A 461,373-nucleotide genomic window follows, 5' to 3' on the forward strand; every position below is an offset into this window, starting at 1 on the left:
GGGTGGAGACGCGCGAGGCGGTCGCGTCGTCGCCGGTCTCCGTGTCGGCGTGAATGTCGATGTGGTAGTTCGTCAGGCGCGCGGCGAGACGGGCGTTCTGTCCCTCCTTGCCGATGGCGAGTGAGAGCTGGAAGTCGGGGACGATCGCGGTCGCGGTGCGGTTGTCGATGGAGTGGACGACGACGCGGGTCACCCGCGCCGGGGACAGCGCGTTGGCGACGAAGCGCGCCGGGTCGTCGGAGTAGTCGACAATGTCGATCTTTTCGCCGCCGAGCTCGGCCATGACGGAGCGCACACGGGCACCCATGGGGCCGATGCAGGCACCCTTGGCGTTGATGCCTTCGCGGGTGGCGGCCACGGCGATCTTGGTGCGGTGTCCGGCTTCGCGGGCGATGGCTTTGATCTTGACGAGGCCCTGCTGGATTTCCGGGACCTCGCGCTGGAAGAGGCCGGCCACGAGGTTGGGGTGTGTGCGCGACAGGGTGATGCGAGGACCGCGTTCGGTGCGCTCGACGCCCACGATGTAGGCGCGGATGCGGTCGCCGTGACGGTAGGACTCGCCAGGGACCTTTTCGCCGTCGGGCAGGACGGCCTCGAAGTCGTCGGAGACCTGGACCATGGTGGGGCGGCCGGGGCGCGGGGCCTGGACGGTGCCCGTGATGATCTGGCCTTCACGCCCGGCGAAGTCGCCGAAGACCCGCTGGTCGTCAGCGTCGCGCAGGCGCTGCATGATGACGGAGCGCGCCGTGGACTGGGCGATGCGCCCGAAGTTCTTAGGCGTGTCGTCGAACTCGCCGATCGGGTTGCCGTCCTCATCCTCATCCATGGCCATGACGGTGACGCGGCCGGTCTTCTTGTCGATTTCGATGCGGGCCTGGGAGATCGCGCCGGGCAGGTTGTGGTACGCCTTGAGCAGCGCCTCTTCGATGGCGTCGACGAGGGTTTCGAGGCTGACGCCCTTCTCGTTTTCCACCATCCGCAGAGCGGTCATATCGATTTCCATGGTCTCCTACTTCCCCGTTCCAAAGTCGACGCGGGAGCGCGCCTTCCTCATGTCAGAATAGTCAATGGTAGTCGCTTCGCCGTCGACATCGATCGTTGCGCTGGTCTCGCCCGCGTCGATGACGCGCCCGGAGACGTAGCCGCCCGCGCGCAGCTTGACGCGCACGAGGCGTCCGACCTGGCGCTTCCAGTGGCCGACCTTGGTGAGTTCGCGCTCGGCTCCGGGGGTGGAGACTTCCAGCAGGTACTCACCGTCGATCGGGTCGGCGGCGTCCAGGGCCTTTGACACGGCGCGGGAGACGTCCGCGAGGGTGTCTGAGTCGATGCCGTCGGCACCGATCGGGGCTTCGACGACGACCCGCAGGAGCGGCATCGCGTCGGAGCGCGTGCGGGTCACCGAATCCAGTTCCAGTCCCGATGCTGCGACCACGGGAGCCAGCAGCTCCTGGAGCGGTCCGTCTGTCGTGGACGTTCCCATATGCGCCTGTCTTTCTTCTCGCCTTCGCGGGTCAGTTACCTATCCTACCCGGGGGTGTGGGATGATGCGGGGGTGCGTTTCGCAAATCTGATTTTGACCACACGTCGTATCCCGGGCGTCCTCGTTGCGGGTGCGGCGGTTCTTGCGCTGTCCGCGTGCTCCACGTCCTCGCTGCCGCCCCTGTCGGGTTTCGCGGCGGTGCGCGACCAGGCGGCCCGCACGGAGGCTGCTGCCTCGCAGCGGGCGACTCAGCTTGCCGAGGCCGCGACGGGCTGTGCGCCGTGCTCCAGCGCCCTGCGTTCCCTCGCCTCCGCGTCGGAGGAGCGTCTCGAGGCACTCGGCGGCCTGTGGGATCCGTGGGGCGGGGCCACTCCCGAGGGCGAGAAAGCACCGGCACCCGTCTCGGCGGCCCCGACCGATGTGCCTGCCTTCATCTCGTGGTTGGCGCGCACGGCAACGCGCGACCTTGAGATCGCGGCCGACCCGACTCGCGCCGATACCGAGGAGGCGCGAACGCTGTCCGCCTCCGCGCTGGGCCGCTACGCGAGCGCCGTTACGCTGGCGAACGCCTACGGCATCAACCTGGACGCGGGAGAGGAAGAGGCCGCGGCCATCAATGACCGCGTGAATACGGCGTCTCGCCAGGGTACGCAGACCTGGGCGATCGACCTGTTCGACGAGCCCGCGATCTCCTCCACCTTCGCTCCTTCCGGCAAGGATCTGGCCTCCTCGGAGGAGCTTTCCGAGGCCGTAGCCATGTGGGATTGCACGGCGTCGACGCTCCCGAAGGCCCAGGTGGTCGCGGGAACCCTCACCGATGCCTACGACGTGTCGGGCCAGCTTCTCACCCGCGCGCAGGTCGCGCTGCGGGCGGGCGCGACCGACACCCGCACGCCGCGCTGTGAGCTGCCCGCCCTGGACGCCGCGACCCTCGCTTCCAACCTGCTGGCGGTCGACGCGGCGATGATCTCCTCCGACTCCGCGTCGGTGCGCACCGCGGGCGCCAGCGCCGCGCTGGCGGACATTGAGCAGTGGGCTCCTCGCACGTCTCTGCCCGCCCTCATCGCGGTGCGCTGAGGCACCCGCCCATCGCGGCGACCGCGCGCCGCCTCGCGGACCGACGGCGTCAGAGGCGGGCGGCGATGTCGTCGCCGATCTGTGAGGTCGAGCGCACGAGCGGGTGCCCGTTCGCTGCGGCCTGGGCACGCGCCGCCATGTCGGCGTCGATCGCTGCGCGCACGCGGCCGGCCTCGTCGGCGTAGCCCATGAAGTCGAGCATGAGCGCCACGGAAGAAATCGTCGCGGTGGGGTCGGCCTTGCCCTGGCCCGCGATGTCGGGGGCGGAGCCGTGCACGGGTTCGAACATGGAGGGGTACTCGCGCGAGGGGTTGAGGTTGCCCGACGCGCTCAGGCCGATGCCGCCGGTAACGGCTCCGGCCTCGTCGGTGAGGATGTCGCCGAACAGGTTGTCGGTGACGATGACGTCGAAGCGCGCGGGGTCGGTGACCATGTAGATGGTGGCGGCGTCGATGTGGCAGTAGTCGACGGCCACATCCGGGTACTTCTCCCCCACCTCGTCGACGATGCGGCGCCACATGTGGCCGGCATTGACCAGCACGTTGTGCTTGTGGACCAGGGTGAGGTGCTTCTTGCGCGAGGCTGCGGCTTCGAAGGCGTAGCGCACGACGCGTTCGACCCCGTAGGCGGTGTTGACGCTGACCTCGGTGGCGATCTCGTGCGGTGTTCCCACGCGCACGGCGCCGCCGTTGCCGCAGTACAGGCCCTCGGTCCCCTCGCGCACGACGACGAAGTCGATGTCGCCGGGGTTGGCCAGGGGGCTGGGCACGCCTTCGTAGTACTTGGAGGGGCGCAGGTTCACGTAGTGGTCAAGGGCGAAGCGCAGCTTGAGGAGGAGGCCGCGTTCGAGGACGCCGGAGGGGACGGAGGGGTCGCCGACCGCGCCGAGGAGGATGACGTCGTGGCGTTTGATGGCCTCGAGGTCCTCGTCGGTGAGGGTGTCACCGGTGGCGTGCCAGCGCGCCGCCCCCAGGTCGAAGTGAGTCGTTGAGTAGTCGATACCCTTATCCGCCAGGACGCGGTCAAGAACCTTGAGGCCCTCGGGGACGATTTCCTTGCCGATGCCGTCGCCGGGGATTACTGCGATGTTCAGTGTCATGACTCCATCTTCCCCCGACCGCGCGCGCCGGGTTGCTGTCGTTCCAACCCGTGGTCCGTTTGCGCCGTGACGTGCCCCATAGACGAGGCCGAGGCCGGGAGGGCGCCACGCTCCCCCAGCCTCGGCCGATGCACGGTGTCGGATCAGACCCACGCGCCCGACGACGCGAAGTAGTACCAGCGTCCGGCGATACTCTGCCAGCCGGTGACCATCTGGCCGTCGGTACCAAAGTAGTACCAGGTGTAGCCGATCTGCTGCCAGCCGGTGAGCATAGCGCCGGAGGGTGCCAGGTAGTACCAGGCCCCCACGTTCTGCCAGCCGGTGAGCATGGCTCCGGAGGTCGAGAAAAGGTACCAGTCGGAGCCGATCTGAGCCCAGCCGGTCGCCATCGTTCCCGTGGCGGGGTCGAGGTAGTACCAGGTGGGGCCCGAGGCGAGCCAGCCGCTCACGCGGGCGCCGTAGGCGTTGTAGTAACTCCAGGCGCCATTGACCTTGTCCCAGCCGGTGACCATGTAGCCGTCGGCGCCGAAGCGGTAGGTGGCATCCCCGATGGTGATGGTCTGGTTGGCCGCGTAGCTGGAGTCTTCCAGCTGCCACTTCCAGCCTGAGCCGGTGTTCACCCAGTGCGCGGGGGTCACCGCGGGGGCAGGCTCAGGGGTCGGCTGCGGTTCCGGGGTCGGGTCCGGCGTGGGCTGCGGTTCCGGGGTGGGCTGCGGGGTGGGGGTGGGCTCCTCGCCGGGGTCGGTCAGGCCCAGGTAGGCGGCGTCCACGCGCATGAACTCGATGTTCTTGTAGCCGCCGGACTCGTAGAGCAGGCCCCACGTGCCATCCCCGAGGGGGTGGAGCGTGGAGTAGGCCATCTCGCCGCTCTCGAAGACCTTGCCTTCGTTCCAGGTGAAGCCGTCGTCGTAGGAAACACGGATGGTGCCGTTGGCGCGGGCACTGGAGGAGTCGGCGTTGGAGAAGAGCAGGATGCGGGCGCGCGCGGAGCCCTCGGGGGCATCCGGGTAGGCGCGGACGATGGAGGCGTTGTTACGCGGGTCGGTCAGGTCCCAGTTGTGGCGGAAGGGACCCCACGTCTGGCCGCCGTCGTAGGAGATGGCTTCGAGGCGCTGGCCCGCGGTGCCCTGCGTACGCGAGTTGAGCAGGAGGCGTCCGTCGGAGAGTTCGACGACCTTGTTTTCGTCCGCGCTGCCCTCGGTGGGGGCTCCGGGCTTCCAGGTAACGCCGTGGTCATCAGAGTAGACGGAGACGGCCATGAGGGAGGTGGAGCCAGAGTTGGCGACGGCGTACTGCTGGATGAGGCGTCCGGCGTGGGCGCCGTAGCGCAGCTGGATGCCCTCGCCGGAGGAGGCGAAGCGGGTGAACCACTCGCCGGTGTGTCCCGCGGTGACCTGGTCGGTGATGGTGCGGTGGTTGGTCCAGGTTTCGCCGTTGTCGTGGGATTCGACGACGTGGGCGTGCAGGATGTTGCGCGCGGCGGGGTCGGTGCCCAGCTGCGACTGGAAGAGGCCCGCGTCGTAGGACTTCACGGAGAACAGGAAGATCGTCCCGGTGGTGCGGTCGACGACGAAGGAAGGGTCGGAGTAGCCGACCTTGGCCGCACCGGGCGTGCCGGCGAGGGCGGTCATAATGGGGGTCCAGGACTTGCCGCCGTCCTTGGAGATGCGGTAGACGATGGAGTTGGCCTGGGGTGCGTCCTGGCAGGTGTCGGGGCGTCCGTCCCACGCGGCGATGATCCAGCCGTTGGTGGCGGTGGTCAGCGCAGGGATGCGGTGGCAGTTGAAGCCGGCGAGGCCGGGGGACGCGAGGCGAACCTTGTCTCCGATGGCGTAGTCGGTCGGGGTTTCGAGCGGGTCGGGCGCGGCCGGGCGCACGCCCGCAGCAACGGTAATCCCGTCGGCGGCGGAGACGAAGCCACCGGCGATGACGTCGGTGCCGTTGCGGTCGCGCGTCGCCGCCCAGGTCGCGGAGGGAGTGAAGGAACCGGCCGCGACGTCCTCGGCGGTCACGGTGTGCGTTGCACTCGTGCACTGCTTGGTAGTGTGCGCGGCGAGGTTGTGCCAGCGGCAGTTGGGGGCGCCGGTCGTCAGGACGCCCGACAGGTTGGATTCCGTCGGGAAGACGGTGAGCGCACTGTCTGTGTTGTTGGTGTAGGTGAAGGTCACGGTCACGACATCGCCGACGTACAGGGTGTCCCCGCCATCGTCGGTGCGCGTGGCGGTGACGGTGATGGGGGCCGAGCCTTCGTCGGTTGCCGAGGCCGTGGCGACGGCTGCGTCGCGGGTGTCACTGGAGGGGGCGGCCAGGGTGGGGGCCGTGAGGGTCGCGCACAGCAGCGCGGCTCCCGTGGCTGCCGCGAGGGCTCGCCCGTAGTGGCGGAGGGTCATCGTTGGTCCTTCCGGGGAGGAGTGTCAATGCGCGGAGGTTGAGCCGGAACTCACCCGCCGCAAGATTCATCATACAAATTTAGATGCTGACTAACCACTTATACGAGAAACATCGCCCCACCTGTCGAACTCATTTACTCGACAATCATGCCAATGAGGGCCCTCGTGCCACTCCATCACCCCTTGGCTCTCCCCTCGAAAACCAACCGACGGTAAGCCTCCTCGAGGCGAGCCACGCAGGCGCGAATGTCATACCACTCACCGACACGCCGATAGCGGCGCGCCTCGCACTGCCGTCCAACAGGCCCTCGATCGATCCAGACGTCAATCGCGCGGGCGAGCGCACGAGCATCCCCGGCCTCGAACACACTGTCCTCACTGAGGGCGAATTGACTGGTCGCCGTCAGCGGCCCCCGAGCGATGATGGGCACGACGCCATGGCGGAGCACCTCCAGGGCGCTGAGCCCCTCAACCTCGATGCGCGCCGCATGCACATACAAGGCACAGCTCGACGCTTCGCGCGCGAGCTCGTCCGCACTCATAAAGGCGAAACGGACCGGATGAGCGATCACCCCGCGCCGCAGGAGACGCCGAGCCGAGGCACGCAGGGAATGCTCGGTCGGACCACGTCCAGCGAAAGTCAGCTGGATCGAGCGCGCATGAGCGCTATGACGCAGGGCCCGCAAGATCGTTGCCTGGTCTTTTTCGCGCGAGAACCTGCCAACCACGAGGACGCGAACGACAGACGACTCCCCCACCTCGTGCCCACCACCACACACCTCCTCGCCGAGAGGCACGCCGTTCGATAGGAGCAGCAGGGGCGCTCGCACACGCAGCTTCGAGACTCGTTCATACACGGAGCGCGAGGGACACTGAACGAGGTCACTGCGATTGAAGATCGCGCGTTTCCACAGCTCAAGGATCGCCCAATTGAGCGGCAAGGCGCGATCCAAGTAGACCGAGGCCGTCAGGTTTTCAGGATGAATGTGATAGGTCGCAACGACGAGCACGCCCTGCCTGCGCGCATAGTGCGCGACGACCGCCTGCAGGCAGAAGGGTTCCTCGAGATGAACGACGTCCGCCCAGGCGAGCGCACGCTCTATCTCGCGGCGCTTCGCGCGGGCGAAGGCGTAGCCCTGTGAGGCGATGAGCGGACCAACGAGGGGGATGCGCAGGGGCGGCAGCACATACTCGGGCATTCCAACACCGCAGTCGTCACCATCGCGGGGCAGCGCCGAGAGGACGCGCACGTGATGCCCATGCTCACGCAGAAGCGCGATCGTCCGCCGCGCGGAGGCGGCCAAGCCGTTCCCACGCGTGTACAGATCGTTGATGACGAAGAGGATTTTCAACGGCTGTTCCATCGTCCCTCCCGAGCGATCCCACCACCATTCTATGCCGACCTACTGGTCAGCACGAAGCCTTTCAGCACATCACCACAACACGTCCATATGTAAGCAATCACCATCAGTTGCCCACTAAGTAGTTACTGATAAACTTCGTTTGTCACTATATATCCCATAGGAAGAGAATGATGCGCCCCTCCCGTCGAACCCTGACGCGCGTCGCGTCGGCCGCCGTCGCTTCCCTCGTGATCGTTGCACCGATCTCCACCGTTTCCAATGCGGACGCCCTCTCCCCCGCTTCCCTTCCGTGGACGAACGGCTCCGACGAAGCGGCGGCGAACTAACCCTCGCGGGAACACAGTCGAACGTAACCCGCGCCTGTCAGCACAAAAGAGCCCCGACCTCGTCCCATATGCGTGAGAACGAGGCCGGGGCTTGGGTCTATCCGAAACTACCCGTCAGATCAGCGCGCGGCGCTGCCCTCGGTGTAGTCCTCGTCGGAGTCGGTCCAGCCGAAGGCCTTGCGCAGCTTCTGGCCGGTCTTCTCGATCGGATGAGCCTCTTCCTCGGCGCGCAGCGCCTTGAACTCGAGAGCGCCGTTATCCTGGTCCGCAATGAACTTGCGGGCGAAGGTGCCGTCCTGAATGTCGGCCAGGACAGCCTTCATGGCCTCCTTGGAGGACTCTCCAATGACGCGCGGGCCGGAGACGTAGTCGCCGTACTCGGCGGTGTCGGAGCAGGACCAACGCTGCTTCGTGATGCCGCCCTCGTTGATGAGGTCGACGATCTGCTTCATCTCGTGGCAGACCTCGAAGTAGGCGATCTCAGGCTGGTAACCAGCCTCGACCAGGGTCTCAAAGCCGGCCTGGATCAGGTGGGAGACGCCACCGCACAGGACGGCCTGCTCGCCGAACAGGTCGGTCTCGGTCTCTTCGGTGAAGGTCGTCTTGATGACGCCGGCGCGGGTGCCGCCGATGCCCTTTGCATAGGACAGAGCCAGCTCCCAGGCCTTGCCGGAGGCGTCCACCTCGACGGCGACGACGTCCGGGGTGCCCTTGCCCTGCACGTAGGTCTCGCGGACCTTGTGGCCCGGGCCCTTGGGGGCGACCATGATGACGTCATGGCCGGCGGGGACCTCGATGTAGCCGTAGCGGATGTTGAAGCCGTGCGCGAAGAGGAGGGCGGCGCCTTCCTTCAGGTTGGGGGCAATCTGCTCGGCGTAGACGTAGCGCTGGACCTGGTCGGGCAGCAGCACGGAGACGACGTCACCCTCGGCGACGGCCTCGGCCACGTCCTTGACCTCCAGGCCGGCGGCCTCAGCCTTGGCCCAGGAGGACGAACCGGGGCGCAGGCCAACGACCACGTCAACTCCGGAATCCTTCAGGTTCAGCGCGTGCGCATGACCCTGCGAACCGTAACCGATGATGGCGACCTTCTTGGACTGGATCAGCGACAGGTCTGCGCCGTCGTCGTAGATGATTTCTGCCATTTTCATTTCTCCTTCAGTTGATCCGTGATCGAGCGCGACCCGCGGCCGATGGCCACGGCGCCCGACTGGACGAGTTCGGTGACGCCGTAGGGCTCCAGGGCCCGCAGCAGCGCCTCCAGCTTGGGTAGGGAGCCGATCGATTCGATGACGACCGACTCGGGTTGAACGTCGACGACGTGCGCGCGGAAAAGATCCACGATCTGCAGGACCGAGGTGCGACGGGTTTCGTCGGCCTGGACCTTCATGAGCAGCAGGCGCCGTTCGACGGAGTCTTCGGGTTCGAGCTCAACGACCTTGAGGACGTTGATGAGCTTGTTGAGTTGCTTGACGACCTGCTCGATGGGCGCGGAGTCTGCGTCCACGATGATGGTCATGCGGGAGATCTCGGGGTGCTCGGTCTCCCCCACGGTCAGCGACTTGATGTTAAAGGCGCGGCGGGCGAAAAGCGCGGCGACGCGGGTGAGCACGCCGGGCTTGTTTTCGACCAACACGGCCAGAGTGTGACGATTCGTCATCAGTCTTCCACCTCCCAGTCGGGCGCCATGCCCTTGGCGTAACGAATTTCATCGTTGGAGACGCCCGCGGCGACCATCGGCCAGACCATCGAGTCCTTGGACACGCGGAAGTCAATGAGGACGGGACGGTCGTTGATCGACATGGCCCAGTCGATGGCCTCGTCCACCTCGTCGATGGAGCGCACCGTGCGCGCGGCCATCCCGTAGGCCTGCGCCAGCATCTCGAAGTTGGGGATCTGCTCTCCCTCGACGGGGTTGAGCGTCGTGTTCGAGTAGCGCTTGCCGAAGAACAGTGACTGCCACTGGCGAACCATGCCCAGCACCGAGTTGTTAATGAGGGCGACCTTGATCGGGATGTTGTTGATCGTGCAGGTGGCCAGCTCCTGGTTGGTCATCTGGAAGGAGCCGTCGCCGTCGATCGCCCACACGACCTTGTCGGGGACGCCGACCTGCGCGCCCATGGCCGAGGGGATGCAGTAGCCCATCGTGCCCGAGCCGCACGAGGAGATGAAGCTGCGCGGGTTGTCCAGCGTGATGAACTGCGATGCCCACATCTGGTGCTGGCCCACACCCGTCACGTAGACGGCGTCGGGGCCGACCTTGTCGGAGAGCTTCTTGATGACTTCCTGGGGCGCCATCATGCCGTCGTCGGGTTCTGTCCACCCGATCGGATACTTGGTGCGCAGTCGGTCCAGGTAGCGCCACCATCCGGAGATGTCGGCCTTTCCGTCGGACGAAGCCTGGGCGATCTCGTCGGTCAGGATCGGCAGGGCGGTCTTCAGGTCCGCGACAATCGGGATGTCGGCGTGGCGGTTCTTAGAGATCTCCGCGGCGTCGATGTCGATGTGGACGACGGTCGCGCGCGGCGCGAAGGAGTCGAGGCGGCCGGTCACGCGGTCGTCGAATCGGGCTCCGAGGGCGACGATCAGGTCCGCGCGCTGCAGGGCGCCGACGGCGGCAACGGTGCCGTGCATACCGGGCATGCCCAGGTTGTGGCGATCGGAGTCGGGGAAGGCACCGCGCGCCGTCAGGGTGGTGACCACGGGGGCGTTGGTGGCCTCGACCAGGGCGGACAGGGCCTCGGTCGCGCCGCCGCGGATCACGCCGCCACCGACGTAGAGGACGGGGGCCTGAGCGTCCACGATCGCGCGGGCCGCGGCTCGCACCTGCTTCATGTTCGGGCGGTCGGCCACCTTGTAGCCGGGCAGGTCCAGGGTCGGGGGCCAGGAGAAGTCCATCTCCGAGACCTGGGCGGACTTGGTGATGTCCACGAGGACTGGGCCGGGCCGACCCGTGCCGGCCAGGTGGAAGGCCTCGGCGAGGCGCACGGGGATGTCCTGCGGATCCGTCACCAGGAATGAGTGCTTCGTGATGGGCATCGATGCACCCACGACGTCGGCTTCCTGGAAGGCGTCGGTGCCGATCAGGGAGGCGCCGACCTGGCCGGAGATGACGACGATCGGCACGGAGTCCATGCAGGCGTCACCCAGGGCAGTCAGCACGTTCGTCGCGCCGGGGCCCGAGGTGACGAGCGCGCAGCCAACCTTGCCGGTAGCAAGCGCGTACCCCTCGGCAGCGTGGCCCGCACCCTGCTCGTGTCGAACCAAAATGTGACGTATTGCCGTCGACGCCATCAGCGGGTCGTAGGTCGGCAGAATTGCTCCACCGGGCATGCCGAACACGTCGGTCACGCCCAGGGCCTCGAGGCTCGCCACGATAGCCTCGGCTCCAGTCATACGGGTGGTGGTGCTCGTGTCGCTCACCAGTCGTCCTCTCAATCGTTGGGACCGTCTTAAAGAAAAAACCCCGTCAAGTCCGGCCAAACAGCGCGGATGCGGGGAAAAGGCGTGCGATCCATCCTCTCGTTACGCGGCAGGCATCGCACGCCCAGGTACGATGACCAGGGCGAGGATTCCAATCTCACGAACGTTGAGCATGTCAATACCGTAACTCGCCTGCGCGAGGCGCTCCAGACCATCTCATTGTGCGGACCATTAGGCCCCTCACGCCATCTAGGACGATGGCCTGAGATACACAACACTAGAAGCTGGTTTAATTGACTCATAACACACATCGACAATTCACTACACGGAGATTTCATCGTGGAAACGATCTTTGGGGTACTGGAAGAGCAGCCCGTGCTGTTCCTGTTCCTCCTCATCGGCATCGGCATGGCCTTCGGTAAGGTCAAGATCAAGGGCATCGGCTTGGGAGCCGCTGCCGTCCTCTTTTTCGCCATCGTCATGGCGGCCTGGGCACAGTCCTACAACATCGAATTGCGTGTCACCCCGCAGCTGGGAACGCTCGGCCTGACGCTCTTTACCTTCGCGATCGGTATTAACTCCGGTGCGTCCTTCTTCCATAACCTCAAGACCGCGGTCGGCCCGATCCTGACGATGGTGGCCTTCTACGGCATCGCAGCCACGCTCGGCCTGTACGTCGGCAAGGCCCTGGGCATGGATGTGCCCCTCATCGCCGGTACATTCGCCGGAGCCGTCACGAACACCCCGGCGCTCGCCGCGGCCGGCGAGGCCAGCGGCGACCCCGCCCGAGCGACCGTAGGGTATTCCATCGCCTACCTCTTCGGCGTCATCGGCATGCTCGCCGCCTCGATGGCCGCCCTGCACTACGGCCGCAACGACAAGGACGCGCCCTCTCCCCTGTCGAACCGCACGATCCGCGTCGAGCGCGACGACCACCCCTTCGTCGGTGACATCTACGAAAAGCTCGGCGAGAAGGTCTCCTTCTCTCGTCTGCGCCGTGGCGAGACCGGCCCCATCACGCGCCCCCAGATGTCCGATACGCTCGACCCCGGCGACCTCGTGACCGTCGTCGGCCCCCGCGAGCTCGTTGCACGCGCGGCCAGCGAGCTTGGTCATGCCTCCTCGCACTCTCTCATGCAGGATCGCACCTACCTAGACTTCCGCCGCATGACGATCTCCAACCCCAAGGTCTCCGGCCGAACGGTGGCCTCCCTGGGTCTGGCCAAGCAGTTCTCCGCGACGATCTCCCGCGTGCGCCGCGGCGACGTCGACATGGTCGCCGAGCCCGGCCTCGTCCTCCAGGAGGGTGACCGCGTGCGCGTCGTCGCCCCTACCTCAAAGATGGCTGAGATCACCAAGTTCTTTGGTGACTCCTCGCACGGCCTCACCGACCTCAACCCGATCGCCCTGGGCCTGGGCATGGCGCTGGGCATCGCGATCGGCGAGCTGCCCATCCTGACCCCCTCCGGCGAGTATTTTTCGATCGGTTCCGCCGCTGGCACGCTCATCGTGGGTCTCATCTTCGGCCGCGTGGGTCGTATCGGCCCCATCGCGACGGCGCTGCCCTTCACCACCTGCCAGGTCATGTCCGAACTTGGCCTGCTCATCTTCCTGGCGCAGGCGGGCGCGAAGGCCGGCGGCCAGATCCTCGAGGCCTTCACGTCGGGCGCGTGGGTCAACATCTTCCTCCTCGGCGTCATCATCACGTCGACGATGGCTATCGGCCTGTATGTCACCATGCGGTGGGTCTTCAAGATGGGCGGCACGAAGCTCGCGGGCCTCCTCGGCGGCGCTCAGACCCAGCCCGCGGTCCTCGCGTTCGCGAACGGCCGTACGAACGCCGATCCTCGCGTCGCCCTCGGCTACGCCCTGGTGTATCCCGTCGCCATGGTTGGTAAGATCGTCGTTGCACAGGTGCTCGGCGGCATGTAACCAAACGTTGGCTGCGGGGTGACCTCCACACCACCCAAACACCTCGTGGCCGTGCCAGTGGGCGGGGTCCCCCATCCTCCCCCGCCCACGCGAATGGGGCCGACCCTCGCGGGTCGGCCCCATTCGTCTGCCCGACAGCCTGTACGACTGGTGGCACGGTCGACAGGCGGGATGACAGGACAAAACGTGTAGGTTGTGTGGCGACTTTCGGCTTGCCGGCACGGGAAAGTCGGTCTTGAAGGCGGTTGCTTCATCGGGGGCGTGAATGCCCCCACGTGCCTGATGTGCGGGCGAACGCGTGGGCCCGATGAGATGCGCGTGGGCAGCCCCGCCCAGACACGGAATAGCGGGTTTACGGGCTCTTCGCATTGTGGGGTGTGGGGGTGGTCGAAGCGTCCCGGGGGTCGTGGACAGTGTCGTGGGACGACGACCGAACACAGGAGTTCACCTTGGGCGCCTCATCAACCAAAACTCGCATGCAATTCGGGTACCCGAACTTTCTGCAGCGCCCGAAAACGTTGCAATTCCAACGGTGCGATTTCAATGTTTGAAATACGTGTGGGGGAATTGCATGCAACATTTCTAAGGAACCACAACATGAGACGCCACAAAGGCACCACGAAGTGCCCCAAGCAGGAGACAACGCAAGCCCAGAAGACCCCCACAACCCCGACAGCCGCCACAACCGCCACAACCGCCACAAGCACGGGGGCACTGCACCCGATATGGGGCACTGCACCCGATATGGGGCACTGCACCCGATATGGGGCACTGCACCCGATATGGGGCTCTTCAGAGTTGAGTGTGGGTGGAGGCGTCTAGGCCTCCTGCGATGAGGAGCATTCGGAGTTGGTAGTTGGTGGGGTTGCGGTAGCCTCTGGCGGTGCGTCTGCCTAGTTCGATGATTCCGTTGATTGCTTCAGTCGGGCCGTTGCTGGCTCCGCCGGTATCGAAGTAGGCCAAGAAGGCATCCTTCCACGTGCGTAGGGTCCGACCCAGGCGAGCGATTTCGGGGATGGGACACCTTGGTAGGCGCTCAATAAGGCGTGTGGCCAGGTGTCGGCCTTGGGCGGGTGTGGCTTGGTGGAAGACCTCGCGGACTTGCTGGGTGAGCAGGTAGGCGACTTCAACACTGATATGCGCCTCATCTGCCACGAAGGCCTCACGGAGTCGTTCCTTTTGACGCTTCGTGAGCCGATCACGCGAGGCACGCAAAAGATTGCGGATCTGATAGAGGGGATCCCCCTTGCGTCCGCGGTGACCCAGGGTGTCTTGCTGGACGCGGCGGCGTACCTCATCGAGAGCGTCGCCAGCGAGCTTGACGATATGGAAGGCGTCCAGCACGCTGGTTGCGTCTTGGAGCTGGTCATCGATGGCGTTCTTATATCCCTGGAAGGGATCCAGCGTCGCGATTCGCACTCCCGTGCGGAAGTCTTCGCCGCGCTCGGCCAGCCAGTTCTTGTACACGGTGCCAGACCTTCCCGGGACCAGGTCCAACAAGCGGGCCGTGGGATGATCCTCCCCTCGCGTCAGGTCCACGATGCCGGTGAGCTCACGGGGGCCCCGTCGGCGTCGGTCCTGGTGATGCCATACGTGCTCGTCAACCCCCAATACCTGCACCCCTGCGAAGCGGGCGGGGTCCTCAGATGCGGCTTGCAGACGCGGCTTGATATGGGACCACACGGTGTTCCACGTGGTTCCTAACTGGCGGGCCAGGCCAGCGATAGTGGCTCCCTCGAAGCGCAACTGTCGGATCGCCCAGCGGATCGCCCGCACACCCAGACGCGCCCGAGGTGCGCACATCGAGTGGTTCTGCTCGCTAAAGGTCGCGATCTGGCAGGTGGTTTCGCGGCATATCCAGCGTCGCTTAAACCACCGGATCCGTACTGGAACCCCTGCCCAGGGCGCGTCGATCACCTCCACCACCACACGCCCGTGACCTTGAGCAATCACCCCACAACCCGGGCACCCCGCCAGCTGGTTGCACGACTCAACATCGAGCACCAGAGCATCTGGGGTGCGAGCCACGCTCATCAGATGGAAGCCCTCCAAACCGACGAGCAGATCACACCGATCACAACGATCAAGCGACACAGAGCAGCAGCAGGTAGGGTGAGACATTGTCGAGGTCCTTTGAAGATCGCGGGGGTTGAAGTCCGCTCATCATCAAGGACCTCGACCTCTACCCGCAACCCCCGACCAACACCCGGTCACCCACACTCAACTCGGAAGAGCCCGATATGGGGCACTGCACCCGATATGGGGCACTGCACCCGATATGGGGCACTGCACCCGTTATGTGGCGCTGCACCCGAACAGAAGAGGTGCGTTGCCTACGGATCGGGTGCAGTGCCCCAACATACAAGAACAAACGCGGAACTGGCACACCGAACCACTCACCGCCGCACCCCTCCATGCGCAGCTGGGCCCTACTGGTGGCAGGACGAGCACGCCGCCCACGCCACCACCTGCACCCCGGCCCACTCCGACACCTCCCACACCCTTACATGCGAAGAGCCGGTTAGCGCACGCACTAGCAGGTTCGCGTGCGAACAACACACCATGTCCGAGACAGTTTTGCCCACAACGCAGACCACCTCGCCCACGACACCCCATTGTCGGCGTTTGTCGCCGAGGTGGTCTGCACTTCGGGCGCCACACCACCCCGAACCGCGACCTCACCACCCCGAACCACGACCTCACCACCCCGAACCGCGACCTCACCGCCACCAAACGGGGGGAATTGCACCAATAGAGGCGCGACACGCCGCCGACACGCCGAAGCAAGGCTCCTAATGCTGCAAAACCCCCACCATGACCCCCGGCGTCACGCTCCCTCACTGGCGCCATGCTCCCTCACCAGTGCAGGGCAGCCCGGCGGGGCGCCGATAAACGCCTGTCGGGCGTCGCCAACGGGGCCTTGCTGCACAGGCGCGGGTAGGGCGGGCGCAGATAAACGCCAGAAAGGAGTCGCCGAAAGAACCGGGGCAGGGACACGGGTGGCCAGGTCCGCGACGACGCTTGCTGCCGATCAGGTGAAACACCCCATCGGTGATCATTCAACCCGTTCTGATCGGGCGCAATGCTCTCGATCAGGTTGAATCTCGCCTCACGGGTCGAATGCCCCCAAACGGGTTGAATACCCCGATGAGGTGCAATCCTCTCGATGGGGTTGATCCAGTCTGAGGCGCTGCGGCGCGGGCGTCCGAGCGCAGGCATCCTCCCTCGACGATGCCAGAGACCGAGCCGCGACCAAAACGTTGTGTCCAATGACCCGGCAGGCGCGCCGCATGGCGCCCGGTCACCATACGATGCCATAAGCGACGCCGGACACCTGGCAGCGCACAACCTGAACCCCCAACGACACGAGGCCGCGACCGGTTTCCCGGCCACGGCCTCGTCAATGAACGACCAATCAGCGTTGGATGAGCGCGACAAGAACCCGTGTAATCACCGCAGCCGCGCACACGATCGCAATGTTGCGGCCAACGGCGCAAATCTCATCGCGGCTGATCTCGTACTCGAACTCAAACGCCGGCGGATTCACGCCCGCCTCGATCTCGAACTTCATGCGTCCTCCTCTTCGAACTCCCACAGATTAGGAACCCGCTCCTGCTTCTCCATGAGCCAGTTCTTATCCGTGAGCATACGCGAGAGCGCCAGGCCCATACCAATGGCGACGATCGTAAACATCACGGTGAAAAGGGCTGCGAGAGCATCGTCGATCTGCTGATTATTCAGGTACGTGAGCGCTCGGTACAAGGGGACACCGGGAATCATGATGACGACGGCGGGCACGGACAGCGTCACGCGCGAGAAACGCGTCCTGCGCGCAACGAACACCGCGAGTAGACCGGCAGCAAGCGCTGCCAAGCCGACGGCAGCCGGAGCAGGCAAGCCCAGCTGCAGGTGCAGGGCGATTCGGGCAGTGTTGATCACGGCGCCGATGATGGCTGCGGTCGCGCACACGCGCTGCGGCGAATTAAAGAGCATCGCGAACCCGTATGCCGCAACGAAACTCGTCAGGAAGCGCAACAGGTAGTGCAGCCACGGCGTCAGCTCGACACCATACTCGGGAGTAACAGACCAACCGAACGCCGCGGAGATCGCCCAGACCGCGACGCCGGCGGACGCAACGAGCATCGCAACGTACACGAGGCGCCCGATGCCTCCCTCGAAGTCCTGTCGGACCAGGTCGATCAATCCTGTCACAAGCGGGAAGCCAGGCACCAGGAAGAGCAGTGCAGAAATAAAACCGGCCTGGTGGGTCGATTCGATGCCAAGGAACTGCTGAGCCGGAGCCACCAACAGGATATAGATCATCGCAGCAAGAGCACCGCATGCCATCCACACGCCGAAGTGGTTCATGTGGCGAACCAGCATCTGACGACGCAGCGCCTGCCCAAAGAACGAGGCCACCGCCACGGCGGAGCACTCGACCCATCCCCCACCGTTGAGGAAAGCGAACGCCGCACAGGCCAGACCCGATGCGAGCGCGTTAGAGAACCAGTCGTACAGGCCGGGCACCTTCGCGATCCTGTCGAGCTCGTCGGAAACGTCTTCAACGCGAACCGACTTACCGTTCAGCGACGCCACATAGTTGTTGATGCGGTCGATCTTGTCCGCGTTGACGCCCATGAGGCGCTGCTCCGCCAACTCCGTGCGGAAGGTCCCGTTCGCGTAGGCGGTCGTGATGATTTCCGTATACGTGACCTGTGCGCGATGCTCGGAGATACCGACGGCGCGCGCGACGTCCGCCATGGACTTTTTCACGCGATACGCACTCGCGCCGAAGGACAGCAACATCTGTCCGAGACGCAGGACTACCTGGGATTGATGGGCAAGACGGTCGTGCGCCGCCATGCGCTGGGCGAGGACCTCGTCGCGCCCCCCGTGGCGGTGCGACCCTCGCGGATGTGCAGAAGTGACCATGCCTCTAGCATCCCATGCCAAGAGGCAAAATGTGGGCGACATAAGTCCGTTGGTGTGTCGCACCATAACCAACGGCCGCAAGCATCCCCCACGCGCACGGTGGACGGTGGTTGCCGGTGGGGTTGTGCGCAAGTTGTTGACGGTTTGTTTATGCGGCTTTTGTCCAGGCCGCTTGGTGTAGTTCGTATTCGATGGGGGATTTGCCGCCCAGGCTGGTGTGGATGCGGCGGCGGTTGTAGAAGTCTTCGATCCAGGTGGCGACCCCGGTGTAGACCTGGTCGCGGGTGGTGAAGGTACGCCGGTAGTAGTACTCGGTTTTGAGGGTGGCCCAAAAGGATTCGGCCATGGCGTTATCCCAGCACACTCCGGCCCGCCCCATCGACACTCTTCCTTTCACGGCGCGCATGTAGGCTGCCAGCTTCTCGGAGGTGAACTGTGTTCCCCGATCAGCGTGGAGCACGACCCCAGTGGGGAAGCCGCCACGGGTGGTGGCGGCCATGTCGAGCGCGGTGATGACCAGGTCGGTGCTTTGCTGCTCACCCATGGCGTATCCCAGGACTCTACGCGAGTGCGCATCACGCACGGCGCACAGGTAGACCCAGCCTTGGGCGCACCGCAGGTAGGTCAAATCCGTGATCCACACCCGGTCCAGGGCGCCTTGGTCCCACTGGCGGGCGCAGTGGTCCTCATGGGCCACAGGTCCCCGTCCGCCGCGCCGGGCTGGGCGTGGGTGCGTGTTCAGGCCTGTCAGGCCCTGGCGGCGCATCGACGCGGCGACCGCACGCACCCCCACATCCACGCCCGCGCGCGCCAGAGCATGGCGGATGCGAGGAGCCCCATACGTGCCGCCCGACACCTCGTGTTCCCAGGCCACCGCCTCATCCAAACGCCGACGCGCCGATGCGCGCTTGCCCCGCTGGGGTGCACGGTTTTTCCAGGCGTAATAGCCTGCTCGCGTGACCCCTAGAACGTTGGCCATCAAGGTGATTGAGTAGGAAGCCTTCTGCGCGTCCATCAGTTCAAAGCGCTGGTGTTTTGGTGCCCAGACGCGAAGAAGGCGCTGGCTTTTCCCAAGAACTCGTTCTCCTTCTCCAGCTCGCGCACCCTCCGGCGCAAAGCAGTGATCTCAGCTTCCATCTCGCGTGGATCAGGACGACCCTCACGCACGGCTTGACGCCGCTCGCGCTCGAGTTTGACCCACCGGCCCACCACCGATTCACCCAGCCCTAAATCCCGGGCCACAGACGCGATCGAAGACCCCGTATCCAACACCAGAGACGCGACATCACGACGATACTCCGGCGTAAAACGACGACGAGTTCCCATAACAGGCACCTCACTCTCCGCAGGCACACACACCCGCTTAACGAAGTGTCAACAACACAAGCCTAACCCCACGGCTTGGACGCGCTAGGGGGGGTGAGGGGCGGGTCGAGTGGGGTGTAGATGGGTTCAACGAAGGGGTGCTGGGGTTGTGGCAAGTTGTTGACGCTTTGTTGATGCGGTCGCTTGTCCAGGCGGCTTGGTGTGGTTCGTATTCAAGGGGGATTTGCCGCTGAGGCTGGTGTGTTCGTTGGGTGGGGTTTTGGGTGTATGTCGGTCGTTAGGGGTGGTGGGGGTGTGAAACGAGAGGGACGGCACGCCGTGTGGCGTGCCGTCCCTCCCATTTGGTTGTGTTGTGGCGGTGTCCTACTCTCCCACAACCTGTCGGTTGCAGTACCATTGGCGCTGCCGGGCTTAGCTTCCAGGTTCGGAATGTTGCTGGGCGTTTCCCCGGTGCTATGACCACCACAAGACTGGTGTTCAACACTGTCCCCCCGGGCTGTGTGTTTGGGGGGTGTGGGTTGATCGTGATTTGTATAGTGGTTGCGGCAGTGTTGTTGTCCGTTGTTCTTGTTACCCGCACGTATTGTGTGGGTGTTTGTTTAGTGTTGGCCCATTAGTACCAGTCGGCTCACGAGCACCTCGCGGTGCTTCCACCTCTGGCCTATCAACCCGCTAGTCTAGCGGGGGCCTCTCACCCCACAGGGGGGCGCGGAAACCTCATCTTGAAGCAGGCTTCCCGCTTAGATGCTTTCAGCGGTTATCCCTTCCGAACGTAGCCAACCAGCCATGCACCTGGCGGTACAACTGGCACACCAGAGGTTCGTCCATCCCGGTCCTCTCGTACTAGGGACGGCCCTTCTCAAATTTCCTACGCGCACAGAGGATAGGGACCGAACTGTCTCACGACGTTCTGAACCCAGCTCGCGTACCGCTTTAATGGGCGAACAGCCCAACCCTTGGGACCAACTCCAGCCCCAGGATGCGACGAGCCGACATCGAGGTGCCAAACCATGCCGTCGATATGGACTCTTGGGCAAGATCAGCCTGTTATCCCCGGGGTACCTTTTATCCGTTGAGCGACCACGCACCCACGTGCCATGGCCGGATCACTAGTTCCTGCTTTCGCACCTGCTCGACCCGTCGGTCTCACAGTCAAGCTCCCTTGTACACTTGCACTCGCCACCTGATTACCAACCAGGCTGAGGGAACCTTTGAGCGCCTCCGTTACATTTTAGGAGGCAACCGCCCCAGTTAAACTACCCACCAGGCACTGTCCCCAACCCGGATCACGGGCCAAGGTTGAGGTGACCGCTTGAACCAGAATGGTATTTCAACGACGACTCCACCACCGCTGGCGCGGCAGCTTCACAGTCTCCCACCTATCCTACACAAGTCCAAGCGAACACCAATACCAAGCTATAGTAAAGGTCCCGGGGTCTTTCCGTCCTTCTGCGCGAAACGAGCATCTTTACTCGTACTGCAATTTCACCGAGTTCGCGGTTGAGACAGCGGAGAAGTCGTTACGCCATTCGTGCAGGTCGGAACTTACCCGACAAGGAATTTCGCTACCTTAGGATGGTTATAGTTACCACCGCCGTTTACTGGGGCTTAAATTCACCGCTTCACACCCCGGGGGGTGTTAACAGTTCCTCTTAACCTTCCAGCACCGGGCAGGCGTCAGTGCGTATACATCGCCTTACGGCTTCGCACGCACCTGTGTTTTTGATAAACAGTCGCTTCTCCCTATTCTCTGCGACCCCACAACCCCACCCACGCGCTTGGCGCGGGGAAGTCACGGGGTCCTCCTTATCCCGAAGTTACGGAGGAATTTTGCCGAGTTCCTTAACCACGATTCACTCGAACGCCTCGGTATACTCTACCTGACCACCTGAGTCGGTTTAGGGTACGGGCGCGTCATGCCCTCACGTCGAGGCTTTTCTCGGCAGCATAGGATCACCACAAGACAACACTATCGTGTCACCCTCATCAGTTCTCACCCTTCATGCCCCCCGGATTTACCTGAGGGACGGGCCACAACCTTAAATACGCACAACCATCGGCGCACTGCAGCTACCTGTCTGCGTCACCCCTGTTAACACGCTTGCCTACAATCACCGGGACCCCAAGACCCACACACACCAACAAACCCGAAGGTTACGTGGTGGTGTGAGCAAATTGGTTAGCACAATGACTTCAGCATGGACGGTCACAACGCGGTACCAGAATATCAACTGGTTGTCCATCGACTACGCCTGTCGGCCTCGCCTTAGGACCCGACTAACCCAGGGCGGATAAACCTAGCCCTGGAACCCTTAGTCAATCGGCGCTGCGGATTCTCACCGCAGATTCGTTACTCATGCCTGCATTCTCACTCCCACACAATCCACCAGAAGTCACCTCCAGGCTTCACCTCATGCAGGACGCTCCCCTACCCAACAACACACCAACAATCCAGTTCCTGGCGCCAGCACGCGTGTTGCTGCCACAGCTTCGGCGGTACGCTTGAGCCCCGCTACATTGTCGGCGCAGAACCACTTGACCAGTGAGCTATTACGCACTCTTTCAAGGATGGCTGCTTCTAAGCCAACCTCCTGGTTGTCACCGCGACTCCACATCCTTTCCCACTTAGCGCACGCTTAGGGGCCTTAGCTGATGATCTGGGCTGTTTCCCTCTCGACTACGAAGCTTATCCCCCGCAGTCTCACTGCCACGCTACACCTAATGGCATTCGGAGTTTGGCTGACGTCAGTAACCCACAGGGCCCATCGGCCATCCAGTAGCTCTACCTCCACCAGGGACCACGCAACGCTGCACCTAAATGCATTTCGGGGAGAACCAGCTATCACGGAGTTTGATTGGCCTTTCACCCCTACCCACAGTTCATCCCCCAGGTTTTCAACCCTGGTGGGTTCGGTCCTCCACACAGTCTTACCTCTGCTTCAACCTGACCATGGGTAGATCACCCCGCTTCGGGTCTAGAACACGCGACAAACGCCATCTTTCAGACTCGCTTTCGCTACGCATACCCCACACGGGTTAAGCACGCCACGTATCACTAACTCGCAGGCTCATTCTTCAAAAGGCACGCCATCACCCCACAAGGCTCTGACGGCTTACAGGCACACGGTTTCAGGTACTATTTCACTCCCCTCCCGGGGTACTTTTCACCATTCCCTCACGGTACTATGCACTATCGGTCATCAAGTAGTATTTAGGCTTACCAAGTGGTCTTGGCAGATTCACACGAGATTTCACGAGTCCCGCACTACTCGGGCACCACATCCACACCACACACCACCGGTCCACCTACACGACTATCACGCTCTACGGTCAGCCATCCCAGACTGTTCAACTCCCAACAACACGCGGTGCGACCCCCCGGCAGAAGGATCCAACATGGCCCCACAACACCAAACACGCAACGGCCGCCGCCTATCACACGCATCTGGTTTAGCCTCCTCCGCTTTCGCTCGCCACTACTCACGGAATATCTTCTCCTACGGGTACTGAGATGTTTCACTTCCCCGCGTTCCCCCCACCACCCTATACACGTTCAGATGATGGTAACCCAGCACAACCCAGGTTAGGTTCCCCCATTCGGACACCCTCGGATAATAACGCTCGCTCGCCAGCTCCCCGAGGCATATCGCAGGCCGCAACGTCCTTCATCAGCTCTTGATGCCAAGGCATCCACCGAATGCCCAACAAAACTAAACAAAACACAAAGAACAGTACAGAACAAATATGCTCGCAACCACTATACAAATCACAAACAACCCACCACACACAACCCACACCAACAACACACAGGCCACCGGCCGGCTGCGCAGGCAACCACCACCCACCAGGGCAGTAGACGCTCACACGGTGTTGAACGTGAACCCGACAGTGTGCTCATCTGCTATCAAACGCTTATGCCCAACCCAAAAACGCACCCACACCCACCACCCCACTACCGGGGCAGTAAACACATGCAGGCACAAGAAAACAACCAGAACACCCACCACAACGGGCAGACACACTAACTGTTCCCCACAAAACTGGGCTCCCTAGAAAGGAGGTGATCCAGCCGCACCTTCCGGTACGGCTACCTTGTTACGACTTCGTCCCAATCGCCAATCCCACCTTCGACCACTCCCCCCACCAACGTGGTTAGGCCATGGGCTTCGGGTGTTACCAACTTTCGTGACGTGACGGGCGGTGTGTACAAGGCCCGAGAACGTATTCACCGCAGCGTTGCTGATCTGCGATTACTAGCGACTCCACCTTCATGGGGTCGAGTTGCAGACCCCAATCCGAACTGAGACTGGCTTTAAGGGATTCGCTCCACCTCACGATTTCGCAACCCTCTGTACCAACCATTGTAGCATGCGTGAAGCCCAAGACATAAGGGGCATGATGATTTGACGTCATCCCCACCTTCCTCCGAGTTAACCCCGGCAGTCCCCCACGAGTCCCCACCATCACGTGCTGGCAACATAGGGCAAGGGTTGCGCTCGTTGCGGGACTTAACCCAACATCTCACGACACGAGCTGACGACAACCATGCACCACCTGCACACGACCAACTAAATGCCACCACATCTCTGCAGTGCCGCCGTGCATGTCAAGCCTTGGTAAGGTTCTTCGCGTTGCATCGAATTAATCCGCATGCTCCGCCGCTTGTGCGGGCCCCCGTCAATTCCTTTGAGTTTTAGCCTTGCGGCCGTACTCCCCAGGCGGGGCACTTAAAGCGTTAGCTACGGCGCAGAAACCACGGGTGGCCCCCACACCTAGTGCCCAACGTTTACAGCGTGGACTACCAGGGTATCTAATCCTGTTCGCTCCCCACGCTTTCGCTCCTCAGCGTCAGTAACGGCCCAGAGACCCGCCTTCGCCACCGGTGTTCTTCCTGATATCTGCGCATTCCACCGCTACACCAGGAGTTCCAGTCTCCCCTACCGCACTCAAGTCAGCCCGTACCCACCGCACGCCCCCAGTTAAGCCAGAGGATTTCACGGCAGACGCGACCAACCGCCTACAAGCCCTTTACGCCCAATAATTCCGGACAACGCTCGCGCCCTACGTATTACCGCGGCTGCTGGCACGTAGTTAGCCGGCGCTTCTTTACCCACTACCCTCACCACAACCCAAGTTGCGGCTTGACCATGAGCGAAAGAGGTTTACAACCCGAAGGCCTCCATCCCTCACGCGGCGTCGCTGCATCAGGCTTTCGCCCATTGTGCAATATTCCCCACTGCTGCCTCCCGTAGGAGTCTGGGCCGTATCTCAGTCCCAATGTGACCGGTCACCCTCTCAGGCCGGCTACCCGTCAAAGCCTTGGTAGGCCATCACCCCACCAACAAGCTGATAGGCCGCGAGCCCATCCCCCACCAGAAAAAACCTTTCCACCAACCCCCATGCGAAGGCCAGTGAATATCCAGTATTAGCACCCGTTTCCGGGCGTTATCCCAAAGAAGGGGGCAGGTTACTCACGTGTTACTCACCCGTTCGCCACTCATCCAACCCAACAAAAGCCAGGTCTTCAGCGTTCGACTTGCATGTGTTAAGCACGCCGCCAGCGTTCGTCCTGAGCCAGGATCAAACTCTCCGAACAAAAACAAAAACGTTAAAGCCCAGAAAAACCAACCAAACACAAAGCCCGGCCAGCAATCCCAACCAAAAACACTCAAAAACAAAAAACAGGCATAAACAAAACAAACAAACACACTATCGAGTTCACAAACAACACCCACACACCCAAACAACCAGGCCAAAACCCAGCCACCCGAGCAGTGAACCACCACCACAAACTCACTCACAAGCTCGCGGCGACAGGTGAATAATCTACTCACCCCCCACACAAAAGTCAACCCAAAACAACGTGACCCCCAACACACAACCCACAAACCCACCAAACACAACGAAAACTCTCCATCAATTCAACTTTCTTGCCCCGGCCTCGGGATAAAACGAGCGGGTCCAACCGCGCCTCACCAGCGCGATTGGACCCGCAAACGATCCAAAATGACTCTCAGTTCACATCCATGTCGGGCTGAACCGGGATATCCACGGTCGGAAGGTCGCGCACGGCGCGACGCACGGCCTTGGACACGGCGGGGGCAACCCGCTTATCGAAGGCGCCGGGGATGATGTAGGACGGGCTCAGCTCGTCCTCGGAGATGACGGACGCGATAGCCACAGCGGCAACGCGCAGAACCTCGGTCGTGATCTCCTTGACCTTGGCGTCCAGAAGGCCGCGGAAGAGACCCGGGAAGGCCAACACGTTGTTGATCTGGTTCGGGTAGTCGCTTCGTCCGGTGGCGACAACGGCCGCATACTTGCCGGCGCCGATCGGGTCAACCTCGGGCGTGGGGTTCGCCAGGGCGAAGACGATGGCGTTCTCGGCCATGGTCTCAATGTCAGAGGGCTCAAGGATGTTGCCGGACGAGACACCGATGAAGACGTCGGCACCCTTGAGGACTTCCTTGAGGGAACCGTGGACGTGGCGCGGGTTGGTCGCCTCAGCGAGGGCCTTCCGGGAGGGGTGCATGCCTTCGGTGGCGTCGCCGGACAGCGCGCCGTCACGGCCACAGCCGATGATGTCGCGGGCGCCTTGGGCGAGCAGCAGGCGGATGATCGCGTTGCCGGCAGCGCCGACGCCGGAGACGACGATGCGCACGTCTTCGATCTTCTTGTTCACGATCTTCAGCGCGTTGATGAGCGCGGAGAGGACGACGATGGCGGTGCCGTGCTGGTCGTCGTGGAAGACGGGGATGTCGAGCTCGGAGCGCAGGCGCTCTTCGATTTCGAAGCAGCGGGGCGCGGAGATGTCCTCGAGGTTGATGCCGCCGTAGGCGGGGGCGATGGCCTTGACGATCGAGATGATCTCTTCGGTGTCCTTGGTGTCCAGGACGACGGGCCATGCGTCGACGCCGCCGAATTCCTTGAACAGGACGGCCTTGCCCTCCATGACGGGCAGGGCGGCCTCGGGACCGATGTCGCCCAGGCCCAGGACGGCGGTGCCGTCGGAGACGACGGCGACCGTGTTGGCCTTCATGGTCAGCAGGTGCGCCTTCTGGGGCATGTCGTGGATGGCGGTACACACGCGGGCCACGCCGGGAGTGTAGGCGCGCGAGAGGTCGTCACGGTTGCGCAGCGGCACCTTGGAGTGGATCTCCACCTTGCCGCCGATGTGGCTCATGAAGGTCTGGTCGGAGACCGAGTCGGCGACCACGCCGGGCAGCGCGTTGATCGCGTCGCGCACCTCGCGGCGGTGTTCGGAGTCGCGCATGTCGCAGGTGAGGTCGATGATGATGCGCCCGCGGTCAGAGTCGGCCACGTCCAGACCCTTAATCTCCGCTCCGGTTGCGGAGACTACGTCGACGATGGACGCGATCGAGGTGGTCTTCTCGTCCACCTCGATACGGTAGGAGGCGGTGTACGACGGCGAAGTGCGCATGTCTATCCTTTCGTTGGGCGCTCGGCCAGGCGGCCTGGCTGTCCTCTGCCGTTCATCCTAAGGACAGTTGGTGGTGCTTCGGTAGGGGAAGGCCACAACGTGGACATGTGCGCGCGGTGAGGGACGAGGCCGGGGCACGCTCTCGGCAACGCGTGCGGAGGCGCGAACGCGCGGTGAGGGACGAGGCCGGGGCACGCTCTCGGGGACGCGCGCGGGGGCGCGAACGCACGGTCAGGGTACGACGAGGGGCCGGGATCGCATGCGATCCCGGCCCCCCAACGGGAGTGCGGATGCCTCAGGCGCCGACCATCTCCATGATGAGCTCACGCACGCGGGCGGCGTCTGCCTGCCCGCGGGTGGCCTTCATGACGGCGCCGACGAGGGCGCCGGCCGCCTGGACCTTGCCGCCCTTGATCTTGGCGACGATGTCGGGATTGGCGTCCAGGGCCTCCTGGACGGCCGCCGTCAGGGCGCCGTCGTCGGAGACGACCTCGAGGCCTCGGGCTTCGACGACCTGCGTCGGGTCGCCTTCGCCCGCGAGGACGCCCTCGAGGGCCTGACGCGCCAGCTTGTCGTTAATGCGGCCCGCGTCGATGAGACCCTGGAGCTCAGCGACCTGAGCGGGGCTGACCCCGGCCTCGTCGAGGGACACCTCGCGTTCCTTGGCGCGGCGCGAGATCTCACCCATCCACCACTTGCGGGCGGAGGCGGGATCGCAGCCCGCGGCAACCGTGGCCTCGATGAGCTCGAGGGCACCAGCGTTGATGACGTCGCGCATCTCCATGTCCGCGTACCCCCACTCGGAGCGCAGGCGGCGGCGCTTGGCGACGGGCAGCTCGGGCAGCGAGGCGCGCAACTCCTCCACCCACGCCCGATCCGGGCGGATCGGCACCAGGTCGGGCTCGGGGAAGTAGCGGTAGTCCTCGGAATCCGACTTCTCGCGGCCGGACGACGTCGAGCCGTCCTCCTCGTGGTAGTGGCGGGTCTCCTGCAGGATCGTGCCGCCCTCGGACAGGATCTGGGCCTGGCGCTGCATCTCGTAGCGCACGGCCGAGGCGATGCCGCGGAAGGAGTTCACGTTCTTCGTCTCGGTACGAGTGCCCAGCGGGGACTCCGGCGTCGGGCGCAGCGACACGTTGATGTCGGCGCGCACGTTGCCGCGCTCCATGCGGGCCTCGGACACGTCGAGGGCACGGAAGATGTCGCGCAGGGCCTGCACGTAGGCGGCGGCCACCTCGGGGGCGCGCTCGCCGGCGCCACGAATCGGACGGGTCACGATCTCCACGAGCGGCACGCCCGCACGGTTGTAGTCCACGAGCGAGTGGTCCGCGCCCTGGATGCGGCCGTCAGCGCCACCAATGTGCGTGTTCTTGCCCGCGTCCTCCTCCATGTGCGCGCGCTCAATCTCCACGCGGAACATGGTGCCGTCCTCGAGCTCGACGTCCACGTAGCCGTCGTGCGCGATCGGCTCGTCGGACTGGGAGGTCTGGAAGGCCTTCGTCAGGTCCGGGTAGAAGTAGTTCTTACGCGCGAAACGGCAGTACTGCGCGATCTCGCAGTTCAGGGCCAGGCCGATCTTGATGGCGTACTCGACGGCCTTGTGGTTGACGACCGGCAGGGAGCCGGGCAGGCCCAGCGACACGGGGGTCACGTAGGTGTTCGGGTCACCACCAAAGGCGTTGGGGGCGGCGTCGAACATCTTGGTCTTCGTGCCCAGCTCGACGTGCACCTCAATGCCGAGAACCGGGTCGAAGCGGCGGGCCGCCTCGTCGTAATCCATGAGCTCAGTCATCACTTTTCCTCCCAGTTAGCTGCGGGGCACTGACCCGCGACGTCGTCGCTGAGGGCTTCCACGAGGGAAGCCACCTTGTACATGACCAGGTCGCCGCGCGCGGGGGCCAGCACCTGGAAGCCGATGGGCAGGCCCTGCGAGGACACCGCGTTGGGCACGTTCACGCCGGGGATGCCCGCCAGGTTCGCGGGGATCGTGGCGACGTCGTAGAGGTACATGGCCAGCGGGTCGGAGGTCTTCTCGCCGAACTTGAAGGCCGTCTCGGGGGCCGTGGGCGACACGAGGACGTCGACCTGCTCGAACACCGCGTCGAAGTCGCGCTGGATGAGCGTGCGCACCTTCTGGGCGCTGCCGTAGTAGGCGTCGTAGTAGCCGGCCGAGAGGACGTGCGTGCCCAGGATGATGCGGCGCTTGACCTCGTCGCCGAAGCCGGCCTCACGGGTGGCGGCCATGACGCGCTCGGCAGTCACGGGGCCCTCGGTGGGCTCGACGCGGATGCCGTAGCGCATGCCGTCGAAGCGGGCCAGGTTCGAGGAGACCTCAGCGGGCATGATCAGGTAGTAGGCGCCCAGCGAGTACTCCAGGTGCGGGCAGGAGACCTCGACGATCTCGGCGCCTGCCTCGCGCAGCTTCTCGACGGTGGCGTTGAAGGCGTCGATGACGTCCTGCTGGTAGCCCTCGCCGCTCAGCTCCTTGACGACGCCGACCTTCAGGCCCTTCATGGAGCCTTCCGCGGCGACGGACTCGACGGCCTGCGTGAGCGCGGGAACCGGCTCGTTCAGGGAGGTCGAATCGTGGGGGTCGTAGCCGCCGATCAGCTCGGTCAGGGCGGCCGCGTCGGCAACCGTGCGGGTGACGGGGCCGATCTGGTCCAGGGACGAGGCCATGGCCACCAGGCCGTAACGTGACACCGCGCCGTAGGTGGGCTTGGCGCCGACCGTGCCGGTCACGAACGCGGGCTGGCGGATCGAGCCGCCCGTATCGGAACCGAGGGCCAGGGGCACCATGTAGGCCGCGACAGCGGCGGCGGAGCCGCCGCCAGAGCCGCCGGGGATACGCTCGGTGTCCCACGGATTCTTGGTCGCGCCGAAGGCGGAGTGCTCGGTGGAGGAGCCCATGGCGAACTCATCCATGTTGGTCTTGCCGACGATGGGCAGGCCGGCTTCCTTGATCTTGGCGGTGACGGTCGCGTCGTAGGGAGGCTCCCAGTCGCCCAGGATCTTCGAGGCGCAGGTGGTGCGCAGTCCCCGCGTCACCACGTTGTCCTTGACGGCGATCGGCACGCCCGCCAGGCGATGCAGGGTTTCCCCCGCCGCGCGGCGCGCGTCCACGTCGGCGGCGGTCGCCAGGGCGCCCTCGCGGTCGACGGTGATGAATGCGTTGACGCGGTCGTCGATCGCGTCGATGCGGTCCAGGCACGCCTGAGTCAGCTCGACGGAGGTGATCTGGCCGGCGGCCAGCATGTCCGCCAGCTCGAGGGCGCTCTTCTTCAGCAGCTCGTTCATCAGTCCTCCCCTAGGATCTGCGGAACCAGGAACATGCCGTCCTGGGCGGCGGGCGCCTGGGCGAGCACCTCGTCGCGGTCCACGGTCTGCCCCACCACGTCCTCGCGCCACACGTTGGTGAGCGGAATCGGGTGGGACGTGGCGGGAACCTCGGGGGTGGCGACCTCGGACACCTTGGAGACGGCGTCGGCGATCGCGTCGAGCTCACCCGCGAAGCGCGTGATTTCCTCGTCGGTCAATGCGATGTGGGCCAGGCCCGCAACGCGGGCGACCTCGTCAGTACTAATGCGTGACATGTGTGGCATCCTACCCGTATGGCCTTTTCACAGCGACGCCAACTCACCAGGCAGACGTGGTCGATCGTCAAAAAAGCGGGAATCGCTCTGCTCGCCGCCCAAGCGGCCGCAGTCGTGACCGTGCATGCGATCGACCGCATGCGCACCGCCCGTATCCCCGGTGGCGTGCACGGTTTCCCCACCCTGCCTCCCGCCGACACGCAGATCGGCGACACGGTGGCGCGCACGTACACGGAGGGAACCTCCCTGTACGCGGACATGCTGGAGGCCATCGAAGGGGCAACGCATCACATTTATTTCGAGACTTTCATTTGGCGCTCGGACCGCTGGGGCCAGCGCTTCAAGGACGCGCTGATCGCCGCCGCGCAGCGCGGCGTCGAGGTGTTCTGCGTGTGGGACGGCTTCGGTGTCCTCAACCAGGATCCGCGCTTCTACAAGTTCCCCACGCTACCGAATCTGCACGTGCGCAAGTTCCCGACGCTGCGCTCGGGCTTCTTCACCCTGAACATTCGCCGCACGGGCCAGGATCACCGCAAGATTCTCGTGGTCGACGGCGAGGTCGGCTTCGTGGGCGGCTACAACATCGGCGATCCGTTCGCGAACGAGTGGCGCGACACCCACGTGCGCATCACGGGCGAGGCCGTGTGGGAGCTGGAAAACGGCTTCGTCGACTTCTGGAATCACTTCCGCCCCGCAACCTGTCCGGAGCTGCCCGATCAGGGGGCGCGCGCGTGGAGCGCGGACGTGACCGCGCAGTTCAACCTGCCACACAACCTGCTGTACCCGATCCGCGGCATGTACATCGACGCGATCGAGCGCGCGACGAACCGCGTGCTCATCACGACGGCGTATTTCATTCCCGACCGCGAGGTCCTCGGCTCTCTGATCGCCGCCGCCCGCCGCGGCGTGCGCGTCCAGGTGCTGATTCCCGAGTATTCCAACCACATCCTGGCGGACTGGGTGGCGCGCCCCTACTACGGCGAGCTGCTGCGCGAGGGCGTGGAAATCTGGCTGTACCGTCACGCGATGGTGCACTCGAAGACGATGACGGTGGACGGGCGTTGGTCGACGATCGGCACGGCGAACATCGACCGCCTGTCGATGCGAGGCAACTACGAGGTCTGCCTGCAGTTCTTCTCGCGCCCGCTGGCCGCGCGCATGGAGGAGATTTTCGCGAACGACCTGACGACGGCCCGCCGCCTGACGATCGACGAGTGGGAGAAGCGCTCGACTCTCACCCGCGTCGGCGAAGTGCTGCTGGGCCCCTTGGAACCCCTCGTCTGAGCCCCGGCCTCGTTACAGGCCGACGGCCGCCAGGCCCCCCTCGAGGAGGTCGGCAAACTGCGCTTCCGTGATGACGGGGACGCCCAGGGCCTCGGCCTTGGCGGCCTTCGATCCCGCGCCCGGACCGGCGACCACGAGCGAGGTCTTCTTCGAGACCGAGCCCGCCGCCTTGCCGCCGCGCGACGTAATCGCTTCCTTGGCGCCCTCGCGGTCGTATCCGGGCATCGCGCCCGACACCACGATGGTGAGGCCCGCGAGCACGTCCGAGGCCGGCTCGGGCGCCTCGTCGGCCATGCGCACGCCCGCGCGCGCCCACGCCTCGAGCACTTCCAGGTGCCAATCGACGGTAAACCAGTCGCGCAGGGAGCGGCCGATTTCCTCGCCCACACCCTCGACCGCGGACAGTTCCTCGACCGATGCGGCGCGCAGGGCATCCATCGAGCGGAAGGTGTCCGCGAGCGCTCGTGCCGCCGTGGGGCCGACATGGCGGATGGACAGGGCGACGAGGACGCGCGCGACGGGCTGGCTCTTGGCCTTGTCCAGCTCGGCGAGCATCTTCTCGGTGCCCTTGGAGGCGCTGGGCTCGATGGGCTCGAAAACGGTCTGGCCGCGCAGCTTGCGGGGCTTGTAGGCCTTCGTCCAGAAGTAGCGGACCTGCTTCCAATCCCCGGTTTCCTCGCCCTTCTTCTTGACGGGTTTCCACACCATGACGTCGCGCAGATCCTGCGCGCGCAGGTCAAAGAGCGCGGCCTCGGTGCGCAGGGCGGGGGCCTGCGGGGCTGGCAGGAGCTCCTCGGCGCGGGTGATCTGCTCCCCGTGAGGCAGCTCGCGGCCGCCCTCAAGGGTGAGGACGGTTCCGTCCTCCAGGGTGACGCTGTGTCCGGCAACCAGGGCGGCTGCCACCTCGTCGCGGTCGTTTTCGGGCTGAGTCATGGCGAGCGCGGATTCGTCGCCGAGGCCCTCCACGTCCAGGGCGCTGCGCGCGCCCACGTGGGCGAGGCGCTCGGTGATCTGCGCGGGGCACGCGCCCTTGTTGGGGCATCGCAGGTCGACGTCGCCTTCCTTCTCCTGGACGAGGGGGGTCCCGCAGGAGGGGCACTGCTCGGGCATGACGAAGGGGCGCTCGGAGCCGTTGCGCGCGTCCTCGACGGGGGCGACGATCTCGGGGATCACGTCGCCAGCCTTGCGCAGGACGACGAGGTCGCCGATGAGGACTCCCTTGCGGGCGACCTCCTGGGCGTTGTGCAGGGTTGCGCGCGAGACGTTCGATCCGGCGACCAACACGGTGTCCATGACACCGTAGGGGGTCACGCGGCCGGTGCGGCCCACCTGGACGCGGATGTCGAGCAGGCGCGTGTGAACCTCCTCGGGCGGGAATTTGTAGGCGGCCGCCCAACGCGGGGTGCGCGAGGTCGAGCCGAGCGAACGCTGCAGGTCCAGGTCGTTGATCTTGACGACGACGCCGTCGATCTCGTGGACGAGGCCGTGGCGGTCCGCGCCAATCTCCGCGATGCGGTCCTCGATGGCCTTGCGGCCCGTCAGCAGGCGCGTGTAGGGCGAGACGGGCAGGCCCCACTCGCGCAGCTGCTCGTACCAGCCCATCTGGGTGGTCGGCTCCGTGAACTCATCCCCGGTCTCGACGAAGCCGATGCCGTGTGCGACCATCGCGAGGGGTCGTTTGGCGGTCTCGGCCGGGTCCTTTTGGCGCAGGGAGCCGGCGGCGGCGTTGCGCGCGTTGACGAAGGACTTTTCGCCGGCCTCGACCCGGGCCTCGTTGAAGGCGGCGAAGTCGGCGACCGGGAAGTAGACCTCGCCGCGCACCTCAATGCGCGCGGGGACGGTGCCGGTGAGGGTCTGCGGGATCGACGCGATCGTGCGGGCGTTGGCGGTGACGTCCTCGCCGACGTAGCCGTCGCCTCGGGTCGCGGCGCGCACAAGGCGGCCGTTCTCGTAGAGAAGGTTGATGGACAGGCCATCGACCTTCACCTCGGTCGTCATCTCGAGGTCGGCGATGCCGGTGGCCTCGGCCATGCGGTTCTCCCACCCGGCAAGCTCCTCGAGGGAGAACACGTCGTCAAGGGACATCATCTGAGCGAGGTGGCGCACCTCGGTAAAACCGGTGTCGACGCCGCCGCCCACGCTCATCGTGGGCGAATCCGCTCCGCGCAGCTGCGGATATCTCTCCTCGATCTCCTCAACCTCGCGATACATGCGGTCGTAGTCCGCGTCCGAGAGGGTCGGCGAATCGCGGTCGTAGTAGGCGGCGCGTGCCTCCTCGATGCGCGTAACGAGGTCGTTGTAACGGTCGCGTGTCGTCTCGAACATGGAGTCAGCCATGGGGTCCATTCTTGCATTTCGTGGCGCAAGCGCGCGGGGCGCGGGGCGCTTGGGCGGCGGAGGTGGCCATAGCCACACAGCCCCGCACGAAGGTTATCCACAGGGTGTCGGGAGTGCCTCAGGTTATCCACAGGGGCGTGTGCGCCGCTTGAAGGCGCGAGGCGCCCGCGCGATCGTTGGTGCATGAGCGATTCGGGTTGCCTGGCACGAGCTGCCCTGCGAGCGGACCTCCACCTGGCGTGCGTGGACGGGCCCGACGTCGGGCTCGTTCTCGCGCCCGGTGTAGTGGGCCGCGCCGGGGATGTTCCCCTGTCGTGCGCGAGCGTCGCACGCGAGCACGCCGATTTTTCCACGCGGGATGGGCGCGCGCGCCTGCGCACCTTCCCGGGCGCCACGCCGGTCAGGGTCCGCACACGCCTGGGTCCGTGGCGGCGCCTCGGGGCGCGGGCGCGCCTGGCCGTTGGTCGGAGGGCGCGGCTCGGAGGCGACGTCCTGGAGGTGCGGCCCCGGCCTCGCGCGGTGGCCTGGCCGGTCGTCGACCGACGAGGCCGGGGAGCTTTCTCCGCGTCCTCCCTCCTGCGCGGAGCCCCCTTCGTCTCCATCGTCGTCATGGGCGTGCTCATGGCCTGGCGCCTGCACTCCCTCGTCCCCGGCGCGCAGGCACTGCGGGTCGGCGCCGCCATCGTCGTCCTCCTCGCATGCGCCTGCGCGATCGCGTGGGTGAGACGCGTGCGGCGGCGCCGACGCGGGTGGGACGGCGCGGCCCTCGCCCTCGTGCTCGCTTCGCTGCCGGACACGGGCACTCCCCCGGCGTCCTGGCGGGCCGCCGTGTGGCCCGGTCGGGCCCGCACTCTAGGCTCTCGCGTCACCCTGGCGCCCCTAGCCTCCGCCCAGCCGGGGGATGCCTCCTCCCTCGGCGTCGTCGGACGGCACGGCGCCGAATGCGCGCTGTGGTGCGCGGGACAGGTGGCCGCCCAGCTGGGAGGGGCGCGCGTCTGGTGGGACTCCCGTTCACCCGTCCTCCTGGGAGCCCCGGGCATCGACATCCACGTCACCGACCGGGAACAATGCCCGGCCTGTACTCGCTCGTCCACGAACGAGAAGGCCCCTCCCATCCTCCACATCGGCTACGCGCGATACATCGCCGACCTGCCCTCGTGGTGCGCGCGCGTGTGCGCCGTCGACGAGCAGCCCGTGTCCTCGCGGTGGTGGTGGACCGTCGCGCGCCCTGATGGGCAGGACGCGCTGCCCACGCGCCTGGACTGGGATCCCTGCGACGCCCAGGGGGCCCCAGGCGGCCTCGGCGTCGTCATCGGGCGAGCCGAGTCGGGACCCGTGTCCCTTGACCTGGTCGCGGACGGGCCGCACGCCCTCGTAGCCGGCTGCACGGGCTCGGGTAAGTCGGAGGCCCTGCTGGGCTGGCTCGCCTCGATCGCCCACTGTTATTCGCCCGAGCGCGTGCGTTTCATCCTCATCGACTACAAGGGCGGGTCGACCTTCTCGCGCCTGGCCGGCCTGCCCCACACGCAGGCGTTGCTGACGGACCTCGACGCGGGTGCCACCTCACGCGCCCTCGACGGGATCGCCTCGCTCCTCCTGCGGCGCGAGGCCGCGCTCAGTGAGCTCGCCCTGCCCGACCTGGCGGCCTGGGAGCGCGCCCACGAGGCCGATCCCGGGGCCGTCCCGGCCCCTCCCCCTCGTCTGGTCGTCGCAATCGACGAGTTCCGCATCCTGGCCGACACGCATCCCTCCTCGATGGATGTCCTCCTGCGGCTGGCGGCGCAGGGGCGCAGCCTCGGACTGCACCTGATCGCCGCGACGCAGCGCCCCTCGGGGGCTGTCAACGCGAGCATGCGCGCCAACATGGACATCCGTTTGGCGCTGCGATGCGTGAGCTCCGCAGATTCCACGGACATCCTGGGCGACGCGCGTGCCTCCGCCCTGCCGCGCGTGCCCGGGCGGGCGGTGCTGGCGGGCACGGGCACGCTCCAGCTGTCCTACATGGCCGACGTCTCCTCGGTGGTCGCCGACTGCACGCGGCGCTGGCCCCCATCCTCCTCGGCTCCTCTGTGGGCTCCCGCCCTGCCCGAGGTCATCGGGTGGGAGGACGTCGACCGGGCCGGGGCTGGCGTCGGCGGCGAGGATGCGGGGCGTGCCCTGAGCGCATCCGGTTCTCACCCCGGCGCCAAGGAGGGGTGGCCCAGCCTGGCTCTCGGGCTCGTCGAAGGCATCGAGGCGCACACTGCCCTGCTGTGGGACGGCGGCAGCATTCAGATTCAGGCCAGCGCACACGAGGCCGACGTAGCCGCCCGCTGGGTCCATTCCCTCGCCACCAGGATCGCCGGGAACAGGCGCCTCCCCCTGCATGTCATCGGGGAGGAGGGAGTCAACGGGGCGAGCTCCTGCCTCTCGCCGGGCGACCTCGGCGCCATCGCTCTGCTGGAGGGCGTGTGCGAGCACGGCCCATCTGTCCTGGCCGTGACCGACGTCGGCGCCCTGCGTGCCTGCCTCGCTCAGGCCCTGTCGATCCCGCAGGCGGAGGATCTGTGGTCTTCGTTGTTAGCACGCGCCCGACGAGCCGGGGTCGTCATCGTGGCCGCCTACTGCGGACGCTTCACCTCCTCGACGGCGGCCATGGGGGCGTTCTCGATGCGCCTTGTGCGCGCCAGGGACGCCGACGAGGCCCTGCACGCGGGGCTCCTTCCCTCCGACCTGCGCGCTCTTGGCGAGGGCCAGGCGCTCCTCGCACGTCCGGGCGAGCCGACCGCGCTCGCCTGCGTGCCCCTCGAGCCCGCGCCCATCGGGGCGCCACCCCTGGGTGTGGAGCACCGCTCGCGCTTGTTAACCACGCGGGGCCAGTGGCGCATCCCTTCCCCCAGCGAGGCTGCATCGTTGGTCAGTAATTCACAGGCTCCCGCCCTGATCGGACCCGAATACACGCCCGCGCGATGGGAGCACGCCCTCCCATGGATCATCGTCGGCACCGAGGCGCACGCTTGCTCGGTCGAGGCGCTGCACGCGGCGTTGGGCTGGGATCCTCCCCTCATCGACGAGATCATCCCGGAGTCCGCGTGGACTCGTATCACCCGGCGGGACGGGCACAGATTGCTTGCCCTCAACCCCTCGGAGAACGTCATTCGCGCACTCATTCGAGCTAGTCACAAGTACCCGCTATCGATTACAACACAGCCCTGGAATCCCTCCTGCGGCCTCATCTGCGAGGGTGATATCCTAACAACTATCCAACTGACCGCAGGGTCAGTTAAAACCTAAGTCCCATCTTTTTCGCACACCGTGACCAGACACATAGTGACGTCTCCACGTCACTGTCACCCCCACCTTGCGCGACAAACATGGCCAGTGGACACTGACAGACGAACAGACCAAATCCCACAGCGCACAGTAACGCAAGGAGGACCCATATGGATTGGCGCAGCAAGGCAGCATGCCTGACAGTCGACCCCGAGCTGTTCTTCCCCATCGGGAACACGGGGCCCGCCATCCGTCAGGTGGCCGAAGCGAAGGCCGTATGCCGCGAGTGCGTCGTCAAGGGCATCTGCCTGAAGTGGGCCATCGACAACAACCAGGATGCCGGCGTCTGGGGAGGTATGAGCGAGGAAGAACGCCGCTCCCTCAAGCGCCGCGCCGCGCGCGCACGCCGCGCCGGCTGCTGACGCGCACCGACCACTCACACGACCAAGGCCGGGGATCCGCTCAGGTTCCCCGGCCTCGCTCATTGATCAACAGGTGCGCACCCCGTGCGCACAGCCCCACTGCCCGTCAGGCGGCGTCGAGGTTAATCAAGAGCGTCACGAGGGTGCCACCGCCCTCGCGCGGGGTCCACTCGATGGAGCCGCGCAGCTCGCCGCGCACCATCTGCTGCACGATCTGGGTGCCCAGGCCCGTCATGGGGGTCCCTCGAACAAAACCCACCCCGTCGTCCGCGACCGTCACCGTCATGGACAGCCCCTTGCGCTGCGCGTTCACCTCGATGCGCCCGTCGCGGTCGGCCAGGCCATGCTCGACGGAGTTGGCGACCAGTTCGTTGAGGACGGTCGCCAGCGCCTGGGCCTGGTCGGCGGAGATGGTCCCGAAGTTGCCGGTCGTAATGACCTCGACGCCGTGGTCAGTGGAGGCGATCGCCCCCGCCATGCGCACGATCGTGCGTGCAACCTCGTCGAAGTCGACGGACTCGTCGACGTTTTGGGACAGGGCGGCGTGGACGGTCGCGATGGCCTGGACGCGGCGCTCGGCCTCGGCGAGAGCCACCTTGACGGCGTCCTCGCTGGAGCGACGCGACTGCAGGCGCAGGAGCGCGGAGACGGTCTGCAGGTTGTTCTTGACGCGGTGGTGGATTTCGCGGATCGTCGCGTCCTTCGTCATGAGTTCCTGCTCGTGGCGATGCACCTCGGACACGTCGCGCAGCAGGATGACGGCGCCCAGTCGCTTGCGCCCGTTGACCAGGGGCAGGGCGCGCAGGGAAATGGTGGAGGCGCGCGCGGAGATTTCGACGCGCCAGGAGGCCCGGCCCATGACGACGACGGCCATCGATTCGTCGATGAGGGTCCCATCCCCGATCACGTCGGTGATTTCCTGGGCGAGCACCTTGCCCTTGACGTCGTAGCGGATGCCGAGGCGTCGCAGGCAGGACACGGCGTTGGGGGTGGCCTGCTGGACGCGCCCGTCCGCGTCGAGCAGGAGCGCGCCGTCGAGGACGCGAGGAACGCCGTGGGAGGTCACCTGGGGGGTGGAGTCGTAGGGGTATTCGCCGTTCGCGATCATCTGGCACAGCGTGTCGGCGGCGGCGGTGGTCCATCCTTCGAAGCCGAGGGACAGGCGCGGGCTGGACAGGTTTTCTTCGCGGGTGACAACGGCGATGATGCGTCCGTCGTGGCACACGGGCACGCAGGTTTCCATCATCGAGTAGGTGCCGGCCCAGCGGGCGGCGGGCGAGCGCACGACCTGGCCGGTCTGGATGGCGCGATGCAGGTCGACTTCACGGGCGGCGGGCAGTCGCAGGCCGATGATGTCGTCGAGGTGGACGGTCGAGGAGGTCGCGGGGCGGCAGTGGGCGGCGGCGATGAAGCGGCCGTCGTCCGCCGGCAGCCACAGGACGAGGTCGGCGGCTGCGAGGTCGGCGAGCACCTGCCAATCGGCTCGAAGCAGGTGCAGCCAATCGAGGTCCTTCTCCGACAGCGGTGTCGACGAGGCTTCTTCAGCTAACTGCATGAGGCTACGCATGGCTCTACTCTAGTGGGAGCGAGGCCACAAGGCTGGCCCGTGGTTGTAAATGAGCGCCGGGCCACGATTCGGCGCCGATATCGAGAGAGGGAAAACCTTGGAATTTAGCCAGTCTGTTACCTACCCGGGCTCGGTCGACGAGGTCGTCGCCATGTTCCTGAGCCCGGGCTACCAGGAGCGTCGTTTCGGGTCCTTCGTGGTGGAAGGCTCCTCGTCGGTGGCCGTGGAGGGCGATCGCATCACGTTCTCGGGCACGGTTCGTCCCGAGCTCATCCCCTCGGCCGCGTCGCGCTTTGTCAAGGGCGACCTGCGCGTGTCCTTCGTGGAAGAGTGGAAACGGGACGAGGCCGTGGCGCGGTCTCGCTCGACGGTGACCGTGGAGGGCGCCCCGGTCTCGTTCCGGGCCGTCTCCGTCCTGTCCCCCTCGGGTGAGGGGGCCGAGCGTCACGTGACGGGCGACGTGTCGGTACGCATCCCGCTGCTGGGCGGGCGCATCGAGAAGGAAGCGGTGGCACGCGCCGGGCGTGTGATCGAGCGCGAACGCGAGCTTGCCACCTCGTGGCTGGAGGAGCATCGCTGAGCTGAGCTTCGCTCTGCGAGGAACACCCGCCCGCCCGGCGCTTTGGCTGGGCGGGCGGGGTCTTTCGGCGCGACAATAGTCCCATGAGTGATACCCCGAAGTCCCTGTACATGCAGCGTACGGGCGTGCGCGAGTACGTCGCCCGCAACCAGGATGGCGCCGAGATTCTGGTCGGGCACGGCCCTGGCCGTTTCTCCCCCGGCGACCTGCTCAAGCTCGCGATCGCGGGCTGCAACGCAATGAGCTCGGACGCGCGCATGGCGGCTCGCCTGGGCGACGATTTCGAGCAGTTCGTCGGCGTGTCCGCCGACTACGACCAGGCGAGCGATCGTTTCACGCACGTGGACGTCGAGTTGGTGCAGGACATGTCGGCCCTGTCCGACGAGGAGATCGCGGACCTGCTGCGCCGTGCCGAAGCCTCGATCAAGCGCAATTGCACGATCGAGCACTCGGTCGTCGACCAGGCGCTGCCGGCCTCGCACACGTGGACGAACGAGCGGATCAACTAACGTGAGCGCCGTCGACCGCCAGTACGAGGACCTGCTGGCGCGCATTATGCGTGAGGGCACCCCCAAGGGTGACCGCACCGGCACGGGCACGCGCTCGATCTTCGGGGCGCAGCTGCGCTACGACCTGTCCAAGGGCTTCCCGCTGATCACGACGAAGCGCGTGCACCTCAAGTCGGTGGTCGGCGAACTCCTCTGGTTCCTGTCGGGGTCCTCGAACGTGTCCTGGCTCCAGGAGCACGGCATCCGCATCTGGAACGAGTGGGCGGACCAGGACGGCGAGCTGGGCCCGGTGTACGGCGTCCAGTGGCGTTCGTGGAACGCCGGGGACGGTCGCCATATCGACCAGATCTCCCAGGTCCTCGAGACGCTGAAGACGAACCCGGATTCGCGCCGCATGGTGGTGTCCGCGTGGAACGTCGGCGACCTGCCGCAGATGGCGCTCGAGCCCTGCCACGCGTTCTTCCAGCTCTACGTGGCCGATGGCCGCCTGTCGCTGCAGCTCTACCAGCGCAGCGCAGACATGTTCCTGGGCGTGCCCTTCAACATCGCGTCCTACTCGCTGCTCACCCACATGTTCGCCCAGCAGGCGGGCCTGGAAGTCGGCGACTTCATATGGAGCGGCGGGGACTGCCACATCTACTCCAACCACACCGAGCAGGTGAGAGAGCAGCTGAGCCGCGACCCCTATCCGTTCCCGCTCCTGGAGCTCGCGAAGGCTCCGTCGATGTTCGAGTACTCCTTCGACGATATTTCCGTCGTCGACTACCAGCACCACCCCACGATCAAGGCACCGGTCGCCGTATGACGAAGCTCGCCGCGATTTGGGCCCAGGATTGCAACGGAATCCTCGGGTCGGGCACCGCCATGTCCTGGCATGTTCCCGCTGATTTCCAGCACTTCAAGGCCTCCACGATGGGCTGCCCGATCATCATGGGGCGCCGCTCGTGGGAGGCCCTGGGGCGCGCCCTGCCGGGCCGCACGAACATCGTCGTCACCCGCACGCCCGGGTACGAGGCCGAGGGCGCGCTCGTCGTCTCCTCCGTTGAGGAGGCCCTAGAGGTTGCGCGCGAGGAAACGGCGCGCACTCGGGCCCCCTACATCTGGATCACGGGCGGGGCCCAAGTCTACGCGCAGACTCTGCCTCTCCTGGACGAGGCCGTCGTGACCGACCTGGAGTTGGACGTGGCCGCGAGCGCCCCCGAGGGGTCGACCTTCGTGTACGCGCCACCGCTGGATCCGGCGCTGTGGCGCCGGGACGAGTCGCGCTCCGATAGCGAGTGGCGTGAGCGCTCGGGCGACGCCCGCTGGAGGGTGAGTACCTGGGTGCAGCGCTAAGCACCGTTTCCGTCCCTAGTCGTCTCCTGTCCGGCAAGGCCCCGCGCGACGCGCGGGGCCTTCGTCGTAGGATGCACTGTGCCCTCATCACCTTTGCTGACGAATCCGACGCTGCGCGCGCTCGTGGCGATCGCGCTGTTTACGTACACGGCGCAGAACATGCTCAACGTGTCAATCGCGCCCCTCTCTCGCGCCCTGGAGCTGCCCGAGTGGATCGTGGGTGCGGCGGTGTCCCTGGCGGCCGCCGCGGTGACGGCGCTCAGCCAGTTCTGGGGGCGCCGCTCGATCGCGTGGGGTCGCCGGCGCGTCATCCTGTTGGCGCTGTTCTTGGCGCTCACCGCGGGCACGCTCTTTTCGGCGGCCGTGTGGGCGCGGGCGGCCGGCTCCATCGGCGCTTTCCTGGCGGCGGGTGCCATCATGGCGGCGCGCGGCCCCTTCTTCGGCGCGGCCGTCGCGGCGATCCCGCCGACCGGGCAGGCCCTGGTCGCCGAGGTCACCCCGGACGAGGCCTCGCGCGTGCGCGGCACGTCCGCGTTCTCCGGCGCGATCAACCTGTCCGTCATGGTGGGTTCCCTCGTCTCGTCGGCGCTGGGCGCGTGGTGGATTTTCGGGCCCGTGCACGCGACCCCGATCTTCGTCCTCGTCGCGCTGGGAATCGCCCTCATCTGGCTGCCCCGCGACGGAACATCCACCCCCGCAAGGAGGCGCACCGGTGAGGACACGGAACCCGAAGAGGCGGCCCCGGCCTCGTCGATTGAGGGAGCGGGGGACGGCGCGAGCGCGGCGACCACGGACGGTGAGCTGCCCCCGCGCGTGCGATGGACCGACCGGCGCATCGCGCCATGGATCGCCTCAGTGTTCGGCATCTACTTCGCCAATGGCGTCGTTCAGATCACGATGGGCTTTCTCGTGCAGGACCGCGGCGGGCTCGAGCCCGCGCCCGCCGTCTCGATCACGGCCCTCATGCTGCTGGCCAACGCGGCGGGCGCCATGCTCATGCAGCTGATCGTCGTGCCACGCCTGGGATGGGGGCCTCGCGCCCTGCTGCGCGCAGGCATGACGCTCGCCCTTATTGCCCTCACGTGCCTGACCCTCGCGCCGACACTGTGGGCGGTCGCGGCCTCGACCTTCTCGATGGGCGTCGCCTCGGGCATGGCCTCCCCCGGCTACTCAGCCGGCGCGTCCCTGGCGGTGAGCGCGCGCGAGCAGGGCGGCATCGCCGGCATCATCAACGCGACCGGCGCAATCACCTGGATCGTCGCCCCCGTGAGCGCCACCGCCCTGTACGGCTGGGTGCCCCTGTCGCCGTTCCTGGTGGCACTGTGCCTGGTCGGCTTGTCCTGCTCGTGCTCCTGGTGGCTGCTGCGCAGGCTGGACGTCGCGTCCCGTGCGCGAGACTAGGACGAGTGCCCCACGCCTCACAGCGCGCTCGGCGCTATCCTAGGAGGGTACGTAAGCCCTACGCGAAGGAGCCACCTGTGGCACAAGAAACCCGCACCGAAACCGACTCGATGGGAGCCGTTGAGGTCCCCGCGAACCGCTACTGGGGCGCTCAGACCGAGCGTTCGCTGCACAACTTCGACATTGGACGCAACACCTTCGTGTGGGGTCGCCCGATGGTGCGCGCCCTCGGCATCCTGAAGAAGTCCGCGGCCCTGGCCAACGCCGAGCTGGGCGAACTGCCCGCCGACATCGCGAACTACATCGCGCAGGCCGGCGACGAGGTCATCTCCGGCAAGCTCGACGACAACTTCCCGCTGGTCGTCTTCCAGACCGGCTCGGGCACGCAGTCGAACATGAACGCCAACGAGGTCATTTCCAACCGCGCAATCGAGCTCGCGGGCGGCACCATGGGCACCAAGTCCCCCGTGCACCCCAACGACCACGTGAACCGCGGCCAGTCCTCGAACGACACCTTCCCCACCGCCATGCACATCGCGGTCGTCTCCGAGCTGCACGACATGTACCCGCGCGTGCGCCAGCTGCGCGACACCCTGGACAAGAAGGCCAAGGAGTTCGACGACGTCATCATGGTGGGCCGCACCCACCTGCAGGACGCGACCCCGATCCGCCTGGGCCAGGTCATCTCCGGCTGGGTTGCTCAGATCGACTTCGCCCTCGACGGCATCGAGTACGCGGACACGCGTGCGCGCGAGCTGGCCATCGGTGGCACCGCCGTGGGCACCGGCCTGAACGCTCACCCGAAGTTCGGTGAACTCACCGCGAAGAAGATCTCCGAGGAGACGGGCATCGAGTTCAAGCAGGCCGACAACCTGTTCGCCGCCCTGGGCGCGCACGACGCGCTGGTGTTGGTTTCGGGCGCGCTGCGCGTCCTGGCCGACGCCCTCATGAAGATCGCGAACGACGTGCGCTGGTACGCGTCGGGTCCGCGTAACGGCATCGGCGAGCTGATCATCCCCGAGAACGAGCCGGGCTCGTCCATCATGCCGGGCAAGGTCAACCCGACCCAGTGCGAGGCCATGACGATGGTCGCCACGCAGGTCTTCGGCAACGACGCGACGGTCGGCTTCGCCGGCTCGCAGGGCAACTTCCAGCTCAACGTCTTCAAGCCCGTCATGGCGTGGAACGTCCTGGAGTCCATCCGCCTGCTGGGCGACGCCTGCGTGTCCTTCGATACGCACTGCGCGTATGGCATCGAGCCGAACTACGAGAAGATCAAGCACAACCTGGACATCAACCTCATGCAGGTGACGGCCCTGAACCGCCACATCGGCTACGACAAGGCCTCCAAGATCGCGAAGAACGCGCATCACAAGGGTCTGTCGCTGCGCGAGTCCGCCCTCGAGCTGGGCTTCCTGACCGCCGAGGAGTTCGACGCGTGGGTCGTTCCCGCCGATATGACGCACCCCAGCGCCGCCGACGAGTGATCCGCTCGTCGCGCTAGCGGCAAACGTTTCGGCCCCGGTCTCGTTGTACGAGGCCGGGGCCATTTCGTTTAGCCCTGGGCGCGCGACTTCTTGCGCATCTTCAGGATCGTCGAGGCGATGATGGACAGCAGGAAGATGTTGAAGAGGATGGCGCCGACGCTCGGGGAGACGAGCGTGGCGACGAGGCGCCCGGCGGGGGCGGTGGCTGCGGCGGAGGCGCCGACGATGAGGCCGACGCGCAGGTCGACCATGCGGTGACGCAGGTTGGTGACGGTGCCCGCGATGCCGGTGGGGATCATGACGAGGAGGGACGTGCCGCGCGCGATCAGGTCTCCCGCGCCGACGGCGAGCTCCATGCCGGGCACGATGACGGATCCGCCGCCCACACCGACCAGGCCGGAGAGGATGCCGGCGCACACGCCGACCAGGATCAGCAGCGCGCACGAGGCCGGCCTCAGCGAGACGACCCCCTCGCGCGTGGGGACCTGCAGGTATTGGGAGACGATGACGAAGAGCGTGAAGCCGATGAGGATCCAGGGCAGCGTAGGGGCGGGGAGGCGCCGCAGGAGCCACACACCGATTTGGGAGCCCGCGAGCGCGCCGACGACGAGGAGCGCGCCGCCCGCCCAGGAGACCTCGCCGTGCAGGGCGTAGGTGCCCGATCCGACGGCGGCGGTGACGATGATGGCGGCAAGGGAGGTGGCTGAGGCGCGGCGCTGGTCCATGCGCAGGACGGCCATGAGGCCTGGCACGATGACGAGGCCGCCACCCACCCCGAAGAGTCCGGAGAGGAATCCGGCGCCGACGCCCGTCGCGATGACGAGGAGGATGCGGCGCGGGGTCAGGGGCTGGGTGTCTGTGTCGGGCATGTCTCCACTGTAGTCTCCTCCACGTCCCCCTCCTGAGACGTGTCTTCACCGGGCGCGAAACCTGCCCTCTCGCCCTGTTCCTCGATGGGTCGCCGGGGATAGACTGCCCGCATCAACGAAAGGATGCCGCAATGACTAACGTTCTGATTGTGTCGGGTCACCCGCGCCTCGGAGATGATTCGCTCGCGAATAAGACCATCGTGGAGGAGCTGACTTCCCTTATTCCGGGCGCTGTCGTCGACCAGCTCGACGACCTCTACCCCGACTACCGCATTGACGTCGCGGCTGAGCAGGCGAAGTTGGCCGCCGCTGACGTGATCGTCCTGCAGTATCCGCTGTGGTGGTACGGCTGGTCTTCGCTCCTGCAGAAGTGGGTGGAGGACGTGTTCGTGCGTGGCTTCAGCCACGGGTCGACGGGGACGGCGCTTGCCGGGAAGAAGCTGGTGGTGTCGGTGACGACAGGCGCCGGCGAGTCCTACTACTCCGCACAGCCGGGCGGTTTCGACCGCTTCCTGGCTCCCGCGATGGCGACGTGCGCGCTGACGGGAATGGAGTTCGCGGGGAGCCTGCCGCTGTTCGGAGTCTCCTACGCGAATCGCACGGATGAGGCGGCACGCGCCGACATGGTGGAGCGTTCGCGCGAGCACGCGGCTCGCCTCGCGAAGTTCGTCTCCGCCCTCTGAGCTGCCCCTGCCGTCAGGCGGGATGAGAACCCGTCCCCGGCCTCGTCCACATACGAGGTTGGGGCCGGGCCCTACTTCTTCTTTCTTTTCTTCGGTGCGGGCAGTTCCTGCCACATCGCATCGACGACGTCGCACAGCGTGTCGCGGTCCTCCACCTCGACGAGGAGCATCTCCTTCGCTCCCTCGTAGGGGGTGGCGCGCGGGGCGCCGGGCAGGAGCCGTTCGGAGGCGGGCGTGACCTTGAGCAGGAAGCGGTCGTCGTAGATGCCGCCGATGACCTTGCTCCGGTAGTAGAGGACGTATTCGCCCATCATTTTGCGGTGCGCCACGTCGTCCAGCTCGCCCAGCAGGTCGAGCACGAATTCCAGGTATTGGTTGGTGGACGACATCGTTCATCCTCGCTTTCCCGCTCAACGACATGCTCACCTGATCCTGCGCTGCATTGAGTGGCCTTCCTCTATTGTGGCGTATGAAAACAGTGTAGGAGCCTGTGAGCGGTCCCGGTGACCACGTTCGTTCATTAATCAACGAGGCCGGGGTTGGCTGCAGGGCTAGCTAGTATCACCGCGACGCAAGGGCGTGAGGGGCTTGACCTCGCGCCTCAGAGCTCCGTTAGGATGTGGGGCATGACAGATACGCGTGACCCGCGAGGGATTGTTACATTCATCGTCCGGTACCTGATGCTCCAAGTGGGCCTCCTGGTCTTGCTCGTATTCTCCTTGTCATCCAGCCTTGTTCTGTTGACTTTCATCTGTCTCATGGGCTTCTTCACCTTCTTCCAGGTGTTGGCATCCATCTCCCGGGATTTTCTCGACCGCGCCGGATCGTGGAAGGCTATCGTGATCGCGGGTACTGTCCTCACCGACGTACCCATCCTGTGGTGGTTCGGGCGACTGGTGTCTGGCATCGCAGGCAGCGGGTCCGACTGGTGGCTCGTGACTGCGTGGCTGCCCTACCACTTCGTCGCTGCCTTCTTTGCGTGGGGGCTCCGCGAGACGATCCGCACGGCAGGCGCTCAAAATACCGCCATATCCAGTGCCCCTGACAGCACCGTTGAGTCCGGCGACAACGAGAACCCCGGCGATCCCGAAGAGGAGGCGGACGCCCCAACGAGCGCCCTCGCGACCGCGGAATCCGAAGCCGACGACCGCTAGTCGTTTTTGGGAGCGGATGTCACCGCCTGGATTGCAGGGCCGCGACCACGAGAGCGCAAGCCTCCGCATCGGAATCCGCACGGTGATGATTGAGCTTAAACCCCGGCACCAGAGCCTTCGTAACGGTTGGCAGCTTGTAGTTTTCCAGGCCAGGGACCACGTGCTGCGCTGTTCGATAGGAACAGAAGAAGCTCCGCGGGAGGGTGTGAGTTCCAAAGAAGGCATCGAGTTCCCTCCACACCCCAGCGTCGAAGGCCGCATTATGCGCGTACACCGGAAGCCCGGCATGGAAGCCAGCCACCCAGGCAGCAATATCTGGCCACATGGGAGACCTGCGCACGTCGCGCGCAGAGATCCCATGCAGATAGGTGAATTCAAACCGATCAAAACCCGGCGGCGGTTTAATTAGCGTGCTCGCTCGTTCAACGACCCGCCCCCTTGAGATTTTCACCAGCGCAATCTGACAGGCAGACTCTCCTCCTTGCCTATTAGCGGTCTCGAAGTCCACGGCTACAAAAGACGGAAGCGCAAGGACCTCGGGCGGCGCCACCCAGCTAGAACGCTGGCGAGACTTGGGACGCGCGTATGAAACATCCGGCGACGCAGCGGACCGGCCAGTCGCTGACATGGGAGCCGAGCCCTTCTGTGCAGCCTTTGCCGCTTTCTCGAGCTCCACAAAGTGCTTCCACTGGGCGTTGTATTGACTCGGGTCTTCGCCACGCTGCTTTGCGAGCATCTCGTGTGCCTTCGCCAGGCGCTTGCGTAGCTCCAGTCGAAAATCTTCGCGCGGAGCCGGCAGCCCCAGCGTCAACCAGCGCTCGATCGTCTCGACTTCGCCCGAATAATCCTTTTGCTTGTGTTGAATGATCGCGACCTGAGTGACGTAGTATTCCGCAACGTTCACCGGGTTCAGGCGAGCAGCGGCGATCATCGCATCCATACAGCCCCGAGCGATAACGAGTGCCCTGGACAGATCCCCTGACCGCTTGAGCGCAGAAATGTCACTCCCCCAGTCACAGATGTCGCGGCCGTTGTATTTTGGCATGAACCACCCGTCGGACCCCACGTTTGGCCCATTGTGTGCTCCGAAATAGGTAGGGGCTGATGCTGCAGCCCCTAAAGCACTCTGCCCATTCTGGAGCGGACGACTCAGCTGAGGAACGACAATCCCGGAGGGACGCTGACCGTATTGCGTCGGATAGTTCTGCTGAGGAGTGAGCTCACGGCATAACCAATCAAACACACCCATAACGTCCGCTTTCCCTGATGCGAGGTACCACTGCGCCCCGCTCATCTCATCTGTTCTGCGCATACACACCAGCAAATGGTGGCGAGGCACACACCTTAGCTTACTGTATAAGCGACCAGCTAGGAGGCGATACGCTCCCGATTTCCACCCACCCCAGCCCCGGCCTCGTTCCTATCACGAGGCCGGGGATGGCTCTATGCACCGGTGTCCGTGGCGGGGCCTCACCCGCTACACGCTAGACAGTTTCTGTCGCGCCGCCATTTCCCAGCGACGCATCGCCCCTGATCAGGAGGCGGCGACCAGCCAATCACCTCTGACAGCCGTTGATAATCGACCGTTTCCACACTTTCCCTTGTCCGCACTGCGGGATACTTTCGCCCACCTTCACTATATTGTCGGTTAATTTACTGACAAAGCGGCGTACCGTTGAAAGAGCGCGCGATCACGCGCCCGCCTCGAGCCTGTCAATTTTTCTGTGTATGGGGGTTAGAGGTAGGGGGTGATTCGGTCGGGGTAGGCGGTGGTGAGTTGGGCGAGGGCTTGTTTCCAGTTGGTGGTGGTGTGTCCTTCGATGAGGCGGGTGTGTCCTGTTCGTTTGTTGGGGGGTTTGCCAGCGTCTGTGAGGCGCTGGGCGGCTCTTTTGTCTTCGATGTTGCAGATGGCGAGCCACAAGAGTTTGACGGCGGCTTCTTCGCTGGGGAAATGCCCGCGGTTCTTGGTGATTTTGCGCAGCTGGTAGTTCAAGGACTCGATAGCGTTGGTGGTGTACACGACGCGGCGCAGCATGGGCGGGAACGCCAAGAACGGCGTGAAGCGCTGCCAGGCGCGCTGCCAGGTCGCAACCGTTTGGGGGTAGCGCGCTCCCAGGTCGCTGGCCGCGAAGTCCTCCAGCGCCCCTCGGGCGGTTTCCTCGTTGGGCGCGCTGTACACGGCCTTGAGAGCCGCGGCGACGCTCTTGCGGTCCTTGTAGGACACGAAACGCATGGAGGCGCGGATTAAGTGAACGACGCAGGTTTGGACCATGGACTGGGGCCAGGTCGCTTCGATGGCTTCAGGCAGGCCAGTAAGTCCGTCGCAGCACACGATCAGGACATCGCGTAGGCCTCGGTTGGCCAGCTCGGCGCACACGTGGGCCCAAAAGGAGGCGCCTTCATCGGCTTGGACCCAGATGCCCAGCACATGCTTGACCCCCTCCATGTCCACTCCGACCGCCAGGTGAGCGGCCCGGTTCTCCACCCTGTGATCGCATCGGACTTTGATGCGGATCGCATCCAGGTAGATCACCGGGTAGAACGCTTCTAAGGGGCGGTGCTGCCACTCCAAGACGGCCTCGCACACCGCGTCAGTGATCGTAGAAATCGTCCCAGCGCTGACCTCCACGCCCAGGGTGGAGGCCAGGTGATGGCGGATATCGCGTACCGTCATCCCCCCGGCATACAAGCTGATAATCATCGAATCCAAACCATCAAGGCGCCGCTGTCCTTTACGCACCAGGCGCGGGGTGAACGAGCCCGCCCGGTCCCGGGGAACCTCGATCTCGAAGGCTCCCACCTCCGACATCACGGTCTTCTTCGTCGTGCCGTTCCTCGTGTTCGAGCGCGCCTGCCCACTGGCCTGGCCCTTCTCATACCCCAAGTGCTCGGTCAGCTCCGCGGCCAACCCGCGCTCCAACGCCTCCTTAAGCAACGCCGGCAACAAGCCCTCGCTACCCGTCATCTCGACCTCGCCAGCATCAAGACGCTCAAACAACGCATCCAACGCCCCCGAGCGACGAAGCTCCTCCACCGTCTCACGCCCACTAGCGCGAGCCACAACAACATCATCATCATTCATCATGCATCAATCCTTTCAAACAAAAGACGGATACACAGACAATTAAACACGCCCTCTGCCTCCCCATGAAGAGACTCCTCAACACCATCAAGGACACACACGTGACGGAGACACGACATCCTCTGACCATTCCCGCCGCTCTCGTGCTCGGCACGGCCATCGCGGCGACGGCGCTACCGCTGCCGAGCTCAACCCCGGCCACCGCCTCGGGCACGGCGCACGTCACCCGCGCCTACACGGACAAATCCACCCACACGCCTGGCACTCAGGCGACCATCACGGCCGAGGCGAGCGGAGACGGCACCGTCCACTTCTCCGTCAGCCACCTCGGAGTCGAGGTCGCCTCGGGCGACGCAACCGTCGAGAACGGCAAGGCCACCTGGCCCTACACGACGCCGGGCGACAACAACCAGGGATACCTGGTGACCGCGACCGGCGCGGACGGCACGCACGCCGAAACCGCCCTGGACGTCTCCTCCAGCTGGACGCGCTTCCCGCGCATGGGCTACCTCTCCCATTTCAAGCCCACCGCACCGGCGGCCGCGGATGGGAATACCACCTACGAGTCCTTCCTCTTCCATCAGCCCCAGGACTACATCAACAAGCTCAGCCAGGACTACCACATCAACGCGCTGCAGTACTACGACTGGCAGTATCGCCACGAGCAGCCCGTCGCCACCGGCGACCTCGAGAACCAGTGGCCCCTGTGGTACGCCAACACCTACGCATCGAAGAAGACAATCTCCGACTACGTCACCGACGCCAAGAACGCCAACATCGGCTCGCTCGCCTACTCCATGGCGTACGCGGCCAACGATGGCTACGACACGAACGCCATCAAGGACGAGTGGATCCTGCGCAACGACGACGGCTCCTACTGGCGCCGAGGCCTCGGCAACCAATGGTGGGTCAGCACCCCCGAGGGGACGCCCAAGCCCGAGAACCACATGACTATGATGAACGTCAACGCCCAGGGGTGGCGCGACTACATCACGGACCAGTACGTGGCCCAAAAGGACGCCTTCGGGTTTGACGGAACGCACATCGACACGCTCGGCCAGACCATGAAGAAGGACGCGGCGGGTAACTCGGTGGACCTGACCGACGGCCTGACGGCCCTCGTCAACGACACGGCCGCGAAGACCGGCACGGCGACCGGCATCAACCTGCCCGACGGCGCTGGCACCGACAAGATCGGCCCGTCCTCGGCCTCGTACGTCTACACCGAACTGTGGGATCACAACGAAACAAACCAGCAGGTCGCCACCTACCTGCAGGGCGCGCGCAACGCGGCCGGCAACAAGCCACAGATCGTGGCCGCCTACGCGAACAACTACGACCCGACTCAGTCCGGGCACCCGGCGGTCCCCACGCAGGACGGCCCCCGCATTGAGGCCGAGTCCGATCAGGCGAGCGTGAGCGGCGGCGTCCACATCCTCTCCGGCGACGACTCCGCGTCGGGCGGCGCCTACGCGGGCGACTTCTACCAGGGCGGCGACGCCGTCACCTTCACGGTGGACGCCGGCCAGGGCGGCACGTTCACGTTCACGACGCGCTACGCCAGGCAAGACGATGACCCCAACTACCACCAGATGATCCTCGACATGGGCACGCCCAATCAGAAGCTCATCAAGTACGTGCACTTCAACACGACGGGTAGCTACTACACGTGGACCGATGACATGACCGAGACCGTCGAGCTCACGCCCGGCGTCCACACGATCTCCTTCTGGGTCCCCACCGATAGGACGTACACACCCGTCAACATCGACTGCATCACCTTCCGAGAGTTCAACACGGACTCCGTCAAGCTCGCGGACGCGGCGTTCGCGGCCAACGGAGCGCACCACCTGGAGCTCGGCGACTACGGGCGTATGCTCGACAACGAGTTCTTCGTCAACTCTGGGCGCTCTATGTCCACGGACCTGCAGGCGTGGATGAAGAACTACTACAACATCTCCACTGCCTACGAGAACCTGCTCTACGGCGACAACCTGACGCGCAAGGAACGCCAGGTCGACGTCACGACTAACGGCGTGGGCTTGCCGACCTCGACGGACGGGGCGGCGAACACGATCTGGGCGAACACCATGACGTCCGACGCGGGCACGGCCCTGCACCTGATCAACCTGCGCACCGACGACCAGGACGGCAACGACCAGTACTGGCGTAACGCAGCCAAGCGGATCCTCCCCTTCGATAACACGTCCGTCACCTACCACCTGGAGGAGGGCGAGGCCGTCCCCGCGTCCGTCTTCGCCGTCAGCCCGGACGACGACGGTGGCCGCCCGACCCCGCTCGACTTCACGACCGGCACGGATGAGCAGGGACGCACGACGATCACGTTCAACGTGGGTCGCCTCTCCTCGTGGGACATGGTGGTCTTCTCTCCCACCGCGAACGCGGCTCGGTCCCACGCCGCGACCACGACGAGCGAGGCCGTCACCGGCCAGGTGCGTAACGACCTCGGCCAGTGCCTGACGTCGAAGGACCCGAAGGGCGAGGACGGCACCCCCGTGTTGAACGCCAACTGCGCGGGGGACTCCGACGCGCAGACCGTCACGTACGAGGATGGTCACCTGCGCATCGGTGATCGTTGCGTCGACGTGGTGGGCGGCTTCACCGAGGAGGGCACGGTCGCGCACATGTGGACGTGCTACCCGACGCTTGAGTCCCAGATGTGGGATCGCAACGATTCCGGCCAGCTCGTCAACCGCGCGTCCGGCCTGTGCCTGACGATCCCGGGTGATACGACGCAGGAGGGCACGCAGGCGGTCATCTCGCAGTGCTCGTCCTCTTGGCCGTCGCAGCGCTGGAGCCTCCCCTCGCCGGCAGGCAAGTAGCGGAGCACTCGCTGGGATAGGCACTACCCGGCAGGGCGGCTCCTCGCTGGGCGCGCGCTGCCCAGGACTCGGCCCCGACCTCGTACACGAACGAGGCCGGGGCCGAGTTGCGTCCCTGACGTTCAGTTAGTCTTCGTGTTCGTCAGGTGACGTCCGATGTAGCCGATGTAGACCTTGCCGGTTGTTTTCGTGTCCGCGTAGTAGTGCATGCGCGGGGCGTTCTGGTCGCAATGGGTGGGCGCGAAGTGGGCCCACATCTCGATCTCCCCACGAGGATCAACTTCTCTCGGCACGGGCCGTGTGCGTTCCCGGCGCATTTTCTCGTTGCCCTTGACCGTCTCACTTTCATTCGACTTGTGGCGCGCCGCAGAACACCTGCGGTATCCCTCCGGCGGATTCGCCAAGTAATCGTGCACATTTCCTGCGGCAAAGTCACCGGCTTCTCGAGCACGCATGTAATCGCGCAGGACGAGGATATAGTTCCAGAACTCGGCGGCATAGCGGCTCGACACCAAAGCGTCGAGCGTCAGAATGTCCTCCACCATGCCGTTAGGATCACTCAAGACCACGTACTTCGTGACCGTCTCGAAGCTCCCCCGCGTCATGCGGTCAAAGAGCTCCGACATGCTTGTGGGGCGCTCATCCAGCTGTTCCTCCACGAAGTCTCGCTCGGCGTCAGTCGCTCCCGGATTCTTCACCTTCCATTCCAGGTATTGATTGCGCCGTGCCAGGCTATCCCGCTCCTCCAGGGACTCGCTCAGCTCGCGGTCGAGGTTTTCGTTGTCCTGTTTCAGGGTCCGGATCTCCTCACTGTCACCGGCCGCCCCGTCCAGGAGTTCCTTGGCCGCTTGGAGCTCGCCGCTGAGCTTGTCCCGTTCACTCGACAGCTCCTCGTAAGTACGGTTCATGGCGTCTAAGCCACTGGACAGCGCCATCACTCCGCTTGTCAGATCGGCGGGTGTGCGGGGGCTGAAGAACGGCAAGAAACGCCGGATAAGCCGTTGCAAGGGCTGGTACCAGGTCAGGTGCTCCGCCTGTTCTCTCGGCTTGCTCAGCCCCGCTGAGGGAACGTTCACGTCCGGAGCGGATTCCGCCGACGGGGGATGCGTGTCCGGACACGTCGCGCGATACGCAGACCCGCTCTTCCCTGCCGCCTCAGGCGTCTCACGCGCGTCGGTCGAGAGCGACGCGCCGACCTCGCGCCGCACCTTCTCGTCGAGCAGTTCCACCGTCCGCGCGCTCTCACGCAGCGGGTGGAACGTCGGCACCGTCAGGCGTTTCTTGTCCAGGAGCGCTTGGGCCCGGCGCAGTTCTTTATCCAGGCCTTTCTCCCACAGGTACTCGCAGGGAGTGCGCGCGATGATCGCAGACAGCTCGGGTCGGAACTTCTTGCGCGTCTCGTCGTAGCCGCGCAGCAGCGTTGCCGCAGTCAGCACCCTGTGCCGGAACCTGTCCGTCGGATCGTCCGGTCGAAAACCTGGCAGGTATGTGCGTAGGCTCCCCTTGGGCATGACACATTCCTCCCCGATCCGTTCGCGGAAGTGACGGTAGGCATCTGGGGTGAGCAGGAAGTAGGACGCGCAGCCGAGCGAGTCCCGCGTGAGCGAACCAAGAATGGCTTTCCACCGACTTTCCGCCTCGAGCGCCCCCTGCCCGCTCCCATCTGTCAGAGGCGCTGCCACAACAACGGATGCCCGCCTGCGGTCCTCGCGGATCCATCCGATGAGTTCTTCCACCTGTTGCTCGTCGGAGATGGTCTGGAGCGAATCGGAGAGCGGCATCCCGTGGTCGTGGACGTTGCCCTCCGTGACGAGGGCTCGGACCAGTCGCGGCGGCTTTGCGTCCCATTCGCTGTCGCGTGGAGGGGTGACCTCAACCCACAACACGTCGCGATACTGGGATTCCTTGGTTGCGTGCATGGCGAACAGTCGGGTCGTCCACTGTTCACCACTTCTTCTTCGTTCAACAAATTCGAGAAGTTGACGCGCGTAGTGCTTGTCTTCGGACGTCTCCGTTAGTTTCGTCGCGACAATGTCTGCTGTCTCCCCCTTCTGTGAGGTCAACTCACCGAATCGGTAGATGCCTTCCTCGTCGCACTCAACGCGCACTGCGCTGCCCCTGAGCGGGTACTTCTTGTGCGCCCATTCGTGAAAGAGACGGTCGGCGGTCTGCTTCGCGCTTTCCGTGCCTTCCAGTTCCAGAATTGCCCGATAGCCGCGCGCCATGATGCCTACCCTTCAGTCAGCACTGATAGAAGAATTTTGTGCATCAGCTTACAGCTACCGAACAATTGTCACATTCGAACCAGGGTCGTGATTATGAGGCACACATCACATGCTAAACCCGGGCCTCGTCGATGGATGAACGAGGCCGGGGCCAGGCAAACGCTCACCGCCTCCGTCGAGCCCACCGGTACCAGCCCAAGCCCTTCAGAGCGTCATCAACCGATTCCTCGGTACCGAGACGGTCGAGCGCCTCCGGGTTCTTCTGGTAATACGCGAGCAGAGCCTTGACGCGCGAGGGGACGATGCGCAGGTGAGCGAAGGAGATCGGACATTCAACATCGTCGTCAGTCTTAATCAGCAGGGTCTTGCGCTGGCGATGAGCGATAACAGCAGGCTTTGCCACCCACGGAATCGTGTAGCTCACGCCATCTTTACCGCACAGCATGACGGCATTCTCGGTGAGCACGATGCGCTCCTGCCGCGGGGACGAGAACAAGGAACGGCCAACCGCCCCCGCAAGCGCGACGAGCGCGAAAGAGGTCACAGCCCCAAGCCGCACCAACAAAGAGGGCGCTCCGACGAGCAACGAGAGTCCGTAGAGCACGAGCCCCCCAACCGCGCACACGACCGTCACGATGCGCAAGACGGTCAGGCGCATGCTGGGCCGCACCGTCACACACCCATCAGGGGCCATGTCGAGGCGCACCAATCCACGAGACCAGCCAGCATCCGCCTCCACCGCGGAAACGAAGGTCGCGGCGAACATGATCGACGCCACAGCAAAGATCGCGTCCCGCGCGAGGACTCCCAGGGCCGCAAGGAAAACTCCCGCGAGAATACCAACGAAGGAAACGGCCCACGCCTCGCTCTGTCGCCGATCCGACGGGTACACCGTAAAGAACGTGCCATAGTTCGGCTTGGGTGGGGTCGGCTCGCCGCCAGAGAACGAGGCCGGGGCGGGCTGACCTGCCTGGGCTTGCTCGGAGCCTCGGTGCACACCATCCTCAGGATCCGCAGACTTGCCGCCGAGCGGGGGTTCAAACTTGTTCACAACTCACCTTTCACAGCCCTCGCGTATCCGTCGCTGACACATTCATACTGTCCACCCGAGCGCCCGCCTCACATCGTGCACCGAGTCTGGTTGTCCGAGCCGCGCGCGGGCTTGAGGATCGTCACAATAGTATTCAACCATCTTCTTGAGCTGAGGTTTCGACAGGGGAAGAACTATCAGGGAAGCGATCTTTTCTCGATCTCCGCGATAGCGAATGAGAACCTCATCAACGCCGCGAACACCCGCAACGACAGGACGATCCTTCCAATAAAGAGAATGACAGATTCGGCGCGAATCGCGGATAACCATTTTGCGCTTGGTTATCTCAATGCTCTCACCTTTGCCAGAGACAAAACGCATCATTCCAGCTACTTGTCGATGACAGCTCAGCAATGCCAGAGCGACGACGCGTCGATACAGTCCATCCTCCAGGTGAACGGCACACCATATCCACCCAGTAGTAAACAGGGAAAGAAGGAAAGCGATCACGCCATGCAGATAAACTCCCATGGCGCTGAGCTCGATCCTGAGTTGCTGCCTACCATCATCATGGCTGATCGACAAAAATAGGCCACCCGCATTATAGGCGAGAGGGACTGACAGTCCACTCATCACAACCATCAGAAGCAACAGTACACCGAGAGGCACCTTCCCCACATACAGTGCGACAACAGCACCGAATGCGACGAAGACCATAATTCCCATCGCCACCTTCTCGGAAAACGATACTCCTTCATCACGATCGGGAATGGCATAGAACCGCTGAGCACGCTTCCTCTTGCGCGCTATCCAGCCCATGTCATGCGCTCACCTCGCTTGGATCAACTCTCTCAACAAACTCTGCGTCGCAACCACCACTAGAACCTAGAATCTCAGTGCGCAGATGAAAGGTCCCCGGCCTCATAATCGAGAACGGGGACCACTGTCATGCTGACACTGCGGCACCGCGTTGCATCGCGTGCGTCAGGACGCGGTGACCTCAACGGCCGTGCTCTGCACGAGGCCCGACAGGGCATCCATGAAACGCGCGATGAGCTTGCGGTTGCGCCCATTCTGCATGAGGTTCGGCATGCCCTTCGTGGTGCAGGTGACCTCGACGATGACGCCCTGCTCGTTCGGGATGAAGCCGACGACGATGCGCTCACCGTAGGAGGTGAAGCTGAAGGGCGTCTCGAACGTGATGAAGCGGGCGTTGATGTCCGCGCCGGTCAGGGTCGCCTTGTCGACGGCCTGCAGCGCGCTCATCGCCGCGTTGAAGACCTGCTCGTACGGCAGGCTGTACTGGAACGCCTGCGTGGTGCTAGCAGTAAAACCCATGGTGTCTCCTTGTGAGAGTAGTTGACGTATCGCCCACTGCGCGAGGCTCACGCGCAGACCCGTCAACAGGGAGTGCTCTCACGCACAAATGAGCACTCCCAGTATAGCGCCATGCGCGCGCGACCCTTCCACCCGGTCCCAAGCAACAGCGTCAACAGCCTCAATGAAAACGAGCAGGCGCCGAGGCGGCCATAACCGTCTCGGCGCCCACCCGTGACAAATAGTGCAATGTCGCTCAGCCGATGGGTTCGAAGGGACTCACCGCGACGGAGGCCATCTCCTGGCACACCCGCAGGGAGAGGCGCAGGCTCGTCGAACCCGAACCGTTCGTGTTGATGATGTCCACCTGGTCGGCGTCCGCAGCCGTGCACCCATCGACGCCGTCCACCGACTCGGCCGTCAGCGTGACTCCCACGCGCCCACCCTCAGGAATCGTGTACACGTTGCCCGGATCCTCGCCGTCGCGCGCCGCCTCGGAGACAGTCGCCCCGCCGGAGGCGAAAAGGACCTGCGGGAAGCCGCTGATCCAACACGAGGACCCCTCATTCGTGAAGGTCACCTCGACATAGGTGGTCGAACCAATCTCCTGGCGCGAACCCACGGATGCCTGCAGATTCGACAGGTCGCAGCGCGCCTCATTGTCACTCACGTCCACGTCGGGCGCCTGGTTCCCCCTATCGGTGGACGCGCTCTGGGCCGCCTCACCGCTCTGGGAGGCCCCACCGCTCTGGGAGGGCGCCGCGCTAGAGGAAGTCGAAGCACTCGGCGTCGCAGGCGAGGACGTCGCCCCCGACTCGGGCTGGCCGCCCTTCGGCGAACAGGCGCCGACGCCCAGGGCGAGGGCGGACAGTGCGGTCACGGCAAGGAAGCGTCGCATATTGATCATGCGACCATCCTATGGAAGCGACGCGGGGGTCCTCCTCGCCACGCCGGTCGTTACGAACTGGTGACAAGCGGCGCCCGCCACGCGAGCGGCGGGCCACCCCGGCCTCGTCAATTCCCAATCCGCCCACGCGAGCAAAGAACGACGCCCTCCCGCGACCACTCAGCTGCCGGAAACCGGCTCAATCTTGACGGGCGCGACGTCCATCTCCTCGAAAGACACCAGGCGGTCCTTGCGCACCAGGTGATAGCCCCACCACACGACGCCGAAGAGCGGCAGGCCAATGTAGGAGGAGGCAACCTCCCAGACCTGGCCATGGATAATGGCCTCGTAGTTCTGCCCCGCCATGACCACCAGGCACATGATGAACGCAATGATCGGACCCACCGGGTAGAACGGTGACCGGTACGGCAAATCCTCTAAGAGGTAACCCTGAATCCAGTACGCGCGACGGAATCGAAGATGACTGACCGCGATCCCCAACCACATGATGATGCCCGAAATGCCAACAATATTGACCAGCCAAATGTAGGCGTCGTTAAAAACCAGCTGCGTGAGGAAGCCCAACGCCGCCATCACCGTCGTCACCGCCATCGCATAACCGGGCACTCCGCCCTTCGTGACACGCGCAAAGATGGCTGGCGCCTGTCCCTTGAGTGCCATCGAGTGCAACATGCGCGAGGCCGCATACAGGCCCGAATTACCCGCCGACAGGATCGACGTGAGGATGACGGCGTTCATGACGGCCGCCGCCGCGCCGATCCCCATGCGCGCGAAAACCAGCGTGAACGGGGACTGCGTCACGTTGTTCGCGCTGTCGTCGGCGGCGCTGAGCAGGCTCGGATCCGTGTAGGGCAACAGCGTGCCGATCACCGCGATCGCGCCAATGTAGAAGAACATGATGCGCCAAAACACCGTGCGGATCGAGCGTGGCACGTCCCGGCGCGGATTCTCCGACTCGCCGGCGGCCACGCCGACCAGCTCGGTCCCCTGGAACGAGAAGCCCGCGATCATGAAGACAGCGATAACGCCGACGAAACCGTTGTGGAAGGGCGCATCCCCGGTCGTCCAATTCGACAGGCCCGGGGAATTCGTCCCCATGACGCCCGCGATCATGAAGACGCCGGAGATGACGAACACGACGACGATGACGACTTTGATGGCCGCCAGCCAGAACTCCGCCTCGCCGTAGACGCGCGCCGACAGGGCGTTGAGCCCGACGACGATCACCAGGAACAGCACCGCCCATATCCACGAGGGCACGGACGGGAACCAGTACGCCATCACCAGGCCCGAGGCGACGAGGTCCGCGGCCACCGTCACCGCCCAGTTGAACCAGTAGTTCCACCCCATCGCGAACCCGAAGGACGGGGAGATGAACTTCGTCGCGAAGGTCTGGAAGGAGCCCGCGACCGGCTGGTGGGCGCTCATCTCGCCCAGGGACTGCATGAGGAGCAGCACCATGAGGCCGATCGCCGCGTACGCCAGGAGGGCGCCGCCGGGGCCGGCGTTGGCGACCGTGGCACCGGAGGCCAGGAACAGGCCTGTGCCGATCGCCCCGCCGATGGCGATCATCTGCATGTGGCGCGACGCCAGGCCACGCTTGAGCTGCGTGTTGGAGCGCTGGCGGACTTCGCTCGCGATGTCATCGGGAGTGGGGGTTTCCATGAATGGGGTCCTCATCTGTCGATCGTGAGTCCCATCTTAGTCCCTAATTCTTGTGTCGTGATTGGGACGTTCTTTCCTTGGTCTTTAACGAGGCCAGGGCCGGGTCGCGCTCGCCACTCCCGTGAGTTCACCGACATCTCATTGTATTGTCAACACTTGCGACGTAAGGCACCGCGGGGCGCCGCGGTGCGGTTTGTCGCCACCTCTCCCCTGCTTCGTCACCCGCACCCATCGCGTTCGGCACGAGGGAAAGGACACCGTGCGCGGCGCCGAGACCTGGCGCACTCGCATCGCTACACTGAAACCCTCCCCGCGCCAACGAAAGAAGGGACTATGACGTACCAACTTGCGAGCATCGGCTGGATGCTGCTCGCCCTCGTCCTGTCGGCCTCCATCGGCCTCGAACGACAGATCCGAGGCAAGAGCGCGGGCATCCGCACCCAGGCCATCGTCGGCATGACGGCGTGCCTCATGATGTTGATCTCCAAATACGGCTTCTCCGACATCCTGATGGACGGCATCACCCGTTACGACCCCTCGCGCGTCGCCTCCCAGATCGTCTCCGGCATCGGCTTCCTCGGAGCCGGCATCATCCTGACCCGACACGGCGCGATCCGAGGCCTCACGACCGCCGCCACCATCTGGGAAACCGCGGCGATCGGCATGGCGTGCGGGGCCGGACTGTGGTGGCTCGCCATCGCCGGCACCGCCCTCCACTTCATCGTCATCGCCCTGCTGACGCCTCTCGTCCAGTTCATCCTCATGCGCACCCACGGGCACAAGGTGACGCTGAGCGTCCACTACTCCCCCGGGCACGGGGTCCTCTCCTCGCTGCTGACGCAGGTCGGGACGCTGGGCTGGGCCGTGTCTTCCGTGTCCACGCGCACCGACTCGACCGAACGCATGTCTGTCGCACGTTTCACCGCGTCGACACGCCAGGACCTCTCCAAGTCCCTCCTGGTGACCACCCTGTCGGACCTGGACGGCGTCGCCGGCGTCGACGTCACCGAGGAAGACGACGAGTAAGCACAAGAGAACGAGGGGCTCGCGGTTTCATCCGCGAGCCCCTCGTTTATGCCCTCAGGCACTCAGCGCATCACGCTTGAGGACCGAAAGGATTGAAGGGCTGGTTACCCTGCTGGTTCTGCTGGCCGTACTGGTTCTGCTGGCCCTGCTGGCCGTACTGGGCCTGCTGGCCATACTGCCCCTGCTGGGCCTGCTGGCCATACTGAGGCTGCTGGGCCTGCTGGCCATACTGCCCCTGCTGGGCCTGCTGGCCATACTGAGGCTGCTGGGGACGCTGCTGACCGAAGGCCGACTGACCCGCCTGGAAGCCCTGCTGCTGGCCGTACTGGCCCGGCTGGCCGAAGGCACCCGGGGTTGCATTCACGGGAGCAACCTTGCCGGCCTTGAGCTCGAGGAGCAGAACGCCGCCCGCAGCACCCATGGCGAGGGAGAAGAAGGGGAACAGGAACGCGCCGATCGACAGGTAGCTCACGCCGATCTCGACCATGGAATAGATCGTCATAATGACCGAGAGGAATGCCAGGAGAATCGACCCGGCACCCGTCGTGATGAACGCCCACTTCTGGTTCGTGAACCAGTAGGCGACACCAACAGCGACGGTGCCCACAAGCAGGAGGGTGAAGGTAACCGGGAACCAGCCGCCGCCGCCAAGGAGCGACTCGTGGAAGCCGAAGAGGGAGACGTAGGGCAGGACCATCGAAATGAGGACCAGGAGAGCCGCAACGCCGACGCCGATCAGCGCGTAGGTCGCGCGAACGGAACGACCACTGACCTTACCGGTCTCGGAAACAACGGCGTTCTGGAACTGGTTGAAGGCCGTATTTGCGGCGGCGCCGAACTGCTGAGCGGCAGCTCCAAACTGCTGACCGGCGGACTGACCGGGCTGACCCTGCGGGGCCTGGCCATACTGCGGCCGCCCCTGGGGAGCCTGCCCGTACTGCGGCTGACCCTGGGGAGCCTGGCCATACTGCGGCTGACCCTGGGGAGCCTGACCGTACTGCGGCTGACCCTGGGGAGCCTGACCGTACTGCGGCTGACCCTGGGGAGCCTGACCGTACTGCGGCTGCGCGGCGGGGGTCTGACCGTACTGCGGCTGCGCGGCGGGGGTCTGACCATCGGCTGCGAGTTCGGCGGCGGACTTCTCACGCGCACCCTCGGTAATCGTGCGCTCGAGCTCCTCGTCCGACACCGCGGGGGCGTCGGTGGTGGGGTTCTCGCCGAGGGCTGGTGTCGCGTCGGTCGCGGGTCCCGCCTGCTCCTGCTGAACGGGCTCGTTGACAGCCGCGCCCTGCTCGGCTACGGCCTCATCAACAGCCGCGATCTGTGCGGCCACGGCCTCATCAACGGCCTCGGCCTGGTCGGACACAGGCTGCTCGGCGGTCGGCGGCTGCGCGGGGACGACGCCCTGGTCGGACAGCCACTGCCCAAGCGCCGGGTACAGCGACGGGTGGGTCGCAACGTAGGGGCGCAGGTCGGGACGCGCGGCCGTGATATCGGCGAGGTCCTGAGCGGTCAGTGCCGGGTTACTCATGTCAGCAGCGCTGAGCTGCGACGGGTCGATAGTGCTCATCTGTATTCCTCTCGCACCCGAAAGTGCAGTTCCTGATGGCGAACAGTCAATACTATCGCGTGAGTCTGCCGCCAGGTCAAGACGTTCGAACGATGAAACGCGCGGCGAGCAAAGAAGCCCGGTCCCTGTCGGGACCGGGCTTGTGGTGGTAGCGGGGACAGGATTTGAACCTGCGACCTCCGGGTTATGAGCCCGGCGAGCTACCGAACTGCTCCACCCCGCGTCGGTGGTTAAAACCTTACCACCAGGCTCAAGACGCTTCAACCAAAGGGGCCGTGAACTACGTCTCCGCACCACAGCCCCGACCCGCGCCTCATCTCGGAGGCCTCGGGCCGGGGCGACGCTCATCAGTTCGCCAGATCAGCCCCGCTCTACTGGACAGGGTTATCCCTACCCGCGCCAGGCTGCGGGATCCCCCGCGCCAGGCTGCGGGATCCCCGGCGCGGGCGCGGCGCCGACTGCCGGCGGGGTGCCGGCAGCGGGCCACATGCCCTGAGGGGCAACGGGATTCACGCCGAGGGGCGGCACCGCACCACCGGATGCCGGGTATCCGCCCTGCATGGGGGCAGCCACGAACGGGCCACCGACTGGAGCGGCCGCGGGAGTACTCCGACCGGGCACGGCAAGGACGATGGCGGTGACGATACCGGTGCGCACGATCAGCCAGATCAGAACCCCACGCACAACGAGCAAGGGAGCGTACCACTGATCACCAAAGACCGACGGGTCCAGCGTCGGGGGCATGAACAGCCCATACCACTCCCCACCCTGCACGACGGAGAGCACCGGGTCGATGAGCAGGAAGGAGACTAGAACGACGCAGACCAGAACGTAGCGTATGACAATGTTTCGTCCCGCGAGCGCGATCGCGGCCAGCACGATCAACACGGAGTATATGACCACCCACTCATAGAACCAGATGTCCGTAAAACGCAGGAGATAGAGCCTCAGGTCGTCGAAGAAGTAGGGAATGAAAATGTTAACGAGCATGAGCGTCCACACAACCAGCTCAATGCGCAGACACACCCGCACGCGCGTGGAGAGCTGTGGGCGCGCGGGCCGGGCCATCGGGTAGGGTCCCGGCTGTGCCCAAGCTTGCGGTGCGGGTCCCGGCTGTCCCCAAGCTTGCGGTGCGGGTCCCGGCTGTCCCCAAGCTTGCGGTGCGGGTCCCGGCTGACCGCCGCCCTGGTACGGGATCCCCGGGACAGGACCGGAGAATTGACCGGGAGCATGGACAGCCCCACTTGCTCCGCCGGAACGGTTGGGTTGGGGATTCGGGATGTGAGGATTGCTCACTGGCAGGCTCCTTCCGCGCATATCGGTCACGCGCGAGTATACGTGATTTTCATCATATCAGCAGGGCTCTGCCGACACAACGATAGACACGGACGGACCACTTCCCGTCGTGCACCAACCCCACCGTCACATAGAGCGCGCCCGGCCTACCTCACAATGTGTGATTGGCAGGGCCGGGCGCGCATCGGACAGGCGCCAAACAGCGCCTATGAGCCGCTTTGCGCACCGCTCGTGGCAGATGCGCTTGGGCTCGGGCTGGGCGTGGGCGATCCGGAGTTTGAGGTCACGGGCGAGGACGTACCGAGCGCCGCCTGCGCGGCCTCCGCGCGAGTCAGCGCATCATGCAGGCGCGTCTGGGCCTCGCCGTAGGCGCTCCAGTCACCCTTGCTCATCGCCGCGTCGGCGTCACGCATGGCTTGGGCGGCGTCACTGACGGCCTGGCTGAGCTGGGTGCTCGCATCACCGGGGGTCGTGGAGGTTCCCGGCTGGGCGCCTCCCCCACCGCTCGGGGTGGTCGTCGCCGGGTCGTCCGCGACCAGCTGACTGAGGGATTCCTCCAGGGTCGGCGCGAAGCCGACCTTGTCGCCGAAGGCGGTCAGCACCGAGCGAAGCACGGGGTAGGACGCCGATCCGGTGCCCTGCACGTAGACGGGCTGCACGTAGAGCAGGCCGCCGCCGACGGGCAGGGTCAGCAGATTTCCGCGGATAACAGTCGAATCAGCCTGGTTGAGCAGGTTCAGCTGCGTGGCGATCTTCTCGTCGGAGTCGTACTTGTTCTGCACCTGTCCGGGGCCGGGCACGGTCGTCGACGAGGGCAGGGCGAGCAGGCGGAGCTTTCCGTACCCCTCACGCACCTGCCCCGGCGTGTTACCGGTTTCTGAGTCCACGGCGAGGAAGCCCGCCATGGCCTCGCGCCGCCCCTCGCCGCCACCGCCGGGCACGAACACGGAGGTCAGCGAGAACTCAGCGCTCTCCTGGCCGGGCATCTGCATGGTCAGGTAGTACGGGGGCTGCAGGGCGGTCGGTGCGGACACGCGGTTGCCGTTCGTATCCACGCCCGCGGAGGGCGCGCTTGAGGCGGTGGCGTCCCCGTAGGTCGAGGTCTCCTCGGCGAGGCGCCAGCGGTCACCGCCCGAGTAAAAGCCGGCCGCGTCGGTGACGTGGTAGGTAGCCAGCAGGTTGCGCTGGACCTTAAACATGTCCTCGGGGTAGCGCAGGTGGCTCATGAGGTCGCCGGAGATGGCGGACATGGGCTCGACGCTGCCCGGGTAGATCTTTTCCCACGTGCGCAGGATCGGGTCCTGGTCGTCCCAACGGAACAGGCGCACGGACCCGTCGTAGGCGTCGACGACGGCCTTGACGGAGTTACGCATGTAGTTGATCTTGTTGGCCTGCACGTACTGGCCCATCTGGGTGGACTGGGAGTCGACGGTCGCGTCGGAGAGCGTCTCGTGCTGGGCGTAGGGGTAGTTGTTCGTCGTCGTGTAGGCGTCGACTACCCACACGAGGCGCTTGGGGGTCGAGGCGTCCCCGTCCATGTCGACGACCGCGGGGTAGGCGGACTGTTCGAGAGTCAGGTAGGGAGCGACCTTGGAGACGCGCTGGAGCGGGTCGCGGTCGTAGAGGATCTGCGAGGCCTCGTTGGTCTGGGAGGAGAAGAACAGGTCGGTGGACCCGAACTTGATGGCGTACAGGAGCTTGTTCCACGTGTTGCCCACGGAGGGACCGCCGTTGCCGACGAAGGTCGTGGAGACCTGGCCGCCAACCGCCGTGTCGTCCGGGTAGTCGAGCTCCTGGGGCTCGGCACCTTCAGGGGCGCCGACGATCGAATAGGTGGGTGAGCCAGGGCTGAAGTAGACGCGCTCCTCATACTCCCCCATCTCGCCGACAGACGGCACAGACTGCTCCCAGTAGGAGGGCAGGCCATCGCTCGTGAGCTGATTACCGTAGGCTGCGACCGCGCCGAAGCCGTGCGTGTAGACGGTGTGCTGGTTGACCCACGTCTGCTGCTCGGCGGACAGGCCCGAGAGGTTCAGTTCGCGCACGGAGATGACGGTGTCGCGGCGCTCGCCGCCCACCGTGTAGCGGTCGACCTTCATGCCCGAATTGAAGCCGTAGTACAGGCGGGACTGTTGGAGCTGCTGGACGGTCTTGGTGATGACCTTCGGGTCGAGCAGGCGCACCTGAGAGGTGAGTGCCTCGTTGTCGAATTGCCCAGCCGAGGCAGTGGTGGCCGCGTCGTAGTTCGTCTGATAGTCGACGTCATCGAGGCCGTAGGCAGCCAAAGTCGCGTCGATGTTGCGCTGAATGTAGGGCGATTCGAGGGTGCGCTGGTTGGGGCGCACGCGGAACTGCTCAATGAGCGCGGGGTACGCGCCGGCCAGGATCAGGGCGGCGATGACGGTGACGGCCACGCCGGTCACGGGCAGGCGCCACGTGCCGCGGAAGGCGGCCACCACAAAGAGGGCCGCGACCAGGAAGGAGATGACCGCCAGGATCGAGTGCGCGGGGAGCGTGGCGTTGATATCGGAGTACATGGCTCCGTGGATGGAGCCGCTCTCCGAGGTCAGCAGCTCATAGCGGCCCAGCCAGTAGTTGATGCCGATGAACACCGAGAGGGTGGCTGCCATAAGGCCGGTCTGGAGTCGCGCGTGCTTGGAGGCGTGGGGGCGCGGGGCCAGGCGGATCGTCCCGTACAGGTAGGACACGACGAGGGCGGCGGCCAGCCCGATACCGGTGACAGTCATGAGGAAAGAGACGAGCACCTTGAGCGCGGGCAGGACGAACACGAAGAAGGAAATGTCCAGGCCGAACTGGGGATCGACCTGGTCGAAGGACGAGGCGTTGAGGAACTGAAGGAGCGTGCGCCATTCGGTGGCCAGACGGGCACCGTTAGTGAATCCGAAGAAGAGGGCGACTCCCCAGAAGGCGAAGCGCCGCACGGGCTCGAGCGCCTCCTGGTAGCCGCGCAGCGCCGCGGATGCTTCCCCGCGCGTCGAGGAGGCGCGGTGACGGTAGGCGAAGGCCATCGAGAAGTACAAGAGCCCGGTCGCGACCAGCAGGCCCACGACGAAGAGGCCGAAGTGGGCGCCCCACTGGGTGAGGATGACGCGCGTGGCGCTCATCTGGCGGAACCACAGGATCTCCGTCCACACGATGGAGGACCCGTAAACGACGGCGGCGATAACTGCCAGCGCGGCCAGCGTCATCGCGCCGGGGCCGGGCTTGCGGAGCTTCACCCCGGCGCGAGGGGCTCGCCGCTGACGCGGTTGATTTGGCTGATCGGATCCGAAGACCGAAAATGGGAAGCTCACAGCAATCCTCTCTGTTAAACCGGAAGCTAGTTCCCAGTCTAGCGGTGGGCAGGTTGTTCTTCGTCTCGGTTTTGTCCGCTCTCCGTGAGATTATGGGGGCATGAGTGTTGAGATGATGCCGAGTGCGCGTGAGATCGCGCTGGCCAACGTGGTTGTCGATATCGAGAAGGGCGCCGCCCGCGTGGGGTGGGATCACGCGCCTTCCATCTATGCGCTGGTCCCGACGGCTCTGCTTCTGTCTGACCCGAACCTGCCGGCCGACATTGCCGAGCAGCTGCGCGCGGGCTGGGACGGCAGCGACGAACACTTGAGCGCGATCATCCAGGAGGACCTGGCAGACGATGACATCGAGCAGGTCCTGGCCCACCTGGCGTGGCCGGAGACGGTGCCGGGTGCCGCGATCACGGTCGAGCGCATCGTTGTTCCCCCGGAGGTGGAGGACGAGGCTCCCGAGGACCCGGAGGAGGCCCTCGCGTTCGTCGCCAACCACCCGCTGCGCACGGACGTGCGCCTAGCCGTCGGCGTCATGCGCAGCGGCGAATCCTGGTGTGCGCTGCGCACTCGCGCCTTCGACTCCGATGACAAGGTCGGGCAGGGCTCGGCGCTGGTGCCCGCGCTGGTGGATGCGCTGCGCGCCTCTCTCGAGCCCGTCACGGGCGAGGAAGCCTGATCACGCCGGGGGCCCCGGCCTCGTCCGAACCAAGAGGGACGAGGCCGGGGCCCGCTCGTACCCGCCTGCCCGCAGGCCGTGGGGGGCTTGGAAGCGCTGCGTGCGCTACTGACAGGTCGGCAGGGTGTCCCCGGTGCCCTCCGCGATGGAGGAGACGGCCGTGGTGGCCTCGGCGAGGGTGGACACGGAGACCACGTGCAGCCCATCGGGGACGTGGCCGACCACCTCGGAGCAGTTGTCGCGCGGCGCCAGGAACCACTCGGCGCCGTCCTTCTTGGCTCCCCACATCTTCTGCTGGATACCGCCGATGGCGCCGACCTGCCCATCGAAGGACATCGTGCCGGTTCCGGCGATAGGCGTTCCCCCCGTCATGTCTCCCGGCGTCAGGCGGTCGATGATGCCCAGGGAGAACATCATGCCCGCGCTCGGGCCGCCGACATCCTTCAGGTTGACGGTGATCGTGACGGGCATCGAAGGTTCCACCGTCAGGTAGACGCCGAGCTTGGAGCCGGGTTCGTTCTCACCGGCCGCAATCGAATCGAAGGACAGGTCCAGGGTGGCGCCGTCGCGTTCGACGGTAATCGTCATGTGACTTCCCGCAGGAACGGTGCGCATGAGCGTGAAAGGAGTCGTCGCATCGGCGACCTCGTGGCGCGTGCCGTCGGGGGTCGTGATGGCCCGCAGGACGTCGCCTTCCTGGACGATGCCGTCCGCATTCGAGCCCTCCGTGGCGCCCTGGATCGTGACGGTGGCGGGAATCTGCCAGCCCAGGTAGTCGAGCGCGGCGACCTGGGAGGTCAGCTGTGAGTTGCGCATCATGGCGAGCTGCGCTTCGCTGACCTGGTCGTTCGTCGTCCCTTCGGGGTAGACGGAATCGTAGTCCACAATCTTGCTGTGCGGGTCGAAGTAGGCTCCGATGAGCTCAGCGAAGCTCAGCCGGTGGCCGGGGCCGCCCGACTCGGAGACAGTGACCATGCGCAGCTGGCCCTGCCCGGGTTTCGCGGGAGCGGTGACTGAGGCGGACTGCGGCTCGTCGACGCGGACGGCTTCGCCCGTGGTGGGGTCGGTGCCTTCGATGTCGAGCATCGGGACGCCGTCCTCGGTTCCCAGCACGTTGAAGGTCGGCCCGGGGCTGGAGACGACGAAGGGAACGGGAACCCAAAAGAGGATCGCCACCATCGCCAGGAGAGCCACGAGGGCCGTGACGAGGCGCCAGCTGACAAGCGGGATACGCTCGCCCTGGCCTTCTCCATTGGACAGCTTCTCATCGAGTGTCAAGGTCTCATCCGTTTCGCTCACCGTGCCATTGTGTCCCACCCGGCGCGCTCATGCACGCCCACTTCCACGCCCCCCTTATGCTCTCAGCGTTTTCGCAGTGTTTTATCAGCCCGGGCGCATGGCCGGACGCTAGTCTGATTCCATGAATGAGAACGAGTCCGGCACACCGTTTGAGGATTTCCTGCGCTCCATCCTGGGAGACGAGGCGGCCGCCGAGGCCGCCCGCGCCCTCGAGGCTCAGGGCTTCGATCCCGCGAACCTGCCCCCCGAGTTTTCTGATCCGGCACGCATGCGTGCTGCCATGGGGCAGTTCCAGTTCCTGATGAACACGACCGCAGGGCCGGTCAACTGGCGCATCGTGGAAGACAGCGCCAAGCAGGCCGCCTACGCCAGCGGCGACCCCGCGCCCACGGCGACCGAAGCGGAGGCGGCGCGTCAGGCCATGACCGTCGCGGACCTGTGGCTCGACGCCGTCACCGACTTCGCCTCGGGTCCGGTGACCCGCGACGTGTGGAGCAAGGTCGCGTGGGTAGAGCACACGATTCCCACGTGGAAGCGCATCTGCGAGCCGATTGCCCTCAACGTGTCGCGCGCCCTGTCGGGGGCACTCTCCGAGCAGTTCGGCCCCGATGGCAGCGGCGAGGCCGCGTCCCTGCCGGACGGGATGGCGGCAATGCTGGGCAAGACGCAGGAGATGATGCCTCGCCTGTCGGCGATGATGTTCTCCGCCCAGCTGGCCCGCGCGCTGGCGGCGCTGGCCGGGGAGTCTTTCGGCACCTACGACACGGGCATCCCGCTGTCGGATGCCTCCCACGCGGTGCTACTGCCCCACACGATCGCCGAGTTCGCCGATGGTCTCGACGCCCCCTTCGACGAGGTGCGTCAGTTCCTGGCGGTGCGCGAGGCAGCCCATCGTCGCCTCTTCGCGTCGGTGCCGTGGCTCGAGGGCGACCTGGTGCGGGCGGTGGAACGCTACGCGTCTCAGATCGCGATCGACACGGAGGCCATCACGGAAGTGGCACGGTCCGTAGACCCGTCGGATCCGGAGTCGGTGGAGTCCGCCCTGAGCGGCGGCGTGTTTGCCCTGGCGACCACCCCCGATCAGCGTCGGGCGCTCACTCGCCTGGAGACGATGCTCGCTCTCATCGAGGGCTGGGTCGAGGTGGTCACGGCGCGCGCCACGTTGCCTTACCTGCCTCACGCGGATGCGCTGCGCGAGATGATGCGCCGCCGCCGTGCCTCGGGCGGCCCCGCGGAGGAGATCCTGGGGACCCTCATCGGCCTGAAGATGCGTCCGCGCCAGGCGCGCGGCGCGGCCTCAATCTTTTCTCTCGTCGAGGCCGACGGTGGGCGCGATGCCCGCGAGGCCCTGTGGTCGCATCCGGACATGGTCCCCTCGGAGACGGAGCTGGCCACGCCCGACACCTTCTTGACGCTGCGGCGCGCCGCCGCCGAGGAGGACGCGGATATCGATGCGGCCCTCACCTCGTTGCTGGATGGAACGCTCGGCTGGGCGGAGGGCCTGGAGCCCGGCGCCGATTCGGGTGACCAGTCTTGCGCTCCCGGCGACGGCGAGGCGACCGAGGGCTCGGACCCGCACGACAATGAATGATCTGACAAGTTATCCACAGATTTTTCAAAAGGTCACGCGAAACTAACACACTGGTTCATGATGGCTTCTACAGGCATGAAGCAAAGGAGACCATCATGAACCTGGCACGCAATACGGCGATCTTGTGGCGCGGCCCCGGGGCCGTCCAGGTCGGAGGAGACAGCTCACGACACGTCCTCCTCGACAACCTGCACGCAAACGACCAGCTGTGGCTCAGCCACCAGGCGCACTCGCCGCGCTCAGCCGCGCCCACCCAGGCCTCGCCGGAACTCATGGCGGCGCTGCACCGAGCACACCTCATCGACGAGGGGGACCGGCGCCCCACGCTGCGCGTCGGCGTCCTCGGGGCGGTGCCCGCCTCCATCCTGGCGCTGCGCAGCCTCGTCGACACGATCAACCTCTCCCTCGCCATCGACGTCACCGCGTTGGTGGACGAGGACTGGGACCGAGTCTTCGGCGGCACCTTCACCGGCACCGCCCGCGATCGAGCCATCCGACGCGAGCTGGCTCCCCTCATCCCCCTCCCCCACCTGCACCACCAGGGTGACACCGACTGCGTCATCGTCTCGGCCGACCGCGTCGTCGACCCGGGCGTCCCCTTCGAGCTGACGGCCCACGACACCGCACACCTCATCGTCACGCGCGGGGAACACTCCTACGAGGTCGGCCCCCTCGTCATCCCAGGCATCACCCCGTGCTACCAGTGCGTCGAGCACGCGCGAGCCGCGGCGAACCCCTTCCGCCTCACCCACCTGCGAGAGCTCGCCGACTGGCCGCTGGGAACACTCCCCCTGCTGGCCCACTACGCGGCAGCCCTACGAGTGGCGCGCCTGATACGAGACTTCGCCTCCGGCGCGCTCACCGCGAGCCTGTGCGCCGAGATCGCCACCATCGACGAGGACGGAACAATCAGCGTCGAACGCGCCTACCCCGCCCACGAATGCGTGTGCGGAATCTGCGGGCTCGCCTCCTGAGTCAGGCACCCTCCTCGACGACAACCTCCTCGCCTCGCACGAGGGCAAGGACGGGAGCGGCGAAACGCTGCACCTTGACGTCGCCGATCCCCCGGATCACCCTCAGCTGCGTCGTGTTCTTCGGCATCGCCACGGCAATGTCGCGCAGCGTCTGATCCGTGAACACCGCAAAGGGCGGAACCCCCGCCTGCCGGGAAACCTCCAAACGCCAGGCCTTAAGCCGCGCGAACAGGTCAACGGCCTGGGGCGATGCCTCTTCCTCGAACGCACGATTGAGGGCGCGTGTGGAGGGACGCGCCTTCTTCTTGGGCGCACCCACACCCCGCTCCTGTGGCCAGATCCCGTCGAGGAGACGGCTACGCTTGCGCTTGCCACGCCCGTCCGCTCCCCGCGAGCGCGCCCACGACAGGGTCAGCAGATCGCGGGCGCGGGTGACGGCCACGTAGAGGAGGCGACGTTCCTCCTCGCGAGCCTCGGGGGTTTTCGCGTAGGAGATGGGCAGCAGGCCTTCCGAGAGGCCGACCAGAAAGACGGCGTCCCATTCGAGGCCCTTGGCCGCGTGGATGGTGGCCAGCTCGACGCCCGCTTTGTCGGGCTCGACCTGGTAGGCGATTCGCTCGTCGAGCTCGGCGACGAAGGCGGCGAGCGTGTCCGCGTGGCTGTCGTCCGCCCACCCGACGATCGCGTTCATGTTCGACCAGCGCTCGGACCCGGCCTGGCCGGAAGGGGCCTCGGGGGCCCACCCGACCCCGGAGAGCACGTCGCGCACGAGCTCGCCCAGCTCCCCCTCCTGCGCGGCAGCCGCGCCGGCGCGCAGGCGCGAGATCGCGGTGCGCACGTCGTCGCGGGCAAAGAAGGGTTTGCCTCCGGCGACGGCGACGGGGATGCCTCGGTGTCCCAGAGCCTCCTCGAAGGCCTGTGACTGGCCGTTGGTGCGCATGAGGACGGCGATGTTGTGGGGTTGGACGCCGCCGGCGACGAGGTCCGTGATCTGTGCGGCGACGCCCGCGGCCTCGGCGTGGTCGTCATCGTAGGTGCAGTAGCCCACGTGCGCTCCCCCGTCGCGCTGGCTGGACAGGCGCACGGTGCCCTCGCGCTGGGCGGCTCGTGCCAACACGTCGTTCGCGAGGGTGACGATCTGCGGGGTGGAGCGGTAGTCGCGGGTCAGCTCCACGACACGCGCGCCCGGGTGCTGGCGTCCGAAGCCCGTCAAGTAGTCCGGCGAGGCGCCCGTGAAGGAATAGATGGTCTGCGCGACGTCGCCGACGACGCATACGTCGTGGCGCCCGCCCAGCCACAGGTCCAGGAGGCGGGCCTGGAGGAGGTTGACATCCTGGAACTCGTCGACCACGAAAGAGCGGTACTGCTTGCGCACGATGGAGGCGACGTCGGCGCGTTCCTGGAGCATGCCGCACAGGTAGATGAGGATGTCCTCGAAATCGATGACTCCGCGCTCGTTCTTGGCATCCTCGTACACGTCGAGGAGACGGGCCATGTCCCCCGCGTCCAGCCCGGCGGGAACGTCGCGTCGCAGGCGCGCCACCGAAGCGGCATAGTGCGTGGCATCGACCATGGACACCTTCGCCCACTCCACCTCGGCGGCGATGTCACGCACGTTGGTGCGGTCGATGGCGATCCCCAGGCGGGCTGCGGAGGCGGCAACCAGGGACGCCTTGTGGGGGATGACATCGGGCAGCGGACCGCCGACCACCGTCGGCCAGAAGTGGCGCAGCTGGCGCAGCGCCGCGGAGTGGAAGGTTCGCGCCTGCGCCTTGGGCACGCCCAGCTGGGCCAGTCGGTGACGCATCTCGAAGGCTGCACGCTGGGTGAAGGTCACGGCCAGCACGTTGGAGGGATCGACGGCGCCGACAGCCGCGCCGTAGGCGATGCGGTAGGTGATCGCGCGCGTCTTACCCGTGCCGGCGCCCGCAAGGACGGCAAGCGGCCCGGCAACCTGGGTGGCGACGGCACGCTGGTCGGGGTCAAGGGCGTCAAGCAGTTCCTCGGGGTTCATACCTCTATTGTCCCATCGCCCACCCTCAGCTGCGTCCCGTGCCCTCCGGCCCGCCGGGCAGATCGGAGCCGTACCATTCCCGAAGCAGCGCGTATGCGATGGAGGCGCGTCCGGGCGCGCTGATCTCCCCCGATTCGAGCGCGCAAGCCAGATCCTCACGGCTATAGAAGCGCGCCCACTCGATCTCCACGCCATCCGCCTGAGGGGTCGGGCGCGGCGTGGCGGTGCGGGCGCGGTAGCCCATCATCTGGGAGCGCCCGAAGGGCCACGGCTGGGTCGCAACGTAGGTGGGGGCCTCAATGTCGATGCCCACCTCCTCGGCGACCTCCCTGGCCACCGTGACGTCCGGGGACTCCCCGGCCTCGACGTATCCGGCGATAATCGACACGAAGCCGGGCTTCCACAGGGCGTTGTGCGCGAGCAACACGCGCCCATCGTGATCCTGAACGAGGACGATGATCGCCGGGTCCTGACGCGGGTATTCGAGCCGATCGCAGGCCTGGCAGCGAGCAGCCCAGCCGGCGGACTCCAGGGACACGGGAGAGCCACAACGTCCGCAGTAGCGGTAGGTGGCGTGCCAGCCCGCCAACGCCACGGCGGTCAGCGCCAGGGCCGCGTCGTCACCCCCAAGCCGCCAGCCGACCGCGCGCAGGTGCTCCCAGCGCCCCCGGGCCTCGTCCCGGCTGGTCTCGATCGCAACGACGCTGCGTCCGCCCGCCACCCCGATGAACGAGGCCGTGGTCCCCTCGGCCGCACGCACGGCCTCGTCCCCGGCCAGGCGTCGCAGAGTCGGCGTATCCGAGGGCCGCGCCCCGGCCTCGTCCAGGAGGACGAAACCGGCCGGATCGACGACGATGACATCCGCCTCACCGGCGCGCACCAGGGCGATGGGAGCCGCGGATTCACGCAGCGCGACCGACGGATCGACGTCGCCGCGAACGAGAGGTAGATCAAGACTCATAACTCCACGGTAACGCGGTGGGCTACCCTAGGCACTATGACAACCACTCCCCTGCGCGCCGATGGGCGCACCCCCTCCCAGCTCCGTCCCGTCTCCATGACCCGCGGCTGGTCGGGTACCGGCGAGGGCTCCGTCCTCATCGAGTTCGGCAACACCCGCGTCCTGTGTGTCGCCTCTTTCACCGAAGGAGTGCCACGCTGGAAGCGCGACTCCGGCGAGGGCTGGGTGACCGGCGAGTACTCGATGCTCCCGCGCGCCACCGAGCAGCGCTCCTCCCGAGAGTCCGTCAAGGGCAAGGTGGGCGGCCGCACGCAAGAGATCTCGCGACTCATCGGCCGTTCCCTGCGCGGCATCGTCGACGTGAGCGCGCTCGGCGAAAACACGATCGTCCTGGACTGCGACGTCCTGCGCGCCGACGGCGGCACCCGCACGGCGGCCATCACGGGCGCCTATGTGGCGCTCGCGGACGCGGTGTCCTGGGCGAAGGACCAGGGCATCCTCAAGCCCTCCGCCACGGTCCTTTCCGACTCAATCTCCGCGATCTCGGTGGGCGTCATCGACGGCACCCCCATGCTGGACCTGCCCTACGTCGAGGACGTGCGAGCGCAGACCGATATGAACGTCGTTCAGACGGGCGACGGCCGCTTCATCGAGGTGCAGGGCACCGCCGAGCACGCCCCCTTCAACCGTGACGAGCTGGGCGAGCTCCTCGACCTGGCGACGCTCGGCAACGCTCAGCTCGCCGCGGCGCAGAAGCTCGCGCTCGAGGCCCCCCTCATGGAGCGCATCGAGGTGCGCCCGTGAGCGCGCGCCTGGTCTTTGCGACCTCCAACGCGCACAAGGTCAGCGAGCTCGAGGCAATCTTGGCCCCCGCGTGGGAGGGCTTCGAGGCCGGGTGTGTGGCGCGCATGAGCGATTTCGACGTGGCCTCACCGGTCGAGGATGGGGTGAGCTTCGAGGAGAACTCCCTCATCAAGGCCCGCGCCCTGACTCGCGCCACGGGCCTGGCCGCCATCGCCGACGACTCCGGCATCACGGTGGACGTGCTGGGCGGGGCGCCCGGCATCTTCTCCGCGCGCTGGGCCGGCTCCCACGGGGACGACGCGGCAAATCTGCGTCTGCTCCTCGATCAGCTCTCCGACGTTCCCGACGCTCACCGCGGCGCAGCCTTCGTGTCGGCGGCCGTCCTGGTGACCCCGGATGGCCGCGAGTTCGTCCAGCGCGGCGAGGTGCGCGGCACCCTGACGCGCTCTCCCCACGGCGAGGGCGGGTTCGGCTACGACCCGATCTTCGTTCCCGAGGGCTTCGAGGTGACGACCGCGCAGATGAGCGCCGCGGAGAAGAACGCGATCAGCCACCGAGGCATCGCCTTCCGCGCTCTCATGCCCCACATCGTGGAGTACTTGCGCGGCTAAGTCGCCGTGCGGGCCCGTGTGGTTGACGCGCCTGCTGGCGCCTCAACCGGCAGGCTCGCAGAGCAGTTCGTCGCGTCAACATAGTTGTGCCGGGCACCCGAGGGTGTCCGGCACTAGTGTTCGCCCATCGGGCGCCCCATCAGCGGGCAACGAGATTGCCGAAGAAGGGGCGGTCCATCGAGAACTGCAGCGGGTTGCGTTGTTGACGCATCCTGCGGTGATGGGTGAAGCGTTGAATGAGTGATGCGACGAAACGAGACATGGTGTGCTCCTCTTTGAGTACGTGCGATGGATCTATCACCGCGTCGTAGCTCTATGGTCGCTCCGTTGCACGCCTTTTTCCATCGATCTTCTCTTATTTTTCAGTAAAGTGTTTCTTACAGACTTTCCCTTGGGAAAGCTTGGCAAAACATTGACCGTTGCGGCAGAATTCCCTTAATTTATCGGGGATGAAATACGGGCGGGACGGGGAGCAGGCGCCGCCGCGTCAGCGCGCGCGGGCCAGGCGGCGACGCCGAGGCAGCAGGCGGCGCGGATCGACAAAGCGCGCGACCTGGAGGAGCCGGCGCGCCAGGCGGTCGCGCACACGCCAGATCATGGTGGCTCCAACCCCGATGAAGATCGCATTGGTGAGGAAGGACGGCCACGCACCGGTGGACGCGCACGCGAGGGCCAGGAGAATGCAGCTCGAGACATTCAGAGAGTGGTAGCGCAGAGAGTCGGGGGCGAAGCGTTTGGAGGAGACGAGGTAGTAGGCGGCGATGGAGGCGGCCGCGCCGACCCATCCGAGGATCACGATTGCCAGATGCGAGATGGTCATGGAGCAATTGTGCCCCTTGCGGTAGTCAAGCACAATTGAATGGTTCTATAGTTATCTTGCAGTTTCGCTTAACGATGGAGTGCGCATGGACATCGACCCCCGACGCCTACCCTTCCTGCTCTCGGTTGCACGTGAAGGCGGCATCGTCGCCGCCGCAGACATCCTCATGGTGTCCCCATCGGCTGTCTCCCAGCAGATCCAAAAATTGGAGGAGGAGGTCGGGCTCAAGCTCGTCGAGCGCACGACCTCCGGCGCGATCCTCACCCCCGCCGGCAGTATCGTGGCCGAGGCCGGCGAACGCATCAACGCCGACATCGCCGAGGCCCTCAAAGCGCTGCGCCCGCTCACCGGCCAGGTGACGGGAACGGTGACCCTCGGAGCCTTCCTCACCATCTGCCGCTCCACTCTCATCCCCGCACTGCCCGACCTCACGGACGCCCTGCCCGGCATCGACCTGCGCATCGAGGAGACGGAGGAGACTCCCGGCATGGCGGCCCTGCGCACAGGCCAATTCGACATCCTCGTCATCGAACGAGACGAGGACCCCGGCCTCGCGCCTCGCGGATACACGGACGTTCCCTTCATCGACGAACCGTGGGTGCTCGTCACCCCCGATTCCGCGCCCCCGATCGGATCCATCGAAGACCTCGCCGACCTCACGTGGCTGCGCGTCAACCCGGGCTCAAGCGGCGACCACGTCATGCGCCGCATCACCAAGGCATTCCCGGACACGCGCTGGGCCCCCCACCTCTACGCCACCTACGAGGCGGCCCGCTCCCTCGTGCGAGCCCGCGCGGGATCCACGATCCTGCCCGCCATGGCGCTCGCCGGCGCCCACACCGCAGGCATGCGCGTGACGCCTCTGCCCTCGCTGGGCACCCGCAAAATCCTGCTGCGCCACAAGAACCACGGATGGAGCGAGGCGGGCGGTCCCGCGCGCGTGGCCACCTTCCTCACCGAATGGCAGCGGCACAACTCCTACGCCACCCCGACCGACTGAGGCACCCCGGCCTCGTCCGCGCGCTAGAAGGACACCTCCATGCACGCCGCCGCAACGTCAAGGGGACCCGCCCACGTCTGGCGAACCTCGGACACCACCCGTTCACTGGACGTCCACGGCTGGATATGGGTCGCGATCATGCGCCCCACGCCCGCGCGCGTCGCCAACTCACCCGCGCGTCGGCCATCCATGTGCATATCGGGTTCGCGCTCATCCGAGGTGAAACCGACCTCGCTGAGCAGCACATCCACCCCACGCGCGCCCTCAACGATCGAGTCACACAGATCCGTGTCCCCCGTGTAGAACAGGGCGACGCGGCGCGCGGGATCGTCCTGCGAGGGCCCCTCGATGCGCAGTCCGAAGGCCTCCACGGGGTGCAGGGCCCGGAAGGGACGAATCGTCATCGGACCCACCTCGTAGCTCTCGCCCACGCGGAGCCGCGTAAAAGCGAACTCGCCGTCGTAGGTCTCCCCCTCCGGCGCGCCCTCGATCTGGCGCACACGGTGCAGCGTCTCGCCCGGCCCAAACAGGGACACGGGCCGGATCGCGCACGAACCGGGACCCCACTTGCGGTACACCTGCAGGGAAATGATGTCGCCCATGTGGTCCGCGTGGCAGTGCGACAGCGCCAGCGCATCCAGGTCGCACGGACACAGGTGCGCCCACAGCGCACCAAACGACCCCGGCCCCATGTCGCACACGAGGGAGAAAACACGCTCACGCCCCGAGTCGGGGTCAACTCCGCGGGCCTGGACCAGGTAGGAGGACGCAGGAGAGCGAGGGCCCGACATGGAACCTGTCGCGCCGATAACGGTCAGCTTCACGCGACTCCCCCTCCGGTGTTCACGCGGTCGACGGAGCCCACCTCCGGCCCCAGGAAGCGGCGCGCCAGACGCGGGAAGTTCTCCGAGGCCCCCGTGGCCAGGAACTGATGCGTCGGCCCGGTGCCCGCAGGCCACGGATCGTGCAGGAGGCCGCGGTCCACAAGCTCGTTGTACGTCACGTTCGCGGTGGCCTCCGAAGAGGTCACGAGCGTCACGCCCTCCCCCATGACGCGCCCGATGACGCCAGTCAGCAGCGGGTAGTGCGTGCAGCCCAGGATCAGCGTGTCCACGCCGGCCTCTTTCAGGGGAGTCAGATACTCGCGCGCCACGGCCTCGATCTCCTCGCCCGTGGTCACCCCGGCCTCGACGAACTCGACGAACGCGGGGCATGCCTGCTGGCTGACCGTCAGCCCGGGCACGGCCGCGAGCGCGCGCAGGTAGGCCTCGGACTGGATGGTCGCCTTCGTCCCGATGACGCCGACGTGGCGGTTGCGCGTCGCGATGACGCTCTGGCGCGCGGCCGGAGTAATGACCTCGATGACGGGGATGCCCGCGTCGATCCAGTAGCGCTCGCGCGCGTCCGCGAGGGCTGCGGCGGTCGCGGTGTTGCAGGCGATGACGAGGGCCTTAACCCCGCGCGAGGCCAGCTCGTCGAGGGCGGACAGCGTCAGCGAGCGCACCTGTGCGATCGCGCGCGGACCGTAGGGCGTGTGCTCGGTGTCGCCCAGGTAGATGATCTCTTCGTCGGGCAGCTTATCGATGACCGCCCGGGCGACCGTCAGCCCACCTAGGCCCGAGTCGAAGATTCCGATCGGGGCGTTATTCATGCTTCGACCTTATTCCTTAATGAGTACTATTCACAGCTTCCAGGAGTGAGTCCTGCCACCACGTGATGAGCATGTAGATCGCCGCGACCGTCTGAGCGCGCTCCCCGGTCGTTTCACTCATCGCCAGTTTCTCGATGCGCTCGGCGTCCCCCTGTTCGGATAAGTCCAGTTCACCGGCCAAGCCGAAGCGGATGTCGTTGAGCGCCCCCAGCCACGACCACACGGCGTCCCGGGGGATCACGAGCGTCTCCCCGTCCCCGTGGGTAATGTGTTCAAGATCGCTGACCATGACACGCAGGCGCTCTGACTTTTCGGTGCGCAGCAGGTCCTCCGTGAGGGCGCGCATCCGTCCAGCGTCCTCGTCGTCCTCGCTCATGGGGGGCAGGAGCATCCCGAGGGTGCGTTCACGCGGGGCTTCCCTGCGTTGTTCGGTTTCGGTCGCGGCGCTGACCATCGACGAGGTCGAGGCGAAGTCGCCGGGGTCGTCGAGGACCACGAGGACCTCGCTGGCAAGCTGACGCAGGAGGAGCGCTTCGCCGGTGCTCATCGCTGCGGCGAAGCCACCGTCACGATAAGCGAAGGCTTCCATGGGGCTAGTCTCTGTCCTCTTCGATGGTGGCGCGCAGGCCGTAGGAGTGCATGGCCATGACGTCGGCTTCGATGCGTTCGCGCACGCCCGTCGAGACGATCGCACGCCCACGCGTGTGGACGGCCAGCATGAGTTCCTCGGCACGAGCGGCAGAGTAGCCAAAATACTCGCGGAACACGGCGGTCACGTAGCTCATGAGGTTGACCGGGTCATCCCACACGACGGCGCGCCACCGCCGCACGGAGGTGGCGGCCTCGTGCGTGCGCGGAATCGGCTGGGCGATGGTGGTCATGTATCAACCCTAAGTCGAAGAGAGCGTCCATGGAAGCGAATTCGTCCCCCGGTGACACGCTTCTCAAGGTAGGCTCACAGTATGCCTGCATCGACATCCACTTCATTACTCACCGATATGTACGAGCTCACGATGCTCGACGCCGCCCTGAAGGATGGCACCGCGCATCGACGCTGCACGTTTGAGCTGTTCGGGCGCCGCCTGCCCGCCACGCGCCGCTTCGGCGTCGTGGCCGGTACCGGCCGCATTCTCGAGGCGCTGGAGCGCTTCGAGTTCGACGCCGAGCAGACCGAATGGCTGCACAACCAAGGGATCATCTCCGAGGAGGCCGCACGGTTCCTGGCCTCGTGGCGCTTCACGGGCGACATCTGGGGCTACGCCGAGGGCGAGTGCTACTTCCCCGGCTCTCCCCTGCTCACCGTTGAGGGCACCTTCGCGGACTGCACGCTCCTGGAGACGCTGCTCCTGTCGATCCTTAACCACGACTGCGCGGTGGCCTCGGCCGCCTCGCGTATGACGATCGCTGCTCACGGCCGCCCCTGCATGGACATGGGTGCGCGCCGAGCCCACGAGCGCGCTGCGGTGTCCGCGGCCCGCGCCGCGATCATCGGCGGCTTCCAGGGCACCTCCGACCTTGAGGCAGCCAAGCGCTACGGGATCCGCTGCATCGGCACGGCCGCCCACGCATTCACGCTCCTGCACGACACCGAGCGCGACGCCTTCGATTCCCAGGTCGCCAAGCTGGGCGCGGGCACGACGCTGCTCGTGGACACCTACGACATCAGGCAGGGCGTCATCAACGCGGTCGAGGCCGCGCGCGCGGCTGGCGGCGAGCTGGGCGCGGTGCGCCTGGATTCGGGCGACCTGGTTGCTGAGGCGTTCAAGGTGCGCGGACAGCTCGACGCGATGGGCGCCACCACCACGAAGATCACGGTGACCTCCGACCTGGATGAGTACGCGATCGCCGCCCTGGGCGCGGCCCCCGTGGATTTCTACGGCGTGGGCACCAAGCTGGTGACGGGCTCTGGCGTGCCGACGGCCGCCCTGGTCTACAAGGTCGTCCAGCGCGAGGACGGCGACGGGAACATCGTGATGGTGGCCAAGAAGGCCGAGTCGAAGTCCACGGTTGGCGGGCGCAAGGTTGCCGGCCGCGTCATGGGCGAAGACGGCTACGCGACCGAGGAACTCCTCCTCGTGGGGACCTCCTTCGAGGAGGGCCAGGCTCTGCTGGCCGAGCGCGGCGCCCGCCCGCTGCAGGTGCAGCTGGTCCGCGGCGGCCAGATCGACGCCGAGGCCTGGGGTTCCGAGGCCCTCACCCGCGCCCAGGAGCACCACCTGCGCGCCCGCAACGAGCTGCCCTACCAGGCGTGGCGCCTCTCCGAGGGTGAGGCGGCGATCCCCACCCGCTACGAGAAGGTCGACTGAGCGCACTCGCCCACGTGACGACGCCCCGGCCTCGTCCTTCTCACGGAGGGACGAGGCCGGAACTCGTGATGCGTCAGGGCGCGCTGAGTGCGCCGGGCGGCGTCAGTGGCGGCCGACGAACCATTCGCGCAGCAGGGCGATGCGAGCCTCGATCTGCTCGGTCGTGGCCTGGGCGACCTCGGGGCCCCCGCAGCGTGAGCGTAGGCGTGAATGGATGGTCGCGTGGGTCTCACCGGAGCGGCGCGACCAGGTGGAGACCAGATGTTGAAGCTCCTTGCGCTTAGCGGCGCGCAGCTTGTGGGCAGGAATACCCGCGTTGTCCTCGCGCATCTTCTGGGCGGCGCGGCTCTTCTTCTGCGCGGCGACCTGATCGGCCTGGCGGGCGCGCAGCAGGGTCGTCACCTGGTCGGCGTCCAGCAGGCCGGGAATGCCCAGGTATTCCTGCTCTTCCTCGGAACCTACCTCGGCGCCAGCACCCCACGCGGCACCATCGAAGAGGACGCCGTCGAATTCGGCGTCGGCGCCCAGGACCTCGAATTGGGAGAGCAGGTCAGAGGATGCCTTTTCCTCGCGGTTCGCGGCCGCGACCAGGGCGTCCTCGGGGTTCCACATGTCGTCTTCGCTGGCCTCCTCGCGCCGGGGGCGATCCAGCGCGTGGTCGCGCTCAACCTCCATGTCGCCGGCGAGGGTCAGCAGGGGCACGACGGAGGGGATGAAGACGGTGGCCGTCTCGCCGCGGCGCCGGGCTCGCACGTAGCGGCCGATGGCCTGGGCGAAAAACAGCGGCGTGGAGGCGTTGGTGGCGTAGACGCCGACCGCGAGGCGGGGCACGTCCACGCCCTCGGACACCATGCGCACGGCGACCATCCACTTGTCGGTGGAGTCGGCGAACTCGGAGATACGATCGGAGGCATCCGCGTCGTCCGAGAGGACGACCGTGGGGGCCTTGCCGGTGATGAGGCGCAGGTGGCGGGCGTAGGCGCGCGCATGCTCCTGGTTGGAGGCGATGACGAGGCCTCCCGCGTCGGGCACCGCTCGGCGTACCTCTTCGAGGCGCAGGTCGGCAGCGCGCAGGACGGCGGGAATCCACTCGCCCTTGGGGTCCAGCGCGGTACGCCAGGCCTGCTTCATCATGTCCTTGGTGAGGGGCTCGCCCAGGCGCGCGCTGACCTCGTCGCCCGCGTTGGTGCGCCAGGCCATCTGTCCGGAGTAGGACATGAACAGGACGGGGCGCACGACGCCGTCCTTGAGGGCGTCGCCGTATCCATAGGTGTAGTCGGCGCGCGAGCGGCGGATGCCCTCGGCGTCCTCCGCGTAGGTCACGAAGGGGATCGGCGAGGTGTCGGAGCGGAAGGGCGTGCCCGTCAGGGCCAGGCGCCGGGTCGCGTCCGCGAAGGCCTCGCGCACGCCGTCACCCCAGGACAGGGAGTCGCCCGCGTGGTGGATCTCGTCGAGAATAACGAGGGTGCGGTAGGCGCGGGTGCGCGCCGCGTGGACGGCCGGGTTGGAGCCGATCTGCGCGTAGGTAACGGCCACGCCATCGAAGTGCGACCCGGCCACGCCTTGCGAGTTCGTGAAGTCGGGGTCGATGTGGATGCCGAAGCGCGCAGCGCTCGAGGCCCACTGGCCCTTGAGGTGCTCGGTGGGGCACACGACGGTCAGCTTGTCGACGATACCGCGGGCGATCAGCTCGGTCGCAAGGGTGAGGGCGAAGGTCGTCTTACCTGCGCCCGGGGTCGCGACGGCCAGGAAGTCGCGCGGGGAGGTCGCCATGTAACGATCGAGGGCAGCGGCCTGCCAGGCGCGCAGCCTGCCAACGGGTGCGCGCCGGGTCGTCTCGCTCACTTGTCGGAGCCCTTGCCGCCGTCGGAGAAGGGCCAGTTACGCCCGTTCTTGCCCATCGAGTCCCGAAGCTCCCTGCAGGTGGGGCACACGGGGTACTGGGAGGCGTCGCGGGTGGGGATCCAGACCTTGCCGCACAGGGCGACGACGGGCTGGCCCGTGACCATCGAGGAGTTCGCCTTGTCCTTGCGCACGAAGTGGGCGAAGCGATCGCCGTCACCGTCGGTGCGCTCCTTGCGGGTCTCGGTGCGCTCCAGCAGGCCGGTCGAGGACGCGGTGGAGGGACCGGTGGGCGCGGAGGGGCCGGTGGGTTCGTCAAGGGCGTTACGCATGGGGTCCATTGTACGACCCGAAGGGGGACGGGGGCGGGAGGCGGCGTCCGCGGGGAGCACACACGCGGGCACGATAATGCCCCGACCTCGCTGGGGCGAGGCCGGGGCGGGCGGACGTGGAAAACTATCTCACAGGTGTTCCTTCTCCCAGACTTCCTTGTAGAAGTCTGCGAGCTCGAGCTTGGAGGCGGCCGCCTCGTCGAGGAGCACGGTGACGTCGGGGTGGTGCTGGAGGATGGAGGCGGGCCAGCGCTGGGTGACGCCGCCCTCGATCATGGCCTTGACCGCATCGGCCTTTCCTTCACCCGTGGCGATGAAGATGTGGGCGCGCGAGTCCATGATCGTGCCCAGGCCCTGGGTCACGCAGTGCGTGGGGACCTGGTCGATGTCGCCGTCGAAGAAGCGGGCGTTGTCGCGGCGGGTCTGCTCGGTGAGGACGCCCACGTGGGTACGCGAGGCCAGGGTGCCGCCGGGCTCGTTGAAGCCGATGTGGCCGTCGCTTCCGATGCCGAGGACCTGGATGTCGATGCCGCCGTCTGCCTTGATGGCCTCGTCGTAGGCGGCGGCGCCGGCGTCGAGATCATCGCACCAGCCGTCGGGGCCGTGTGCCGCACCCTCGGGCATGTCGACCAGGTCGACGAGGTTGCGGTGGATGAAGTTCGCGTAGCCCTCGTAGTGGTCGCGGGGCAGGCCCACGTACTCGTCGAGGTTGTAGGAGCGAACCTGGGCAAAGGAGATCTGACCGGCCTGGTAGCGGCGCACGAGCTCCGCGTAGAGCTTCAGCGGCGAGGAGCCGGTGGCCAGGCCGAGCACGAAGTTCGGCTTAGCGCGGTACACCTCGAGGATGCGGTCCGCTGCCAGGGATGCGATCTGATCTTCGTCGTTGAAAATTCCAATTCTCATGTGGTTAACCTTACACCCATGCATCTGATTTGTCAGACGAATCAACAACAATTGGTGAGAAATTTGTGATCTGCGCTATCCGTGCAGCGCCGAGACGATCCTCTCAACCTCCGCCCGGTCGGTCCCGGAGGCCCCCGGGGCGCGCATGTGGACCTCCGAAGCGCCCGACGCCGCCACGACCTCGGCCACGTTGTGGGCGCGCAGGCCGCCCGAGACGAGGATGATGATGTCCTCTCCCCCGCGCTCCACGAGCCGAGCGAGGACGCCCGGCTGGGCGACCGCCGGATCGCCACCCGTCGTCAGCACGCGGTCATACCCCAGCTCCATGAGGACGTCCAGCCCCCGATCCTGGTCGCGCACCTGGTCGAAGCCCCGGTGGAAGGTCAGAGGCGCATCCTCTGCCACGTCGCGCAGACGCGCGGCTGCGTCCACGTTGATGGTGCCGTCCGCGTTCAAGACGCCGACGACGAATCCGAGGCGAACCGGTGCCCCACGCCCAATCGCCGACAGGGTGACGATGTCGGAGGCGATGCGGTCCACCTCCTCGCGCGAATGGACGAAGTTGCCCGGGCGCGGACGCACGAGAACCTGGACCCCACCCTCGGGGGCGACCTCGAGGGCGGAGGCGACCTCGTCGAAGGCGGGAGTCAGGCCCCCGCACGACAGGTCGGTGCAGATCTCGATGCGATCCGCTCCCCCGTCGCGCGCGCGGCGCACACCGACGGCGTCCTCGACGCAAATCTCCACGATGGTCACGGCTGCCACCTTTCATAGCAGGACGATCCGCCCACGCGGGCGGCCAGGATCGCGGCTCCCCAACGCCCGCCGGCACCCCCGAGGGAGGCGCGAACGATCTCGGGAGCGTCACGGAAGGTCAGCATCGACGCGAACTGGGCACGTAGCGGCGCGAGCAGGTTCTCCCCCGCGTGCGACAGCCCGCCGCCGATGATGATGCGCTCGACGTCGACGGTGAGCGTCATGTGGGTGAGGGACAGGGCGAGGGCACGCACGGCGGTCTCCCACACCTCGGTCGCCACCGGGTCGGTGCCGATCGCCTTCTCGATCGCTTTGGCGCCGATGTCCTCGCCGGTGGCCTGCTCGTAGCGCCTCGCGATGCCTTTGGCGGAGGCGTAGACCTCCAGGCAGCCGCGCGAGCCACAGCGGCACGATTCACCCCCGGGAAAGACGGGGGCATGCCCGACCTCGCCGGCGCTAAACGTCGCGCCGCTCCACAGACCGTCCCCGAGCATGAGTGCGACGGAAATTCCCGTACCGATAGGCATCATCAGGAAGGAAGAGGCCCCGCGCCCCGCCCCAAGGAGCCCCTCGGCCAGGCCGGCGGCGCGACCGTCATGCATGAGGGCGGCGGGAACGCCGGTAGCCTCCTCGACCGCGCGAGCCAGCTGGACGCCGCGCAGCTCCAGGTTCGCCGCGTACACGACGATCCCGCTTTCCTCATCGACGAGGCCGGGGCAGATGAGGCCAAAACCCACCAGTCCCGGATACTCGCCAGCCAGGCGCGCCCCGATGCCGCCGACCTGGGCGGCCACCTGATCACGATCCGTGGGCGCGTTGCCCTGCGTGAGGATCACACCGGCCTCGTCGACGATCATCCACTTGATGGAGGTGCCGCCGATGTCGATGCCCGCGAATACCGGACCGGGCGAGTCCTTGACGGCACTCATGGGACGACGACCTGTGCGCTCAGATCGGGCTCATCCATCTCCGGATCGAAGGGGAACATCGGGCGATCGATCTTGTGGTGGCCCAGGCGGATCAGGTCCTGGTCGACGCCGCCGGGGGTCAGCGCCATGAGCCAGCCCTTCTGCGTGTCGTACAGATCAGGCTCGAGGTAGCCGATCTTGACGACGACCACGTCGGCGGTCGTAATGTCGACGCCGAGCAGCTCGAACTGGCTAAACATCGTGTACTGGTTGCGGTTCGTCGTGATGATGAAGCGCAGGCCTCCGGTACGCAGCAGCGCGGTGTGGCCGCCCATCGGGTCGTCGGCGAGGGCCTCGACCGTGGCGCGGACGGACAGCGGGCCAGGCTCGCGCGTGTCGATGTGTCCGCCGACCTCGAGGTCCACCTCGGCGCCAACGCCTGCCTCCCACGCGATACCGGCCGCGACCGGGTCGATGATCGAGGCGTACACGACGTCGAGCGTGGCCTCCTGGACGGGCTTCCACGTCAGCAGGGCCGCGAGCGCGACGGTCACGTCGTCGGCACCGCCCGCGCCCGGGTTGTCGCCGGAGTCGGAGATGAAGAAGGGCTTGGGGCCCTCTTCGGCTGCCGCCAGGCACTCCTCCATGGAGGCGACGGGGGCGACGAATTCAAAGCGGTCGTGCACATCCCAGAAGTATTGGCCGATGCGCTCAGCCTGTTCCTTGACGAGGTCCGCGTCGTCGCCGGTCACGACGACGGCACCCTTGCAGCGTGGCTGGTCGGCCCAGGCGAAGCCGATCCAGATAGCGGCGTCGAGGATGCCGTCCATCTCCTCGATGGGGTCGATCATCTTGTAGAGGGATTTGGCGGGCTCAATGCGGGTCGAGGTCTTTTCGCCGGGCAGCAGGACGGGGACGTGGACGAGCGCCTTGACGGGCTTGGGCGCTCCGTTCAGGAGGCGCATGCCCAGGTTGTAGGCGGCGCGACGGCGCGACTCGAGGGCGTCCTCGTGGGGTGCCAGGCGGTAGCAGGTGAGGATGTCGCAGCCGTCGAAGAGGTCCTGGGAGACGTTTCCGTGCAGGTCCATCGAGGCGCTGACCATGGGCTCCGGGCCGATCACGCCGCGAATGGCGTTGATGAGGTCGCCCTCCGCGTCGTCCATGCCCTCCACGCTCATGGCGCCGTGAATATCGAAGAAGAGGCCATCGAGGGGGCCTGCGGCCGCCAAGCCCTCGAGGATCTCGGCCTTCCAGGCCTCGTAGGCGCCGCGCTCGACGACGCCGCCGGGCAGGGCGCGCGAATGCAGGACGGGGATCCATTCGATCTGGGTGGCCCAGTCCTCGTCGAGCCAGTAGAAGCGGTCCATAAGCTCCTGTCCGCGCGTGACGATAAAGTCGTCGGCGGTGGAGATATAGGGGGTGAAGGTCGATGATTCGATGTGGATGCCGGCGACCGCGATACGGGGCTTGGTCATGAGTGATTCTCCTTTGAGATCTTTTGTGGCGTGAGTGTCGACAGGCCCCAGAGCGCGGCGTCACGTCCGGAGCGGGATGATTCGATCACGAGGTTTTCCATGATGGATGGAAGACAGGACTGGTGGAGTGCGGCTCGCACGCCCGCGCTGAAGGCGTCGACGGCGGACAGGGCTCCGCCGAGGATGACGCCCTGGGGGGCTAGGAAGGACACGAGGTGGGCGAGGCTGAGGCCCAGGAGGGTGCCCGCCTGGCGAATGGCGGTGGCCACGGCCGGTACGCCGTCTCGGGCCGCTGTCAGGAGCTGGGCGTTGTTCTCGTAGACGAGGCCCGCGGCGGCCAGGTCGGCTCGGATCGAGTCGGCGGAGGCGATCGTTTCCAGGCATCCGACGTTGCCGCACTTGCAGGGCCGCCCGCTCGCCGCGTCGACGGGAATGTGCGAGATGTCCCCGGCCAGGCCTCCTTGGCCGACGAGGGGGACGCCGTCGACGAGGTAGGCACCTCCGATCGCGGAGCCGGCCTTGACGTAGATGAGGGTGTCGATGGGAGCGACCCCAACAAGTCGGCGCCGGTAGACGGACTCGCCGACGGCTCCGGCCCTGGCGTCGTTGTCGATGATGGCGGGCAGTCCGCAGTGGCGGGCCACCTCCTCGGCGACGTTGATGCCGTCCCATCCGGGCATGCGGGCAGGGCGAATGACGCGCGTATGCTCGGCGTCGACGGGGCCGGGGACTGCCAGGGCGAGGCCACCCACGCGCACGCCGGCCGCCTTCTCCTGGCGCGAGACTTCCTCCATGACGGCGGTAAGGACCGCTTCGGGTCCGCTCGCGATGTCGACGAGGAAGCTGGTGGCGCGCGTCACACCCTGGGTCGGGTCGGTGAGGGCGACGAGGCCGTGGTGGGCTCCGAGCTCGACGAGGGCGAGGGCGCCGACCCCGTCGGAGGTGACGAGGCGGCGGGCCCTGCGCCCGCCCGTGGACACCGATTCGTCCGTCTCTGAGATAACGCCCGCTTCGACGAGGCGGGAGACGGCGGCGGAAACCGTCGAGGCGGCGAGTCCGGTTTGTTTGACAATCGCGGGTCTAGTGTCCGCTTGGCCGGAACCGATCAGCGTCAACACGGTCTCATCGACATCGTGGGTCGCCATGACACCTCCCTTGATAGATTCTTAGTAACCGCAATGTTACACGGCGCTCAACGTTGAGGACAGGACCAATTATGCCTCACTGGCGAAAGTTTGCTACTTCTTTCGCCGAAATCCGTCGTTATTTTTTCGTAACATTCTCAATTTTGCCAAAAGCGGCAACGTCGGCGGCAAAAATGTCATATGATGACAGTCATCTGGTGGGACCACGTTCCGTCAGAGTCCCCGATCAACGTTGATTTGGAGCAGTCATGAACCTCAGATTAAAGCGGTGGATCACCGCCGGCGCGGCTCTCGCCATGGTAGCCACCATGGGCCTGTCCGCATGCAGCACCAACCGTGCGCTCACCTCGGAGACCGGAAAGAACGAGGTCACCATGGCCTCGCGTACTCCCAACTGGATCTTCCCGATCTCCGCCAAGGGCTACACGCAGGGTGAGAACGGCCAGTTCATCCAAGCGATGTACCGTCCGCTCTTCGCCTACAAGTCCTCCTCCGATACCCCCTACAAGATCAACCTCGACAAGTCCCTGGGCCTGGTTCCCGAGGTCTCCGAGGACGGTAAGACCTACACCATCACCCTGCGCGACGACGCGGAGTGGTCCGACGGCACTCCCGTCTCCACGCGCGACATCGAGTTCTGGTGGAACCTCGTCACCAATAACAAGGGGGAGTGGGCCTCCTACAAGGAAGGCTTCTTCCCCGACGGTGCCTCCCTCGACATTAAGGACGAGCACACCTTCTCGATCACGACCACCGACGCCTTCAACCCGTCCTGGTTCATTGACAACCAGATCAACAAGGTTGCGCTGCTCCCCCAGCACGCGTGGGACAAGACCAGCGCCGACGAGGCCGTGTCCGATCTGGACCGCACCCCCGAGGGCGCGCAGGCCGTCTTCGCATACCTCCAGGGCGAAGCCAAGAACCTGTCCACCTACGCCACCAACCCCCTGTGGCAGACGGTGAACGGCCCCTGGAGGCTCTCCTCCTTCACCCCCGACCAGGGCCTCGAACTGGTCCCCAACGAGAACTACTGGGGCAAGGACAAGCCGCAGATCGACAAGCTGATCTACAAGGCCTTCACCGGTGACGACGCCGAGTTCAACTCCGTTCGCTCGGGCGCCATCGACTTCGGCTACATCCCCGCCGCCCAGTACAACCAGCGCTCCGCCGTCGAGAGCAAGGGCTACAACGTCTACCTGTGGGCGGGCAACACCATCACCTACCTGGCCCTGAACTTCGCACCCCAGGCCCCCGGCTCGAAGTACATCAACCAGAAGTACATCCGCCAGGCGATGCAGGAGCTCATCGACCAGCCGACCCTGTCGGAAAAGATCTGGTCGGGTACCGCTTCCCCCACCTGCGGCCCCGTCCCCATGGCCGCCGATAAGGTCGGCACCACCGAAGGCTGCTTCTACAAGTTCGATCCGGACGCCGCCAAGAAGCTCCTCGAGGACCACGGCTGGAAGGTCGTCCCCGACGGCTCCACCACCTGCGAGAACCCCGGCACCGGCGAAGGCCAGTGCGGCGAGGGGATCGCGGCCGGCGACGCCCTGAGCTTCAAGCTCATCTCCCAGTCGGGCTTCGTCTCCACGCACCAGATGTTCGAAGAGATCATCTCTCAGTTCGGCAAGCTCGGCATCAAGATCGACATGAACGAGGTTCCCGACTCGGTCGGCGCGTCGCAGGCATGCGACGACGAGACCCCCTGCACGTGGGACCTGTCCTTCTTCGGATCCCAGACCTCGTGGGGCTTCCCGATCTACGCCTCCGGCGAGCGTCTCTTCGCGACCGGCGCGCCGGTCAACCTCGGTCAGTACTCCAACCCCGAGGCCGACAAGCTCATCGAAGAGTCGACGCGCTCGACCGCACCCGACGCCCTCCAGGCGTACAACGACTTCCTCGCGGAGGACCTCCCCGTCCTGTGGATGCCCAACCCGTACTACCAGATCACCGCTGTGAAGAACACGATTGACCTGGGAGAACTCGACGCCACGGGTGACACCTGGCCCGAGGACTGGGCGTGGAAGACCGACGGGACTAAGTAAGCGCTCGTCCCACCGCCTCACGGGGCAGGCGCCCGCACCCGTTGCCGCGCGGGCGCCTGCCCCCAACTTGTGGAGTTCGCAATGATTCAATTCATCCTCAAACGTCTCGGCCAGGCAGTCGTCGTCGTCTTCCTGGTCACCATCATCACCTTCATCCTGCTCCAGTCCCAGCCGGGCGGCGCCGCCCGAGCCGCACTGGGCAAAGACGCGACGAAAGAACAGCTCGCGGCCTTCGACCACGAAAATGGTTACGACAAGCCCATCCTCGAGCAATACACAATCTACGTCACCAAAATTGCGCACGGCGATTTCGGCTACTCCTACCAGCACAACCAGTCCGTCAACGACCTGCTGGCCGCCCGCCTGCCGCGCACCATCTTCCTCTCCCTGCTCTCCACCATCCTGGCCCTCATCATCGCGGTTCCCCTGGGCGTGTGGCAGGCGGTGAAGAGAAACAAGGCCCCCGACTACATCGTGACGATTGCGTGTCTGCTGGCCTACTCGACGCCCATCTTCTTCGCGGGCCTCCTCCTGATCGTCCTCTTCTCCCAGGTGTGGCCCATCCTGCCCAACGACGCCCCACAGGGAGAGAGCCTGTCCGTCATGTGGGAGCAGTGGGATCACCTGATCCTGCCGGTATGCGCCCTCTCTGTCGGCACAATCGCCGCCTACGCGCGCTACGTGCGCTCCTCGATGGTCGATAACCTCAACGAGCAGTATGTGCGCACGGCGCGCGCCAAGGGCCTGTCGGAGTTCCGCGTCGTCTTCGTGCACACGCTGCGCAACGCCATGTTCCCCGTCATCACCATGATCGGCCTGTACATTCCCGCGATGTTCTGTGGCGCCCTCGTCATCGAGACGCTCTTCAACTTCAACGGCATGGGCTACCTCTATTACCAGGCGACCGGCAGGCGAGACTACCCGATCCTCCTGGGCGTGGCGCTCATCGTCTCCTTCGCGACAGTCATCGGCGCCCTCCTGGCTGACTTCCTGTACGCCGTTGCCGATCCTCGAATCCGACTGGCAGGACGATCCAAATGAGCACAGCAACCGCCACCCCCACCGCGCCAGCGAAGGCGCGCACCGCCCCCAAGTCCACGAAGCTCCAGGGCCTGCAGGTCTTCATGGAGAACCGGCTCGCCGTCTTCGGCGTGTGCATGCTCCTGATTCTGCTGGCGTTCTCCTTCATCGGTCCACTCTTCTACGTGACCGACCAGGTTCACACCGACCTCATGAACTCGGCGCTGCCTCCCTCCTCCGAGCACCCGCTCGGCACGGACATGGTCGGCTACGACCAGCTCGGCCGCCTCATGAAGGGCGGACAGACCTCGATCATCGTCGGCCTCTTCGCCGGCATCATCGCGACCACGATCGGCACCCTGTACGGCGCGATCGCGGGCTTCGTCGGGGGCTGGATCGACGCGATCATGATGCGCATCGTTGACGCGCTCATGTCCGTGCCCGTCCTGTTCCTCTTCATGCTCATCGCGACGATGATCCCCCCGACGGTCCCCGTCCTGATCATCATCATGTCGGCTCTGTCCTGGCTGGGCACGTCCCGACTGATCCGAGGCGAGGCCCTGTCCCTGCGCACGCGCGAATACGTCGTCGCGATGCGAGGCATGGGCGGGTCGATGCCCCGGGCGATCCGCACGCACATCGTGCGCAACACGATCGGTACCGTCATCGTCAACGCAACCTTCCAGGTCGCCGACGCCGTCCTCTACGTCGCTTACCTGTCGTTCCTTGGCCTGGGCGCGCAGCCTCCCGCCACCGACTGGGGAGCCATGCTCTCCAACAGCCAGTCGCACGTGTATTCGGGCAACTGGTGGCTGCTCTACCCGCCGGGCGTCCTCATCATCATCCTGGTCTTGTCGTTCAACTTTATCGGCGACGGCCTGCGTGACGCCTTCGAAGTTCGACTGCGCAAGAGGTGAGAACTACTATGGATTACTCTCCGCTCCTGGACATCCAGGACCTCCACACGGACATTGAGATTCGCTCCGGCGTGGTCCACGCCCTCTCGGGTGTCGACCTGTACGTGAACCCCGGCGAGACGCTGGGCATCGTGGGCGAGTCCGGCTCCGGCAAGACGATGACCGCCCTGTCGCTCATGGGTCTGCTCCCCCAGGGAGGCCGCGTCTCCTCGGGTTCCATCTACCTCGATGGGCAGGACCTGACGAAGATGCCGCTGCACGCCAAGCGCAAGCTGCGCGGCACGAAGGTCGGCATGATCTTCCAGGATCCCCTGACCTCGCTGAATCCGACCATGAAGATCGGCCTGCAGGTCTGTGAGCCGCTGCGCGTGCACAAGAACATGTCGAAGAAGGACGCGCTTGAGCGCGCCGTCGAGATCCTCAAGCGCGTGGGCATGCCGCGTCCCGAGATCGTCATCAACAACTACCCGCACCAGCTGTCGGGCGGCATGCGCCAGCGTGTCATGATCGCCATGGCCCTCGTGTGCGAGCCGCGTATCCTCATCGCCGATGAGCCCACGACGGCCCTGGACGTGACAACCCAGATGCAGATCCTCGACCTCATCGACGAGCTGCGCGACGAGTACCAGATGGGCGTCATCCTCATCACGCACGACCTGGGCGTGGTTGCCGGTCACACGGATCGCGTGGCGGTCATGTACGCCGGTCGCATCGTGGAGACGGCACCCACCAAGACGCTTTTCACCGAGCCGAAGCACCGCTACACGAGCTCGCTCATGGCGGCACTGCCCGAGCGGGCGCTCGCCGCGGGCACGAAGCTGTTCTCGATCCCGGGTGCTCCCCCCTCGCTGACGAATCTGCCGGTGGGTTGTCGTTTCGCCTCCCGCTGCCTGTGGGCCGGAGCCGAGTGCGTGGATCGCTACCCGGATCTGTCGGGCGAGGGCTTCCACACCTACTCGTGCTTCCACCCCGTCCAGGAGGGCGACGAGTCCCCCGCGGAGCTTCAGGCGAAGCTCGAGGGCTCCGCTCCGATCGACGAGGCAGTGGCCGAGCCGGGTGCGCAGGTCGTCTATGGGGAGGTTGAGGACACTGACGAGGTTCTCCTGGACGTCAAGGAGGCCTCCCGCGAGTACGCGTCCTCCGGATCGGGCTTCTTGAAGCGCGACAAGGGGGTCGTCTCCGCCGTCGACCGTGTCTCGATCACCCTGAAGAAGGGCGAAACCTACGGCCTCGTGGGCGAGTCAGGCTGTGGCAAGTCGACGATGGGGCGCCTGATCGCGGGCTTGGAGCCACCCTCGGGCGGCGCTATCGAGCTCGGTGGGCGCGACCTGGCGACTCTCAAGGGCCGCGACGCGGTGCGAATCCACCGCGACGTGCAGATGATGTTCCAGGACTCCTACGCGGCGATGGATCCGCGCATGCGTATCGACCAGATTCTGGCCGAGCCCATGAGCATCCAGAAGACCGGCAACATGCGTCAGATCGCCGCGCGCATCATGGAGATCATCGAACAGGTTGGCCTGACCGAAGAGATCCTGGACCGCTACCCGCATGAGTTTTCGGGCGGCCAGCTCCAGCGCATCGGCTTCGCCCGCTCGCTGACCCTGGCACCCGATCTGATCGTGGCGGACGAGCCCGTCTCCGCGCTGGACGTGTCGGTGCAGGCTCAGGTGCTCAACCTCATGAAGGACCTGCAGGCCGAGCTGGGCCTGTCCTACCTGTTCATCAGCCACGACCTGGCGGTCGTCCAGTACATGGCGGACCGCATCGGCGTCATGTACCTGGGCCGCATCGTCGAGGAGGGACCGGCGAAGGAGGTGGTCGAGAACCCGAAGCATCCCTACACGAAGGCGCTCATCGACTCGATCCCCGTGCCCGACCCTGAGTTCTCCCACGACGACCAGGCGATCAAGCTGACGGGCGAGCCCCCGAGCGCGGTCAACCCGCCCAAGGGCTGCCGCTTCCGGCCACGCTGCCCCTTCGCCGGCGAGGAATGCAAGATTCAGCCGCTCCTCACGGAAGAGACGCACCGCGTGGCCTGCCACCACCCCCTCCTGCAGATGAGCACGACGCAAGAGGTGGACGCGTAAACGCGTAGACGTTCACGGCGTGCTCCACAGAAGCGTCCCCGGCCCGAATCAATCGGGTCGGGGACGCTTTGTGTGCTCCCCCACTGAGGCGACGCGGGTATGGGTGTGGGGTGCGGCCGTCAGGTCGCACCCCACACCCAGGTTGCTGTCGTCAGTGCGTCACTTGGAGACGGCCTTCTTCAGCGTGGAGCCAGCGGAGAGCTTGACGCCGTAGCCGGCGGGAATCTTGATCTCTTCGCCGGTGCGGGGGTTACGCCCGGTGCGCGCGGCGCGCTCGACGCGCTCGACGGAGAGGAGGCCGGTCACCTTGACGGCCTCGCCCTTAGCCAGGGACTCAACGAGGACGGCCTGGAAAGCGGCCAGGGCCTCGTCAGCCTTCGCCTTGGTCAGGTCGGCACGCTCGGCAATCTGAGCAACAAGCTCGGTACGGTTCACGGACATTGAGAAACCTCATTCCTGTTCGTTCTTGGTTACCACTGTCGTGGCCACGAATGACACACTACGAAATCTCTGGCGTTTTCGCCGGGTTTAGGGCCATATTTCGCGGAATTCACGAAAATTGCTCGCATTTCAACCCAAAAACATCCAATAATGTAACGACGGTCACATCAACTTGCCAGGTGTTCAGCACGACGAGACCCGCAAACATGCGATCACCGGCGTATTTTTCGGTAATGACAGCACCCCTCTTGACGGAGCAATCCACCGCAACGACGCCCCGACAGCATGAGCTGCCTGCGTGACGTTCAAACCATCAGCAAGAGAGCGCACATACTCCCGATGCCGAGCCTGACACGCCGCACGACGGGAGGGGTACTCAACCCCCCGACAAACACAACCAAGAGTGGCCGCAACAAACTCCGTCACCAAGAACCGTTGCAACCACCACGAGAACCTAGAGGACCGAGGTCGTGGTCACGACGCCGATAATGCCCGAGCGGGCGGTCACCAGGGCGCGGGCCACGGAGTTCGGGCGGTAGCCCAGCTGCTCGATCGCAGCCTGCACGCTCACGTGTCCGAGGCGACACGCGCCCCTGACCGTTCAGCACGCGAGACACCGTCTAATGCAAGACACCAACCAATTCGGCCACATCCGCCATCGACGGGGGACGACCATTGCGCGTCATACAGGCCTCCCTCCCACACTCATCCGCCAGTGCTCTCATGGCAAACGAAGAGAGTCCACGACATATAACGCGCCACACTTTTTAAATAACTCGTAAAATCATCACTCCGATCACAGAGAATAGAGGGGTCCCTAACACCACTTGGATAAAGGTCCAGGAGACCCAGATGGCATCAAGCCCCTCGTCCGCTCCCCACCCCGTCGATCAAGTCCCTCCCTTTGGAAAACTCACCATCCTCGGCATTCAGCACGTCCTCGCGTTCTACGCGGGCGCCGTGGTCGTCCCGCTTGTCATCGCCTCTGGCCTCGGGCTCGACCATGAAACACTCGTTCACCTCATCAACGCCGATCTACTCACCTGCGGTATCGCCACCATCATCCAGTCGGCCGGTATCGGCCGCTTCATCGGCGTGAAGCTCCCGCTCATCCAGGGCGTGACCTTCACCGCCGTCTCCCCCCTCATCGCAATTGGCGCGGCGGCCACACCCCCCGGCGCCGACCCGCGGACCGGCCTGGCCACCATGTACGGCTCCATCATCGCCGTCGGCCTCATCGTCTTCCTGGTCGCCCCCTTCTTCGCCAAGCTCCTGCGCTTCTTCCCGCCCATCGTCACGGGCACCCTGCTGACGGTCATGGGCACGACCCTGATCTCTGTGTCCGCCGGCGACATCGTCGCCTGGGCCGATAAGGCCGCCGACGACGCCGCCAAGACAACCGCAACCTACGAGGCTCTCGGCCTCGCATTCGGCACCATCGCCATCATCATCATCATTCAGCGCCTCTTCAAGGGCTTCATGGGCACCCTGTCCGTCCTCCTCGGCCTGCTGATCATGACGGCCGTCGCCTTCGCGGCGGGCAAGACCGACTTCTCTGGCGTCGGCGAGGCCAGCTGGGTGGCCATCACGACGCCCTTCTACTTCGGCATCCCGAAGTTCTCGCTGACAGCAATCATCGCGATGATCATCGTCATGGCGGTAACCGCCGTGGAGACCACGGGCGACGTCTTCGCCACCGGCGAGGTCGTCGGCAAGCGCATCGCCCCGCGCGACATCGCCAACGCCCTGCGCGCCGACGGCCTCTCGACCCTGCTGGGTGGCGTCCTCAACTCCTTCCCCTACACCTGTTTCGCGCAGAACGTGGGCCTGGTGCGCCTGACCCGCGTGAAGTCCCGCTGGGTCGTCACGACAGCTGGCGTCTTCATGATCGTCCTCGGCCTGCTGCCCAAGGCGGCGGCCATCGTCGCAGCCATCCCCCAGCCCGTCATCGGCGGCGCCTCGCTGGCGATGTTCGCCAACGTTGCCGTCGTGGGCATCCAGACCCTGTCGAAGGTGGACCTGCGCGATAACCGCAACGCCGTCATCGTCTCCACGTCGATTGGCCTGGCTCTCCTCGTGACCCTCAAGCCGGGCATCGTGTCGGTCATGCCGTCCTGGCTGCAGATCATCTTCGGCTCCGGCGTGACGATCGGCTCGCTGACGGCCATCATCCTGAACCTCCTGTTCTTCCACATCGGACGCCCCGCCTCGCCGGACGTGGCCGTGGTGGACGGGAAGAAGATCAACCTGGATGACGTCAACGCGATGGATCGACAGGCTTTCGTGTCGGCTTTCTCCAAGATGTTCACGACGAAGACGTGGCCGGCCGAGCGGGCATGGGAGGCGCGTCCCTTCGCGTCCGTGTCCGAGCTTCGTTCCTCCTTCGAGGACGCGGTCCTGTCGGCGACGCCGCAGGAGGCGGAGGAGCTCATCGCCTCGTATGCCGACATTGTTTCCCTGGTCCTGGACGGGCAGGGCGACGAGCAGTCGCTGGCGGACACCTCGAATCTGTCGATCGGCGAGCTGACCGACAAGGAGGCCGAGGAACTGCGCACCCTGGCCACCGCCTACCGCACGAAGTTCGGCCGCCCGCTGGTCATCTGCGTGGACAACGTGGTGGATCGTAAGCACCTGCTCGAGTCCGGCTGGCGCCGCGTCGAGCACTCCCCCGCCCGCGAGGCCCGCTTCGCGCTCGGTGAGGTCATCGACATCGCCGACCTGCGTTTCGATCAGCTGGTCGCAGACGCCAACCCCATGCGCGCCGCCTGGGACGCGGGGGTCGAGCGCTTCTAAGCTCGCTCGCCCTTTCACCGACGAGGCCGGGGCGCGTTGGGTTCTCTCGTGGAGCCCGGCGCGCCCCGGCTTTTTCACCTGCCACAGCTCACTCCGGCATTTCTTACCTCGACGATCCGCACTGTAGACACCACGACACCCGACCAGCGATGTTGGCGCCAGTTAACGGAGCAGCGCATGAGTGTCGGCTATGCCGCAGCAAAGCCCTCAGCACAAGCAGGCCTCACGACACAAAGTCGCATGCAATTCCACAACACAAGTGACATGACGATACGTACTGAGACAGACGAACAAGATTGTTGACGGGAATTGCATGCGGAATTGCTCGAGGAGAGCCGAGATGGGGACATTGCACCACGCAGGGCGGCGACACGCCGACGATACGCCGTCAGGGGGCTTCGCATGGCACAAACCCCCTCATCAGAACAACCCTCTCAAAACAAACGGTCCGAAAAACCCAGACCCCTCCAGTACCACCACCTCAGAGGCCACCGAAGGCGCCGGGCACCAACGAACTGGATAGGAAACGACGATGTGGATAGGTTATCGGCTTCTGGATAGGAAAATAACCTATCCAGATGTTCCGTTCCTATCCAGATGTTCCGTTCCTATCCAGAAGACAACTTCCTATCCAGAACACGCGAGGCCTAGCAGGCGGACGCAAAGATCGCACCTGCCGGGCATGGCTCCACAAAAGTGCACGTAATTCGGCGATGGAACATTCAACAACACCTAGAAACGTTGCAATTCCAACGATCACAATTCAAGCTTTGAAGCAGTCTCGGGGGAATTACGTGCGAAATTGGTGGGCGCTGGGAAACACATCCGAAACAGCGGCGGCCCTACAGCGCAGACTCCTCACCACACTCAGTACCACAGGCCCCACCACACGAAACTCCGCCACACGCACTCCGCCGTAGAAAATCCACAGCGCAGGCGCCGCTGCACACACTCAGCAGCGCAGAGCGCTCGCCACACTCCGCCGCACAAACTCAGCAGCGCAGACCCGGAGGCCAGCACGCCAATGACATGTAGCACTCGCACACGATTGCACCACTGATCGTCCTGGACGCAGAGACGCCGAGGGGCCGACCTGGCGGTCGGCCCCTCGGCGTATCCCATCAACACAGTGCAAGTACTCCCAGATGACTCCTCAGTAGTGCCTCGTCGGCAGGTCCCGGGCCCGCGTGGCCCGTGCCGTATTCCCTTGTGATGACACCTACTGTAAGGAGCCAACCTTGTGGGAGCCCACAGGCAACCTGGGAATTCTCTGGGACTTTACATCCGGGCGTTGACGCGCCACGATCATAGCCTCGAGCTCCTCCCAAGCACGGGCCCGCCCCCCGGACGCATGTCCGGGGGGCGGATTCTAAAGGGGCGCGGCGCGGCCATCAACGCAGTGGGCACCAGGCCCACGCGTGAGCCGCTAGCTCAGCCACTGACCAGAGTCGGCGAATCGGTACCAGGTCCAGCCGATCCAGTGCCCGCCGGTGTACATCGCGCCGGAGTCGGCGCTCAGGTAGTACCAGGAGCCACCCTCCTGGAGCCAGCCGGTCGCCATGGCACCACTGCCGGGGGTCAGGTAGTACCAGGAGTCGCCAACCTGTAGCCAGCCCGTCATCATCGCGCCGGAGTCGGTGCTCAGGTAGTACCAGGAGCCACCGTCCTTGACCCAACCCGTGGTCAACGCGCCACTGGGAGCCATGAAGTACCAGGCAGAACCATCCCACACCCAACCGGTCGCCATCGCGCCACTGCCGGGCGTCAGGTAATACCACGTCAGCCCATCAAGCAGCCACCCCGTCACCATACGACCCGACGCAGGATCCAGGTAGTACCAAGAGGCCCCATCCTTGACCCAACCACTCACCTGAGCGCCCGACGCGTCATGGTAGAACCACGAGCCACCCTCACTCGCCCAGCCGGTACGCATGTAGCCGCGAGGATCAAAGCGGTAGATCGAGTGACCGATCTGCACCGCCTGGCCAGCCGGGTAAGTGCCATCCGCGTACCGGTACCACCAGCCCACCGAATCGCTGATCCACGCACCGCCCTGAGGCGCAGGCATCGAGTCCGGCGCAGGCGTCGGATCCGGACTCGGCTCAGGCGTCGGTGCAGGCGTCGGGTCTGGTGCAGGCGTCGGGTCTGGTGCAGGCGTCGGATCCGGACTCGGCTCAGGCGCTGGTTCCGGAGAAGGCTCAGGCGCAGGCGTCGGGTCGCCCTGAACGTGCACCTCCTGCACGGCACGGTTGGTGCCCCAGTCCCAAGCGAACACATAGGGGCCGGCCGGAACCTCGCCCTCGTTCCCCTGTTCCGCCCAGGCGCTGGCGGCCTCTGAGACGGGGATGTCGAAGTGGTAGCGGTGCGTGCCGTCGGCCTGAATCTCTCCATCGTCCTCGACGAGCTTGCGGAAATAGTAGATCGAGTCGGGGCTCTCGGAGAAGTCGATGGCGGCCACGGGCGAGGAATCTGTGACGTCGAAGGACACCGTTCGGGCATCGCCCTCGCCGCTCACCGTCATGTTGGAAATGACGGGAGCCTTCGTGTCCAGCGTGAACTCGTAGCTCATCTGGTGTGTCTGGGCGGAGGGCCCGTCCGTCGCGGCCTCGATCGTCAGCGTGTAGCGGCCGTCGGGCAGGGCGTTGCCGGACTGGTCGTAGCCGTCGAAGACGGGATCCTCACCGGAGAACTCACCCGGCTTCGTCCAGCCGGACTCGAGGTCGTACAGGGACTTGCGCACGCGGTTGATCGTGTAGGAGCGCACAGACTGCCCCGCAGAGTTGCGGTAGGTCAGCGTCATTGAGGGGACTGAGCGCGCAGCATACCGGTCATCGGAAGGACCGTGTTGGGGGCTTCTGCCCACGGGGCGCGCGACATAATGAGACGCTGAGTGTTGATCGTGGTGACCAGCGTCAGGTCCTGTTGTTCCGACATCGGGTTCAGCGAACCCAGCGGGATGGACGAGTGGGCGTTGACCAGCGCGGAACGGTAGACGTGCACGGGCGTCGTCTCGTTGTCCGACCACTTGCCGTCGAAGACGCTGGGGGCGCCCCAGGAGCCGTAGAAGCCCAGGTAGGGCACGGTCAGGCTCGGTGTCTCGTCACCGCTCGTGAAGGTGACGGCTCCGTCGATGAAGGTTCCCTGGGGGGTGTTCTGCGCGGCGAAGGCCGCGAACTCGGCCTCTGGGGTCACCGTGACGCTCACGGTCGCGGTCGATGCAGCGGGGACCGTGACCTGCTGGGTGCCCCCGGCCTCGGCGAGGCTATCCCCGGTGAAGGTCAGGGAGATACCCTGCCCCACCCAGTTCCGCGAGTGCTCGGCGAAGAGCCCTTCCTCGACCATCTCGGACAGGGCCTGGCCGCCGAGCGTGTAGGTGTGGGCGGCGTCGGAGAGGTTGGTCAGGCGCACCTGGAAGGTCCAGCCCGTCGTTCCGTCGCCGAGGTCGGCCTTGGGTCGGGAGGGATCGGCGGCGCCCACGACGCTCGGGTAGACGGTCGCGGTGGTGGCCGCGAGCGCGTCGACGGCGCCCGCGCCGACCTTTCGCGGCGAGTAGTAGGTGCCGTCCCCCGCCTCGACGTCGATAAGCGGGTGGGCGGTTCCCATGAGGAGGTTGGTGACGAGCGCGTTCTTGTCCGTCGCGCTCACGGCGGAGAAGGCGGGGTCGGCCGCGAGACGCTGGCGCACGAGGGCGCTGATGCCGGCGACCTGCGGGGAGGCCATCGACGTGCCCGACAGGCGCTGGTATTGGTTGCCGAGGTAGGCGGAGATGATGTCGCCGCCGGGGGCCGCGATTTCGGGTTTGAGCCTCAGGTCGGGGGTCACGCCCCAGGCGGAGAACTCCGAGGCCGTCGGGTTGTTAGAGGCCAGCACGATGCCGGAGTGCGTGACGCTCAGGTACACGTCCGCGCCGCCCCCGGCGGACAGGGCCTGGCGGATCGCCTCGCCGTCCTTCTTGGTGATGGTGACCGTCGGCATCGTGGTGGTGGCGCCCAGGATCGACTGGTAGGGCGAGTCGGACTCGTCGGTGTCGGCGATCATGAGGGCCGCGGGCGTTGACGGGAATCCCGTCAGGTACGAGGCCTTGAGCTCGTCGGTCATCGCCGTGCCGGTCCGGGTGTCGGTGCCTCCCTTGTCTTCGAGGACGATCGCGTCGGCGAGACTCAGCCGGTTGGTGCCCGCGTACTTGTCGAGCTCGTCGCCCCCGCCGGCGCCCGCGTAGACGACGCGGTAGCTCTTCTCAGGAATGTCACGCAGGCCTGGCACGGCCTGGCCCTGACCGTCCAGGGCGGTGCGGTAGGCGATTGTCCGGTCGCCCAGGCTCACGTAGGACAGTGCTTCCTGGTTGTCGACCGAGGCGACGGCCAGGGTGGACTGGTAGGAGGCGGGCTCGCCGAGCGTGCCCGTGTCGGGATCGGTCGCGAAAGGCTTGTTCTGGCCGCTGTTGTTGCCGTACGCGTTGGAGAAGGCGTTACCGGCCGCGGCGTTGACGGTGATGCCTGCGTCGGTGAGCTTTTCGTACACTCCGGCGAAGATGCTACCGGCGTCGCTGCTCATGCCCGCGTCGTCTCCGAGTGAAATATTGATGACGTCGGGTTTGATGACGAGGGCGTCGTCGAGGGCCGCCAGCAGCGCGCTGTCGTCCATGACGCCGTCCGCGTCGTGGACGACCTTGGCGACGATAATCTGCGCGTTGGGGGCGGTTCCTCGGACCTCTCCTCCGTTGGCGGCCGCGATCGCGGCGACGTGCGTGCCGTGCGACATGTCTTTGGTGGAGGTCGGCACGACGTTCGCGTCGTTGTCGGCGTAGTCGTAGGCGAAGGGGATCTTGCTGTTGATGTACGTACCGGCACCGCCGTGCGGGAGTATGCCCGAGAGGGCCTGGGCATCGGCCTGGCTCATGCGCACGTCGACACCGTCCATCGAGCCGGAGAAGGCGTCGTGGTCCGTCTGCAGGCCCGAGTCGATGATCTCAATGACCTGGCCGTCGCCCTTCTGGGTGGCCTGGTTCGCGTGTGTCATCGCCAGGGACGAGGCATTGGCAAGGACGGGTGCGCCGCTTCCCTCGGCGGCGCTGCCCATCGGCTTGTGGGTGCCCTCGATGAACGCCGCCTTGACGCCCTCGACCTGTTGAATCGTGGAGAGGGCCGATGCGGGGGCCTCGATGGCGAAGCCGTCGATCGCGTGGGTATAGTCGCGCACGGTGGTGACCTTCGCGCCGGGGACGACCCCCTCAACGGCGGCGGCGATGCGCGCCCTCATCTCGTCGTGTGTGTTCTGCGTGGACAGGCCGAAGGCGCGCCTAGACCTGGGGATTGCGACGGTGCCGTCCTCGAGCTGAACGATGATCGTTGTCGGGGTGTCGCTGGACGAGGCCGGGGCGGGGCGCGCGGGGGTGGCCGGGGCCGGCTGGGTGGCGCTGGGTGCTGGCCCCACTCCCCCGCCGGTCGCGAGTGCGGCCGGGGCGGCAAGGGTGGTCGCGGCGAGGGAGAGCGCGAGGGAGAGCGCGAGCGCCGACGGTGGTCGATGGGTCATCTGGGTCTCACTTCATTGACGACTGTGGGATACAGGCCAGGCGCTGGAGGCGCCACCACAATTATGAGTACCTTCTCCCACTTGTGCAGTATGCCTGTCGAAAAACCAACGGTTGACGGGCCGCCGCCCGATTCACGCCTGACGCTGATGCCGGAGCTTGGCGCTCGGAGTCGACGGAGTCGACCGGGGCGCCCCGACGCAGAGACGCCGAGGGGCCGACCTGGCGGTCGGCCCCTCGGCGTATCCCATCAACACAGTGCAAGTACTCCCAGATGACTCCTCAGTAGTGTCTCGTCGGCAGGTCCCGGGCCCGCGTGGCCCGTGCCGTATTCCCTTGTGATGACACCTACTGTAGGGGGCGTTCCTTGGGGGTTCACTGAAAGGACCTGTGAAAACGCTGGGATTTCGCGGCCCGGGTGGCTAGCGGATCCACTGGCCGTTGTCGGCGAATGTGTACCAGCGCCAGCCGATCCACACGCGACCGGTGACCATGGCCCCGCTGCCGGGCTTCAGGTAGTACCAGGAATCGCCGTCCTTGAGCCAGCCGGTGACCATGGCGCCGGAGGCGGGGTTCAGGTAGTACCAGGAATCGCCGTCTTTGAGCCAGCCGGTTGCCATGGCTCCCGTGCCCGGGGTCAGGTAGTACCAGGAGACTCCGTCGAGCACCCAGCCGCTGGCCTGCGCGCCGGAGGGGGCGTGGTAGTACCAGGTGCCGTCTTCGCGCACCCAGCCGGTGCGCATGTAGCCGGCGGCGTCGAAGCGGTAGACCTGGCCGTCGATCACGAGGGTCTCGCTGGCCGGGTAGGTGCCGTCCGCGTAGCGGTACCACCAGCCGCGAGCGCCCCACTGCCACGTTCCGGCTGTGGGCTGGGGCGCGGGAGCGGCGGTGACGCTCAGGCTCGTCGAGCGCACGACGCGCGTGATGTCGCGGGTCTCGACGCGCAGGTGTGCGCCGGAGGCGTTGGGGGTCCACGAGACGCTCAGGCTCGAGGCTTCCCCTTCCTGCTCCATCGCGCTCCAGTCTTGGATGAGGGTCTCGGTGCCGTCCGCGTCGACCTGGGTGACGCGCAGTTCGCGCCCGTCGGGCACGGCACCGCTCACGGTGGCGGTCAGGGTGAGGGCTGTGCCCGGGGTACCGGTCCACGCGTAGCCCTCATCGGCCTGGTCAATGCCGGAGCCCGACAGCGTGATCGTGGCGGGCACGTAGGCGTGCAGGTGCGACTGGTCGATGCCCTCCTTCTCCAGTTCGGCCTTTGCGACGTTCCAGGCGGACGATCCCTCGGCGGCGGCGACGTAGACCTGGGTGTCGGACTTGAAGCCCTTGGCGGAGAAGGGGTCGAGCTCGAACTGGGTGAGGGTCGAGGGCAGGACCACGACCTTCGGCCCCTTGGAGCGAATGGCGACGGTCGTCATGCCTTCGCCGAAGAAGGCGCTCTCGGGGCGCCCGTTCGAAGCCTCCCCGTCGGTGTAGTATTCGCCGTCGACGCCGCCGCGCACGATGAGGTGGGGGGCCATGCGGTACTCGCGTGCGGTCATCGAGATTTCGCGCATCTGGCTGCCGAATTCGACGGTGTCAAGACCGGTGTTGACCACGCCCCTGGCGGTGTTCACTGACTCGGGGATGGCCATGTCGGTCAGGCTTGTGCAGCCGTAGAACGCACCGTAGTCGATGGTCGTGAGCCCTTCGGGCAGGACGACGCGGGTGAGGGAGGAGGCGCCGTCGAAGGCCCACGTGCCGATCCAGGTCGTGCCGGCGGCAACCTCGAACTCGCTCCCGGGCTTGGCGGGCGGGTAACGCACCAGTCGGGGGCCGGCCGGGGCGTGCTCGTAGAGGACTCCGTCCGTCACGTAGTACGAGGCGTTGGCGGGGCTGACGCTCAGGACCGCGAGGGAGGGGGTCCCTCCCAGGGCCGTGGCTCCGATGGAGGTAACGCCCGCGCCCAGGTGCAGCGAGGTGAGCGACTTGTTGTTGGCGAAGGCGTTGTCCGCGATGGTCGTGACCGTGTCGGGCAGGATGGCGGAGGTCAGGCTCGTCCAGTCGAAGGCGTCCTCACCGATCGTCGTGAGTGCGGCGAGGTCGGGGCGGAAGTTCACGTCGGCCAGCGAGCTCGAGCCGATGAACGCGCCGTCGGGCAGGGCGGTGATGCCGCCCAGGTCGACGCTGGTCAGGTTGGTGGTGTAGGCGAAGGCCCAGGTGCCCGCGCTGCGAAGCCCGTCAGGCAGTGTGAGCTGGGTGAGGTCGGAGTGCGCGAATGCCTGCGCGCCGATCGTGCGCAGCGTGGAGGGCATCGTGACGGTGGAGACCTGCGCGTTCTCGAACGCGTTGTCGTCGATGGCGCTGGTTCCCTCCGGGATCCGGTAGTTTCCTGCGGCGTTCTTCGCGGAGGGGTAGGCGATGAGGTGTGAGTGGTCCTTCGTGTACAGGACGCCCTCGTCGCTGGTGTAGTTCGCGTTGGCGGGGTCCACCTCGATGTTCGTCAGCTTCGGCGTGTAGCGGAAGTCTCCCACGAGTTGGTCGGGGCCGAGGTTGGGTCCCAGGCGCACGGTCGTCAGGTTCCCCATGTTTTCGAAGGATTGAAGGACGGTCTCGACGGATCGGGGAAGAGTCAGCGTCTCGATGGCGGTCATCGAGAAGGCCTCGCCGTAGATGGCGGTGAGCTGAGAGGGGTGTTCGTCGTCGTCCTGGAAGGTGATCTCCTTCAGGCCCGTTCCGTAGAAGGCGCGGTCGTCGATGGTGCGCACGGAGGCGGGCACCCAGACCGAGTCGAGGGCGATTGAGGAGAAGCTGGAGCCGATGCCCGTGACGCCTTCGGGGATCCGGATGTTCGGGTCTGTGCCCCTGTACTCCACGAGGACGCCGTCGTCGTTCGTGACGAAGTCGCCTCGCGGGTCGGGTTGGACGCTCACGGGGACGGTGACCGTCTTGGCCTGCCGCGCCGCGTTGGTGACGGTCGCGGTGAGGGTGCCGGTTCCGGCCTGCTGCGAGGCCCAGAACTCTGCGGCGGATGCATCGTCACGGACATTGATGCTCCCCAGCGAGGAGGGAGTCACGTTCCACGTGACGGTACTGCCCTGGAGCGAGGGTGAGAGGAGGGCGTTGAGGAAGACGCTGTGGTTGACGACGGGGGAGACATCGGAGGTGGACAGCTCGATGCCGGCCTCCTCGGAAACCTCGCGGACCTGGACCGTTGAGGTGGAGGTGAGTGATGCGTCGTTCTTGTCGGTGACGGTGATCGTCGCCTCGCCGAGGCCCACCGCGCTGACGCGCCCCTTCTGGTCCACGGTGAGGACCGAGTCGTTCGAGGATGCCCATTCCACGTCGCCGGGGTAGACGGGCCCAGAGTCGTATGCGGCGTCGAAGGTGAGGGACTGACCGAGGGAGAGTGCGGTCGAGGTCGGCGAGATGTCGAGCCTCGTCGTCGGGACATCGATGGTGGGGGCAAGCACCGTCGAGGGCTGGAGGGCCCCGGTCGTGGCCGCCGCGCCCGAGCCTGCCGCGGTGGCGGCTGGGATGCAGACCGTGGTTAGGGCCAGGACGCCGGCCGCTATCAGCGTCAGCGCCGGGAATCGTCGATGGGACATCTGTGCCTCACTTGATCGAAAACTAGTGGTGGGGAACGCTCACGCCTCAGTGGCCTTCCTCTCTCAAGACTAGTCCTCTTCCTCTGGCGCTCGATAGCTTTCCCGGCAATTTTCTCGGCATATGTCCAACCTGTGACGAGCCCGAAATACGAACATTTCGCCCGGCCGATCAGAATATGAGTGACTGATTGGAAGGGTCGTCGGCACACCCTCCTGGGCGGGTGTATGCGGTGCGGGGGTGCCCTCTCGGTCACCCCCGCACCCATTCACGCCGTTGCAACGCTATCCGAGCCAGCGACCCGTGTCGGCAAAGCGGTACCAGGTTCCGTCGACGCGCTGCCATCCCGTAGCCATCGCCCCGCTGCCGGGCGTCAGGTAATACCAAGAGCCACCCTCCAAAAGCCAGCCGGTCACCATGGCACCAGAAGCAGGATCCAGGTAGTACCAGGTCCCATCCACGCGCTGCCACCCCGTGGCCATCGCCCCGCTGCCGGGCGTCAGGTAAAACCACGAACCACCCTCGAGGAGCCAGCCGGTCACCATGGCACCAGAAGCAGGATCCAGGTAGTACCACGAGAAGGCGTCACGCACCCAGCCGCTCACCTGCTCGCCCGTGGGCGCGTGATAGTACCAGGAGCCGGAGTCATACGCCCATCCGGTTCGGATGTAGCCAGAGGGGTCGAAGCGATAGATCTGAGCGTCGAGCACGGCGGAGGTGTTCGCCGGGAATCCCCCGTCCGCGTACACGAAGCGCCAGCCAAGCGGGCCCCAACTCCACGATCCGATCGTCGGGTCGGGGAAGGTCGTGGGAGCCGGGCGCGGAGCGGGCAGGGCGCCCGGAGTCGGGGCCGCTGGCGTGGGCGCGGGCAGGCCTCGTGCCAGGGTGAGGGTCGCCGAGTGGACAAGCCTGGTAGCGTCGCGGACCTCGACGCGCAAGCTGGCCGCGGTCCCGGACGGGGTCCACGTGTAGGCGAGCGAGGAGGAGCGCGTGTCCGAGCTGTTCGACATCGCCCCCCAGTCGCGCAGGACCGCCTCGGTTCCGTCCGCTTCGACTTCGACGAGGCGCGCCTCGCGTCCGCCCAGCGTCCCACCGCTCGCTGCGACGGTGAGGGGCACTCCCGCTCCCTGGCCCGCGCTCACCGAGTACCCGGCCCCGGCCTCGTCGATGCCGGAGCCCGCCAGGGTGAGCGTCGGCGCCTCGTAGTGGAGGAGGTGGGAGGCCTCGTAACCGGCTCCAGCCATCGCACCCGCCGCGGCGCGCCACGCTGCCGTTCCCTCGGGGGCCGCCACGTAGATGATCGTGTCGTCCTTCTGGTCGGTCGCCATCGCGTCGGCGAGCCTGAGCGAGGTCAGCGTCGCGGGCAACACCAGGACGCGCGGCGTCTGCCCCGAGAAGGACACCGTCGTCATGCCCTCTCCGAAGAATGCGCTCTCCGGGCGAGCGTTGGCCACCACGCCCTGACTCGAGAAGACGCCGTCCACGCCGCCGCGCACCAGGATATGACGCGCGACGCGGGCCCCGCGAGCATCCATTCGTAGCTTGCGCACCTGCGAACCCAGCTCGACGGTGTCCAGGCCGGTGTTCGTCAGCCCCGCGGCTTCCCGCACGGAGTCGGGGATCCCCAGTTCCGTCAGGTTCGCGCAGCCGTCGAAGGCTCCCTCCCCGATGGTCTGGAGGCCGTCGGGTAGGACGACGCGGCGCAGGGAGGCGCTGTTCTCGAAGGCTTCGGCGCCGATCGCGGTGGTCCCCGGGGCGACCACGACCTCGGTCGCGGTGCTGGCCGGGGGGAATCGCACCAGGGTCGAGGCCCCCTCCTCCCTGCGGTAGAGGGCGCCGTCAGACACGGAGAAGGTGGGGTTGGAGAGGCTGACGCTGATCGTCGCGAGCCGCTCGTCCTCCTCCAGCACGTACTCCCCGAGGTCGGACAGGCCTGCGCCGACGTGGAACGAGGTCAGCGCCGGCATCTTCGCGAAGGCCTCGTCGTCGACGCTCGCCACGGAGTCCGGCAGGGAGATGGATGTGACGCCGGTGCCGACGAAAGCGCCGTCCGCGACGCTCGCCAGCCTCCCGTGGTCGGGGCGCATGTTTACCTCGCGCAGCGCGGCGTCGTCGCGGAAGGCGTTGGTCGAGACGTGCCTGGCTCCGCCCAGGTCGACGCGGGTGAGCGCGGGCATGTGCCAGAAGGCCGATGCGCCCATCGTCTCGAAGGCGTCGGGCAGCGTCAGCTCGCGCAGGTGGGCGCCCTCGAAGGACTGGATGCCGATGCGGCGCAGCGTGGAGGGCAGGGACACGGACTCCACGCGCGCCATGAGGAACGCCATGTCGTCGATTCCCTCGACGCCCTCGGCAATCGTGTAGGAGCCTCCCGCGCTCCTGGCGGCGGGGTAGGCGATCAGACGCGTGCGGTCCCGCGTGTACAGGACCCCGTCGAGGGACTCGTAGTGCGCGTTGGCGCCGTCCACCTCGATGCGGGTGAGTTCGGGCGTCTCCGCGAAGGAGCCCACCAGCTGCCCCGCGGCGACGCTGGGCCCCAGGCGAAGCGAGGTCAGGCGGGGCATCTCGACGAAGGCATCCGGCGCGACCTGGACGAGCGAGCGGGGCAGGGACAGGTCCGTGATGGCCGTGTTGACGAAGGCGCGGCTGCCTATCTGCGCGAGCTGGGAGGGCGCCTGCTCCCCGTCGTCGAAGGTGAGCGATTCGAGGGAGCTGCCTGAGAAGGCCTCGTCGCCGATGCTGCGCACGCTGGAGGGCACCCGAAGGGAGGTCACCCCCGTGCCGCTCCAGGCATGAGAGGCGATCGCGGTGACGCCCTCGGGGATCACGACGGTCGCGTCAGTCCCCCGATAACCGGTGAGGGTTCCATCCTCTTCGATGACGAAGTCAGCGGAGACATCAGGCTCGACCTCGACCTCGATCGAGGCGGTGACGGCGACGCCGCTCTCGTTCGTCACGGTCGCGCTCAGCGTGCCCCTGCCGGAACGAGCGGAAGCGGACAGGCTGGCGCTCGGGGTACCCTCGTTCGGGGTCAGGGTGGCGAGCGTGGAGGGGGTCAGCGACCACGTCACCGCGCGTGCGCGCAGGCTCGGCGCGAGGAGCGCGTTGACGACGACGCCGCCCCCGGGCAGCAACGTCAGCGAGGGGGAGGACAGCTCGATTCCGGTGTCCTCGGGCACGGCTCGAACCTGGACGGGCGAGACACCAAAGACGGAGCTCCTCGCCCGATCGGTCACGGTGATCTTCGCCTCGCCGACACCGACGGCGGTGACGAGGCCGTTGCCGTCCACGGTGAACACGGAGGTGTCCGAGGATTCCCAGATGACGTCGGAGCTATCCGCGGGGCGCGTGTCGTACAAGGCCTCGAAGGTCATGGACTGTCCGGGCGCGAGCACGGTGCCCCCGGGCCGCAGAAACAGGAATGACGGTGCGGCCTCGCCGCTGGGCGAGACAACGCCGGAGTGCTGAGGGCCCACGCGCGACGCGGCCGCGTCGGCACCGAGTGCCGGGCTCGCCCCGCACACGGCGATCGACAGGGCGCCGACAAGCGTGACCGCCAGCGCCGATAACGTTCGATGAAACATCCACCACTCCCTCACTCGATCAGCACATCAGGGGGTCGCGCCCACGCGGGCACGACCCCCTGACCAACAATATCTCAGGAACTATTACCGCGTACCTGTCAGTTAGCTTGTTCGCGACAAACACCCCTGATAGATCACCCACACCTCACACTCCCCTCACCAGCGCTTACAAGGCCCAGCGTGGACCCACCGCGCGGCGCAACACGACCCCACCCCTCCCCCAAACGACTCCCGCGCCCCGGACACGTGTCCGGGGCGCGGGAGGAGGATCAGCCGTCTCGGTCGCCGACTAACCGATCAGCTGGCCATTCTCGGCGAAGTGATACCACTTCAGGTAGATGCGCACCCAGCCGGTCGCCATCGCGCCGCTACCGTGATGCAGGTAGTACCAGTGGCCGCCCTCCTTCAGCCACCCCGTCGCCATCGCACCACCAGACGGGCTCAGGTAGTACCACGTGGACCCCACCTGCACCCAGCCAGTCATCATCGCCCCACCGTCCGGATTCAGGTAGTACCAGTGCACGCCCGAGAGCACCCAGCCACTCGCCTGAGCGCCCGAGGCCGCGTGGAAGTACCACTGCCCACCCTCGCTCACCCAGCCGGTGCGCATATACCCCGACGCATCGAAACGGTAGGTCGCCCCATCGATGACGAGGGTCTCGCTCACCGGGTAGGAGCCGTCCTCGTAGCGGTACCACCAGCCGCGCCCGTCCCACTTCCACGCACCCGCCTTCGGCGCGGGAACGGAAGCCTCAACGCGGATCGTGGAGCTCGCGGACACGAGCGAAGGCTGCGTCGGATCGGTCACGCTCACCGTCGCCTCGCCCGCGCCCACCGCCGTCACGACGCCGTCCGGGCTGACCGTGGCCACGGCCTCGTTGGAGGAGGACCATACGACGTCGGTCACGCTCGCATCCGCAGGCTCGTGGGAGGCGCTCAGCGTCACGCTCTGGCCCACCGACAGCGTCGCCGACTCGGGAGAGACGGACAGCTTCGTCATGGGAATGGCCTTGAGGTCCACCTTCACGCTTGCCCTATTGACCGGCCAGTCCCACACCTGCAGGTAGACGCTCGAGGGGTCACCACCCGCACGCTCGGCAATCTGGGAGAGCGGCACCTCGAAGTGGACGTGGTGCAGCCCGTCGTCCCCAATCTCGCCCCAGCCGTAGTACTTCTGGCGCATGAAAGGCTCGCCGTCCTGCGTCCACGAGAACCCGAATCCCGGGAAGGGCGACGCGTCGGTTGCGTCGAAGGACAGCGTGCGCGCATCCCCCTCGCCCGAAATCGCCACGTTCGAGATGACGGGTGGGGCCGTGTCCAGCGTGATCACGTGGGTCAGCTTCTCGGTGACAGGAGAGGCGCCACCGGTGGTGCCTTCGATGGTGAGCGTGTACTTCCCGTCCGGCAGCTCGTTCCCCTTCTCGTCGTAGCCATCAAACCAGGGCGCGCTGTCGAACGCGTCTTCCGCCCGGGTGACCTCCCAGTAGCGTCCGTTGGAGTAGGACCTGCTCTTGGGTGCGCCACCGTACTTGTAGGAGCGCACGACCTCCCCCGCCTCGTTGGTGTAGGTGTACGTCAGCGAGACGACGTCGCGCAGCAGCACGGTACCAGGGGTGGCATACGTTCGTGCGTATTCATCCGTCGACCGGGAGATGATGTACAGGTCACGGTCATTCGTACTGATGGCGATGTCCTCTTCCGGGTCGAACGGGTTCAGCTGCCCGAGAGTCAGTCCATGGAAGGTCATCGCGGATGTGCCGATGGTTTCCTTACCGTACACGGGGCTGTCGAAGATTGGCGTGTCGACACTCGCGCCGTAAAAGCCCAGGTAAGGAACGGTGAGATCGGGCTGTCCGTCCGTGCTCGCGAAGGTCACCGCGCCTTCAACGAACGTGCCGTTGGGCGTCTGCTTGGTCGCGAACGAGGCGAACTCGGCCCTCGGGTTCACGGTGACGGTCACCGTGGCGCTGGAGGCGGCGGGCACGGTCACCGAGCCCTCGGAGAAGGTCAGATCGATTCCCTTACCCGTCCAGTTCGTCGAATGCCTCGTATAGAGGGAGCCACTGATGCTCTCGGAGAGCGCCTGCCCACCGAGCGTGTAGGTGTGGGCGGTGTCGGAGAGGTTGGTCAGTTGCACCTGGAATGTCCACCCGCTGGTGCTCTCGCCCAGCTCGGCCTTCGGCCGCGACGGGTTCGCCGCGCCCACGACGGCCGGGTACACGGACGAGGTCGTGGCCGCCAGCGCGTCCACCATGCCGGCACCGACCCAGCGCGGGGACCAGTAGGCCCCGTCCGTCGCGTCGACATCCACGATCGGGTGGGCGGTGCCCATCAGGAAGTTGGTGACCAGGGCGCTGCGCTCCTCCTCGCTCATCGCCGCGGCCATCGGATCGGCCGCCAGGCGCTGGCGCACGAGGGCCGCGACGCCAGCAACCTGAGCCGACGCCTCGCCCGTTCCGTCTAGGTCACGCACCTCATTGCCGGGGACAGGAGCCCTCACATCCCACCCGGGCGCGGCGATCTCAGGCTTGAGCCTCATGTCGGGAGTCGGCCCCCACGAGGAGGCCGCGAAGGGCTTATAGCCCTCCTGACCGCCCCGCGCGACGACGCCGACGGCGGCTACTGCCAGCACGGAGGAGTAGGAGCCGGGAGCGCCAACGGCACCCAGATCACGTTCGTGCGTACGCCACTCCGAGCGCCCGCTGTCTCCGGCGGGCGCGTCGACGCTCACGCCCGCGTCGGCGAGCCGGTCAAAGACCTGCTCGTACAATGCCGAGGCGTTGCCACTGAGATCCTGGTCGGCCATGAAGGCCACGGACACGACGTCGGGTTTGATGACCATCGCGTCATCCAAGGCTGCCAGCAGGTCGGAGTCGCGCGCGCCCGACGCCCCATTGGAGACGACCTTCGCGACGACGAGCTGAGCCTGAGGGGCTGCGCCACGATACGTCGCCCCGTTCGCTGCCGCGAGCGCCGCCATACGAGTTCCATGCGCGTGCAGCGTATAGTCCTCGGGCCCGTAGTCGTAGCCGCGGGACAGATCCGTGTCGCCATCGGCGTAGTCGTAGGCGAAGGGAATCTTGTCACTGAGCCACGCGCCGCCCCTCCCGGCGTCCAGCTGGGAGCTGAGAGAGGCGCTCTCCCCCTTCGTCAGGCGCAACGACGCGGCGTCCATGCTCCCTGCGAATGCCTCGAGCGAGGTGTCGAAGCTGGCGTCGATGACCTCGATAACGCGGCCCCGACCCGAGCCGGCGACCTGGTCGGCGTGCGTCTCTTTCGCCGGGTCGACGATTGGCGCGTCCGCGGCCACTGACTGTTCGGGATAAAAGACCGGCGCGCGATAGCGTTCCACAAACGCGTCCGCGACGCCGCGAACGCTCTTGATAGACGCGAGGGTGGATGCGGGTGCCTTAATCGCGAAGCCGTCGACGGCGTGGTGATAGTCCCGCACGTCCTCGATGGTGGCGCCCGGGGACGCCTGGGCCACGGCCTCGGCGATGCGCGCTTTCACGTCCCGATAGGCGCCCGCGCGGTCCTGGCCGACGACGCCCTCGTCGAGCCGGACGATGACGGTGGCCTGCTGGTCCGAGGCTTCCTCGCTGGTCGAGGAGGACTCGGCCCGGTCTGCGTCAGTCGCGAACGTGGGTGGCGTCATCAGGGCGGTAATGGCAAGGGCACCGGTCGCTATAAGCGCCAGTGCCGACAGTCGACGGTGGTTCATCTGCGGCTCACTTTCTTCACAGCTGGTCGATGGGGAGATACATCGTCACGAACCCCTCGCTTTAAGAGTAACCCACACCCGCCCATGGGACGATGGTTGTCTCGTATTTTTCTCACCATCTGTCAACGAACTATCCCCTGAATTCGTATGATCAATCACCTCTCTGCCCAGCGTTATACGGCACGAGCAGAGAGACGATCACCCACCCCACCGCCAAGCCCCCTCACGCGTCGGCAACGACCCGCCGTGACACTCCCGCATATCGGGCCAGCCGATGCAGACACAGGCCCGCGCCTCCCGAAAACTGACCGGGAGGCGCGGGCGTCGGCGCGAAGCTTCGAACCTGGGTGCGGACGTTAGCTGATCAGTTGACCCGCCTCGTTGAACTGGTACCACTTCAGGTAAATACGCACCCAGCCGGTGGCCATCGCACCGCTGCCGTGGTGCAGGTAGAACCAGTGATCGCCGTCCTTAAACCAGCCAGTCACCATGGCCCCGTTGGCGGGAGACAGGTAGTACCAGGTGCCACCCACCTGCAGCCAGCCCGTCACCATGGCCCCGGTGTCCGGATCCATGTAGTACCAGTGCACGCCATCAAGCACCCACCCCTTGGCCTGGGCGCCGGACGCATGATGGTAGTACCACACGCCCCGCTCGCTCACCCACCCGGTGCGCATGTAGCCGGCCGCATCGAAGCGATACGTGGCCCCATCGAGCACGAGCGTCGTATCCGAGGGGTAGCTGCCATCCTCGTAGCGGTACCACCAGCCGTGGACGTCCCACAGCCAGGTGCCCGACTGCGACGCGGGGCCCGCAGCACTCACGCGAACAGTGACGCTGGCACTCACCGAAGGCTGGGTCGGGTCGGACACCGTGATGGTCGCCTCGCCGGCACCCACCGCGCTGATGACGCCATCCTGGTCGACCGTTGCCACGGCCTCGTTCGAGGAGGACCACACCACGTCGGTCACGTTCGCGTCATCGGGCTGGTGAGTGGCGCGCACCGTCGCGGTTTCGCCGACCGTCATCGTGGCCGCCTGCGGCGACACCGACAGCGACGTCATCGCAACCGGCGTCACGACAACGGCCGCGCTCCCGCGGTTCACCGGCCAATCCCACGCCTGCAGGTACAGGCTCGAGGGGTTCTCGCCCAGCGCCTGCGTCACCTCCGAGAGGCGAACCTCGTAGTGCTGGTGGAACAGGCCATCGTCTGCGCGAGCGGACGGGTTATCTTCGACGTGCCACATCGTCACCGCACCATCCTCACCAAGCGAGAAACCGTAGCCTGCGATCGGCGAGGAATCGCTCAGATCGAAGGACAGCGTGCGCGCGTCCCCCTCGCCCGCGACGGACACGTTCGAGACCGTGGGAGCCGCCGTATCCAGCCAGAAGCTGTAGCTGGTCTGGTGGGTCTGCGCCGAAGGGCCGTAGTTGCTGGCCTCGATCGTGACCGTGTAGCGCCCGTCCGGCAGCTCATTGCCGTCGGCGTCATAGCCGTCGAAGCGCGGGGCGCATCCGGGCGACATGAACTCGACGTTGTGCGAGGCACGCCAGTGGTCGTCGTAGACGGACTTATCCGAACGATCGCACGTGAAGCTGCGCAGGGTCTGGCCGGCCTCGTTCGTCAGAGTGAACGTCAGCGAGGGGACGGCGCGCAACAGCACCGTTTCCGTGCCGATACTGCGCCGGGCCTGCTCCTCCGTGGAACGCGAGATGACGACACGGTCGGGGTCAATGCCGTCCGCCATCCGTGCATCCTCCTCCCGGAAGGGATTGGACTGGCCGAAAGGCATGACGCCGTGCGCGACCGTCGACCCGTAGCCGACCTTATGGTTGTTCGGCCACTGCTGATCGAAAACGTTGGGCGCGCCCCACGACCCATAGAAGCCCATGTAGGGCACCGTCAGATCGGGTTGCCCGTCGCTGCTCGTGAAGGTCACCGCGCCGTCGACGAATGTTCCGTTGGGAGTGGTCGCGTTCGCATACGAGGCGAAGGCCTCGCGCGGAGTCACCGTCACGGTCACCGTCGCGCTGGAGGAGGCGGGCACGGTCACGGAGTCCGCCGAGAACGTCAGGTCAATGCCCCGCCCCGCCCAGTTGGTCGCGTGCCGCGTGAACAGCCCGTTCTCGACGTTTTCGGACAGCACCTGACCGCCGAGCGAGTAGGTGTGAGCAGTGTCGGAGACGTTCGTCAGGTTCACCTGGAAGGTCCAGCCCTGCGTGCCGTCCCCCAGGTCGGCCTTCGGGCGGGAGGGGTCAGCCGCGCCCACCACGGTCGGATACACGGGCGAAGTCGTGGCCGCCACCGCGTCCACGAGCCCCGCTCCGACGCGCCGCGGCGAATAGAAGGTCCCGTCCTCGCGGGTCGCGTCCGCGAGCGGGTGGGCGGTACCCATCAGGAGATTCGAGACCAGAGCGTTCTTCTCGGCAGCGCTCTTGCCCGCGAAAGCGGGGTCGGTCGCGACGCGCTGACGCACGAGGGCCGCGATCCCCGCGACCTGGGCCGAGGCCTCGGCCGTTCCGCTCTGGCGGCCGTAATTGTTGCCGGGGGTGGCGGACATGACCCGACCGCCGGGCGCCGCGAGCTCGGGCTTGAGGCGTAGGTCGGAGGTGGCTCCCGAGGAGGAGAAGTCGGAGACCTCGACGTTCGCTGGGACGGAGAGCGTCGCCGAGGGGCTCACGGTGACCTCGACGTAGCCGGACTCGGAAGCCGCGATCGCCTCGCGGAGGGCGTCCCCATCAGACTTCGTGATGGTTCCCGCCCGCACACTAAACCAGCGATCCACGTCCGCCTTCTTGGGGGTGTCGCTGTCTCGCACGTACGCGAGCATGAGACCGGCGGGCTTGCTCGTGAGCGACTTCAGGTTCTTCAGCTGGTGCTTGAGCTCGACGTCGCGCCCGTTGTCGTCAGTGCCTCCCCAGTCTTCGAGGATGATCGTGCGCGACAGGTCCCCATAGTTCGATCCGAGGTACTTCTCCAGGTCCGCCGTCGTACCGTTTCGGGCGTACACGACCCGGTAGGTTCCCTCCGCGAGGCTCTCGAAGCCGGGTGCATCACCCTGGTTCATCCTGGTGATGGTGCGGTAGCCGATGCGTCGGTCACCGAAGGTCACCGCTCCCATGATGTCCTGCTCGCTGACCGAGGCCACCGCCAGGGTGGACGAGTAGGACGCGGGGACGGCGATCATGCCGTTGTCCGGGTCGCTGGCGTAGCTTCCGCTTCCTTCGTTTCCGGCGGGCGCGTTCACCGTGATGCCCGCGGCGTTCAGGTTCTGGTACACCTGCGAGTACAGTGCCTCGGAGTCCGAACTCATCCCCTCGATGGTCGCGAAGGACACGGTGAGGACGTCGGGGGCAAGGACAGCGGCGTCATCGAGGGCAGCCAGGAGCGCGCTGTCGCTGGCCGTATCGGCACCGTCCTGCGTCACCTTCGCGACGATGAGCTGAGCCCCGGGAGCCGCGCCCTTGAATGCGCTGCCGTTGGCGGCCGCGAGGGCCGCGGCGTGCGTGCCCTCGGTGTAGGCCCCCCAGGTTTCACGCCCACCGTCATCCGACCCCAGGACGTCCGCGTCGCCGTCCCCGTAGTCGTAGGCGAAGGGAATCTTGTCGCTCACCCACGCTCCGCCCTTGCCGGCGCCCAGCTGGCCGGTCACTGCGGCGACTGTATCCTTCGTGAGGCGCAGCGAGGCGGCGTCCACGGTCCCCGCGAAGGCCTCGTGCGAGGTGTCGAAGCGAGTGTCGATAACCTCAACGACCTGCCCCTCACCCGCCAGGGCGGCGCGGTTCGCGCGTGTCATCTGCGAGGCCGTCCCCATGGCGGGGGCATTATCGGAGTTCTGGCCGTCCTGGATCCCCCAGAAGTCGATGTCGTTGACCAGCGCGTGGCGCCCTTCGACGAACGCGCCCTCAACGCCGGGCGTGGCCTTGATGGCCGCCAGGGCCGAAGGCGGCGCCTTGATCGCGAAGCCTTGGAAGACGTGATGGTAGTCCCGCACGTCCTCGATGCTTGAGCCCGGCCTGGCCTGCGCCACGGCGTCACCGATGCGCTTCTTTGCCTCGGTGTAGCGGGAGGCCTGGTCGCCGGGCTCCTGCGCGAGCCGGACGATGATGGTGACCGCCGAGTCGTCCGCCGCCTGGTTGGTCGACGAGATCCGGGTGCCGGTCGCGTCGGCCGCTAAGGCGGCTGGCACACTGACGGCGGTGAGAGCGAGGGCACCGGTCGTGAGTAACGACAGTGCCAACAGGCGACGATGAGACATCTGCGGCCCACTTTCTTAACGGTTGGACAGATGGGCGCCGACGAGCATCGCGCCCCACCGCTAGCGTAGCGCATACACCTTTCCTCCGACATGGTTTTTGGGTATTTTTCTCGCGATCTGTCAATACCATCCATCGCGAACTTAAAGGAAAAGCAAGGCAACTGACCATGTCGAGATGCGCAATTGATGGGAATTCCTACCAGCCCACACAACAGCGCGTCCGTGCGCCAACCCCGGCAGGTCGGGATAAAACGACACAACGCGTTGGTCGCGGCTCGGTCCCAGGCATCGTCGAGGGAGGATGCCTGCGCTCGGACGCCCGCGCCGCAGCGCCTCAGACAGTATGCGCCCCATCGGAAGGAATACACCCGATCGGGAGCGTTCAACCCGTTTGGGGGCATTCGACCCGTGAGGCGAGATTCAACCTGATCGAGAGTATTGCGCCCGATCAGACCTGGTTGAATGATCACCGATGGGCTGTTTCGCCTCATCGGCAGCAAACGTCGTCGTGGAGTTGGCCGCCCGTTCCCCTGCCCCGCCCATCAATGTCGCACGTAATTCCCCTGCGATTAGTTCAAATATTGAATCCACATCGCTGGAATTGCAACGTTTTCAGGTGATCTCGAAAAATGACCGAGGGGAAATTACGTGCGAAATGTGTCTGGAGGTTGTCGGGTCGCCGCCCGCGAGTGCCGTGGCTAGGCCCGTGTCTCGAAGCGCGCCCGTGGCCTCCGGCCCTCCGCCCTCTGCGCCTGGGTGTATGTCGGGCTGACGATGGGGGTTTTGCACCATTAGAAGCCTCCTGCCGGCGTGTCGCCGGCGTGTCGCGCCTCTATTGGTGCAATTCCCCCCGTTTGATGGCGCCCTCGACGTGGGGTGAGCTCAACCGTGCACCTCTCACAGCGCAATTCCCCCTGTTTGGTAGAGGTCCGCGCGTGGCTTTGGTTGGTGTGGCGCCCAAAGTGCAGACCACCTCGGCGAAAAACGCTGACAATCGGGTGTTGTGGGCGAGGTGGTCTGCGATCTGGGCACAACGGCGCCTGGCCTCGCGTGGAGCTCGCACGCGAACCGCTGAATATGCGCGGTAACCCCTTGATACGCACGTCAACCTCACGATATGCGCATGGGCGGCGCTGCCCAGGCACGCATGAGCGGGCCCGCGTGCGCGCGGGTGCACGAGGGTAAGCCGCCCAGCGGTCAGGCGGCGGCGAATCGGGCCCGCGTGTGCGGCGAGCGCACATCCTCGGAGCAGTTTCGCATGCAATTCGACTGAGTGAACTTTCAACAGCGTCTACAAACGTTGCAATTCCAACGATGCGAATGCGTGACGCGACACAGGGTCGGGGGAATTGCATGCGACATTCTGAGATAGCCCGTCCAATGGGAGTCAAGCAATGCCGCCGACGAGGCCGGGAACAGGCGCGGCGCGAGCCGCGCTGGTGCCACAATCTCTAGTTCCCCAACAATCTCGCACATAATTTAACTTGTTCAGTTTTGAATTACGGCCGAAAACCGCATGATTTCAACGATGCGATTTCAAATCTTGAAACAGTCACGAAGGAATTACGTGCGAAATTGAGAACGAGGCCGGGGACAGTCGCAACACAACCACCACTTTTTGCCTATCCTCCACGTTGGCGCTCACCGCCTTCAACAGCGACTTTCCCGCGCAACAAAGCAGAAAAGTCGCTATAAAACCAACAAGATTTGTCCATCCTTCATCTTGGCTCCCACCATCTTCAATACCGATTTTTCCGCACCAGCAAGCCGAAAACTCGCCACAAAACCAACACGTTTTGTCCTATAACCCACGTTTTATCCTATAACCCCTGATCGACGGGAGGCGAACGACCCACTGGGCGAGCCCACCACGGACAAGCAGAAACGCCGAGGGGCCAACCTCACGGTCGACCCCTCGGCGTATCCCATCAACACAGTGCACGTTCGCCCAAATAGCTCCTCAGAAGATTCACGCCGACGCGGCCACTATGGCCGACGTCGCCTTTCCTTGTATGCCTCTACTGTAGGAAGCCAACCTTGCCAGAACGACAACACAACCTGAGAATTCCCTGAGACTTTTCATGCCGTCACTGCCCGCAACGACAGGGCGCCTGCGCCCCCGGAACACCGGCGACGCAGGCGCGCGGAAGGGGCTTACCACCCTCTCCCGATTCAGCGGATCAGCTGACCGGTCTCGGAGAAGCGGTAGTACCGCCACCCGATCCAGACACGGCCCGTTGCCATCTGGCCGCTTCCGGGCTTCAGGTAGTACCAGGAGTCACCGTCCTTGAGCCAGCCGGTCTTCATTATGCCGGTCTGCGGGTCAAGGTAGTACGAGTGCGAGCCAACCGTGACCCAGCCCGTGGCCATGGCGCCCGTGCTCGGGTCCATGTAATACCAGGAGATCCCGTCGAGAACCCAACCGGTGACCTGGGCACCCGAGACGGCGTGGTAGTACCACAAGCCCTGCTCGAAGACCCAACCGGTGCGCATGTAGCCGTCGGCGTCGAAGCGGTACACCATGCCGCCAATGGTCTTGGCCGTGTTCGAGGGGTAGGTGCCATCCGCGTAGCGGTACCACCAGCCGCGAGCGCCCCAGACCCACTGGCCCTGCGCGGGCGTCGTGTCAGACGAGGCTTTCACGGTCGTCGAGGTCACGGCGTGGGGATCCTGACGCACGTCGAAGCGCAGCGACGCTTCAGCGCTGGTCGGGGTCCAGGTGTAGGAGGCGGTGGACGCGCTCTGGTCCGAGCTGCCCTGCATCGACGCCCAGTCCTGGAGGACAGTGTCGGTGCCGTCAGCGCTGACCTGCACGACGCGCAGCTCGCGTCCGCCCAGGGTGCCGCCCTGAGCGGAGACGTTGATGGTCGTCGGCGTGCCCACGGTGGTGGTGAGCGTGTACCCGGCCCCGGCCTCGTTGATGCCGGTGCCCGACACACTCACCTGGGGGGTCGTGTACTCGAAGAGGCTCTCCGTGTTGTAGCCGGCGTTCTTCATGGCTGTCTCGGTGAGCGTCCACGCCTTCGAGCCCTTGGGGGCGGCGACGTAGATCTCGGTGTTCGCCTTGAAGTCATCGTCCATGTCGGCGGCGAGTTTGATCTCCTCGACGGTCGAGGGCAGCACCAGGACGCGGGGAGTGTCGAACCAGAAGGTGAATCGGGTCATCCCCTCGCCGAAGTAGGCACTGTCCGGGCGGCCATTGGAGGCCTTGCCCTCGTAGTAGAACTCGCCGTCGTTTCCGCCGCGCACGATGATGTGGCGCGGGGAGGAGGTCTGCCGCGGGGTCATCCACAGTTCCGTGACCTTCGTTCCCAGTTCGATCGTGTCCAGGCCGTTGTTGACCAGGCCTCGGGCGACCGTCACCGAGTCGGGGATGACGAGGTCGGTGAGGTTCGTATCGCCGTCGAAGGCGCCGTAGCCGATGGTCGTCAGTCCCTCGGGCAGGACGACTCGGCGCAGGGACGTGTTGCTCGCGAATGCGGCATCAGCGATAGCGGTTGTTCCCTCGGGAACCGTCACGTCTGTGTCCGTCTTTGTGGGCAGGTACAGGACCAGGGTGCGGCCAGCGTCGCCCTTACTGTACAGGGCACCGTCTTCCACGGAGTACACCGTGTTGGCGGGGTCCACGGTCAGCGAGGCGAGGTTGTTCGAGCCCACGAACGCGGATTCGCCGATGGAGGCGATGCCCGAGCCCAGGTGGAGCGAGGTCAGGGCGGTGTCGTTGGAGAAGGCACCCTTACCGATCGAGGTCACCGAGTCGGGGAGTGTGGCGGAGGTGAGCGCCGTGGTGTCGAAGGCGTAGTCGCCGACCTCGGCCAGGCGATTCAGGTCGGGACGGAAATTCACCTCGGCGAGGGCCCTGTCGTAGCGGAAGGCACTATCCGGCAGCATCGTGGCACCACCCAGGTCAACGCGCTCCAGCTTGGACATGTACCAGAAAGCCGTGTCGTCCATGGACTCGAAGGCGTCAGGCAGGGTCAGGGACGTAATCCGCGCCCCCACGAACGCACCCTTGCCAACGTTACGCAGATGCGAGGGCAGGATCACGGAGGTGATCTGCGCAGAGGCGAAAGCACCCTCGTCGATGAATGCGGTCTCCTCAGCGACGGTGTAGGAGCCGCCCGAGTTCTTCGCCTGCGGGTATGTCGCCAGGTGCGTCAGATCCTTCGAGTACAGGACGCCGTCGAGGCTCTGGTAGTTCTGGTTCGCGGCGTCGACCTCGATGCTCTCCAGGAGCGGGGTGCGTGCGAATGCCGCGAAAAGGCCGTCAGCCTGGACATTCGGGCCAACGCTGACGGAGCGCAGCTTCGCCATGTCGCTGAAGGCCTCGAGGCCTGCCGTCTTGAGAGAACGAGGAAGGGAAACGCTCTCCAGAGGTGTGTACGAAAAGGCGCGCTCCCCGATCGTCTCAAGCTGCGAGGGGTGCGCCTCATCGTCCTGGAAGGTGACCTGGGTGAGCGGCTGGCCCGCGAAGGCAGAGTCGTCGATGGCGCGCACGCTCGCGGGGATCCACACGCTCGTCAGCTGTGCGCTGGTGAAGGCATTCGAGCTGATCTCGGTCACGCCCTCGGGGATGCGAATGTCCGTCGCCCCTCCCGTGTAGGCGACAAGCACGCCGTCGGCGTCGATGGTGAACTCATCATTATTGGCTTGCGGCGCGGCGGCTGCGTTCACCTGACCGCCCGTGCCCGTGTCGGCCGCGAAAGCGGCGGGCATGCTGACCGCGGTCAGCGACAGGGCACCGGCGAGCGCGAACGCCAGCACCATTGACTTTCGATGGGACATTTCAAACCCCTCTATTGGCAGTTGGTAAGGGAAGGTTCCGTGTTGCGATCACGACCCTCGTGTCAAACATATCCCTTGAGAGGGTTTCCGGATATCTCCTGAGACGCAGCTTCTCAGCATGCGTCGACATGCGTGCCACGGTCTTCAAAGGTATTACCATGCATGACCCACGGTAAGCGGGGTCATCGGCGAGCCTCTACACGTCCCGCTTCGTCGCGTTTTCCAGGGTTGCACCACATCTTTCCACCGAATCTGACAAAGTTGCTAAGGACTCGAATTACTGGCGTCAACACCCGCCGGAGGTCCACGAATAAGGGGCAGACGCGTCGCCGGATCGACCTAATGGTCGAAGGGCGTCACGCAAGGCGCTGCCCGCTCGTTCATCCTTCCCCGCGTTCTCGCCGCTCACGGTCGACACATGGCTGAGCCTGAGGGGCGGCACAGGCCCGCGCCCCGGGAGATTCTCCGGGGGCGCGGGCGCAGGGAGCGTCGCTATCAGGTCAGCCGATGAGCCGTCCCGAATCGGCGAAGTAGTACCACGTCGAGCCGATCCAGTGCCCGCCGGTGAACATCGCGCCGGAGTCGGTGCTCAGGTAGTACCAGGAGCCACCGTCCTTGACCCAACCCGTGGTCAACGCGCCACTGGGAGCCATGTAGTACCAGGCAGAACCATCCCACACCCAACCGGTCGCCATCGCGCCACTGCCGGGCGTCAGGTAATACCACGTCAGCCCATCAAGCAGCCACCCCGTCACCATACGACCCGACGCAGGATCCAGGTAGTACCAGGACGAGCCATCCTTGACCCAACCACTCACCTGAGCGCCCGACGCGTCATGGTAGAACCACGAGCCACCCTCACTCGCCCAGCCGGTACGCATGTAGCCGCGAGGATCAAAGCGGTAGATCGAGTGACCGATCTGCACCGCCTGGCCAGCCGGGTAAGTGCCATCCGCATACCGGTACCACCAGCCCACCGAATCGCTGATCCACGCACCGCCCTGAGGCGCAGGCGTCGAGTCCGGCCCAGGCGTCGTATCCGGACTCGGCTCAGGCGTCGGTGCAGGCGTCGGGTCTGGTGCAGGCGTCGGGTCTGGTGCAGGCGTCGGATCCGGACTCGGCTCAGGCGCAGGCGTCGGGGTGCCCGGCAGCTTGATCGTGAGAGTGGTCATCAGGTACGAGGCGTCACGCACCTGGACGCGCAGGCTCACGTCCGACGCGGACGGGGTCCACGGGAAGGTCACCGAAGAGGCGGCCGCCCCCTCCCCGCCGTCCGCCACAGTCGTCCAGTCGCGCACGAGTGTCTCGGTGCCGTCCGCGCCGACCTGCACGGCGCGCACCTGCGCCGTCCCGGCGATGCCACCAGCAACCGTCGCGGTCACGTCGACCGACACCCCGGCCTCGCCCGTGTACGTGTAGCCCCCACCGGCCTCGGCGATAGAAGCACCCGATAGGGCCATCGACGCAGCCGTGTAGGTGTGCAGGTGCGACGCATCAAAGCCGGCTGCCTCGAGGGCGTCCTTGGCGACGTTCCACGCGGGCGACCCCTCGGCCGCGGCGACGTAGACCTGCGTGTCCTCCTTCTTCTCGTCGCTCAGCTCCGGCTCAAGGTCGAGGCGGGTGAGCGTCGAAGGAAGGACGAGGACGCGCGGGACGTCCGCGCCGAAGGACACGCGCGTCATACCCTCGCCGAAGTAGGCGCTCTGGCGGCGTCCATTCGTCGGGCGCCCGTCATAGACGAAGGAGCCGTCCACTCCTCCGCGCACAACGATACGGCGCGGCATGGGAACCCAGCTGCCCTCCATCCGAATCGAGGTCACCTTGGAGCCGTATTCGACAACTTCCAGGGAGTTGCCGGTGACGCCACTCGAGCGCTCGACCGAGTCGGGGATCACCAGCTCGGCCAGGGAAGCACACCCGGCGAAGGCCTCATCGCCGATGGTCGTCACACCCTCGGGCAGGACGACGCGGGTCAGCGCCTTGTTGTTGGCGAACGCCGAGGCGCCGATATCGACCGTGCCCGCGCGCACCGTGTAGTCGGTGATGGTATTCGCCGCCGGGGAGAGCAGGAGGTGCAGCCCGTCGGCGCCCGTGCGGTACAGGACATTGCGCTCGGCCGAGTACACCGCGTTGGCAGGATCGACCGTCAGCGAGGCGATCGTGCGGTCGTTGTACAGGGCGGTCTCGCCGAAGGAGGAGACGCCCGCGCCGATATGGAACGAGGCCAGGGCGCTGTTCTCCGAGAAAGCCTGCTCGCCAACCGTGGTCACCGAGTCGGGCAGACTCACGGTAGGAACCGCGGTGCGGCTGAACGCAAAGTCGCCAATCGTCATCAGGCGACCCAGCTCGGGACGGAAATTGACTCCATTCTTGGCGCTCGTGGACTCAAACGCGCTGCCACCCAGCGAGATCGCGCCTCCCAGATCAATGCTCTCCAGCTTGCCAGCAGAGCAGAAGGCACAGGTGCCAACCGTCTCGAACTTCTCGGGCAGGGACAGCGCGGTGAGCGCGGACAGACGGAACGCCTCGTCCCCGATCGCTCGCAGACTATCGGGCAGCGCCACGGTGGTGATACCCGCCTTCTGGAAGGCCTTGGGCGCGATGCTCGTGACCCCGTCCAGCACCGTGTACGAGCCGCCTGTGTTCTTGGCCGCCGGGTAGAGGATCAGGCGCGAGTGGTCCTTGGAGTACAAGACTCCGTCGATGCTCTCGTAGTTCGGGTTCGCGGGGTCGACCTCGACGCCGGTCAGCGCGGTAGTCTCCGAGTACCCCGAGGTCACCGCATCAGCGGCGACGTTCGGCCCCAGCTTGATCGACGTGAGCGCCGAGTCGTAGTCGAAGACCTCAGCGCCGATCGTCACCAGGGAGCGAGGCAGCTCAATGGCTTCCAGGCTCGTGTTCGCGAACGCCCGCTCACCGATCGACGTCAGCCGGGAGGGGTGGGCCGCGTCGTCCTGGAAGGTGACATTCTTCAGCGAGGAGTAAATGAAGGCCTCGTTGCCGATGCTGCGCACGGCGGCGGGAATCGTCACGTGTTCCACGGTCGAGCTCGCGAAGGCGCGCTCGCCGATGTCGGTGACGCCCTCGGGGATGACGACGTCGGTCGCGCTGCCCTTGTAGGCCGTGAGAACGCCGTTCTCGTCGACCTCGAAGTCGTCGGCGTCGGCTGCTCGCACCGTGACGGGGATCGAGGCGGTCTTGACTGCTCCCGCCGCGTCGGTGACGGTCGCGCTCAGCGTGCCCGCTCCGCCGTGGTCTCCGCCCGTCACCGTGGCGCTCGTCGTTCCCGCGATGCCGGCGACCGTGGCCAGGTCGACGGGCTCCACCGACCAGCTAATGTCGCGGCCCTGTAGGGAGGGCGCCAGGTAGGACTTCACGGTGCCTTCCTCGCCCACCTTGACGGCCAGCGAGGATTGCTCCAGCTCGATGCCCACATCCTCAGAGATCGTGCGCACGTGGACCTGCGCGGCGGCCGACAGGCTCGGCTGGGTCGCGTCGGTCGCAGTAATGGTCGCGTCGCCCGCAGCCAGAGCCTGGACCTCACCATTCTCATTCACGGTTGCCACGGCCTCGTTCGAGGAGGACCACACGAGGTCGGTGACGTTCGCGTTCGAGGGCTCGTAGGAGGCGGTGAGCGCGACCTTGTCGCCCGCGACGACCGTGGAGGTCTGCGGGGCAAGCGACAGGGAGGTCATCGGGATGGTCTGGAAGCGGATCTGGCGGCGGGTCTGGTTCTTGCCCCAGTCCCACGCGTACAGGTAGGAGGTCGCCGGGTCGGTAGAATCCGCGCGGTCGACCAGATCCTTCCAGGCGATCTCGTAGTGCTTGGAGTAGGTGCCGTCGGGCTGACGGTTCGCGCCCACGACCTCCTTCTCATCGAAATAGTGACGAGAGTTGGGAGACTCGGAGAAAGCGATGCCGGCCAGAGGCGAATGATCGGAGACATCGAAGGACACGACGCGCCCCTCGCCCTCGCCCGTCACCGCAACGTTCGAAATGACGGGTGCCTGTGTGTCCAAGGAAAACTGCCAGGTCATCTGCTGGGTCGAGGACGAGGGAGCCACGGAGGAGGCCTCGATCGAAAGCGTGTAGCGCCCGTCGGGCAGCTCGTTGCCGGCCTCGTCGAAACCGTCGAAGACCGGATTGTTGCCCTCCTGGCTCTCGACGGGCAGAATCGCGCCTGCGGAAAAGTTGAACAAGGACTTCTTCGCACGCTCGAAGGTGTAGGAGCGCACGGTCTGGCCGTCCTCGTTCGTGTACGTGTAGGTCAGCTTCGGCGTGTTACGCAGCAGGCACGTGCGCGGCAGCATCTTGTTGGGCGCCTCCTGCGCGGCCGAGCGCGACATGATGAAGGAGGCGGGGTCGACCGCGCGAACGGCGGTGGCGTCCTGGCCGTCCAGCGGGTTGAGCGCGCCCAGGGGCACGTCCGTCGCCGGGTTCATGAGGGTCGAGGAGCAGGCGTGCGCGGTGCTCGTCGTGCCGTCGTACCACTTGCCGTCGAAGATGGCGGGCGCGCCCCACGAGCCGTAGAAGCCCATGTAGGGCACCGTCAGGTCGGGGGCGCCATCCGTGCTCGTGAAGGTGACGGCTCCGTCGATGAAGGTGCCCTTGGGGGCGTTGGCGTTCGCGTACGAGGCGAAGGCCGAGCGCGGGGTCACAGTGACGGTCACGGTGGCGGCTCCCTGGGCGGGGACGGTCACCGAGTCGGCGGAGAAGGTCAGGTCGATGCCCGCTCCCGCCCAGTTGGTGGAGTGCTCCGTGAAGAGCCCGTCCTCGACGATCTCGGACAGCGCCTGGCCGCCCAGGGCATAGGAGCGGGCCTCGTTGGAGACGTTGGTCAGGCTCACCTGGAAGGTCCAGCCCTGCGTGCCATCCCCCAGGTCGGCCTTGGGGCGCGAGGGGTTCACGGCGCCCACCACGGCCGGGTACACGAACGAGGTCGTGGCAGCCAGGGCGTCCACCTGGCCCGCACCGACGCGACGGGGCGAGTAGTAGGTGCCGTTGTTCTGGTCGACGTCGAGCAGCGGGTGGGCGGTGCCCATCAGGAAGTTCGTGACGATCGAGGTCTTCTCGGAGGCGCTCAGGTCGGCGAACGCCGGGTCCTCATTGATGCGCTGGCGCACGAGCGCGGCGATGCCCGCGACCTGCGGGGTCGCCATGGAGGTGCCCGACATGGCCCGGTACTCACCCCCCAGGACGGCGGACGTGATGGTACCGCCGGGGGCGGCGACCTCGGGCTTGAGGGCCAGGTCGGGGGTGACGCCCCAGGACGTGAAGTCCGAGACCGTGGGGTTGGCGGAGGCCAGCGCGACGCCCGCGTGCGGGTTCGAGATGGAGATCGAGTGGGAGTCGGCGGCGTTGATGGCCGCGATCAGCGCATCCTTCTCCTTCTTCGTGATGGTCACGGTCGCCAGCGTGTGGGTGGACTCGATGGTCGCCTCGTAGGGAGTGTCCGCGTCCTCGGCGTCGCCGATGATGAGGGCCGCGGGCTTGGAGCTCAGCTTGGTGAGCGCGCTGACCTTGGCCTCGTGCGTCATGTCGGCCCCGGTCGCGCTGTCCGACCCACCGCGGTCCTCCAGGACGATGACGGAGGAGAGGTCACCGGGGTGCTCAGCGGTGAGTTTGTTGAGGGCCGCGCCGTCACCGATACCGGCATAAACGAGGGTATATGTCCCCTCGGGGATGTCGAGCAGGCTGGGGACGACAGCGTCCTTGAGGCCGCGCGACTTTCGGTAGACGATCTGCTCGTCACCGTGGGTGAGGTAGGGCAGGGCGTCCTGGTTGTTGACTGAGGCGACGGCCAGCGTCGAGGGGTAGGAGGCCGGCTCGGAGACCGTGCCCGCGTCGGGATCGCTCGCGTAGGGCTTGCCCTTGCCAGTGTAGTTGGAGTAGGCGCTCGAGTAGGAGTTGCCCGCGGCGGCATTGACGGTCACGCCCGCGGCGGCGAGGTTCTTGTAAACCTCCGCGTAGACGGTGCCCGCCTCGGTTCCCATGCCGGCGTCGTCACCGAGGGACAGGTTGATCGAGTCGGGCTTGATGATGACCGCGTCGTCGAGGGCGGCGAGCACGGTACTGTCGGGGATTGACCCGTCCTTGTCGGCGGCGACCTTCGCGACGATGATCTGCGCGTTGGGGGCGGTCCCCTGCAGGTCGGGCGCGTTCGCCGCCGCGATGGCGGCCACGTGCGTGCCGTGGGAGAGATCCTTGGTGGAGGTGGGAAGCACGTTCGCGTCGTTGTCGGCGTAGTCGAAAACGAAGGGGATCTTCGAGTTCAGGTACGCGCCGCTCGTGCCGTGGCTGAGCTTGCCCACGAGGGACTCGACGTCCCGCTGTGTCAAGCGGACAGGCACGCCGTCCATGGAGCCGGAGAACGCCGGGTGTGTTGCTTCGATGCCCGTGTCGATGACCTCGATGACCTGCTTGTCACCTTTGACGGTGGTCTGGTTCGCGCGGGTCATCTCCAGGGAGGAGCCGTTCTTCAGGGCGGGGTTGACGGCGTCCACGCTGGCCGCGGCGGACTCGCCGTCGACGACCAGCGGCTTGTGGTGGCGCTCGACGAAGGCGGTCTTGACGCCCGCAGTGTTTTTGATGGCCTCGAGGCAGGAGGCGGGGGCGCTGATTGCGAAGCCGTCGAAGGCATGGGTGTAGTCGGCGACGTCGGTAACATCGGCGCCGGGGACCGCTTGCTCGACCGAGGTTTCGATCCGGTCCCTGACCGTCTCATGCTTCGTCTGGGAGGAGAGCCCGAAAACGCGCTGATACCAGGGAATACCGACGTTTCCGTCCTCCAGTGCGACGATGATCGTCACCGGGGTGTCGTCGGCGCCCTCGGGCGCGGTGATCGGGGTGGGGTCCCCGGCCTCGTCGGTTGCGCCGGACTGGGGTCCGTCTCCTGATTGCGCCTCGTTCAACGAGGCATGGGAGCCCTGGGCAGCCCCGGCGGCGACGTTGGGGACCTGGGTTTCCTCCTCGGCGAAGGCCGCCGGGGTACTCACTGTGGTCGCGGCGAGGGCGCCGGTCACTACCAGCGCCAGTGCCATGATGGAACGATGGGACATCTCTGGCTCACTTGATTGACAACTGGGCGTCGGGCGCGCGTCTTCGCTGCGCACCCAGCGTCAAGGGTAGAGTCATTGCCCGAAAGAACCTAGACCTCGTCCTTCTTCTTCTCATCATGTGTCAAGTGCTTGATCACCAGACTTTGGTAGCGTAAACTCTCCTGATTTAGGTGTGCCTTAGTTTGCGTGCTTCTGTGTTATTTCGGGCGTCCGCGCCGGATGCGACAACCCGCCGGGCAGCCTCGGACGCTCCGGTCCGCTCGCCACCCGGCGGGTCGATGTGTGCGCGGCGTGTCGCCCGCGCGAGGAGGACTCAGAGAATAACGGCCGTCCCCGTCGCGATCGCCGCGAGCATGCCGTTGTCCGCGCCAGCGGTGAAGTAGTCGACCTTCACGCCGACGACCGCGTTGGCGCCCATCGCCTGCGCCCGGGCGCACATCTCATTGACGGCAGTAGCCGACGCATTGCCGATCTCCTCCTCGTACTGGGAGGCGCGCCCGCCGAACATGTTGGACAGGCTCGCGCCGAAGTCCTTGAACATGTTGACGCCGGCGAAGGTCTCGCCGGACACCATGCCGATGTAGCGCTTAATCGGGGCTCCCTCAACGGTCGGGGTCGTCACCACAAGCATCATGCTCTCCTTTGGTTAAGTCGTGAACAGACCAACAATACCTATGCTCCCGCCACGGGGCCACCAGGGAAGCCCGAACGCCACGGCGGCCGTCTTGTCGAGCTCGGACACCACACCCTACTGCGCTGCTGCCGACCGGCGTTTAACGGGGTGCCGGATGATTGTCTTCAAATGGAAGGGACCTCGACGATGCTGGGGCCCTTCTTCGGGGCGTACAGTTCCTTGTCTTCCTTCTTCACGTCATAGACCATGTCGCACTCCTTCGGCTGCCAGCCAGGATACCGCGATCCCCTCCCGTGAATCCACCTCCGCCGCGGCATCGCGGTGGTAGCATCCGATTGTCCACTCGATTCACGGGCGCGCCGATGCGCCCGACGCTCATGCGGGGCAACGCCATGAAGATGCACACCTACGGGGACTATGGGGACGACTCCCCCACCGTCTTACTCATTCACCCGATGATCTCCTCGGCCTCGGGCATAAAAATTGCGGTAGCCGACCACATGGGCGCGGGGCTGCGGTTCCTCGCGCCCGACCTGTCCGCCCACGGGGACGAGGCCTCAGCCCCCTACGTGTCAGCAGCCAACGAGGCGGCGGCGATCCACTCCTGGCTCGTGGAACACGATGCCACGCACCTGACGCTCACGTTCGGGGCGTCACTCGGCGGGGTCGTACTCTTTGAACTGCTGCGATTCCCCGACCTCTCCTTCGATCGAGTGTTTGTTGAAGGGGTGAGCTTCTACTCGGGCGGGCCCGTGGCCCGGGCGGGAGGAGCCGTCCTCGGCCGCGTCATGATAGCCAAGCGCCGCAAGGCCGCGCGCGACCCCGAGGCCGGGGTCCGCAAGCTCGCGCGCCTCTACGGCGAGGAGGCCGCGCGCCCCATGACTCACTCACTCATCGCGATGAGCGAGGACAGCATCCGCGCGATCGCCCGCGACTGCTCACGGGTCTCTCTCCCTCCCCTCTCCCCCGCCACTCAGCGCCGCTGCACGTTCGCGTATGGGGAGAAAGACTCGGACCTGCGCCTCGCACGGCGCACAGTTCCGCGCCTCTACCCCGGCGCGGAGCTGGTCGTGTGGCCCGGGTGGGGGCACTGCGAGCGCATGAGCCGTGACTCGCGCGCCTACGGGCAGATGCTGCGCGAGCTCGCGCTGGACGGCCGCTAGTCCCACCGCTTCCTATTGGGCAGGACGGCGATCACGCAGGGAATGCGGCCGCGCACGAGGCGGTAGCGGGCCTCGGCGTACCCCATCCCCTCGACAAACGCCCGGTACGAGGCCGGGGTGAAGCGCCGCTCAAAGCCTGCGCCGAGGCGGGCAAGCAGAGCGGGGATCATGCCCTGCTTGCGTTTCGGGGGCTCAACGTAGGTGGGGAGGATGATCGTTCCACCGGGCCTGACCACGCGGGCGAGCTCGCGCAGGGCTTGCTCGGGGTCGGGCAGGAGGTGGATGACGTTGCCGGCGACGGCGACGTCGAACGAGTCATCGGCGTAGGGCAGGGCCGTGATGTCTGCTTGTTCAACGGTGACGTTCGAGCGCTTCGCGAGCTTCTTGCGTGCCTGCTTGAGCATCCCCTCGGAGTAGTCGGTCGCGACCAGGCGCGCGCATACGGGGGCGATGGCGGCGCTGATCGCGCCGGTGCCACACGCGCACTCCAGGACCTCGTCGCCTGGGCCGATCATCTGTCCGACGGCGAGTGCCGTGCCCTCATACGAGGCTCGGTTCACCGTGTTTTCAAAGGCGTCGTACAGGGGCGCGACCCGATCCCAGAACATTGCTGAACACCTCCGTGTGCCTGTCGAACGCGCACACCGACGGTGGCGCATCAGTACGCTACTGGGAATGCTACGCCCTCGGGTGCGCTGCCGGGGCGAAACGGGGTTTTGTGCACGGCAACAGAAGCGCGAGGGCACATCCGGATAGGATGCACGCATCCGGATAGGTTATGCGCATCCGGATAGGTTACTAAGCTATCCGGATGTTCGTAACCTATCCATATGTTCGTAACCTATCCGCATCCACATGTGCAGCGCAGCTCCTTGCACGCGACTACGCTCAGCGCACCTGAACCAGGCCGCAAGCCGCGTCCACAGACCAGAGAAGGACTCGCTGCGGGCCGGAAAACGACAGTCGCGAGGGCACCGCGTCCGCAGACTCAGGGGAGGACTACCCGTTTGCACGCGGTGATACACGCCGCGTGCGGCGCGCGTGGATGAGCGCGCCAACGCCGTGGGCCACGAAGCCGAGGATGCTGTAGCCCACCCCGTAGATCAAGGCGCTGTCGTTGAAGAACAGGAACATCGGCGCCAGGAAGCACACAAAAGGCGCGAGCAGCCACAGGAGGCTGAAGCCCTCCTTCACGCCGTCCCACGCGCCGAAGACTATCGCCAGGAGGGGCAGGATGACGAGCAGGATCAGGAACGCGAGGCTCTTCACGATCTCCATCGAGTCCGAGGCGCGCGAGACACCAAACCATGCCGCCGGCACCAGCAGGTAGATGCCAAACAGCACGACGATACGAATCCACGTTGATTTTGTCGTCCACCTCATAGCCCAATAATACCTGTGTCACACGAGTAAATACTCTCTTTGACACATGAGCACCCCGAGCCTCGAGAAAGGCGCACGAAACCAAGCGTCGCGGGACTTGCGACACTGCCAGAGGAGCGCAGGACTAGCTGCAGAAGCTGCCGAAGAAACCGCGCTTCTTCTCGGCGGCGGCATACTCCTCGTCGGTATGGTTCTTATCGCACCACTGATCCGCGGGCACCTTCTCCTTCACCGAGTCGATGTGCTTGCCGCAGCCCTTCCACGTGGTCTTTCCGCATACCTCGCAGGTGGTGGGTCGACACATGATATTTTCCTTCCGTTGTTGCACGCCGAATCCGTCGGCGGATCCGCGCCATGGTGCTCTGAGTTCTCCCCCAGCGGGCTGGTTGCGCCGTCACATTAGGCCAGCCGGAGGAACAATTCTTCGAGCTCGTCGAGCGTCATGCTGCCGGTTTTAACAAGAGATTCTACCGCTTCGGGCGCCAGCGCATCATCGTTTTCATGGTCGGCGTCCTCGATCGCGCACTGGGACATGATCGTCGCGACAGCAAGGTAGCTGGCGCGCTTCATCGCGGAGTTGACGGCCGCGAACTGGATGAGCACGTCACGGCAATTCGCGTCCCCGCTCTCGATGTGGTCGATGAGGCTGTCGAGCTGCCCGCGGGCGCGCTTCAGGCGGTTCACGACCTGCTTGCGCGTCGTCATGCGTGCCCCTCCCCCGTGACCAGCACGGCCTCGGCCTTGTCTCCGAGCCACGCACGCAGGGTCTGGATGCCGCCCGAGAGCATGGTGACGTTGAAGCCCGCCGCGCGCACAATGCGGTAGCCGATCCACGAACGGACGCCCGCGGCGCACATGACGACGAAGGGTCGCTCGCCGACCTTCTCATCGACCCAGGTGCGGACCTCGTCCAAGCGGTCGCGCAGCTGGGTGTGCGGGATGTTGAGGGAGTTGGGCATGTGCCCGGCCGCGTACTCGCCAGGCGTGCGCACGTCGAGGACCGGCATATCCTCCGTGAGGGCGTCCGGGCCGGTGAGGACGAGCTCGCCGGTCATCACGTTGTGGGCGACCATGCCGGTCTGGTTGACGGGGTCCTTGGCCTGGCCGTAGGGCGGCGCGTAGGCGAGGTCCAGGTCGATAAGGTCCGGCGCCTTCAGGCCAGCTCGCATGGCGGTTGCGATGACGTCGATGCGCCGGTCCGCGCCGTCGGCGCCCACGGCCTGCGCGCCGAGGATCGCTCCGTCGGTGCCGATGTGCATGAGGATGTGCACGGGCTGCGCTCCGGGGAAATAGCCCGCGTGCTGGTTGGCATGCGTGTGTACCGTGAAGTACTGCGCGCCCGAGGCGTCGAGGGCCTGGCGGTTAGCGCCGGTCATGGCGGCGGTGAGGCTCCCGATCCGTACAATGGCCGTGCCCTGGGGGCTCGGAATCGGGCGCGCGGTGGCCTCGCCGTGTTCGGCGTCGGCGATCACGTCTGCGACGAGGCGTCCGCCGCGGTTCGCGGGACCGGCCAGGGCGACGGGGCGGTCGTGGTCGCAGCCAACCGTGGCGTCGCCGACGGCGTACACGTCGCCTGCGCTCGTTCGCCCGCGGTCGTCGACGAGGATGTAGCCTCCCCTGGTCTCGATGCCGGCCGCCTCGGCGACGCCCGTGTCGGGGCGCACTCCGGTCGACAGGACGATGACGTCGGCGCTCAACAAGGTGCCGTCGGACAGGGTCACGGAGTCGCGGTCGTCGCCGTGGGCGATGGACTGGGCGGCGACACCGGTGTGGACGCGCACGCCTAGGGCGCGAAGCTCGCGGGTAACCAGCGAGGCCATCTCGACCTCGAGAGGCGGCAGGACGTGCTCGGCGTACTCCACGAGGTGGGTCTCGAAGCCTCTGTGCACGAGGGCCTCGGTGGCCTCGATGCCGATGAAACCGGCGCCGAGCACGACCGCTCGGGTACCCGAGGCCTCGCGCAGGGCGAGGGCGTCGTCGACCGTGCGCAGCGTGTGCACGCGCGGGGAGTCGAGGCCGTCGGCCGGGGGCCGGGCGGCGACGGCTCCCGGGGAGAGGATCAGGTGGTCGTAGGTGAGCGTGTAAGCCTCGCCGGTCTCAGTATCGGTGACCTGGACGCTGTGCGCGCCCGGGTTGATCGCCGTGACCTCGGAGTTGATGCGCACGTCCAAGTTGAGTGCGGCCTTGAGGGTTTGCGGGGTGTGGAGGAGGAGTTTGGCGGGGTCTTCGATCTCGCCGCCGACGTAGTACGGGAGCCCGCAGTTCGCGAAAGACACGTATTTGCTGCGCTCCAGCACGATGATCTCGGCGCCCTCGTCGCGCCTGCGCAGGCGTGCCGCCGCGCTCATGCCACCGGCGACTCCTCCGACGACTACTACTCGCATGTGCGGCTCACTTTCTGGCTCGGGGCTGGTCTTCTTCGACTGTTTCGACCATACCCCCGGGAGTATCTCAATTCAATAGAGGTCTGTACACTTGTCCAAACTAGCCCCAAGCGAGCACAGCACGGCAGGCATGACTTCTGTTCGCCATGCATTCCACTGTGGCGAACTCCGAAGATATCCCACACCGAGACAAACAAGGAGCGAGGCCCGCTTCCGGGCCTTCTGACGGTTGATTATTTCACAACTAGCCCAGGGGGAATCCTCGCTCCAATCGCGAGAGTATCAAATGTTTCGCGCAAGACGCGCGTGCGCCACCAGGCGACACAACAGCACACCAGCTAGTGTCGACGCATGGACAATGACACGGTGACATCGTTTGTTGAAGACGCCATCACAGAACTCGAAAAGCGTAACGCCCGTGACGTCGTTGAATACCTGCGTATGATGCTCGAGTGCGACGGCCCCGACGTTGACGGCGCAGTCTCGTCGCTCGTCGCATATGGCGCGGTCACGGTCGCCTGGATTGAACGGCTCGCAGCGATCAACGAAAAAACGGCGGGACTCTTCGACGAAGAACTAGCAGAACTGCGCGAAGGGCTCTCAGGCGCCTAGGCTCACTTCACGCCAAAGCGGAGCGCCCGAAACGCAAACTAACCCCGGGCTTCCAACGGAAGCCCGGGGTTGGGATGGTGGAGATGGGGGGAATCGAACCCCCGTCCAATGGCCGACCTCGAATTCTTCTCCGAGCGCAGTCTACGGTTTTATTTCTCAGCCCCCAGCATTGCGCAGACCCACCGCTGGTTAGGCTCAGTTAGTTAAGTGTCGGAGCCGCCCCACTAACATGGGCGACTCCCAGTGGCTCCCTAGACGACGCCAGACACCGGGCCGGAAGCAACTCCCGGGCTGACGGACTAAAGGTTCAGGCTGCGATATCAGGCAGCGAGAACGTAGTCGGTGCGATTCTGTTCGGCACCTATTGGTTTGCACGCATCGTTAACGAGTTGAGCGCACATCCTCGGCTCGCTTCACTTCGATCGACGACCACTGTCGAAACCGATCATCCCCTCTTGAGTTTTCAACTCACCGACGCCCAGCATCACGCCAGACCATCGGACACATCAGCATACGCCCACGCACCCCAAACGTCAAGGGAAAACAGAAGCCACCCAGGCGACCACGCGGAACCCCGACAACCGGCCACTGCCTCGTCCCCGACGGAGCCCACCAGAGCCCCAGAGGCACCCGACAGCGCAAGCCTCACAGCAGCTTCGTCGCCTCCAACTTCTCCACCATGCGCCGATTCTTGCACACCAGCAGCGGACGCAGCGCCAGCCCCAGGAACGCGGCGAACAGGATGAAGGAAGCCAGGAACCACATGGCGTCCCCGTACTCGTGGCCCGAATACCCGGCGATCGACGCACGCAGCGCCGTGATCGCGTGCGTGGCCGGCAAGAACGGCGACACCGACGAGAAGAAAGACGGCAGGATCGCCAGCGGGAACGCTCCCCCGGCGCCCGAAATCTGCAGGACGAGGAGCAGCACGCCCAAGGCCTTGCCCGCGTTCCCGAACGTCGCGATGAACGTGTACATCAGGAAGGAGAACACGACGGCCGTCAGCCACAAGGTCCCCATAAACTCCAGCGGGTGAGCATGTTGGACCTTCAGGAAGTACAGGTCCCCCAGCCCCACCAGGGTCGCCTGGGCCAACGCGATCGTCCCGAAAATCAGGTAGCGCCCCAAGAATCCCGTCGCCAGTCGAAGCGGCTTCGCCGTGAGCGAGGCGCGCAACGGGTCGTCCTCGGCCAGCCCCTCCACGACGTTGGAATCCGTCACGTCCGAACGCATGGACACGACCATGAGGATAGAGCCGACCCACAGGGCCAGTATCGAGTACAGGGGCGCCATCTGGGAGCCGAAGTTCGCCACGGGGAACACCGGGACAGTATCCACGCCGACGGGCGCCGCGAGAGCGGCCGCCAGCGCCTCGGGATTATTCCCGATGACCGTGCGAAGAGTCGACAGGTCCCCACCCTCCAGGGCCTCACTGAGCGACGAGTGCAGGGAGTCCATCTTGTCCGCGGCCTCGCGCAGCTCCGAGGCCGCCGACGTCAAGCTGTCACGCAGGCCGCTCAGCCTCTCTCGCGCGCTCCCGGCCCCATCCGACGCGGTGGACGTTGCCGTCTCAAGCGAGGAACGCACCGACGACAGGGACGTCTGCGCCGAGGACAGGGTCCCCGCCAGGGAGTCGAGCTGCGGCTTCAGGTTGGTGTCGTAGTCGCTCGACAAGTCGTTGATGGCCGAGCGAGCATCCGCGATCAGACCGTTCACGGAGTCGTGGTTGGTGGCCGCGTTCGCCGACTTATCGTCAAGGTCGCTGGCAGCGCTACGAAGGTTCGTCGCCAACGTGTGCAGGCGGTCGGCCGCGCCCTGAAGCCGGTCGAGGGAGGCCTGCGAGACGGGCGAACCGGGCAGCTGAGCCAGCGTCGACTCGATCGACTCGTAGGAGGCGGCGTGCGTGTCCAAGGCGTCCGCCTGGGAACGCAAGGACGAAGCCGCATCCGAGGCGCTCGTCTGGCCCGAGGAGTACACGCTCTCCACCGCCGCCGACAACGAATCGAGCGAGCTCCTCGACGAGTCGATAGCGTCCGACACGGAGGCCACGGCTGCCGTCGCGGAGGCCGCGAGCCCGCCCGCGCCGCTGCTCGCGCTCGCCTGGGCGTTGGTCGCGGTAGACCTCGCGCTGCCCACACCCGCCACGAGCGTACTCGTCGAATCAATCATGGCCAGCGACGAGCCGGCCAAGGACGAGTAGGACTGCGCGGAATCGGCTGCCGTGCGTAGACGCGACGCGACCGTCTGCACGCGCGTATCCAGCGCGGACACGGTGCTCACCGCGGTCGGCGACGACAGGACATCCCCGATGGAAGAGGCCGTATCGAGCGCGACTTCGGCCAGCGTCTGAGTGAAGATCTGATTCACCTGGGCGCTCACGGCCTCGGCCCCCTGATTGGCGATCTTGGGGCTGATGCCGTTCTTCTTGTCGTTAACGTAGTAGGTCATCGGGGCGCTCGTCGCCTCCCCGTCGAAGAAAGTCAGCATGTCCTTCGAAAACTCTGCGGGGATAACGATGGCTGCGTAAAACTCGCCCGAACGCGTCCCCTCGACGGCCTGATCCTCCGTGGCGATCACCCAGTCGAAGCGCTCGTTTTTACGCAGAGCCGAGACGACCTGGTCGCCGATGTTGAGATGCAGCGGCACGAGGTCGGACTTGTAGCCCTCGTCCGTGTTCGCGATCGCGATGCGCAGGGACCGCGTATTGCCAAAAGGATCCCACGAGGCCGCGACGTTGAACCAGGCAAACAGGGAGGGGATGACGACGAGCCCGAAGGTCACGACGCTCGCGATGAGCGAGCGGCGCGCGCGACGCAGGTCGGCACGGTAGATGGCCCACATGGTTCTCACTTCGCGTCCTCCTCGTCCTCGGCACCGTCAGGTGTATCAACGAGGCCGGGGGCGGGGCCGTCGGTCGTCTTTCCTTGCGGGGAACGCGCGGTGTCGGCAGAGCGCGGGGAGTCCTCGTCCACGGCTTCCCCAGTGACATCATCGCCGTGCTCGGCGTCGTAGTGAGCGAGGGAGGCCTCCAGGGCCGAGGAAATCGACGCGCTCACGGCGGCCGCACCGAGCGCGATCCGCGAGCGGGCCCCCTGCACGCGGCGGGTCAGCAAGGACCGGACGTCGCCCTCTTCCATCGCGCCCAGGAGCTGCTGGCGATCCAAGGCCTCGCGCACGTACTGCAAGCCGATCAGGAACGTAATGACGAGGAGGACCCACACGATCCAGGCGCCCAGCACGACCGGCACTTCGGCGGCGTTCGTCACCGACAGGACCGCGAGAATCACCGGCACGAGGACACCGATAACGATCGCCGCTCGGCGAATCCACGGATAGCGGCGCTCAAAGCGCGCGGCACGCGCGGACACCGAACGCTGGAAGCCCTCGTGGTCCGCCAGGGCCGCCACGATCTGCGTCAGCCGGTAGCGGCTGGAGGGCACGCGCGTCGCCTCGGCCAGGAAGAGACCGGAGGAGGACAGGTCGCGAGTGATCATCGCGTTCAGGTTCACCAAGAACGGGCGCAGCGCCAGGCCAATCGCGAAGGCGACCAACGCCTCGGCACCGAGAACCGCCAGGCAGGAGAGGTAGGTGTGCCCGTAGAATCCCCCGACGATTTCACGCAGCGCATTAATGCCATAGGTGAAGGGGAACAGTGGATGCAGGAACCGGAAGAAGGAGGGCAGCATCTCGATCGGATACAGGCCGGCCGAGCCGGGAATCTGCACGACCATGATGATGACGCACAGGCCCTTGCCGATGTGCTGGAAGCACGTCGAGAGCATGTAGACGATCGAGGTGAACACCAGCGAAATAACGATAGCTGTCCCCACGAAGGCCGGGCGCGACACCGTCTGGACGCCGATGACAAGGTCACCGATCGACACGACGAGCGCCTGGATGACCCCGAAGAAGGCGAGCAGCATCCACCGGCCCATGTACTTGGCGGCCGACGATGTCGGGCCGATGCCCTCTTCATCCACGTCGAGCTTGAGGAGGAGGACGAGCGAAAACGCGCCGATCCACAGGGACAGGTTCGTGAACAGCGGAGCCATCGCCGAGCCGTAGGAGGCCACCGGGTACACCGCCTGGGTCTCAATCGAGGTCGGCGACGCCATGAAGGACGCGATCGATTCGGCGTTGGTCCCCAGGGTGTCTGACAGGGCGCGCAGCGTATTCGAGGAGGCCACCGACGAGATGTCCGTCGACACCGTCTCCAGGTCCGACTTGATGGCGCTGACGTTGGTCGCGCTGGTCGACGTCGACTTCTTCGCGTCATCCAGGAGAGAATCGAGCTGATCGAGCAGGCTCGAGACCTGATCGCGCTGGCCGCGCAGGGTATCCAGGGAGCCGCGCATCGACGACGAGGCACTCGAGAAATCGTCCAGGGCGCTCGACAGGGTCGGGACCTGGCCAGAAACCCCCGCGCGCGCGTTCGACACGGAGGTCTGCACGGACGAGGCGGCGCTCGAGGCCGACGAGAGCGCCGTCGAGATCGAGGTCGACGTGGTGGACAGGTCAGAGTTCAGGGTCGTCAAGTCGCTCAGGGCAGTAGACAGCGCGCTGTTCTGGCTGCTCAGGTCGCTCAGGGCGCTGCCCGCGACGGGAAGGTTGCCCACCCCTGCCGCGTTCAGCTCGGACAGGACGGATCCAAGAGAGTCATTGATCGACGTGCCCTCCGACAGGAGCCCGTCGATCCTGCCCGACGCCCCCTGCACGACGCCGTCCATGCTCCCCGCGTCGGCCGACAGGCCGGCCATCGCGCTCGACGTCTTGGAGGAGAGCCCGTCGAGGACCCCGCCCATCTGGCCCGAGAAGTCCGCCAGGGAGGAACGCGCATCGGTCACCAGCTCATCGGCCTGGTCAAGGGACGAGGACAGATCCGCGGCCGCCGAGTCCAACTCCGTCAGGGTCGTGCGGGCCGAGGACACCGACGCCTTCGCCGAGTCGATCGTCGTGCCCATGCCGTCCAGGCTGCTCGACGCGCTCGCCAGCTTCGACGAGGCCTCCCCCAGCGACGCCGTCAGGTCCGATTCTGCCTGGTCAGCCTGGTCCGCGAGACTCACCCCGGCCTCGGACGCCTTCTCAGAGAGCACCTTCGCGACCGTGGACACGAAGGTCGAGTTGATCTGGCGGTCCAGCGCCGTCGCGCCCGCCCCCGTGATCTTCGGGGCCACCGCGTTATTCTTCTCGTTGACGTAGTACTGGATGTTCGGCTGGACATACGTGCCATCAACGATGCCCGTCAGGTCACGCGAGAAGGTGGCCGGTATGACGAACGCAGCGTAGGAGTCACCGCGCTCGACCTCTGCGCGCGCCTCATCGGCGCTCACGAAGTGCCAACCCAGCTGATCGTTTTGCTTCAGCTGCGTCTCCAACATCGCACCAACGTTCACCGTGCCGAGCTTGTCCTTGGTCGCACCCTCGTCCTCGTTGGCCACGGCCACGCGAATGTGGGAGGTGTGTGAGTACGGATCCCAAAACCCCACGATGTTGAACCACGCGTAGAGCGCAGGCACGAACGCCACACCAACGATGACAATCCAGGCGACCGGAACACTCACCAGCCTCGCAAGATCACGACGAAAAATCCTGACGGAACCTCGCACGAGATCGCCTTCTTTCCCCTACCTGCGGGCCTGCTTCACGTAGCGGCGCATCGCTCGCTCGGCCTCGCGCTGATCCTGCTTCTCGCGCAGCGCCTGACGCTTATCCCACTCCTGCTTGCCCTTTGCCAACGCGACCTCAACCTTGACGCGCCCGCCGATGAAGTACAGCTCCAGGGGCACGATCGTGTAGCCCTTCGCGGCCACCCGATCCTGCATGCGGTTAATCTCCGCGCGGTGCAGCAACAGCTTGCGCTTGCGCGTGGGGGCGTGGTTCGTCCACGAGCCCTGCGAGTACAGGGGGATGTTGGCACCGTACAGCCACGCCTCTCCCCCGTTGATCTCAACCCAGGCGTCCACGAGGGACGCGCGGCCCATGCGCAGCGCCTTCACCTCGGTGCCCATGAGGGCCAGGCCGGCCTCCCACGTATCCTCGATCGTGTAGTCATGGCGCGCCTTCTTGTTACGGGCGATCGTCTTCTTCGCGTCGGAGGCAGCCTTGGCGCGCTGGCCCTCCGTCGGCTTGGGCTTCTTCCATTCCTTGGGCATGCTGCCTCCCTCCAGACTCGCCTGTCCGCTCAGTATGCGGAAAGACCCCCGCAGCGCAATCGCTACGAGGGTCCATCCTAACGCGGATTACAAATAATCCATCGGTTCAACATAACTTCCGTTCTGAAGAACACCAAAATGCAGGTGACAGCCCGTCGCGTAGCCGGTCGACCCGACCTCGCCGAGCGCGTCGCCCGCGTTCACGTACTGCCCCGGGGACACGTACTGGGCCTGCATGTGCAGGTACTCGGTGATGACGGAATTGCCGCCGACGATGCCGTGGTTGATGTCCACGTAGTTGCCGGCCGACACGTCCGCCGACACGGCGTTGACGTAGCCCGAAGCCACCGCGCGGATGATCGTGCCGCAGTCGGCGGCCATGTCAGTGCCGGAGTGGCCCTTCATGACGCCGAGGACCGGGTGGTAGCGCATGCCGAAGGGGCTGGTGACCACGATCGGGATGTCGAGGGGGTTACGGAAGCCCGAGGCCGACACGTAGGAGGCGCCCGTGGCGCGGTTTGCCTCGTCGATGGCCGCCAGCTCGGAGCTGCGAGCCTGATAGTCGGCCTCCGCCTGGTCGAGCGAGGCCTGCACCTGGTCCTTCTGCGAATCCCACTGGGACTGCTTAGCCGAGGCGTCCTCCTTCAGCTTGTTGAGCTCGGTGAGCTTGGAGTCGGCGTCGTCCTTCGCGGACTGCGCCTCGGTCTCCGCCTGCGCGGCCTTGTCCTCGAGGTCGGAGATGCGCTCCGTGATCGCGCCCTGACGCGTGGACTGCGTGCGCTGGGAGGAGGACACGTCCAGCGCCGAGGTCATGGTCTGGTTCTCCGTGCGCAGCGCCATATCGGCGGCCGCGGCGCGTTCGGTAATGGACTCGGTCCCGCCGGCCGTCAGGGCCACTGCGACCGGATCCACGTTGCCTTCGCGGTACTTGCGGCGCACCAGCTCCCCGATGGCCGCCTGCGCGTCGCTGGCCTGGGTGGTGGCGGCGCTGAGCGAGTCGTCGATGCGTGCTTGTTCGCCCTGTGCGGCGCTCAGCTCGCCCAGGATCGTTGTGTGTTCGCGGGACTTATTGTCATAGTCGGCCACCGCTGCATCGTAGGCGGCCTGCGCGCCCGGAATCTGAGCGTTGAGGTTCTGCAGATCGATGAAGACCTGCGCCAGCGACGCGTCGATACCCTCCAGCTGGGACTGCAGGGCGTTGACCGTGGCCTGGGCCTCAGCGGCGGCGTTCGCCGCGGACTCTCGATCATCATCCGCGCGAGCGGGGAGCGCCTGACTCATCGCGGTGAGCGAGGCGAGCGCAAGAGCCAGGGCACCCAGTCGCAGGGCGGCTGTGCGGGAACGACGAGGAGAACGTGCCATGAGACTCACGCCTTCGTGTACTTCGCGAGCGAGAACGCCGAGGCGATTACCGCCAGCGCCACCGCCGCCAGGACCAGGATCGGCGTCATGATCGCCACCTCGCCCATGCCAATAAAGTTCGTCCAGCGGAAGGACGGAGCCATCCACCCCTGGACGACGAAATGCACGCCCGCGAACAACGAGGCGATCGCGAAGGCCGCGCCCACCAGCGCGGCGAGCGCCCCCTCGATCATAAAGGGCGCCTGAATGAACAGGTTCGACGCGCCCACGTAACGCATGATTTGAGTTTCTTGCTCACGGCTCATCGCGCTCAGGCGAATCGTCGTCGAGATCAGCAGGATCGCCGCGACGACCATGATCGCGCCGAGGCCCAGGGCCGCCGTGCGGGCGGCTCCCAGCACGCGGAAGAGCGGCTCGACGACCTCACGCTGATCGCGCACCTCGGACACGCCGGCGGTCCCGGAGAATTCCTCCTTGATCACCGAGTACTGCTCGGGGTTGACCAGCTTGATACGGAAAGCGAACTGGAGCATGTCCGGCGTGGTCCACTGCGTGAGCGCGTTGTTGCCGTTGAGGCGCTGGAAGTTCTCGTAGGCCTCTTCCTTCGTCTCCTCGTACACGTTGGCGACGTAGGGTGTCATCTCGGCGGAGGCCAGCTTCTGGCGCACCGCGTCGATCTGCGCGTCGCTCGCCTCGGTCGCGTTGCAGTTCGGGGCGGCGTCGTTGATGGCACACATGTAGATCGTGACCTCGATCTTGTCGTACCACTCCGACTTCATCTTGGACACCTGCATCTGCGTCAGGCCGGCGATGCCCACGAAAAGCAGGGACACGAAGGTCACGAGGATGACGGCGACGCTCATCGCGCGGTTACGCGACAGGCCCTTGCCGACCTCGGACAGAATAAAACGAAGCTTCACTGGTCTTACCTCCCGGCCCCGTAGACGCCGCGGTTCTGGTCTCGGATGACGTCGCCGGCCTCAAGCTCGATGACTCGCTTACGCATCTGGTTCACAATGTCCGCGTCGTGGGTGGCCATGACGACGGTCGTACCCGAGCGGTTGATTCGGTCAAGCAGGCGCATGATGCCCAGCGACGTCTCGGGGTCGAGGTTGCCGGTGGGCTCGTCCGCGAGCAGCAGCTCGGGGCGGTTGACCATGGCGCGCGCGATCGCGACGCGCTGCTCCTCGCCGCCGGACAGCTCGTGCGGCAGGCGCGATTCCTTGCCGGACAGGCCCACCAGATCCAAGGCGTCCGGGACGGCCGTCTCGATCGCGTGGCGCGGCTTGCCGATGACCTGCATGGCCAGGGCGACGTTCTCGTAGACCGTCTTGGAGGGCAGCAGGCGGAAGTCCTGGAACACCGTGCCGATTTGGCGGCGCAGCTTGGGAACCGCCCACGTGGACAGCTTGGACACGTCCTTGCCGAGCACCCACACCTTGCCGCTCGTCGCCTTCATTTCGCGCATGACGAGCTGCAGGAACGTGGACTTGCCGGAACCCGACTTGCCGACGAGGAACACGAATTCTTCGCGCTCCACCTCCAGCGAGACGTGATCCAGCGCGGGCTGGGCACCTGGCGTGTACACCATGGTGACATCATCAAAACGAATCATGGGACCATCCGATCGGGGTCAATAGTCCCTGCCAGGTTAGGTAACGATCGGGTCACGTCCCGGCTGCGACACGCGGAAAAGTTGCGGTGTGGCGCTCAGCCCGTCTCCCGCGTCCCTCCAGGGTCGCGAGAGGCCCCGGCCTCGCTGACGATTCAACGAGGCCGAGGCCGCAGCGCGCGTGGACGCTCGCTCAGTCCTGGGCGGCCTTCTGCTCATTCTTACGCCAGCGAATGCCAGCGTTGATGAAGCCGTCAATGTCGCCGTCAAACACGGACTGCGGGTTGCCGGACTCAAACTCGGTGCGCAGGTCCTTGACCATCTGATACGGCTGGAGCACGTAGGAGCGCATCTGGTCGCCCCACGACGCCTTGACGTCACCGGCGAGCTCTTTCTTCTTGGCTTGCTCTTCCTCGTGGCGCAAAACGAGGAGCCGGGACTGCAGGACTCGCAGGGCGGCCGCGCGGTTCTGGATCTGGGACTTCTCATCCTGCATGGACACGACGATGCCCGTGGGGATGTGGGTCATGCGCACGGCCGAGTCGGTCGTGTTCACGGACTGGCCGCCGGGGCCCGAGGAACGGAAGACGTCGACCTTGAGCTCGGACTCGGGGATCTCGATGTGGTCCGTCGTCTCGATGAGGGGGATGACCTCGACGGCGGCGAAGGACGTCTGGCGGCGCCCCTGGTTATCGAAGGGGCTGATGCGCACGAGGCGGTGGGTGCCGGCCTCGACGCTCAGCGTGCCGTAGGCGTAGGGCGCCTGGACCTCGAAGGTCGCCGATTTCAGGCCTGCTTCTTCCGCGTAGGAGGTGTCCATGACCTTCGTCGGGTAGCCGTGACGCTCCGCCCAGCGCAGGTACATGCGCAGGAGGATCTCGGCGAAGTCGGCGGCGTCCACGCCGCCCGCGCCGCTTCGAATCGTGATGACGGCGTTGCGCTCGTCGTACTCGCCGTCCAGAAGCGTGCGGATCTCCAGGTCTCCCAGGTCCTTGCGGAGCTTCTCCAGGTCAGCCTCAGCCTCGGCGAGGATGTCAGCGCCCTCATCCGGGTCCTCTGCGGCCATCTCCACCATGGCCTCCAGGTCGTCGATGCGCTCACTCATCTGCGTGATGCGGTCCAGCTCGCTCTGGCGGTGGCTGAGCGCGCTCGTGACTGCCTGCGCGGCACTCGGGTCGTCCCACAGGTCGGGCGCGGCCGCCTTCTCGTTCAGCTCGGCGATCTGCTCACGCAGTTTGTCCGGCTGCACGACCGCGACGATGTTCTCCATCGTGGTACGCAGGGACGGGATCTCTTCAGAAAATTCAATGGCCACGCACCCAGGGTAGCGGATAGCGCGCCCAACGAGGAACGCGACGCCGCGACGGTGGCGGGACTTACTCCCCCGCCGGCAGCAGATACGACGGCGCCCCGACGCCTGAGAAGACGCCGGGGCACCGAAGAAAAGAACGGATCAGATGAGACCCATCGCGACCATCGCGTCGGCCACCTTGCGGAAGCCCGCCAAGTTCGCGCCGGCCACGTAGTCGCCCGCGACGCCGTATTCCTCGGCGGTGGCGACGGTGTTCGCGTGGATATCGACCATGATCTGGTGGAGCTTCGCGTCGGTCTCCTCGAAGGCCCACTGGGTGCGCCCGGAGTTCTGCTGCATCTCCAGGCCGGAGGTGGCCACGCCGCCCGCGTTGGAGGCCTTGCCGGGGGCGTAGGCGACGCCCGCAGCCTGCAGGGCCTCGATCGCCTCGGGGGTGGTGGGCATGTTCGCGCCCTCGGCGACCAGCTGGACGCCGTTCTTGATGAGGGCCTGGACGCCGGACAGCGGCAGCTCGTTCTGAGTGGCGCAGGGAAGCGCGACGTCACAGGGGACGTCCCAGATGGAGCCGTCGGCAACGAACACGGCGCCGGGGCGCTCGGCTGCGTAGTCGGAGACGCGTCCGCGACGCACCTCCTTGACGTCCTTGAGCAGCGCGACGTCGATGCCGGCCTCGTCCACGACGTAGCCGGAGGAGTCGGAGACGGCAACGACGGTCGCGCCCAGCTGCTGAGCCTTCTCGGTCGCGTAGATCGCGACATTACCGGAGCCGGAAACCACGACGCGCTTGCCGTCGAAGCTGGTGCCCTTGGCGGCGAGCATCTCGGCGGCGAAGTAGACCAGGCCATAACCGGTGGCCTCAGTACGCGCGAACGAACCGCCCCAGGTCAGGCCCTTGCCGGTCAGGACACCCGCGTCGAAACGGTTCTTCAGGCGCTTGTACTGGCCGAACATGTAGCCGATCTCGCGGCCGCCCACGCCGATGTCGCCGGCGGGAACGTCGGTGTCGGGGCCGATGTGGCGGGAGAGCTCAGTCATGAAGGACTGGCAAAAACGCATGACCTCGGCGTCGGACTTGCCCTTGGGGTCGAAGTCCGCGCCACCCTTGCCGCCGCCCATGGGCAGGCCGGTCAGGGCGTTCTTGAAGATCTGCTCGAAGCCGAGGAACTTGATGATCGACAGGTTCACGGAGGGGTGGAAGCGCAGGCCGCCCTTGTAGGGGCCGAGAGCGGAGTTGAACTGGACACGGAAGCCGCGGTTCACGTGGATGTTGCCTTTGTCGTCGGCCCACGGGACACGGAACTGGAGCTGACGCTCGGGCTCGACGATGCGGTCGATGATCGCCAGGTCGGCGTACTCGGGGTGACGCTCGGCGAGGGGGGCGATGGTCAGGAGGACCTCGTACACGGCCTGGTGGAACTCGGCCTGGGCGGGGTCGCGGCGCTGGACGGATTCGAAAACGGAGGCCAGCGCGGGGGACAAACGAGATGTATCAAAGCTGCTCATGGCCTAGAGTTTACGTTTCGTTTACCCATGCTTCTGTCGGCATCCCACAATGTGACCGTCGCGCAGAACACCTTTTGCCTGTCCGTCACAGCGGCCGCACCCGCGCGCTCGACGTCCTCTCAAGCTCGGGAACCACGACGCCCACGAGCACCGGAGGCAGCGCCGACACGCGCGGACGTGCCCTCACGGACACCTCCACCTCCTCACGATCAACCCGAACGTCCGTCACCATCACCCCCTCGCCCACGCGGCACGTCGTGGCGCCCATCGCGTCCAACGCGGCCTCGACCCGCGAGCGCGCCCCGGCCTCGTCGACGCCCGACGCCTGACCCGCCAGAACCGACGAGGAGGACGCCCCGCCGATGCCCGCCCCCGCCAGCGCGTCCGCGCACGAGACCAGGCGGCGATCCTGGATCGCGACCTGGGTCAGCGCCATCGTCACGAACAGGAGGAGGCAGACGAAGGCGCAGCCGGCGCACATGAGGATCCCGACGCGCCCCTCCTCACCCACCGGCCACCACCTCCCTCACGGGCTCGCTCGCGCTCGACGACACCGTCACGCCGAGCGTCCCCAACCAGGCAGGCAAGAACGGCAGGGGGACGCGCACCGAGACGCTCACCTCGATGGCGCCCTCCGACGAGGCGCAGGCCGCGCACGAGGAGGACACCGAGGCCGGGGCGTCCACCCCGAAGTCCTCGACGATTAGCGCGACGGCACGCTCCGCATCCGCGCGCCGCCCACTGTCCTGTGCGAGGATGCGCGCAGCCTCACGCGCGCCCGCATCCACCGCCATGGCCCCGGCGCTCACCTGGCCGATCGCGAGCACGATGTAGAGCACCGGGATGACCAGGACCACGAGGATCCCCAGGAATTCGACGCTGGCGTCCCCGCGCTCGCTCACGGCCCCTCCACCAGAGCCCGACCGCGCACGGTCATCCATCGCGGCCCCAGGCCTCCCACGAGCGGCAGGCGCGTGCGCACGGTGACGACGAGGACGTCTACCCCCTCGTCGCTGTGACGCTCCACGGCAATCTCACGGTCCTTCGAGGCGCCCACGAGGGAATCGAGGAGCTCACTCGTGCGCGCGATCGCCTCCCCCTCGTCACCGCCGAGCAAGCCGCCGCGGCGCGCCCCCTCCGACGCCGCGCTCACGCTCATCGTGCGCACGTGCGAGGCGAAGGCCAGTTGGGCGAGCAGGAGAATGACAAGCACCGCGAGTCCCTGGACAAGGACCGTGGAGACCACCTCAGAGCCGCGCTCAGATGCCGGAAATGGAATCCATCGCACGATTAAAAATCTCCACGAGGCGCTCCGAGGCGACGCCCCAGATCAGGACGACGAGGGCGGCGGTCATCAGCGTAATCAGCACCCAGCCGGGCACATCCCCACGCTCCCCCAGGTCGCGGGAGCGACGTAGCCACTTCTTCATGGCGTGTTCCTTTCTCTTCAATGGTTCTTACGGCGCGAAATCCAGGGCGATGAGGCCCGGGTAGAGGGCAAACAGGACGGTGACGGGCAGGATCAGGAAGACGACGGGCAGGAGCATCGCGATCTCGCGGCGGCCGCCCTCCTCCATCAGGGCAGCGAGGGAGCGTTCACGCTGGTCGCGCGCCTGGTCATGCAGGACCGAGGCCAGCGGCGAGCCGCGCTCGATCGCCGTGGTAAGGGTGCGGGCGAGCCTGGTGAGCGCCGGAGAGTCGGTGCGTTCGTCGAGCTGGGCGAGGGCACGCACCGAGGGCATGCCGTTGCGGATGTGGCCCGCCGTGAGCTCCAGTTCCGCGCCCAGGGGGCCGCCGGCGCACCCAGCGACGCGCTCGATGGCGGCGGGAATCGACTCCCCTGCGGCGACCGCGAGCGCGAGAAGCTCCGCGCAGTCGGGCACGGCGGCGTCAATCGCGCGCTGGCGGCGGCGGGCCCGCAGGGTGAGCGCCCGGTCCGTGCCGGTCAGGCCGATGAGGGTGCCCACGAGCGCGCATGCGCACAGGGGAATGAGGGAGGCACGCAGGGAGGATGCGGGGCGGGCCGTGAGTGCCAGGCAGGAGAGGATCAGCCCGGCGATGCCGGCGGCGGCTTGGCGCAGACGGAAGAGGCCGACCTCTGGGGCCATGCCCGCCAGGGCGAGTCGGCGCGCGACCGATTCGCTGGTGGATCCCAGGGAGTCCAGGGCCGAGGCCCAGGCGCGTCGGGCCCATCGGGCGAGCTGGGGCGGGGCCTCCTCACTGACCCGCCCCTGGGCGACGCGGGCCGCGAACGACAGGTGGCGCGTGGCCAGGGACCGCCAGATAAGGGCGATTCCGCCGACCAAGAGGAGGGCCACGAGGACGTCCAGGGCGCGCAGGGTCCAGGGGTTCACAGCGTCCCTCCCAGGTTTCTGGGATCCGTGCTGAGCCTGCCGAGGGCCTTCATCGCCAGGTAGGCGATGATGCACACTCCCGCACCCCCGACGAGCACGGCGATGCCTCCGGGCGAGTTCCACACGTTCGCGCTCGCGCCGCCTCCGGACAGGAGAAGCAGGACGATCCAGGGGGCGGCCAGGCCCAGGCGGGCCGCCCCCACCGTCCAGGACTGGCGGGCCTCGAGCTCGCCGCGCACGCGCGCGTCCTCGCGCAGGAGGGTCGCCAGGTCCTGGAGGAGGCGCGTCAGGTCGGCGCCGCCCACAGAGCGGGCGACGCGCAGAGCCTCGACGATGCGGTCGGCGACGGGGTCCGCGACCTCGTCCTTCATGCGGTCCAGCGCGCTGGCGAAGCGCCCGTTAGCGCTGTAGTCGCGGGAGAAAGCCTCGAAGGCGAAGCGCACGGGGGCCGGTCCCTCGTCGGCGAGGTCGCACAGGACCTGGGGCAGGGACGTTCCGGCGCGCACTGCCGACACCATGGCGTCGATGACCTCGGGCCAGGCGGCCCGCACGGCTTTGGCTCGGGTGGCCACGCGGGAGACAACCCAGGCGTAGGGCAGGAATGACATGCCGACGGAGACGATGGCGGCGACCGGCCAGGCCCCGGTGAGCGCCAGGACGACAACAGCCACGAGCGCGCCGAGGGCGATGCTGAGCAGGGCGAGGCGGGCGGCCGTCAGCCCCGGAATGTGCGCCCTCTCGACGTCCTCTCGCAGGCGCCGCCACGGCCCCCACGGCGCGCGCGGCGGGGGCGGCGTGAGGCGCGAGAACACGACCAGCACGAGGCCGATCCCACACACGAGGCCGCACACGAGGGAGATCACAGCTCGCCCCGATCCAGCAGGGAGGCGAGGTCAGACCCGGCCGCCGCGAAGCGCTCGTGCAGGTCGAGGCCGCCCGGACCCCGCTCGCATCTGCGGCCATCGAAGGTGAAAAGCGTGGCCGTTTCGATCCGGTTGCCTTCGACGCGCCCGGGCACAGCGAGGACCTCGGCGACGTAGCGCTGCCCGCCACGGCCTCGTTCGACGTGACACACGAGGTCGATGGAGGAGGCGAGCGTGGGCGTCACGAAACCCGTCGTGACGTTATCGCCCGCCAGGAGCGGCAGGATCGAGAGCTTGTCGAGGGCCTCGCGCGCCGAGTTCGCGTGCACGGTCGCCATGCCGGGCACGCCCGCGTTGAGGGCGACGAGCAGGTCGAGGGCCTCGGGGCCACGCACCTCGCCGACGATCAGGTACTCGGGTCGCATGCGCAAGGACTCGCGCACGAGGTCTCGCAGGGTGATCTCCCCCGTCCCCTCCGCAGCCGGCGGGCGCGTCTGCATGGCCACGTGATCCCAGTTCGCCAGCCCCAGCTCGAAGACCTCCTCGCAGGAGATGACGCGCCGCGAACGCGGCAGCTCCCCCGCGAGCGCGCGCAGCAGCGTCGTCTTGCCCGCCTGCGTGCCACCCGAGACCAGGACAGACAGGCCCACGCACACGGCGGCGGCCAAGAAATCCCGCATCGGCGGGGGCACCATGTCGACGGCCACCAGGTCCTCCAGGGTGCGGGCGCGCTGGATGTGCTTACGGATGTTGACGCTCCACGAGCGTCCAGTCACCGGCGGGATCACGACGTGCAGGCGCTCTCCCCCGGCGAGCATCGCGTCCACGAAGGGACTGGACAGGTCGAGGCGCCGACCCGAGTGATGCAGCATCCGTTCCACGAGGGCGCGCACGTCCTCGTCCGTGAGGATCAGGCTCGTCAGCTCGGCGACGCCACCGCGGGCCACGAACACGCGCGAGGCCGAGTTGATCCAGATTTCCTCGACGCCGGGGTCGTCCATGAGCGCCTGGAGCGGGCCGAGCCCGCAGATGTCGTCCATGAGGTCCGCTTCGACCTGTTCGCGCTGCGTGGGCAGCATGTCGGGGGCGTGGGCGTCGATGGCGCGGTCGATGAGGGCGCGCACCGCCTTCGGGTCGCGCGCCGCATCGATGCCGCCCGCGGCCAGACCCTCTCGCACCCGCGCCGCAAGTGCGCGCGTCACGGCTTCCATCGCTGAGCCTCCTCGCTACAGACAAAGCCACTGTGTCGAAAGTAACAGAGTTTTTCGGAAAGGAACAAACTCGCTGTCCCACAATCGAGCCCCCGCCCGCGCGGGGACGCGCTCCCGGGCCCGCAGCGCGATACGTTAAAGCAATGACGACCCCGAAGAGCCCCCTCGAATTGGCCGCCCTGGCCACCTCCGCCGTGCCCGGGATGCGCGTGAGTGCGCTGCGACCGCCGTCCTACAGCGACGAGCTCTCCTCCGTCACCGGCATCGAAGACGCGGCCGGCAACCGCTGGATCGTCACCTGCCCCCACGAGGAGGTCTCCGGCCCCGCCCTCGAAGCGACCTCCGGCATCCTCGACCGCCTCGGACAAGCCTACGAGCACGACTACATTCCCTTCGACGTCCCGCGCCTGGCCGGACAAGCCAAAGTCAGCGGCGGCGCGAGCGTCTACGTGCACCGCGACCCGGGCGGACACGCGCCCACGCCCGAGGAACTCGACTCCGACCTGCTCCTGCCCGCCTCGCTCGGGCGAGCCCTCGCCGCCCTCCACAACCTGCCCGAGACCGTCTTCTCTGCGATCGGGCTGCCGACCTACACGGCGATCGAATGCCGCGACCGCAACCTCGCCCTCCTCGACGAGGCCGCCCGCGAAGTCACGATCCCGCCCTCACTGTGGAGCCGCTGGGAAGCAGCCCTCGAAGACGTCTCCCTGTGGCGATTCCCCTCCGCCCCCATCCACGGCGACATCCAGGAACGCTGCCTGTCCGTCCAGCGCGGCTCCGTCCTGGCGATCGGCGGCTGGACCAGCGCCCACGTGGGCGACCCCGCCCTCGACATCGCATGGATCCAGGCCACCGCCTCCGATAACTTCCTCGAACGCTTCCGCGAAACCTACGGACACGAGCGCCGCGCCACCGACCTGCACGTCTTCACGCGCGCCCAGCTCCTGAGCGAAATCGCGCTCGTGCGCTGGCTCGTCCACGGCCTGCACGCCGAAGACTCCTCCGTCATCGACGAGGCCCGCGCCATGATTGCCGACCTGGCCACCGACCTCGACGGGGAACCGCTGCTGCCCTCGCACGCCACCGCCATGGGAGCTCACTCCTCCGCCGAGGCCTCCCCCGCCTCCCAGGAACCCGCACAGCCCCGCTCCACCGACGCCCAGGCGTCGACCGACTCGCGGCCCATCAAATGGCGCGACCGCTCCACCGTCTCCGAATGGGACACCACCGCACAAGAAGGCGACACCGGCGCGGCGACCATGCCAGTCTCCCGCCCCGCCTCCGCCGTGTCCCGCAAGCTCGCCGAGGGGGAAGTCGACCCCGCCGCACCGACCGAACGCCTGCGCCTCGGCCCCGACGGCACCCTCCTGCGCTAACCACACACCCCACGGGCGCACCCCACGGGCACGCAGACGCACCAAACCGGGGTCCGTCAGGTTGACACCCGACGGACCCCGACCTCGTCTGGTGAGCCGACCGACGGCTCACGCACCGCGACTATCGCATCAGCGCGGCTCCTCATCTGCCGACGAGAGGCGAGCCTCCAGAGCCGCCACGCGCCCCTGCAGATCCTCGACCTGGAGGCGCAGGATCGCGGCCTCCTCGGTCAGGCGGCGTCGATCTTCATCCGCGCGCGACAGATCCACCGAAAAACGCAGGGACAGCAGCAGCAGGACGACACCCGCCACGAAGAAGCCCAGGTTCAGCGGCACGACCACGCCCAGGTGGAAAGCAGTCCACTTCAGGATCGGCGGGAAAATGGACAGCAGCGCCGTGAAGAAAGCGATGCAGTACCACCACAGGCCGTAACGCTCCTTCAGGCCCGAATTACGCATCTTGACGAACACCATCACCAAGATGATGATCGCGAACACCAATCCCAGCAAGTAGGTGGGGCTCATGCGTTCTCCTCCCGCGTCTGGGCGACCTTCTCGCCGGGGCGCGACAGGGACACCGCGAGGGCCAACGTCGCGCGCACCAGGAAGAGCGCCGATTTGATCGGATTGTGCGACGGTTCGCCGCCCGCGCGCGGGTGCATCTGCACGCCCACCTCGCGCACCACCAGGTGCGAGCGGGCCGCGATGACGAGCGCGCCGATCGTGTCGCCCAGATACTCCGCCGGGTAGTTGTGCGCGAACAGCGACAGCGCACGCGGGCCGTAGAGCTTGAACCCACTGGTCGTGTCACTCAGATGCGTCTTGCACACGCGCGAGAGGATGAACGAGAACAGGTTCATCGCCCACTTGCGCGGGCCTCGCGCCCGGTAGTCGCCCTTGCCCGCAAAACGCGACCCGATCACCACGTCCGCGCCCTCCAGGGAGGCCTTCTCAATGAGAGTCTCGATCTCCTTCGGGTCGTGCTGGCCGTCCGCGTCGAGCTGGCAGGCGTAGTCGTACCCCATGCGCTGGGCGTACTGGAAGCCAGCGCGCATAGCGCCGCCAACCCCCAGGTTCAGGGGCAGGTCGAGCACGGCCACGCCCGCCGCGCGCGCAATGTCAGCCGTCGCGTCCGTGGACCCGTCGGATACGACCAGGATGTCCGCGAAGGACGGTTTCTCGACCTTCACGGACTCCAAGACCTCTGAGAGCACCTCCTCCTCGTTCCACGCGGGGATGACGATCAGGAGGCGCGAATCAGCACTCGGGCGCGACACTCAGTGATCCTCACGGTTGAGGAGCTCGAGCAGGTAAGCACCGTAGCCCGACTTGACCAGGGGCTCGGCGCGCTGGCGCAGACCCTCGTCGTCGATGAAGCCCATGCGCCACGCGACCTCTTCGGGGGCACCAATCTTCATGCCCTGGCGGGCCTCGACCGTGCGCACGAAGGCCGTGGCATCGGCGAGCGAGTCGAAGGTACCGGTGTCCAGCCACGCGGTGCCGCGCGGGAGGACCTCAACCTTGAGCTTGCCGGCCTCAAGGTAGGCGCGGTTGACGTCGGTGATCTCGTACTCGCCGCGCGCGCTGGGCTTGAGGTTGCGGGCGATGTCGACCACGTCGTTGTCGTAGAAGTACAGGCCGGGCACGGCGAAGTTGGACTTGGGCTTGTCCGGCTTCTCCTCGATCGACAGGGCGTTGAATTCATCGTCGAATTCCACGACACCGTACGCGCGCGGGTTGGAGACGTGGTAGGCGAACACGGCGCCGCCGTCGGGGTCGACGTGGCGACGCAGCTGCGCGCCCATGCCGGGGCCGTAGAAAATGTTGTCGCCCAGGACCAGGGCGGCGCTGTCGTTGCCGACGTGGTCCGCGCCGAGCACGAAGGCCTGAGCCAGGCCGTTGGGCTCGTGCTGGACGGCGTAAGAGATGTTGACGCCGAGCTGGCTGCCGTCACCGAGCAGGCGGTGGAAGGACGGCGCGTCGTGCGGCGTCGTGATCACCAGAACGTCGGAGATGCCGGCCAGCATCAGGGTCGACAGCGGGTAGTAGATCATCGGCTTGTCGTAGACGGGGACCAGCTGCTTCGATGTCCCCAGCGTGATCGGGTTCAGTCGGGTTCCCGACCCGCCTGCAAGGATGATGCCTTTCATGTTGCCTCCGCTTCCCGGCGCGTCCTCGTGTGGGTCGCGCATCAGTGACAATTATCCCTATCCATGGCTATTTTTCCACAACTGAGGCCTCTTGCGCGCCCATGGGGCGGCGCACACCCCCAGCGCAGGGCAGATCGGATAGTATTTATGTGGAATGTTGCGTCCGCACACAACCAACGCACGTAAAGGAAGAACCATGGCGCCCACCGCTAAGCCCCTGGGGATTACGACCACTCCGATCCCCGGCTTCTTGCGCATTGATCTGACTGTTCACGGCGATAACCGAGGCTGGTTCAAGGAGAACTGGCAGCGCGAGAAGATGGTCGCGCTGGGCCTACCGGATTTCGGCCCCGTGCAGAACAACATTTCTTTCAACGACGAGGTCGGGGTGACCCGAGGTATCCACGCGGAGCCGTGGGACAAGTTCGTCTCGGTCGCCACGGGCCGCGTCTTTGGCGCGTGGGTGGACCTGCGCGAGGGACCCTCGTTTGGGACCGTGTACACCACGATCATTGATCCGAGTGTCGCCGTCTTCGTCCCCAAGGGCGTGGGCAACTCCTACCAGACGCTGGAGCCGAACACGGCGTACACATACCTGGTGAACGACCACTGGTCGCCCGACGCCCGTTACACGTTCCTCAACCTGGCGGACGAGACGGCCGCCGTGGATTGGCCGATCCCGCTCGAGCGCGCCATCCTGTCCGACAAGGACAAGGCTCACCCGCGCATGGCGGACGTGACCCCCTTCCCCGCTCCGGTCCCCGCCGGGCGCCGCGCGCTCGTGACCGGCGCGAATGGCCAGCTGGGACGCGAGCTGATGCGCGCCCTGCCCGAGGCGGGCTTCACGGTCACGGGCGTGGATCTGCCGGAGGTGTCGATCTCCGACGCCGAGGCGGTGGCGGCGCTGCCGTGGGATGACATCGATGTCGTGATCAACGCGGCCGCGTGGACGAACGTGGATGGCGCTGAGACTCCCGAGGGTCGGCGCGCGACCTGGCAGGCAAACTCGACGGGCCCGGCCGTTCTGGCCCGCGAGGCGACGGCTCACGGCGTCACGATGGTCCACATCTCCACGGAGTACGTTTTCGATGGCACGCAGGACGTGCACCTCGAGGACGAGGCCCCCTCTCCCCTGGGCGCATACGGCCAGTCGAAGGCGGGTGGCGACGCGGCGGTGGCCTCGACGCCGAAGCACTACATCGTGCGCACCTCCTGGGTGGTGGGCGACGGCAAGAACTTCCTGAAGACCATGGCCTCCCTGGCCGATCAGGGCATCTCCCCCTCGGTGGTGTCCGACCAGGTGGGTCGCCTGACCTTCACGTCCGACCTGGCGCGCGGCATCATTCACCTGCTGACCACCGGCGCCGAGTTCGGCACGTACAACCTGTCGGGCGAGGGCCCGGTGATGAGCTGGGCGCAGGTCGCCAAGCGCGTATTCGAGCTGCGGGGACGCAACCCGGAGGACGTCACGCCCGTGACCACGGAGGAGTACTTCGCGGGCCGCGAGGTCGCTCCGCGCCCCCTGTCCTCGGTCCTGGATCTGACGAAGATCAAGGCCACCGGCTTCACGCCCGAGGACTCTTCGCAGCGCATCGACGCCTACGTCGCGTCCCTGCATGGCTGACTTGTGTTGCAGTGATGCCCCGGGCACCGACAGGTGCTCGGGGCCGATGCTTTGTCCACATGCGCCCTTCGTGGGCGTGAGGCTACGGGTCCTGCCCGCCTAGCCGGGCCTGCCTGCACCATGAAGCCCACGATCTCGGTCCCTTCGTGGGCCTGCCCGCGTAGCCGGAGCTGCCCGCGTAGCCGGGGCTGCCCGCGTAGCCGGGCCTGCCCGGGCGCGCGTTAAGGGCGACGGTTGCGAATGGGGGCGACGTATCCGGATAGGTTACGAACACCCGGATAGGTAACGAACATCCGGATAGGTTAATAACCTATCCGCATCTGAATAACCTATCCAGATGCGCACAACCTATCCGGATGCGGGCAGCCCACCGCTGACGAGGGCGCGTGCCGCCGCTGTACGGCACAACCTATCCGCGTAGCCGGGGCTGCCCGCGCGCGCGTTAAGGGCGACGGTTGCGAATGGGGGCGACGTATCCGGATAGGTTACGAACATCCGGATAGGTACCGAACATCTGGATAGCTTATTAACCTATCCGCATCTGAATAACCTATCCAGATGCGCACAACCTATCCGGATGCGGGCAGCCCACCGCTGACGAGGGCGTGTGCCGCCGCTGTACGGTAGAACCTATCCGCGTAGGGGCAGCCCGCCGGCATCAGGTTTGTGGGGCCGCTGAGCGAGGAGAGCCTATCCATGTGCGTACAACCCTCCACGCGTGAGCCGTCGGCGACTGAATCGCTGAGGGCTCATACCCGTCACGATGGCACAACAACGATCGATGATGAGCGGTGTCCCTCGCAGCCATCTCGTCACAGGGATCGGGCTAGGCGATATCCGGGGAATAAAGCACACCTACCTGCAGGCGCCCCACATAGCGCTTTCCCTTCATCTCACCAACATCGTCTTGCTCGGGGTGAGGAACGGGAATCCGGACGCGAGAACTGTAGGGCGAGGACGATTCCGGACAGACGAGTTCCCATTCACGGCTGGGGTCGACCTCCCAGGACCCCAGGATCACGTGACGGCTTCCCGTTAAAACGGCGACGAGCCGCCTAATCTTCGGGCGCTTGTCAGGCGCGATGTTCCAGGCCTGAGCGGCTCGCTCGATAAACACCTCGCCGGGATTGCCGCCGAACGCCGAGGCGCGCCCCTCGAGAGAATCCGGGGTGATGGGCACAATGATCGTCCCCTCCATCTCATCCTGAGCGACCTCACCATCGCGTGTGAAAATCGCCGGCCCCAGGTGCTTGCTCGTCTTCGTCCCCGCAATGTTCGTGACCATCTTGTCATCCTCGTTGAACAGCTCGTCCTCGTCCTCAGCGTCATAGATCGGATCCAGCCCCATGAGAGAGGCGACGTGGATGGCGATAGCCTCGGCCTTGAGCGCGTCCTCGCGGCTCGAAAACGGCTCAAGGGTCTGGCGGATGAGGGTCCCTTCCGCATCGCGGAGCCTCTCGGCGTCGGGATTGTGTTGCTCAAACACGCGCCCCATGCGCTCACCGATCCCAATGTAGATGGGCCTGCGCTCCTCCTCGTCGCCGCGAGGCGCACCCTCATAGATGTACAACCAGGTTTCTGTGGCCATTGCACTCTCCTTGTCGATAGACACACGCTGTCTTTCTCACCCTCATCATAGGACATATTTCCCGTCATATTGCTGACAGAAGGGCGCTCACCATTATTTGACAGGAGCAATTCGAGGCCCAGCGACGCCACGACAAGCGCCAGCGGACACCGAGCCATCGGACACGCTGGCCGCGCGCAATCCCCGGAGGCCACACCCGCCAGCAATGGCCGACAATCCGGCGCCGAGACAGCAGGCATAGAAAGGCCGGGGCCAGCCGCGCTCAACTGCGCAACTGGCCCCGGCCTCGTGAGGAGGTGAGATACCCCTAGAAGTACGTGTTCATCATGGACACCAGGTCGCCTCCGTACCCGCGGGCAGCCGCCCAGCCGGTGTGGTTCGGGTTCTCCTGGATGCCCAGGTACTCGACGACGGGGGCAGCGCCCTTGCGCACGTAGGTGAAACGCGGGTCCACGACCGGATTCGCCAGGGACGCGGTCGTCACGTTCGGGTCCGCGTAGGCGCGCAGGTGCTGGACCTGGGCGCGGATGCCGGTACGAACGTCGGGGAACGAGGCGCCCTGCGCGCCGCCGCCGACCGCGCCGATGCCAGAGAAGTTGAACTGGCCGACGCTCACGTCGCCGCCGAAGCCCAGCCAGCCCGTCTCCTTCATGGACTGGACGAAGACCAGCTCGGGGGAGACCCCCTCGGCCACGGCCTCGTCGTAGACGATGCCCGCGAAGTCGCGGATCGTCGGCGCGCCGCCGGAAGCCAGGGCGGACGGGTACGCGCTACCCGCCGAGTTCCAGGCACTCACCATGTCGTCAATAACCTCCGAGCGCGAGGCCATGGGTGCGGTCATGATGAGGCGCTGACCGGCCGCGTTCGTCACGGAATCGGCGCGCGAAGCGGAACGGGAGGCGGCGTCCGCTGCCGGTGCGCCGGCGCCGTCCGCGTAACCCAGCCACGCGCCGGAGGAGGCGAAGGAGGAGGCCCGCCCCTCAACGGTCACGGTACCGGTGGCCATGGCTCCCGAGGAGGGGTCCAGCCAGTACCACGTGTTGCCATCGAGCAGCCAGCCCGTCGCCATCGCGCCGGAAGAACGCATGTAGTACCAGACACCGCCGACCGTCACCCAGCCCTTCTTCATGGTGCCCTCGCCGTCCAGGTAGTACCAAGACCCGCGGTCGAGCAGCCATCCGGTGGCCATGACGCCGTTGGCGTGCATGTAGTACCACTCATTGTCGTCCTCGGTCAGCTGCCAGCCGGTGAGCATGCGTGCGTCGTCGTCGAAGAGGTACCAGTCGCCGCCGACCTTCGTCCAGCCGACGGCGGCCGCGCCGGAGGTGCCCAGCCAGTACCAGTCGTTGCGTTCCTTGAGCCAGCCGGTGGCCATGACGCCGTCAGAGCCGAGGTAGTACCAGGAGCCACCGTCCTTGATCCAGCCGGTGGCCATGTCGCCGTCGGGACGCAAGTAGTACCACTTGTCACCGTCCTTCTTCCAGCCCGTCACCATCGCGGTGGAGTCGTCGAAGAAGTAGCGGCGTCCGTTGATGGTGGACCAGCCGCGGATCGTGCGACCATTGGCCCCGGCCCAGTACCAGCGGCCGCCGGCGTTGAACCAGCCGGTCTTGGCGGCGCCGTCGCGCACGAAGCGCCAAGAGTCACCCGACTTCTCCCAGGCGCCCTTGCTCAGCCCGTAGGTCTGGGCGATGCCGGTCGCGTCGGCGACGCCGAGGGAGTGCACGAAGTTCGGGTCACGCAGGAGCTGCGCGTCCGACGTGGAGGTCACGAAGGCGTGCTCGACGATGATGCCGGGCATGTTTTCCTCGCGGGCCTGGCGGATGATCGCGTAGTAGTCGCCCGTGGAGCCGTCCGGGTAGTCGTAGTACGGGTTGTCGCGGGTCTTGATGCCGCGGTCGGCCAGGCCGAGAGAGGTCAGCTGGTCCTGGATGTTGGTGGAGAGCTTGCGGCCCTGCGTGTGGGTCGCGTAGTTGTACGAGGAGGAGTTGCCGTACCAAACCTCGGCTCCGCGCGCAATGGGCGAGCCGGAGTTGAAGTGGATCGACACGAGGGCGTCGGCATCGGCGGCTGCGGCCATCTGGACGCGGCTGGACAGGTCGTCGCTCAGGTTCTCCGAAGGCCTGGTGTCGCTCGTTCGGGTCATGACGACGGTGACGCCGTCGTAGGTCTCGAGCTCCTCTTTGAGGGCCAGGGAGACGGCGAGGGTCAGGTCTTTTTCTTGCAGGCCGTTGGCGACCGCGCCAGGGTCGGAACCCCCGTGCCCGGGGTCGATGGCGATGATGATGCCGGTGGCCGCCTGGGCGGGAGGCACGAGGGCCGCAACGGCGGCGGCGAGTGCCATGGTGAGCCCGGCTGCGAGTTTCCTCCACGGGGAGCGCATAGTCATCCTTCGAGTTGCTAATGTGACAACCGAGATTTTAGTTACTTATGTTGTAACTGTAAACATGAAAATAGTTACACGCGCAAACCGGCATGAACCGAAACGATAATGCGGCGGATTCTGAGACGAGGCAGGGACAATCCCCGAACAGCAGAAACCCACGGCCCCACCCGCGATCGAAGCCCCTCAGAGCGCCGAACGAACCACCGCAGCCGCCGCGCGCGAGGAAGCCGAGACCGAGCGATGCTCGCGCACCCACGCCCGCACCCGTTCCTCCCCCACCCAGTTCAGCGTTCCCGACGCGACGGCGACCATGGCCTCAGCGACCTGATCGGCGTCGAGCCCACAGGCCGCCCCGAGCCCCGCCTCGCGCACGTCGCGCCCCGCCTGCCCCGGGCCAGCGTAGATGACGGGAGTCCCCTGCGCCAGGGAGGCCAGGATCTTCGTCGGGTAGGCGTAGTCGTAGCCGCCCGGACGCAAAGAAGCCAGCGTCGCGCTAGCTCGCGCCATCCAGCGGTCGGCCTCCTCGGCGCTGACGGCGGGGATCAGCTCGACTCCGGCCACGCGCCGCGCACGCTCGGCCAGATCCTCCCAGCCACTCCCCTGCCCGACGAACACGAGGCGCGCATCCCCGAGCCGCTCACGAGCCCTCTCAAAAGCGTCGATGAAGACCTCGGGGGCCAGCCAGTGGGCGATCGTGCCCGCGTAGACGAAGACGGGCCCGCCGCAGGTGGGGAAACCCTCGGGGACGCCGGCGGCCACGACCTCGGGCACGCGCACCCCGTTGGGGACGACGGCGACGTCGGCGGCGCCCAGGTCCCGCGCGCGCCCGGCGACCCCGTCCGACACGGCGACGACGCGGCGGGCTCCGCGCAGGGCGAAGGACTCCAGGCCAGCGACCGCGCGCACGACGGGGCGCGCCACCCCGGCGAGCGCCGCAGCGTCGGAGACGATGTCCGCGCAGTAGTAGACGTAGGGGACGCGCCGGAGCGCGCATGCCAGGCGCACAGCCGCACCAGTCGTGGGAGGGGGTTCGGCGACGACCACGTCCGGCCGAGGCCCGGCAAGCAGTCGCGCAATCAGCGGAACGTCGAAAGACAGGTAGGAGACGTATCCGCGCACGGCGCCGGTGCGGTCGCGCAGCACCGGGGCTCGCCTGACCTCAACGAGGCCGGAGCCGGGTTCGTCAGCGCGCGCGGCGCCGCGTGCGACGGCTGGCGCCAGGCGCGAGGTCAGGACGCGCACGCGGTCCCCGCCGCCTGCCAGCGCCCGCGCGAGAGCCCCGAGACGCAGTGCGGCGGCGGTGGGTTCCGGCGTAAAAGTACGGGTCGCGAGGGTGACTAGCATGCGGGCGAAGCTCCCCCGCCGATGGTGATGCGCGGGGTGCCAGCCCAAGCCTCGGGAGACGTGATGGCGCGGCCGTCGACGAGGAGACGCACGCCGGGCAGGTCCGCGGGCGTCAGGTCCCGGTAGGTGGCGTGGTCGGCCTGGACGATGGCGACGTCCACGGCCTCGCCGAGGTGGTAGGCGTCCCACCCGAAGTCGGCGAGCTCCTCATCGCTGTACAGGGGGTCGTGGACGCACACCCGCGCCCCGGCCTCGCGTAGCGCGCAGGTAACACCGAAGACACCCGAGAACGCCGTTTCCTTGACCCCGCCGCGGTAGGCAGCACCCAGGACGGCCACGCGCAGCCCCGCCAGAGAACCCAGCAGGGACGCTGCGCGCGAGACCGCGTAGGCGGGCATGTCGGCGTTCGCGGCGCGCGCGGCGGCAACGACGCTTGCGTCCGGATCCCCGGCCAGGTACAGGCGCGGGTAGACGGGGATGCAGTGGCCGCCGACCGCGATGCCAGGCCGGTGAATGTGGGAGTAGGGCTGGGAGTTGCAGGCCTCGATGACGCGCGCGACGTCGATGCCGGTCGCGTCCGCGTAGCGCGCGAACTGGTTCGCCAAGCCGATGTTGACATCCCGGTACGTGGTCTCGGCGAGCTTGGCCATCTCGGCGGCCTCGGCGCTTCCCATCGGCCACACTCCGTTGGGGCGCGGCAGGTCGTCACGCTCGTCGAAGGAGAGGACGGCCTCGTAAAAGCGAACGCCGCGCGCCTCGCCAGCCTCACTCAGGCCCCCCACGAGCTTCGGGTAGCGCGCCAGATCGGTGAAGACACGGCCCGTGAGGACGCGCTCGGGCGAGAACACGACGTCGAAGTCGCGGCCCTCGACCAAGCCGGAGACCTCCTCGATGAGGGGCTTGTAGCGTCCGCGCGTCGTGCCCACGGGCAGAGTCGTCTCGTAGGAGACCAGGGTACCGGGCGTCAGGTGCGCGGCCATGGAGCGGGTGGCGGCGTCCATGACGCGGAAGTCGGGGCGACTCTCGTCATCGACGACGAGGGGCACGACCATGACGACCGCGTCGGCACCGGGGATCGCCTCGGCATACTCGGTCGTGGCGCGCAGCGCGCCGGAGGAGGCGAGCACAGGCAGGTACTCGGCCAGGTGAGCCTCGCCCGGGAAGGGCTCTTCTCCCCCGTTGACCAGGTCGACCACCCGCGGGTTCACGTCCACGCCGACGACGGCGTGCCCGCCGCGCGCGTAGTGCACCGCCAGCGGCAGACCGATCTTGCCCATGCCGACGACCGCGATGCGCATGGGGTCCCCTTTCCGTCTCCGGCCTCGTTGTTCTCCTCCAGTGTAGTGCCCCGCACCTCCTACAATGGGGGCGTGGATCGCGCGCTCAACCTCCTGCTCTACCCCTCCAACCTGGCCTCGCCCGGTCGCCTGGTGAAGATCGCGCGCTCACTGTCCCCACTCTTCTCACGCACGCACGTCGTCGGCATCGATCAGGGCGGGCTTCCCGCGGACGAGGCCGTGGCCCCCACCGTGCGCCTCACGCGGATCCGGGGCGCGTCCCTGGGTGCGCCCCTGGGAGGGGTGCGGGTCGTCTGCGCGTGGGGGGCTCGCGTGTACTGGCGCTTCGCGAGGCAGCGCGTGGCGGCCATCTCCGCGCAGAACCTGTTCCTCCTGCCCCTCGCGCACGCCCTGGCTCGGCGCACGGGCGCAGTGTTCGCCTACAACGCGCACGAGTTGGAGACGGAGACGGTGGGGTCCGCGGGGCTGCGCCAGCGCCTCCAGCGCGTCATCGAGCGCCACTACATCCGCCGCGCAGACGTGGTGTCCGTGGTGAATGAGTCGATCGCGCAGTGGTACCGCGAGGCCTACCCGGGCGTCGATCCGGTCGTGGTGACGAACGCGCCGACGGGGACGGGCGGGGTTATCGACCTGCGGGCGCGGCTGAGGATCCCGGAGGGCGAGCTCCTGTACCTGCATTCGGGATACCTCGCGCCGGGGCGCAACATTCCCCTGATTCTGCGCGCCTTCGCTCAGGTGGGGGCGCACGTCGTCTTCGTCGGGGAGGGCGCCCTGCTGGACGAGGTCGAGCGCGCGGCCGCAGCACACCCGACCATTCACCGCCTGCCTCCCGTGGAGCCGGACCAGGTGCTCGCCATGACGCGCGGGGCTGACGTGGCGCTGTGCCTCATCGAGTCCGGGTGCCTCTCGCACCGCTTATCCACGCCCAACAAGATGATGGAGGCCTTCGCCGCCGGCACCCCCGCGCTGTGCTCTGCCCTGCCCGAGGCCCGCCGGTACCTGGGCGATCAGGCCGACACGTGGGTGCTGGAGGATCCGGAGCACGACCTCGTTTCTGCCTTGGAGCGCATCACGCGCGAAGACGTCGAGGCCTTTGCGGCCCCGGCGATCCCCACGTGGGAGGAGGGGGCCTCGCGCCTGCGAGAGGCCTACGAACGGGCCCTCGCCGCGCGCGCAAGACAGCAATAGTTCCCCCACAATCTTGCATGCAATTTGGGTTCACTAACTTTTCTTAGTACCCCTAAAAACACTGGAATATCAACACTTTTGATCACCCATAGATTCGGACCGCATGGGAATTGCATGCGACTTTTGGGGGAGAGGCATGCCAGGAGGCGACGACATCGCCTGTTTCACAAGGGTTTCACGAGGCCGGGTGGGGTTTCACGAGGCCGACGGGCGTGTCGCCCTCGTCTACGACGCCTGCGGCCGCTCCCCGTCGTAGGCGCGCGCCGTCAGGACAGCCATGACGAGCATCCCCACGAGCAGCACCGTCATGAGGGCGCCGAGGACGGCGACCGTCGTCTCCACGCCGTAGGGGCTGCACGCGAGCCAGGCCAGGGGCGCCGCACAGTACACGCACGCGAAGGCCAGCATGCGCCTCTGATGGTAGGTCGCGACGAACACGTTGGACAGCGGCGAGGTCGCCACCGTGAGGGCCAGCCACGGAGCCAGGGACCGCGCGAAGTACCCCGCCGCCTCCCAGCGCGCCCCAAACACGAAGGGGAAGAGAGCCGGGCTGATCCACGCGAGCAGGGCAAACACGGGGATCGAGCAGGCCAGGGCGATGCCGCCGACGCGCACGACGACGCGGGTCATCGCTCCGTGCGGGGTGTCCGACAAGCGCGGCAGGTAGACCTGCGAGAGCGCCCCCGCGATGAGGGCGACCGGGGCCTGCAGAGCCAGCCACGCCACGTTGAATTGGCCGAGCGAGGCCACGGAATACGTGGCGATCAGCACCGGTATCGCGCTCGTGCGCACCGCGTCGACGACGACGTTGGGCACGCCCACGAGGGCCATCTTCCGGTAGCGAGACGCCACCTCGTGCAGGGTCGGGTCCGAGGCCTCGCGCTCGCGGGCGTCGCGGGCGTGCCACGACAGGTAGGCGACGGCGAGGCCCTGGCCCGCGATCGTCGCCCCAATGGCCGCCCCCAACCCACCATTCGCGAGGAAGCCGCACACCAGCTGCGCCGCCGCGATACCGAGGGCACGCACGACGGAGGAGCTTGCGATCGCCTGGAATCGCCGGTGGCGGGTCAGCCAGTAGGAACACACCTGCCCTTGGGCCAGGAACAGGACGGACACGCCGACGGCGAGCAGCCAGCCCGCGAGCGCGAACCCGTAGCGCGCGCTCACCCACGGCCAGGCGGCGGCCGCGATCAGGGTGGCCAGGGCGGAGGCGACCAGCACGCAGCGCGAGGCGAGGCGGGCGAGGGAGCGGGCCGAGGCCTCGTCGCCCGGGGCGGGCAGGACGATGCTGAGGTCGAAGCGGGCGCCCGCGAGCGCCGCGCCGAGCGTGGCGGCGGAGGTGAAGATACCCAGGTACCCCAGGTCCGTGTCCGTGTAGAGGCGGGCGATGCCGATCTGGGCGACGAAGGCGATACCCTGGGCGAGGAGCGTTCCGCCGATGAGGGTGAGCACCTGCGCGAGGACGCCCGAGCGGGCGGGGCGATCGGCGTTCGTCATGGACTCATTTAATCACCTGGGGCGCGCGGCTTGCCCCTAGGATGGTGGCATGCCCGCTCCCCGCTCCGCTCCCGTCTCCGGGTGGCCCTCGTGAGGGTCGCTCTGACGAAGGGGACCCTGCTGGTTCCCCCGACCTACTTCGCGCTCTCGCACGCGCTCGCGATGCCGGAGCTGGAGTGGCGGGCTTTTACGCTGGCGGCGCGTATTACCGATCCGGCCATCACGATCCCCATCGACGAGGCTTCCCCGCGCGCGCTCGGCGGCCCGCTCCCGCTTCGTGTGGCGGCGCAGGCACAAGGCCTGGGCCGGATGCGCCGCGCGATCGCCGCGTGGGATCCGGACGTCATTCACCAGCACCAGGCGACCTGGTCGCTCCCGGCGGTGGGCGCCGCGCGGGAGACGGGCGCGCCGCTCGTGGTGACGCTGCATGGCGGGGATGCCTACCCGAGGCTCGGGCGGGGCGCGGGGGCTGCGTGGAACGCGCACAACCGCGCGCGGGCGTTTGAGGGCGCGAGCCGTCTGCTGGCGGTGTCGCGTTACCTGGCGGACGTTGCGCTGGGCGCGGGTGCCGATCCGGAGCGCCTGAGCGTGCACTATCAGGGCGTGGACGCCGACTGGTGGACGCCGGCCCCGAACACGCAAGAGTCGCGCGAGGAGCCCATCGTCCTGTTCGTGGGAGCTCTGAGCCGCCTGAAGGGCGTGGACGATCTGGCCCGGGCCTGCGCCGACCTCGTGGGGCGCCGCCAGCATCGCCTCGTCCTCGTGGGCGACGGGCCGCTCGCCCCCGTGCTGCGCGTACGCGCGCACGTGTCGTTCACGGGCCGACTGGATCGCGAGGGGGTACGCGGCTGGATGCGCCGCGCACGCGTCCTGGTCCTGCCCACGAAGCCGACGGAAGGCAGGCAGGAGGCGGCCGGCCTCGTCCTGCTCGAGGCGCAGGCGTGCGGCGTTCCCGTGGTCACTTATCCGACGGGCGGGACGCCGGAGATGATCGCGCCGGGGGCCTCGCTGCTCACGCGCGAGCGCTCGCCGGAGGCCCTGGCCCGCTCCATCGACGAGGCATTGGCGTGGTCGGAGGACGAACGCGCGGACCGCGGGGCGGCGTGCCGGGCGTGGGTGGAAAAGGAGCGCTCACTGCGCGGATCCGTGGATCAGCTGCGCGAAACTTACGCCGACGTGACGCGCTAACGCCACGCCCTACAGGTCGACCGAGCGCCCGGTGGCTGCCGAGGAGAGGATGGCCTCGACGACGCGCAGGTTGTCCAGGGCCTCGTCCATGGTGACGTGCTCGGCGCCCACGCCGAGGATGGCGTCGCGGAAGCGCTCGTGTTCGAGGGCGAGGGGCTCGCGCTTGGTGAGGGCGTAGCGCACGACCTGGCCCTCGCTCACCCCGCGGAAGGCGGCGATGGCGTCCCATTGCAGGGGCGCGTGGCCGTTTTCGTAGAAGGTCAGGTCCCCCATCGCGGTGTCGGCGACAAGCGCGCCGCGCTCCCCCGTCACGATGGTCGTGCGGTCCTTGTAGGGGGTCAGCCAGTTGACGAGGTGGTTGACGAGGATGCCGCCTGCAAGCACGCCCGAGGCGACCATCATGTCCTCGTGCACTCGCCCCGAGCGCGCGGACGTGCGCGCGTAGATGCTCTCGTAGGGGGCGCCAGCCACCCACGCGGCCAGGTCCACGTCGTGCGTGGCCAGGTCTTTGACCACGCCGACGTCGCTGATGCGGGCGGGGAAGGGAGACTGGCGGCGCGTCGCGATCTGCTCGATCTCGCCCAGTTGTCCCTGGGCGATGCGCCTGCGCATGTCGATGAGCGCCGGGTTGCAGCGCTCGACGTAGCCGACTGCCCCCACGAGGCCCGAGGCCGCGAAGGCGTCGCGGATGCGCGCTCCGGCCTCGACGCTCGTGGCGAGGGGCTTTTCGACGAGGGTGTGCACCCCGGCCTCGGCCAGCGCCAGGGCTGCGGCCTCGTGGTGGGCGGTGGGCGCGGCGATGATCGCGGCGTCGATGCCAGCCTCGATCAGCTCCTCGACGCCGCCCAGGACGGGCAGGTCGCCGGCGACGCCGAAGCGGTCGCCGCCCGGGTCGGCGAGGGCGACGAGGTCCACGCCTGCGGTGGCGCGAGCGTTGCGCACGTGGTGTCGGCCCATCGAGCCGATGCCGAGGATCCCGAGGCGAATGCTCATGTCAGGCCCCCGCTTGGGCGAGCGTGTTGACGCCGTGCACGATGCGTTCCAGCTCGATGGGCGTCAGGGAGGGGTAGATCGGCAGGGAGAGGACCTGGTCGGCGGCCTCGCGCGTGGCGGGCAGCTCCGCACAGGGGGCGTAGCGGGCCAGGGAGGGCAGCTCGTGGTTCGGGATCGGGTAGTAGACGCCCGAGCCGACGCCGTATTCCTCGCGCAGGGCGTCGGCGAAACCGTCGCGGTCTTCTTCCACGCGGATCGTGTACTGGTGGTAGACGTGGGTGGCGCCGGGGGCGACGTGCGGGACGGTGACGCCGCGCAGGTGGGCGTCCAGGAACGCGGCGTTGCTTTGACGCGCGCGCGTCCACGCACCGACCTTGGTCAGTTGGACGCGCCCGATGGCGGCGTGGATGTCGGTCATGCGGTTGTTGAGGCCCACGATTTCGTTGGCGTAGCGCGTCTCCATGCCCTGGTTGCGCGCGAGCCGCACGCCTCGGATGATTTCGGGGTCGGTGGAGGTGACCATGCCTCCCTCGCCGCTGGTCATGTTCTTCGTCGGGTAGAAGGAGAAGGCCGCGAAGGTGCCGAAGGAGCCGACCGCGCGCCCGTGCAGGGTGGCGCCGTGGGCCTGGGCGGCGTCCTCGAAGACCATGAGGCCGCGCTCGTCGGCGATCGCCTGGAGCGCGTCCATGGGAGCGGGGTGGCCGTAGAGGTGGACGGGCATGATGGCCCGCGTGCGCTGCGTGATTGCGGCTTCGACTCCGGCCGGGGACAGCGTGAAGGTGAGCGGGTCGATGTCGGCGAACACGGGGGTCGCGCCCGTGATGGCGACCGAGTTGGCGGTGGCCGCGAAGGTGAAGGAGGGGACGATGACCTCGTCGCCCGGTCCGATCCCGGCGGCGAGCAGGCCCAGGTGCAGGGCCGAGGTCCCCGAGTTGACCGCGGCTGCCCGGGTTCCGGGCACGAGGGCGGCGGCGAACTCCTCCTCGAAGGCGGCGACCTGGGGGCCCTGGGCGATCATGCCGGTGCGCATGACGGCGGCGACGGCCTCGATCTCTTCCTCGCCGATGAGCGGGCGCGCGGGCGGAATGAACGGATGGGTCACGGCTGGTCCTCACGGTTGCGGGCGGGCGCCTCGGCGGTATTCGTGGACGAGGCCTGGGCCTCCTCGGGTGAGAGGGTGTCGTCTCGCTCGATGTAGCGGCGGCCCGTGGCCGGGCACACCCACATGGCTGTCCCTGCCTCGTGCCCGGCTGGCGCGTCGGGGTCGGCGGCGACGAGGGGCACCCCGGCCTCGCCGACCCATCCGACGCGGCGCGCGGGGACGCCGACGACGAGGGCGTAGGGGGCGACGTCGCGCGTGACGACCGCGCCGGCCCCGACCGAGGCCCAGGCGCCGATCCTCACGGGGGCCACGCACACGGCGCGCGCCCCGATGGCGGCGCCTCGTTCGACGGTGACGCCGACGCGATCCCAGTCCGAGGCGCTCTTGAGTGAGCCGTCGGGGTTGATGGCGCGGGGAGCGTGATCGTTCGTGAACACGGCGGCGGGGCCGACGAAGACGCCGTCGGCCAGGGAGGCGGGCTCGTAGATGAGGGCGTAGTTCTGGATCTTGCAGCGATCCCCGACTCTCACGCCTTCGCCGATGTAGGCGCCGCGCCCGACGATCGTCTCCTCGCCGATGCTCGCGTCCTCGCGCACCTGCGCCAGGTGCCACACGCGCGCGTTGTCGGCGACCCGGGCGCTGGGCGCCACGTCGGCGCTGGGCTCGATCACGGTATCTCCCTCGTGTGTTCTCACGCGCGCGTGCGCGCCGCTTCGGCGGTGTCCCACCAGATAGCAACACTATAGGCGCGCGCCCACCCCGATGTGCGACACTAATTGAATGCAGATGCGCTCCGACACGTGGGTCGTGATCCCCGCGTTCAACGAGGCGCCCGTCATCGGGGGCGTCGTTGCTGGCGTGCGCGCTCTCTTCCCCCGCGTCCTCGTGGTGGACGACGCTTCCGACGACGACACCGCGGTGATCGCGCGCGCGGCGGGAGCCTACACGGCCACGCACCCGATCAACCTGGGGCAGGGTGCCGCGCTGCAGACCGGCTTCGAGGCGGCGCTCGCGCGCGGGGCGCGCTACGTGGTGACCTTCGACGCCGACGGCCAGCACGACCCCGCCGAGGCGGCGGCCATGGTCGCGCGCGCCGACGAGGAGAACCTGGCCTTCGTCCTCGGGTCGCGTTTCCTGGACGGCGGGGATGCCCGCGTCGGTGCCCTCAAGCGGGCCGTGCTGCACATCGGCGCTCTTGCCGCCCGAGCGCGCACGGGCATGGCCCTGACCGACACGCACAACGGGCTGCGCGTCATCCGCGCCGACGCCCTCGCCCACGTGCACCTGACCCACGCGCGCATGGCTCACGCCTCGCAGATCGTGTCCCAGCTGGCCACCTGCGGCCTGCCCGGCGCCGAGCACCCCGTGACGATCTCCTACACGGACTACTCGCGGGCCAAGGGCCAGCCCCTGCTCAACTCCGTCAACATCGTCGTCGACCTGGCGTTGGGGGGCCGATGAGCGCCTACCTGTTGATCCGCGTCCTCCTGATCGCCGCGCTGGCTGCCACCGCCTGGTGGCTGATTCGCCCGGTGTCCTCCGCGTCCTCCCTGGCCCTGCGCCGCATCGGCATCGGCGCGCTCGTCGCGGCCGCCATCGTGGCGATCCTCGTCCCCTCGCTGGCAAACACGCTGGCCCGGGCCATCGGGGTCGACCGCGGGGTGAATCTGATCGTCTACGGCCTCGTCATCGCGCTGATCGCGCAGATGGTGACCGCCTATCGGCGTGAGGCGCGCATGGAGGCGCGTGTGGCCTCGCTCGCCCGCGCCCTCGCCCTCTCACACGTCCTTTCCCCTGAAACGACGAGGGAAAACACCGCCGCCCCCACTGCTCAGCGCGAGGGCGAGCAGGAAGTGGAACGCGCCGCTTCCTGCCCCGCTTCCCCGACAAATACGCCGGATAACGATATGGTTACAAGTGATGAGTAACGTGAATCTGCGACCGATCCAGCACTCGGCTGTCAATTACGGCCGCTTTGGACTTGTGCGATACGCGCTCGCCGTTGTGATGGCTGGCGTTCTCTTCGTTGCGTCAACGGGAGGCTTCCTCTACGCCAACCTCATCACGCAATTCGCTAACCGCGTCGTCAACATCGATGCCTACTCGATCGACGGCCAGACCAAGGCGACACCGGATTCTTTCGACGGCCGCGCCGTCAACATCCTCGTGGTCGGCACCGACTCTCGCAGCGGCGCCAGCGGCGAGCTGGGCGCGGGCGACGAGGACGAGGTTCCCGGCCTGCGCAACGACTCGACGATGGTCATTCACGTCAGCGCCGACCGCTCGCGCGTGCAGATCGTCTCGATCCCGCGCGACACCCTGGTGGACATCCCCGCCTGTAAGCACCGCGACGGGACCATCAGCGAGCCGACCAGCGACGACATGTTCAACAACGCGATGGTTTACGGCGCGAACGGCGGCGACGCTCCGGAGGACGTCGGTCCCGGCATCGCCTGCGTGAAGTCCACCGTCGAGAAGCTCTCCGACATGACAATCGACGCCTTCATGGTCGTTGACTTCGCGGGCTTCGTGCGCATGATCGACGCGCTCGGCGGCGTCTGGTTCAACATCCCCGAGCGCATCGACGATGATTCCGCTCAGCTCTACATCGACGCGGGCTGCTGGAAGCTGTCGGGCACGCACGCGCTGGCCTACATGCGTTCGCGCAAGGCCCAAGGCGATGGCTCCGACATCTCGCGCATTGGCCGCCAGCAGCAGCTGATTTCCGCGATGCTGCGCGAGCTTCAGGCCAAGGACTACGTCACCGACTCCGGCGCGCTCCTCACCTTCCTGCAGGCCGCGATCCAGGCCGTCAACGTCTCCCCGAACCTGGGCGACGCCAGCGCGGATGCTTCCTTGCTGATCAACGTGCTGCAGAAGGTCGACCGTTCCAACATCCAGTTCGTGACGATGCCGGTCGCGGAACCCTCCTGGGATCCGAACCGCCGCATCCCCTCCGAGCCGATGGCCCGCAACGTGTGGAACGCCCTGAAGAACGACCAGGCCCTGCCCGTGGGCACGACCTACACGGACGGTAACGGCGCCCAGCTGGTCGTGCCCGACCCGACCGTGGCCACCGCGCCCCCCGCGCCGACCCCGTCGACGACCCCGTCGGCGACGCCGTCGGCAACCGCAGGCCCGAGCGACGATTCGAACGCGAACCCCGCGGATAACACCGAGCAGTCCGCCTCCGTCGAGAACAACGCGGCCAACGAGGCCGCGGCCCAGCAGAACGCGGCTACCTGCCCGCCGAAGGACAAATGAGCACTCCTCCCTCGTTTACGCCCGACCCGAAACGACGCCGCCCCGGCTCCGATGACGCTCACGTCGTCGGCGAAGAGGCCCGAAGCGGCGCGCCCACTCCCCCGCCGGAGGCGATAGCGCCGCAGATGTGGAGGATCTCCGAGGACGAGGCCGACGCCGCGCGCCCGCTGATGCCTCGTACCCTGGACCAGCCGCAGCGCGACTCCTCGCCGATCTTCCCGAGGCGTTCCGCACCCCAGCCGGCGCCCCCGTCCTACCAGCCCGCGTCGGCCTCGAACCCGCCGTCGTACGCGCCCGGCTCCGGGCGTGCAGCGCAGCCCGTCTCCTCCGGCTCGGGCACCTACGCGCCCTCGGGTAACGGGCCTCGCCAGGTGACGATCAACCGCTCCCAGGCCGCTCCCGTGGCGCCCCCGCGCAGCGCCGCCCCGGCCTCGGCCCCCAGGCCACGCCGCAGGCGCCGCCACCCGATCCTGAAGACCCTGTGCCTCTTCCTGGTGATCGTCCTCGCGTGGGGAGGCTTCCTCCTGTGGGACGCCAACACGAACATGGGCCGGGTCAGCGCCCTGTCGGGCGCCGCCGACACGCCCGGCACGACCTACCTGCTGGCCGGCTCCGACTCGCGCGCCGACGGCGCCGTCAAGGACGGCTTCGACGAGTCCGAGCGCGCCGACTCGATCATGCTGGTCAACGTCGCACCCAACGGTCAGGCGGTCGCCCTGTCGATTCCCCGCGACACCTACGCGGAGATCCCGGGGGTCGGCTGGGACAAGATCAACGCCTCCTACGCCTACGGCGGCCCCCAGCTGCTCGTCGAGACGGTCGAGAAGCTCACCGGACTGACCGTCGATCATTTCGTCCAGATCGGCATGGGTGCCGTGCCCGACATGGTGGACGCCGTCGGCGGCGTCGAGCTGTGCTACGACAACGACGCGGACGACCAGTATTCGGGACTCAAGTGGACCGCGGGCTGCCACACGGTGGACGGGACCACGGCACTGCAGTTCTCACGCATGCGCTACCAGGACCCAGAGGGCGACATCGGGCGCACCAAGCGCCAGCGCCAGGTCATCTCCAAGGTGATCGCTTCGGCGGCCTCCCCCGCGACCCTCGTGAACCCCGCGAAGACCCTGCGCGTGGAGCGCGCGGGCTCGAAGTCCTTCACGGTGGACCAGGACTCCTCCGTCCTCACGGTCGGCGCCCTCGTCATGGCACTGCGCAGCGCCTCCTCGAATCAGATGATGGGCGTCCCGCCGATCGAGTCGCTGAACTTCACGACCAGCGCCGGCGCCTCGGCGGTGCTGCTGCGCGACACGACAGCCGACGACTTCTTCGCCAAGCTGCGGGCCGGTACCCTCACCACCTCCGACCTCAACCAGGTCGACGGCGTCTAGGCCGCGGCCGCCGCCGATACGAAAGCCCGGCCTCGTGTCCCTCTTCGGGACCGAGGCCGGGCTTCTTCGCGTTGTCCGCGCGCTCAGGCGCCGGGGACGGTGATCGGGCGCGGGCCCGCCTGCCAGCCCTCCCAGGCGGAGGTCAGGATTTCGTCGAGGCCGTTGTTGGCCTTCCATCCCAGGTCGACGCCGATGGAGAGCGGGTCGCCGATGAGCTTGGGCGGGTCGCCGGCGCGCCGATCCAGCTCCTCGACGGGGAAGTCCCAGCCGATGACGCGGCGCAGGCCGTCGATGATTTCGCGTACAGAGGTGCCCAGGCCGGTGCCCACGTTGTAGGTGTGGTGATCGGGCTGGCGGCCCTCGGCCAGGACGTCAAGGGCAGCGATGTGCGCCTCAGCCAGATCCAGGACGTGGATGTAGTCGCGCACGCAGGTGCCGTCCGGGGTGTCGTAGTCGGTGCCGAAAATCTTGGCGCTTTCCCCGCGCTCGATGCGGTCGAGGACCATGGGGATGAGGTTCATGATCGCGGGGTCGGCCAGGTCGGGCCATCCGGCGCCGGCGACGTTGAAGTAGCGCAGGCCAATCCACTTCAGGTCCCAGGCGCGCTCGCAGTCGGCCATCATCCATTCGCCGATCAGCTTGGTTTCGCCGTAGGGGTTGATGGGGTGGCCGGCCATGTCCTCGGTGACGACCTCGGCGGTGGGGATACCGTAGACGGCAGCCGAGGAGGAGAAGATCATCTGGTCGACGCCGGTGTCCTCCATGGCGGCCAGCACGTTGGCCATGCCGCCGATGTTTTGCTGGTAGTACCAGGTGGGGCGTGCGACGGATTCGCCGACCTGCTTGCGCGCGGAGAAGTGGATGACGGCGGTGACGTCTTCGTCCACCATGAGGTTGGACAGGACGGAGCGCGCTTCGTCCGTGGCGACGTCGAGGCGAACCAGGGGCGTGTCCCCGATCCGCGCGGCGTTCGAGGTGGACAGGTCGTCGACGACGACAACGCGGTCCCCTCGCTGGCGTAGGAGACGGACAACATGGGCGCCAATGTAGCCAGCGCCGCCACAAACGAGAATGCTCATGCGTTCAGGATACGACGCGGCGAGCACCCGTGGCTACCCGCACGGGGCTTGTGTTGGGGCGCTCCGGCGCGCTCAGGCGTGACGCGAGACGCGCTCAGGCGTGACGCGAGACGCGCTCAGGCGTGACGCGAGACGCGCTCAGGCGTGACGCGAGACGCGCTCAGGCGTGACGCGAGACGCGCTCGGCGAGCGCGGCGCCCTTGGCGGAGGCCACGTCGCGCAGGTCCTTCTGGAAGTCGCGCATGGCGCCGCGCAGCGTCTCGGCACGCTCGCCTTCGCCGGCGCCAAGGATGCGGGCGGCGAGCAGGCCGGCGTTGCGTGCACCCGCAATGGACACGGTCGCGACGGGCACGCCGGCCGGCATCTGGACGATGGAGTGCAGGGAGTCGACGCCGTCGAGGTGCTTGAGGGGGACGGGGACGCCGATGACGGGCAGTTCGGTGAGGGCGGCGAGCATGCCGGGCAGGTGGGCGGCGCCGCCCGCGCCGGCGATGATGACGCGCAGGCCCCGCGCGGAGGCAGACCGGCCGTAGGCGACCATGTCCTCGGGCATGCGGTGGGCGGAGACGACGCCGACTTCGCAGGCGATGCCGAATTCGGCCAGGGCGGCGACGGCGGGTTCCATGGTGGGCCAGTCGGAGTCGGAGCCCATGACGACGCCGACGAGCGGACCCTCGCCGGTGGCCGTGAGCTGGATGTCGAGGTCGGTGGTCATGGGCGGTCCTTTCGGGTGGGACGAGGCCGCGGCGCGAACGCCGCTCAGCCCGGGGTGGGCGGTCGGTTAGTTGGTGGCGTCGGCGCCCCGCAGGGCGGCGACGGCGGCGCGTGCGCGCGTCAGGGCCAGCTCCGGGTCCTTGTCGACGACTGTCACGTGTCCAAGCTTGCGGCCCGGGCGCACTTCCTTGCCGTAGAGGTGGACTTTCGCCATCCCTCCCCCGGCGGCAAAGGCAGCAGCGAGGGCGCGCGCGGGCTGGTGGTGGGCGGAGCCGAGCAGGTTGACCATGACGACGTGCGTACCCGGCGCCTTGAGGTCGGTCGAGCCGAGCGGCAGGTCCAGGACGGCTCGCAGGTGCTGTTCGAACTGGCTGGTGACTGCCCCGTCGATGGTCCAGTGGCCGGTGTTGTGGGGGCGCATGGCCAGCTCGTTGACGAGCACGCGCTCGTCCGCTCCCTCACCGACGACGAACATCTCGACGGCGAGGACGCCGGTGACGCCCAGCTCGGAGGCGATGCGTTCGCCGATGCGGCGGGCCTCGGCGGCGGTCTCGGGGCGGATGCCGACGGCGGGTGCGGTGACTTCGGCGCACACGCCGTCCACCTGCACGGTGGAGGCGACCGGCCAGGACGCGACCTCGCCGGAGGGGCTGCGTGCCAGCAGGGCGGCGACCTCCCCGGTGAAGGGCACCAGGGCCTCGGCTAGGAGGGGGCCTTTCCCCCACCAGGAGGCCACGTCCTGCGGGCTGTGGGCGACGGTCACGCCGTGCCCGTCGTAGCCGCCTCGCGGGGTCTTGACGATGAGGGGCCAGCCGATGACAGCGCCGAAGCGTTCGAGTTCCTCGGCGTCGGAAACGCGCGCCCACGCCGGGCAGGGGACCCCCATGTCGGCGAGGCGGGCGCGCATCTCAAGCTTGTCCTGGGCGTACAGGAGGGCGCTGGCGGGGGGCTGGACGGACACGACTCGCGCCGCCTCGTCCATGGTAGAGGCGGGGATGTGCTCGTGTTCGAAGGTGAGGACGTCCGCGCCGTCGATGAGCGCGCGGACTGCGTCCAAGTCGGAGGGAGCTCCGACGGCCTTGTCGACGGTGGCCTGGCCGGTTGACCCGTCGTCGGCCTCCACGAGGGCCCGGAGGTTGATGCCGAGCGCGATCGCGCTTTCCTGCATCATGCGTGCTAGCTGTCCGCCGCCGATGACGGCAACGGTCGGAGGAGTTAACATCTCGCGTTCCACGCCCCCAATCTACCGCTGTCCTAGAAGCGACGCGAGCGGCGTCCCATGGAAATGAGCGGCCCTTCGGGCATGACGCGGTCGGGGTCCAGCGAGGCGGGAATCGCCGCCACGGACACCGTGAAGATGGGGGGAATGTTGGATTTGAGTTCGAGGCGCCCGCCCATCGCCTGGGCGAGGTCGTGGGCCAGGGCCAGGCCGATGCCGGTCGATCCGTGACCCGACACACCCTTTTCGAAGATGTCGGGCGCCAGGGCCTCGTCGATGCCGGGCCCCTCGTCGCTGACTTCGATGACGACGCCGCGCTTGGAGGAGCCGGCATGCGCCCACACGCGCGTCGTTCCGTCGCCGTATCGCAGGGAGTTTTCGATGAGGGTGGCCAGGACCTGCCCGAGTTTGCCGGCGTCGGCCAGGATCGGGCGCTCGGCCTCGTCGAGGAAGACGAGGGTGCGCCCGGCGAGGGCGAATTGGTCCTCCCATTCCTCGCGGGCGGTGTTGAAGACTTCGAGGATGTGGATCGCCTCGGTCCCTCCGCCGCTTTCGCGTTTGGAGACGTCCAGGAGTTCGGCGACGACGTTCGTCATGCGTTCGACCTGTTCGAGGCAGGTGCGGGCCTCGGCGCGCACCTCCTCCTCCGAGGAGATGTACTCGATCTCTTCGAGGCGCATCGACAGGGCCGTGAGCGGGGTCCGCAGCTGGTGGGAGGCGTCCGCGGCGGCCTGGCGTTCGGCGGCGAGGCGCCCGGCCATGCGCTCTCCTGTGCGCGCGAGCTCCTCGGAGACCAGGTCGATCTCTTCGATGCCCGATTGCTCGACGCGGGCGCGCACGCCGCCGGATCCGATCTGCTCGGCCTGGGCGGCCAGGTAGATGAGGGGGGCGGACAGGGAGCGGGACAGCGATCGGGCCATGAGCCAGCCGATCAGCATGGATGCCGCCATTCCGGCGGCAAACATGCCGCATGCCCACACGATACGGGTGACGGCCGGTGAAGCCGACGAGGTCAGCTGGACGCTGACGCCGCCGGGAGACTCAGCGAACGCGGAGAGGGTACTGCCGGGGATCTCGGCTTCATGAGTCACGAGGTTCTCGCCGGGAATCAGTATCCGGTAGTTCAGTTCGGAGTCGCGACCATCGGCCTGGTCGGCGACCAGGGAGGCCAGGGCCTGGGAGTCGGTGCTCTCCCCCGCGGCCCGGCGCCGCTCAATGCTCTGGACGATGCGCTGGGCGGAGATCTCCAGGCCGCGCTGCTCGGAGGCCCAGATGGAGGCTGACGCAAAGAACGCGCCGGGCAGCCCCATGAGCACGCACACGACGGCGACGACGGAGACAATCATCCTCACCGCGCGTGCGCGCATGGCGGCCCTCCTTTATCGCCGGTTCAGCGCGCGTTCTCGAAGCGGAAGCCCATCCCGCGCACGGTCGTGATGTAGTGCGGGTCGGTCGCGTCGTCGCCGAGCTTGCGGCGCAGCCAGGACACGTGCATGTCGAGGGTCTTCGTCGAGCCGGTCGGATCGGAGCCCCACACCTCGCGCATGAGGGTGTCGCGCGCGACGACCGAGCCGGCCTCGCGCAGCAGGACGCGCAGCAGGTCAAACTCCTTGGCGGTCAGGCTCAGCTCGACGTCGCCGACGAAGGCGCGGTGGGCGGCGACGTCCATGCGGACGTCCTGGGCGCGCAGCTCACCCTCGGCGGGCTCGGCGACCTGGCGGCGCAGGAGGGCGCGCACGCGGGCGAGGAGCTCGGCGAGGCGGAAGGGCTTGGTCACGTAGTCGTCGGCGCCCGCGTCCAGCCCGACGACCATGTCGACCTCGTCCGTGCGGGCAGTCAGGATCAGAATCGGCACGCGGTTGCCGGAGGCGCGGACCTCGCGGGCCACGTCCAGGCCGTCCATGTCGGGCAGGCCCAGGTCCAAAACAACCAGGTCGACGCCGCGAATGTCGGCGAGGGCTTCGGCGCCCGACGCGTGCGCGCGCACGTCGTACCCTTCCCTGCCCAGAGCGCGGGTCAAGGGCTCGGAGATGGCCGGATCGTCTTCAACGAGGAGAACTGTAGTCACGCGCTCATCTTAGCAATTCCGAACCAAAACTTTCACCTTTCTTGACCCAGCCCGTTGGGCATTCAGGCGGGGTTCCGCGAGCCTCCTCGGGCCCGCGTCAGGCCGCGCGTGTCGCGAGCAGGTACGGCGAAACGGGGCCAAATCCGCGCAAGTCCGCGGTGGGAAACTCCTCCAGGCTGTAGCCCTCCCCGCCCTTGCCCGCGGCGATGGCGGCAGCGGTAGCGGGGTCGGTCAGGATCTTGCCGACGGGCGCGATGTCCACGAGGCGAGACGCCAGATTGACGGTCGGCCCGAAGACGTCGCCCGAGCGAGAGAACACGTCTCCGCGCACAAAGGACGCGCGCACGGGCAGCATCTCATCGTCAGCGTTGAGGCGTTCGATGAGCGTTGTCGCCACACGCAGGCCGGTCGTCAGATCGTCCGCGATGTACAGGACCGCATCGCCGATCATCTTGACGACGCGCCCACCCTCTTCGATGACGGCGGTGCGGCTCTCTTCCTCGAAGCGCTCGATGAGTCCGACGAGGGCGTCCCCGAGGATCGTCGAGGAGGACGTGTACGACACCATGTCGACGAAACCGAGACAGCGATTGAGGGGGAAGCGGCTATGACGCTCCTCGTGCCCGCGCTGGGACACCTCCCGGTCGAAGCGCGACAGGGTGGCCTCGAGCTGGCGACGCCAGGAGTAGACAAACATTTCCTGGAAGACATCGATGTAGTCGCGCATGTGGTCCAGGACGTACATGCGGGCCGTCGTGTCGTCCAGCATAAGGCGCCGCGAGGAATCCTCCACCAGGGCCTCGTACTGCCACAGGGCCAAGCGGTCCGCGAGATGGGAGTTGGCGCGCAGGAGCGAGCGCGAGGTGGCCGTGTCAATGGCACCGGATTCGACCAGGTCGTGCCACTTACCAAACACGTCCAGGTCCCGCTGGGAGAACGCCGGTTCGTCAGGATCGGGGGCCTGGAATCCCAGGGCGATCCAGAACTGCATGACGCGTTCGATCGGAGTGTCTGTGGCCTGCGAGAGGTCGCGGGCAGAGTACGTGAGATGACCACCGAGCAGCCGAGGAACGTAGCTGGTTGCAGTGAGGTCATCGGGAGCGCCATGGGACGACGCCGCACGCTCATCCATCGCGAATCCCTCCTCGTGTCGGGCTGACTCAACACCACATCAGCAACTGATCGGTATACTAGATCACTTTTTAAGGTCACACCGAAATATGGCCTCACACACTGACAATTGTAGTAGGCTGATTTGCTTTCCACCAGCGATTTGCACGTTTACCTGCGACAATCCGCTTTTTTGCACCATTTTTCAGCTTCAGTGCGCACCCAAGCGACAGTGGTCCACAATGGATGCATGCGCCTCGTCCTTGCTTCCGCTTCCCCCGCCCGCCGAGCCACGCTGAGCGCCGCGGGCATCACCCCGATAGTCCGCGTCTCCGCCGTCGACGAGGATGCTCTCCTGGCGTCCCTGCCCGGCGGGCGCGCCCTCTCCGGGGGCACAACGACCCCCGCGGACGAGGTCGGCGCCCTCGCGGCCGCCAAATGCTCCGACGTATGCGAGGCGCTCAGGCGCGGAGACGCCGAGCTTCCCGCCGGCGAGCCCGTCCTCGTCGTCGGCTGCGACTCGATGCTCGAGATCGGCGGCCAGATGCTCGGCAAGCCCCACACCCCCGAGGTGGCCCGCGAGCGCATCGCAGCCATGCGTCGCACGACCGCGACCCTGTGGACCGGCCATTCGGCGGCGATCCTGGCCCCACTGCCCTCGCCGGGGGACGCGCGCTCCTCACACGGGGAGGAACGGAGGGTCGAACGCCAGGTGACGCGCTCCGCCTCGACCCTCGTGCACTTCGGAGACATCTCAGATGCCGAGATCGAGGCCTACGTGGCGACGGGCGAACCCCTGCACGTGGCGGGTTCCTTCACGGTGGACGGCCTGGGCGGCCCCTTCATCGAGGGGGTGACGGGCGACTATCACTCGGTCGTCGGCATCTCGTTGCCGCTGCTGCGCTCCATGGCCACAGAGCTCGGGGTCTTCTGGCCGGACCTGTGGGATGCGCCGCGCCCCTGAGTTTCGGTACCAATCACCCGACCGTCGCCCCGTACTGTAGGGGCATGGACAACAGCACTGCATGGGGCATCGGCCTCGCAACGATCACCCTGGATGGAACGACACTCGACACCTGGTACCCCGCCCCGCGCCTGGGCGAACCCGGAAACGACGAGGAGCTGGCGACCTCGCTGGCGCTCCTGGAGCGCGTGGATGATGCGCGCCGCGTGCGCACGGTCGTCGTGACCACGACGATTGACCTGCAGGAAGCCCCCGCTTCGACGGAGGATGCCTACCTGCGCCTGCACCTGCTGTCCCACCGCCTGGTGGCGCCCAACACGATCAACCTGGACGGAATTTTCGCGGTGCTGCCCAACGTCGTGTGGACGGACGCCGGCCCGTGTGCCGTCGCGGACTTCGAGGCTACGCGCCTGCGCCTGCGCGCCCGCGATGGCCGCCCCGTGACCGTGCAGGGCGTCGACAAGTTCCCCCCGATGGTCAACTACGTGCTGCCGCCCGGCGTGCGTATCGCCGACGGTACGCGCGTGCGCCTGGGCGCCTACCTCTCCGAGGGCACGACCGTCATGCACGCGGGCTTCGTGAACTTCAACGCGGGGACGCTCGGCCGTTCGATGGTCGAGGGCCGCGTCTCGCAGGGCGTCGTGATCGGCGACGGCTCGGACGTGGGCGGCGGCGCCTCCACGATGGGCACCCTGTCGGGCGGCGGGAAGCAGCGCGTGCGCCTGGGCGAGCGCTGCCTGCTGGGCGCGAACTCGGGCCTGGGTATCGCGCTGGGCGACGACTGCGTCGTCGAGGCGGGCCTGTACGTGACCGCGGGCGCGAAGGTGACGCTGATCGATTCGTCTGGTGAGGCCGAGCCGCGCACGGTGGCGGCGCGCGAGCTGTCGGGTGCCTCGAATATCCTGTTCCGCCGAAACTCGCAGACGGGGCGCATCGAGGCCATCGCCCGCGCGGGCGTGGTGGGTATCGAGCTCAACGACGCGCTGCACGCGTCGAACTGATCGCGTAGAAGTTACGAGGCCGGGGCGCGCTGAGCGTCCCGGCCTCGTCGTGTCGGCGCGTCCCTTAGCGCGCGGACCAGGCCTGTCGGATGCGCTGCGCTGCGGCCGCGATGCGCTCGTCGGAGGCGGTCAGGGCGACACGGACGCGCCCGTGGGCGGCGGTGCCGTAGAAGTCGCCGGGGGCCACGAGGATGCCGAGCTCGGCCAGTCGATTCACGAGGGCCCACGAGTCGGTGGGGTGGGCGGGGTCGGCGACCCACAGGTACAGGCCGGCGGCGCTGTCGGGGTCGACGTCGAGGCCGGCCTCGGTCAGCGCCTCGAGGAGGAGGGCGCGGCGCACGGCGTAGACGGCCCGCTGCGCCCGAACGTGCTCGGTGTCGGCCAGGGCGATCGCCATCGCGTGCTGGACGGGGGTGGGGACCATGAGTCCGGAGTGCTTGCGCGCGGTGACGATGGGGGCGACCAGGGTGGGGTCGCCGTAGATGAGGGCGGCTCGGTAGCCCGCGAGGTTGGACTGCTTGGACAGCGAGTACAGGACGATGAGGCCGCTCGCGTCGCCGTCGCATACCTGCGCATCGAGCAGGGAGGGGACCCCCTGGCTCACGTAGGGTTCGGCCCAGGGCAGGGCCGCGTAGCACTCGTCGGAGACGATGACGGCGCCGTGGGAGCGCGCCCACCTCACGGCGGCGCGCAGCTGGTCCTTGTTCATGACGTGCCCGTCGGGGTTGCCGGGCGAGTTCAGGTAGACCAGGGTGGCCTCGGGCCAGGAATCGGGGTTCGTCGGGTCGACGGCGACGGGGGTGGCGCCGGCCAGGCGGGCTCCGATGTCGTAGGTCGGATAGGCGACGAGGGGGACCAGGACGGTGTCGCCGGGTCGCACGCCGAGCAGGAAGGGGATCCATGCGACGGCTTCCTTTGAGCCGATCGTGGGGATGACGCCGGCCGGGCCCACGTTGACCATGCCTCGGCGCGCACCCCACGCCGCGATCGCGTCGCGCACCTCGGCGGTGCCAATCACCGTGGGGTAGCCGTGTGCGTTGGAGGCGTCGGCGAGGGCGTCGCGAATGAAGGCGGGGGTGTCATCGACCGGGGTTCCGACGCTCAGATCGCAGATTCCCCCGGGATGCTCAGCCGCGCGTGCTTTGGCGGGCGCGAGCTGATCCCAGGGGAATTCGGGCAGGTCAAGAGGGCGAGGCAGGATCGTTGTCATACCCCTACCCTATCGACTGTCAGAGATTTTCGGCCTTCCATTCCTCATTCTGAGGCGGCAGCGCGGCGATCATCGGATCGTCGAAGTCCTGGACGCCGGTCTTCTGGGCGCCGCCGGGGCTGCCCAGGTCGTTGAAGAAGTCGACGTTGGCGCGCAGGTAGTCCGACCATTCCTCGGGCAGGTCGTCCTCATAGAAGATGGCCTCGGTGGGGCACACGGGCTCGCATGCGCCGCAGTCCACGCACTCCTCGGGGTGGATGTAGAGCGAGCGGGCTCCCTCGTAGATGCAGTCGACGGGGCACTCGTCCACGCAGGCGCGGTCCTTGACGTCCACGCAGGGCTGCGCGATGACGTAGGTCATGAGACGTTCCTCCTGGTCAGTTCTAAAGACTCGTTGATTCTATTATTCACGTATGAGTAGCCCAGAGTCACGCTCCGCCTCCGATCCCGCAGAAAACCGCTTGATGCCGCCGAATGAGCGGAGTGAGGCGGAGGGGGCACACGAGCAAATTTCCACACGTCCCCCTCGCGCAATTCCTCCCCTGCCGTGGATGCGCTTCGAGGTCGGTCAGAGAATCGTGATCCGCTACCGCCTGGCGGACGGCCTGCACGACGCGCTCGGTGAGGCCCTGGAGGTGGCGCCCACGCACGTCACGGTAGCGACGAGGCGGGGGCCGGTCCGGGTGGATGCCGCCACGATGGTGACGGGAAAGGTCGTGCCTCCCCCGCCGTCCCTGTAGCGGGCGACGGGGGTCGGCCTCGAGTGTCAGCGGTTGGCGCGACGCTCGCGTGCGGCGATCTTGAAGCGCTCCTGGGCGTCCAGGACGACCTTGCGCACGCGCACGGCCTCGGGCGTGACCTCGACGCACTCGTCGTTGGCCGCGAACTCAAGGGATTCCTCGAGGGTCAGCTTGCGCGAGGGGGTCAGGGACTCGTACACGTCGGCGGTGGCACTGCGCGTGTTCGTCTGCTTCTTCTCGCGGCAGATGTTCACGTCCATGTCTTCGCCGCGCGGGTTTTCGCCCACGACCTGGCCTTCGTAGACCTCGGAGGAGGGCTCGACGATGAAGGATCCGCGCTCCTGCAGGTTCGTCATCGCATACGGGGTGGCCTGTCCGGCGCGGTCGGCGACGAGGGAGCCGGTGAGGCGCTGCTCGATGGTGCCCTGCCAGGGGGCGTAACCCTCGGCGATGGACGAGGCGATACCTGTGCCGCGCGTTTCGGTCAGGAAGCGCGTGCGGAAGCCGATGAGGCCGCGGGCGGGGACCACGAACTCGAGGCGGATCCAGCCCGACCCGTGGTTCGCCATAGTCTCCATGCGGCCCTTGCGGGCGGCCATGAGCTGCGTGATGGCGCCGAGGTACTCCTCGGGGATATCGATCGTCATGCGTTCCATGGGCTCGCTGAGGACCCCGTCGATCTCCTTGGTGACGACCTGGGGCTTGCCGACCGTGAGCTCGAAGCCCTCGCGGCGCATCTGCTCCACGAGGATCGCCAGCGCGAGCTCACCTCGTCCCTGGACCTCCCAGGCGTCGGGGCGCTCGGTGGGCAGGACCTTCAGGGACACGTTGCCGATGAGCTCGCGGTCGAGGCGGTCCTTGACCTGGCGGGCCGTGACCTTGGCGCCCTTGACGCGGCCGGCCATGGGCGAGGTGTTGATACCGATCGTCATGGAGATGGCCGGGTCGTCGACGGTGATGAGGGGCAGCGGGCGCGGGTCCTCGAGGTCGACGAGGGACTCGCCGATCATGATGTCTTCGATGCCGGCGACGGCGACGATGTCGCCGGGGGCGGCGGATTCGGTCGAGACGCGCTCGAGGCCTTCGGTGGCCAGCAGCTCGGAGATGTGGACGCGCTGGATGGTGCCGTCGTGACGCGCCAGGCCCACGTCGGCGCCCTTCTTCAGGGTGCCGTTGTGGATGCGCAGCAGGGCGAGGCGGCCCAGGAACGGGGAGGCGTCCAGGTTGGTGACGTGCGCCTGCAGGGGCATGTCTTCGTCGAAGCTGGGACCGGGGATGCGGTTCAGGATGGTCTCGAAGAGGGGCTCGAGGTCCTCGGTGGGCAGCTGGCCGTCGCCGGGGTTGTCCAGGGAGCACTTGCCGGCCTTGGCGGAGGCGTAGACGACGGGGACGTCCATGAGGGAGTCCACGTCGATGTCAATGCCCTCGTTCATGAGGTCCTCGCCCAGCGACAGGAGCAGGTCGGTCGTCTCGGAGACGACCTCGTCGATGCGCGAGTCGGGGCGGTCGACCTTGTTGACGACGACGATGACGGGCAGGTGGGCCTGGAGGGCCTTGCGCAGGACGAAGCGGGTCTGCGGCAGGGGGCCTTCGGAGGCGTCGACCATGAGGACGACGCCGTCGACCATCGATAGGCCGCGCTCGACCTCGCCGCCGAAGTCGGCGTGGCCGGGGGTATCGATCACGTTGATGGTGACGCCGTCCTGAAGGCCCAGGGCCTGCGCTGCGGGGCCGCGATAGTGGACGGCGGTGTTCTTGGCGAGAATGGTGATGCCCTTCTCGCGCTCGAGGTCACCGGAGTCCATGACGCGCTCACCGGTCTTTTCGACCGTGTCACGCTCAGAGAACGCTCCGGATTGCCAGAGCATTGCGTCAACCAGCGTGGTCTTGCCATGATCGACGTGTGCGACGATCGCGACGTTTCGCAGGTCGGGACGCGTGGACATATGTGGACTCCTCACATGTGGACACCTATTATTGCGTGTGATGGGGCACAGAAGCCCGCTTGACGATCGGCCGACTGACCGATTCCACGCACAGACCTCTCCAGAATATCCGCATACGGAGGGCGACGCGCACGCCACCCTGCGACATCCACCACGTCACCGCCCCCTCTGAACAAACCAATCGGTCTATTTGACCGGCCATCTCCCCCTACATTTAACTGATATTCATGAGCGACATAGCCACACTCTCCGCATCCACTCCCTCATCCTCGACCCTGATCTCCCCCTTCGGCGCTCACCTCCTGTCGTGGCGCCCGACCGGCGACGAGGACGTCCTGTGGCTCTCATCCCGCGCCGTCATGGATGGCACACGCGCGATCCGCGGCGGCATCCCCCTGTGCCTGCCCTGGTTCGGCGGCCCCGAGGATTCCCCCGCCCGCCCGGGAGCGGGCGCCAGCGCGCACGGTTTTGCTCGCACCACCACCTGGGCGCTGCGGGCCTCGACGCAGCCCGCCGACGACGCCCCGGCCTCGTTCTCTTTTGAACTGCACCACACGGGCGAGACCTCCGCCCTGTACCCCCATTCGCTGCGCGCGCGCCTCGACGTCAGCGCCGGCTCCGAGCTCCACATGAGCCTGACCCTAACGAACGAGGACGATCACCCCTTCGCGATCGAAGCGGCGATGCACACCTACCTGGCCGTCGGCGACGTCAAGGACGTGACGGTCGAGGGCCTGGACGGGGCCCGCTACTTCGACAAGGTCCGAGGCCGTTTCGCCACCCAGGTCGGGGACGTGGCCTTCGTCGGCCCCACCGACCGCGTCTACACGACAACCCAGCAGGTTCAGGTCGTCGACCCCAAGCTCGATCGACGCATCATCGTCGATAAGAACGGCTCGGGCTCGACGATCGTGTGGAATCCCTGGTCGCAGGCGGCGGCGGGCATGAGCGACGTCGGCGAGGGCGAGTGGCAGCACTTCGTATGCGTCGAAACAGGGGCGGTGCGCGAGAGGGCGCTCACGCTGTGGCCGGGTCACCCTCACATCATGACGCAGACCCTCGCTGTGGAGGCGCTCGACTGAGCTGAGCGCGAGTACGATTGGGGGCAGCTACGAACAGAAAGGCCCCCATGGCTCTCACGCGCGCTCTCGCCTCCGCCTACTTAGCAGTGTCCCGCTGGACGCTCACCACCGAGCCGTTGCCCGATAAGGTCATCGTCATCGGCGCCCCGCACACCTCTAATTGGGACGGCGTGTTCATGGCCGTGTCGATGTGGAAGAGCGGGCGCAGCTTTTCCTTCCTCGTGAAGGATTCCGTCGTCAAGGCCCCGGTGCTCGGCTGGTTCGTCAAGAAGATCGGCGCGGTTCCCGTGGAGCGTAGCGCCGCGCACGGCCTGGTGGACCAGGTGGCGGCGCGCATTCGCGAGTCCGACTCCTTCACGCTGTGCATCACGCCGAAGGGGACGCGCTCGCCTCGCGACTTTTGGAAGTCGGGCTTCTATCGCATCGCGATGGAGGCGGACGTGCCGATTCAGCTGGGCTTTATTGACCGCACGACCCGGACCTTCGGGTGGGGGCCGACCTACCGCCTGACGGGCGACGTCCGCGCGGACATGGACGTGATCCGAGCCTTCTACGCGGATAAGGTGGGCGTCAATCCCGCCAAGACCTCGGTTCCTCGCCTGCGCGCCGAGGACGAGGACCAGTGAGGATCGCCCGCGCACTGCTATGCGCCACAGGGGCTGCGGCGCTAATGGCTCTGGGTGCGCCCACCTTTGCCGACGAAGCAACGCCGATTCACCTTGCCGAGGTTTACGACGTCACGCCGGGCGTGTCGGCCACCCACGAGGTCACGCTGTCAACCGACGCGCCCTTGCTGAGCGAGCAGTGCCAGTCGATGGGCACCGGTGCGCGCGCGACCTCCACCGTGTCCGTTGAGGTCAACGGGGTGGCAGCCTGCCGCTTCACGTGGGATCTGGACGATAGCGGCGCCGAGGTCCTGACGGTGGACGACGGCGGGGTGTTCCATTTTCATTCCGTGTCCGCCTCGCTCCTGGAGGGTTTTTCCTCCCCGGAGGCGCTCGCCTCCATCGACTCCGTGACCCTGGTCGCGCACGCCTCCGAGATCGTCGAGGCCTCTGCCGGGGGTGCCATCACGTCGCCGGGAGCCTCCACGAAGAAGGACGCGAGCACGGTGACGTGGACGCGGGTGAGCGATGACGTGAGCGCCACGGGGACGGTCGATCTGGAGGCCACGGCGATGCCCGCCTCCCCGGCCTCGCCCTCCTCCGCCGCGCCTGCTTCTCGGGAGGGACGAGGCTCTGGCTCCTCGCGCTCGTCCCTGACCCTGATCGTCGCGATGACCGGGGCGGTGGTCGCGCTGGCGCTCGCCGGCGCGGTCGCGCGTTCCATGGGTCGGTCGCGCCGCGCCAGCGCCGACGCGCAATTCGAGCGCGACGCTGCCTTGCGCGCCGCCCAGCGGGCCGCCGCCCGCTCCGCCAGGCAGGCGTCCGCGGCCCACGCCGACGCTCGCTTAGGCTTGGTGCGTGACGTCCTGACGCCGCCCGTGGGTATGCCCCCCGCGCCCGAGGCCGACCCGCTGCCCGCGGACGCACGCCCCGCGCCCGAAGCCGACCCGCTGCCCGCGGACGCGCCCCCCGCGCCCGAAGCCGACGCGCTCCCCTCGGACGTGCCCCCCGCGCCCGAGGCCGACCCCGCCGAAGGGGGCGAGCGCTTCGCTCCCCCGCCGGGCAGCGATGCCACCGCCCGCTAGCCGACGTGGAAGTAGCGGTCGACAAGCTCCTCGACGGACACGCGCGAGTCTGCCAGGTCGTCGCGCAGGTGCATGTCGCCCAGTTCCACCAGGCGTGAGGCCCACGCGTCGATGAGGCCGGCGGGGAACACGCCGCGTGCCTCGTAGTCCTCGCGCTGGGCGAGAAGGCGCCCGGCCGCCTCGAAACACGACGAGGGCAGCTGGTCCAGTCCGGGGGTCTGGGATGCGTCGCCGTCGACCTTGGACTCGCGCGCGTAGTCGGCCATGCCGGGCTGGGTGAGTCCCAGGCGAGCGGCGACCGTGATCCCCGCGAGCAGCAGGTGGATGGCCGCCGAGCCGTCGGGGCTGCGTAGCTCGACGGTCTGTGAATCGTTGGGAAGCCCGGTGATGGGCGACTCGTTGGGGTTGGCATCGCGGAACATGGAGTCGTCGATGTGTTGCCATCCGAGGGGCACGCGCACGAGGACCGATCGGTTGCGGTCTCCCCAGCAGATCGAGGTCGGGGCCTCCTGGTGAGGAACGAGGCGCAGGAACGAGGTGGGCACCGTGTTCCCGAAGGCGGTGAGCGACGCCGCGTGGGAGAGGTAGCCGCCGATCACCTTGAGGGCGTCCTCGGTCAGCCCTTCGCCGGTCGAGAATTGGTTCACCCCGTCTTTGACGAGGCGGGTGTGGAAGTGCATGCCGGAGCCCGCCTGGCCGACTGCGATCTTGGGCGAGAAGGACACCTCGATGCCGTAGGAGTGGGCAACCTCGCGCAGCACCCACTTGGCCAGGACCATCTGGTCGGCCGCATCCATCGCGTCGACCGGCAGGAACTCGATCTCCTGCTGGATCATCTGGCGGCCCTCGACGACGAAGTTTCCGACCTCGGAGTGCGCATATTTGACGGCACAGCCCATGGTCACCAGGTGGAGCAGGGTTTCGGTGCGCACATCCTCCCACTTCGAGAACGGACCGGACTCGTGGTAGCCGCGTTGCTCTTCGACACGGAAGAGGGGTTCTTCCGGGGAGAAGAGGTAGTACTCGAGTTCGCCGAGGGCCTCGAGGGTACAACCCGTGTCCTCCTGGAGGGCACGCTGCGCCTTACGCAGGATCTCCTGGGGCGCGGAGGCCAGGGGGGCGCCGTCGACGTCGTAGAAGGCGCAGAGGAATTCCAGGGTGGGGATGGTGGAGAAGGGGCTCAGGAACGCCGTCGACAGGCGCGGGACGACGTAGAGGTCCGAGGAGGTCGCGTCGACGAAGGTGAACAGGGAGGAGCCGTCGACACGTTCGCCGAGGGTGAGGACACGGTCGAGGTGCGCCTTTGATTGGATCGCGAAGTTGAGGGTCTTGAGCCGTCCGTCTCCCCCGACGTAGCGTAGGTTGAGCATCGGGATTCGATTGTCCTCAATGTAACCGATGATGTCGGCTTTGGTGAACTCCTTCGGCGGCTTGCGCAGTGCCTGCACGAGGGGGTTGGGACTCAGGGAAACGGTGTCGGTCGAGAGCATCTCTCACTCCTCTTTGAGCATGACTTGTGCCACCCCATTGTGGCACATGACACCGCATCGGAACAGCCGAGGTCGACGCCATGCCGGGAAGGGGACACCGAATCATGTCCCGAAAACGCCACGAGACATTAGTGATGCTTGTTACACTCTCGTTAGTCGCATTCAAGGAGCCGACATGGCGAGCACCTCCGCTTTCATCCCCCACGACCCCGCACAGGCGCCCACATGTTCCTGGCGGGGCGTCGCCGTCGATCCCACGCACTCCTTCTGGCCAGTCCCTTCCTTGAAGCTTGTCCTCTCCCTCATGTCCAGGTATCGCCTCACCGTCATGCGCTGGCGGCTCTGCGCCGGATCGTCGTGCCTCCTGTCGGTCCCAGGCTTTCCTTTCGACACCGGAGCCGGGGCACATCCCTCCTCCCTATCCGCCCCCGGCGCCGACCTCGCGCGCACTCAGTCCGCTCGCGACGCCATGCACCAGGCTCCGCGCATGCGCGGCTACTACTCCGACGCCAACATCCGCCACCTTGTCGCCTACGCGGCGGCAGGCAACATCCGCCTCATCCCCGAGATCTGTCTCCCCAGCCACGCACCCGAATCCCCCTCGGCGGTCGTGCCCGCCCCGGCCTCGTTCGGCCTCATCGAGGCCGCCGTCCACCACGCGTGCGACCTGTTCCCTTCCCCGGTCTTGTCCATCGTCCAGCAGGGGGGAGCGCCGCGAGAGGAGGCCGCCGCTCGCTCACGCTCCGAGGGCAAGGCTCCGTCGCGCACACCCCTCGACGCCGCCCTGCGAGCCCTGCGCTTCCACGGGCGAAGGGCCGCACTGCGAGAGGACCCGCTCACCTCGACCCTCCTTCCGGCGGAGGGGAGCATCATCCGAGCGCGAACCATCCCGGGGACAGACCGGAAGTCCGGGCGATTCCCTTCCACCCCGCGGATGCTCTCGCTGACACTTGATACGCCGGGGGACGGCGGCGAGGCCACAGACGCCGCGAACCTCGCGGCGGCGCACCACATGCACGAGGCACTCCCCCGCGCCCTGCGCGCCGCCGACGTGCAGGGGATCGAGGCACTCCTCCAACCGGCGTCGGCCATGGGACCGACCACCCTCATCCGGCAGCTCCTCCCCCGCCTCATCGTCGTCGCCGAGGTCGGCTGGCACGGGGAGCGCACACTGCCATGGGACCGCCTGCGCCCCATCATCGAGCGCGAGAGCGCGCACCTGGGCCGCGCGATTCCCCGTCGCAGCGCCGCGCGCATAGTTGAGGGCCGCGCACCACAAGCAGGTACGCGGCCCGTGCCCCCTAGCGGGGCGAGGTTCGGAGCAGGCATGGAACCCGCCCCACTAGGCTCATTATGAACGCGGAGACCAGGACTTCAGGCGTTCAGCGAGTTCACGAGCTCTCATATCCAAGCGCTCAGCTTCTTGCGCATCTCCGCTCTTCATCGCACGCCAATACGCGATCTTTGTGCGCAAGAACTCACGTCGTAATTCGATAATCTGCGCCTCCTCCTGAAGGCGCGCGTCCTGCTGTTGCAGCAGGGAAATGAACTCCGCGACGTCACGCTCCGCGCCCAGCCCGGAACGCACGTACTCACGCATGTCGGCGATCGACATTCCGGACGCCGACAGGCACGCGACCCAGGTCAGCAGCTCCAGGTCGCCCTCCGTGTAAATTCGGTGGCCACTGGAGGGATCGCGCGCGATGGCCGGAATGACGCTGACGTCCTCGTAGTAGCGCAAAGTCGACGGGGGCAGGCCAACGAGCGCCGATACCTCCTTAATGGAGTACGTGCGCCCGATGCCTGTTCCTGCCATAACCTCACCCTAAAAGACCTCAAGTCCTTGAAGTCAAGCGGAACTGCGGGACGTGCATCACGCGGCGCGACCAGCGCAAAAGCCGTTCACGAAACCCGGCCGGGTCGCCCGTCACCGAACGGCAGCAGCGACCGGCCACGCGTCATGAGTCGAGCAGTTCGGCGCGGCGCTGGAACGCCCAGATCGGGCAGGTCTGTTCCCTCAGGCGAACCTCGACGAGATCGAGGAGCTCACAGCCTCCGTTGGTGTAGAAGCGCGCGTTGGATTCCGTCGATGTGACGAAGCCGTACGCGCGACCGCCCCTCTTTGCCACAAAGTCCGGCAGCACTTTGGCAACGAGCCAACGCCCCACCCCCTTGCCGCGCATGTGACGGTCCACTGACAGGACCTCGAGGTACCAGTCGAAGTCACCCAGGTCGATGGCGACCTGATCGCTACGCGCCGCCACGTCGTCAAACTGGAGGACGAGCGTGGGGGTCGCGTAGCGGAAGAGCTCGTGCCCACCGTTGATGAAGTTATCCCAGAAACCGACCTTGCGATCGTGCATAAGCGCCACGGCGACAACGCGCCCCTCATGCTCGACGACAAGCGCATTCCTGCACCTCAGATAGGCCCTGACGAGCATCCGATTGATCGCTTCCAGGCATTGCGGGTAACGCTCCGGCTGGTAGAGATACGGTTTCAGCATGATATGAAACGGGTAATCCAGGAATCCATCGGTGATAATACGTGTCATTTCGGGGATATCTGCACTAGTTGCGGGTCGACACTTCACAGCAGCCCTCCTCTGTTATGTCAGACAGTATCACGTGACAAGGTCGAAAACCTGACCACAGGTAGACAGTTGTCATACTACGCGATGAGCCACAATCTGACCTTGTCAGTTAACTACGATGTGCTTTGACAGTCAGAGAAGGATTACTTGACGACCGGTCAGGCACTGTCGGACTTGCGCGCCCTCGTTGCTTTGTATCCACGAACGGACGATAATCGAGTGACCCATCTCAGGAGGACTGCATGCGATTCTTTCGTGCCCTGTGCGCTGTGCTCGGGGCCCTACTCATCGTGCCCACCCTGCCTTCAGCGTCCTTTGCGACCGACGCTCCGACCGTGTCGGAGGCGTTTGTCCTGACCAAGGACGGGCAGCTCGTGGACACGCTGACCGTCAGGGACCCGTCACGCACTATGACGGAGTCAACGTGCCAGCCCTTTGCGGGTAGCTCGACCGACCACCGCGTCCAGTTCGTCCTGTTGGACGACGCGGCGGTGTGCCACATGCAGCTCATGTACACCCGTGCTGAGGACGAGAGCGAGTTCGAGCTCAAGGATTCGGGCGAATTCATCATGACGGCGCGAACCGATCAGACCATCGATGGGTACCGCCGGAATTTTGGCGTGACGCTGGTGATGACCTCCCTGTCGCTGAGCGTGGAGGGGGACGTGAAGTCGTCGACGGCCGGGGCGGCGAACTCGTCCATGACCTACGAGAACCGTTCTTTTACCGTGGTGACGTGGAAAGACTCCGTCCCCGAGGTGATCACCGTTCGTGGGAATCTGGCGGCCGGCGGCGACCGCTCCGCCGCTGGCGGCACTCGCGCGCTGCGGGATCCGTGGGGCGTCACTCCTCCCCCGGGTCGTCCCGAGGCCGGGGCCGCGCAGAGTGGTAGCGAGCCGTCGTCCGCAGCCTCCTCGTCGGGTCCATCGATCGGCCTGCTTATCGGCTTGATCGTCGGCCTCATCGTCGTGGTGCTCGTCGGCGTCTTCGTCGTTTATGCGAAGCGCTCGAAGAAGTCTCCGGCGCCGACGAAGGGTGCGCGGTCCCCCGCACCCGCGTCGCACGTGCGCCCGCAAGGCCCCCAGCACGGCGAGGAGCGCGCGCCCGCCGCGCACGTCGCTCCCTCCCCGCAAGCACGCCGCGGCAGTGGGGCTCCTGCACCGTCGAGGACCTCCGCGCCCCCGAGGACCCCCGCGCCCCCGAGCGCTCAGCCCTCCAACGAGCGCCGTGCCCCCATTGCACCACCCACCCGCCAGCAGGCACCCGCCTCTCGCCCGCAGGCGCCCACCCGCCAGCAGTCGCCGGCCTCTCGCCCACAGGCGTCGGCCGCCAACGAACGCCGCCACGAAGCCATGCCCTCCTCTCGCCCACAGGCGTCGGCCGCCAACGAACGCCGCCACGAAGCCATGCCCGCCTCTCGCCCGCAGGCGTCGGCCGCGCCTTCGCGCAGGACTAGGCCCGAGGCGCCCGCACCACAGGTTCCGAGTGCCCCCGCCGCGCCGAGCCGACAAACGCCTCCTTCCGACTCCCCGCGCGCTGCGACGCCCGCGGCGGGCGCGAGTCACACACAGCCGACTCCTCGAGAGACCGGATTCGTGTGGAACCGTCAGTCGGGTGCCGCGTCGTCCCAGCAGGCGGCGTCGGGGGCGGCTGCGCGCTCCGGCGAGACCCCCAAGCGGAAGCGGTCGCGCGGCGGGCATCGTCCTGCGGTCTTCCCCGAGACTCGCCCGTCGGATGCCGTCTCCGCGCCGACGCAGGCGGTGCCCGGCAACGGCGCTATCGCGGCCCAGATGGGTGCTGTCGCGGCGTCCTCGCAGGCGCCCGTTCCGCCGCCCGGCCGCCGCGCCGACCGCGTGCGCCCGTCTGTCACGGATCAGCCTGCGCCGGTTCCTGCGCCCGAGAGCACCGCGCCGGCATCCCGGCGCGCCACGTCGGCCGTGCCAGCAGCACCCGTTGCCCCCAGGCCGACTGCCGTTCCCGCGCCCGAGACGATTCCTGCGCCCGCGCCACAGCCCGCGAGCATCCCCGAGCCGGAGCCGGTCGCCATGCCCGAACCGATGCCTGTCGTCGCGCCCGAGCCGGTCGCCATGCCCGAACCGGTCGCCATGCCCGAGCCGGAACCGGTCGTCGCGCCCGAACCCAAGCCGGAGCCCGAGCCGGTCGTCGCGCCCGAACCCGAGCCGGTCGTCGCGCCCGAGCCGGTCGTCATGCCCGAGCCGGAACCGGTCGTCGCGCCCGAACCCGAGCCGGTCACCATGCCCGCGCCCGAGCCGGTCGCCATGCCCGAACCGGAACCGGTCATCATGCCCGAACCGGAGCCCGCCCCGGCCTCGTTCGTCATGCCCGAGCCGGAACCCGCCCCGGCCTCGTTCGTCATGCCCGAGCCGGAACCCGAGCCCGAGCCGGTCGTCGCGCCCGAACCCAAGCCGGAGCCCGAGCCGGTCGTCGCGCCCGAACCCGAGCCGGAGCCCGCCCCGGCCTCGTTCGTCATGCATGAGCCGGAACCCGAGCCAGAGCCGGTCGCCATGCCCGAACCCGAGCCCGAGCCGGAACCCGAGCCCGAGCCGGTCGTCGAGCCCGAGCCGGAGCCGGTCGCCATGCCCGAGCCCGAGCCGCTCGTGATGCCGGAGCCGGAGCCCGCCCCGGCCTCGTTCGTCATGCACGAGGAGGACGCCGACCTGGCAACCACACAGATGCCCCAGGTCCGCAGGATCGCGGGCTTCGATTGGGATATGCCCGCCGCGCCTCAGGCGGCTGCCGAGTCCTCGTTCGAGACTCCCGCTCCCGAGGCCCCCGCGTTCGAGGCGCCCACACCCGATTCTCCGACGCGCAACAACGGTTTCGTCGCAGGCCCCGCCGAGGGCTTCCCCTCCGCTCCTGTTCAGCCCAGCGCACCCGTTGAGCCCGCGACTCCCGCGCCCCTCTTGACGTCGCAGCCCCAGGCTCCCCAGTCGCCGCAGATTCCGGCCGCGTTCCAAAGCGACTGGAACACCGATTTCTCGTGGAACGACGAGGCGCGCGAGGAACAGGAAGCCGAGACGAAGCGCCGTGGTCGCTGGCCCTGGAACAAGCGCCGCAAGAAGCAGCGCGACGAGGACAACAAGCCGACCCTGCCCGAGATCGACGAGCGCGACGCCGCTACTCGCATGCCGATCATCGCGGTCGACGCTCAGGACGACGACTGGAACGACTGGCAGAACTGGAACTCGCAGAACTGACGCCGTCTCCGAGGTGCCGCCGTCTCCGAGGGGTGCTCGTTACCGCGAGCGCCCCTCGGTTTGCGTGAGCTCGACGTAGGCGGCGATGTCGGCGCTGATCTTGTCAGCCAGGTCGGTGCTCACGACGCCCGTGGAGCCCTCCCCCGCCTCGTCGATGTAGCCGTAGCGCTCCGCGAGGAAACGCTCCCGATACAGGTGGTCGGCGGTGTCCCCGATGGTGCGCATGAGGGAGGCGTTGACGAACGCGCCGACGACGATGCCAACGAATGGCACGATCTGCGCGATCTTCAGGCTAGCCAGACGCGCGCCGAGGGAGGCGACCAGGGAGTTTATGGCGGCAGAGAACACGTTGGTTCCGACGCTATCCACCGGTCCGCGCTTGGCGACGTCGCGCATCACCTTGTTGAAGGCAATCATTGTCGTCTGCTTCTCCACGACTGCGCCCTCCCCGGCGCTCTCCGGGTCGATCGCCTGCGAGAGCACCATCGTGGCGAAAAGGTTCTCGGCGGGATCGACCGTGTCGTAGCCGTAGTAGGCCGCCGTGTGGGATACGAGCCGCGTCGCGGCACCGAGGAAGGTCGCGATGTCGAGGGCGACAACCGAGGCCGTGAGGGCGATCCCGGGGGCCGAGGCGACACCCAGGCCGAGGACCGCCGCGATCGAAGCGCCGGAGGCGACGACGCCACTGAACGCCCCCTCGGCGGCTGCGGCGCTCGAATACGCAATCTTCAGGTGGGGTCTCACCGGGCGAATCTGGTCAAGGTCCAGGCCGAGACGACGAATGTCCTCCAGGCACTCGACGTCGTAGCCTGCCTTGCGGTACGCCCTGAGGATGAGGCGTCGACGCACCGAGGCCTCGGACACCGAAGTCGCTTTCTCCATGAGGCCAAGCCCCACCGCGGACACCGCCCGGGCGACGGCAGCGCCCCCGGGGACCTTGCGGGCGACAGACACAATCGTGCCGAGGGGCGCCATCAGGTAGGAACGCAGGCGCTGGGAGATGACGCGAGGGCGCCTGGGGCTGATCTGGGCCTCTTTCCAACGCTGAATTTCCTCCCACTGGGCGGCGTCGCCGACGCTCATGCGCGCGCGGGCCTGCCCGGTGACAGGCTCGTGATCCCTGGAGGTTTCTTTCACGCTGCCACCCTACACAACGCGGCGGCGTCACGGGGCATGGGGGCACCCACCGCCCTGTTATGCTGAGGTCTTGGTCATCACTCGTGGCCTCACGACGAAGGAATTACCGTGGATTCGCGCGCACAGCTCATTGATCAGGTCAACGCCCTGCACGACGAGGGCGAGCATCAAAAGATCATCGCACTGATCGAACAGCTGCCTCCATCATCGATGGGCTACGAGCTCACGTGTCTGCTGGCGCGCGCCTACATTAACTACGCGCAGCCGTACATGAATTCCTTCTCCGAGCACATCAATCGCGCCGTGGAGCTGCTGCACAGCGTCGAAACGGAGGGCCTGTCCGACCCGCTGTGGTACTACCGCATCGGTAGCGCCCTGTATTGGCTGGACCGGGAAGAGAGCGCCCTGACATACCTCGAACAGTGCGTCGCCATGGACCCGTCCAACTCCTACGCGCCCGAGCTGATCGAGCAATGCAAGCGTGCCCTTGATCGCCGCAGGATCGTCCGGCCCGTCGACTTCGCGCGCCTCGTCAGCTACTTCGAGGAGAAGGACTACAGCCACGAAGTGGAAGACCAGCACGTCTACACGAACTTCACGCACGGCTTTTTCATTTTCTCCATCGCCAACGACGGCACAGACCTGTGCATGTGGGGTGCCGTGCGTGAGGAAGTGTCGATGGAGCTGCGTTCTCGCCTGCTCCAGGCGTGCAACGACTGGAATAGCTCGACGACGTGGCCGAAGGTCTACGTCGCTACGCTGGATGACGGCCGTCAGCGCCTGTGCGCGGAGCAGTTCGCAATTATCCGCCTGGGCATGACGGACGCGCAGCTCTTCGACAACATCGACCGCTTCATTTCGGCAGCCGAGGCGTTCTTCAAGGACCAGATCGAACGCGTCCCCGCCCTGGGCGGCACCGCCGAGTAGGAGCAGCACCTGAGCGCGGGGCCGATCACGCAGGGCCGACTTACCCGAGTGCGGGCCTTCTCCGCGCGGGCAGCCACGTCCTCGTCGAGGGGACGAGGCCGTGGCACGTGTCGCGCGTCGCCGCGCCACACCCTTCACGATGACATACACTGTACATACAAGAGGGAGGGGCGATATGCCGACACAAACGACCGCAACAAAGTCCTCGCGTATCAATCTGCGACTGACTCCCGCCCAGGAGGAGAAGCTGCGCTACGTCGCAGCCTCCTCGCAGACGTCTCTGAGTGATTTCGTCCTCGCTTCGGCCTTGGATCGCGCAGATCGTGCGCTCGCAGACCAAACGGAATTTACCGCGGACGACGGCGCTTTCGACCACCTGCTGGAGGCACTGGACACTCCCCTGCCGACGACGCGGATCCGCGCCCTCGCCTCCCGCCCCTCCCCCGTCGGATCGACGCTGACATGGACGCACTAGGACAGCCCACGCTGGAGCCTCCTCGACGGCTGGAGCGCCACGATCGACGCGAAGATTTCACGTGTGGCAACGACGAGCTAGATCAGTGGTTTCACCGCTATTCCTGGCACAACCAGAAAGCACACAACGCGGTGACATACGTGGCCCAGCAGGGCGGGCGCGTCGCCGGATACTACGCACTTGCTGCAGCGACGATCCGGCGCGACTGGTCGCCGACAAGCTTCGCCGCACACCGGCCCCAATCCATTCCGTGCATGCTTCTGGCCCGACTCGCCGTCGATCGGAGGGTGCAAGGCCAGGGCGTGGGTACGACGCTGCTGCTCGACGCGCTCCGCCGGACACTCGCGGCGTCCGACCAATTCGGTATCGCCGCCCTTCTCATCCACTGCAAAGACGAAGAGGCGCGCGCCTTCTACATGCGCCACGTCGATGCGCTGGAGTCTGCCGTCAGCCCGTTGCAGCTGATCGTCCCGACACGAACAATTGCCCGTGCCTTCGGCGGCACCGCCGAGTAGGAGCAGCGTCTGAGCGCGCGGGGGCCACTCGCGCGGGGCCGATCACGCGGGGCCGACCTGCCCGAGTGCGGGGCTTCTCCGCGCGGGCAGCCACCGCCTCGCCGAGGGGACGAGGCCGGGGCCCGCTCCGGGTCAGATGCGCGGCACGTAGACGCTCAGTCCGCCGTCGCTGACGAGGCCCGTCAGCGTCCCATCGTCGGCGACGCGCACGGGCGGGTGGCCGCCGATGAGGCACTCCCATTCCTCGCCCGCGTGGTGGGCGCCCACGGACAGGGTTTTCTCGGCGGCGCGGCGGTCGGATAGGATGACGGCGCAGCCCGTGCCGGGCACGTCCGCCCTGCCTTCGCGGGCGAAACCGACGACGTCCGGGTCGTCGAAGGCGTTGCGCTGGGGGCCGATCGCGGCGCGGAAGCGCACACTCATGAGGATGGGGAGCTCACGCACGGCGGGCAGGTCGCCGGTCTCGGGGGTCCCCAGGAGGTCCCCCCAGAAGACGCAGGGCACCCCGGCCTCGTTGAGGAGAATGAGCGCGTAGGCGGCGGCCTTGAACCAGGAGGCGACCGTGGAGGCCAGGGACTGTCCGGGCTGCGTGTCGTGGTTTTCGACGAAGGTGACGGACAGTTCGGGGATCGACGCCGTCAGCGTGCCCTCCCACAGGCGCGACAGGTCGACGTTTCCGTCGGAGACCGAGGCCTGGTGGAGGTGGTAGTGCAGGGGCACGTCGAAGAGCATGGCGTTGGGGACCTCCCGCAGGTAGGCCTCGAGTTCGCGCACGTCGCCGCTCCAGTACTCGCCGACAGCGGGCAGGAGGCGGCCCGTGGAGGTGCGCAGGTCTTCGAGCCAGCGCGCGTAGAAGTCGGAGCCGACGTGCTTGACGGCGTCCAGGCGCAGCGCGTCCACGCCGGTCGTCTCGACGTACCAGCGGCCCCAGCGGTCCAGCTCGTCGCTGACGCGCGGGTCGGTGACGTGCACGTCGCAGCCCATGAGGTAGTCGAAGTTGCCGAACTCGGTGTTGACGGACTCGTTCCAGTGCTTTCCTTCGAAGAGCCATAGGCCCTTGCGCCCCGTCGCCGCGTCCCAGTCGATGCCGTGGAAGCACGTCCAGTCCCATGTGAAGTCGGAGTAGGCTCCCGCTCGACCCGGGAAGGTGAATCGGGTCCAGGCCTCGATCATCTCGGGTTCGCCGATGGCCTCATGACGGTTATGGGGGTTGATCGGGGTAGCTCGCACGGTCTCGGAGGCGTCCGCGCCCATGCGGTGGTTGAGGACGATGTCGGCGCACACGGCGATGCCCGCCTCGTGCAGGGCGTCGATGGCGGCCAGGTATTCGTCCTTCGTCCCGTACTTCGTGGGCACGGACCCCTTCTGGTCGAATTCGCCCAGGTCGTACAGGTCGTAGACGCCGTAGCCGACGTCCTTGACGCCGCCGTGCCCCTTGTAGGCGGGCGGCAGCCAGATAATGGTGACGCCCAGGTCCGCAATCGATTGGGCGTTCTCGGCGAGGTAGCGCCAGTGGCTCGCATCCGCGGTCATATCCCAGGCGAAGGCCTGGAGGATCAGGGGTCCAGCCTCTTGCGTCGAGGAGAGCAGGGCTGGTGTCTTCGTCTCACTCACCCGCATATGGTGGCAGGTTTGCCCTCGGGTGCGCGGGCGGGAAGGTGAAACAGTGGCGCGTTAAACACGCCCGGGACGAGGCCGTGGCCGCCCTGCGCGGAGGGCGCGGAGGGCGCGGACGGACGGGTGCCGGCCACGGCCTCGCGTGTGGGGGCCTATTTGTGCTTTCGGAAGCGCTGTTTCACGCCGCTCGAGATGCCGGAGGCGGCGCTCGAGATGCCGGAGGCGGCGCTCGAGGCCCCGGTGACGACGCCTGAGGCGGCGCTCTTCGCGCCGACCATGACAATCCGCGCTTTGCCTTTCATGGTTTCTTGGATTCCGTCGGCGCTGACCTGGTTGCCGCGCGCCGGGGTCGTGTCGTTGACGTGGCGAGCCCAGGCATCGGCGTCGATGCCGCGGGGCGGGAGCTCACGCAGGTGCGCCTTGAGGCGGGAGGACTGGGCTTGAAGTGCCATGAAGGTCAGGCCGCTCGACACGAAGCCGCCGATGATGGGGACGACTTTCGAGACGCTCTTGGTGAAGGTGCTCTTCGTGATGTTGATGCCGATGACGCGCAGGGAGTATTTGACGACCGGGTACCAGGTGATGCCCATGAGGGCTTTCTTGGTGACGTGGTTCTGGTAGGCGGTGGTGGCCACCAGGCGCGCAAAAGCCGTCAGCGACTGGGCGGCGCCGCCGAGGCCGAGCATGACGCCGAAGAAGACGGCGAGGACGCCGATCGTGTCGTCGTCGGTCTGGTCCGCGTCGGCGACGAGGTCGTGCCACCCGTACAGGTAGGCGAGTTTTTGCATGATCCGCAGCGCGTGCGCGTAGTACTGCGTCAGATCTGCGGGGATCGCGGCGACCATCGCGAAGCCGCCGGGGATGCCCGCCGCGAAGGAGATGGCGGCCGACTTGTTGGTTTCGTAGGAGATTGCCTCTTCCGCAAGGCCGTCGAGCACCGCCAGGGGGACGCCCGCCGCCGCGGGGTTGGTGTCGAGGGAGCGCGCGATGATGTCGTGGCCTGCGTGAACCTTGGCGAGTTCTTGGCGCAAGAACTCGTCGCGGCGGATGCGCACGCCCGGGAGGCGAACGATCTTGGTGAGGAAGTCTAGTCCGCGGTGCTCGGCCTCGGCCTCTTGCGCGGGGGTGAGGCCGCGCAGTTCGTCGCCCCCACCGAGGTCTTCCTTTTTGTTACGCATCGTGTTCCTCCACGTCTGTGCGCGCACCGGCAGCGCGCATGCTTACGGGCTCACTCTATCGCGCGTGGGGCTTCAGTCGGGTTGTGGCACGAGGCCGGGGCGTCCTCGGGCGGCACGGGTGCGGCGGGTGCGCGTGGCCGCACCCCGGCCTCGGGCGTGTCAGGACGTACAGTAGGGGCATGTGGATTATCGCTGCCTGCTTGTCAGCCCTGTTCGCGGGGCTGACTGCCGTCCTGGCGAAGGCGGGCGTCGCATCGACGAACTCGACGGTCGCGACGGCGCTGCGCACGGTTGTGGTGGTCGCGGGGGCGTGGGGCATGGCGGCGCTGACCGGCACGGTTTCCGGTGTCGCTGTCATTGATGGGCGTTCACTGGTTTTCTTGGTGTTGTCCGGGATGGCGACCGGCGCCTCGTGGTTGTGCTACTTCGCGGCGCTGGCGCGGGGCGACGTATCCCGCGTGGCACCGATCGACAAGCTGTCGACGGTGCTTGCGATCGTCCTGGCGCTGGTCCTGCTGGGCGAGCCGGTGAGCGCGTGGGGGGCGGCCGGGATCGTGGCAATCACGGTGGGAACGCTCCTCATGGTCGAGCCTTCCGACCTGTCGGGCCTGCCTCGTGCGCTGCGCGGGGGTGGCAGCTGGCTGGTGTACGCGCTCGCGTCCGCTCTGTTCGCGGCGCTCACGTCGATTCTCGGAAAGGTCGGGATTTCGGGGGTTGATCCGACGCTGGGGACGGCGGTGCGCACGCTGGTGGTCCTGGCGATGGCGTGGGTGGTCGTGGCCGCGCAGGGGCGCCTGGGCGAGGTTCGGTCGATTCCTGGCCGCGAGCTGGCGTTCATCGTCGCGTCGGGGGCGGCGACGTGCGCGTCTTGGTTGGCGTACTATCGCGCGCTGAAAGACGGGCCCGCCTCGGTGGTGGTGCCCATTGATAAGCTGTCGATCCTCGTGACGGTTGCCGTGTCAGCCGTGGCGTTTCACGAGCGTTTCACGCGTCGCTACCTGTCTGGCCTGGCGTTCATGTGCGCGGGAACGGCCGCCATGGTGGTGGCGTAGGGCCGGCTGGTGCCGGCAGCGCGCGGCAGCTCATTACTCAGTGTCGGCGTCAGGCCCTTCACCTGTTTCACGCGTGTTTCACGCGGGATGGTTGGCCGGACAGGCCGTGGTGGCGTGTCTGCCTGGCTAGTGGCCTTGTTTTTCTTCCCAGGTGTCGGTGTTGTTAATGACCAGGTGGGACAGGGGGAAGGGACCGGTTGTTTCGGTGGTGGTGACCAGGCCGTTGATCGTCTGGGTCTCCCCGGTGAAAGGGTTCGTGGCCGTCCCGCTCCACGTGGTCCTCAGCGTGATCTCTCGGTTCTCGTGAGGGTAGGGCCCATCGAACCCAGAACGCCAGCCTTGCGGGGGCGTGTAGTAGTGGCGAATCAAGCGCGGGTCCTTGTTCGGATCGATTCCCTTCTCCCATGCCAGGCCCGGGGAGGTGGTCACCGTGTTGGGGGTGCCATCACCCCAGGAGTACTCGTAGTTCGTTGCCGTGAGCGTGATCGTGATGTCGCGGCCTAGCAGGTTGATGACGTGAGTCTGGGTCGGGCTCGTCACCGAGACAATGGTGGGTACAAACCTGTTCGTGTACGACACCGTGGGTGGTTGTTTATTGATGCCGGCTCCGTCGGCATGGATCGTGGTAGCAGCGTAGTAGAGGATTTCCTGGGTGGTGGGCAGCGCCAGCTTGCCACCCGCCGGATGAGCAGCAGAGAAATACAGGCACGCGACCTCCTCGGTGCTCCCGTCAGGCTTCTCATACATGTGCATCATGCCATCACACACCTGCCCCACACCAGCCCCCTGAGCATCAGACGACGCACTCCCCTCCGCCGTTTGCAGCGAACGCTGAGAATTCACAGACGACGTGGGATCCGTCGTTCCTGTAGCTTGCTTAAGCACATTGTCTAACTGCTGTTCGATCGACAGCGCATAAGTAGTCACTGATCGTCCGGAGGCATCGGAACGTTGCATATATGGATCCGGTGGTTCATCGGCAGATAGCGCATGAGCGACAGAAGACGCATTCACTACTATACAGAGAAATAGGAGGCTAGTGAACCCAGCATGAATTAACTTATTTGCCAGCATGATCAATCAAGCTTCCTTGAGTTTCAATCCAGTGATCATCTTCCCATGTCATATACAGCGTTAGTAGCGACTGATACTCTCGATCTCTCTTCACTATCTTCTGACCTTGGCAAACAATCCCAGTCTTTGAGGAGATCTGAAAAGTGACTGCGATTGTATTTGGGCGCACATCGTCACCGTTCTCAGGTATGGGCTCAACACGAACGATGCGAGTAATTTCTGACATACTCCCATAAGCCCAACCATTCGAGTAGATTTTGGAAACGTCATCGGCGTAAGAGGTCGCGAAAGTCGAGTTGGGATCCGAAACACCCAACAGCGCTAACGTGTCACCCGTGTTCCAGGTGTATCCCATCAGTGCGTGATAATACTCCGCGGCGAGTTCGGCCCCTCGTTCGGTATTCTCCTTGGCCTCCTCTGGCAGCTCTGGTTTGGTGTAGGTGGACGCGGCGTGCTCGGCGGGGCGGACCAGGACGCCGTCTGGGCCGATCTGGTAGCCGCCCGACATCGCAGCCTCGCCCGAGGCCGTGGCGGAAGCAGTGGGCTCCGGGTAGATGGGTGGCGTGGTCGTGGCTGCCACGGTGGGCCTCTCACCCCACGCGGGCCACCAGCCCTCGGCGACCCCGTTGACGTACACGGACAAGACCGCACCCGCGAAGAGAACAACGTAGACGACGCGCATCCCCCAATAGAAGGGCTCCACGTGCAGCCACGCCCGGGCGCGGGCCCGCGCACCCTTAGGGCGCCGCGCTTTGACCTCGGCACGATAATCAGCCCACCGCCGGCGCAGCGTGTACTTACGCGGCGCCGTTTCGCGGCGGAAGCGCTCCTCGTCCTCCTCGGTCACGGGACGCTCAGACAACGGCGGAACCATCATGATGCATCTACCTCTCTCGCGGTTTCCCGGTTAGTGGCCTTGTTTTTCTTCCCAGGTGTCGGTGTTGTTAATGACCAGGTGAGACAGCGGGAAGGGGCCGGTCGTTTCGGTGGTGGTGACCAGGCCGTTGATCGTCTGGGTCTCCCCGGTGAAAGGGTTCGTGGCCGTCCCGCTCCACGTGGTCCTCAGCGTGATCTCGCGGTTCTCATGCGGGTAGGGCCCATCGAACCCAGAACGCCACCCCTGCGGGGGCGTGTAGTAGTGGCGGATCAAGCGCGGGTCCTTGTTCGGATCGATTCCCTTCTCCCATGCCAGGCCCGGCGAGGTAGTCACCGTGTTGGGGGTCCCATCACCCCAGGAGTACTCGTAGTTCGTTGCCGTCAGCGTGATCGTGATGTCGCGGCCCAGCAGATTGATGACGTGAGTCTGGGTCGGGCTCGTCACCGAGACGATGGTGGGCACAAACCTGTTCGTGTACGACACCGTGGGTGGTTGTTTATTGATGCCGGCTCCGTCGGCGTGGATCGTGGTGGCAGCGTAGTAGAGGATTTCCCGGGTGGTGGGCAGCGTCGGTCTGGACCCTGCCGGATGAGCAGCAGAGAAATACAGGCACGCGACCTCCTCGGTGCTCCCGTCAGGCTTCTCATACATGTGCATCATGCCATCACACACCTGCCCCACACCAGCCCCCTGAGCATCAGGCGACGCACTACCCTCCGCCGTTTGCAGCGAACGCTGAGAATTTACAGACGAGGGAGTAGAATCTCCATCCTGTCCCGAAGATTGCTGATTGTTGCGATATTGCATAGTTGTATCTACGCTGTCATCAACTCCTCTTGAACAGAAACTCCACGTTGAGTTATCGGAGTCAGAGCAACGATTCGTAGCACTTGTCGGCACCGGATTTGTAATTGCCTGGGCGTTATGTGGGCACGCGCACGTGAGAGCTATCGTGACTAAGCATGAAAATGCAATACTAGCTTTGAGCGTCATCAGTAACTCCTGTCCCTGTATCGATCCAACGCCCATTCTTCCATGTCATATGTAGGAATATTCTTGATGGGTACGTACCTTCGCTGACAATAATTTTTTGATCCACGCAAGCAGTTCCATTGCTCGACTCAATATCAAAGATGACTAGAATTGTGTCAGGCTCGACTTTCGGATGCTCTTCCGTGTCTACCGGAGCGACGTGCAGGATCCTCGTCACCGTAGAGCTGCTGTCGTACATCCAGCCGTGGGAATAGAGTTCGTTGACGTTGTGAATGTATGTTTCTCGAACTTCTTTTCCGGGCTCTGTGATGTCTTCAAATGGTCGTGTGTCTCCCGTGTTCCACGCGTAGGTAATCGTGTCGATGACGTACTCCGCGGCGAGCTCGGCCCCACGTTCTGTGTGCTCTTTGGCTTCCTCTGGCAGCTCGGGTTTGGTGTAGGTGGATGCTGCGTGTTCGGCGGGGCGGACCAGGACGCCGTCGGGGCCGATTTGATAGCCGCCCGACATCGCGGCCTCGCCGGTAGCCGACGGGGATGGGGTGGGTGTGGGGTTTACGGGCGGCGTGGTCGTGGCTGCCACGGTGGGCCTCTCACCCCACGCGGGCCACCACCCGTTGGCAACCCCGTTAACGTACACGGACAATACCGCACCCGCGAAGAGAACAACGTAGACGACGCGCATCCCCCAATATAAGGGCTCCACGTGCAGCCACGCCCGGGCGCGGGCCCGCGCACCCTTAGGGCGCCGCGCTTTGACCTCGGCACGATAATCAGCCCACCGCCGGCGCAGCGTGTACTTACGCGGCGCCGTTTCGCGGCGGAATTGCTCCTCGTCCTCCTCGGTCACGGGACGCTCAGACAACGGCGGAACCATCATGATCTATCAACCTCCACGATGAGGTGTCCTCACGCGCGCCCCCGCCATCGGCGACGCGCCCTTCACCCACCAGACTACGCGCCGTCACACGCAAATACACCAAGAATGCACGGTAACCACCAACGCACATCCTCCCGCCCAGAGGGGACGAACGTGCACGCACCCGCACAAGCCAGCCACGACCTCGTCAAACACGAACGCCGCACCGACAACGCCGCGGGAAGGCGACCGTTACGGAGGGCGCCACGGTGGCGCGGTGTCCTCAGAGAAGCTTGTCTAACTCCTCCTTGATCCTGCGTTCCTCCCCCGATTCGTTCGTCGCCAGACGCAGGACCGGCACGCCATACGCGGCCATGATTGAGTCCTTGCGGGCGTCGCGCTGCTGCTGCTCCTTGTTGTTGCCGTGGTATTCCCAGCCGTCGACCTCGATGGCGAGGACAATGCGCCCGGTCACTCGCGAGTAGACCCCGAAGTCGAGGGCACTGTCCGTGAACACGAAGTCACGCTGTTCCTCGTTCAGGAAGCGCGTATGTGGCAACGCCTCCCGAAGAGGGACCTCCGTGTAATACCCGAATGACGAATACTTCCGATCGGCCAGGACCTCCCGCAGACACAGGTCCGCAACATTCTCGGCCGGAGTCCGTTTCCAATTCGACCACTTCGCGCGCGAATACCGCTCAAGGGACGCACTGTAGGCGCTGTAGAGGACATCGAAGATTGACACAATATCCGATTCAACAGAAACACGCGGGTCGTACATCTTAATATAGTCAAGGAGGGCACTGACATTCTTACTATGCGGAACACCATTGTGAGCCGTCACGACAATCAAGCGATCCTTCGCTCGGGACACGCTCACATTCGTCATGGCGTCCGCATCGTAGAAACTAAAGCCAGCGGACTTATCGGTCGAATTCAAGACCGTCGACAAAATGATCGTTTCCGCGTCACGGCCCTGGAACTTATGAACAGTCGCCGACATCCATCGATCGCTGCTCCCCTCCCCAACATCGTGGAGAACTTGCTCGCCCGCGCTCTGTGCCTGCACGCGGAAGGGCGTCACAATCCCCAGGAGGAAATCACCAACCCCGTCCTTGTCCTCGGGCTGAATTCCCTTACGAATAAGCTTCATGTCTTCCAGCTGCGTGATGATGCGGGCAATGATGTCGATCTCGCGCTGAGAGTAGCTCCCTCCCTCTTCCAGGCGGCGCGCATGATTCCCGGGAGCGGCATGAACAATCTTGAAGGGGCTAGGCGCCCCCTCATCAGCCGAGCGCATGGGAATGAGCTGGCCGTCGTAATACATGCGATTACAGAACTCGATAATGGCCGGATGGCAGCGGTAATGCTCCTTCAGGAGCGTGCTCACGACGCCCGAATCTGGTTCCATCTCTTTAGCTGACTCCAACAGCGACAGCGAGCGGACGTCGACGCGCGCATCGGGCGGATCAGACTCGCTCTCGCACCAGCCGGCGAAAATCGGGCTAAGCTGCTTCGTATCGCCGACGATGACAGCATTGCGTGCGACACTCAGCGCCGCCAAACCCGGCGGCAGCAGCACTTGCGAGGCCTCGTCGACGATCACCCAATCCAGGAGAGGGTCCCTACCCAGGTTATTTCCGATCGAGTAGCACGACGACGCCACGATCGGGTAGGCAGAGAGAAGCGCTTGCGTTTTGGTATGTATCTGTCCGCCCAGGTCGGGTACCACAGCGCCTGCTTGGCAGAATCGCCGGGCGAGGATCGCATCGAAGATGCTCCTCGACCGACGCCGATACGCTGCACTCGCATCATCTACTCCGCTGTCTTCGACGCGCTGCGTCGCGATGTCGACGGCCTGCGCGAGTTCCGCCTCGCGCGCCCGATAGAACAGCATCTGGATGGCTGACTGAACGTCGACATCCCTCAGGTCCAGGCCTTTGAGGGGGCCGAAGGTGCGGTAGCGGCGCACGCGCTCAATGAGACCACCGATACTCCATGACGGCCTCGGCGCGAAGCGAGCGGCTGCGACAAGCTCAGCGATAGTCTCGGAGGGGGCGCTCGCGATGGGCAGGTTCCCCATGTCTGGCAGGGAGCGGCGACTCTCCTTCACTTTTTCTTCAAACAGTTTTCTTTCGTGCCGGATGTTGTCCAGCTGGGCGCGCACGATCGGCAGATCCCTGCTGGTCTTCCACAGGTCTACGAGGCGTTCTTCCTCCTCGCGGAGTGTCTCTAGCTCATCCGCAATCACTAACCCAGCGGTTACACGCCCCGTGTTGTCACACCATTGTTTCCGTTGCTGGATGAGCTCATCCTGTCTGCTGTGGAACTTTCGGACGCGCGGGGCGCTCCCGAGGTTCGCGATGAGGAACCCATACCCTTCATCTGAGAGCTTCTTCACGACGTTCTCGACGGCCGAATTTGCCGACGCGACGACGCCGACGGTCTTTCCCTGCGCGACCAACGTGGCGATCAGGTTGAGGATCGTCTGCGTTTTTCCGGTGCCGGGAGGCCCGTCGATGATCGAGATCTGGTGAGTGAGCGCGGCGCGTATGGCGTTGCGTTGATCGAGGTTGGAGTGGAAGGGCATCACGACAGCGTCGCTTGCGCCGGTGTCGGCGCTCGACCTGCCGACGAGGAAGGCTTCGAGGGCGGAGCCTTGCGGCACGGATGTGATGTTTTCCCACACGTTGGCCAGGCTCGCGTACACGATCGAGACGTCATGTCCCTTCCAGGGCTTCGGCGCCCCAGGCTCGGCGCGCAATGCTCCCTGACGCTCCGCCGCCGAGAAGACTTCGGTACAGATGTAGTCGAAGAGCGCCTTGGCCCGCTCGCGCTCCTCTTGTGTTGGTTCTGCGCTCACGTCAGCTCCTTTGCGACCCTCCACACGTGTTTGACGCTCAGCATAATCGACTTATCTGACTAGCGGTAGGTTGTTGGACACCCACCCGGACCGCCCGCTGGACGCAGATGTGCATGGCCCCTCGTATCGTGGCGCTATGGGTATATCACTTGTTTTTCTCCTGGTTGGACTGGTCGTGGGCGCTGCGCTCGGGTACGTGGGGGCGGTGGCGCGCCGCGCCTCGCAGCCGGGCGAGGACGTGGGCGCGTTGCGCGCGGAGGCCGCACGGTGGCAGGCGCGCGCGGAGGAGCTGTCGCATCGCGTCGAATCCGCCGACGCCCGCTCGGCCGGTGATGCGTCCGTGTTGCAGGCCCTCGCCCCGGTTCGCGCGCAGCTGGAGCAGATGACGGCGCGCGTCGACCAGATGGAACAGACGCGGGCACGCCAGCACGGGGCCCTCGCCGAACAGCTGCGCGACGCCGCGCAGCGTGAGGCGGACCTGGCCCGCACGGCCGCCTCCCTGGAGGGCGCCCTGCGCTCGCGTAGCGCGCGCGGCACGTGGGGCGAGGTCGAGCTCGCCCGCATCCTCGAGGCCTCCGGCATGATGGCGCACGTCGACTTCGCGGAACAGCGCTCGATCGCGTCACTCACTCAGGGACGAGGCCTGGGCGCGGGCAGCGCATCGACTGACCGCGGGCGCCCCGACGTGACGATTCACCTGCCGGGCCAGGGATTCCTCGCCCTCGACGCGAAAGCCCCCATGGACGCGTACCTGCGGGCCTGCGGCATCGAGGACAGCGGGGAGGAAGCGGAGGCTCGGCGCCGAACGGAGCTCGCCGCGCACGCGAAGGCCTTGCGTTCTCACGTGGAGGCGCTCGCGTCGCGCGACTACGCGCGCGCTCTCGGCTCCTCACCCGAGCTGGTGATCCTCTTCGTCCCGTCGGAGGCGGCGCTGAGCGCCGCGCTGCGCTCGGACGCCGCACTCCTCGATGATGCGATGGCGCGCGGCGTGGCCCTGTGTTCCCCCGTCACCCTGCTGGCGGTGGCTCGCACGTGCGCCACGGCGTGGGCACGCACGACGATTAACGAGCAGGCTGACCAGGTCATCGCCTTGGGCCGCGACCTGTACGAGCGGCTCGGCGTCGTCGCCGGCCACATGGACAACCTGGGCAAGAACCTGGCCAAGAGCGTCGACTTCTACAACAAGGCCGTGTCCTCGATGGAGACTCGGCTCCTGTCGCGAGCCCGCGCCGTCACCGCCCTCGAGTCCGCCTCCAAGAAACCCATGACGGCCACCGACATCGACCCGGACGCCGCCCAGGTCCGCGCCTTCACGAAGCCGGAGCTGACGGGGAGGTGAGACGGCGACACCGGCCCCGCGGCGCTTCAACACCCGCGGGGCGAGGGGACGCCGGGCATCCGGCTACGCCTCGGTACCCTCGCCGCCGCGACTGTAGTGGGCCTGGAGCGCATCCGCCGTGATCTCGACGATCCTATCCAGGAAGGACTGATCCGTCATGTACGACTGAATCTCCTGGTTTTCCTGGCAGGTGCGAACCATGGCGACGCCGACGGCGTTCTTGAAGTCAGCGGATGCTTTGAGCTGGCTCGGGCTGTTCTTCTTCGCCATGGCCTGCGCGGCCTCGTTCTCATCCAGGAAACCCCAGAAGGTGGTGATGAACCCGGCGACACTGCCCTCGGTCACGTCGACGTTCCGGGCCCGGAACATGTCGTTAACGCGATCGATAACCTCCGCGAGGGGGCCCTTCGTCGGAGTCTGCCCGCCGCGGAACTCGCCGTCGAAGCCGGGAAGCACCATCGGCTCGACGCTGCCCTCGCTCAGGGAGTGATCCTCGTTGATGGCGGAGGGGACGAGCTGCACGCCGGAGAGCTGCACGCCCTCAAGGTAGGAGTCGTCGTACTGGTTGCCGTCCATGTGCAGGTTGCGCGACAGGAGGGTGGCCACGATGGCGCGCTTGTGCAGGTCCGGGTCCTGGTAGTCGACGATTTGGCTGAGGAACTGCCAGGCGTTGCGGTAGCTGATCGTGTCCGCGCGGAAGCTACGCAGGGAATCCTTGAGTTCGTTGTCCTTGCCCAGACGCGCGCACTTCCACGCGGCCTGCCACCGCTCCTTGATGGGCCCCAGGGCCCGCGCGATGGCTTCACCGCCGGCATCGCTCAGGTACGCGTCGGCGACCGCTTCCATCTCCACCATCGTATAGATGCCGGCAGTGTCCAGGCGTTCGGCGATCGTGATGAGCGAGTTCGGGTCGACTTCCCCGGCCACGTGCGCGTCCGAATAGTACATCCTGAAGTCGTCCTCGATGCTGGCCGGCGTGTTCTGGAAGTCCACGACCATGGGCGCGGTCTTGCCGGGGTAGGTGCGGTTGAGGCGCGAGAGGGTCTGGACGGCGGCGATGCCGGATAGTTTCTTGTCCACGTACATGGCCGTGAGGCGCGGCTCGTCGAAGCCGGTCTGGAACTTGTTGGCGACGATGAGGACCTTGTAGTCCTCCTCGCGGAACGCTCGCGCCGTGTCGCCGCGCCCGTTGAGCGAGGCCTCGGTGACGGTTTCTCCGTCGTCGGATTCCAGGGAGCCGGAGAAGGCGACGAGGGGACGAATGTCTGTGTAGCCCTGCGTGTCGATGTAGGAGTTCATTGCCTCGAACCACACTCAACTCTGAAGAGCCGGATTCAGACCCCAACTACACCCCCAATTATGAAGAGCCAGCATCATCGCAACGCAAAGTTGACTAAACACGATGGGTATGCCTTATAACCCTCAATTTGAGTTGAGTTCTGAAATATATTGTTCGATATATCCCGTCTGCTCAGATTCTATGGCGGAAATAAATCGCTCAATGGAAGCCAAATCAGGCGAGCCTTCTTTGCAGGGCAGCATGATCGGCAGGTCGAAGCTCCGGGAACTGCGCAACTTGTTTCCAAAAGAAAACCTACCGCGCAAAGCTCTGTTAATGGATGCAGCAATGAAGATCAAAGCTCGGCGAGTGTAGGCAACTCCTTCGCTCCAATAAACTCCAGTGTCGTCACCGGCACCAAACTCGTATTCTCTAACAAAGGCATTACCGAAAATATCAATGGTTATAGAATTAGAAGGAAAAACAACAAGTGGATTTGAAATATAGCCGACTACGCCCGTGTTCGTTGTGCCAGACATGACGAACGGAATGTCGCCGGGGATCTGATCATCTTTTTTGAGACGCTGACCTTGCTCTATATGATCGAACAAATCACCGAGCTTGAAGGAGGCCCACGACAAATCGCTTAATTCTTCTGTCAACAATGCTGATCGTCGACACAATTCAGGATAGCGCCCTGCTCCTTGCTTAAGTACGCTGGATAGCTCCCATGAAAGATGATCGGCAACGGACGACTCCAGCATGCTGTAGGTAAGCCGAATATCCGCGGGCGCGGTCTGGTTCCAATCGGTACCGCTGAGGGGATCGATAACACCTTCGAAGTAGTCTTGTGCAGTAAGATAACATAACTTCTTCGAACCGAATTTCACAAGATTTACTAATTCCTCGTACCTTTCAGGAGCATGATCCACGTTACGCAAATTCACGGCACTCCGAGCTTTACGTCGGTTGGTTCGTTTATATCCATCGTTCGAGAAATCGATAAACTTTACTACATCATCAGGTTCATGTGCTTCGCCGACGCGAAATACATAAATTTGCGTATGAACACTGGACTTGCCGATGAAGAGGTCGGCGGGCATTTTGATGCTTGCAAGAAGTTTCGATTGCTTAAGAATTCTCTTATTATACTCGGCCGCCTTCCCAGAGCCAGCTGAATTCTGAATAATAACTGCTGCATAACCCTTGTTCATCATAGAAAGGGCGCGCTCGACAAAGATCATGCCGTTGCCTTCGGCTGAATAGGGAGGATTGAGCACAAAAGCAGTGGCTGGAAATGGTTTTCCTTTGTTGCCATACTCGTAGTCCCCCCGAAAATTTGTTAGAGAGTCCGAATTGAGGACATTCGCTGATCCGTCACCCATCATGATCATATTTAGGACCGCCAGCATGTACACGCTAGGTAGTAACTCAAGGCCCAATAGCTGAGAAGATTTTATCTCTGCATACTTAATCTCGAGTTCATCAGGTGATTCGATACGATGCTTGGCATCGTTCATCATTTCGTTCATCGCCGCCACAAGTAGCCCCGCCGAACCGGTCGCGAAGTCCCAGACGTATGAATTCCGATCAACTCGAGCTAGCCTAACCAGCAATTTTGCCACATACGAAGGAGTTAGGACAACGTCATTTAACTTATCCTGAGTGAATCCCAGCCAGCTGTACATCTCATTAAATAGCTTGCCGGTGAAGTCTGTTGTTAAGCCGATTTTGTAGTAGATGCCCAAATCGTCAATGATCTTGGAAAAGACTCGCTTGAGCTGAGTTTCGCCATTATTCACCATGTTGAGATTTTCAGCGGTCAGAGTGTTTTTCAAGGTGCGCACGATCATTTTACGCTTTTCGGTTGGTAACGCCTTTTGCATGAGAAAGCTGTTAACCTTGCGCAAGACTATTTCGCCGTCGGTACCCCCTGGTTCGTTGATGGACTTTAGGTCCGCCTTTTCAAGTGGTGCCACCTTGCCTGGCACGCCCAGAGTTGCAATTATAGAGGCTGCGACTAGGTATACTCGATCATTTTCGGAAAGTCCTTTTTCGTTTTGATATATATCGTTATTCAATTTGATTAGACTCTCATCGATTTCACGTTCCCTTTGAGCCCTAATGTTATCGATTTCGGAAGGGCTTAGCTGCTGATTGTGAACATATTCAGTAAACTCATCAAATCGAGTCTGCTTTAGGAAAGATAGATCGCTGTATTTCCCCAATCTTTGCCCAACGCCAAAATTGCTTTTCGAGACCAGGTATACAGCGATCTCCAACTTTAAGTTACCATTATCTTTGTATCCGGTAACACCAATTGCAATGATGTTTGAATATGCGGTATAGTGCAATAATGCGTTCGCATAGTGGACAGCCCCATTTGCTGCGTATCCATTAATGTTTGCAAAGTGTGGAGTATTGTCTTTCTTGCGATTTTCAATGTGACCTTTTGGGTCTAGCTTTTCAAGTTTGTTTTTGTATCCTTTATACTCAATTAGGATGGGCCAGTACTCATTACGCGCGTCTTGAATCAACGCCTTCGCGTCCGGCCGATTCCCGCCCGCTCCCCCTCGTTTCGAATAATACTCATCCAGTGCTGCATCAATTTCGTGATTTAAAGGTTCTTGCTCAAGTTTATAATCTACGCCGTAAGACTTTAACCAGCCGTTCACTTTGTCTGCTACATTTGGTTCCACCGACTGAGGTATCTTATTTGCCATGGTCTACCTTTCGTTTTCAGCTGGCCCATGCCCGCTCTCAGGATATGCATTCAACGGTGATATTACCTGTTCTTCATAGTCGGGTGTGGGGTGAGACGTGTTGAGAAGCGGTGATCAGGTCCATTCGGAGTCTGAGCCTTCACGAACTCGATGACGTCGTCCTTCGTGTCCTCCAACAGGCACTCAAGGCGGCGCAGGACCGTGAACGGCAGGATGTAGTCGCCGTACTCCTGGGGTTCGACGACGTTACGCAGGTACTTGTCAGCCGTGTCCCACACGATCCGGGCGGTGGTGGATGCCGCCGCGCGCGATGCCTCGTTTGCCATGACTGTCTTGCTCCCCCGCGCCTGCGACTACTGCTATTACAACGAAAAATGAGGACGTCCCGCCCGCTGGCATGCCAGCAAGAGAGCGCCCATTGAAGTCTACCTCACGACGCCGAAACTGACGGGGACGTGAGCATGTCAGCGATGCCGTCCAACTGCGCGCGGATCTCCTCAAAAGGCCGGTCCAGGTCGAGCGTCCTCACGCCGATCTGGTTGCCGCTCATGCGATACGTGACGTCGGGCTGCACCTCCTCGTCGGTCGCGGCGTACAGGAGCATGCCCGACACTTCGACACTCTCCCCCGCGCGCTCCAGCACCGCCTGCTTGTTCTTCACGTACGCGAAGATCTGATAGAGGTTTCCCGAGTGCACGGTCCTCTTGTCGAAGTTGCTCTGCATCGTGGACTTGTAGTACTTCGCATCGATGATGAGCACGCGGCCACCAGCACTCAACGTAATGTCGCTGCGCATGGCGGGCAGGCCCTCCGACATGCCATCGTCGAGCGCCCACTCGACGAACGAGGCACTGGCACGCAGCCGTGGGTGTTCCTTACGGTAGTACTCGAGGATGAACTTTTCGTACAGGCGGCTCATGCGCTGCTCGTCGAAGAAATCCATCATGCGCACGCTGCCGTCGCTCTGGGTTTGAAGCAGCCCTTTGACGACGAGCCAGCACACCGCCATCAGCATGCGGTAGGTGCGATTGTTGCGGTCGTAGCGCATGTTCCAGTCGACCGTGTGCAGGTCGATCTCGCGCACGTTCGCGAAATACACCATGAGCTTCTTCAGGCTCTTCTTGCGCGCCCTGGAGATATCCGAGCACACAAGCAACGCGACCGTCGCCTTGATCACGCGGTTCATTGTCGTGTCGACGCTGAACTCGTCGTAGGAGCACACCAGCTGACGGCGCCAAATCGCCTGCGATTTCACGGACTCGGTGACCTTAATTGCGCCGCGCAGGGAGGAGCGAGCCTCGGTCCGGTTCACGTACTCCTGCCCGAGGCCTCGTTTGAGTTGCAGGGACACGCCTCGCTCGAGGATGGCGGCGCACAGCTCGGCCGCGTTATCGAAGTCCTCCGTGGCCACGGAACGGTAGCCCTGCTCGCGTAGCGCCGAGAAGGCGTAGGCGAGCATGTGGAAGACGTTGCGGACGCGGATCACCGCAGCGGCCTACGCAGCCTGTCGGCCCACTCGCGGACCTTGCCGGGTTCGTCGAACCAGTACTCCTTGAGCATCGGGATGAGCTCGTAGTCCACGATCGAGGCCAGGGCCGCGTCGGTGCAGTTTTCGGGTTTCATGTTGCAGAAGTAGCTGTGGCCGATGCAGAATCCTTCGCCGAGCGACTCGTCCTCGGCGATCACGCGGTTGAGGGATTCCACCTCACGCACCAGGGCCTCAAACCTCGGATTAACGAGGCCGACGCGGTAGGCGCGGAAGCCGTCGGAGTCGAAGGCGGGGCGCAGTTCCACGAAGGCGAAGCGGCGGCGCAGCGCGTAGTCGAGCATCGCGAGGCTGCGGTCCGCCGTGTTCATCATGCCGATGATGTGGACGTTTGCCGGCACGCAGAACAGTTCGTGTGAGTAGAGGAGTTGGAGCTTGTACTCCGGCCCTCGTTTATCGCTCTCGATGAGCATGAACAGCTCACCGAAGATCGTGGAGAGGTTGCCGCGGTTGATCTCGTCGATGATGAAGAAGTAGTCGTTATCCTGATCGTCGGCGGCCTTCCTACAGAAGGAGTAGAAGGCACCCTTGACCAGCTCAAACCCCGCACCGGAGGGGCGGTACCCTTCGATGAAGTCCTCGTAGGAGTAGCTCTGGTGAAACTGGACCAGCTTGACGCGTGAGGCGTCCTTGACACCCATCATCGAGTAGGCGAGGCGCTTGGCGGCAAAGGTCTTACCCACTCCGGGCGCGCCCTGCATGATGACGTTCTTCTTGGCACGCAGCAGGCCAACGATCGCGTCGTATCGCTGGCGGTCCATGTAGACCTCGCCGAGAAATTTCTCCACGGGATATTCGATCAGGGGCGCCGACATCTCCGCGCCGTCGAACGCGCCGTCCTCTTCCTCGAAAAAAGCCTTCAATTGAGCTAGTCGGTCGGTGTAGTCGGTGATCTCAGTGAGGGTCTTCCTCACCGACCACGGCTTGTCGAGGCTCCAGTTTCCCTTGTGGGTCCAGCGGACCCCGCGGACGTTCCGGTAGTGCTCGGCGTCCGCATCGTAGACGTAGTCACCCGTGACAACGCCTCGCCCGATGATCTCCTTGATGCCTCGTTTCGCAAAGATGACATCGCCCGGCTTCATCTCGTTCGCGAACTGCCACAGGGCAAGAACGTCGTTCGTTGGCCTGCCTGGGCCAGAGGATGTCTGAAGCAGCTGGCGTTCCATGTCCGACCTGCTGGCGTACGCCCTCAGGTCACCTAGCTCCCCCCAGGCGAGGCCCATGATACCGCGCGCGTAAAAGTCGTCCCACTCGGATGCGCGGTGGCCCGGCGCGTAGAGCCAGTAGCGCACGGTCTGCACGCCGTCATCCCCGAGAGCAGATGCCTGCATTGTCGCCTCCTTGCCAAGCTCGGCCATAAGTACCGGCTATCCGTCGCCATGGCCACACACTACCACCGCGTGACTGGCGACATGCTTCACGCTCGCACTGGCTCGACAGCAAAGCCGAGCCACGCTCGCGCGCCCCGGCCACGGCCTCGTCAGTGCGCACTCCTCAGTCAAGGTCCGCCAACACGCCCACGTCACACGCGGCCTGACGAAGGCGCTTATCGCGCGTCCACAGCGACACGCCGGGGGTCACGACGACGCTCGCCAGGAGAGCCACGTCGATCGCACTGAGTCCTCTACCCCACAGTCTCCGCTCCTCGACGAGGTGCCGCACGCCCTGATCATCGATATTGCGCACGATCATCAAGCGCTCAAGCATTTTCAGAAAGAACGACCGATTCTTGAGGTTCCCTAACGCGAGCTCGGTGATGACGCTCTGGTGCACACACACCAGGTCGCGCTCGAGCAGATCGACCAGAACCGGCTCAGTTTGCCGCAGGTGATCGATCCAGATGTTCGTGTCGACGAGGACTCTCATGCACGCTTGCGGCTCCGCGGCGCAGCTTCCGCCGCCTGATCGCTGCCGCCGAGCGCGGCGAGCTGCCGACCGCTCTCAATGCGAACGAGGAGTTCGACCGCGTCCCTGATCAACGCGGATCGTTCCCTGATCCCGGTGAGCTCCTCGGCGCGCGCGAGCAGGTCATCATCGAGTGTCACTGTGGTTCTCATGGCTACCTCCACAACAATACTAGCATCATATAAGTCACCATTTGATGCATACATTGGTTCACCCGGCAACACCGTCAACCTCCTCTCGCATGGAAACTCACCACAATACGCAAAGCCAACCGGCCCAGGAGGGGCGAATCACCACCCGGCAGGGCGGGATAAAGCTCGGTGGCCCATATTGTCGAAGGCCGTCGATGCCCATCCGAGCCCACGGCCCCACACAGGCACGAAAGAGGGCCGCCCGAGAACACGTGCAACCGACCTTGCTCAAACTGCAGTCCACTTCGCCCAAATCGGGCCATTTTCGGCAATTTTCAGCGAAGTGGACTGCGGTTTGGGACAGGAGACCGGTGACAACACCGCACCAACAACAAAGCCGGGCCACGCCCTCGCGCGACCCGGCTACCGCCTCGTCAGGCCCCTTCGCCTCAGGCGACTTCCACCGTCACAAGGGGAACGATTCCGCTCAACGTATCCCCCAGCGCGTCCTCGGCACGGTCGAGCTCGTATCGCATCTGGAGGTTCATCCAGAATCCCGGGGTCGTACCGAAGTAGCGGGACAGCCGCATCGCCGTATCAGCCGTAATCCCGCGCTTCCCGTGGACGATTTCATTGATACGGCGGGGCGGAACACCGATAGCAACAGCGAGCTTGTGCTGCGTGATTCCGAAGCCCTCGATGAAGTCCTCCATGAGGACTTCACCCGGGTGAATCGGAGCAATCTTAGTGGTAGTCAACGATCTCAACCCCTTCTGGACCAGCATCGCCCAGGCCGTCACACATCACGGACGCGCTCACCACGAGCGGCGAGGGTCTGCCCGAACAAGCGTGCGCACACGATTGCTCTGCATCGCAAGATCAGGCAGCTTCGGATCTATCAACGCGAGAATGCCGAGCATATCCCGCAGCCGCCTACGGATGTCGACGGACAGCAAGTTCTCATGATGAGCCACACGATTCCTCAGCTTCCTCACTCGATCAAGCTGATCACCCAGCTTCTCACGGCCCAAGTCGGAAGGGTCCGCATGGGGAAACGCATCCGACAAACATTCGTGCCACAACTGTTGACACTGTTGAGGCTGATTCCGAACCCTCGGCTTAATAAGATAGACCCAGGTTCCGAACATAAAATGCGACACAACATCATCGTGCGTGACGGCTGCCAAACGACGCGGATGAGTCTTTGGACGCAAGCGCGATTGCTCACGTGCAAAATTCTGGGCGACCGCAAGGCTCTTGTGAGTGACAAGATCGTAGAGCAAGGGGGCTGCGCCCTTACGGAGCGCCCAATCTTCCCCATAATCTATCCCTTGCTGATCATTCCAGGCCCGAAGCTTCCGGTCCATTGCATTACGTAGACCCACCTCAACAAACGCAATCGTTGAAAACAATGCTCCCGCAAGATCCGCAGCCCACAAATAGAGCTCACGAGCACGATCAATATCCCCATGAGCTTCACGGAGGTAAGGCGCGAACCTAGCTGACCCAGCTAGGTCCAAAATCACATTTTGGTCTCCCACGTCTCAATGCTAACATTTAATTAATCGCGTCGGGCTTGGACCGGCGCAGTCTACCACGGGGACCCTGGCCACAACGGTCAGGGTCCCTTGGTATTCCAAGAGCATCCTGCATGTCAGCACCGCAGAACGACCCGCAGCTGTCCTCACAAGCAGGCGACCGGGCCACGCCCTCGCGCGACCCGGCCACCGCCTCATCAGACCCCTTCGCCTCAGGCGACTTCCACCGTCACAAGGGGAACGATTCCGCTCAACGTATCCCCCAGCGCGTCCTCGGCGCGATCGAGCTCATAGCGCATCTGCAGGTTCATCCAGAACCCCGGGGTCGTACCGAAGTAGCGGGACAGCCGCATCGCCGTATCAGCCGTAATCCCGCGCTTCCCGTGGACGATTTCATTGATACGGCGGGGCGGAACACCGATAGCAACGGCGAGCTTGTGCTGCGTGATTCCGAAGCCCTCGATGAAGTCTTCCATGAGGACTTCGCCCGGGTGAATCGGAGTCATTTTAGTGGTAGTCAACGATCTCAACCCCTTCTGGACCAGCATCGCCCCACTTGAAGCAGATACGCCACTGATCATTGATTCGAATACTGTACTGTCCTGCTCTATCAACGCGAAGAAGCTCGAGTCGATTGCCCGGAGGGATCCGGAGGTCCTCCAAACGACACGCAGCGTCGATCTGACGCAACTTGCGCAGCGCGACGCGAGCGATGCGCGGGTCAAGGGAAGGAACAGGCTCCCTCGCAGACAACCGCTCGGTCTCGCGATCCCCGAACGACTGGATCATGACAACATGATATATCGGATCGCGTCATTAACGCAAACCGTTAACCTGCACTGCCCTCACACCCACTTTCCCGCCTGCCAGACGACCGGCAACAGCGAAGCCGGGCCACGCCCTCGCGCGACCCCGCCACGGCCTCGTCGCCACGGACACTCCCGTCACCTCGTATCACCATGTATCAAACCTTAGTGACGTATCCCATTAATAGAGATCTCAGAGCTTTTTCAACCGACTGTACCCATCACCTTGCGCAAGAATGGTCTCGGGGAGCAATACAGGGCGACGGGCAGGGCACACCTGTCGCAGTGTCTGTGACGATACTTCACTAATCCGTTGCTTAGCCTCCCCTTACTACACGGCCCCCACCTTCGACTCAATGAAAGAGGCTCACATGAGCGACAACAACGAGAACGTTGACCAGGACAAGACCCCCGAGGGTCCCCTCCAGACCGACCACGGCACGACCACCATCGAGGAAAACGTCGTCGCTAAGATCGCCGGCATGGCCGCCCGCCAGGTGCCCGGCGTGTACGGCATGGGCAACGCCGTGCGCCGCGCCTTCAGCGCCGTGACCGACCGCATCCCCACCACCCAGACCAACGTCACCGGCGGCATCACCGTACACAAGGGCGAAACCCAGGCTGCCATTGATGTCACCGTCGTCGTCGAGTACGGCTATTCCATCATCAACGTCTGCAACGACATTCGCAGCAACATCATCGACCAGATCGAGGGCACCACCGGCTTGGAGGTCGTCGAGGTCAATATCGACGTCACCGACGTCCACCTGCCCGAGGAGGAAACAACCACCTCCGCCTCAACCGATCTGAAGTAGGCGACGTCGACGCCTAGATCTGAGGAATTCTCATGAAGACAACGCACCTGGCCCTCCTCGTGGGCCTGTTCATGGGAGCCGTTCTCGCTTTCGGTTCCTTCGCTAACTTCGTCCTCGTCGCCCTGTGTGGTGTCGTCGGATGGGCGGTGGGCCTTTATCTGGAGGGCCGGGTCGATGTCCAACGTATTCTCGATTGGCGCAGGAGGTGACGAGCGTGGCCGCGTCTGACTCCGCAGTCACGCAGTCGAGGCCGTCGCACGAGAAGGAGCCCTACCTGACACAGCGCGGCACCACGACTATCCCGGCCAATGTAGTCGCCCGAATCGCCGCTCAAGCCGCGTTTGAGTTCGCCACCGTAGGCTCGAACGCAGGTGGAGTCCTCGGAATTGGTTCCCGCCGAAACTTCGGATCTCGCCCCGAGGCCACGTGCCAACTCTATGGGCAGCGCGCAATCCTCCATCTGGACCTCGGCCTCGTCTTCCCCACCCCCTTGTCCTCCACTCTCGAGGACCTGCGCGCACACGTGAGTGATCGCGTCGAGAAGCTGTGCGGGATGAACGTTGGCAAGGTAACCGTCGACATATCCTGGCTCAACCCGAGCAATCGCGTCAGGAAACCCCTGAGATGAGAACACCCGTACCGCCAATCGTTTATCGCCCGACCCGGAGCGCACCTGCCACCCTCTTGGCGTTGCTGCTCCTCATTGTCGGAGGCCTCGGCACGTGGCTGACCGCGTACCGCTTCCTCACAGGGGACTGGCCACAGCGCACCGTGACCATGCTTGGCGAGGTTGGCGCGGCATCCCTCGGTTCCATCGCCGTGCTTGTCGCAGCCGGAATCGCCGCCGCCTTTGGTCTCTTCCTCCTGATCGCAGCGCTGTGGCCTGGCCGCCCCAAGCACGTCGCTTTTCTTCCCGACGATATCCCCGGGCAGACAGCACTTCACCGTTCTGACCTGGCAATCCTCGTGAAGAGGCACGTCGAACAGCTCGCCACGATTCGGTCCGCTTCCGCCACGGTGCGCAGGTCGCGAGTCGACGTGGTCGTCTTCAGTGACGCGGATGATTTAGACGCCGTGCGCGAAGCAGCGTCCAAGAGGACCAACGAGGCGCTGGAGGTTTTCAACCCCGAGGGCATCTCCCGCAGCCGCGTCCGCGCCAAGCGCGTGAGCTGAAAGAGAGCCACTTATGCGTTCAGTTTCTGCCGCTCTTAACAGAGTTTTCCTGGCCTTCTTCGGCCTGATTATCGTCTGCGCGGCCGCCTGGTTCCTCGCGTCCGGCCTCGACGCCGGTCACTGGGTGCCCAGCATTGCCGCTTACCTGGCCACGACACAGGACGAAATCGGAGCATTCCTCTCACCGCACGCTCACTGGCTTCTACCGTTTGGCGTTCTGATGTCTATCATCACCTTCGTCATCGGTCTGTTCCTGCTTCTCATGCAGGTGCCGCGCAGGCCCGCGAATTCTTCACTGAGGATCAGCGGATCTGACGGCACTCTGCTGGCTACTCTCTCCCCCGATGTTCTGTCGCGGGCACTCTCCGAGCGGGCACAGGGTGTTCCAGGGGTCGAACGATGCACCGTCTTCGTCACCGGTTCCCCGAGCAAGCTCTGGGTTCAGGCGGACACGAGCGTCGCACCAGACTGCGAGGTCGAATGGACCGTCACCGAACTACGCAAGCAGCTGAGCGAGGACGTGGCCACGTCTCTTGGGACTCCTCCCAAGCAGCTCGATGTCCTCGTACGGCTAGCACGCTCCGTGAGTTCGACATCAACATCGAAGGCCGTCACAGGCCAGCAGTCGCCAGTAATCACTGGAACAGACGCATGAGGCGTGGGGTAGGGCGGACGAAGCCTTGCCCCACGCTTATGTGTATCACGCGGCCACATTCACGAGGCCGGGGCTGAGCCTGTCATCACAATTCGCCCAAAGTGCAGACCACCTCGCTCCGATGAGGCGTTTTTCGCGACTTTTTACCGAGGTGGTCTGCACTTTGGGCGCTCTGCCGACTTTAGACCACCCTCAACAGCAAAGCCGGGCCACGCCCTCGCGCGACCCGGCCACTGCCTCGTTCAGAAATGATTAAACATTAAACCTGAACTCAACGACGTCACCGTCGTGCATCACGTAGTCCTTGCCTTCCATGCGGACCTTGCCGGCGGCCTTCGCGGCGGCCATGGAGCCGGCCTCGACCAGGTCGTCGTAGGAGACGACCTCGGCCTTGATGAAGCCCTTCTCGAAGTCCGTGTGGATGACGCCGGCGGCCTTGGGGGCGGTGTCGCCCTTGTGGATCGTCCAAGCGCGCGCTTCCTTCTCGCCTGCGGTGAGGTAGGTCTGCAGGCCCAGGGTGTCGAAGCCGACGCGGGCCAGCTTGTCCAGGCCGGACTCGTCCTGGCCGGATTCGGCGAGCATCTCACGGGCATCCTCGTCGTCCAGTTCGACCAGCTCGGCCTCGAACTGGGCATCCAGGAAGATCGCCTCGGCAGGCGCGACCAGGGAGCGCAGCTCGTCCTTCATCTCCTCGTTGTCCATCTCCGCGGCGTCCATGTTGAACACGAAAATGAAGGGCTTCGACGTCATGAGCTGGAAGGAACGCAGCGCGTCCTGGTCCAGCTTGGCGCCCTCGGGGCCAGACAACAGCTCGCCGCGCTCCAGCAGCTCCAGAGCCGCACGCGCGGTCTCAAGGATGATCGGCTCGGTCTTCTTGCCGCGCACCTCCTTCTCGAGGCGCGGGATCTGCTTCTCGATCGTCTGCATGTCGGCGAGGATCAGCTCAGTCTTGATGGTCTCAATGTCCGAGGCCGGGTCCACCTTGCCGTCGACGTGCACGACGTCGGGGTCCGAGAAGGCGCGCGTGACCTGGCAGATCGCGTCGGCCTCGCGAATGTTGGCGAGGAACTGGTTGCCCAGGCCTTCACCCTCGGAGGCGCCGCGCACGATGCCGGCGATGTCCACGAAGGACACGGTGGCGGGCAGGATGCGCTGGGAGCCGAAGATCTCCGCGAGCTTGTTCAGGCGCGGGTCGGGCAGGGGCACGACGCCGACGTTGGGCTCAATGGTCGCAAACGGGTAGTTCGCGGCGAGCACGGTCGCGCGGGTCAGGGCGTTGAACAGGGTGGACTTGCCGACGTTGGGCAGTCCAGCGATACCGATAGTAAGAGACACGCCCCCATCCTATCCGAGCAGACCCGGTGGTGTTGCCCTACTTCGTGTGGTTTGGCCCGGCCACACGCGGCGCGTGGGGGCGCGCGGGCGCCATTCCGGCGTTCTTCAGGTCGGCGCGCAGGTCGCGCGGCAGCGCGAAGGTCGTCGATTCGGTTTCGGTGCGGGCCACCTCGACGGTGGGGAATCCGCGCGCTTGCAGCCATTCGATGACGTCGCGCACCAGGATCTCGGGCACGGAGGCCCCCGACGTGAGACCCACGGTGCGAGCGCCCTCAAACCAGGCCTCCTGCAGTTCGTCGGCCTTGTCGACGCGATACGCGGAGCCCGCCCCTGCCTCGAGCGCGACCTCGACGAGGCGCACCGAGTTCGACGAGTTCGCCGACCCGACGACCACCATGACGTCCACCTGCGGCGCAATATGCTTGACGGCGCCCTGGCGATTCTGCGTGGCGTAGCAGATATCGTCCGACGGCGGGTCGATGAGCTGCGGGAAACGCTGACGCAGGCGGTCCACGGTCTCGCGGGTCTCGTCGACGGAGAGCGTGGTCTGGGAGATCCACACGACGCGCGAGGGGTCGCGCACGACGACGCCCTCGACCTCGTCGGGGGTGCCCACGACCTGAATATGCTCCGGCGCCTCGCCGAACGTGCCCTCGACCTCCTCGTGGCCCTGATGCCCCACCAGGATGATGTCGTAGTCCTCCTTCGCGAAACGCACGGCCTCGCGGTGAACCTTGGTCACCAGCGGGCAGGTCGCGTCAATTGTCGCGAGGTGGCGGGTGGCGGCGGCCTCGTGGACGGCCGGGGAGACGCCGTGCGCGGAGAAGACGACGCGCGCCCCCTCGGGCACCTCGTCGGTCTCCTGGACGAAGATCGCGCCGCGCTTGGTCAGCGACTCGACGACGAACTTGTTGTGCACGATCTCCTTGCGCACGTACACGGGCGCGCCGTACAGCTCCAGGGCCTTTTCGACGACGTCGACGGCACGGTCCACGCCGGCGCAGTATCCGCGGGGCGCGGCCAAGAGGATGCGGCCATTTCCCTCTCCGTGGGAGGCGGGCAGGGGGGAATCGGCGCTGGCACGCAGGTCGACGTTTTCGCTCATGCACCCACCCTAGCGCCCGGGGCGGCGGGGGTGCGCGCGCTCGTGGCAATCCCACACGCCCCTCATCGACGAGGCCGGGGCCCCTCCCGCTCTCGCGTGCAGGGTGAGAGAGCGGCCCGGGTGCCCCCTCGCGCTCACCCACCCCGGGCGCTGGGGCCGTCCACAGGGGCGTGGCGCGCCAGCGCGGCGGGGGCGCTCCTATGGCATGCTGAAGGACGTGACATCGCCTCATCGTCTCGCCGCGCCGCCTCCCGGCGGCTCGCCACAGCCTCGTCCGCCCGCCGCGAAGGCGGCCGACACGACGCGCGATAATCCGTGGCCGCTGCGCCGACTGACGGAAAACATCAAGGTGTACGTGGACCGCATGAGCCCCCTGTGGGTGGAGGGCCAGGTCGTCGAATACAAGGTGCGCCCCGGCGCGAAAATGCACTTTTTGACGCTGCGCGACCTCCAGACCGACACGTCGATGACGGTAACCGCGTGGGCGGGCGTCATGGACTCCACGCCGCTGACCGAGGGCGCGCGCGTGGTCACGCGCGTGAAACCCGTGTTCTGGGAGCGCTCGGGGCGCCTCAACCTGCAGGCCGCAGAGATACACCTGCAGGGCGTGGGCGACCTGTTGGCCCAGATCGAGGCGCTGCGCGCCCGCCTGGCGGCCGAAGGCCTGTTCTCTGACGCACGCAAGAAGCCGCTGCCGTTCCTGCCGCGCACGATCGGCCTGATCTGCGGGCGGGGCGCCAAGGCGGAGGACGACGTGGTCGTCAACGCGTCCGAACGGTGGCCCGCCGCGCGCTTCGAAATCCGCGAGGTTGCGGTGCAGGGCGACCACTGCGTGCCCGAGGTGGGCCGCGCCCTGACCGAACTGGACGCCATGGATGGCGTGGACGTCATCGTCATCGCGCGCGGCGGCGGCGCCGTCGAAGACCTCCTCCCCTTCTCCGACGAGCGCCTCGTGCGCGCCGTCGCGGGCGCACGCACGCCCATCGTCTCCGCGATCGGCCACGAGGGCGACTCTCCCCTGCTGGACCTCGTCGCCGACTACCGGGCCTCGACCCCCACGGACGCGGCCCGCCGCATCGTGCCCGACCGCGCCCGAGAGCGCGACGGCATCTCCCAGGCCCTCACCCGCATGCGCGGGGCGCTGGGCGCGCGCCTGGCGACGGAGCGCTCGAACCTGACGCTCATCGCGTCGCGCGCGGTCCTCCAGGGCCCGGAGGCCATCGTTGAGGGGCACCGAACGGCCCTCACGCAGCGCGTCACGGCGATGCGCTCGGCGATCGAACGCCGCCTCGCATCCGAACGCCAGCGGCTGACGCGCTCGCGCGCGACGCTGACCGCCCTGTCCCCGCAGGCGACCCTCGACCGCGGGTACGCGCTCCTGAAGACCCCGTCGGGCGCGCTCATCACCTCCTCGGCGCAGGTGAAGAAGGGCGACCTCATCGAAGGCATCCTCGCGTCGGGCCGCATGGTCGCCCAAGTCGTGGGTGCCACCAGCCCCACTCCTCCCACGGACGCACCCACTATCGACGCCTGACCTGCGCGGCCCGCCCCGGCCTCGTCCTCAGACCCTCTCACCCAAAGGAACACTGCCATGACCACGAACGACCAGCTCCCCGATCCCCAGTCCCTCGGCTACGAGGAGGCGCGCGACGAGCTCGTGCGCATCGTCCAAACCCTCGAGGGCGGGCAGGCACCGCTCGAGGACACTCTCACCATGTGGGAGCGCGGCGAGGCACTGGCGGCGCGCTGTTCTCAGATTCTGGACGGTGCGCAGGCGCGTCTTTCTGGACGCGCGACGCCCCCGACCCCCGAAGCACGCTAATCTACATTCTGTAAGTCCACTGACCCCCAAAGGCGAGGAGACACCATGACGGTGCAATCTGGCCCCCACATTCTCGCGATCGGCGAGGCGCTCATCGACGTCGTCATCACGTACGAGCAGCCCGACTTCCCCGTTGAGGTCCCAGGTGGCTCTCCCGCGAACGTCGCCCTGACGCTGGGTCGCCTCGGCCGCCCGGTGGCGCTGGCGACCTGGATCGGTCTGGACGAGCGCGGCCGCCTCATCGACTTCCACATGTACGATTCCGGCGTGCACGTCACCGGGGCCTCGCGCGGTGCCTCGCACACGTCGACGGCGCTGGCACGCCTGGACGAGTCGGGGGCCGCCTCCTACACCTTCGACCTGGAGTGGGCGCCGGCTCCACCAATCACCGTTCCGCCTACCGCTCAGATCATCGAGGCGGGCTCGATTTCGGCGATCATCGAGCCGGGCGCCTCCGCCGTTCTTGACGCGCTGACCCGCGGCCGCGAGCACGCGCTCGTGTGCTTCGACCCGAACGCACGCCCCTCGATCATGGGCGAACCCGAGGCTGCCCTCGCCTCCCTCGAGCGTTTCATCGCGCTGGCGGACGTCGTCAAGGTGTCGGATGAGGACATCGAGTGGCTGACGGGCGGCGCTCCCATTGACGAGGTCGTGGAGCGTTGGCTCGGCATGGGACCGGCGCTCGTCGTCGTCACGCGCGGCAAGCACGGGAGCCTCGCCGTCACCTCCTCGGGCCTGCGCTTCACGAAGACCCCGAGCGACGTCAAGGTCGTCGACACGGTCGGCGCGGGCGACTCCTTCATGGGCGGCATCATCGACGCCATGTGGGGGATGGGCCTGCGCGGCGCCGACGCGCGCGAGACTCTGCGTACCCTGCCCGAGGAGCAGGTCCGCGCGATCATCGACCGCGCGAGCGCCGTGTCCGACGTGACCGTGTCACGCAAGGGCGCGAACCCGCCTTGGGCGCACGAACTGTCCTGAGGCGCCTCCCCCACCAACGCGAGCGAGGCCGGTCCCCACAGCGGGGTCCGGCCTCGTTCAGTGTGTGCGTGCGCGCGATGTGGCGCGGGCCTACTTGCCCATGCGACGCTCGCGCTGGGCGTAGGAGCGCAGGGCACGCAGGAAGTCGACGCGGCGGAAGTCGGGCCAGTACACCTCGCAGAAGTAGTACTCGGAGTGCACGGACTGCCACAGCATGAAACCGGACAGGCGCTGCTCCCCCGAGGTGCGGATGACGAGGTCGGGGTCGGGCTGGTCCTTCGTGTACAGGTGGGCGGTGATGTCCGCGTCCGTGAAGGAGTCGGCGAGCTCGTCGAGGGTGCGTCCCTGGGCGGAGGCCTCGCGCATCATGGCGCGGACGGCCTCGGTGATCTCGTGTCGGCCGCCGTAGCCCACCGCGATATTGACGGTCATCCCCTGCACGTCCGCGGTGCGCGCGACGGAAGAACGCAGGTCCTCACCCACCTTCTCGGGCAGCAGGGCCAGGTCGCCGACGACCGCCAGCTTCCAGCGCCCCTGGTCGGCCAGGAGAGACACAGCCTCGCAGATGATGCGCAGCAGCTCGCCCAGCTCGCCCGCGTCGCGCGAGAGATTGTCGGTGGAAAGCAGCCACAGCGTCACGATGGAGACGCCCGCGTCCTCCGACCACTGGAGGAACTCGCTGATCTTGCCCGCGCCCGCGCGGTGTCCCTGGGAGGCCGTGGCACCCAGCGACTTCGCCCAGCGGCGGTTCCCATCCAAGATGACGCCGATATGTTTGGGCACGGCCGCGTCGGACAACTCGGCTTTCAGGCGACGCTCATACATGTCGTAGAGCATGTTCCACTGGCCCATGTTGTCCCCTTCTCGGTGTCACACCTTTCGGCGCGGCGTACTCTTATGAGATTAAGGGTATCGCGCCGTTGGTCACAGGGAAACAGAAATGCTCTCGCTGTGCGAGAACAAGGCGCATCCACAAACCTACGGCGTAGTAACCTACGGTGGCGTAAGAAGAGATGAGGGAACACGTATGAAGATCGCATCGCTCACGCCCAAACAGTGGGCAACCGGGCAGCTCGTCCAAATCAAGCCGAAGCTACGCGGATGGCTCCACCTGGCTGCCACCCCCCTGTCGCTCGCCGCGTCCATCGTCCTGGTGTGCCTGGCGCCCACGACCCCCACGAAGATCGGATCCGCCGTCTACCTGGCGTGCTCCCTCATCCTGTTCGGGGTCTCCGCCACCTACCACCGCTTCTACTGGGCGCCCCGCTGGGAGACCATGTGGAAGCGCCTGGACCACTCCAACATTTTCCTGCTCATCGCCGGCACCTACACGCCGCTGACCATCGCGCTCCTTACCCGCTCCGACGCCACCATCCTCCTGTCCGTCGTCTGGGGCGGCGCTCTCGCCGGCATCCTCCTCAACCTCTTCTGGCCCACCGCCCCGCGCTGGCTCACCACCCTCATCTACGTGGCCCTGGGCTGGGTCGCCGTCTGGTACCTGCCCCAACTGTGGGCGGGAGGCGGCCCCGCCGTCGTGTTACTCATCGTCGCCGGCGGCGTCCTCTACACGCTCGGCGCGATCGTCTACGGCATGAAGAAGCCCGACCCCTCCCCCACCTGGTTCGGCTTCCACGAAATCTTCCACGCCTTCACCGTGGCCGCGTGGGCCTGCCACTGCGTCGCCGTCTACCTGGCGGTCCTGGGCGGCTGACGCGCCACCGGCGCGGTCATGACCGTATCGGCGCGCGCAATGTTGCTACACTCGACACCGTGCGCGCCGACACTCCCGTGTCGGCGCTCAATGGACTGACACACGTCAATGGAGGAACCATGGCCGACACTCAGTGGCTCACGCAGGCACAATACGACCTGCTCGCAAACGAGCTCAAGGAACGCGTCGAGGTCAAGCGCGTCGAAATCGCCCGACTCATCGACGCCGCCCGCCAGGAGGGCGACCTGCGCGAGAACGGCGGCTACCACGCCGCCCGCAACGAGCAGTCGATGAACGAGACGCGCATCCAGGCCCTCCAGGACATGCTCGAACACGCCGAGGTCGGGGAGACCCCCGCTGACGACGGCATCGTCGAGCCCGGCATGGTCGTCACCGCCCTGGTGGCCGGCCGCGAGCAGACATTCCTCCTGGGGTCGCGCGACGCCGGCGGCGACCTGGGCATCCAGGTCTTCTCCGCCCAAGCCCCCCTGGGCGCCGCCGTCATCGGCCACAAGGCCGGCGACAAGCTCTCCTTCGAGGCCCCCACCGGCCGCATGATCGACGTCGAAATCCTCGACGCCAAGCCCTTCGAGGGCTGAGCCGAGGCGCGGGCGCAGCGCGGGCTACCGCGCGCCCCACAGACGCGAAGCGGGTCCCACCGACTGGTGGGACCCGCTCACGCGTGCGCGCCAGGGCGGCTCAGGCCTCCACGTGCGGAGTCGGAGGCTCCCCCGGCTTCTCCTTCTCAGGCAGCGGGGCCTGGGCGGTCGGCGCGGCCTTGTCCGCCTCCACGTGAAGCTCGACGTGAGCGTCCACCGACGCCACGGCCTCGTCCCCCTCAGATTCCGGGTGCGCCACGTAGGGGCGCGTGTCGGGCTTCCCCGCGTAGCTCGCCGCGATCTGCTCCTCGAGCATCCCCGGAGGGCCACCCGGGCGATCCTGAGCGGTAGCCAGCTCCGGCATCGGATCGTAGCCGTGCAGGTACATGACGGTGGCGTTGATGAAAGCGGCAATCGGCACGGAGAAAACCGCCCCGGCGATACCGGCGATCGCGGAACCCGCGGTGATGACCAGCATGACGGCCACGGGATGCAGGGACACCGCGTTCGACATCATGAAGGGCTGCAGGACGTTGGATTCGACCTGCTGGACCACCAGGATGATGACCAGCATAATGATCGCCTTCGACAGGCCGCCGTTCACGGCCGCCACCAGGACCGCGATGACGCCCGACGTCATGGCGCCCAGAATCGGCACGAACGCCGCGAAGAAGGTGATGACGCCGATCGGGATGGCGAGGGGCACCCCCAGGAAGAAGGCACCCAGTGCGATACCGGTCGCGTCGATCGCCGCGACCTGGATCTGCGTGCGCACGTAGGAACCGAAGGTCGACCAGCCGCGAATCGCGCTCTCATGGACGGGCACGCGCGCGGGGGCGGGCAGCAGACGCACGCACCACAGCCAGATGGAGCGGCCCTCCTTCAGGAAGAAGAACAGGCAGAACAGCATCGTCAGTGCGGAGGTGGCCAGCGTCCCCACCGAGGAGGTGATGTTCAAGGCACCTGTCGCCAGCGTTTCCTTGTTCGTGTTCAGCCAGTTCACCAGCTCGCTGCGCAGCTGCTCGGCGGCCTGACTCAGGACGGTCGTGTCAAGCTTGAGGGGACCGTTCTTCAGGTACTCGTTGTGCGTGATCGCATCCAGGAGCGCGGCGAAGCCCGCCGCGGCCTGCGACGCCAGCTGCGGGACCTGCTGGATGAGCTCGGCGGCCGCCTGACTGAGCGCGCCAGCGACGACCGCGAAGAAGACCAGCAGGCCGACGGTGGCCGCCAGGGAGGAGGGGAAGCGCAGCGTGCGGCGCATCCACGACACGAGAGGCTCAAGCAGGACGGTGATCGTCAGCGCGATCGCGACCGGCATGATGACGAGCGTCAGCCTGGCGGCGCCCCACAGGATCGCGGCGACCAGTCCCACGACGACAAGGGTGCGCCAGGAGAACGCGGCGGCCACGCGCAGGGTGCGCGGCACGAGGGCCGCGGCGTCACCCTCATCGGCGTGTTCCTCGCGCACGGACAGAAGGACGGGGGCGGGCTCCGGGTTCTGGGCGGCGTTCTTCGCGGGCAGCGCCGCGCTGAGTCGTCCCATCAGGTCGGATAGCTTCCAGCGGGGGTGTTGGGGTGCGTCGGCCACGGGCTCTCCTTTTCTCACGCCCCTAGGTTACCCGCGCTCCCCCCGTTTTCCGCCCCTCACGCGCTTGGCGCGCGCAGGTAGGGCGCTCGGTGGTGAAATGAAGGCATGAGATCACTGTTTTCGCTCGCGCGCACGGGGGTTCGCTCCTCCACTCACGCCGTGTTAGGTTCTTCGCTTGTCGACGAGGCCGGGGCAGGCCAGGAGGTCATCTTCCTGGCGGCGGGCTGTTTCTGGGGCGTCGAAAAAGCCATGTGGAACGCTCCCGGCGTCGTCTCGACGGCCGTGGGGTACATGGGCGGGCACACCCCCAACCCGACGTATGAGCAGGTGTGTTCGCATTCGACGGGCCACGCCGAGACCGTGCGGGTCCTCTTCGACACCGCGACCACGAGCGCCGCGGACCTGATCCGCCTGTTCTTCGAGATTCACGACCCCACGCAGGTGGGCGGCCAGGGCAACGACCTCGGCGACCAGTATCGTTCCGCGATCTGGACGACGACGCCGGAGCAGCTGCACGATGCCGTGGCGCTGCGCGACGCCTACCAGGAGGCGCTCACCGCTGCAGGTTTCGGCCCCATCCAGACGAGCATCGCCCCCGCGCCTCCCGAGGACTCCGACGCCCACTTCTGGTACGCGGAGGACTACCACCAGCAGTACCTGTTCAAGAATCCGGGCGGCTACGAGTGCCACGCGCGCACGGGCCTCGCCTGCCCGGCGCTGCCGCGCCAGTAGCGTGCACGTCGGGTCGCATGAAACGGGGGCGGGCCAACACACACGTGCTGGCCCGCCCCCGTTCTTCAGCTGCGATCAGTTCACGCCGAGGATGTCGGTGACGAACACCAGGGTCGCGCCGCCGGGGATGCCCGCCTGCGGGACGCCGCGGGCGCCGTAGCCAAGCTCGGCGGGGATGGACAGGAGCACGCGGTCACCCACGCGCTTGCCCACCAGGCCCTCATCCCAACCGGGGATGACCATGCCGACGCCAATCTGGAAAGACAGGGCGCCGCCGCGGTCGAAGGAGTTGTCGAAGTCGGTCGCCGAGCCGAAGACCGCGCCGTAGTAGTGGCAGGTGATCGTGTCGCCGGCCTCGACCTCCTGGCCGTCTCCGGCGCGCAGGACCTCGACGACGAGCTCGTCGGAGGGAGCGCCATCGAAGGAGAGGGCGGGCTTGCGGCCAAATTCGCCGGTGACAGAAATGTTCTCCATGGGTTCTTCCTTGGTGGGGTGAGTGTCGAGTGATGGACGAGCCGTCAGTTGCGGCGCATGAAGTACGACAGGATCTTGAGGAGCTCGAGGTAGATCCAGATGACGTCCGTCATGATCGCGAAGGTGCACAGCCACGAGTACTTCTCAGGCACGCCGGCGTTCACGCCAACCTTGACGGCGTCAAAGTCGCGCACGAGGCACAGGACACCGATGAACACAGCGAACAGACCAATGATGACGCCCAGCGGGATACCGAAGACCTGAATGTTGCGCACCATCGTCATGTCGACGGTGCCGGTGACCCCCAGCACGAAGCTGATGCCGTAGTAGATGGCGAAAGCGGTCGAGCCCAGGAAAGCCACGCGGGTCAGGGTCTTGGAGTTACGCACGAAGCCGAAACTGAACGCCGCAAGCGTCACGCCGATCACGATCAGGGTCGCCAGGACAGCCAGGACGACGACGCCCGGGTAGAGCGTCTCGAAAGCGAAGGACAACGCACCCAGCACGAAGCCCTCGAGCAGCGAGTAGGCGATGATCGCCCCGGGGCGCACCTTCTTCGAGAAGCGCACGAACAGGCCCAGGCCGAGGGTCACGGCGCACAGGCCGAGGGCGGTCACCATCGCCAGTGCGGGGACAATCACGCCGGTCATCCAGCCGACGACGGCGCCGGCCACCAGCAGGCCGAAGCACATGAGGGACTTGACCACGACGTCGTCGTAGGTCATGTGCCCACGGTCCACCGCGTCGGCGGCCGGGGCGTTCATCATCGCCTCATAGGAGGCCATCTGGTCCCCGTAGGCGCCCTGCTGGCCGTAGGCCTGCTCCTGGGGCATACCGTAGGCGCCCTGCTGGCCATACGCCTGGCCCTGCTGGGTCTCGTAGGGGTTCGCCTGGCCCCCATAGGGGTTGGGTGCCTGCTGCGCAGCGGGCTGATAACCGGGCATCGTGGGATATCCGGCGGGAGTCTGGGACTGAGCGGACCAGTCCTTCTGAATCGAGTTCATCACCGGGTTGGCCATATTTCCTCCTTGGTCAGTGATGTATTGCCTCTAGTGTCGCACGAGGCGCCCCCGCAGTGGGAAACATACCATTATGCGCGTAACGAAACTGAGGATCCACCCGGGGTACGCTCAGGCGAGCCCCGGCCACGGCCTCGTCCGTGCCGCGCGGATAGTACCCCCGGTGGGACTCGAACCCACAACACACCGATTTTAAGTCGGTTGCCTCTGCCAATTGGGCCACGGGGGCCAGACGCGAGTCCAGCCTACGGGAGGCCGGAGCCCGCATCAAGCCTGATCGATCATCGCCATCGCGATGCCGTCGAGGATGTCGTGCTCGGAGGTGACGACCTCGTCGATGGGGTGCCCAGCGCCGCTCGCGCGATCCAACACACGCGTCACGATGCGGCTCCAGATGAGCGCTCCGGCGGCGATGACGTCCTCGCGGCCCTCGGGCATAAACCCCAGGGAAGCCTTGACGGAGACCGGTTGGTCGACCATGAAGCGCACGGCCTCCTCGATCTGAGCGGCGCTCAGGCGCGCCCCGTGGATGCGTTCAGGCTGGTAGGAGGTGAGCCCCAGCGCCTGCGCGGTCAGCGTCGTCACCGTGCCGGCGACGCCCACGAGGGAACGCACCCGCGCCAGATCCACCGCCTTCTCCGCGCCGTCCAGCTGCTCGTCGATCCACGTGATCGCGCGCTCCTGCTCCGCCTTGGGCACTCCGCCCGCGGGGTCGACGTGGGCGAAAAACTTCTCCGTCACGCGCACCGCACCCATGTCGATCGACACCGCCTGCTTGACGCTCGTCGATCCCAGCACCAGCTCCGTCGAACCGCCGCCGATATCGACGACCAGCATGGGGGCGTCAACCCCCTCCCCGAGCCCGCCGACCGCGCCGTTAAAGGACAGAGAGGCCTCCTGCGTGCCGACGACCACTTCGGGTTCAACACCGATGACAGCCTCAATCTGGCGGACGAATTCAGCGCTGTTGGAGGCGTCGCGCGTCGCCGAGGTCGCCACGAAACGGGTGCGCGTCGCGCCCAGCTTCTCGATCATGCGCTGATACTCGACCGTCGCCTCCACCGTCCGCTCGATCGCGGCCGGATCCAGGTAGCCGCGTGCATCCACCCCCTGCCCCAGGCGCACGATGCGCATCTGGCGCGTCAGATCGGCGAGGCGGGGCCTGCCGTCCTCGCCGACGGTGGCGTCGGCAACGAGCAGTCGGATGGAGTTTGTTCCACAGTCAATGGCAGCTACGCGGGTCATCGCTTCGTTTCTGGTGGGTTCTTTCCCGGACGAGGCCGGGGCTAGCTCATGTGGGTGCGCTCAGCAGGAGCAGCGCGCGGTCGAAAACAGGTCGCGCTCCTCAAGCATGGCGAGCGCGCGATCGCCGATCGGGTTCACGCCCGGTCCCGCGGCCAGCGAGTGGCCCACGAGGGCGTGCAGGCACTTGACGCGCGTCGGCATGCCGCCCGCGCTCACGCCGGAAATCTCGGGGACGTCGCCCAGGGACAGGCGCGCATCGATGTAGGCCTGGTGGGCGCGCGCGTAGGCGACGCGCAGCTCCTCGTCGGCGGCGAGCTCCTCGTTCAGGGCGTCCATGACGTGCTCCGCCTCGAGGGTTGAGACGCCCTTCACCGCGGCCGGGTGCGTCAGGTAGTAGGTCGTGGGGAATGGGGTCCCATCGGGCAAGCGCGGCGCGGTGGCGACGACCGTGGGACGACCGCACAGGCAGCGCGCGGCGATGCCGACGACGCCTCGGGGCACGCGCCCCAGCTGCTCGCGCAGGACCTCGAGGTCCTCTTCGGTGGCGTCGGTGGTGTTAACGAGGCTCATTCTCCGCTTTCTTGGCCGGTGGTGGGCGCCTGGCCCGACTGGCTGGTGTCAGCCGACGGGATGGGCGTCGCGTTGGGCGGCTGATCCGCCTTCCCCACTAGGATAGCGAGCTGCTGCACCCAGGGCCGCGCGGGCCCCGTCGGCGCCGCGGCCGCAGCCATCGCGGAATCCTGGTATTGCGGCCCCGGATCCACGACCGTGTATTGAGTCTCACCCGGGCGCACGTACCCCAGGCGTTCACGCGCCTGCGTCGAGATGTAGTCCGGGTCGTTCCACAGGTCCAGCTGGCGCTGCATCTCCTCGTTGCGGCGCTGCTGCTCCGCGACCTGCGCCTTGATCTGGGCGAGCTCGCGTTCCTGCTGCCACCACTGGTACACGCTGGGCACCAGCATGACCGCGAGGATCGCGGCGACTGTCAGGACGACGACGAGGCGCGTGGAGATATCCAGGCCGCCGATCGACAGGACGGAGGCACCCTCACGGCCGCCCCGAGCGCCCTGGCGCTCCCGGGCGCGCTGCGCCCGCCGTTCCTTCGCAGAGGTCTTGCGCTCCGCGCCCGCCTCGGCCTTCCCAGCGTCTGCCTTCTTTCCCTTGCGCGCGCTCCGCGCCGAGGCCTCGTCCCCCTTCGCGGCCTTGGCCGCGGCCCTGCGCTGACGCGACTTTTCTGCGTTGATCTCACGCGTCGTGCGCGCTGCCTCCGACGTGGAGGAGCGACGACGCGAGGAAGGGCGGGAGGAAGGACGACGGCTAGCCATTCTTCTATCGTGCCCTATGAACGCACATTTGGCTCACCCCCACGCCGTGAAAAAACTCCGCGCGGACCCTTGCGGGCCCGCGCGGAGCTATGCGGCTAGTTGCCTAGGCTCACTTGAAGCGAGGGAAGGCAGAGCGGCCGGCGTAGACGGCGGCCTCGCCCAGCTGCTCCTCGATGCGCAGCAGCTGGTTGTACTTGGCGACGCGCTCGGAACGAGCGGGAGCACCGGTCTTGATCTGGCCGGAGTTGGTGGCGACGGCCAGGTCGGCGATCGTGGTGTCCTCGGTCTCGCCGGAGCGGTGCGAGGTCATCGTGCGGTAGCCATTGCGGTGCGCTTCCTCGACGGCGTCGAGGGTCTCGGTCAGCGAACCGATCTGGTTCACCTTCACGAGCAGCGCGTTCGCGGCACCCAGCTCGATGCCCTTCTTCAGGCGGGCGGGGTTGGTGACGAACAGGTCGTCGCCGACCAGCTGCACGCGGCCGCCGATCTCGGCGGTCAGGGCCTTCCAAGCATCCCACTCGTCCTCATCCAGCGGATCCTCGATGGAAACCAGCGGGTAGTTCGAGATGAGCTTCTCGTAGTACTCCACCATGTACTCGGTCGAGCGGCCTTCGCCCTCGAACTGGTACAGGCCGTCCTTGAAGAACTCGGAGGAGGCGACGTCCAGGGCCAGGGCAACATCTTCGCCCGGCTTGAAACCGGCCTTCTCGATCGCGGAGACGATCAGGTCGAGGGCCTCGGCGTTGGAGTCCAGGTTGGGGGCGAAGCCGCCCTCGTCGCCCAGACCGGTGGACAGACCGCGGTCCTTCACGACGCCCTTGAGCGTGTGGTAGACCTCGGCGCCCCAGCGCAGGGCCTCACGGAAGGAGGGAGCGCCGAGGGGGGCGATCATGAACTCCTGGATGTCAACGTTGGAGTCCGCGTGGGAGCCACCGTTGAGGATGTTCATCATGGGAACGGGCAGGACGTGAGCGTTGGGGCCGCCCAGGTACTTGTACAGGGGCAGGTCCGCGTACTTCGCAGCGGCCTTGGCGACGGCGAGGGAGACGCCGAGGATGGCGTTCGCGCCGAGCTTGCCCTTGTTGGGGGTTCCGTCCAGGTCAATCATGGCCTGGTCGATGTAGCGCTGATCGTCGGCTTCCTCACCGATGAGCTCGGGGGCGATCTGCTCGACGACGGCATCAACGGCGTCCTGGACGCCCTTGCCAAGGTAGCGGCCCTTGTCGCCATCGCGACGCTCGACGGCCTCGAACGCGCCGGTGGACGCGCCGGAGGGGACGGACGCGCGCGCAGCGGTGCCGTCCTCGAGGACGACCTCGACCTCAACAGTCGGGTTACCGCGCGAGTCAAGGATCTCGCGTGCACCAATGCCTTCAATAACTGCCACGTCATTCTCCAATCGATGTTGTTGCGTGGAAGCGGTCAGTACAACGGTAATACGGACCGCCATATGTGGTCACCCCCGATGAGGGGACGTTTTTCAATGTGGGACGAAGCGTCCCGCTGCGCGACGCCGGGCAAGCGACATTAGTCCCCGCCCGGTGTGAGCGAATGCTCACACAAGCGTCATCGCGTGGTGGTTCCCGGCGTGCCCCCACCCATCAGCGAGGAGACGTCGGGTTCCTTCTCGCCGGAGACCGCGTCACCGAACAGGGTCGGCTCGGCCTTGACGGACGAGACAGGGAAACGCGGGTTCAGGGTCGCAGTGCTCGAGCTACTGGCCTCGTTCATGACCTGGTTGACCTGAGCGGCAACAGTGGGGTTCATCTGCATGATGCCCGTCAGCTGATAGTTGATGAAAAGCGACGTCAGGGCCGCTCGCGTCGCGGGAGTCAGCTCGATGGGCTCGAGGTTCTGGGCTTTCGCTGCTTCCTGGTTCAGCTCGTTCATCACCTCGTCGCTCACGGTCACGCCGACGACGGCGCCACCGGCCAGGTACGCGTCCTCATTCATGATGGCGGCGCGAATCTGACCGTCGGAGTACATACGCCGTCCGCCAGTCAAAAAGCTGAGCTGCTGGGCGGCTTGATGAATGTCCGCGTTAGAGAACGTGACTCCCGACGAGGTGACCACGGCGGCACCGGGATGGGCGGAGCAGGCCCCCATTCCCAGTCCTGCGGCCGCGATGAGAGCGGCGGTCACCAGCTGACGTGTGTAGCGCACGAGCATTCCTTCCTCAGATGTGTTGCGACGCAATGGCACCAGTGTATTCCACCACAGGGCCTACTCGCCAAAAGGCACGAGAATCTTGGTCACCAGCGTCTCCACCCACTCCAGGAGAGGGCCGTCGGTGAGGGGAGATCCGCCGACGCGCGAGGTGAGCGGCAGGGGCACGAGGACCTGGCGGACGGCCGCCTTGATGACGGTGCCCGGGTGCAGGCGTTTGAGGCGCATGACCTGGGAATCTCGCAGTTCGACGGGCGAGACGCGCAGGTATTTGCCCTGCGTGACAACCTCGGTGATCCCGGCTCGGCGCACGATCTCACGCAGCCGTGCGACGGCGAAGAGCAGGTCGACCTGGGGCGGGATGGGGCCGTATCGGTCGACCAGCTCCTCGCGCACGTCGGCTTCCTGCTCGGGGGTGGTCGTGGCGGCGATCTTCGCGTAGACCTCGAGGCGCAGGCGCTCACCTCGCACGTACCCCTCGGGGATGTGCGCGTCGACCTGCAGGTCCATGCGCACGTCGGTCTTCTCGGCGGGCGCGTCGCCGCGGTAGGCGGCGACCGCGTCGGAGACCATGCGCACGTACAGGTCGAATCCGACGCCCTCGACGTGGCCGGACTGGGCCCCTCCCAGGAGGTTGCCGGCGCCTCGGATCTCGAGGTCACGCTGGGCGACCGCCAGGCCCGCGCCCAGCTCGGTGTTCGCGGCGATCGTCTTGAGGCGCTCGTGAGCGGTCTCGGTGAGCGCCTTGTCGCCGGGGTAGAAGAAGTACGCGTAGGCTCGTTCGCGGCCTCGCCCGACGCGCCCGCGCAGCTGGTGGAGCTGGGACAGGCCGAAGGTGTCGGCGCGGTCCACGATGAGGGTGTTCGCGTTGGAGATGTCCAGGCCAGTTTCGACGATGGTCGTGCACACGAGGACGTCGAACTCGTGGTTCCAGAAGTCCTGGATGACGGCCTCGAGCTGATGCTCGTTCATCTTGCCGTGGGCGGTGCGCACGCGCGCCTCAGGGACCAGCTCGGCGATGTGGGAGGCGACCGAGGAAATCGAGTCGACGCGGTTGTGCACGTAGAACACCTGCCCATCGCGCAGGAGCTCGCGCCGGATTGCGGCGCTGACCTGTGCGTCCGTGTAGGCACCGACGAAGGTCAGGACGGGCTGGCGTTCCTCCGGCGGTGTCTGGAGGATCGACATCTCACGGATGCCGGAGATCGCCATCTCGAGGGTGCGCGGGATGGGGGTGGCCGACATGGATAGGACGTCCACGTCGGTGCGCAGCGCCTTGAGAGTCTCCTTGTGTTCGACGCCGAAGCGCTGCTCCTCGTCGATGATGACCAGGCCAAGCTTCTTGAAGGAGACGGTGCCGGTCAGCAGGGAATGTGTGCCGATGACCAGGTCGACCTCGCCCGAGGCCAGCCCCGCCTTGACCTCCTCGGTCTCCTTAGGCGTCGAGAAGCGCGAGAGGGTGCCGATGCGCACGGGAAACCCGGCGTAGCGCTCAGCGAAGGTTTCCGCATGCTGGGTGACCAGCAGGGTCGTGGGCACGAGGACGGCGGCCTGGTAGCCGTCCTGGATGGCCTTGAAGGCGGCGCGCACGGCGATCTCGGTCTTGCCATAGCCGACGTCGCCGGTGAGCAGGCGGTCCATGGGGACGGGCTTTTCCATGTCGGCCTTGACCTCGTCGATGGTGACGAGCTGGTCGGGGGTCTCCACGTAGGGGAAGGCGTCCTCAAGTTCGCGCTGCCAGGGCGTGTCGGGCCCGAAGGCGTGGCCCTTGGTCTGCTGGCGCACGGCGTACAGGCGGATAAGCTCCTTGGCGACCTCGTTGACGGCCTTCTTTGCGCGCGCCTTGGTCTTGGCCCAGTCGGCGCCGCCCATCTTCGTCAGGGTCGGTTCGTCGGATCCGGTGTACTTCGAGATCTGGTCCAGGGCGTCGGTGGGCACGAAGAGCCGGTCGGCGGGCTGGCCGCGCTTGGAGGGCGCGTATTCGATGACCAGGTAGTCGCGCGTGGAGGCGGCGTCCCCGCGCCCGATCATGCGCGAGACCAGCTCGATGAAGCGCCCGATGCCGTGCTGGTCGTGGACAATGTAGTCCCCGGGGTGCAGGGTCAGCGGGTCGACGCCCTTGCGCCTGCGCGAGGGCATGCGCCGCATGTCGCGCGTGGAGGCGCCGACGCGCCCGGTCAGGTCGCCTTCGGTGAGGATCGCGAGTTTCAGGTGGGGCGCGACGAATCCGACGCCGGCCTGCGCGGTCGTGATGGTGACGAGGCCGGGGTCGGGGCGTGCTTCCACGCTGTCCGCGAGCGCGGCCGGGCACGAGGCGTCGGTGAGGATGGAGCGGATGCGTCGGCCGGGGCCGGGGCCTTCGGTGGTGACAACGATGCGCCAGCCGTCGCGGGCCAGGTCGGTGAGGTCGGCGGCGGCGCGGGCGAAGTCCCCGCGGTAGGGGTGCACGTCGCGGGCTCCCACGCGCATGAGGGTGGGCGAGACGACGACGGGCGCCGGGCCTCCCTGACCCGCGGCCCCGGCCTCGGCCTCGTCGATGGCGGAGGCAAGGTCGGCGGGCGGCAGGTCGGTGAGCTCCCACCAGGGGCGCGTCCCGCTCCCCCACAGCTCGCTCAGGTCGAGGAACGAGGCCTTGGAGGCCTCGAGGGGAGTGTCGGCTCCCCCGGCGGCGGCGCTCCACGCGGCGGCGAGGAATTCCTCGGTCGTGGCGACCAGGTCGGCGGCGCGGGCGCGGATGCGTTCGGGGTCGGAGGCGAGGATGGGGGCGCTTGCCGGGAGCAGGTCAAGGAGGGATTCCATGCCGCCCACGAGGATGGGGGCCAGCGATTCGATGCCGGGCGCAGCGATCCCCTCGGCGGCGAGGCTGAGCATCTCGGCGGCGCCGGGCAGGCGGTCGGCGGCCTCGCGGGCGCGGGCGCGCACAGCTTGGGTGAGGAGGAGTTCGCGGCAGGGCACGGCCCACACGCCGTCGGTGGCCTCGCCGAGGGTGCGCTGGTCGGAGACGGAGAAGGCGCGGATATCGTCAACTTCGTCGCCCCACAGCTCCACGCGCAGCGGGTGGGCTTCCTGGGGTGGGAAGACGTCGAGGATGCCGCCGCGCACGCTCATCTGGCCGCGGCCCTCGACCATGTCGACGCGCTCGTAGCCGAGCTCGGACAGGCGGTTCGTGACCTCGGTGAGGTCCATGATGTCACCTTTGCGCACACGCACGGGTTCGAGGTCCGCCAGGCCGGAGATAATCGGCTGGAGGAAGGCGCGGATGGGCACGACGAGGACCGAGATCGGGCCGGCGCTGTCGTCGCCCTCGATGGGGTGGACGAGGCGGCGCAGGACGGCGATGCGGCGCGCCATCGTGTCGACCTGGGGCGAGAGGCGCTCGTGGGGCAGGGTCTCCCAGGCGGGCAGCATAGCTACGCCCGGGATCCACGAGGCCAGGGCGTTGGTCAGCGTCTCCGCGTCGCGTCCGGTGGCCGTGAGGACCACAAGCGGCGTGGCCGCACGGGAGGACACGGCCGCGAGGAGCGGCGGCCGGACGCCGACGGGGGCGACGATCACTCCCGAGCGGCCGGCCTCGATGGAGTCCGTGGCCGTCTCGATCGCGGGATCGGTGGAGATGTCCGGGAGGAGTCCGGTAAGTAGCACGCGCTGCCTTTCGCGGTGAGGGTATGCGGCGATGCCCCAGGGCGCCGCCGCGATCAGGACCCGGTGTGTAGGGCCATCTGGGTGGGGGCAAATCCCTTGGTCACGATGTCTTCGACGACGTCGGCGGCCTGCTCGAAGGTGACGTCCCAGTCGGGGCGCTCCTTGGAGGGCAGGGCGGCCAGCACGTAGTCGGCGGGGTCCATGCGCCCCGGGGGACGCCCGACGCCGATGCGCAGGCGCGCGTAGTCTCGGGTGCCCAGGTGCTGGGTGAGGGACTTCAGGCCGTTGTGACCGCCCTCTCCCCCGCCGACCTTGAGGCGCAGCGTGTGCGCGGGCAGGTCCATGTCGTCGTGGATGACGAGGATGCGCGAGGGCTCGATCTTGTGGAAGGAGGCAAGCGCGCTGATCGGCCCGCCGGAGGTGTTCATGTAGCTGTCGGAGCGCGCCAGGATCACGCGCGGTCCGGGCACGCCGCCGGGGCCGATCCCGAGGCGAACGTCGGCCGTATGCGTGCGCGAACGGTGCGATGTCAGGGTCGCGCCGTCGCGCGAGGCGAGCACGTCGAGGGTCAAGTACCCGACGTTGTGTCGGGTGGAGGCATACTGCGCGCCGGGGTTACCTAACCCGACGACGAGCCACGGTCCGTCAGTCGTCATACTCCGATTGTGCCACCCGCGCCGAGAGCATGTCCCACTGGGGGGCATCCTCAACGACGGGGGCTGCCTCACGTCGGGACTTGGCCCATGCGTCGGCGAAGAGCTGGGCCCACTTGGCGTAGGCCGCCGAGTTGGGGTGGAAGAAGTCCGCGGCGTGGTAGGCGAAGGTGTAGGTCGGCAGGGAGTATTCCTGCGTGAGGGAGCGCAGGTCGACCAGGTGCGCGTCGCTGTCGGCGACCGCGGCGCCGATGCGGTCGGACATGTCCTGCGCGCGGCTTTCCTGCGGCATGATGCCGAAGGAGGGGATGGTGGAGACGAGGGCGTGCGCGGGCAGGAAGCCGAGGACGCGGCGCAGACGCTCCTCGAACTGGCCGGGGGCCATGTCCTCTGCCATCACGTCGTTGCCGCCGATGGTCAGGGTGACCAGGTCGGGACTCCAGGGGCCGTCCAGGAGGCCCAGGCCACGCATCTGGGGGACCTGGGTGAGCTCGACGGACTCGATGGTGGCACCCGACAAGGAGAGGTTGAGCAGGAGGACCTCGCGGTCCAGCTGGGCGTTGATCGCGGAAGCCAGGCGCGCCGGGTAGGACTCGGTGATGCGCGAGGCACCCATGCCCTGCACGGAGGAGTCGCCCAGCGCCACGATCAGGTAGGGGCGCTCGCCCTCGGGGTGCTCGTCGAGCTGACGGAGGCGGTCCAGGGTCGCCAGGTTGTGGTTCTCCCACGCCTTGCGGTAGTCACCGCGCTGGGAGTCCAGGCGCAGGAGCCGCCCAATCGCCACGCCGCCGCCGAAGAGGCTCGCACCGCCTGCCGCAGCGCCCGCTACCTGCCATGCCCGTTTGCCGATCCCCATGTTGCATCCTTCCCGCGTTCTCGTTGCTTCCTCAAGTGTAACGAGGCCGGGGCCGGTGCTTCAAATGCTGAAGCACCGGCCCCTTGGTTTGTCTCAGATCGCTCAGCTCAGACGCCCGGCCGGCGCTCCCGGGAGAGCACGGATGAAGTGAGGAGGCTCCCAGCCACGCTGCGCGTAGGCGCTCGCCACGGCCTGGGCGACACTCAGGACCGCGTCCGCATCCACAAGCGCGATCGCGCTGCCGCCGAAGCCGCCGCCCGTCATGCGGGCGCCATGAGCGCCCGCCGCCCGAGCCGCATCCACGGCCACATCCAGTTCCTCGCACGACACTTCATAGTCATCACGCAGCGAATCATGCGAGTCATTCATGAGAGCACCCGCCACCTTCAGGCGCGTCCCCTCCAGCAGCCCCTCGTCAAGCAGATCAATGAACGCCCGCGTGCGCGCAATCTCGGACACGACGTGGCGGGTGCGCGCCGCCAAGCGCTCATCACCCAACGCGGCCATAGCCTCGTCCAAATCCTCCACGTCCACGAGCTGCTCGACACCCAACATCCGCGCCGACTCCTCACAATCCGCGCGGCGCGACCCGTACTGACCATCCGCCAGCGAGTGCTTCGCGCGGGTGTCGATGACGAGGAGCTCCAAGCCGACCGCGCTCAGGTCGAAGGGGACCTGACGCGTCGACATGTCGCGGCAGTCGAGGGCCAGCGCGTGGCCCTCCCGGCAGCGCAGCGACGCCGTCTGATCCAGGCCGCCCGTGTTCGCGCCGGCGACCTGATTCTCCGCAGCGCGCGCCGCGTCGACGAGCACCTTGCGCCCCTCGTCGCTGGGGGCCTCGATCGTGCCGGCCAAGCCGAGGGAGCACACCTCGTCCAGGGCGACCGCCGTCGCACACTCAAGCGCGGCGCTCGAGGAGAGGCCGCCACCCAGAGGAACGCACGACCACAGGGCCGCGTCGAAACCGGGCAACGGGCCATATCCGGCTTGCTCAAGCGCCCACGCAACGCCAGCCAGGTACGCGGTCCAGTGGTTCGTCACCTCACCGGGCGTCCCCTTCGGGCCGATCACATCCAGATCGAGGACATCCACCGCGTCGCGGGTCTGCGGCGAAATCAGCCGAATCGTTCGATCCTCGCGGGGCGACAACGCCACGTAGGCGCGGTGCGGGAGGGCAATCGGCAGGCACGGGCCGCCGTTATAGTCCACATGTTCACCAATGATGTTCACGCGCCCGGGCGCACTCCACACGCCCGAAGGCTCGTAGCCAAACGCCTCACGGAACAGGTTGGCGGCCTGTGCGGCCCCATCGGCGGGGGTAGCAGCGTCGGCCCACACGAGATCACTCACACGATCCTCCTTGGTCTCACTCCCACAAGGCTACGTGAACGCCCTCACACCCTTCAAGCGCTATAGCCTCACCACGCTCACCCCGCCGCCCCGGTACAGTGGAGCCACCACATTCGCGACACAGGCAGGCCCCATGTTCCTCCCCCAACGACTCCCCGGCCAAGACTGGCTCGGCGTCGTCGTCGCCATCCCCGAACCCTGGGTCTCACAGCTGACTGACCTGCGCCTACGCCTCGGCGACCTCGCCGGCTCGCGCATCCCCGCGCACATCACCCTCATGCCGCCTACGCCCGTCGCCCGCGACGCGCGCGCCGACGTCATCGACCACCTGCGCACGATCGCCGCCCGGCACGCGCCCTTCCGCATCACCCTATCCGGCACAGATTCGTTCCGGCCCATCTCCAACGTCGCCTTCATGACCCTGGCCGAGGGCGCCGACGCCTGCATCGACATCGCCGAGGAGATCCGCTCCGGCCCCCTCGACCACGAGACGCGATTCCCCTACCACCCGCACGTGACGCTGGCACAGGACGTCGACGACATCGCCCTGGATCTTGCGCTCGACATCGGCGCCACCGTCAAGGCCTCGTGGATCGTCCCCGGCTTCCGCCTGGACCGCATCGACCCCTCGGGCATCTACTCCTCGATGGCACTCTTCGACTTCGACGCCTCCGGACACTGAGGCACTATTGGCCAGACTGTCGCACACTCTTTTCACTGCCCGCTTTCCGCACGACCCGATCCCTGTCCACCTGCTTTCCACGCGGCACGATCCCTGTCCACCTGCTTTCCACGCGGCACGATCCCTGTCCACCTGCTTTCCACGCGGCACGATCCCTGCCCACCCGCTCATCGCACGCTCATCACCCGCTGGTGTTCCGGGCGCCGGAAGCCCCGGCCGTGGGGCCGGACTGCTTGGTGTGCCCGTGGGCGGCGGCCCGCCCGCGAGCCGTCCGCGCCGCGAGCTTCGCTCGGTGCGTCGTCTCGAAGCCCGGCCAGGCCCCGCCACCGCCCACGGGCACCGCAGCCAGGCCTTCCTGTCCCTCCGGCGCCCTCCACACCGGCGCTCTCCTTACTGCGAGTAGCCAGCCCAAGCCACACCACCATCTGCAAGCACCGCCAGGACCCACAACCCCATCTTCGGGGCACCATCCGGATAGGTTGCGCGCACGCGGATAGGTTACGCACATCCGGATAGGTTATTAAGCTATCCAGATGCTCACTACCTATCCAGATGTTCGTTTCCTATCCGGATGCGTATTGTCCCCGGGGGCAGCCCCCATCATCGACAAGCGCCAAGGCCAGCCCTACCCATTCCGCATGCAATTCCCTCGCGACTACTTCAAATTCTGAAGTCACACTGTTGGAATTGCAACGTTTCCAGCGATTGTCGAAACTTCACTCAAGTGAATTGCATGCGAAATTTTGGAAAACAGTGCCACAGCCCACACAACAGGCCGCCCGCAGACATGAAAGGCCGTAGCTGCCCGCAGACACGAAAGGCCGTGGCCCCGGGCCAGATGCCCCCAGAGACAGTCCCCCCATCGACGAGCACGGCAGCCAGGCCACACCATCACCTACAAGCACCGCCAGGCCCCACAGCCTCCTCTTCTGGGCACCATCCGGATAGGTTGCGCGTACGCGGATAGGTTATGCACATCCGGATAGGTTATTAAGCTATCCGGATGCTCGTTACCTATCCAGATGTTCGCTTCCTATCCGGATGCTCGTTTCCTATCCGGATGCGTATTGTCCCCGGGGACACCCCGTCATCGACGAGCACGGCAGCTAGGCCCCATCAATTTCGCACGTAATTCCCTCGCGACTACTTCAAATTTTGAAGTCACACTGTTGGAATTGCAACGTTTCCAGCGATTGTTGAAACTTCACCCAAACGAATTACGTGCGAAATTTTGGAAAACAGTGCCACAGCCCACACAACAGATCGCCCGCAGACATGAGAGGCCGTGGCCTCCCGCAGACACGAAAGGCCGCGGCCCCGGGCCAGATGGCCCCGGGCCACGGCCTCGTGCACGAAACGTCAGATGTCGTAGGTCACCGAGACGGGCGCGTGATCCGAGAAACGCTCCGCGTACTCGTCGGCGCGACCGATCTCGAAGGAGCTCGCACGCTCCCCCAGCGCGGGCGTCGCGTACTGATAGTCGATGCGCCAGCCCGCGTTGTTGACGAAGGCCTGGCCGCGCCACGACCACCACGAGTAGGGGCCCTGCACGTCACCGGCCAGGTCGCGCACGGTGTCGCGCCATCCCTCGTCCACCCACTGGTTGAGGAAAGCGATCTCCTCGTCGAGGACGCCCGCGCGCTTATTGTGGTTCGGCTTCCAGTTCTTAATGTCGGCCTGCGAGCGAACGACGTTGAAGTCGCCGCACACGAGCGACGACATGCCACCGGCAGCCTCCTCGGCGAGCAGCTCGGCCATGCGGGCCCCAATGCGAGGCAGGTGCGCCATCTTCGCCTCCTGCTTGGGCGTATCCTTCTCGCCCGAGTGGAAGTAGGCCGAGACGACGCGCACGAGGGCATTCCTACCGTCGGGGCGCACCACGGCCTCGAGCCACCGGCCCGAATCCACGTCCGTCTCCGCATCGTCGAGGATCACGCGAGGCCCACCTTCCAGGCTCGCGCGCCCGCGCCGCGCGGCCACACCCACGCCCGCGCGCCCCTTAATACGGCAGGGAACCCACACGCTCTCCCAGGCCTCGCCCATGATCTCGCGGGAAATCTCCTCCGGCGCACGCACCTCCTGCATGAGCAGCACGTCTGTACCGCTCCCCTCCAGCCAGTCGAGGAAGCCGCGCTTGTGGGCGGCGCGGATCCCGTTCAGGTTCACGGTGGTCACCGTCAGAGTCATCGTTTTCTCCTTAACAAGAGTTTTCTTCAGTCTAGATGAACGAGGAGGCGCGGCGAGGAATGGGTATCCTCACCGCGCCTCCGCTACGTTCGCGGGCAACAGCCCCGTTTCTTGAGGCTACGCACCGCCGGTCAGCTCGCGCCGATTCCCGCCTGGCGTTCCGCGGCCTCGACGACGTTCGTGACGAGCAGGGCCCGCGTCATCGGGCCGACGCCGCCGGGGTTCGGGCTGATCCACGCGGCGACCTGGTCCACTCCGTCGGCGACGTCGCCCTTCAGGCGAGCCTTGCCGTCTGCGTCTCTCACGCGGCTCACGCCCACATCGAGGACGACAGCGCCGGGGGCGACCATGTCGGCGGTGATGATCCCAGCGGACCCCGCCGCTGCGACGATCACGTCCGCCCGGCGCACGTGCTCTGCGAGGTTTTCGGTGCCCGTGTGGCACACGTCGACCGTGGCATTGACTTCCTTGCGCATGAGGAGCAAGCCGATCGAGCGACCCACGGTCACGCCACGGCCGACGACGCATACGTTCTTTCCGGCCAGGTCGATCCCGTGGCGCTCCACGAGCTCGATGACCGCGCGCGGAGTGCACGGCAGCGGCGACTCGATGGGACCCGAGCCTCGCAGCACGAGGCGTCCGAGATTCATCGGATGCAGACCATCCGCATCCTTCGCGGGATCGATACGCTCCAGAACGGCGTTCGTGTCGATCCCGCGAGGCAACGGCAGCTGCACGATGTAGCCCGTGCACGCGGGGTCAGCGTTAAGCTGATCGATCGCGGCCTCCACCTGCTCCTGCGTTGCGTCGGCGGGCAGATCCACGCGGATCGACTCGGCGCCGATCTCGGCGCAGTCGCGGTGCTTGCCCGCGACGTAGGCGACCGAGCCGGGGTCCTCGCCTACCAAGATCGTCCCGAGGCCCGGGACAACCCCGGCCTCGCGCAGGCGACCCACGCGCTCCTTGAGCTCCGCCTTAATGGCGGCCGCGGTCGCGGTGCCGTCCAGGACGCGTGCGCCGCCCTCCCAGGGAGCCCTCACTGCTCGAGCCCCGCGTAGAGGGGATGCTTGTCCGTGAGCTTCTTGACGCGGGCGCGCAGCGCATCCACCTCAACGTTGCCGCCGGAGGCACCCTGCGTCAGCGTCGTGCCGATGATATCCGCGACCTCCGCGAAGTCCTCCGCGTCGAATCCGCGCGAGGCCAGGGCGGGCGTGCCGATGCGCAGGCCCGAGGTGACGGCCGGCGGACGCGGGTCGAAGGGCACCGCGTTGCGGTTGACCGTAATACCGACCTCGTGCAGCAGATCCTCGGCCTGCTGGCCGTTGAGCTCGGACTCGACCAAGTCGACCAGGACCAGGTGGACGTCGGTGCCGCCGGTGACCAGCTTGATACCGGCATTCTTGGCGTCGTCGGCGCCCAGGCGCTCGGCCAGGATCTGCGCACCTTCGAGCGTGCGGCGCTGGCGATCCTTGAACTCCTCGGTCTGAGCGACCTTCATGGCAATGGCCTTCGCGGCGATCACGTGCATGAGGGGGCCGCCCTGCTGGCCGGGGAACACGGCAGAATTGAGCTTCTTGCCCCACTGCTCGCCGCGCGAGGAGAGGATCATGCCGGAACGAGGCCCGCCCAGGGTCTTGTGGACCGTCGTCGTGACGACGTCGGCGTAGGGAACGGGGTTCGGGTGCAGGCCGGCGGCCACGAGGCCGGCGAAGTGCGCCATGTCAACCCAGAGGGCGGCGCCGACCTCGTCCGCGATATCGCGGAAGGCTTGGAAGTCGAGGTGACGAGGGTAGGCCGACCAGCCGGCGATGATGACGCGCGGGCGCTCCGCCAGGGCGGCCTCACGCACCTTTTCGGGTTCGATGCGCATCGTCTCACGATCCACCTCATAGGCGACTGCACGATAGTTCTTACCCGAGAAGTTCAGGCGCATGCCGTGGGTGAGGTGGCCACCGTGGGCCAGGGACAGGCCCAGAATAGGGTCACCGACGTTCGCCATCGCCATCAGCGCGGCCGCGTTGGCCTGAGCTCCCGCGTGGGGCTGGACATTGACGTAGTCGCCACCGAAAACCTGCTTGGCGCGCTCGATCGCGAGCGACTCGGCGACGTCCACAAACTCACAGCCGCCGTAGTAGCGGCGACCCGGGTAGCCCTCCGCATACTTGTTCGTGAGGACCGAGCCCTGCGCCTGCAAAACGGCGCGCGGAACGAAGTTCTCCGAGGCGATCATCTCGAGGGTGCCGCGCTGACGCTCCAGTTCGGAGTCCAGCACTGCCTGGATCTCGGGGTCCAGTTGCGCCAGCGTCATGTCGTTGAGGGAATCCATCGGGTTCTCCTGTTGATCATTCGATTGTGATAACAGCAACTTGTAGCCCAGGCGGGCGGCTATCGATGCCGATGCGTCGCTCCCCGGTGGTTGCCCACCTCAATCGCCAGTCACGACACGTCTTCAAGTCTATCTCGTGGCGTTTAGCTGCGCATTCTTCCACCATGTCAGGAAGCTACCACTTGGTCATCAGAGATCTTTGGCCACACTGCGAGACCGCTCCGGTGTAGGAAATCACAGCCCATTTTCGCTTGTACTTAACCCTTTGGTTAGCAAATAAGTTAACCGTATGGATAGACTAGGGTTAACACCTAACGGTGACTGAGGCGCACAAGGGTTATTTACTCGGTAAATATCCCGATCTGGAGGGAAAAGCTCCCTCTAACCGACCTACAGTATTTGAGTTTGAGGAAGTAGAAGGAAGACGCACAGATGACAACTTTGACGAAGCCAACTGCACGCGCCGCATCGACGGCACTCGCGCTCGAGCATGCGTCGGATTTTGCCGCGTCCGCCGACAACGCGATCAAGCGGATGTGCGACATTTTCGCCTCGCTTCTGGGCATTATTCTGCTGACCCCGGTCTGGATCATCGTCGCCCTGGCGGTGCGCCTGAACGACGGAGGTCCCGCCTTCTTCACGCAGGAGCGCGTGGGCCTCAACGGGACGACTTTTACCATGTTTAAGTTCCGCACCATGCGAGTGGACGCAGAGGCCATGAAGGCCTCCCTGGTGGAGGCCAACGAGGCCGACTCCAGCGCGGGAAATTCGATCATGTTCAAAATGACTAACGACCCCCGTATCACCCGCATCGGCGCCTTCCTGCGCAAGACCTCGATTGACGAGCTTCCCCAGCTTTTCAACGTTCTTCGCGGTGACATGTCTCTCGTCGGCCCACGCCCCCCGCTCCCCAGCGAGGTCGCTCAGTACGAGCCTCGCGTCATGGGCAAGTTCGCCGTGCGTCCGGGCATCACCGGCCTGTGGCAGATTTCGGGCCGCTCGAACCTCTCCTGGGATGAGACGGTCCACCTGGACCTGTCCTACGCCCAGCACCGTTCCCTCACGCTCGATGCGTGGATCATGCTGCAGACGGTTCCCGCTCTGCTGCGTCACGAGGGGGCCTACTGATTCTTTCTGCGTGTGTGTGATTGGGTGAGGCCCGAGCCATCCGGCTCGGGCCTCACCCTTTCTCTGCGCTTGATGCCCTGCGCTTGATGCCCGTTCCCTCGGGTGCCGTCGCGAGCCGTATCCGCGCCCTTCACGGCGGCATGGACGACCGCGGCACCCTTCCGTCCCCCGCGCTGTGAGACACTGCGTGGGCGGCGATCACCGCGGCGTTCTTCGCCACCCACCGGCCGCAGAGGGGCACTCAACCCTACAGCTCGCCTCACAGGCGTGCGGCGCCGCCCTCCGGGCCGCCAGAGGCTCACTCGTGGACGCGCCGGCAGTGCAGCGAGAGAGTAATTCGTGCTGCGCGGGCGGTCACATGTTTGACAGCTTCGAGAGCGTGAGGCCGAAACTGAGGCGTTCAACACCACTGTCAATCATCAGATAACGGTTATTCCCCAAACATGAGGGACGTCTCAAGACACACCCCCGGCCCCGATCGCAGGGCTCCCCAATCGAGCGAACACTGACCTGCTGACCTGCTGCTTTTGCCCCTACGGGCTCCCTTCACGACAGACCAGCCGGACGTTGAAGGTACCCCTGCACTCCCAGACTCCTGACCGAGAGGACGCTGCGTATCGGCGTGTCGCCGGCGTGTCGAGGCTCTCATGCTGCAATTCCCCCTTGGCGGCCCGAGGGCGGCCGGATTCTAGGGTTGGCACCCAACGCACGCACCCACCGGGCGGACCTCCGCCACGCACGGCCCACAGAGCATACAAAAGGGGCGGGCCGGACCACACAAGGTCCGGCCCGCCCCTGCCGCTCACACGCGCGGGCGGAGCGCCCTGCTCAGGCCTGGCGACTCACGGCGAGCCCCAGATCGAAGAAGGAGCCCATCGCCTCAAGGCGGCTCACGAGCTGCGGCGCGTGAGCGATGAAGTCGAGGGCCTCGACCGTGTAGCGCTTCGTCAAACGCTTGGGCTCGTGCGCGATGCGCCACGCCCAGCCCAGGCGGGCGGCATGCACCCAGTCCGGGAAGTAGTTGTCCGCTGCACGCGCGTACTGGTCGATCCATCCGCCCGCCGTGCACACGGATGCCTCGGGCACGAGCCCGAGTGCGACCGAGGCGACGACCTCCTGCAAGCCAGCGCCCAGGCCCACGATGACGAGCCGGGGGTCGAAGTCTGCCAGTACGGAAGGCTGCGCCTTGAAGCGGCGCAGTCCGTCGTAGCCGTCGATGACCTGGACGTCGAAACGCTCCAGGCGCTGCGCTGCCGCCTCGCCGGCCTCGGGAACGGCACCGATCAGGGTGATTCGAGTGCCGTCGTCAAGGCGAGAGAAGACGTGGGGCAGGACAAGGTCCGCCGACGTGCGAGCCACTTCGTGTCCGGCTGCGCGCAGTCGCATCTGCAAGAGCGTGCCGTCGAAACCGACGGTGTTCATGCGCGCCAACGCACGGAAGTCGGCGTGCAGCAGCGACCAGTGGTTGAGCCACGTGGTGGCGTGCCCACGGGTGAGCACGCGCTGCGCCATCGCGTCGAAGGCAGGATCGTCAGCGCTGGCGCCGACCGCGCTGGCGGCCTCGCTCTGGTCGAGGCCGCCAGCGTTGGGCGACTGGTGAGTCATGTCGATTACCTCAGCAGGCTTGCTTTGAGATCGAAGGAAACGGACACAGCTCCAGCGTAGTTCGCGTGCTCTTCGACCGCGATGCGATTGACACCATCTTTCAGGAGATCACGCGGAACGGTGATGGTCTGGAGGTTGTTCTTGGCCGTGCCCAGCGAGACGTTGGACTTGGCGTTCGTGTTCGGGGTGATGGTTCCTTCCGGCATGTTGATGCGCTTGACTTCGGTTCCGTTGATGTAGACAACGGCTCCGTCGTCGGCGCGGACATTGAGCGTGAGCTCGAAGTCGGCGCTGATGGTACCGAGGTTGACGTCGCGGGCGAAGTAGTTCGTGATCGCGCGGTCGGAGGGGGCCAGGTCGAAGGGGGTACCGGCGTCACGGTCGCCCCAGCCGAGCGGGCTGGCGCCATGCTTCCACTTGGACAGGTCGCCGGTGGAGTTCCAGTCGGCGCCCGGGTTGTCCTTGGAGTTCCAGTAGTTCCAATACATACCGGTGGGCAGGAACTCACCGAAGTTGACGCCGGAGACGTCGAGGACCTCGAGCGGCTTGTCCGGGTCGGGCACGATCGGCTCGTCGGGCTGCGGCTGGGGCTGCGGCTCGGGTTCGGGCTGCGGCTCGGGCGTGGGCTCGGCGCCCTTGGCGACGACCTTGACCGTGCCATCGACGCTCATCGAGGAGCTGGAACGGTAGTTCAGGTGGGTTTCCACGGCGAGCGTGTTGGTGCCGGCGACCAGCGAGGACGCGGGTACGAAGACCAGCTGTCGGTCGGCGCGTGCGGAGGCGCTCGACACCGAGGCGGAGGCGTAGGTGGAGCCGTCGACGGCGCCCTCGCTCATGCGCTGACGCACGACCTCGGTTCCGTTGACGTAGACCACGGCCCCGTCATCAGCCGTCACGGCGACGTTGACGCCGCCGATGGCGGAGGGGTCAGCGACCGTGAAGGTGGTACGCGCGTAGGTGGTGATGGGGCGGGTCTTGGCCGCGCCGGGCTTGAGGACGGTGCCCAGTCCGGTCGCGCCGTAGCCGATCGGGGCGGTGCCGCGGCTCCAGGAGGAGTCGTCGAACGAGGTCTGGGCCCAGTCGCTCGCGACCGCGTCGGTCGACCAGTGGTACGCCCAGGTGGCGTCTTCGTCGACGAGCAGGGTCGCGTCGTCGGACTGGTCGGGCTTGCCGTTGGAGTCGACCACGTAGGCGTGGGTCGAGGCGCCGACCAGGCCGTCGGAGGCGACGGCGCGCACGAAGAAGCGGTTGTTGCCGCCCAGGGGCACGGTGACGGACGTCGAGGTCGTGGTGGCGATCGTGCGGTCATCGCGCAGGATCTGGTACGAGTCGGCACCCGGCACAGAGGACCACTTGAGGGTCACCTGCTGGGAGTTGCCGTCGGAGGCGCGCAGGTTGGCGGGCACCGCGGGGGCGGTGGCGTTGCGGGCGGGCATGCGCACGAAGCCACCGGACCATTGCCCGTCCGTCTTGGAGGTGTAGGAGTAGTTGAAGTCGCCGCCGGCCCACAGGGCGCCGTCGTCGGCCATTTCCAGGGACCACGCGCCGGTGGAGCGCAGGGAGGACAGGCGGTAGGGGGTCCAGCCGAGCTGGCGGCCGGTGGCCTCGTCCCATCCGCCGACCCACTGGATCTCGTCGGCGCGGGTCCAGGTGTTACCGAGCGCCAGGTAGTGGTAGGCGTCCTGGAAGGTGAAGTCGGAGCAGTGGCACGAGCCGTAGATGACTCCGGTGGCGGAGCGCGTCGTGGCCTGCAGGTCGCCGCCGTTTTGCATCGTGATGGACCCGGAGGTGCGGGTCATGTCGGACGTGTTGTAGCCGAACAGCGAGTGCTGGGAGCCACCGAAGTAGGCGCGGCCGTTACCGACCGTCACCGCCTGCTGGTACTTGCCGATCAGGTAGGAGTGACGGAAGGACCAGGACTGGTCGAGCGTGGCACCCGCGGACGTCTCGACGCGGGCGGCGTTCTCGGCGACGCGATCGTGGATACGCGTGAAGAATCCGGCCGCGTAGAGGTACGTGTCGGCCTCGTCGACGTCGATATCGATGACGGTGCCGTTGATATCGGGGTTCCAGGAGCGGTCGGGTGTGCCGTTCAGGTCAAGGCGCCCGGCGTTACGGGCGTAGACGGAGGAAACGCCGTTGCCCGACAGGTGGGTGAAGGCACCGGCCAAGTAGATGCGTCCGTCGATCACCTTCGCGGACTTCACGCTGACGCGCCCGCCGCTGCCGTTGCGCACCTGGAGGTTCCACGAGGGGTCGATCTGCCCGGTCGCGGGGTCGATGAGGACGGTGCCCACGTGGGTTTCGCCGTTGACCTTGGTGAAGTCACCGACGGCGAGGAGCTTGCCGCTGGGCAGCTCGACGAGGTCCTTCACCTGGTTGTTGAAGTCGAAGGTCTGGCCGGTCCACACTCCCGTGGTCGCGTCGAAGGCGGCGAGGCCGTTGGAGGTGATCGCCGAACCGTTCTTGCCCTTCTGGACGCCGGTGAAGTTACCGCCGACGTACATGGTCGAGCCGATCTGCTCGAAGGCCTGGACCTGAATGTTGCCCTCTTGGATGGAGCCGTTCAGGTTACCGGTCACACCCCACATGGTGGGGGCGGCGTACTCGGAGACGGAGGCCTTCTGGGTCTCGGCCGCGGTGCCGCCATCACCGATGGCGCGGAAAGAGGAGTCCGTGGAGCGCAGCTCAGGGCGGACGTAGACCTCGGCGTAGGGGTTAATGATGGAGCCGTTGCGGTGGAAGAACGACGTCGAGGAGGAGGTGTCGTACCACGAGGATGCCAGCGGCCCGTAGCCCCAGCCCATCGTGTACTTGTTCTGGGGGGAGGCCGTCAGGTTGACGTATCCCCAGCCGGTGTTGGTGCCGAAGCCCGACCAGACGATGCCGCCGTTGACCCACCACTCGCGGTTGAACTTGACGTTCACGGGGTGAGCGCTCTTGAACGGCCAGATGAAGTCACTCATCTTGGGGAACTGCATGCGCACGGTCTGGTAGGCGGTGCCGCGGTAGTTCCAGGCGCGCTGGACCATGACGCCGTCGGCCAGGTCGGAGACCTTGGTGCCGCCGAGCAGGCCGTTGACGGTCTCGTGGGAGGCCTGGATCACCTCGAAGTCGCCGGGGGTACGCGAGCGGGTCGCGAGCTTGGACTCGTCACCCTTACCCTGGCTCCACGTCTCCCAGCCCTCACGGCCTCGACCGATGAGGACCCAGCCACCGCCGTCCGTGCTCTGGTCACAGAAAAACTGGCGCGGGGCATCCATGGTGGCCGTCTGGAGCCAGTAGGTGCCGTTTTCCGAGCGCGGATCGTTCTGCTTGATCTCCCAGCACGAGGCGGCCGCGGTGGCCTCGGAGAGGCCGTCGTGGAGGGGGTCAACAGCAGCCTGAGCTGCGACGGGACTGAGTGCAAGCACTCCGAAACCGGTTATCGATGCCAGGCCGAGGGCGAGGCAGCGGCGGAGAAATTTCATCGGATCCTCACAGGTATCACGTTAATGGTTACCACTAATAGTGTCACGAAAACCCCCGTCACTCAACCACTTGGTTAGCGGAAAATTAGAGTCCTTGACCACATATAAGGGAGCCCTCGCCGCGAGGGCGAGGGCTCCACCTGTCAACAGATTTTCACGAGGAAGTGCGGATCGCGTCAAGCGATGACAACCTCGCGCAAACCGCCGCGAAGCGACACGATAGTCGCATTATTTGACCATGTTTGCAGTCAGATCGAAGGTCATCGACGCGGTGCCCTTGTAGTTGACATGCTCCTCAACACCGATGCGGTTCACCCCGTCTGTCAAGGAGCTCGCAGGGATGGAGACCTCGAGCAGATCGGAGGACGCCTTGGAGACGGTGACCGCCTCGTTCGCATAGGTTGTGTGAGTAATGTTTCCATCCGACATACGCTTCGTATCGACGATGGTCCCATTGATCCGCAGGACGACACCATCGTCCGCGCGTACCTTGACGACCAGGGAGGTCGCGGGCGTAATGGTGCCCAGGTCGATATCGCGTGCGAAGTAGTAGGTGACGGCCCGGTCCTTCTTCGCGATGTCGAGGGTGGTGGCAGCGTTCGCGTCGCCCCAGCCGATGGGCCCGGCGCCGCGCGACCAGTCGGCCAGGGAGCCGGTGGTCGCCCAGTCGGAGGCGGGCGCGCTCGTCGAGGTCCAGTAGTTCCACTGGGTGGTGCCCGAGGGGATGACCTCGCCCGAGGTCATGCCGCGCACGTCGATCGGCTGGGTGGCGTCACCGAGGTTCTGGGGCTCCGCCGGCAGCGAGGGCTCATGGGAGTCGGAATTGTCCGGGGTGCCCTCCACTCGGAAGATCGACGCCTGCATACCAACGGTCGCGGTGCGCATGTAGTTCACGTGCGTCTCGACCGCGATGACGTTGTCGCCGCTGTGCAGCAGGGCCGCGGGCACGAAGACCTCGGACATGGAGTCGACGGCGGCGCTGTAGGAGGGGGCGTAATCCGCTCGGGTCTGGTAGCTGACCGTGCCGCTTCCCATGCGGGTGCGGTCGACCTCGTGGCCGTTGATGTAGACCACGGCGCCGTCGTCGGCCATGTACCTGACGGTCACGCCCTTGATGGCGCTGGCGTCTCCGACCTGGAAGTGGCTGCGGAAGTAGGAAGTGACGGGGCGCGAGTCCTTCGAGCCCAGGACAGTCGCGATGCGCGAGTCGCCGTAGCCGAGCGGTGCGGCGCCGGTGGGCCACTGGGAGTCGTCGAACGAGGTGCGGGCCCAGTCCTCGGAAGCGGGGCTGTTCTCCGCGCGGTAGCGCCACGTGGCTCCCGCGTCCAGCAGGACCGGGTTGGCCGGATCGACCTGGCCGTAGGCCGGGGGAACGTAGACCGGGGTGGTGGCCGAACGGTTCCCCGCGGCGTCGACGGCGCGCACGAAGAAGCGGTTCTCGCCGCCGCGCGGGACCTCAATGCTGGTCGACTCGGTGGAGCCGATGGCGCGATCGTCGCGCAGGACCTCGTAGGAGACCGCGTCGGAGACGCCTTCCCAGGTGAGGGTCACGGTCGAGGCCGTGGCCGAGGAGGTGCGCAGGTAGGTCGGGGCCTCGGGCGCGACGTTGTCACGCTTGTCGTAGCGGGCGAAGCCGCCGTTCCACTGGCTATGCGTCGAGTCGGTGAAGGACAGGGTGAAGTCGCCGCCGGCCCACAGGTTGCCGTTGGTGTCGGTCGTGAGCGCCCATGCGCCGGTCTTGCGGCGCGAGGAGAGCTCGAAGGGGGTCCAGTGCAGGTTTTCGCCGGTGGTGGCGTCCCACGCGCCGACCCACTTGATCTCATCGATGCGCGACCAGTTCTCGTTGACTCCCCAGTCGTACTTGTCCTGGTAGGAGCCGTCGGAGCAGTGGCACGAGCCGTAGATGACGCCGTTGGCGGAGATGGTCGAGGCCTGCAGGTCGCCACCATTACTGAGCATCAGGGAGCCCGAGGTGCGCAGGTTGGTACCGGTGTCGTAGCCGAAGAGGGAGTGCTCGGAGCCACCAATGAAGACGCGTTTGCCCGCGGCGGAGATGGTCTGCTGGTACTTCCCGGCGCTGACGGTGGAGGGTTGGAAGTCGAAGCTCGTATCCTGCGCGGCGCCGGGCGCGGTGGAGAACTTGGCGGCGTACCAGGCGCGATCGTTGCCATGGGCGCGGGTGAAGTGTCCGCCGGCGTAGAAGGCGCCGTTGTCCTCGCTGACGGCGACGGCCTGCACGGAGCCGCTCAGCTCGGGGTTCCAGGCACGGTCGGGGCGTGCGTTCAGGGCCACGCGGGCCGCGTTACGGCCGTAGACGTTCGAGACCCCGCCGCCACTGAGGTGGGTGAAGACACCGCCGAGGTAGACGTAGCCGTCGTAGTAGTCGAGGGCGCGCACGCTGACCGTGCCACCGCGCAGGGCGTTCTTAATGCTCAGATCCCACGAGGGGTCGATCGCGCCGGTGGACGGATCGATGACGACGGTGCCGATGTGGGCCTCGCCGTTGACGCGGGTGAAGTCGCCGGCCACGAGGAGGCGGCCGTCGGGCAGTGCGAGGAGGGCCTTGACCTGCGCATTGAAGTCGAAGGCCTGGCCGGTCCAGTCGCCGGTGTTCACGTCGAATGCGGCCAGGCCGCGCGAGGACGTCTCGGCGCCGTTCTCACCCTGCTTGACGCCGGTGAAGTTGCCGCCCACGTACATGGTGGACCCGACCTGCGCGAAGGCCTGAACCTGGATATTGCCTTCCTTCACGGAACCGTTGAGGTTACCGCTCACGCCCCACGAGGTCTTGGCCGCGTAGTTGGAGACGGCGCGGCTCACGGTCTGCTCGGCGCCGCCCGTGTCCGGCAGGCGGGCGAAGTCCGAGGAGTCGGAGGAGATACGCGGACGCACGTAGGCCTCGGAGTAGGGGAAGATCGTCTGTCCGCTCTTGTGGAAGAAGGAAGTCGAGGACGAGACGTCTCCACCCCAGCTGGCCGCGCCCGTGCCGTAACCCCAGCCGATGGTCCAGTCGGTGCGGCTCGAGGGGTAGACCTGGAGCGCGTTCCACGCCTGGTCGTAGCCGGGGGTATTCCACATGTAGGTGTAGATGCTCGCTCGGTTGTCGAGGGAGACGTGGACCGGGTGGGCCATCTTGAAGGGCCACACGAAGTCCGTCATCTTGGTGAACTTCAGGTCGACCGTCTGGTACGAGCGACCCGAGGCACTCCAGGAGCGAAGGACGCGCACGCCGTCCGCCTGATCCTTGACGTTTTCGTTGTTGAGCAGCTGGTTGACGGTGGCGTTGGAGTACTGGACAACGTCGAAGGCGTCGGTGTTGCGCACGCGCGTGGTCAGCTTCGAGGTGTCGCCCTTGCCGCCGCTCCAGCCTTCCCAGCCCTCACGGCCGCGGCCGATGAGGACCCACCCGCCGCCGTCTGTCGTCTGGTCACAAAAGAACTGCGCCGGGGCGTCCATCGCGGGGGTCTGCAGCCAGTAGGTACCGTCGGAAGCCGCAGGATTGCGCTGCTTAATGTCCCAGCAGGACGCCGCGGCAGTGGCGGCACTCAGGCCGTCATGCGTGACGGACTGACCGGGCTGACGGATATTATCTGCGTGCGCCATCGGGGCGAACGCGAGGGACGCACACGCAACAATCGGCGCGGTTGCAACGATTGCAAGGCGCGAAATTGCAGAAGCCATGACACGACCTTTCGACTGAACGATAACTTGTTGCATAAATAATTACACAACAAGTGCCATCTGATCAACCGGTTGGTCAAGCAGGACTTTCACAGGAGCCCCACGCGCCCCATGGTTAACCCCGTCGGTTCCTCGCGAGGGACCCAAGTCCCGTCAGATGCAGGCGATCGCGGAAAAGCCAGCAAACACAGGCAAAAACCAGGACCGAGAGGGCTGAGCCCGCGACGGTCGCCACGAAGGAGTCACGCCCCAGCGCCCACGCTATACAACCGCCCGGAATCACCGCAGATGCGCCCACAACGAGAATCGGCTTGACCACCTCGGACAATTTCGGTGTCACACCGATGAAGCGCGAGACCTGAACAGTCGCCATGGCCGCGTCAAGCACCATGCACACCGCCCACACGACGGCAGCCGCCACCATTCCTCCACGCGGAATAAAGATGAGGTTACCCACAACGTTGAGGCTCAGCACCACGATCTTGTTGACCGCGGCCCAACCCGAACGCCCGCTCATGATGAGCAGCGAGTGAATGTTGCCCGCCATGAACGTGACGATGGAACCGATACACAGCACCACGAGGACGGTAGCCCCCGGGGCGAAGCTCTCGCCCAAGATCCGCATGAGCGCGGGTGCAAAGATCGCCATCAAGGCGTAGATCGGAGCGGCGAAGAGAACCAGCCAAATCGACGCCGTGCTGTACAGGTCCCGCAAGTCCTTCGTGCGCCCCTGATGCAGGAGCTTGGAGAACTGGGGAGACACGACGACGCGCAGGGCCGTGTCCACGACCATGCCAGCCTGAATGAAACGAATCGCGCCACCGTAGATGCCCGAGGCCGCGTCGCCGGCGAGCAAGCCGACCAGCAGAACATCAAGCCACTGCAGGGCCTGCTCCAACCCCGCCGTCAGGGTGCGCGGCAGCGCAAAAGCGATGACCTGACGACGACGCGCGGCCCCGGGCCAACGCCCCACCGAATCCGCGACCGATGGCATGTGACGCAGCAACAGCCACCACGAGGCGACCAGAACGATGACGAACGGAAGCGCCCACGCGACCGACACGAAGGCCAGCGACCCGGTCAGAGCGGCCGCGAGGGCGACGAGCAGAGGACGCAGGCCCGGCAGGAGCAGGTTTTGGACGAGGACGTACTCGCGCATGTTGCCCAGAGCCCGCAGCGCGGCTGACGCAACCAACGTCAGGGCACCGATCGGCACGAACCAGAGGACTGCACGGGTGGCCCCCGCGACCTCCTCATTCCAGATCAACGGGGCCACGGCCTCGAGAACGAGCACGCAGACGGTGGACACGCCCACCGTCATCGTCGCCATGAACGACAGGGTCGCGCGGATCTCCTCGGGCGCATCCAGGGACAGGCGGGGCATCAGGTAGATCGCCGTGGAGTCGAGGCCAACCTTCGCCAACGCCATGACGATCGCGAAGACGCCCGTCGCCTGGGTGACGACGCCCGCACCCTGCGCCCCCAGCATCCGAGACAGGATGATCGTGAACGCGAAGCCCAGAATCGCCGACGCCGCCGCTCCGACGAAGCCGACGATGCCCCCGCGCGCGAGGGAACGCCTGGCTTGATTTGTCTCACTCATGAGTAACCTTCCCGCTACCGCGCGGTAGCCTTTCCCTATAACCGATCGATGGGATACACATGGACTTCAAACTCGATTCGCTCTCGCCCGCCCGCAAGAAAATTCTCCTGGCGGCCGCGATTCTCCTGATCATCGCCCTCGTCATCGCGGGTATCCTGCGCCTGACGGGCTCCTCCGACTCCGAGACGTCGGCAGCCTCGGGCATCCAGTCCTCCCCGGAGGACCAGTCGGCCGGGCCACAGTCCGTCGCCAAGACCATTACGCCGCAGTCCGCGGGTCCGGCCAACGCGTCGGGCTCGATGGGCACCGCGACGGAAGCCGGCGAGCAGGCCCAGTACGTCGCCAACACCCTGTGGAACGCGTACGCCGACCCCGAGCAGGCCCAGGCCACCGACCTGTCCTCCGTCCTGACTGAGTCCGCGCTCGAAGAATTCGATGCGCAGGCCCTGGAGTGGTCGAGGGACGGCACCCACGCCGAGGGCACGCCCACCCTGGAGAACCCGCAGATCATCTCCGATGACGGCGCTGGAAACGTCACCGTCTCGGTGTGCGTGGACTCCTCCTCCGTGCGCCTCCTCAACGACGCCGGGACCGCGCTGACGGACGAGACGCGCATGACCCGCGCCCTCACCTATTTTCAGTTTGTGAAGGAGGGAGAGAACTGGAAGCTTGCCGGTTTCTCCTTCCCCGACGACCCGACCTGTTGAGCCGCTCAAGCATCTGCGTGGCGAAAGCCCCGTCGTTCGCGGCGGGGCTTTGCCATTGCCCGAGGCGGACCGCCCGCGCGGCGCGCACGGTTCCGGCGACGCTGCCCGCCGTCGGCGCACCCTGCTCCACTGCGTTGGCGCGACGCAGAGGATCGCTCTCCTCCTCGAGGTGGCGCGACAGCAGGCTCACGGCAACAACGGAAATCATGAGGCCCGTGTTCATGCCGTAGTAGAACTGCTCCACGAGGGTCGCCAGGATGATGCCACCCAGAATCGAGCCGTACACGTCCTTGGCGCGCCAGATGCGCGGGAACATGCGCACGAAGAAGACGAGGAACAGGACCAGGCCGACCAGGCCGTAGGAGAAGATGACCGTCCAGAACTGGCCCTGCGTGCCCAGGGAGGGCAGCCACGGCGACGCCGAGGGACGCGGCGCGCCGAACCCGAGGAACGGGGACTGCTGGAGCTCGTACAGCGTCTCCAGGTAGTTCGAGGCGCGGTCCTCCGTCGACGAGGAGGCGGCGACGCGCTCAAGGAGCGACTGCGAGGCCGGGGTTGCCAGCCACGCGATGATGCCCACTGCGACGGCCGCGACGATGCCGAGCACCGTGCGCCAGGCCCCCGCGCGCAGACGCTGAAAACCCACCCACACGACGACGACGATCAGACCGATGTACATGCCACGATTGAGGGTCGCGGCGGCCGGAATCACCGACAGGGCGCACACGGCGGCCACGAGGAAACGCCACTTGGAGCGCTCGCGCCACAGCACGTAGGCGAAGACCAGCGCCAGCGGGAAGATCAGCGAGTAGACGTTGCCGTAGGTGTTGGAGTAGATGAAGGGCGCAGAGGGGCGCGGGTCGGAGAGGATCCACGACGACGGATTCCACTGGGTGGTCGCGCGCTTGGTGAACTCCTTGACGAAGTCGTTGGAGTGCAGGGCGCGCGGCACCAGGTAGTACATGAGTGTCTTGAATCGCAGCGTCGGGGCCGCCATGGCGATGAAGCCGCCGATGGTCGTCGAGGCCAGGAAGCCCCACATGGTGCCCACGATCGCGCGCACACTCAGCGTCTGACGCGCGTTATACGCGTAGACGGCGAAGATGCCGGGCGCCAGCTGAAGCAGGAAGCGGTAGAACGCGCCGATGACGCGCCCTCCCGAGTCGAGCATCGTCATGGAGGCCAGCACCCACGCCAGGAAGAACGTCCAGATGATCGTCCCGGGCGGGAAGCGCAGGCCGTGGCGGCCGATCATGAACACGACCATGATGATGGCGAAGAGCGGCCACATGAGGTCGCCGGAGCCGAGCACCCACCACAGGAAATACGCCGCATAGGCCACGACGAAGGGCCACGCCGGCAGCTCCTGCGCGTCCTCTCGCAGCGGCCCGATACGCGCGGCGGCGGGCTTCGTCCAGATTCCTCGGTGCGGACTCACGTGTCCGAGCTCCCTTCGGGGGCGCCGCGCTCACCGGACGAGGCCGGGGCATCGTCACCGCCGCTCGCGCCGGTGGGCGCACCCTGGGCGGGATCAGCGGCGCGCGCGTCGCGGCTGGGTGCGACCAGCTTGTTGCGCCTGCGCGAGGACAGGTACAGGAAGGGACCCTCCAGGAAGCCCTTGATCTCAGACCTGGTGAGGGAGCCGGGCACGTCGTCGTCGGTGCCCGCGACGCGGGCGCCGCCGGGCTTGATACGGTTCAGGATGGCGGGGACGCGGCCGATGAGGGTGCCGAGGACGGAGGGCTTGTCGATGATCGCCTTCGTGAGCAGGGCGGCCATGCCGGAGCCGTTGCCGCGGATCTGCTTGTCCAGGCCGGCCTCGTCGACGCGGTGGCGGTGATGCACCAGGGCGTCGGGCGTGTGGACGATGACGTCACCCGTGGCCAGGATGCGTGCGAACATGTCGAGATCTTCGCCGCCACGCGTGGAGGTTCCAGCGCCGAGAGCCGGGTCGAAGGGGCCGACCTCCATGAGGACGTCGCGGCGTATCGCCATGCACACGCCGGCACCCACGCGCGCGGTCGTGATCGGGAACAGCGGGCCACCGTCACCCTTTTCTCCCAGGGCCTCCAGGCCGCTGGGCACGTCGCCGACGCACCAGACGCGCGGACTCATGTCCTTGGGGAAGCCGCCGCGCGACTCGAACCAGCGCTGCGCCTTGTAGCGTTCCTCCAGGGGCAGGGCGATGCCCGTCGTCGCGGCCACGTAGGGCGAGGCCGTGAAGGGGTCGATCATGGCGGTCAGCCAGTGGGGATCGACGATGGCGTCGTCGTCCGTGAAGACGATGACTTCGCCGCGCGCCGCCAGGACGCCGCGGTTACGGGCGCGCGACAGGCCAGGGCGAGACGCGGAGACAATACTCATGCGCGTGTCGGTGATGCCGGCGAGCTTCTCGCGGGTCTGCCCGGTGTGCGGTGCGTTGTCCACGACGACGAGCGAGAAACGCTGGTGATCCTGGGCCAGGATGGCGCGCACCGCGTCCTGAAGCATGTCGCAGGAGCCGACCGTGCACATGATGACGGTGGCGTCGATGTCCGCCCCCGCGCCTTCTTCCCAGCCGCGGGCGCAGGCCGCCTCGACCTCGAGCACGCGCGGATCGTTCTCCGGGTGATCCGTGCCCTCAATCTCGACGAACGCGGAGTTTCGGCCGTTGTCGCGCACGAGAACGAGCGCGCGCGGGGACGTCGGGTCCCCCGAGACGAGCTGGCTGACGCGAGCGGTGCGGTCCACGTGCCAGATCGAGGCGGCCTTGTCGTCGAGAGTGGTGATCTCCTCGGCGCTCACTTCTTACCCTTCTTACCCTTGGTGTCGGTCGAATTCTTCTTCGTCGAACCCTTCGTGTCGGTCGAATTCTTCTTCGTCGAACCCTTCTTGTCCGCGGTGTCCTCGGTGGCCTTGTCGGGCATCGACTCCTTCGCAGGCGCAGCTTCCGTCGCCTCCTCCGAGGCCGGCTCCACGACCGGCTCCACGGCCTCGTCCTCGGGCTCGATGACCTCGAAGGCGGGCGCGGCGACGGCCTCGGCGCTGCCGGCGACCTGCCCACCCAGGTAGATCATGCCGTTGACCTCGCGGTTGATGAGCGCGAGCTCGTCGAGGAGGGCATGCAGCTTCGACAGGTCGTGGCCCTTACGCACGGCGATGAGGACGTGGCGGGAGGGACGAACCTCGTCGAGGAGGGAGGCGAGAGGCTGGTGAATGTCGATGAGGCGCGGCGCCGGAACGCGGGTTTCAGCCAGGGAGCGCGACAGGACGCGGTGCAGCTGACGGGCCTCGGGGTCCGACGCGTCGACGATCAGGTCGACCCAGTGGTCGCGGTCGATCGCCATCGCGAGCATGCGCGTGGGGGCCAGCCACGGCTCGGGCACGTTCTCTTCCGCGCTCCACACCGGCAGGGCAGTCAGGTCCGCCAACTGCGTGGGAGAGGTCAACGAGCGTGCGCGTGTCTCGCGCAGGAGCACCAGCACGAGGCCGGCGAAAACACCGACGACGGTGAAAATCAGGATGAGGCGAGCCTTGGAGGGCTCCACCGTGTCGCTCGAGGCGTCAGCGCTCGTAATCACGAGGCCGGCGCTGGCGTGGTACGGCTCCAGCTGGGCGACCTGCTCCTTGAGCTTGTTGATCTCCTTCGTCACCTCGTCGGCGCGCGGATCCTCCGTCACCTTGCCGTCCTCGTCGACGGTGGGCTGCAGGGTCCCCAGCTCGGCCTCCAGGGCGGAGATGTCCTCGTTCGCGGCGGCGGCCATCTCGTCGGCGCGCTGCTCCACGAGGGCTGTGCGCTGCTGCAGGTAGAACTCGGCGATCGCGTCCGCGGCCGCGACGGCCTCGGCGCGGGTCGGCGCCGAATACTCAATCTTCACGATCGTGCCATTCGTGTCGCCCGACACGTCCATGTTGGAGCGCAGTTCGGAAGCGGTCACGCCGCCGCCGAGCTTCTCAGCCGCCGCATCCAGGACCGTCGCGGACTTCGCGATGCCCTGCTCGGTGACCATGTCCGTCGTATTCGACAGGGAGGCGCGCACGACGGGGGCGGGAGTGATAGTCGGAGACGTGACGGTCATCGACACCGTCGCCGTGTGCGTAGCCGGAACACCGAAGGCAGCGACGACGCCGAGAACCAAACCAGCCGCGGTCCCCGCAGCAATCGACCTCCAGCGGCGCGCCAGGGCGTGACGCAGGATCTGCTGGCCGCCCGTGGGCGGAGGGGTAAGGATCATGACTGTTCTCCTTGGATGGTCGAGCGCACCCACGCGGCGCGCGCATTCAGCCGACGCTCGAGGGCGCGGCGGGGCTTGGCGGGTCGAGACGCGACCCCCTGAGTGTAGACCTGCACGAAGCGGTCGAGCTCGCGCTCGGCCTCCTCGCGAGGAAGCGAAACGATGGACACCAGGCGCGGCAGTGCCTCTCCCGTCAGCGACGTCGACAGGTCGGCGAAGGCCTGGGCCTGCTCCGGGCTCTTCCACGAATCCGCGCGCCACGCCTTATTGCCCGTGACCTGGCCCGGGTGGATGCGATACAGGAGGCCCCACGCCGCCAGGCGGCGGATGCGCCCACCGGCGGCGGCGACGCGCAACCACAGGTCGTAGTCCTCGGCAGGCACCGACCGGTAGCCGCCGACGCGGTCGATGACCTCTCGCGTCGCCAGCATGGTGGGGTGACACACGGGGTTGGTGAGTAGCAGGTGCCAGCCCATGTCCTCGGGCGTGATCTCGTAGGGTACGCGCGGCACCGGGCGAGAACCGCGCAGTTCAATCATCTGCGTGAACACCATGTCGTCACCGCGCTCAATCGCGCGCTGCGTGCGCCTGAAGCGGCCCTTCAGGGAGATGTCATCGGCGTCCATGCGGCCCACCAGGCGCGAATCCGTGCGCTCCATCAGCTGCGTCAAGACGCGCGAGACGCCGCCCTCACCCGGGGTGATGTCCTCAATGCGCAGGCGCGGATCGACCACGCCGCCGCGCGACGCGCCACGGATCGCCTCGCCCACCGTCGAATCGGAGGAGGAGTCGTTACCGACGACCAGCTCAGAGTCGCGGGGCATGGCGGCCAGCGTCGAGGCCACGGCGCGCCGGATCGTGCCCGCCGCGTTGCGCGCGGGCAGGATGACGGACAACTCAGGCACGGGACTCCCCCTGCTTCGCGGCGGCGTCGAGGGCCCGCAGGTCGCGGAAGCGGCGGCGCAGCGAGATCGACGAGTGCGCAACAGCGACCACGGCGAGGAACGTGTACAGCACCATGAAAGGAACGCCGAAGCCCCACAGGACGAAGGACCAGCACAGGACGCCCGGGTCGGTGGGCAGCAGCACGAAGGAACGCAGGTTACCGCCGCGCGTCTGCTTGCGTCCGGCCGCGCGCACGAACTGCTCGGCCAGGATCTGGCTCATAAACTGGCCCGACGTCACCCAGCCGTAAACGAGGGCCATGATCGCGAGCCACCAGGACTCGGGACGGTACACCATGACGGCGGCCGCCGTGCAGAAGTGAATCGCGGGCGAGCGGAACGCGTCAGCGACGTGGTCCACCCACTCCCCCGTCTTCGACGACGCGCCGGTCACGCGCGACACCTGGCCGTCCGCCGAGTCAAACATGAAGCCGACCGCCAGGGCCGTACCCACGATCAGGCCGCTCCACCACGCAGGGTCACACGCGACGAGAACGATGAGGCCGATCGTCGAGAAGCACACGGAGATGAAGCTGACGAAGTTCGGCGTCCAGCCGAAGGCCGCGCAGGCGGCCGCCACGACGCGCGCGGCACCGCGGTTCACCCAACGCATGTACGCGGGAACGCCCGCGCCCGGCTTCTGGGCGGCAGCCAGCGCTCTGCGATACGTCGTAAAACGTGTGCCCCACGAGGAGCCCGGCTCAAGCACCACGGGAAGGCTCACTGCTGCTCCCCTTCCGTCGCCTGCTCCGGCTTCTCAGCCGATGCCTCGTCAGTGAAATCCTCGGGCGCGATGAAGCGGCGCAGCTTCGTCGACGACGTCGACGGCGTGTAGGGCAGGTAGACGACGCGCGCGCCGACCTCCGCCATCTCCGCTTCGAGCTGAGCGCCCTTGGGAGTGTCCTTCCAGTCATCTCCCTTGAAGAGCACGTCGAAAGGCTGGAGGCGCCAGGCCAGGCGCTTGTCCTGATCCAGGTCCACGACCACCGCGTCCACGAAACGCAGCGACGACACGAGGTCGCAGCGCTCCTTGAGCGGAATGACGGGGGCGCGGCCCTTCATGCGGATGAGCGCCTCGTCGGAGGTCACGCCGACGACCAGTCGATCGCAGCGCTCGCGGGCGGCGCGCAGGATGTTGAGGTGTCCCTGATGGAACATGTCAAAACCACCGGGCACGTAGCCGGTGACAGGAGCGTGTTGCTGAGTCGTTTCGTCCACGTAACAAGTGTGCCATTTATCAGACGGTCAATGCGACGCTTACCCGCTAAATGACCGAAAGATCACGTCTCAGCGTTGCCCACCAAGTGACAAATAGAGCCGCGGAAGCTTGCAAACACAAGCAAATATGACCAGATGGCCGCACACCTTCTTGTTACAGGCTCCGACACGCCAGAGTTATCCTCCACCCACCCGTCGAGTCGCGGCGCGGTCAGCATCCACACAGATAGGGGGATGTCGGCGGGAGAACCAGAGGAGGCCTCGCCAGTGGGCGCGTCTACCCGCGCCGCCCCGCAGGGTCCTCGCAAGCTGCCCGAACGGCGGACGTCAACGCGAGAAGACGACCGTGCGGTTGCCGTTCATGAGGACGCGGCGCTCCGCGTGGAAGCGGACGGCCTGGGCGAGGACGCGGCGCTCCACGTCCTGCCCGAGCGCCACCATGTCCGGCGTCGAGTCGGCGTGAGAGACGCGAGTGACGTCCTGCTCGATGATCGGCCCCTCGTCCAGGTCGGCGGTCACGTAGTGGGCGGTCGCGCCGATCAGCTTGACGCCGCGATCGTGGGCCTGCGCGTAGGGGCGCGCCCCCTTGAAGGAGGGCAGGAACGAGTGGTGGATGTTGATGACGCGGCCCTGCATGGCGCGGCAGACCTGGTCGGAGAGGATCTGCATGTAGCGGGCCAGGACGACGAGTTCCACCTTTTCGGAGGCGATCAGGTCGAGGAGCTGGCGCTCCGCCTGGGACTTCGTGTCCTTCGTGACGGGGATGTTGAGGAAGGGAACGCCGTAGAACTGGGCGACGGGCGCCAGGTCCGGGTGGTTGCCGACGACCGCGATCACGTCGATGGGCAGGCCCTGCGTCTGCTGGCGGTACAGGAGGTCGGTGAGGCAGTGGCCTTCGCGCGAGACCATGATGATGGTGCGCAGCTTGCGGCCCAGGTCGTCGACGCGGTAGGTGGCGCCGAAATCCTCGGCGACGCGGGCCAGGCCCTCGTCGATCGGGGCGCGCCCCTTCGGAGAGTCGACCTCGACGCGCATGAAGAAGGTGCCCATGTCGGCATCGCCGAACTGCTGAGACTGGATGACGTTGCCGCCGGCCCCGCCGATCACGCCGGTCACGGCGTGCACGATCCCGGGGCGGTCCGGGCAGGACAGGGTCACAACAAGCTGCGCATTTTCAGTCATGCGTTCCAGTCTAACTAGGTTCATACCCACGAACGAGGCCGGGGCAGGGTTTGCGGGCGAAGCCACGGGGTTGCGGGGTGGTGCTATTGCTGGACGTGGCGAGGTCGCGTCGTTGCGGGCGGGGTTGTCGTCTGGACAGGCACCGCCACGGTTTCACGCGCGTTTCACGAACCGCCCGAGCCGGCGACCAAGTTTCACGCGCGTTTCACGCTCGCAGCCCGCGCACATCGACCCGCTCAGGGCACCTCGGCCCGATACCGAGCTTCAAGCCTTAGGACTGCGACACCAGGACCCCGCATGAACGTTCACTTGACACCAAAGCTGATTTGGATAGCAGCGCATAACCCTTCCCCTAGACAGGCTGCTACGATGCAAGGCAGTGAACCCAGAGCAAAGGAGCCACCATGGTCCGCGCCGACGATGAACACAAGAGCGCTAACGAGGCGGAGAAGAACACCTCGACGCAAAAGAACTTCGTCGAGAAACTGAAGTTCTGGAAGCGCTGCAAACAGGAAGACGACAAGACCGCACGACTAACCCACATGCCCGCCTGTCTGATGCACTGGTGGACCCCACTGCTCGTAGCGTTCATCCTGTTTAGCCTGAGTTTCATCTGCGCATTGGGGTGGGGATGGCAATGGCATTGGCCATCATCTAACGCAATGAAACTCTGCTTGACGATTGCTGGCGCAGGCCTTGCATTTTCAGCGTGGCAGCAGAGGAGCCACGAAAATTCCGCAAAAGAATACGAGCGACGCGAGCAGGTTCAACGTGATGAATACTGGAAGCGCCGCGAACAGGCATACCACCTCCTAACCTCCCCTAACCCCAGCACCCGACTAGGCGCAGTTGCACTCCTGCAAGAACTTGCTGAGATAGCACCAGGACTTCAAGAAAACTCCCACAGCGAGAAACACAACTTCCAGCAGCACATCATTACAACATTATGTAGCCAGGCGCGACACGAAGGTCTACTACTTGAGGAGGAAGGAAACAGGGATGAGCACGCTGCCATACAGAACGAAATCCTCACCTACCTATTCACCCCGTCGAGGCGTTCCGACAACGAACAAAATTCGGACGCTCCGAACACATTTCATATCAATCTATCGCACACCAACTTCTACACCCCACTTATTCTCCACAGCCTTCACATCGCGCAAAGTATCGACGTCAGAAATTCGACTTTTCACTCTCACGTCACCATCACGGATTCAACACTAAACTCTCTCCACTGGGCACACGCAAGTTTTCTATCACAACTTAACATCTCTGACTGCACAGTCATTCATGATCGCTTTCCTGACCGCCTAAAAGAGGCCACTTTTTCACACGTCATCTTCAAGTTAATCAAACTCAAAGAGACAGAACATCAGCTACAACTATCCGAACACAAGAAGAAACAAAGCGAAACCAACATCATCACATTCGAAAACGAGTGCCGCCTTTACGGAAGGCTAAAGCTAATCACTAAAGTGGGGTATGGAGACTACAGCTCAGAGAACATAACAATAACTAACTCCACTCTTGATTCAATCGAAATCACGAGCGGACAAGGCCACCCAAAGGACTTCCATGCAATTCTAACAATTACTGGATGCAAGATACTGGAAAGCCTTTACATACACAACATCAACTACTGGTTTCCAGCAGCTGAGGCTCTCACAGAATGGGAGCTAATGCAGATGTCAGATCAAGACATTCAGGACCTACAGTACGAACTAAATGGAATGTACTCACCTTTCCTTGGGGATGACCCCGCATACACCGATGCCACTTACACTCAACAAAGCGCAATTTACCTCATCAACAATTCATTTTCCGATACGCCACTTGAACACAATCCACAGTTTGAAAGCGTAAACGGATACGAGCACGGAGAAGGATGCCAAAGCGAAAAGTTCATAACATTTAAAGATAACGCAACACTCAGCAGAAGGCCTCTTAGGATTAGCGAGTGGTTCAACGACGAGGACGCATGCGATGATTCTGGCGATAATCGACGCATCGAGCTCCTTCCCACAGCCAACACTGAGTATCATCACCTGACTTAAAATTGGGCACGTAGCATAGCCGTTTCCACTCCCAACTCAGAGAAAACTTCGATATGCCTGAACTGCAGCATGGTGTTCATATACAAATTCGAATTGCATCCCATGAAGACCTCGAGTTTATCGAGGGGGCGTATGAGCATGCCCGGGCTTTCATGCAGGCGAATGGGAATGCGACTCAGTGGCCCGACGGGTACCCCGGCCGGATTGACGCTGAGGAAGACATCGCACGCGGACACTGCTTCCTTGTGGCTGACGACGAGGGACCTCTTGCTGTCTTCACCCTCGCTCCAGGGCCAGACGAGACCTACGCCCAGATCGATGGCGCGTGGCATTCCGACGCCGACTACCACGTGATTCACCGCGTGGCCGCGGTGCGCGGGCACGGCGTTGCTCGGGCGATCTTCACGTTCGCGGCTGAGCGCGCGGACTACCTGCGCTGCGACACCCACGAGGACAACGCACCAATGCGGCGCGCGCTTAGGTCCTTCGGATTCCGCGAATGTGGATTGATCACGGTCGCCAACGGCACGCAGCGCGTCGCCTACGACTGGCTCAAGGAACCACTAGACGGCGGCGCCTCGGCTAGCCCCACGACACGCTAGGCTCTCACCCTTACGCACTTACCCAACAATCTCGCATGCAATTCCCTGCAGACGCAGATCGGCAATGCCTCATAAACCGCATGATTTCAACGTTTCGGTTTCAAAATCTGAAATACTGGTGGGGGAATTGCATGCGACTTTTCCGGCGCCACGCCCGTTAAGGAACATTGCATCCGATCAGAGCGGGTGCATCGTCACTGATGAGGCGCATCGTCACTGATGAGGCGCATCGTCACTGATGGGATGCACGCCCCGATCAGCAACAAGCTCTTTCGAGGACGCGCACCTCTTGCAGTTCGAATACCTTGCCTAGGCCCTGGGCCGCTCACCAAAGCGCGGTGGGCATCAGACCACAATCGCGCATACAACACCGCCATCACACCACAACCCCATACATGCGGGTGCGCGCCCGGCCAAACAGCCGGGCGCGCACCCTTCCCACCAACCGCCGCGAGGGCGGTAGCCTCACTTGATGAAGCCGAGCGCCTTAACGGCGTCGTACTCTTCCTGGAGGGCCTTGATGTTGTGGTCGATTCCAGCGCGGGTCGCGTCGGAGATCTCGAGGCCGTCGACGACCTGCCACTCGCCACCGTCGGAGGTGACGGGGAAGCCGAAGTTCAGGCCGGCGGGGACGCCGTAGTGCGTGCCGTCGGACATGACACCGGCGGTGACCCACTCGCCCTCGGGGGTGCCGTGGATCCAGGAGTACATGTGGTCGATCGCAGCGTTCGCAGCGGAGGCGGCCGAGGAAGCGCCGCGCGCCTCGATGATGGCCGCGCCACGCTTGGCGACGGTGGGACGGTAGTAGCTGGACAGCCACTCTTCGTCCACCAGCTCGGTCGCGGGCTTGCCGGCAACCTTCGCGAAGGAGACGTCCGGGTACTGGTCGGCCGAGTGGTTACCCCACACGACGACGTCCTTGATGTCGGCGTTCGCGGCACCGGTCTTGTGGGCGAGCTGCGCGATCGCACGGTTGTGATCGAGGCGCATCATCGCAGTGAAGCGCGAGGCCGGGACATCCGGCGCAGCGTTCTGGGCGATGGTGGCGTTGGTGTTCGCGGGGTTGCCCACGACGAGAACGCGCACGTCGTCGGCGGCGCCGTCGTTGATGGCCTTGCCCTGGGGGCCGAAGATGCCCGCGTTGGCCTCGAGCAGGTCGGCGCGCTCCATGCCCTTGCGGCGCGGCATGGCACCCACCAGGTACGCGACGTTGGTGCCCTGGAATGCACGGTTGACGTCGTCGAAAATCTCGACGCCGGCCAGGGTCGGGAACGCGCAGTCGTCGAGCTCCATCGCGGTGCCCTCGGCGGCCTTGACGGCCTGCGGGATCTCGAGCAGGTTCAGCTTGACGGGCACCTCCGGGCCGAACAGCTGGCCGGAAGCAATGCGGAACAGGAGGGCGTAGCCGATATTGCCGGCTGCGCCAGTGACGGTGACGATACGAGGTTCTGCCATAATGTGGCGCTCCTTTACAGTCCTGTGGGCTTGTGCCCTTGCAGTCGCGGGGTTCCCCGCGCTCTGTCTCCTAGGATACGTCGTCCGTCACACTCAGACCCGGGCACCCAGTCCCAACAGGGCACCACACCCGCGTGATCTACAACATACGAGGCTGGTGCGGGGTCTGTCTTTCGGCGTGACAGGGTTGTAGAGTGGGGGCATGTCGCGCACTATCCCTTCGCCCCCGCCCGGCGGCACCGGGTCAGAGAAGACCGCCCCCGCCTCGTCCCACGTCGACGAGGCCGTGGCCCACTCCCACAATCACGTGCACTCTCCGGGCACCGGGCACGGCGCGCACTCGCACGATCACTCCCATTCGTCGGCGTCTGCGGCGCGCCTGGGGTGGGCGCTCGTGGTGACGGGGACGGTTGTCGCAGCCGAGCTAATCGGCGCCTTCTGGTCGGGTTCCCTGTCCCTGGCGGCGGACGCGGGACACATGGTCGTGGACGCCTCCGGCCTCGTTATCGCGCTGGTCGCCACGCGCCTCATGCGCCGCCCGCGCGACGAGAAGCACACGTGGGGGTGGGCGCGCTCCGAGGTCTTGGCCGCCGCCCTGCAGGCCGGTATGCTCCTCGTCATCTGCGTCATGGTCGCGTGGGAAGGCGCGTGGCGTCTGGCATCCCCGCCCGAGGTCGAGGCCGGCCCCATGCTCCTCGTCGGCGTCATCGGCCTGGTCGCGAACGTTGTGTCGTTGGCGATCCTCGCGGGCGGGCGCGAGGCGAACCTCAACATGAAAGCTGCGTTCCTGGAGGTCGCGAACGACGCGCTCGGATCCCTCGCGGTCATTGTCGCGGCCGGCGCCGAGTGGGCCTTCGGCTGGGCGCGCGCCGACGCGATCGCCTCACTCCTGATCGCCGTCCTCATGGCACCGCGAGCGCTCACGCTCCTGCGCCGCTCCGTTGCGATCCTCATGGAGGAGACGCCGGCCAGCGTGGACGTGAGCGAGCTGCGCGCGCACATGCTGGGCGTCGACGGCGTGCTGGGCGTGCACGACCTGCACGTGGTGGCCGTCTCCTCCCACCTCGTCACCGTCACGGCGCACGTGACTGTCACGCACGAGGCCGACGGGCCTTCGCGCGACCACATCATCCACGAGCTGGGCGAATGCGCGTGCCACCACTTCCCCATCGCGCACTCCACGTTCCAGCTCGAATGCCCCGAACACGCGAGCCACGAGCACATGGAGCACTAAGCGACGCCTCGTCCCCACATACAGCGAGGCGGCGGGAGCGTCACGCTCCCACCGCCTCCCCCAGATACGACGTGGGGGCCGCGCCTCACGGCGCGGCCCCCACGTGCGGCTACAAGAGCCAGAGACTACTTCGTGCGATTCGCGCGGTAGTACTCAATGAGAGCGCGGGTGGACTGATCCTGCGCATCCAGGGCCTCGGACGAGCCCTCGATCGCGGGAAGAATCTGCTTAGCCAGCACCTTGCCCAGCTCGACGCCCCACTGATCAAAGGAATCGATACCCCACACGGCACCCTCGACGAAGGTGATGTGCTCGTACAGGGCGATCAGCTGGCCCAGGACCGAAGGAGTCAAGGCCGGAGCCATGATCGAGGTCGTGGGACGGTTGCCGGTGAATACGCGGGCAGAGACGATGGCCTCGGGCGTACCCTCGGCGCGTACCTCCTCGCTGGTCTTACCGAAGGCCAGGGCCTTGGTCTGGGCGAAGAAGTTCGACAGGAACAGCTCGTGCATGTCGGCGTCGCCATCGCCCAGCGCCCACGTCGGGTTCGCAAACGCGATGAAGTCGGCGGGAACCATGCGGGTGCCCTGGTGGATCAGCTGGTAGAAGGCGTGCTGGCCGTTGGTGCCGGGCTCACCCCAGAAGACCTCGCCGGTCTCGTAGGTGACGGGGCTGCCATCGCGGCGCACGGACTTGCCGTTGGACTCCATGGTCAGCTGCTGCAGGTACGCCGGGAAGCGGTGCAGGTACTGCGAGTAGGGCAGAACCGCGTGCGTGTCGGCGCCCAGGAAGTTCGAGTACCACACGTTGAGCAGACCCATCAGCAGGGGCACGTTCTTCTCGGGCTCGGCCTCAACGAAGTGACGGTCCATCACGTTAAAGCCGGAGAGGAAGTCCGCGAAGCCCTCCGGGCCAATCGCGACGGCCAGGGAGGTGCCCACCGCGGAGTCCACCGAGTAGCGGCCGCCCACCCAGCTCCAGAAGCCGAAGGCGTTGTCCGGGTCGATGCCGAACTCGGCGACCTTGTCCAGGGCGGTGGACACGGCGACGAAGTGCTTGGCGATCGCTTCCTTCTCGGAGGCCTCGTCGGTGACGATGCCGCGCTCACGCAGGGCGTCCAGCAGCCAGGCGCGCACGACCTTCGCGTTCGTGATGGTCTCCAGCGTCGTGAAGGTCTTGGAGGCGACGATCACGAGGGTCGTCTCGGGGTCCAGGTCCTTCGTGATCTCGCCCGCGTCGGTGGGGTCGATGTTGGAGATGAAGCGGCACTCCAGGCCCTCCTGCACGTAGGGCTTGAGGGCCTCGTACGCCATGACGGGGCCCAGGTCAGAGCCGCCGATGCCGACGTTGACGACCGTCTTGACGGGCTTGCCGGTGATACCCACCCACTCGCCGGAGCGGACGCGGCGGGCGAAGGCGTAGACCTTCTCCAGGACCTCGTGCACGTCGGCAATCGCATCCTGGCCGTCCACGGTCAGGGAGTCGGTCGCGGGGCGGCGCAGCGCAGTATGCAGAACGGCGCGATCCTCGGTGACGTTGATATGCTCGCCGGCGAACATGCGATCGCGCAGGTCCACCACACCCGTCTGCTCGGCCAGGGCAAGGAGGTGACCCACCAACGTGGGGCACACGAGGTTCTTCGACAGGTCAACGTGCAGGTCTCCTGCCTGGAAGGTGAACTTCTTGGTGCGCTCGGGATCGTCCGCAAACATCGCGCGAAGATCGGGCTCAAAGGTGTCGGCCAGCTGGTCGAGCTTGTCCCACGCGGGGGTCATCGTCGGGTCGATCACGGGGATATCACTCATGGGTGCTCCTGACAGTAGAGGTAGGTACCCACCCAGTTTAGCTGCGAATGCGCGCTCGGTCACCCTCGTTTTCCCTGACGACGGACGAGGCCGTGGCCCGTGAGCGGTCACGGAACCACGGCCTCGTCAATCCCTGGGAAACCGGGACGAACTTCCTACTCGACGGGATCGTCGATGGGAATAGGGGACGCCTCGATGCCCGGGTTCTGCAGGGAAACGATGCGCTGGACGGGGAGGAGGTCGAGCCACCACTGGACGAAGGGACGGCGGTTCTCGATGTCCAGGTCGTCGAACATGTTCTTCACCGGGCGCGCCTCGATGGCGTTGCCGACCTGGCCGATGTAGTAGGCGCCGCGGTCGCCGCGCTCGAACTGGCCGACGAGCTGCTCGAAGGCGCGTGCCACGAGGCGCGTGGCGAGCAGGCGGTCGTACGGCGAGGGCGCGCCGCCCTGCTGCATGTGGCCGAGTGCCTGATGCCGCACGTCGTAGATGCCCTCGGACTCGGCGTTGAACACGTCGGCCAGGAAATCCCGGTCGTAATACTGCGACGCCGACTCGTTGACGAGCGTCAAGAAGAGGCGGCGGCCCGACTTGAAGGAGCCAACCATGCGCTCTGCGTCCGCGGCGATCTGCTGGAGGGAGGGGGACTCCTCGTTGATGTACATGTACTCGGCGCCGCTGGACAGGGCGCTCATGAACGTCAGGTAGCCGCATCGGCGCCCCATCGTCTCCGCGATGAAGCAACGCTTGGAGGCGGCCGCGCTCTCCTTGATGCGGTCGATCGCCCACGTCGCATTGTTGATCGCCGTGTCCGTGCCAATCGCGAGCTCGCAGCCGGGCAGGTTGTTATCGATGGAAGCGGGGATGAGCAGCATCGGGATGCGGAACGCCGGGTAGCGGTCCGTCTCCGCCTGGATCGCGTGCACACCCAGGTAGGCGTTCATGCCGCCGATGACGAGAAGCGCGTCGATCTCGTTACGCTCGATCGCGCGACCCAGCGCGTAGAACTGCTCGACCGGCGGCACGTCGCGCTTGGTCCCCAGCTCGGCGCCACCCTTGAAGGCCCAGCCTTCAACGTCCGACCAGCTCAGCTCGCGCACCCGATCATCGGCCAGGCCACTCCACGAGCCGTCGACGCCCAGCATCGTCCAGCCGCGCGCGATGCCCAGGCGCACGGCGACGCGGGCCGCCGTGTTCATGCCGGGGGCCAGGCCGCCCGCGTGCAGGATCGCGACGCGCTTGATGTCGCCCGTGGGCTCGGGAATCAGCTGCGGGGGCGTGGACAGCAGGTGATAGATGCTCACCATCGAGGAGAAGGACGAGCCGCGCGCCGCCTGAGCAGTCACGTAGTCGCCGGCCGCAATGTAGTCCTTGACCGCGCGCGTATCGTGGACGGCCTTCATGAGGGGGACGCGAGTGATGCGGTTGCGACGAACGCCCAGGATCACAGGTTCGTCCTCGCCCGTGGACGCCAGGATCTCCTGGACCGCCGCGTAGCCGAGCAGAGTCGACATCCAGCGGTCGTAGGCCGAGGGAGTGCCGCCGCGCTGCACGTGCCCAAGGATCGTCACGCGGGCATCCTCGCCCGTACGCTCCTGGATCGTGTCCGCGATCAGCTGGGTCAACAGCTCGTTGCCATCACGGTCGTGAGCGCCCTCCGCGACCAGGACAATCGACTCGCGGCGCCCAGCCTCGCGCCCCAGGCGCAGGTGCTCGGCCAGATCGTCCTGCCAGCCCTGCCCCACCGGATCTTCGGGGGTGAAGACGTAGTCGGCGCCGCCCGCGACGGCCGCCATGAGGGGCAGGTAGCCGCAGTGGCGTCCCATGACCTCGACGACGAATGTCCGCTGGTGCGAGGCAGCGGTGCTGGTCAGCTGGTCGATCGCGTCCAGGATGCGGTGCAGGGCGGTGTCCGCGCCGATCGTCATGTCGGTGCCGACCATGTCGTTGTCGATCGAACCGACCAGGCCGACGATGATGAGGGCAGGATGAGCGTCCGCGAACTCCTGCGTGATGGCGCCCTCAGCAACCAATTCGGCCAGGTGCTGGGACCATTCGCCGCGGAACTCATTCGTGCCCGACAGGGAGCCATCGCCGCCGATCACGACCAGGTGATCGATGCCGTGCTCCAGCAGGTTCGCGGCAGCGCGATGACGGCCCTCGTAGGTGCGGAATTCGGCGGAACGAGCGGTGCCGATGACGGTGCCACCCTCGGCGAGAATCGAAGACACGTCCGACCAGCCCATCTTCTTGATGGAATCGCCCCCGTCGCACGCCCCCTGCCAGCCTTCCAGGATCGCATAGGGCTGCGCGCCCTTCGCCAACGCCGTGCGCACCACTGCGCGGACGGTCGCGTTCATGCCCTGGGCGTCGCCGCCCGAGGTCAGGACACCGATACGGACTGTGCTCATGATTCTGCCATCTTTCATTGACGGAGCGGGCCGCGAGGCCCAGTGTGCCTAGCGTGTCCTATTCTACGTGACCTGCGCCTCCACCACTAGGGCCAAACTCCCATTTACCGAGAAAACGACAAGTGCGCGCCCACCGGAATCGGCGGGCGCGCACAGGGCGGATCAACGGGAACTACGCGGTGGCGTCCGCGCCGTTGCGGGCGGCGGAGTCGGCGAGCTCCTCGGGGCTGACGACGCCCTCGACCGACACGCGGTCCAGGTAGGCCATGCCGTCAAACGCCAGCTCGCGGGCGTTCTCCGGGTCACCCTCGTTGCCGATGGAACCGTGCGCCATGCGATCAATAATGAGCGCGATCGCGCCGTCGCCCGTCACGTTCGTCGCGGTGCCGAAGGAATCCAGCGCGATGTAGGTGGCGATCATGAGCGCGACCTGCGCGTCGTCGAAGCCCAGCATCGAGCTGAGCAGGCCGGTGGCCGCCATGATGGCGCCACCGGGCACGCCGGGGGCGGCGACCATCGTGATGCCGAGCATGAAGATGAAGCCGACCCACTGGAGGGTGGACACCGTCAGGCCCTGGGTCAGGACGATCGCGAACGCGAACGCGAAGATCTTCGAGGTTGAGCCCGCCAGGTGGATCGTCGCGCACAGCGGGATAGTGAAGGACGCAACCGCGTCGGACACGCCGTTCTTCTTCGTCTGACGCAGCGTCACCGGGATGGTCGCGGCCGAGGAAGACGTGCCGAGCGCCGTCAGGTAGGCGGGCATCATCGTGAGCAGCGACTTAATGGGGTTGCGGCGGGCGACGGCACCGGCGAAGCAGAACTGGGTCAGCAGGATGACGACCTCGAGGACCAGGACCACGACCACGACGCGTAGCAGGGTGCGGATAACGGAGGCGGCCTCGCCCGTGTACGTCAGGTTCAGGAAGATACCGAAGATGTGCAGGGGCAGCAGCGGGATGATGATCGTCTCGATGAGGCGCGTGATGATGGCGCGGAACTCGATGAAGCCCTTACGCAGGACGCCGCGCGGCACCATCGACAGGCCCAGGCCGACCACGAAGGAGAGCAGCAGCGCCGTCATGACCTGCAGAGGCGCCGGCATCTCGATCGTGAAGTAGGACTCGAGCGCGCTGCCAGGCTCGGACACCGAGCCCAGCTGCGTGGAGGCGAGCAGGCGCGGGAAGAGCGATGCGCACACCAGGAAGGTCAGGAAGCCCGAAAAGAGCGTCGAGCCGTAGGCGATGGCCGTCGTAATACCCAGCCACTTTCCGGCGCCGCGTCCCAGGTCGGCGATCGCGGGGGTCACCAGGCCGACGATGATGAGCGGAATAGAGAAGGAGAGGAACTGGCTGAAGATAGCCGAGAAGGTCGCGAAGATACGACCGATTTCCACGGGGACCAGGTGGTCGCCGCCGATGCGGATCGATCCAAGGATGATCGCGAGGATGATCGCAGCGATCACCCACACGAGGATTCCGGACTTACGCAGGAACGCGCGCATGTGTTTCACCTTGAGATTAGGGATGATGGGTCACCCATAGCATGCCCGACCTTTACGCATTCTTGAACTCGAAACCACGATACGGGATGTGGGTCACGTTGGACACCCGATCGCTCCCCCTCATTGACGAGGCCGGGGATTCCGCACGAATTCAACGTTCCTCGGGAGGTTCAGCGCACCGCCATCGTCGCAACATAGGGCCCTAGATACCAGATAATCGCGGCGAGAATCACGTAGACGATCGCATCCGCGACGCGCCCCCGCGACGCAAACCACGGGCGCCCGGGCGTCCACAGGCGCACGAGCCCCATGCCCAGAAGGACCGCCGCAATGAGGACGACCGCACGATGGCGGTGATCCGTCACTGCCAACGCGACGATGCCGAGGACTCCGACCGCGCTCAGGGCAGCACCAACCCACGCGCCCAGTCGCGCGCGCACGGTCCTCTCCTCACTCTTCACGCTCCATACCCTAGCGTATGATCGACCATAATCGGCCCGCGATGACGCTTGTTCCACTGTCCCCCGCCCCGGAGCCGTCCCGTGTGATCGTCACAAAAAGCCCGTACGCGGGTTTAGGATAGGACGAAAGGCTTTTCGGCCACAGCATATCGTCCTCGTCCCAAAGGAGTATTTCGAGTGTCTCGTTTCATCGTCGTCGCCCCCGGTTCGTCGGAGGCAGCAGCCCTCGCCACCGAAGAGCTGGCGCGTGTCCTCGGCGTCACCACCGTTGAGGCCCTGGCCGGCACGACCGCCACCGATGCCGCCCTGCGCCCCGCCACCGCGCTGCCCGCCGCCGTCGAGGCCGTGCGCGCCGCCGGCGACGACGCGCTCATCGTGCCCGCCCGTGAGGCCTCGAACCGTGCCTTCGACCACGTCGCTTGGAACCTGAGCCTGGCCGCCTCCACCCGCGCCGGCGTCGTCCTCGCCTTCGATGCGGAGGGCGCCAGCGCGGAGCTCCTCGTCGAGGAAATCGCCGCCGCCCGCCTGCGCGCCGAGGCCTCGGCTGCCACCGTCGTCGCCGTGGCCTTCACCGGCGGAGCCCCCGAGGTCGCCTCCGACCTGCCCGTCCTGACCCTGCCCCTCGGCGAGGACGCCGCCGCCACGCTGCGCGCTACCGCCGCCCCCACGGCGGTCACGCCGCTCGCCTTCCAGGCCGACCTCATCGAACGCGCCCGCGGCGACCGCAAGCGCATCGTCCTGCCCGAGCCCGACGACGACCGCGTCCTGCAGGCCGCCGCCCAGGTCCTCGCCGCCGGCATCGCCGACATCACCTTCGTGGGCGACGCCGACTACGTCGCCAAGCGCGCCGGCGAGCTCGGCCTCGACCTGAGCGCCGCCCAGGTCGTCTCCGTGAACGACCCCGCCTACCTCGAGCGCTACGCCGAAGAGTTCGCGCGCCTGCGCGCCAAGAAGGGCGTCACCCTCGAGCAGGCCCGTGAGAAGGTCACCGACGTGTCCTACTTCGGCACCATGATGGTTCACATGGGCGACGCCGACGGCATGGTCTCGGGCGCTGCCCACACGACCGCGCACACGATCGTTCCCTCCTTCCAGATCATCAAGACCGCCCCCGGCGTCTCCGTCGTCTCCTCCATCTTCCTCATGGCGATGAAGGACCGCGTGTGGGCATTCGGCGACTGCGCCGTCAACCCCAACCCCACACCCGAGCAGCTCGCCGACATCGCCGTGACATCTGCGCACACCGCCGCCCAGTTCGGCGTCACCCCGCGCGTCGCCATGCTGTCCTATTCCACCGGCACCTCCGGGGCCGGCCCGGACGTTGACGCCGTCGTCGAGGCGACCCGCCTCGCCCGCGAGAAGGCCCCCGAGCTGGCCATCGAAGGCCCCATCCAGTTCGACGCGGCCGTCGACGCGGCCGTCGCCTCCAAGAAGCTGCCCGGCTCCGACGTCGCCGGCAAGGCCACCGTCTTCGTCTTCCCCTCCCTGGAAGCCGGAAACATCGGCTACAAGGCCGTCCAGCGTTCCTCCGGCGCCGTGGCCGTCGGCCCGGTCCTACAGGGCCTCAACAAGCCCGTCAACGACCTGTCGCGCGGCGCCCTCGTCGAAGACATCGTCAACACCGTCGCCCTGACCGCCGTTCAAGCCCAGGGCTGAACGGGACCCAGGTCCCGGGGTCCGGTTACTATTGACGGTAACCGGGCCCCGGCCTCGTACTTTTCCTCCCCATCCCCCCAACACGAAAGGCGAACGCGTGTCCTCGTCCTCCGTTCTCGTCATTAACTCCGGTTCCTCCTCCATCAAGTACCAGCTCGTCGACCCCGAGACCGGCGACGCCATCGCCAAGGGCCTCGTCGAGCGCATCGGCGACCCAATGGGCCTCATCAAGCACGTGTACGGCGACGCCGTCACCGAGGAAGAGCTGCCGGTTCCCGACCACACCGTCGGCATGCGCGAAGTGCTGCGCCTCTTCGACACCGAGGGCCCGTCCCTGGCAGAAGCCGGCATCCTCGCCGTCGGCCACCGCGTCGTTCAGGGCGGCCGTTACTTCGACGGCCCAGCCCTCATCACCGACGAGGTCCGTAACCTCATCGAAGAGCTGTGCCCGCTGGCTCCCCTGCACAACCCCGCCCACCTCAAGGGCATCGACGTGGCGCGCGAGCTCATGCCCGACGTCCCCCACGTCGCCGTCTTCGACACCGCGTTCTTCCAGCAGCTGCCCGCCCGCTCGGCCCTGTACGCCCTGGAGACTGAGACCGCCGAGAAGTACTCGGTTCGTCGCTACGGCGCCCACGGCACCTCCCACCAGTTCGTCTCCCAGGAGATCGCGAAGCTGGAAGGCCGCGACGACCTCAAGCAGATCGTCATGCACCTGGGAAACGGCGCGTCCGTGTCCGCCGTCAAGAACGGCAAGCCGATCGACACGTCCATGGGCCTGACCCCCCTCGAGGGCCTCATGATGGGCACCCGCACCGGCGACATCGATCCCGCCGTCGTGTTCCACCTGCAGCGCGTGGCCGGCATGAGCGTCGACGAGGTCGACACCCTTTTCAACAAGAAGTCCGGCATGAAGGGCATGACGGGCGAGTCCGACATGCGCTCCGTGTGGGACATGATCCACAACGATGACGACCCCGAGGCCCAGCAGCGCGCCCGTACCGCCATGGACGTCTACATCAACCGCCTGCTGAAGTACGTGGGTTCCTACACCGCGGAGCTGGGTGGCCTGGACGTCATCACCTTCACCGCCGGCATCGGCGAAAACGACGCAGCAGTGCGCCGCGAGCTGGCCGAGGCCCTCGCTCCCTTCGGCGTCAAGATCGACGTGGAGGCGAACCAGGTTCGCTCCGGCGAGCCGCGCGTCGTCTCCACGCCCGACTCGGCCGTGACAATCTACGTCTTCCCGACCAACGAGGAGCTGGCGATCGCCCGCCAGGCGCTGACCTTCGCCTGATTCTGTCGTACCAACGAGGCCGGGGTTCCCACGTGGGGCCCCGGCCTCGGGCGTATCCGTCGCGCGTATTGACTTCACCCCCACACACCGACTACGATCAAGAGTGGTAACGGCGAGCAAGTCCTCGCAGAGTGCCAATCCGCGGGCCCACGAGCGCACACGTTGCGCCGTGGGTCTTTGCGTCTCTCAGTGAGGAGGAACATGCTCATCGCTTATATCGACGAAGTTGGCGAAGCTGGCGCTTTCATTTCAAAGGATCACAAGAGGTTTAAAATATCCCCTGCATTCGGCTATGCCGGCTTTGTTGTTCCTGAACAGCATGTCCATGCTTTATCTCGAGATGTCGCGATAACCAAGCAGAAGTTCTACTCACTTCTCTGCAGCGACGGCGAGGAAAATCCCAGAAACTACGCTCCTACATGGGAGCGTAAAGGGTCTGACCTCCTGAGCAAACACGCAATGGGGAGAGCAGGACGACAGGAAGTAATTGAGCTGCGCTCGCTTCTCACACGAATATCGAGTAATTACGGTGGAAAGCTCTTCTACTTCGTCCGCGAAAAACCGATCGGTTCCCCCGGACAGGTATGGGGAAAGGATATTGACAACAACTGGGAAAATAAACGCGAGGAGAGAACCCTTGAATGTTTGAGCGAGGCGATCAACCGACTCTGCACTTATGCTGAACACGAAGAACAGAACATCCTTCTTTTTCAGGACATGATCAACGAAAATGAGCGCTATCAGCAGGTTCGACGCAGTTACGCTCATGTCTACAGCCGCATCAGAGAACATCAGGAGATGCGTCGTATCCTAGAAGCGCCTGCATACATCGACTCAGAGCTTTCCACGAATATCCAGTGCGCAGACTGGATCGCAGCTCTCATCGGCCGGGCGTGCGACTACCAGCTGATTCCCGGCAGCTCGTACAAGTGGGTGGCTGAGACATTTTACCGCTATCTTCATGGTCATTTCACGTACGAGTCAACACTCCAGTTTAATATGCGCAGCATCGACAACATTCACAATATCAAGATTCTTGATAGAGCCAGACCAGCTCTCGACTCCATCGCTGGCATGTCTCCCGAGAATCTCCGGCTTCTTCAGAAGGTACATGCTCGCACGAGTGCCCCTACTCCTCGTAAACCGTCGTAACTGACACTGTCTGACACTTTCACTGGCCGATAGGCAGTAACACTGGACCACGCCTACAACGAGGCGCTGACCTTCGCCTGATTCTGTCGTACCAACGAGGCCGGGGTTCCCGCGTGGGGCCCCGGCCTTTCGGTGTTAGAGGCAGACAGCGTTGGGGGCGTAGCGTTGCGTCACTGTGCTGGCTGGGGAGAATTGGTCGTGAAGGCGGTTATGGCCCAGGTGCGGGGCGTCAGGCTCAGGTGCGGGGCATTGCTCCGCGCCCCTGCTTGTCAGATGCTGCTTGTGGATAGGAACGGCGCATCTGGATAGGAAACGACATATCCGGATAGGTTAATAACCTATCCGGATGCCCATAACCTATCCGGATGCACGCAACCTATCCGGGTGTCGGGAGTACCCCTCATGCCGGGAGAGGCTCCCAGCAACATGACTCGTCCTGTGAGCCAGGGGCGCGCGGGCGCCGGGCGTATCCTGGGATGGTAGCGCGAGCGAGGAGGCCCTCATGAACGACGACGTATCGACACTGGCGGAGTGGATCACATCTTCCCCGTCCACCGTGTTTTTCGGCGGTGCGGGCGTGTCCACTGAGTCGGGAATCCCCGATTTTCGCGGGGCGAACGGCTTCTACTTCCAGGAGCGCGAAATTCCTCTGGAGACGGTGCTGAGCATCGATTTCTTTGAGCGGCATCCGCAGGCCTACTGGGAGTGGTTTCACGAGATCTACCGTCCCGTCGACCCCAATGGGGCGCACAGGGCCCTGGCCGCCCTGGAGGCAGCCGGTCGGCTGGACGCGGTCGTTACACAGAACATCGACGGCCTGCATCAGCGGGCTGGGTCGCGGACCGTGTGGGAGCTGCACGGCAACTGGGAGCGCCTCGTATGCACGCGCTGTGGGACCGTCGCGGCGCTCGGGGATGCCACCTGGGTCGACGGGGATCCCGTGCCCGCGTGCCCGTCGTGCGGAGGGCAGATGCGCCCGGACATCGTCATGTACGGCGAGTCCCTGGACGAGGGTGTCATCGAGGCCGCCGTGTCTGCCATCGCGCGGGCGTCCACGCTGATCGTGGCCGGCACGTCCCTCGTGGTCTACCCGGCGGCGGGCCTCATCAACTACTTCTCGGGGGACCACCTGGTGCTCATGAACGCCACCCCGACCTCGGCCGACGCGCACGCCGACCTGATCGTCCGCGCCCCGGTCGCCCGCACATTCGACCAGGTTATGGCCGAGTTGCGCGAGGAGGGCGTCGTGTCTGCGTAGGGCTTGCGGCGCACGGGATTCACTCACATGCCACGGCCCCAACGCACAGGCGCCTCTCCCCTGCACACATGCGGATAGGTTGTGCGCATATGGATAGGTTATCCGCATGCGGATAGGTTATTTTCCTATCCGGATGTTCGTAACCTATCCGGATGTTCGTAACCTATCCAGATAATGCCGCATGCGAACCCGCAGGATCATCCCTCCCCCAGGCCGGCGGGGTCGACGAGGGACAGGGCGCGCGGGGCGCGCGAAATCCGCACGCTTTGGCCCCACGTGAGGGTGAGCCGGTCGGATTCCATGCCGTCGCCGAACAGGACGAGGGATTCGGAGCCGACGACGAGGCTCAGCTCCTCGCCCTCGTCCAGGATGCCCTCGGTGTAGTCCACGCCTGTGAAGGGCGAGGGCCACGCCTCGCGCACGAACCACGCGAGGGAGCGCGAGGTCGGGGCGGGCAGGTCCCCCATGTGGCGTCCGCGCTTGAGGGAGGCTCCCCACCCGGTCGCCCCGGTCCCGGTCGAGACGACGACGCCCGAGGAGGACTGACGCTCGACGCGAGATCCGAAGGTGAGTTCGTATCGGGCGCTCTGGTGGCTCGGGTGCCCAATGAAGACCTCGTTGAGGGCGGTGAGCGTGCGCGAGTCATCGGCTGCCGCGCGCACCATCGTCAGCTGGTCCACGCGCAGGTCGCCGCCCTCGTCGATGCGGCGCAACGCGCCAACCCCCTGGTCGGGCGTGCAGCGCACGAGCACCCCCGCGTTGGACTGGGGAACCGAGTTGACGCCGACCACGGCCTGCTCGCCCGCGTACTTGGCGACGTTGGCGACCAGGCCATCGGGTCCCACAACGACGATGACGTCCTCGGGGGCGAAGAGGAAACGCGACAGGGAGTCGCGCTCCACGTCGGCGCTCGCCCACCCCTCCGGGATGCCCGCGCGCACGCGCGCCAGCGCCGCCACGTGGGACTCGTGGGCGGTCTCGACGGAGGCGAGGGTTCGCCCGCGGCTCCTCAGGACGAATTCGACCTGGCCGCGCGTGGAGTAGCGGTCCATGAGCTCGTCGAGCTCGGTGGGGCGCCGGACGATGACGGCTCGGCGGCGCACGGCTACTTCCCCGCCTTCGAGGCGCCCGTGAAGGCGGCCACGAGATCGCTGAGCACGTCGGCGGTGATGGTGATGTTACCGAAGGAAGGCATGTTCTTGGCCATTTCCTTCAGGGCGAGGGCACGGGCCACCTCGGGTCCGGCGTCGGCCAGGGCCTGAATGTATGCCGTGTCGTTGCCGATGCGGGCGCGTCCCGCCGTGTTCCAGTCGGCCTCGTAGGCCTTGGCTTTTTCGACGATGCGACGCGACTCCGCCTCAACCGCGATCGCGTCGGCGGCCGCCTTTTCCTCGGCCTCGCGCCGGGCGTTGTGCCCCTCCTGGTCGACCAGGTCGGCGCGTTTGCGGGCCAGATCGAGCTTGGACTGCATCTCGTTTTCGGAGATCTGGGACTCGCGTTCGACGGCGAGGGCGCGGCGTTCGTAGAGCGCGCGGTCGGCCTCGGCCTGGAGTTGCTCGAGGAGCGGGGCGCGCAGGGAGGATTCCACGCCCTCGTCGGGGCGTAGGCTCAGCAGGCGCGCGTCGACGACGGCTACGCCGGTGGCGCGCAGCTGGTCGTCGTCCGCGAAGGCTCCGACGAGCAGGGCACCGACCCTTTCGAGAGACCCGCTGATAGCGTCGGTGAGCGTCATCCCTCCGATCGCCGAGGCCAGGGCGGAGTGGGCGATGCGGGTGACGGTTTCGTCGATCTGCCAGAGCCCCTGCGCGTCGGCCCCCGCCTGACGCGGGTACAGGCCGAAGTCGTAGTGTTCGGCGGCGGCTTCGGCGTCCTCGATGTGGTAGGTGATGGCGACCTGCGCGTTGATGTTCTGCTGGTCAGCGGTCGTGGCCTGCACGAGGAAGCTGTGGGCGCGGTTGGCGGTGGGTACTTCCGCGAGCGCGCAGCGCCCGGCTCGCAGCCAGAAGGACTGGCCGACGCCGGATCGAAGCGTGCGTCCGGCGCGGATCTGGACGACGTGGTCTCCGGCGCCACCCTGGTAGCGGATGAAGAAGGGGTGGTGGTGAAGAGTTCCCATGATGGCTCCTTGGTCGTGTGGTCACCCACTCGTTTGTGTCACTATGACGATAACTCCCTCGACAATTAATGTCAACTCGACGCGAATAAGTTATGCTGACACCATGATTGAACCCCTGACCATCCCCGTCGCGGTCGACATCGTCGCCCTGACCGTCATCGACCACACGCTTCACGCGCTCGTCGTGCGCCGAGGAATCGAACCCTTCACAGACCACCTGGCCCTGCCCGGCGGCTTCCTGCGCGAGGGCGAACAAACAGACGAGGCGGCCGCGCGCGAGCTTGAGGAAGAAACGGGCATCATTCCGCCGGGACATCTCGAACAACTGCGTTCCTACGGACCGGAAGGCCGCGACCCCCGAGGCCCCGTTCTCTCTGTCGCCTACCTCCTCCTCGCCCCATCTTTTTCACCCACCCGCGCGGGAGGCGACGCCGCCGGAGCCCTCTGGCACCCCGTCGACGCACTCCTCACATCCCCCTCACCCCTCGCCTTCGACCACGCACACATCCTCGCGGACGGCGTCGAGCGCGCCCGCTCCAAGATCGAATACTCCCCCCTGGCCACCTCCTTCTGCGGCCCCGAATTCACGATCACACAGCTGCGCACCACCTACGAGGCCATCTGGGGATCAGCCCTCGACCCGCGCAACTTCCACCGAAAGGCCACCAAAACGGCCTCGTTTATCGAGCCGACGGGCGGCACCGTGCGAGAGAGCGCCGGGCGTCCGGCAGCCCTCTACCGCCTCGTCCCGGGCGTCGACGAAACCGCCTTCGTCCTCGACCCACCCCTGCGCCGACCCGCCTCCCCAGCCCCGGCCTCGTCGACGAAGAGCGCGAGCGCGCCGAGTACGCAAGAATAAGCCCAGTACCGAAGGAGAACCATGAACTTCCATTCCCTCTACGACCAGGGTTTTGCGCGCGTCGCCGCCGTCACCCTGCCCGTGCACCCCGCTCGCCCGTTCGAGAACGCGCGCGAGATCATCGACGCCGCCCGCGAGCTCGATACGCGCGGCGTCGCGATAGGCGTTTTCCCCGAACTGTGCGTGTCCGGCTATGCCATCGACGACCTCTTCCTGCAGGACGTGCTGCTCGATAACGTCGAGAAGGCTCTCGCCGACATCGTCGAGGCCAGCGCCGACCTGCTGCCGCTCCTCATCGTCGGTGCGCCCCTGCGCAAGGACAACGCCCTGTACAACTGCGCCGTCGCCATCCACCGCGGCCGCGTGCTGGCAATCGTCCCGAAGTCGCACCTGCCCAACTACCGCGAGTTCTACGAGAAGCGCCACTTCGTCACCATGCCCCCGCGCGCCTGCGAGCGCATCGAAGTGCCGTGGGGAGGCGTCGAAGAATTCAGCGGCGGCCCCGCGTGGGTCCCCTTCGGCCAGGTCCTCCTCTCCGCCGACGACGTTCCCGGCCTGACCATCGGCATCGAGATCTGCGAAGACATGTGGGTGCCCGCCACCCCGGCCACCGAGCTGGCGCTCGCGGGCGCGACCGTCCTGGCGAACCTGTCCGCCTCCCCCATCACCGTCGGGCGCGGCGCGGACCGCGAGCTCATGGTCCGCTCGGTGTCCGCGCGCTGCTCGGCCGCCTACATCTACACGGCGGCCGGCATGGGCGAATCCAGCACGGATCTCGCATGGGACGGCGAGACCATGATTTACGAGGCCGGGGACCTCCTCGCGATCGGCGAGCGCTTCCAGGAGGGCACGCACATCACGATCGCCGACGTGGACCTGGAGCGCCTGCGCACCGAGCGCAAGCGCCAGAACTCGTTCACGGACAACGCGCAGCGCTACTTCGCGGGGGATGAGCGCTTGTCCCCGCAGGAGGTCGAGTTCACCCTCGATCCGCCGCGCACCGACCTGGGCTTGGAGCGAGCGGTGAACCGCTTCCCCTTCGTCCCCAACGACCCCACGCGCCTGGAGCAGGACTGCTACGAGGCCTACAACATTCAGGTGGCTGGCCTGGTCCAGCGCCTGCGCGCGATCGGCAACCCGAAGGTCGTCATCGGCGTCTCGGGCGGCCTGGATTCGACGCACGCGCTGGTTGTGGCCTCCCGCGCGATGGACCTGCTCGGCCGTCCACGCACGGACATCCTGTGCTACACGTTGCCCGGCTTCGCGACCTCCGAGCGCACGAAGACGAACGCGACGCTGCTGTGCCGCTACCTGGGCACGTCGTTCCAGGAGATCGACATCCGTCCGGCAGCCACGCAGATGCTGGCCGACATCGGCCACCCCTACGGAGAGGGCGAGGCCACCTACGACGTGACCTTCGAAAACGTCCAGGCGGGCCTGCGCACCGACTACCTGTTCCGCTTGGCCAACCATCTGGGCGGCATCGTGCTGGGCACGGGCGACCTGTCCGAGCTGGCACTGGGCTGGTGCACCTACGGCGTGGGCGACCAGATGAGCCACTACGCTGTCAACACGGGCGTGCCCAAGACCCTCATGCAGCACCTGATCCGCTGGGTGGTGGCCTCCAAGCAGTTCGACGACCACGTCGGCGAGGTCCTCCTGTCGATCCTCCACACGGAGATCTCCCCGGAGCTGGTTCCCGCCAAGCCGGGCGAGAAGATGCAGTCCACGCAGGACAAGATCGGCCCCTACAACCTGCAGGACTTCACGCTCTACCACGTGCTGCGTCGTGGCGCGCGCCCCTCGAAGATCGCGTTCCTGGCGGAGAAGGCCTGGTCGGACGCCTCGGTCGGTTCCTGGCCGGTCGGCTTCCCCGAGGAGGACAAGGTCGCGTATTCGCTGGAAGAGATCGTCAAGTGGGAGCGCCTGTTCCTGTGGCGTTTCTTCAGCCAGCAGTTCAAGCGCAGCGCCCTGCCCAACGGCCCGAAGGTCATGGCCGGCGGCTCCCTGTCCCCGCGCGGGGACTGGCGCATGCCCGCCGACGTGTCGGGCGCGGATTGGGTCGCCGAACTCGACGAGGCCGTGAAGGGCCTGGTCGACTGACCCGACGTTTCGCTCGACAATCCGAGCCGTTCTCCGGGGGGCGGTGCTCACGTGAGCACCGCCCCCCATTCATCCCCTGCGATCAGCGCATCGTCATTCCCTGCAATCAGTTCATCCCCAGCGATCAGCAGCGCACACCACGCGCCTCTCTTCAGCGCCGGTTCCAGCCCACACCAGACGCTCCACGCCCACAATTTCGCATGCAATTCCCCAAACACATCACAACCATACAGAGCACAAACGTTAGAATTCCGCCGTTTTTCAACGAGCTAACAAATATTAGGGAAACCAAATTGCATGCGAGATTTCTACAAAGCGTGAGCTTTACAACAAGCGACAAAGTCGGCGGGAGGAAGGTGCGGCCGACGAGGGAGAGACGCAGCCAGCGGGAGGGAGACACGGCCGACGAGGGAGGTACGGCCGACGAACGCGTGAACGGAGAACCCCGACGGGGCGCGAAACTATGCGCACACTCACACGCTTGCGCGCTCAAATTTCTGTAAGGTTGGTTTTGACAGTTAGGTAAGCCTAGCTTTTCCTATTTCAGTCTCACCGCAAGCACCTATGACGGAGAAATGATGTCTCGCACGACCACCTCCCTGGCCGCCATCGCCGCCATCGCCGCCCTCGGCCTCGCCGCATGCTCCTCCGGCGCCACCACCTCCCAGTCCTCCGCCGCCTCGAGCGAGACCACGCAGGCCACCCAGGCCTCGTCCGTGTCCATCGACGCGAACGACGGAACGGTCGAGATCAAGCTGCCCGTGACCCGCGCCGCCTCCCTCGACAATCGCACCTTCGAGGTCCTCGCGCAGTGGGACGTGCCGCTCGTCGCCGCCCCCAAGAAGCTGATCCCCTCCACCATCACCGCGTACAACGGTGAGGACATCGCCGACGTGGGCATGCACCGCGACCCCAACCTGGAGGCCCTGGTCGCCGCCGAACCCGACCTCATCATCTCCGGTCAGCGCTTCTCCAAGTACGACGCGCAGATCAAGGAACTGGCGCCCGACGTCCCGCTCATCAACCTGGAGCCGCGCGAGGGCCAGCCCTTCGACCAGGAGCTCATCCGCGAGGTCACCGACCTGGGTGAGATCTTCGGCAAGCAGGCCGAGGCCAAGCAGCTCGTCGACGACTTCAACGCCTCGATCGAGCGCGCGAAGAACGCCTACGACGGATCCTCCACCGTCATGGCGGTGGACGTCTCCGGCGGCAACATCGGCTACGTGGCGCCCGGCAAGGGCCGCACGTGGGGACCGGTCTTCGACCTGCTCGGCCTCAAGCCCGCCCTCGAGGTAGAGGGGGCGACCGACTCGCACACCGGTGACGACATCTCCGTCGAGGCGATCGCGCAGGCCAACCCGGCGTGGATCTTCGTCCTCGACCGCGACGCCGCCATCACCAAGGACGGCTCCAACACTCCGGCCGAAACGGTCATCAACGACAACGCCGCCCTGCAAAACGTCGCCGCCCTGCAAAACAAGCACGTCGTGTACGCCCCCAACGACACGTACACCAACGAATCCATCATCACCTACACGGAGATCTTCAACTCCATCGCAGACGCCTTCGAGGCCGCGAAGAAGTAATCCCCTGACACCCCAGCGGGTGCCGCCCCTCGGGGCGGCACCCGCACCCCTGCTCCCATGACGCACTCCCCCACCGCCCCCGCGCCCGCCCCTTCGTCGGCCGTCTCCGCCACGCGCGACGCCGCCCGGACCTCGTCGCGGCGCCCCCTGGCGCTCGCCCTCGCCACGCTCGCGGTCATCGCCCTGCTGGTCCTGTCCCTGGCCACCGGCGAATACTCGATCCTCTCCCAGGACGACGGCTGGCGCATCTTCCTCGCCGTGCGCGTCCCCCGCACGATCGCCCTCATCCTCTCGGGCGCCGCCATGTCGATGAGCGGCCTCGTCATGCAGCTCGTCACCCAAAACCGTTTCGCCGAACCCTCCACGACCGGCACCAGCGAGTGGGCGGGACTGGGCCTGCTCGTCATCATGATCGCCTGGCCCAGCGCACCAATCCTCGTGCGCATGACCTGCGCGATTGTCTTCGCGTTCGTCGGAACCATGGTCTTCTTCGCCCTCCTGCGCCGCGTCTCCCTGCGCTCCTCGCTGCTCGTGCCCATCATGGGCATGATGCTCGGCGCCGTCGTCTCCGCAATCTCCACGTTCATCGCCCTGGAGACGAACACCATGCAGAGCGTCGCCGTGTGGTTCCAAGGCTCCTTCACCTCCGTGTACGAAGGCCAGTACGAGATCCTGTGGATCGTCGCCGCCGTCGTCGCCATCGTCTTCGTCATGGCGGACCGACTCACCGCCGTCTCCCTCGGCGAAGACATCGCCGTCTCCCTCGGTGTCAACTACCACCGCATGGTCCTCATCGCGACCGGACTGGTGGCCGTCGCCACCGGCGTCGTCACCGTCGTCGTCGGCTCCCTGCCCTTCCTCGGGCTCATCGTCCCCAACCTGGTCTCCATGACGATGGGCGACAACCTGCGTACCAACCTTCCCTGGGTGTGCCTGGCGGGCGTCGCCCTGGTCACCGTCACCGACTTGCTCGCGCGCACCATCATCTCCCCCTTCGAGATGCCTGTCTCTGTCATCCTGGGCGTCCTCGGGGCCTTCGTCTTCATCGCGCTCGTCCTGCGCCAGGCACGCAAGGGGGCCGTCCTGTGAACACCCTCTCCTCCCCCACCACCGAGGCCGTTTCCACCTCCCCCGCCACGGCCTCGTCCGCGTCCGCGAAGCGCCCCGCGCGGCGCACCGGCGCCTTCGTCTCCCCGACCGCCCGGCGCCGCTGGTGGCTCATCTTCGGTCTCGTGTGCGCCATCGCGCTCCTGGCCTGCATCGGGCTGCTCACCTGGAAGAACCCCGCGCAATTCGGCACCCCCGTCTTCTGGAGGCTCGCCCGCAGGCGTGCCTTCTCGGTCCTCACGATCGCCCTCGTCGCGGTATGCCAGGGCATGGCGACGGTCGCCTTCCAGACGGTGGCGAACAACCGCATCATTACGCCCTCGATCCTCGGTTTTGAGTCCCTCTACCGGGCGATCCACACCTCCACGATCTTCTTCCTGGGCGTCGCCGGGCTCAACGCGTCGGCGACCGTCGGCAACTTCGTCGGCCAGCTCGCCCTCATGATCGCGCTCACGCTGCTCCTGTACTCGTGGCTGCTGACCTCCCAGCGCGCCTCGATGCACGCGATGCTCCTCATCGGCGTCATGCTGGGCGCGGGCCTGGGCTCAATCTCGACCTTCATGCAGCGCCTGCTCACACCCTCGGAGTTCGACGTGCTGACCGCGCGCCTCTTCGGGTCGATCGCGAACGCCCAGAAGGAGTATTTCCCCATCGCGATTCCCCTCGTCGCGGCCGCAGCCATCGCCCTCGTCGCTCTCACGCGGCGGCTGTCGGTCCTCTCGCTCGGACGCGAGACCGCCACGAACCTGGGCCTGAACCACCGCCGCACCTCGGTCGTGGTCCTCGTCCTCGTGTCGATTCTCATGGCGACCTCCACGGCGCTCGTGGGGCCGATGACGTTCCTCGGCTTCCTCGTGGCCACGATGTCCTACCAGTTCTCCGACACGCACGACCACCGCTACATCTTCGCGATGGCCACAGGCCTGGGCGCCGCGATCCTGTCCACCGCCTATTTCTTCATGAATCACGTGTTCAACACGCAGGGCGTCGTCTCCATCATCATCGAGTTCGTCGGCGGGCTCGCGTTCATCGTCACTATTCTGCGGAAGGGCCGCCTGTGATCTCCATCGATTCCGTCGTCAAGCAGTACTCGCCGTCGGTGCGCATCGGTTCCATTTCGCTCGACATCCCCGCGGGCGGCATCACGGCGCTCGTGGGTCCCAACGGGGCGGGCAAGTCCACGCTCCTGACGATGGTCGGGCGCCTCCTCGGCATCGACGAGGGAACCATCGAGGTCGGCGGCCTCAACGTGGCCACGACGAAGTCCTCCGAGCTGGCGCGCACCCTGTCGATCCTGCGCCAGGAGAACCACTTCATCTCTCGCCTGACGGTGCGTCAGCTCGTGGGCTTCGGGCGCTTCCCCCACTCGAAGGGGCGCCTGAGCGCCGAGGACGAGGCCATCATCGACCGCTACATCGGCTTCCTCGACCTGGAGGAGTTGGAGGGCCGCTACCTGGACCAGCTGTCGGGCGGCCAGCGTCAGCGCGCCTACGTCGCCATGGTCCTCGCGCAGGAAACGGACTACGTCCTGCTGGACGAGCCCCTCAACAACCTGGACATCGCGCGCAGCGTCGAGATGATGACGATGCTGGAGCGCGCGGCGCGCGAGTTTTCACGCACGATCGTCATCGTCCTGCATGACATCAACTTCGCGGCGCGCTACGCCTCGCAGATTTGCGCCCTCAAGGATGGGACGGTCGCCTTCATGGGGACACCCGAGGAAATCATGCGCGACGAGGTCCTCACCGACATCTTCGATACGCCCGTCACCGTCGTCCCGGGCCCGAACGGCCCGATCGCCTGCTACTTCTAAGCGTGCACGCGCTCCTCGACGGCTCAACTCAGGTCGGTCCCCCGACGCTCCCTTCGCCTCGTCAGTGACGAGGCCGGGGCCGGGTAGAATGGTCGCGCGGCCCGCGTGAAACTGCCGTGAAACATCCACCGTCCCTGGGGGTCCCGTGTCCGTCGCCCTGACAGTCCTCTTCGTCCTCGTCGCCCTCGTGCTCGTCGCGGGCGGGCTTTACCTCTTCATCTCGGGCATCGCTGCGCGCGCGGGCGTGTGCCGCCCTCCCCTGGGCCTGCGCCTGCGAGGCGTCGAACCGGGCTCTGGGGCCTGGGAGCGCGCCCACCGCGCCGCCTGGCCCATCCTCTTCGGCGGAGGCGTCCTGGGTACCGCTCACGGCATCGCGCTGGCGGCGATGGCCATTCTCGGCGCCCGCGTCTCGGTTCCCCTGGTCTTCGTTGTCTCCGGCATTATCGTCGAGGCGGGCCTGTGGGTGGTCGCGCGCGGCGCCGGCAAGGCGTCGGCGGCGTAACGCTGCGCTAGTCGCCCGCGCGCCCGCCCTCCCGAGCCTTCACGCAGCAGGGAACCCCGGCCTCGTTGCTCTCAAACGAGGTCAGGGTTCCCGGGTTGAGACGGCGCTCAGGCCGTGGGGCGCTCGCGGCGATCCAGCATGTACAGGGCCAGCTTCGATGGCTCGAGCGCGCGCACGGCGTGCGGCAGGCGCGTGCCGAAGTGGATGACGTCACCGGGCCGCAGGACCACGGTGCGGCCGTCGGCCTCGATCTCGAGGGCACCCTCGAGGGTGTGCAGGATGACGGGCATCGCGGCGGTGTGCTCGCTGAGGATCTCGTCCTTGTCGAAGCTGAAGAGGACCAGGCGCACGCCCTCGGCGTGCATGACCGTGCGCGAGACGGTGGCCTCCTCGTTGACCTGGATCATCGAGGCGATGTCCTGCAGGTCCGTCATAATGGGGGTGGGGACCTCGGTGTTGGATTCGGGCGAGAGACTCATTCGTTCTCCTTGGGTTTGCGTGCGACGATGGCGACGCCGCACAGGTGTCGGTCGTATTTCTTGAACGTGCGCGCCATCGTGGTGACGCGTTCGCGCAGATCTTTGTCGCGGGCGACGTTGCGGGCGATGCGCAGCGCCCCGCGCACGCCCTCGTCGGCGATCAGGCGGCCGGGCTTGAGCAGGGCCATGGCGGCCATGCGCGTCTCTTCGACGACCAGGCCGACATCCTCGAGGGCGCGCCGCCAGTCGGCGACGGTCAGGGGCCGGGCGTTGACGCTGATGGCACGCGCGAGGGCTTTTCTGATCTCGGTGGCAGGCTCCTCGCCGATGGAATCGGGACGCATCGCCAGCTCGTGGATGACGTAGCGGCCTCCGGGGCGCAGGATACGCGCGGCCTCACCCATGATGGCGCGCTTGGCTTTCTCTCCTTGCATCGAGAGCATTGCTTCGCCGACGACGACGTCCGCACTCTCGTCCGGCAGTCCGGTCTGCCCCGCGTCCGCGTTGACGCAGCGGCCCACGCCCGAGGCGATGGCGTCCACGCGCGCGCAGGCGTCGGGGTCGCGCTCAACGCCGGTGTAGGAGGCGGGACCCACCCCGATGATCGCCCTGGCCGTGACCCCCAGGCCCGGGGCAAACTCGACGACGTCAGCGCCGGGCAGGACGGCTCGCTTGAGCGCCCACATGCTCAGGGCCAGGCCGCCGGGGCGTAGGACCGTCTTGCCCGCTCGCGCGAGCACCCAGTGTCCGGGCGTCTTCTCGACGGGGCGGTCGGCGAAGGGGAGGGTCTCCGCCGACGATTCAGTGTGAGGTGACATATACGCAAGTATAGCGTTATCTATTTTCGTGCGCAGGGATGCACCCCATTGAAATCGACGAACGGAGGCCGCCCATCAGCGCTTACAGGCCGATAATCTGACCAAACTCGCGCTTTATCAACTCGAGACGCTCGCGCGCCGCCTCCCACGGAACCGGCTCACCCTCGGGGGCGGGCAGGATGACCTCGAGGTAGCACTTGAGTTTCGGCTCGGTGCCCGACGGACGCGCGATCACGCGGTCCCCCGCCTCGGTGAGCACCAGGACCCCGTCCGTGGGCGGCAGGCCCTGGTAGCCCTCCGCCAGGTCAGACACCTCAACGACCGGCGAGCCCGCGAGCTCGCTCGGCGGCTGGGCGCGCAGGCGCGCCATGCCCGTGTCAATCTGAGCGATCTCTTCGACGCGGAAGGTCAGCGGGCCGGTCACGTGCAGGCCGTGGGCGTGGGCCAAGCGGTCCAGCTCATCCCAGGCGGTGCGCCCCTCGGTCTTGAGCGCAGCGAACAGCGACGCGGCGACCACGGACGAGGCGATCCCGTCCTTGTCACGCGCGACGGAGGGATTCGGGCAAAAGCCGATGGCCTCCTCGTAGCCGAAAGCCAGCTGAGGGGCGCGCGCGATCCACTTGAAGCCCGTGAGCGTCGTGTGGTGTTCGAGCCCGTGAGAGCGGGCGATGCGCGCCAGCAGGCGCGAGGACACGATCGAGTTGGCAAGCGAGCCCTCAAGACCGCGCGCCGCGAGGAACTCGCCCAGCAGGCACCCGATCTGGTCGCCGCTGAGCGGACTCCACCCGGCCTCGGCACCCGGATCAGGCACCGCGAGCGCGCAACGGTCCGCGTCGGGGTCGACCGCGATGATCAGGTCGGCATCCTCTGCCCGTGCCTGCTCGATCGCCATGTCGAGGGCGCCGGCCTCCTCGGGGTTCGGGAAGGGCACGGTCGGGAAGTCGGGGTCGGGCTCGGCCTGCGCGGCGACGAGCGAGACCTTCGCGAAGCCGGCCTCGGCCAGCACGCGCGCGGTCATCGCGGCGCCCACGCCGTGCATGGCGGTCAGGACGATACGCAGGTCCGCGCGGGCGTCGGCCTCGCCGGAGGCCAGCTTAATTGCTTCGGCGACGTACTCGTCGCGCGGGTCCACGGCCTCGACCAGGTCATCGTTCATGGGGATCTCGTCGGCGGGGGGCGCGACCTCGATGGCCGCGGCGATCTCGGCGTCGAAGGGCGGGACGATCTGGACGCCCTGCCCGTCGCCGGTGACGACGCTGCCACCCAGGTAGACCTTGTAGCCGTTGTCCGGGGCGGGGTTGTGCGAGGCGGTCACCATGACGCCCGCGTCCGCGCCGTAGTGGCGCACCGCGAAGGAGGTCAGCGGGGTCGGGTTGGCCTGGGGCAGCGCGAGGACGCGCACGCCGGCGGCGGAGGCGACGCGGCAGGCGGCCGTGGCGAACTCGGAGGAGCCGTAGCGGGCATCGCAGCCCACGACCAGGGTGGGGGTGCCCGTCGCGTGGGCCTTGACGACCTGGCACAGGCCGGCGGTCGCGCGGATGACGACAGCCAGGTTCATGCGGGACTCACCGGGGCCGACGACGCCGCGCAGGCCGGCCGTGCCGAACTCGAGGGGGCCGTTCATGGCGGCGCCCACGCGGGCGAGCGCCTCCTCGTCGCCGCGCTCCGCGGCCTCGATGTCGGCCTTCAGGGACGAGGCCGTGGCCGGGTCCGGGTCATGGTCGGCCCAGCGCTGAGCCTTGTCAAGTAGCTCCACGGGTCAGTCCTCCAGTCCTGCCAGGATGGCGGTGGTGGCGGAGACACCCAGTCGGGAGGCTCCGGCCTCGATCATGGCGAGCGCCGTCTCGGCGTCGCGGATGCCGCCCGAGGCCTTGACGCCGAGCGCGTCGCCGACGGTGGCGCGCATGAGGGCGACGGCGTGGACGGACGCGCCGCCCGCGGGGTGGAAGCCCGTGGACGTCTTGACGAAGTCCGCGCCCGCGGCCATCGAGGCGGTGCAGGCGGCGACGATCTCGTCGTCGCTCAGGGCGGCCGACTCGATGATGACCTTGAGGACGCGCGGGGCGGGCACCACCCGTCGCACGGCCTTGATCTCCTCCTCGAGCTCGTGGAGGCGCGCGTCCTTGACCAGCTCGATGTTGATGACCATGTCGATCTCGTCGGCGCCGTCGGCCACCGCCTGGGCAGCCTCGAATGCCTTCACCTGGGGCTTGACAGCGCCCGAGGGGAAACCCACGACGCAGGCGACCTTCAGTCCCTCGGGCACGTCCAGGGGAAGCATCGAGGGGGACACGCACACCGAGAAGGTGCCGGCGGCGGCGCCCTCCTCGACGATGCGCGCCACGTCCGCAGTCGTTGCCTCGGGCTTGAGGATCGTGTGGTCGATCATCGCCGCCACGTCACGCTTGTTCATAGATCTACTTTCTGTTCGTGTCAGAGGGTGGCCAGGGGCAGGGCCAGCTCCATCATGGTCGTGAAGGACGTTTGGCGTGCCTGGGCGTCCGTCGCCTCGCCCGTCACCAGGGAATCGGAGACCGTGAAGATGCCCAGGGCCTCGACGCCCGCGTGGGCGGCGGTCGCGTACAGGCCGGCGGTCTCCATCTCGACTGCGAGCACGCCCATGCGCTGCCAGGCCTCGTTGAAGGTCGGGTTCGCGTTGTAGAACGTATCGGAGGACAAGACGTTGCCGACGTGGACCGGCACGTCGGCCTCGCGGGCACGGCGCACCACGTCCTCGATGAGGCGGTAGGAGCCGATCGGCGCGTAGGAGCCGGGTAGCTGGTACTGGTCGAGGAACGCGGAGTTCGAGCACGCGGCCTGGGCGACGACGACGTCGTAGAGGTGCATGTCGGGCTGCATCGCCCCGCAGGTGCCCACGCGCACGAGGCGCGTGCAGCCGAATTCGTGGATGAGCTCGTAGGCGTACAGGGAGATCGAGGGGATGCCCATGCCCGACCCCATGACGGAGACGGGGGTCCCCTGGTAGGTGCCGGTGAAGCCCAGCATGTTGCGCACGGCGTTGAATTGCTGGACGTCCTCCAGGTAGTTCTCGGCAATGAATTTCGCGCGCAGCGGGTCTCCGGGTAGGAGGATCGTCGGCGCGATGGGTGCAGTGGGGTTGATGTGCGGTGTCGAGCGCATGTGTCCTCCGTTGGGTCGTCGAGCGGTGGTCCGCTCAGGCTTCGTTACCTGTTCCACAAGGCTATGCCCTGCATTGTCATAGTGTCAACGATTGAATTGACAAGTGTTCCCATCCGTCGGGGGGCGTCGTTGCCCGCCCGCCGACGGGGATGCCTCGCCCTGCCTCTCCAGCAGCGCGGCGGCCAGGTCCTGGTCGACCACAAGATGCGTAGCCAACCCCATGCGCAACGCGGTGTCCAGCGCGCTCGCCTTGACGCGGCCGCCGGCCACGAGCACACGCACGGGACGAGCGCGCAGCTCCTCCAGCCGAATGCCGACCGTGCGCTCGTCGACCGCGGGCGCAGCGACGACGCCGTCGCGCGTGAAGAAGCGCGAGCAGGCGTCGCCCACGGCGTCGCGCAGCAGCGCCTCCACCTCGCCCACCTCCAGCTGACCCAGGTTCAGTGACAGCGCCTCCTCGTTGATCGCGCCGACCGTGAACACCGCCACGTCCACGCCGCGCCCCTCCTCCAGGATCCGCGCGATAGCCCGGTCCGCTCGCACGATCGAGGCCGTAGCGGTGTCCTCGAAAATGGCGGGCAGCGGAAGGTACCTGGGCTCGGCGCATAGCGCCTCACAAAAGGAACGCATGATCTCGTAGTCGTGCGTCGCCCGCTCGGAGTAGGAGGTCCCGCCCTTGAGCTGGACGACGCGCACGCCCTGGCGTGGGGCTCGCGCCAGGTGGGAGGCGAGCGCGCTCATCGTGCGCCCCCACGAGATTCCCACGCTCATGTCGTCGCGCACCAGCTGAACCACCAGGGCGGCGCCGACGCGCCCCACCTGGTCGATGGCCTCCGCCTCATCCGCGGCGTGCCCGTAGGCGACGCGCGCGCAGGCCAGGCCGAAGCGTTCCTCGAGGCGCGAGGCCAGCTCGGAGGCGTCGTCGCGCGGGTCGTGGATCTCGACGGTCACGAAGCCGCGCGCGCGGCCGTGGGCCAGCAGCTTGGCGACCGTGGGGCGCGAGATGCCCATGCGGGCGGCGACCTCGGCCTGGCTCAGATCCTGCTGATAGTAGGCCTTGACCGCCTCAATCGCCTGCTCGTCACGCTTATCCACGTCGCTTCCTTCCCCGTGCGATCTGCGCTGAGCCTCCGCTCAGGAGACGGTCTCCAGGACGACGCGACGCGGCTCGGGTGCCACCCCGTCGGCGATCTCGATGGCGCCCGAGAGGGCCTCGAGGGCGCGCGGGATGCGCCACTCGTCCTCCGTGTGGAGCGTGAGCAGGGGCGCTCCCTTGGTGACGCTCTCCCCCGGCTTGGCGTGGATCTCGACGCCGGCTCCTGCCTGCACCGGGTCCTCCTTGACGGCGCGGCCAGCGCCCAGCCTCCACGAGGCAACCCCCACGGCCAGCGCATCCATGCCCGCGACGGTCCCGTCGGCCTCGGCGAGGACCCGGTGGGTGTGCGCGGCGCGCGGCAGGGGCGCGTCCGGATCACCGCCCTGCTCGCGGATCATCGCTCGCCAGCGGTCCATGGCGCGACCGTCCGCCAGGGCCGCCTCGACGTCGGCGTCGCGAACCCCGGCCAGGTCCAGCATGTTGCGCGCGAGCTCGCAGGTGAGCTCAACGACGTCGGCGGGGCCACCCCCGGCCAGGACCTCGACGGATTCCTCCACCTCGAGGGCGTTGCCGATCTTCCTGCCCAGCGGCACGGACATGTCGGTGAGGAGCGCGCGCGTGGCGACCCCCGCATCACGCCCGAGGTCGACCATCGTGCGGGCGAGCTCACGAGCGGCGTCCAGGTCCTTCATGAAGGCGCCCGATCCGACCTTGACGTCCAGGACGAGGGCACCCGTTCCCTCCGCGATCTTCTTGCTCATGATGGAACTGGCGATCAGCGCGATCGACTCCACGGTCGACGTGATGTCGCGCAGCGCGTAGAGCTTCTTGTCCGCCGGCGCCAAGCCCGAGCCCGCCGCGCAGATGACCGCGCCGCACCCGGACCCCAGCTGCGCCATGATCTCCTCATTGCTCAGCTGCGCGCGCCACCCCGGGATCGCCTCGAGCTTGTCGAGGGTGCCGCCCGTGTGCCCCAGGCCTCGGCCCGACAGCTGCGGGACGGCCACGCCGAAGCACGCGACCAGCGGCGCCAGGGGCAGCGTGATCTTGTCGCCCACACCGCCCGTGGAGTGCTTGTCTGCGGTCGGCTTGCCGATGCCGGAAAAGTCCATGCGCGCCCCCGAGCGGATCATCGCGTCCGTCCAGCGGGCGATCTCGGCGCGGTCCATGCCGCGCAGGAAGATCGCCATGGCCAGGGCGGCCATCTGCTCGTCCTTGATGATGCCCTTCGTGTAGGCGTCGATCGTCCAGTCGATCTGATCGGGGGTCAGCGCACCCCCGTCGCGCTTGACGCGGATGATGTCAACGGCATCAAAGAGTGCCATCAGTTCCTTCTTTCGTCGTGGACGAGGCCGGGGCCACCCCGTGTGCGTCGCGCAGCCCCGCGTCGGTCTGGGACCCCAGCTCCTCCAAGTCGTGGGGGCCAAAGGCCCCGGGCAGGACCTGCGTCATGTCGGCGACGCCGCCGGGCATGAGGACCAGGCAGGAGGGCCCGCCGTGCTCGTAGATGAGCTGACGGCACCGGCCGCACGGGGCCACCGGGACCCGGTCCCCATTGACGGCGACGACGGCGAGGAGCGCGCCGCCGCCGGAGCGGATGAGGTCGGAAACCATGCCGCACTCGGCGCACAGCGTCACCCCGTACCCCGCGTTCTCCACGTTGCAGCCGCTCACGATCCGCCCGTCGCTGGCCAGACCGGCGGCCCCCACCGGGAAATGCGAGTAGGGGCAGTAGGCGTGGGTCATCGCCTCGATGGCCGCGCCCAGCAGGGCGTCCCAGTCGATCTGCGTCATCGTCGCGGCCCCTCACTTCACGTAGGGGACGTTCTCGGCGGCGGGCGCGCGAGACTTGCCGACGAAACCGGCCACCGCGACGATCGTCACCACGTAGGGGATCATCGAGACCAAGTCGGCGGGGATCGCGGGCTCGATGTTGGGCAGCATGCGGGCCAGGGCCTGCGCGAAACCGAACATGACGGCCGCCCCCATGGCACCCACGGGGTTCCACTTGCCCAGGATCATCGCCGCCAGCGCGATGTAGCCGTTGCCCGCGGAAATGTTGTCCGTGAAGGCCAGGCCCGACCCGATCGTGAAGAAGGCGCCCCCCAGGCCCGCGAAGGCGGAGCCGAGGATCGTGTTGAGCGTGCGCGTGCGCCCCACATTGATGCCGACCGTGTCCGCCGCCCGCGGGTGCTCACCGCAGGCGCGTAGGCGTAGCCCCCAGCGGGAACGGAACAGGAAGAAGGCCAGCGCGATGACGGCCGCGTACATGAGGTAGACGAGGATCGTCTGATTGAACAGCACCGGGCCGATCACCGGGATCTCGGCGAGGCCGGGAATCTTGATCGGGGACAGCGAGAACTGGTTGGTGTTCAGGCTCCCCGGAGTTTCCTTCATGACCGTCCCGTACAGGAAGGTGGTCAGGCCCAGCGCCAGCACGTTCAAGACGACGCCGACGATGATCTGGTCCACCCCGCACTTGACCGAGAAAAGGGCCAGCAGCGCCCCCAGGGCCGCGCCCGCGAGGGGCGCCGCAATGACGCCCGCGTAGGGCATCTGGAAGTACGAGGCCGCCATGACGCCCGCGAAGGCCCCCACCAGGAGGTCACCTTCGATCGCGATGTTGACGACGCCGACGCGCTCGGAGACGACGCCCGACAGGGAGCCGAAAATGAGCGGCGTTGAGATCGCCACCGTCGAGACGAGCGTCGAGGTCAGGGTCACCGCCCCTGTCGAATCCGAGCCCGCGTAGAACAGGAATCCCAGGATCGTCGATAGGCCGACAAGGACCATCCCACCCACGCGCGCCCACGTGCTGCGCGTCATGCGCCGCGCGGTCGCCAGAATCGTCCACGCGGTGATGGCGATCGTCAAGGCAGCAAGCACCCACACGATGGGGGCACCGGCGGTGACGATGTCGGGGATCTCGTAGGACTGCGACTTGTCGTTCAGGCGGATCGTCACGTCGCCGCGCGTGGAGATCGCGAAGACAAGGAGCAGAACGGCGGCGGCCACGTAGATGCCGGGGAGCTTCCAGGAACGCTTGACCTCTACCCGCGGGACTGCAACGGACTCACTTGTGCTCATCAGCCTTCTCCTTTCGCGCCTGCTCGGTCGCGTCGACGCCGGACAGCCGGAACGGCCACCGCAAGAGCATCCGGAACAGCAATCAGCAGGACGATCACCGACTGCAAGATGAGGATCATGTCGATCGGCACGCCCTTGGCCTGCATCGCGTAACCTCCCGCCTTGAAGGCCCCGAAGAGCAGCCCAGCCCCGAAGGTCCCCCAGGTCTTGTTGCGCCCCAGCAGGGCTACCGTGATCGCGTCGAAGCCGATCGAACCAGCCACGTCACGCGACACGTACCCGAGGGTCCCCAACGCCTCGTTCGCCCCGGCCAGGCCCAGGAACGCGCCCGAGATCACCATCGTGACCGCCGTGATGCGCTCGACCGAAATGCCCGCCGTTCGGGCGGCCGCCGCGTTGGCGCCCACCGCGCGAATCTGGAAGCCCAGCGTGGAGCGTTCCATCAGCCACCAGAACAACGCCAGCGCGACGAGCGCGACGATGAGGCCCGCATGCAGCTTGATCGGCCCCTTAAAAAACGCCGTGAGGGCCGCCGAATCGGCGACGTTAGGGGTGATCGGCTGGTTCGAACCGGGCTTTTGCCACGCCGGCTGCGTCAACACGTAGCCTAGCGCCAGGGCTGCGATCGAGTTCAACATGATCGTCACGATCACCTCGTTCGCGCCCGTCTTCGCTTTCAGGACGCCAGCGATGCCGCCATACGCGGCGCCCGCGACGATCGCCGCCGCCAGGGCAACGAGCGTGTGCACCACCGGCGGCAGGCTCAGCGAAAAACCCACCCACACGGCCGCGAGCGCGCCCATGATCATCTGGCCCTTGCCGCCGATGTTGAACAGACCCGCGCGGAAACCGAAGGCCAGGCCCAACCCCGAGATGATCAGGGGGATCGCATAGAACAGGGAGTCTGTCAGTGGCTTGACCATGCGCACAAAGGTCGGGGCCTGCGGATCCACGATAGCCCCGCGGAACATCGCGTAGTAGGCATCGAGGACGGAGGCGTCCGCCAGGACAATGAAGACCGCCCCGATGGCAAACGCGATGACGACGGCCAACAGCGAGACGAGCCACCGGATACGAAAAACCTGTATCACGAAGCCCATCCCCTTACTCGCGCGTGCACTCATCGCTCCTCCTTCCCGGCTGCCCCGCGCTCTAGCGTTGATCCGCAGGAAGCGGCCACGGCCTCGTCCACGGGGACACCCGCCATCATGAGGCCCAGCACGTCGCGGCTCGTGTCCGGGGGCACGATGCCGACGATGCGACCGCGGTACATGACGGCGATCCGGTCGGCCAGCGCCACGACCTCGTCCAGCTCCGAGGAGATCAGCAGCACCGCGCACCCCTGGTCGCGCACGTCCACGATCCTGCGGTGAATAAACTCGATCGACCCGACGTCGACGCCGCGGGTGGGCTGGTTGGCCACCAGCACCGTCAGGTCACGCGACATCTCGCGCGCCACGACGACCTTTTGCTGGTTACCGCCCGACAGGGAGGAGACCGGGTCGTCGATCGAGGTCAGGCGAATGTCGTATTCCTCCTGCTTCTCGCGCGCGTTGCGGGCCACCGCGCCGAGCCTGCGCGAGGGGCCGAGCGCGAACTCGCCCGCGTCGAACTGATCCAACACCAGGTTGTCGGCGATCGAGAAGGAGGAAATGATGCCGTCCGTCGAACGGTCCTCGGGGATGAAGCCCAGGCCCGCATCCAGGGACTTGCGCGGTTTCGCGCGCGTGATGTCGGCGCCCGCGAGGGTGATGGTGCCGCTGTTGGGAATGCGCAGGCCCAGGATCGTCTCCGCGAGCTCCGTCTGCCCATTGCCCTGCACGCCTGCCACCGCGAGGATCTCCCCGCGCGCCACCTCGAGGGACACGTGGTCGAGTTCCGCGACGCCGCCGGCGCCCAGGAGCGACACGTCGTCGATGACGAGGCCCGGGCCGCCGGGCCGCGCGGGGGCCTTATCGACGCGCATGAGGACCTCGCGCCCCACCATCTGCGAGGCCAGGGACGCCTCGGAGTCCTTCGGGGAGGCCTGTCCCACGACCTTCCCGCGCCGGATCACGGTGATCTCGTCGGCGACCGCGCGCACCTCGCGCAGCTTGTGGGTGATGAAGACGATGGAGGTTCCGGAGTCGGCGAGCTGGCGCATGATCGCCATGAGCTCGTCCGTCTCCTGCGGTGTCAGCACCGCCGTCGGCTCGTCCAGGATCAGCACCTTCGCCTGGCGAGACAGGGCCTTGACGATCTCCACGCGCTGCTGAGCGCCCACCGGCAGATCCTCGATGAGCGCGTCGGGGTCGAGGTCGAAACCGAAACGAGCCGACACATCGAGCACCGTGCGGCGTGCCCGCTCCCGGTTGATGATGCCCGCGGGTCCGGTCGGCTCGAAGCCCAGCGCGATGGACTCGGCGACCGTGAAGACCGGGATCAGCATGAAGTGCTGGTGCACCATGCCGATGCCCGCCGCGACGGCGTCGTCCGGGCCCTTGAAGGTGACGGGCTCGCCGTCGATGAGAATCTGCCCCTCGTCGGGGGCGAGCATGCCGTACAGGACGTTCATCAGCGTGGACTTGCCCGCGCCGTTTTCTCCGAGCAGGGCGTGGATGTGCCCCTCCTCGATCGTCACGTCGATCGAGTCGTTGGCGATGAGGGGACCGAACCTCTTCGTGATCCCCCGCAGCTCTAGTTTCATTCCGTGGGCCTTCCCCCTTGCGACTGGGCGGCACCCCACTGCCCGAGTGGGGCCGGCGGCCTCAGCCGCCAGCCCCACCCTCACAGCATCACTTCGGGGCGTTTTGCGATTCGATCACGAGCTTGCCGGACTTGATGTCCTCGGTGAGCTTGGCCAGATCGGCCTTGAGCTCATCGGAGACCTTCGCGTCGAAATCGTGGAAGGGAGCCAGCGAGACGCCGCCGTTGGCGAGCGTACCCACGTAGGGGTCCGAGCTGAACTTACCCTCGACGGAATCCTTAATGGTCTGCTCGACCGACGCGCCGATCTCCTTCATGACGGAGGTCAGCACGATCGAGGAGTAGTCGGGGTTGGCCTCGTACCAGTCGGAGTCCACGCCGATGATCCAGGTGTTGCCGTCGGCCTTCGCGGCCGCCGCAGCGCCCAGGCCCACGGGGCCGGCCACCGGCATGATGATGTCGGCGCCCTGGGAGATGAACTGCTGCGCCTGCTCCTTGCCCAGCGTCTGGTTGTCGAAGTCCTGGGTGAAGGAGCCGTTCTGCGTGGCCTTGTCCCAGCCGAGCACCTGCACGCTGGTTCCCTTGGCCTTGTTGTAGGCATCGACGCCGTCGACGAATCCGTCCATGAAGACCGTGACCGACGGGATCTTCATGCCGCCGAAGGTGGCGACCTTGCCCGTCTTCGTCATGCCCGCGGCGGCGTATCCCGCGAGGAAGGCGGCCTCTGCAGTGTTGAACAGGAGCGGACGGCCATTGTCAAGGGTGACGGTCTCTTGTCCGTCGGTGAAGCTGGAGTCGACGAGGGCGTAGTGCAGGTCCGTGTTCTGCTCCGCAGACTTGTGGATGGCCTGCTCGAGGTTGAAGCCGACGCCGATGATGAGGGTGCAGCCGTCGGAGACCATGGCCTCGACGTTGGGCACGAAGTCGGTGTCCGAGCTGGATTCGGCCGTGTTGATCTGGATGCCCAGGTTGTCCCGGGCAGCCGTGAGGCCGTTGTAAGCGGATTCGTTGAAGGACTTGTCGTCCCAGCCGCCGGCGTCGGAGACCGCGCATGCCTTGAAGGTGGAGGCGTCCTTGGCCTCGCTGGTTGTCCCTCCTCCGTTGGAGGTTGTGCCACCGCCGCATCCGGCCAGCGCGAGCGTGACGATCCCCGCCGCAGCGACGAGCTTCGTGAGGTGCTTCATGAGTGTGTTCCTTTGTTGATGTGGATTCTTCTGCGAATCGGTGGCGGCGCGGGCCGCGGACTCTGTCCGCGCAACCGTTGCGCGAACATTTGTATGAGTCGACTTTTACGTCTGATCGAAGTGTCCCGCGCCGCCTCCTCCCATGTCAAGGGCTACTTGTTCTCGCTTTGGTAACGATTGCGGCGACGGGCCCACAACCCAGCCACCCCGATCGCGCCCATCGCAACGGCGACAGGCAGTCCCTGCGTGGTCGCGCCCGTGCGAGCCAACCCGCCGCGCGGCGCACCGGCGCTGCCCCGCTTGGAGGGGACGGGGGCGGGGGCGGCGCCGGGCTGCCCGCTATCCCCGGCGTCAGCCGACGGGGCGGGGGCGGCGCCCGCGCAGGTCACGGGAATCGTCACTCCGTCCGAGGCCTCGACGACCGTCGCGAAGTCGGTGGCCACCGTGACGGGAACGGTCACGACCTCGCCGGCCGCCCTGCCCTCGCACGCGCCCACGACCGTCACGGTCACGCTCGCCTGCCCGGCGCCGTCCGTCGTAATGATTGCGGCAGCGTCGGAGGCGTGCGCGTCCACGAGGGAGTTATTGACCTCGGACACCGCCTGCGGCCCGCCCGCGCTCACGCGCACCTTGGAGGTGATGGAGGGTCCCTCGGAGAAGGACAGGCCGCGCAGCGGGATCGTCACCGTCGATCCGTCGGCCACCGCCTCTGTGGGCAGGGTCAGGCCGATGGAGGACTTGGCCTCGCGCGGGGTCAGGCCACCCGAGGCGCCCGCAGCCCGGTCCGCGACGCCCGAGTGGCGCGCCAAGTAATCGTTGAAGGAGTCGCGGTCCAGGTTCCCATTCGTGACCGCCGCACCCCCGCGGGTCAGGGCCTCGAAGGAGTCGCCACCCGCCAGGAGGAAGGTCACCGAACCCACCGTATAGGTCGCGTCGGCCTTCAGGGGCTCGCCGTTGATCATCACCGAGGTAATACGCTCCCCGTAGGGCTTGGCAGGATCGTAGGTGTAGCGCACGTTCGAGGACAGGCCAAGCTTGAGCATCGGACGGGAATTCTGCGAGTTCAAATCCGTCTTCCACTGCTGCTCAAGCGCGTCCTTGACGTCCGATCCCTTCAGCGTCACATACCCCAGCTCGTTGGAAAATGGCTCGACCTCGTAGGTCTGCGCGTAGGTGATCGTGCCGTCCTCGCCGGGCACCAGGTCGGCTCGCAGGCCGCCCGCGTTGATCATGCCGATGTCGACGCTCTTCCCGTCCGGGGTGAGGATGGTCTCGCGCAGGGAATCGGCCACCAGGTCGCCCAGGGACGACTCGATGCCTCGGTTCGACCCCGGCTCGGTCGCGCCGTCAGGAGTGGTGAACACGCCGCGCATGAAGGGGGTCCTATACCCGGTCGCGACGACGCGCTTGCCCGCTTCCTTCGAGTCGGCCTCGGCTTGATCGACGATTGCCTGCGTGGCCGGGTCGGCACCGCACTCGGCAACCGTGGCGGCCGGGATAAGGATCGAGTCGGCACTCGTCACCTGCCGCGTCGCCGGGTCAATCGTCAGGCGAATCAGGCCCAGGTTGTCTGTGTAGGAACCCGACGCGACGCCCGCCAGGCGCGGGTTCGCGGACTCGAAGTGCTCCACCGAGTTGACGTGGTCAAACTCGTAGGGCACGTGTGTGTCCCCGCCCATGAGGCCGTCGACGTCCTTGCCGACCTTGACGTAGTTGTTCTTCACGTCGTCGTCCAGCATGGCGATGACGACGTCGGCCCTGCCGCTCGTCTTCAGCTCTGCTGCCAGGGAGTTAATGCGAGCGATCGGATCCGTGAAGGTCAGGCCCGCCGTCGTTCCGGGGCTGAGCTTGTACGGCACATCCTGCGCGATCGCCCCAATGAAGGCGACCTTCACGCCCGAGGGCGACGTCCACACCTTGTAGTCCCCCAGGTAGGGGGTGCCGTCCCCGTAGGTGCCCATGCCCTCGATGTTGGCCCCCAGGTACGGGAAGGTCGCCTGCACATACTCGCTCGGGTTGGAGCCGTCGACACGCTGCTTAAAGACGGCCTGCCCCATGTCCAGCTCGTGGTTGCCGATCGTCGAGGCCAGGGGGTTCATCGTGTTCAGGGCCGCGATGGTCGGATTATCCTTGAGAGCCCCCGAGATGTAGGGGGAGGCACCGATGTTGTCGCCCAGCAGCGTGAAGGACGAGTTCGGGTTGGCCTCCCGTGCCTTCTTCAGGTAGCAGTTCATCGCGGGCAGCCCAGCCTCGCGCACGCTTCCCTTCTTGGTGACCTGCTGAATGTGCCCGTGGACGTCGGTGAGCGTGTAGAGGTCCAGGGTGATCGGCGCGGCCTCGTCCTGTGAGGCCTCGTCCTGCCCGGCTGCGGCCGCCTGGCTCGGCAGCGAGGCCAGGGCCAGCGCGGCCACCGAGGCGAGCGCCAGATGCGTCCATTGTCTGCGCATGGTGTATTCCTTTCTGAGCGGCAACGGCGCCGCGTCGAGTCGTGGATGGGATGAATGAATGCCTAGGGGTGCCTGCGCCCGCACGCGAAACGTCGCGCCCCGGCGCGGGTGGCCGCTCCCGCCGCCGCGAGGAAGATTCCGATCCCGATGGCGGCCTCAGCGCTCGCTCCCGTGCGGGCGAGGCGCTGACGGGCGCTCGCGGGCGCCGGCGCCCCCGAAGGCCGGGACGAGGCCGTGGCCGGCCGGGCGGCTCGGCTCGGAGCGGGGATGGCGGGCTGGCGAGTCGGTGGGCTCGCCGGCGTGGGGGCCGCTCCCGGCGTGGGGGCCGCTCCCGGCGTGGGGGCCGGGTCGGCGCCGAGGAGGGTGAGCCCGATGATCTCGGGGTTGTGGTCCGAGGAGCGGTAGGGGTTGTCGGCCTCGACCGACAGGTGCGCGTTCATGCCCGCGCGCGAGTACTCGAAGGCGATGGACTCCTGGGCGTTGACGGCCCAGCTGATCACCCCAGCCAGGAGGGGCTCGGCGGCGGCGTTGGCGAAGACGTGGTCGAGGGAGCCCGAACGGCCCGAATACACATAGGAGGCGGGGCCCGCGCCGGACACGCGCGCCCACCCGGCACCTTCCAGGGCCTTGATCGGATCCTCCTGCGAGTAGGAGTTGAAGTCGCCGACCAGCAGCGTGGGCTTGTCGGCGTAGCGCGCCGCGAAGGAGGCCAGCGCCCTGGCTTGGGCGACGCGGATCGCGTTCGCGTTGCCTTGTCCGTCCCCGTTGTCCGCGTTGCCGGCGGGTGCGCCTTCGGGCACGGAGCCTTTTGACTTGAAGTGGTTGGCGATGACCACGAAGGTGGGGGCAGCGGCGCGTTCGAGGCTCACGCGAGCGAACTCTTGGGCGAGGGGCTGGCGCGCCAGGCCCGTGAAGGCCGGGTCATCGTGGATAACGGAGGACCCGACGGGGCTGACGCGTGCGGGCTTGTAGATGAAGGCGACGCGGATGACGTCCTCGTCCGCCGGGATGATCGGCGGGGAGGGCACGTAGGCCCACGTCCCAGCCCCCGCCGCCTCGTTGAGAGCATCGACCAAGCGGGCCAGGGACGCGTCGCGGTCCGTGCCGCTCCCGACGGCGAGGGGGTTTTCGATCTCCTCCAGGGCGACCACGTCGGCCCCGAGCGCGTTGATGGCGGCGATGATCTTGGCCTGCTGGTTGGCGAAGGCCTCGCGGGAGAAGGCTCCGCGCACCCTGCACTTCTTCGCGGTCACGAAGGCACCCGTGCGGTCCGGGTATCCCGTGCACCCGGCCTCGTCGACCCCCAGGTCGGAGAAGTAGTTCAGGACGTTGAAGGTGGCGACGCGCGTGTCCCCTCCGACCGTGGGCGCCCCCGGGCGCTGCCCGGTGATGGTGACGGGCGATCGGTCGGGGTGCCCGGCGACCATGGAGGTCGGCTGGAAGACGAAGGAGCCGTGCCGGGGCTCGAGCACCACGGGCCCATCGAAGGACACATGGTAGCCGACGCGCGCGGGAGCGCCGTTTGCCAGGTACGCGTAGGGAACCTCCGTCGCCGCGCCCTTGAGCAGGTTCGTGTTCGTGCCGTCGTCAAGGGCGATCACCCGCGCGGCGTTGGCGGCCTCGTAGTCGCGGGCCGCCTGGCCGGGAGCGACCACGTCGGTCGCCGAGCGCAGCGGCTCCGGGCCAGGCGTGAGCGCCAGGGTTCCATACTGGTTCGTCTGGTAGTTGTCGGTGATCGTCCACGTGCCCTGGGGTGCGAGCAGCATGGACTCGTAGGGCTCCGCCTGACCATCCGCGGGGACGCCGGTGACCGGAGTGGGGGCCACGGCCTCGCACCCGTCAACCTGCGCGAATCCTGTGGCGGACAGCTGCGTGAGGCTCTGCGGATTGCCCGTCGCGCTCGTCGCCGGGAACTCCCCGACCGTTCCGGTGACGCGCACGCACGTCCCCGGGGCCGGGACCTGGCCGTTCTTCCCCGCGTAGACGAAGAGCGCGTCCGAACTCGCGCGCCCTTCGTCCCACGCACCACCCGAGCCCGGGGTCTGGATCGTGTATCCGTCCAGGGTGGCGCCCAACCCCGATTCGGCGGCCGGGTAGGAGGCGGTCACGACGCCGACCGTGGTGACGGTGGCTCCCATCATCGCGGAGTCATCCCCCGCACCCACGGCCTGAATATCCGGGATGGGCGTATCGACGAGGCCGGGGCCGGGTTCCCCCGATTGCGCGGCATTGCCGGGTTGGGCGGGAAGGGCAGGCTGCGCGGCTTGTAGGCCGCCCGCATGGGCTGCCAGGGCGGCGTCCGCGCCGCCTGCCTGCGAGGCATCGGCACCCGACGCTTCCGCCTTGGCTGGGTGCGCGGCATCTGCCGGTGTTGTCTGGGCGCCATTCGAGGGGGGCAGCGGCGTAGCGTCAGCCCGCGAGGCTTGCGGCGCAGCGGCTTGTGCGGTGTCTGATTGGGGGACCTGCGCGGCCTCTCCCTGCGTTGCTTCTCTCTTGTGTGCTTCCACCGCGCCCGACTGGGTCGCTTCCACCACGCTCGCTTGGTCGACATCGACCGCCCACGACGCGGGTACAAGCCCCATCGCGGATAGCGCGAGCGCACCGAGTACCGCTAGCGACCGTGTCCCGTACTTCATCGGGATATCCTCTCAACCTCACCTCACCGTGAGGGGCCAACGAGCCCCGCGCCGCAGGCGTCTTTACCAACGGCAACACGAGTTGTGACAAGTGTAGGCGCATCCGGGCCCAAATGGAACCGCGCGAGAAAATTCCCTCGCTATCTGCCCGAGAGCGGGCGGGCGTTCAGGAAGGTCACTCGTGGGCGACAAACCAGCCCCGGCCTCGTGGCGCTCCCCGGCCTCGTGACCCCCAGCCCCGGCCTCGTCCCCCTCGACGAGCGAGAATCAGGACGCCGAATACGGGGAGACGACCACCTGGGCGCGCTGGAGGTCCTTCACCTCCGCGTACCCCGTCGAGGCCATGGTCCGCTTGAGGGCACCCACGAAGTTCAGCGATCCATCCGCGCGGGTCGAAGGACCGTAGAGAATCTGCTCGAGCGTGCCCGTCGTCCCCACACGCACGCGCTGGCCACGCGGCATGTCCGGGTGGGTGGCCTCGGAGCCCCAGTGCCAGCCGCGCCCCGGCGCCTCCTCCGCGCGGGCGATGGCCGCACCCAGCATGACGGCGTCCGCGCCGCACGCGATCGCGCGCGCGAGGTCACCGCTGCGCCCAATGCCCCCGTCCGCGATGACGTGCACGTAGCGACCGCCGGACTCGTCCATGTAGTCGCGCCGGGCCGCCGCCACGTCCGCGATCGCCGTCGCCATCGGCGCGTGCACGCCCAGCGACTGGCGCGTCGAGTGCGCCGCTCCCCCACCAAAGCCAACGAGGACGCCGGCCGCGCCCGTGCGCATCAGGTGCAGGGCCGCCGTGTCCGTGCACACGCCTCCGACGATGACGGGGACGTCCAGCTCGTAGATGAAGCGCTTGAGGTTGAGGGGCTCGCGCCGCGACGACACGTGCTCGGCGGACACTGTGGAGCCGCGAATAATGAACAGGTCGACGCCCGCGTCCACGACCGCGCGCCAATGCTGCTGGACGCGCTGGGGCGAGAGCTTGCCGGCGACGACCACGCCGGCCTCGCGCAGCTGCTTGAGCCGCTCCGTGATCAGCGAGGGCTTGATCGGCTCCGAATAGACGCGCTGGAGGGTCGCGATCGACTCCTCCTCGCCCAGGTGAGCGATCTGATCAAGAATCGGGGTGGGATCCTCGTAGCGGGTCCACAGTCCATCCAGATCCAGAACGCCGATGCCACCGAGGCGACCAAAGGCGATCGCGGTTTCCGGGCTCATCACCGAGTCCATAGGGGCGGCCATGAGAGGAATGTCGACGTGGTAGGCGTCGATCTGCCAGCCGACGTTAACGTCCTCGGGATCGCGCGTACGCCGGGCGGGCACGAGCGCTATGTCGTCCAGTGTGTAGGCGCGCCGACCGCGCTTGCCGCGTCCGATTTCGACTTCGTGGCTCATGGACAGATTCTACTGCCTTCTTCCCGCTTCTACCGCCTCCGGGACGCAGATGTGCCCGCCCTCTGCCACACTGGAGGAACCGGCAAGGACAGGAGCAATCATGAGCTGGATCGACGACCCGTGGATGGGTTTTGACACCGAGACGACGGGCGTGCGCGCGCTCAAGGACCGCCTCGTCACCGCCGCGCTGGTGCTGCGCATCGACGGTGCCTCCTACCGGTCCGGCGTCAGCGCCCCCGACCAGGTGGCGACCTGGCTGACCGACCCGGGCGTCGAGATCCCCGAGCAGGCCACGGCCGTCCACGGGATTACGACTGAGCAGGCGCGCCGCGACGGCCGCCCCATCGAGGAGGTCCTGCACGAGCTGGCCGGTTCCATCGTCGAGCACTGGCTGCGCGGCTACCCGGTCGTAGCCTTCAACGCGACCTATGACATCACGCTGGTCAACCAGGAGCTGCGCCGCCACCGCCTGGGTTCCTTCGAGGAGCGCCTGGAAGGCGCGCCGATGCTGGTCGTCGACCCGTTGGTTCTAGATCGGAAGCTCGACCGCTTCCGCAAGGGTAAGAAGACGCTGACGGAGATGGCTCCCGTCTATGGCGCGGTCGCCTCCCCGGACGCTCACACGGCCGAGGTCGACGTGGCCATGACGCTTGACGTGCTCGCCGGCATAGTGGATAAGTACCCGCAGCTGGCGTCGATGAGCGCCCTGGAGCTCATGGATTACCAGCTCCAGGCCCACCAGGATTGGGCCGAGGACTTCGAGAAGTACCTGCGCAAGCAGGGCAAGGATGCAAACATCGACCGCGAGTGGCCCCAGATCATGCCGCGAGGCCGCGGCGACGACCAGCAGTAAGGGCGCTTCAGGCGGGGGTCGGCGGCCGGCCCCCGTTTCGTTGTGCCCGAGCTGTCCTCCGCGCGGCGCATGTACCAGGCAGCGGCCGGAGGCCGCGCCCGGTGGGCGGCCGCATGACCGGCTCAGCACGCGCTACGCGCCACCAGTGCGGAGGGCGCTGGCGGGGCCGCGGGGCCTGGCCAGGCTTCGAGCCGACGCGCCGAGCGAAGCTCGCGGCGTGGACGGCGAGCGGGCGGGCCCGACGGCTCCCGGCCACCAACGCACATCCGGATAGATAAGCAACATCCGGATAGGTAACGAGCATCCGGATAGCTTAATAACCTATCCGGATGTGCATAACCTATCCACGTGCGCACAACCTATCCGGATAAGCCCAGAGGGTATGGCAGGGAACGCTGGCCTGGTCACGTAACACGCAACGCGCGACCCGTGTGGAGGGCGCTGGCGGGGCCGCAGCCCCGGCCACCAACACACATCCGGATAGGTAACGAACATCCGAATAGGTAAGCAGCATCCGGATAGCTTAATAACCTATCCGGATGTGCATAACCTATCCACGTGCGCACAACCTATCCAGATAACACCTGGGGGCCACGGGTTTTGCCGAGCAACACACACCACGCATCACTAGTGTGAAGGTCGCCGACGGGGCCACAGGGTCTCACCGAATAAAAGTCGCACATAATTTCCCACGGTCAGTTTTCAAGCGCCGCTCAAAACGTTGCAATTCCGCCGATGCACATTCAATGTTTGAAGCAGCCGCAAGGGAATTATGTGCGACATTGCCTAGGAACCATGCCTGCGACCGTCCTCGCGGCCCAGACCCCTCCAGGCGCGGTCCCGCCCGCGTCAAGGACCGGGTCAGTGCATGCGTCACGGTCACCGATAATGAGCAGCGGTCCCGCCCGCGTAAAGGACTGGGGCTCCCGGCCACCAACACACATCCGGATAGATAAGCAACATCCGGATAGGTAACGAACATCCGGATAGCTTAATAACCTATCCGGATGCGCATAACCTATCCAGATAACACCTGGGGGCCACGGGTTTTGCCGAGCAACACGCACCACGCATCACCAGTGAGGAAGGCGCCGACGGGGCCGCAGCCCCGGCCACCAACACACATCCGGATAGATAAGCAACATCCGGATAGGTAACGAACATCCGGATAGCTTAATAACCTATCCGGATGCGCATAACCTATCCACGTGCGCACAACCTATCCAGATAACACCTGGGGGCCACGGGTTTTGCCGAGCAACACGCAACGCGCGACCCGTGTAGAGGGCGCCGACGGGGCCGCGGGGCCTGGCCGGGCTTCGAGCCGACGCGCCGGGCGAAGCTCGCGGCGTGGACGGCGAGCGGGCGGGCCCGCGGGGCCTGGCCAGGCTTCGAGCCGACGCGCCGAGCAAAGCTCGCGGCGTGGACGGCGAGTGGGCAGGCCCGACGGCACCCGGAACACCGGTGGCGCAGCCAACGGAACACCGGTGGCGCAGCAGCAACGCGGGTATGCGAGAGGCCCGGAGGCGAGTCGCCGCCTCCGGGCCTCTACACAGGGCTCACTTGTCGTTGATGAGATCCAGCCACGTGCGTCGCTCGCCCACCAGGATGCCGAAGTCGCGGTTCTGGTCGGCGATGGCGGCGTCTGTCGCGGGGTTCTTGATGAGGGCGGCCAGCACGTCGGGGGCGGCGGTGATGGCGCCGACACCCTGACGGACCAGTTCGAGGACCTGCTCAGAGTTCTTGAAGGACGCGGCCAGCACGTCGGCCTTCAGGTCGTAGGTGCGCAGGGTGCGGTGGATTTCGGAGGCGACGCGCACGCCGTCGATGCCGTAGTTGTCCATGCGGTTGACGTAGGGGGCGACGTAGCGAGCCCCGGCCTTGGCGGCCATAAAGCCCTGCATCGAGGAGTGGATGCCGGTAGCGGTCACCTGCATGCCTTCGCGCACGATGCGCGGGATAGCGGCGAAGCCTTCGTGCGTGACGGGAAGCTTGATGAAGAGGTTGCCACCGATTTCGCCGCGCAGCGCCCGTGCCTCGGCGACCATGTCGTCGGCGCGCTGGGAGACGATCTGGACGTGCAGCTGGGCGCCATCGGGCAGGACGGACTTGATCGCGTGGAGGACCTCGAGGGGTTCCTTGCCTTCGCGGTACAGGATCGTCGGGTTGGTCGTCACGCCGTCGATGGGCAGGTATTCGAGAGTCTTAGCGATCGCATCGACGTTCGCGTGATCGATGAGGATGAGCATGGACGGCTCCTTTGCGCTGTCGTGGGTTTTTCGCACCACTAGGATAGCGCGGGCGGGAGCAGTCCACCGGCTGCTCCCGCCCATTGCGAACGCTCGACCTGCGATTACTTCGCTGATGAGGAGTGGTAGTTCGGCGCTTCCGTCGTCATCTGAATGTCGTGCGGATGCGACTCGCGCAGGCCCGCGCTGGTGATGCGCACGAAGCGGCCGTTGGCCTTGACCTGGGAGATCGTGGATGCGCCCAGGTAGAACATGGTCTGGTGCAGGCCGCCGACGAGCTGGTAGATCACCGACGCGAGGGAACCGGTGTAGGGCACCTGGCCCTCAATGCCCTCGGGGACGATCTTGTCGTCGGAGGTGACGTCGGCCTGGAAGTAGCGGTCCTTGGAGTAGGACTTGCGCCCGCGCGAACTCATCGCGCCGAGCGAGCCCATGCCGCGGTAGCGCTTGAACTGCTTGCCGTTGGTGAACACGACCTCGCCGGGGGACTCCTCGCAGCCGGCCAGCAGGGAGCCGAGCATGACGGTGTCGGCGCCGGCCACGAGGGCCTTGCCGATGTCGCCCGAGTACTGCAGGCCGCCGTCCGCGATGAGCGGGACTCCGGCGGGGCCGCAGGCCTGGGCGGCCAGGTGGATGGCGGTGATCTGGGGGACGCCGACGCCGGCGACGACGCGGGTGGTGCAGATCGAGCCGGGGCCCACGCCCACCTTGACGGCGTCGACGCCCGCGTCGATGAGCGCCTGCGCGCCCTCGGTCGTGGCGACGTTGCCGCCGATGATGTCGATGCCCGCAAACGTCGGATCGGCCTTGATGCGGCGGATCATGTCGAGGGCCAGCTGGGCGCCGCCGTTCGCGGTGTCGACGACGAGGACATCCACGCCGGCCTCGGCCAGGGCGGTGGCGCGCTCCCAGGTGTCGCCCCAGTAGCCGACGGCAGCGCCGACGACGAGGCGCCCGCGCGAGTCCTTCGTGGCGTTGGGGTACTGCTCGGTCTTGACGAAGTCCTTGACGGTGATGAGGCCGGTCAGGTGGTCGTTCTCGTCGACGATGGGCAGCTTTTCGACGCGGTGTTCGGCCAGCAGGTGCTTGGCGTGTTCGCGGGAGATGCCGACCTGGCCGACGACGAGGCGGTCGCGCGGGGTCATGCAGTCGCGCACGCGCAGGGTGGCCCATTCGCCCTGGGGGACGAAGCGCAGGTCGCGGTTGGTGATGATGCCCAGGAGCGCGCCGTCCTCGTTCACGACGGGCAGGCCGGAGACGCGGTAGTGGCCGCAGAGGCGGTCGAGTTCGTCGATGGTGGCGTCGGGGCCGACGGTGACGGGGTCTTCGACCATGCCGGATTCGCTGCGCTTGACCTGGCGGACTTGCGCGGCCTGTTCCTCGATGGAGAGGTTGCGGTGCAGGATGCCGATGCCGCCTTGGCGGGCCATGGCGATGGCCATGCGCGCTTCGGTGACGGTGTCCATGGCGGCGGACAGGAGCGGCACGCGCAGGGAAATGTTTGTCGTCAGGCGGCTGGACGTGTCAACGGATGAAGGAACGACGTCCGTGAGCTCGGGTAGGAGCAGGACGTCGTCGTAGGTGAGGCCGGTGAGGCCGAAAGGATCGTGTGTTGCGAGTTCTCCCATGGGCCAATTGTAGGTGGTCGGCGCTGCTTTCGCGTCACCACCTGCGCGTGGGGCGCGGGGGAGGGCGAGGCTGTGGCTCGCTCGCGGGGCGGGCGCGCCCGCCCGGAGAGGCACGTCACGGCACGAGGCTGGGGCCCGGACGCGGGTCAGGCGGCGCTTCGACCGTGGGGCGAGGGGGCGCCGGCCCGGGCGGTTGCTCCCGTGACGGTGAGGTAGATCGGGGCGGAGCCGCGGGCGAGCATGCGGGCGGCGGTGAGGGCGTCGGGGCGTCCTTCCCACACGCGCATGGAGACGGAGCCGTCGGGGGCGATTTCGTGGATCCAGCGCCCGACGCCGGCGCGCGCGTGGGAGTCGGCCCAGGCGATGGCTCGCGCGTAGTCGACGGCCATGTTCTGTGCGCGCGAGGGGTCCACGACCTCGGCGAGGACGCGGGCGGCGCTGGCGGCCTCGCACACGACCCAGTGCATGCGCTGGGGAGCGGCGACGACGCCGACGGGGTCGAGGGTGTAGACGATGCCGCCCACGCCCTCGTCCGTCCACCCGTCGGCGAGCGCGCGCTCGTAGAGCGCGGTCGCGGTGTCGAGCATCCACGGTCCGGGCTTTTCCCCCATGTGGATGAGGATCGCGTACACCTGCCCGATGAGGCGGGCGGCCTTGAATCCGAGGCCGGGGAGCGTGTCGCCGGGGCGGATGAGCTCGACGGGGGCCTGGTCGGCCGAGGCGGGCAGGGGTCGCCATTCCTCGTCGTAGAGGTCGGGGAGGGCGAAGCCGCAGCGCGCGGCGATTTCGCCGACGAGGCGCAGGATCGAGCGGGCGCGGTCGAACCAGGCGCGCTCCCCCGTCGCTTCCCAGGCGGCTAGGTAGGCTTGCGCGGTGTCGAGGTTGGTGGATAGGCGCCGCAGGGGCGAGCGCGCGCCGGTCGCGGCCTCGATCTCTTCGCGCACGGAGCCACTGCGCGGGTCCCACCAGCGCTGGTCCTGGTCGCGGTCGAGGTCCGCGAGGAGGGCGCGAGCCTCCTCGTGGCCCGCGAGGAGGGCGGCGGCTGCCGCTCCGATCATGGCGGACTGGGCGCGCTGGGAGGAAACGGCGCGTGGAACCGGCGTCGCACTGGTCTCGGAGGTGGGGACGACCTCGGCGTACCAGGAGCCGTTTGCCGCCCGCAGCGGCCCGGTCAGGGCGGCGAGGCCGTGGGAGACGAGGTGGGCGGCTCCTTCGGTGCCGCGCATCTGTGCGAGGGCGAAGACGTGGGTCATGCGGGCGCTGATGCGGGCGTCCAGGGGCCGCCCGAGATCGACGTGTCCGTCGGCGCGCAGGAATGCGAAGCCGACCCGGGCCTTTGACCGGGACGCGAAGGCGACGAGCGCGTCGAAGTCGGCGTCGAAAGCGCGGCGTAGATCCTCATTGTTCCAGGGGGCGTTCATGACTGTTCTCCTGCCGGTACGTACCCTCACGGTATCACCTGACCAGGACTCTTGGCGCCTGCGCGCGCACCGACCGGAGGGCTCGTCAACACGGGGCGGGCTGGCCTCGCCCGGGTTAGGACCGTCCGACGAGTTGCAGGTCGGCGTGAGGTGCCAGGAGGGCCAGGGCTTCTTCGACGCAGGCGCTGATCGTGCGCACCCGCTGCACGTGGGGGGCCAGGACGTCGGGGGCGTCGGCGCCTACGACGATGGTGGGGCCGCCGTAGCGGGCGTTGAGTTCGCGGATGGTGTCGGCGCAGGCGGGGCCGTGGCCGAGGACGACGGTGAGGGCAGGCACTCCGGCTCGCACGTATTCGCGGAAGCGGTCGGCGGCGCGCACGCCCCCGTAGTTTTCGCTGGACAGGAGGCGCACGTCGCATCCGTACCAGGCGAGGGCGACGCCGATGACCTGGGCGGGGGTTTCGTGGAGGGCGTCGGCGATGAGGGCGACGCGGTCGCCGCCGACGAGGGAACGGGCGGGGCGCGAGAGGTGGACGGAGCGGCACACGCGCTGGAAGGCGTTGAGCAGCATGAGGGCGGGCGGGCATCCGACGGGGTCGCCGCCGGGGGTGGAGCGCAGGGATTTGAGGGTGGGTTCGACGAAGCGCGACCACGTGTGGACGAGGCCGTGGCTGGCGACGGCGGCTTCGAGTGCGGCCTCGAGGCGCGGGAGGTTGTCGGCGAGGGCGACGGAACGCAGCTGCGCGGCGTTGAGGGGGCTGCTGGCGGGGCGCGCGGAGACGTCGGCGAGGGCGCGCTTGGCGGCCTCGGCGGCGGGTAGTCCCGCGTGCACGTGGTTGACCATGGCACGCAGGCGTTCGACGTCCTCGGGTTGGTAGCGGCGTCGCGATCCGGCTTCGCGCCTTTCGGGGCCGAGGCCGTAGCGGCGTTCCCAGGTGCGCAGGGTGGAGGCGGAGACGCCGAGTTCGTCGGCGACGGAGGACACGGTGCGGGAGCGGTCGACGTGCGCGCTGGTGGCCAGTATGGCTCGTGGCATGACCCCTCCTGCGTGTTCGAGTGCTGCTCCCTTCAGATTCTTGCCTGTCGGCCGCGCGAGCGCCACAGGAACGGAGGAGACGAGCAACTCAAAGTTATTCAAAAAGTTGTTCAATGTTGGTTCAGGGCACCACATGCGACTTTTTCTGCATTTACACTGTCCAGACGCCCACATTCTGAGAACTGGCTCATACTTCTAGAAAGGGTCTTGAATAACTACCGCGCAAGTGTCTATTCTTGCGGACATCGTGTGCCGAAAGTGTCGGCACGACAGACAAGAAGGAGGCACCCAATGACTGACGTCTCCCGTCTGCCCGGCCCCATGATCGACGCGTGGGAATGGCAGTACGAAGCGGCGTGCCGAGACCTGGACACCGAGCTGTTCTTCCACCCCGAGGGCGAGCGCGGCTCCACGCGCCGGCGCCGCGCGGCAAACGCCAAGGCGATCTGCGCGACCTGCCCGGTGATCGAGCAGTGCCGGTCCTACGCTCTGGCCGCCCAGGAGCCCTACGGCATCTGGGGTGGAATGACCGAGGAAGAACGACGCGAAGAGATCCGCTCCTCCGGACGCGGACGGCGCGTCTCCTGACGCGCAACAACACTGCCGGTGCGGCATCGCCACCGCGATGCCGCACCATTTTAGTGCCCAAACATCGCCCACCACGCCGATCGACGTTCCCCAGGGAGGACGCATGACCACCAAGGATTCCACGGCCTCGTCCGCGGACAAGGAGACGAAGACGCCCGCCGAGGGCTCCCCTTCCTCCATCTACAAGACGCTCTTCTTCGTGACCGCGCCGATCACCGCGATCCTCGCGGGCGCGTGCGTGTGGATGGGCGTTCAGCTCACCTCCACTTCTCCGGCGTCCCAGGCGACCCCGGCGGCCACGCCGACCACAGCCGCACAGATGCCCTCGGCGGAGCAGAGCGCCGAACCCAGCCAGACCAATCCGAACAACCTGTCGATCATGAACTCGTTCATGCGCCACGACGCTGGCGATCAGCAGGCCAAGGGCGACATCAATGCGCCCGTCACGATGGTCGTCTTCTCCGACTTCGCGTGCCCCTACTGCACGAAGTTCGCCCAGCAGGTCGACCCCGAGCTTGAGGATCTGGTCGCGGACGGAACCCTGCGCATCGAGTGGTATGACCTCGCGCAGATCACCGAGTCCTCTCCCCTGGCCGCCCAGGCAGGCATCGCAGCGGCCGAACAGGGCAAGTTCTGGGAGTTCCACGACGCCGTCTACGCGGCGGCCGACCCGAGCGGACACCCCCAGTATTCCGAGCAGGCCCTCGTCGACTTCGCCGCCACGGCAGGCGTGCCCGACCTGGACAAGTTCCGCGCGACCATGCTCGACGCACACACCGTCGCCAAGGTAACCTCCGCCAAGGAGCAGGCGCACCAGGCCGGCATCACCGGCACGCCCACGCTCTTTATCAACAAGGCCTACATCCCCGGCTTCCGCGACGCCTCCTACGTGCGTAACACCGTGCTGGCGCAGGCGGCTGAAGCCGCCTCCTGACCAGAGCGGCAACGCCCTCGGCGGGCGCGACACGGGGGCGGCCCGGAAGGATTCCTTCCGGGCCGCCCCTCGTTGCGTGCGTCAGCGCTCGATCAGCGCTCCACGACCGCCAGGACGTCGCGCGAGGACAGGATCTGGAACTCCTGGCCCTCGTACTTGACCTCGGTGCCGCCGTAGCGCGAGTAGATGACGACGTCGCCGACCTTGACGTCGACGGGGATGCGGTTGCCGTTGTCGTCAACGCGGCCGGGGCCCACGGCGATAACTTCGCCTTCCTGCGGCTTTTCCTTGGCGGTGTCCGGGATGACCAGGCCGGAGGCGGTGGTCTGCTCGGCCTCAACCTGACGGATGACGATGCGGTCCTCGAGGGGCTTGATGGAGATCGACATTGTCGTTCCCTTTCTCTTTGTCACGAAGGTGCTCGTCCTTTCCCTGCCGTCGCGGGGGTCAGGTGCAGGACCGGTCGCGGGTGTTCCCGCGCTTCCTCAATGAGTGTAGTTGCGCACCTGGCACTCAGGCAACCTGAGTGCCAGGCGGTTCACCGACGGCGATGCCGGTCGGCCCCGCCCGCGAGCGCGACCCGGCCCAGGCCTTGGCGGTGAAGAGATGGGACAATGATGCCGTGAGCGCTCTGACCCCGATCCTGTCCTCCCCCGGCTGGGAGCTCCTGGCTTCCCTGCAGGCCCGCCAGGAGACGAATCCGATCCCGCTGCGCGAGCTGGGGGGCGCCCTGCGGGCCTCCGGCGTCGAGGCAGGGCTGGCGGCCGCCGTGTTGACCCAGCTCGCGTTGCGCGAGGCGGCGCGCACGAAGTTCGGCCCGGTCGCCTCCCACATGGTGTTCACGCGCGACGGGCTGGAGCAAGCCACGCGGCTGGTGGTAGCGGTGCGTCACGCGCAGCGTTTCCGCAGCGCCGGCGCGACGCGGGTAGCGGACCTTGGCTGCGGCATCGGCTCGGATGCGCTGGCGATCGCCGGGCTGGGCTTGGACGTGCTGGCGGTTGACATCGATCCGGATGCGGCGGGTGCTGCGGCCGTGAACCTGCGCGATTTCGAGGGGTCGCAGGTGCGCCTCGGCGACGTCATGGATCTGGACATCGCCGAGCTTGCGGCCGAGGGCGTGGACGCCATCTTCGCCGATCCGGCACGGCGCACGGGGGCCTCGCGAGGCTCCGCGCGCATCACGAACCCGGAAGCCTGGTCCCCTCCCCTGTCCGCGGTTCTTCGCCTCGCGCGCACGATCGATCGGGTGGGGGTCAAGGTGGCGCCGGGCATCGCGTATGACGTCATTCCCGCGGATTGGCACGCTCAGTGGGTGAGCGTGGGCGGCAACCTCGTCGAGGCTTCCCTGTGGTCCCCCGCTCTCGCGCCCGAGGGCCGGGGTCGTTCGTGTCTTCTCCTGGACGAGGCCGGGGCCGCTCACAGCCTCGCCTCTCCTTGCGGGGAGGCCGCCGACGCTCCCGCCGAGCGCGTGGAGGTCGCCCCGCTGGGGGCCATCATCGCGGAAGCCGATCCAGCGGTCATTCGATCGGGCCTGCTGGCGCGCCTGGCGCAGCGGGTCGGGGCGGGCATCGTGTCCGAGAAGATCGCCTATCTGACAGGTGACGATTTGCCAGACAGCCCCTTCTATGATCGCTTCGAGGTCCTGGAGGTGACAAACCTTCGACCCAAGGCGATCGCCGCCGCTCTCAGATCGCGAGACGCGGGCGCCGTCGAAATCAAGAAACGCGGCGCGGATATCAACCCGGAGGAGCTGCGTCAATCCCTCAAGCTTCGTGGCGGAACCAAGGAACTGACAGTCATTGCGACGCGCCTGGAGGGGCGCCACCGGGCTGTCATCTGTCGGCGGTTGCCCGCAAACCTGTAAGGAAGCTCTCCACCGAAGCGGAGCAGCGTGCTGACACAATGGAGGCAATCAGCGAAAGGAACGCCATGACCTTGCCCTTCGGTTCCTCCCAGCGCTCCACGATCGGTGTCGAGTGGGAGCTCCAGCTCGTCGACCGCGACTCGCACGACCTTCGTCAGAGCGCCGACGCGATCATCGACCGCGCGACGATCGACGGACAGCTGTATCCGGGCGTCCACCGCGAGATGCTCCTCAACACGATCGAGGTTGTCTCCAAGCCGCGCTCGACGGTCGCTGAGTGCATCGCCGACCTCACCGGCTGCGTTGACTTCCTGCGCCCCCTGGCCTCGGACCTGCGCATCGACCTGGCCACCGCGGGCACCCACCCCTTTGCGCGCCCCGGACGCCAGCGGGTGACCGACTCCGAGCGCTACGCCCAGCTCGTGGAGCGCACCGCCTACTGGGGTCACCAGATGCTCCTGTACGGAGTCCACGTGCACGTCGGCGTCGAGGATCGCGCGAAGATCCTGCCGATTCAAGCGGCGTTGACCGCGCACCTGGGCCACCTGCAGGCGATTTCCGCGTCCTCCCCGTTCTGGGCTGGCGAGGACACGGGCTACGCCTCGAACCGGGCGATGGTCTTCCAGCAGCTGCCCACCGCCGGCATCCCCCGCCAGTTCGGCACGTGGGAGGACCTGGAAGCCTACACGGACGACATGATCCGCACGGGCGTCATCGAAGGATTCGACGAGGTCCGCTGGGACATCCGCCCCTCGCCCACCTTCGGCACGATCGAAAATCGCGTGTACGACGCGGCAACGAATGCGACCGAGGTCGGCACCTTCGCTGCGCTCACCCACGTCCTCGTTGAGCATTTCTCGCGCTTGTACGACGCCGGCGAGCCCCTTCCCGTCCTGCCGGACTGGTTCGTCGCTGAGAACAAGTGGCGCTCGGCCCGCTACGGCATGGACGCAACGCTGATCGTGTCGCGCGACGGGACCACCGAGAGCGCCCGGGACGGCATCGCGCGTCTGCGCGAGGAGCTCGCCCCCGTCGCCGCCGACCTGGGCTGCGCGCGCGAGTTCGCCGGACTCGACACGATCCTCACGATCGGCGCCTCCTACGAGCGCCAGCGTTCCGTCGCGGCGGCTGCACGCCCCGGCCAGGGCCTTGACGCCGTCGTCGATCTCATGCGCGCCGAGATGAACGCCGGGCGTCCCCTCGCCCTCGCGGAGTTCGCGACCCTGAGTGTGTGAGTCCGCCCGGCCACGGCCTCGTGACCGGACAGACACCCTCCCAGGCGACGTTCAGTCTGCATTCAGATAACCGGAGTAGTGTTGTCCTTCAGAAAAGTGAACTGGCTCGAGAGGACGCCACCATGGCTGAGGAAGAAGCGGGAGCGCCCACACCCCGCACGACCGCTCTAGCGAGGATCGGAGTACCCGTACGGGCGACGCTGCACACCCTGTGGGTCCTCCTCTCCTCCGTGGCACACCTGACTGCCCGCTGGCTCTCCCGAGCCCCCGCGACGGCGGTCGTCACGGTCGTTATGGCCGTCGTCTCGGCCAGCTACCTGGTGTGGCGCGACCAGTTCACCGTCCTCGAAGCCGACCCGTCGGAGGGCCACTGGTGGTCGGTCTTCTCCTCCGTCGGGGCGATCCCCGGGCACTTTATCGCGACCGCTGTCGTCGGCGTCATTGCGGTTATTGTCGCGGGCGGCGCGGCCGAACGTCACCTGGGCACCCGGGCGTGGGTGGCCGCAGCCCTGTCCGGCCAGGTCGTCGGAGTCACCGCAACGTGGGCGACGCTGCCCCTTCTCAAGCGCGCCGTCAGCGAATGGGGCCAGGCGATCGGCGCGGGCACCCTGTGGGGGACAAGCCTCATCCTCGTTGCACTCGCGGGCGCGGCAGCCCAATCCCTGAGCTCCCGCTGGCGTTGGAGGGCCCGCTTCCTCCTCATCGGAGTCCTTGTGTTGTCGGCAGCCATCCTCGGATCGGCGATCTCCTACGCGCGCGTGTGGGCGCTCCTGGCCGGCATGGTCGCCGCGCGCCTGGTCGGCGTGCGCGGCTCCGAGGACGACACCGGCGACGAGGTGACCTTCGGGCGCCAACTCGCCTCGATCGCCGCCCTGTGCTGGGCGTGCGCGGCGGCTCTCACCGTCGTCTCGGCCGCGCCCGAAGGCCCGCTCGCGCAGATGCGCTGGTCACTGGGGCCGGCCTGGTGGCTCGAGGGCCGCACGGGGGTCATCACGACCCTCCTGTGCCTGGCACCCATCACACTCCAGCTCGTCTTCGCCTACGGCCTGCGTAGGGGGCGCCGCCTCGCCTACGTCGGCACGCTCATCCTGCAGGGTATACTCGGCATCTCGACGGTGACGTCAACCACCGTCGAGCTTCTCGCGTGGAACGGCCCGGACGATCCCCTGCGCCCCGAGGTGAGCACGGCCGCCGCCCTGCTGCTCATGCCCGTCCTCCTCAACGTGACGTTGTGCGCCATTACCTGGTGGCTGCGCCGCTCCTTCACGATCCACGCCGCGCCCTCGACAACGTCGACCCTGCTGCGTCGCTGGCTCATTGTCATGGTCGTGTGCGCGGCCGTGGTATTCGTGCTCGGGCTGCTCACGAGCGACTCGTTTATTCCCTTCTCCGCGCTGGCCTCGGGCGAGGATTTGTCGGACGCTCCCAACGCGACGCCACTGCAGGTATTCCACGACTACGTCCTCGCTCTCCTGCCCACTGCGACCGCCTCGATTTTCGAACCCACGCTCGTTCCCATGACTCTCCTGGCCGAGGCGCCCGTCCTGTGGATGCCGCTCGTCGCGTGGGTCGGCACGCTGGTCCTGGTGTTGCGCGCGCTCCTGGCTCTGCCTCGCGTGCCCGCCTCCTCCCCGGTCGACGACCTCATCCCCCTCCTACGCGAGCACGGGGCCAACACCCTCGGGTGGATGCAGACCTGGGAAGGCAATCAGGTGTGGGTCTCTCCCTTCGACGAGGCCGGGGTCGCCTACCGCGGGGCCGGCGGCGTCGCGCTGACCGTCACGGACCTCGCCTACGAGGAGGGAACGGCCTCGCGGGCCATCGCCGAGTTCTCCTCCTTCACCGCCTCCGCGGGCCTGACGCCCGCCCTCTACTCGATCCACGAGGACCTCGCGCAGGCCGCCCGGCGCGACGGCTGGACGATCATGCAGGTCGCCGAGGAATCACTCCTCGACCTGCCCGGCCTCGCGTTCAAAGGCAAGGCCTACCAGGACGTGCGCACCGCCATGAACCACGCGACGCGCGAAGGAGTCGAGGCCGTGTGGACCACCTGGGAGGAATGCCCGCTCGGCTGGAAGGACCAGATCACCGTTATCTCGCGGGACTGGAGCTCCGACAAGGCCCTGCCGGAAATGGGCTTCACGCTCGGCGGCGTTCGCGAGCTCGCGGTCCCAGAGACACGCATTCTCGTCGCAGTCGACGCCCAGTCAACGATTCACGCCGTCACCTCATGGCTGCCTGTCTACCGGGGCGGACAGGTCGTCGGCCTCACCCTGGACGTCATGCGCAGGCGCACCCAGGGGTGGCGCCCCGCCATCGAGTTCCTCATCGGCAAGGCGGCCCTGTCCGCCCAGGAGGAAGGCCTCGAATTCCTGTCCCTGTCGGGCGCGCCCCTCACCCGCTCCGCCGACGACACCTCCGTGTTCGGCCCACTCATCGACGCGCTGGCGGCCATCATGGAGCCCCTCTACGGTTTCACGTCGCTGCACGCCTTCAAACGCAAGTTCAAGCCGCGCACGCAGCCCCTCTACCTGGCCGTGCCTGACCCCGCCTCCCTGGCAACCGTGGGCCTGGCTATTTCGCACGCCTACGTCCCCTCCGTGTCCCCCACGCAAACCCTCACGCTGCTCGCCTCCGTCAGCGCTGGCCTCGCCAAACTCGCGGCAAAAGGCGTGGGTGACCTGCGCTCGGCGCACGCCACGCGCCGCACCGACGCCCCCGCCCCGGATGCGCCCAGCCCCCGGGGAAACGCCTCACGCGCTGAGCGCGGCGGCGCCACGGCCTCGTCAACGACACGCGGACAGGAGTGAGCATGTCCTTCCTTGCTTCCATTTCTCTGATCTCCGGGCGCACCCTCGCGGCCGTCGCCGTCCTCGCCGTCCTCTCCCTCGTCGCGGGGGCCGCCCTGCTTCCCCGCTACGCGCCCTCGCGCTTCCCCCGCCCCAAGCGGCATTGGTTCGCACGCGCGGTCCTTATCCTCGTGCCGACCCTCCTCGTCGCCTCCGTGGGCGGACTCATCGCGAACCGTTCCCTCGGCATCGTTAAAACCAGCGGTGACCTCGGAAAACTTATCCAGTCCTCGGTCGTGGGCTCCGAGGCCCAGTCAGGCGGCGAAGTCACGATCGGCAATCAGAGCATTGATCCCTCCGCCCTCGGCGCGTCCTTCACGCGCACCGACGACGGCATGCTCGTCGCCACGTGGACCGGACCCATCAGCGGGATCACCCTACCCGTTTACGTGATCGCACCGCGCGACTACTCCCCCACGGACGGCAAGACCTACGCCGTCATCGAGCTCCTCCACGGGTACCCCGGCGAGGCCGACGGAACCACGCAGGGCGCGCAGGTCCAGCAAGCCCTCGACGACGCCGTTGACGCCGGCATCATCCCGCCCACCATCGTCGTCGCCCCCTCCCTGAGCGTCGACGAGGAGGCCCACGATTGCGCGGATATCGAAGGACGCCCGCCCGTGTACACGTGGGCGGCCCGCGAAGTCCCCGCGATGATCCGCCACAACTTCCCCAACACGAGCGGTAACCGCGACGCCTGGATGATCGGCGGATTCTCCGCGGGCGCCTACTGCGCGGTCTGGACGGCGCTGCGCACGCCCGAGACCTACGGCGCTGCCGCCTCCCTGTCCGGCTACGACACCCAAATCGAAGGCCAGATGACGAACCAGGGTGACCAGTACCTGGCCGACAACACTCTGTCCACCATGCTCGCCAACCGCACGCCCGACGGGATGCGCATCTACGCGATGGCCGCCGGTGATGACGTCGTCGGCGGGGCCTACACTGCGCTCAAGATGGCGGCGGCGGTGCGTCCGCCCGACACGGTCACGACGGACGTCCCGCCCACCGGCGGACACGCGGGCCCCCTGTGGCGCGAACACATCCCGACGATGCTCGCGTGGTGGGGATCCTCCGACCGCGTCGCGAACGCGGTGGGCGCCGCCCCGACCGCTCAGAAGGCCCAGGCCTCCGAGGCATACGCGTCCATCGTTCCCGTGACAACCGTGACCCACACGGAATCGTCCACGGGTCCCAACGGCCGCGTCACCCTCGCGCTCCTCGCGCTCCTGTCTGTCATCCTCGTGCTGATCGCTTGGCGCTACGCAGCCACCTGGCGGGTGGTTGCGGACGCCCGCGACGAGGCCACCGACAGCACATCCCGGTTCTGCCGCCCCGCTTCGGAGCGGGTCTTTGCCGCGATCCCGCGTCCCTGGGGTGCCCTGGCTGCCTACGGCGCCCGACTGGTCGCACTCACGCTGGCCGCCTTCGCCTGCGCCTCACTCATCGGGGTGTGCGGCAACATGGCCGGCGGTTTCTACACGACGTGGTCCTCGGTGGGCCAGACAATCGTGGACAGCCTGCACTGAGCGCTGCGCCGAGCGGGCGCGCCCCTCAGGAGCGAGGCGCCACGTAGGTGGTCGTCAGCTCCATGCCCGAATCCGGCGAGAAATCCCAGCCCGATGGGGGCAGCCCCGCCGCCACCAGCTCCGAGCCGATCGCCGCGATCTGGGCGCCGTTATCGGTGCAAAAGCGCAGCGGAGGCATGCGCACCTGGACGCCGGCGGCCTCGGCCCGCTCGGTCAGCAGAGCGCGCAGGCGCGAGTTCGCAGAGAAACCGCCTCCCACAACGATGGTGTCGCAGCCCGTGTCCAGCGCCGCTCGCACCGCCTTGGCGGTCAGGGAATCGTTGACGGCCTCGGAGAAGGCCGCGCACACGTTTTCCTTGCTGACGGTCTCGCCTCGGCTGGTCGCGCCCTCGATGTAGCGGGCGACGGCGGTCTTGAGGCCCGAGAACGAGAAATCGTACTTGTGGCGTTCCTTGTCCTTGCCGGCGGCCAGGCCGCGCGGGAAACGAATAGCGTCACGATCTCCCTGCTGGGAGAGGCGATCCACGTGCGGGCCGCCCGGGTAGGGCAGGCCGAGGAGGCGCCCCACCTTATCGAAAGCCTCGCCGGCCGCGTCGTCCAGGGTGCCGCCCAGCTCGACGACGTCCGTCGCGATGCTACGAATCTCAAGGATGTTGGAGTGGCCGCCCGAGACCACCAGGCCAATAAAGTGCGGCGGGAGCGGGCCCTCCGCAAGCTTATCGACAGCCAGGTGCCCGATGACGTGGTTGACGCCGTAGAGCGGCTTACCCAGCGACGAGGCCAGGGCCTTGGCCGCGCAGATACCCACCGTCAACGAGCCCACGAGACCCGGTCCAGCCGCGACCGCGATCGCGTCAACGTCCGAGAGGGCCACCCCCGCCTCGTCGAGGGCCGCGTCGAGCGTGGGCAGGAAAGACTCCAGGTGCGCGCGCGACGCGATCTCCGGGATGATGCCGCCGTAGCGGGCGTACTCGTCCATCGACGTGGCCGTACGGTCGACCAGCAGCTGCGTGCCGCGCACCAGGCCGACGCCCGTCTCGTCGCACGTGGATTCAATACCAAGGACCAGGGGTTCATTCACGCCCTCTAGTCTAGGTCCCGGCGCGCGCCAACGCCGTGCACGCACCGGCGGCGCGGCGCTGGCACGACGCACCTGGTGCCGCGATGAGCGAGGTGGCGCCTCACTCCTGGCGGGGTCGCGCGTTCGCCACGAACATCGCAACGCACGCGACGGCGAACACGAGGAGCGACCACGGGAACAGAGAATCTGCGACGGGTTTCACCTGCGGGGAGCCGAAGACGACTCCCAGGAGGAGAACGACCGACAGGAGCGCGAAGACGACCATCGCTGCGATCCCAATCGTTGCGCTGACCCAGTAGCGGCGCGTGTGCGTGTTCGGGCCGGTCTCGTCAAAATGCATGGCGTAGCTCCTCTCTGAGCCGACGGTGACACCACCATCATACGCCTGAGACCACGGCGGCCGGGGGTACTTGACGCATGACTCTCCCCGACTCTGGCTGCGGCTCGCCCGCGCTACCCACGCTGCCCACGTAGCCCACGCCGCTCGCCCACGTCGACCGCGCTACCCATGTCGCCCACACTGCCCACGCTGCTCGCCCACACTGCCCACGCTGCTCACCCACGTAGCCCACGCTGCTCGCCCACGTCGGCCGCGCGCTGGGCACGCATACGCGAGGGCCCGGCGCACCGAAGTACGCCGGGCCCTCGGGCCACTCATGCCGGTCAGACGCCCTTGAAGGCGGCCTTTCCGAGCTGGCGGTTCAGGTTTGCGATCACGTCGAGCGGGATCTGCTTGGGGCACACCGCCGCACACTCGCCGATGTTCGAGCAGGAGCCGAAGCCCTCCTCGTCCATCTGGTTGAGCATGCCCACGACGCGCTTGTAGTTCTCGGGCTTGCCCTGCGGGAGCAGGCCGAGGTGCGTGACCTTCGCGGAGGTGAAGAGCATCGCCGAGGCGTTCGGGCAGGCAGCCACGCACGCACCGCAGCCGATGCAGGCCGCGGCCTCGAACGCGCGATCCGCATCCTGCTTCGGGACCGGGGTCGCGTGCGCGTCGGGGGCTGCACCCGTGTTGACGGAGATGTAGCCGCCGGCCTGGATGATGCGGTCCAGGGCGCTGCGGTTGACCACGAGGTCCTTGATGATCGGGAAGCCCGATGCACGCCACGGCTCGATCGTGATGACGTCGCCATCGTGGAAGGAACGCATGTGCAGCTGGCAGGTCGTGGTGACCTCCGGGCCGTGAGCGATGCCGTTGATGACGATGCCACACTGACCGCAGATGCCCTCGCGGCAGTCGGAGTCGAAGGCGATGGGTTCCTCGCCGCGTGCGAAGAGCTCTTCGTTCAGGACGTCGAGCATCTCCAGGAACGAGGACTCTTCCGAGATTCCCTTCACCTGGTATTCATGAATTGCGCCCTTGTCTTCGGGACCGTTTTGGCGCCAGATCCTCAGTGTCAGGTTCACTTGTAGCTCCGCTGCTTCAGCTCGATGTCGTTGTAAATCAGATCTTCCTTGTGGAGGATCGGGGGCTCGCCTTCGCCAGCGAACTCCCAGGCCGCCACGTACAGGAACTTGTCGTCGTGACGCAGGGCCTCACCCTCGGGAGTCTGGGACTCCGCGCGGAAGTGGCCGCCACACGACTCTTCGCGGTGCAGCGCGTCGATGCACATGAGCTCACCCAGCTCCATGAAGTCGGCCACGCGGCCGGCCTTCTCGAGGGACTGGTTGAGTTCGCCGATCGACTTGCCGGGAACGCGAACGTTCTTCCAGTAGTCGGCGCGCAGCTCGCGGATCAGACCGACGGCCTTCTTCAGGCCGGCCTCGGTGCGCTCCATGCCGCAGTACTCCCACATGATCTTGCCCAGCTCCTTGTGGAACGAGTCCACGGAGCGGGTGCCATTGATCGACATGAGGGTATCGATGCGTCCCTGAGCCGACTCGAGAGCTTCCTTGACGGAAGGCGAGTTTGCGTCCAGCTTGGGCAGGTGGAAGCAGTGCGCCAGGTAGTCGTTGATCGTGTTGGGCAGGACGAAGTAGCCGTCCGACAGGCCCTGCATGAGCGCCGAGGCACCCAGGCGGTTCGCGCCGTGGTCGGAGAAGTTTGCCTCGCCGGCCACGTACAGACCGGGCAGGTTCGACTCGAGGTCGTAGTCAACCCACAGGCCACCCATGGTGTAGTGGACGGCGGGGTAGATGCGCATGGGCACCTCGTAGGGGTTGTCGCCCGTGATGCGCTCGTACATGTCGAAGAGGTTGCCGTACTTAGCGGAGACGGCTGCCCTGCCCATACGGGAGATGGCCTCGGAGAAGTCGAGGTAGACGCCGCGGGCGACACCGTCGATCTTCGGGCCGACGCCGCGGCCCTCGTCGCACATGTTCTTGGCCTGACGCGACGCGATATCGCGGGGCACGAGGTTACCGAAGGAGGGGTAGATGCGCTCCAGGTAGTAGTCGCGATCCTCTTCGGGAATATCGCGCGGATCCTTCTCGCAGTCCTCGGCGCGCTTGGGAACCCAGATGCGACCGTCGTTACGCAGCGACTCCGACATGAGGGTCAGCTTCGACTGCTGGTCGCCGTGCTGGGGGATACACGTGGGGTGAATCTGCGTGAAGCAGGGGTTGCCGAAGTAGGCGCCCTTGCGGTACGCACGCCAGATGGCGGTCCCGTTGCAGCCCATCGCGTTGGTGGACAGGAAGAACACGTTGCCGTAGCCGCCGGTGGCCAGCACGACCGCGTCGGCGATGAAGGTCTCGAGCTTGCCGGTGGACATGTCGCGGGCGATGATGCCGCGCGCCTTGCCCTCATCGACGATGAGCTCGACCATCTCGTGACGCGAGTGCTCGGTGACGGTGCCCGCGGCGACCTGACGCTCAAGCGCCTGGTAGGCGCCGATCAGCAGCTGCTGGCCGGTCTGGCCACGCGCGTAGAACGTGCGGGACACCTGCACGCCACCGAAGGAGCGGTTGTCGAGGAGGCCGCCGTACTCGCGGGCGAAGGGAACGCCCTGCGCGACGCACTGGTCGATGATGTTGGCGCTGACCTCGGCGAGGCGGTAGACGTTGTCCTCGCGGGCGCGGTAGTCGCCGCCCTTGACCGTGTCGTAGAAGAGACGGTAGACGGAGTCGTTGTCGTTGCGGTAGTTCTTCGCGGCGTTGATACCACCCTGCGCGGCGATGGAGTGCGCGCGGCGGGCGGAGTCCTGGTAGAAGAACACGTCGACGTTGTAGCCCATTTCGCCCAGCGATGCGGCGGCGGCGCCGCCCGCGAGGCCGGAGCCGACGATGATGACGCGCAGCTTACGGCGGTTGGCGGGGTTGACGAGCGCGGCGGTGAATTTGCGCTGCTCCCAGCGCTGAGCGATCGGAACGTCGTGGGGGGCCTTCGTGTCGGCGATCTTCTCGCCTTCACGGTAGAGGCCGTGGATGAGTTTATCGGTCATGATTGCGTGCCCTTCCTCAGTGGATCAAGCCGGTGACGATGGCGACGGGCGGGGCCATGAACATCACGAAGATGACCAGACCGACCAGGCCCGAGAGGAGAACCAGCGGCTTACGGGTCGCGGAACGCACCCAACCGAGCGACTGGAACATGGACCAGAAGCCGTGGGAGACGTGGATGCAGGCGCAGCCGACGAACACGGCGTAGAGGATCACCAGGACCGGCGACTGGAAGGAAGCGATCATGCGGGCGTAAGGCGTGGTGACGTCAGCGCCGAAGTTCGCGACCTTCGCGGGCAGGCTCACGGTGGTGAAGTGAGCGATGTGGAAGATCAGGATCAGCAGGATGAGGACACCGCTCATACGCATGGTGCGAGCCGCGTAGGAGTCCGAGACGGACTTCTTGACGACGTAGCGGGTGGAGCGGGCGCGACGCGAACGCTTCCAGGTGTAGGCGGCGGCCCACAGGTGGATGATGAGCATCAGCACCATGGCGGCGCGGAAGACCCAGATGAATCCGCCGTGCGGGAAGATCGGCACGAAAGCCTCTTCATGCAGCCAGTGCGCGTAGTCGTTGTAGACCTCCGCGCCCAGGAACATCTTGAGGTTGCCGTAGGAGTGGAACAGCAAGAAGAAAACGAAAACGAAGCCCGAGACGGCCATCAGCTGCTTAATAAAGACGCTGGTGGTCCACGCGCGGCGCTTCTTCGTTGCGACATTTTGAGTGGCCATGTCATGAAGCATATCGGCGCATTGCCCGGCGGCGGTAGGACGTTGGCACGAGACGGCGCGCGGAGGCTTCTCCCCTGCCCCAGCTTTCCGCTATTTTGCGCCGTTTCTGGCGCGTGGACAATCGGTGCACGCCGCGACATTTTCGGCCCTGCGCGCGCGCCCGAGCGGGGCTGAAAGAGCCGAATAATGTGACATGGAGCGTTCCTATTTGGTGGTGGTCTTCGCACCCGCGCGGGTCAGGGGCGCGCGCATTTCGACGGCTTCCTCGACCGGGTTGCGGAAATAGCGTGGCCTACGCCCGATTTCGACGAACCCACGGGAGTTGTACAGGGCGATGGCCCCCTCGTTGGAGGGCCTCACGTCGAGGAAGATGTCGGCGGCACCGGCCTGGCGTGCCCAGCCGAGGAGCGCGTCGAGGATCGCTCGCCCGACGCCGCGGCCTCGAGCATGGGGTGCGACCCCGATCGTCATGACGTCGGCCTGGTCTCCCCCGACTTTGACGCCGCCGTAGCCGACGGGGTCCCCGGCCTCGTTCGTGGCGATCCAGTAGCGCGAGGTCGGCGAGGATAGTTCGTCGGCGAGCATGAAGGGGGTCCACGGGTCCTCGGGGAAGGTGACGGCCTCGAGGTCGACGAGGATCTGCAGGTCGTCGAGCGTAGCGACGCGCAGCTCGGCGGTCATAGGCGCGCGGTTGGCTGGCCCTGGATGTCAGGTCGGCGCAGGTAGAGGGGGTCGGTGCCCAGGCGGTCGCTCTCGCCGCGGGTGAGGCGCGTGGCGACGATGCGGCTCATGACGGCGGGGTCCAGCTCGATCTGGGGGCCCAGGTCGGCGCGCGCGAGCGCGGGCGCTGAATGGGCGGGGATGGGGGCTCCGGCGACGACGAGGCCGGGGGCGTGTCGCATGGCGGCGAGCAGGGAGGCGACGTCCCCCACTTCGAGGCGGCCCTCGAGGGTGACGTCGTCGGGCCCGGCGGCCAGGTAGGAGCCCCAGTAGAGTTCGCGGCGGCGCGCGTCGGCGATCGCGTAGACGCGCGTGTCGGGGGCGAGCAGGTCGAGGCCTTGGCGGGCGATGACGTCGAGGGCTGACACGCCGTAGGCTGGCACGCCCGCGACGCGGGCGAGGACGCGGGCGGAGACGAGGCCCGCGCGCAGTCCCGTGAAGGGGGCGGGACCGGTGCCCACGAGGACACGGTCGATCCCGGCGCCGCCCAGGGTGGCGGGCAGGTCGGCGGCCTGAAGGGCCTCGCGCACGAGGGGCGTGATGGATTCGGCGTGGTGGCGCCCGGAGTCGTTGTGGGCGCGGGCGATCACGCGGCCGTCTTCGATGATGGCGACGGCGGTTGCGGCTTGGGTGTCCAGGGCTATCTCTCGCACGATGTGATCCTACTCGCCGTCGGTGTGATCGTCGCTGTCAAGGGCGTCCTGGTCGAGGCGCGTTCCCCCGTGGGCGGCGACGAGCGAGTCGAGGACGCCATCCCAGCGGTGTCCGTGCGCGCGCAGGATGATGCGGCGCCGTCCGTCGTCCATGTGTTCGAGATCGATGACGTCGCCGTCGCGCTGGGCTTGCCCGCCGCTCGCACGGCGCACCTCGATGGCCAGGCGTTCCTCGCTCATGGCTTCGGTTTTGCCCTCGCCCCATTCAACGACGGTGACGGCCTCGTCGAGGGAGGAGTCGAGGTCGAGGGTCTCCAGGTCGTTCAGGTCGGTGATGCGGTAGGCGTCCGCGTGGATGAGGTCGGGGCCACCACCGAGGGTGGGGTGGACGCGGGCGACGATGAATGTGGGTGAGGCGACACGGCCGCGCACGCCCATGCCGACGCCGATGCCCTGCGTGAGGGTAGTCTTGCCGGCGCCGAGCCCGCCCGAGAGCATGACGAGGTCCCCGGCCGCCAGGACGCGTCCGAGGGCTTCGCCAAGCGCCCGCGTCTGGTCAGCGTCGGAGGTGTCGACGGCGTAGGAGGCGATGGGCTGATCAGTCATGAGCGGTGCTCCCCTGAGTCGCGGTGGCCTCACCGACGTAGGCGCGAGGAATGTGGGCGCCCAGGCGGGTGACGATTTCGTAGTTGATGGTGGTCGCGGCGCGCGCCCAATCGTCGGCCATCGGATCGCCGTCGTGTCCGGCTCCGAAGAGGACAGCAAGGTCTCCGACGGCCGCGGGCGCGTCCCCGCTGCGCGCGGTCGGGGTGCCTGCGTCGCCGTCTGCGGGCCCGAGGTCGACGATGAATTGGTCCATGCACACGCGTCCGATGAGGGGCGCCTCGAGGGGGCCGGAGGCGGTGTGGACGGTGACGCGCGCGCGATTGGAGGCGGAGCGCAGGATGCCGTCGCCGTAGCCGAGGGGAACCAGGCCGACCCAGCGGCGCGTGGGCGCCACCCAGGTCCCGCCGTACGAGGCCGGGGTGCCCTCCTCGATGACCTTGACGGAGGTGAGGGGCGCGCGCAGGGTGAGGGCGGGGACCAGGTTCAGGTCGGTGGCGGAGGCGACGGCGGGGTCGGGGCTGAGGCCGTACAGGCCGATGCCGACGCGCACCATGTCGTAGTGTGTTTCGGGGTGCCACAGGATCCCGGAGGTGGCGGCCAGGTGGCGGATGCGCGGCGTGATGCCCGCGTCGGCGAGGATCGCCAGGCCTTCTTCGAAGATGCGCACGTGGCTGGCGGTCGAGGCGTTGCCCGCCTCGCTGGGGTCGTCGGCTCGCGACATGTGGCTCCACGCGCCGACGACGTCGACGAGGCCTTCGTCGGCCGCCATGCGCAGGGCGGAGGCCAGGGCGGGCAGGTCAGCCAGGGTCGAGCCCGCGCGAGACATGCCGGTGTCGATCTTGACGTGGACGCGCGCGGGGCGGCCCACCTGCCGGGCGGCGGCGCAGATGTCGGCGAGGACCCACGTCCAGGACACGGACACGTCGATGTCGGCGTCGATGGCCGCGGCGAAGTCGGAGGAGGAGGTGGAGATCCACGCGAGGAGGGGCGCGTCGGCGCGGGCGACCCCGGCCTCGTCCAGGCCTTCGCGCAGGGTGAAGGCCTCGGCGAGCTGGGCAACACCCAGCCAGTCGGCACCGCCTTCCAGGGCGGCGAGCGCAACGGGGAGCAGGCCGTGCCCGTAGGCGTTGGCCTTGACGGTCGCGAGCTGGAGCGCGCCGGGGGCGGCGGCCCGCAGGACGCCCAGGTTGTGCCGGATGGCGGCCAGGTCGACGACCGCTTGTGACGGGTATCCCCGTCCTTGACCGTGTTCGTTCGTGGAAGTCACTCCCCTAGTATCTCACGCGGGCCCGAGCGCGCCGCGCGGCTGCGCCTGTGCCCTCCCGCCTCACAGGCTGAGGGCGGCGAGCGCTTCCGGGATTGCGTCAGCGATGTCACGCGCCTGAATGGGGGCGCGACCGTTGTATTCATCGGTGGCCAGCTTCGCTGCGCGACCGTGGAGCCACACGGCCGATACCAGTCGTTCGGGCGTGACGGCCTGTGGTTGTCCGTTCGGTCCTGGCAGCGCGTGCTCGTCCCTGACGGGGCGGGCGAGGATGCCGGCGATCAGGCCTGCCAGGACGTCGCCGCTGCCCGCGACTCCCGCCCACGACGTGGTGGTCGGCGCGACCAGCGTGGAGTCGCAGCGGGTCACGCTGTCTTCCATGCTCTCCAGGTCGGGGAAATCTAACTCCGGGTTGATGAAGCTGGCGAGCAGCGCTTGATCGCGGAGCATGTCCGCGTATTCGAAGGAACGCACGATGGTCACCGGGCCCTTGAGTACGACGTGGCAGCCCGTGGCCTCGTGGAGGAGGTTCGCGTAGCGCAGGGGGACTGCGGCGACCTCGTCCCGTTTCGTCGGCGTGCCGAGCCTCGTCAGCAGCCGCGCGGCCTCACCGTGGTGCGGGGTGAGGACGGTGGTCTCGGGGTTGATGGTGTCCGCCAGCTCCGGAATCAGGTCGAGGCCCCAGGCGTCGATGACGAGCGGAACGCCGGACTGGCCGCAGAATTGCGCGAGTTCGAGCGCGTCCTCGCGGCGGTCCTCGTCCAGTCCGGGGCCGATGAGGGCCGCCTGGATGCGCCCGCCCACCGTGACGACGCCCGGCTCGGCGGACAGCACGAGGTCTTGGACGCGCCGGGTGGAGTTCAGGCGCACCATGCCGACGCCGGACGCCAAAGCCCCGCGCGTGGCGAGCAGGCCGGCGCCCGGGTAGGTGTCGGATCCGGCGACGAGGCCGACGACGCCACGCGCGTACTTGTCGTCGTCAAAGGCCGGGGCTTGAACGAATCGGCTGCTGCCGGTTCCGTCGTAGAAGTACACCGGAACCTCGCCGCTCGTTTCCTCCGTGTCAGCGAGCGTCAGGCCAACGAGTCCGGTCCACTCCATCTCGATGAGTTCCAAGGCGCCACAATACTGCGCGGCGGGTGCCAGGATCTGGGCGCGCTTGAAGCTGCCCACGGCCATCGTGTGCGTGGCGCGCATGACGGCGCCCTTCACGTTCCCCTCGTCGTCGGTCAGGCCCGAGGGCACATCAATCGAGACAACTGCGGGGTGGGTGAGGAACGAGAAGTCGTTGAGTTGTTCAACGGCCTCGGCGAGGTTCCCCTTGAGGGCCCCCTTGCCACCGACGCCAACAATGCCGTCGATCCACACTTTCGCGAACGCCACCAGGGCGAGCTGGGGGGAATCTAAAACTGTGGTGATCGAACCCCCTTTAAGGTCCACGATGGTGACACCAGCTGTCTTAGCGGCGCGCAGCGCACGGGCGTGGCGCTTTCGTTTGAGCAGGATCGCCGCCACGTTGATGCCCATGTCAGCGAGGGTCGCGCACGCGTACAGGGCATCACCACCGTTGTCGCCCCCTCCGACGAAGGCGACGACGTCCGCCCGCGGGCCGGGGACAGGGGGTTCGTGAGGCTCGGCGAACAGAGGGGCCATGTCACCGACGAGGCGGACAACGCGCTGGGCGACCGCGTCGCCGACCTGGCGCATGTACATGTCCGGGTCATCGATCTGCGCTGCCTCGCGGACAAAGCGCTCTTCGATTGAGCGCGCCTGCTGGAACGTCTGGGCAGGTCCGTCAAATGTCAACATATCTCCATTGTCACATGCTGTCGCATGCCTCCGCGCGGGCTTTCCGCTGGGCGCGGCCGTCCAGGATCAACATCGGTCAATTGCCCCTCACCTCACCCGCCGCTACGCTGCGCGCCTGTCGAGATGTTCAACCGCTTGACATATCGTCATCGGCTAGCGGAATATCTCCGAGTTCAGGAGTCGCAGCGCGACTGAAACCTGGGCAACGCGGGCCGTGATCACGGGAGTTTTCGGGGGAGGATTCGCCTTCCACCAGATGGACGCGGCCTTCACACAAAGCACCCACAGAGAGTAGACTACCGATCGTTAAGGTTACACGCACAACAGGAACGATAGGGCACACACCTCATGAAGCACACCCCCTCTGAGGACTCGCAATGAGCATGCCGATACCTCCGATCGGTCCCCTGACGGGACTAAGCACCTCGAAGTCTTTTTCGTGGACCTTCGCGATAGACGTGGACACCGCGTTAGGGGCAGTTGCCCAGTTCGATACTTTCGATGAGGATCTGACACAAGCTGACACGTTCATCAGAGGGGCGCTTGGCCTCATGTCACACCAGAGCGCCCGATGCGCCTTTGATATTGTCTTCGACTACTCGCAACTATCCGACGCCTGCGACACCGTGAACCACCAAGCCGACAAGCTCAAAGAGGCTCTTTCCACCTATGGAGCGGCGATGAACACTGTACGGGATAAGTACAAAGATCTCATCGCCTTCGCACAGACCGCAGGGCTCTCAGTTGTCGGCGACTACACAAATTGCACCGTTACCCTCGACGCTTCCGGCTCCTCACAGCAAGATTTCATGTATGGCCTTGCACATTCGGCCCTCAACGACGCCAAGAGCCTCCAGAAAATGGCCGAGCAGGAGTTCGCGACGGCACTCAACGACGTCGACACGACCCTCTGGGAAAAGACGCTGACGAGCCTCATCGATCAACTGAAGGATACATACATTCCCAATTCCGAACACCCCGTTGCTTCGACGACGAGTGCCCTAGGCAGCTGGTCTGACCTTGCTAGCAACGCGTGGCGCGCGGGGCACGCGTGGTTCCATAACGGCCACTATGCCCCTCCCGAGGATTTTGCGCAGTTATCGAAGTGGAAACAGCTCACTGCGAAAGGCGACCTGTCCAACTGGACGCGATACGCGACGCACCGCGAGGGCGAAGTTCCGAAGATACCCGGCGCCGTCGAAGGACTCGAAAAGGTCGGCAAGGTAGCCGGTGTCGTCGGCGCCGTCGCAGAAGGCGGCATCAACGCCTACAACTCCTACCAGTCCGACACCATCAACCATCCGGACATGGGTGAAGGTGAAAAGATCACGCGTGCCGGAGTCAAGGGGGTTGTGACGGGTGCTGCCAGCTGGGCCGGCGCGACCTACGGCGCGGAGCTGGGAGCCACGATCGGCGCGGCGGGCGGGCCGGTCGGTATTGTTGTCGGAGGAGTCGTGGGCGGCGTCGTCGGAGGACTAGCAGCGAGCAAGCTTGGTGGAGTCCTCGCAGACGCTGTAAATGACGGTATCGTCAGTCCTATTGCCAGTTGGTTTGGAGGAAAGTAGATAACATGTGGAGCGGAATCGGCTGCGTGGTGTTTGGCTGCCTCCTTATTCATGCGTGGTGGTTCGAAACATACACGGACTCGCCGCTTGCCAGATCGTGGCGGAGGATGTCTGCAGCACTGTCCCCCACGCGCAACGCCCAGGCGATGCTGCGCCCCTGCGTCGGCCTCATGTTCTTCTTCGGAGGAATCGCTCTTCTTCTCGAACCAATTGGGGCCCCTGTCTTTATTGTGAGGGTTCTGCTCTTCATCGCTTTGTTAGCGCTTGTGGTCGGGGTCGTGTATTTGTTGCCGTTTCCTCTGCCTCGTTTCGCCGATGCGCGCTATCAGTACTTGAAGCGCCACGGGTTGCTTGATGCGACGGGGCGCCCGCTGCCAGACGAAGTCATTAATCGCATTCTCGCTCAACGTGAAGGACACCCATTCTCATGACTTTTTCCTACCAGGCTCCCGATCGGTGGTCTCCGTTGCCCGAGGAGGCCTTCGCGGCTATCGCCCCGGCTGGCACGCAGTCAGGTACTCGCGTGCTGGGCGGTGTGGCTGGCCCCGTCGACGCCACGCACAGCTTCGCGGCCACGATCATGACCGTGGCTTCCACCATCCCTGACGATCAGGACGACGCGGTGGTCCTGGCTGACTCGGCGCGCCTGATCCGTGACACTATCGGCGGTTTCATCATGCTGGAGGACATGGCGTGGCCCGCCACCCCGCGCGGCGCTTTCCTACGCACCGGCATCTACATTGAGGGCACGGTACCCATTACGATGTGCCAGTGGGCGTGGATCCACCGCGCCCAGGGCGGCCAGCGTTTCCTCGTCACGGCGACGGCGACGGCAACGACCGACCAGTTCCCTTTCGTCGCCGACGACATCGTCACCATCGTTCCCACCATTGAGGTCGCCCTATGAGCCCCAACGACTCTTTCCGCCCCGCCCTGAGCCTGTCAAGCGAACAGGTGACGGCTTTCTTATCCCTGGCCTCGCGCCACGTCCCCCGGGCCGAGCAGCTCGACACCGCGCGCGACCTGGGCCTGAGTACGACGCCAGCGGTCGACGAGAACGGGTTCAGCGAGACGGCACTGGCCCTGTGGGAGTCTATGAACCGTGCAAGTGCCATCATGACGATGGCGTCCCTGACACCCACCCAGCCGACCCACCGTAACCTGCGGATCTGGCTGGGCCGCCCATACGCCACGGTCGCACGCGCGCAAGGGGAAAAGATACACGTCTACCGCATCGACACCGAGGAAATCCCCCACGTCGTCGCCGCGAACTCCCCGCTCGGCCCCCGCCCCGAGACCTTCGACGGGCCACCCTACCTTCCCACAGAGTTCATTGGCGCCATCGCCAATGACAACCTGGACACCGCACAAGCCATCTTGGAGCACCTGACCACCTTCGGCCCCACCGACTCCCTCTTTTCCCAGGCCCTGCTCAACCGCCAATGGGAATACACCACCTGGACACGCGACAACATCACCCCCGACGGCCTAATCCCCTGGGCCGCCCTCAGCGTCCTGTCCACACCCTCAGGCTCCTACCTGGTCACCCCGACACGAGGAGGCGAATCCTCCGACGAGGAAGCCACCATGGAGCCCATCCTTCAAACCGTCCTATGGGGCCAACTCGCCCAACTCTTCACCCCGAAGGAGGCGAACAAGTGAGCAAGATTTCATGGGATTTCACAGAGGTAAAGGTAGCGCAGGAACGCTGTAAAGATGCATTAGATCAGCTAGACTCCGCTAATCTTGACACCCCAGCAACCGGTAGCGTTCATCAACCACTTCTTGAGAAGAAAATCAATAAGATCACCAAGGCGACGACCGACATGGTGACGGTCCTGCGTCTCATGTACATGGGAATTGAGGGGGCCGACAAACTATTCCGCACAGTGGATAACCAGAACGCGGCGGATCTTATAGCAGCCGGGTTTTACCGCAAGACCACTCGCAAGAAATAAGACCGAATGAGCTTTTCTTCGGCAGCACTGCGCTTGCGCGCCTACCCGCATCTCAGGTGGAGGTATTCAGGCCGCATCAACTGTCTTGACAAGGCGCGCAACGCGTGCGGTGGTCTCGGGGAATTTCGGGGGACAGATTCGCTTTCCACAGGGTGGACGTGGTCTTCACACCGCGCACCCGGGCGACGTAGGCTGCCGATCGTTAAGGCTCGTCGCGCAAGGTACTCTCGCCGCCTATGACTCCCACTGATCTGACTCCACAGACCACCCAGACGCGGGTAGGCGAAACGATCGCGCGGGCCCGTCAGAGGGGCTCATACAGACGCGACAAATGACAGCATCAATGCCACCCCTCGCCGAGTGGCACAACGGGAAGTAGGTTGACGCATGTGGGGCGGAATTGGCTGCGTGGTGTTTGGTTGTCTCCTTATTCATGCGTGGTGGTTCGAAACATACACGGACTCGCCGCTTGCCAGATCGTGGCGGAGGATGTCTGCGGCATTGTCCCCCACGCGCAACGCTCAAGCAATACTGCGCCCCTGCGTCGGCCTCATGATGGCTAGTTCTGGTGCCGTTATTCTTCTCGAACCAATTGGCACCCCTGTCTTTATTCTGAGGGTTTTGGCCTTCATCGCTTTGTTAGCAATTGTGGTCGGTGTCGTGTACTTGTTGCCGTTTCCTCTACCTCGTTTTGCTGATCCGTATTATCAGTACTTGAAGCGCCACGGCCTGCTGGACGCAACGGGTAAGCCCCTCCCGGATGCAGACATTGAACGCATTCTCGCCGAACGCGGCGGAGACACATTCTGATAACTGTTCTGTCAGGCCCCCGCATTCCTGCACAAGGCCGACGTCACCAAACGACAACAGTGACAACGACGAACGGGCGCGCGGCCGGGAATCCCGGTGCCGCGCGCCCGCTTCGCTCAGGTGGAGGACCGTCAGGCCACGTCGAGTGTCTTGGCGACGCCCGCCAGGACAGCGCCCACGATGACCAGGGCGACGCCGATGATGGTCCAGCGCAGCTCCTTGCGCGTGCGGGTCTCGTGGAGCCACAGGATACCCAGCGGGGTGGAGATCAGGATGCCGAGCTGGGAAAGCGTGAAGCCGGTGCCCGCACCCAGGTTGTTGGAGTTGAGCTGGAGCAGCAGGATCGCGGTACCCCACAGGACGCCGTTGAAGATGGAGGGAACCATGCGACGGTGGCGCAGCGAATCCTCGGGGTCGACCCCGCCGCGCCCCTGGATCGCGAAAAACGCGCCGCAGTAGGCGGTGTAGCCGATCGCCTGAGGCAGCAGGAACTCGGCGGGGGCGATGCCGAACCACTTGATGATGAGCGGGAAGGCCACGAGGCCCAGCGTGGAGGTCGTCAGCAGGAAAGCGCCACGCTTCCAGTCGAGGGATGCCGCGTCAGAGCCCGACTCGGAGCGCGACAGGAACCAGATGCCGACGATCAGGACGATGATCGCGGCGATACCGTAGGGCAGCGCCCCGCCGTGGAGCCACTCGCCGAAGATCGCGATGCCCGCCAGGGACATGAGGACCAGCTGACCGCCGGTCGACAGCGGCATCGTGCGGCTCATACCCAGGACCGAGTAGGAGCGCAGCTGATCGCACACGCCAACGCCCAGGAGCAGGCCTGTCAGGAAGGAGACGCCCAGGTTCAGGGGCGTCCACGCGGGGTGCAGGAAGGGAGTGGCGACGGCGGCCATCAGCAGGCCGCCGAGGACGGCGCCCATGACTCGCTGGCGGTCCGAACCGCCGGTCTTGCCCATGAGCGTCGTGGCGACGCCAAAGAAGACAGAAGGCAGGATTCCGATAAGGATCATGGACAGGGTCATGTGCGCACCTCCTGGGGTGGTCGCGGCCCCAATCGACGAGGCCGTGGTTATTTGCGTTGGTGGGTGCGGCAGGAGCGCCGCCACCTCTTCCACGCTAGTCGCCCCCTCCCCCACCCCCGCAAACTCCGTCGCCGTTTTGGCGCCTGTTTCACATGTACGTCGTGAAGCCTTTCACCAGACCAGGCCCCGTCCATGACGCAGCGCACGCCCAGGTTTCGGAATCTTACACCGGTCCACGCAATGCGACCCGGGCCTCGTCCCTGGATGAGGAACGAGGCCCGGGAACGTTCACGGGGCGCCCGCCCCGCGCGGGCGGTTACTCCACCGTCACGGACTTGGCGAGGTTGCGCGGCTGGTCGACGTCCAGCCCCTTGGTGGAGGCGAGTTCGCAGGCGAAGATCTGCAGCGGCACGACGGTCAGGAGCGGCGCGTACAGGGTCGGCACGGGGGGCACGCGGAAGACGACCTCGGCGAACTCATCGACGGAGGTGTCCCCTTCCTCGGCGACCACGATCGTGCGGGCGCCGCGGGCGCGGACCTCGGCGATGTTGGCCAGGACCTTGCCGTGCAGCTCGGGGCGGCGCGGGGTTGGCACGATGACGATGACGGGCTGCCCCTCGTCCACCAGGGCGATGGGGCCGTGCTTGAGCTCGCCGGCGGCGAAGCCCTCGGCGTGGATGTAGCAGATTTCCTTGAGTTTGAGGGCGCCCTCGAGGGCGACGGGGAAGCCGACGTGACGGCCCAGGTAAATGACGGAGGTCGCGTCTTGCATCGTGCGGGCGAACTGGCGGACCGTCTCGCCGCTGTCGAGGATGCGGGCGATGGCCTCGGGGACGCGCGCGAGCTTGTCCATGTAGTCGGCGATCTCGTCGGCGTACTTGTTGCCGCGCACCTGCGCCAGGTACAGGCCCAGGATGTAGCAGGCGGTGACCTGCGCGGTGAAGGCCTTCGTGGAGGCGACCGCGATCTCGGGGCCCGCGTGGGTGAGGATGACGGCGTCAGACTCGCGCGAGATCGTCGAGCCGGGCGTATTCACGATGGCGACGACTTTCGCGCCCTGCTCGCGGGCGTGGCGGATCGCCTGAATGGTGTCCATGGTTTCGCCGCTCTGCGAGATGGCGACGACCAGCGTCTTCTCGCCGACGACGGGGTCGCGGTAGCGGAACTCGCTGGAGAGTTCGACCTCGACGGGGATGCGGCACCAGTGCTCGATCGCGTAGCGGGCGACCTGGCCCGCGTAGGAGGCGGTGCCGCAGCCGATCATGATGACCTTGTCGACGGAGCGCAGGACGTGCTCGGGGATACGCACCTCGTCGAGGGCCAGGTGGCCGTGGGAGTCGATGCGGTCGGCCAGGGTGGCGCCCACGGCTTCGGGCTGCTCGTGGATTTCCTTCTCCATGAAGGTCGGCCAGCCGTTCTTGGTGGCGCGGTCGGAGGAGAAGTCGACCTCGTATTCCTTGGGGGCGACGGGCGTTCCGTCGGGGTCGATGACGGTCACGTCGGTCGCGGAGACGACGACGATCTGGTCCTGTCCGATCTCGACGGCGCGGTTGGTGTGCTCGACGAAGGCCAGGACGTCGGAGCCCAGGAAGTTTTCGCCCTCGCCCAGGCCGACGACCAGCGGGGAGGATCGGCGGGCGGCGACGATGACGTTGGGCGACTGGTTGGAGACGACGAGGAGCGTGAAGGTGCCGTGCAGCTGGGCGGTGACCGCGCGCATGGCGACGACGAGGCGGCGGGCGACCTCCTCGTCCGCGTCGGCGAGCCCGGCGACGTCCCCCGTGTACGAGGCCGACTCCGCCTGGTCGTAGGCGCGGGCCAGCAGGTGGACGACCACCTCGGTGTCGGTCTCGGAGGCGAAGGTCTCGCCGTCGGCGACGAGGGCGGCACGCAGGGTGTCCGCGTTTTCGATGATGCCGTTGTGGACGAGGGCGAAGCGCCCGTCGGGGCTGGTGTGGGGGTGAGCGTTGGCGACCGTTGGACGCCCGTGGGTGGCCCAGCGGGTGTGTCCGATGCCGGCGTAGGCGTCGGCGGGGCTGTCCGCGTCGACTTCTTCGACGAGGTTGACGAGCTTACCGACCGCGCGGCGCACGTACAGGCCGCTATCCGAGGCCAGGGCGATGCCCGCCGAGTCGTATCCGCGGTACTCCAGGCGCGCCAGACCGCCGAGGATCACCTCGCGACTGCGCTGAGAAGCCTTGCATCCAATATGTCCAACAATTCCGCACATGGTACTAATTCCAGCACACCCACCCCCGCCCGCGGTACCCAACGTGTGTCGCTTCACGTGCGAACGGCAGGTGAACATCGCACGCACACCGCGTGCCCCTGAGGGACAATATTCCCGTGAGCACCACTGACGCCTCCTCGCCCAGCCCGGCCACGACCTCGTCGGGAAGAACCCCGAACGTGGGCTGGCGGGCCAACCCCAGCCCTTACGCGCGCTTCGACCGCTGCGCGTGGGACCGCCTGACGGACCGTACTCCCCTGCCGCTCACACAGGACGACATCGACCAGATCGCCTCCCTAGGCGACCCGATCGACATGACCGAAGTCGACACGATCTACCGGCCCCTCTCCGCCCTCCTGCAGCTCTACATCGACGGGCGCAGACGCATCTCCGCGGAACGCCGCGCATTCCTGGGCGAGCCCGACGCGTACTCCACCCCCTTCGTCATCGGCATCGCAGGATCAGTGGCCGTCGGCAAGTCCACCGTCGCGCGCCTCCTCCAGCTCCTCCTCTCACGCTGGGACTCCACGCCCCGCGTCGACCTGGTGACCACCGACGGCTTCCTCTACCCCAACCGAATCCTTCAGGAACGCTCCCTCATCGCCCGCAAGGGCTTCCCCGAGTCCTACGACCGCACGGCCCTGATCTCCTTCCTCGCCGCCGTCAAAGCCGGAAACCCCCACGCGAAGGCCCCCGTCTACTCACACGTCACCTACGACATCGTGCCGGGCGCCTATATCGACGTGGACCGCCCCGACATTCTCATCGTCGAGGGCCTCAACGTGCTCCAGCCCCCGCGCTCGGCGCCCGGTTCCATCTCCGTCGCCGTCTCCGACTACTTCGATTTTTCCATCTACGTCGACGCCGACGAGAAACACATCGAACAGTGGTATGTTGACCGCTTCCTGAAACTGCGTGCGACCGCCTTCTCCCGCGAAGCCTCATTCTTCAAAACCTACGCCTCCCTGACCGACGCCGAGGCGGTCTCGACCGCGCACGTCGTCTGGAACGCGATCAACCTGCCGAACCTGCGCGAAAACATCCAGCCCACCCGCGAGCGCGCCACGCTCATCTTCACCAAGGGCGCCGACCACCGCGTCGAATCCCTCGCGATCCGCAAGGACTAGCCCTCGCGCGCCCCGCGCCGACGCGTCTACACCCCCACGCGCTCTGTGCCCCCTCCCCCGCGCCGGTTCCCCTGCCCCCACGTGCTCTGCGCACAGCCGCCCCCAACGCGGACGAGGCCGCAGCCGGAACGCCCGGCCACGACCTCGTCGCTGATGGAAGAGACTACCCGATCCACGCGCCCGAGGGGGCGAAGTGGTACCAGGTCCAGCCGATGAGCTCCCAGCCGGTGGCCATGGAGCCGCTGGCGCGCAGGTAGAACCACGTGGGCCCGTCCTGGTACCAGCCGGTTGTCATCGCACCGCTGGCCCCGAAGTGGTACCAGGAGCCGCCCAGGTGCTGCCATCCCGTGGTCATCGAGCCCGAGGGCGTCAGGTAGTACCAGGCGCCACCGTCCTTGAGCCAGCCGGTGCGCATGACGCCGCCGGAGGTCATGTAGTACCACTGGCCGTCGATCTGCGTCCATCCGGTCGCCATCGCGCCCGTCGCCGGGTCGAGGTAGTACCAGTTGCCGCGCTCCATCATCCAGCCGTACTGCTGGGCGCCGGAAACACCGTGGTAGTACCAGTGTCCACCGTCGTAGACCCATCCCATCTTCAGGTAGCCGCTCGCGTCGAAGCGGTAGGTCTGCCCGTCGATGACGAGGGTCTCGTTCGCCGCGTAAGTGCCATCAGAGTAGGAGTACCACCATCCGAAGTAGCCGGACTTCCACTGACCGGTGCGAGGCTGGGGCGCGGGATCCGGGGTCGGTGCGGGCGCCGGCGTCGGGTCGACGGTCGGATCCGGGGTGGGCGCCGGGGTGGGATCCACAGACGGCGCCGGGTCCGGGGTGGGTGTCGGCTCCGGCGTGGGGGCCGGGTCCGGGGTGGGTGTCGGCTCCGGCGTGGGGGTCGGCTCGTCGACCGTCACCCAGTACAGGAAGCGCGAGTCGCCGCCGCCGACGGCGTGGAGGACGACTTGGGAGGTCTCACCCTCGCCGAGCTCGACTTCCTGCGTCGTCTTGTCCGCGGGGTTGACGAGCATCAGGTGCGCGCCCGCGCTCGGCTTCTTGACAGTCAGGGTGATGTCCTGGGCGGTCTCGGCCAGCGAACCGTTGTCGGTGCGCGGGTCGAGGAGGACCGACGGGTAGCGGGTCTGGCCGGTCAGGGCGTTGACGACCATGAAGCCCGTGGGGGCGGTCGCCGAGTCGCCGAAGATCTCGGCGGACTTGGCCGCGTCCAGGCCTCCCAGCTGCTCGAAGTAGCCGACGACGACGTCGCCGGGCAGCCCATCGTTGACGGAGCCGACGTTGGTGACCGACATGTCGACCAGGCCGACGGCGGCGTTTGCGGCCATGGCCTCGTCGCCGGTGGCGAAGTTGCCGTACTTGTAGCCGCTCAGCGTCGGAGTCTCGGAACGTGCCGCGTACTGTCCGGGCTTGTAGGCGACGAACGTGGAGTTCATGGCCTTCGTGTAGTTACCGATGTAGGAGACGTTGCCGAAGATGTTGGAGAACTCGTAGAAGGAGCGCGTCGGCGCGCCATCGTGATCGATGATGGAGGAACGGTCGTAGCCGTTGTACTCCATGCGGAACAGGCCGAACCACTTCTGGCCGGTCGCCAGGCCCAGGGAGGGCACGATCGACTTCTCGGAGGCCGACACGTTCGCATCCCAGTTGTAGTCCAGGTACTGGCCGTACAGGATCGGGCTGGAGCCGTCGCCAGTCAGGCCCTTGAGGCCGTACTCGCGCTGCTTCTTCCACGTGTTGGTGTTCAGCAGGTTCGTCACGACCTGCTGGGGAGCCGGTCCGCCGTTGGCGCCCCAGTAGTACTTGTCCCAGCTGAGCAGGTCGGGCTTGGCGTTCTCGACGTAGTAGCTCAGGTTGGCGTCGCGGTACCAGGACGGGTCGTCCCAGGAGTTGGCGTGGACGACGGCGCCGGGGATGTTCTGCTTGGACCAGGCGAACCAGTTCTTGAAGCACTCGGATTCGCCGCGGTTGAAGCCGCCCTCGTCGCCGTACTGGATATCAACGAGCGTAGAGGCGTAGGGCGACATGTACTCGTTCATGAAGTTGTGGGGCTCACCGGCGTTGCACATGCTGTTCTTGCCGGTGGGCGCCTTCGCGAGCGCCCACGGCGCGCCCTTGCCCAGGGACTCCATCATGGGGGTGTTGAACATGGGAAGGTCGTAGAACATGGGGAACGCGCCGCCCGTCAGGTCGCGCTCCGCGGCGTCGAAGCCGCCGCGGCCGTAGCCCTCGGAGGGGACCCACGCGGGCATCATGACGCCGTACTGGAGGGCGAGAGCCTGGGCGCGGTTGACGCCCCACTTGCCGTCCCCGGGATCGAAGCCGGAGTAGCGCTCGTTCATGGAGTTGTCGACCGCGGGTGCGACGGGCGCCTTGCCAGCAGGCAGACCCCACACCTCGAGGTCGTTGAAGGTGACGGCGGTGGCGATGTTCTGGGGGGTCTGGGGTTCGGTCTCGTCGTTCATCCAGATGCGGATATTCTTGGCGAGGTGGTAGGCGTTGAAGTCCCAGTACCACAGGCCGCGCGCGTCGCGCGTGAGCGAGGCGTGGGTGACGATGGTTGTCCATTCGCCGCCGTCAGTCTCCTGGACCGCGATGGCCACGGAGTTACCGCCGTGCCACGACTGGGCGCCGGCGGGCAGGGTGGGGGTGCCCCAGCCGTTGACGCGGTGCACGTAGCGGGCCTCGCCGAGGTGCAGTTCGATGCCGGTGACTCCCTCGGACCAGTCGGAGGCGCGCACGAGCGGGTTCGAGGTCCATGTTGTCTTGGGATCGAGGTCGGTCAGGGCCGCGTTCTCGGCCTCGCTCGCGCCGTTCGCCGAGGCCGTGGCGGGCACCAGCACGTTGCCGCGGAAGTCGGTGTCCACCTTGGTAATGTTGACGACGTAGGTGGCTTCCTTGCCGTCCTTGGACACTGTCGCAGTGATGACGTTCAGGCCGGTGGTGAGGTCGAGGTTGGTCACTCGCCCGTCGGCGTCGGGGGTCGCGCCGTTAATGGTGACGGTGGCTCCGTCGACTGCGCGGATGCGGGCCGAGACAGTGGTTGCGTGGTAGTAGCCGGTCGCCGTGTAGGTGTGGGTGCCGGGGGCGAAGTCCACGGGCTTTCCGGGTTCGCCGTAGGGGAGCTGGTCGATGACGAAGTCCAGGACCAGGTCTGATGCGCCGGAGCCCTGCTCGGGAGCGTCGGGGTGGGGCACGACGGGTCGGACCGCGCCAGTGCCGCCGCCGCCCTCATTGCTACCGTAGGAGGTGATCGCGTTGCCCTGCGCGTCGCAGGGCAGGAGCTTGATGTCGGACAGGGCCATGTCGGACTTGCCGGGCGCGAGGGAGCGCAGGCCCGCCAGGGCGATGACGCGCTTCGTGGTCGCCGGGAAGGTGACGTACTGTTCCTTGTTGCCGAATTGGAGGTCGCTTCCGTGCGCGACCTCGGTGCCGCCGTCCCAGGTACCAGCGGCGACCTTGGTCTTCCAGTCGTCGAAGGAGGCTTCGGCGGCGGGGTTGCCGGGGTCTTCATCGAAGGCGAAGACACGGTATTCTCCCGGGAATTGGTCGTTTCCGAGGGTGGAGTCGTAGGTGGGACGCGGTGTCAGGCCGAGGCCGCAGACCTGCGTGCCGGGCGTGGGATTCTGGACGGCCAGGGCGTGGGGGTAGGGGTCGAGGCCTCCCTTCCACTTGGTGGTCCAGAAGGTCTTGGTGGCGTCGGTGCGGGCGGTGTCGTCATCGACGAGCGCCGCGATGGTGCCGTTGGGGGCGCCTTCGCCGACCTTCTCTTCGGAGGTCGCCCACAGGACGGTCGGGTGATAGGGGGTGTCGGTGGCTGCGATGGCCGCCGCGGGCGTCAGCCCGAGCATGGTGGCCGCAAGAATCGGGGCGCCGAGGGCTCCGATGATGGGTCTTGTCCCCATGAGTTTAACTCCTTCGTCAGTATGGGGTTAATGGCCGGAATCCCTCGTTTGTCGAAGGGAATCCCGCAATACCTAACACGTGTTAGCTTTTTGTGAAACAACCTCCTTTTGATAGCGAAGTGTCCTCGCGGGTGGCTAACACCCGCGAGGACACTCTCAGAACTTCAGTCCGCCATCCTCGATGCCGCGGAAGAAGAACTTCTGACTAAACATGAAGACCAGGACGACGGGGACCATCGCCACGACGGCGCCGGCCAGGACCAGCTGGTAGGTGACACCCTGGGGCGAGTTCTGGATCGCCGTCAGCGTGAGCATGAGTGTCTGCTTGTCCGGGTCGGGCAGCATGAGCAGCGGAAAAATGAAGTCGGACCAGGCCCCGATGAAGGAGGTGAGGCCGACGACCGTCAGGGTGCCTCGTACCTGGGGCAGGAAGATCGACCAGAAGCGGCGCAGCTCCCCCGCCCCATCGATGAGGGCGGCGTCCTCGATCTCGTCGGGAATACCCATGAACGCGGCGCGCATCATGAGGATCTGGAAGGGGCCGATCATGGCGACCATCCAGACGCCGGGCAGCGTGTTGTACAGGTCCAGCTGCACCATCATCTTGAACAGCGAGAGCATGATCGACTCGAAGGGGAAGATCATGGCGGAAAGCACCACGAAGTACATGATGTTGCGCCCAGTCCAGCCGCGCCGCGACAGCATGTAGCCGCCGACGCACGACAGGAACACGTTCGAGGTGACAGTCAGGGCCGCGATGATCGCGGAGTTCCTGATCGCCCCCAGAATGTTGGTGCGCTCGAAGAGGACGGAGAAGGACTCGAGCGACCACTGCTGGGGCAGGATGGTCGCGCCCTGACCGAAGACGGATTCGCCGGGTGCCTTGAAGGCCGCCATGAGGGGCAGCACGAGGGGGCCGACCAGGATGATTGCGACGGCGACCAGGAGGACGTAGCGGGCCACCAGGGCTCCGCCGCGCATCTGGCGCGAGGCGACGTTGCGCCCTTGGCGCTCCAGGCGGCGCTGCTTGCGCCACTGGGCGAAGCGCTCCCCGAAGGAGGCGGCAGTGGTGTGGGATGCGGTGCTCATGAGTCTTCAGCCTTCCTCTGCAGGCTCTGGGAGGCGATGATGAAGCCGAAGGTGATGAGGAACAGGCACACCGAGGCGGCGTCACCCTGGCCGAGGGAGCCGAAGGTCGGGTCGACGATGCGGTCTCGAATGTACATCGTCAGGGTCTTGGTGGGCGAGGCGGAACCGCCCAGCAGGTAGACCTCGGTGAAAATCTTTAGGCAGCCGATCGTGGTGAGGGTGGCGACGAGGAACATCATGACCTTGACGCCCGGGACGGTCACGGTCAGGAAGCGGCGGATCGGGCCGGCACCGTCAAGCTCAGCAGCCTCGTACAGGGTTTTATCGACGTTGGCCAGGGCGGACAAGTACAGGATCATGTAGTAGGGCAGGCCCTGCCACAGCGTGATGATCATGGCGCACAACAGGATGAGCCACTGATTCGACAGGAAGGGGATCGCGTCCAGCCCCCACGAGGTCAATAGGTTGTTGACGGGTCCGCGCTGATCGAGGAGGTAGCGCCAGGCCAGGGAGATGACGACCAGCGAGGAGATGGCCGGCAGGTAGTAGAGGGCGCGGAAGAAGCCGATGCCGGGGACGTGCGACTTGACGAGGAGGGCCAGCAGCAGGGGCAGCAGAACCATAAGGGGGACGACGCAGATGGCGTACAGGAGCGAGTTCGTCAGCGCCTGCCAGAACTCTGGGTCTCCCAAGACGGCGGTGTAGTTGTCGATGCCGATGAAGCGACCGGTGCGGCCCATCGGCTTCGTCTTCGTAAACGACACGTAGACGGTCGTGATGAAGGGGTAGATGTAGAAAGAAACGATGGCGAGGACCGGCAGGGTGACCCACAGCCAGGGAACCCAGGCGGGGCGGAATCGGGCGGCGCCATTGAGGGAGCGCTTCGGTGCGCTCTTACGTGTCGGCATACCAAAATCCTTTGTGAGAATGGCGCGTGACCGTGAGCCGGCGGCCCTGCGCTGGGCGAGGGATGCCTCGGGGGCCGAGGCCTGGCCTCGGCCCCCGAGCATTCAATCAGTCTCCGAGAGCCTTGAGCTTCTCGTTCATCTGATCCTGTGCGGTCTTGAGTGCGGTCTTGGGATCAACCTCGCCGCGGATGGCCTTGTTGACGTTTTCGACGAGGGCATCCTTCACGGCGCCGGTGGCGTAGAAGACGTCGGTGTAGGCCTCTGCGTCCTTGGCAGCCTTAGCGGCTTCCTCGTAGGCGGCCTTGAAGACCGGGTCGTCCGCGATCTCCGGCGGGTTGTTGACGAGCTTGTCGAGGGCCTCGGTGGCAGCGGGGAAGATAATCGCGCCGCCGTCGTGCGTCCAGGCGTACTCGTTCTCAGCGTTGGTGATCCACTCGGCGAACTTCATGGCCAGGGGGGCGTTCTTGGTCGTAACCGAGACGCCGATGTACTGACCTTCGAAGACGGGCTTGATGCCGGGGTTGGTCGGGAAGGGGCCGACGCCGGTGTTCTCGTAGACGGTCGCGTTGTTGTTCTTGACCGACTTGAGGAAGGAGGCGTTGGGGGTACCGAAAGCGAGGTTGCCGTCGGTGTAGGCCTTGCCCGGGTCGGGCTCGCCGGTCAGCGAGTCCTTCGGGATGGCGCCGGAGGCGTAGAGCTCGGACAGGCGCGTCACGTAGTTGATGGCGGCCTCGTTGTCCGCGAAGTCGAAGGCGGTCTTGTCCGCGTTGAGCAGGTTGACGCCCATGCCGTGCAGCTGAGCGATCATGTACCACTCGGGCGAGCCGTAGATGCCGTAGTCACCCTGTCCGTCGGCGCCCACCTTGGCGGCGGCGTCGAAGAGCTCGTCCATGGTCTTGGGCGGCATGTTCTCATCGAGTCCGGCGCGCTTGAACACCTCCTTGTTGTAGGTGGTGATGTAGGGACCGAAGTACCAGGGCAGGGCCGTGTGGTGGTCACCCGCACCCAGGGCGGTGGAGTCCCAAATGGACGGAACGAACTTGTCGCCGATGCCGGGGGCCTTGACGTCGTAGTCCATGAGGAGGTTGGACTTGGACAGGGCGAGGATCGTGGAAGAGGGGACGTTGACGACGTCCGCCATCTTGCAGTTCGAGGCCTGGGCCGTGATGGTCTGGTCGAACTCGGCGCCGCCGCCCTGGTCGGTCCAGTTGATCGTCACGCCGGGGTTGGCGTCCTCGAATTCTTTGATCTTGGCCTTGAAGAAGTCGCCGAAGTCGTTCTGCAGGCCCTGGGTCTGGAAGGTGATTTCGCCTTCGACCTTCGAGGTGTCGATCTTCGAGTCGTCGATGTTGCCCGCGGGAACGTCGCAGGAGACGTCGGGCTCGGGGATGGAGCCGGAAGCGGATCCGCCGCCGGCGTTGGTGCTGTCGCCAGAGCCGCCACCGTTGCAGGCGGCCAGGCCGAGGGTGCTGAACATGGCCAGGGCAACAACGCCCGCCGCCATCTTCTTCTTCAACATGCGAAACCTCCGTTGGTCCGTATTTACTGGTCGATCGATGGGATCGAGTCACTAACTATCTCGTGTTAGTTGATACCTGAATCATAGCGAGCATGAAAGCGATGCGCATTATTTGTCAGCAAGTGCCCGCATCGTTACCAAGCCGCAACATAACAGTGCGAGGCTCAATCACCCCCAACCTGCGCGATCACGAATGTCACCTCGCAGTCGCGCATGCGCCCGGCGAACTCCGGACGAGAGTCAGGGCCGCACGATCGCGTCCCGATACCATCTTGGAAGACGTCAAGCCACAGGAACAGGCGCTCGCTCGCGGGCAGCTCTTCCCAGTGCGAGGCCTGGGCCAGCTCGCGCTCACTCCACGGGCTCACGCTCCACCCGAGCGGAGACGCGGGAAGGACAACAAGCTCGCCTGTCTGCCCCCGCAGAGAGAGGGCCTCCACATCGCGCCGATGCCCACCCTCCTGGGGGCGCACACCCACGTCCCACAGGTCCGAGGCCTCGCCATGCCCACACCCGCGAGCGTCGGGCACGGCCATGTCGGAGTAAGCGATGAGGGTCTCTCCCAGCCAGGAGGCCTCCCACGACGACCCGGGCAATTCGACGCGCACGCCCAGCCTGGGTACTCGCTCAGGCCAGCGCCCGTAGGGGGCAATGCGCAAGGAGACGCGCAGGCCTCGGCCCATATCCTGGCCGAGCCGCACGGGCGAGTACTCCCACACCAGAGTGGCGCCGAATTGGGCGGCGGGCGGCGACCATCGCTCGACGACGCGGCGGATAATCCCCTCCTCCTCGATGGAGACGAGGCGTCGGCGCAGCAGGTGCAGGCGCTCCCGCTCCCAGCGCATCGCGTGCGAAGTGCCGGCCTCACCGCGCCCGACTCCGAGGGAGCCCATGTCATCCGTGTCGATTCCCCAATAGTCGACGGGGCCTCGGCCCCGATCGTTGTCGGTGGGGGCCCGGAAGACGCTGATGCCGACGCTCACGGGCATATCGCCGACGCGGGACAGGCGCCCATCCTCGGCGAGGCGGAAAGCGCCATCCGCATCCTTCGCAGAGGACACGGGAGTAACGGCAGCGTCCAGGAGCGCGCGCAGGTGCGCCTCCTGCTCTTGCGATCCGGAGCGACTCTCGTTGATGGCCGCGGCGAGCGCGGGTGCGTCGGGAGCCATCGCGGACACCCAGGCCCACGTGCCCGCGTAGGGGCGCGAGAGCGCGTCGACCAGGCCGTCACACACGAAGTTACCGTCGTGGACCTCTTCGCCGAAGTCGCCGCCGTAGGACAGGGCGCGGCGACCGTCGGGCAGCGTGCGCCACAGGGCGTGGTCGCGCCATTCCCACACGAAGCCGCCGGCGTGGCGCCGGTGGCTCATCTGCGCCGCATAGCCGGCGGCATTCCCGGGGCCGGTTCCCATCGCGTGGAGGTATTCGCACATGAGGTAGGGGGCGCACCGGATGCGCTCGCGCGCCGCGTCGTCCACGTCGGCGGCCACGTGCGTGGGAACGGCGACCGGCGAGGTCAGGTCGGAGTCGTCCAGGACGGCCGCGACCTCCTCGAGCGTGGGGTACATGCGCGAGTAGATGTCCGTGTATTGAAGGGCGTGATCACCCTCGTAGTGGACGATGGCGCACCCGCCGGTGCGCTCGTGAATCCAGCGGGCGCAGGCCGCCAGGTTCGGCCCGGTGCCCGACTCGTTGCCCAGGCTCCAGCTCATGATCGAGGGGTGGTTCTTGTCGCGCTCGAAGGCGCGCATCGTGCGGTCCAGGTAGGCGGGCGCCCAGGCCGGGTCGCTGGAGGGATTGTCGACCCACTCCCCCACCCCCTCGAAGCCGTGGGTTTCGATGTCCCCCTCGAGCATGACCCACAGGCCGATCTCGTCGGCCAGATCGAGCAGGCGCGGGTGCGGGGGGTAGTGGGAGGTGCGGATCGCGTTGATTCCCATGGTCTTCATGAGCGCCAGGTCGGCGCGGGCCCACTGTTCGTCGAAGACGCGGCCCTCGTCGGCGCGCACCTCGTGGCGGTTGACGCCGTTAAGGGTCAGGGGCGCGCCGTTCGCCATCAGCACTCCCTCCTCGATGCTCACGCGGCGAAATCCGAGGCGCAGGGCGCGCTCCGCATCGGCGAGGCCCCCACGCCCTCCCACGCACACGCGGGCGTCGTAGAGGGCTGGGTCGTGCGCGCTCCACGGGCGCACGTCCCCCACGGCGAGGCGGCCGGAGCGGTAGCGCCCATCCTCGCGGCGCTCAAGGGCAAGCATGCAAGAGCCGAGGCCGTCGATGTCCAGGCGGCCCACCAGGGAGTCCTCCTGCGCGCCGAGCACCCGAGCCTCGACGCTCGCATACCCGACCCCGGCCTCGTAGTCGGTGTCGACCCACAGGTCCTCGATCACGCCGGGAGTGAGGTGGCGCAGGCTAACGGAGCGGAAGATTCCGGGCAGCCACCACTGGTCCTGATCCTCCAGGTAGGAACCGGCGCTGAACTGGTGGACGCGCACAGTGACCCTGTTGACGCCGGGGACGACGAGGCCCGTGACGTCAAACTCGTGGGCCAGGCGCGAGCCGCGGGCCATACCAACCCACGTGCCGTTGACCCAGACGGTGGCTTGGCTGTCAACCCCGTCGAAACGCAGAGCAACGACGCCGCCCTGCCAGTGGGCCGGAAGCTCGAAGGTGCGCCGGTAGTCGCCGACGGGGTTGATGCCGGGAGGGAAGGGCGGGTCCACCGGGAAGGGGAAGTCGACGTTTGTGTAGGCGGGGCGACCGTAGGCCCCATCCCCTCGCAAGACCCAGTGGCTGGGGACGTCGATGTTGCGCATCTCGGTCTGGCCCGCGGGCTCGGCCCAGGGTTCCTCGAGGTTGACAAATGGCTCCGGATCGGTGGGATAAAAGGCGAAGACCCACGTGCCATCCAGGCTGATCACACCCGGGTCGTCGGCCAGATGGGCGCGTGGCGGCAGAAGAGCGCCCGCGCCGGGGGCATAGGAAGGTATCATCATTTTCACGTCTACGTGCCTTTCGGATGTCATCGTCGAAACTCCGATCGTCACCCACAAGACTAACACGTTATAGTTGTTGTGTTTCTTCAAACGCACACGAGGATTGGAAGCCCGTCATGGAGCGCGCAACCCGAGCCGACGTCGCTCGCGCAGCAGGCGTCGCACCCTCCACCGTCTCACTCGTTCTCAACGGACGAGGCCGGGATGTCAAGATCGCTCCCGCGACCATCGAACGCGTCCAACAGGCCGCCCGCACCCTCAACTACATCCCCAACGCCGCCGCCCGCTCCCTGCGCCGCGGCAAGTCCCACCTCATCGCGCTCCTCATGGCCGAGCTGCCCGACGACCCCTTCGTCCCCGTCGTCCACACCGTCCTCACCACCGCGATGATCGACATCCAGCAGCGCGGCTACCTCCTCCTCCCCCTCTTCCAGTCCGGCGACGGCGCCTCCGACGCCGAAGTCATCCGAGGGGTCCTAGGCGACACACAGCTCGCAGGCATCATCCGCGAGACCACCTCCGCCGAAGCCTTCACCTCCCGCCTCCTTGCCAACCTCGGTATCCCCGTCGTCGCCATGTCCATGATCGAGGCCAACCCCACCGGGTCCGAATCCTCCCTCATCCGCATCGACGAAGGCGCCGGCGTTCAAGACATCCTCAACTCCTGCGCCCTCATCGACCCGAACTCCGGCGCCGGCTCCGGGCGCGCCGTCTTCCTCGCCGGCCCCAACACCAACCACGCCCGCCAACACCCCATCGCACACGCCTTCGGCACCAACTTCACCCTCTACTCCCTGCCCGACTGGGAGGCATCCACGGCCTACCAGGCCTCCGTGCGACTCCTCACCGAGGACCCCAGCATCTCCCTCATCGCGCTCGCCGACGACTCGCAGGCACCCGGCGTCTTCCAGGCCGCCGACGACCTCGGCCTGTCCATCCCCGCCGACCTGTCCATCCTCGGCTTCGGCAACCAGGACCACCGGAACGCCGAAGCCATGGGACTGACCACCGTCGACTGGCCCCTCAAGGAGATGACCGAGGCCGCCGTCACCTCCATCATCAACGTCATTGAGGGACGCTCGCCCACCAACGACATCCACCCCCGAGCCGTCGCCGTGACCGAGGAAACCACCCCAGCCTCGTCCCAGCCCATCCCCGTCGCGACCATCCCGACCCACCCCGTGTGGCGCAGTTCGGTCGCCCGGCGCGCCTAGCGAACACTCCCCCACGACCTTCCCGTCTGCGAGGGTCCCACCCACGCCGAGCCACCGGCCTACACCGTAGAATCGAGGCATGGATCGCCAGGCTCTCACCGAACGCACGCTCTCCTTCCTCCTGCGCCGACTGCACGACGCGGGCGTCTCCGCGACGCGCCGAACCGACGAACATACGGGCGACGCGTTCCTGGAAGTCGACGGGTGGCGGCGCATCAACGTCGAGAATCTGGTCAGCGAGCTCACGCAGGCCGACCCCGCCCAGCATGAGGCCATCATCGAGCGCTGGGTCGCCTTCATCATAGAGTCGGGACGCATCGCCGATCAGCCCATCACCGACGCCGACGAGTTACGCCAGCGCGTGCGCACGCGCATCCTCACCCCGGACCTGGCCGCCGACCCTCACTTCAGCTACGCGCGCCCCTTCCCCGGGGGCCTCGCCCTGGGCCTGTGCCTCGACTTCCCGAACACCGTCACGACGGTCACCGACCAGCACCTCGAGAAGTACCCGATCGGCCTCGACGAGCTCTACCACTACGGGCAGATCAACACGGACGGTGAGCCGATCGACGAACAGGGCCCCTGCGGCCCCTTCACCGGCATCGGCGGCGAGTCCCTCTTCATCGCGTCGAAGGCGGCGCACGTCGCCAACCTGGTCTCCACTTTCCGCATCGACGCGCCCCACGGGCTGTTCTTCGCGATCCCGGAACGCTCGATCCTCCTGTACGCGCCCGCCGACCCGGGCTCTATCACCCAGCAGTACCTTCGCCTCCTGGATTACCTGCGCATCGACTTCATGCGGCGCTTCCGCGCCAACCCCGCGCACACGCTCAGCAAGGACCTGTTCTACTGCGGGCCGGACGGCGAGTTCGGCACCATCACACGCTCCGACCATCCGGACGTTCAGGAGCTCTTCACAACCGTGAACCTGGACGCAGACCGCCTCGTGGAGCTCGCCGTGAAGAACATGAACTTCTTCGACGGCTTCCGTTCCCGCTTCTACCCCACAAACATGTGACGGCGTCGGCTCGAAAGAGTGGCTCCTGGTCGAAGGAGCGCGGCCCCGGCTCGAAGGAGTGACGCCCCCGGCATGAACACGTGACGCCCCCGGCTCGAACACGTGACGGTCCCGGATCGAAGGAGCGACAGCCCCGGCTTAAACACGTGATGGCGCCCGGCCGCACCCCTCTGAGCACCCTCCGCGAGCACCCGCACGCCCTCCGCACGCCCTCCGCACGCCCTCCGCGCACCCTACACGCGACTCACCCACACATGGTTCCCCCACAATGTCGCATGCAATTTGGGTACCCTCACTTTTCTTAGCATCTCGAAAAGGCCAATGATTCCAACGATCCGATGTCGCACATCGAAAGACGGCCAGGGGAATTGCATGCGACTTTTTGTCAGAGCGTTCCTTCCGCCACAAATGGTGACGGAGAAACTATAATGTGTGTATTCCGACCTTCGTAGGAGACACACATGAGCGACAACGAGCTAGCGCCCACCCCACACGACGTCGAGTTCACCATCGCTACGCCCGACGGTCAGCCGGACCAGGGGCTCATCGCCGTCACCGGGCGCACGCGCGATGCCCTCATCGCAAGTCTGACGAACAACCTCGCCGCGACAGGCAAGTACACGCCCGACGCCCGGGCAGTCTCCCCTCAAGTCCTCGGCTCGACCGCATCGACGGCGACTGCGCTTGGCGCCACTGCCGCGTCCGCAGCAATCGCCCCAACCCTCTTCATGGCCACGGCCAACCCCGCGACGCTCATGCAGCTCGGATCCGGCGTCGGTTCCGCCGTCATGGGAGCGGGCGGCATCGTTGCCCAAGCCCCCTTCATTCCCGTCGCCGCCTCGCTGCCCGTCGTCGCCCCGCTCGCGCTCATGGGGGTTGTCAACACGGCAGTGACCATGCGCCAGTTCCAGGCGGTGAACGCCAAGCTGGACACCCTCGCGAACACTCTCGCTGATCTTCTCGTGCGAGCGGACATCACGCAGATCGCTGGGCTCATCGCCGCCTCAAAAACCCTGGGCGACATCACCGAGGAATACGGCGAGCTCGGGCACTTCACCCCGGCCATGATCGCCCGCTTCGCGGTGGCCGAACAAGCCCTCATAGCTGTGGCGCGACGCCAGGAGATGCTCCTCCTGTCCGCGGAAAGTCGCGCGCTGGATACCGAGGTCCCCATCGACAATGTCATCCGCGACGTCAACGCCGCTGGGCTGGCGTACATCACGGAGATCCAGGTGCATGCCCTCCACCTGGCGCTCGCCTTGCAAGAGAGCCCCGCGCGGGTGGCCACGCGTGCGCAGCAGCTGACGGAGTGCATCGCTCACACGACCGAGCGATGGAGCGAGCTCAAGAACCTGTCGGACAAGGTCAAGGCCATGATCGCCTCCCTCGAGGAGTCCGACCAGAAAAAGTCATGGGGAGAGTGGGGCAAGGAACGCTTCTCCGGCCCGACTCACGATTTCCCGGCGCTGAAAGAGCGCCGAGAGAAGATCCTCGAAAACGAAAAGACCCTCATCGACGAACACGGCTCGAAGCTGGAGGCCTTCAAGGAGCTCTCACAGAGCCTGCGCGAGCAGCAGGATTCGCGCGCGACGCTCATCTACTGGCGTGACGAGGCCGGCGAGCACTCTTTCCTCACCGAGCAGCTGAGCATCGACTCCTCCCGCTAAGCATCCATCGACAGTTCACCTCTGGACATGCTCAGACGGCACCGACGAAGCGCCGGTGCCGCATACCGACATACTCTGTACTCTCTAAAATGACCCCATGGACTCCGAGTACATTCTGAACAACGACCTGCCGTATCTGATGTACAGACTGAGAGAGGCAGGCCTGACCGTTGAGCTCGACTTCGACCAGACCAGGCGCAGGATGCTCCTGCTCCTCAACGGTTCCGTGAAGTGGAGCATTCATGATCTGACGCTGAAGCTGAGCGGAGCGGAGCCGGCGGCACACCAAGCCATGATGGAGCCGTGGATCCCATATCTGATGGAGCTCACGCGTCTCGGGCAGACGGTGCTGAGAAATCCTGAGGAACTGCGTCGGCGGGTGCACACCGAGTTTGTCGTCGACGACCTTGCTACAAACCCTCGCTATTCGTATTGCCGCCGATACCCTGGAGAACTCAAGCTGATACTCAGCCTCGCCGACGAGAACAACCGGTTCGACCTGTCAGACGAACAACTGGACCAATGTCCACTGAGCATCGACGAGCTCTTCCATTACGGGCAAATGAACACTGATAACGTAGCCGTTGACCGTGTCGAGCAGATGGGACCACTAACCAGCCTGACCACACGATCCGCATACATCTCAGCGAAAGCGGCAAATATGCCCGCGCTCATATCGCGATTCCAGATCCACGCGCCCCACGGGCTGTTCTTGATGGCCCCAATGTGTCACGTCCTGTGTTACAGCCCCGTCGACCCTGCACATATTCTCCAACAGCTCATGGCTGTCATCCACACCATTCGCTACCCCATGGCCGTAGCAAGCAGGACGCCAGGCATGCTCCTGAGCCGCGATATTATCTTCTATTCACCGGAAGGAACGTACGAGACGATCACGCAGCCAGACAATCCGGAGATTCATGAGCTCCTCACCAATGTAGATATTGATGACAAGACTTTCCGCGCCTGGAGCTACCACTACCTCGACCAGTCTTCCGCATTCACACAGCGTTTCCTCTCGCGCTAGGCGGGCTCCGGCCGCGCACCGCATAGGGACAACGCGGGAGGGGCGGATGCTCGTCGCATCCGCCCCTCCCGCTTACTGACGCCTCGCGCCGAGCCGGCCACGGCCTCGTCGCACTCTTAGACGACGAGGCCTCAACCGTCACTCCCCTGGAGGTGGCAGGCCCGGTAGATACCCTCCAGCATGGCCAGGCGCTTGGCAAGGGAGGCGTCCTTGGGGACGCAGACCTTCGCGCCGAGATACTCCGCGCCACCCGCGAGCGCCGCCTGGGCGCAGCGACCGATCTGCTCGGTGTCCATGAGGGAGGTCGGCTCGTCGGCCTGTGCGGGCAGGTGCCCGTCGATCCAGGCGTACCCGTACTGTGTCTCCTCCGGGCCCGCGCCCGAGAAGATGACGCCGTCGAGCACCCCGAGCGCGCCCGCTTCACGCACGTGCTGGTAGGCGGTCTCCGCGTCGCGTCCTTCCACGGCGGAGCGACCCCAGTTCAGGTGGATGCCGATGCCGACCTCGGCGACGACGTCGATCTCGTCGCCCAGGGAGAGGAAACCCTTCTCGGGCTTTTGTTCCGGCACGTACTTGTCGCAGTGCTCGACGACCAGAGTCGCCCCACTCCAGTCCCAGCCCACGACCTCCTCGAGCGAGCGCTTGAAGGCCTCGGCGTCCGCCAGGCGCGTGGGCGCCGAGTGCAGCTGCACCCGCCCAACCAGCAGGCGCCCGGCCTTGTCGCACAGGTCGTCGAGGTCGTCGCACAGCGCCCGGGTAAAGGCCAGGGCGGCCTGCCTGCCCTCCTCGTCGGGCGAGGCCAGGCCGAAGGTGGCGTCCTTCCACACGTGTTGCATGGTGCCGGGGATCGCCGTGATGGTGTTGAAATCCCAATGCGGCGCCAAGTGAGCGGCCAGCACGTCGGCCTGGGTGGCGAGCTGCCCCGGGTAGGGGATCTCCACGCCGCTGACCCAGGGTTGGTCGGCGAGAAGCTGGTAGTAGTCGGCTTCGAGCTCAGGCGCCGGATGCGACGCGTAGGCCCCGAGAATAAACGGAATTTCCACGATAATCGTCCTTCTGTGATGACAGCAATGAAGCAATCGTGACACCGACCATACTCTCGCGGTACCGAGTTTCGCAGAGAAATCGACACACTTTTCCAGACTCTGTCAAGCCCGTTATCTCGCTTCAAACGCCACGGGCCCCATACACGCAGGTCAGAACACCCATCGATGACAACCCATCAAAGACCATGTCGAGGCCAACGGCTCCGACAAAGCCGGCCTCGTCCACCAGCAACATATTCGAGGGGGCGGGCACCCACCGGTGCCCACCCCCTCGTAACGTCAGCGCGCTGCGCTCACAGCGCGAGGTTTTCCTTGACGACGTCCGCCAGCGAGGAGGCCACAGAGTCTGCCTCCTCCTGGGTCGCCGCCTCGACCATGACGCGCACCAGGGGCTCGGTACCCGACGGGCGCAGCAGGACACGGCCGTTGTCGCCCAGGCGAGCCTCGGCGACAGCCACGGCCTCGGCGACGGCCTGGTTCGACGATGCGGCCGCACGGTCCACGCCACCCACGTTGATGAGGGTTTGCGGCAGGCGCTTAATGAAGGATGTCAGGTCGGCCAGCGAACGGCCGGACTCCTTGACCATGCGCGAAACGAGCAGCGACGACAAGATGCCATCACCCGTCGTCGCGTGGTCGCGGGCAATGATGTGGCCCGACTGCTCCCCACCGAGCGAATACCCGGACGCCAGCATCTCCTCAAGCACGTAGCGGTCACCCACGCCCGTCTGCACGGTCGTGATGCCGGCCTCGCGCATGGCGATGAGCAGGCCCAGGTTACTCATGACGGTGACGACCAGCGTGTCCTTGGCGAGCGCGCCGCGCTCCTTGGCGTTCACGGCCAGCGCGCCCATGATCTTATCGCCGTCGATCAGGTTGCCCTCGTGGTCGACGGCCAAGCAGCGGTCCGCGTCCCCGTCGTAAGCGACACCAAACTCGCAGCCAGCCTCGACGACGGAAGCCTGCAGGGCCTCGGGGTGCGTCGAACCGGCGTGCAGGTTGATGTTGCGGCCGTCAGGCTCGGCGTTGATAACGGTGATGTCGGCGCCAAGCTCACGGAAAACGGCCGGCCCCAGCTCGGAGGCGGCGCCGTTCGCACAGTCGATCGCGATCTTCATGCCGCGCAGGTCGGTGCCAATAGCCCCCACGAGATGCGCGAGGTAGGAATCCTTAGCCCACGCGTGATCGGCGTTGACCTCACCGACGCCATCGCCGGTGGGGCGCTCCCACTCCGTATTCACGAGGGCCTCAATCTCATCCTCAACGGAATCGGCGAGCTTGTAACCGCCGTGCGCGAAGAACTTAATGCCGTTATCGGGCATCGGATTGTGGGAGGCGGAAATCATGACGCCGAGGTCAACGGTGTCCTCGGTAGCCGTCAGATGCGCGACAGTGGGCGTGGTAACGACGCCGATGCGGGTCACATCCATGCCAGCGCTCGCCAAGCCAGCGGCGAGGGCGTGATCGAGGAACTCGCCCGAGATGCGCGTGTCACGCCCAATGATCGCGCGGGGCTTCGAACCGTCCGCGCGCCGAGCCCCACCGAACTGGCGGGCGGCGGCCTCGCCGAGCTGGAGCGCGAGATCCGCGGTGATGTCAACGTTTGCCAGTCCACGCACGCCGTCCGTGCCGAACATCCTGGGCATAATGTCTCCGTTCAGTGGGTCATACGACTGGTCTAAGGGTACCGCGACTACGCCCCCGACCATGTACGAGGCCGTGGCCCGGACAGCGTCGGCGCTCACATTGCGGGCGGTGTTGACAGGAACAAAAAGGTCGCGCCCCGCGGGAGCGGGGCGCGACCAACAGAAAACGTGCTGAATGAAATCAGCGCTTCGAGAACTGCGAAGCCTTGCGGGCCTTCTTGAGGCCTGCCTTCTTACGCTCGATGGCGCGGGCGTCGCGGGTCAGGAAGCCGGCCTTCTTGAGGGCCGGACGGTTGGCGTCGCGGTCGATCTCGTTGAGGGCGCGCGACACGCCGAGGCGCAGGGCGCCGGCCTGGCCGGAGATGCCGCCGCCGTTGATGCGGGCGATGACGTCGAAGCGGCCGTCAATGTCGAGCAGCACGAAGGGGGACTTCACCAGCTGCTGGTGCAGCTTGTTGGGGAAGTAGTCCTCGAGGGTGCGACCGTTGATGGTCCACTTGCCGGAGCCGGGGACCAGGCGAACGCGGGCGACGGCCTCCTTGCGGCGGCCCAGGCCCGCGCCGGGCGCGGTGATGGACTGACCGGCGCCGGCGGGAGCCGACTCGGTCTCGGACGTGTAGGAGCTGGGGACGACTTCCTCGTCCAGCTCAGCGGAAACGATGGTCTCAGCCACGGTTCTCCTCAGTGTAAAAGGCGTTCAGCGACCCGCACGGTCACTGAGCGACCTGGGTCAGTTCGTAGGGAACCGGCGACTGGCCGGCGTGGGGGTGCTCCGGGCCAGCGTAAACGTGCAGCTTCTTGAACTGCGCGCGGCCGAGGGAGTTGTGAGGAAGCATGCCCTTAACGGCCTTCTCGACGGCGCGCTCGGGCGCCGCGGCGAGGAGGTCACGGTAAGCGGTCGCGGTCAGGCCGCCGGGACGACCGGAGTGACGGTAAGCCATCTTCTGGTCGAGCTTCTTGCCGGTGAGGGCAACCTTGTCCGCGTTGATGATGATGACGTTGTCGCCCATGTCCATGTGAGGGGCGAACGTCGGCTTGTGCTTCCCACGGAGGAGGGCAGCGGTCTGGGCTGCCAGGCGACCGAGGACGACGTCGGTGGCGTCAATGACGTACCACTTCTTGTCCGCGTCCCCAGGCTTGGGTGAATAGGTGCGCACGGGCGTAACCTTCAATTCTTGTTGGTCATGGGACGCCGCGCCGGTTTTTCCGGGGGCATCCGCGATGAAACGGTTCGCGCGAGGCGTCGGCGAGTGCTCCTAGCGAGTGGGAGACACTAGGTACTCTGCTGACGCACAGCACTAGCCATATTATCGGCACGCGGGCCGAGGGTCAAAGGGCGGCGGCTACTGTGTTACATTCCTCAGCTGTCGTCGCCGCAGCAGGTGTCGCGCCTGGACCGGGTCTGGAGCGCGCGGGCACCCCACTGGGAGGGATCGGGGTAGTCGACGCCTTCGAGGGTGAGCCCATGAGCGGGCGCGATGGGCGCGGCCTGGGAGCGCGAGCGGGCGCGCAGGATCTGGGCCGGGTAGTCGGTGTCGCGCGCGCCGGAGCCCACCAGGAGGAGGGCGCCGACGAGGGAGCGCACCATCGAGTGACAAAAGGCGTCGGCCTCGACGGTGAAGACGAGGGTGCCCTCCGACTCGCGCTCGGCGCGCAGAGCACGCAGCGTCCGGATCGTCGTGGCCCCCTCGCGCGGGCGGCAGAACCCGAGAAAGTCGTGTTCCCCGAGGAGGGCGGCCCCGGCCTCGTTCATCGCCGCCTCGTCGAGCGGGTCCTCGACCCAGAGGCGATCCCAGCGCCCGAGCGGCTCGGGACGGTCTGACACCCGGTAGGCGTAGGAGCGCCCAAGCGCGGAGAAGCGCGCGTCGAAGCTCGGGTCGACGACGGCCGCCGAGTAGATGCGCACGTCGCACGTGCCGCGCGCGGCCGGCAGGTCACGCCCACGCGCGCGTTCACCGTAGCGCCCCGAGAGGATCTTGTTGAGCCTGCGCACGATGGACGAGGCCGTGGCCGCGTCCGCGCTCTCCCCTCCCCTGGGGGCAAGCCGCGCCCAGGCCTCGTCACTAACGTCGAGGTGACAGACCTGGTGGCGGGCGTGCACGCCCGCGTCGGTGCGCCCGGCGACCGTCGTCGTGATCTCCTCGCGCGAAGCCATGGCGAGAGCCGCCTCGATCTCGCCCTGGACTGTACGCAGGCCGGGCTGGGCGGCCCACCCGCGAAAGTCGGTGCCGTCGTAGCCGAGGTCCAGGCGCAGGCGCCGTGCGCTCACAGCTCCCACGCCCGCACGCCGCCGATGATGCCCGCATCGTTGGGCACGACGATCACGTCATCGCCCATGAGGCGCAGGTTCGAGGCCGTGATGCGCTTCGAGTTGCCGCCGCCCAGATACAGGCGATCCCACATGTACATGGGCCGCAGGCCGTCGACGACGCGGCGAACGCGGCGCGACCAGTGCACGTCACCGAGGCGCAGGCGCTCGTGCTCGCCGATGTAGTCGTCGTAGGTCAGGCCCCAGCGCACGGGCCCCTGGGAGACCTCAACGTGGGGTGCGAGCTGCCCGCCGTCGAACACCGCGTTCCCCAAGCCGGTGCCCAGGGTGATGATCATTTCGAGGCCTCGTCCCGTGATTGCGCCCGCGCCGGCGACCTCAGCGTCGTTGAGGACCTTCGTGGGCAAGCCGAGTGCCTGCTCGATCGCGCTGCCCATGTCGAAGTGATCCCAGCGTTCCACCAGCTCAGGCAGCACGCGCGAGCGCGGTCCGTCGCGCGTGATGTAATGCGGGGTCGCGATGACGACCCCGTGGCGGATCATCCCCGGCATCCCCATCGTGACGCGCGTCGCCGCTGGGAGCTCGCGGGCGAGGCCGACGGCCGTATCGACGAGGAGCTCGGGCGGCAGCGGGTACGGGGTCGGAACCCTGTGAGGCGGCGCAATCATCGTGCCCCGCTCGTCCACGACGGACCCTTTGATGCCTCCGCCACCGCAATCAATCGCCAACGTCATCTCACGTGTCATGGCTTCAGGCTACCGGATACGGCGAGGGCCGGACACCCCGTCGGGATGTCCGGCCCACTGCTCGAGTCGATGAGTGACCTGGCGTCACTTCTCGTCGGCGGCCTGCTCGGCGGCGTCTGCAGCCTTGCCGGCCTCGGCGGCCACTTCCTCGGCCTCGTTGGCCATGGCCAGATCGCCGTCCTCGCGAGCCTCTTCGGCGCGCTCGGCGGCAGCCTCGGCGGCTTCCTCGGCCTCGGCGGCAACGGCCTTGGCCTCGGCGGCCTTCTCAGCCGTCTTCTCGGCGGCCTTGACGACGGCCTTCTTCTCGACCTTCTCCATGACGAGCTCGATGCGCATCAGGGGAGCGTTGTCGCCCTTACGGTTGCCGACGCGGATGAGGCGGGTGTAGCCGCCGGCGCGCTCGGAATCCATGGCGGGGACGAGCTCCTCAAAGAGGATCGCGACGATGCCCTTGTTGGGGATCTTCTTCATGACCGTGCGACGGGCGTGCTGGTCGCCGCGCTTGGCCTTCGTGATGAGCTTCTCGACGTAGGGGCGCAGCATCTTGGCCTTCGCCTCCGTGGTCGTGAGGCCGCGGTGTTCGATGAGCTGAGCCGCCAGGTTCGACAGAATCAGCTTCTGGTGTGCCGGGCTACCGCCCAGACGAGCACCCTTCTTGGGGGTGGGCATTTGTTTCTCCTACGGATTCAATGCGTCCATCGGACGCACGGGGTCAGATGGACTGGTCGTCCGAAAAGATCGCAGCGGACTCCGAGTCGCCGAAGCTCGGCATCACCGAGTCCTTCAGCGTCATACCGAGAGCCGCCAGGGACTCCTTGATCTCTTCGATCGACTTGGTACCGAAGTTGCGGATGTCGAGCAGGTCGGCCTCCGAGTGAGCAACCAGCTCGCCGACGGTCAGGATGCCGCGGCGACGCAGCGCGTTGTAGGAACGCGACTGCAGGTTCAGGTTCTCGATGGGGAGGGCCAGATCGGCCGCGAGGGTGGCGTCGGTGGTGGACGGGCCCACCTCGATGCCTTCCGCTTCCTCGTTCAGTTCACGCATGAGGCCGAACAGCTCCACGAGCGTCTTGCCGGCCGAGGCCAGGGCGTCGCGCGGGGTAATGGCGGCCTTGGTCTCCACGTCGATGACGAGGCGATCAAAGTCGGTGCGCTGCTCGACACGGGTCGCCTCGACCTTGTAGGTCACCTTGACGACCGGCGAGTAGATCGAGTCGATCGGAATGCGAGAAATTTCGGCCTGCGGATCCTTGTTCTGAGCGGCCGACACGTAGCCGCGGCCACGCTCGACGGTCAGCTCGATCTCCAGCTTGCCCTTCTCGTTGAGAGTGGCGAGGCGAAGGTCGGGGTTGTGGATCTCGACTCCGGCGGGAGGCGTGATGTCGCCGGCGAGAACCTCGCCGGGGCCGGCCTTGCGCAGGTACATGACGACAGGCTCGTCGTTCTCGCTGGACAGGACGATCTGCTTGATGTTCAGGATGATCTCAGCGACATCTTCCTTCACACCTTCGATCGTGCGGAACTCGTGGGGGACGCCATCGATGCGGATGGACGTCACCGCTGCACCCGGGATCGAGGACAGGAGGGTACGACGCAGGGAGTTACCCAGCGTGTAGCCGAACCCGGGCTCGAGGGGCTCCAGGGTGAAACGGGAGCGCAGGTCGCTGACCTTTTCTTCGGTCAGGATGGGTCGCTCTGCAATGAGCACGTCTATTCCTTTCTGACCGGTGCCCGCTATATGACACCGGATATGGGAACCTGCTGAAGCAGGCTAAGGGAGTGTGAACCGTGAGGTTCAGACGTGGGGAGGGCAAAGCCCTCCCGTCCACAAGTCAGCCGCGGCGGCGCTTCGGCGGGCGAGTGCCGTTGAAGGCCTGAGGCGTGACGTCCTGGATCGAACCGATCTCCAGGCCGGCGGCCTGCAGGGAGCGGATCGCGGTCTCGCGGCCGGAGCCGGGACCCTTGACGAAGACGTCAACCTTCTTCATGCCGTGCTCCTGGGCGCGACGAGCCGCAGCCTCGGCCGCGAGCTGCGCGGCAAAGGGGGTGGACTTACGCGAACCCTTGAAGCCAACCTGGCCGGAGGACGCCCAGGCGACAACCGCGCCCGTGGGGTCCGTGAGGGAAACGATGGTGTTGTTGAACGTCGACTTAATGTAGGCGTGGCCGTTGGTGACGTTCTTCGAAATCTTGCGACGCGGCTTGCGGGCACCGCCCGTGCGCGAGGTCTTTGCTGCTGCCATTTCTGGTTCAGTTCCTTCTTGTCGCGGAAAGCTATCCCGGTGGGATGAGCGCTCCTAGGCCTTACTTGGCCTTCTTCTTGCCTGCAACGGTGCGCTTGGGGCCCTTGCGGGTACGCGCGTTGGTCTTGGTGCGCTGACCGTGGACCGGCAGGCCACGACGGTGGCGAAGGCCCTGGTACGAACCGATTTCGATCTTGCGACGAATGTCGGCCTGAACCTCACGGCGGAGGTCACCCTCAACCTTGAAGTTTGCCTCAATGTAGTCACGAAGCTTGACGAGTTCCTCTTCCGTCGCGTCCTTGACGCGAGTGTCCGGGCTGACGCCGGTGGCGGCGAGGGTCTCTGCCGCGCGGGTGCGGCCGACTCCGTAGATGTATGTGAGCGCGATCTCGAGCCGCTTTTCGCGGGGGAGGTCGACGCCGGCAATACGTGCCATGGTGATGTTGCTCCAGTTGTTCATCGGAGGTCGTCATCGCTCAGTCCGGGCGAGCAGCCCGGCCCCGGCCTCCGAACCGAGGGTCGCCCACTTATGGGCGCTTAGAGTGATGCTGTGGGGCGTGATGCCCCGCGGGTCGCAGCGGGCCTCAGCCCTGGCGCTGCTTGTGCCTGGGGTTGTCGCAGATGACCATGACGTTGCCGTGGCGACGAATCACCTTGCACTTGTCACAGATCTTCTTGACACTCGGCTTGACCTTCATGGTTGTTACCTCCACTGCCCGTCGGGCAGTTTGTGTCGGGTCACTTGTAGCGGTAGACGATACGGCCTCGGGAGAGGTCGTAGGGGCTCAGCTCGACGACAACTCGATCCTCGGGCAGGATGCGGATGTAGTGCTGACGCATCTTTCCCGCAATATGGCCGAGAACCACGTGGCCATTCTTCAGTTCCACACGGAACATCGCGTTAGGCAGGGCCTCAACGACCGTGCCTTCCATCTCAATGACGCCGTCTTTCTTCGCCATATCCTCCGTTTATCCTCTACATGTCTCGGATAGGTTGCGGCGGATGCCGCTAGGCGCAATGCAGTCGGTGATGACATGCAGATACGCCCAAGGAACTACTCTACGGCATGGGCACCCCCGGGCGGTAGTCGGGACGCCTGTCGGTTCGCTCACGTTTAATGCGTCACATTTTAGAAAATCGTCGTCATTGGTCGCCTCGAAACGACGAGGCCGGGGCACAACGCGCTTCACTGCGCCCCTCAGCGCGGAGTGTGAAACGAGCGCACACCGGCCACTGCCTCCAACACGGATCCGGATAGGTAACCAACATCCGGATAGGTAACGAAGATCTGGATAGCTTAATAACCTATCCGGATGCACATAACCTATCCGGATAAGCTCCGAACGGGGTACTACTGGCCTCACGCCACCCAATCACTAGGACCACAGGGACATAAGCCACGCCACACAGACTTAACGAGCAGGCTGCAGGAACTCGCTGGTTGAGTTCCCTCGCCGGAGCACAGGGCCCGACCACACAAGTTTCGCATGCAATTCGATTGGCTGAAAATTCAATAAAACCTCAAAACGTTGTAATTCCAACGCTGCGAATTCAAAGTTTGAAATAGTTGCGGGGGAATTGCATGCGAAATTGGTGGGGGCTCGGGGACTCAAGGACGCGAGGGCTGCATGTGAGATAAGCCTGGCCAGGCTTCGAGCCGACACGCCGAGCGAATCTCGCGGCGCAGACGGCGAGCGGGCCCGGCACCTACGAGAGGTACCGGGCCCGAATGCATCGGTCTCAGTCGAGCGACACAGGCGTCACGCCGTAGGGCGCCAGGCCTGCCACTCCCCCGTCGCGCGCAGTCAGCACGCTGACGCCATCCGCCATGATCGCGATCGAATGCTCCCAGTGAGCGGCGTCGCGGCCGTCAATCGTGCGCACCGTCCACTCGTCATCATCCGTGCTCGACGCGATGTCTCCGCGGGTCAACATCGGCTCGACCGCCAGAACCATGCCCGGCTTGAGGCGCGCCTGAATGCCGCGCACGTTGTAGTTCAGAACGTCCGGAGGCATGTGCATCTTGGTGCCGATGCCGTGGCCGACGAACTCCTCGATGATGCCGGCTTCCCAGCCGTTGATGAGAGCGTTCTCCGCGACGACGGTCTCGACCGCCTTGCCGACGGCGCTAATGCGCTTGCCAGTCGCGAGGCCGGCGAGGGCAGCCCACAACGATTCGCGAGTCACCGCGTCAAGCTCGCGGCGCTCGCGCAGCGTCGTCCCGTCGACGCCAGCGATCGCGCCCGACGCGCGGGTACCGGCGGCAAAGTCGGCGTCCTCAATGAAGGAATCGCCAACGATCACGCTAAACGCCGCGTCACCGTGCCACTGCTTGCCCCCACGTTCGACGAACGCGCCGCAGTCGAAGGACACGATGTCGCCAGGAGCCAGCTCGTAGTCGCCGGGGATACCGTGGACGATCACGTCATTGACCGAGATACACACCGTCGCCGGGTAGCCGTAGTAGCCGAGGAAATTCGACGTGGCACCGCCGTCGGCAATGGCCTGGGCGCTCACCTCGTCCAGCTCACGCGTCGTGATACCGGGACGAACGGCGGCGCGCAACGACTCGTGGATCGATGCGACGACCAGCCCCGCCTCGCGCATCCAGCGCAACTGCTCGACAGACTTAAGCTCGATGTGGGGCATCGCTTACTTCGCCACCGAGTCCAGGATCGCGAAGATGCGCTCCGTGACCTCGTCGATGGAGCCGCGACCGTCCACGACCTCGAGCAGGTCCTGATCGACGTAGTAGGTCGCCACGGGCTCCGTCTGCTGGTGGTAGACCTCGAGGCGGTGACGCATCACAGGCTCGGTATCATCCGTGCGGTGCTGCTCCTGGGCGCGCTTCAGCATGCGCTCCACGACCTCGTCCTCGTCGACCTGGATCTCCAGGACGACGTCGATGGACTTGCCCAGGTCCAAGAGCATGTCACGCAGGACGTGCGCCTGCTCGACGGAACGGGGGTAGCCGTCCAGGAGGAAGCCGTTCGCCGTATCCGGAGCCGCCAGGCGCGCCTTCACCATGGCGTTCGTGACCGAGTCGGGAACGAACTCGCCGCGGTCCATGTAGGCCTGCGCCTGCTTGCCGATCTCCGTGCCCTCCGCCATGTTCGCACGGAAGATGTCACCCGTCGAGATGGCGGGAATGTCCAGGCGCTCGGCGATGCGCGAGGCCTGGGTTCCCTTGCCAGCTCCGGGAGGGCCGAGGAGGATGACAACTGTCATTTCAGGAATCCTTCGTAGTGATGCTGCTGCAGCTGAGTGTTGATTTCCTTCACCGTCTGCAGACCAACGCCAATGATGATGAGGAGCGTCGTGCCGCCGAAGGGCATCTGCGAGCTCGACAGCTTCAGCGGGATGATCGCCAGTGACGGCAGGAGGGCGATGATCACCAAGTACAGCGCGCCGGCCGACGTGATTCGGTTGATCACGTAGCGCAGATACTCAGCCGTGGGACGGCCCGCACGGTACCCGGGGATGAAGCCTCCGTACTTCTTCATGTTGTCCGCGACCTCGTCAGGGTTGAACGTGATCGCCGTGTAGAAGAAGGTGAAGAACAGTGTCATCAGGGCGTAGATCGTCAGGTAGAACGAGGAGCCCTGCGTGAAGTGCGCCGAAATCCACTGGACCCAGCCGTCCTCGGTCTTGCCGAACTGGGCAATCATCGGAGGCAAGGCCAGGATCGACGACGCGAAAATGACCGGGATAACGCCGGACATGTTGATCTTGAGGGGGATGTAAGTGGTGGTGCCACCATACTGACGACGGCCGATCATACGCTTGGCGTACTGCACCGGGATGCGACGCTGCGCCTGCTCGACATAGACGACTGCAATGGCGACGAGAAGAAGGAGCGCCACGATGGCCGCAACCGAGCCCCACTTGCCGGCCTGCCCAATGGAGAGCAGCTGCTCGGGCAGACGGGCGGCGATCGAGGTGAAAATCAGCAGGGACATGCCGTTGCCGATGCCGCGCTCGGTGATGAGCTCGCCAAGCCACATGATGACGCCGGTGCCGGCCATCATGACGATGATCATCATGATGAAGGTCATGACGGAGCGATCGCGGATAACGTCCTCGGAGCACGCCTGGAAGAGCTGCCCGCTGCGGGCCAGCGAAATCGTCGTCGTCGCCTGGAGGATACCCAGGAAGATCGTCAGGTAGCGCGTGTACTGAGTGAGCTTGGCCTGACCGGTCTGGCCTTCCTTATGCAGGTCGTCGAATCGCGGAATGACGACCCTCAGCAGCTGAATGATGATCGACGCCGTGATATAGGGCATGATGCCCAGCGCAAAGATCGACAGCTGAAGCAGCGCACCACCCGAGAAGAGGTTCACGAGGTCAAGCAGCGAGGCCTGAGTCTCCTGCGCCATACAGCGCTGCACGGCTTGCGAGTCGACGCCGGGCGTCGGAATGAACGACCCGAGCCGGAACACGGCCATGATGAACAGGGTAAAGAGCAGCTTCCGACGCAAGTCGGGGGTACGGAACGCCTGGGCAAATGCACCGAGCAAGGCTTCCTCCTACGGGTGATGGGCAGCGGGGCCAAAGCCCCTAGACTGACTTAGCTTACCCGACACGGGTAATAAATGGCGAGATCCAATCATTAATAGATACGCTCGACCGCGTATTTAACGACGCGCGGCGCGCGGCGCGCCCACGAACAGGGCGCAAGTCTTTCACCTCAACACGGCTGTTTGACAACGCTCATCAGGCGAAAGACGGCAAAGACAACGGGGGTGGTCCATGAAGGACCACCCCCGTCTCACCTCAGCGGGCCGAGATGGAACCGCCAGCGGCAGTGATCTTTGCCTCGGCGGAGGACGACCAGGAGTCGACCTCAACCTCGAGCTTGACGCTCAGCTCGCCGTTACCGAGCACCTTGACGGGCGCGGAATCGCGAACGGCGTGCTTGGCGATGAGATCCTCAACCGTGACCTTGCCGCCCTCGGGGAAGAGCTCCCCGAGCTTGCCAACGTTCACGACCTGGTACTCAACGCGGAAGGGGTTCTTGAAGCCGCGAAGCTTCGGCAGACGCATGTGGATCGGCATCTGGCCACCCTCGAAGCCGGCAGCAACCTGGTAACGGGCCTTGGTGCCCTTGGTGCCACGGCCAGCGGTCTTACCCTTCGAACCCTCACCGCGACCCACGCGGGTCTTCGCGGTCTTGGCTCCGGGGGCAGGACGCAGGTGGTGCAGCTTAACGATCTGCGTCTTCTTCGTGGAGTCCGCCATTGTCAGTCGACCTCCTCAGCGGTCACCAGGTGACGCACGGTGCGAACGGCGCCCAGAACGGCGTCCGTCTGCTCACGCACGACACTCTGGCCGATCTTGCGCAGCCCGAGGGTGCGCAGCGTGTCCTTCATGTTCTGCTTCGCGTGAGCAGAGGACTTGACCTGCGTGATCTTGATGTTCTTCGCCATCACTTAGCCTCCCCTGCAGCGGCCTTATCGGCCTCGGCGGCCTCGGCAGCCGCGCGCTTCTCAGCCTCGCCCTCTGCGCGAGCGCGCAGCATGGACGCAGGAGCAACGCGCTCGAGGGGCAGGCCGCGACGAGCGGCGACAGCCTCGGGCTGCTCGAGTTGCTTAAGTGCGTCAACCGTCGCGTGGACGATGTTGATCGCGTTGGACGAGCCCAGCGACTTGGTGAGCACGTCGTGGACGCCCGCGGCCTCCAGGACGGCGCGCACCGGGCCACCGGCGATAACGCCGGTACCGGGGGCGGCCGGACGGAGCAGGACGATACCGGCGGTATCGCGGCCCTGCACCACGTGCGTAATCGTGCGGCGGATCATCGGGACGCGGAAGAAGTTCTTCTTCGCCTCCTCGACGCCCTTGGAAATGGCCTGGGGAACTTCCTTGGCCTTTCCGTAGCCGACGCCCACCGTGCCTTCGCCGTCACCCACGACAACCAGGGCGGTGAAGGAGAAACGACGTCCACCCTTCACGACCTTGGAGACGCGGTTGATCGTCACGACGCGCTCGATGTACTCGTTCTTGTTCTCGTTGTTCCGGCGGTTATCGCGATCGTTGCCGCGGCCGGAGCGGCGCTCACGGCGATCGTTGTTCTCGCCCGCGCCCGAACCGTTCCTGTCTCGCTGCTGTGCAGCCATCAGATGATCTCTCTTTCTTTCGGCTCGTTCACAGCTCGAGTCCGCCCTCACGGGCGGCCTCGGCAACGGCCGCAACGCGACCTGCGTACTTGTTACCACCACGGTCGAAGACGACAGCGGAGATACCGGCGGCCTTCGCACGCTCGGCGATCAGCGCGCCGACCTTGCGAGCCTTGTCGGTCTTCGTGCCCTCGGCGCCAGCGACGTCGGCCTCGATGTCGGAGGCAGACACCAGGGTGTGGCCAACCGTATCGTCGATAACCTGAGCCACCATGTGGCGGTTCGAACGGGTGACGACCAGACGGGGACGCTCGGGCGTGCCGTTGATCTTCTTGCGGAGGCGGAGGTGACGGCGCTTGCGAGCGACGAACTTGCCCTTGCCCTTGATCGAGTAAGCCATCACTTACCAGCCTTTCCGACCTTGCGACGGATGGTCTCGCCCACGTAGTGGATGCCCTTGCCCTTGTAGGGCTCAGGCTTCTTCAGCTTGCGGATGCGAGCAGCGGTCTCACCGACGAGCTGCTTGTCGATTCCGGACACCGTGAACAGCGTCTGGGACTTCGGAGCGATCGTGAACTCGATGCCCTCGGGCGGGGTGATGGTGATCGTGTGGGAGAAGCCCAGGGAGAACTCAAGGTCCTTGCCCTTGGCGACCACGCGGTAACCGGTACCCGTGATCTCGAGATCCTTCTTGTAGCCCTCGGTCACGCCAACGATCATGTTGGCGATCAGGGTGCGGGACAGTCCGTGGAGCGAACGCGAGGTGCGCTCGTCGTTCGGTCGCTCGACGACAACCTGGCCTTCGTCGATCTTCGCGGTGATCGGCTCGGCGACAACGTGGCTGAGGGTACCCTTGGGGCCCTTCACGGTCACGTTCTGGCCGTCGATCACGACGTCGACGCCGGCGGGGATAGCGATGGGGTTCTTACCAATTCGCGACATTGTTCAGCCTCCTCATCACCAGATGTAGGCGAGGACTTCCCCACCCACACCCTTCTCGGCTGCCTGGCGGTCAGTGAGCAGGCCGGAGGACGTGGACAGGATCGCCACGCCGAGGCCGCCGCGGACCTTGGGCAGGTTGGTGGACTTGGCATACACGCGCAGACCGGGCTTGGACACGCGCTTGAGCCCCTGGATCGCAGCCTCACGGTGCGAGCCGTACTTCAGGTTGATCGTCAGGGTCTTGCCCACGCGGGCATCCTCGACGGAGGTCGAGGCAATGTAGCCTTCCTCGACCAGGATGTTCGCAATCGCGTTCTTGAGCTTCGAGTACGGCATGGAGACCGCATCGTGGTGCGCACGATTCGCGTTGCGCAGACGCGTCAGCATATCTGCAATCGGGTCTGTCATTGTCATGGGGGTTTATTCCCCTTCCTCGTCGCGGTTTCTCCGGTTAGCCGGGACCTGCGACGTTCGTTTTACCAGCTGCTCTTGGTGACACCGGGGAGTTCGCCACGGTGGGCGAGCTCGCGCAGGCACACGCGGCACAGTCCGAACTTGCGGTACACCGAGTGCGGACGGCCGCAACGGTTGCACCGGGTGTAGGCACGCACGCCGAACTTCGGCTTGCGGGCAGCCTTGACCTTCAGGGATGTCTTGGCCATGGGTCAGTCCTCCTTGAACGGGAAGCCGAGGTGACGCAGAAGGGCGCGACCCTCTTCGTCGGTGGTGGCCGAGGTGACAACCGTGATGTCCATGCCGCGCACTCGGTCGATCGAGTCCTGGTCGATCTCGTGGAACATCGACTGTTCCGTGAGACCGAAGGTGTAGTTACCGTGACCATCGAACTGCTTGGAGGACAGTCCGCGGAAGTCACGGATACGGGGAAGCGCCGTCGAGAGGAGGCGGTCCAGGAACTCCCACATGCGGTCGCCGCGAAGCGTGACGTGAGCACCGATCGCCTGGCCCTCACGCAGCTTGAACTGCGCGATGGACTTCTTGGCGCGGGTGGTCACGGGCTTCTGGCCGGTGATCGCGGTGAGGTCGCGGATAGCTCCCTCGAGTGCCTTCGAGTCGCGAGCGGCCTCGCCGACACCCATGTTGACGACAATCTTCGTCAGTCCGCCGACCTGCATGACGTTCTCGTGCTTGAACTCAGCACGGAGCGCCTCGCGGATCTCGGAGACGTACTTTTCCTTCAGACGCGGGGCCATGCTCAGATCTCCTTGCCCTGCTCAACGCCGCGCTTCGCGCCGCCACGGGCCACGCGGACTCGGACGGTGCGGGTGCGGCCGCCACGCTCAACGGTGTCCTCGCGGAAACCGACGCGAACGCGCTTCTTGGTCTCGGGGTCGACCAGAGCGACCTTGGACAGGGCGATGGGGGCTTCGATGGTCTCGATGCCGCCGGCGCTGCCCTGCTGGCCCTGGCGCACGTGGCGCGTCTTCAGGTTGATGCCCTCGACGAGGACCTTGCCCTCGGCCGGGAACACCTGGATGACGCGGCCCTGCTTGCCCTTGTCGCCGGGCTTCAAGGGCTCGAGGCCCTCCTCGGCGCGGCGGGCGTTGCGCTTGGCCAGCGCCTTCTCGTCGGACGTGCGTCCGCGAACGACCTCGACGAGGTCATTCTTACGAATCTTGGCTGCCATGGATCAGATCACCTCCGGAGCGAGGGAGACGATACGCATGAACTTCTTGTCGCGCAGCTCGCGGCCCACGGGGCCGAAGATACGCGTGCCACGCGGCTCGCCATTGTTGTTGATGATGACGGCCGCATTCTCGTCGAAACGAATGTAGGAACCGTCGGGGCGGCGGGTTTCCTTACGCGTGCGAACGATCACTGCCTTGACGACTTCGCCCTTCTTGACGTTGCCGCCGGGGATGGCGTCCTTCACGGTGGCGACGATCGTGTCGCCGATACCCGCGTAGCGCCGACCCGAGCCACCGAGAACACGGATGGTCAGGATCTCCTTGGCCCCTGTGTTGTCGGCGACCTTCAGTCGCGACTCCTGCTGGATCATTTTCTATTGACTCCTGTCGTCGTGCCGGTTCTCTTCCGGATTGTACCGGTCGAGCCTTGCCGAACGGATTTCGGTCTGTGAGCGAAGGTCACTTCGCCTTTTCGAGGATCTCCACAACGCGCCAGCGCTTGGTGGCCGACAGCGGGCGGGTCTCCATGATGAGGACGAGATCGCCGACGCCGCACTCGTTGTGCTCGTCGTGAACCTTGACCTTCTTGTTCTTGCGCATGACCTTGCCGTAGAGGGCGTGCTTGACGCGGTCCTCGATCTGGACGACAACGGTCTTGTCCATCTTGTCGCTGACGACGTAGCCGCGACGGACCTTACGCTCGTTACGAGCGGTGGTTTCTGCCATCAGGCTCACTCCTCAGTGCTCGGGGCGGTGCGGTAGCCAAGCTCCCGCTCACGCGCGATGGTGTAGATCCGGGCAATGTCGCGGCGCACGGTCTTCATGCGACCGTGATCCTCGAGGTTGCCAACGGCCTGCGCGAAACGCAGGTTGAACAGCTCTGCCTTAGCCTTCTCGAGCTCCTTGGACAGCTGGGAGTTGTCCATGGCGTCGAGCTGCTCGGTGGTCAGACCCTTATCTGCCATCAGATGTCACCACCCTCTCGGACCACGAAGCGGGTCTTGATAGGAAGCTTGTGCTGGGCACGGCTGAGGGCCTCGCGAGCGAGCTCCTCCGGGACGCCTGCCAGCTCGAACATGACACGTCCGGGCTTGACGGGGGCAACCCACCACTCCGGAGCACCCTTACCGGAACCCATTCGGGTTTCGGCGGGCTTCTTGGTCAGCGGGCGGTCCGGGAAGATGTTGATCCAGACCTTACCGCCACGCTTGATGTGACGAGTCACGGCGATACGAGCCGCCTCAATCTGACGGTTGGTGATGTACGCACTCTCGAGCGCCTGGATGCCGTAGTCGCCGAACGCCAGTTCGGTGCCACCGGAGGCAAAGCCAGTGCGGTGAGGACGGTGCTGCTTGCGGTACTTAGTCCGACGGGGAATGAGCATTGGGCTCAGGCCTCCGATCCGGTCGTGGGCGCAGCGGCCTCGGAGGCGGTTGCCTCACGGGGAGCCTGCTGCGAAGCGGTCTCCTGGTTGGGGCGTCCACCGCGGCGGGGGCCACGGCGGCCATCGCGGCGGCCGCCACGCTGGGCCTGCTCGGCCTGCTGGCGAGCGAACTCGCGCTCGGTGATGTCGCCCTTGTAGATCCACACCTTGACGCCGATGCGACCGAAGGTCGTACGGGCCTCGTGGAATCCGTAGTCGATGTTCGCGCGGAGGGTGTGCAGCGGCACGCGGCCCTCGCGGTAGAACTCGGAGCGGGACATTTCGGCGCCACCCAGGCGGCCGGACACCTGGACACGAATGCCCTTGGCGCCGGCGCGCTGCGCGGACTGGATGCCCTTACGCATCGCACGACGGAAGGACACGCGGGCAGCGAGCTGCTCGGCGATGCCCTGCGCAACGAGCTGCGCTTCGAGATCGGGGTTCTTCACCTCGAGGATGTTGAGCTGAACCTGCTTGCCCGTCAGCTTTTCGAGCTGGACGCGCAGGCGGTCGGCCTCGGCGCCACGGCGACCGATGACAATGCCCGGGCGAGCGGTGTGCAGGTCGACGCGAACGCGGTCACGCGTGCGCTCGATGCTCACCTCAGCGATGCCGGCACGCTCGAGGTTGTCGGTCAGGAACTTGCGGATCGCGACGTCTTCCGCCACGTAGTCCGCGTAGCGCTGTCCCTTGGTGGTGGAGTCGGAGAACCAGCGAGACCGGTGGTCAGTGGTGATTCCCAGACGGAACCCGCGGGGGTTAACCTTCTGACCCATATCAGCGGTCTCCCTTCTTCTTGTCTTCCTTGGTCCCCACCACGATGGTGATGTGGGAGGTGCGCTTGAGGATACGACCGGCGCGTCCCTGAGCACGGGGACGGATGCGCTTCATGGTCGGGCCCTCGTCCACGTATGCTTCGAGCACGAGCAGATCGGCCTCGTTGAAGGTCTCGCCGGCGTTCTCAGCCTTGACCTTCGAGTTGGCGACTGCGCTCAGCAGCACCTTGCGGACATCGGTGGCGACGGCCTGCGGGGCGAACCGCAGAATGTCGGCGGCCTCCAGAACACGCTTGCCGCGAACCTCGTTCACAACACGGCGGGACTTCTGGGGCGTGACGCGGATGAAACGCGCCTGCGCCTTGGCTTCCATGTATCTGCCTCTTCTTCCGTGGGGCCGGCTCAGCGCCGACGTCCCTTACGATCGTCCTTGTCGTGGCTGCGGAAAGTGCGCGTGGGAGCGAACTCTCCGAGCTTGTGGCCCACCATCGACTCGGTGACGAAAACGGGCACATGCTTACGGCCGTCGTGGACGGCGATGGTCAGGCCCAGGAAGTCCGGGGTGATGACCGAGCGACGCGACCAGGTCTTGATGACGTTCTTCGAGCCGGATTCGTTCGCGGCGTCGACCTTCTTGAGCAGGTGGTCGTCGACGAACGGGCCCTTCTTCAAACTACGCGGCATTTCAATCGACTCCTACTCAGCGGTTCTTGCCGGTCTTGCGACGGCGGACGATCAGACGATCGGACGCCTTCTTCGGACGACGCGTGCGGCCCTCGGGCTTGCCCCAAGGCGACACGGGGTGACGACCACCGGACGTGCGGCCTTCACCACCGCCGTGCGGGTGATCAACCGGGTTCATGACGACACCACGGACGTGCGGGCGCTTGCCCTTCCAGCGCATACGGCCGGCCTTGCCCCAGTTGATGTTCGACTGCTCGGCGTTGCCGACCTCGCCGATGGTGGCGCGGCAGGTGGCCTCGACGTTGCGGATCTCGCCGGAGGGCATACGCAGCTGGGCGAAGCGGCCTTCCTTAGCGACGAGCTGCACGGAGGTGCCGGCGGAGCGGGCGATCTTGGCGCCGCCGCCGGGGTAGAGCTCGACGGCGTGCACAACGGTACCCAGGGGGATGTTGCGCAGCTGCAGCGAGTTGCCGGGCTTGATGTCAGCGCCAACGCCAGCCTCGATGTGATCGCCCTGCTTGAGGCCGGTCGGAGCGAGGATGTAGCGCTTCTCGCCGTCCGCGTAGTGCAGGAGGGCGATGCGGGCCGTGCGGTTGGGGTCGTACTCGATGTGAGCGACCGTCGCCGGGACGCCGTCCTTGTCGTGACGACGGAAGTCGATCACGCGGTACTGGCGCTTGTGGCCGCCGCCGCGGTGGCGGGAGGTCACGCGGCCGTTGTTGTTACGGCCACCGGTCTTGTGCAGCGGGCGCAGCAGCGACTTCTCGGGGGTGTCGCGCGTGATCTCGACGAAGTCAGAGACGGACGAGAAGCGACGGCCCGGAGTCGTGGGCTTGTACTTGCGAATTCCCATTGTTCAAATGTCCCTTCGGTCCTCAGGCCTGATCGCCGAAGATGTCGATGGTGCCCTCACGCACGGTGACGATGGCACGCTTGACGTCCTTGCGCTTACCGATCCCGTTGCGGGTGCGGTAGGTCTTGCCCTTGCGGTTCTGGGTCGCGATGGAACCGATCTTGACGCTGAAGATACGCTCCAGGGCAATCTTGATCTCGGTCTTGTTCGCGCGGGGGTCAACCTCGAAGGTGTACTTGCCCAGGTCCATGAGGGCGAGCGACTTCTCGGTGGTGACCGGCTTCAGGATGATGTCGCGGGGGTTCTTACCCGCTTCGATCGTGCTCACTTGGTCTCCTCCTTGGTACCGAGGAAGGACTCAAGGGCGGCCTGCGTGAAGACGATGTCGTCGGCGTCCAGGACGTCGTACGTGTTCAGCTGGTCGGCCCACAGGACGTGAACCTCGGGAACGTTGCGCAGGGACAGCGCGGTCAGTTCGTTGCCACGCTCGAGGACGACGAGAGCCTGACGGTCCTCGACGATCGCGCGCAGGGCGGCGAGAGCGGCCTTGGTCGAGGGCTTGTCGCCTTCGAACAGGGCGGTGACAACGTGGATGCGGTCGGCGCGCGCACGGTCGGACAGAGCGGAGCGCAGGGCGCCCTGCTTCATCTTCTTGGGGGTGCGCTGGTCGTAGTCACGCGGCTGAGGGCCGTGGACGATGCCGCCACCGGTGAAGTGAGGCGCACGGATGGAGCCCTGGCGGGCGTTACCGGTGCCCTTCTGACGGAACGGCTTCTTGCCGCCGCCAGCGACCTCACCGCGGGTCTTCGTCGCGTGCGTGCCCTGACGGGCGGCCGCAAGCTGTGCGACGACAACCTGGTGCATCAGCGGAATGTTGGTGGGAACGTCAAAGATGGACCCGGGGAGGACGACGGAGCCCGCCTTCTTGCCCTCGAGGTCGATGACGTCGACGTTACGATCGTCAGCCATGATCACGCACCCTTCACGGAGGAGCGAACCAGGACCACGCCGTTCTTGGGGCCCGGGATGGCGCCGCTGATGAGCAGCAGGCCCTTCTCGGTGTCCACGGCCTGGATCGTCAGGTTCTGAACAGTACGACGGTTGCCACCCATGCGGCCGGCCATGCGCAGGCCCTTGAAGATGCGACCGGGGGTTGCGCAGGCGCCGATGGAACCGGGCTTGCGGTGGTTGCGGTGCGCACCGTGGGAGGCGGAAACGCCGGCGAAGCCGTGACGCTTCATGACGCCGGCGAAGCCCTTGCCCTTGGTGGTGCCGGAAACGTCGACGGACTGGCCTGCCTCGAAGGTGGCGGCGTCGAGTTCCTGGCCGAGCTCGTAGGAGTCGTGCTCGGAGGTGCGGACCTCGGCGAGGTGGCGACGGGGGGCAACCCCGGCCTTCTCGAAGTGGCCCTGCAGGGGCTTGGTGACCTTACGGGAGTCGATCTCGCCGAAGCCAAGCTGGATAGCGGAGTAGCCGTCGACCTCTTCGGTGCGAACCTGGGTGACGACGTTGGTGCCGACCTGCACGACAGTCAGGGGCACGAGGTGGCCGTCGGCGTCCCACACCTGGGTCATGCCGATCTTGCGGCCGAGCAGCGCCTTGATGGGCGCAGCAGCGTGCTGCTTCTTGTTAGTCATTGCAGATGTCCTCAGAGCTTGATCTCGATGTTGACGTCCGCAGGCAGGTCGAGGCGCATGAGCGAGTCGACGGCCTTGGGGGTCGGGTCGATGATGTCGATGAGCCGCTTGTGCGTGCGCATTTCAAAGTGCTCGCGGCTGTCCTTGTACTTGTGGGGCGACCGAATAACGACGAACACGTTCTTCTCGGTCGGCAGCGGCACCGGGCCCACGACCGTGGCGCCAGCACGCTGTACGGTGTCCACGATCTTGCGCGCGGAGCTGTCGATGACCTCGTGGTCATACGACTTGAGCCGGATGCGGATCTTCTGTCCCGCCATGCCGTCTTACCTCTTCTCGTACAGATTCGCCGCCGGTCCCCGCACTCGGGCGTGTCGCAGCCGTTGTGCTCGCGATTGCTCGCGATGGACCGACGTCTTGTCCAAAGATCTTGGGCATATTGCCCGATCCATGCGTGATGGCACGCATGGACCACCCCAGAGACGCTGGGGCATCCGTGCCATTCTGTCAGAGTTCCACCCGCGAGTACAAACCCAGGGAGCCGTTCTCGCATGTGAAACCACCGACAGAGTGGCGACAGTTCGGGCCGGGGCTACACATGGCAGCCCGACCGTCACCAAGAAACTACCGTACCCCGCACTCGGGCGTGTCGCAACCGGGCATTGGTCACAACGAAGGGACGAGGCCGTGGCACAGCCGCGCGAGTACGCGGTGTTGCGTGGATCAACAGGGACCACTCCCCTCACGGTGGTCACAGAGCTCACAGACCGGTGGCACGCGCTGCGCGCACCAACGATGCCGCGCATCGGGTTATCCGAACCACCGATAACAGCGAAGGGCCCCGCCTCTAACAAGAGGCGGGGCCCTCAATGCCGCTGGATCAGCAGCGAATCATATCTGAGTAGAACTCAGCAGGTGATTCACTTGATGATCTTGGTGACACGACCGGAACCAACGGTGCGGCCACCCTCACGGATAGCGAAGCCGAGGCCGGGCTCCATGGCGATGGGCTGAATCAGCTCAACGGAGATCTCGGTGGTGTCGCCAGGCATGACCATGTCGGTGCCCTCGGGGAGGGTGATGACGCCGGTCACGTCCGTGGTACGGAAGTAGAACTGCGGACGGTAGTTCGAGAAGAAGGGGTTGTGGCGGCCGCCCTCTTCCTTCTTGAGGATGTAGACCTGGCCCTCGAACTCGGTGTGGGGCGTGATGGAGCCGGGGACGGCCACAACCTGGCCGCGCTCGACCTCGTCGCGCTTGGTGCCACGGAGGAGCAGACCACAGTTCTCGCCAGCCCAGGCCTCGTCCATGGACTTGTGGAACATCTCGATGCCGGTAACCGTGGTCTTCTGGGGCTCACGGATACCGAGGATCTCGACCTCGGAGTTGATGGGCAGCTTGCCACGCTCAACACGACCGGTGACGACGGTGCCACGACCGGTGATCGTGAAGACGTCCTCGATCGGCATGAGGAAGGGCTTGTCCATGTCGCGCTCGGGGGTGGGGATGTAGGTATCCACCGCGTCCATGAGCTCCTCGACCTTGGCAACCCACTCCGGGTCGCCCTCGAGGGCCTTGAGAGCGGACACCTGGATGATCGGGGCGTCGCGGTCGAAGTCCTGGGACTCGAGCAGGTCGCGGCACTCTTCCTCGACCAGTTCCATCATTTCCTCGTCGTCGACCATGTCGGACTTGTTGAGGGCGATGAGGATGGTGGGGACGCCGACCTGACGGGCGAGCAGGACGTGCTCGCGGGTCTGGGCCATGGGGCCGTCGGTGGCGGCGACCACGAGGATCGCGCCGTCCATCTGGGCAGCGCCGGTGATCATGTTCTTGACGTAGTCAGCGTGGCCGGGGGCGTCAACGTGAGCGTAGTGACGCTTCTCGGTCTGGTACTCGACGTGGGAGACGTTGATCGTGATGCCACGATCGCGCTCCTCGGGAGCGTTGTCGACCTGATCGAAGGGGGTGTACTCGTTCAGATCGGGGTACTTGTCGTGCAGCACCTTGGTGATAGCTGCCGTCAGCGTCGTCTTGCCGTGGTCAACGTGACCAATCGTGCCGATGTTGACGTGCGGCTTGGTGCGCTCAAACTTGGCCTTCGCCACTTGTGTCCTCCTGGACTCGGGTAGATATTCTCAGCCTACGGCTAGGTGTCAGCTTAACACCACTGGGGCTTGAGACCTACTGGGTTTACTTGTGTGTGAGGCGGCTCGCAGGGGCAGGTCACCCTGCCCCACGAGCCCCCGGTGGGACTCAGTTGCCCCGAGACTTGCCGACGATCTCATCCGCGACCGCGCGCGGAACCTCGGCGTAGCTGTCGAACTCCATGGAGTAGACAGCGCGGCCCTGCGTCTTGGAGCGCAGGTCGCCCACGTATCCGAACATCTCGGACAGCGGCACCTGAGCCTTGACGACGCGGACGCCGTGCTGCTCATCCATCGAGGAGATCTGGCCACGACGGGAGTTGAGGTCGCCGATGACGTCGCCCATGTACTCCTCGGGAGTACGAACCTCGACGGCCATGATCGGCTCGAGGAGGACGGGGTTCGCCTTCTTGGCGGCTTCCTTCAGCGCCATCGAGCCAGCAACCTTGAACGCCATTTCGGAGGAGTCAACCTCGTGGTAGGCGCCGTCCAGCAGCGTGGCCTTGATGTCGACCATCGGGTAGCCGGCGAGAACGCCGGACTGCATGGCGTCCTTGATGCCCGCGTCAACCGACGGGATGTACTCGCGAGGAACGCGGCCACCGGTGACCTTGTCCTCGAACATGTACTCTTCCTCGGAGTCGGCCGGGAGGGGCTCCAGGGCGATGATGACACGCGCGAACTGGCCGGAACCACCAGTCTGCTTCTTGTGCGTGTACTCGTACTTCTCGACCGCCTTGCGGATGGTCTCGCGGTAGGCAACCATCGGGTTACCCACGTTGGCCTCGACCTTGAACTCGCGACGCATACGGTCGACGATGATGTCGAGGTGGAGCTCACCCATACCACCGATGATGGTCTGGCCGGTCTCGGCGTCGAGCTCGACGGTGAACGTCGGGTCCTCTTCCGCCAGCTTCTGGATGGCGACGCCCATCTTCTCCTGGTCGGCCTTCGACTTGGGCTCGACGGCGACCTGGATAACGGGGGCGGGGAAGGTCATCGACTCGAGGACGATCGGCTTGTCGATCGCGCACAGCGTGTCACCGGTCGTGGTGTCCTTGAGGCCGATCACCGCGTAGATGTGGCCAGCGTGTGCCACGTCGACGGGGTTCTCCTTGTTGGAGTGCATCTGGAAGATCTTGCCGATGCGCTCCTTCTTGCCCTTGGTCGAGTTGAGGACCTGGGAGCCGGACTCGACCTTACCGGAGTACACGCGGATGAAGGTGAGCTTGCCGTAGAAGGGGTGAGCGGCGATCTTGAACGCCAGAGCCGAGAAGGGCTCCTTTTCGTCGGGCTTACGAACCTCGGTCTCTTCCTCGGTCTCAGAGCCGGGGAGGAAGCCGTGAACGTCGCCGATGTCGAGCGGGGAGGGCAGGAAGTCCACGACGGCGTCGAGGACGGGCTGCACGCCCATGTTGCGCAGAGCGGTACCGCAGTAGACGGGGAACGCGCGCGAGGAGATGGTCAGGAGGCGGATGCCTTCCTTGATCTGCTCGAGCGTGAGCTCGCCGTTCTCCAGGTACGCCTCGGTCAGCTCGTCGGAGCCCTCGGCGGCGGCCTCAACGAGTGCCTCGCGGTACTCCTCGGCCTGCTCCTGGTACTCCTCCGGGATGGGGCCGCGCTCGACGATGGAGCCGAGCGTGTCGTTGCCCTTGTCGTCCTTGGCCGGGTAGGTCAGGGCCTCCATGGTCAGCAGGTCGATGTTGCCAACGAAGTCGTTCTCGGCGCCCATCGGGAGCTGCATGACGATCGGGGTCGCGTGCAGGCGGTCGCGAATGGTACCAACCGAGAAGTAGAAGTCGGCGCCCATCTTGTCCATCTTGTTGATGAAGCAGATACGCGGGACGTCGTACTTGTCGGCCTGACGCCACACGGTCTCGGACTGGGGCTCAACGCCCTCCTTGCCGTCGAACACGGCGACGGCGCCGTCGAGGACGCGCAGCGAGCGCTCAACCTCAACGGTGAAGTCAACGTGACCGGGGGTGTCGATGATGTTGATCTGGTTACCGTTCCAGAAAGAGGTGACGGCGGCGGACGTAATCGTGATGCCGCGTTCCTTTTCCTGTTCCATCCAGTCGGTCGTCGAGGCGCCATCGTGCGTCTCGCCGATCTTGTAGTTGATGCCCGTGTAGAACAGGATGCGTTCCGTCACGGTCGTCTTGCCGGCATCGATGTGAGCCATGATGCCAATGTTGCGGACCTTGTTGAGATCCGTCAGCACCTCTAGTGCCACGAGTGTGGTTCCTTCGTTCGAAGTAATGGGTGTTCTTGCTGCGTGAGACGAGGCCCGGTTGCCCAGGCCTCGTCTTTAAATCACCAGCGGTAGTGCGCGAAGGCGCGGTTGGACTCAGCCATCTTGTGCATGTCCTCACGGCGCTTCACAGCGGCACCGAGGCCGTTGGAGGCGTCGAGGATCTCGTTGGCGAGACGCTCGGTCATGGTCTTCTCGCGGCGCTGACGCGAGAAGTCAACCAGCCAGCGCAGGGCCAGCGTCGTGGCGCGCGCGGGGCGAACCTCGACGGGGACCTGGTAGGTCGCGCCGCCGACGCGGCGGGAGCGGACCTCGAGGGCCGGACGAATGTTCTCGAGAGCGCGCTTGAGCACGGAGACGGGCTCCTGCTCGGTGCGCTCGCGAACGGTTTCAAGTGCGCCGTAGACGATGCGCTCGGCGACGGTCTTCTTGCCGTCGAGGAGGACGCGGTTGACCAGCTGGGTCACGACCTTGGAGCCGTAGACCGGGTCATCGACGAGGGGGCGACGGGGAGCGGGGCCCTTACGAGGCATTACTTCTTCTCCTTCTTCGCGCCGTAACGGGAACGAGCCTGCTGACGGCCGCGGACACCCTGGGTGTCGAGCGAGCCGCGGACGATGCGGTAACGCACGCCGGGCAGGTCCTTCACACGACCACCGCGCACGAGCACGATCGAGTGCTCCTGCAGGTTGTGGCCCTCACCGGGGATGTACGCGGTGACTTCGATGCCGGACGAAAGGCGCACACGAGCGACCTTTCGCAGAGCCGAGTTCGGCTTCTTCGGCGTGGTGGTGTACACGCGGGTGCACACGCCGCGACGCTGGGGGGAGCCCTTCAGCGCGGGGGTCTTCACCTTCGCGCGCTTCGAGACACGTCCCTTGCGGACGAGCTGCTGAATGGTAGGCACTGGGTCTCCAGTTTCTTTCCGTCGGCGGCCTCCCCTCACGTCGAGGGGTGGCCCTGATTGTCAGTCTTCCGCGACTGCGCAACCCCCATGTGGGCACACGTGTCCGCTGGGGGCCGGTGCGCCATGATAACCGCGAGGGTCAGAGAATGACGCCCGGAGCTCCGACGGACGGAGCCCGCTCCCGGTTTCCCGGGCACAGAGGTTCCACAGAGGCGGGAACCACCCTCAAGGATAGTGGGAAACGTCGCCGTTCGTCAAAGGGGCTGACGTGTGGTTCCCCCCTCATCGACGAGGCCGGGGCCGGGCACCGCTCGCAGTGTGTCGTCCCGCAGTGTGTCGCCCCGCAGTGTGTCGTCCCGCAGTGTGTCGTCCCGCAGGGCCGGGCGTCCGATGCGCACAGGTCGGCGCACACCGTGTTCACAAGCGCACGGAGGGGCCCGCAGGCGCTTGCCTGCGGGCCCCTCCCCTACGAGCCAGCGATGCTCACTGCCACCCGAGGGTCATGCACATTCCGGTTGTTCCCGGATCGGTCACTTCTCCGCCTTGTCAGCCCCGGCCTCGTCGATGGAGGCGGCGGGCTCGACGGTGATCACGGCTTCGTCCTTGCGGGCGCGGTAGCGACGAATCGCCACCAGCTCAAGTCCGAGGAGCGCCAGGATCGCGGCGCCTGCCACCACCCAGGTGATGTACTCCCAGGTATTGCGGGTAACCTCGGGCTGGCCGTTCTCGTACATCCACGAGTTCGCGACCGTGTAGAGGATGTTGTGCGAAGCGTTACGCAGCGCGGTCACACCCGCGGCATCCTGCACGTTGACCGTCGCGATCGGCATGTCGATCGTCGCGAGCATCAGGTCGCCACCACCGCGCGTGATCTGGTCGGCATTCTGGTATCCGTAGCCCGCGAAGTAGTCGGTGAGGACCATGCCGCGGAAGCCCCACTCGTCGCGCAGGACGCCGTTCAGCAGCGCCGAGTTCGCACCCGCGTACTCCGGACCGATGTAGTTGAACGCGCTCATGATCGCGTGCGCGCCGCCGTCCTTGACGCCGATCTCGAAGGGACGCAGGTAGATTTCGCGCATTGCCTGCTCGTTCGTCCAGGTCGCCAGCATGTGCGTGCGGTTGGTTTCCTGGTCGTTCAGGGCGAAGTGCTTGAGGAAGGCGTACACGCCCCTCGCCTGGGCGCCCTTGATTTCCTCGGCGACCAGCGTTCCAGCCAGGACCGGATCCTCCGAGAAGTACTCGAAGTTACGTCCCGCGTAGGCGTAGCGGTGCGTGTTCGTTGCCGGCGCGTACCAGCCCGAGACCTGCATGTCGTGCGCCATTGTGCCGATTGCGTCGCCGAAGGACCGCGCGAGCTCCTTGTTGAAGGTCGCCGCCACGGACACCGCGGACGGCAGGCCGATCGAGCCGACGCCCGTGAAGTTGTTGTTCAGCGAGGCCGGGCCGTCCACGTCGGAGACGCGCAGCTTGCCGATCGAGGAGATCGCCGGGGAGCCGTAGCCGCCCTTGGAGATGAGTGTGTTCATTTCCTTGACGGTGAGCTGGTCGAGGAGCTGATCCCACGTCGGGTCGTCGTAGTCGAGGCCAGCGAGGTCACCCAGGACGAGGCCATTCCTGGCACCCGTGGTGGGCATCGTCGCGCTGGAGTCAGCATCGGCGGCCGCCGCGTCATAATTCGAGGTCGCAAGGAACTTCGCCTTATCGGCCTCGCTCATCTCGAAGTTCGTGGGGGCGGCGGTCGACTCCGCAAAGTTGGCGAAGTGGCCGGCGCGCGACAGGTAGGTGACGTCACCCTTCGCGTCGTCGAAGCGGTTGGTCGCCACGACCTGGTCACCGTCGTGCGTGTTGTCCGAGGTGTCGAAGGTCTGCGTCGCGCCCACCGTGTACGTCTTCTCGTCGATGACGTCGTGCGAGTTGGAACGCGCGGAGATCGTGTAGTCGCCGGCCTCGAGCACGTAGGCCTTCGCATTCACCGAGTCGTAGGAAGCGAGCGCGTCACGGTTCCACGTGACCGTCAGCGTCTGGGACTCACCGGGCTCCAGCAGCTTCGTCTTCTCGTAGGACAGCAGGTTCGCCGCAGCCTTTTCGATGCCGCCGTCCGTGTAGGGCGGGTTGTCGTAGATCTGCACGACGTCCTTACCGGCGACCTGGCCCGTGTTCGTCACGGTCACGTCAACGGACATGGTACCCGTGGCCTCGTCGACCGTGATGTCACTCATCGACTGGGAGAACGTCGTGTAGGACAGGCCGAAACCAAACGGGTAGACAACCTCGTTGCCGTAGTCGATGACGCCCTCAGCGGCGGCCGTCTCGTACCAGCGGTAGCCGACGTAGATCGACTCGTTGTAGTTCACGAAAGACGGCTGCGTCTGAGTGCCCTTGTTGAAGGGGTCATCCTGGGCGAACTCCGTCATGTTCGTGTACTGGAAGTCGCCGAAGTTGTTGGCCGCGGGACCCGCCTTAATGTCGCGGGCGAAGGTGTCGGGGGTCTTGGCGGAGGGGTTCACCTCGCCGTCCAGGATGCGGCCCAGCGCGTTGAAGCCCACCTGGCCGCCGGGGATCGCCCACACGATCGCGTCGATCTCCGGGTCGTCCTGGAGGTCGCCCAGCTGGAAGGCGTTGGCGGCGTTAATGACGACGACCGTCTTCGTCGAGGTCTTCTTCGCCAGCTCGATCATGTCCTTCTCGGGACGCGTCAGCTCGAGGTAGCCCTGGCCGTCCTCGAAGTCCGCGTACTCCTCGGAGTTGTTCGTGTAGCTGAAGTACGGGTTGTCCGCCATTTCCTGGTTGACGTTGCGCGGCAGGTCGAAGCCCTCGCCGCCCGAGCGGGCGATCGTCACCACGGCGGTGTCACCGAAGGCAGTGGCGTTGGAGAGCAGGTCGTCAGAGTACTTATCCTGCGTGGGCTCGGGCAGCGACCAGTCGGCCTTAAACATGCCGACCTCGGGGCGCTCCGCGCGGTAAGAGGTGTACAGGTTCGTCAGCTCGTCGTTCGTGGTGAAGCCAGCGTTGTGGAGGCCGTCGAGGAGCGTCGTAGTGGGATTGTCCTTCGAGAGCGAGCCGGAGCCTGTGCCGCCGTAGATCGGGTTCGTCGAGCCCCAGCCCCACACGTTGATCGCGGAGCCCTTGGCGAGAGGCAGGGCACCGTTCTGATTCTTCAGAAGGACCATGCCCTCGTCCGAGATATTGTTGCCCAGTTCTTCCACCTGAGCCTTCGAGACGTCCGTCAGCGCGCCGGTGCCGGCAGCCAGGTCAAGCACCTTCTTGAAGCCGCCGTACATCATCGACACGACGGCCACGACGACCGCGACGAGCGCCGCGACCCAGGCCGTCGAGCGCGTGAGCTTGCGGGCAGGCTTGCCCATCTTGAAAACAGCGAGGGAGACGATGATGGCGAGCGCCAGCGCCGCGCCGATGACGATCAAGGGGACCTTGATCGACTCAACCATCTTCCACACATCAGACCAGTTGATGGAAAGCATTGTTGATGTCCTCTTTCAGCTTCGAAACCCTGCATCCCAGAGTCAGATCAGCTCCCTGTCCATCCCGTTTGTGTCTCCATAGACGTGGGTCGCCGCAGACCAGGGGCAGATGGGAACCGCCACCACCTATTCAACCGCACGGTCGCCCCTGCGCCGTGGGGCCTCGTGCGTTCTGTCGGATTCGCTGCACAATCTGTCAGGATGGGCAGCCTGACGCCCCGCGGACTTCGCCACCTACTCGGGAAGCGGCTCTCCCCGCCAGCCTCGTTCCCTGTCCGAGGTCGGGGCCAGCAGCTATTCATGCCCCAACGCCACGTCGGCATCAGCCCCGCCACCGACGAGTGACGTCACAGGGGATGCGCGAGGGCCCGGCCCCCTCGCGGGGACCGGGCCCTGTACCGTTGTCGACCGGATTTACGATCAGCGTGCGCGGCGCTTGGCCGCCACGAGGCCGACGCCGGCGACGCCGAGCAGGCCGACGAGCGCGATGGCAACGCCGGTGTTCGCGCCGGTGCTGGCAAGCTTGTTGCCGTCAGAGCTCTTGCCACCCGCGGGCTGCGGCTGCCCGGGAGTGGGCTGCGGCTGCTCGGGGGTCGGCTGCGGCTGCTCGGGGGTCGGCTGCGGCTGCTCGGGGGTCGGCTGGGGCTGATCGGGCTTCGGAAGCTCGGGGAAATCGCACGTCGAAGACGCCGAGGTATCGGACTCGGCGATGGCTGCGCCGCTCGTCGTCGTCCCCGAGATCTTCACGAGCGGCGTAACCTCAGCGCTACCGGTGATAAGGAACGAGAACTTCACCGACCCGTTGGCGGGAAGCTCGAGATCCTTGAAGGTAAGCACCTTGCCCGCGACCGTCGGCTCGGGGGCGCCGCTGGCCGACTGGGGAACGTAGGTGGCGTCGTCCGACAGTGTCGCAATGACCGTCTGAACCGACTTGACATCAGGGTTCGGGTTTGTGATCGTCACGCCGATGGTGCGCGTCGCGGTGGAGTCGGCGCCCGGCTGGGCGACGGCGCATGTCGCGGAGGACAGCGCGACCTGGCCCTTCGGCGAGAAGGAGGTGATGAGAGAGTAGTCGGCCGTCGTATTCGGCTCGAGGGTACGAGTCCAGCTCAGAGCCATGCCGTTGTCCCGGTTGTCATCGGCGTGGTCGAGCTTGTTGGGCAGCGGCTCACGGTCCTTGACCTTGTCCCAGACCTCGTTAAAGGAACTGTAGTAGTAGTTCGAACCGGCGGTCGTCGGGACGAACTGCTCGACTCGGCCACGATCCGTGTGCTGGCCGGTTTCCGGATCCTTCGCTCGGCAGATAACCGTTCCCGTGTTCGCGTCGTACTCACCGAAGCCGTAATCGTTGTCCTGGAGGTAGCAATCCGCCGCGTGGTAGAGAGTAAAGTCCTGAGCGGTATCCGAAATGTTCTTCACCGACGAGGTCGTCGCGTAGAAGTCATTGCCCGTTGAGTAGGTGTCCGTCTGCGTGATCTCGAATCCGCCGCCGCGAACGACAGTCGTGAGGACCCACGGATCGGCTTGGGTACCCGTTCCCGACTTCGTTTGCGAGACCGGCGTCCAGGCGATCGCCCCTGTGGACACCGCAGCACGAGACTTCAGCTCCCCCGGACCGAACAGCTCAGATCCCACAGCGAGGAACGTTCCACAGTCGGCTGGATCCGTCGCGGATCGAGAATTATAGAACTCGTTATAACTATCGCCCTTGTAGTTGATCGAGCAGTTGAGCGTGTCGGAGATGGCAATCCGAACGAGCGGTCCGTCCGCATCCTCAATCGTGGGACCAGCGGCGAGGGCCGCCAACGGGTTGAGAACGAGGGTCGCGGAGCCGAGCGCAGCAATGACCAGTTTCTTGGACAGGCGCATGAGGAGACATCCTTAAGCGTTGATGGATATGGTGCGGTCAATCTAGCATCCGCGTCGCAGCTTTCCAAATGGTTGAACTTGTCATGTTCGACCGTCGCAGCTGGCACTCGATCTGCGCCGCCGTTAGACATCCCCGGCATGCTCAGGGCGTGCAAGCAGATACGACAAAGGGCCCCGGCCTTGTCACGCTGTCACGGACGAGGCCGGGGCCCTCACGGGTGAACGATCCCGATTACTCGCGGAAGTTCATGCCAAAGTCGATGGCGCCCAGCGCGTCGAGGAAGTCCTCGGACACGGAGCCGTCACCGAAGTCGGCCTCGGAGTAGTTCGAGTTCGCCATGGCCTCAGCCGTCGGCTCGACGATGACGTCGTTGTAGCGCGACAGGCCGGTACCAGCCGGGATGAGCTTACCGAGGATGACGTTCTCCTTGAGGCCCACCAGGGAGTCCGACTTGCCGTTCATGGCGGCCTCGGTCAGGACCTTGGTGGTCTCCTGGAAGGACGCGGCACTCAGCCACGAATCCGTGGCCAGCGACGCCTTCGTAATGCCCATCAGCATCTGGCGGCCGGAGGCGGGCTGGCCGCCCTCGGCTGCGACGCGGCGGTTCTGCGTCAGGTACGCCATGCGGTCGACGAGCTCGCCCGGCATGAACGTCGTGTCGCCGGGCTCCAGGATGGTGACGCGGCGCAGCATCTGACGGACGATGACCTCGATGTGCTTGGCGTGGATACCCACGCCCTGGTCGCGGTACACCTTCTGGACCTCGTCCACGAGCATCTTCTGGGCGACGTTGCGGCCCATGATGCGCAGGATCTCCTTCGGGTCCAGCTGGCCCTCGGTCAGCGGGGTGCCCGCAGCGATGTGCTGGCCCTCCGAGACGAGGAGCTTCTGGCGGCGCGACACCTCGATGACCAGGTCTTCCTTGCCGTCGTCGCGGGTGATGATCACCTTACGAGCGCTCGGATCCTCGTCGTCGATGTGGACGCGGCCGGCGGCCTCGTTCATCTTGGCCTCGACCTTCGGGCTGCGCGCCTCGAAGAGCTCCTGGACACGGGGCAGACCCTGTGTAATATCCGCTGCGGAGGCGGCGCCACCGGTGTGGAAGGTACGCATCGTCAGCTGCGTGCCGGGCTCGCCAATCGACTGGGCGGCGATAATGCCGACGGCCTCGCCGATGTCGACCTGTTTGCCGGTGGCCAGCGAACGGCCGTAGCACTTCGCGCAGGTTCCGACCTGAGACTCACAGGTGAGCACGGAACGGACAACGATCTGCGCGACGCCGGCGGCGACGAGCTCGGCGAGCTGATCGTCACCCAGGTCGGTGCCTGCGGGCATGACGACCTCTCCGGCCTCGTTGACCGCGTCGCGGGCGAGGTTACGGGCGTAGGCGGTCGTCTCGATGGTATCGGACGCCTCCCACTCGCCGAACTCGTTCTTGTGAGCGATGTCGATCTTCAGGCCCGCGCGGGTGCCACAGTCGGCCTCGCGGACGATGACGTCCTGCGAAACGTCGACCAGACGACGTGTCAGGTAGCCCGACTCGGCGGTACGCAGAGCCGTATCGACCAGGCCCTTACGGGCGCCGTGCGTGGCGATGAAGTACTCGAGAACCGTCAAGCCCTCGCGGTAGTTCGCCTTAATGGGCTGCTCGATCAGCTTCTGCTTCGGGTCGGACACGAGGCCACGCATACCGGCGATCTGCTGAACCTGCGACCAGTTACCACGGGCACCCGAGTTCACCATGCGGTACACGGTGTTGCGCTCGGAGAAGTTCGCGCGCATATCCTCGGCGACCTCTTCGGTGCACTGCAGCCACAGCTTGACGAGCTCCTCGTAGCGGGTCTCCTCGAGGATGATACCCGTCTCGAACTGCTCGACGATCTCGGCGGCCTTGGCCTCGTAGCGGGCCAGGATCTCGCGCTTACGCGGCGAGGCCTGAATGTCGGAGAACGCAATCGTGATGCCCGACCACGTCGACCAGTGGAAGCCGGCCGACTTCAGGGCGTCGAGGCAGTCCGCGACGAGCACGTTCGGGTAGCGCTGCGTCAGGGTGTTCACGATGTTGCCGAGCTGTTTCTTGCCGACGACCTCGTTGACGAAGGGGTAGTCGGTGGGCAGCAGTTCGTTGAAGATCGCGCGGCCGAGGCTGGTCTCGAGGATCAGCTCGTCGCCGCTCTCCCACCCCTCGGGGGCTTCCCAGCCCTCGGGCGGCACGGTGCCGTCGGCGAAGCGGATGCACGCGGTCGCGTTCAGGTCCAGTTTCCCCGCGTCGAACGCCATCTGGGCCTCCGCCTGGCTGGAGAAGTACGGAACCACGGGGTTGCCGTCCTCGTCCTTCTCGACCGGGATCGACGGGTCGGGGTTCGAGGTCAGGTGGAACAGGCCGATGATCATGTCCTGCGACGGCATGGCCACGGGGCGGCCGTCGGAGGGCTTGAGGATGTTGTTTGTCGACAGCATGAGGATGCGGGCCTCGGCCTGCGCCTCAGCGCCCAGCGGCAGGTGAACGGCCATCTGGTCGCCGTCGAAGTCGGCGTTGAAGGCGCCACAGGCGAGGGGGTGCAGCTGGATGGCCTTACCCTCAATGAGCTGGGGCTCGAACGCCTGGATGCCGAGGCGGTGCAGCGTGGGCGCACGGTTGAGCAGCACGGGGTGCTCGCGGATGACGTCGTCGAGGACGTCCCACACCTCGGGGCGCTGACGCTCGACCTTGCGCTTGGCGGCCTTGACGTTCTGCGCGTAGTTCTTCTCAACCAGGCGCTTCATGACGAAGGGCTTGAACAGCTCCAGGGCCATCGCCTTGGGCAGACCACACTGGTGGAGCTGTAGCTGCGGGCCGACGACGATCACGGAACGACCCGAGTAGTCGACTCGCTTGCCGAGCAGGTTCTGACGGAAACGACCCTGCTTGCCCTTGAGCATGTCCGAGATCGACTTGAGCGGACGGTTGCCGGGACCCGCGACGGGGCGGCCGCGGCGGCCGTTGTCGAAGAGGGCGTCAACGGATTCCTGAAGCATGCGCTTCTCGTTGTTGACGATGATCTCGGGGGCGCCCAGCTCGAGCAGTCGCTTGAGTCGGGTGTTGCGGTTGATGACGCGGCGGTACAGGTCGTTGAGGTCGGAGGTCGCGAAGCGGCCGCCGTCCAGCTGCACCATGGGGCGCAGGTCCGGGGGGATCACGGGGATCTTGGTGAGGACCATCGAGGCCGGGGAGTTGCCGGTCGCGACGAAGGCGTTGATGACCTTCAGGCGCTTGATGGCGCGGGCCTTACGCGGGCCGGAGTCCGAGGCGATGGTCTGGCGCAGCGCGGCGACCTCGCCCTCCAGGTCGAAGGTCTCCAGGCGCTTCTGGATGGCGGACGCGCCCATGTCACCCTTGAAGTAGGTGCCGTAGCGGGCCACCATCGCGCGGTAGAGGCGCTCGTCGCCCTCGAGGTCGCCGACCTTGAGGTCCTTGAAGCGCTCCCACACGGCCTCGAGGCCGTCGATGTCGCCGTCGAAGCGACGACGGATCTTGGCCATCTCGCGCTCGCCCTGCTTGCGGGCGCGCTCACGCTCCGCCTGCGAGGCGCCGTCCTTCTCCAGGGCGGCGATGTCGGACTCGAGCTGCTCCGCGAAGTCGTTGATCGTGGCGTCGCGGTTGTTCTCCATCTGCTTCTTCTGCACCTCGAGTTCGGCGCGCAGTTCAGCCAGATCCTCGTGGCGACCCTTTTCGTCGACCTCGGTGATCATGTAGGCGGCGAAGTAGATGACCTTCTCGAGGTCCTTGGGCGCGAGGTTGAGCACGTAGCCCAGGCGCGAGGGAACACCCTTGAAGTACCAGATGTGCGTGACGGGGGCGGCCAGGTCGATGTGACCCATGCGCTCACGGCGGACGCGGGAGCGAGTGACCTCGACTCCGCACTTCTCGCAGATGATGCCCTTGTAGCGCACGCGCTTGTACTTGCCACACGCGCACTCCCAGTCGCGGGTGGGACCGAAGATCTGCTCACCGAACAGGCCGTCGCGCTCGGGCTTGAGCGTGCGGTAGTTGATGGTCTCCGGCTTCTTGACTTCACCGTGGCTCCAGACGGCGATGTCGTCGCCGGTGGCCAGGGTGATCTTCAGGCTGTCGAACGTTTTGGCGTCCAGCAAAGTTATCTCTCCCTATCAGATCGCGTCGATGGTCGCCGCAGCGTTCGGACGGGCATCGAGTGTAATACCCAAGTCCTCACGCGCATTGAAGTCTTCGTCCTGCTCGCGCAGGTCAATGACGTTGCCGGCCGCGTCGAGGGCTTCGACGTTCAGGCACAGCGAGCGCATTTCCTGGATGAGGACTCGGAAGGACTCGGGGATGCCGGGCTCGGGGATGTCCTCGCCCTTGACGATGGCCTCGTACACCTTGACGCGGCCGGTGGTGTCGTCGGACTTGATGGTCAGCAGCTCCTGGAGGGCGTAGGCGGCGCCGTAAGCTTCCAGGGCCCACACCTCCATTTCGCCGAAGCGCTGGCCGCCGAACTGGGCCTTACCGCCCAGCGGCTGCTGCGTGATCATCGAGTACGGGCCCGTCGAGCGGGCGTGGATCTTGTCGTCGACCAGGTGGTGGAGCTTGAGCATGTAGGTGTAGCCCACCGAGATCGGGTACGGGAACGGCTCGCCGGAGCGGCCGTCGAAGAGGCGCGCCTTGCCCTCGTGGTTGGTGAGGACCTCGCCGTCGCGGGTCGGGTTCACGTTGCGCAGCAGGCCCGCGAGTTCGTCGGCCTCGAGGCCGTCGAAGACGGGGGTGGCGACGCGCGTGCCGGGGGCGACCGTGATGCCGTCGGCGGGCAGGTGTGCCGTCCACTCTTCGCCGGCCTCGACGGCGGCCGAGGCGTCCCAGCCCTGGTGGGCGAGCCACCCGAGGTGGTACTCGAGCACCTGGCCGACGTTCATTCGGCCGGGGACGCCCAGCGGGTTGAGGATGATGTCGACGGGCGTGCCGTCGGCGAGGAACGGCATATCCTCGACCGGGAGGATCTTGGACACGACGCCCTTGTTGCCGTGGCGGCCGGCCATCTTGTCGCCGATCGTGATCTTGCGTCGCTGAGCGACGTAGACGCGCACGGTCTGGCGGACGCCGGGGTTGAGGTCGTCTTCGTCGTCGTTGAATTCACGGACGCCGATGACGATGCCTTCTTCGCCGTGGGGGACGCGCAGGGAGGTGTCGCGCACCTCGCGGGCCTTCTCGCCGAAGATGGCGCGCAGCAGGCGCTCTTCGGAGGTCAGCTCGGTCTCGCCCTTGGGGGTGACCTTGCCGACGAGGATGTCGCCGGCGGTGACCTCGGCGCCGATGCGGATGATGCCGCGCTCGTCCAGGTCGGAGAGGGATTCCTCGGAGACGTTGGGGATATCGCGGGTGATCTCTTCCTCACCGAGCTTGGTCTCGCGGGCGTCGACCTCGTATTCCTCGATGTGGATCGAGGTCAGGATGTCCTCTTCCACGACGCGGCGGCTCAGGATGATGGCGTCCTCGTAGTTGAGGCCTTCCCACGACATGTAGGCGACGAGGAGGTTCTTGCCGAGCGCGACCTCGCCGTTGGAGGTGGCGGGGCCGTCGGCCAGGACGTCGCCGACCTCGACGCGGTCGCCCTCGTCCACGATAACGCGCTGGTTGGTGCAGTTACCGGGGTTGGAGCGCTCGAACTTTTCGAGGCGGTAGGAGTCGCGGCCGCCCTCGTCCGTGGAGACGACGATCAGGTCCGCGGATACCTCGGAGACGACGCCGGAGTGCGCGGCGAGGATCATTTCGCCGGAGTCGTGCGCGGCGCGCAGCTCCATGCCGGTGCCGACCAGCGGGGCTTCCGTGGTGAGCAGCGGCACGGCCTGACGCTGCATGTTCGCGCCCATGAGGGCTCGGTTAGCGTCGTCGTGCTCGAGGAAGGGAATGAACGCCGCGGCGACGGACACCATCTGGCGTGCGGAGACGTCCATGTAGTCGACGCGATCGCGGGCGATCAGGGTCGGGTCCTCGCCGGCGACACGGCACAGGACGTCGTGCTCGGCGAAGGAACCGTCGGCCTCGAGGGGCGACGAGGCCTGGGCGATGAAGTGGCCCTTCTCGTCGTCCGCGGTGAGGTAGCGGATTTCGTCGGTGACCTTACCGTCCTTGACGACGCGGTAGGGCGTCTCAATGAAGCCGAAGGGGTTGATGCGCGCGAAGGTCGCGAGCGAGCCGATGAGGCCGATGTTCGGGCCTTCAGGGGACTCGATCGGGCACATGCGGCCGTAGTGCGAGGGGTGGACGTCTCGGACTTCCATGCCAGCGCGGTCACGGGACAGACCGCCGGGGCCCAGGGCCGACAGGCGGCGCTTGTGGGTCAGGCCGGCCAGCGGGTTGTTCTGGTCCATGAACTGCGAGAGCTGGGAGGTTCCGAAGAACTCCTTGATCGCGGCCACGACGGGGCGGATGTTGATCAGCGTCTGGGGCGTGATCGAGTCCGTCTCCTGGGTGGTCATGCGCTCGCGCACGGTGCGCTCCATGCGCGCCAGGCCGGTGCGGACCTGGCCCTGGATGAGCTCGCCGACGGCGCGGATGCGACGGTTGGCGAAGTTGTCGATGTCGTCGACCTCGACGCGGACCTCGACGGGCTCGCCATTGCGCGTGCCGGCGAAGGTCTTGTCGCCCTGGTGGAGGGCGAGGAGGTACTTGACGGTGGCGACGATGTCCTCGAGGGAGAGGGTCGAGGCCTTGGGGTCGGCTTCGATGGCCAGCTTCTTGTTGATCTTGTAGCGGCCGACCTTGGCCAGGTCGTAGCGACGAGGGTCGAAGTAGAAGTTGTTGAGCAGCGTCTGGGCGGCGTCGACGTTCGCGGGCTCGCCGGGGCGCAGCTTGCGGTAGATGTCGAGCAGGGCTTCTTCCTGCGTGCCGACGGTGTCCTTCTCGAGGGTTTCGAGCAGGACCGGGTACGCGGCGAAGGTGTCGCGGATCTCGGACTCGGTCATGCCGATGGCCTTGAGGAAGTGGGTGACCGACTGCTTACGCTTGCGGTCGATGCGCACGCCGACGGCGTCGCGCTTGTCGATCTCGAATTCGAGCCACGCGCCGCGTGAGGGGATGATCTTCGCGCCGAAGGTTTCCTTGTCGGTCGAGCGGTCCGAGAGCTTCTCGAAGTACACGCCGGGGGAACGCACGAGCTGGGAGACGACGACGCGCTCGGTGCCGTTGATAATGAAGGTACCGCGGGGGGTCATGAGCGGGAAGTCGCCCATGAACACGGTCTGGGACTTGATTTCGCCGGTTTCGTAGTTCATGAACTCGGCGGTCACGTACATGGGTGCGGAGTACGTGTAGTCCTTCGCCTTGGCTTCCTCCATGGAGTACTTGGGGGATTCGAGGCGGTGGTCGTGGAACGACAGGCTCATGGTGCCTGCGACGTCCTCAATGGGGGAAATCTCATGGAAGATTTCTTCGAGGCCGGAGACGTCGGGGACGTCATGTCGGCCGGATGCCTGAGCGGCTTCGACGCGGGCCTTCCACGCGTCATTGCCCAGCAGCCAGTCGAAGCTTTCGACCTGCAGGCCCAGCAGATTGGGGGCCTGGAGGGGTTCACGGAGCTTCGCGAACGAGATGCGGTGGCTGGGCTGTTTGGCGGTGCTGTTGGCAGCCAAAGGGGGTCCTTCCCTGCTGTTACGGTGCGCACGCTTCCTTATCACCCATTATCTGACGCGTCCTGGTCCGTCAAGCGCCTGTTACGACGGCTGGATACGGGTCACCTCGGGCATGATAAGGCGCAAATACTCAGGTTACCGTGAGTCGCGTCGCGAGTCAAGGGTCCGTGTGATATGTGCAGGGTCTCACGGGAACGAGGCCGTGGCCGGCTGGTCCGTCAGGCGCGACGAGCCTGTCAATTTTTCTGTGTATGGGGGTTAGAGGTAGGGGGTGATTCGGTCGGGGTAGGCGGTGGTGAGTTGGGCGAGGGCTTGTTTCCAGTTGGTGGTGGTGTGTCCTTCGATGAGGCGGGTGTGTCCTGTTCGTTTGTTGGGGGGTTTGCCAGCGTCTGTGAGGCGCTGGGCGGCTCGTTTGTCTTCGATGTTGCAGATGGCGAGCCACAAGAGTTTGACGGCGGCTTCTTCGCTGGGGAAATGCCCGCGGTTCTTGGTGATTTTGCGTAGCTGGTAGTTCAAGGACTCGATAGCGTTGGTGGTGTACACGACGCGGCGCAGCATGGGCGGGAACGCCAAGAACGGCGTGAAGCGCTGCCAGGCGCGCTGCCAGGTGGCAACCGTTTGGGGGTAGCGCGCTCCCAGGTCGCTGGCCGCGAAGTCCTCCAGCGCCCCTCGGGCGGTTTCCTCGTTGGGCGCGCTGTACACGGCCTTGAGAGCCGCGGCGACGCTCTTGCGGTCCTTGTAGGACACGAAACGCATGGAGGCGCGGATTAAGTGAACGACGCAGGTTTGGACCATGGACTGGGGCCAGGTCGCTTCGATGGCTTCAGGCAGGCCAGTAAGTCCGTCGCAGCACACGATCAGGACATCGCGTAGGCCTCGGTTGGCCAGCTCGGCGCACACGTGGGCCCAAAAGGAGGCGCCTTCATCGGCTTGGACCCAGATGCCCAGCACGTGCTTGACCCCCTCCATGTCCACTCCGACCGCCAGGTGAGCGGCCCGGTTCTCCACCCTGTGATCGCATCGGACTTTGATGCGGATCGCATCCAGGTAGATCACCGGGTAGAACGCTTCTAAGGGGCGGTGCTGCCACTCCAAGACGGCCTCGCACACCGCGTCAGTGATCGTAGAAATCGTCCCAGCGCCCACCTCCACGCCCAGGGTGGAGGCCAGGTGATGGCGGATATCGCGTACCGTCATCCCCCCGGCATACAAGCTGATAATCATCGAATCCAAACCATCAAGGCGCCGCTGTCCTTTACGCACCAGGCGCGGGGTGAACGAGCCCGCCCGGTCCCGGGGAACCTCGATCTCGAAGGCTCCCACCTCCGACATCACGGTCTTCTTCGTCGTGCCGTTCCTCGTGTTCGAGCGCGCCTGCCCACTGGCCTGGCCCTTCTCATACCCCAAGTGCTCGGTCAGCTCCGCGGCCAACCCGCGCTCCAACGCCTCCTTAAGCAACGCCGGCAACAAGCCCTCGCTACCCGTCATCTCGACCTCGCCAGCATCAAGACGCTCAAACAACGCATCCAACGCCCCCGAGCGACGAAGCTCCTCCACCGTCTCACGCCCACTAGCGCGAGCCACAACAACATCATCATCATTCATCATGCATCAATCCTTTCAAACAAAAGACGGATACACAGACAATTAAACACGCCCGGCGCGACGGCGGCGGCTCCCAGGCTGGGTTGGTGGTGCCCCAAGTCGGGCTTGAACCGACGACCCACATCTGAGCAGCTTGCCCGTGCCACAGCACCTGCGACGTGCGTGGACCATTACATCGACAGATGACGACAGATACCACCGACATACGCGACAGACCCAATGAGCGGTTCGTAGTTAAATGACAATACCCAGACAGACACCCAGCCACCACTACAACCACGAGGCACACCAGACGAAACTCGGTACACAGGTTTGCATTCTATGTTTTACGATGACGTACGTGGAGCATCTGGCAGCTCAGGTCAATGTGCGCTCCACACATGGTCAGGGTGTTACTAGGTACACCAAGACAGTTTGATACGCTCACAAAACGGATAGACACACATCTCTTGCAGTCGAGAGGAGACACTATGAATGTTCGTTATACAACCGCCATCCATCAGTCCTTCGCGTCCCAGATGAGAGGATTCCGGCAATGAGCAATGGACCTATCACAACACGTTTCGAGGAGCGAGTTAATAAGGAACTAGCACGCCTTGGGATTGACGGCTCTTCAGAGTTGAGTGTGGGTGGAGGCGTCTAGGCCTCCTGCGATGAGGAGCATTCGGAGTTGGTAGTTGGTGGGGTTGCGGTAGCCTCTGGCGGTGCGTCTGCCTAGTTCGATGATTCCGTTGATTGCTTCAGTCGGGCCGTTGCTGGCTCCGCCGGTATCGAAGTAGGCCAAGAAGGCATCCTTCCACGTGCGTAGGGTCCGACCCAGGCGAGCGATTTCGGGGATGGGACACCTTGGTAGGCGCTCAATAAGGCGTGTGGCCAGGTGTCGGCCTTGGGCGGGTGTGGCTTGGTGGAAGACCTCGCGGACTTGCTGGGTGAGCAGGTAGGCGACTTCAACACTGATATGCGCCTCATCTGCCACGAAGGCCTCACGGAGTCGTTCCTTTTGACGCTTCGTGAGCCGATCACGCGAGGCACGCAAAAGATTGCGGATCTGATAGAGGGGATCCCCCTTGCGTCCGCGGTGACCCAGGGTGTCTTGCTGGACGCGGCGGCGTACCTCATCGAGAGCGTCGCCAGCGAGCTTGACGATATGGAAGGCGTCCAGCACGCTGGTTGCGTCTTGGAGCTGGTCATCGATGGCGTTCTTATATCCCTGGAAGGGATCCAGCGTCGCGATTCGCACTCCCGTGCGGAAGTCTTCGCCGCGCTCGGCCAGCCAGTTCTTGTACACGGTGCCAGACCTTCCCGGGACCAGGTCCAACAAGCGGGCCGTGGGATGATCCTCCCCTCGCGTCAGGTCCACGATGCCGGTGAGCTCACGGGGGCCCCGTCGGCGTCGGTCCTGGTGATGCCATACGTGCTCGTCAACCCCCAATACCTGCACCCCTGCGAAGCGGGCGGGGTCCTCAGATGCGGCTTGCAGACGCGGCTTGATATGGGACCACACGGTGTTCCACGTGGTTCCTAACTGGCGGGCCAGGCCAGCGATAGTGGCTCCCTCGAAGCGCAACTGTCGGATCGCCCAGCGGATCGCCCGCACACCCAGACGCGCCCGAGGTGCGCACATCGAGTGGTTCTGCTCGCTAAAGGTCGCGATCTGGCAGGTGGTTTCGCGGCATATCCAGCGTCGCTTAAACCACCGGATCCGTACTGGAACCCCTGCCCAGGGCGCGTCGATCACCTCCACCACCACACGCCCGTGACCTTGAGCAATCACCCCACAACCCGGGCACCCCGCCAGCTGGTTGCACGACTCAACATCGAGCACCAGAGCATCTGGGGTGCGAGCCACGCTCATCAGATGGAAGCCCTCCAAACCGACGAGCAGATCACACCGATCACAACGATCAAGCGACACAGAGCAGCAGCAGGTAGGGTGAGACATTGTCGAGGTCCTTTGAAGATCGCGGGGGTTGAAGTCCGCTCATCATCAAGGACCTCGACCTCTACCCGCAACCCCCGACCAACACCCGGTCACCCACACTCAACTCGGAAGAGCCGGATTGACGGCGATGTTCAGGCCTTCTTAGCACGGCTCGTTCGCGCATTCATCGACACTATCGGTGAGCTGGAAGCAAGCCGAGAACTAACTCCTACGGTTCAGGCACTTCGAGAAACGATTGAAATTATCGACGATATTGATACGACCGCGACCATTGATAACAGCGACGGCGGTGCGCTTGGTGCCATCTATGCACGGTACGTGAACGCGCGCGACATCCCGAGTTGCTGGATAGCCGGTGTCGAGACCACCCAACACATCCTCATCAATGTTGCTGATCAACTTGGTGCCACCAGCGGCTCCCAACGCAGACTCCGGGTAGTCATCACGCCCGATCTTTCTATCTGTCACGATGATGTCGTGATCGGCTACGTTACGGGTAGGAGCGCCGAGACTTTCGCAGACCTTACCGCTGACGGCCCCATCCAAACACTCGCCACTCTCATCTACGCGCGCAGCAAAGATCTGTGGTGCGTCAAACTCGGAGAGATCAGCTAGAGAACCAATGCGTACGAGCTGCCACTATTGGCAGTTCACGTCGACATCGAGCCCGCCGACCTCATGCCCACCCCCGACGGGAACGGCGGCTGGATCCCGGCGCCTTTCAAACCTGCCAGGCGGCGAGATGCTGATGCATTGGTGCCCCAAGTCGGGCTTGAACCGACGACCCACGGATTATGAGTCCGCTGCTCTGACCGACTGAGCTATTGGGGCGCTGCCATCCTACCGGATGACGTTCGTATCGCTCCACCCGCCACCCCGGAACAATCTGTTGCCCACCCGGAGCGACACTGGACCTTGGTCGCATCTACACTTGTTTTACCAGGTCACAACCATGGAAAAATAAGGAGGCGACATGAACGTCGCAGAACAGATCGTCGGGCAGCTCGTCGATGCGGGCGTCCACCGCATCTACGGCATCGTCGGCGATTCCCTCAACCCCATCGTCGACGCCGTGCGCAAGACCGGCGGCTCCCAGAAGGGCGGCATCGACTGGATTCACGTGCGCCACGAGGAGGCGGCGGCGTTCGCGGCATCGGCGGAAGCTCAGCTGACTGGCAAGCTCGCCGTGTGCGCGGGCTCGTGCGGCCCTGGCAACCTTCACCTCATCAACGGCCTGTACGACGCGAACCGCACGGGCGCGCCCGTCCTGGCCATTGCCTCGCACATCCCGAGCGTCCAGATCGGCTCCACCTACTTCCAGGAGACCCACCCGGACCGCGTCTTCGAGGAGTGCTCGGTGTACAACGAGCTCATCTCCTCGGCCGCGCAGTCCCCGCGCACCGTGAACTCCGCGATCCGCCACGCGGTCGGCCTGGGAGGCGTCGCCGTCATCACGCTGCCCGGAGACATCACCGACCTCAAGGCCGTCGAGCACGTTCCCACCTACGCGCCCGCACGCCCGGCGACGCTGACCCCGAACCCGGCGGACATCGACGAGGCGGCGGCGCTCCTCAACAAGGCGGACAAGGTCGCGATCTTCGCGGGTGCGGGTGTCGAAGGCGCCCACGACGAGGTCATTGCGCTGGCTGACGCCCTGAAGGCCCCGATCGGCCACACGCTGCGCGGCAAGCACTTCATCCAGTACGACAACCCCTTCGACGTGGGCATGACGGGCCTGCTGGGCTACGGCGCGGCCGCGGAGGGCATGAACGACGCCGACGTGCTGATCCTGCTGGGCACCGACTTCCCCTATGACCAGTTCCTGCCCTCCACCCCCACGATTCAGGTCGATACGCACGCTGAGAAGCTGGGTCGTCGCACCGACGTCGGCCTCGCGATCCACGCGCAGGTCAAGCCCTTCATCGAGGCCCTGCTCCCCCACCTGCGCGCCGGCCGCTCGGATTCCTTCCTGAAAGCCAAGATCAAGAAGCACTCGGAGATCATGCACGCTCCCGTGGGCGCATACACGCGCAACGTGGAGAAGATGCGTCCGATCCACCCCGAGTACGCTGCCCACCTCCTCAACGAGACGGCCGCGAAGGACGCGATTTTCACCGCGGACACGGGCATGTGCAACGTGTGGACCGCCCGCTACATTGATCCGCTCGGCACCCGCCGCCTGATCGGTTCGCTGCTGCACGGGTCGATGGCCAACGCCCTGCCGATGGCCCTGGGCGCCCAGGTCGCCTACCCGGGTCGCCAGGTTGTGTCCGTGTCGGGCGACGGCGGCCTGTCCATGCTGCTCGGCGAGCTCATCACCGCGAAGATGTACGACCTGCCGGTCAAGGTGGTCGTCTTCAACAACTCGACGCTGGGCATGGTGAAGCTGGAGATGCTGGTCAACGGCATTCCGGACTTCCAGACGGACGTCCCCGATACGAATTACGCGGAGATCGCCCGCGCAATTGGTTTCCACGCGGAGCGCGTCGAGGACGCATCGCGCCTGGAGGGCGCCTACCGCGAGGCGTTCGCGGCGCCCGGCCCGGCCCTCGTCGAGGTCATCACGGACCCGAACGCCCTCTCGCTCCCGCCGGCCATCACGGGCGGCCAGGTCGTCGGTTTCGCGACCGCGATGAGCAAGATCGTCCTCAACCGCGGCATCGCTGAGGCTTTCTCGATGGCAACCTCCAACATGCGCAACATCCCGCGCCTGTAGGTCTCGCTCGGGAGGCTCTCCGGGGACGAGGCCGGGGCTGGGTTATTGCACGACCTAGCCCCGACCTCGTTTTTCATGACCCAACCCACATTTGTCAACATCCTCTTTTCTAAAATACTGGTTTTTACCCTCTCAAATTGAGATTGACAAGCGTAGAACTTGTACCGCATTGCGCCGCACCGCAACTTGACACCTAATTTTGCGTGCATTTTCCCTCTAATCTGTGAAGCGTTCTATCGCTCTCGTCACACAGGAGGAAGTGCCATGCACGCGCTCGCAGCAATGGCTAGCGCGGCCGGTGCGGTCGACCTCGACACTTTTCCCGCTTGGCTGAGGATCACCCACTTCATCAACTTCGTGATGATGGGTTTCCTCATCCGCTCCGGCTGGGAGGTCCTCGCATCGCACCCGCGTCTGTACTGGAACAATCACTGCACACCCGGATCCGAGTGGCTCAAGTTCACCAAGGACAAGGTCTCGACCGTCCCCGGCGAGTTCACGGCGCGCGATGACCAGCGCAACCTGCACCCGCTGATCTCCCTGCCCGGACGCGGACAGATCGGCCTGGGCCGAGCGTGGCACGCGCTCGTCACGGCCATCTGGCTCGTCAACGGCCTCGTGTACGTCACTCTCCTCTTTGGGACGGGCCAGTGGCGTCGCATCGTCCCAACCTCGTGGTCCATCTTCCCCGAGGCCTGGGAGAGCGCAAAAATCTACATGGGCCTGCAGATCCCCTCCATCGAGCACTTCCAGCCCTATGACGCCCTCCAGAAGCTCATGTACTTCACGGTCGTCTTCATTGTCGCGCCCCTCATGATCGCGACCGGCCCCATCATGTCCCCCACGTTCGCGGGACGCTTCCCGAAGTACGTCAGGCTCTTCCGCAACCGTCAGACGGCGCGCTCTATCCACTTCCTCGGCATGGCGTTCTACTGCGTCTTCGTCGTCATTCACGTCGCGCTGGTGTTCATCGTCCACCCGAAGTACAACATCGCACACATGATGCTTGGCGAAAACTACAACGACATCACGGCGGCACAATTCGCTCAGGCCGTCACCATGCTGATCATCGGCATCGTCGTCGCCATCACCCTGTGGATCGGCGCCTCCTACTGGTCGCTGTCGAATATGCGCCGCGCGCAGCGCTGGGTGTGGGGTGCCACGCAGCCCATTCGCGCGCTCACGATCGACCGCTTGAAGTCGCGTCAGGTAGCGAAGAAGACCTTCACCGAGGCTGATATTTCCCCGTTCCACTGGGTCAACACGCGCCCGCCGACAAAGGAACAGTCCGAGGAGTACATCGCCCTGCGCGAGGACGACTTCAAGGACTTCCGCCTCGAGATTGGCGGCCTCGTCGAGGAGGAGAAGTCATTCTCCATCGATGAGCTGAAGGCCCTGGGTAAGGTCACGAACATCACGATGCACACCTGCATGCAGGGATGGACGGGCATCGCGAAGTGGGAGGGCATCCGCCTCAAGGACCTCCTCGAGCAGGTCACTCCCACGGAGGGCGCGCACTACCTGATGGCGACCTCCTTCGGACACGTCGGGCACACCTACGACGGGCGCCCCACCGAGCCCTACTACGAGTGCATCGACCCGTCGATGATTGACGACAACGAGTGCATCCTCGCCTGGGGCATGAACGACGAGCCTCTGCCCGAGGTCTACGGCGGACCACTGCGGCTGCGCGCCGATTCCCAGCACGGCTACAAGATGGTCAAGTGGGTGCGTCGCCTCGAGTGGATCCACGACTACCACGAGGTGGGCGATGGCCAGGGCGGTTCACGAGAGGATTCGGGCCTGCAGCACTACGACGCCCGCGCCTGATCCACCGCCTTCGAGCGTTGCCGCGCCTCCTTCCTCGTCCCCACGCATGCGCATGCGGGTTCGAGGAGGGAGGCGCGGTCTCTGTCTGGCAGTCTCTGCGCCCGAGCGCACGGAGGGCCGCGCAGTCTATGCGTACCGGCGGGCGATTCTCACCGCGTCGGTCACGTAGGAGCGCCCGAAGATGGCGCAGTGGATCATGATGATGTGCGCCTGGTGCAGGGCGATGCGTTCGCGCCAGCCGTCCTCCAGGGGCGAGGCCTCGTCATAGGCGGCGAGGATCCGCTCGTAGTGGGGGCAGCCGAAGACGGCGAGGGCCGCGAGGTCTTCCTCGGCGTGCCCACCCTGCGCGGCGGGGTCGATAAGGACGGCGCCGCCCGGGGTCCACATGATGTTGCCGCTCCACAGGTCCCCGTGGGTGCGGGCGGCGCCGATGTTGTTGTGGCGGTTTTTCGCGTCTTCTACGAGGCGCGGCTGGCCGTGGTCGAGTGCGCCCGATTCGAGGCGTTCGCAGAGCTTGTCGATGAGCGTTCGTTCGGCGGCCGTGAAGGTACGGTCATCGGCGTAGGGGGCGATGCGCTCGCGCGCGTAGAAGCTGCCCCAGGACTCGCGAGGGGACGAGGCCGGGGTTGCCTCGTCGGGGTTCGCGCGGTTCGCACGGTTCGCGCGGTTCGCGCGGTTCGCGCCACCCTCTTCGCCGCGAGCGCTCGGGCGACTCGGCAGGGACAGGGGTGCCTCGCCCATCCAGCCGTCGCCCGCGTACCCGTCGGGGGCGGCGCCTAAGTGCCTGGCTCCGGCCGCGTGCGTGTGGGCGAGGGCGCGGCCGAACTCTTCGGCCGCCCTTGGGGTTGGGGACACGGAGACCAGGCGGGGCTCCTCGAGCCATGTCGCGCCGTGATCGAGAACGGGCACGATGGCTGCGCCGGGGTCTGAGGCCTCGGCGAGCCACGCAAGGCCCGCGACCTCGTAGGCGATCCGCCCGCGGCGGCCGTCCGACTTCCTCATCGTGTCCATGGGCGCTCCCCCGTTGCCTTCCCGCGGCCCGCGCGAGGGGCCGCCACTGCACTCCCCCATGCTATCGCCCACCTCGCCACCCGCCCGCCGCGCCGCATCCTCTCGGGGTGCCCAGGCCTCGTCCCCCTTGGACACATACCGAGCAAACATCGATATACTGCCTGTAGAAGCACAGTCCGACACGACGAGGATGTAGGCCTCCATGACCCTCACGACGACACAGAAGTCCATTCAAGAGCTGCTGCACGGCGACCGCCAGTACCAGATTCCTGACTTCCAGCGCCCCTACGTGTGGGAGGAGCAGCAGGCGGAAACCCTCGTGAATGATCTGCTTGGCGCGTGGCGCACGAACGACGGGGACTACTTCCTGGGGTCGATCGTCCTCGTGCAGCACCCCAGCGGCGACGACGTCGACATCATCGACGGACAGCAGCGCCTCACCACCCTGTGCATTCTCGTGTCTCTGCTGCGTCACCTGGAGGAGGATTCCGCGCTGCGCGGAGAACTCGGCGAATTGCTCCTCATTCCGCAGTCGCGCATCAAAGGCTTGGACGAGCGGCCGCGCCTGAGCGTGCGCGAATGCGACCGCGAGTTTTTCGACACGTTCATCATCGGCGACAACATCGACTCCCTGCTCGACGTCGACGGCGATAGTCTCACCCGCCCCTCGGTGCGGCGCATCGTCGCCAACGCGCGCGCCATGCTCGACGTGCTGGGCAATCCCGACACGCTCGCGCCCGGAGAGATCAGCGACTTTATCCGCTACCTGACCCTGCACGTGTCCCTCATCGAGGTGTCAACCGATTCCTACCAGGCGGCGCACCGCATTTTCTCCGTCCTTAACACGCGCGGCGTTCCCCTGTCGGCCGCCGACATTTTCAAGGCGCGCGTCCTGTCCCGCGTGGAGCCCGACGCCCGGGCCCGCTACGCGGCCCTGTGGGAGCAGTGCATCGACTCGCTGGGCACGGAGAACCCAGACGCGTTCTTCGGGCACCTGCTCACGCTCACGCTGCGCGCCCCCGCCAAACGGGCCCTCATCGACTCGTTCGACGAGCAGGTCCTCACTCCGTTCTTCACCTCCAGGAGCGGCGAGGAGTTCATCGACGAGGTCTTGGTTCCTTCCGCTCGCGCGTACACGCTGGCGACGCTGGAGCCTCTGGTGGGGCACCACGCGGCCACGCCGCTTGAGCTGTTGCGCCTGTATGACTCCTCGGATTGGAAGCCAGCGGCGATGAGCGTGTTGCGCGCGGGGCGCGGCGACGAGGAAACCGTGTCGCTGCTGTTCCTCCTTGAGCGCGTCTACGGCACGGCTGTTGCCGCGCGCCTCAGCCCCTCGTCGCGCACAGCGATTATCACCCAGTTCATTGCGGCTTTCGAGGACGGCGAGCCCCTCAACGCCGCCTGCTCCGTGCCGGACAGCGTCCGCCACCGGGCCGCCGAGACGATCTCGAGGCCCCTGCCGCAGTCCTCCATCCGCAAGGTCCTCCTCTACCACGCGATGGTCGCCGAGCATGGGTCCTTCCCGACGCGCCTGCCGCGCTCCATGGGCGTCCTGTGCGGGCTTCCGGCCAGCCACATTCGCGGCGTCGACGAGGACATCGACCTGCGCGCGTGGAACAAGCGACTGGGGAGCTTCATCCTGTCCACCATCAAGTCGCGCACCGTCAACCAGGCGCCCGACTGGGACACGGTGGCGCGCGCCGCCCGCCACGTGATGACGCTCGGCGACTTCGCGGTCGGCTCGCTGCCCTGCGCCGGGGGCGAGATTCACGCCGCCGACCTGGAGGAGCGCCAGCAGCACCTGACCCAGCTGATCTTGGACTACTGGGACATTCGGCGAGATTCCGATGGCGTGGACCTGTCTGTCCTGTCCAGCGCCGAGCTTGAGGCCGCCGTCGATAAGCGGTCTGCTGCCCGCGGCCGCCAGGTGCGCCTGGCCGACGTCGTCGCGACCGGCATCATCTCCCCCGGTGACACGTTCACGTGGCGGCGCCGCAACCTCGGCAACGTCTACGTCGTGACCATTTCCCCTCAGGGCACCATCGTCCTGCCCGACGGCCAGGAAGTGTCCTCCCCGTCGGCGGCCGTCGCTGCCCTGACCGGCACCAGCAGCGCCGCCGCCCTCGACGTGTTCGTGCGCGAGTCCGACGGCAAGAAGCTGCGCGACCTGTGGGATAGCTACAGGAGCCGATTCGGGGCGTAAGTTGTGACAGAAGGGGCCGCCCGCGCGCTCGCCGCGGCGGCCCCTGCGTCTACGTGTGCCAGAAGCCACGTCAATACAGGTGCAAGCGGCACACACGCCCGCTTGCACGTGGGCCCCTCGCTGTGCACGTTAACCCGACATCTCGCACGTTAACCCGATATTCTGCGCGTGGGCGGCGCTGCTTAGGCTCACATTATCGGGCCCGCGTGCAGATGAGAGGGCCCAGGCTCACATTATCGGGCCCACGTGCGCGTTAAGGAGCGCGGGCGACTCGTGCACCTCTGTACTGCAAGCCGGGACGCCTCAGGGCTCATTCGAAGCAATGTCGCATGCAATTCGATTGACTGAACTTTGAACATAACGCGAAAACGTTGCAATTCCAACGACACAGATTTGTGCTGCACACGAGTCGCGAGGGAATTGCATGCGAAATTGGGGGCACAGCACGCTTCGTGTTGGAGTACTGCCCCTCAAGATGTCAGATTGCGGCGTGGCTTGCCATTCCGCGTGGCGTTCGCTCTGGGGCGCGCTGCCTTCAGGCCAATTCACCGCTGTCCACCGGGTACGGAAGCCGCGCCACCGCACTCCGCGATACCTGACACAGGGCCCGTTTGGGGGTTTTGCACCATTAGGAGCACTGTGTCGGCGTGTCGCCGGCGTGTCGCGGCTCTAATGGTGCAATTCCCCCCGTGTGGTGGCGGTGTCATCGGCAGGCAAGTCGCTCCTCGGTCCTCGTGTAGTTCCACTCCCCCGTTTGGTGGCGCCCTCGACGAGCGCCGATTTGCCCAAAACGCAGACCACCTCACCTACAAAAGCCCATTTTCAACGTTTTTCACCGAGGTGGTCTACGTTTTGGGCACCACACCCTCGTGAGTCATGGCTTGCACACGGTTGATCGGGGGGAATTGCACTACATGAGGGTCCGATACGCCGATGACAGGCCTCCGCACAGCTTCGTGTAGTGCAAAACCCCCACAACCGACGGAGCAACGAGCGCGCGAGGACCGCACCTGGGCCTACGCGGATAGGTTATCGGCACGCGGATAGGTTAATAAGCTATCCGCATACTCATAGCCTATCCATATCGCAACAACCTATCCGCATACGCGGCCGGTTTCGTAGGTCTGGACTGCAGGCATGCACGGAACGGACCGGCCGCGGTGCCGGTGGGCGGCGGAGGGACCGGAGGACACGGCCGCGGTGCCGGTGGGCGGCGGCAGGGCCAGGCCGCGGTGCCGGTGGGCGGCGGCAGGGCCAGGCTGCGGTGCCCGTGGGCAGTGGCGGGGCCTGGCCGGGCTTCGAGCCGACGCGCCGAGCGAAGCTCGCGGCGCTGACGGCGAGCGGGCGGGCAGCCGCCCACGGGCACACCGAGCAGCCCGGCCCACAGAACACCACGTGCGGCGCCAGGGACACCAGCGGTGTCACGAGCAACACAACAACAGGCGCCACACCAACGCGCCCGAGCATGCAAAAAACCGACATCCACAATCGGATGTCGGCCTGTGGTGGAGCTAGGGGGATTCGAACCCCCGACCTTCTCATTGCGAACGAGACGCGCTACCAACTGCGCCATAGCCCCAAGGACGGATATACCTTAGCACCCTCCGAAGTCTTCACGCAAGCCGACCGAAATCAGCACGCCTTCGCACCGTAGCTGCCGCGCCGTAGCTGCCGCACCGAAGATTCCACATAGAACACGATACCGAGCAAGACACCCCACTCCCCCAGCACCACCAAGGTACCGCGAAAGAACCGCGCCGCGAGCCCGGTGGCTCGCGGCGCGGCAACGACAGCAAGAAGCAGCCCTATTGGGCCCGGCGCGCGTCCAGGACGGCATCCAGGTCAAGGGCAACGGCCTGATCGGCGACGACCTCTTCGGTCGAGCGGGCACCAACCTGGGCGGTCTGTGCGATTGGGCGCGCGGGAATCGCCGCCGTGATGCGCGGGATGCCCCGCAGGTCCGTGTCCGCATGGACGATGCGGCCGCGAATACGATCACGCGACGCGTAGGTCGGCGCGGGGATCGGGGCGACGGTCCAGGCGCGTGCGGGCGTGTCGGCAACCTCGACGACCTCGGGCACCTCGACATTGAAAACGAGGGAGGGCACGGATCCTGTCTGGGGAGCAGACTCGGCCCCGGCCTCGCGCGAGGCGCTCGGACGCGACTCCGCCACGGCCTCGCCCCCACCCCGAGCGGCGTCAACAACACGCGGCTGCGGCGCGGGCGCCGTCGGACGACCGGCACCACGCACGTCGGCGCGCAACTTCGTGAGCTGCTCGAGCTCACGGTCCGAAGCACGCTGAGAGCGGACAGCCGCGACGCGGGATGCCGCCAGCGACGCAACCAGAGCGGCAACCGGAACAACGAGCCACGCCCAAGCAATCGAGGTCGCGACAATAACGATGCCGAGGATGACGGTCGACAGGGCACACACACCCGTCACGACCATGCGGCGGCGCCCGGCCGCACTCTCCGCGGCAAGCCGGGCGGCGCGGCGCGCGCGCAGCTTGGCAATGTCGCGGACGGCCCTATTGTTGCGGCGGTCGATGACGGGCCGGGTACGTCCAGTGGTGGCCGTGTGCATGCTTCCTCCGCTCATCAGTGCGCGCCGCGCCAGGATCGTCCCGCTGGCGTGATCACACGAGTCTAATTCTGGACCATTCGTATGAATGATGCGCAGTCTCGGGGAAAATCGGTCGATCTCACGAGACTGGACGATTGCCGTTCGGCGCGCGACCAGCGACGGTACGGTCGCGAGAAGCGACACGAATACCGCTGCGATGACGAGTCCACCAATTTCCACCCTCTCAACGTAAAGGGGTTTGCGAGTAGCACTGTCGCGCCTCGCGGGCGTGTCGAGCTCTCAAACCTCCCGGTAAAAAGATGACTAACCTCAATCGTCACACGTGTAACATTAACCCCACGAACATCACTTTCAAGTGACACTGGCCACTCACGAAGCGCGGTACTCGGCACCCACCCTAACCGATCGCCGGCCTGCCCCAACGACGCTGCACGAGCCCACCCTCAGGCAAAGACTCCGCATCAATAAAGAACGCGACATGGTCGGCCCACTCCCCCGCGATGTGCATGAAACGCGGCCGCAGGCCCTCCTCGACCAACCCCAAGCCTCGACACAGGCCCAACGAACGCTCATTCTCAGGACGCACACACACCTCGACGCGATGCAGGCCAAGCTCCCCCACCACCAGGTCAAGGACGAGCGCCGCCACCAAGGACCCCAGGCCTCGCCCCGCCCAGTCCGACACAATCCAGTAGCCGAGCATCCCCGACGACATCGCCCCCCAGTGCACGTTCGACACGGTGAACTGGCCGACGAAGCGCCCATCGATCTGAACGCCGAAAATCAGGCCGGTCCCCTCCCGATGATCACGCTCCGCCCGACGCATGTACTGCGAAAACGTAGGGATATGCTCGAGAGTATCCGGCGGCAGAGTCGCCTCCCACGGACGCAACCAATGCCCGTCCGCCCGACGCACAGCATCAAGGGCCCGGTGCTCCTCTCCGCGCACAGGACGCACGACGAGCTCACGCGGACCCGCGCTGCCCGCAGGCCCGGGGCGCAAGAAACCTCGCCCCACCGGGTCCACGACGCGCAGCGTCAGCATGTCAATGTCGCGCCCCCACACGCACCGGGGGCGCCGGAAGAAACACCTCATTCGAGGACCAGGCACTGGAGGGTGTCACCTGCGCGCACGGTCGTCACATCCTCGGGCACGACGGCCAGCGCGTTCGAGTCCGCGAGCGCGGACAGCAGCAACGAGGCCGGGGTCCCCATGACGGCAGCGTTGTACCCGGCGCGCGGGGAGCCGGTCAGGCGCACGCGCACGAACTCGCGCCGGCCTCGCGGCGAGTACCAGGAACGGTCAATGGCGGCGCGCACCACGGGACGGTTCACGGCGGTCCATCCCTGCATGTGGCGCAGCGCAGGGCGCACGAAAACCTCAAAGCAGACCTGAGCGGACACGGGGTCACCAGGCAGGCAGACGATCGGAGTGCCGGGGCGCCCCTCCTCGCCACCGACGGTGCCCACGCCCATGATGTGCCCAGGCCAGGCGGCGACGTTGTCGAAACGAACCGTGCCGAGCGCCCCGAGGACCTCGCGGACCGTGTCGCCGCTCCCATAGGAGATGCCGCCGGTCGTCAGGACGAGGTCGGCGCGCACCAGCTGGTCCTCGATCGTTTCGCGCAGGCGGGCACGCTCGTCGGGGACGGCGGCGACACGGAAGGTCTCGGCGCCCGCGTCGGCAACAGCGGCGGCCAGGGCGTGACCGTTGGCGTCGAACACGGTGCCGGGGCGCGCCTCGCCGCCGGGCTCGACGATCTCATCACCGATCGAAATGATGACGACGCGCGGACGCGGGTGGACGAGCACCCGGTCGCGGCCCACGCCGGCCAGGAGCGCCATCTGACGCGCCCCGATACGCGTGCCCGAGCGGAGCACGGTCTCACCCTGCGCAACGTCCTCGGCGCGGCGGCGAATATTCTCTCCGCTGGCCGGGGCGGTGCGCAGGGCGACCTGCGCGATACCGTGGTCGGTGAACTCGAGGGAGACCACGGCCTCGGCGCCCGTGGGCATGGGCGCGCCGGACGCGATACGAATCGCGGTGCCCGGCACGAGTGCGGCGGGGTCGACCGCGCCGGCGCGGATCTCCTCGGTGACGGGAAGCGTCACCGGCGTCTCCAAGGTGGCCCCCTCGCAGTCACGCACGCGCACGGCGTACCCGTCGCACGCGGACAGGTCGGCGACCGGGAGGTTGAAGGGCGCCTGCACGTCCTCCGCGAGCACGCAGCTCACCGCATCGACAAGCTTGACGTCGAGCGGGGGCACCGCGTGGGCGACGGCCTGGCAGTCCTGGTAGAAGTCGGCAACGCTTCGCATAGTTGTCAGTCCTCGAGCTTGGAGCGCAGGAACTCCCTGAGTTCCCCTCCAAGCGCCGGGTCCTCAAGGGCGAGCGTGACGTTAGCTTCGAGGTAGCCGAGTTTGTCCCCGGTGTCGAAGCGTCGCTCGTCGATGACTACACCGTACAACCCTCCACCCTCTTCTTCGGGGAGGTCGATCATGCGCGCGTACCCATCTGTGAGCTGATACTCACCGCCGGCGCCCGGTTCGATGTTTTCGAGGGCCGTGAACACGGCCGGGTCGAGCAGGTAGCGGCCGACGACCGCGTACTCGGACTTGACCTCGTCGAGCGGAGGCTTCTCGGTGACGTCGGTGATGCGCATGAGCTGCCCCTCTTCGAGGTCGACGCCCTCGGGGATCGGCAGAACCTCGACGGCGGTCGAGGCGTATGCGGTGGCCTGCTCGGGGGTGACCTTGAGCAGGGCGACGACGGTGCCGCCCAGGGCGCCTCGCACCTGGATCATCTTGCGCAGCAGCTGCGATCCGGGCTCCATGAGGTCGTCCGGCAGCAGGACCGCGAAGGGGGCGTCGCCCACGTGAGACTTGGCCTGAAGGATCGCGTGGCCCAGGCCCAGGGGGTGCCCCTGGCGCACGGAGTGGACGCGCGCGTACTTCTTGTACTCGTTGACGTACTCGAGAGCCTTTTCCTTGCCGGCCTTCTCCAGGTCGGCCTCGAGGCCGGGCTCGGCGTCGAAGTAGTCTTCGATGGCCTGCTTACCCGCGCGGGTAACAAACAGGACATCCTTGATGCCAGCGTCGGTGGCCTCGCGAACGATGTATTCGATCGAGGGGCGGTCGACGACGGGGAGCATCTCCTTGGGGACCGACTTGGTGATGGGCAGGAAGCGGGTTCCGCGACCGGCCGAGGGGACAACGGCGTGCACGACGGGCTGGTGTCTATCTGTCATACTGCAAGCGTAGCGAAAAAACGACTGAAGAGGGAGACGATGGCCACAAAAACAACTCTCCGCGCGGAGATCCGAGGCCGTCGCAGGGCCCGCCGAGCACTCTCCAGCCCCCAGATAGGCGCACGGTCGTCACATACTGACCAAGCTCCCCTACCCGTGCGTCACCGCGCCGAGGCCGAGGGGATCGCCTCCGAGGTACGCGCCCTGGCCTCGTCGATGGGCGGCGTCACGCTGCCCGCGCTCTTCGTCTCCACCCCCCTAGAGCCCGACATGTCCCTCGCGCTCGGGTTGTTCCCCCGCGTGCTCCTGCCCGTCCTCTTCGACGAGGCCGGGGATGCCCTGGGTGAGCCGCGTTGGGGACTGTGGGAAGCCGGTTCCGCGCTGGCGACCCCGGGGCCCCCTCCCGCTCAGCCGGTCGGCGAGGCCCTCGGATCGCAAGCGCTGGCGGGCGCCGACCTGATCCTCATTCCCGCGCTGGCGGCGAGCGAGGACGGGACGAGGCTGGGGCAGGGCGGCGGTTGGTACGACCGAACGCTGCCCCACCGCGCCCCCTCGACTCCAATCGTGGCCGTCGTCTTCGACGACGAGGTGCTCGCCGGCGGCCAGATCCCTCGCGAGCCTCACGACGTTCCCATCGACGCGATCATCACCCCCACGCGAACACTCCACGTTCCCGTGCGGCACGCCTGACGCGATGCCAGACGTTTGTCATACACATCTCAGGGCGCCCTTTTCGGCGCTATTTCAGTAACGCCTGACCGAATTACAGAAAGTGCGACGAAGATTACCCTCTAAACACTGTCGTTAAGACGAAAGTCCCCCTAATGTTCTCCATGGTAACAACGCGCCCGCGCGGCGCCAGCCCCGGCGGCTCCCGCCCGCCGCGCCGAAGCTTTCGGCGATTCAGTCTTGTCGGCAAAGCCGACCTTTCACACAGGAGAACCCATGCTTAAGGGCTTCAAGGAATTCATCGCTCGCGGTAACGTCGTTGAGATGGCCGTTGGTGTCATCATCGGTAACGCATTCAAGGGCATCGTCGACGAACTCGTGACCGACATCCTCAACCCCGCGATCGGCGCTCTCTTCGGCAAGGCGGACTTCAGCAAGTCCTTCATCCTCCAGATCGGCGACTCGCAGCTCCTCTTCGGCGCTCTGCTTACCGCCATCATCAACTTCCTGCTCATCGCCTTCGCCGTGTACTTCTTCATCGTCGTCCCGATGAACTACTTCGCCAAGATGCGCAAGAAGGCCGAGGATGCGGCCCCCAAGGAGGTCTCCGAAGAGGTCCAGCTCCTCACCGAGATCCGCGACGCTCTCGCCAAGGGCGACCGCGCCTGATCATTCCCCTCGTTGCGAGGGATGGCGGGGCCGATGCACGCATCGGCCCCGCCGCTTTTGTATTAACACCACACGAGAGCACCACTGTGGCCTAGTGCCCGGCTGGCTCTCTCACCCCACCGACACCCCACTGAAGTGCCCGATCGCGCACGCTTCCCCACAAATCTCGCACGTAATTTAACCCGGTCACTTTTGAGCACCACGAGAAAACGTTGGAATACCAACAACCTGGTTTCAAAGTTTGAATGAAGCGTAGGGGAATTACGTGCGACATTGGTGGGAACTACTGAATCGAGCAACGAGCCGCACCACAGGCACACCGCATGAACAACTGCCTGGCAGTCCCGCCCGGATAGCGGCGCGTATCCGGATAGGTAGAGAACATCCGGATAGGTAACGAAGATCCGGATAGCTTAATTTCCTATCCAGATGCGCACAACCTATCCAGATGCGCACAACCTATCCGGATGCTACTCGCGCCTACGCCACCTTCTACGCGCGCGCCTGGGCGTGCGGCCCCAGTAGGCGGCGACCGTGATCCCGACGCTCTGCCCCTACGCGCGCGCCTGGGCGTGCGGGGGCACGTTGGCCAGCAGGCGCGCGTCGTTGGCGCCATCGCCTCGGTCGGGGGAATCTGCCATGGAGCCCGGGCGCGTGTCCTCGGGCCGCACGCGATCCTCCCACGAAGGCGGCAGTCCTTCGGCGATGAGGCGCCGGTCCACCTCGGAGACGAAGCGCGCGACGCGACGGCGCTTGCGAGGGGCCTCACTCATCGCCGGACTCCTGGTCGCCGGGCTCCTGCTCGCCAGGCTCCCCGGCCTCGTCGGCGTGCGGGGCGGCGGGCCGGGTGCGACGCACGACGTTGCCGAGGACAGCGTCCGACTGGAAGCCGCGGCGCGTGATGCCCAGGGCCTCGCGCAGCTCCTCGGCGGTCTCCAGATCGGTGCGTTCGACGCCGTCCGAGCGCACCCACGCGGCCATCTCATCGAGTTGGTCGTCGGAATAGGCCGCCAGCGGCAGGCCCTTCGCGATCGCCGGGCGGGGTCCGCGGTTTTCCTCGGACGCGCGTTCCTTGCGTGTGATGGCCAGCAGCATGCCGGTCGTGTCCTCGTCGGCCTTCTTGCGACGCTGGGACTCCTCGTCGAGGTCTACATCGAGCATGGGCATGCGCGGCGAAGCGGGTGCGGCCTCACCAGCCCCCTCGCCCGACGTCTCACCCGACGTCTCACCCGAGGCATCACCCGATGCCTCGTCCGAGGCCTCGCCGTCGGGCCGGTCGCCGCCCTCAGCGCGCGCCGAGTCGGGCTGGTCGCCCGCGGCGACTGCTTCCTCCGAGGCGTCGTCGTCGCTCACGCGCTCGGGCACCTCGACGGCGGGTGCCTCGTCGTGGGCGTTGAGCTCCTCGAGGGCGTCCAGGACGGCGTCGACGATCGTCGAGGCCTCCTTCTCCGGGTCAATGAACAAGGCCATGGACAGGGCGGTGTAGACGCGCCAGCCCTGGGCCTCGAGCCAGCGTGGACGGGCACGGTCGCGCACGCGCTGGCTGGGCTCGGACAGGTATTCCTCGTCGTCGGTGAGGACGGCGACCAGCAGGCGCCCGGGCGAGTCCGGGTGGCCGATGGCCAGGGGGACACGCATGCCGCCGGGGATACCGACGTTCGCGACGACCTCGAGGCCGCGCGAGTACAGGTGCTCGGCGAGGTCGACGAGGAGGCGATCGGGTTCGCCGGCCAGCACCGGCCAGGCGTCCATTCCCTCGCCCGCGTGCCCCTCGGCGATCTCGAGGAGGTCTACGAGCATGCGCGTGCCCTCGTAGTGGAGGCGTTCGCGGTCGATGTCGGCGCTGTGCAGGGCAGACACGAGGGTGAGGTCGCCGCGTACAACGCGCAGGATTTCGGCCAGCGTGTCGGCCCCCTCCTCGCTGGAGAGCACGCCGAAGTCGTGGATGACGCGCCCGTGGGGCGTCTTCGCGAAGCCGACCGACAGGATCAGGGACTCGCGGGTCAGGCCCACGGCCTGGTTGGGGCCGACGACCACGAAGGGCTCGGGGGTGGCCGGGTCGAAGAAAGAAGCGAGGCCAGGTTCGTCGGCGCGCACGGAGGCCAGGGCCTCGGAGATGCGCTGCGCGTGGCGGTCCGACAGGGCGATGACGGCCAGGGAGCGCTCGGGACACTCGACGGCGTGTTCGATGACGGCGTCGACGACGGCGCGGACCTCGGCGCCCGTGGACTCGATCGCGTGGGCGCCGGGCGCGGGCATGCCGGTGGCCTCAACCCAGCGGGCGCTCACGGGCGCGTTCGCGGCCGTCCACGGGACGGGGATTCCGGCGTGCTCGTAGCCGTAGCGTGCCAGGAGCAGGGCGACCTGGTCGTTGAGGCGCCTGGGGCCGGGTTCGACGCGCAGGGTGGGCAGGACGTTCGCGAGTGTGCGCGTCGCTCCGTCCTCGGAGGCGGCCGCGAGGTCGTCGATGACGACCAGCTGGTGGCCGCGCGCGATGATGGGCGCCAGCTCCGCCAGAGGCAGGCCGTCGGCGCCGTCGAGGACGACCATATCGACCGTGCGCCCGGTGGGCGCCAGCATGGGCACCATCGCGGGGACCGTCATGAGGACGGGTAGCAGGTGGCGCACGAGCGGGTAGACGACCAGGAGCTCCAGGTCGGTGGGGGCGCCGCCGTCGAGGAGCTCGCGCAGTTCCTCGTACTGGCTGGGGCGCGCCGCCAGCGCGTTCGTGCGGATTCGACGGACTCCGGTGATGGCCTGGGGGATCAGCGAGGCCACCTGGGCCTCGTCGAGCTCGCGTCCCTCGCGGGCGAGTTCCTCCAGGGAGCCGGGATCGACGCCGCCGAGGGCCGGCGCGGCGGCGAGCATGGCGCGCAGCAGGGAGGCCCACCAGGCCAGGTCGAGCTCGGTATCGATCTGTTCGTCCGAGACGCCGCGGTCCGCCAGGTCCTGGGCGAGGGCCTCGAGGCCGCGGTCGGCCAAGCGGGCGCGCATCTCGAGGCGGGCGGGGACCTCGCGCGCGGCTAAGGTGTCGCCGGACCAGCGTTCGATGAGGGTCGCGAGGCGCTGCAGGTGAGTGCCCACGAGGTTTTCTTCCTCGGCGACGAACACGGGCGCAATGGCGTCCAGGTCGTCGCGCACGGCGTCGGTCAGGGCCGAGATTTCGCCGATCTTGGCGGGCAGGATCGGCCAGGAATCGTCACCGCACACCGCGCACCAGGCGTCGCGGCGCTCCTGGACGCGGATGAGGGCGCGGTGCAGGTCGGGCACGTGCACGCCGGGGCGCACGAGGTCTTGGGCCTGCTTGACCAAGCGCGTGCGTTCGGAACGGCCCATGGAGATGTCGTGGTCCTTGCGCCACTGCTTGGGGGCGGTGGCGATCACCATGTCGGCGGCGCTGCGTTCGAAGACGCGGGGCTGGAAGACGTCGAGGACGTCGGCGATGCCGTCGAACATGGCCAGCTGGCGGTCCCACTGGGCGAGGGTGCCGGCGGGCTTGATGCCCGCCTCGCCGGCGACGGCGGCGATGTGGACGCGCAGCTGGGGCAGGGTTTCCGACAGGCGTTTGACGCGCAGCAGCACGTCGCTGGCCTGCTCGTCGGAGGTGAGGACGGCGGAGGACCATGGGGAGGACGAGGCCGTGGTGAGTCGCCCGGAAGCGAGGGCCTCGCGCAGCAGGGCGCGAGCGCCTTCCCCCTGGTCCAGCGCGATGTCGTAGAGGGTCTGCTCGGACAGTCGAACGCGCGTCGTGGGCGCGTCCTCGCCGCTCGTGAGGTCGGTGAGGGCGCGCAGGGCGTCCGCCGCGCACACGCCGAAGCGGCCGTAGGACTCGTGCAACGCGGTGGCGTAGGCGGCCAGGGAGGAGCGGACCTGACGCAGGCGGGCTCGCAGCGCGTCGACGTTTTCTTGGTCGACGACGGGCGACATGTCTTCCATGGCCTCGCGGACGCGCCCGGCGAGGGTGCGCCGCGCGTCCGAGTAGCCGTCGATGTTGGCGACCACGTCGGCCAGACCCAGGTCCGCCAGGCGCGAATACGCGGCGATCGAGCGCGACGTCTGGGTCGAGACATGCAGGACCGAACGGCCTGTGGCGGCCGCGTCGGCCAGGATCGCCGCGACAATGGAGGCGTCGTCGGCGTGGGCGGGCACGTCGATGAAGACGCTGCGCCCGTCGGAGGCGGCCTCGACCGCGTCCTGCTGGGTGGGGATCAGGTCGCCGACGCCCTTTTCGGCCCACGGGTCGCGGTCGCCGGGGTTCGTGGGGATGGGCTCCGCCCTCAGGTCGCGGCTGGCGTCCTGGTCGCCCGCGAGCGCGCGGATGACCTCAGAGTCGGCCAGGGCCTCGACGTCGGCGGCGAGGCTGGCGGCCAGGGGCCCGGCGGGGTGGCAGAAGAGCCCGACGACCAGCTCGTCGCGCAGCTCGAAGCGATTGAGGACGGAGCAGGTTTGGCGCAGGGCGCTCATGGCCTGGGAGGAGGAGAAGCCGTGGTGTCCGCTGGCCTGGGTAAGGATGTCGCGGCCGTCGACGTCCTGTCCGGCGGCGCGCAGGGCGTCGGCGAGTTCGGGGGTCAGGAGGGCTCCCCGTCCCAGGGCGATGAGGACGTCGTCGTCGCGGCGCACGAGGCGCACGGGGCGCAGCAGGGCGGGGACGGTGATCGCTTCGGCGCCGTGGCGCCACGTGGCGGTGCCGATGCCCAGGTGGATGGGCCCGGTGCCGTGGGTGGCGGCGCGTTGTTCGGAGCGGGCGATGATCGCGCGGGCGCGGTCGAGGGCGCGCCCGAGGGCGATGGGTTCGCGGATGAGCAGGCTCAGGCGCACGGGGTGCTCGGTGTAGAGCTGCGCGAGGCCTCCCGGGTGCGCGTCGGTCAGCGACAGCGTCGGCAGGGATTGGCTCTCGGCGGCGATGGTCTCCTCGAGTCGTGTGCGCCACGCGGAGCGCGCCTGACCGACAAGGGTGGTCGGGTGCGTCGGCGTGGACGAGGCCTGGGGGGCCTCGGGCTCTGGAGCGGAACGGCGCGAAAAGATACTAGGAACCACGGTTCCACCCTACGGCAGGGTGGCTTATTGACCGGCGCGGCGCGCCCGGATGAGGTCGACCACGGAGATGCTCACAACGGCTCCGACGATGAGGAGGATGCCGGCCGTGAACAACCGGAAGAAGCTGATGAGTGATAGTTCGATGCCGTGGTGTTCCATCAGGTAGTCGGCGGAGACACCGGAGGCGCCCCAGCACAGGGCAGCCACGACGGTCATTGCATAGCCGAGCGCGTTACGCAAGAGTTCCCCTCACAGTGCCCCCGAGACGATTCGAACGTCCGACACCCGCTTTAGGAGAGCGGTGCTCTATCCCCTGAGCTACGAGGGCGTGACACTTTGTCCGGGCCAACTCTAGCAAAGTGGGCGCCGCCGCGTCGCGCGACCCGAGCCTCGCGCGTGGGATATCACGGACCGGACGCGCACGGACGAGGCCGGGGCACCCGCGTGGTCACCCCGGCCCGGTCGGTGGCTCGTTAACGGCGTTCCCACTCCGTGTGGACGGCGGTTGTGCCCTCGCCCAGGTGGGCGGAGGGGACGACCATGACGGGGCAGGTCGAGTGGTGGAGGACCGTCTGCGAGGTCGAACCGAGGAGCACGCCGGCCAGGCCGCCGCGTCCGCGGGTGCCGACGACGACCAGGTCGACGGCGGTGGAGAACTCGATGAGCAGCGAGGCCGCGGAGCCGTCGAGGGCGTGACGCGACACGTGCATGTCGTCGCCGTCGAGGGCGGCGTCGATGGCCGCGTCCATGCCCTCGCGGACCTGGGCGAGCAGCGCCGAGTGGTCGACGCCGGTTGGGGTCCACGCCATGACGGAGGGGCCGACGGCGATGGGGACGGCGGAGACGGCGGTGACGCGCGCACCCCAGACACGCGCCTCGGAGATTGCGCTCTTGAGGGCGCAGGAGGGCTGATCGGTGCCGTCGATGCCGACGACGACGCGCTCGACGGGTGTGAACTTCTTGCCCGAGGTGTGGCGCGGAACCACGACGACCGGGCACTTGGCGTGCGCGGGCAGGGCCGAGGAGACCGTGCCCAGGAGGCGATCGGCGAAGCCGCCGCCCCCTCGCGAGCCGACGACGATCATGTCAACTTCGGCGGAGAAGTCGATGAGCACCCCGGCAGGGTCGCCCGGCTCCGTGGATCCGGACACGTGCGTGGCGCCGCGTTCGCGTGCCACCGCCTTGGCTTCTTCGACGACCTGCTCGGCGCCCGCTTTGAGGGCTTCGTCGTCGAGGACGGCGTATCCGCCGTCGAGGGCGGCGGCTGAGTAGGAGGCCAGCGCGTAGGTGCACAGGCAGTGGATGCGCGCTCCGGTGCGCGCGCCGTGGTCGGCGGCCCAGGTGACGGCGGCAAGGCTCTCCTTCGAGCCATCGACACCGACCAGAATGACTTCGGTGGAACTCATCATGTCCTCCTCGTGGTGGCAGTCACTTATATTGTGCCGCATTTTGACGGTGTGCGAAACCCCAAGCCGAGGAGAAAAGATGATCGCCGCGGCCCCGAGGGGCCGCGGCGATCACCGAAAGGTCTTGCGACTCAGTAGCGCACGTAGGTCGCGCCACCGCGCACGGGCGAGATCTGGGAGAGGCGGCCGGGGACCGTCGCCTCAACCATCTGGCCGTTGCCGATGTAGATGGCGACGTGGCCGGGGTAGGACACGATGTCGCCGGGCTGGGGGTCGGAGACGATGGTGCCGCCAGCGGTCTGCGCGGACGAGGAGTGCGGCAGGTTGATGCCGGCGGCCGCGTAGGCGTACTTGACCAGGCCGGAGCAGTCCAGGCCGGCGAGGGTCTCGCCACCGTAGACGTAGGGGATGCCGGTCAGGCCCAGGGCGACGGACACGATGTCCGAGCCGGCTGCGTTCACGGCGGCCTGGCGGGCGGAGGTGTCGCTGGAGGTGACCTCATCGCGGGTCTCGGAGCGCGAGGCGGCGGAGGCGGAGGTGTTGGACTCGCTCGCGGCGGCGGGAGCCGGGGTCGGCTCGGGGGCGCGGGGAGCCTCAGCCGTGATGGACTCGGCGGCGTCGTCCTCGGCGGTCCACGCGATATCGGGGACCTCGACCGTCGTCACCTCGTCGACGGCGATCGTCGTGGTGTTCAGGTCGGCGCTCTGCGGTTCAGACTGGGGGACGGCCGGGGCGGCGTTCGCGACACCGGCGGCGATCGCAGTCAGCGCAACACCGGCGGCCGACGCGAAGGCGATCGGGCGAGCGGCGTTCGTGGTGGCTACACCCTCGACCACGGAAGCGGTCAGCGGGCGGCGTGCCTGGCGGTGACGCGGAGTAGGCTTAGAAGTCTTCACTCGTTTTCTCCCTGTTTCCCTGCGAGGTTAGCTGTCGGGTTCGGGCGGGAGGCCCGGCTCGGCGTGCGAGCTTCACCCCAAGGCTACGAGGAGCCGGTGATGGGTTCCCCGCGTGAGACGCTTTGTCCGTCCCATTCGTTGTCTCACTTCGGGTACCGAATGGGCGGTCGGTCTGATGACCGGTACTCACTATAGCCTGCACGGCCGGTCAATGTCACGTTCCGGTAACGCCTCAACACCCCACCGTTACCATTTCGTGATATTTGTGCCTGGTCGTATCAGGGAAAACTCCCCCTATCGGCAACTCGTCACACCCATTTCACGATGCGAGACGCTCGCTTGTCCCCGCACAACGAAGGCCGAGACCCCACCGGGCCCCGGCCTCGTCACCCCGAGAAGGTCACTCCGAGAAGGTCACTCCCCGCGCACGAACAGATGAGCGGCCAACGCCATCGGAAGCGTCAGGTAACCGCTGACCTCGCCGGAGCCATCCAACGCGGCCACGCGCACGACGTCCCCGTGAGCAGACAGGGCCACGCGTTCCCCCGGGCGCAGCCCCAGCTCGTCGAAGGACGCCAGCAACTCAGCGTCGGCCTGGATCGGCTCGCCGATACGCCCCAGGGTCAAAACGCCGGACTCGAGCGAGCGCACCGCCAGCTCGGCGGAGTGCAGGCGCTCCGCCCCGTCCACGCCGGGCAACGGATTGCCGTAGGGATCCACGGTCGGATCGGAGAGCAAGTCCACCAGCCGCGCCTCGACGGCGTCGCTCATCACGTGCTCCCAGCGGCAGGCCTCGTCGTGAACCTGCGCCCACTCCATGCCAATGACGTCCAGGAGGAGACGCTCGGCGAGTCGATGCTTGCGCAGCACCTCCGTCGCGCGGGCGCGCCCCGCCTCCGTCAGCTCCAGGCGCCGGTCCCCCATCACGTGCAGCAGGCCGTCTCGCTCCATGCGCGCCACCGTCTGCGAGACGGTCGGACCCGAATGGCCCAGGCGATCCACGATCCGGGCGCGCAGGGGCGTCACCCCGTCTTCCTCGAGCTCAAGAATGGTCTTGAGATACATCTCGGTGGTGTCAATCAGGTCTGCCACGTCGTCCTCCTTCAAGGGGCACCTACGAACACCAGGATAGGGTGACCTTTGTTGTCTGGAAGGAAACGACACAATGACGCGAAAAAATGCGCGTCGTAACGTGTCGTTCTTCACGACAATTCGATTAATGGGCGTGATGGAAATGCCGGCGAGCGCGGGGTTAGGCTGTTGTCATGGTGGATTTCCCCGACATTGACCCGGCTCTCCTACCGGCCGACGGACGCTTCGGCTGCGGCCCCTCCAAGGTGCGCACCGACCAGCTCGAAGCCCTTTTTGCGCCCCTCCTCATGGGCACCTCCCACCGCGCGGCCCCCGTGCGCCGCGTCGTCGCCGACCTGAAAGAGGGCCTGCGCGCCCTCCTGAACGTGCCCGACGGCTACGAGGTCGTGCTCGGCAACGGCGGCGCCTCCGCCTTCTGGGACGCCGCCTGCGCCTGCCTCATCTCCTCGCGCGCCGCCTTCGGCTCCTGGGGCGCCTTCGGCGCGAAGTTCGCCGCCTCGGCGAAGCGTGCACCCCACCTCGCCTCCCCCCTCATCGACGAGGCACCGGCCGGCTGTCTGGCCACGCTCGCCCCTCGCGACCCTGAGCAGGGCGTCGACGCCTACGCATACCCCCACAACGAGACCTCAACCGGCGTGGCCTCCCCCGTCTACCGCGTCGACGCCCCGGGAGCGCTCACCCTCGTCGACGGCACCTCCATCGCAGGCGCCGCGCCGATCGACCTCACCCAGGTCGACGCCTACTACTTCTCCCTGCAAAAAGCCCTCGGATCGGACGGCGGCCTCTGGGTCGCTATTCTCTCCCCCGCCGCCATCGAGCGGGCCCGCCGCATCGAGGCCTCCCCCTGCGGGCGCTGGATCCCCCCATTCCTGTCCCTGTCCGCCGCCATCGACAACTCGCGCAAGGACCAAACCCTCAACACGCCCGCGGTCGCGACGATCATTATGGCGCAGCGCCAGGTCGCGTGGCTCAACGAGCGCGGCGGCATGGAGGCCGTGAGCGCCCACTGCGCCCAGGCCTCGTCCCTCATCTACGACTGGGCGAACGCCCACCCCGCGCTCTACCCCTTCGTCGCCGAGGAGGCGTGGCGATCCCCCGTGACGGCCACGATCGAAATCAACGCCGACATCAAGGCCACCGACCTGGCGGCGCACCTGCGCGCCCACGAGATCGTCGACATCGGCGCCTACCGGGGCGTGGGGGCCAACCAGCTGCGCATCGGCACGTGGCCCAGCGTCGAGATCGGCGACGTCGAGGCCCTCCTGGAGTGCATCGACTACTGCCTGGAGCGCGTGCTCTAACTCCCGGTCCCCCGGGGCGCGCCTCAGTCCTCGTCCAGCGAGCGGCGCGGCGCGTCCACGGAGGAGTCAGCCTCCACGCCCACCCACGGGAAGGTCGGGCGGGCAACAACGCGCCCCTTCCAGTGGATCATCGCCCAGACCCCGCAGATGAGCGCGATGCCCAGAGACGCGATGCCGCCCACCAGGATCGACCATCGCGCCCCGAACATCGTCCCCACCCACCCGATGAACGGCGAGCCGATCGGCGTCGCACCCAAGAACACGAGGGAGTAGAGCGCCATGACGCGCCCGCGCTTGTCGGGATCGGTGCGGGTCTGAACCAGGGCGTTCGCGCTCGTGTTCATCGTCAGCATGCCATAGCCCGTGGGGATCGACAGGAGCGCAAACCACCAGTAGGAGGGGGCCAGGCCCAAGAGGATCTCGGCGGTCCCATAAAACGCCGCGCCCAGGAGAATCGTGCGCAGGCGCGGAACGCGGCGCGCGGCTCCCGTCGACCCGAGAATCGACCCGAACGCCATGAAGGTCGACAAAATACCGAACGACCCGGCCGCCTTACCGAACACGGTCGTGGCCATCAGCGCGCTCGTCATCTGGAAATTCATGCCCAGGGCGCTGACGACAAAGATCAGGGCGAGGATGATGCGAATATCCGTGCGGCCATGCACGTACGCAACAGATTCGCGCAGCTGCCCGCGAGCGCGCGGGATGAGGGTGCGCGGGTAGAGGCGGTCGGCGCGCATGAGGGCCAGGGCGATGACGGGGGCGGCAAACATCCCGGCGTCAATCAGGAAAACGGGGCCCACCCCCCACCAGTCGATGAAGAAACCCGCCGAAGCCGGGCCAATGAGGCGCGCGGTGTGGAAGGCGGTGGCGTTCAGGGCGACGGCGTTCGCCATCTTGTCCTGGGGCACGAGCTCGCCGACGAATGCCTGGCGTGCGGGCGTGTCGACCGCGGAGATCGTCCCGGAGATGAAGGCGAGGATGTACTGGTGCCACAGCTCGCCCGTACCCGTCAGCACGACGACACCGATGACGAGGGAGACGAGGCCCACCCCCGTCTGCGTGCACTGGAGGAGGCGCCGCCCGGGGATGCGGTCCGCGAGCACACCCGCCCACGCGGAGAACAGGATGATGGGCAGGAACTGCAGGGCGGTGACGACGCCGACCTGCGAGGCGTCGTGATCGGTGAGAACCGTCAGTACGTACCAGTCCTGGGCGACGCGCTGGAGCCACGCGCCGGTGGACGCAATCAGGGAGGCAACGAACCAATACCGGTAGTTCACGTAGCGCATGGATGCGAATGTTGCCGACACGCCAGACCTCCCTCTCTCTCGCTGCCGCTGCGCGCGCCGAACGAGGCGGGGGCAGCCTTTGGCGATCTCCCCTCCTCGGCGCATGTTCCTAGGATACGACTGCCCCGCCGGAGTGAGGCTCCGGCGGGGCAGGAAGGGGACGACAGGTGACGAATCAGCCGATGCCGAGGAGGCGCTGGAGCGGGCCCATCAGGAAGTAGATGATGAACAGGACGGACACCAGCCACATGAGCGGGTGAACCTTGCGGGCCTGGCCCTTGACGAGCTGGATGAGCGAGTAGGTCACGAAGCCGACGCCGATGCCGACGGACACGGAGTAGCCGAAGGGCATGAAGGCGATCGTCATGAAGGCGGGGATCGCAACTTCCTCGGAATCCCAGTCGATGCCAGTCACCTGGGTCATCATGAGGAAGCCGACGAACACGAGGGCCGTGGAGGCGGCCTCGGTCGGGACCAGCTCGACGAGGGGCGCCAGGAAGGTCGACATCAGGAACAGGATACCGGTGACCACGGAGGCCAGGCCCGTGCGCGCACCCTCGGCGACGCCCGAGGCGGACTCGACGTAGGAAGTGTTCGAGGAGACGCCGCCGACGCCACCGGCCACCGCGGCCAGGGAGTCGATGATCAGGATCTGGCGGGTCTTGGGCGGGTTGCCATCCTTGTCGAGCAGGTTACCCTCGGCGCCGACGGCCACCATGGTCCCCATCGTGTCGAAGAAGTCGGCGAGCATGAGCGAGAAGACCAGCAGGATCACGGAGACGACGCCGAGCTTGCCGAAGCCGCCGAAGAGGTCCACCTTGCCGAGCGTGTCGAAGACGGGAACCGCGATCGGCGAGCCCTTGAGCTCGGGCACGGTCTGGCCCCAGCCGGTCGGGTTCGTGTCGGAGATGCGATCAATGTGGGCGAAGGCCTGAACGATGACGGCGAGGATCGTGGAGGCGATGATCGAAATCAGCACCGCGCCCTTCACCTTACGCACGTAGAGGATCATCATGAGGAACAGGCCGAACACGAAGACGAGGGCTGGCCAGCCGTCGAGCGAGCCCGAGATGCCGAACTGGACGGGGGTCGCGCCGGTGCGCACGATGCCCGCGTTCACCAGGCCGATGAGGGCGACGAAGAGACCCAGGCCCACCGTGATGGCGGTCTTGAGGGCGGCGGGAACCGCACGGAAGACGGCCTCACGGAAGCCCGTGAGAACGAGCAGGAAGATGAGGATACCTTCCCAGGCGATGATGCCCATGGCCTCGCCGTAGCTGAGGCCGGCGCCAAGGACCAGGGTGAAGGCGACGACCGCGTTGAGGCCGAGGCCTGCGGCGAGCGCCAGCGGGTAGTTCGCGACAACACCCATGAGGATCGTCATGATGCCCGCGACGAGCGCGGTACCTGCGGCGATGCCCTGGGTCGTGATGGAGCCGTCCTTGGGAACGGCATTGCCCAGGATCGCCGGGTTGACGACCAGGATGTAAGCCATCGCGAAGAAGGTGACAATTCCACCGCGGATTTCGTGACTAATAGTCGAGCCGCGCTTGGAGATCTGGAAGAACGAATCAAGTGACTGTGTGAAGCCGCCGTGGGATGGGGCGGTCTGTGCTTGTGTGCTCACCGCTTAATCGTGCCTGCTCACGCGCCCGGGCGCAAACATACCCGCCGTGTTCCCACTTGTTGAGAAAGCACCCGGGTGCTCGTCCCGGGTGCTTCCCATCAGTGGGCGCTCGCCGAGGCCTCAGCCGACCTCGGGCCGCTCCGCTTCCTCAGTCACGTCCCCCGAGGGCGTCGCCTCCTGCGCCTGCCGTGCCACGGCCTCGTCGCCCGCCTGCTCTGACGCGCGCGGCATCGGCTCGGCGTCGAGCGCGCCCTCGTTGACGCGCGAGGGCCGCACGGGCCACGCGGTGCCGTTCTTCGGAACGTCCGTCTCCGAGTGAGACCCGCAGGTGTGGTCCAGGGAGACGACGGCGCCGTCGTCGGTCGCCCATTCGTTGGCGCACACGCCGAACATCGTGCGCATGCCGCCGCCCATTTTCATGAGAAAACCGCAGGTCGAGCACGTGTTGCGCGGACGACGGCCCGACTTGGGGCCGCGCTCCGACTCATACCAGCGCTTCGCAGCCTGGCTGCGACCCTCCTCGGACAGGACGCGGGGTCGGCCCAAGCCGAGCTCGCGCACGACCGGCAGGTCGAGGTCCTCGCTGGTGTCTTCGAAGCCCTGCTCCAGGCGCTCGTCGTCCGCCACGTAGGGCAGCGTGTCCTCGCGGGAAATATCGGAGGGGCGCAGGCGAGCCTCCCACGGCACCCACTCGGGCGCGAGGAGTGCCCCCTCGCGCGGCGTCATGTCGACCTCGCACACGGTGGCGACGCGGCCGCGCGGCACTCGGGCGACCGTCACCGACCAGCACCAGCCCACGTACCCGGCGTCAGTCGACGCGAAGTAGTGGGTTCCCAGGCGCTCCGACACCATCTCGAAGCCCACGTGCTCGCCGACGGGACGCGGGTGCGCCACGGCCTCGGCGCCCGCGCGGGCCACGTCTTGCGCGGCCTCCAGGACGGCGTCTTTCTTCACTGCCCGAACGCGGGCACCAGTCTTAGGCATCGAATTCCTCTGCGACGGCGCGCAGCACCTTCGCGATCTTGGTCGCGTTGTCCGGGTAGGAGCCGCGGCGCAGGGTAGCGCTCGAGGCGTCGAGGAGCTTGATGAGGTCCTCAACGACCGGCACCATCGCCTGCGGCTTGCGACGCTTGGCTCGGGCAACGGAAGCTGTCTCTTTCAGGAAGCGCACGCTCAGGGCCTGCGGTCCCTTGCGCCCGTCGGCCACCGAATACTCCACGCGAGCTCCCACCCTGGGGCTCGGCGCGTCGGACGGCAGCGCGGACGAGTGGAGGAAGACATCCGCCCCGTCGTCTCCCGTAATGAAGCCGAAACCGCGATCAGCGTCGAAGAACCTCACTTTACCGGTGGGCATGGTCCCCTCCTTCTATCAATAGTCTGTAGGCCGGGTAGGCTCCCCCTATCATAGGGCCCTCCCGCGCCCCGTGTGCGAGGCGTGCTCCCGCCTGTAGCGAACAGCACCGCCCGCTCCATCCCCCGCGCGCTTTCGCGTAGACTGACCCCACGGCAGTAATCACACGTCGCACACTGCGTCACATGGTGGACGCGCGTGCGTGACGTGGTATATCTTTGCCTGTTCGCCACAACGCAGGAGGGCCCCGTGTCACGAATCCGCCGTTTCAGCCTCGTCGCAGTTCTCGCAACGCTACTGCTCACCCTGGGCGCGCCCGCCTTCGCGACCGCACCGGTCACAACGAGCGGAATCGTCACCGACCCGGGCGGCTGGCTCTCCGACTCCGAGCGCGCGCTCATCGAAACCGCCGCACGCTCCGCGCGCGCGAAGGGCATCTCCGTCGACGTCGTCATCGTCGACAACCTCTCGGGCATCGACGGCGTCGAATGGTGCCACAAGACCCTCAATGCCTCCGGCACCTCGGACGGCAACATCATCTACTACATCGCCTACGACGAGCGCGTGGACGGCGAATGCGTCAACGGCGGCTCCATCTCGCAAAGCGCGCGCAACACCGCGCGCACGGCCGCCGAGTCAAAACTGTCCAGCAAGCCCCTGACCTCTTCCGACGCCGCCGCGGGTGCCGTCGCCTTCATTAATACCCTCGCGAACAGGTCCACCACCTCCTCCAGCGGCACGAGTAGCTCGGGCAGCTCAGCGAGCTCCACCTCCTCCGAGGGTCGGGGCGGCGCCATCATCGTCCTCATTCTCATCGTCGGCGGCTTCATCGGCATCGGGCTCGCCGTGTCCTCCTCCTCGCGTCGCAACGAACGCGCCGCGGAGCAGGTGACCCGCACCAGAACCGAAGACGCCGAGAAGAAGGTCTCGCAGGCCAACCGCCAGCTCCTCGCGGCAGACGAGCAGGTGCGTTCCGCCACCGACGAGCTCGACTTCGCGCGCGCCCAGTTCGGCATCGCCGCGACCGACCAATTCGCCCGCACCCTGGAGGCCGCCCGGGACTCCGTCGCGCGCTGCTTTGACACTCAAAAGCAGATGAATGACTCCACCAACCCGATCTCGCGCGCGAACCTGGCGACGAGCATCATGCGCGACCTGGGGACCTCCATGAACCCCCTGAGCGCCGTCCAGGCCTCCTTCGCGAAGAAGCGCAGCGAGCAGGCGACGCTGCCTAACCGCATCACCGAGACCCACGAACGCCTTATCGAGCAGCGCGCCGATCTGGAGCGCGCGAAGGCGGAGCTGGTGAGCATCGCGGGTATCTACCCCGCGCAGATGCTCGCCTCCCTCCAGGACAACCCCGAGCAGGCCGCCGCCCTGCTGACAACCGCCGGCACCGCCCTGGAGGAGGCCCAGCGGGTGGCCGAGACGGACCGGGCCCGCGCGGAGAGCGCCCTCGACACCGCACACCGCGCCCTCATGATGGCCACGCACCAGACCGACGCGATCTTCTCCGCCAAGTCCGACCTCGACGCGATCCACGACCGCCTCGGTGCCGCCATCGGCTCCATTTCGTCGGATATCAACGACGTGTCGTCCCTGAAGGCGGACCCGGCCATCTTCGACCCGCTCGTCGCCGATGCGCGCGCGGCGATCTCCGAGGGACAGGCCGCCCTCCTCAACAATGGCGACCCGTTGGCGGCCCTCGAACACCTGCGCAGCGCGGAGTCAAACATCGACGCCGCGCTCGCCCCGCTGCGCTCCAAGCGGGACAACGACGAGAGGGCTCTGTCCGCCGCCCGTTCCCAGGTGTCCCTCGCCGAGTCCGCTGTCATGCGCGCCCAGCGCTACGTCCAGGGGCGACGCGGCGCCATGAACATGAACGTCCGCTCCACCCTCCACGACGCCGAGCACTCCCTCGAGGCGGCCCGCGAGGCCCTGAAGAGCGACCCGAACGAAGCGACCTCCCAGGCATCGCGGGCGCGCACCCTCGCCGACCGCGTCATGGCCACGCCCCTGGCCCGACCCGATACGAGCTGGTACGACGAGGACGATGATGACGACTACCGCTCGAGCAGTTCCGGCTCCTCCCTCGGTGAGCAGATCCTGTGGTCGATCCTGTTCTCCAACAGCGGCAGCTCGCACTCGAGCTCCTCGTGGGGGTCCAGCTCGAGTTGGGGCAGCTCCCGCTCGAGTTGGGGCAGCTCCAGCTCCAGCCATTCCTCGGGCGGCGGGTTCTCCGGGAGCTCCGGCAGCTTCGGCGGCGGCGGGTTCTCCGGCTCCAAGGGCCACTTCTAAGCGCGTCGCACCGCCTGAGAGCCACCGCCGCGCACCCGGCTCGCGGCGGCCTGCCCGCCTGAGCGCCCACGTCGCGTACACTGACCCCAGACACACAACGTGACGCAGATTGCAACGCTTTGGCGACATGGAGCCGCTTCTGAGCGCATGCCGTTCCGTTCACCACCGACCAGGAGGGCCACGTGGCACTGATCCGACGCCTGGGCATCGCCGCCGTCATGATGGCAGCGGTGATGCTCGGTGGCTCGCCCGCCTTCGCAACCGAGCCGCTCACGACGAGCGGATACGTCAGCGATCCCGACGGCTTCCTCAGCGCGGAGCAACGGGGAATGATCGAGACGTCAGCTCAGTCTTTCTATTCCGCGTACTCCATGTACATCGACGTTGCAATCGTCCCCACTTTCTCCGACCAGGAACCATCGACGTGGTGCCGGGCCACCCTGATGCAATCGCGCACAGCAGATAAGGGCATCCTCTACGTCCTGGCCTACGAGGACGGCACCGACACCTACTGCACGGATGCGAACCTGGGGCAGAAGGCGGCGTCGGACCCGATGACCAAGATGATGCTGGACGACGCGCTCGGTTTCGCCCGCCGCAAGCACACATCCACCCCCCTCACTCCCGACGAGGCGGCGGCGGGCGCTCGCGCGTTCATCGACGACGTGCGCTCCACGACCGACTTACACGCACGCATTGCTGCCAAGAGTCGCGAGAGGCAGCAAGCGGCAGAAGAAGAACGGAAGAGGGAGGCAGAAAGGAGCCTCGGCGGTCATATCACCTTGGGCGTCGTTGTGGTGATTGCAGCCGTCATCAGCATATGGGCCGCGGTGCGAGAAGACAACGGTCACGACGATTCCAGCGTCGATTCCGGGGCGTCCGTTCCGATCGTGGACCCCGTGAGGCGTGAGGCCCTGAGGGCCGCCGATGCGGCGAATCGGCGCCTGTCGGAAGCCGCGGAACAGATCCGCGCCGCCGAGGAGGACTGGAACTTCGCCCGCGCACAGTTCGGCACCGCCGCAGCCGAAGAGTACGGTCGTCGCCTTGAGGCGGCCAAGGAGGCCGTCGCGCGCGGACGCGACACCTACACACAGATGTGCCACACCGCCGACTCCCTGGCTAAGAAACGCCTGGCGGCGACAATCACGAAGGATCTGGACGAGGTCCTCCCTCCCCTGGACAAGACGCGCGCGGAGTTTACGGCACGGCGAAGGGAGCGCTCCACGCTGCCCGCGCAGCTTAGTGAGGCTCGTGAGCGTCTGGTCGAGGAACTCGACGATCTGGAACGCTCGAAGGAAGAGCTCTCCAGCATCGCGGGTCTCTACCCCGATTCCATGCTTGCTTCCCTCCAGGACAATCCACAGCGCGCGGCGGCGTTCCTGGAGTCCGCTCGCTCGGCATTGGACACGGCGAGCGCGCATATCGAGGCGGACCCGACGCGTGCCGCCTCGGCGCTGGACACCGCGCAGCGTGCTCTGACGATGGCGAATGCGCAGACGGACGCGATCTTCTCGGCGAAGACCGATCTCGACGCGATCCGGGATCGTCTCGGCGCCGCCATCGGGGCCCTGTCCGGCGACATCGCCGAGGTTGACGGCCTCGAGGCCGACACGGCGTTCCTGGCCCCGCTGGTCGCCGACGCGCAGGAGGCGATAGCGCTCGGCCAGCGCGCCCTGGTCAACGACGAGGACCCCCTCGGCGCGCTCGAGACCCTTCGCGACGTGGAGCTTCGCCTGGAGGCGGTGCTCGCTCCCCTTCGAACGCAAGAAGCGGCGGCGCTCAAGGCGCACGAGAGCGCTCAGCGTCACATTCGTGACGCCGATGCGACCCTCGCGTGGGCGCGCAAGTCCTTGAGGAACCGCCAAGGCTCCGCCCTGTTTGACGCGAACAAGCTCCTGCGCGAAGCGGAACAGGCGATTGGCGAGGCTCGCGTAGCCCTCGACAAGGACCCTCTACAGGCGCGTGCGGCGGCCTCGAGGGCCACCGTCCTGACCAACCGCGCGCTCGCGACACCGGGGCGCCAGTAGAGGAGGTGAACGACGACCCACTGACAATGGAGCCAGACGACCGCGGGCCACAGCGCTCGCGTCCGCACCCGGCCACCGGGTCATCAACAAATCACAATAATGTGACGGACCGCATATCATAGTGAATGCGCGGCGGCCCACGATCATGTACCTTATTCTGTTTGCCACCAACCAAGGAGGATAGCGTGCCACGGATTCGACGCCTAGGCATCGCAGCCGTCATGACGGCCGCGATAGCGCTCGGTGGCGCGCCCGCGTTCGCGACCAAGGCCGTGGGAGGCGCAGAGTCTGTCGTTGCTTCCGCCTCCACCCTCCCACACGCAGGATTCTGGCCTGATGCGCACCGCGTCGCGGCTCAGTCCTCCTCCCCCAGCCGGTCCTCGTCGCCCTCCCCCAGCCGATCCTCGTCGTCCGGCTCGACCGAACACGGCCGAGGATTCCTCTGGATGGTGGCCGCGGCATGCATCGGGCTGATCAGCTTGGCCATCAAGGGCACCAAGGACTCGCAGGAGAGCGAGAGCGCCGACCCCGAGCCCGCACCCACCACCGACGATACGGCACGGCGCGCACGCCTCAAGGCGCGCGAGGAACGACTCAGGGCTGCCGAGGAGGCCCACCGCCGCGTGCAGGGTGCGAACAAGCGCCTCGTCGAGGCAGCCGAGCTCGTGCACACCGCCGAGCAGGAGTGGGACTATGCGCGCGCCCAGTTCGGACTGTCCGCGACCGAGCGTTTCCATCGCCAGGTCGAGGAGGCCAAGGCGGCTCTCTCACGCGGGTACGACACCCAGAAGCGCATCCAGGCCGCGGTTGTCCCCCAGACCAGGATGCGTCTCGCCGCCGAGATGTCGAACGACCTGGACGCGGCCGTGTCCCCCCTGCGCGCGGCCACCGCGGAATTCACCGCCAAGCGCGCCGAGCACGCCGCACTTCCTTCTCGGATCGCACAGGCGCGCGAGCGCCTGGCCGAGGAGCTCTCGGACCTTGAGCGTGCCAGGGAGGAGCTGGCGAGCATCGCGACCATTTACCCCGCCAAGACCCTCGCTTCGCTTCAGGGCAACCCGGAGCGTGCCGCGCAGCTGCTCGAATCCGCCCGCGCCGCGCTGGAGACGGCGAGCGCGACGGTCACCAAGGACAACGCCCGCGCCGCCTCGGCCCTGGACACCGCGCGCCGTGCCCTGACCATGGCCAATGCGCAGACGGACGCGATCTTCTCCGCGAAGACCGATCTCGACGCGATCCGGGACCGCCTCGGCACCGCCATCGGTTCCCTCTCCGCTGACATTGGAGAGCTTGAGAGCCTCGAGTCCGACACGGTGCTCCTGGCCCCGCTGGTCGCCGACGCGCAGGAGGCAATCGCCGTCGGCCAGGCCGCCCTCATCGCCAACGACAGCCCGCTCGAGGCGCTCGACCACCTGCGCACCGTGCAGGCCAGGCTCCGCGCCACCCTCGAGCCACTGCGCGAGGCCACCCCGGCCTCGCGCCCAACGCCCGGTGAGGATCGATCATGACGCCTCTGCCCACGCGCGCTCGCGACACCGGGGCGCCAGTAGAGGAGGTGAACGACGACCCACTGACAATGGAGCCAGACGATCGCGGGCCACAGCGCTCGCGTCCGCACCCGGCCACCGGGTCATCAACGACCCACAATAATGTGACGGACCGCATATCATAGTGAACGCGCGGCGGCCCACAATCATGTATCTTATTCTGTTTGCCACCAACCAAGGAGGATAGCGTGCCACGGATTCGACGCCTAGGCATCGCGGCCGTCATGACGGCCGCGATAGCGCTCGGTGGCACGCCCGCGTTCGCGACCGAGGCGCTCACGCCAAGCGGATACGTCACTGATGTGGACGGCTTCCTCAGCGACGAAGAACGCACAACGATCGAGACTCGTGCAGAGTCCTTCTCCTCCAAGTATTCCACTGTTATCACCATCGTCATCGTCCCCACCTTTTCCGACCAGACACCATCCGAATGGTGCCAGGCCACCCTCACCAAGGTGCAGGACAACGACAATGTCCTTCTCTACGCCGTCGACTACGAGGAGGGAATAGACACATACTGCTTTGGCCAGGAGCTTACTCAGTGGATGCGCAACGATTCCATCGTCAAAAGGTACGTGGACAGCGCACTATCGGAAGCCCATCGGACATACACATCGACTCCGTTGACCTCCAAAGAGGCAGCGGCGGGCCCCAAGACCTTAATCAACAGTCTGCGCAGCTCCTTTGACACATACAAGCGCATTCGTTCCGAATACGACGCAAGCAGCCAGAACCTGAAGGATGAAGCCAGAAAGGAAGAAATCAAGAGCTTTTTTGCGTTCCTCATCGTGGGCTTACTTCTCGTCTTCGGCATTTTTTTTGGCCACTGGAAAAAGCTGCGGGAGCAAGAAGAACACGACGCAGAAATCGAATCCGCTGCATGGCGAATCCAACACCGCAGGGAAGAACGCGACGACAAGGCCGCTCAGCACGCTGCGGACAAGCTGGTCCAGCAGGCGAATGACCGACTGGCCGCAGCCGATCTGGAAGTGCGCGATGCCGTGAAGGAATGGGACTACGCCCGCGCACAGTTCGGCATCGCCGCGACTGAACAGTTCCGCAACCGGATTAAGGGAGCGAAGGAAGCCCTGTCTCGCGGGGACGCCCTCCAGCAGAAGTGCCGCATAACCTCGAACCCTGAGACTAGGAAGACCCTGGCGACCCAAATCATCAGTGATCTCGACACGCACATGGGTTTGTTGAGCGACGCGCAGGCCCCTTTCAGCACGAAGCGTTCCGAGCTCACCTCACTGCCGACCCGCCTGGCAGAGGCGCGTGAACGCCTGGCAGAAGAACTGGCGGCCGTGGAACGTTCCAGGGACGAGTTGGCGACAATCGCCGGAATCTACCCCGGCACGATACTAGCCTCGCTCGAAGACAACCCCGACAAGGCAGCATCTTTGCTCGCCTCGGCGCGCAGCGCCATTGAGTCTGCCCAGGCAATCATCGACACGGACACCGAGCTCGCCACCTCTGCTGTCGACACCGCCGAGCGTGCACTCCTCATGGCGCACCATGAGATGAACGCTATCTTCACGGCAAAATTAGACCTGGACAACATCGAGGAGCGGCTCGGCGCCGCTATCGCGTCCCTTTCCTCGGACATCGAGGAAGCCGACCTCCTGCAAACTGATCCGACACTACTTGCTCCTCTCATCACCGATGCCCGTGCGGCGATCACACGGGCTCAGGAAGCCCTTATCCACAACGACAATCCGCTCGACGCTCTCGAGCATGCTCGCGCCGTCGAGACCAAGCTGGACGCTACGCTTGACCCGCTTCGTACGGCCGAGCACCAATCCGGAGGAACACGCTCACCATAACGACGATTCCTCCACCACAGACGCCGGCTCAGTGACCGGTTTGGGCTCGCCGGAGCCCACCCACCGACCTGCGGGGCCCTGGCCTCGCGCTCAACCCGCGCACGAGCGCACATCACCACAAAGGAGAACATCATGGCTGAGAAGCAGACGATCCTGGGCCGTATCGCCCAGCTCGCGAAGGCCAACATCAACGCGATCCTCGACAAGGCCGAGGACCCGCAGAAGATGATCGACCAGCTGATCCGCGACTACACCAACTCCATCGTCGAGGCCGAGAACGCGATCGCCCAGACCCTGGGCAACCTGCGCATGGCCGAGAAGGACTACGAGGAGGACGTCAAGGCCGCAGCCGACTGGGGTCAGAAGGCCGCCGCCGCCTCCGCCAAGGCCGACTCCCTGCGCGCCGCCGGTGACGAGGCCGGAGCCACCAAGTGGGATGACCTGGCCAAGGTCGCCATCGGCAAGCAGATCCAGTTCGAGAACGAGGTCAAGACCGAGGAGCCCGCCCTTAAGGCTCAGCGTGAGGTCGCCGAGCGCCTGAAGAAGGGCCTGTCGCAGATGAAGGACAAGCTCTCCGAGCTCAAGTCCCGCCGCGACCAGCTCATCGCCCGCGAGAAGACCGCAAAGGCGCAGGCTCAGGTCACCGACGCCCTCTCCTCCATCAACATCCTGGATCCCACGAGCGAGCTCGGCCGCTTCGAGGATCGCGTGCGTCGCCAGGAGGCCCTGGCTCAGGGCAAGGTCGAGCTGGCCGCCTCCAGCCTCGACGCCCAGTTCGCGGAGCTCGAGACCGACTCCTCGCAGATCGAGATCGAGGCCCGCCTGGCTGCCCTCAAGGGCAAGTCGGCGGAGTGATCCGCGGCTAGCGTCGCACTCATAGAGCGGCCGGGCGGCCCCGCGAGGGGCCGCCCGGTTCGCATGTCACGAAGGCGTCGTTCGATCCCGCGGGCGCGGGTCGGCGCCTCACAGGAAGGACATCGGGTCGAAGTCGTCGATGTCGATGATGTGGAGCCTGGGCAGGCGCACCTGGAATGCGTGCACGTCGTATTCGAGGTCGATGATCTCCAGGCCGCGTTCCTCCAGCTCGTGGAGCTGGGAGGAGAGGAACTCCTTGAAGCACATGACCGCGACGCGGCGGCCCTGGTCCAGGAGCGTCTCGATCTGGGGCAGGAAGTCGGCGTCGTGGCTGGCCAGGATGACGTCGCCCGTGCCGATCTGCGCGATCGCGTCCATCGTGCGCTGCAGGCCGACGTCGACGACCTTCATGTCGGCGGGACCCGACAGGGGGATCACCGAGTAGTCCATCGCCGTCAGGGCCTGGACGAATCCCATGGGCAGGAAGCCCGAGGAGCCGTTGAGGAAGAACAGGCCCTTGGCGCGCTGGCCCCAGCGACCGTGCGCGCACTCCAGGACGCGATCCCATCGGGGGCGTTCCTCGGGGTTGGGGCGCCGATCCAGGACCGACAGGCCGAGCGTGGCGTCGATATTCTCACCGTCGACGACGAGGTATGTCGTTTGATTATTAGAGCTTTCCATGGGGTTAATTGTAGATGCTGCGGCGGGGGCCACTGTCGGCCTTGGGTCCTAGGACGGCACCGGCCGGCCCGCGAGCGCGACCGGCTCACACCCCACCGATGAAGTATGGTGCCTCGATGACGTCGTGGGCAAAGCGCTGCGCCTCTTCCGCGGCGCCGAGTGCCGGAGGCCCATCGAGGACGAGGGTGGCGAGGCCGTGCACGTAGGCCCACAGGGTGACCTCCGCGCGCGGGTCGTCAGTGCCGTACGCAAGCGCGGCTAGCGAGCGTAGCTGGGTGCGCGCAGCCAGGCTGGCCGCACGCAGGCCCGAGTGAGCGCCCGCGTCGTACATGTCTGATCGGAACATGATCCGGAAGACACCGGGGTTCGTCAGCGCGCAGGCGAGGTAGGCGTGTCCCGCGGCGCGCGTCACGTCCTGCGGCGCACGTCCCTCGCTCGTCTCCCTCGCCTCACGCAGCGCCCGTTCGAGGTCTCGGTATCCCTCCTCGACGAGGGCGACGAGGATGGCCTCGCGCCCCTGGAAGTAGTGGTACGGGGCTTGGTGGGTGCAGCCCGCGCGTCGTGCGACCTCGCGCATGGACAGGGATGATGGCCCGCCCTCGTTGAGCAGGTTGCGGCTGATGCGAAGGATCGTCTCGCGCAGGCCATCGGGGTTCGTATGGCGCGTCATGATCTCAGTGTAGCCGAGAAACAACCACGACTTGACAGTGTCTACCAACACATGTTCCCATAAGTAGACACTGTCTAGTTTTGGGAGTTCCCATGTATGACGCCATCATCATCGGCTCCGGCATCGGCTCACTGACCACTGCCGGACTGCTCGCACGCGCCGCCGGCGCACGCATCCTCATCCTCGAACAACACACCACCCCCGGCGGCCTCACCCACTCGTTCCGGCGACTGGGAGCCACCTGGGACGTCGGCGTGCACTACGTGGGAGACATGGAACCCGGCTCACGCCCACGACAACTCATGGACTACCTCACCGCAGGAGCCCTCACATGGAACCGCATGCCCGCAGGCTACGACCGCTTCTACCTGCCCGGCCACGGCCTCGACGTCACAATTCCCGCCGGCGCCGACGAGTATCAACGCCTCCTCACCTCACTGTTCCCCCACGAAAAGAAAGCCATTCGCCGCTACTGCAGGGACGTGAAGCGCGCCTATTCCTGGATGTCACTGCACTACGCCCGCGAGATGGTGCCCCCGCGCACGGCCCCCACCGTCCGCCTCGCCCAACGCGCGCTCGTAGGCCACGCGCTCGAACGGACGCAGCACTACATGGAACGCAGATTCCGCGACCCCGCACTTCGCTCCCTCCTGACCACTCATTGGGGCGACTACGGCGTCGAACCCGCGCGCAGCGCCTTCGTCGCCCACGCCATGATCGTCGGCCACTACATGAACGGCGCGTGGTTTCCCAGCGGCGGAAGCGCACAGATCGCGCGCATGATCGAGAAGGGAATCACGAGCGCCGGCGGACGCATCCGCCTCGGGCAAAACGTCGAAGAAATCCTCGTCGAGGACGGGGCCGCCGTCGGCGTGCGCGTCACCGACCATTCCGGTGCCGTGCCTCTCACCTACGAGGAGCGAGCGCCGATCATCATCTCCGGTATCGGCGCCCGCGAAACCTACCAGCACCTGCTCCCCACAACCGGGCCGACCGGAAGGCTGACCGCGCGCGTGCGAGAACAGGTCGCCGGCCTCGGCCACGGCGGCTCCGCCGTCACCGTCTACCTCACCCTCGACCACTACCCGGAGGGCGTGACCGGGGCGAACGTCTGGATCAACACGGACACGGGCCGCGCCGACCCGGCCCGTATGACCGCCGACCTCCTCGACGGGCACCCGCGCTCGGCGTTCATCTCCTTCCCCGCCATCAAGTCCGGGGAACCACACGCGACCGCGGAGATCATCTCTTTCGTCACGCCCGAGGCCTTCGAACGCTGGGAGGGAACGAGGCCGAAACACCGAGGCCGGGACTACGAGGCCCTCACGTCATCCATAGCACGCGCACTCATCGACCTCGCCGAGAGCGCCGTGCCCGGCCTGACAGACGCCGTCCGATACGTCGAGGTGGGCACGCCGCTCACCGTCGAACACTACACGTCCCACGCCCGCGGCTGTTTCTACGGGCTACCCCTCACGCCCGAACGCTTCGCCGCCGACCTCGCCTCTCCCTCGACCCCCATCGACGGCCTCTACCTGACCGGGCAGGACGCCGGAATGCCCGGTATCGTGGGCGCCGCCCTGGCCGGCATGTCCACGGCCTGCAAAGTACTCGGGCCCGCGGGATATCCCCGCATCATGCGCGCACTGCGCGATCAGGTCCCCACCCAGGATCACGCGAGCTCCTCCCACGACACGACGACTGAACGCACCGCCGGAGCGGCACGCCATCGGGCGACAGTACAACGCACTCGTTGGATGAGCCCCACCACCCGCGATATCACACTCGAGCTACCGGAATGCGCGACGTGGGAGGCAGGCCAGTACGCGCTCGTTCGGGTCGCCCCATTCGAATGGCGACCTTACTCGCTCGCATCAGCCCCTGGGCGCACCGTCAGGCTCCTCGTTGACGTGCGCACGAAGGGCATGGGCGCCTCCTGGGCGAGCACCACCGCACCCGGCGACGACGTCGACCTTGAGCTGCCCTACGGCCACTGGCTCGTCACGCCAGACCGGGACACGACCGACGCCGAGGCACCACACCGGCGCATTTTCATCGCAACAGGGACGGGCATCGCCCCATTCCTCACAGCGTTCGAGGCTGACAGGCGCGACGACGACATACTCATCGTCGGATGCTCACAGACGGAAGACGACCTGACAGGCCGAGTCGACACACCGCTGCCCCGGCTCATTCGATGCGTCAGCCGCGAGGCGGCGCCCGGCACGTTTCACGGGCGAATCACCGACTACCTGAACGCCGAGGGCATCGATCCCCAGGCCACGTACTACGTGTGCGGCTCCGCCCGCATAGTCCGCGACATTTCGCGCATCATCCAGGCCGGGGGCGCACGCGTTTCCTACGAGACGTTCTAACGCGCCGCTCCCACGCGCGGCGAGGCCGGGACCGCTTCACGCAGCCCCGGCCTCGTCACTGTCTATGGAGTGACAATCACAACACGTCGTCGTCGACCCAGTCGAGCGTACGCGTGACGGCCTTCTTCCACAGGCGGTAGGTGCGGTCGCGCTCGGCGGGCTCCATGGTGGGCGTCCAGCGCTTGCCTTCCTGCCAGTTGGCAACGACGTCGTCGGTGCTCTCCCAGTAGCCAACCGCCATGCCGGCCGCGTAGGCGGCACCCAGGGCGGTGGTCTCGATGACCTTCGGGCGAACGACGTCCACGCCGCACAGGTCGGCCTGGAACTGCATGACCAGGTCGTCGTGCGTCATGCCGCCGTCGACCTTGAGCTCCTTGAGCGGGACGCCGGAGTCGGCGTTCATCGCGTCGAGAACCTCGGCGCTCTGGAACGCGGTCGACTCCTCGACGGCGCGGGCGATGTGGCCCTTGTTGACGTAGCGGGTCAGGCCCACGATCGCGCCGCGCGCGTCCGCACGCCAGTAGGGGGCGAACAGGCCGGAGAAGGCGGGCACGAAGTAGACGCCGCCGTTGTCCTCGACCGTGCTGGCCAGCTTGCCGATGTCCGAGGACTTGACGATCATGCCGAGGTTGTCGCGCAGCCACTGGACCAGCGAACCGGCGACGGCAATCGAGCCCTCAAGGGCGTAGACGGCCGGCTGATCACCGATCTTGTAGGCCACGGTGGTAAGCAGGCCGTTGTCGGAGAAGACGGGCTCGGTGCCGGTGTTCATGAGCATGAAGCAGCCCGTACCGTAGGTGTTCTTCGCCATGCCCTTCTCGAAGCAGGCCTGGCCGAAGGTGGCGGCCTGCTGGTCGCCGAGGATGCCGGAGATCGGAGTGTCGACGAGGAGGCCGTTCTTGCGGCCGTAGCCGTAGATCTCGGACGAGGACTTGATCTCGGGGAGCATCGACATGGGAATACCGAAGATCTCGCAGACGTCCTCACGCCAGGAGAGCGTGCGAATATCCATGAGCATGGTGCGCGAGGCATTGGTGACGTCCGTGCAGTGCACGCCGCCGTTGATGCCGCCCGTCAGGTTCCACAGGACCCAGCAGTCGGTGTTACCGAAGAGCAGGTCGCCGGCCTCGGCGCGCTCGCGGGCACCCTCGACGTTGTCGAGGATCCACTTGATCTTGGAGCCGGAGAAGTAGGGGGACAGACCGAGGCCACAGATCTGGCGGAAGCGGTCCGGGCCCTCGTCGCCCTCGAGCTCCTTGACGATGTCGGAGGTACGCATGTCCTGCCAGACGATCGCGTTGTAGACGGGCTCGCCGGTGTTCTTGTCCCACACGACGGTGGTCTCACGCTGGTTGGTGATGCCGACGGCGGCGAGGCTGTGGCGGTTAATCTCCGCCTTCTGCAGGGCCTCGGCAACGACGGTGCGGGTGGTCTCCCAGATTTCGATGGGGTTGTGCTCCACCCAGCCCGGGTTCGGGAAGATCTGGGTGAACTCCTTCTGTCCGACGGAGACGATCTCGCCGGAGTGGTTGAAGATGATCGCACGGGTCGAGGTCGTGCCCTGATCGATGGCAAGAACGAACTTTTCGGTGGGGGTCATGAGTGTCCTTTCGGATGCGTTGTCACGTCGTTGTGTGTGCCGCGCCGGGCCACCTGCGCGGCTTGAGGGGCATCAGTGCCCCTGCGAACTTGTTATTCCCCAGCGCTGGGGATGGTGCGGGCGAGGCCGCGGCGGCCTCGCCCGCGCACTCACTCTCAGTGGAGAGCGAGGTAGTAGACAGCGGTACCGACGATAGCACCGATGATCGGGCCGACGACGGGAACCCAGGAGTAGCCCCAGTCGGAGCCACCCTTGCCCTTGATGGGCAGGATCGCGTGGGCGATACGCGGGGCGAGGTCACGGGCCGGGTTGATGGCGTAGCCGGTGGGGCCGCCCAGCGAGTTGCCGATGACGACGATGATGAGGGCGACGCCGAGGGGGCCGACCGCGGTCTCGGTGTAGCCGGAGACGTAGACCCACAGGATCAGGACGGCGGTGCCGATGGCCTCAGTGAGGCAGTTCCATCCGTAGGAGCGGATCTCGGGGCCGGTGGAGAAGACGCCGAGCTTGAGGGCAGGGTCGCAGTCCTCGTCGAAGTGCTTCTTGAAGGTGAGCCAGCACAGGACGGCGCCGACGAAGGCGCCGAGGAACTGGGCGACAATGTAGACCGCGACGTTGGTGCCGGTGACGGGGATGTCGCCCGCCAGGGTGACGCTGGGGTCGAACATGTGGCCGACGACCTTGGCGATCGTGACGGCGGGGTTCAGGTGGCCGCCGGTGCGGAACGCGACGTAGACGCCGGCGAAGACCGCGAGGCCCCATCCCCAGTTGATGAGCAGCCAGCCGCCACCCTTGCCCTTGGACTTGGGAAGCAGGTTCGTGGCGACGACGCCGCCACCGAGGAGCAGCAGGACAGCTGTGCCAAGGAACTCAGACATGAAAATCTGGCCCGTGGTAGGGACAGCCGCCTCTGCGGCTGCCGGAAGCAGTGTTGAGAGCATTTTTCCTATCTTTCTCCGGCGCGTCCTCACGCCGGGTCACCGGTGGGATACCACCGCTAACTGTGTGCCATCGAACAATATCAACGCGGACACTGTTGACGGGTCACCCCAAGTATTGCACTTGATGCACGTTAGCCCAAAACGAATGCACGTTCGTTCAGCATCGATAGTGTGACCCTGACCATCTGACGCAGATCAATCTAGCGGCAACGGGAGCCAAATGAATACTCAAAATCACACATCTGCACGCTTGTGCATGGCACACTAGAAAATGTGACAATACGTGACGAACAGGCGCACGAGGCAGCCTCGATGTACTACCTGCAGGGGCAGACGATGGAGACAATCGCCCGCCACCTGCAGGTATCGCGCTCTTCCGTGTCCCGACTCCTCGCCCACGCGCGCGAAGTCGGCCTGGTGCGCATCTCCGTCTCCGCCTCCCCGGGCACCAAGGGAACGCTCGCCGGGCAGATCGCCGACCTCTTTGGCGTCCAAGTCTCCGTCGTGCCCGTCCACGACGTCCACACCGAGGTCAACAGGCTCCACAACGTCGCCCTGGTCGCCGCCGAGCACCTCGTCGACATGCTCTTCCCCGGAGTCACCCTCGGCATCGCGTGGGGCAACACGACCGCCGAGGTCGCCCGCGCCATGCCCCACGTCACCTTCGCCGGCTCGACGGTCGTCCAGCTCAACGGCGCCGCGACCGCCACCGAGTCCGGCATGCCCTACGCCGAGGCCATCATCTCCTGCGCAGCCAAAGCCATCGGTGGGCGCATCGTCAACTTCCCCGTGCCCGCCTTCTTCGACTACGCCGACACCAAGCAGGCACTCTGGCGCGAACGCTCCGTCCAGTCCGTCCTCAACACGATCGACAGCGCCGACGTCGCCCTCTTCGGCGTCGGATCCATGTCCGCGCGCCTGCCCTCCCACGTCTACTCGGGCGGATTCCTCGAGCCAGACGAGATCGCCTCCGCACAAAACGACGGCGTCGTCGGCGACGTGTGCACCGTCCTCATCCGCGAAGACGGCTCGACGAACATGCACCTCAACGAGCGGGCCTCGGGCCCCAGCCCTTCAACGCTCAAGAGGATCCCGCGACGCCTGTGCGTCGTCTCCGGCACCTCCAAAGCCCTGCCACTACTGGGCGCCCTACGCGCCGGAGTCGCCACCGACCTCGTCCTCGACGACGGCGCCGCACACGAGCTCCTCGACCTCGTCCACACGCGCGCCCTGCACCCCCGGCCACGCGCCTAAGGATCGTCCCGCGCGCATTAGCGCCCGCCCCCGCCAAGGCGCGCCCGACAACGCGACGGGCCCCGGCCTCGTCCACAAAAGAACGAGGCCGAGGCCCACTCTCAGCTCAGGTCAGCCCAGGCGCTTGACCAGCGGGAACGGAATCGTCTCGCGGATGCCCTGGCCGGTCAGGACCATGAGCAGGCGGTCGATGCCCATGCCCATGCCGCCGCACGGCGGGAAGCCCTGCTCCATGGCGACGAGGAAGTCCTCGTCCATGACCATGGCCTCGGGGTCGCCGTTGGCAGCCGCGAGGGCCTGCGCCTCGAAGCGCTCGCGCTGGACGACCGGGTCGGCCAGCTCGGAGTAGGCGGTGCCCGTCTCGAAGCCGCGCACGTACAGGTCCCACTTTTCCGTCAGGCCGGGGCGCGAGCGGTGGTAGCGGGTCAGCGGGGAGGTGTCCTCCGGGAAGTCGTAGACGAAGGTCGGCGCCCACAGCTTGGACGCGACGAGCTCCTCGAAGATGTCTTCGACGATCTTGCCGGACACGGCGTAGTCGTCGACCTCCAAGCCGATACGCTCCGCGTACTTGACGAGGGTCTCGCGCGGCGTCTCCACCGTGACCTCCTCGCCGAGGGCCTCGGAGGTCGAGCCGTACAGGTCGATGCGATCCCACTGCCCCGACAGGTCGTACTCGGTGCCGTCGGCCAGCCGCACGATTTCCTCACCCTCGGACAGGTCGAAGGCGTCGCGCGCGGCCTGCTGGATGAGGTCACGCGTCAGCTCAGCCATGCCGTTGTAGTCCGAGTAGGCCTCGTAGGCCTCCAGGGACGTGAACTCGGGGCTATGCGAGGAATCCATGCCCTCGTTGCGGAAGTTACGGTTCATCTCGAAGACGCGATCCACGCCGCCAACGACCGCGCGCTTGAGGTAGATCTCCGTCGCGATGCGCAAGTACAGATCGGTGTCGAGCGCGTTCATGTGCGTGACGAATGGACGCGCGGCAGCGCCACCGTGGATCATCTGCAGCATCGGCGTCTCGAGCTCGATGTAGTCGCGGCGGAAGAAGTTCTCGCGGATCGAGCGGTTGACGGCCGCGCGGATGCGGACCATGTCGCGCGCGGCGGGGCGCGTGATGAGGTCGAGCTCGCGGCGGCGGATACGCTGGTCCTCGGACAGGGTGATCTCTTCGCCGTCCTCGGTGGTCCAGGTCTTGGGCAGGGGGCGCAGCGCCTTGGAGGCGATGGCCCAGGAGGCGTCGGGGGCGGGCAGCGCGGTGGGCGCGGCGTCGTAGGCGGCCTGAGCCTCGGGGGTGACCTCGGCGGGGGTCGCGAAGATCGACAGCTCGCCGCGGCGCGAGGAGATGACACGGCCGTGGACGAAGAGGTGATCGCCCAGGTCGACGTCGTTCTTGTAGGCTGCCAGGGACTCGGCGCCGACGGAGGCGGCGGAGAGCATGACCTGGATCTTGTTGCCCTCACCATCCATGAGGGTCGCGAAGCAGAGCTTGCCGCCGTTGCGCGCGAGGATGACGCGGCCCGCCAGGCCCACGTAGTCCTCGGTCTCTTCTCCGGCCTCGAGGTGGGCGTACTTCTCACGCACCGCCTTGATGGTGGTCGTGATCGGCAGGCGCACGGGGTAGGCGGGAATGCCGGCCTCCATGAGGCGCGCGCGCTTGGCCGCGCGAACCTTGACCTGCTCGGGGGTGTCGTCTGCGGGTGCTTGCGTGGGCGTAGAAGAATCGGTCATGCGCCTATCGTACCGGGATTTGGCCCCGCGACGAGGCAGGGGTCCGGTTGGGCTCCTCACGAAGCGTCCGGGCCACTTCCTTCTCGTACTGCGATTGAGACTCTCCGGCGCGCGTTCATTAGGCGGTGAGAGCGGCCAGTGGGAACGTGGTAACCCCGCCCTCGAGCGTCATCGTTGGACCATCTGCCGTCACGACAGCGGCGAAGGAAGGCGCTCCCATACGCTCATTGTCAACCACCTCAAGGAATCGCATCAGACTCTTGGCTCCAGCAGGTATTGCGGGCTGTCCGAGCTTGACCTCAATCGCTCCCCATCGACCGTCAGGCAGCTCGACAATCACATCGACCTCGCGTCCCGCCTTATCTCGATAGTGCATAACCTGCCCCCCAAGCTCCTGCATGTAGCTGCGCATATGCTGGACGACCATAGATTCAAACCAGAATCCCGCCGTGTTCAAGTCGGCGAGCAGCTTACGCGAGGATGCTCCCAAGGCCGCAGCAGCCAGTGCCGGATCAACAAAGTGAACCTTAGAGGCGGAGCGAATAGCAGTCTTCGAACGTATCTGTGGAGACCATGCATATTGTTCCTCGACAAGGAAAATACGTTCCAACGAACCGATGTACCCGCTAACGGTACGCGGCTGAATACCACCCACGCCTCGCATATCCGCCGCGATCGTTGTCAGCTTCAGCTCGGACGACAGGTTGCGCGCCAGCGAGCGCAGCAAGGCTGTCACTGTTCGTGGGTTACGGCGAGGTTCATCATCCAGACGCGCAATGTCACTGACAGCAACATCCTCAAGGTACGCGCGCAGATTACGCTGGGCATCCTTCTCTACCAAATC

At 66.3% G+C, this 461,373-nt stretch carries 368 protein-coding genes, 5 tRNA genes, 3 rRNA genes, 1 other RNA gene, 3 pseudogenes and 2 riboswitches (2 of these 382 cut by a window edge); of the genes and pseudogenes, 111 read left to right on the top strand and 269 right to left on the bottom strand.

What is annotated here, in order from left to right; translation table 11 throughout:
• Window positions 1-1,003, bottom strand: the 5' portion of a protein-coding gene (gene nusA, locus QU663_RS07015; protein ID WP_021610832.1) for a transcription termination factor NusA. 26 nt of this gene lie to the left of the window's left edge; the window shows 1,003 of its 1,029 coding nt (coding positions 1-1,003); the start codon lies at window positions 1,001-1,003; its stop codon lies off the left edge, out of view.
• A gap of 6 nt (window positions 1,004-1,009) precedes the next feature.
• Window positions 1,010-1,480, bottom strand: coding sequence for a ribosome maturation factor RimP (gene rimP / locus QU663_RS07020; protein WP_021610831.1), 471 nt, complete (start codon window positions 1,478-1,480; stop codon window positions 1,010-1,012).
• Between the two features lie 72 nt (window positions 1,481-1,552).
• Between rimP and QU663_RS07025 the strand changes: the two genes are divergently transcribed.
• Window positions 1,553-2,557: a hypothetical protein gene (locus QU663_RS07025; protein WP_034480213.1), complete on the top strand. Its 1,005-nt coding sequence runs from the start codon at window positions 1,553-1,555 to the stop codon at window positions 2,555-2,557.
• 49 nt (window positions 2,558-2,606) lie between these two features.
• Here the strand turns inward: QU663_RS07025 and QU663_RS07030 are convergent, their stop codons facing one another.
• The 3 genes from QU663_RS07030 to QU663_RS07040 form a co-directional block, all read right to left on the bottom strand.
• Window positions 2,607-3,656: a 3-isopropylmalate dehydrogenase gene (locus QU663_RS07030; RefSeq protein WP_021610829.1), complete on the bottom strand. Its 1,050-nt coding sequence runs from the start codon at window positions 3,654-3,656 to the stop codon at window positions 2,607-2,609.
• 143 nt (window positions 3,657-3,799) lie between these two features.
• On the bottom strand, window positions 3,800-6,046 hold the full coding sequence (locus tag QU663_RS07035; RefSeq protein WP_021610828.1) for a sialidase family protein: 2,247 nt from the start codon (window positions 6,044-6,046) through the stop codon (window positions 3,800-3,802).
• A gap of 176 nt (window positions 6,047-6,222) precedes the next feature.
• A complete protein-coding gene (locus QU663_RS07040) occupies window positions 6,223-7,410 on the bottom strand; it encodes a glycosyltransferase (protein ID WP_021610827.1) in 1,188 nt (395 codons plus the stop codon).
• 167 nt (window positions 7,411-7,577) lie between these two features.
• Here QU663_RS07040 and QU663_RS07045 point away from each other — a divergent pair, with 167 nt between their 5' ends.
• Window positions 7,578-7,736: a hypothetical protein gene (locus QU663_RS07045; RefSeq protein ID WP_009056692.1), complete on the top strand. Its 159-nt coding sequence runs from the start codon at window positions 7,578-7,580 to the stop codon at window positions 7,734-7,736.
• 119 nt (window positions 7,737-7,855) lie between these two features.
• Here the strand turns inward: QU663_RS07045 and ilvC are convergent, their stop codons facing one another.
• From ilvC to QU663_RS07060, 3 genes are read right to left on the bottom strand one after another with little or no spacing between them, the layout of a single operon-like run.
• Complete coding sequence (gene ilvC / locus QU663_RS07050) at window positions 7,856-8,881, bottom strand: ketol-acid reductoisomerase (RefSeq protein WP_009056685.1); 1,026 nt, start codon at window positions 8,879-8,881, stop codon at window positions 7,856-7,858.
• 2 nt (window positions 8,882-8,883) lie between these two features.
• Window positions 8,884-9,396 carry an acetolactate synthase small subunit gene (gene ilvN, locus QU663_RS07055; protein WP_009056682.1) on the bottom strand — a complete coding sequence of 171 codons (513 nt, stop codon included), beginning with the start codon at window positions 9,394-9,396 and terminating at the stop codon, window positions 8,884-8,886.
• The gene (locus QU663_RS07060) at window positions 9,396-11,162 is read right to left on the bottom strand and encodes an acetolactate synthase large subunit (RefSeq protein ID WP_034480220.1); all 1,767 of its coding nucleotides are present in this window, start codon (window positions 11,160-11,162) and stop codon (window positions 9,396-9,398) included. Before QU663_RS07060 ends, ilvN begins: the two co-directional genes overlap by 1 nt.
• A 405-nt stretch (window positions 11,163-11,567) precedes the next feature.
• Here QU663_RS07060 and QU663_RS07065 point away from each other — a divergent pair, with 405 nt between their 5' ends.
• On the top strand, window positions 11,568-13,091 hold the full coding sequence (locus QU663_RS07065; RefSeq protein WP_370465162.1) for an aspartate:alanine exchanger family transporter: 1,524 nt from the start codon (window positions 11,568-11,570) through the stop codon (window positions 13,089-13,091).
• 792 nt (window positions 13,092-13,883) lie between these two features.
• Here QU663_RS07065 and QU663_RS07070 read toward each other — a convergent pair.
• The 12 genes and pseudogenes from QU663_RS07070 to gatC all read right to left on the bottom strand — a co-directional run bounded on the left by QU663_RS07070 (window position 13,884) and on the right by gatC (window position 30,383).
• The gene (locus QU663_RS07070) at window positions 13,884-15,212 is read right to left on the bottom strand and encodes an ISL3 family transposase (protein WP_304990531.1); all 1,329 of its coding nucleotides are present in this window, start codon (window positions 15,210-15,212) and stop codon (window positions 13,884-13,886) included.
• 1,294 nt (window positions 15,213-16,506) lie between these two features.
• A complete protein-coding gene (locus QU663_RS07075; protein WP_021611577.1) occupies window positions 16,507-16,662 on the bottom strand; it encodes a hypothetical protein in 156 nt (51 codons plus the stop codon).
• Window positions 16,659-17,954, bottom strand: coding sequence for a threonine/serine exporter ThrE family protein (locus QU663_RS07080; protein WP_034480967.1), 1,296 nt, complete (start codon window positions 17,952-17,954; stop codon window positions 16,659-16,661). Before QU663_RS07080 ends, QU663_RS07075 begins: the two co-directional genes overlap by 4 nt.
• A 217-nt stretch (window positions 17,955-18,171) precedes the next feature.
• Window positions 18,172-19,047 (bottom strand): annotated as a pseudogene (locus tag QU663_RS07085) (IS3 family transposase); the annotation flags it as partial.
• The gene (locus QU663_RS07090; RefSeq protein WP_304990532.1) at window positions 19,038-19,349 is read right to left on the bottom strand and encodes a transposase; all 312 of its coding nucleotides are present in this window, start codon (window positions 19,347-19,349) and stop codon (window positions 19,038-19,040) included. The pseudogene QU663_RS07085 and the gene QU663_RS07090, both read right to left, overlap by 10 nt.
• 350 nt (window positions 19,350-19,699) lie before the next feature.
• A 5S ribosomal RNA gene (gene rrf, locus QU663_RS07095) occupies window positions 19,700-19,816 on the bottom strand.
• Window positions 19,817-19,943: 127 nt separating this feature from the next.
• Window positions 19,944-23,066: ribosomal RNA gene (locus QU663_RS07100) — 23S ribosomal RNA — on the bottom strand.
• A 336-nt stretch (window positions 23,067-23,402) separates the two neighbouring features.
• Window positions 23,403-24,945 (bottom strand): 16S ribosomal RNA (locus tag QU663_RS07105).
• Together the 16S, 23S and 5S rRNA genes form the textbook arrangement of a ribosomal RNA operon.
• Before the next feature lie 417 nt (window positions 24,946-25,362).
• Window positions 25,363-26,790 (bottom strand): NAD-dependent malic enzyme, encoded by a 1,428-nt coding sequence (locus tag QU663_RS07110; protein WP_021612182.1) that lies wholly within the window; start codon window positions 26,788-26,790, stop codon window positions 25,363-25,365.
• Between the two features lie 295 nt (window positions 26,791-27,085).
• Window positions 27,086-28,582, bottom strand: a complete 1,497-nt coding sequence (gene gatB / locus QU663_RS07115) for an Asp-tRNA(Asn)/Glu-tRNA(Gln) amidotransferase subunit GatB (RefSeq protein ID WP_021612180.1) — start codon at window positions 28,580-28,582, stop codon at window positions 27,086-27,088.
• A complete protein-coding gene (gene gatA / locus QU663_RS07120; RefSeq protein WP_021612179.1) occupies window positions 28,582-30,087 on the bottom strand; it encodes an Asp-tRNA(Asn)/Glu-tRNA(Gln) amidotransferase subunit GatA in 1,506 nt (501 codons plus the stop codon). The genes gatB and gatA overlap by 1 nt, the downstream gene beginning before the upstream one ends.
• Entirely contained in the window at window positions 30,087-30,383 is a 297-nt protein-coding gene (gene gatC, locus QU663_RS07125) for an Asp-tRNA(Asn)/Glu-tRNA(Gln) amidotransferase subunit GatC (protein ID WP_009056911.1), read from the bottom strand. The genes gatA and gatC overlap by 1 nt, the downstream gene beginning before the upstream one ends.
• 18 nt (window positions 30,384-30,401) lie before the next feature.
• On the opposite strand from gatC, the gene QU663_RS07130 reads away from it, so the two are divergent.
• Window positions 30,402-31,667, top strand: a complete 1,266-nt coding sequence (locus QU663_RS07130) for a phosphatidylserine/phosphatidylglycerophosphate/cardiolipin synthase family protein (protein WP_009056904.1) — start codon at window positions 30,402-30,404, stop codon at window positions 31,665-31,667.
• 12 nt (window positions 31,668-31,679) lie between these two features.
• Here QU663_RS07130 and ligA read toward each other — a convergent pair whose 3' ends face one another.
• Window positions 31,680-34,013, bottom strand: coding sequence for an NAD-dependent DNA ligase LigA (ligA, locus tag QU663_RS07135; protein ID WP_021612178.1), 2,334 nt, complete (start codon window positions 34,011-34,013; stop codon window positions 31,680-31,682).
• Between the two features lie 174 nt (window positions 34,014-34,187).
• On the opposite strand from ligA, the gene QU663_RS07140 reads away from it, so the two are divergent.
• Both QU663_RS07140 and QU663_RS07145 read left to right on the top strand, forming a co-directional pair.
• Complete coding sequence (locus QU663_RS07140; RefSeq protein WP_304990533.1) at window positions 34,188-37,277, top strand: FtsK/SpoIIIE domain-containing protein; 3,090 nt, start codon at window positions 34,188-34,190, stop codon at window positions 37,275-37,277.
• A gap of 149 nt (window positions 37,278-37,426) precedes the next feature.
• Window positions 37,427-37,678 (top strand): WhiB family transcriptional regulator, encoded by a 252-nt coding sequence (locus tag QU663_RS07145; RefSeq protein ID WP_021612547.1) that lies wholly within the window; start codon window positions 37,427-37,429, stop codon window positions 37,676-37,678.
• A gap of 106 nt (window positions 37,679-37,784) precedes the next feature.
• Here the strand turns inward: QU663_RS07145 and QU663_RS07150 are convergent, their stop codons facing one another.
• Window positions 37,785-39,245, bottom strand: coding sequence for a sensor histidine kinase (locus tag QU663_RS07150; protein WP_021612546.1), 1,461 nt, complete (start codon window positions 39,243-39,245; stop codon window positions 37,785-37,787).
• Window positions 39,246-39,342: 97 nt separating this feature from the next.
• On the opposite strand from QU663_RS07150, the gene QU663_RS07155 reads away from it, so the two are divergent.
• The 6 genes from QU663_RS07155 to fumC all read left to right on the top strand — a co-directional run bounded on the left by QU663_RS07155 (window position 39,343) and on the right by fumC (window position 44,557).
• Window positions 39,343-39,825, top strand: a complete 483-nt coding sequence (locus QU663_RS07155; RefSeq protein WP_034482015.1) for a DUF2505 domain-containing protein — start codon at window positions 39,343-39,345, stop codon at window positions 39,823-39,825.
• A gap of 83 nt (window positions 39,826-39,908) precedes the next feature.
• Window positions 39,909-40,334: an OsmC family protein gene (locus QU663_RS07160; protein ID WP_021612544.1), complete on the top strand. Its 426-nt coding sequence runs from the start codon at window positions 39,909-39,911 to the stop codon at window positions 40,332-40,334.
• Between the two features lies 1 nt (window position 40,335).
• Complete coding sequence (locus QU663_RS07165) at window positions 40,336-41,139, top strand: thymidylate synthase (RefSeq protein ID WP_021612543.1); 804 nt, start codon at window positions 40,336-40,338, stop codon at window positions 41,137-41,139.
• Window positions 41,136-41,669, top strand: coding sequence for a dihydrofolate reductase (locus tag QU663_RS07170; RefSeq protein ID WP_021612542.1), 534 nt, complete (start codon window positions 41,136-41,138; stop codon window positions 41,667-41,669). Before QU663_RS07165 ends, QU663_RS07170 begins: the two co-directional genes overlap by 4 nt.
• Window positions 41,670-41,747: 78 nt before the next feature.
• Window positions 41,748-43,070 carry an MFS transporter gene (locus QU663_RS07175; RefSeq protein WP_034482014.1) on the top strand — a complete coding sequence of 441 codons (1,323 nt, stop codon included), beginning with the start codon at window positions 41,748-41,750 and terminating at the stop codon, window positions 43,068-43,070.
• Window positions 43,071-43,147: 77 nt separating this feature from the next.
• Window positions 43,148-44,557, top strand: a complete 1,410-nt coding sequence (gene fumC, locus QU663_RS07180; RefSeq protein WP_034482013.1) for a class II fumarate hydratase — start codon at window positions 43,148-43,150, stop codon at window positions 44,555-44,557.
• Between the two features lie 68 nt (window positions 44,558-44,625).
• Here the strand turns inward: fumC and QU663_RS07185 are convergent, their stop codons facing one another.
• Window positions 44,626-45,426, bottom strand: coding sequence for a sulfite exporter TauE/SafE family protein (locus QU663_RS07185; RefSeq protein ID WP_021612539.1), 801 nt, complete (start codon window positions 45,424-45,426; stop codon window positions 44,626-44,628).
• A 131-nt stretch (window positions 45,427-45,557) separates the two neighbouring features.
• Here QU663_RS07185 and QU663_RS07190 point away from each other — a divergent pair, with 131 nt between their 5' ends.
• A complete protein-coding gene (locus QU663_RS07190; protein ID WP_021612538.1) occupies window positions 45,558-46,109 on the top strand; it encodes an NAD(P)H-dependent oxidoreductase in 552 nt (183 codons plus the stop codon).
• 71 nt (window positions 46,110-46,180) lie between these two features.
• Here QU663_RS07190 and QU663_RS07195 read toward each other — a convergent pair whose 3' ends face one another.
• Window positions 46,181-46,498 (bottom strand): TfoX/Sxy family protein, encoded by a 318-nt coding sequence (locus tag QU663_RS07195; protein WP_021612537.1) that lies wholly within the window; start codon window positions 46,496-46,498, stop codon window positions 46,181-46,183.
• Between the two features lie 237 nt (window positions 46,499-46,735).
• Between QU663_RS07195 and QU663_RS07200 the strand changes: the two genes are divergently transcribed.
• Window positions 46,736-47,263 (top strand): hypothetical protein, encoded by a 528-nt coding sequence (locus QU663_RS07200; protein ID WP_034482021.1) that lies wholly within the window; start codon window positions 46,736-46,738, stop codon window positions 47,261-47,263.
• A 19-nt stretch (window positions 47,264-47,282) separates the two neighbouring features.
• Here QU663_RS07200 and QU663_RS07205 read toward each other — a convergent pair whose 3' ends face one another.
• Both QU663_RS07205 and QU663_RS07210 read right to left on the bottom strand, forming a co-directional pair.
• The gene (locus tag QU663_RS07205; protein WP_021612534.1) at window positions 47,283-48,203 is read right to left on the bottom strand and encodes a 3'-5' exonuclease; all 921 of its coding nucleotides are present in this window, start codon (window positions 48,201-48,203) and stop codon (window positions 47,283-47,285) included.
• Between the two features lie 795 nt (window positions 48,204-48,998).
• Complete coding sequence (locus QU663_RS07210) at window positions 48,999-50,348, bottom strand: IS256 family transposase (RefSeq protein ID WP_304990534.1); 1,350 nt, start codon at window positions 50,346-50,348, stop codon at window positions 48,999-49,001.
• 98 nt (window positions 50,349-50,446) lie between these two features.
• Here QU663_RS07210 and QU663_RS07215 point away from each other — a divergent pair, with 98 nt between their 5' ends.
• Window positions 50,447-53,188, top strand: coding sequence for a glycoside hydrolase family 66 protein (locus QU663_RS07215; protein ID WP_034481240.1), 2,742 nt, complete (start codon window positions 50,447-50,449; stop codon window positions 53,186-53,188).
• Window positions 53,189-53,310: 122 nt separating this feature from the next.
• Here the strand turns inward: QU663_RS07215 and QU663_RS07220 are convergent, their stop codons facing one another.
• From QU663_RS07220 to QU663_RS07245, 6 genes are all read right to left on the bottom strand, one after another.
• A complete protein-coding gene (locus QU663_RS07220) occupies window positions 53,311-55,413 on the bottom strand; it encodes a hypothetical protein (RefSeq protein ID WP_021611808.1) in 2,103 nt (700 codons plus the stop codon).
• Window positions 55,414-55,576: 163 nt separating this feature from the next.
• Window positions 55,577-56,464: a hypothetical protein gene (locus QU663_RS07225; RefSeq protein ID WP_021611809.1), complete on the bottom strand. Its 888-nt coding sequence runs from the start codon at window positions 56,462-56,464 to the stop codon at window positions 55,577-55,579.
• A 42-nt stretch (window positions 56,465-56,506) separates the two neighbouring features.
• Complete coding sequence (locus tag QU663_RS07230) at window positions 56,507-57,262, bottom strand: hypothetical protein (protein WP_021611810.1); 756 nt, start codon at window positions 57,260-57,262, stop codon at window positions 56,507-56,509.
• A 165-nt stretch (window positions 57,263-57,427) separates the two neighbouring features.
• Window positions 57,428-57,781: a hypothetical protein gene (locus QU663_RS07235; RefSeq protein ID WP_021611811.1), complete on the bottom strand. Its 354-nt coding sequence runs from the start codon at window positions 57,779-57,781 to the stop codon at window positions 57,428-57,430.
• Window positions 57,782-58,016: 235 nt separating this feature from the next.
• Complete coding sequence (locus QU663_RS07240) at window positions 58,017-58,667, bottom strand: DUF4232 domain-containing protein (RefSeq protein ID WP_021611812.1); 651 nt, start codon at window positions 58,665-58,667, stop codon at window positions 58,017-58,019.
• Between the two features lie 159 nt (window positions 58,668-58,826).
• Window positions 58,827-60,332, bottom strand: coding sequence for an amino acid permease (locus QU663_RS07245; RefSeq protein ID WP_034481229.1), 1,506 nt, complete (start codon window positions 60,330-60,332; stop codon window positions 58,827-58,829).
• A 333-nt stretch (window positions 60,333-60,665) separates the two neighbouring features.
• Here QU663_RS07245 and QU663_RS07250 point away from each other — a divergent pair, with 333 nt between their 5' ends.
• Window positions 60,666-61,358 (top strand): MgtC/SapB family protein, encoded by a 693-nt coding sequence (locus QU663_RS07250; RefSeq protein WP_021611814.1) that lies wholly within the window; start codon window positions 60,666-60,668, stop codon window positions 61,356-61,358.
• A gap of 70 nt (window positions 61,359-61,428) precedes the next feature.
• On the opposite strand, the gene QU663_RS07255 is transcribed toward QU663_RS07250, so the two are convergent.
• The 4 genes from QU663_RS07255 to QU663_RS07270 form a co-directional block, all read right to left on the bottom strand.
• Complete coding sequence (locus tag QU663_RS07255; RefSeq protein ID WP_296491129.1) at window positions 61,429-62,928, bottom strand: hypothetical protein; 1,500 nt, start codon at window positions 62,926-62,928, stop codon at window positions 61,429-61,431.
• A gap of 146 nt (window positions 62,929-63,074) precedes the next feature.
• Window positions 63,075-63,151 (bottom strand) — tRNA-Met (locus QU663_RS07260).
• Between the two features lie 167 nt (window positions 63,152-63,318).
• The gene (locus QU663_RS07265) at window positions 63,319-63,918 is read right to left on the bottom strand and encodes a hypothetical protein (protein ID WP_232210928.1); all 600 of its coding nucleotides are present in this window, start codon (window positions 63,916-63,918) and stop codon (window positions 63,319-63,321) included.
• 512 nt (window positions 63,919-64,430) lie between these two features.
• The gene (locus QU663_RS07270; RefSeq protein WP_034481234.1) at window positions 64,431-67,463 is read right to left on the bottom strand and encodes a UPF0182 family protein; all 3,033 of its coding nucleotides are present in this window, start codon (window positions 67,461-67,463) and stop codon (window positions 64,431-64,433) included.
• 175 nt (window positions 67,464-67,638) lie between these two features.
• Here QU663_RS07270 and QU663_RS07275 point away from each other — a divergent pair, with 175 nt between their 5' ends.
• The gene (locus QU663_RS07275; RefSeq protein WP_021611819.1) at window positions 67,639-68,208 is read left to right on the top strand and encodes a PPA1309 family protein; all 570 of its coding nucleotides are present in this window, start codon (window positions 67,639-67,641) and stop codon (window positions 68,206-68,208) included.
• Window positions 68,209-68,313: 105 nt separating this feature from the next.
• Here the strand turns inward: QU663_RS07275 and QU663_RS07280 are convergent, their stop codons facing one another.
• Window positions 68,314-69,525, bottom strand: a complete 1,212-nt coding sequence (locus tag QU663_RS07280; RefSeq protein WP_051267777.1) for a S16 family serine protease — start codon at window positions 69,523-69,525, stop codon at window positions 68,314-68,316.
• Between the two features lie 103 nt (window positions 69,526-69,628).
• Here QU663_RS07280 and QU663_RS07285 point away from each other — a divergent pair, with 103 nt between their 5' ends.
• Together QU663_RS07285 and QU663_RS07290 are read left to right on the top strand one after the other, a co-directional pair.
• Entirely contained in the window at window positions 69,629-71,098 is a 1,470-nt protein-coding gene (locus QU663_RS07285; protein WP_021611821.1) for a zinc-dependent metalloprotease, read from the top strand.
• Between the two features lie 95 nt (window positions 71,099-71,193).
• On the top strand, window positions 71,194-72,072 hold the full coding sequence (locus QU663_RS07290; RefSeq protein ID WP_021611822.1) for a hypothetical protein: 879 nt from the start codon (window positions 71,194-71,196) through the stop codon (window positions 72,070-72,072).
• Between the two features lies 1 nt (window position 72,073).
• On the opposite strand, the gene QU663_RS07295 is transcribed toward QU663_RS07290, so the two are convergent.
• Both QU663_RS07295 and nudC read right to left on the bottom strand, forming a co-directional pair.
• A complete protein-coding gene (locus tag QU663_RS07295) occupies window positions 72,074-74,086 on the bottom strand; it encodes an ATP-dependent DNA helicase UvrD2 (protein WP_021611823.1) in 2,013 nt (670 codons plus the stop codon).
• A 25-nt stretch (window positions 74,087-74,111) separates the two neighbouring features.
• Window positions 74,112-75,047 (bottom strand): NAD(+) diphosphatase, encoded by a 936-nt coding sequence (gene nudC / locus QU663_RS07300; protein WP_021611824.1) that lies wholly within the window; start codon window positions 75,045-75,047, stop codon window positions 74,112-74,114.
• A 36-nt stretch (window positions 75,048-75,083) separates the two neighbouring features.
• On the opposite strand from nudC, the gene rph reads away from it, so the two are divergent.
• Together rph and rdgB are read left to right on the top strand one after the other, a co-directional pair.
• Entirely contained in the window at window positions 75,084-75,851 is a 768-nt protein-coding gene (gene rph, locus QU663_RS07305) for a ribonuclease PH (RefSeq protein WP_021611825.1), read from the top strand.
• The gene (gene rdgB / locus QU663_RS07310; protein ID WP_021611826.1) at window positions 75,848-76,462 is read left to right on the top strand and encodes an RdgB/HAM1 family non-canonical purine NTP pyrophosphatase; all 615 of its coding nucleotides are present in this window, start codon (window positions 75,848-75,850) and stop codon (window positions 76,460-76,462) included. Before rph ends, rdgB begins: the two co-directional genes overlap by 4 nt.
• A gap of 139 nt (window positions 76,463-76,601) precedes the next feature.
• Here the strand turns inward: rdgB and QU663_RS07315 are convergent, their stop codons facing one another.
• Window positions 76,602-76,724: a hypothetical protein gene (locus tag QU663_RS07315; protein WP_021611827.1), complete on the bottom strand. Its 123-nt coding sequence runs from the start codon at window positions 76,722-76,724 to the stop codon at window positions 76,602-76,604.
• 225 nt (window positions 76,725-76,949) lie between these two features.
• Entirely contained in the window at window positions 76,950-77,282 is a 333-nt protein-coding gene (locus QU663_RS07320; RefSeq protein ID WP_227237790.1) for a hypothetical protein, read from the bottom strand.
• An 85-nt stretch (window positions 77,283-77,367) separates the two neighbouring features.
• Here QU663_RS07320 and QU663_RS07325 point away from each other — a divergent pair, with 85 nt between their 5' ends.
• A complete protein-coding gene (locus QU663_RS07325; protein WP_021612299.1) occupies window positions 77,368-78,282 on the top strand; it encodes a LysR family transcriptional regulator in 915 nt (304 codons plus the stop codon).
• Between the two features lie 23 nt (window positions 78,283-78,305).
• On the opposite strand, the gene QU663_RS07330 is transcribed toward QU663_RS07325, so the two are convergent.
• From QU663_RS07330 to clpS, 4 genes are read right to left on the bottom strand one after another with little or no spacing between them, the layout of a single operon-like run.
• On the bottom strand, window positions 78,306-79,106 hold the full coding sequence (locus QU663_RS07330) for an MBL fold metallo-hydrolase (protein ID WP_021612300.1): 801 nt from the start codon (window positions 79,104-79,106) through the stop codon (window positions 78,306-78,308).
• Complete coding sequence (gene murI, locus QU663_RS07335) at window positions 79,103-79,933, bottom strand: glutamate racemase (RefSeq protein ID WP_021612301.1); 831 nt, start codon at window positions 79,931-79,933, stop codon at window positions 79,103-79,105. Before murI ends, QU663_RS07330 begins: the two co-directional genes overlap by 4 nt.
• Before the next feature lie 16 nt (window positions 79,934-79,949).
• On the bottom strand, window positions 79,950-80,522 hold the full coding sequence (locus QU663_RS07340; RefSeq protein ID WP_021612302.1) for a DUF2017 family protein: 573 nt from the start codon (window positions 80,520-80,522) through the stop codon (window positions 79,950-79,952).
• Window positions 80,523-80,526: 4 nt separating this feature from the next.
• Complete coding sequence (clpS, locus tag QU663_RS07345) at window positions 80,527-80,814, bottom strand: ATP-dependent Clp protease adapter ClpS (RefSeq protein WP_021612303.1); 288 nt, start codon at window positions 80,812-80,814, stop codon at window positions 80,527-80,529.
• Window positions 80,815-80,895: 81 nt separating this feature from the next.
• On the opposite strand from clpS, the gene QU663_RS07350 reads away from it, so the two are divergent.
• A complete protein-coding gene (locus tag QU663_RS07350; RefSeq protein ID WP_034481753.1) occupies window positions 80,896-82,239 on the top strand; it encodes a nicotinate phosphoribosyltransferase in 1,344 nt (447 codons plus the stop codon).
• A gap of 102 nt (window positions 82,240-82,341) precedes the next feature.
• Here the strand turns inward: QU663_RS07350 and QU663_RS07355 are convergent, their stop codons facing one another.
• The 7 genes from QU663_RS07355 to QU663_RS07385 all read right to left on the bottom strand — a co-directional run bounded on the left by QU663_RS07355 (window position 82,342) and on the right by QU663_RS07385 (window position 89,600).
• A complete protein-coding gene (locus QU663_RS07355) occupies window positions 82,342-84,084 on the bottom strand; it encodes a DEAD/DEAH box helicase (protein ID WP_021612305.1) in 1,743 nt (580 codons plus the stop codon).
• Window positions 84,081-84,413, bottom strand: coding sequence for a DUF3039 domain-containing protein (locus QU663_RS07360; protein ID WP_009059313.1), 333 nt, complete (start codon window positions 84,411-84,413; stop codon window positions 84,081-84,083). Before QU663_RS07360 ends, QU663_RS07355 begins: the two co-directional genes overlap by 4 nt.
• A gap of 129 nt (window positions 84,414-84,542) precedes the next feature.
• Entirely contained in the window at window positions 84,543-85,316 is a 774-nt protein-coding gene (gene nagB, locus QU663_RS07365; RefSeq protein WP_021612307.1) for a glucosamine-6-phosphate deaminase, read from the bottom strand.
• Window positions 85,317-85,391: 75 nt separating this feature from the next.
• On the bottom strand, window positions 85,392-86,072 hold the full coding sequence (locus QU663_RS07370) for a copper homeostasis protein CutC (protein WP_034481758.1): 681 nt from the start codon (window positions 86,070-86,072) through the stop codon (window positions 85,392-85,394).
• Window positions 86,069-87,001, bottom strand: coding sequence for an ROK family protein (locus QU663_RS07375; RefSeq protein WP_021612309.1), 933 nt, complete (start codon window positions 86,999-87,001; stop codon window positions 86,069-86,071). Before QU663_RS07375 ends, QU663_RS07370 begins: the two co-directional genes overlap by 4 nt.
• On the bottom strand, window positions 86,998-88,455 hold the full coding sequence (locus QU663_RS07380) for a M81 family metallopeptidase (RefSeq protein ID WP_021612310.1): 1,458 nt from the start codon (window positions 88,453-88,455) through the stop codon (window positions 86,998-87,000). Before QU663_RS07380 ends, QU663_RS07375 begins: the two co-directional genes overlap by 4 nt.
• A complete protein-coding gene (locus QU663_RS07385) occupies window positions 88,452-89,600 on the bottom strand; it encodes an ROK family protein (protein ID WP_021612311.1) in 1,149 nt (382 codons plus the stop codon). The genes QU663_RS07380 and QU663_RS07385 overlap by 4 nt, the downstream gene beginning before the upstream one ends.
• A gap of 248 nt (window positions 89,601-89,848) precedes the next feature.
• On the opposite strand from QU663_RS07385, the gene QU663_RS07390 reads away from it, so the two are divergent.
• From QU663_RS07390 to QU663_RS07405, 4 genes are all read left to right on the top strand, one after another.
• Entirely contained in the window at window positions 89,849-91,645 is a 1,797-nt protein-coding gene (locus tag QU663_RS07390; RefSeq protein ID WP_021612313.1) for a peptide ABC transporter substrate-binding protein, read from the top strand.
• Window positions 91,646-91,726: 81 nt separating this feature from the next.
• Window positions 91,727-92,686: an ABC transporter permease gene (locus QU663_RS07395; RefSeq protein WP_021612314.1), complete on the top strand. Its 960-nt coding sequence runs from the start codon at window positions 91,727-91,729 to the stop codon at window positions 92,684-92,686.
• A complete protein-coding gene (locus tag QU663_RS07400) occupies window positions 92,683-93,582 on the top strand; it encodes an ABC transporter permease (protein WP_021612315.1) in 900 nt (299 codons plus the stop codon). Before QU663_RS07395 ends, QU663_RS07400 begins: the two co-directional genes overlap by 4 nt.
• An 8-nt stretch (window positions 93,583-93,590) precedes the next feature.
• Complete coding sequence (locus QU663_RS07405; protein ID WP_021612316.1) at window positions 93,591-95,672, top strand: ABC transporter ATP-binding protein; 2,082 nt, start codon at window positions 93,591-93,593, stop codon at window positions 95,670-95,672.
• Between the two features lie 159 nt (window positions 95,673-95,831).
• Here QU663_RS07405 and QU663_RS07410 read toward each other — a convergent pair whose 3' ends face one another.
• A complete protein-coding gene (locus tag QU663_RS07410; RefSeq protein WP_003790058.1) occupies window positions 95,832-96,113 on the bottom strand; it encodes an HU family DNA-binding protein in 282 nt (93 codons plus the stop codon).
• A gap of 852 nt (window positions 96,114-96,965) precedes the next feature.
• Here QU663_RS07410 and QU663_RS07415 point away from each other — a divergent pair.
• On the top strand, window positions 96,966-98,906 hold the full coding sequence (locus QU663_RS07415) for a solute carrier family 23 protein (protein WP_021612318.1): 1,941 nt from the start codon (window positions 96,966-96,968) through the stop codon (window positions 98,904-98,906).
• Between the two features lie 1,426 nt (window positions 98,907-100,332).
• Here QU663_RS07415 and QU663_RS07420 read toward each other — a convergent pair.
• The 8 genes and pseudogenes from QU663_RS07420 to QU663_RS07455 form a co-directional block, all read right to left on the bottom strand.
• A pseudogene (locus tag QU663_RS07420) lies at window positions 100,333-104,438 on the bottom strand (S8 family serine peptidase).
• Window positions 104,439-104,858: 420 nt separating this feature from the next.
• The gene (locus tag QU663_RS07425) at window positions 104,859-108,020 is read right to left on the bottom strand and encodes a leucine-rich repeat protein (protein ID WP_021612320.1); all 3,162 of its coding nucleotides are present in this window, start codon (window positions 108,018-108,020) and stop codon (window positions 104,859-104,861) included.
• Window positions 108,021-108,302: 282 nt separating this feature from the next.
• On the bottom strand, window positions 108,303-111,599 hold the full coding sequence (locus QU663_RS07430; protein ID WP_021612321.1) for a leucine-rich repeat protein: 3,297 nt from the start codon (window positions 111,597-111,599) through the stop codon (window positions 108,303-108,305).
• Window positions 111,600-111,888: 289 nt separating this feature from the next.
• On the bottom strand, window positions 111,889-115,320 hold the full coding sequence (locus QU663_RS07435; protein WP_021611062.1) for a S8 family serine peptidase: 3,432 nt from the start codon (window positions 115,318-115,320) through the stop codon (window positions 111,889-111,891).
• Between the two features lie 356 nt (window positions 115,321-115,676).
• Window positions 115,677-119,579 (bottom strand): S8 family serine peptidase, encoded by a 3,903-nt coding sequence (locus QU663_RS07440; RefSeq protein WP_021611063.1) that lies wholly within the window; start codon window positions 119,577-119,579, stop codon window positions 115,677-115,679.
• A 2,172-nt stretch (window positions 119,580-121,751) separates the two neighbouring features.
• Window positions 121,752-124,364 carry a leucine-rich repeat protein gene (locus tag QU663_RS07445; protein ID WP_034480462.1) on the bottom strand — a complete coding sequence of 871 codons (2,613 nt, stop codon included), beginning with the start codon at window positions 124,362-124,364 and terminating at the stop codon, window positions 121,752-121,754.
• 500 nt (window positions 124,365-124,864) lie between these two features.
• Window positions 124,865-131,422 carry a leucine-rich repeat protein gene (locus QU663_RS07450; RefSeq protein ID WP_304990536.1) on the bottom strand — a complete coding sequence of 2,186 codons (6,558 nt, stop codon included), beginning with the start codon at window positions 131,420-131,422 and terminating at the stop codon, window positions 124,865-124,867.
• Window positions 131,423-131,735: 313 nt separating this feature from the next.
• Complete coding sequence (locus tag QU663_RS07455) at window positions 131,736-132,053, bottom strand: heavy metal-binding domain-containing protein (protein WP_034480716.1); 318 nt, start codon at window positions 132,051-132,053, stop codon at window positions 131,736-131,738.
• A gap of 338 nt (window positions 132,054-132,391) precedes the next feature.
• On the opposite strand from QU663_RS07455, the gene QU663_RS07460 reads away from it, so the two are divergent.
• Window positions 132,392-133,219, top strand: a complete 828-nt coding sequence (locus QU663_RS07460; protein WP_232210914.1) for an alpha/beta fold hydrolase — start codon at window positions 132,392-132,394, stop codon at window positions 133,217-133,219.
• On the opposite strand, the gene QU663_RS07465 is transcribed toward QU663_RS07460, so the two are convergent.
• The 5 genes from QU663_RS07465 to QU663_RS07485 form a co-directional block, all read right to left on the bottom strand.
• The gene (locus tag QU663_RS07465) at window positions 133,216-133,827 is read right to left on the bottom strand and encodes a class I SAM-dependent methyltransferase (protein WP_021611333.1); all 612 of its coding nucleotides are present in this window, start codon (window positions 133,825-133,827) and stop codon (window positions 133,216-133,218) included. The genes QU663_RS07460 and QU663_RS07465 overlap by 4 nt on opposite strands.
• Window positions 133,828-134,218: 391 nt before the next feature.
• Complete coding sequence (locus QU663_RS07470; protein ID WP_021611334.1) at window positions 134,219-134,602, bottom strand: hypothetical protein; 384 nt, start codon at window positions 134,600-134,602, stop codon at window positions 134,219-134,221.
• A gap of 124 nt (window positions 134,603-134,726) precedes the next feature.
• Window positions 134,727-134,906, bottom strand: coding sequence for a hypothetical protein (locus tag QU663_RS07475; RefSeq protein WP_021611335.1), 180 nt, complete (start codon window positions 134,904-134,906; stop codon window positions 134,727-134,729).
• Between the two features lie 95 nt (window positions 134,907-135,001).
• Window positions 135,002-135,307 carry a metal-sensitive transcriptional regulator gene (locus QU663_RS07480; protein WP_021611336.1) on the bottom strand — a complete coding sequence of 102 codons (306 nt, stop codon included), beginning with the start codon at window positions 135,305-135,307 and terminating at the stop codon, window positions 135,002-135,004.
• A complete protein-coding gene (locus QU663_RS07485) occupies window positions 135,304-136,986 on the bottom strand; it encodes an FAD-dependent oxidoreductase (RefSeq protein ID WP_304990537.1) in 1,683 nt (560 codons plus the stop codon). Before QU663_RS07485 ends, QU663_RS07480 begins: the two co-directional genes overlap by 4 nt.
• A gap of 351 nt (window positions 136,987-137,337) precedes the next feature.
• Here QU663_RS07485 and QU663_RS07490 point away from each other — a divergent pair, with 351 nt between their 5' ends.
• The gene (locus tag QU663_RS07490; RefSeq protein ID WP_021610841.1) at window positions 137,338-137,598 is read left to right on the top strand and encodes a hypothetical protein; all 261 of its coding nucleotides are present in this window, start codon (window positions 137,338-137,340) and stop codon (window positions 137,596-137,598) included.
• 75 nt (window positions 137,599-137,673) lie between these two features.
• Here the strand turns inward: QU663_RS07490 and ssrA are convergent.
• The 16 genes from ssrA to QU663_RS07570 form a co-directional block, all read right to left on the bottom strand.
• Window positions 137,674-138,051: a transfer-messenger RNA gene (ssrA, locus tag QU663_RS07495) on the bottom strand.
• A 192-nt stretch (window positions 138,052-138,243) separates the two neighbouring features.
• Window positions 138,244-140,448 carry a YhgE/Pip domain-containing protein gene (locus tag QU663_RS07500; protein ID WP_034480242.1) on the bottom strand — a complete coding sequence of 735 codons (2,205 nt, stop codon included), beginning with the start codon at window positions 140,446-140,448 and terminating at the stop codon, window positions 138,244-138,246.
• A complete protein-coding gene (locus QU663_RS07505) occupies window positions 140,445-143,204 on the bottom strand; it encodes a YhgE/Pip domain-containing protein (RefSeq protein ID WP_084437380.1) in 2,760 nt (919 codons plus the stop codon). The genes QU663_RS07500 and QU663_RS07505 overlap by 4 nt, the downstream gene beginning before the upstream one ends.
• 18 nt (window positions 143,205-143,222) lie before the next feature.
• On the bottom strand, window positions 143,223-143,750 hold the full coding sequence (gene smpB, locus QU663_RS07510; RefSeq protein ID WP_009058738.1) for an SsrA-binding protein SmpB: 528 nt from the start codon (window positions 143,748-143,750) through the stop codon (window positions 143,223-143,225).
• Between the two features lie 87 nt (window positions 143,751-143,837).
• Window positions 143,838-145,112: a peptidoglycan DD-metalloendopeptidase family protein gene (locus QU663_RS07515; RefSeq protein ID WP_034480245.1), complete on the bottom strand. Its 1,275-nt coding sequence runs from the start codon at window positions 145,110-145,112 to the stop codon at window positions 143,838-143,840.
• Between the two features lie 5 nt (window positions 145,113-145,117).
• Window positions 145,118-146,032: a permease-like cell division protein FtsX gene (gene ftsX / locus QU663_RS07520; protein ID WP_009058785.1), complete on the bottom strand. Its 915-nt coding sequence runs from the start codon at window positions 146,030-146,032 to the stop codon at window positions 145,118-145,120.
• Between the two features lie 5 nt (window positions 146,033-146,037).
• The gene (gene ftsE / locus QU663_RS07525; protein WP_009058736.1) at window positions 146,038-146,727 is read right to left on the bottom strand and encodes a cell division ATP-binding protein FtsE; all 690 of its coding nucleotides are present in this window, start codon (window positions 146,725-146,727) and stop codon (window positions 146,038-146,040) included.
• A gap of 190 nt (window positions 146,728-146,917) precedes the next feature.
• Window positions 146,918-148,039: a peptide chain release factor 2 gene (prfB, locus tag QU663_RS07530; RefSeq protein WP_034480249.1), complete on the bottom strand. Its 1,122-nt coding sequence runs from the start codon at window positions 148,037-148,039 to the stop codon at window positions 146,918-146,920.
• A 138-nt stretch (window positions 148,040-148,177) separates the two neighbouring features.
• Window positions 148,178-149,539 carry an NADP-specific glutamate dehydrogenase gene (gene gdhA / locus QU663_RS07535; protein ID WP_021610847.1) on the bottom strand — a complete coding sequence of 454 codons (1,362 nt, stop codon included), beginning with the start codon at window positions 149,537-149,539 and terminating at the stop codon, window positions 148,178-148,180.
• An 85-nt stretch (window positions 149,540-149,624) separates the two neighbouring features.
• Window positions 149,625-150,050 (bottom strand): hypothetical protein, encoded by a 426-nt coding sequence (locus tag QU663_RS07540; RefSeq protein ID WP_021610848.1) that lies wholly within the window; start codon window positions 150,048-150,050, stop codon window positions 149,625-149,627.
• Window positions 150,043-150,441, bottom strand: coding sequence for a hypothetical protein (locus QU663_RS07545; protein ID WP_021610849.1), 399 nt, complete (start codon window positions 150,439-150,441; stop codon window positions 150,043-150,045). The genes QU663_RS07540 and QU663_RS07545 overlap by 8 nt, the downstream gene beginning before the upstream one ends.
• A complete protein-coding gene (locus QU663_RS07550) occupies window positions 150,438-150,785 on the bottom strand; it encodes a hypothetical protein (RefSeq protein WP_021610850.1) in 348 nt (115 codons plus the stop codon). Before QU663_RS07550 ends, QU663_RS07545 begins: the two co-directional genes overlap by 4 nt.
• A gap of 13 nt (window positions 150,786-150,798) precedes the next feature.
• Window positions 150,799-150,969: a hypothetical protein gene (locus QU663_RS07555; protein ID WP_009058766.1), complete on the bottom strand. Its 171-nt coding sequence runs from the start codon at window positions 150,967-150,969 to the stop codon at window positions 150,799-150,801.
• 27 nt (window positions 150,970-150,996) lie between these two features.
• Entirely contained in the window at window positions 150,997-151,893 is an 897-nt protein-coding gene (locus tag QU663_RS07560) for a type II secretion system F family protein (protein ID WP_021610851.1), read from the bottom strand.
• Window positions 151,890-152,756 carry a type II secretion system F family protein gene (locus tag QU663_RS07565; RefSeq protein ID WP_021610852.1) on the bottom strand — a complete coding sequence of 289 codons (867 nt, stop codon included), beginning with the start codon at window positions 152,754-152,756 and terminating at the stop codon, window positions 151,890-151,892. The genes QU663_RS07560 and QU663_RS07565 overlap by 4 nt, the downstream gene beginning before the upstream one ends.
• On the bottom strand, window positions 152,753-153,967 hold the full coding sequence (locus QU663_RS07570) for a CpaF family protein (protein WP_021610853.1): 1,215 nt from the start codon (window positions 153,965-153,967) through the stop codon (window positions 152,753-152,755). The genes QU663_RS07565 and QU663_RS07570 overlap by 4 nt, the downstream gene beginning before the upstream one ends.
• 143 nt (window positions 153,968-154,110) lie before the next feature.
• Between QU663_RS07570 and QU663_RS07575 the strand changes: the two genes are divergently transcribed.
• On the top strand, window positions 154,111-155,343 hold the full coding sequence (locus tag QU663_RS07575) for a phosphotransferase (protein ID WP_021610854.1): 1,233 nt from the start codon (window positions 154,111-154,113) through the stop codon (window positions 155,341-155,343).
• A gap of 129 nt (window positions 155,344-155,472) precedes the next feature.
• Here QU663_RS07575 and QU663_RS07580 read toward each other — a convergent pair whose 3' ends face one another.
• The 3 genes from QU663_RS07580 to rfbA are packed head-to-tail and all read right to left on the bottom strand — an operon-like array spanning window position 155,473 to window position 157,493.
• A complete protein-coding gene (locus QU663_RS07580) occupies window positions 155,473-155,868 on the bottom strand; it encodes a DUF2304 domain-containing protein (RefSeq protein ID WP_009058740.1) in 396 nt (131 codons plus the stop codon).
• Entirely contained in the window at window positions 155,865-156,620 is a 756-nt protein-coding gene (locus QU663_RS07585) for a glycosyltransferase family 2 protein (protein WP_021610855.1), read from the bottom strand. The genes QU663_RS07580 and QU663_RS07585 overlap by 4 nt, the downstream gene beginning before the upstream one ends.
• Window positions 156,621-157,493 (bottom strand): glucose-1-phosphate thymidylyltransferase RfbA, encoded by an 873-nt coding sequence (gene rfbA, locus QU663_RS07590; RefSeq protein ID WP_034480263.1) that lies wholly within the window; start codon window positions 157,491-157,493, stop codon window positions 156,621-156,623.
• Between the two features lie 196 nt (window positions 157,494-157,689).
• On the opposite strand from rfbA, the gene QU663_RS07595 reads away from it, so the two are divergent.
• Window positions 157,690-159,117: a sugar nucleotide-binding protein gene (locus tag QU663_RS07595; protein WP_021610857.1), complete on the top strand. Its 1,428-nt coding sequence runs from the start codon at window positions 157,690-157,692 to the stop codon at window positions 159,115-159,117.
• 826 nt (window positions 159,118-159,943) lie between these two features.
• Here QU663_RS07595 and QU663_RS07600 read toward each other — a convergent pair.
• The 4 genes from QU663_RS07600 to QU663_RS07615 form a co-directional block, all read right to left on the bottom strand.
• Window positions 159,944-160,705, bottom strand: coding sequence for a hypothetical protein (locus QU663_RS07600; protein WP_021610860.1), 762 nt, complete (start codon window positions 160,703-160,705; stop codon window positions 159,944-159,946).
• A 307-nt stretch (window positions 160,706-161,012) separates the two neighbouring features.
• Window positions 161,013-163,088, bottom strand: coding sequence for an N-acetylmuramoyl-L-alanine amidase (locus tag QU663_RS07605; protein WP_034480255.1), 2,076 nt, complete (start codon window positions 163,086-163,088; stop codon window positions 161,013-161,015).
• A gap of 186 nt (window positions 163,089-163,274) precedes the next feature.
• The gene (locus tag QU663_RS07610) at window positions 163,275-164,435 is read right to left on the bottom strand and encodes a glycosyltransferase (protein ID WP_296490956.1); all 1,161 of its coding nucleotides are present in this window, start codon (window positions 164,433-164,435) and stop codon (window positions 163,275-163,277) included.
• Window positions 164,429-165,733, bottom strand: a complete 1,305-nt coding sequence (locus tag QU663_RS07615; RefSeq protein WP_021610889.1) for a nucleotide sugar dehydrogenase — start codon at window positions 165,731-165,733, stop codon at window positions 164,429-164,431. Before QU663_RS07615 ends, QU663_RS07610 begins: the two co-directional genes overlap by 7 nt.
• Window positions 165,734-165,778: 45 nt before the next feature.
• Between QU663_RS07615 and QU663_RS07620 the strand changes: the two genes are divergently transcribed.
• Window positions 165,779-166,921, top strand: coding sequence for a glycosyltransferase (locus tag QU663_RS07620; protein ID WP_051267728.1), 1,143 nt, complete (start codon window positions 165,779-165,781; stop codon window positions 166,919-166,921).
• 225 nt (window positions 166,922-167,146) lie between these two features.
• On the opposite strand, the gene QU663_RS07625 is transcribed toward QU663_RS07620, so the two are convergent.
• Window positions 167,147-168,418 carry a lipopolysaccharide biosynthesis protein gene (locus tag QU663_RS07625; protein WP_021610887.1) on the bottom strand — a complete coding sequence of 424 codons (1,272 nt, stop codon included), beginning with the start codon at window positions 168,416-168,418 and terminating at the stop codon, window positions 167,147-167,149.
• A gap of 90 nt (window positions 168,419-168,508) precedes the next feature.
• Between QU663_RS07625 and QU663_RS07630 the strand changes: the two genes are divergently transcribed.
• Window positions 168,509-169,606 carry a glycosyltransferase gene (locus tag QU663_RS07630; RefSeq protein ID WP_034480286.1) on the top strand — a complete coding sequence of 366 codons (1,098 nt, stop codon included), beginning with the start codon at window positions 168,509-168,511 and terminating at the stop codon, window positions 169,604-169,606.
• Window positions 169,607-169,615: 9 nt separating this feature from the next.
• On the opposite strand, the gene QU663_RS07635 is transcribed toward QU663_RS07630, so the two are convergent.
• Genes QU663_RS07635 through QU663_RS07645 form a run of 3 tightly spaced genes read right to left on the bottom strand, consistent with a single transcriptional unit; the run spans window position 169,616 to window position 172,372 of the window.
• On the bottom strand, window positions 169,616-170,599 hold the full coding sequence (locus QU663_RS07635; RefSeq protein WP_021610885.1) for a Gfo/Idh/MocA family protein: 984 nt from the start codon (window positions 170,597-170,599) through the stop codon (window positions 169,616-169,618).
• A 1-nt stretch (window position 170,600) separates the two neighbouring features.
• Window positions 170,601-171,701: a DegT/DnrJ/EryC1/StrS aminotransferase family protein gene (locus QU663_RS07640; protein WP_021610884.1), complete on the bottom strand. Its 1,101-nt coding sequence runs from the start codon at window positions 171,699-171,701 to the stop codon at window positions 170,601-170,603.
• Window positions 171,698-172,372: an acyltransferase gene (locus QU663_RS07645; RefSeq protein WP_304990539.1), complete on the bottom strand. Its 675-nt coding sequence runs from the start codon at window positions 172,370-172,372 to the stop codon at window positions 171,698-171,700. Before QU663_RS07645 ends, QU663_RS07640 begins: the two co-directional genes overlap by 4 nt.
• 109 nt (window positions 172,373-172,481) lie before the next feature.
• Here QU663_RS07645 and QU663_RS07650 point away from each other — a divergent pair, with 109 nt between their 5' ends.
• The 4 genes from QU663_RS07650 to QU663_RS07665 are packed head-to-tail and all read left to right on the top strand — an operon-like array spanning window position 172,482 to window position 176,356.
• Window positions 172,482-173,162, top strand: a complete 681-nt coding sequence (locus QU663_RS07650) for a glycosyltransferase family 2 protein (protein ID WP_021612403.1) — start codon at window positions 172,482-172,484, stop codon at window positions 173,160-173,162.
• Window positions 173,159-173,629, top strand: coding sequence for a DUF2304 domain-containing protein (locus QU663_RS07655; RefSeq protein WP_021612402.1), 471 nt, complete (start codon window positions 173,159-173,161; stop codon window positions 173,627-173,629). Before QU663_RS07650 ends, QU663_RS07655 begins: the two co-directional genes overlap by 4 nt.
• Window positions 173,622-174,965: an LCP family protein gene (locus tag QU663_RS07660; protein ID WP_021612401.1), complete on the top strand. Its 1,344-nt coding sequence runs from the start codon at window positions 173,622-173,624 to the stop codon at window positions 174,963-174,965. Before QU663_RS07655 ends, QU663_RS07660 begins: the two co-directional genes overlap by 8 nt.
• Window positions 174,962-176,356 (top strand): LCP family protein, encoded by a 1,395-nt coding sequence (locus QU663_RS07665; RefSeq protein ID WP_034481851.1) that lies wholly within the window; start codon window positions 174,962-174,964, stop codon window positions 176,354-176,356. Before QU663_RS07660 ends, QU663_RS07665 begins: the two co-directional genes overlap by 4 nt.
• An 83-nt stretch (window positions 176,357-176,439) precedes the next feature.
• Here the strand turns inward: QU663_RS07665 and galE are convergent, their stop codons facing one another.
• From galE to QU663_RS07695, 6 genes are all read right to left on the bottom strand, one after another.
• The gene (galE, locus tag QU663_RS07670) at window positions 176,440-177,435 is read right to left on the bottom strand and encodes a UDP-glucose 4-epimerase GalE (protein ID WP_009055054.1); all 996 of its coding nucleotides are present in this window, start codon (window positions 177,433-177,435) and stop codon (window positions 176,440-176,442) included.
• 160 nt (window positions 177,436-177,595) lie between these two features.
• Window positions 177,596-178,150: a 5-(carboxyamino)imidazole ribonucleotide mutase gene (purE, locus tag QU663_RS07675; protein ID WP_021612399.1), complete on the bottom strand. Its 555-nt coding sequence runs from the start codon at window positions 178,148-178,150 to the stop codon at window positions 177,596-177,598.
• A 66-nt stretch (window positions 178,151-178,216) separates the two neighbouring features.
• Complete coding sequence (locus QU663_RS07680) at window positions 178,217-179,371, bottom strand: 5-(carboxyamino)imidazole ribonucleotide synthase (protein ID WP_034481849.1); 1,155 nt, start codon at window positions 179,369-179,371, stop codon at window positions 178,217-178,219.
• Between the two features lie 32 nt (window positions 179,372-179,403).
• Entirely contained in the window at window positions 179,404-180,735 is a 1,332-nt protein-coding gene (locus tag QU663_RS07685) for a HAMP domain-containing sensor histidine kinase (RefSeq protein ID WP_021612397.1), read from the bottom strand.
• A gap of 23 nt (window positions 180,736-180,758) precedes the next feature.
• Window positions 180,759-181,436, bottom strand: coding sequence for a response regulator transcription factor (locus QU663_RS07690; protein WP_021612396.1), 678 nt, complete (start codon window positions 181,434-181,436; stop codon window positions 180,759-180,761).
• Between the two features lie 97 nt (window positions 181,437-181,533).
• Complete coding sequence (locus tag QU663_RS07695) at window positions 181,534-182,568, bottom strand: adenylate/guanylate cyclase domain-containing protein (RefSeq protein ID WP_021612395.1); 1,035 nt, start codon at window positions 182,566-182,568, stop codon at window positions 181,534-181,536.
• 228 nt (window positions 182,569-182,796) lie between these two features.
• On the opposite strand from QU663_RS07695, the gene QU663_RS07700 reads away from it, so the two are divergent.
• Complete coding sequence (locus tag QU663_RS07700) at window positions 182,797-183,510, top strand: nucleoside triphosphate pyrophosphatase (RefSeq protein WP_021612394.1); 714 nt, start codon at window positions 182,797-182,799, stop codon at window positions 183,508-183,510.
• A 44-nt stretch (window positions 183,511-183,554) separates the two neighbouring features.
• Entirely contained in the window at window positions 183,555-184,511 is a 957-nt protein-coding gene (gene dapD / locus QU663_RS07705; protein ID WP_021612393.1) for a 2,3,4,5-tetrahydropyridine-2,6-dicarboxylate N-succinyltransferase, read from the top strand.
• A 64-nt stretch (window positions 184,512-184,575) separates the two neighbouring features.
• On the opposite strand, the gene dapC is transcribed toward dapD, so the two are convergent.
• Window positions 184,576-185,721, bottom strand: coding sequence for a succinyldiaminopimelate transaminase (gene dapC / locus QU663_RS07710; protein ID WP_021612392.1), 1,146 nt, complete (start codon window positions 185,719-185,721; stop codon window positions 184,576-184,578).
• Between the two features lie 19 nt (window positions 185,722-185,740).
• Window positions 185,741-186,082, bottom strand: a complete 342-nt coding sequence (gene fdxA, locus QU663_RS07715) for a ferredoxin (protein WP_021612391.1) — start codon at window positions 186,080-186,082, stop codon at window positions 185,741-185,743.
• A gap of 52 nt (window positions 186,083-186,134) precedes the next feature.
• Here fdxA and QU663_RS07720 point away from each other — a divergent pair, with 52 nt between their 5' ends.
• Entirely contained in the window at window positions 186,135-186,461 is a 327-nt protein-coding gene (locus tag QU663_RS07720) for a 2-hydroxymuconic semialdehyde dehydrogenase (RefSeq protein ID WP_034481847.1), read from the top strand.
• 26 nt (window positions 186,462-186,487) lie between these two features.
• On the opposite strand, the gene typA is transcribed toward QU663_RS07720, so the two are convergent.
• Window positions 186,488-188,407, bottom strand: a complete 1,920-nt coding sequence (typA, locus tag QU663_RS07725; protein ID WP_021612390.1) for a translational GTPase TypA — start codon at window positions 188,405-188,407, stop codon at window positions 186,488-186,490.
• 227 nt (window positions 188,408-188,634) lie between these two features.
• Here typA and QU663_RS07730 point away from each other — a divergent pair, with 227 nt between their 5' ends.
• From QU663_RS07730 to QU663_RS07740, 3 genes are read left to right on the top strand one after another with little or no spacing between them, the layout of a single operon-like run.
• On the top strand, window positions 188,635-189,489 hold the full coding sequence (locus QU663_RS07730) for a D-hexose-6-phosphate mutarotase (protein ID WP_021612388.1): 855 nt from the start codon (window positions 188,635-188,637) through the stop codon (window positions 189,487-189,489).
• Between the two features lie 47 nt (window positions 189,490-189,536).
• A complete protein-coding gene (locus tag QU663_RS07735; protein WP_021612387.1) occupies window positions 189,537-190,115 on the top strand; it encodes a 1-acyl-sn-glycerol-3-phosphate acyltransferase in 579 nt (192 codons plus the stop codon).
• A 44-nt stretch (window positions 190,116-190,159) separates the two neighbouring features.
• Complete coding sequence (locus QU663_RS07740) at window positions 190,160-191,179, top strand: hypothetical protein (protein ID WP_304990540.1); 1,020 nt, start codon at window positions 190,160-190,162, stop codon at window positions 191,177-191,179.
• Here the strand turns inward: QU663_RS07740 and QU663_RS07745 are convergent.
• The gene (locus QU663_RS07745) at window positions 191,176-192,669 is read right to left on the bottom strand and encodes a glutamine synthetase family protein (protein WP_021611883.1); all 1,494 of its coding nucleotides are present in this window, start codon (window positions 192,667-192,669) and stop codon (window positions 191,176-191,178) included. The two genes, QU663_RS07740 and QU663_RS07745, sit on opposite strands and share 4 nt — an antisense overlap.
• A gap of 175 nt (window positions 192,670-192,844) precedes the next feature.
• Here QU663_RS07745 and QU663_RS07750 point away from each other — a divergent pair, with 175 nt between their 5' ends.
• Window positions 192,845-194,026 carry a family 20 glycosylhydrolase gene (locus QU663_RS07750; protein ID WP_021611882.1) on the top strand — a complete coding sequence of 394 codons (1,182 nt, stop codon included), beginning with the start codon at window positions 192,845-192,847 and terminating at the stop codon, window positions 194,024-194,026.
• On the opposite strand, the gene QU663_RS07755 is transcribed toward QU663_RS07750, so the two are convergent.
• Both QU663_RS07755 and QU663_RS07760 read right to left on the bottom strand, forming a co-directional pair.
• A complete protein-coding gene (locus tag QU663_RS07755) occupies window positions 194,021-194,485 on the bottom strand; it encodes a MerR family transcriptional regulator (protein WP_021611881.1) in 465 nt (154 codons plus the stop codon). The two genes, QU663_RS07750 and QU663_RS07755, sit on opposite strands and share 6 nt — an antisense overlap.
• 142 nt (window positions 194,486-194,627) lie before the next feature.
• The gene (locus QU663_RS07760; protein ID WP_021611880.1) at window positions 194,628-195,221 is read right to left on the bottom strand and encodes a GNAT family N-acetyltransferase; all 594 of its coding nucleotides are present in this window, start codon (window positions 195,219-195,221) and stop codon (window positions 194,628-194,630) included.
• Window positions 195,222-195,502: 281 nt separating this feature from the next.
• Between QU663_RS07760 and QU663_RS07765 the strand changes: the two genes are divergently transcribed.
• On the top strand, window positions 195,503-198,478 hold the full coding sequence (locus QU663_RS07765; RefSeq protein ID WP_304990541.1) for a hypothetical protein: 2,976 nt from the start codon (window positions 195,503-195,505) through the stop codon (window positions 198,476-198,478).
• A gap of 39 nt (window positions 198,479-198,517) precedes the next feature.
• On the opposite strand, the gene QU663_RS07770 is transcribed toward QU663_RS07765, so the two are convergent.
• Window positions 198,518-199,615, bottom strand: a complete 1,098-nt coding sequence (locus QU663_RS07770; RefSeq protein ID WP_370465107.1) for an EcsC family protein — start codon at window positions 199,613-199,615, stop codon at window positions 198,518-198,520.
• Between the two features lie 108 nt (window positions 199,616-199,723).
• On the opposite strand from QU663_RS07770, the gene QU663_RS07775 reads away from it, so the two are divergent.
• The 3 genes from QU663_RS07775 to QU663_RS07785 all read left to right on the top strand — a co-directional run bounded on the left by QU663_RS07775 (window position 199,724) and on the right by QU663_RS07785 (window position 201,532).
• Window positions 199,724-200,542 carry a YbjN domain-containing protein gene (locus tag QU663_RS07775; protein ID WP_021612279.1) on the top strand — a complete coding sequence of 273 codons (819 nt, stop codon included), beginning with the start codon at window positions 199,724-199,726 and terminating at the stop codon, window positions 200,540-200,542.
• Window positions 200,543-200,717: 175 nt separating this feature from the next.
• Complete coding sequence (locus tag QU663_RS07780; RefSeq protein WP_021612280.1) at window positions 200,718-201,017, top strand: DUF1778 domain-containing protein; 300 nt, start codon at window positions 200,718-200,720, stop codon at window positions 201,015-201,017.
• Entirely contained in the window at window positions 201,005-201,532 is a 528-nt protein-coding gene (locus QU663_RS07785; RefSeq protein ID WP_021612281.1) for a GNAT family N-acetyltransferase, read from the top strand. Before QU663_RS07780 ends, QU663_RS07785 begins: the two co-directional genes overlap by 13 nt.
• A 132-nt stretch (window positions 201,533-201,664) precedes the next feature.
• On the opposite strand, the gene QU663_RS07790 is transcribed toward QU663_RS07785, so the two are convergent.
• Both QU663_RS07790 and QU663_RS07795 read right to left on the bottom strand, forming a co-directional pair.
• Window positions 201,665-203,152 carry an alpha-amylase gene (locus QU663_RS07790; protein ID WP_021612282.1) on the bottom strand — a complete coding sequence of 496 codons (1,488 nt, stop codon included), beginning with the start codon at window positions 203,150-203,152 and terminating at the stop codon, window positions 201,665-201,667.
• A gap of 149 nt (window positions 203,153-203,301) precedes the next feature.
• The gene (locus tag QU663_RS07795) at window positions 203,302-204,327 is read right to left on the bottom strand and encodes an EcsC family protein (protein ID WP_021612283.1); all 1,026 of its coding nucleotides are present in this window, start codon (window positions 204,325-204,327) and stop codon (window positions 203,302-203,304) included.
• Window positions 204,328-204,506: 179 nt separating this feature from the next.
• Here QU663_RS07795 and QU663_RS07800 point away from each other — a divergent pair, with 179 nt between their 5' ends.
• A complete protein-coding gene (locus tag QU663_RS07800) occupies window positions 204,507-205,379 on the top strand; it encodes an EamA family transporter (protein ID WP_021612284.1) in 873 nt (290 codons plus the stop codon).
• Between the two features lie 126 nt (window positions 205,380-205,505).
• Here the strand turns inward: QU663_RS07800 and QU663_RS07805 are convergent, their stop codons facing one another.
• The 5 genes from QU663_RS07805 to QU663_RS07825 all read right to left on the bottom strand — a co-directional run bounded on the left by QU663_RS07805 (window position 205,506) and on the right by QU663_RS07825 (window position 212,042).
• Window positions 205,506-206,126 carry a hypothetical protein gene (locus tag QU663_RS07805; protein ID WP_370465109.1) on the bottom strand — a complete coding sequence of 207 codons (621 nt, stop codon included), beginning with the start codon at window positions 206,124-206,126 and terminating at the stop codon, window positions 205,506-205,508.
• A gap of 313 nt (window positions 206,127-206,439) precedes the next feature.
• Window positions 206,440-207,330, bottom strand: a complete 891-nt coding sequence (locus QU663_RS07810) for a DUF6318 family protein (protein ID WP_304990542.1) — start codon at window positions 207,328-207,330, stop codon at window positions 206,440-206,442.
• A gap of 30 nt (window positions 207,331-207,360) precedes the next feature.
• Window positions 207,361-207,987, bottom strand: coding sequence for a hypothetical protein (locus QU663_RS07815; RefSeq protein ID WP_304990705.1), 627 nt, complete (start codon window positions 207,985-207,987; stop codon window positions 207,361-207,363).
• Window positions 207,988-208,306: 319 nt separating this feature from the next.
• Window positions 208,307-209,200 carry a DUF6318 family protein gene (locus QU663_RS07820; protein ID WP_304990543.1) on the bottom strand — a complete coding sequence of 298 codons (894 nt, stop codon included), beginning with the start codon at window positions 209,198-209,200 and terminating at the stop codon, window positions 208,307-208,309.
• Between the two features lie 262 nt (window positions 209,201-209,462).
• Window positions 209,463-212,042 carry an AAA domain-containing protein gene (locus QU663_RS07825; RefSeq protein ID WP_021610943.1) on the bottom strand — a complete coding sequence of 860 codons (2,580 nt, stop codon included), beginning with the start codon at window positions 212,040-212,042 and terminating at the stop codon, window positions 209,463-209,465.
• A gap of 136 nt (window positions 212,043-212,178) precedes the next feature.
• Here QU663_RS07825 and QU663_RS07830 point away from each other — a divergent pair, with 136 nt between their 5' ends.
• A complete protein-coding gene (locus QU663_RS07830; protein WP_304990544.1) occupies window positions 212,179-213,381 on the top strand; it encodes a DNA recombination protein RmuC in 1,203 nt (400 codons plus the stop codon).
• 63 nt (window positions 213,382-213,444) lie between these two features.
• On the opposite strand, the gene QU663_RS07835 is transcribed toward QU663_RS07830, so the two are convergent.
• The 11 genes from QU663_RS07835 to QU663_RS07885 all read right to left on the bottom strand — a co-directional run bounded on the left by QU663_RS07835 (window position 213,445) and on the right by QU663_RS07885 (window position 223,292).
• The gene (locus QU663_RS07835; protein WP_021610902.1) at window positions 213,445-214,680 is read right to left on the bottom strand and encodes a type I restriction endonuclease subunit R; all 1,236 of its coding nucleotides are present in this window, start codon (window positions 214,678-214,680) and stop codon (window positions 213,445-213,447) included.
• 123 nt (window positions 214,681-214,803) lie between these two features.
• A complete protein-coding gene (locus QU663_RS07840) occupies window positions 214,804-217,383 on the bottom strand; it encodes an N-6 DNA methylase (protein WP_021610903.1) in 2,580 nt (859 codons plus the stop codon).
• A 62-nt stretch (window positions 217,384-217,445) separates the two neighbouring features.
• The gene (locus QU663_RS07845; protein ID WP_021610904.1) at window positions 217,446-217,709 is read right to left on the bottom strand and encodes a type I restriction-modification system subunit M N-terminal domain-containing protein; all 264 of its coding nucleotides are present in this window, start codon (window positions 217,707-217,709) and stop codon (window positions 217,446-217,448) included.
• A 104-nt stretch (window positions 217,710-217,813) separates the two neighbouring features.
• Window positions 217,814-218,869 carry a 5-methylcytosine-specific restriction endonuclease system specificity protein McrC gene (gene mcrC, locus QU663_RS07850; protein WP_021610905.1) on the bottom strand — a complete coding sequence of 352 codons (1,056 nt, stop codon included), beginning with the start codon at window positions 218,867-218,869 and terminating at the stop codon, window positions 217,814-217,816.
• Complete coding sequence (locus tag QU663_RS07855) at window positions 218,866-220,260, bottom strand: AAA family ATPase (protein ID WP_034480307.1); 1,395 nt, start codon at window positions 220,258-220,260, stop codon at window positions 218,866-218,868. Before QU663_RS07855 ends, mcrC begins: the two co-directional genes overlap by 4 nt.
• A 163-nt stretch (window positions 220,261-220,423) precedes the next feature.
• Window positions 220,424-220,795: a type II toxin-antitoxin system VapC family toxin gene (locus QU663_RS07860; RefSeq protein ID WP_021610907.1), complete on the bottom strand. Its 372-nt coding sequence runs from the start codon at window positions 220,793-220,795 to the stop codon at window positions 220,424-220,426.
• Window positions 220,792-220,986, bottom strand: a complete 195-nt coding sequence (locus QU663_RS07865; protein ID WP_021610908.1) for a type II toxin-antitoxin system VapB family antitoxin — start codon at window positions 220,984-220,986, stop codon at window positions 220,792-220,794. Before QU663_RS07865 ends, QU663_RS07860 begins: the two co-directional genes overlap by 4 nt.
• Before the next feature lie 428 nt (window positions 220,987-221,414).
• Window positions 221,415-221,750, bottom strand: a complete 336-nt coding sequence (locus QU663_RS07870) for a HigA family addiction module antitoxin (RefSeq protein ID WP_021610909.1) — start codon at window positions 221,748-221,750, stop codon at window positions 221,415-221,417.
• Window positions 221,751-221,780: 30 nt separating this feature from the next.
• On the bottom strand, window positions 221,781-222,506 hold the full coding sequence (locus QU663_RS07875) for an Abi family protein (protein ID WP_021610910.1): 726 nt from the start codon (window positions 222,504-222,506) through the stop codon (window positions 221,781-221,783).
• 209 nt (window positions 222,507-222,715) lie between these two features.
• On the bottom strand, window positions 222,716-222,979 hold the full coding sequence (locus QU663_RS07880; protein WP_232210900.1) for a HigA family addiction module antitoxin: 264 nt from the start codon (window positions 222,977-222,979) through the stop codon (window positions 222,716-222,718).
• A 31-nt stretch (window positions 222,980-223,010) separates the two neighbouring features.
• Complete coding sequence (locus QU663_RS07885) at window positions 223,011-223,292, bottom strand: type II toxin-antitoxin system RelE/ParE family toxin (protein WP_021610912.1); 282 nt, start codon at window positions 223,290-223,292, stop codon at window positions 223,011-223,013.
• A 388-nt stretch (window positions 223,293-223,680) separates the two neighbouring features.
• Between QU663_RS07885 and QU663_RS07890 the strand changes: the two genes are divergently transcribed.
• Genes QU663_RS07890 through QU663_RS07910 form a run of 5 tightly spaced genes read left to right on the top strand, consistent with a single transcriptional unit; the run spans window position 223,681 to window position 225,952 of the window.
• Window positions 223,681-224,124: an Asp23/Gls24 family envelope stress response protein gene (locus QU663_RS07890; RefSeq protein ID WP_051267729.1), complete on the top strand. Its 444-nt coding sequence runs from the start codon at window positions 223,681-223,683 to the stop codon at window positions 224,122-224,124.
• A 32-nt stretch (window positions 224,125-224,156) separates the two neighbouring features.
• Window positions 224,157-224,333 carry a hypothetical protein gene (locus QU663_RS07895; protein WP_021610916.1) on the top strand — a complete coding sequence of 59 codons (177 nt, stop codon included), beginning with the start codon at window positions 224,157-224,159 and terminating at the stop codon, window positions 224,331-224,333.
• A 5-nt stretch (window positions 224,334-224,338) separates the two neighbouring features.
• The gene (locus QU663_RS07900; protein WP_034480336.1) at window positions 224,339-224,752 is read left to right on the top strand and encodes an Asp23/Gls24 family envelope stress response protein; all 414 of its coding nucleotides are present in this window, start codon (window positions 224,339-224,341) and stop codon (window positions 224,750-224,752) included.
• The gene (locus QU663_RS07905; protein WP_034480321.1) at window positions 224,749-225,297 is read left to right on the top strand and encodes a DUF6286 domain-containing protein; all 549 of its coding nucleotides are present in this window, start codon (window positions 224,749-224,751) and stop codon (window positions 225,295-225,297) included. The genes QU663_RS07900 and QU663_RS07905 overlap by 4 nt, the downstream gene beginning before the upstream one ends.
• Window positions 225,298-225,310: 13 nt before the next feature.
• Window positions 225,311-225,952 (top strand): hypothetical protein, encoded by a 642-nt coding sequence (locus QU663_RS07910; protein WP_021610919.1) that lies wholly within the window; start codon window positions 225,311-225,313, stop codon window positions 225,950-225,952.
• A 252-nt stretch (window positions 225,953-226,204) separates the two neighbouring features.
• Here QU663_RS07910 and ychF read toward each other — a convergent pair whose 3' ends face one another.
• Together ychF and QU663_RS07920 are read right to left on the bottom strand one after the other, a co-directional pair.
• Window positions 226,205-227,287: a redox-regulated ATPase YchF gene (gene ychF / locus QU663_RS07915; protein ID WP_021610920.1), complete on the bottom strand. Its 1,083-nt coding sequence runs from the start codon at window positions 227,285-227,287 to the stop codon at window positions 226,205-226,207.
• A gap of 37 nt (window positions 227,288-227,324) precedes the next feature.
• A complete protein-coding gene (locus QU663_RS07920) occupies window positions 227,325-228,392 on the bottom strand; it encodes a 4-hydroxy-3-methylbut-2-enyl diphosphate reductase (RefSeq protein WP_021610921.1) in 1,068 nt (355 codons plus the stop codon).
• Between the two features lie 205 nt (window positions 228,393-228,597).
• On the opposite strand from QU663_RS07920, the gene xseA reads away from it, so the two are divergent.
• The 3 genes from xseA to QU663_RS07935 are packed head-to-tail and all read left to right on the top strand — an operon-like array spanning window position 228,598 to window position 231,195.
• Complete coding sequence (xseA, locus tag QU663_RS07925; protein WP_034480325.1) at window positions 228,598-229,926, top strand: exodeoxyribonuclease VII large subunit; 1,329 nt, start codon at window positions 228,598-228,600, stop codon at window positions 229,924-229,926.
• Window positions 229,927-229,983: 57 nt separating this feature from the next.
• Window positions 229,984-230,214, top strand: coding sequence for an exodeoxyribonuclease VII small subunit (locus QU663_RS07930; RefSeq protein ID WP_021610924.1), 231 nt, complete (start codon window positions 229,984-229,986; stop codon window positions 230,212-230,214).
• A gap of 45 nt (window positions 230,215-230,259) precedes the next feature.
• Window positions 230,260-231,195: a carbohydrate kinase gene (locus tag QU663_RS07935; protein WP_021610925.1), complete on the top strand. Its 936-nt coding sequence runs from the start codon at window positions 230,260-230,262 to the stop codon at window positions 231,193-231,195.
• A gap of 90 nt (window positions 231,196-231,285) precedes the next feature.
• On the opposite strand, the gene QU663_RS07940 is transcribed toward QU663_RS07935, so the two are convergent.
• Window positions 231,286-232,047, bottom strand: a complete 762-nt coding sequence (locus QU663_RS07940; protein ID WP_009057648.1) for an isoprenyl transferase — start codon at window positions 232,045-232,047, stop codon at window positions 231,286-231,288.
• Between the two features lie 175 nt (window positions 232,048-232,222).
• On the opposite strand from QU663_RS07940, the gene QU663_RS07945 reads away from it, so the two are divergent.
• Window positions 232,223-232,906: a hemolysin III family protein gene (locus tag QU663_RS07945; RefSeq protein ID WP_021610926.1), complete on the top strand. Its 684-nt coding sequence runs from the start codon at window positions 232,223-232,225 to the stop codon at window positions 232,904-232,906.
• Between the two features lie 119 nt (window positions 232,907-233,025).
• Window positions 233,026-233,505, top strand: coding sequence for a transcription elongation factor GreA (gene greA, locus QU663_RS07950; protein WP_021610927.1), 480 nt, complete (start codon window positions 233,026-233,028; stop codon window positions 233,503-233,505).
• 100 nt (window positions 233,506-233,605) lie between these two features.
• Here the strand turns inward: greA and QU663_RS07955 are convergent, their stop codons facing one another.
• Window positions 233,606-235,048, bottom strand: a complete 1,443-nt coding sequence (locus QU663_RS07955) for an AI-2E family transporter (protein WP_021610928.1) — start codon at window positions 235,046-235,048, stop codon at window positions 233,606-233,608.
• A gap of 150 nt (window positions 235,049-235,198) precedes the next feature.
• On the opposite strand from QU663_RS07955, the gene msrA reads away from it, so the two are divergent.
• Window positions 235,199-235,825, top strand: coding sequence for a peptide-methionine (S)-S-oxide reductase MsrA (gene msrA, locus QU663_RS07960; protein ID WP_021610929.1), 627 nt, complete (start codon window positions 235,199-235,201; stop codon window positions 235,823-235,825).
• 75 nt (window positions 235,826-235,900) lie between these two features.
• Here the strand turns inward: msrA and QU663_RS07965 are convergent, their stop codons facing one another.
• The 12 genes from QU663_RS07965 to galK all read right to left on the bottom strand — a co-directional run bounded on the left by QU663_RS07965 (window position 235,901) and on the right by galK (window position 248,555).
• A complete protein-coding gene (locus tag QU663_RS07965) occupies window positions 235,901-236,299 on the bottom strand; it encodes an FKBP-type peptidyl-prolyl cis-trans isomerase (protein WP_021610930.1) in 399 nt (132 codons plus the stop codon).
• A 44-nt stretch (window positions 236,300-236,343) separates the two neighbouring features.
• Entirely contained in the window at window positions 236,344-237,318 is a 975-nt protein-coding gene (locus QU663_RS07970; protein ID WP_021610931.1) for a Bax inhibitor-1/YccA family protein, read from the bottom strand.
• Between the two features lie 155 nt (window positions 237,319-237,473).
• Window positions 237,474-237,547, bottom strand: a tRNA-Leu gene (locus QU663_RS07975).
• 38 nt (window positions 237,548-237,585) lie between these two features.
• Entirely contained in the window at window positions 237,586-238,563 is a 978-nt protein-coding gene (locus tag QU663_RS07980) for a Ppx/GppA phosphatase family protein (RefSeq protein WP_021610932.1), read from the bottom strand.
• 60 nt (window positions 238,564-238,623) lie between these two features.
• Entirely contained in the window at window positions 238,624-239,133 is a 510-nt protein-coding gene (locus QU663_RS07985) for a DUF501 domain-containing protein (protein WP_021610933.1), read from the bottom strand.
• Window positions 239,130-239,888, bottom strand: coding sequence for a septum formation initiator family protein (locus tag QU663_RS07990; RefSeq protein ID WP_021610934.1), 759 nt, complete (start codon window positions 239,886-239,888; stop codon window positions 239,130-239,132). The genes QU663_RS07985 and QU663_RS07990 overlap by 4 nt, the downstream gene beginning before the upstream one ends.
• A gap of 109 nt (window positions 239,889-239,997) precedes the next feature.
• On the bottom strand, window positions 239,998-241,275 hold the full coding sequence (eno, locus tag QU663_RS07995) for a phosphopyruvate hydratase (protein WP_034480333.1): 1,278 nt from the start codon (window positions 241,273-241,275) through the stop codon (window positions 239,998-240,000).
• 179 nt (window positions 241,276-241,454) lie between these two features.
• A complete protein-coding gene (locus tag QU663_RS08000; RefSeq protein WP_021610935.1) occupies window positions 241,455-242,057 on the bottom strand; it encodes a hypothetical protein in 603 nt (200 codons plus the stop codon).
• Window positions 242,058-242,111: 54 nt separating this feature from the next.
• On the bottom strand, window positions 242,112-245,696 hold the full coding sequence (gene mfd / locus QU663_RS08005; protein WP_021610936.1) for a transcription-repair coupling factor: 3,585 nt from the start codon (window positions 245,694-245,696) through the stop codon (window positions 242,112-242,114).
• Between the two features lie 53 nt (window positions 245,697-245,749).
• The gene (gene pth / locus QU663_RS08010; RefSeq protein ID WP_009056130.1) at window positions 245,750-246,352 is read right to left on the bottom strand and encodes an aminoacyl-tRNA hydrolase; all 603 of its coding nucleotides are present in this window, start codon (window positions 246,350-246,352) and stop codon (window positions 245,750-245,752) included.
• Complete coding sequence (locus QU663_RS08015; RefSeq protein ID WP_021610937.1) at window positions 246,342-247,205, bottom strand: SGNH/GDSL hydrolase family protein; 864 nt, start codon at window positions 247,203-247,205, stop codon at window positions 246,342-246,344. Before QU663_RS08015 ends, pth begins: the two co-directional genes overlap by 11 nt.
• A gap of 102 nt (window positions 247,206-247,307) precedes the next feature.
• Window positions 247,308-248,555 (bottom strand): galactokinase, encoded by a 1,248-nt coding sequence (gene galK / locus QU663_RS08020; RefSeq protein ID WP_021610938.1) that lies wholly within the window; start codon window positions 248,553-248,555, stop codon window positions 247,308-247,310.
• Window positions 248,556-248,688: 133 nt separating this feature from the next.
• Here galK and QU663_RS08025 point away from each other — a divergent pair, with 133 nt between their 5' ends.
• Window positions 248,689-249,237, top strand: coding sequence for a 2'-5' RNA ligase family protein (locus QU663_RS08025; RefSeq protein ID WP_021610939.1), 549 nt, complete (start codon window positions 248,689-248,691; stop codon window positions 249,235-249,237).
• A gap of 181 nt (window positions 249,238-249,418) precedes the next feature.
• Here the strand turns inward: QU663_RS08025 and QU663_RS08030 are convergent, their stop codons facing one another.
• The 4 genes from QU663_RS08030 to glyA all read right to left on the bottom strand — a co-directional run bounded on the left by QU663_RS08030 (window position 249,419) and on the right by glyA (window position 253,750).
• Window positions 249,419-249,616: a hypothetical protein gene (locus QU663_RS08030; RefSeq protein WP_304990545.1), complete on the bottom strand. Its 198-nt coding sequence runs from the start codon at window positions 249,614-249,616 to the stop codon at window positions 249,419-249,421.
• Between the two features lie 980 nt (window positions 249,617-250,596).
• Window positions 250,597-251,424 (bottom strand): exodeoxyribonuclease III, encoded by an 828-nt coding sequence (locus tag QU663_RS08035; protein WP_021612215.1) that lies wholly within the window; start codon window positions 251,422-251,424, stop codon window positions 250,597-250,599.
• Window positions 251,425-251,555: 131 nt separating this feature from the next.
• Entirely contained in the window at window positions 251,556-252,464 is a 909-nt protein-coding gene (locus tag QU663_RS08040; protein ID WP_021612216.1) for a bifunctional methylenetetrahydrofolate dehydrogenase/methenyltetrahydrofolate cyclohydrolase, read from the bottom strand.
• Window positions 252,461-253,750, bottom strand: coding sequence for a serine hydroxymethyltransferase (glyA, locus tag QU663_RS08045; protein WP_021612217.1), 1,290 nt, complete (start codon window positions 253,748-253,750; stop codon window positions 252,461-252,463). Before glyA ends, QU663_RS08040 begins: the two co-directional genes overlap by 4 nt.
• 38 nt (window positions 253,751-253,788) lie before the next feature.
• Window positions 253,789-253,874: riboswitch (ZMP/ZTP riboswitch) on the bottom strand.
• 308 nt (window positions 253,875-254,182) lie between these two features.
• Between glyA and QU663_RS08050 the strand changes: the two genes are divergently transcribed.
• The gene (locus QU663_RS08050; RefSeq protein ID WP_009056126.1) at window positions 254,183-254,878 is read left to right on the top strand and encodes a sugar transferase; all 696 of its coding nucleotides are present in this window, start codon (window positions 254,183-254,185) and stop codon (window positions 254,876-254,878) included.
• Between the two features lie 828 nt (window positions 254,879-255,706).
• On the opposite strand, the gene QU663_RS08055 is transcribed toward QU663_RS08050, so the two are convergent.
• From QU663_RS08055 to QU663_RS08070, 4 genes are all read right to left on the bottom strand, one after another.
• Window positions 255,707-256,483: a WecB/TagA/CpsF family glycosyltransferase gene (locus QU663_RS08055; protein WP_021612218.1), complete on the bottom strand. Its 777-nt coding sequence runs from the start codon at window positions 256,481-256,483 to the stop codon at window positions 255,707-255,709.
• Window positions 256,484-256,488: 5 nt separating this feature from the next.
• Window positions 256,489-259,953 (bottom strand): fibrinogen-like YCDxxxxGGGW domain-containing protein, encoded by a 3,465-nt coding sequence (locus QU663_RS08060; RefSeq protein ID WP_021612219.1) that lies wholly within the window; start codon window positions 259,951-259,953, stop codon window positions 256,489-256,491.
• 228 nt (window positions 259,954-260,181) lie between these two features.
• The gene (locus QU663_RS08065) at window positions 260,182-263,634 is read right to left on the bottom strand and encodes a fibrinogen-like YCDxxxxGGGW domain-containing protein (protein ID WP_034481659.1); all 3,453 of its coding nucleotides are present in this window, start codon (window positions 263,632-263,634) and stop codon (window positions 260,182-260,184) included.
• Between the two features lie 115 nt (window positions 263,635-263,749).
• Window positions 263,750-265,237 carry an oligosaccharide flippase family protein gene (locus QU663_RS08070; protein WP_021612222.1) on the bottom strand — a complete coding sequence of 496 codons (1,488 nt, stop codon included), beginning with the start codon at window positions 265,235-265,237 and terminating at the stop codon, window positions 263,750-263,752.
• A gap of 59 nt (window positions 265,238-265,296) precedes the next feature.
• Here QU663_RS08070 and QU663_RS08075 point away from each other — a divergent pair, with 59 nt between their 5' ends.
• Window positions 265,297-265,944: a hypothetical protein gene (locus tag QU663_RS08075; RefSeq protein ID WP_034481661.1), complete on the top strand. Its 648-nt coding sequence runs from the start codon at window positions 265,297-265,299 to the stop codon at window positions 265,942-265,944.
• Here QU663_RS08075 and QU663_RS08080 read toward each other — a convergent pair.
• The 7 genes from QU663_RS08080 to purU form a co-directional block, all read right to left on the bottom strand.
• On the bottom strand, window positions 265,865-267,382 hold the full coding sequence (locus QU663_RS08080) for an O-antigen ligase (protein WP_021612224.1): 1,518 nt from the start codon (window positions 267,380-267,382) through the stop codon (window positions 265,865-265,867). The genes QU663_RS08075 and QU663_RS08080 overlap by 80 nt on opposite strands.
• Window positions 267,379-268,728, bottom strand: coding sequence for a glycosyltransferase family 2 protein (locus QU663_RS08085; RefSeq protein ID WP_021612225.1), 1,350 nt, complete (start codon window positions 268,726-268,728; stop codon window positions 267,379-267,381). Before QU663_RS08085 ends, QU663_RS08080 begins: the two co-directional genes overlap by 4 nt.
• The gene (locus QU663_RS08090; RefSeq protein ID WP_021612226.1) at window positions 268,725-270,158 is read right to left on the bottom strand and encodes a chain length determinant protein; all 1,434 of its coding nucleotides are present in this window, start codon (window positions 270,156-270,158) and stop codon (window positions 268,725-268,727) included. The genes QU663_RS08085 and QU663_RS08090 overlap by 4 nt, the downstream gene beginning before the upstream one ends.
• Window positions 270,155-271,063, bottom strand: a complete 909-nt coding sequence (locus QU663_RS08095; RefSeq protein WP_021612227.1) for a glycosyltransferase — start codon at window positions 271,061-271,063, stop codon at window positions 270,155-270,157. The genes QU663_RS08090 and QU663_RS08095 overlap by 4 nt, the downstream gene beginning before the upstream one ends.
• The gene (locus QU663_RS08100; protein ID WP_034481663.1) at window positions 271,056-271,826 is read right to left on the bottom strand and encodes a CDP-alcohol phosphatidyltransferase family protein; all 771 of its coding nucleotides are present in this window, start codon (window positions 271,824-271,826) and stop codon (window positions 271,056-271,058) included. The genes QU663_RS08095 and QU663_RS08100 overlap by 8 nt, the downstream gene beginning before the upstream one ends.
• Window positions 271,823-272,320, bottom strand: a complete 498-nt coding sequence (locus QU663_RS08105; protein ID WP_034481665.1) for an adenylyltransferase/cytidyltransferase family protein — start codon at window positions 272,318-272,320, stop codon at window positions 271,823-271,825. Before QU663_RS08105 ends, QU663_RS08100 begins: the two co-directional genes overlap by 4 nt.
• A gap of 327 nt (window positions 272,321-272,647) precedes the next feature.
• On the bottom strand, window positions 272,648-273,502 hold the full coding sequence (purU, locus tag QU663_RS08110; protein ID WP_021612230.1) for a formyltetrahydrofolate deformylase: 855 nt from the start codon (window positions 273,500-273,502) through the stop codon (window positions 272,648-272,650).
• A gap of 404 nt (window positions 273,503-273,906) precedes the next feature.
• Here purU and QU663_RS08115 point away from each other — a divergent pair, with 404 nt between their 5' ends.
• Window positions 273,907-275,556 (top strand): hypothetical protein, encoded by a 1,650-nt coding sequence (locus tag QU663_RS08115; RefSeq protein WP_021612232.1) that lies wholly within the window; start codon window positions 273,907-273,909, stop codon window positions 275,554-275,556.
• Between the two features lie 245 nt (window positions 275,557-275,801).
• Window positions 275,802-276,158: a GNAT family N-acetyltransferase gene (locus QU663_RS08120; protein WP_370465111.1), complete on the top strand. Its 357-nt coding sequence runs from the start codon at window positions 275,802-275,804 to the stop codon at window positions 276,156-276,158.
• 465 nt (window positions 276,159-276,623) lie between these two features.
• Here QU663_RS08120 and QU663_RS08125 read toward each other — a convergent pair whose 3' ends face one another.
• On the bottom strand, window positions 276,624-277,613 hold the full coding sequence (locus tag QU663_RS08125; RefSeq protein ID WP_021612156.1) for a malate dehydrogenase: 990 nt from the start codon (window positions 277,611-277,613) through the stop codon (window positions 276,624-276,626).
• A gap of 202 nt (window positions 277,614-277,815) precedes the next feature.
• On the opposite strand from QU663_RS08125, the gene QU663_RS08130 reads away from it, so the two are divergent.
• Entirely contained in the window at window positions 277,816-278,847 is a 1,032-nt protein-coding gene (locus tag QU663_RS08130; RefSeq protein WP_021612157.1) for a cation diffusion facilitator family transporter, read from the top strand.
• 125 nt (window positions 278,848-278,972) lie between these two features.
• Here the strand turns inward: QU663_RS08130 and pgi are convergent, their stop codons facing one another.
• From pgi to QU663_RS08150, 4 genes are all read right to left on the bottom strand, one after another.
• The gene (gene pgi / locus QU663_RS08135) at window positions 278,973-280,652 is read right to left on the bottom strand and encodes a glucose-6-phosphate isomerase (RefSeq protein WP_021612158.1); all 1,680 of its coding nucleotides are present in this window, start codon (window positions 280,650-280,652) and stop codon (window positions 278,973-278,975) included.
• 155 nt (window positions 280,653-280,807) lie between these two features.
• Complete coding sequence (locus QU663_RS08140; protein ID WP_084437430.1) at window positions 280,808-283,063, bottom strand: 6-phosphofructokinase; 2,256 nt, start codon at window positions 283,061-283,063, stop codon at window positions 280,808-280,810.
• 172 nt (window positions 283,064-283,235) lie between these two features.
• Complete coding sequence (locus tag QU663_RS08145; RefSeq protein WP_021612160.1) at window positions 283,236-284,567, bottom strand: dicarboxylate/amino acid:cation symporter; 1,332 nt, start codon at window positions 284,565-284,567, stop codon at window positions 283,236-283,238.
• A 170-nt stretch (window positions 284,568-284,737) separates the two neighbouring features.
• Window positions 284,738-285,007 carry a hypothetical protein gene (locus QU663_RS08150; protein ID WP_034481591.1) on the bottom strand — a complete coding sequence of 90 codons (270 nt, stop codon included), beginning with the start codon at window positions 285,005-285,007 and terminating at the stop codon, window positions 284,738-284,740.
• A 198-nt stretch (window positions 285,008-285,205) separates the two neighbouring features.
• Between QU663_RS08150 and pta the strand changes: the two genes are divergently transcribed.
• The 4 genes from pta (at window position 285,206) to QU663_RS08170 (ending at window position 290,391) form a co-directional block, all read left to right on the top strand.
• Complete coding sequence (pta, locus tag QU663_RS08155) at window positions 285,206-286,684, top strand: phosphate acetyltransferase (protein WP_304990546.1); 1,479 nt, start codon at window positions 285,206-285,208, stop codon at window positions 286,682-286,684.
• 97 nt (window positions 286,685-286,781) lie between these two features.
• Window positions 286,782-287,981, top strand: coding sequence for an acetate/propionate family kinase (locus QU663_RS08160; RefSeq protein ID WP_021612741.1), 1,200 nt, complete (start codon window positions 286,782-286,784; stop codon window positions 287,979-287,981).
• Between the two features lie 201 nt (window positions 287,982-288,182).
• Window positions 288,183-289,133, top strand: coding sequence for a DUF3800 domain-containing protein (locus QU663_RS08165; protein WP_034482317.1), 951 nt, complete (start codon window positions 288,183-288,185; stop codon window positions 289,131-289,133).
• 502 nt (window positions 289,134-289,635) lie between these two features.
• Window positions 289,636-290,391, top strand: coding sequence for an NAD-dependent protein deacylase (locus tag QU663_RS08170; RefSeq protein ID WP_021612738.1), 756 nt, complete (start codon window positions 289,636-289,638; stop codon window positions 290,389-290,391).
• A 197-nt stretch (window positions 290,392-290,588) separates the two neighbouring features.
• Here QU663_RS08170 and QU663_RS08175 read toward each other — a convergent pair whose 3' ends face one another.
• Window positions 290,589-291,494: an NAD(+)/NADH kinase gene (locus QU663_RS08175; RefSeq protein WP_021612737.1), complete on the bottom strand. Its 906-nt coding sequence runs from the start codon at window positions 291,492-291,494 to the stop codon at window positions 290,589-290,591.
• 2 nt (window positions 291,495-291,496) lie between these two features.
• A complete protein-coding gene (locus QU663_RS08180; RefSeq protein WP_021612736.1) occupies window positions 291,497-292,507 on the bottom strand; it encodes an SPFH domain-containing protein in 1,011 nt (336 codons plus the stop codon).
• Between the two features lie 103 nt (window positions 292,508-292,610).
• Between QU663_RS08180 and QU663_RS08185 the strand changes: the two genes are divergently transcribed.
• The 7 genes from QU663_RS08185 (at window position 292,611) to QU663_RS08215 (ending at window position 300,477) form a co-directional block, all read left to right on the top strand.
• The gene (locus QU663_RS08185) at window positions 292,611-293,366 is read left to right on the top strand and encodes an NUDIX domain-containing protein (RefSeq protein ID WP_021612735.1); all 756 of its coding nucleotides are present in this window, start codon (window positions 292,611-292,613) and stop codon (window positions 293,364-293,366) included.
• Between the two features lie 21 nt (window positions 293,367-293,387).
• Window positions 293,388-295,469 carry an NAD(+) synthase gene (locus QU663_RS08190; protein ID WP_021612734.1) on the top strand — a complete coding sequence of 694 codons (2,082 nt, stop codon included), beginning with the start codon at window positions 293,388-293,390 and terminating at the stop codon, window positions 295,467-295,469.
• A gap of 578 nt (window positions 295,470-296,047) precedes the next feature.
• Complete coding sequence (locus tag QU663_RS08195; RefSeq protein ID WP_084437448.1) at window positions 296,048-297,055, top strand: siderophore ABC transporter substrate-binding protein; 1,008 nt, start codon at window positions 296,048-296,050, stop codon at window positions 297,053-297,055.
• Between the two features lie 57 nt (window positions 297,056-297,112).
• On the top strand, window positions 297,113-298,144 hold the full coding sequence (locus tag QU663_RS08200; protein ID WP_304990548.1) for an ABC transporter permease: 1,032 nt from the start codon (window positions 297,113-297,115) through the stop codon (window positions 298,142-298,144).
• A complete protein-coding gene (locus tag QU663_RS08205) occupies window positions 298,141-299,223 on the top strand; it encodes an iron chelate uptake ABC transporter family permease subunit (RefSeq protein WP_021611864.1) in 1,083 nt (360 codons plus the stop codon). The genes QU663_RS08200 and QU663_RS08205 overlap by 4 nt, the downstream gene beginning before the upstream one ends.
• A complete protein-coding gene (locus QU663_RS08210) occupies window positions 299,220-299,975 on the top strand; it encodes an ABC transporter ATP-binding protein (protein WP_021611865.1) in 756 nt (251 codons plus the stop codon). The genes QU663_RS08205 and QU663_RS08210 overlap by 4 nt, the downstream gene beginning before the upstream one ends.
• A gap of 145 nt (window positions 299,976-300,120) precedes the next feature.
• Window positions 300,121-300,477 carry a hypothetical protein gene (locus tag QU663_RS08215; protein WP_021611866.1) on the top strand — a complete coding sequence of 119 codons (357 nt, stop codon included), beginning with the start codon at window positions 300,121-300,123 and terminating at the stop codon, window positions 300,475-300,477.
• Window positions 300,478-300,584: 107 nt separating this feature from the next.
• Here the strand turns inward: QU663_RS08215 and QU663_RS08220 are convergent, their stop codons facing one another.
• The 15 genes and pseudogenes from QU663_RS08220 to QU663_RS08290 form a co-directional block, all read right to left on the bottom strand.
• Window positions 300,585-300,956 carry a cupin domain-containing protein gene (locus QU663_RS08220; RefSeq protein ID WP_021611867.1) on the bottom strand — a complete coding sequence of 124 codons (372 nt, stop codon included), beginning with the start codon at window positions 300,954-300,956 and terminating at the stop codon, window positions 300,585-300,587.
• Entirely contained in the window at window positions 300,953-301,774 is an 822-nt protein-coding gene (locus QU663_RS08225; protein ID WP_021611868.1) for a class I SAM-dependent methyltransferase, read from the bottom strand. The genes QU663_RS08220 and QU663_RS08225 overlap by 4 nt, the downstream gene beginning before the upstream one ends.
• Before the next feature lie 82 nt (window positions 301,775-301,856).
• Complete coding sequence (locus tag QU663_RS08230) at window positions 301,857-303,530, bottom strand: phospho-sugar mutase (RefSeq protein ID WP_021611869.1); 1,674 nt, start codon at window positions 303,528-303,530, stop codon at window positions 301,857-301,859.
• 3 nt (window positions 303,531-303,533) lie between these two features.
• Window positions 303,534-304,187 (bottom strand): deoxyribose-phosphate aldolase, encoded by a 654-nt coding sequence (deoC, locus tag QU663_RS08235; protein WP_021611870.1) that lies wholly within the window; start codon window positions 304,185-304,187, stop codon window positions 303,534-303,536.
• A 20-nt stretch (window positions 304,188-304,207) separates the two neighbouring features.
• On the bottom strand, window positions 304,208-304,915 hold the full coding sequence (gene deoD, locus QU663_RS08240) for a purine-nucleoside phosphorylase (protein ID WP_009058867.1): 708 nt from the start codon (window positions 304,913-304,915) through the stop codon (window positions 304,208-304,210).
• Between the two features lie 84 nt (window positions 304,916-304,999).
• Window positions 305,000-306,010 carry a sugar-binding transcriptional regulator gene (locus tag QU663_RS08245; protein ID WP_021611871.1) on the bottom strand — a complete coding sequence of 337 codons (1,011 nt, stop codon included), beginning with the start codon at window positions 306,008-306,010 and terminating at the stop codon, window positions 305,000-305,002.
• A 39-nt stretch (window positions 306,011-306,049) separates the two neighbouring features.
• On the bottom strand, window positions 306,050-307,336 hold the full coding sequence (locus QU663_RS08250) for a thymidine phosphorylase (protein WP_021611872.1): 1,287 nt from the start codon (window positions 307,334-307,336) through the stop codon (window positions 306,050-306,052).
• Window positions 307,323-307,805: a cytidine deaminase gene (locus tag QU663_RS08255; RefSeq protein ID WP_009058851.1), complete on the bottom strand. Its 483-nt coding sequence runs from the start codon at window positions 307,803-307,805 to the stop codon at window positions 307,323-307,325. The genes QU663_RS08250 and QU663_RS08255 overlap by 14 nt, the downstream gene beginning before the upstream one ends.
• 12 nt (window positions 307,806-307,817) lie before the next feature.
• Window positions 307,818-309,098 carry an ABC transporter permease gene (locus tag QU663_RS08260; RefSeq protein WP_021611873.1) on the bottom strand — a complete coding sequence of 427 codons (1,281 nt, stop codon included), beginning with the start codon at window positions 309,096-309,098 and terminating at the stop codon, window positions 307,818-307,820.
• Window positions 309,085-310,222 (bottom strand): annotated as a pseudogene (locus tag QU663_RS08265) (ABC transporter permease). The gene QU663_RS08260 and the pseudogene QU663_RS08265 overlap by 14 nt, the downstream one beginning before the upstream one ends.
• Window positions 310,219-311,784, bottom strand: a complete 1,566-nt coding sequence (locus tag QU663_RS08270) for an ABC transporter ATP-binding protein (RefSeq protein ID WP_021611875.1) — start codon at window positions 311,782-311,784, stop codon at window positions 310,219-310,221. Before QU663_RS08270 ends, QU663_RS08265 begins: the two are co-directional and overlap by 4 nt.
• Window positions 311,785-311,872: 88 nt before the next feature.
• Complete coding sequence (locus QU663_RS08275; protein WP_021611876.1) at window positions 311,873-312,967, bottom strand: BMP family protein; 1,095 nt, start codon at window positions 312,965-312,967, stop codon at window positions 311,873-311,875.
• 152 nt (window positions 312,968-313,119) lie between these two features.
• Window positions 313,120-315,414 carry a bifunctional UDP-sugar hydrolase/5'-nucleotidase gene (locus QU663_RS08280; protein WP_304990549.1) on the bottom strand — a complete coding sequence of 765 codons (2,295 nt, stop codon included), beginning with the start codon at window positions 315,412-315,414 and terminating at the stop codon, window positions 313,120-313,122.
• Between the two features lie 62 nt (window positions 315,415-315,476).
• Window positions 315,477-318,050 (bottom strand): ExeM/NucH family extracellular endonuclease, encoded by a 2,574-nt coding sequence (locus tag QU663_RS08285; protein WP_304990550.1) that lies wholly within the window; start codon window positions 318,048-318,050, stop codon window positions 315,477-315,479.
• Between the two features lie 267 nt (window positions 318,051-318,317).
• The gene (locus tag QU663_RS08290) at window positions 318,318-319,442 is read right to left on the bottom strand and encodes a GuaB3 family IMP dehydrogenase-related protein (protein ID WP_021612296.1); all 1,125 of its coding nucleotides are present in this window, start codon (window positions 319,440-319,442) and stop codon (window positions 318,318-318,320) included.
• A 100-nt stretch (window positions 319,443-319,542) separates the two neighbouring features.
• Here QU663_RS08290 and QU663_RS08295 point away from each other — a divergent pair, with 100 nt between their 5' ends.
• The gene (locus tag QU663_RS08295) at window positions 319,543-320,295 is read left to right on the top strand and encodes an exonuclease domain-containing protein (protein WP_021612297.1); all 753 of its coding nucleotides are present in this window, start codon (window positions 319,543-319,545) and stop codon (window positions 320,293-320,295) included.
• Window positions 320,296-321,854: 1,559 nt separating this feature from the next.
• Here QU663_RS08295 and QU663_RS08300 read toward each other — a convergent pair.
• From QU663_RS08300 to QU663_RS08315, 4 genes are all read right to left on the bottom strand, one after another.
• Window positions 321,855-322,544, bottom strand: a complete 690-nt coding sequence (locus QU663_RS08300; RefSeq protein ID WP_034481891.1) for a transaldolase family protein — start codon at window positions 322,542-322,544, stop codon at window positions 321,855-321,857.
• A 104-nt stretch (window positions 322,545-322,648) separates the two neighbouring features.
• Entirely contained in the window at window positions 322,649-324,172 is a 1,524-nt protein-coding gene (gene guaB, locus QU663_RS08305; protein ID WP_021612414.1) for an IMP dehydrogenase, read from the bottom strand.
• Window positions 324,173-324,318: 146 nt separating this feature from the next.
• Window positions 324,319-325,593: an AGE family epimerase/isomerase gene (locus tag QU663_RS08310; protein WP_021612415.1), complete on the bottom strand. Its 1,275-nt coding sequence runs from the start codon at window positions 325,591-325,593 to the stop codon at window positions 324,319-324,321.
• A gap of 115 nt (window positions 325,594-325,708) precedes the next feature.
• On the bottom strand, window positions 325,709-326,629 hold the full coding sequence (locus QU663_RS08315; protein ID WP_021612416.1) for a MerR family transcriptional regulator: 921 nt from the start codon (window positions 326,627-326,629) through the stop codon (window positions 325,709-325,711).
• A 291-nt stretch (window positions 326,630-326,920) separates the two neighbouring features.
• Here QU663_RS08315 and QU663_RS08320 point away from each other — a divergent pair, with 291 nt between their 5' ends.
• Window positions 326,921-327,217 (top strand): WhiB family transcriptional regulator, encoded by a 297-nt coding sequence (locus QU663_RS08320; RefSeq protein ID WP_003790481.1) that lies wholly within the window; start codon window positions 326,921-326,923, stop codon window positions 327,215-327,217.
• Between the two features lie 103 nt (window positions 327,218-327,320).
• On the top strand, window positions 327,321-328,151 hold the full coding sequence (locus QU663_RS08325) for a thioredoxin domain-containing protein (RefSeq protein WP_021612418.1): 831 nt from the start codon (window positions 327,321-327,323) through the stop codon (window positions 328,149-328,151).
• A 92-nt stretch (window positions 328,152-328,243) separates the two neighbouring features.
• Here QU663_RS08325 and groES read toward each other — a convergent pair whose 3' ends face one another.
• A complete protein-coding gene (gene groES, locus QU663_RS08330) occupies window positions 328,244-328,540 on the bottom strand; it encodes a co-chaperone GroES (protein WP_009057941.1) in 297 nt (98 codons plus the stop codon).
• Between the two features lie 233 nt (window positions 328,541-328,773).
• On the opposite strand from groES, the gene QU663_RS08335 reads away from it, so the two are divergent.
• The 4 genes from QU663_RS08335 (at window position 328,774) to QU663_RS08350 (ending at window position 335,628) form a co-directional block, all read left to right on the top strand.
• On the top strand, window positions 328,774-330,015 hold the full coding sequence (locus QU663_RS08335; protein WP_034481909.1) for a class I SAM-dependent methyltransferase: 1,242 nt from the start codon (window positions 328,774-328,776) through the stop codon (window positions 330,013-330,015).
• A gap of 65 nt (window positions 330,016-330,080) precedes the next feature.
• Window positions 330,081-331,250, top strand: coding sequence for a glutamate--cysteine ligase (locus QU663_RS08340; RefSeq protein WP_034481895.1), 1,170 nt, complete (start codon window positions 330,081-330,083; stop codon window positions 331,248-331,250).
• 122 nt (window positions 331,251-331,372) lie between these two features.
• Entirely contained in the window at window positions 331,373-334,060 is a 2,688-nt protein-coding gene (locus QU663_RS08345) for a bifunctional lysylphosphatidylglycerol flippase/synthetase MprF (protein ID WP_021612422.1), read from the top strand.
• Between the two features lie 2 nt (window positions 334,061-334,062).
• Window positions 334,063-335,628 carry an esterase family protein gene (locus QU663_RS08350; RefSeq protein WP_021612423.1) on the top strand — a complete coding sequence of 522 codons (1,566 nt, stop codon included), beginning with the start codon at window positions 334,063-334,065 and terminating at the stop codon, window positions 335,626-335,628.
• 25 nt (window positions 335,629-335,653) lie between these two features.
• On the opposite strand, the gene tsaD is transcribed toward QU663_RS08350, so the two are convergent.
• The 10 genes from tsaD to QU663_RS08400 form a co-directional block, all read right to left on the bottom strand.
• The gene (gene tsaD / locus QU663_RS08355; protein ID WP_021612424.1) at window positions 335,654-336,709 is read right to left on the bottom strand and encodes a tRNA (adenosine(37)-N6)-threonylcarbamoyltransferase complex transferase subunit TsaD; all 1,056 of its coding nucleotides are present in this window, start codon (window positions 336,707-336,709) and stop codon (window positions 335,654-335,656) included.
• Window positions 336,710-336,809: 100 nt separating this feature from the next.
• Window positions 336,810-337,049, bottom strand: a complete 240-nt coding sequence (locus QU663_RS08360; RefSeq protein ID WP_021612425.1) for a hypothetical protein — start codon at window positions 337,047-337,049, stop codon at window positions 336,810-336,812.
• A gap of 323 nt (window positions 337,050-337,372) precedes the next feature.
• On the bottom strand, window positions 337,373-338,116 hold the full coding sequence (locus QU663_RS08365) for a succinate dehydrogenase/fumarate reductase iron-sulfur subunit (RefSeq protein WP_021612427.1): 744 nt from the start codon (window positions 338,114-338,116) through the stop codon (window positions 337,373-337,375).
• Entirely contained in the window at window positions 338,113-340,092 is a 1,980-nt protein-coding gene (locus QU663_RS08370) for a fumarate reductase/succinate dehydrogenase flavoprotein subunit (protein ID WP_021612428.1), read from the bottom strand. The genes QU663_RS08365 and QU663_RS08370 overlap by 4 nt, the downstream gene beginning before the upstream one ends.
• Window positions 340,093-340,108: 16 nt before the next feature.
• Window positions 340,109-340,822, bottom strand: coding sequence for a succinate dehydrogenase cytochrome b subunit (locus tag QU663_RS08375; RefSeq protein WP_034481911.1), 714 nt, complete (start codon window positions 340,820-340,822; stop codon window positions 340,109-340,111).
• A gap of 204 nt (window positions 340,823-341,026) precedes the next feature.
• Window positions 341,027-341,503 carry a ribosomal protein S18-alanine N-acetyltransferase gene (gene rimI, locus QU663_RS08380; protein ID WP_021612430.1) on the bottom strand — a complete coding sequence of 159 codons (477 nt, stop codon included), beginning with the start codon at window positions 341,501-341,503 and terminating at the stop codon, window positions 341,027-341,029.
• Window positions 341,500-342,195: a tRNA (adenosine(37)-N6)-threonylcarbamoyltransferase complex dimerization subunit type 1 TsaB gene (gene tsaB, locus QU663_RS08385; RefSeq protein ID WP_009057935.1), complete on the bottom strand. Its 696-nt coding sequence runs from the start codon at window positions 342,193-342,195 to the stop codon at window positions 341,500-341,502. Before tsaB ends, rimI begins: the two co-directional genes overlap by 4 nt.
• A 9-nt stretch (window positions 342,196-342,204) precedes the next feature.
• Window positions 342,205-342,801, bottom strand: coding sequence for a tRNA (adenosine(37)-N6)-threonylcarbamoyltransferase complex ATPase subunit type 1 TsaE (tsaE, locus tag QU663_RS08390; RefSeq protein ID WP_021612431.1), 597 nt, complete (start codon window positions 342,799-342,801; stop codon window positions 342,205-342,207).
• On the bottom strand, window positions 342,794-344,068 hold the full coding sequence (alr, locus tag QU663_RS08395) for an alanine racemase (RefSeq protein WP_021612432.1): 1,275 nt from the start codon (window positions 344,066-344,068) through the stop codon (window positions 342,794-342,796). The genes tsaE and alr overlap by 8 nt, the downstream gene beginning before the upstream one ends.
• A gap of 60 nt (window positions 344,069-344,128) precedes the next feature.
• Window positions 344,129-345,874: a bifunctional ADP-dependent NAD(P)H-hydrate dehydratase/NAD(P)H-hydrate epimerase gene (locus QU663_RS08400; protein ID WP_021612433.1), complete on the bottom strand. Its 1,746-nt coding sequence runs from the start codon at window positions 345,872-345,874 to the stop codon at window positions 344,129-344,131.
• Window positions 345,875-346,251: 377 nt separating this feature from the next.
• Between QU663_RS08400 and QU663_RS08405 the strand changes: the two genes are divergently transcribed.
• From QU663_RS08405 to QU663_RS08430, 6 genes are all read left to right on the top strand, one after another.
• The gene (locus QU663_RS08405; RefSeq protein ID WP_021612435.1) at window positions 346,252-347,439 is read left to right on the top strand and encodes a hypothetical protein; all 1,188 of its coding nucleotides are present in this window, start codon (window positions 346,252-346,254) and stop codon (window positions 347,437-347,439) included.
• Between the two features lie 107 nt (window positions 347,440-347,546).
• Complete coding sequence (locus tag QU663_RS08410; RefSeq protein ID WP_156912144.1) at window positions 347,547-347,870, top strand: hypothetical protein; 324 nt, start codon at window positions 347,547-347,549, stop codon at window positions 347,868-347,870.
• Window positions 347,867-348,346, top strand: a complete 480-nt coding sequence (locus tag QU663_RS08415) for a hypothetical protein (RefSeq protein ID WP_021612437.1) — start codon at window positions 347,867-347,869, stop codon at window positions 348,344-348,346. Before QU663_RS08410 ends, QU663_RS08415 begins: the two co-directional genes overlap by 4 nt.
• Window positions 348,343-349,101, top strand: a complete 759-nt coding sequence (locus QU663_RS08420; protein WP_021612438.1) for a hypothetical protein — start codon at window positions 348,343-348,345, stop codon at window positions 349,099-349,101. The genes QU663_RS08415 and QU663_RS08420 overlap by 4 nt, the downstream gene beginning before the upstream one ends.
• The gene (locus QU663_RS08425; protein ID WP_021612439.1) at window positions 349,098-349,397 is read left to right on the top strand and encodes a hypothetical protein; all 300 of its coding nucleotides are present in this window, start codon (window positions 349,098-349,100) and stop codon (window positions 349,395-349,397) included. The genes QU663_RS08420 and QU663_RS08425 overlap by 4 nt, the downstream gene beginning before the upstream one ends.
• A gap of 552 nt (window positions 349,398-349,949) precedes the next feature.
• Window positions 349,950-350,207, top strand: coding sequence for a hypothetical protein (locus tag QU663_RS08430; RefSeq protein ID WP_021612440.1), 258 nt, complete (start codon window positions 349,950-349,952; stop codon window positions 350,205-350,207).
• 131 nt (window positions 350,208-350,338) lie between these two features.
• Here the strand turns inward: QU663_RS08430 and QU663_RS08435 are convergent, their stop codons facing one another.
• Together QU663_RS08435 and glmS are read right to left on the bottom strand one after the other, a co-directional pair.
• Window positions 350,339-351,238 (bottom strand): GRP family sugar transporter, encoded by a 900-nt coding sequence (locus QU663_RS08435; protein WP_021612441.1) that lies wholly within the window; start codon window positions 351,236-351,238, stop codon window positions 350,339-350,341.
• 316 nt (window positions 351,239-351,554) lie between these two features.
• Window positions 351,555-353,468, bottom strand: a complete 1,914-nt coding sequence (gene glmS, locus QU663_RS08440; protein WP_034481902.1) for a glutamine--fructose-6-phosphate transaminase (isomerizing) — start codon at window positions 353,466-353,468, stop codon at window positions 351,555-351,557.
• Window positions 353,469-353,584: 116 nt separating this feature from the next.
• Here glmS and coaA point away from each other — a divergent pair, with 116 nt between their 5' ends.
• On the top strand, window positions 353,585-354,595 hold the full coding sequence (gene coaA / locus QU663_RS08445) for a type I pantothenate kinase (RefSeq protein ID WP_370465112.1): 1,011 nt from the start codon (window positions 353,585-353,587) through the stop codon (window positions 354,593-354,595).
• 163 nt (window positions 354,596-354,758) lie between these two features.
• On the opposite strand, the gene QU663_RS08450 is transcribed toward coaA, so the two are convergent.
• The 5 genes from QU663_RS08450 to QU663_RS08470 all read right to left on the bottom strand — a co-directional run bounded on the left by QU663_RS08450 (window position 354,759) and on the right by QU663_RS08470 (window position 365,014).
• Window positions 354,759-358,505, bottom strand: a complete 3,747-nt coding sequence (locus QU663_RS08450; protein ID WP_304990551.1) for a cadherin-like beta sandwich domain-containing protein — start codon at window positions 358,503-358,505, stop codon at window positions 354,759-354,761.
• Between the two features lie 156 nt (window positions 358,506-358,661).
• Window positions 358,662-359,594: a carbohydrate ABC transporter permease gene (locus tag QU663_RS08455; protein WP_021611060.1), complete on the bottom strand. Its 933-nt coding sequence runs from the start codon at window positions 359,592-359,594 to the stop codon at window positions 358,662-358,664.
• Complete coding sequence (locus QU663_RS08460) at window positions 359,591-360,502, bottom strand: carbohydrate ABC transporter permease (protein ID WP_034480448.1); 912 nt, start codon at window positions 360,500-360,502, stop codon at window positions 359,591-359,593. The genes QU663_RS08455 and QU663_RS08460 overlap by 4 nt, the downstream gene beginning before the upstream one ends.
• 106 nt (window positions 360,503-360,608) lie before the next feature.
• Window positions 360,609-362,021, bottom strand: coding sequence for an extracellular solute-binding protein (locus QU663_RS08465; protein WP_021611058.1), 1,413 nt, complete (start codon window positions 362,019-362,021; stop codon window positions 360,609-360,611).
• A 164-nt stretch (window positions 362,022-362,185) separates the two neighbouring features.
• Window positions 362,186-365,014, bottom strand: a complete 2,829-nt coding sequence (locus QU663_RS08470; RefSeq protein WP_051267733.1) for a glycoside hydrolase family 2 TIM barrel-domain containing protein — start codon at window positions 365,012-365,014, stop codon at window positions 362,186-362,188.
• A 116-nt stretch (window positions 365,015-365,130) separates the two neighbouring features.
• Here QU663_RS08470 and QU663_RS08475 point away from each other — a divergent pair, with 116 nt between their 5' ends.
• The 4 genes from QU663_RS08475 (at window position 365,131) to QU663_RS08490 (ending at window position 369,940) form a co-directional block, all read left to right on the top strand.
• Window positions 365,131-366,228, top strand: coding sequence for a LacI family DNA-binding transcriptional regulator (locus QU663_RS08475; RefSeq protein ID WP_021611056.1), 1,098 nt, complete (start codon window positions 365,131-365,133; stop codon window positions 366,226-366,228).
• Window positions 366,229-366,307: 79 nt separating this feature from the next.
• Window positions 366,308-367,246 (top strand): hypothetical protein, encoded by a 939-nt coding sequence (locus tag QU663_RS08480; RefSeq protein WP_021611055.1) that lies wholly within the window; start codon window positions 366,308-366,310, stop codon window positions 367,244-367,246.
• Window positions 367,247-367,707: 461 nt separating this feature from the next.
• Window positions 367,708-368,913 (top strand): hypothetical protein, encoded by a 1,206-nt coding sequence (locus QU663_RS08485; protein WP_021611054.1) that lies wholly within the window; start codon window positions 367,708-367,710, stop codon window positions 368,911-368,913.
• 97 nt (window positions 368,914-369,010) lie between these two features.
• Window positions 369,011-369,940 (top strand): hypothetical protein, encoded by a 930-nt coding sequence (locus tag QU663_RS08490; RefSeq protein ID WP_021611053.1) that lies wholly within the window; start codon window positions 369,011-369,013, stop codon window positions 369,938-369,940.
• 131 nt (window positions 369,941-370,071) lie between these two features.
• On the opposite strand, the gene QU663_RS08495 is transcribed toward QU663_RS08490, so the two are convergent.
• The 46 genes from QU663_RS08495 to QU663_RS08720 form a co-directional block, all read right to left on the bottom strand.
• Window positions 370,072-370,983: a DUF4862 family protein gene (locus tag QU663_RS08495; protein ID WP_021611052.1), complete on the bottom strand. Its 912-nt coding sequence runs from the start codon at window positions 370,981-370,983 to the stop codon at window positions 370,072-370,074.
• Between the two features lie 296 nt (window positions 370,984-371,279).
• Complete coding sequence (gene glmM / locus QU663_RS08500; protein ID WP_034480444.1) at window positions 371,280-372,632, bottom strand: phosphoglucosamine mutase; 1,353 nt, start codon at window positions 372,630-372,632, stop codon at window positions 371,280-371,282.
• Window positions 372,633-372,813: 181 nt separating this feature from the next.
• Window positions 372,814-373,305, bottom strand: coding sequence for a 30S ribosomal protein S9 (gene rpsI / locus QU663_RS08505; protein WP_009057966.1), 492 nt, complete (start codon window positions 373,303-373,305; stop codon window positions 372,814-372,816).
• 40 nt (window positions 373,306-373,345) lie between these two features.
• A complete protein-coding gene (gene rplM / locus QU663_RS08510) occupies window positions 373,346-373,789 on the bottom strand; it encodes a 50S ribosomal protein L13 (protein ID WP_009057965.1) in 444 nt (147 codons plus the stop codon).
• A gap of 203 nt (window positions 373,790-373,992) precedes the next feature.
• Window positions 373,993-374,901 carry a tRNA pseudouridine(38-40) synthase TruA gene (gene truA, locus QU663_RS08515; protein WP_021611050.1) on the bottom strand — a complete coding sequence of 303 codons (909 nt, stop codon included), beginning with the start codon at window positions 374,899-374,901 and terminating at the stop codon, window positions 373,993-373,995.
• A complete protein-coding gene (locus QU663_RS08520; protein WP_021611049.1) occupies window positions 374,898-375,647 on the bottom strand; it encodes an ROK family protein in 750 nt (249 codons plus the stop codon). The genes truA and QU663_RS08520 overlap by 4 nt, the downstream gene beginning before the upstream one ends.
• 84 nt (window positions 375,648-375,731) lie before the next feature.
• Entirely contained in the window at window positions 375,732-376,316 is a 585-nt protein-coding gene (gene rplQ, locus QU663_RS08525; protein ID WP_021611048.1) for a 50S ribosomal protein L17, read from the bottom strand.
• Window positions 376,317-376,359: 43 nt separating this feature from the next.
• The gene (locus tag QU663_RS08530) at window positions 376,360-377,355 is read right to left on the bottom strand and encodes a DNA-directed RNA polymerase subunit alpha (RefSeq protein ID WP_009057952.1); all 996 of its coding nucleotides are present in this window, start codon (window positions 377,353-377,355) and stop codon (window positions 376,360-376,362) included.
• A gap of 124 nt (window positions 377,356-377,479) precedes the next feature.
• Window positions 377,480-377,890 carry a 30S ribosomal protein S11 gene (gene rpsK / locus QU663_RS08535; protein ID WP_009057967.1) on the bottom strand — a complete coding sequence of 137 codons (411 nt, stop codon included), beginning with the start codon at window positions 377,888-377,890 and terminating at the stop codon, window positions 377,480-377,482.
• Window positions 377,891-377,951: 61 nt separating this feature from the next.
• Window positions 377,952-378,326, bottom strand: a complete 375-nt coding sequence (rpsM, locus tag QU663_RS08540; protein ID WP_005872704.1) for a 30S ribosomal protein S13 — start codon at window positions 378,324-378,326, stop codon at window positions 377,952-377,954.
• Between the two features lie 148 nt (window positions 378,327-378,474).
• Window positions 378,475-378,588 (bottom strand): 50S ribosomal protein L36, encoded by a 114-nt coding sequence (rpmJ, locus tag QU663_RS08545; protein ID WP_003790577.1) that lies wholly within the window; start codon window positions 378,586-378,588, stop codon window positions 378,475-378,477.
• Between the two features lie 40 nt (window positions 378,589-378,628).
• Complete coding sequence (gene infA / locus QU663_RS08550; protein ID WP_003790580.1) at window positions 378,629-378,850, bottom strand: translation initiation factor IF-1; 222 nt, start codon at window positions 378,848-378,850, stop codon at window positions 378,629-378,631.
• Between the two features lie 781 nt (window positions 378,851-379,631).
• A complete protein-coding gene (locus tag QU663_RS08555) occupies window positions 379,632-380,540 on the bottom strand; it encodes a M24 family metallopeptidase (protein ID WP_021611045.1) in 909 nt (302 codons plus the stop codon).
• Window positions 380,541-380,543: 3 nt separating this feature from the next.
• Window positions 380,544-381,119, bottom strand: coding sequence for an adenylate kinase (locus QU663_RS08560; protein ID WP_009058555.1), 576 nt, complete (start codon window positions 381,117-381,119; stop codon window positions 380,544-380,546).
• Window positions 381,116-382,408 (bottom strand): preprotein translocase subunit SecY, encoded by a 1,293-nt coding sequence (gene secY / locus QU663_RS08565; protein WP_021611044.1) that lies wholly within the window; start codon window positions 382,406-382,408, stop codon window positions 381,116-381,118. The genes QU663_RS08560 and secY overlap by 4 nt, the downstream gene beginning before the upstream one ends.
• A gap of 256 nt (window positions 382,409-382,664) precedes the next feature.
• Entirely contained in the window at window positions 382,665-383,129 is a 465-nt protein-coding gene (gene rplO, locus QU663_RS08570) for a 50S ribosomal protein L15 (protein ID WP_021611043.1), read from the bottom strand.
• Window positions 383,130-383,131: 2 nt separating this feature from the next.
• On the bottom strand, window positions 383,132-383,317 hold the full coding sequence (gene rpmD / locus QU663_RS08575) for a 50S ribosomal protein L30 (protein ID WP_016460322.1): 186 nt from the start codon (window positions 383,315-383,317) through the stop codon (window positions 383,132-383,134).
• Window positions 383,317-384,006 (bottom strand): 30S ribosomal protein S5, encoded by a 690-nt coding sequence (rpsE, locus tag QU663_RS08580; RefSeq protein ID WP_009054680.1) that lies wholly within the window; start codon window positions 384,004-384,006, stop codon window positions 383,317-383,319. Before rpsE ends, rpmD begins: the two co-directional genes overlap by 1 nt.
• 28 nt (window positions 384,007-384,034) lie before the next feature.
• Window positions 384,035-384,406, bottom strand: a complete 372-nt coding sequence (gene rplR, locus QU663_RS08585) for a 50S ribosomal protein L18 (protein ID WP_009649074.1) — start codon at window positions 384,404-384,406, stop codon at window positions 384,035-384,037.
• Window positions 384,406-384,948 carry a 50S ribosomal protein L6 gene (gene rplF, locus QU663_RS08590; protein WP_009058561.1) on the bottom strand — a complete coding sequence of 181 codons (543 nt, stop codon included), beginning with the start codon at window positions 384,946-384,948 and terminating at the stop codon, window positions 384,406-384,408. The genes rplR and rplF overlap by 1 nt, the downstream gene beginning before the upstream one ends.
• Before the next feature lie 15 nt (window positions 384,949-384,963).
• Entirely contained in the window at window positions 384,964-385,362 is a 399-nt protein-coding gene (rpsH, locus tag QU663_RS08595) for a 30S ribosomal protein S8 (RefSeq protein ID WP_009054660.1), read from the bottom strand.
• A 62-nt stretch (window positions 385,363-385,424) separates the two neighbouring features.
• On the bottom strand, window positions 385,425-385,610 hold the full coding sequence (locus QU663_RS08600) for a type Z 30S ribosomal protein S14 (protein WP_003790603.1): 186 nt from the start codon (window positions 385,608-385,610) through the stop codon (window positions 385,425-385,427).
• Between the two features lie 3 nt (window positions 385,611-385,613).
• A complete protein-coding gene (rplE, locus tag QU663_RS08605) occupies window positions 385,614-386,159 on the bottom strand; it encodes a 50S ribosomal protein L5 (RefSeq protein WP_009058550.1) in 546 nt (181 codons plus the stop codon).
• Between the two features lie 2 nt (window positions 386,160-386,161).
• Window positions 386,162-386,593, bottom strand: a complete 432-nt coding sequence (gene rplX, locus QU663_RS08610; RefSeq protein ID WP_009058554.1) for a 50S ribosomal protein L24 — start codon at window positions 386,591-386,593, stop codon at window positions 386,162-386,164.
• Between the two features lie 3 nt (window positions 386,594-386,596).
• Complete coding sequence (gene rplN / locus QU663_RS08615) at window positions 386,597-386,965, bottom strand: 50S ribosomal protein L14 (RefSeq protein ID WP_003790609.1); 369 nt, start codon at window positions 386,963-386,965, stop codon at window positions 386,597-386,599.
• Between the two features lie 88 nt (window positions 386,966-387,053).
• Window positions 387,054-387,320: a 30S ribosomal protein S17 gene (gene rpsQ / locus QU663_RS08620; RefSeq protein WP_003790611.1), complete on the bottom strand. Its 267-nt coding sequence runs from the start codon at window positions 387,318-387,320 to the stop codon at window positions 387,054-387,056.
• 5 nt (window positions 387,321-387,325) lie between these two features.
• Window positions 387,326-387,559 (bottom strand): 50S ribosomal protein L29, encoded by a 234-nt coding sequence (gene rpmC, locus QU663_RS08625; RefSeq protein WP_003790613.1) that lies wholly within the window; start codon window positions 387,557-387,559, stop codon window positions 387,326-387,328.
• Window positions 387,559-387,978 carry a 50S ribosomal protein L16 gene (gene rplP / locus QU663_RS08630; RefSeq protein WP_009058543.1) on the bottom strand — a complete coding sequence of 140 codons (420 nt, stop codon included), beginning with the start codon at window positions 387,976-387,978 and terminating at the stop codon, window positions 387,559-387,561. The genes rpmC and rplP overlap by 1 nt, the downstream gene beginning before the upstream one ends.
• A gap of 5 nt (window positions 387,979-387,983) precedes the next feature.
• Entirely contained in the window at window positions 387,984-388,793 is an 810-nt protein-coding gene (gene rpsC / locus QU663_RS08635) for a 30S ribosomal protein S3 (RefSeq protein WP_009058540.1), read from the bottom strand.
• 1 nt (window position 388,794) lies between these two features.
• Complete coding sequence (rplV, locus tag QU663_RS08640) at window positions 388,795-389,166, bottom strand: 50S ribosomal protein L22 (protein WP_003790620.1); 372 nt, start codon at window positions 389,164-389,166, stop codon at window positions 388,795-388,797.
• A 29-nt stretch (window positions 389,167-389,195) separates the two neighbouring features.
• Complete coding sequence (gene rpsS, locus QU663_RS08645; RefSeq protein WP_003790621.1) at window positions 389,196-389,477, bottom strand: 30S ribosomal protein S19; 282 nt, start codon at window positions 389,475-389,477, stop codon at window positions 389,196-389,198.
• Window positions 389,478-389,493: 16 nt separating this feature from the next.
• Complete coding sequence (rplB, locus tag QU663_RS08650; protein WP_009058541.1) at window positions 389,494-390,330, bottom strand: 50S ribosomal protein L2; 837 nt, start codon at window positions 390,328-390,330, stop codon at window positions 389,494-389,496.
• 22 nt (window positions 390,331-390,352) lie between these two features.
• Window positions 390,353-390,658 (bottom strand): 50S ribosomal protein L23, encoded by a 306-nt coding sequence (gene rplW / locus QU663_RS08655; protein WP_009058549.1) that lies wholly within the window; start codon window positions 390,656-390,658, stop codon window positions 390,353-390,355.
• Window positions 390,655-391,299 carry a 50S ribosomal protein L4 gene (gene rplD, locus QU663_RS08660; protein ID WP_034480451.1) on the bottom strand — a complete coding sequence of 215 codons (645 nt, stop codon included), beginning with the start codon at window positions 391,297-391,299 and terminating at the stop codon, window positions 390,655-390,657. The genes rplW and rplD overlap by 4 nt, the downstream gene beginning before the upstream one ends.
• Before the next feature lie 2 nt (window positions 391,300-391,301).
• Window positions 391,302-391,967, bottom strand: coding sequence for a 50S ribosomal protein L3 (rplC, locus tag QU663_RS08665; protein WP_009058547.1), 666 nt, complete (start codon window positions 391,965-391,967; stop codon window positions 391,302-391,304).
• A gap of 11 nt (window positions 391,968-391,978) precedes the next feature.
• Entirely contained in the window at window positions 391,979-392,287 is a 309-nt protein-coding gene (gene rpsJ / locus QU663_RS08670; RefSeq protein ID WP_003790631.1) for a 30S ribosomal protein S10, read from the bottom strand.
• Between the two features lie 600 nt (window positions 392,288-392,887).
• Entirely contained in the window at window positions 392,888-394,075 is a 1,188-nt protein-coding gene (gene tuf, locus QU663_RS08675) for an elongation factor Tu (RefSeq protein ID WP_021611041.1), read from the bottom strand.
• A gap of 148 nt (window positions 394,076-394,223) precedes the next feature.
• Window positions 394,224-396,347, bottom strand: a complete 2,124-nt coding sequence (gene fusA, locus QU663_RS08680; RefSeq protein WP_021611040.1) for an elongation factor G — start codon at window positions 396,345-396,347, stop codon at window positions 394,224-394,226.
• Between the two features lie 80 nt (window positions 396,348-396,427).
• Complete coding sequence (gene rpsG, locus QU663_RS08685; RefSeq protein ID WP_003790637.1) at window positions 396,428-396,898, bottom strand: 30S ribosomal protein S7; 471 nt, start codon at window positions 396,896-396,898, stop codon at window positions 396,428-396,430.
• Window positions 396,898-397,272, bottom strand: coding sequence for a 30S ribosomal protein S12 (rpsL, locus tag QU663_RS08690; protein WP_003790639.1), 375 nt, complete (start codon window positions 397,270-397,272; stop codon window positions 396,898-396,900). Before rpsL ends, rpsG begins: the two co-directional genes overlap by 1 nt.
• 530 nt (window positions 397,273-397,802) lie before the next feature.
• On the bottom strand, window positions 397,803-400,754 hold the full coding sequence (locus tag QU663_RS08695) for a glycoside hydrolase family 3 N-terminal domain-containing protein (RefSeq protein ID WP_021610900.1): 2,952 nt from the start codon (window positions 400,752-400,754) through the stop codon (window positions 397,803-397,805).
• 420 nt (window positions 400,755-401,174) lie between these two features.
• On the bottom strand, window positions 401,175-402,623 hold the full coding sequence (locus QU663_RS08700; RefSeq protein ID WP_304990553.1) for an LPXTG cell wall anchor domain-containing protein: 1,449 nt from the start codon (window positions 402,621-402,623) through the stop codon (window positions 401,175-401,177).
• 232 nt (window positions 402,624-402,855) lie between these two features.
• Window positions 402,856-406,758, bottom strand: a complete 3,903-nt coding sequence (locus QU663_RS08705; RefSeq protein WP_021611698.1) for a DNA-directed RNA polymerase subunit beta' — start codon at window positions 406,756-406,758, stop codon at window positions 402,856-402,858.
• Window positions 406,759-406,773: 15 nt separating this feature from the next.
• On the bottom strand, window positions 406,774-410,250 hold the full coding sequence (gene rpoB, locus QU663_RS08710; protein ID WP_021611699.1) for a DNA-directed RNA polymerase subunit beta: 3,477 nt from the start codon (window positions 410,248-410,250) through the stop codon (window positions 406,774-406,776).
• Between the two features lie 258 nt (window positions 410,251-410,508).
• Complete coding sequence (locus tag QU663_RS08715) at window positions 410,509-411,858, bottom strand: IS256 family transposase (protein WP_304990554.1); 1,350 nt, start codon at window positions 411,856-411,858, stop codon at window positions 410,509-410,511.
• Between the two features lie 610 nt (window positions 411,859-412,468).
• The gene (locus QU663_RS08720) at window positions 412,469-413,797 is read right to left on the bottom strand and encodes an ISL3 family transposase (protein ID WP_304990531.1); all 1,329 of its coding nucleotides are present in this window, start codon (window positions 413,795-413,797) and stop codon (window positions 412,469-412,471) included.
• Here QU663_RS08720 and QU663_RS08725 point away from each other — a divergent pair.
• On the top strand, window positions 413,714-414,412 hold the full coding sequence (locus QU663_RS08725; protein WP_304990709.1) for a hypothetical protein: 699 nt from the start codon (window positions 413,714-413,716) through the stop codon (window positions 414,410-414,412). The genes QU663_RS08720 and QU663_RS08725 overlap by 84 nt on opposite strands.
• A 139-nt stretch (window positions 414,413-414,551) precedes the next feature.
• On the opposite strand, the gene QU663_RS08730 is transcribed toward QU663_RS08725, so the two are convergent.
• Window positions 414,552-414,628: transfer RNA gene (locus QU663_RS08730), tRNA-Ile, on the bottom strand.
• 142 nt (window positions 414,629-414,770) lie between these two features.
• On the opposite strand from QU663_RS08730, the gene QU663_RS08735 reads away from it, so the two are divergent.
• Both QU663_RS08735 and QU663_RS08740 read left to right on the top strand, forming a co-directional pair.
• Entirely contained in the window at window positions 414,771-416,513 is a 1,743-nt protein-coding gene (locus QU663_RS08735) for a pyruvate dehydrogenase (RefSeq protein ID WP_021611121.1), read from the top strand.
• A 264-nt stretch (window positions 416,514-416,777) separates the two neighbouring features.
• On the top strand, window positions 416,778-418,343 hold the full coding sequence (locus QU663_RS08740) for a molybdopterin-dependent oxidoreductase (RefSeq protein ID WP_021611122.1): 1,566 nt from the start codon (window positions 416,778-416,780) through the stop codon (window positions 418,341-418,343).
• Between the two features lie 126 nt (window positions 418,344-418,469).
• On the opposite strand, the gene QU663_RS08745 is transcribed toward QU663_RS08740, so the two are convergent.
• Entirely contained in the window at window positions 418,470-419,354 is an 885-nt protein-coding gene (locus QU663_RS08745; RefSeq protein ID WP_034480516.1) for a fructosamine kinase family protein, read from the bottom strand.
• A gap of 202 nt (window positions 419,355-419,556) precedes the next feature.
• Here QU663_RS08745 and QU663_RS08750 point away from each other — a divergent pair, with 202 nt between their 5' ends.
• Window positions 419,557-421,557: a DUF262 domain-containing protein gene (locus tag QU663_RS08750; protein WP_021611124.1), complete on the top strand. Its 2,001-nt coding sequence runs from the start codon at window positions 419,557-419,559 to the stop codon at window positions 421,555-421,557.
• A gap of 1,503 nt (window positions 421,558-423,060) precedes the next feature.
• On the opposite strand, the gene QU663_RS08755 is transcribed toward QU663_RS08750, so the two are convergent.
• The 5 genes from QU663_RS08755 to QU663_RS08775 form a co-directional block, all read right to left on the bottom strand.
• Window positions 423,061-423,136: transfer RNA gene (locus QU663_RS08755), tRNA-Ala, on the bottom strand.
• 226 nt (window positions 423,137-423,362) lie between these two features.
• Entirely contained in the window at window positions 423,363-424,142 is a 780-nt protein-coding gene (locus QU663_RS08760) for a hypothetical protein (RefSeq protein ID WP_021610791.1), read from the bottom strand.
• A 397-nt stretch (window positions 424,143-424,539) separates the two neighbouring features.
• Window positions 424,540-425,238 (bottom strand): GNAT family N-acetyltransferase, encoded by a 699-nt coding sequence (locus QU663_RS08765; protein WP_021610792.1) that lies wholly within the window; start codon window positions 425,236-425,238, stop codon window positions 424,540-424,542.
• The gene (gene glp, locus QU663_RS08770) at window positions 425,235-426,461 is read right to left on the bottom strand and encodes a gephyrin-like molybdotransferase Glp (protein ID WP_021610793.1); all 1,227 of its coding nucleotides are present in this window, start codon (window positions 426,459-426,461) and stop codon (window positions 425,235-425,237) included. Before glp ends, QU663_RS08765 begins: the two co-directional genes overlap by 4 nt.
• 5 nt (window positions 426,462-426,466) lie before the next feature.
• A complete protein-coding gene (locus QU663_RS08775; protein ID WP_021610794.1) occupies window positions 426,467-427,390 on the bottom strand; it encodes a UTP--glucose-1-phosphate uridylyltransferase in 924 nt (307 codons plus the stop codon).
• A 156-nt stretch (window positions 427,391-427,546) separates the two neighbouring features.
• On the opposite strand from QU663_RS08775, the gene QU663_RS08780 reads away from it, so the two are divergent.
• On the top strand, window positions 427,547-428,080 hold the full coding sequence (locus QU663_RS08780) for a 5-formyltetrahydrofolate cyclo-ligase (protein WP_021610795.1): 534 nt from the start codon (window positions 427,547-427,549) through the stop codon (window positions 428,078-428,080).
• Window positions 428,081-428,335: 255 nt separating this feature from the next.
• Window positions 428,336-428,728 (top strand): large conductance mechanosensitive channel protein MscL, encoded by a 393-nt coding sequence (gene mscL, locus QU663_RS08785; protein ID WP_021610796.1) that lies wholly within the window; start codon window positions 428,336-428,338, stop codon window positions 428,726-428,728.
• Between the two features lie 554 nt (window positions 428,729-429,282).
• Here the strand turns inward: mscL and QU663_RS08790 are convergent.
• The 7 genes from QU663_RS08790 to QU663_RS08820 form a co-directional block, all read right to left on the bottom strand.
• The gene (locus QU663_RS08790) at window positions 429,283-429,501 is read right to left on the bottom strand and encodes a hypothetical protein (protein WP_009058080.1); all 219 of its coding nucleotides are present in this window, start codon (window positions 429,499-429,501) and stop codon (window positions 429,283-429,285) included.
• Window positions 429,494-433,765, bottom strand: coding sequence for a hypothetical protein (locus QU663_RS08795; RefSeq protein ID WP_021610797.1), 4,272 nt, complete (start codon window positions 433,763-433,765; stop codon window positions 429,494-429,496). Before QU663_RS08795 ends, QU663_RS08790 begins: the two co-directional genes overlap by 8 nt.
• A gap of 24 nt (window positions 433,766-433,789) precedes the next feature.
• The gene (locus tag QU663_RS08800) at window positions 433,790-434,005 is read right to left on the bottom strand and encodes a hypothetical protein (protein WP_084437376.1); all 216 of its coding nucleotides are present in this window, start codon (window positions 434,003-434,005) and stop codon (window positions 433,790-433,792) included.
• A gap of 15 nt (window positions 434,006-434,020) precedes the next feature.
• Window positions 434,021-434,093: transfer RNA gene (locus tag QU663_RS08805), tRNA-Arg, on the bottom strand.
• 145 nt (window positions 434,094-434,238) lie between these two features.
• Window positions 434,239-435,171 carry a universal stress protein gene (locus QU663_RS08810; RefSeq protein ID WP_034480176.1) on the bottom strand — a complete coding sequence of 311 codons (933 nt, stop codon included), beginning with the start codon at window positions 435,169-435,171 and terminating at the stop codon, window positions 434,239-434,241.
• Between the two features lie 131 nt (window positions 435,172-435,302).
• A complete protein-coding gene (locus QU663_RS08815) occupies window positions 435,303-436,067 on the bottom strand; it encodes a C40 family peptidase (RefSeq protein WP_051267720.1) in 765 nt (254 codons plus the stop codon).
• A 2-nt stretch (window positions 436,068-436,069) separates the two neighbouring features.
• Window positions 436,070-436,231: riboswitch (cyclic di-AMP (ydaO/yuaA leader) on the bottom strand.
• A 250-nt stretch (window positions 436,232-436,481) separates the two neighbouring features.
• Entirely contained in the window at window positions 436,482-437,159 is a 678-nt protein-coding gene (locus QU663_RS08820) for a metal-dependent transcriptional regulator (RefSeq protein WP_034480180.1), read from the bottom strand.
• Between the two features lie 173 nt (window positions 437,160-437,332).
• On the opposite strand from QU663_RS08820, the gene serC reads away from it, so the two are divergent.
• Window positions 437,333-438,460: a phosphoserine transaminase gene (gene serC / locus QU663_RS08825; RefSeq protein ID WP_021610803.1), complete on the top strand. Its 1,128-nt coding sequence runs from the start codon at window positions 437,333-437,335 to the stop codon at window positions 438,458-438,460.
• A 23-nt stretch (window positions 438,461-438,483) separates the two neighbouring features.
• Here serC and QU663_RS08830 read toward each other — a convergent pair whose 3' ends face one another.
• The 4 genes from QU663_RS08830 to QU663_RS08845 form a co-directional block, all read right to left on the bottom strand.
• The gene (locus QU663_RS08830; protein WP_034480184.1) at window positions 438,484-439,773 is read right to left on the bottom strand and encodes an MFS transporter; all 1,290 of its coding nucleotides are present in this window, start codon (window positions 439,771-439,773) and stop codon (window positions 438,484-438,486) included.
• 154 nt (window positions 439,774-439,927) lie between these two features.
• Window positions 439,928-441,379, bottom strand: a complete 1,452-nt coding sequence (locus QU663_RS08835; protein WP_021610805.1) for an NCS2 family permease — start codon at window positions 441,377-441,379, stop codon at window positions 439,928-439,930.
• A gap of 120 nt (window positions 441,380-441,499) precedes the next feature.
• A complete protein-coding gene (locus tag QU663_RS08840; RefSeq protein WP_034480188.1) occupies window positions 441,500-442,363 on the bottom strand; it encodes a DUF3027 domain-containing protein in 864 nt (287 codons plus the stop codon).
• Entirely contained in the window at window positions 442,356-442,733 is a 378-nt protein-coding gene (locus QU663_RS08845) for a cold-shock protein (RefSeq protein WP_009058058.1), read from the bottom strand. Before QU663_RS08845 ends, QU663_RS08840 begins: the two co-directional genes overlap by 8 nt.
• A 246-nt stretch (window positions 442,734-442,979) precedes the next feature.
• Between QU663_RS08845 and QU663_RS08850 the strand changes: the two genes are divergently transcribed.
• The 5 genes from QU663_RS08850 to QU663_RS08870 all read left to right on the top strand — a co-directional run bounded on the left by QU663_RS08850 (window position 442,980) and on the right by QU663_RS08870 (window position 451,280).
• On the top strand, window positions 442,980-445,028 hold the full coding sequence (locus QU663_RS08850) for a TPM domain-containing protein (RefSeq protein ID WP_084437377.1): 2,049 nt from the start codon (window positions 442,980-442,982) through the stop codon (window positions 445,026-445,028).
• 182 nt (window positions 445,029-445,210) lie between these two features.
• Window positions 445,211-447,055 carry a TPM domain-containing protein gene (locus QU663_RS08855; protein ID WP_021610808.1) on the top strand — a complete coding sequence of 615 codons (1,845 nt, stop codon included), beginning with the start codon at window positions 445,211-445,213 and terminating at the stop codon, window positions 447,053-447,055.
• 185 nt (window positions 447,056-447,240) lie between these two features.
• Window positions 447,241-448,563, top strand: a complete 1,323-nt coding sequence (locus QU663_RS08860) for a TPM domain-containing protein (protein ID WP_304990555.1) — start codon at window positions 447,241-447,243, stop codon at window positions 448,561-448,563.
• Between the two features lie 227 nt (window positions 448,564-448,790).
• The gene (locus QU663_RS08865) at window positions 448,791-450,425 is read left to right on the top strand and encodes a TPM domain-containing protein (protein ID WP_051267721.1); all 1,635 of its coding nucleotides are present in this window, start codon (window positions 448,791-448,793) and stop codon (window positions 450,423-450,425) included.
• 132 nt (window positions 450,426-450,557) lie between these two features.
• Complete coding sequence (locus QU663_RS08870) at window positions 450,558-451,280, top strand: PspA/IM30 family protein (protein ID WP_021610810.1); 723 nt, start codon at window positions 450,558-450,560, stop codon at window positions 451,278-451,280.
• A 108-nt stretch (window positions 451,281-451,388) separates the two neighbouring features.
• On the opposite strand, the gene QU663_RS08875 is transcribed toward QU663_RS08870, so the two are convergent.
• Window positions 451,389-451,961 (bottom strand): NYN domain-containing protein, encoded by a 573-nt coding sequence (locus tag QU663_RS08875; protein WP_021610811.1) that lies wholly within the window; start codon window positions 451,959-451,961, stop codon window positions 451,389-451,391.
• An 85-nt stretch (window positions 451,962-452,046) separates the two neighbouring features.
• Complete coding sequence (locus QU663_RS08880) at window positions 452,047-452,631, bottom strand: TetR/AcrR family transcriptional regulator (RefSeq protein WP_034480192.1); 585 nt, start codon at window positions 452,629-452,631, stop codon at window positions 452,047-452,049.
• Window positions 452,632-452,723: 92 nt separating this feature from the next.
• Here QU663_RS08880 and QU663_RS08885 point away from each other — a divergent pair, with 92 nt between their 5' ends.
• Entirely contained in the window at window positions 452,724-455,006 is a 2,283-nt protein-coding gene (locus tag QU663_RS08885; protein ID WP_021610813.1) for an FAD-dependent oxidoreductase, read from the top strand.
• A 76-nt stretch (window positions 455,007-455,082) separates the two neighbouring features.
• On the opposite strand, the gene glpK is transcribed toward QU663_RS08885, so the two are convergent.
• Window positions 455,083-456,606, bottom strand: a complete 1,524-nt coding sequence (gene glpK, locus QU663_RS08890) for a glycerol kinase GlpK (protein WP_021610814.1) — start codon at window positions 456,604-456,606, stop codon at window positions 455,083-455,085.
• Window positions 456,607-456,761: 155 nt separating this feature from the next.
• Entirely contained in the window at window positions 456,762-457,547 is a 786-nt protein-coding gene (locus QU663_RS08895) for an MIP/aquaporin family protein (protein ID WP_021610815.1), read from the bottom strand.
• Window positions 457,548-457,859: 312 nt separating this feature from the next.
• Between QU663_RS08895 and QU663_RS08900 the strand changes: the two genes are divergently transcribed.
• Complete coding sequence (locus tag QU663_RS08900; RefSeq protein WP_021610816.1) at window positions 457,860-458,801, top strand: sugar-binding transcriptional regulator; 942 nt, start codon at window positions 457,860-457,862, stop codon at window positions 458,799-458,801.
• A 111-nt stretch (window positions 458,802-458,912) separates the two neighbouring features.
• Here the strand turns inward: QU663_RS08900 and QU663_RS08905 are convergent, their stop codons facing one another.
• Both QU663_RS08905 and QU663_RS08910 read right to left on the bottom strand, forming a co-directional pair.
• The gene (locus QU663_RS08905; RefSeq protein ID WP_021610817.1) at window positions 458,913-460,529 is read right to left on the bottom strand and encodes a lysine--tRNA ligase; all 1,617 of its coding nucleotides are present in this window, start codon (window positions 460,527-460,529) and stop codon (window positions 458,913-458,915) included.
• A 118-nt stretch (window positions 460,530-460,647) separates the two neighbouring features.
• Window positions 460,648-461,373: the 3' portion of an ATP-binding protein gene (locus QU663_RS08910; RefSeq protein WP_034480196.1), read on the bottom strand. 528 nt of this gene lie beyond the right edge of the window; 726 of the gene's 1,254 nt are visible here — the last part of the coding sequence; its start codon lies off the right edge, out of view; it ends in the stop codon at window positions 460,648-460,650.

Source organism: Schaalia sp. HMT-172 (assembly GCF_030644365.1).
Taxonomy (GTDB): Bacteria; Actinomycetota; Actinomycetes; order Actinomycetales; family Actinomycetaceae; genus Pauljensenia.

What these genes read in the sequence shown, in the direction of transcription:
- rimP (WP_021610831.1), bottom strand. Translation starts at nt 1,480, where the DNA reads ATGGGAACGTCCACGACAGACGGACCGCTCCAGGAGCTGCTGGCTCCC.
- QU663_RS07030 (WP_021610829.1), bottom strand. Translation starts at nt 3,656, where the DNA reads ATGACACTGAACATCGCAGTAATCCCCGGCGACGGCATCGGCAAGGAA.
- QU663_RS07035 (WP_021610828.1), bottom strand. Translation starts at nt 6,046, where the DNA reads ATGACCCTCCGCCACTACGGGCGAGCCCTCGCGGCAGCCACGGGAGCC.
- QU663_RS07040 (WP_021610827.1), bottom strand. Translation starts at nt 7,410, where the DNA reads ATGGAACAGCCGTTGAAAATCCTCTTCGTCATCAACGATCTGTACACG.
- QU663_RS07045 (WP_009056692.1), top strand. Translation starts at nt 7,578, where the DNA reads ATGATGCGCCCCTCCCGTCGAACCCTGACGCGCGTCGCGTCGGCCGCC.
- ilvC (WP_009056685.1), bottom strand. Translation starts at nt 8,881, where the DNA reads ATGGCAGAAATCATCTACGACGACGGCGCAGACCTGTCGCTGATCCAG.
- ilvN (WP_009056682.1), bottom strand. Translation starts at nt 9,396, where the DNA reads ATGACGAATCGTCACACTCTGGCCGTGTTGGTCGAAAACAAGCCCGGC.
- QU663_RS07065 (WP_370465162.1), top strand. Translation starts at nt 11,568, where the DNA reads ATGGCCTTCGGTAAGGTCAAGATCAAGGGCATCGGCTTGGGAGCCGCT.
- QU663_RS07070 (WP_304990531.1), bottom strand. Translation starts at nt 15,212, where the DNA reads ATGTCTCACCCTACCTGCTGCTGCTCTGTGTCGCTTGATCGTTGTGAT.
- QU663_RS07075 (WP_021611577.1), bottom strand. Translation starts at nt 16,662, where the DNA reads ATGAAGTTCGAGATCGAGGCGGGCGTGAATCCGCCGGCGTTTGAGTTC.
- QU663_RS07080 (WP_034480967.1), bottom strand. Translation starts at nt 17,954, where the DNA reads ATGGCGGCGCACGACCGTCTTGCCCATCAATCCCAGGTAGTCCTGCGT.
- QU663_RS07090 (WP_304990532.1), bottom strand. Translation starts at nt 19,349, where the DNA reads ATGGGAACTCGTCGTCGTTTTACGCCGGAGTATCGTCGTGATGTCGCG.
- QU663_RS07110 (WP_021612182.1), bottom strand. Translation starts at nt 26,790, where the DNA reads ATGCGCACTTCGCCGTCGTACACCGCCTCCTACCGTATCGAGGTGGAC.
- gatB (WP_021612180.1), bottom strand. Translation starts at nt 28,582, where the DNA reads ATGACTGAGCTCATGGATTACGACGAGGCGGCCCGCCGCTTCGACCCG.
- gatA (WP_021612179.1), bottom strand. Translation starts at nt 30,087, where the DNA reads ATGAACGAGCTGCTGAAGAAGAGCGCCCTCGAGCTGGCGGACATGCTG.
- gatC (WP_009056911.1), bottom strand. Translation starts at nt 30,383, where the DNA reads ATGTCACGCATTAGTACTGACGAGGTCGCCCGCGTTGCGGGCCTGGCC.
- QU663_RS07130 (WP_009056904.1), top strand. Translation starts at nt 30,402, where the DNA reads ATGGCCTTTTCACAGCGACGCCAACTCACCAGGCAGACGTGGTCGATC.
- ligA (WP_021612178.1), bottom strand. Translation starts at nt 34,013, where the DNA reads ATGGACCCCATGGCTGACTCCATGTTCGAGACGACACGCGACCGTTAC.
- QU663_RS07140 (WP_304990533.1), top strand. Translation starts at nt 34,188, where the DNA reads ATGAGCGATTCGGGTTGCCTGGCACGAGCTGCCCTGCGAGCGGACCTC.
- QU663_RS07145 (WP_021612547.1), top strand. Translation starts at nt 37,427, where the DNA reads ATGGATTGGCGCAGCAAGGCAGCATGCCTGACAGTCGACCCCGAGCTG.
- QU663_RS07150 (WP_021612546.1), bottom strand. Translation starts at nt 39,245, where the DNA reads ATGCGTAGCCTCATGCAGTTAGCTGAAGAAGCCTCGTCGACACCGCTG.
- QU663_RS07160 (WP_021612544.1), top strand. Translation starts at nt 39,909, where the DNA reads ATGAGTGATACCCCGAAGTCCCTGTACATGCAGCGTACGGGCGTGCGC.
- QU663_RS07170 (WP_021612542.1), top strand. Translation starts at nt 41,136, where the DNA reads ATGACGAAGCTCGCCGCGATTTGGGCCCAGGATTGCAACGGAATCCTC.
- QU663_RS07185 (WP_021612539.1), bottom strand. Translation starts at nt 45,426, where the DNA reads ATGCCCGACACAGACACCCAGCCCCTGACCCCGCGCCGCATCCTCCTC.
- QU663_RS07190 (WP_021612538.1), top strand. Translation starts at nt 45,558, where the DNA reads ATGACTAACGTTCTGATTGTGTCGGGTCACCCGCGCCTCGGAGATGAT.
- QU663_RS07195 (WP_021612537.1), bottom strand. Translation starts at nt 46,498, where the DNA reads ATGTCGTCCACCAACCAATACCTGGAATTCGTGCTCGACCTGCTGGGC.
- QU663_RS07200 (WP_034482021.1), top strand. Translation starts at nt 46,736, where the DNA reads ATGACAGATACGCGTGACCCGCGAGGGATTGTTACATTCATCGTCCGG.
- QU663_RS07205 (WP_021612534.1), bottom strand. Translation starts at nt 48,203, where the DNA reads ATGGATGCGATGATCGCCGCTGCTCGCCTGAACCCGGTGAACGTTGCG.
- QU663_RS07210 (WP_304990534.1), bottom strand. Translation starts at nt 50,348, where the DNA reads ATGATGAATGATGATGATGTTGTTGTGGCTCGCGCTAGTGGGCGTGAG.
- QU663_RS07220 (WP_021611808.1), bottom strand. Translation starts at nt 55,413, where the DNA reads ATGGCGCGCGGCTATCGGGCAATTCTGGAACTGGAAGGCACGGAAAGC.
- QU663_RS07230 (WP_021611810.1), bottom strand. Translation starts at nt 57,262, where the DNA reads ATGGGCTGGATAGCGCGCAAGAGGAAGCGTGCTCAGCGGTTCTATGCC.
- QU663_RS07235 (WP_021611811.1), bottom strand. Translation starts at nt 57,781, where the DNA reads ATGGGTTTTACTGCTAGCACCACGCAGGCGTTCCAGTACAGCCTGCCG.
- QU663_RS07240 (WP_021611812.1), bottom strand. Translation starts at nt 58,667, where the DNA reads ATGATCAATATGCGACGCTTCCTTGCCGTGACCGCACTGTCCGCCCTC.
- QU663_RS07245 (WP_034481229.1), bottom strand. Translation starts at nt 60,332, where the DNA reads ATGGAAACCCCCACTCCCGATGACATCGCGAGCGAAGTCCGCCAGCGC.
- QU663_RS07250 (WP_021611814.1), top strand. Translation starts at nt 60,666, where the DNA reads ATGACGTACCAACTTGCGAGCATCGGCTGGATGCTGCTCGCCCTCGTC.
- QU663_RS07255 (WP_296491129.1), bottom strand. Translation starts at nt 62,928, where the DNA reads ATGAGCACTATCGACCCGTCGCAGCTCAGCGCTGCTGACATGAGTAAC.
- QU663_RS07265 (WP_232210928.1), bottom strand. Translation starts at nt 63,918, where the DNA reads ATGCTCGTTAACATTTTCATTCCCTACTTCTTCGACGACCTGAGGCTC.
- QU663_RS07275 (WP_021611819.1), top strand. Translation starts at nt 67,639, where the DNA reads ATGAGTGTTGAGATGATGCCGAGTGCGCGTGAGATCGCGCTGGCCAAC.
- QU663_RS07285 (WP_021611821.1), top strand. Translation starts at nt 69,629, where the DNA reads ATGAATGAGAACGAGTCCGGCACACCGTTTGAGGATTTCCTGCGCTCC.
- QU663_RS07290 (WP_021611822.1), top strand. Translation starts at nt 71,194, where the DNA reads ATGAACCTGGCACGCAATACGGCGATCTTGTGGCGCGGCCCCGGGGCC.
- QU663_RS07295 (WP_021611823.1), bottom strand. Translation starts at nt 74,086, where the DNA reads ATGAACCCCGAGGAACTGCTTGACGCCCTTGACCCCGACCAGCGTGCC.
- nudC (WP_021611824.1), bottom strand. Translation starts at nt 75,047, where the DNA reads ATGAGTCTTGATCTACCTCTCGTTCGCGGCGACGTCGATCCGTCGGTC.
- rph (WP_021611825.1), top strand. Translation starts at nt 75,084, where the DNA reads ATGACAACCACTCCCCTGCGCGCCGATGGGCGCACCCCCTCCCAGCTC.
- QU663_RS07315 (WP_021611827.1), bottom strand. Translation starts at nt 76,724, where the DNA reads ATGTCTCGTTTCGTCGCATCACTCATTCAACGCTTCACCCATCACCGC.
- QU663_RS07320 (WP_227237790.1), bottom strand. Translation starts at nt 77,282, where the DNA reads ATGACCATCTCGCATCTGGCAATCGTGATCCTCGGATGGGTCGGCGCG.
- QU663_RS07325 (WP_021612299.1), top strand. Translation starts at nt 77,368, where the DNA reads ATGGACATCGACCCCCGACGCCTACCCTTCCTGCTCTCGGTTGCACGT.
- murI (WP_021612301.1), bottom strand. Translation starts at nt 79,933, where the DNA reads ATGAATAACGCCCCGATCGGAATCTTCGACTCGGGCCTAGGTGGGCTG.
- QU663_RS07340 (WP_021612302.1), bottom strand. Translation starts at nt 80,522, where the DNA reads ATGGAAGCCTTCGCTTATCGTGACGGTGGCTTCGCCGCAGCGATGAGC.
- clpS (WP_021612303.1), bottom strand. Translation starts at nt 80,814, where the DNA reads ATGACCACCATCGCCCAGCCGATTCCGCGCACGCACGAGGCCGCCACC.
- QU663_RS07350 (WP_034481753.1), top strand. Translation starts at nt 80,896, where the DNA reads ATGCCTGCATCGACATCCACTTCATTACTCACCGATATGTACGAGCTC.
- QU663_RS07360 (WP_009059313.1), bottom strand. Translation starts at nt 84,413, where the DNA reads ATGCGTAACGCCCTTGACGAACCCACCGGCCCCTCCGCGCCCACCGGT.
- nagB (WP_021612307.1), bottom strand. Translation starts at nt 85,316, where the DNA reads ATGAGAATTGGAATTTTCAACGACGAAGATCAGATCGCATCCCTGGCA.
- QU663_RS07375 (WP_021612309.1), bottom strand. Translation starts at nt 87,001, where the DNA reads ATGAGTGCCGTCAAGGACTCGCCCGGTCCGGTATTCGCGGGCATCGAC.
- QU663_RS07380 (WP_021612310.1), bottom strand. Translation starts at nt 88,455, where the DNA reads ATGACCAAGCCCCGTATCGCGGTCGCCGGCATCCACATCGAATCATCG.
- QU663_RS07385 (WP_021612311.1), bottom strand. Translation starts at nt 89,600, where the DNA reads ATGGCGACCCACGATGTCGATGAGACCGTGTTGACGCTGATCGGTTCC.
- QU663_RS07390 (WP_021612313.1), top strand. Translation starts at nt 89,849, where the DNA reads ATGAACCTCAGATTAAAGCGGTGGATCACCGCCGGCGCGGCTCTCGCC.
- QU663_RS07395 (WP_021612314.1), top strand. Translation starts at nt 91,727, where the DNA reads ATGATTCAATTCATCCTCAAACGTCTCGGCCAGGCAGTCGTCGTCGTC.
- QU663_RS07400 (WP_021612315.1), top strand. Translation starts at nt 92,683, where the DNA reads ATGAGCACAGCAACCGCCACCCCCACCGCGCCAGCGAAGGCGCGCACC.
- QU663_RS07405 (WP_021612316.1), top strand. Translation starts at nt 93,591, where the DNA reads ATGGATTACTCTCCGCTCCTGGACATCCAGGACCTCCACACGGACATT.
- QU663_RS07410 (WP_003790058.1), bottom strand. Translation starts at nt 96,113, where the DNA reads ATGTCCGTGAACCGTACCGAGCTTGTTGCTCAGATTGCCGAGCGTGCC.
- QU663_RS07415 (WP_021612318.1), top strand. Translation starts at nt 96,966, where the DNA reads ATGGCATCAAGCCCCTCGTCCGCTCCCCACCCCGTCGATCAAGTCCCT.
- QU663_RS07425 (WP_021612320.1), bottom strand. Translation starts at nt 108,020, where the DNA reads ATGTCCCATCGACGATTCCCGGCGCTGACGCTGATAGCGGCCGGCGTC.
- QU663_RS07430 (WP_021612321.1), bottom strand. Translation starts at nt 111,599, where the DNA reads ATGTTTCATCGAACGTTATCGGCGCTGGCGGTCACGCTTGTCGGCGCC.
- QU663_RS07435 (WP_021611062.1), bottom strand. Translation starts at nt 115,320, where the DNA reads ATGAACCACCGTCGACTGTCGGCACTGGCGCTTATAGCGACCGGTGCC.
- QU663_RS07440 (WP_021611063.1), bottom strand. Translation starts at nt 119,579, where the DNA reads ATGTCTCATCGTCGCCTGTTGGCACTGTCGTTACTCACGACCGGTGCC.
- QU663_RS07445 (WP_034480462.1), bottom strand. Translation starts at nt 124,364, where the DNA reads ATGTCCCATCGAAAGTCAATGGTGCTGGCGTTCGCGCTCGCCGGTGCC.
- QU663_RS07450 (WP_304990536.1), bottom strand. Translation starts at nt 131,422, where the DNA reads ATGTCCCATCGTTCCATCATGGCACTGGCGCTGGTAGTGACCGGCGCC.
- QU663_RS07455 (WP_034480716.1), bottom strand. Translation starts at nt 132,053, where the DNA reads ATGCTTGTGGTGACGACCCCGACCGTTGAGGGAGCCCCGATTAAGCGC.
- QU663_RS07465 (WP_021611333.1), bottom strand. Translation starts at nt 133,827, where the DNA reads ATGTTCTGGGATCGGGTCGCGCCCCTGTACGACGCCTTTGAAAACACG.
- QU663_RS07470 (WP_021611334.1), bottom strand. Translation starts at nt 134,602, where the DNA reads ATGAGGTGGACGACAAAATCAACGTGGATTCGTATCGTCGTGCTGTTT.
- QU663_RS07475 (WP_021611335.1), bottom strand. Translation starts at nt 134,906, where the DNA reads ATGTGTCGACCCACCACCTGCGAGGTATGCGGAAAGACCACGTGGAAG.
- QU663_RS07480 (WP_021611336.1), bottom strand. Translation starts at nt 135,307, where the DNA reads ATGACGACGCGCAAGCAGGTCGTGAACCGCCTGAAGCGCGCCCGCGGG.
- QU663_RS07485 (WP_304990537.1), bottom strand. Translation starts at nt 136,986, where the DNA reads ATGCGAGTAGTAGTCGTCGGAGGAGTCGCCGGTGGCATGAGCGCGGCG.
- QU663_RS07490 (WP_021610841.1), top strand. Translation starts at nt 137,338, where the DNA reads ATGGACAATGACACGGTGACATCGTTTGTTGAAGACGCCATCACAGAA.
- smpB (WP_009058738.1), bottom strand. Translation starts at nt 143,750, where the DNA reads ATGCCCAAGGAATGGAAGAAGCCCAAGCCGACGGAGGGCCAGCGCGCC.
- QU663_RS07515 (WP_034480245.1), bottom strand. Translation starts at nt 145,112, where the DNA reads ATGGCACGTTCTCCTCGTCGTTCCCGCACAGCCGCCCTGCGACTGGGT.
- ftsE (WP_009058736.1), bottom strand. Translation starts at nt 146,727, where the DNA reads ATGATTCGTTTTGATGATGTCACCATGGTGTACACGCCAGGTGCCCAG.
- gdhA (WP_021610847.1), bottom strand. Translation starts at nt 149,539, where the DNA reads ATGAGCAGCTTTGATACATCTCGTTTGTCCCCCGCGCTGGCCTCCGTT.
- QU663_RS07555 (WP_009058766.1), bottom strand. Translation starts at nt 150,969, where the DNA reads ATGAAGAAGTGGCTACGTCGCTCCCGCGACCTGGGGGAGCGTGGGGAT.
- QU663_RS07570 (WP_021610853.1), bottom strand. Translation starts at nt 153,967, where the DNA reads ATGGAAGCCGTGACGCGCGCACTTGCGGCGCGGGTGCGAGAGGGTCTG.
- QU663_RS07575 (WP_021610854.1), top strand. Translation starts at nt 154,111, where the DNA reads ATGACGACCCCGAAGAGCCCCCTCGAATTGGCCGCCCTGGCCACCTCC.
- QU663_RS07580 (WP_009058740.1), bottom strand. Translation starts at nt 155,868, where the DNA reads ATGAGCCCCACCTACTTGCTGGGATTGGTGTTCGCGATCATCATCTTG.
- rfbA (WP_034480263.1), bottom strand. Translation starts at nt 157,493, where the DNA reads ATGAAAGGCATCATCCTTGCAGGCGGGTCGGGAACCCGACTGAACCCG.
- QU663_RS07595 (WP_021610857.1), top strand. Translation starts at nt 157,690, where the DNA reads ATGGCGCCCACCGCTAAGCCCCTGGGGATTACGACCACTCCGATCCCC.
- QU663_RS07600 (WP_021610860.1), bottom strand. Translation starts at nt 160,705, where the DNA reads ATGGCCACAGAAACCTGGTTGTACATCTATGAGGGTGCGCCTCGCGGC.
- QU663_RS07605 (WP_034480255.1), bottom strand. Translation starts at nt 163,088, where the DNA reads ATGCGCTCCCCGTGGAGGAAACTCGCAGCCGGGCTCACCATGGCACTC.
- QU663_RS07610 (WP_296490956.1), bottom strand. Translation starts at nt 164,435, where the DNA reads ATGCTAGTCACCCTCGCGACCCGTACTTTTACGCCGGAACCCACCGCC.
- QU663_RS07615 (WP_021610889.1), bottom strand. Translation starts at nt 165,733, where the DNA reads ATGCGCATCGCGGTCGTCGGCATGGGCAAGATCGGTCTGCCGCTGGCG.
- QU663_RS07625 (WP_021610887.1), bottom strand. Translation starts at nt 168,418, where the DNA reads ATGACGAACGCCGATCGCCCCGCCCGCTCGGGCGTCCTCGCGCAGGTG.
- QU663_RS07635 (WP_021610885.1), bottom strand. Translation starts at nt 170,599, where the DNA reads ATGAGCATTCGCCTCGGGATCCTCGGCATCGGCTCGATGGGCCGACAC.
- QU663_RS07650 (WP_021612403.1), top strand. Translation starts at nt 172,482, where the DNA reads ATGCAGATGCGCTCCGACACGTGGGTCGTGATCCCCGCGTTCAACGAG.
- QU663_RS07655 (WP_021612402.1), top strand. Translation starts at nt 173,159, where the DNA reads ATGAGCGCCTACCTGTTGATCCGCGTCCTCCTGATCGCCGCGCTGGCT.
- QU663_RS07660 (WP_021612401.1), top strand. Translation starts at nt 173,622, where the DNA reads ATGAGTAACGTGAATCTGCGACCGATCCAGCACTCGGCTGTCAATTAC.
- QU663_RS07665 (WP_034481851.1), top strand. Translation starts at nt 174,962, where the DNA reads ATGAGCACTCCTCCCTCGTTTACGCCCGACCCGAAACGACGCCGCCCC.
- galE (WP_009055054.1), bottom strand. Translation starts at nt 177,435, where the DNA reads ATGAGCATTCTCGTTTGTGGCGGCGCTGGCTACATTGGCGCCCATGTT.
- purE (WP_021612399.1), bottom strand. Translation starts at nt 178,150, where the DNA reads ATGACCACCGACCTCGACATCCAGCTCACGGCCACCGGCGAGGGTCCG.
- QU663_RS07680 (WP_034481849.1), bottom strand. Translation starts at nt 179,371, where the DNA reads ATGTTAACTCCTCCGACCGTTGCCGTCATCGGCGGCGGACAGCTAGCA.
- QU663_RS07685 (WP_021612397.1), bottom strand. Translation starts at nt 180,735, where the DNA reads ATGCGCGCACGCGCGGTGAGGATGATTGTCTCCGTCGTCGCCGTCGTG.
- QU663_RS07695 (WP_021612395.1), bottom strand. Translation starts at nt 182,568, where the DNA reads ATGGATGAGCGTGCGGCGTCGTCCCATGGCGCTCCCGATGACCTCACT.
- QU663_RS07700 (WP_021612394.1), top strand. Translation starts at nt 182,797, where the DNA reads ATGCGCCTCGTCCTTGCTTCCGCTTCCCCCGCCCGCCGAGCCACGCTG.
- dapD (WP_021612393.1), top strand. Translation starts at nt 183,555, where the DNA reads ATGGACAACAGCACTGCATGGGGCATCGGCCTCGCAACGATCACCCTG.
- dapC (WP_021612392.1), bottom strand. Translation starts at nt 185,721, where the DNA reads ATGACAACGATCCTGCCTCGCCCTCTTGACCTGCCCGAATTCCCCTGG.
- fdxA (WP_021612391.1), bottom strand. Translation starts at nt 186,082, where the DNA reads ATGACCTACGTCATCGCGCAGCCCTGCGTGGACGTCAAGGACCGCGCC.
- QU663_RS07720 (WP_034481847.1), top strand. Translation starts at nt 186,135, where the DNA reads ATGAGTAGCCCAGAGTCACGCTCCGCCTCCGATCCCGCAGAAAACCGC.
- typA (WP_021612390.1), bottom strand. Translation starts at nt 188,407, where the DNA reads ATGTCCACGCGTCCCGACCTGCGAAACGTCGCGATCGTCGCACACGTC.
- QU663_RS07730 (WP_021612388.1), top strand. Translation starts at nt 188,635, where the DNA reads ATGAGCGACATAGCCACACTCTCCGCATCCACTCCCTCATCCTCGACC.
- QU663_RS07735 (WP_021612387.1), top strand. Translation starts at nt 189,537, where the DNA reads ATGGCTCTCACGCGCGCTCTCGCCTCCGCCTACTTAGCAGTGTCCCGC.
- QU663_RS07740 (WP_304990540.1), top strand. Translation starts at nt 190,160, where the DNA reads ATGGCTCTGGGTGCGCCCACCTTTGCCGACGAAGCAACGCCGATTCAC.
- QU663_RS07745 (WP_021611883.1), bottom strand. Translation starts at nt 192,669, where the DNA reads ATGCTCTCGACCGACACCGTTTCCCTGAGTCCCAACCCCCTCGTGCAG.
- QU663_RS07750 (WP_021611882.1), top strand. Translation starts at nt 192,845, where the DNA reads ATGGCGAGCACCTCCGCTTTCATCCCCCACGACCCCGCACAGGCGCCC.
- QU663_RS07755 (WP_021611881.1), bottom strand. Translation starts at nt 194,485, where the DNA reads ATGGCAGGAACAGGCATCGGGCGCACGTACTCCATTAAGGAGGTATCG.
- QU663_RS07760 (WP_021611880.1), bottom strand. Translation starts at nt 195,221, where the DNA reads ATGACACGTATTATCACCGATGGATTCCTGGATTACCCGTTTCATATC.
- QU663_RS07765 (WP_304990541.1), top strand. Translation starts at nt 195,503, where the DNA reads ATGCGATTCTTTCGTGCCCTGTGCGCTGTGCTCGGGGCCCTACTCATC.
- QU663_RS07780 (WP_021612280.1), top strand. Translation starts at nt 200,718, where the DNA reads ATGCCGACACAAACGACCGCAACAAAGTCCTCGCGTATCAATCTGCGA.
- QU663_RS07785 (WP_021612281.1), top strand. Translation starts at nt 201,005, where the DNA reads ATGGACGCACTAGGACAGCCCACGCTGGAGCCTCCTCGACGGCTGGAG.
- QU663_RS07790 (WP_021612282.1), bottom strand. Translation starts at nt 203,152, where the DNA reads ATGCGGGTGAGTGAGACGAAGACACCAGCCCTGCTCTCCTCGACGCAA.
- QU663_RS07795 (WP_021612283.1), bottom strand. Translation starts at nt 204,327, where the DNA reads ATGCGTAACAAAAAGGAAGACCTCGGTGGGGGCGACGAACTGCGCGGC.
- QU663_RS07800 (WP_021612284.1), top strand. Translation starts at nt 204,507, where the DNA reads ATGTGGATTATCGCTGCCTGCTTGTCAGCCCTGTTCGCGGGGCTGACT.
- QU663_RS07805 (WP_370465109.1), bottom strand. Translation starts at nt 206,126, where the DNA reads ATGTATGAGAAGCCTGACGGGAGCACCGAGGAGGTCGCGTGCCTGTAT.
- QU663_RS07810 (WP_304990542.1), bottom strand. Translation starts at nt 207,330, where the DNA reads ATGATGGTTCCGCCGTTGTCTGAGCGTCCCGTGACCGAGGAGGACGAG.
- QU663_RS07815 (WP_304990705.1), bottom strand. Translation starts at nt 207,987, where the DNA reads ATGCACATGTATGAGAAGCCTGACGGGAGCACCGAGGAGGTCGCGTGC.
- QU663_RS07820 (WP_304990543.1), bottom strand. Translation starts at nt 209,200, where the DNA reads ATGATGGTTCCGCCGTTGTCTGAGCGTCCCGTGACCGAGGAGGACGAG.
- QU663_RS07830 (WP_304990544.1), top strand. Translation starts at nt 212,179, where the DNA reads ATGGGTATATCACTTGTTTTTCTCCTGGTTGGACTGGTCGTGGGCGCT.
- QU663_RS07835 (WP_021610902.1), bottom strand. Translation starts at nt 214,680, where the DNA reads ATGAACTCCTACATCGACACGCAGGGCTACACAGACATTCGTCCCCTC.
- QU663_RS07840 (WP_021610903.1), bottom strand. Translation starts at nt 217,383, where the DNA reads ATGGCAAATAAGATACCTCAGTCGGTGGAACCAAATGTAGCAGACAAA.
- QU663_RS07845 (WP_021610904.1), bottom strand. Translation starts at nt 217,709, where the DNA reads ATGGCAAACGAGGCATCGCGCGCGGCGGCATCCACCACCGCCCGGATC.
- QU663_RS07855 (WP_034480307.1), bottom strand. Translation starts at nt 220,260, where the DNA reads ATGCAGGCATCTGCTCTCGGGGATGACGGCGTGCAGACCGTGCGCTAC.
- QU663_RS07860 (WP_021610907.1), bottom strand. Translation starts at nt 220,795, where the DNA reads ATGAGAGTCCTCGTCGACACGAACATCTGGATCGATCACCTGCGGCAA.
- QU663_RS07865 (WP_021610908.1), bottom strand. Translation starts at nt 220,986, where the DNA reads ATGAGAACCACAGTGACACTCGATGATGACCTGCTCGCGCGCGCCGAG.
- QU663_RS07870 (WP_021610909.1), bottom strand. Translation starts at nt 221,750, where the DNA reads ATGCTGGTCCAGAAGGGGTTGAGATCGTTGACTACCACTAAGATTGCT.
- QU663_RS07880 (WP_232210900.1), bottom strand. Translation starts at nt 222,979, where the DNA reads ATGGAAGACTTCATCGAGGGCTTCGGAATCACGCAGCACAAGCTCGCC.
- QU663_RS07885 (WP_021610912.1), bottom strand. Translation starts at nt 223,292, where the DNA reads ATGATCCAGTCGTTCGGGGATCGCGAGACCGAGCGGTTGTCTGCGAGG.
- QU663_RS07890 (WP_051267729.1), top strand. Translation starts at nt 223,681, where the DNA reads ATGAGCGACAACAACGAGAACGTTGACCAGGACAAGACCCCCGAGGGT.
- QU663_RS07895 (WP_021610916.1), top strand. Translation starts at nt 224,157, where the DNA reads ATGAAGACAACGCACCTGGCCCTCCTCGTGGGCCTGTTCATGGGAGCC.
- QU663_RS07905 (WP_034480321.1), top strand. Translation starts at nt 224,749, where the DNA reads ATGAGAACACCCGTACCGCCAATCGTTTATCGCCCGACCCGGAGCGCA.
- QU663_RS07910 (WP_021610919.1), top strand. Translation starts at nt 225,311, where the DNA reads ATGCGTTCAGTTTCTGCCGCTCTTAACAGAGTTTTCCTGGCCTTCTTC.
- QU663_RS07920 (WP_021610921.1), bottom strand. Translation starts at nt 228,392, where the DNA reads ATGAGCGAAAACGTCGACCTGCGTGCCAGCGCCGATTCCCCCCTGCCC.
- xseA (WP_034480325.1), top strand. Translation starts at nt 228,598, where the DNA reads ATGCTGAAGGACGTGACATCGCCTCATCGTCTCGCCGCGCCGCCTCCC.
- QU663_RS07930 (WP_021610924.1), top strand. Translation starts at nt 229,984, where the DNA reads ATGACCACGAACGACCAGCTCCCCGATCCCCAGTCCCTCGGCTACGAG.
- QU663_RS07935 (WP_021610925.1), top strand. Translation starts at nt 230,260, where the DNA reads ATGACGGTGCAATCTGGCCCCCACATTCTCGCGATCGGCGAGGCGCTC.
- QU663_RS07940 (WP_009057648.1), bottom strand. Translation starts at nt 232,047, where the DNA reads ATGGGCCAGTGGAACATGCTCTACGACATGTATGAGCGTCGCCTGAAA.
- QU663_RS07945 (WP_021610926.1), top strand. Translation starts at nt 232,223, where the DNA reads ATGAAGATCGCATCGCTCACGCCCAAACAGTGGGCAACCGGGCAGCTC.
- greA (WP_021610927.1), top strand. Translation starts at nt 233,026, where the DNA reads ATGGCCGACACTCAGTGGCTCACGCAGGCACAATACGACCTGCTCGCA.
- QU663_RS07955 (WP_021610928.1), bottom strand. Translation starts at nt 235,048, where the DNA reads ATGGGACGACTCAGCGCGGCGCTGCCCGCGAAGAACGCCGCCCAGAAC.
- msrA (WP_021610929.1), top strand. Translation starts at nt 235,199, where the DNA reads ATGAGATCACTGTTTTCGCTCGCGCGCACGGGGGTTCGCTCCTCCACT.
- QU663_RS07965 (WP_021610930.1), bottom strand. Translation starts at nt 236,299, where the DNA reads ATGGAGAACATTTCTGTCACCGGCGAATTTGGCCGCAAGCCCGCCCTC.
- QU663_RS07970 (WP_021610931.1), bottom strand. Translation starts at nt 237,318, where the DNA reads ATGGCCAACCCGGTGATGAACTCGATTCAGAAGGACTGGTCCGCTCAG.
- QU663_RS07980 (WP_021610932.1), bottom strand. Translation starts at nt 238,563, where the DNA reads ATGACCCGCGTAGCTGCCATTGACTGTGGAACAAACTCCATCCGACTG.
- QU663_RS07985 (WP_021610933.1), bottom strand. Translation starts at nt 239,133, where the DNA reads ATGAGCCTCGTTAACACCACCGACGCCACCGAAGAGGACCTCGAGGTC.
- QU663_RS07990 (WP_021610934.1), bottom strand. Translation starts at nt 239,888, where the DNA reads ATGGCTAGCCGTCGTCCTTCCTCCCGCCCTTCCTCGCGTCGTCGCTCC.
- QU663_RS08000 (WP_021610935.1), bottom strand. Translation starts at nt 242,057, where the DNA reads ATGCTCGTGCGCTACACACGTCAGCTGGTGACCGCCGCTCTCATCGCG.
- pth (WP_009056130.1), bottom strand. Translation starts at nt 246,352, where the DNA reads ATGACGACTGACGGACCGTGGCTCGTCGTCGGGTTAGGTAACCCCGGC.
- QU663_RS08015 (WP_021610937.1), bottom strand. Translation starts at nt 247,205, where the DNA reads ATGGGGATCGGCAAACGGGCATGGCAGGTAGCGGGCGCTGCGGCAGGC.
- QU663_RS08025 (WP_021610939.1), top strand. Translation starts at nt 248,689, where the DNA reads ATGTTCCTCCCCCAACGACTCCCCGGCCAAGACTGGCTCGGCGTCGTC.
- QU663_RS08035 (WP_021612215.1), bottom strand. Translation starts at nt 251,424, where the DNA reads ATGACTCTGACGGTGACCACCGTGAACCTGAACGGGATCCGCGCCGCC.
- glyA (WP_021612217.1), bottom strand. Translation starts at nt 253,750, where the DNA reads ATGGATTCCCTCAACGACATGACGCTGGCGCAACTGGACCCCGAGATC.
- QU663_RS08050 (WP_009056126.1), top strand. Translation starts at nt 254,183, where the DNA reads ATGACAACTTTGACGAAGCCAACTGCACGCGCCGCATCGACGGCACTC.
- QU663_RS08055 (WP_021612218.1), bottom strand. Translation starts at nt 256,483, where the DNA reads ATGACTCACCAGTCGCCCAACGCTGGCGGCCTCGACCAGAGCGAGGCC.
- QU663_RS08060 (WP_021612219.1), bottom strand. Translation starts at nt 259,953, where the DNA reads ATGAAATTTCTCCGCCGCTGCCTCGCCCTCGGCCTGGCATCGATAACC.
- QU663_RS08065 (WP_034481659.1), bottom strand. Translation starts at nt 263,634, where the DNA reads ATGGCTTCTGCAATTTCGCGCCTTGCAATCGTTGCAACCGCGCCGATT.
- QU663_RS08070 (WP_021612222.1), bottom strand. Translation starts at nt 265,237, where the DNA reads ATGAGTGAGACAAATCAAGCCAGGCGTTCCCTCGCGCGCGGGGGCATC.
- QU663_RS08075 (WP_034481661.1), top strand. Translation starts at nt 265,297, where the DNA reads ATGGACTTCAAACTCGATTCGCTCTCGCCCGCCCGCAAGAAAATTCTC.
- QU663_RS08090 (WP_021612226.1), bottom strand. Translation starts at nt 270,158, where the DNA reads ATGATCCTTACCCCTCCGCCCACGGGCGGCCAGCAGATCCTGCGTCAC.
- purU (WP_021612230.1), bottom strand. Translation starts at nt 273,502, where the DNA reads ATGACTGAAAATGCGCAGCTTGTTGTGACCCTGTCCTGCCCGGACCGC.
- QU663_RS08115 (WP_021612232.1), top strand. Translation starts at nt 273,907, where the DNA reads ATGGTCCGCGCCGACGATGAACACAAGAGCGCTAACGAGGCGGAGAAG.
- QU663_RS08125 (WP_021612156.1), bottom strand. Translation starts at nt 277,613, where the DNA reads ATGGCAGAACCTCGTATCGTCACCGTCACTGGCGCAGCCGGCAATATC.
- QU663_RS08130 (WP_021612157.1), top strand. Translation starts at nt 277,816, where the DNA reads ATGTCGCGCACTATCCCTTCGCCCCCGCCCGGCGGCACCGGGTCAGAG.
- pgi (WP_021612158.1), bottom strand. Translation starts at nt 280,652, where the DNA reads ATGAGTGATATCCCCGTGATCGACCCGACGATGACCCCCGCGTGGGAC.
- QU663_RS08140 (WP_084437430.1), bottom strand. Translation starts at nt 283,063, where the DNA reads ATGAGCACAGTCCGTATCGGTGTCCTGACCTCGGGCGGCGACGCCCAG.
- QU663_RS08145 (WP_021612160.1), bottom strand. Translation starts at nt 284,567, where the DNA reads ATGCGCGCGTTCCTGCGTAAGTCCGGAATCCTCGTGTGGGTGATCGCT.
- QU663_RS08165 (WP_034482317.1), top strand. Translation starts at nt 288,183, where the DNA reads ATGCTCATCGCTTATATCGACGAAGTTGGCGAAGCTGGCGCTTTCATT.
- QU663_RS08170 (WP_021612738.1), top strand. Translation starts at nt 289,636, where the DNA reads ATGAACGACGACGTATCGACACTGGCGGAGTGGATCACATCTTCCCCG.
- QU663_RS08180 (WP_021612736.1), bottom strand. Translation starts at nt 292,507, where the DNA reads ATGGGAACTCTTCACCACCACCCCTTCTTCATCCGCTACCAGGGTGGC.
- QU663_RS08185 (WP_021612735.1), top strand. Translation starts at nt 292,611, where the DNA reads ATGATTGAACCCCTGACCATCCCCGTCGCGGTCGACATCGTCGCCCTG.
- QU663_RS08190 (WP_021612734.1), top strand. Translation starts at nt 293,388, where the DNA reads ATGAACTTCCATTCCCTCTACGACCAGGGTTTTGCGCGCGTCGCCGCC.
- QU663_RS08195 (WP_084437448.1), top strand. Translation starts at nt 296,048, where the DNA reads ATGTCTCGCACGACCACCTCCCTGGCCGCCATCGCCGCCATCGCCGCC.
- QU663_RS08200 (WP_304990548.1), top strand. Translation starts at nt 297,113, where the DNA reads ATGACGCACTCCCCCACCGCCCCCGCGCCCGCCCCTTCGTCGGCCGTC.
- QU663_RS08220 (WP_021611867.1), bottom strand. Translation starts at nt 300,956, where the DNA reads ATGAGTCTCTCGCCCGAATCCAACACCGAGGTCCCCACCCCCATTATG.
- QU663_RS08225 (WP_021611868.1), bottom strand. Translation starts at nt 301,774, where the DNA reads ATGTCACCTCACACTGAATCGTCGGCGGAGACCCTCCCCTTCGCCGAC.
- deoC (WP_021611870.1), bottom strand. Translation starts at nt 304,187, where the DNA reads ATGAACAAGCGTGACGTGGCGGCGATGATCGACCACACGATCCTCAAG.
- deoD (WP_009058867.1), bottom strand. Translation starts at nt 304,915, where the DNA reads ATGCGCTCGACACCGCACATCAACCCCACTGCACCCATCGCGCCGACG.
- QU663_RS08250 (WP_021611872.1), bottom strand. Translation starts at nt 307,336, where the DNA reads ATGGCACTCTTTGATGCCGTTGACATCATCCGCGTCAAGCGCGACGGG.
- QU663_RS08255 (WP_009058851.1), bottom strand. Translation starts at nt 307,805, where the DNA reads ATGACGCAGATCGACTGGGACGCCCTGCTGGGCGCGGCCATCGAGGCG.
- QU663_RS08260 (WP_021611873.1), bottom strand. Translation starts at nt 309,098, where the DNA reads ATGAGCACAAGTGAGTCCGTTGCAGTCCCGCGGGTAGAGGTCAAGCGT.
- QU663_RS08270 (WP_021611875.1), bottom strand. Translation starts at nt 311,784, where the DNA reads ATGAAACTAGAGCTGCGGGGGATCACGAAGAGGTTCGGTCCCCTCATC.
- QU663_RS08275 (WP_021611876.1), bottom strand. Translation starts at nt 312,967, where the DNA reads ATGAAGCACCTCACGAAGCTCGTCGCTGCGGCGGGGATCGTCACGCTC.
- QU663_RS08280 (WP_304990549.1), bottom strand. Translation starts at nt 315,414, where the DNA reads ATGCGCAGACAATGGACGCATCTGGCGCTCGCCTCGGTGGCCGCGCTG.
- QU663_RS08285 (WP_304990550.1), bottom strand. Translation starts at nt 318,050, where the DNA reads ATGAAGTACGGGACACGGTCGCTAGCGGTACTCGGTGCGCTCGCGCTA.
- QU663_RS08290 (WP_021612296.1), bottom strand. Translation starts at nt 319,442, where the DNA reads ATGAGCCACGAAGTCGAAATCGGACGCGGCAAGCGCGGTCGGCGCGCC.
- QU663_RS08295 (WP_021612297.1), top strand. Translation starts at nt 319,543, where the DNA reads ATGAGCTGGATCGACGACCCGTGGATGGGTTTTGACACCGAGACGACG.
- QU663_RS08300 (WP_034481891.1), bottom strand. Translation starts at nt 322,544, where the DNA reads ATGCTCATCCTCATCGATCACGCGAACGTCGATGCGATCGCTAAGACT.
- guaB (WP_021612414.1), bottom strand. Translation starts at nt 324,172, where the DNA reads ATGGGAGAACTCGCAACACACGATCCTTTCGGCCTCACCGGCCTCACC.
- QU663_RS08310 (WP_021612415.1), bottom strand. Translation starts at nt 325,593, where the DNA reads ATGAACGCCCCCTGGAACAATGAGGATCTACGCCGCGCTTTCGACGCC.
- QU663_RS08315 (WP_021612416.1), bottom strand. Translation starts at nt 326,629, where the DNA reads ATGCCACGAGCCATACTGGCCACCAGCGCGCACGTCGACCGCTCCCGC.
- QU663_RS08320 (WP_003790481.1), top strand. Translation starts at nt 326,921, where the DNA reads ATGACTGACGTCTCCCGTCTGCCCGGCCCCATGATCGACGCGTGGGAA.
- QU663_RS08325 (WP_021612418.1), top strand. Translation starts at nt 327,321, where the DNA reads ATGACCACCAAGGATTCCACGGCCTCGTCCGCGGACAAGGAGACGAAG.
- groES (WP_009057941.1), bottom strand. Translation starts at nt 328,540, where the DNA reads ATGTCGATCTCCATCAAGCCCCTCGAGGACCGCATCGTCATCCGTCAG.
- QU663_RS08340 (WP_034481895.1), top strand. Translation starts at nt 330,081, where the DNA reads ATGACCTTGCCCTTCGGTTCCTCCCAGCGCTCCACGATCGGTGTCGAG.
- QU663_RS08345 (WP_021612422.1), top strand. Translation starts at nt 331,373, where the DNA reads ATGGCTGAGGAAGAAGCGGGAGCGCCCACACCCCGCACGACCGCTCTA.
- QU663_RS08350 (WP_021612423.1), top strand. Translation starts at nt 334,063, where the DNA reads ATGTCCTTCCTTGCTTCCATTTCTCTGATCTCCGGGCGCACCCTCGCG.
- QU663_RS08360 (WP_021612425.1), bottom strand. Translation starts at nt 337,049, where the DNA reads ATGCATTTTGACGAGACCGGCCCGAACACGCACACGCGCCGCTACTGG.
- QU663_RS08370 (WP_021612428.1), bottom strand. Translation starts at nt 340,092, where the DNA reads ATGACCGATAAACTCATCCACGGCCTCTACCGTGAAGGCGAGAAGATC.
- QU663_RS08375 (WP_034481911.1), bottom strand. Translation starts at nt 340,822, where the DNA reads ATGGCCACTCAAAATGTCGCAACGAAGAAGCGCCGCGCGTGGACCACC.
- rimI (WP_021612430.1), bottom strand. Translation starts at nt 341,503, where the DNA reads ATGACCGCCGAGCTGCGCGTCGCTACGCTCGACGACCTGCAGATCCTC.
- tsaE (WP_021612431.1), bottom strand. Translation starts at nt 342,801, where the DNA reads ATGACTGATCAGCCCATCGCCTCCTACGCCGTCGACACCTCCGACGCT.
- QU663_RS08400 (WP_021612433.1), bottom strand. Translation starts at nt 345,874, where the DNA reads ATGTTGACATTTGACGGACCTGCCCAGACGTTCCAGCAGGCGCGCTCA.
- QU663_RS08405 (WP_021612435.1), top strand. Translation starts at nt 346,252, where the DNA reads ATGAGCATGCCGATACCTCCGATCGGTCCCCTGACGGGACTAAGCACC.
- QU663_RS08410 (WP_156912144.1), top strand. Translation starts at nt 347,547, where the DNA reads ATGTCTGCAGCACTGTCCCCCACGCGCAACGCCCAGGCGATGCTGCGC.
- QU663_RS08415 (WP_021612437.1), top strand. Translation starts at nt 347,867, where the DNA reads ATGACTTTTTCCTACCAGGCTCCCGATCGGTGGTCTCCGTTGCCCGAG.
- QU663_RS08420 (WP_021612438.1), top strand. Translation starts at nt 348,343, where the DNA reads ATGAGCCCCAACGACTCTTTCCGCCCCGCCCTGAGCCTGTCAAGCGAA.
- QU663_RS08430 (WP_021612440.1), top strand. Translation starts at nt 349,950, where the DNA reads ATGATGGCTAGTTCTGGTGCCGTTATTCTTCTCGAACCAATTGGCACC.
- QU663_RS08435 (WP_021612441.1), bottom strand. Translation starts at nt 351,238, where the DNA reads ATGACCCTGTCCATGATCCTTATCGGAATCCTGCCTTCTGTCTTCTTT.
- glmS (WP_034481902.1), bottom strand. Translation starts at nt 353,468, where the DNA reads ATGTGCGGAATTGTTGGACATATTGGATGCAAGGCTTCTCAGCGCAGT.
- QU663_RS08450 (WP_304990551.1), bottom strand. Translation starts at nt 358,505, where the DNA reads ATGGGGACAAGACCCATCATCGGAGCCCTCGGCGCCCCGATTCTTGCG.
- QU663_RS08455 (WP_021611060.1), bottom strand. Translation starts at nt 359,594, where the DNA reads ATGAGCACCGCATCCCACACCACTGCCGCCTCCTTCGGGGAGCGCTTC.
- QU663_RS08460 (WP_034480448.1), bottom strand. Translation starts at nt 360,502, where the DNA reads ATGCCGACACGTAAGAGCGCACCGAAGCGCTCCCTCAATGGCGCCGCC.
- QU663_RS08465 (WP_021611058.1), bottom strand. Translation starts at nt 362,021, where the DNA reads ATGTTGAAGAAGAAGATGGCGGCGGGCGTTGTTGCCCTGGCCATGTTC.
- QU663_RS08470 (WP_051267733.1), bottom strand. Translation starts at nt 365,014, where the DNA reads ATGATGATACCTTCCTATGCCCCCGGCGCGGGCGCTCTTCTGCCGCCA.
- QU663_RS08475 (WP_021611056.1), top strand. Translation starts at nt 365,131, where the DNA reads ATGGAGCGCGCAACCCGAGCCGACGTCGCTCGCGCAGCAGGCGTCGCA.
- QU663_RS08480 (WP_021611055.1), top strand. Translation starts at nt 366,308, where the DNA reads ATGGATCGCCAGGCTCTCACCGAACGCACGCTCTCCTTCCTCCTGCGC.
- QU663_RS08485 (WP_021611054.1), top strand. Translation starts at nt 367,708, where the DNA reads ATGAGCGACAACGAGCTAGCGCCCACCCCACACGACGTCGAGTTCACC.
- QU663_RS08490 (WP_021611053.1), top strand. Translation starts at nt 369,011, where the DNA reads ATGGACTCCGAGTACATTCTGAACAACGACCTGCCGTATCTGATGTAC.
- glmM (WP_034480444.1), bottom strand. Translation starts at nt 372,632, where the DNA reads ATGCCCAGGATGTTCGGCACGGACGGCGTGCGTGGACTGGCAAACGTT.
- QU663_RS08520 (WP_021611049.1), bottom strand. Translation starts at nt 375,647, where the DNA reads ATGACACGTGAGATGACGTTGGCGATTGATTGCGGTGGCGGAGGCATC.
- rplQ (WP_021611048.1), bottom strand. Translation starts at nt 376,316, where the DNA reads ATGCCCACCCCCAAGAAGGGTGCTCGTCTGGGCGGTAGCCCGGCACAC.
- rpsK (WP_009057967.1), bottom strand. Translation starts at nt 377,890, where the DNA reads ATGGCAGCAGCAAAGACCTCGCGCACGGGCGGTGCCCGCAAGCCGCGT.
- rpsM (WP_005872704.1), bottom strand. Translation starts at nt 378,326, where the DNA reads ATGGCACGTATTGCCGGCGTCGACCTCCCCCGCGAAAAGCGGCTCGAG.
- rpmJ (WP_003790577.1), bottom strand. Translation starts at nt 378,588, where the DNA reads ATGAAGGTCAAGCCGAGTGTCAAGAAGATCTGTGACAAGTGCAAGGTG.
- infA (WP_003790580.1), bottom strand. Translation starts at nt 378,850, where the DNA reads ATGGCGAAGAAAGACGGCGTCATTGAGATGGAAGGCACGGTCGTTGAG.
- QU663_RS08555 (WP_021611045.1), bottom strand. Translation starts at nt 380,540, where the DNA reads ATGCCCCACATCGAGCTTAAGTCTGTCGAGCAGTTGCGCTGGATGCGC.
- QU663_RS08560 (WP_009058555.1), bottom strand. Translation starts at nt 381,119, where the DNA reads ATGACAGTTGTCATCCTCCTCGGCCCTCCCGGAGCTGGCAAGGGAACC.
- rplO (WP_021611043.1), bottom strand. Translation starts at nt 383,129, where the DNA reads ATGGCGGACTCCACGAAGAAGACGCAGATCGTTAAGCTGCACCACCTG.
- rpmD (WP_016460322.1), bottom strand. Translation starts at nt 383,317, where the DNA reads ATGGCGAAGAACATCAAGATCACGCAGGTCAAGTCCTCTGCTCACGCG.
- rpsE (WP_009054680.1), bottom strand. Translation starts at nt 384,006, where the DNA reads ATGGCTGCACAGCAGCGAGACAGGAACGGTTCGGGCGCGGGCGAGAAC.
- rplR (WP_009649074.1), bottom strand. Translation starts at nt 384,406, where the DNA reads ATGGCTTACTCGATCAAGGGCAAGGGCAAGTTCGTCGCTCGCAAGCGC.
- rplF (WP_009058561.1), bottom strand. Translation starts at nt 384,948, where the DNA reads ATGTCGCGAATTGGTAAGAACCCCATCGCTATCCCCGCCGGCGTCGAC.
- rpsH (WP_009054660.1), bottom strand. Translation starts at nt 385,362, where the DNA reads ATGACAATGACAGACCCGATTGCAGATATGCTGACGCGTCTGCGCAAC.
- QU663_RS08600 (WP_003790603.1), bottom strand. Translation starts at nt 385,610, where the DNA reads ATGGCCAAGACATCCCTGAAGGTCAAGGCTGCCCGCAAGCCGAAGTTC.
- rplE (WP_009058550.1), bottom strand. Translation starts at nt 386,159, where the DNA reads ATGGCCCCGCGTCTGAAGGAAAAGTACGTCTCCGAGATCCGCGAGGCG.
- rplX (WP_009058554.1), bottom strand. Translation starts at nt 386,593, where the DNA reads ATGGCAGCCAAGATTCGTAAGAATGACCTCGTCGAGGTCGTTCGCGGA.
- rplN (WP_003790609.1), bottom strand. Translation starts at nt 386,965, where the DNA reads ATGATCCAGCAGGAGTCGCGACTGAAGGTCGCCGACAACACAGGGGCC.
- rpsQ (WP_003790611.1), bottom strand. Translation starts at nt 387,320, where the DNA reads ATGGCAGAAACCACCGCTCGTAACGAGCGTAAGGTCCGTCGCGGCTAC.
- rpmC (WP_003790613.1), bottom strand. Translation starts at nt 387,559, where the DNA reads ATGGCAGATAAGGGTCTGACCACCGAGCAGCTCGACGCCATGGACAAC.
- rplP (WP_009058543.1), bottom strand. Translation starts at nt 387,978, where the DNA reads ATGCTCATTCCCCGTCGGACTAAGTACCGCAAGCAGCACCGTCCTCAC.
- rpsC (WP_009058540.1), bottom strand. Translation starts at nt 388,793, where the DNA reads ATGGGTCAGAAGGTTAACCCCCGCGGGTTCCGTCTGGGAATCACCACT.
- rplV (WP_003790620.1), bottom strand. Translation starts at nt 389,166, where the DNA reads ATGGAAGCCAAGGCGCAGGCGCGTTTCATCCGCGTCACGCCCCAGAAG.
- rpsS (WP_003790621.1), bottom strand. Translation starts at nt 389,477, where the DNA reads ATGCCGCGTAGTTTGAAGAAGGGCCCGTTCGTCGACGACCACCTGCTC.
- rplB (WP_009058541.1), bottom strand. Translation starts at nt 390,330, where the DNA reads ATGGGAATTCGCAAGTACAAGCCCACGACTCCGGGCCGTCGCTTCTCG.
- rplD (WP_034480451.1), bottom strand. Translation starts at nt 391,299, where the DNA reads ATGGCTGACGATCGTAACGTCGACGTCATCGACCTCGAGGGCAAGAAG.
- rplC (WP_009058547.1), bottom strand. Translation starts at nt 391,967, where the DNA reads ATGACTAACAAGAAGCAGCACGCTGCTGCGCCCATCAAGGCGCTGCTC.
- rpsJ (WP_003790631.1), bottom strand. Translation starts at nt 392,287, where the DNA reads ATGGCGGGACAGAAGATCCGCATCCGGCTCAAGTCGTATGACCACGAG.
- rpsG (WP_003790637.1), bottom strand. Translation starts at nt 396,898, where the DNA reads ATGCCTCGTAAGGGCCCCGCTCCCCGTCGCCCCCTCGTCGATGACCCG.
- QU663_RS08695 (WP_021610900.1), bottom strand. Translation starts at nt 400,754, where the DNA reads ATGCTTTCCATCAACTGGTCTGATGTGTGGAAGATGGTTGAGTCGATC.
- QU663_RS08700 (WP_304990553.1), bottom strand. Translation starts at nt 402,623, where the DNA reads ATGCGCCTGTCCAAGAAACTGGTCATTGCTGCGCTCGGCTCCGCGACC.
- QU663_RS08715 (WP_304990554.1), bottom strand. Translation starts at nt 411,858, where the DNA reads ATGATGAATGATGATGATGTTGTTGTGGCTCGCGCTAGTGGGCGTGAG.
- QU663_RS08725 (WP_304990709.1), top strand. Translation starts at nt 413,714, where the DNA reads ATGGAAGCCCTCCAAACCGACGAGCAGATCACACCGATCACAACGATC.
- QU663_RS08720 (WP_304990531.1), bottom strand. Translation starts at nt 413,797, where the DNA reads ATGTCTCACCCTACCTGCTGCTGCTCTGTGTCGCTTGATCGTTGTGAT.
- QU663_RS08735 (WP_021611121.1), top strand. Translation starts at nt 414,771, where the DNA reads ATGAACGTCGCAGAACAGATCGTCGGGCAGCTCGTCGATGCGGGCGTC.
- QU663_RS08740 (WP_021611122.1), top strand. Translation starts at nt 416,778, where the DNA reads ATGCACGCGCTCGCAGCAATGGCTAGCGCGGCCGGTGCGGTCGACCTC.
- QU663_RS08745 (WP_034480516.1), bottom strand. Translation starts at nt 419,354, where the DNA reads ATGGACACGATGAGGAAGTCGGACGGCCGCCGCGGGCGGATCGCCTAC.
- QU663_RS08750 (WP_021611124.1), top strand. Translation starts at nt 419,557, where the DNA reads ATGACCCTCACGACGACACAGAAGTCCATTCAAGAGCTGCTGCACGGC.
- QU663_RS08760 (WP_021610791.1), bottom strand. Translation starts at nt 424,142, where the DNA reads ATGCACACGGCCACCACTGGACGTACCCGGCCCGTCATCGACCGCCGC.
- QU663_RS08765 (WP_021610792.1), bottom strand. Translation starts at nt 425,238, where the DNA reads ATGAGGTGTTTCTTCCGGCGCCCCCGGTGCGTGTGGGGGCGCGACATT.
- glp (WP_021610793.1), bottom strand. Translation starts at nt 426,461, where the DNA reads ATGCGAAGCGTTGCCGACTTCTACCAGGACTGCCAGGCCGTCGCCCAC.
- QU663_RS08775 (WP_021610794.1), bottom strand. Translation starts at nt 427,390, where the DNA reads ATGACAGATAGACACCAGCCCGTCGTGCACGCCGTTGTCCCCTCGGCC.
- mscL (WP_021610796.1), top strand. Translation starts at nt 428,336, where the DNA reads ATGCTTAAGGGCTTCAAGGAATTCATCGCTCGCGGTAACGTCGTTGAG.
- QU663_RS08790 (WP_009058080.1), bottom strand. Translation starts at nt 429,501, where the DNA reads ATGAGTGAGGCCCCTCGCAAGCGCCGTCGCGTCGCGCGCTTCGTCTCC.
- QU663_RS08810 (WP_034480176.1), bottom strand. Translation starts at nt 435,171, where the DNA reads ATGAGTTCCACCGAAGTCATTCTGGTCGGTGTCGATGGCTCGAAGGAG.
- serC (WP_021610803.1), top strand. Translation starts at nt 437,333, where the DNA reads ATGGTGGATTTCCCCGACATTGACCCGGCTCTCCTACCGGCCGACGGA.
- QU663_RS08840 (WP_034480188.1), bottom strand. Translation starts at nt 442,363, where the DNA reads ATGCCTAAGACTGGTGCCCGCGTTCGGGCAGTGAAGAAAGACGCCGTC.
- QU663_RS08845 (WP_009058058.1), bottom strand. Translation starts at nt 442,733, where the DNA reads ATGCCCACCGGTAAAGTGAGGTTCTTCGACGCTGATCGCGGTTTCGGC.
- QU663_RS08870 (WP_021610810.1), top strand. Translation starts at nt 450,558, where the DNA reads ATGGCTGAGAAGCAGACGATCCTGGGCCGTATCGCCCAGCTCGCGAAG.
- QU663_RS08875 (WP_021610811.1), bottom strand. Translation starts at nt 451,961, where the DNA reads ATGGAAAGCTCTAATAATCAAACGACATACCTCGTCGTCGACGGTGAG.
- QU663_RS08880 (WP_034480192.1), bottom strand. Translation starts at nt 452,631, where the DNA reads ATGACGCGCCATACGAACCCCGATGGCCTGCGCGAGACGATCCTTCGC.
- QU663_RS08885 (WP_021610813.1), top strand. Translation starts at nt 452,724, where the DNA reads ATGTATGACGCCATCATCATCGGCTCCGGCATCGGCTCACTGACCACT.
- glpK (WP_021610814.1), bottom strand. Translation starts at nt 456,606, where the DNA reads ATGACCCCCACCGAAAAGTTCGTTCTTGCCATCGATCAGGGCACGACC.
- QU663_RS08895 (WP_021610815.1), bottom strand. Translation starts at nt 457,547, where the DNA reads ATGCTCTCAACACTGCTTCCGGCAGCCGCAGAGGCGGCTGTCCCTACC.
- QU663_RS08900 (WP_021610816.1), top strand. Translation starts at nt 457,860, where the DNA reads ATGTACTACCTGCAGGGGCAGACGATGGAGACAATCGCCCGCCACCTG.
- QU663_RS08905 (WP_021610817.1), bottom strand. Translation starts at nt 460,529, where the DNA reads ATGACCGATTCTTCTACGCCCACGCAAGCACCCGCAGACGACACCCCC.